Below are 461,373 nucleotides of genomic sequence, written 5' to 3'. Positions count from 1 at the left end.
TGGCAGCCCAGACAGTATCGTTATTGTCTTCTATTAAAGTTGGAAATACTCCAGATACGCCTTCTGCATCTGGGACGGTAAACCGTGTTGTAAAAGGAGTAACGATTCATTCATATAAGTAGTGCAGGGTAAATGAGAAAAGAGATGAGAGAATTGGAAAACTATTATATTTATGCAAGTCGTTTTTTCCTGCCGGGAGGAATGGAGCGAGAAGGCTATTTACCCATAGTAGATGGAAAATTTGGGACTTATTTAAAAACATTACCTGACAAGACGGGCAAAATAATTGATTATTCTGGGAAATGGATCGCTCCTGGTCTAGTAGATACCCATATCCATGGATTTAAAGGACATGATGTGATGGACAATGACTTTGAAGGACTCAATAGTATGTCTGAAGGTTTATTAAGTTGCGGTGTAACTTCCTTTCTTCCGACTACGTTATCTTCAGACGTTGAGAACCTAAACCAAGTCAGCCAGATGATCGGCGAACGTTACCAAGAAGTAAACGGTGCTAAAATTCAAGGTATTTTCTTCGAAGGTCCTTTTTTTACAGAAGAACACAAAGGCGCACAAAACCCTAACTATTTCGGTAATCCAGATAAGGATATTTTTGACCATTGGCAAGAACTTTCAGGAGGGTTGATCAGAAAAATAGCGATTGCTCCTGAAAGAGAAGGTGCAGCTTATTTTACTGAACAAATTTCTAAAGAGGGTGTTGCAGTCGCTCTGGGGCACAGTTCTGCTACTTATGAACAAGCTAAAAACGTGGTTTCTTCAGGTGCTTCAATTTTTGTTCATACTTACAATGGGATGAGCGGCCTGAATCATCGAGAACCTGGAATGGTTGGTGCAGCCATGGCAACGAAAGATACGATAGCTGAACTGATTTGCGACGGACATCATGTTCATCCGGCTGCAGCAGAACTGCTGATAAACATTAAAAAGCCAGATCACATTGCTTTGATCACAGATTGCATGAGAGCCGGCGGTATGCCGGAAGGGGATTATACATTAGGCGAATTCCCAGTTGAAGTAAAAGACGGTGCTGCTCGTTTGAAAGAAAGTGGGAGTTTAGCAGGAAGTGTTTTGCAACTGTTTGATGCCGTTAAAAATGTCTGCGATTGGGATATTGCTACAGTTGAAGATGCTATCCGAATGGCTTCTGTTGTCCCAGCAAAAAGTTGTCACATAGCTGATCGCTGCGGCAGTTTGCAAGCAGGCCACGATGCTGATTTCTTAGTCATTGATTCTCAGTTGAATCTACTTGAAACCTATTTAAACGGAGTATCTGTATATAAAAACGATAACTAAAGGATGAAAAAAATGTTGAAACTATCAAAAGCAAAAAAAGAAGCAATGGATCGTTTATCTACAAAAGAAGGCTATATCGAAGCTTTAGCTATTGATCAGCGCGGTGCTTTAAAAAAAATGTTCAAAGCTGAAAACCAAGAACCAACGGACGAAAGCATTATCGAATTTAAAAAAATAGTTTCAGAAGGACTGACGCCTTACGCATCTTCTATCTTATTAGATCCTGAATACGGTTTGGTTGCAGCTGATGCTCGTCATTCTGAAGCAGGCTTATTGTTGGCGTATGAAAAAACCGGTTATGACGCTGCCGTTCCGGGACGTTTACCTGATTTGCTGGAAGATTGGTCTGTGAAGCGGTTAAAAGGTAAAGGAGCCGACGCAATCAAATTCTTGCTTTATTACGATATTGACGATAACCCGGAAATCAACCACCAAAAACATGTCTTTGTAGAACGTTTGGGAAGTGAATGCCTTGGAGAGGACATCCCATTCTACTTAGAATTATTGTCTTATGACAACGCTATTCAAGATAATGCGTCAAGAGAATTTGCCAAAGTGAAACCGCATAAAGTCATTGAGATGATGAAAGAATTCTCTAAACCACAATATAAAGTGGATGTGTTAAAAGTTGAAGTGCCTGTAAACATGAATTTTGTTGAAGGTTTTGGACAAGAAACTGTTTATACAAAAGAAGAAGCGGCTGCTTTCTTTAAAGAACAAAGCGATGCGACTTACCTGCCGTTTATCTTTCTTAGTGCAGGTGTTTCAGCCAAACTATTCCAAGAGACACTCGTTTTTGCAAACGAATCCGGTTCTGCCTTTAACGGCGTGCTTTGTGGAAGAGCAACTTGGAAGAATGGAGTCCATCACTTTATAGCAGATGGAGAAAATACTGCAAACGAATGGCTTGAAACAGAAGGCAAAGATAATATTGAAAGCTTGAATGAGGTAGTCGAACGCACAGCTTCTTCATGGCACGATAAAGTAGAAGTTGTTGAATAAAGGAGAGACCAATTTGATACTGACGGTTACAATGAACCCTTCTATAGATATTTCCTATCCAATTGAAAGTTTGAAGCTAGACGACATCAATCGCGTCTCTGAAGTTTCGAAAACGGCAGGAGGCAAAGGACTGAACGTTACACGCGTCATCCATGAACTTGGTAGTTCTGTTATAGCTACGGGGATAGTCGGAGGACACCTTGGAAACCAAGTTAAAGAGCAGTTGGATTCAGTTAGCATAGCGCATGACTTTTATCCTATTGCACAAGAGACTAGAAATTCTATTGCTCTGTTGCATGATAACGGGAAGCAAACAGAAATTCTTGAGTCTGGTCCAAACGTTACACGATCAGAGATAGATGGTTTTATGACAACCTTTCATCGCTTGTTAGACACTGTTGAACTGTTAACTATTTCTGGCAGCTTAGCGAAAGGCTTGCCAGATGATTTCTATGCTCAGCTCATTATGGCGGCCAAAGAAAAAGGCGTCGATACATTGCTGGATACTTCTGGAAAGGCTCTAGAAGAAGCTTTGAGAGGCGAACAAAAACCCAAATTGATAAAACCGAATTTAACCGAAATCAATGATTTACTAAAGACAGATTTGGACCCTGAACAGCCTAAAGAGTTGAAACAAGCATTGAACCACCCGCTATTTCAAGGGATAGAATGGATCGTGGTGACATTAGGAGGAGATGGCGCAGTTGTGAAACACAATGGTCTCTTTTATCGTGCCACTCTGCCTAAAATCGATATTGTTAATCCAGTTGGATCAGGCGATGCTACCATTGCTGGCTTAGCCTATGCTTTAAGCCGTTTTGAATCGGACGAGAGTACAATAAAGACTGGTATGACCACTGGGATGTTAAATGCCTTAGAATCGGTTACAGGTCATATCAATCTGGATAATTTTCAGAAATTTTATAACCAAGTTCAAGTAAAACTTTTTTAAGGTGTTCTAAAATGCCATTGGAAAAGAGTGAATAGGGATAGACAGGAAAAAAAATAAAGCGAATCAATTACATTTCTAAAGTAAAATACCGGTGAGTTATCAATTTGATTTGATAACTCACCGGTATTTCATTTTCTTTCAGTTTGATTTTATCCTTAAGAACGCTCTTTAAAAAAGCGGTGAATAAAATACGACGAAAAAATAATGTTCACTAAAATAGCGATAGCACTGCCAATGACGGTGTCGAAGACGCGGTTAAGCGCATAAAGATGCGTTGCTCCAGCAGGAATCGTAAAATAAGTGATCATATAAGTTGCCGTCCCGCCAATGATACCTTCATGATAATTTAAACGATCGCAGATAATGATCACGAGCATTTGACCAATGGCTACGCCGAATAGTTCCACAATAAAAGAATAGCCTGTAAATTGTTGGATCAAAACAAGAAGAGTCGCAATCAAGGCACCAACAGCATTTCCGAAAATCCGTGTCTTTCCGAAATCAAAGCTGGTTCTCCAGTTTTCTCTTAAAGAAAAAACAGCTGCTAATGCGGCCAAAGCAGGAGTTCCACGATTCGTATAATGGAAAAGCAGCATACAAAGAGCTACGGCAATACCCGTTTTGATCGTACGCATACCAATTTTATAATTTTTAAACACTTGCTTCACTCTTTCTTCCGTTGAGTTGCTTCGCTAATGGCTTAGAATCAACTCTGATACTTTCTATCATACACGAAAAACTGTCTCGTGTGCATAAGTGGGCTATTTTTTAGCAGATTTTTTAGGAAAAGCCGGAACGAGCCGGTTGACACCGATGGCGATAAACGTTCCAATAAATGCATCAAAGAGCCGTTGTACGGCATAAAGGACAGCATTATCTAGAGGAATCGTATAGTAAATAATGAGAAAAGCAGCAGTAGCACCGATGATACCAGGGTTGTTCCCGATACGATCACATAAAACAATAATAAAGATGACCGCAAGCGGCACACCGATCAGCTCAAACCAAAATGTCTCTCCTAAAAAATGCTGTATCAGTACAAAGGCCGTAGCGGTCAAAGCTCCGATCGAATTGCCCAAAATGCGTGTTTTTCCAAAGGCATAGCTGGTTTTCCAGTTTTCTCTTAAAGCATAGATAGCAGATAAGCAGGCAATCATAGGCGCTCCGCGATCAAAAAAATGAAATACTAAAATACAAATAGCAACAGCCAGAGCTGTTTTGATCGTTCGCATCCCTAGACGGTAATTTCCAATAGTTGACATCGTTTCATCTCTTTCTGTCTTTTGTTGAACCAAATGAGTTCTTTCGTTTATAGTAATACAAAAACCGATTGAACAAAACTAATATCCAAGAACGCCTGTCTTTTCATAGAGTTTTTCCTGGAAATGAGCTATTCTTGAAGAAGCGGAAGGAGACTATGCAATCATGACGATTAGTTTAAGAACCATAAAAATTACGCTGGCCACTGTGCTTGCGATTCTTTTAGCAGAAATGTTGCAGTTAGATTATACGGTATCTGCAGGAATCATTGCTATTTTAAGTGTGTTAGATACCAAAATATCTTCTTTAAAGACAGCTGGGCAAAGAATTGTTTCCACTATTGTAGCACTAACCATCGCAGCGGTTTTATTTCAATTAGTTGGTTTTACTACGTTTGTTTTTGGGCTGTATCTTCTGATTTATGTACCCATTGCTTATAAATTAAATGTACAAGCGGGGATCGCGCCTTGTTCCGTTTTGGTAAGCCACCTTTTATTAGAGCAAAGTACTTCTTTTAGCTGGCTTATGAATGAATTTCTTTTAATGGTGATAGGCGCAAGTTTAGCCGTTTTATTCAACCTATATATGCCCTCAAAAGAGACTCAAATTCAAGAGATGCAGCATACCGTTGATGAGAAAATTAAAGGAATATTGCTTTATTTTGATCAAACATTGCGAGAAGGATTTTCAGGAAATGACGATTACCAGCTGATTCAAGAACTAGAAACGACTTTAGATGACGCTATTCGGATTGCGTATACAGAATTTGATAATCAATTAATGAAACCTCAATTCTATGAGATCCATTATTTTGAAATGCGAAAAGTACAGGCATCGATCCTAAAACAGATGGCTACTAATTTACGATTTTGTCATTTGCCAACGAAGCAAAATAAAATATTGGCTGGCTTGTTTTATTTAACCGCCCAGCAATTACATGAAAGCAATCCTGGTACTTTTTTAATGCAGGATATTCAAGAATTATTAAATTACTTTCGAACGAGTCCGCTGCCGCAATCTCGTGAAGAATTTGAAAATCGAGCAGTCTTATTTCAATTATTAAATGAGTTCACCCGTTTTATTGAAACAAAACAACTTTTTTATGAAAAGTATGCTCCAGAAACCAAATAGACAATTTTGCGGACGGTCAATAAAATCCAAAGGAGCGGCTCTTTATATCAAGTAGTGTTGGCGACTCTCTGGAATTTACGTGTTTGCTTGTAGAAAGCCATGAGCCCTTGGGTCTCCAGGTTTTCAAGGCTACAAACAGCCCCTATTCCTCCAAAAATTTCAAGATTGTAGCATACAGTCATTTCACTTACCAACACCAAAATGATAGAACCAAAAAAAGCTTTTAATGATGGAAAAGATTACCACACTGAATGTTGTGCATAGTGAGATTGGTTAATAAAAAAAAGGTGGAATTTATAAAATGATTAAATTAATTATTACAGATATGGATGGGACTTTTTTAAACAGCAAAGGCGATTTTGATCGGCTGCTATTTAAGCAAACAAATGATGTAATGAAAGAACAAGGCGTTTTCTTCGCACCTTGTACAGGGAAGCAATGTGAACGTGTAGAAGAATTGTTTGAAGAAGATGCAGCAGATTTGTGGATTCTGGGAGATAGTGCGACTCGAATCAAACACAATGGTCAGTTTGTTTATGAATCGTTGATTCCAAATGCATTAGGGCTGAAAGCTATTGAAGCCTTAGAAGAAATTAGTCTAGAAAATACTATTATTGCTTGTACTCAAAACGGAGCAGTGGTCAAAAAAGATATACCTGAAACTGAACTTCATTATGTTAAAGGTTCTTACGCAGAAGTGATCGAAGTAGAAGATTTCCAAGATATCTCAGATGATTTTTTAAAGATCACACTCCATGATCCTTTAGGACAATGTGTGCCTACAAAAGAGAAAATGAGCAGCTTTGAAGACCGTTTGTACATAGTGGCTTCTGAAGATACTTGGATCGATATTGCAGATTTCGCCGTCCATGGTGGCTTACACAGGAAGTTTTACGAGCGCTAAACTAAGCGTCGACAACACCAAACAAGCGACTTACTATCTGAAAAGAAAGGTCTCGCTGATCACGACATCAATAAATTTACGGGCAAAGCTGTTAACGAATAGTATTTCGATTAGTTATTGATTAGCCGAGGTACTCGACAGTAGTCGTTCCCCATCCAAAAATATCGCTTAGAACGCCGTAACCAATAAATAAATTGAAAAGAATACAGCAAACACACGAGAGATAAAGCAATTTATAGAGTGTGTTTGTTTTTTTGTTCCTTTTTATAACGATTGGCGCCACAATAAGTCCAAAAGGAGCAATCAAAAAACTAACAAAAGAGAGAATCAGCAAGATAAGTCCTTCATCTTTATCTGAAGAGCCTCTGATGAAATCCAACTTTCGATAAGAGTCCTCGATTTTAATTTCGTTCTCTTCAATTCTTTTTTTTAGGTCTTGATTTTCTTTTAATAGTTCATCGATTGATATTTCATAATAGTTGCTTAACTTTACAAGATTATCTAAATCAGGGTAACTGTTTCCGTTTTCCCATTTAGAAATAGACTGACGAGAAATTTGTAAATGATCCGCGACGTCTCCTTGTGTAAATCCTTTATTGATTCTGCTCTCTTTTAATCGTTCTGCTAAAGCCAACCCGTTTCCTCCTTTGTATTTTGTCATTTTCTATCATACCGAAAGCAGATGGGTTTGACCATCCGTTAATCGAAATTTTTTCTTGTTTAGTGGTTCGCACATCTAAAAACTGCTTTAAACCAACGATGTAAACCATTGGTTGCTAAGATGTAAACTGTTGCGTGCTTTCTATTTGGGACGAGCTGCTGGATAATTAAGGCATTGAAAGAAGAAAAAAGATATCAAGCCAGACAGGAGCAACTGCTTTTCTATAACCATTTTTAGTCAGCAGGACAAATCAAAGGCGCGTCATTTTTTGGAGGGAAGCAGATGAAAAAGAAAAAAGGGTATTTGGTTTTTCAACTATTATCAGGTATTGTTTTTGGTTTAGCGATTATCGGATTATTCAATCAACAGATTGGAATCGGATACGGTTTATTAGCTTTAGGGTATATCTTGCTTAGAAGAGCAGACAAAATTGAATGATTTTATTCGTTCACAAGGAGATTAGAACATGTATGAAAAAATAAAAAAAATGATCCTCTTTAGCGTTTTTTTCTTATTATGTCTTTTTTTTGGATTTGCTTCGATTGGAATAGTAACATGGATTTTAAATTAAAAAGGATTGTAGAGTACGAGGATTAGGGCAAGCCGTTTTTTGAGATGATAATTTCACAATATTAGAAAACGCTTTCTGTTGATGGTATAATAAACTATATAGAATAGAAAGCGGGGGGATACAATATGAAAAAGTTCGGTTTCCTTTTTAGTTTATTCTTTTTAGCTCTTATCCTATCTTCTTGCCGTTTTTTTAATCAGGGTGAGCCAGACAGCGATTCTTCCATCAGTCAGTCAAGTTCTGAAGAAAGCAGGGTGAGTTCCAGTTCTGCAGAAAGTTCAGCAACGAGTTCGAGCCAAGAAGCTGCATCTAGTTCTAGTTCAACAGCTGAAGAGCCGGAAAGTCTGACATTAGCTGCTTATTTTCCAGATACAGCCAATAAGCATTACATCTATGAAGGCGAAGGCAATGAATTTGCCAGTTACGATGTTTACACCGATTATGTTAAAGACAACCGGCAACAAATCAGAAAAAATAATGGTGGAACAGAAGAAGTAATGGTTATTGAATTAGAAAAAGACCAAATAAAGACTCGCTTGTCCCGCGGCGAAGCTTATTCGCGAGAAAATTGGCTTGACCAAGAACCGGGAGAAGAAGAGGGAACTGAAGTCCTGCTTAAAGCACCTTTAAAAGAAGGAACGACTTGGCCAGCAATAGGGGAACGGACACGGACGATCACGGGAATCAATGTTTCCGTTGAGACACCGATGGGGACTTATGAAACGGTAGAAGTGACCACTGAAGGAAGCGAAGACAAAGTAGTCGATTACTATGCACCGGATATAGGGCTGGTAAAAACCGTGTTTACGTCAGACGATTACAATGTGACATCCACATTGAGTCAGATTGAAACCGATGTGCCATTGCTTCAAACGGTACGTTTTTATTATCCTAATGCTGATGGAGAGACGCTATCTTATGTGGATAAAGAATTAGCTTTCAAAACCAACGATGTTACTAAAAAAGCTATTGAATTGGCTTATAAAGAATTGCCGAATGAATCTGTTGGAAAAGTTCTATCAGACAATACCACCATTTTGAGTTTGTATTTGAATACCGACGGAAGAGTGTATGTCGACTTCTCTAAAGAATTGATTTCAGAAATGAATGCAGGATCTGCTTATGAAACGTTGATTTTGCAAAGCATCGTCAATACTATTGGCGGGTATTATTATATGAATGAAGTGTATCTAACGGTTGAAGGACAACCTTACAGCACAGGACATATTCAAAAATAAGAAGGCAAATCCTTTACAGTAAATACCGAAAACAGCAGTGAATTGCAGTAAACGCAAACGAGAAGATGCAGCAGGGGAATTTACCTCATTTGCTGCATCTTTTTTTGTTGAAAAACAAATGAAATAAAGAAAACAGCTGCTATAAAAAAAGATTCGGATTTCTATTGCTTAAATTGTCAGAATATTCTATACTATGAAGCACTAAGCTAATTCTTATCTTATTCTAATAAATGTATCATCCGTTATTAAGGATTGGAAAAGCGAAAAATAGGGGGAAATAAAAATGAAAAAATTAGTTGTTGGGCTAGCAGCGCTAGCAGTATTTGCCACAGCATGTGGTGCTCAAGGAAGTGCGGATGATTCAGATACCATTAAAATCGGCGGTAATTTTGAATTGACCGGTCCGGTTTCTGCTTATGGAACTGCAGAATCGAATGGAGCTAAGTTGGCGATCAAAGAAATCAATGAAGCCGGCGGTGTTTTGGATAAGCAATTAGACTATATTGAACTAGATAATAAATCAGATACAACAGAGTCGGCTAGTATCGCAACAAAATTAGCTACACAAGAAAAAGTCTCAGTTATCGTTGGACCGGCCACAAGTGGTACGACCAAAGCAGCAACACCAGCAGTAACTAGAGCGAAAGTGGCGATGATCACGCCTTCTGGTACAGATGACGGATTGACATTAGACGATAATGGAAACGTTCAGCCATATGTTTTCCGGACAGGTTTCCAAGATTCATTCCAAGGAGTAGCGTTAGCAGAATTTGCTACGACTCACTTAGATTCTAAAAAAGCTGTGATTATCGGAGACAGTTCAAGCGACTATGCAATCGGATTAACCAAATCGTTTAAAAATTCTTATACAGGCGAGATTGTGGCTGATGAAAATTTCACAGCTGATGATACAGACTTTAACGCGATTTTAACTCGAATCAAGGACAAAGATTTTGATGTTATCTATATGCCAGCCTATTATGAACAAGCCGGTTTGATTATTAAACAAGCCCGCGAAATGGGAATTGAACAGCCGATTTTAGGAGCAGATGGTTTTAGTAACCAAGCGCTGCTTGACTTAGCAGGCGAAGAGAATGTGTCAAATGTCTACTATTCAGCTCATTTCTCTTTGAATAACGAAGAAAAAAATATTCAAGACTTTATTAAAGCTTACACAGACGAATACAAAACAGCTCCAGATGCTTTTTCGGCGTTAGCTTATGATTCGGTCTACCTAGCGAAACAAGGAATTGAAGAAGCAAACAGCAGCGACCCAGAAGAAGTGGTCAAAGCTCTTGAAGCTATTACCGATTTTCAAGGAGTTACAGGTAATTTTGCCATTGATGAAAACCACAATCCGGTAAAATCAGTTTTCGTTATTGAATTACAAGATGGAAAAGAAGTTGGCGGAACGGAAGTAGCGCCTAAATAATAAATGAGTGTAAGAGAGGTGTGAAGCTGATCGTAGCGTTGCACCTCTTGAATTTGTCAGAAAAGGGGAGCCTTATGGAAAATTTTATTCAACAACTCATTAACGGCCTGTCATTAGGCAGCATTTATGCGTTGATCGCACTGGGGTATACGATGGTTTATGGCATCATCAAGCTGATCAATTTCGCCCATGGAGAAATTTATATGGTAGGGGCCTTTGTCGGTTATGCAACGATCAATATTCTCCACTTAGGATTGATTCCTTCGTTGATTATTTCGATGGTTGTTTGTGCCATATTAGGAGCCATCATTGAAAGGGTCGCTTACAAACCTTTACGGAAGGCAACGCGAGTAGCGGCCTTGATCACTGCTATCGGTGTTTCGTTTTTAGTGCAAAACAGCATGATTTACCTAGTAGGTCCGCAAGTCAGAGCCTTTCCGCAAGTAATCACTAAAAAAGTTTACAATTTAGGTTCGATTCAAGTCAATCAAACACAAATCACTATTTTTGCGACGACGATCGTTTTGATGCTGGCCCTTCAGTTTATTGTTAAACAAACGAAGATGGGGAAAGCGATGCGAGCAGTTAGTACAGACGCTGACGCTGCTCGCTTGATGGGGATAAATGTAGACAATGTCATTTCATTTACGTTTATTCTTGGATCAGCACTGGCTGGCGCAGCGGGCGTATTAGTCGGAATGTATTACAATTCGATCGATCCTATGATGGGCGTTGTTCCTGGGCTGAAAGCTTTTATCGCAGCTGTTTTAGGCGGTATCGGCATTATTCCAGGTGCACTGCTTGGTGGATTTACGATCGGGATCATCGAAACGTTGATCAGCGGCTATGGCAGCTCGCTAGTTAAAGATGCTGTTGTGTATTTGATTTTGATTATTATTTTGATTGTAAAACCAACTGGATTATTAGGTAAGAATACGAAAGAGAAAGTGTAGGTGATAAAAATGAAGCAATTTAATAAAACAAATCTTGGCTGGCTCATTTTTATTGCAGTCGCCTTCCTTTTGATTCAATTTGGCGTTTCATTTGGCTTGATCGATGCTTTTTATGAGATCACCTTAATGACGATTTTGATCAATATCATTTTGGCAGCCGGATTAAACTTGATTATTGGATTCTCAGGTCAATTTTCGTTAGGGCATGCTGGGTTTATGGCGATCGGCGCTTATTGTACCGGCATTATGACGATCAAATTGCCAACACTTGTTGGGTTGTTTGCTGGTCTGTTATTGGGAATCATAGTGGCAAGTCTTGTAGCCTTAGTTGTTGGGATCCCAACACTTCGCTTAAAAGGAGATTATTTAGCTATTGCAACATTAGGGGTAGCGGAGATCATCCGTATCGCGATTTTGAATATGGGCAGTTTGACAAATGGAGCTGCTGGGTTAAGCGGGATTCCGTATTTGACCACTTGGCAACTGGCTTTCATTTTTGTGGTCGTGACGTTGGTCATCATCGTAAACTACATTAAAAGCAGTGCCGGACGTGCAACAGTTGCCATTCGCGAAGATGAGATTGCCGCGGAATCGATGGGGATCAACACAACAAAATTCAAAACCATTGCTTTTGTGATCGGTGCAGCAACAGCAGCTGTCGGTGGTGGACTGCACGCTTCTTATTTTAGTGTGATCCGTCCTGCCGACTTTACCTTTATGAAATCCATCGATATTTTGATCATCGTTGTATTTGGCGGATTGGGCAGTGTGACAGGGAGTGTCGTTGCCGCAATCGTTCTGGGAATCATTAATGTCTTTTTACAACCTTTTGGACAATTGCGTATGATTCTTTACTCGGTTGCCTTGATTGCGATCATGATTTTTAAGCCATCTGGTTTATTTGGAACAAAAGAATTTACCATTTCTGGCTTATTGAACCGCAAAAAGAAAGCATCTCCTAAGCAAAAGGAGGAACCAAAATGAGTTTATTGGAAGTAAAAAAATTAACTAAAAATTTTGGCGGATTAGCAGCAGTTTCAATGGTCTCTATGGAACTAGGGGACAATGAGTTAGTTGGCTTGATTGGACCAAATGGAGCAGGCAAGACGACCTTATTTAATTTATTGACGGGGGTCTATGAGCCGACTGAAGGCAGTATTGATTTAGCCATTAACGACAAACAAGAATCGTTGGTGGGCAAAAAAACGTATACCATTACCGATATGGGATTGGGAAGAACGTTTCAAAATATTCGGTTGTTTAAGGATTTGACCGTGTTGGACAATGTCTTGATCGCGATGCACGCTAAAAACAAAGTTGGAACAGTCGCTGCTTTATTTCGAACACCTGCTTTTTATGCTTCAGAACAAACCCTTAAAGCAGAAGCGATCAAGTTGTTGAAGATTTTCAACTTAGATACAAAAGTAAGCGAGTTGGCAAAAAACTTGCCTTACGGGGAACAAAGACGATTGGAGATCGTCAGAGCGTTGGCCACGAAACCGAAAATCTTGTTTTTAGATGAACCGGCTGCCGGAATGAACCCGCAAGAAACAGCTGACTTAACAGCTTTGATTCGTCAAATACAAAAAGATTTTAAGATCACCATTTTGTTGATTGAACACGATATGTCTTTAGTGATGAATGTGTGTGAACGAATTTACGTTTTGGAATATGGGCGGATGATCGCTCATGGAACTCCCAAAGAAATCAAAAATAATAAAGCGGTTATCAAAGCTTATTTAGGTGGTGATTAGGCATGTTGCAAGTAAAAAAACTGACAGTTCATTATGGAGTTATCCAAGCCACTAAAGAAGTGAGTTTTGAAGTCAACGAAGGGGAGATCGTTTCGTTGATCGGAGCTAATGGAGCTGGCAAATCAACGATTCTTAAAGCCCTTTCTGGATTGCATCGCCCAACTTCAGGAGAAATTCTTTATAAAGGACAACCGATCCAAAAAGAAACCACTAAAAAAATCGTTGAATTGGGTATTTCCCAAGTTCCCGAAGGCCGGCATGTTTTTGGCGGAATGAGTGTCTTAGAAAATTTGGAGATGGGCGCGTATTTGCGTAAAGATAAAAGCGAGATCCAGAAAGATTTGAAAATGGTGTTTGACCGTTTCCCGGTTTTAGGAGAACGCAAAAAGCAGGATACAGCTACTTTGTCAGGCGGCGAACAGCAAATGGTAGCGATGGGGCGTGCATTGATGTCGCGTCCGAAATTATTGCTGCTGGATGAGCCTTCAATGGGTTTGGCGCCGATTTTCATCAAAGAAATTTTTAACATCATTAAAATGATCAATGAACAAGGAACAACGATTTTGCTAATTGAACAAAATGCTAAAGTAGCCTTGGAAATAGCCCATAAAGGCTATGTTTTAGAAACTGGAAAAGTCGTTCAATCGGGTACTGGACAAGAGTTGTTAGCCAGTGATGAGGTTCAAAAAGCGTACTTAGGAGGGTAAAAAGGATGGATGTACAAAATTATATGACTTCGGAAGTGGTAACAGTTCCTGAAGATATGAAAGTTCTTGAAGCACTCGATATTATGAAAGAGCACAATTTTCATCGCTTGCCGGTTGTCAGAGATGGCCGGATGGTTGGATTGGTGACGGAAGAGATCGTTCAAGAAAACTCTCCATCAACAGCGACCAGCTTAAGCATTCATGAGATGAACTATCTGCTGACAAAAACGACTGTTGGCGACATCATGCAGACCAAAGTAACCACGATCGGAGCGGCTGATTTGCTTGAAGAAGCCGCAGAGAAGATGTTGGAAGAAGAAGTCGGAGTTTTGCCAGTTGTGGAAGACAAAGATAAGATCATCGGAATCATCACCGACAAGGACCTTTTTAGAGCCTTTATCGACGTCATGGGGTACAACAATAAAGGCAGCCGGATCGTCATTGATATTCCGGAAGACCACCCTGGTATCCTGGAAGACATTACCAATATTTTGGCCGAAGCAAAAGTCAGCATCAATCAAATCGCTGTTTACCGCAACGAGGATGTTACGCAAATCGTCTTGCAGATGGACAGCTCTAATACATCAGAGATCAAAGAAGTTTTAACGCGAGAAGGCTATACGGTCAGTTCAGCAACTTCTAAAGAACGAAAAGAATAGCAGGCAGATAGCCGGATACTTTCATTTTAATTAAGCATGAAATGAATGTATTCGGTTATTTTGTTAATACCTCTTATCATATCAGCCAAAGTCTGCTATGATGAATCTACATAGCACTTATTTAAAACGTATTTATCTGGGCAGCTTAAGAAGTAGAGGGCTTTTCAGTCTTTGTCGTTTTGCACATACCCAATTGGGCTAGTATTTATCAGAAATCAATGAACCACTCATTGGCTTTTGATACATGCTATAGCATAATAATTTACTACATAATGGAGGTATTCAAATGTTAGAAACGATTTATACAGAAAATGCACCAAAACCTATTGGTCCATACGCACAAGCCATTAAAGTCGGAGAGTTTGTTTATCCTGCAGGCCAAATCGGTGCAGATCCAGCAACAGGTCAACTAGTGGAAGGCAGTATTAAAGAGCAAGCAAAACAAGCTTTGTTAAACTTGTCTGCGGTATTAGAAGAAGCGGGTTCATCGTTAGATCAAGTGGTCAAGACAACTTGTTATTTGTCTACAATGGAAAATTTCCAAGAATTTAACGAAGCTTTCGGCGAACAATTTGCTGGCCACGAACCAGCTCGAACTTGTTTTGCGGTCCAAGAACTTCCTTTAAAAGCTCTTTGCGAAATCGAAGTTGTTGCTGTTGTAAAAAAATAACGGAGTGTGTAAAAAAGCGTTTAGACCCGAATCTTCTACCTCGCATACCGTATCCCTAAGCAGCTAAAGCTGCAAGGGCTAAGGCAACTGGAACGAATAAGCGCAGTATGGTCGTAGACCATCGAGCATTATATAGGAGCACTGTAGGCTAGCGCCTAAGTGTATCATGTCTGTACGTAGCTAAAGCTACAACAGCCATGACAAAGTGGACGTCGTGTCTGCTTTTTGAAGCACGTTCAAAAGTAAAAAAAGATTTTCTCTTAAAGAGAAAATCTTTTTTTGTTTAGTTGGCGATTAGTTGTTCCATTTTTCTCTCAGCGTATCCATGATTTCCATCACGTCATGTGTTAATTCAATAGAACTGTTATCTGTTTTTGTGCGAATCATTTCATTCATATGAGCAATCTCATAATTCAATGCTTGCAGCGTATCGCCCGCTTGAATTTTTTCGACAGTGCCGTCTGGATGAGTCAAAGTAGCTTCATCTGCTCTTGGGAAGTCAAGAACTGTTAGATAGCCATTTTCAAAAGCGACGATGCCTTGTTTTGGCATTTTAGCCCGGAAAGTAAAGGCTACAGTCGCTAATTCATCGTCAGCATTTTTCATGATAACATTCGCTTGTTCATCTACGCCTGTTTCAAAAAAATTCATTGTGGTTAAAATTTCTTTCGGCTGGCTTGATAAGAAGAAACGTGCGAAAGATAAAGCGTACGTTCCGATATCCAATAAAGCACCACCCGCTATTTCTTTATTGAAGAAACGATTTGTTGGATCAGCTTCTTTTAAACTGCCGAATGACACTTGGATCATTTTTAATTTGCCAAGTGAACCGGAAGCCATGATGTTTTTAAGTTTTTTGTACAACGGCATATGATAAATGGTCATCGCCTCTGCTAAAATCAATCCTTTTTCTTTGGCCAAAGCCATACCCGCTTCTAATTCGTGGTTATCTACCGTAATGGCTTTCTCACAAAGAACGTGCTTGCCGTGTTCCAAACTTTTTAGAATAAGATCTGCGTGATGGCTGTGAGGGGTTGCGATGTACACTACATCTACCTCTGGATCAGCAATCAATTCATCATAGCTGCCATAAGCTTTTTCAATACCGTGTTTTTCAGCAAATTCAGCGGCTTTCTCGATAGATCTTGAACCAGCTGCATAAAGTTTGGCATCTTCTGATGCGAACGTTGTCGCAAAACTAGAAGCGATATTTCCTAGACCTAAAATACCCCAGTTTAATGGTTTCATAATTTTCCTCCTCAATAAATTGCGTTTGTTTGGTAACTAAACCTTTCCTACTCCACTATTGTAGCAATGCCTTACTGTGAACACAATGGAAACCCTCGCAAGGTACCAAAACCGTTAAGGCTTTCTGGGAATTTGTAGTGCTAGGTTATAATTGGATGGGAAAAACGAAAGGGATTGCGTATATTATTTAGTACATAAGAAAGCAATAAAATTGCCTCTTATATAAAGTTACCGAGAGTAGTTAGTCATAAAATGTTAAGGCTTACAGTTGGCGTTTACACGTAAAGAGTGTAAAATAGAAGTAGCACTTATTCTTTTTATTATTCAATAGCAGAAAGGAGTTTTTATGATGCATGATGCACTTGTCCAAATCGTTTTGTATGCCATCAAAGAACAATATGTCAGTGAAAAAGCCTTTTATTCAACCCAATTGGAAATCACGCCGCAGAGTTGGGACCGTTGGAAAAAAGACGAGCAAGGTTTGAAACCTAAGAATATGCAAATCATTGCTAATCTATTTACCGATTATGAGTGGATGTTGGTTCAAAAAGTGATGAGAAACGCAACGTTTTTCCCAGAAGTTGAAGCCAATCCCGTTGCGGAGTATTTGAATATCAAATTTCATGTGGCTAAAAAATGGGTGAATAGTGGGTCAGCTGAATTAGCTTTCCAGAATGAAAATGCTGAAGAACGGGAAGATTACCACCGGAAATCGACGAGCACAGTGTTGCGTATTGAGATGAATTATGATTTCTGGAGTTACAAAGACCGGATCGAACTTCGTTTGCCAGGTATTATCCAGCAGCAAATAAAAACCGAAAAACAAGATCTGCTCGAATGGTTCAAAGAAAATATCGAAGAAACGTATAAAGTAGAATAAATCAAAAACGCTATCTAGAAGGAATTCTTAGATAGCGTTTTTTAAGTTAAAGGATTATTTTTAAATCACCGGGTTTTAAAACGCCCAGCTGAATCAATAAAGGTTTGCACAACAGGCTCAATAAAGCGGGAACAAGCAACACGACCAACAGATACAATAGGGTAGCGGTGAATCCTTGTGAAGCCGCAATAGCAAACGGTGCAACCAAAGCACATAAACCCATGCCGGCTATCTCTGCGGAAGCGGTCAAGCCAAAAACCAACACGCCGATTGGTGCTAAAATAGTGCCCATTAGTAAAGGAAAGAGGGCGACTTTAGGGTTTCGGATCACATTAGCGGTTTGTAATTTCGGTGTGATGATGAGTTGGCCTAAGAAATTGCCAGCATCATTTTCTTTCAAACTTAAAAAAGCAAAAACCGTAAATTGGACGCTGCACCCGATCAACGCGGCTGCACCTGCTGCGCCGTCTAATTGTAAGGCTAAAGCAATGGCTGCTGAAGAAGCTGGCGATAAAATCAAAATTCCGAAAATTAAGCCCAATACCATAGAAGACAATAGAGGGAAACCATCTACCGAAGAAGTAATCAGCAGGGAAACTTGGGTCAACAAGTAACTGATCGGCTGCGCCAATAGGTACCCAAGCAATCCTCCAATCAAGACACTGCAAAATGGGATAAGAACCATATTAAATCGTGTCTTATTAAATAAAAATTTGCCCACTAGCAAAGCAGCGCCGATCGCGACCAAAGCCCCTACAGGTTCGCCGCTTTTTAATGAAACAGCTCCGTCGACGATCGTATAAGCTCGTCCGCCAACGACACCTGCTGCAACAGCACTTAGCATAGACAAGATATCCACTTTCAAATAATACGCAATTCCGATACCCAATCCAGGTATCATCAATGTTTTTGTGACGGATCCAATCGTTACAAGAGCGATTGATCCTGTTAGTTCTCCAATGGTTTGAAGCAGCAGCCCAATACCTAAAGTCACGACGATGGCGGCGGCAATTCCTTGAGAAACTTTGTACAAGTTCTCCGTAATATTCTTTCTTTTCACTTTTTGTCCCTCCAAATGAAACAATTTTTTGTGACCATGATAGCTATTAATGGTATTATAGGTTATGGAAAATAAAAGTGCACACTTTTCTAAAAAGCCAAGGCTCTTTTTTCGCAAATTTTGAACAGATTGGGGCTTTACAACATGTATAAAAAACTTTCAGTGTTTCTTGTATCTTTAGGTTTATTAGGAGGATGCAGTGTAGCCAATGGCATTGTAACAGACACTACTCAAAAAATCACCACTACCCTATCGGCTTCCAGATCATCTTCTGAAAAGACACTAACACCTGAAGAAGAGCAGCAACTAAAAGAAGAAAAAGAACATCAAGCGATAATGAATGAGCTTCCAGAAGTTTCAACAACTGACTGGAATTTAGATTTAGTTAATAACTGGACGCCAATCGACCAAGATATCACTATTCCACTAACCACATTGCCAAACGGATATATGATCGATGAACGAATGAAAGACGCTTATGACGATTGGATGTCGGCCGCTTCTGAAGCCGGTTATGAAATCGTGTTGGTTTCCAGCTTTCGCTCAGTAGACTTGCAGCAAACAAATTACGACAGCAGCATTCAACGGTATATTGACCAAGGTCATTCTGCAGAAGAAGCTAAAAAAATGACTGAAGATTATATTGCCATTCCTGGAGGCAGCGAACACCATACAGGTCTAGCAATCGATATTGTAGACGCTGATTGGTTGAGTACGGGTAAAGGTTTGATTCCTGAATACGATACTCAAGAGTCGCAACACTGGTTAGTCGATACAATGGCTGATTATGGTTTTGTTTTGCGGTTTCCACAAGGAAAAGAAGATGAAACCGGCATTGAATACGAATCTTGGCATTTTCGCTATGTAGGCGTTGATAATGCCCGCTATATGGAAAAATATCAATTGACACTCGAAGAATACATTGATTTATTAGAAGAAGCAGGCAAATAACTTTAGTTAAATAAGGAATGAAAGCAAGAGGACTAGAAAGGCGGAGTAACGTGGCATCAAAAAAACAAAAAAAGCAGTACCCGAAGAAATATCCGATGAAGAAAAATGTTAAAAAACCGTTTCAATTGTCGCCTAGTTATATTCTGTTCAGCCTATTCTTGATTGTGTTCATTTTTTTCGGCACGCTGGTTTTTTTAAGCGCCCGTAACTCATCTTCTTCCACTAATGGTTCTTCTGATTCCGGTAGCGAGGAACAACAGTTCATTGTACAAACAGCAGAATACGCTCAAACATTAAAAGAAGAATATGGGGTTTTGCCAAGCATCAGTGTAGCACAAGCGATTCTGGAATCGGATTGGGGCAGAAGCGAGTTGTCTGTAAAAAACAATAATTTTTATGGCATCAAGGGCAGCAACCCAGACCAGACAGTGATGATGAATACCAAAGAATTTGTAGACGGTAAGTGGATCGAGATCGAAGCTCCATTTAGAAAATACGCTAGCTGGCAAGAATCCATGGACGATCACGCTAAATTATTTGCTAATGGAACAACTTGGAATCCAGATCAATACGCTAGTGTTTTAGCTGCTGATGATTATAAAGAAGCTGCTTACGCTTTAGAAACAAGCGGATATGCAACCGATCCGGATTATCCTGTAAAGCTGATTCGGCTAATTGAAGAGTTTGATTTACATCAGTATGATTGACCAATCATACTGATTTATTTTTGTTCAAAGCCTAGCTAAGCTTACGAAAATTCGGTAAACTATCACTAGAGGAATTCAAATCACAAGGGGGCAAGAAAATGAGCGAATCAACCAAAAAAAATATACCTAAAATCACAACGGATTTAAGAAGAGATTATGTGGCTGTACCAGAAGTGATCCGAAAAGCGAGTGGAATCGTCATTAATGGAAAGCGGTTTAGATCTCTGATATTTACAACAGATATCGCGATCATTATGAACAATGATGCAGATGCAGTTATTGCGGTATACCCGTTTACACCACATCCAGCAATCATCAACGGCATTACGACTGTTGCCAGCATGCCCGTTTTAGCAGGTGTGGGCGGAGGGTTGACGCATGGTCACCGTTCTTCCAATATCGCGTTATTCGCAGAAGCTCATGGGTGTATTGGGGTTGTATTGAATGCTCCTACGCCGGTTGATACCATTAGAGAAGTCAATGAAACGGTCGATGTTCCTATCATTTGGACAGTGGTTTCAGAGTTCACAGATATTCAAGAAAAATTAGACGCAGGGGTCGATATCATAAATATCAGCGGAGCAGCCAATACCGCTCATATTGTCCGAGAAATTCGAAAACATTACCCCGAGCTGCCCATTATTGCGACTGGCGGACCAACGGAAGAGAGCATTCTTGAAACGATTGAAGCAGGTGCAAATGCGATTACATATACACCACCAAGCAACGGTCAATTATTTAGTAAAAAAATGAAAAAATACCGCCATCAAGAAGAAGATGCTTACGACGAAGAACACAAAGGCAAGTAGCAGACCAACCGTTTAAGCATCTCGTCTCATATCACCGTAACCAACATAAGTCAGCAGCTGAAAAAAACGGTTTACCGTCTATTCAGCTGCTAAGGAGATTTGTTTCATTAAAAGGAGGACTAACATGAACACCGCAAAACGCAATCAGAAGAATACTCGATTTTGGGTAATCATCATCGCTGTCGTACTTGTTGCAGCCGTAATTGGCGGAGGGACTGGTTATTATTTCTGGGCTAAAAACCGTGATGAAAAAGCTGCACAAGCGACAGTCGCTGCTTACGTTGCTGCTGTAGAAAAGCAAGACTATTCGGCAGTGAGTCAAATGGTTTCAGAATCTTCTCTAAAAGACATCAATTACACTAAAGAAGCTATGGTAGAACGTTACGAAACGGTCTATGGAGGAGTCGGAGCAGCGAATTTGACGGTAAAAGACTTGAAAGTAGCTTTAAATGATGCCAAAGACCAGTATGCTATTTCTTATACGGTTCAAATGGAAACGTCATTGGGACGATTAGACGATCAGGATTTTGCCACGACTATGAGCAAAGTAGAGGGAGACTATCAATTAGATTGGACCACGCAATTGATTTTTCCAGATTTGGAACCCAATGACAAAATACGCTTAACAACTTCAGCTGGCGAACGAGGCGATATTTTAGCCGCAGATGGTACACCGCTTGCCACAGAAGGACAAGTATGGGAAGCCGGCATGCATCCTGTAGCTTTAGGAGAAGGCGAAGAAAAAACAGCTCAGTTGAAAAAAATCAGCGAAACATTCGATGTGCCAGTCGAACAGCTGGAAACCAGTTTGGCTGCAGAATGGGTGACCACAGATAGTTTTGTGCCGTTCAAAGTAATCAGCGACAATGACACGCCTGAACTTGCAGGAGTTCTTTACCAAGAAAAATCGATGCGGAATTACCCGCTAAATGAAGCAACAGCACACTTGATCGGCTATGTTGGCGCGGTTTCGGCAGAAGATATTGAAAAAGATCAGACCCTTCAAGAAGGCGATACGGTCGGAAAATCAGGATTGGAAGCTACTTTCGATAAACGATTGCGTGGCCAAAAAGGCGGACGAATCGTGATTAATGATGAAAGCGATACGCTGAAAAAAGTTATGCAGGAATCCGAAGTAGAGAATGGGGAAGACATCACGTTAACGCTGAATGCAGACCTCCAACAAGCGGCGTTTGATCAATTAGAGGGAGAAAGCGGCTCAGCTGTTTTTCTCGACCCAATAGATGGCAGTCTATTAGCGCTCGTGAGCACTCCTTCTTATGATGCTAACTTGATGACGGCTGGTATCAGTTCTGAAGAATACCAAGCCTATGCTGACGATCCGGCTAGTCCTTTCTTAGCCCGTTATGCAGCTGGATATGCACCTGGCTCTACCTTTAAAGTCATCACCGGCGCCATTGGTTTAGATGCTGGCATCACTATGCCAGAAAAAACACATGAAATCGATGGGCTGCAATGGCAAAAAGATTCGTCTTGGGGCGATCATTTCGTAACGCGCGTTAGTGCTACACCAGTAGTGAACTTAGAAGATGCGCTGGTTTATTCCGACAATATTTATTTTGCCCAAGAAGCATTGGAAATGGGACAGAAAACGTATGAAGCCGGCTTAGCGAAATTTATTTTTGGCGAAGAGCTGAACTTGCCGATCGCTATGAATGAAGCGCAAATATCTAATGACGGAAAATTGGCATCAGATGTTTTATTAGCGGACACTGCTTATGGACAAGGACAACTGTTAATGAATCCGATCCAACAAGCCGTTTCGTATACGCCTTTTGCAAATGAAGGAAAACTGGTTTACCCTAAATTAATGGCTGATCAATCAACGGCCGAACCTAAAGAAGCGATAACCGCTGAAGCTGCTCAAATCATTAAAGACGATTTGATCCAAGTAGTGGAAAATGTGAATGGAACAGCCCACAGTTTAGCTTCTATCAATCAAAGCATTGCAGCTAAAACAGGTACTGCCGAAACAATAGAAGGCCAAACATCAGAAGATGAAGCAGAGACCAATGGCTTCTTATTGACTTTTGATGCAGAAAACAGCAGCTATTTAATGGTCGCGATGATCGAAGGAAAATCCAGCGGAGACGTTACTAAAGCAATGAAACCAGTTTTAGAACAAATGGACACATTGCTTCCTTAAATATCCCTATTACAAGACGACAAGATGAGCAGATTGCTATCGGATTCAAATTATGGTATCTTTTATTAATTGAAAAACACACTATTTAGAAGGAGACAACGCTTTATGAATTCAGACCCCGACAGTCAGTCGATGTTAGGACAGATTTTACTCATAGTTGCTTTAACAGCAATCAACGCATTTTTCGCATCTGCAGAAATGGCTTTTGTATCTTTAAATCAAGGGAAAGTAAGAGAAAAAGCCGCACAAGGCGACAAAAAATCCATTAATATTTTGAATCTGCTATCTGATTCGGATAATTTTTTAGCAACGATTCAAGTAGCCATCACGTTAGCTGGATTTATTTCAAGTGCCTCGGCCGCTACTAGTTTTGCTACTCGTTTAGAACCTTATTTAACAGCCGTACCAGGGGGAAAACAGTTAGCTGTGGTAGTCGTAACTATCATTTTGTCTTACATTACTTTGGTATTTGGCGAGTTGTATCCTAAACAAATCGCTTTGCAAAAAGCGGAAGAAGTAGCAGGCTTTACTGCTGGTACGATTCGAGTCGTTCAAGTAATCGCGACCCCTTTTGTAAAGCTGCTTTCATTATCGACTAATTTATTGAAAAAAATAACACCGATCGATTTCTCGAAAAAAGAAGAAAAAATGACTCGTGACGAATTCCGTTCGTATTTGGAAAACAGTCAAAAAGAAGGAGCCATTGATATTGAACAATTTTCGATGTTAAAAGGTGTTTTGTCGATGGATACAAAAATGGCTAGAGAGATCATGGTGCCTCGAACAGATACGTATATGATCGACTATGAGGATGGGAATGAACGAAACATCCCTTTACTATTGGATTGCACATATTCGCGTGTGCCCGTTTATAAATCAGATAAAGACAATATCATTGGAATCATCCATGTAAAGAACCTATTGAAAGCTTCCAGACATACAGCATTAGCTGAGATCGACCTCAAAGAGTTGTTGAATCCTCCGCTCTATGTGCCGGAAACGATTTTTATGGATGATCTGCTGTATGAATTAAAACGGACGCGCAATCAAATGGCGATTTTGAATGATGAGTATGGCGGTGTAGTCGGAGTGGCTACGCTTGAAGACTTATTGGAAGAAATCGTTGGCGATATTGATGATGAATACGATGAAACCTATAATATGATTGAACAGCTCACCGAAGATCGTTACTTGGTGGACGGTTCTACACCTCTTTCAAAATTCAACGAGTTTTTTGAAACAGAAATCGAATCCAATGATGTAGATTCGATTGCCGGCTTTTTCATTATGGAATACGGCAGTATCCCTAATGTAGCAGAAAAAGCAGTGGTTAATTATGCAGATTATATTTTTACTTCAAATCAAATTGAAGGTTCCAGATTGGTGAACCTTTTTGTTGAACGGATCAATAAAGACGAAACCATCGAAGCTTAAATTTAAAATGATCTGGCAAAAAAGACTGATACAGTTCTTTTTTGCCAGATTATTTAGATTCTATCATTTTTTAGTACTTTTCAGAAGAAATAAAGAATTAGAACGTTCCGATTCTATTAAAGGGTTTTGCGTACCTTAAGTCGAGTCTTACCGTGCAGTTAAGGCCCGCATTCTGGTTTTGCGTACCTTAAGCTCAGTCTCATTGTACAGTTAAGGTCCGTATCCTAGTTTTGCGTACCTTAAGACTGCTTTTCCATCCTTCATATGGCACACAACCGTGTTTAGTACTAACCTGATCGGACCTTTTCGGCCGCAGCCGAAAAGACCCTTTTTAAAAGATGCTCATCTATAGATAGGATCAGTCTATTCGTTTTTAACGCAATCCTAGTAAATAAAATGAATATATTCTATGATCTTGAATTTTTTTGCTAAAAGCGAACATTGCATCATTTAATAATATTAAAGTTCATGTTAATTAAGAATTAGATTAGAATTCGATGAAGATGATTGACGATTTCAAAGGAAAAGCGTATATTCTTAATTACAACAACTTATATAATGCCAAAATATGGTTGGCAAGTTTCTACCCAGTACCGTAAATGCTGGACTATAAGTAGGGAAAACAAACAATTTGAATGTCTTTTATTCAATGGTCTTTTTTTCTTTGCTTAGGAACGGATAAGCGAAGAAAAAAGGCCATTTTTCTTTTGCTGTGAAGTTCCGAGAAAATATAAAGAATGCTGAAAAAGGAAGGTTGGATAAAATGAAATTATTGGAAGAACGTATTTTAAAAGATGGAACTGTCTTAGGAAAAGATGTATTAAAAGTAGACAACTTTTTAAACCACCAAATCGATCCGGTATTGATGCAAGAACTGGGCAATGCTTTTGCTGATTATTTTGCAGATCGAAACATCACCAAAATTTTAACGGTGGAAACATCTGGAATTGCTCCAGCCGTTTTTGCTGGTCTGGCTTTAGGAGTGCCGGTCGTTTTTGCGCGTAAGCACAAAAGTTTGACACTGACAGACAATTTATATTGTGCCAGCGTTTATTCTTTTACTAAAAACACAACAAATGAAATTGCGATTTCAAAAAACTTTTTATCTTCTGAAGACCACGTTCTTTTGATCGATGATTTCTTAGCTAATGGGCAAGCAGCTACAGGCTTGATCGATATTTGCCAACAAGCCGAAGCTTCGATCGCCGGTATCGGCATCGTGATTGAAAAATCTTTCCAAAGAGGGCGTCAAGAACTGGAAGCTCAAGGATTTGATATTCTTTCTTTAGCACGAATACGTGCTTTTGAAAATGGAATTGTTCAATTTGTCGAAGAAGAGGGGAGCCGTTAAGATGTTAACAAATGGGAAAGCCGCAGCTTTAGGTTTACAGCATGTATTGGCAATGTATGCAGGTGCCGTTTTAGTGCCGCTGTTGATTGGTGGAGCTCTAGGATTCAACTCTGAACAAATGACGTATTTGGTTTCAATTGATATCTTTATGTGTGGTGTGGCTACGTTGCTGCAATTATTTGTTAACCGTTACTTTGGCATTGGCTTACCCGTTGTTTTAGGGTGTGCTATGCAAGCTGTATCGCCATTGATTTTGATAGGTTCCACTGATGGCATTGGCGCGATGTACGGCTCCATCATTGCTTCAGGAATCTTCATTCTTTTATTCGCAGGTGTCTTTTCTAAAATCAAACGCTTCTTTCCGCCAGTTGTGACAGGTACTGTCATCACGGTGATCGGGTTGACTTTGATCCCAGTTGGAATTGAAAAAATGGGCGGAGGCTCCAGATTAGCCGCTGACTTTGGGTCGATGCGTTATTTATTTTTAGCTTTTCTGACGATCGCTATCATTCTGGGAGTGCAATTGTTTGCTAAAGGCTTTATTCGCTCTTTAGCGATCATTGTCGGCTTGATCAGCGGAACAGCTGTTGCTGCTATCATGGGAATGGTCAGCCTTTCTCCTGTTGCTGCCGCTTCTTGGTTTCACGTACCGCAACCCTTTTATTTTGGAGCACCTGTTTTTGAATGGTCTTCTATTTTAACAATGATTTTGATTGCCCTAGTCAGCATGGTTGAGTCGACCGGTGTTTATTTTGCGCTAGGAGAGGTAACCGATAAAAAAATCGAAGAAGACGATTTAAAGCGCGGGTATCGTGCAGAAGGATTGGCGATCATTTTAGGCGGTATATTCAATACTTTCCCTTACACTGCTTTTTCACAGAACGTCGGCTTAGTGCAAATGTCAGGAATCCGGACACGTAAACCGATTTACTATGCGGCTGGTTTTTTGATGGTACTCGGGTTGGTACCTAAAATCGGCGCTTTCGCTACCATTATTCCTGAGCCTGTGTTAGGAGGCGCCATGATGGTTCTTTTCGGAATGGTAGCCACTCAAGGAATGAAAATGTTAGGCCGTGTTGATTTAAACCAAGATGGAAACTTGATGATCGTAGCTGTCTCGCTTGGTCTAGGATTAGGCGTTACGGTTATACCAGAATTGTTTTCCGCTCTGCCGGCAGCAGTTCAAACCTTTACTGGAAACGGAGTGGTGGTTGCCAGTCTCACAGCCATTATCTTAAATATTGTTGTTCACCGCGGACATGAAGAAACTGTCGCTGAACTTCAAAAAGCTCCAACGAAAACGAATGTGCAAGAAGCTCTCTAAACGAGTTTAAGCGGAAGAAGCCAGGACCGGTTCATGAAATGGTCCTGGCTTTTTTTGTTTAATCAACAGTCAGAATATTGAGCAAGGTTTTTCTTGCTATTTGCATAAAGTTTGTTAGGCTTATAGGGAAATAAATTATTCACTACACTCAACACTGAAGGGGTCTTTTTATAAATGGAAACGAATATAGGGTTTTTAGCGTTAATTTTTGTCATCAATTTAGCTTATGTTGCACTGAACACGATTCGTTTTATGTTGACTATGAAGGGGTATCGACTGGTGGCTCCGCTTGTTTCGATGGTTGAGATCACGATTTATGTGGTGGGTCTAGGCTTAGTGCTTGATCGTTTGGACAACTTTTGGAATATTGCTGCTTACGCTATAGGATATGGCGTAGGAATCGCGGTCGGAATTCGAATCGAAGAATACTTAGCACTCGGCTACATTATGGTGACGGCAATTGTACCGGATATCAAAAGCGATATTCCTGAAAAATTGCGTCATCTTGGATATGGAGTCACCACAAGTTTTGCTTTTGGCCGAGAAGGCGACCGGTTAGTCTTAGAGATTTTGACCACTCGGAAATCAGAACGCAAATTATACAAACAAATCAATGAAATCGAACCAAAGACATTTGTTATTTCGTATGAACCGAAGTACATCAATGGCGGATTTTGGACCAAAAAAGTAAAAAAACGAAAAATTGCTTTAAAAAAATGGAGCGAAGCACAAAACACAGCAGAAAGCGAAAAAGAATAGGAAGGCTGGACCATGACAGATACCGCATTTACTGCTAAACTAGAATGAAGAAGAGAAAAAATAAATCGTATTAGAAAGTAGTGATGATCTTGCCTCATTTAATCGTTCCTGGAAAAACTATCGGTATTATTGGCGGCGGACAATTAGGCCGCATGATGACTCTGGCAGCCAAGCAGCTGGGGTATCGCGTCGGTGTGCTAGATCCTGAAGCGGATTGTCCGACAGCACAAGTAGCGGATTGGCAAATTGTCGCCAAGTACGATGATCAAGAAGCACTGATGGATTTAGCCATGAAGTGTGATGTCTTAACTTATGAGTTTGAAAACGTAGATGCAGATATGATCGATAATATAGAAAAAACAGTCTCAGTCCCTCAAGGCAGCGAACTGTTATCGATCACTCAAGATCGTTTATTAGAAAAAGCTTACTTAGAAATGAACAACATTAATTTAGCTCCTTATGCTACGATCATCAGTTTGCAAGATATCGAAGAAGCCGTTGCTTCGATCGGTTTTCCATGCGTCTTGAAATCGATCCGCGGCAGTTCTGAAGGAAAAGGCCAGTACGTTCTTTATAGCGAAGACAATATAGCAGAATGCGAAGAGCTATTGAGATTTGGAACCTGTGTCTTAGAGGCTTGGATTCCTTTTGAACGAGAATTGTCGGTCATGATCATCCGAAACGAAGCGGGAGAAGTAGCTACATTTCCAGTAACTGAAAACATTTACCGCCGAAATATCTTGCATCAAAGTATCGTACCGGCCCGCATTCAAGATGAAGTAGCGGAAGAAGCCGTTCGGATCGCTGCAACGATTGCTGAGAGCCTGAATTTAGTGGGTTCATTAGGAGTGGAATTGTTTTTGACTTCGTCAGGAGCACTATACGTCAATGAGCTAGTGCCTAGACCGAACAATGCAGGACTCTACAGCATTGAAGCTTGTTCTATATCGCAATTCGAAGCTCATATCCGAACCATTTGCGGATGGCCTTTGCCAGAAATTGAATTGCATTCTAAAGCAGTGATAACCAATATTTTAGGTGAACACTTAGAAGGTGCAAAATTGCAGATTCAACTAAAACCTGATTGGCATTTTCATTATTATGGTAAAAAAGGAACCGTTAAAGGCCAAAAAATGGGACATATCACAGTTTTGACGGATGATATTGAAAAAACTTTAGCCACTATCAATGATACCGGCGTATGGGGATAGAAAGAGGGAAAAGAGCATGATCGAACGGTATACGAGACCTGAAATGGGAAAACTATGGACAGATGAAAATCGTTACAACACCTGGTTAGAAGTCGAGATTTTAGCTGCCGAAGCGTGGGCTGAGTTAGGCGAGATCCCAAAAGAAGAAGCAAAGAAAATTCGTGACCATGCAAGCTTTGATACCAAACGTATTTTAGAAATCGAAGCAGAAACGAGACACGATGTCGTAGCGTTTACGCGGGCTGTCTCTGAATCTCTGGGCGAAGAACGCAAATGGGTCCACTATGGATTGACCAGTACCGATGTTGTTGATACGGCATATGGGTATCAATTAAAACAAGTCAATGAAGTGCTGCGGCGGGATTTAACGAACTTTTTGGATATTCTGGGGGAAAAAGCTAAAGCTTACAAGTACACGGTAATGATGGGAAGAACGCATGGTGTACATGCTGAGCCGACCACATTTGGGCTCAAACTAGCTCTTTGGTATTCAGAAATGAAACGCAACATCGAACGTTTTGAACATGCGGCTGAAGGAATTGAAGCCGGGAAAATCAGTGGAGCGGTTGGAACGTTCGCCAACATACCGCCTTTTGTCGAAAAATACGTTTGTGAACAATTAGGAATTCGACCGCAGGAGATCTCAACCCAAATCTTGCCGCGCGATTTACATGCTGAATACGTCGCGACTCTGGCTTTGATTGCCACAAGCATTGAAAAATTTGCGACTGAGATCCGCAGCCTGCAAAAATCAGAAACTCGGGAAGTCGAAGAGTATTTTGCAAAAGGTCAAAAAGGCTCTTCAGCTATGCCGCACAAACGCAATCCCATTGGCTCGGAAAATGTGACCGGACTAGCACGGGTGATTCGCGGGCACATGCTGACAGCGTATGACAATGTCGTCTTATGGCACGAACGCGATATTTCGCATTCTTCAGCTGAACGAATCATTTTGCCGGACACAACGATTTTATTGGATTACATCTTGAATCGTTTTGGTCAGTTGATTCAGAATCTAACGGTGTTTCCTGAAAATATGAGACGCAATATGGATGCGACTTACGGCTTGATCTACAGCCAACGTGTGCTGTTGAAACTGATCGATAAAGGATTGAGCCGTGAACAAGCGTATGACTTGGTGCAGCCTAAAACCGCTGTTTCATGGGAAAGCCATATCCCGTTTCGTGATTTGTTAGAAGGCGACAGCGAAATCATGTCTAAATTAACGTTGGAAGATTTAGACGATGCATTCGATTACCGCTACCATTTAAAAAACGTGGATGAATTATTTGAACGAGTAGGACTTTAAAAAAATGCAACCGATGGCGTAGGGACCCACCCATAAGGGAACCTATGCCATTTTCTTCTATCAAAAATCAAGGGGGCTTTAAGGATGGGGAAAGCAAAATTAAAAGTGATAGCAGCCATGCTGATATTTGGAACAATCAGTTTATTCGTTAAAAATATCGCATTGGCATCGAGTGAAATAGCCTTGTATCGGGGGATACTGGGAAGTTTATTTTTATTGATGGTTTTGCTGATCAAGCGAGACAAAGTACCTTGGCCGCGTTTAAAGGAAAACAGAGTTCCGTTGCTGCTTTCTGGAGCAGCTATTGGTTTTAATTGGATATTGTTGTTTGAAGCGTATAAATACACTACCGTTTCCAACGCTACTTTAAGCTATTATTTCGCGCCGGTATTCGTTATGCTGGCTTCGCCTTTTATCTTCAAAGAAAAACTGACCGCAGTAAGAGTCGGCTGTATCCTGCTGGCTATGGTTGGGATGTATTTGATCGTCGGCAGAGGCACGGTAGGCGGAGAAGGGTTCAAGCATCCGCTTGGTATTTTGTATGGCATCGGAGCAGCGGCTTTTTATGCCTGTGTAGTGATTCTGAACAAGTTTTTGAAAGGTCTATCCGGCTTGGAAAGTACGATGTTCCAATTAATGATCGCTTCTTTAGTTTTAGCACCGTACATATTTATAACCGAAGGCTTTGATGTACTGGCTATTCCAAAAGTTTCTTTGCCCTATCTTTTGGTTTTAGGAGTCGTCCATACTGGTGTAGCTTATGTATTGTATTTTTCAGCCATGCAAGAACTGAAAAGCCAGACGATTGCAACGTTAAGCTATATTGATCCAATTTCAGCTGTCTTGGTTTCAGCATTATTCTTAAATGAAAACCTAACTCCTATTCAGCTGATTGGCGGGATCTTTATTTTAGGGTCTACTTTTATCAGTGAAAGCGGTCTGTTAGAACGAGACGGCATTAAAGTAAACCGTAAAGTAAAAAGCGAATGAGTCTAATAAGCATCCATTGAAAAATGGATTTCTTTTTTTTATTTTCAATCGATTGTTAGAAAACATAGTTTGGTAATAAAGACAAAAAAATTGAATTAGGCGTTTAAAACAAAAGTAAATATTGGTTAAAGCGAACTATTGTTAGTTAGTAAAGTAAATATGTTCGTTTTTAGGATTGACAGAAAGACAACTACTTGATAGAATAAGAGCGTATTGATAGGGGAGTAAACGGAACAAAGTCCGTAATTTCAACTTCAGCGACGTTTTGGATTTTGGAAAGTTCGAGACGGGGCAAAGCGGGCTCAAACTTGAAGAAGGCTTGCAAAGAATCTATAATCAAATAGAGCCAAAAAAGTTCAAAAATGTGAACAAAAGGTCTTAATGAAAAAAAGTGGGTGAAAAAATGCCGAAACCAAAAAATTTAGAGGAAACAGCGTATCGTTACATAAAAAACCAAATCCATGCAAGACAATGGCTGCCGCAAACACATATTACCGAACAAAGATTATCCAAAGAATTAGCCATCAGCCGTACGCCTGTCCGGTATGCTTTTCAACGCTTGCAAGCAGAGGGGTATTTAGAGATCGAGCCGCATAAAGGCGCACGGATCAAAGAACAACCAATCGATTCACGGGGCATCCAAGAACGGTTAGAATTTATTGAATTGTTTTTAGTGAATTATTTTCATTATTTACAAATCAAAGAACTAAGTATCCAAAATCACGGAATCGAAGAAATCTTAGCTGAGTTGTTGGCTGTTGCAGATGGGACGGAAAAAGAGTACATAAAGCAGGAGACCCGCTTCATTCATCAGCTGCTGACGTTGAGCAAAAATCGATTCTCTGCATCGCTTGTGATGGACACCATCCGAGAATTGCAGCTGCAAGAAGACCTTGATTACCGGGATTTAATGTACAAAAACCGAGAAGTTAAAAATAGACTATACCAAAAGATCGTGCTTTATTTAACAGCAGGAGAGTACGCATTAGCTAGAAAAGAAACACGGATCCTAATCAATCAATTAACGTTAAGTGTTATTCACGGCATGCAATAAACCAAGCGACTATCAGATGAAAAGAGGCTATTAAACAATGAAGAAAAAAGTTTATTTAAATCATGACGGCGGAGTAGACGATTTGGTATCGCTCTTCTTGCTTTTGCAAATGAAAGAGGTTGAGTTGATCGGTGTAGGCGTTATACCGGCAGATTGCTATTTAGAACCGGCTGTCTCAGCTAGCCGAAAAATCATCGACCGCTTTGGACACGGCGTCGCTATCGAAGTGGCGTCATCCAATTCACGCGGGAAAAATCCTTTTCCAAAAGAGTGGCGGATGCACGCATTTACCGTAGACGCTTTGCCGCTTTTAAACGAATTTGGTCCAGCAAAAACCAAAGAAGCGTCGCTTCCAGCCCATGAACATCTGATTGAAACACTGCGTTCAAGTGAGGAACCTGTGACCTTAGTGTTTATTGGCCCATTAACCGATTTAGCGCGAGCATTGGAATTGGCGCCAGATATTGAAGGGAAAATCGAAAAACTAGCTTGGATGGGCGGCACATTCTTAGACAAAGGCAACGTTGAGGAACCTGAGCACGATGGAACAGCGGAATGGAACGCTTTTTGGGATCCAGAAGCTGCTAAGTCGGTTTGGGACAGCAACATTGAAATCGATTTGGTAGCTTTAGAAAGCACAAATATGGTGCCGTTGACAATTGACACGCGGGAAGCGTGGGCGCGTCAAAGAACCGATATTGGAGTCGACTTTTTAGGACAAAGCTATGCCATTGTGCCGCCGCTCGTCCATGTCCATACCAATTCAACTTATTTCTTGTGGGACGTATTGACCACTGCGACTGTTGGAAAAGCGGATTTGGTCAAGCACAAAGTTGTCAAATCAATCGTTCATTCATCTGGTGTCAGTCAAGGAAAAATAGAAGAATCTGAACACGGACGTCCGGTCAATCTGGTTTATGAAGTCGATCGTAATGCCTTTTTCGATTACATCACCGATTTAGCTAAACAAGACGAAACTAATGAACTTTAGAAACAAATCTCGAACGGATAAAAAACGGATTTTTAACGAGATGGGAGCTTCTTGTCTTTTGGAATTCCATGAAAAAATAAGCTGAGACAGGATCAGCTAAAAATAAGAAAAAAGATGCTATTCATCAAACTGCTGATTCTAAAATCATTCGCAGTTTGATGAATTTTTTTAATCCGCAGTTCTTGACTATAGACTCTAAGGTTTTTCTTTACCCGTTTGATGGGTAAAAAAACACCTTTAACGGGTCAGTTCTTAATTTTCTTTTTAAAATGTAGTGCAAATGACTTGTAATAGTAATTAGTCCACAGAGAATGAGAAAGCGGAACAAACTATCGCCAAAAGGCTCCAATTTGTCCAGGAAATTAAGAACTAAATAAACAAGGCAATAAAAATCCACTAAAATACAACTCGCGAGATAGACCGCTCTGCAAGTGCCATAAAAATTTATTTTAAGAAGCCAATACGGCTCATTCCAGAACTGAAAGCAACAATCCTGCACCTCGTAAACAAGTGATGATGCAGGATTATTCAGATTGTTGTGCTTGCGATGGTTGAGCTTTTTTCTGTTTAGATTGGAATCTTTTCATAAGGCTCTCGAAATGCATAATTTTATGGTAAAATTACTATTGGAAACTTACGCAAAATTTTACTTATTTTTGTTAGAATAAGAAAGACAAAAATGCGCATGTTGAGAGAAACGAACTGTTTAACAAAAAGAGAGGATGTACACATTTTGGTATTACGAAAAAATTTATTAGATGGCATGAATCCGGGACAAAAAGAAGCCGTGGCTCACACAGAAGGTCCTCTTTTGATTATGGCAGGAGCCGGCAGTGGGAAGACGCGTGTGTTAACGCATCGCATTGCTTATTTGATTGAAGAAAAAGGCGTGAATCCTTGGAATATTTTAGCAATTACGTTTACTAATAAAGCAGCAAAAGAAATGAAAGAACGGGTGGGGCGTCTGTTAGAAGGCGGAAACGATGTCTGGGTTTCAACTTTCCACTCGATGTGTGTTCGGATGCTGCGTCGGGATGTCGACCGAATCGGGTACAATCGAGCTTTTACGATCAGTGACCCTGGCGACCAGCAAACACTGATGAAGCGTATTTTAAAAGAACGCAACATCGATCCGAAAAAATACAACCCGCGAGCAATCTTATCTGAAATCAGCAACGCTAAAAACGAACTGATGACGGCTGAAGATTACCGTAAAATAGCGAACAGTTTTTTTGAAAAAATGGTGGCTGATTGCTACGACGATTACCAAAAAGAATTGCGCCGCAATCAATCGGTCGATTTTGATGACTTGATCATGCTGACGATTCGTTTATTTGAAGAAAGTCCTGAGACATTGGATTATTATCAAAACAAATTCCACTACATTCATGTGGATGAGTACCAAGATACCAATACAGCTCAATACACGCTGGTCAATATGATGGCGAAACGTTTCAAAAACCTTTGTGTTGTTGGGGATGCAGACCAAAGTATTTACGGTTGGCGCGGTGCCAATATGAACAATATTTTAGATTTTGAAAAAGACTATCCAGATACTAAATTGGTGATGTTGGAACAAAATTATCGTTCCACGAAGTTTATTTTGAAAGCCGCCAATGACGTGATTGCCAATAACACTAAACGCAAAGTAAAAAAATTATGGACCGATAACGATGATGGCGAAAAGCTGACGTATTACCGGGGGCAATCAGAAGGCGATGAATCCCGCTACGTTGTTGCTAAAATGCTGGAAGAAATGAAAGAAAATAATTACAATTACGGGGATTTTGCCGTATTGTACCGAACCAATGCCCAATCACGGGTAATTGAAGAAAGTCTATTGAAATCCAATATTCCGTATAAAATGGTCGGCGGACATAAGTTCTACGACCGTAAAGAGATTCGTGATGTCTTAGCTTACTTGCGGTTGATCGCCAATCCTGAAGACAACATGAGTTTTGAACGGACCGTCAATACACCTAAACGAGGCATTGGTCCAGGAACGATTGAGAAGTTGAGGACTTTTGCGAACCAATACGAATGGTCTTTACTGGAAACGGCGTTGAATGTTTCGATCACTTCGATCACAGGTAAAGCGGCTAAAGAACTAGAAGGTTTTGCTTTCATGCTGCGCGATTTGCAGAAAATGCAAGAATACCTGCCTGTTACGAAATTAGTCGAAGAAGTCCTAGAACGCAGCGGCTATTTAAAATCGCTGGAAATGGAACGTACTTTAGAATCTGAAACTCGAGTAGAGAACATCAAGGAATTCTTGACGGTTACTCAACAATTTGAAAAAGACAGTAGTGAAGATAAAAGTTTGTTGACTTTCTTGACCGATTTAGCGTTAATTTCCGATTTGGATAACATTGAAGAAGAGCCGCAAAGCGAAGTAACTTTGATGACCTTGCACGCTGCTAAAGGATTGGAGTTTCCAGTGGTTTTCCTGATCGGCTTGGAAGAAGGCATTTTCCCGTTGTCGCGTTCGATGATGGAAGAAGACGATTTGGAAGAAGAACGACGCTTAGCTTATGTGGGGATCACACGTGCAGAGCAAAAATTGTACATCACCAATGCTTATTCACGAGTATTGTATGGTCGTGTCCAAAGCAACCAAGCTTCACGCTTTATTAGAGAAATCACGGATGAAGTGATGGAATCCGGCAATATACAATCAGCAGCTGCTGGTTCATTTAAGCGTGCAACAACGGTTAATACTCCGTTTCGCAGCAATCAAGCGGCACGTGCAAACAGCACGCCTTATCAAGCGCCTGTCAATAACAAGACCGAAAGCGGCGCGGATAAATTAGGCTGGTCTGTCGGCGATAAAGCCGTGCATAAAAAATGGGGAGTTGGAACGGTAGTGAAAGTTACCGGAGATGCCAATAACCTTCAATTGGATATTGCTTTTAAAGAACAAGGCATCAAGCGGTTGTTAGCCGCCTTTGCACCGATCGAGAAAGCAACACCTTAAGTAGAAAGGGGCTTGTCAGATGACAACACAACATACTTTTGAAGAAGCTAAAATTCGCGTCAGCGAACTAAGAGACCTATTAGATAAATACAGTTACCAATATTATGTCCAGGACAACCCAACCATCAGTGATGCAGATTACGACAAACTGTATCATGAACTGGTTGAATGGGAAGAGGAATTTCCCGACATCATTACAAACGATTCGCCTACTCAACGAGTAGGCGGTACGATTTTACCGGGATTTGAAAAAGTGATCCATGATATTCCAATGCTGAGTTTAGGCAATGCGTTCAATGAAACCGATCTGCTTGAATTTGATAAACGCATCAGGAAATTGACGGACAAAAAAATCCATTATATCTGTGAATTGAAAATTGACGGGTTGGCTATCTCTTTAAAATACGAACAAGGAAAACTTGTTTTGGCAGCCACCCGCGGCAATGGAACGGTGGGGGAAAACGTTACGCAAAACATTCGTACCATCAAATCTGTGCCGCTGCGTTTAAAAAAACCGTATTCGATTGAAGTCCGCGGCGAATGTTACATGCCAAAAGCTTCTTTTGTGGCCTTAAATGAAGCCCGTGAAGAAAATGGCGAAGCTGTCTTTGCCAATCCGCGCAATGCAGCTGCAGGCGGTTTACGCAATTTAGATGCTAAAGAAACTGCTAAACGCAATTTAAACACGTTTCTGTATACTGTTGCCGATTTTGGCGAAATGTCGGCTACGAGCCAAGAAGAAGCCCTCAACCAATTGGATGAGTTAGGTATTCGGACCAATCATGAACGGCAAGTTTTCGATACGATTGAAGAAGTTTGGAAATATGTGCAGCTTTTCCATGATAAACGTGCAGCTTTACCGTATGAGATCGACGGAATCGTGATCAAAGTCAACGAATTTGACACACAAGCAGATATCGGCTTTACCGTCAAAGCACCGCGTTGGGCGATCGCTTATAAATTTCCGGCAGAAGAAGGGTATACGGTCGTGCGCAATATTGAATGGACTGTAGGACGGACAGGCGTGGTCACGCCAACGGCTATCATGGATCCTGTTCAGTTAGCCGGAACGACAGTGCAGCGCGCGAGTCTGCACAACGTTGATTTGATTCAGGAACGGGATATTCGCTTGCAGGATACCGTCGTGGTACATAAAGCTGGCGATATCATCCCAGAAGTGACCCGTGTTTTATTGGACGAAAGACCGGCTGACAGCCAGCCTTATCAGATTCCCGAACATTGCCCAGCTTGCGAGAGCGAACTGGTCCATTTAGAAGAAGAAGTGGCTTTGCGCTGCATCAATCCTAAATGCCCTGCACAAATCACAGAAGGTTTGGCTCATTTTGCTTCGCGGAATGCGATGAATATTGACGGAATGGGTCCAAAAGTGATCATTCAGCTGTTTGAAAAAGATCTGGTTCATGATGTAGCGGATTTGTACAAGTTAACGTATGACCAATTCGTGTCCTTAGATAAAATCAAAGACAAAGCCGCGACCAATTTATTAGGAGCTATTGACGCCAGTCGAGCCAATTCGCTTGAACGCTTGATTTTTGGTCTAGGCATCCGACATGTCGGGGCAAAAGCAGCTAAATTGATCGCCGAACAGTTTGAAACTATTGAAGGCATCCAGCAAGCCAAAGCAGAAGACATTATCGCAATCGAAGGCATTGGAGAAATCATTGCGGAAAGCGTTGAAACGTATTTTGCTTTGCCGGAAGTAGCTGAACTGATTGCTGAATTGCGCGAGTGCCAAGTCAATTTAACCTATCTTGGCAAGAAAAAAACAGAGGTTGCAACGATCGATTCTTATTTCAATGGGAAAACCATTGTGTTAACGGGGAAATTAACTCACTTTACGCGTGAAGAAGCCAAGGAACGCATTGAAAATCTAGGCGGAAAAGTGACCGGCAGTGTTTCCAAGAAAACGGATTTAGTCGTGGCTGGCGAAGAAGCTGGCAGTAAATTGGATAAAGCCCAAAAACTTGATGTGACCGTCTGGGATGAAGATCAGTTGTTAGCAACATTAGAAGGAGAAGAAGCATGAACAAAAAAATCATTGCATTAACAGCATCTCTTGTCTTTTTGCTCAGCGCATGCGGCAATCCGACAGGGGAAGATGGCGCTAGTACACCTGCCGAAACTCCAGGCAAGTCTGGCAAAACGACCGCTACGAGCCATCAGCTATCGACCGAATATTACAAAGCTGTTGTGACAGACGGCGGTTACCAAACGAGCCAATCACGGGGGATCACTTTAGGGTTGAATTCAAATTTCAACCTAAAAGCTTTTGAAGTGGGGTTGATGAGTTTATCGCAAGATCATTATGCGACGGATACCCATTACTTCCAAGAAGGACAGTACCTTGATTCTGCATCAGTTGCCAAATGGCTGGGCCGTGTCAGCGAAGAAAATCCGGATGGCTTAAATCCAGAAGACAATGGCAGCAAAGAACCAAACGAGCGGAATCCCTACTTTTTGGCTTCCATTTTAGAACAAGACTACATGGTCGAGACCAAAGACGGATTTGCAGTAGACGGCATCAGCATCGGGTTAGCGATGAATACCGTTGACTACTACCAAAAAGTTCAATTTGGTTCAGAATTTGAAACGAAAATCAGCCGCGAAGAGCTCCTGAAACAAGGAAAAGCAATGGCCGATAAAATTGTTCAACGTCTACGTGAAATCGAAGGCGTGGGAGATATCCCTATCGTAGTAGGTATTTTTGAACAAACAACGAAAGATGATTTATCTGGCGGATCGTATATTGCTCAAGCAACGAGTGAAAACGGCAATACCAAAGTTGGATCTTGGAGCGCTATCAATGAAACGAAAGTTATTTTCCCATTAGCTGGCGAGACCAGCAATGAGCTGACGAGTTTTGAAAACTTTAAAGCGGAAGTTGAAAACTTTTTCCCTAACTTAAGCGGTGTAACTGCTGAAGCGTATTATACCGAAAATCAACTAGTCAAAATGAAAGTGACCGTCACCACTCAATTTTATGGGGAAAGCGAAATGATTAGTTTTACTCAGCATGTAGCCGATAAAGCTGCCAGCTTCTTGCCACCTAATATTCCAATCGAAGTCACCATTGATTCCATTAACGGAACAGAAGCCTTCTTGGCTCGTAAAGCGGGAGAAACCTCTTTTTACAGTCATGTGTTCGATTAATAATAAGAGCCCTATCTTTTTTGATAGTGGTAAGTAAGATGTCTGTAAGCTATAATCTTGGAATTTTTGGAGGAACAGTGGCTGCTTGTAGCCAGGAAGAGGATCGAAAATCTGGAGACCACAAGGGCTCTAGGAAGTCCCATGGATTTTTACAAGCGAACACGTAAGTTCCGGAGGGAATTTCAACCTCTAAAAATCTCTAACGCGATTTAATAAAGAGCTGCAATAAGCAAACTCCCTTTCGTTTAACCATAGAGCCGAAGGGGAGTTTGTGGTAGAATAGGAAAAGAAGTTTGAAACAAGAATGATGGATAGAAAGAGAGTGAAGCAGAGATGATGATCAACGAAGAAAATGTTAAACACGTTGCGTTATTAGCAAAGTTAGAATTTCAAGACGAAGAAATTACCCACTTTACCCAACAAATAGACGACATTATTAACATGGTGGAACAATTGGAAGAGTTGGACACGACAGATGTGCCTGTAACCACTCACGGCTTACAAACGTACAGCGTGATGCGGAAAGACGTTGCAGTTCCAGGAACAGATCGCGAAAAATTATTCGAGAACGTTAAATCAGCAAAAGATGGTTTAATCAAAGTTCCTGCAATGATAGACAATGGGGAGGCAGGGGCATAAGATGACACTATTAGATCATACGTTAGAAGAATTGCACCAATTATTGGTTGCTAAAGAAACAACAGCCGAAGCAATCATGAAAGCCGTTTACGCGAGAATTGCTGAAACGGAAGACAAAGTCGGCGCATTCATTACCTTGACAGAAGAAGAAGCGTTAGAACAAGCTCGTCAAATGGATGCTGAAGGCATCGACCCGGCTAATATCTTGTCTGGTTTGCCGATCGGCATCAAAGACAACATCGTTACTGAAGGAACGCTGACGACTGCTGCAAGTAAAATGCTGGAAGACTTCGTACCGATTTACGATGCAACAGTAATGGAAAAAGTGAAAAAAGCCGGCATGATCTCAGTCGGAAAATTGAACATGGACGAATTTGCTATGGGAGGAAGTACGGAAAGATCGTATTTCAAAGTAACCCATAACCCTTGGAATCTTGCTAAAGTTCCAGGCGGATCTTCAGGCGGATCAGCTGCTGCTGTAGCTGCCGGACAAGTTCCGATGACACTAGGCACCGATACAGGCGGATCGATTCGTCAACCGGCAGCTTTCAATGGAGTCGTTGGAATGAAACCGACTTACGGACGTGTGTCTCGTTTTGGTTTGATTGCCTTTGCTTCAAGTTTAGACCAAATCGGACCGCTTACTCGAAACGTTAAAGACAATGCGTTGGTCTTAAATGCGATCAGCGGCTATGATGAAAAAGACTCGATGAGCTACACGAAAGAAGTGCCTGACTTTACTGCTGGAATTGAAGATGGCGTAAAAGGCATGAAAATCGGTGTGCCAAAAGAATACTTACAAGAAGGCTTGGAAGCCGGCGTAAAAGAAGCTGTCCTTAAAGCGATTGAAACCTTTAAAGAATTAGGCGCTATTGTAGAAGAAGTAAGCTTGCCGCATTCAAAATACGGTGTACCAGCTTACTATATCATTGCTTCTTCAGAAGCTTCTTCCAATTTACAACGGTTTGACGGCATCCGTTACGGGTACCGTTCGCCAGAAGCGAAAACTCTGGAAGAAGTGTATGTGAAATCTCGTTCTGAAGGATTTGGCATGGAAGTGAAACGCCGTATGATGTTAGGGACTTTCTCTTTAAGTTCTGGCTTCTATGACGCTCACTTTAAAAAAGCCGGACAAACACGGACATTGATCCGTCAAGACTTTGAAAATATTTTTGCAGAATACGATTTGATCTTAGGACCTACGACCACAACAACGGCTTTTGATATCGGCGGCCAAGTACATGACCCTGTAGCGATGTACCTAAGCGACATCTTAACGGTTCCAGTGAACCTGGCAGGCGTACCAGCGATTTCAATTCCTTGTGGTTTCTCTGAAGGATTGCCAGTCGGCTTGCAATTGATTGCCAACCACTTCGATGAACAAACTATTTATCAAGCGGCTTATGCTTTTGAGCAAGCAACTGAATTCCATAAAGAAAAACCAAACTTGTAGGAGGCGGGAATAAAAATGAATTTTGAAACAGTGATCGGACTTGAAGTCCACGTAGAATTAAAAACAGAATCAAAAATGTTCTCACCAGCTCCAGCACATTTTGGTGCAGAACCGAATACCAATACCAATGTGATCGACTGGGGTTACCCAGGCGTTTTACCGGTCATCAATGAACAAGCGGTGGAATTTGCGATGAAAGCAGCAATGGCTTTGAATTGTGAGATTTCAACCGATACCAAATTTGACCGTAAAAATTACTTTTACCCAGACAACCCAAAAGCGTACCAAATTTCTCAATTTGACCAACCGATTGGGCACGATGGCTGGATCGACATTGAAGTTGAAGGCAAAACAAAAAGAATCCGCATCGAACGGGTCCATTTAGAAGAAGACGCTGGGAAAAACAATCACGGCACAGACGGCTATTCTTATGTCGACTTAAACCGTCAAGGAACACCGTTGATCGAAATCGTTTCGGAAGCTGATATGCGTTCTCCAGAAGAGGCTTATGCGTATCTTGAAGCGGTCAAACAAGTGATTCAATATACCGGCGTCAGCGATGTGAAAATGGAAGAAGGTTCAATGCGTTGCGACGCGAACGTTTCATTGCGTCCAATTGGTCAAACTGCTTTTGGAACGAAAGCAGAATTGAAAAACTTGAACTCATTCAACTTTGTCCGCCGTGGTTTGGCGTTTGAAGAAACCCGTCAAGAAAAAGTATTGCTCTCAGGAGGCGTTATCGGACAAGAAACTCGTCGTTACGATGAAGCAACCGGTGAGACGATTTTGATGCGTGTTAAAGAAGGGGCTGATGACTACCGTTACTTCCCAGAGCCTGATTTGCCGAATTTGGTCATTGACGATGCTTGGATCGAACGCGTTAAAGCCAGCATTCCTGAAATGCCGCATATGCGTCGCGAGCGTTACATTACTGAACTTGGGTTATCGGATTACGATGCTATGGTAATGACAGCTACCAAAGAAATGTCTGATTTCTTTGAAGCAGCTTTAGCGAATGGAGCAGATGCAAAACAAGCTTCCAACTGGTTGATGGGCGAAGTTTCGGCTTATCTAAACAGTGAAAAGATAGAACTTCACGATACTCAGCTAACGCCGAAAAACTTAACGGGCATGATCAACTTGATTGCTGATGGAACCATCAGTTCAAAAATGGCCAAAAAAGTCTTCCAAGAATTGATCACTAAAGGCGGCGATGCACAAGAAGTCGTTGAGAAAAATGGATGGGTTCAATTAAGCGATCCAGCTAAATTGATTCCAATGGTCAATGAAGTACTTGATAATAATGCTCAGTCGATCGAAGATTTCAAAAATGGGAAAGATCGGGCTATCGGGTTCTTGGTTGGACAAATCATGAAAGCTACCAAAGGACAGGCGAATCCTGGGATCGTAAACAAACTATTGAACGAAGAGTTAGCTAAACGCTAATTCTTTGAACAGTAGTAAAGGAGTGTTTCTATGCGTGCGAGAATTATTTATAATCCTACTTCCGGGCGCGAGCTGATCAAACGGAATTTAGTTGAGATTCTTCAAATTTACGAAGAAGCTGGTTACGAAACTAGCGCTTTCGCAACAACAGCGAATCCCCATTCTGCTCATAATGAAGCAAAACGAGTTGCTGAAGCTGGCTTTGATCTGATCATAGCTGCTGGCGGGGATGGAACGATCAATGAAGTCGTGAACGGCATTGCGGGATTAAGCAATCGGCCTAAAATGGCCATCATTCCAGCTGGAACGACGAATGACTACGCACGTGCGTTGCATATTCCACGAAATAATTTGCTGGAAGCTGCTAAATTGGTCCAAAACCAGCAAACGATCAAGATGGATATTGGGAAAGCGACAATGAATGATGAAGAAACGTACTTCATCAATATCGGCGGCGGCGGTCTGATGACTGAATTGACTTATGATGTTCCCTCAAGTTTGAAATCGATTTTTGGCTACTTAGCTTATTTCGCCAAAGGAGCAGAAATGCTGCCGCGGATCAAGCCGATCCCGATGCACATTGAATACGATGACGGCGTTTATGAAGGAACAGCTTCAATGTTTTTTGTGGCGGTGACGAATTCAGTCGGTGGTTTTGAACAAATCGCTCCTGATGCTCTGTTAGATGATGGAAAATTCACATTGATCATCGTGAAAACAGCTAATCAAATTGAAATCTTGCATTTGATTGCTTTGTTGTTAAACGGCGGCAAACACATTGATCATCCAAACATTCTTTATGCGAAAACCAGCAAGATCCATGCGCGACCTGCAAATGATTCGCGGATGATGATCAATTTGGACGGAGAATATGGGGGAGATGCCCCGGTAACCTTTACTAATTTGCACCAGCATATTGAAATGTTTGCAAATGTCGATGAAATTACCGGAGCCGTTACTAACTCAATCGACCATACAGAAGATGTAGAAGAAGCGTTCATCAAAGAAGTTGAAGGATTGACCAACGAGGACATCAATGAAGATGGCATTATTTCTTCAGGCAAAGAATCGAAAGAAAAATAAAAATGAAGAATAAAAAAATAATGAAGTAAACTTTGAGTTTGCTGCTCTTTTGTGTCATAATGAAGAGTAGCAAACTTTTTTAGGATATAAAGCGGATAAAGGATACGCCGCAGCCACTCCTAAAACTCATGGCATTAGATAGATAGGATTATTTTATCCCTCATCCAGTAAACCGGTCGAGTCAGGAACACTCCCTGTTCAATATGGATGAAAGAAGTAAAGGATATCTGAAAGTATCACGCTGGCATAAGATAAGACATACAACTCAAATCCATAGACATCAACCAAAATACGCGTTAACGAATGAAGGGAGCTTTTTATTCAATGAAAGCAGATAAAACAGTACCAGTACAAAAAAATGAAAAACACACCGTAAAAATCGAGGACCTAACTCATGAAGGTATGGGCGTCGCAAAAATCAAAGGGTATCCATTGTTTATTGAAGATGCTTTACCAGGTGAAGAAATGGAAGTCAAAATTCATAAAACCGGAAAATCTTTCGGTTATGCAAAATCGATGAACCGTTTAACTTCTAGTCAAAACCGAGTGGAAATCAAAGACGCTAACTTTACTCGCGCCGGTATCACTCCATTACAACACATGCATTACCCAGCTCAATTAGCATTTAAAAAAGAACAAGTAAAAAAAGTAATCAAACGTATCGCTAAACTGCCCGATGTTAAAATATTTGATACGATCGGAATGGCTGAGCCTTGGGGCTACCGCAACAAAGCTCAAGTTCCAGTACGTAAAGTCGGCGAAAAATTAATGACTGGTTTCTTCCGCAGAAACAGCCATGACTTGATCCCAATGGAAGACTTTTACATTCAAGATCCTAAAATCGACGAAGCGATCCTTAAAGTGCGCGATATCATGCGGACTTATAACGTCAAACCGTATAACGAAAAAGAAAACACTGGAAACTTGCGCCATATCATTGTTCGCCGTGGCTATTACACTGGCGAAATGATGATCGTTCTAGTCACTAGAACCGCTAAATTGTTCCCGGTCAGCAAAATTATTCCGGATATTTTAGAAGCTTTGCCAGAAGTTGTCAGCATTGTTCAAAATGTCAATCCGACACGGACCAACACGATTTTAGGCGAAGATGCAATCGTATTGCACGGCGAAGACAAATACACGGACACATTGCTTGGGAAAACATATGAAATTTCTCACCGTTCATTCTACCAAGTGAACCCGACACAAACTGAGAAATTGTACAATGTTGTGTTAGACTATGCAGCATTGACAGGGGAAGAAACCGTGATTGATGCGTATAGCGGAATCGGAACAATCACATTATCGTTAGCTGATAAAGCGAAACACGTTTATGGAATTGAATCCGTTGAACCAGCTGTTGAAAATGCTAAAGCAAATGCTGCATTGAACCATGTAGACAATGTTACTTTTGAAGCTGGTTTAGCTGAAGAAGTTATGGTGGAATGGAGCAAAGAAGGCCGTAAAGCAGATTTACTGGTCGTTGACCCGCCACGTAAAGGATTAGAAGGACAATTCATTGATGCTGTTTTAGAAATGAAACCGACTAAAATGATTTATGTGAGCTGCAACCCAGCAACATTAGCACGCGACTTAGCGTTGCTTGCTGAAGGTGGCTACACTGTAGAAAAAATCCAACCAGTGGATCTTTTCCCACAAACCAATCACGTAGAATCAGTAACATTATTAACCTTAAAAGACTAATTAAATTGCTGTATTAAAGCAAAGAGGCTGTCCCAAAAGGTTCAGTCAGATAGAAAAAACGTAGCAAGCTGCCAAATAATTTTGGTGCTTGCTACGTTTTTTTTCCTGTTTACGGGCTACTTTTGATCGGCCTTGTCTTGTTTTGGACAAAGCTCTCAGATGAATCAGTGGGTTATCTATTTTTGTGAGGAAGTACGGATGGAGTTTCTCCGAGACGGCTCGAGTTTGTCCAACATTGATTAAAAAGAGCACTGAGAACCCACATGATCCGTGCATTCTAAGCTGCCTTTTATTTTTTAAAAGAAAGCATCAAAGCATTGAATCGCTGCTTAAGGTGATATAATAAAGGTGAAAGAAGAGGCAAAAATAAATGATTAAAGAATCAAGAACATAGCGGAAAAACGCATTTTAAGCCCTACTTAAAAAATAAAAGGGGTGAGTACCATGCGTTTCAAATTCGGTAAACTTAGTCTCGTGCTTTCAGTATTGCTCTTATTCAGTTTATCTTTCGCCTTAGCGATACCGGCCTCCGCTGCTAATTCTCAGTATATTACTAAGGGAAACACGTCTGCTAAAATGGTTGCTTTAACATTTGATGACGGTTCAGATGGCAAAAATGTTGCTAAAATCTTGCAGATCTTAAATACCAACAAGATTAAAGCCACTTTTTTCATTACCGGTAAAGCCGCTGAAAATCATCCGCAAGGCATCAAAAATATCGTTGCCCAAGGCCACGATATCGGCAACCACTCTTATTCTCATCCTGATTTCACCGGCATGTCTGCAGCTCAGATCAAAACAGAATTGGACAAAACAGAAGCAGCTATCAAAAAAGCTGCCGGTAAATCGACGAAGCCTTATTTCCGGGCACCTTTTGGTTCGGTAAATGCGGCCACACTGCAAGCAGTGGGAAACCAAGGCTATACAAAAACGATTGGCTGGACTATTGATACAGTCGATTGGAAAGGCGTATCTTCTAGTGAGATCACCAATAAAGTTTTAAACAATGCCACTCCGGGAATGATCGTTTTGATGCATGCGGGAGAAGGAGCAACAGGAACTCCAGGAGCACTCCAAAACATGATCACTCAATTGAAAGCAAAAGGGTATACGTTTGTTACGATCAGTCAATTGCTGTCGACGACTAGTACACCGATCCCAACGGCTAGCAGTGGCCAGCACATCGTCAAGGCTGGGGACACCTTAACTAAAATCGCGGCTCTGTATGGCGTGAGTGTTCAACAGTTGGTCACAGCCAACAAATTAACAAATGCCAATGTGATCCGTGTTGGTCAACTGCTCACGATTCCAACTACCAATTATACCGTTAAAGCGGGAGATACCTTAATTAAAATTGCTAAAGCCCACAATGTAACAGTCCAACAACTGACGGCTGTCAATCACTTGGCCAATCCAAATATCTTGAAAATCGGGCAAGTGATAAAAATCCCTGCTAAAACAACAACGCCAACGACCCCAAAACCCACACCAGTCGCACTAACGTATACGATTAAAGCGGGAGATACCCTTTACAGCATTGCTAAAAAATACGGGGTCACCGTTCAAGACATCGTCACAGCCAACAAACTGGCAAATGCTAATATGATAAAGGTCGGACAAGTCATAAAAATACCCGGCAAAACGTCTGCTGCTCCTACGCAGCCCACGACAGTGAAGTATACCGTTAAAGCAGGCGACACCGTGTACAGCATTGCTAAGAAGTATGGTACGACCGTTCAAAAAATAGCCTCTGCTAATAAATTGAACGCAGCTTATCTCACTAAAGTAGGGCAAGTGCTCACGATTCCAAAATAAGTTGCTAAAACCAAGAACACCCCGAATTGAAACGAAATCAAAAGCCGTGCAGCTATTTAACCTGTGCGGCTTTTGGCGTGTGAAAACTAGTAGGTGACACCGATATGTAATAATAGCAAAATTAACTTGTTTGCTTGCCCTAACAAGAATGCAGCAGCAGACTTAAGTCACGATAAACTTCTTTACGTGCCCTAACGAGTGAAACTCTTTGTTCTTCAGTCACGATAACTCCTTTTGCGTGCCCTAATGATCGGAATTACCTGTCTTTAAGTCACGATAACTCCATTATGGAGAGAGTTTTTAAAATAATGTGCTTTTCGGTGATAACCGAAAAGGTCTGATCGGAAGCATTAAAAGAAGCTACGACAATTTATTTACAAAAAGAAGGTTGAGCTGGCTAGTTTAATGCAACACAAACACCAATGCCAAAAGATGCAAAATACGTTGCTGTCCCGATCCACTATACATGAGCACTAAAACTTGTTTGAAAAGAAGTCGGTAGAGTACACTGAATATATAAGAAATTGCATCATCCTTAGCCAATAGACTAAAATTTGTTTAAAAGGTGGGTCTCCGATGTTTGATAAATTAACGAATCCAATTTTATTTCAAGGTAATTTGAAAAAGAAGCCGTATTTTGAAGGCTGGTATTTCAAGCAAGTTTCGGCAGATGAACGGCAAATTGTTAGTTTGATTCCTGGTATTAGTTTGAATAAAGCTGAATCGCATAGTTTTGTCCAATACATTGTGGTACTCGTAGACAAGAATCAGCAAAAAATTACGAGAACGGGCTATGTCGAGTACCCAATAGAAGCCTTTACTTATCAAAACGACCCCTTTCAAATCACCATAGGGTCAAACATCTTTACAGAGTCAGGAGTATCGGTGCATTTAAAAGATGAGCAGATCACGATAGTAGGTTCGTTGGATTTTGGTCCGTTATATCCGATTGAAAAATCTTTTTTCACTCCGAACATCATGGGGGCTTTTGCCTATATTCCGAAAATGGAATGTTCGCATGGCGTTATCAGTATGAACCATGCTGTGAGGGGTTCTTTGTTGGTCAATGGAAAACAAATGGAGCTCACGCATGGCAAAGGTTACATTGAAAAAGATTGGGGAAGCGCATTTCCGAGAGAATACGTCTGGATTCAGTCCAATCATTTTCAGAATCCGAGCACAAGCGTGTTTTTTTCAGAAGCCTATATTCCTTTTCTTGGTTCTTCATTTGAAGGGTTTATTTGCAATTTAGTGATGGACAATAAAGAGTACCGCTTTGCTACGTATCGTCGAGACAAATGCAAACTTGAAAAGATCAATGCAGATACGGTCAAAGTGAAGTTAGAAAATAAAGAAGCCTGTTTAACTCTAGAAGCTTCCATTATGCAGCAAGGCGAATTAAAAGCACCGACAAACGATGGGATGCACAAAACCATCAAAGAAGGACTGTCCGGAAAACTTCGGCTTCAATTGGAACTAAAAAAAGAAAAGCGAACGTATACAGATGTGAGTGTATCATCAGGGATCGAAATCGTTGAGCACAATGATTCTTTTATGTCTGCAAAAAAAGAAACCAACTAAGCGAAAACTTAGTTGATTTCTTTTTAATCAAGTGAAATGTCTATTTTAGGGGGCAAAACTTTATTAACGGTATCGGCAGGCGGTTTTTTCAAAGGCGGCATTTTTCGGTCATTGCGAATGGTGGCAAACATATCGAAAATAGGAGCCAATAGAGCCGCAATAAAGCCGCCAGAAAATCCATTGTTGTATAAATTCATGCCAGCATGCAAGTAACTGATGTTTAAAACCATGGCCATATGGAAAGCTCCGGCAATAAAACCAGCAAGCGATCCATAGTAGCCGCTGATAGGCGCCAAGGTCGTTCCGAACAAAGCAGCTAAAAGAGCAGAAGTTGAATGGATTTCAGAGGCGTTGAAGAGTCCCACAACAAAGACACCGAGGAAAATCGGAGCGACATTTTTGATGTGTTTCCCAGCAGCTCCGAAGCCGACGACTGTAAAAATACCGCCAATGATCGGACCATTTAATTCTCCTCCAACTAATAAAACATAAGAAGTGGATAAAATACCCAACAAAGCCATATTGATCAAAATTAGCCCAAAAGGGAAAAGCGCTGAAAAGTCTGGCATAGAGCGGCCGGATTGCTGCAACAAGCGCCGGTAACCGTTTAAGTTCCAGCGATTATAAGCCAAACCGATTAAGAACATGACCAGAAACAACCCATATAGAATAAGGGAAAAGACTTGGTTGTGTCCGCTTGAGACGATTTCGACAGTATCGATTTTAATACCGAAGCTGCGCAGCATCGAAATGAAAAAGGTACCGATGATACCGGCTGTAAAACCAATGTTGTAAAGGCTGAAACCTTGGTGGAAATGAGCAAAATGCTTTGCTAAAGGGGGAAGCAAAAACCCAATTAAAACCCCCGCTAAAGTCCCTAAAATAAATCCAAGTGTAAGGGGCAAATCTAAGTTAAAAGTGATTTCACTGACGATTGGACCTAATGCCGTTCCAAAAAGTGCCGGCAGCACGTAGCGGGAAAACGGTGCTTTTGTGACTTTCGCATAGGCATAAACTCCTAAAATAATGGGAATGGAGTTGTAGAAATTCTTGCCAAACAGAGAGAATCCGGCAACTGTAAAAATAGCGGCCATAACGGGGCCTGTAAACTTAACCCGGTTTACGCGGATGATAGCCAAGGTTTTGAACATCATCAACGAAGCATTTAAAAGAGCGGCGCCAACATTTGCCAATTCAAAATAATCGGTAACGAGTTTAGCCGGCGAACTAAGAATGACCAGGCTGCCTTCCCATAATTCACGTGGGCTGTTGAAGACAAAAGCTAGTAAAAGCAAGCTGGCAGCAATAGCTGAGAAAATAAGGTATTTAGACCGTTCTGTAACAAAATCAATTGGTTCAATCGCAATGTGTTCCGTAGTTGCAGGTGTTTTAGTGCTCATTGATCATCTGCCTCCTCTGACACAATTTTTTAATAAATGAGATAAAAAAATAAAAAAAGGGCAGTAAAGAAGGGGTTTGGCGTCGACTATCTGAACTATTCTCTTGTATGAGAAATTCAAATGCAGCTCGGTGTCAAACTCTTTTCTACTGTCCCGTAAAGTTCAAGTTAAATTGAGTTCTGTGAATGCATTACGTCTGCTGAAACAACAGCTTTAACGTAATATTTTTTTAAGAATAACATGAAAAAAAGCAAAAAACAATCAAAAAATCCCGATTATGGTATTTTTTTAATGTCAGTGTTCTGGCTGTGGATGGGTTTGCTGATTCTATTCGTGTAAAAATCACCTTATTTGCCCTAAGTGGAATTGGTTTAAATTAAAAGTGAAAACCAGTATACTAATGAAACTTAACCAGCAACTTTTGAAGAAAAATAAAAGAGGAAGACAAAGAAGAGGGGATAACCATGGTTTTACTAGGGTATGAGATCACATTTTTGATTTATGATTCGTATTCATTGAAAGACAAGCGCAGTGTGGTAAAAAGCATTACGAAACGCATGCACAATAAATACAATATCAGTATTTCAGAAGTCGGGGCGCAAGATACGCTCAACCAAGCCATCATTGGTATTGGCATCGTTGGCAATGACCGCGTTTTTTGCCACAGTGTTTTTGATCAAGTGATGAAAGAAATGGAAGAAAACTACGAAATTGAAATTCACGATATTCAAAAAATAGAAGCCTGATGGTTAAGCAAAAAATAAAAAAGCTTGAAGAGCTGTCGGGGGACAACGGCTCTTCAAGCTTTTGGTTTAACACACTAATCTCTTTGACCCGATTCCAGTTCTCCTTCAATCGGGAATGGGGTCTGGTTGCGAATCTTTAAATACGCATCCCGATAAGGGTGGTCGGATTCTTTATGCCATGGTTTAATATGGCCGCTGAAATGAACTAAAGCTGGTGCATTTCGAGCTTCAGCGTATTCAACTTCTCCAATTTTAGTTGGATGTTCTTGTTCATTGGTCAGAATATAAGCTTGCGCATTCCATTTGGGATGTAGAACCAGCCAGCGATCATGTAAAATAGCATTTAATGCATCTTGATCGTGAAATCTTAACTCATCTTGGTTCTCTAAAGCAAATTTAAAGACTTGTTCTGAAATTTTTTCTTTCCGCCATTTGTCGATGTCGATGATCATCATACCTGAGTTAAAATACGTATTCGATTCAGCATCGATTTCCATCGCATCTAACCGTTGATGGAAGCCAGCGTCTTCTACAGCAGCCAACAAATTGTCGCCTAAATCAACCGACCAAATTTGTTCGATGTCTTCCAAAGCAATGATATCGCAATCTAAATAAATAGCGCGTTTAACATCTGTGCTCTTTAAAAAGTTCGGAATTGCGATCCGGAAATAAGCGGTTGTAGGAATACGGTCGCTTTCAACCATATCATCAAATTCCAATGTATCAATTTGTAAGTAGCTGATGCTCGCATCGTATTCATTTACCATGCGGTTCAATTGCTCTTTTGATTGCAATGAAATATGGTCATCAATGACATAAAAATTGATAATGGTATTTTCCTGCTTGGTCTGCAGCAAAGATAAAAATAATGTTGCCAAATGTGGCATAAAATCTTCATTCGTAGAAGATACAATCGTAATTTCAGATGATTCAAACATGATTTAAAATCTCCTTCTTAATCGTTTATAAAACTTGATTTGTTTACTAACATTGAGCTAATCATATCTATAAATGACGAATTTAGCAAAGAGAACGATTGTTTTTAAAACTAGATTGTATGAATAACAAGCAGAATGTATGGAAAATAACTGTAAGAAGATTGGAGTTTGATACTTAGAAAAAAAGAGCTACAATATACCTCATGGCTAGAGTTTTAATGTATTTGCGGTCTTCAAACGAGGTTTATGTACCTCAAGTACAAATAGTTGAACTTCTACTTAAAAGGGTTGCATAGCATAGGACAGTGGTTTAACCTTTACACCATATGTCTGACAAGCAGGGTGCATGAAAAACAACCGTAATGATTCAATAAATTTGGCATAAGCGGTATACTAAAAGAAAAAGAGATAAGAGGTTGTTAAAAACCAATAAATGTAAGCGTATACCTAAAATGGCGATCAAAGGAGAGAAGCGGAATGAAATTTTACGATAGAATGGATGCCGGCCAGCAACTAGCCAAAGAATTAACCTTTGAAACCGATGAAGACGTGCTCGTATTAGCTTTGCCACGCGGAGGCGTACCAGTCGGAGTTGAGATTGCTAAGTTTTTAGATGTTCCTTTAGACATGGTGATCACTCAAAAAATTGGTGCACCAACAAATCCTGAATATGCGATCGGAGCGATTGCTGAAAATGCAAAACCCCTTTTGAACAAAGTAGAAACCGCTAAAGTAGACGCAGGCTGGTTAGCAAAAGAAATTGCTGCAAAAGAGCAAGAAATTCAACGGCGTCGAGAGTTGTATTTCGAAAACCATGCCCGTCAATCGATCAAGGGGAAAACTATTGTTCTAGTGGATGATGGCATTGCAACAGGATATACCATACTCGCAGCGATTGAAGAAGTCCAACGGCAGTCGCCTAAAAAATTAATTCTTGCCGTTCCGGTCATCCCAAAAGAAATGGATTTGCAACTGCGCATGAAAGTAGATGAAATCGTTGCATTGGATGTACCTGAGTATTTTCTAGGAGCGATCGGAGCTTACTACGAAGAATTCCATCAATTATCCGATATGGAAGTTCGACATTTGTTGAATGAAACCAGAAAATAAAGCAGTTTTATTTTGTTGAAAAAGTTACGTGCTCATGACTAAAAAAATTAAAGGAGTGAAAAAGATGACTCAACCAATAAAAGGAATCTTCGTGAACTTGCCCGTTAAAGATTTAGAGAGAAGCAGGGATTTTTTTACTCAGTTGGATTTTAACTTTGATCCGCTGTTTACGGATGAAACTGGCAGCTGCATGATTATTGGAGAGAATATTTACGTCATGCTGCTAATAGAAGACTATTTTAAAGGATTTACTCATCAAGCGATTGCCGATACGTCCTCTCAAAATGAAGTCATTGTAACTCTTCTGGCCACTACTAAAGCTCAAGTGATAGAGTTGTGTGAAAAAGCAGCGGCAGCAGGGGCTGAAGACCAACCTGTTGAAAATACAGAAAAATTCATGTACTACCGCCGCTTTAAAGATTTGGACGGCCACCTCTGGGAGATTATGTGTTTCAATATGAAGGAAATGAAATGAAAATAAGCCGCACAAGAAGGAGGCATCTTAGGATAGTCTCTTTTTTGACGCGTAAAGAAAAGTGGGTGCCCCCAATAATGAACAAAAAATGAGGTTTTTCTTGAGTGATTTTACTCGAATTGCGAAATACGGTATGATAGAGGTGACGCATGGGAAAAGAGCAGGAGGAAGGAAAAATGGATCAAACAATAGAAATGCCTATCATTAAAGGAATGCCCAAAGAAAACTTGGTTGATTGCTTACTATCTTATAAAAAAGAGACAATGCTGACCATTGCTGAACAACACGCTATACCGGTAAAAAAAGGCCATACTAAAATCAAATTGGCAGAAACATTAGCTGCCCAACTTCCGGAACAGTTTGTAAAGCATTACCAATCATTGGAAACAGCGGAACGTGATGTGTTGTCGGCTTATGCAAACGGGAAGCCTGTCAATGAAACCGCCATTGATTCGGCAGATCAAAAGAAACTAGTGGAATCCGGGTATCTTTTTTTGTTTTTAGATCAAGGACAGTTTCACCCGACAGTGCCTCAAGAATTAGCTGTGAAACTCACAGAAAACGTTTCTGAAATTCCGTTCAGTGACGAAAATCAGGCTAATTGGTTCGCAGCGACGAAAAGAGCTGTTGAAACGATTTATGGACACTGCAGTCCAGACCATTTGCTGACAGCTTGGAACACGCATGCCACTCAGACCATGACTATTGAAACTATCAAAGAATAAATCAATACCATTCAATAAGAACTACATGAAAACAGATTTAGCGAGGAGAAATGAAATGAGCGAATCAACTGCACAAGCAATTCAATCAACTGAAACCAGTTTAGTGGAATTGCTGCTATCAAATAAAAAAGATACAATGTTAGAAATTGCTGAAAAAAATGGAGCAGAGGTCAAAAAAAGTCATACAAAAGCGAAGATTGCTGTAGACTTAGCTGAGCAAATGCAACAGCATTTTGCTGATTTTTTGGTTTATACAAGCCGAAAAGGAGTAGCTGTACTTAAAAAAGTCGTGGAACAATCAGAAGGCACGCCATTAATCATCACGACTGATGAAGCTAAAGAATTGGCTGTAGTGGCTGATTACGGGTACTTATATGTCAATAAAACGGAAAAAGAAGGTTTTTATCCTGTTTTGCCAAATGAGATAGCAGCATTATTTAATCAACTAGCTGCTGATAAAAGCTACCAAGAAAAACTGGAACACAACCAAGAATTATTCGATACTGTTTTAGCATTAGTCCATTTATATGGGGTTTACGATGTCGATCAGCTGATTGCGGTCTGGAATAGGCACCAATCGGATGTGTTGACCAAAGAAGCGGCGATGGACTATCTTGAAAAAGTTGGAATCCGCCAACCTTATTTTTACTTTAACGGATCTCTAGTGATCGATGGTTATTTTGCAGATGAAAAAGAAGCGTTGACTTTTTACGATAAATTAAATGCTCACAACATCCCTTATTTTGCACCGACTGAAATGGATCTGCAATTGTATGCTGAAAACAAAATTAATCCAGCATCTCCAAACTATTTAAATATGCGGAACTACATTCAAACAAAAGGTTACGATAGTGCGACTGAAGAACGTATTTTAGATGAAATCTCAAAAGGAGCGGTTTTAGGCACACAACCGGACAAATTATACCAAACGTTAGCAGCAGTCGGCCTTAAATTTATGGTGGAAGATGATGTGATTACATTTGTACAACTATTTAAAGAATTATCAGAACAAACTCGTAAATGGGGTTACCGCGGCTTGTCGCCAGCTGAAGTAGCAGAAATGAAAGAAAAAAACAGTACGCGGGAACCTGTTACAGTTAAAAAAATTGGACGTAATGAACCTTGTCCATGCGGCAGCGGGAAAAAATACAAAAAATGCCACGGCAGATAATGGATTGAACAGAAGGGAAGGCCGATCATTATGGTTGAAAACAAGACGAAAGAGAACACCGATAGTGTAACGGAGTTTCTGGAAACGATTGAGGACCCGAAAAAACGCCAAGACGCGTATGCACTAGTAAAACTCTTCTATGAAACAACCGGCTATGAACCAAAAATGTGGGGTACAGCGATTATTGGTTTTGGAAGCTATCACTATAAATATGCTAGCGGACATGAAGGCGATTCTTGCAGAGTAGGTTTGTCTCCGAGGAAATCAGCCATCAGTATTTACCTTTCCCAACCCGATGATGAACACCGAGCTGAATTGTTGGCTCGGCTAGGAAAACATACAATGGGCAAAGGCTGCCTGTACATTAAAAAGCTGAAAGACATTGATTTGCAGGTATTAAAAGAATTGGTGCAAGAAAGCGTTCAGTACACTAAAAAACGTTATGCTAACTAAAAATAGTCTGTGTTCCTCTATATAAGAGAAGCACAGACTATTTTTTATGAATTAAAAATGTGTTTTTCGATAGCGGCAGCTACACCGTTCTGATTGTTTGAAGCGGTTGAGTCACCTGCAATTTTCTTGACTGCTGGAACAGCATTATCCATGGCAACACTAGTTCCTGCATAGGCCAGCATAGAAAGATCGTTCTCTTCATCGCCAATAGCTAAAACATGGCTGGAATCAATTCCTATCCGTTCGCACAAACCATGCAAGGCATTGCCTTTGCTTGCTGTGCTGTTCAATATTTCAAAGAAATTGGGACCGCTTTTGAGAGCATGAAACCGGTGGAAAAACTCTTTAGGCAGCTTTTTGATGCCATTTTCCAATTTAGTTTTTTCAGCACTAAAAATAGCTTTTGCTGGAATAAATTTTTCTGGCATATCGTAGATGTTTCGATACTGCAATGGTGCGTCATTGTAATAAGCTTCCTGAACCGTATATTTTCCTATGTGCTGGTTAGGTGTATAAATCGAATGCTCATCATCGAAATGAACAGAACAAGCAATGTGTTCACCCATTTGATAAAGATAAACTAAATCGTCTTTTGTTAAATTGACACGTGATAACGTGGCGTGTGTCTTGGTATCTTTTACCAGTGCGCCATTGAAACAAATCGCGTAATCGACGTTTCCAACTCCTAAATCATGGATGACCTTTATCAGAGCATCGTAAGAGCGTTCCGTGCACAAAGCAATTTTCAGACCTGCTTTTTTGGCTCGTTTTACCGCATCCTTTACTTCTGGTGAAATTTCTTTTCGATCATTTAATAATGTCCCGTTAACGTCAAGGGCAATCAACTTATACATATTTTTCCCCACCCTCATATATTTTAAAAATAATAACTTTTTACTAACGTACTACCATTCACTAACGTACTAATAATAGTACAGAAAACTAAATTATTCAAATGAACCTTACACATAAAATAGAAGCAGACGAACAGTTTTTAAATCAAAATTTTTGATTTCGGAAATCTTTTTCGAATAAAGAAGAAAGAAACCAAAAAGGCGAGTAAATCTGCAAGCGGAACAGCAGCGTAAATGCCATATAAACCAAAAATAGAAGAAAGAATCAAAATGAGCGGAACTAAGAAAACCAATTGACGAGCTAAGTTTAAAAAGCTGGCCAGTCGAACTTCTCCAATCGCTTGGAAATAGTTGGACCAGACGATCTGCAACCCTACTAATGGGAAAGCTATTGTCCAAATCCGGATAGCTTTTATACCTAGAGCCACAACTTCAGGTTCTTGGTTGAATAGCCTGACAACAAATTCAGGAAAGAGCTGAATCACCAAAAATCCAGTGGTAGTAATGATAAATCCTGCAATACTTGCTAGTTTAAGAGCTTGCTTCACGCGATCGATGCGGTCAGCACCTGTATTGTAACTGACGATCGGCTGCAAACCTTGCGTTAATCCTGAAATCGACATGATGATCAAGGTGACGGCACTTGTTACGATACCAGCAACGGAAATCGCTACATCACCGCCATAAACGACTAGACTAGCATTAATGATGAAGTTTAAAGCACTATTCGCAATTTGCAGCAGAAATGCTGGAATTCCAGTAGTTAAAATTTCACGGACATAGGTAAGCTTCAATTTCATGTTGCCCAGTACGAGACGGACGTTGCTGCGGTTTCCGGTAAAGTAAGCCAACTGCCAGATGACCGATAAAAATTGTCCGCCGATAGTTGCGTAAGCGGCACCTTTCATACCCCAGCCTAGACGGACGATCAGAATGTAGTCAAAAACAATATTAAAGCCAGCTCCAATCAACATACTGATCATCGAAATACGCGGATTTCCATCTGCTCTAGAAAAATTGTTCATGCACATGGCTAAACATTGGAAAACAGCACCATAGAGAATAATGCTCAGGTAATCTGTTGCATAAGGCAACACAGCTTCGCTGGCACCAATATTTCTTAAAATCGGTTCGATAAAAATATTACCTAAAATAGTAAACGACAAGCCCATAATAATAGCTAAAGCGACCCCGTTGCCTAAATAATGCTGCGCTTTTTCAGTTTCTTTTCTTCCTAAACTGATGGAAAAACGTGTAGAGCCTCCGACACCGACCATTAAACCAAAAGCGATCATGACCAAAGTTATCGGATAAGTGATCGAAGCTGCAGCGAGCCCTAGCGAACCTAGGCCAGGCGTGTTCCCAATAAAGATACGGTCCACGATATTGTAAACCGCGTTCACAAACATCCCAATCATCGCTGGTACTGAAAATTCAATTAACAACGTAGAAATTTTTTCTGTTTCAAGCTTATTCTTTCCAACCATACGTATCCTACTTTCTATCCTATATTTGCGCCCAGTTGAAATGAGCCTATTATCTATTACATTAGCCATCTTTCTGCAGCAAGTCAACGATAGGAACCTACTGAAGACGTATTTAGAAGCTCTTTTTTTAAAATAAAAGAATCGATGAGGTTAGTCGTTGAATTTCTGTTGATAACGCAAACTCCTTTTAAGTACCGGAAGAAGTTCAAACTTTTGTCCATGAGGTCCACAAACCTCTTTTAATTACCGGAAAGAGGTTAAAACTCTATACTTAAGGTCCGCAAACCCTTTGAGTACTGTAAGGATTCTTTGAACCACTGAGCTTTTGAGGTGTTTTGTATTCTAAGTGACAAACTACCATTTTATTTCCAAATAAAAACTATTTGCTAAATAAAAGGCTTATCATTTTAAGAAAATATTAAGATAGGCTATACTAGCAAGTGTAAAGAGTTCAAAAAATAAATTTATAAGGAGATGTTATTCATGAACGATTTTTCAAATTCAGTCAGTACAGGATTCAATTCATTCATGGGATTCTTACCGACATTGCTAGGCGCCATTGCACTGTTAGTCGTAGCCTGGATCGTAGCTATTTTAGTCCGTAAAGCAGCGCAAAAAGGACTGAAAGCAGTAGGATTTGGCCGTCTGTTAACGAAATGGGGATTAACCAATTCCGATGAACAAGCAGACAGTACGATCGATTCGATCGGGAAAGTACTCTACTATCTAGTATGGTTGATTTTCTTACCGGGGATCTTAGGAATGTTAGGCTTAAATGCAATCGCAACGCCAATCACTAACATGCTTAATTCAGTCTTAGCATTCATTCCAAAACTCTTTGCAGCAGCAGTTATCTTAGCTATTGGGGTTTTTGTTGGACGCTTTGTTAAAAACTTAGTGTACAATTTACTGGTTACAGTCAATATTGACAAATGGATTTCTAAAATGACTAGTTCTAGTTCAGAAGCTGAAGAAGCAGCACCAACACAAAGTGAAAAAATGACGATTGCTAAAGTTTTAGCAAATGTTGTCTATGTTATTATTTTAGTTCCTATCATTACTGTAGCACTTGAAACGCTACAAGTCCGCAGCATTTCTGAACCGATCATTATGGTTTTGAACCAAGTTTTAGCGGCTATCCCTAATATTATTGTTGCAGTTATCTTAGTAGCTGTAGGAGTTGTTTTAGCTAAATTCGTTGGCGACCTGATCACTGGCTTATTGCAAGGAACAGGCATCAACAAATTAAACAAATACCTTAAGAGCGATGGAAAAATGACTATTGATTTAGCTAAGGTTCTTGGCCAAATCGTTGAAGTCGTCTTAATTGTTTTCTTCGTAGTTGAAGCATTGAATGTGTTGAACTTAGAAGTTCTCAATACGATCGGTAAAGCGGTTATTGCTTACTTGCCATTAGTGCTTAGCGCATTGATTATTTTAGGTATTGGTTTAATTGGAGGATCTTTATTAGGAAACTTCATTACAAAATCAACTGGCAGCCGGATGTCCGGTGAAATCGTGAAATACATCTTGATCGTGATGGCTGTCTTCATGGGCTTGAACCAATTGCAATTTGCAACAAGCATTGTAAACGTTGCTTTCTTGCTTATCCTTGGTGGTCTATCTGTTGCTTTTGCCATTTCCTTTGGTATTGGCGGCCGCGAATTTGCGAAACACCAATTAGCACGTTTGGAAGCTAAAATGGAAAAAGAAGACAAGACGAAATAAAAAACACATCTGCTCAGTTAGATAGATGTGAACGAATTTGAAAATAGCTGACCTTCATTACTGAGGGTCGGCTATTTTTCTCATGATTTAGCTCCTTTCAGTTAAGAAAAAAAGTACTATAGATTTGTATCTCTGTAATATTACACGTTTTTTATTTGTTGGTTCTGTGTTAAACTTATTTATATATTGTAATGAAAAAGTAGTAACGCAGCTATGAAATTTTGAAGAATGAAAAAAACTGTATCAGTCAAAAACGTTAGACTCATAAAAGGCTTGGTTTTAATTGTTGTTTATTTTTTCATCAGATGTGATCAAAAAATAGAAAGGGCGTGCCATTTATTTGAACGTATTGACAGAAAAGTTTAAAGAAGTTTTACTCTCTGTTTTGCCCATTGTTGCAATTGTGTTCGTTTTGCATTTCACCATTGCCCCTATGGAAACCAGTTTATTGCTGAGATTTGTACTGGGAGCTTTATTTATTGTCGTGGGATTGTCTGTTTTTTTATTGGGAACGGACATCGGTATCACGCCGATCGGGTCTCAATTGGGAAAAGGAGTCGCTAAAAGCAATAAAGTTTGGATCGTCATTCTTGCTGGATTAACGCTTGGTTTTTTTATTTCCATAGCAGAACCAGATCTGCATATTCTAGCTAACCAGATTGCTGGTGTGACCGGCGGCATCATCTCAAATACCAGTATTTTGATTTACGTTTCTATTGGGATAGCTGTAATGATGACCATTGGATTATTGAGAATCGTCTACAATATTCCTTTGTACAAGCTTTTGACAGGAATCTATTTCGTTATTTTTATTTTATCGCTTTTTACATCAAATGAATTTTTATCGATGGCTTTTGATGCTTCCGGTGCTACAACCGGCGCATTAACCGTACCCTTTATGCTGGCTTTGGCTTTAGGAGTTGCCTCTTTAAGAAAAGGCGGGAAAGCTTCTGAGAAAGATAGTTTCGGCTTAGTGGCCATTGCTTCATCTGGAGCTATCATCGCAGTGATGTTGATGAATATCTTAGGCAGTCAAGGGGAAATGACCGGAAGTCTGGAAGTTGATTTGGAAGGGTCTACATCGGTTATCCAACCTTTTCTCGCTCATCTTCCAGTCATTTCGCAAGAAATATTTATTGCTTTACTTCCGATCTTGCTTGTTTTTCTAGCGTATAACTTCTTCTTTTTAAAGCTCAGTAAAAAAAGATTAAATAAAGTTTTAAAAGGCGTTTTATATGTCTTTATCGGTTTGGTTCTATTTTTAGTCGGAGTCAATGCCGGTTTTATGGAAGTGGGAAGTGTCGTAGGGTATACGGTCGCTTCATTGGATAATAATTTCTATGTACTCCTCGTTGCATTCGTGTTAGGATTAGTGACGATCTTAGCAGAACCAGCTGTCTATGTTCTGACCCATCAAATTGAAAACGTTACAAATGGATATGTGAAACGAAAAGTCGTTTTAACAGCTTTGTCTATCGGAGTTGGTTTGGCAGTTTTATTATCCATGATACGGATTCTTGTACCGGGTTTACTGTTGTGGCACATGATTTTACCGGGGTATATCCTTGCTATCGGTTTGATGTATGTGGTACCCAAAATGTTTGTCGGGATGGCTTTTGATGCTGGCGGAGTCGCTTCAGGTCCAATGACCGCAACCTTTATCTTAGCTTTTGTCCAAGGGGCAGCTGAAGCCATTGAAGGAGCTGACGTATTGCTGGATGGATTTGGAATGATTGCAATGGTGGCCATGATGCCGATTATTACTTTGCAGCTGTTAGGCTTGATTTTCAAATTAAAATCTGGAAAGGGTGGATTCCAACCAAATGAAGAATAATATTATTGAAGGAATGAATTACGATATCCTTTGTCTTATCGTAAACGATGGCGTAGGGAGCAAGGTATTAAAGATTGCTAAGCAAGACGGCATTTCAGGCGGTACAGTCTTTTATGGTTTTGGGACCATCAACAATAATGCTTTGAAATTGCTAGGATTGGATGATATTCGAAAAGAAATCATCATTTTAGCGGCAAAAAAAGAAGACGCTGAAAAAACATTAGAAGATTTATCCCAAAAATTAAAATTAGAAAAACGGAATCATGGTATTGCCTTTTCGATTCCTATTGCCAATTTATTAGGAAATCGAAACTGTGTTTACAAACAAAATGCGAGCAGCAGAAAGGTTGAAGACATTATGCATCAAGCTATCTTTACGATTGTCGACCATGGTCAAGCAGAGGAAGTTATTGACGCGGCTGTTGCAGCGGGGTCTCAAGGAGGAACCGTTATTACTGGACGCGGTTCTGGCAGTCATGAAACAAGTAAATTGTTTTCAATGGACATTGAGCCGGAAAAAGAAATCGTTTTAATCTTATCAGAAACGCAAACAACCGATGCGATTGTAGCATCGATCAGTAACGCTATGGAAATTGAAAAACCCGGAAACGGTGTATTGTTTACTTTAGATGTCAACAATACAAAAGGATTGTTTTAATCAGAAAGTAAAAGAAACTGGCTCGCCGCATTTTTTGTAGGAGAGTCAGTTTTTTTGTTTATTTTCGCTTTCTGGAAGTGTTAAAATAGTATTAAACTTAGATTGACAGTTTTCTAAGGGAGTTCTATACTGTGCTTAATGATTAAAGACAAATGTTTTTAAAGCAGTTGTTTAGTTAGAAAAACCCGCTGCTTTAGTGAAAGGTCTGAAAAAAATGAATTTAAATGAGAAAGAATCTCTGATTTTAAAACGAATCCTTAAAAATCCTTTTGTAACCCAGCAAGAGTTAGCAGATGAAATAAAGTTATCCCGTTCAGCGACTGCTAATCTTATTTCAGGATTAGTTAGAAAAGAGTATCTGTTAGGAAAAGCGTATATTTTAAATGAAAGCAAGCCCGTTATTTGCATCGGGGCGGCCAATATCGACCGCCGTTATTTGATGGAAGCACCACTGATCGAAGGAACGACAAATGATGTTAAAACACAGTCTACAAATGGAGGCGTTGCCCGCAGCATTGCAGAGAACTTAGGCCGCCTTGAAGTTGAAGCAGCGTTGCTCTCAGTTGTCGGCAATGACCCAGAATGGCAGAAAATCAAAGCAGCTTCAGAACATTTTATGGATGTGTCAGCCGTTGATACATTAGAAGGTGAAGCTACGGGGACATTTTTGGAAGTCGTTAATCCAAATGGAGATATTCTTTTCGGGTTATCTGATATGGAAATTTACCATTGTATGACCCCGGAATGGTTAACAAAGCATCTTACTCTTTTAAAACGAGCTAAGTATTTAGTTGCTGATTTGAATCTGCCAAAAGAAACGCTTGAACTACTGATTGCTCTAAAAATGAAACACCAGATCCCGCTTGTCCTTATTACTGTTTCAGTGCCCAAAATGGTCAATATGCCCGCGTCTTTAGATGGAGTTGATTTATTAATCGTCAAACACGATGAAACGGAAGCTTTCCTTAACTTAGCTGTTAAAAGCGAAGAAGATGCAGAACAAGCTGCTATTAAGTGGCTTAGCTACGGAGCACATTCGGTTATAGTGACGAAGAATGATGATACGCTGGTGTATGTAGCTGATAATGGGGAAACCATTCGGTATAAAAATCCGCATGATATTACTAATCGCTATAAATGGGGAGCCAATGAAGCTATTTGTGCTGGTCTTATTTACGCTCGCCAACAAGGAAAATCAATTTCTCAAAGCTTAATGGCAGGATTCGCGAACGGTTATCACACAACACAGTCACTTTCTTTGGTACGCTCTAATTTATCCACGTTACAACTGGAAAAAGATATTGAAGAGCTGGCAAAAGTAGAAAAAGAATACCGTGTTTAAATGAATAGAAAAAAAGTCTGCTATATATAACTAGCAGACTTTTTTGTTTTATCTATTAAATATAGATAAATTTAGAACTTTCATATTTTTGTATGTAAACTGGACAAACCAGCATTAAATAGAGGTAAGTTTGCCCCAAAACTGTAAAATCGGAATAAAGCAGCACTAAAACAGGATTAGTTTGTCCAAAAGAATAAAAATATTAGAATGGTTCTGTATAATAACGGAAAATCAACATTGATAATGTGGTGAAATACTTTTAAGAAAGAAGAATAATAATCATCAATGGGTTCTCAATTGCTTTATCTGGACAGCCTATACTATAATGAGGGTTATCTCATATTAAACTACTGAAAGAAGGGGTTCGAAAAAATGAAAAAGTTAAGACTGGCGTTTATGGTATGTAATGTCTTTTTTGTGTTGGCTGCTTGTGGAGGAAAAGCGGCAACATCAGAAAAGGATGAAAAAGCAGGGAAAACTGATGTGGCTTCAATCGTCATCAGTAAAGGAGAATATATTATTCCTGATGATAAAGAAGTAAGCGAAGATGAAGGATACTTAGCGTTAGAAGTTACCATTAAGAACGAGAGTAAAAAATCATTGAACGTCAGCAGTGGAGACATTAGTTTATACGATGAAAACGACAGCAAAGTAGAACCGGCTTCTGTTTATTCTGAGGATGAATCTTTCAAATTGTTGGGGCATGATAATTTGTCAGCTGATAAAAGCAAAACCGGTTACCTCGTATTTAAAGTAGACCAAGACAGCCAATATGAACTGCATTTTGAACCGCAGTATTATGATGTTGAAAACATGGATAAAGAAATTAAAGATGTTGTATTGAAAATCGATACAGCAGAATACAAAGATACAACTGAAGAACCATCTGCTGCATTAACGGCGTTTATAGATGAAGTATTCCTTGCTAAAGAAAATGAAAAATACGATACAGTAGTCGCAAACAATAAAGAAGCAACAGCTGAATCTTTTGATGAAGAATTTACAAAAGCGTTAAGCAACTTTTTTTCAGACTATGAACCGACAAACGAAGAGTTGCATCAGCTTGTAGAATCTTTTAAAACGAGCAATGGAAAAGTAGCAGAAGTAGATCAAAAATTGCTTTCTGTCTATCCGAATTCAGCAACCATTCAAGTCAAACCGAAAGCTTTGTCATTTGACAATATGGATGATGAAGTAGAAAGTTTGATGGACAAATACATAGAGGAGAATAAAGACAAAGAATATTCTGATTACCAAGCTGTGTATGTGGATGCAGAAAAATATTTGCTTGAAAACTTGCCAGAAGTTTTTAGCGTAGCCAGTCCTACCGAGTTAGATACCTACGGAGATGGATATCGCATCCAATTAAAGAAAATAGATGACAAATGGGAAATCGATACCGTTAAGTCATCAAGCAATAATTACTATGAATACCTTGAAGAAGCTTTTAGAGGCGGTTTATACAAATAATCATTATTCAGCAAAAAAACTTGTTTTCTTAATTGAAGATAGGTTTTTTTACTGAAGTGAAGAGGTGCATGATGAAAAAAAGAATAGTCGTATTAAGCACAGCTAGTCTCTTGCTGTTGGTCTTTTTTATGACAATACATAATTATTATAGCAAGGAAAGTACCATTGATCGTTTTTTTGAAGCGATTGAAAATGAAGATAGTAAAACGCTGCATGGATTGATTCAATCTGATACAGATAAACTAAAAGTAACTGAAGATAGTGTTGAACCTTTTTTACGGTATTTTCACAAACACAATGATCAACGAAATAAATTAAAAGAGCAATTATTAGCGGATAGCAAAGAAAACAGGAAAACAAAAGATGATTTGATCGTGATGGAACCTAGCAATAAAAAATGGGTCTTCTTTACAACTTATCAATTTGAAGTGAAATCACATTATATTACATTAGAAACAGACGGAAAACTTCAAGATGCCGTGATTACAGCAGGCAAAAAAAAACTGGCAGCTAACGAAAACGGTGAGTATGGTCCTTTAGTAATCGGAGAGCATCCATTAACAATTGCGTTCGAAGATCCATTTGGCAATACCATTGAAGTAGAAAAAATGCTTGATCTGATTAAGGGTACTGAAACTGTTGCTATTGATCAGCTGGAAGAAACTTTAAAAAATAAAACGTTTCAAGATAAAGTAGCAGCAGGAGCGGCGCACTATTATCAAACGTATGGCGAAGCTTTGACCAATAATTTAGATGTAGAAAAGATTCAAAACAGTACGAGCGAACACAAAAAAGAATTAGCCTATTTATTTGAATATGTAAAAACAATTACGAAGAATTACGATTATACTTTTTATGGGCTAGTGCTGAACGCAGCTTCATTGAATCTGACCAATACCAATGAAGGCTGGAAAATCATCGTTGACGGTGTCGTTGATCAAGAGAGTTCGATTCAATTATCGGATGCAGATTATTTTGCGTTGCAGCCGGCTGAGAAAAGTTCTGATTCAGTTATATTGACATTAATGTATGATGATCAGAAGAAAAGCTGGTTAGTAGAAAAAGAAAATTATGAAACATATGAAAAAGATGCCGCTAAATGGACAAATAAAATTGAAAAAGTGATTGAAACTCCAACGACTTACAAGTGGAGAAAAGGCGATATTGATTCTGTGGGTATACCCATTTAGTGGAATGTATCCATAATCAGTCTTTATCTCTAACAAGAGAGCAAGACGAGTTCAGTACTGAATAAAAAAATATACAAGACGCCTCCCGATAAACGACAAAAAATAAATCAGCTCTCATTTATCAATTGAATGGAGGTGGTTTATTTTTTTGTTTAGGAATAAGTATACGGCGACAAAAAAGTTAAATCTTTGACCGCATTTTAGAAAAGAATTATAGTGACAGTGAATTAAGAAAACTTGAAAGGGGAAGATAAAATGATATCTGCAAGAGTTTCGCTTGTCACGATCGTCACACAGGACTTGCCTAAATTAAGACTGTTTTACCAAGGTTTGGGATGGGAAGAATCAAAAATAAGTTCAGATACGTATGCTGTCTTTAAAACAGCTGGTGTTATCCTGACACTTTTTCCAGTAGCAGAAATGGCTGCAGAAATGCAAGTTGAATTGGTTTCAGATGACCATTACTCTGCTGGAGTTACATTGGCGGTGAATGTTGACCAGAAAGAAGAGGTAGATAAAGCGGTTGAAATTGTCCGTAATGCTGGCGGAACTATTTTAAGAGAACCAAGTGATGCTTTTTGGGGCGGCAGAACAGCTTATTTTGCTGATCCGGAAAAGAACTTATGGGAAGTGGCTTGGAATCCTGCAGCCGTTTTTGACGAACGAGGTGCGATGTTGGAATTTTAATTAAACTTAAGAGTTGAGAGGAGTTTTAAGATGGAAACCAGTATGCATTATGGAAAAGATTACAAAACGATTCCGGCAACATCCGTGAAAAGCGGAGAGGGCGTAGAGGTGGTTCCAGATGTCTACTGTTATACCGTTCAAATCGTGAATCTTTGTTTTATTGGCGATTCAGCAACGAATGAATTTGTTATAGTGGATACTGGGACACCCAACCGATCTAAAGAAATTATTGCAGCCGCAGAAGAACGCTTTGGTCCGGATTGTCGTCCAAAAGCGATTATTTTGACTCATGGTCACTTTGATCATGTTGGGTCAGTCATTGAGCTGATCAATCACTGGCACATTCCCGCATATGCTCATCCTCTGGAAATGCCTTATTTGACCGGTCAAAAAAATTACCCGGAGCCGGATTACACAGTTGAAGGCGGCTTGGTCGCTAAGATGTCTCCTATCTTTCCAACAGATGCCATCGACTTAGACGGGCATGTTAAGCTGTTACCGGAAGATGGAAGCGTTCCATACCCTTCTGCATTCAAATGGATCCATGTACCCGGACACGCTCCTGGACAAGTAGCGCTCTTTAGAGAAAAAGACCGGCTCTTGTTAGCAGCAGATGCTTTTGTGACCGTCAAACAGGAAGATTTGTACAAAGTAATCACCCAGAAGCAAGAAATCAGCGGTCCGCCAAGGTACTTGACGACCGACTGGAAAGCTGCCAAAAACTCTATTATCAAGCTGGCAGAGCTGAAACCTAACATCGCTATTACTGGTCATGGGAAACCAATGACGGGGGACCAATTATCTGAAAGTTTAGACCGGCTTGTCCGAGATTTTGATGAGATCGCTGTACCAAAACATGGAAGATACGTATCTGAAAGAAATGAAATGTAAAAGAAAAGAGTGTTTTGTTAAAAAGCAGCAGGCTGTATAAAAAGAACCTTCACACAAAAAAAGTGCGAAGGTTCTTTGGATTGGTATAGAAAAGCCTTCCTTTTTCTTGAAGCTTATTCTTCTTCAGTGGTCTCTTCTTTTTTTAGTTTTTTTAATTTTTCAGGGTCTTTAAATGGCTTGAAATCTTCCGGATGAGCATCTTCTTTTGGTTCTTTATCCAACTGTTCTTCTGGTAATTCATCTAGCTTTTCGTCTTCTTTAAAGGCTTTTAATGCTGCTGCTTCGATTAAACTCTTTTCTTTGCCGCTTCCTGCTCCTTGGTTATCCATAGTATAAGCACCTCACTTTTTCTTTTAGTATAACATGATTTGAATTAAAACGCTTTCTTGAAGAAACTATGGTAAAATAAAAGAAAGCTATTCATCAAAATTCAAGGAACAACGAATGAATGAGTATTTGGAGGAATTTTTATGTCAGGATGGAGTATTTTTGGAACAATCATTGGATTGCTCCTTGCACTAGTTATTTATCTTATAGTTCAAAACAAATGGATGCAAGTGAAACATTTTCGGATCAAATTGCCGTATTCAGGGAAAAGTTTGACCGGCAAAAAAATTGTGCACTTATCTGATTTGCATATACCGAGACACGGAGTATCATTGGCTCGGTTAGTGAAAAAAGTAGCGGCAGAAAAACCGGACTTAATTGTGCTGACCGGTGATTTGGTAGATGTACGGTATGATTTGCCCAAAGTTGAGTTGCGCTCTCTTGCACAATCATTAGTAGCGATCGCTCCTGTTTATGCGGTTACTGGAAACCACGATTTTGGAAGCGGCCGGTTACAAGAATGGGAAGATATTCTAACGTCATCTGGCGTTCGAGTGTTGATCGATGAAGCCGAATGGATCGAATTCGATCATGATGGCTTCGTTTTGATGGGATTATCTGAAAAAGAAAATTTTGAGACAGCTCCTAAACCGATTCTTAGAGGAGTCACGCTGACGGAAGGAATGCAAATGAAACCAAAAGTTTTATTAGCGCATCATCCTGAATTTTTTGAAGAGTATCTAATGGATTTAACGCGTGCTCCAGACTTGATTTTGAGCGGCCATGCCCATGGAGGGCAATTTCGCTTGCCGTTTATTGGCGGACTTTTTTCGCCCGGACAAGGAAAATTTCCTGTGTATACGGATGGCGTTTACTTTGATCCCGAATTGCCAAGCAAACGAATGATCGTCAGTCGCGGCATCGGCAATTCCACGTTTCCTTTCCGTTTCAATAATCGACCGGAAATCGTAGTGGTTACATTGATCTAACAGTTTCATTTAGTTAAAAAAATCTTAGCAGAAGCACATCAGACCTCATAAGGGTTTGATGTTTTTTTGTTATAAAACGATTATGTGTAAGTGTTTTCTTTTGAGTTTTGCAAAGGTCTTCGTTAAACTAAAGTTAACACAACTAGGAGCGTGATAACTATGGTAGAAAGTTTATTAGACAGAATGCCGTTAAACAATGGATACACCATACCAGGTCTTGGTTTAGGAACGAGTGGAATGACCGGGCGAGAAGCCGAAGATGCGGTTTTTTCAGCTATTATGAAAGGGTATCGCTTAATTGACACCGCTTCTCATTACGACAACGAAGAAGATGTCGGAAGAGGAATCAACCGTGCAGTCAGTTCTGGTATCCCGCGAGACGAAATATTTGTTATCACCAAGGTTTGGAAAACGGATATGGGTCTGGAGCAAGCGACAGCCTCTTTCGAAGCGAGCTTAGAACGTTTAAATCTTGCTTATGTAGATTTGTTCTTGATTCACTGGCCTGATAAAGACGATGAAGTAAACCTAGCTACATGGCGTGCTTTGGAAGAAATTTATGAATCCGGTCGTGCACAAGCGATTGGGGTTTCCAACTTTAAACGCGGCGATTTGATTCCGCTGCTCAAAGAAGCTAAAGTCAGACCAGCAGTGAACCAATACGAAATTTACCCTGGCCATAGCGAACAAGATACCAATGATTATTGTGACAGCGAAAATATCGTCTCAATGGGATATAGTCCCATTAAAAGAGGGAAAATCAGTAAAGAAAACAAACTGATGACTTTAGCTAAAAAGCACAATAAAACGCCTGAACAAATTGCTTTGCGGTGGAGTATCCAACGGGCGGTCATACCGATCCCTAAATCAAGCGATAAAGAACACATCGCGCAAAATGCTGATGTCTTTGATTTCTTCTTGTCGGATGAAGACATGAATTTATTGAACAATTTAGATGCAAATCCGAAAGAAAAAAATCGTTTAAGAGACAACATGCCGGGAACAATCGAGCATCGAAATAAAGGCCACCGAAAATCTTAATGAAACAATTGACCAACTGTCTATTTTTAGTTGGTCTTTTTTTGGGGTAAAAGCGAGAAGGCAGAGATAAAAGTACGTATATTATTTAAATTTCAACATTTGGCTATCCATATGCAATTGTTGAAATGAAAAATTGATGAGAAAGTGGTATTCTCTTATTAATAACAAGCGAGGAGTGATGCCATGCAAAACATGCAACAAAGTTTATACTTGAACCACTGCTTATTTTTGGGTGCTCGGTACTATTTGTCGTCATTAAGCAATTTCTTGGCTTCTGATAAGCAGCTTGTAGCAAGGTATCGCTAATAGGAACAGGGGATAAAAAAGGTTTTCGAATAAACTTTAGAACTTAAATCAAAATGTAAGGCGTACATGTAAGGACAGCGAACTCTCCGTAACAATCAGATTCGCAGAACACCGCTTAGTTTGGCAAGTTTCTATTTCTGCTGCTGATTGCTAGTTGTCTTTCGGTACTTAAATAAACTATAAGGAAACAAAAACCACGTTGTACCTTCCTTCTCATCTAGGTTATTGATCGCCAAACTAACAATAGATGAATAAGCTATTCCTCGCATCAAAAAAAACTCAATACTATAGGCCCTCTACAAGCCGACTGGACACTCCCATGCCAGCGGCTTTTTTGTGAGGTATAAAAAAAGATGTGTAAGCGTTTTATATAACGTAGCGTTTTTTATCAGTAATGGTATACTAAGAGAAAGGTAGTTGATTGAACGAAGAGCAGGAGAGGGAGAGAACTCATGATAAATAACTTATTGGATACTTCCAGTGCTAGAAGGCTGCAGTTATTAGAAGTATTAGTGGCTGAGGATGAATGGTGGACGATCGAAGAGCTTTCTTATAAACTGAGGTGTTCTGTCGGAACGATCAGAGCTGATATTCAATACTACAACAGTCTATTAAGTGGCGATGCATTTATCGAAACGTCTAAACAACATGGAATCAAACTTACCACGGTAGATTCGTTTCAAATGGAAAGTGTTTACCGCAAAGTAATGGAAGGATGTCTAAATTTTCAAATCATCGATAAGCTATTTGAACTGGACATTCCCAGTATAGAAGATCTTGCGGAATTGCTGTATACAAGTGCTTCTTCGATCATTAGAAGTTTAAAACAAATCAACGTTTTTTTAGGAGCATATGATCTCGCAATTCAGTCTAAACCTGTGAAAATCATAGGGACTGAAAAACAAATTCGATATTTTTTTAGTATTTTTCTTTGGGATTATTATTCTGCTTCTTTTGATGAATTTCATCACCACTTGTTAGATACCGCCCAAACTTACATCGAGTTACTGCCCAAAAATGTTAACACTCCTAATTTCTCCGAAATTGCTCAAGGTAAAGTCGCTTTATGGCTCGTTATCTGTTTAGAAAGAATTGAGCAAGGTTACTTTATAGACCATGAATACGAGATATTTCCTTTTAAAGTATCAAAAAAAGAACCGTTATTTGATTTGTTGCAAAAAGACCTTTCTTTTACTATTCCTTTGGAAGACCAAAACTTTATGACCTATCTTTATCAGAATAAAGATGGTCCGCTAGACAAAACTTATCTAGCTGGAAATTTAAGAGTAGTTGGTCTATCCCAGGAAATCTTAGCTTTTATTGAAGCACTCAAAAAACAAACAGGTTATACTTTAGAAAATCAGTCTTGTTTTATTACCAATTTGATCCGCCATTATTTTTATAGAAGTTTATTTAAAGGGCCAGGACATATTTTAATTGATCGAGTTGAAAGAAACGGTAAAGCCTTAGAAAGAAATTTTGATAAATTTACAAAAGCAGTTCGAGAAACTTTAGCAGCTAGCCCATCTAACAACTGGGTGGAAAAAATGCGTGAAAATGAAAACGACTTAATCTTTACACTGATCACTTTTTGGACAGGATTGACGCAGCAAGTTGCACAAGAAAAAGAAAAAGTACAAGTCGTTGTGGTTTCTCAATACGGCTTGCAGCACGAATTGTTTTTGGCCGATATGCTGAGAATCCGCTTTTCTTTAGAATTAAAGTGCTATACCCTTTCAGAACAAAAACATTTAGGCGAAAATATTCAACTTATGCTGACAGATTGTCAAATTGAATTGATGAAACAATGGGTGGATCCTGCGGTAAAAGTTTTAAGCATCGAATCTATTCCTAGTAACCGAAATTGGAAAAAAATTCGACAAGTGATCAACGAAATTCAACAAAATGGGTTTAAATCCGCTCAATCACCAAATTTATCCTTAAAGAATAACTAATTTTTCAAAATAAAGACTCTTTCTTTTCAGGCTTGCAAAAGTTTGTTATGATAGAGATGAAAAAAGCGGTTTCTATCTTTTGTAAACAGAGGATAAGAGCGGCAGTTTTTAAAAACCTATAGATGATGAATCTAGGCGGAGGGATTAGTATGGTATTACGTTTAGGAATTATTGGAACAAACTGGATTACCAATCAATTTGTGGATGCAGCAGTTGAAACAGGTGAGTATGAAATGGTAGGAGTCTATTCACGAACAGTGGATAAAGCTAAGTCATTTGGAGAACCATATGGCGCGACTGTTTTTGAAACAGATTTGGAAACCTACGCTCAACATCCTGAATTAGATGTGATCTACGTAGCTTCACCGAATAGCCTACACTTTGAACAAGCATTGACCTTAATGAAAGCCGGCAAACACGTCATCGTTGAAAAGCCGATGTTTTCGAATCCGAAAGAATGGGAAACAGCAGTGAAAACCGCTAAAGACAACAATGTGTTTTTATTTGAAGCTGCCCGTCATATTCATGAAGAAAACTTTAATATTGTAAAAGAAGAAATAAAAAATATTGAAAACTTACAAGGCGCTAACTTTACGTATATGAAATATTCTTCGCGTTACAGCCAAGTATTAGCAGGCCACGAGCCGAATATCTTCTCTTTGAAGTTTTCTGGCGGAGCATTATCTGATTTAGGCGTTTACCCTATTTACGCCGCGCTTTCATGGTTTGGCGTACCCAAATCAAGTCACTACTTCTGCACAAAAATTGCTACTGGAGTGGATGGTAAAGGAACGGTCATCTTACGTTACGATACCTTCGATGTGACGATCAATACAGGGAAAATCGCTAATTCGTATTTGCCTTCTGAAATCTACGGGTTAAACAAGACCCTTTCCATGGATAGCGTCAGCGGGATAACGACCGTTGAAATCATTGACCGCAAAACAGATCTAAAAGAAAACATTGCACAAACTAGTGTTGCTAATCCAATGATCGAAGAAGTCCAAGCTTTTGCTCATGTGTTGAATCATCCAACAGATGAAGAAGCACTAAAAAATTATCAAGAATGGCAAGAACTAAGCGGACAAGTAAACCAAGTTTTAATGGATTTACGTAAAGATGCCGACATTGTATTTGAAGCCGATAATCGTTAAAGATTCGCTAAAAAAAGTAAGGCAAAAATGATTTCGTCATTTTTGCCTTACTTTTTTGATTGGAACAGCTTTTTTGGGTCGATAGTGGACGGGTTACAGTGTTAGTGTTAAATAGAGCCTACCTATCTAACAACTAAGCCGAGAAACACTTACTGATTAGCCATTAAAATGAGCTTTCATAATAAAGTAGGTTATTGTTTGATCGGCAAATTTTCGACTCCGAAAATTTCACTGCCTATAGATGAATAGAAAAGCGACAGGGACTGCACATAGTACCTAGTATGATAGGAAAAATAACTATTACTATAAGGATTAGGAAAAAAAGGAATCCTCTCTTTTTATTCCCTTTACTGAAAATAGTTTAACGCTAACAACTTTTTCAAGAACCTTTAGATTTAAGTCTTTTTTTGGTATGATAGTCAATGTCGAGATGATTATTAGAGGCACGAAGAAACGAGGAACGCATAAATGAATGACAAAATAGCACCTGCATTACAACAGTATTGGAAAGAATTGGACTACACGACACCATCTGCCATTCAAAATAAAGTATATGAACCTATGAAAGCTGGAAAAGACGTCGTTGGGATTTCACCAACTGGAACAGGGAAAACAGTAGCCTATACGTTGCCAGCTTTAGAACAAGTGGAGCCAAAAGGCGGCGTACAAGTTCTCATTTTAGCTCCTTCACAAGAATTAGCTGTGCAAGTTGCAGCTGTTGTTCAAGAATGGAGCAAGCAACTGGGGCTATCTGTCCAAACATTGATTGGCGGAGCGAATAAAGTTCGCCAAATTGAAAAATTAAAAGAAAAACCGGAAGTCATCGTTGGTACACCGGGTCGAATTCTTGAAATTGCAGAAACCAAAAAATTAAAACTGCATCAAGTCAAGACGGTCATTCTAGATGAAGCGGATCAATTGCTGCAACAAGATCAATTGAGTACTGTCCGCAACGTAATTGGAAAATTACCGGGAGAACGACAAATGGCTTTCTTTTCAGCAACCAGCAACGAATTGATGGAAGATTTGCCTAAATGGTTTAATGTTGACCCAGAGTGGATCGATGCTACCGAAGAAGATGAATCTAAAGGCGAAGTGCTGCATGCATATATTGAAACACCGACCCGTAAGCGAGTGGAGATTTTGCGCCGCTTAACACATATGGAAGGATTCAGCGGGCTGGTATTCGTAAACAACGTAGCTAATTTAACCTTGGCTTTTGAAAAACTACAATACGAAGGAATCTCGGTCACTGTTTTGCATTCTGAAAAATACAAAACAGAACGTCAGCATGCGCTGCAGCAGTTTCGTGATGGCAAAGTTAAATTATTGTTGACGACAGATGTCGCTTCACGCGGATTAGACATTCGCGGGTTGCCTTACGTCATTCAATACGATTTGCCGTTAAATAAAGAAAGTTACATTCACCGTTCTGGACGTACTGCGCGTATGGGACAGCCTGGAACTGTTTTGACCTTAGTGAATGGCCGTGAATTGCGAGAATTCAAAAAAATCATTTCGCCGTTGGAACTGCCGTTAACGCCATTGTATCTTTATGGTGGAGAACTGGTTTTGGAACGTCCGGAAAGTGAAGAAACAGAAGGTACTAGCCCTGATAGTAAAGCAAAAACAAAAGCAAAACCTAAAACAAAAGAGAAATCAAAAACAGAGCCGCTGAAAAAACCAGCAGCCCAATCAGCTGAACCCCTTAAGAAAAAGAAAAAGGGACGTAAAAAAATAGATAAAAATAAAGGCGCTCGTAAAAAGAACAAGCTATAAACAACAAAACTTAGAGATGCTTCATAACTAAACAGCAATAAAAACGGCGGATTTTTTCCGCTATTTTTGAATAAATGAAAGTATCCGTTTTCAACAAGGAGGAGTAGGATGCTGTCTCGTAAAAAAGATATTTTAACGTATATAGAAAACCATTCAGAAAAACTATCGGCTCAGGATATAGCAGATGCACTGGAATTGGATCGTGCAAACGTCAGCCGCTATTTAAACGAATTGTATAAAGAAGACCAAATTGAAAAAATAAAAGGACGTCCGGTGCTGTATCGAAGCAAAGCACACAAACATCCTTTGCCGCTTGAAGGGAAAAACGGCAAAGCTTTTGGACAGTTGATTGGACACGATGCTTCTTTGAAAGTCATGATCCAACAAGCCAAAGCCGCCGTGTTGTATCCGCCGCGAGGGCTGCACACCATCATTTTTGGGAAAACTGGGACTGGGAAATCCTTATTTGCTGAGTGCATGTATCAATTTGCCTTGGAATCGCAAGCTTTATCAGCTGATGCGCCTTTTGTATCGTTTAACTGTGCAGATTACGCTCAAAACCCTCAATTGTTATTTGGTCATATTTTTGGAGTCAAAAAAGGATCGTACACAGGAGCAACGGAAGATCGGGCCGGCTTGATTCATCAAGCAGATGGAGGAATATTGTTTCTCGATGAAATCCATCGTCTGCCGCCGGAAGGGCAAGAAATGTTGTTTACGTTTATCGATAAAGGCGTTTACCGGCCTTTAGGCGAAAGCAATGAAACTCATACCGCTAGTGTCCAAATCATTGGAGCGACGACTGAAAGTTCTGAAGTTTTATTGGCAACCTTTAACCGCCGGATACCGATGACCATCACTTTGCCACCTTTATCCGAGCGAACGATCGAAGAACGCTACGAGTTGGTGGAAACGTTCTTGCAGCAAGAGGCGCAACGCTTGAATCAAAAAATCGTAGCCGAACGCGAAGTGCTGCTAGCTTTCATGCTATATCCGGCAGAAGCCAATATTGGGCAAGTCCAACGCGATTTGAAACTGGTTTGCGCGAAAGCTTTTTTACATTACCGCACACATGAAACCGATCATTTAAGCATTACTCAACAAGATTTGCCGCTAGTCGTTCAAAAAGGGCTGTTGTTAGTCAAGGAAGCACCCGAACGTTTGGAACGATTAGTTGATCGGCATAAAAGCCATTTTACTTATGTCCCAACCAGCCAAAAAACGTCAATTAATCAAGATCCGGTCTCAGATATGAGTGTTTACAATGCGATTGAAGAACGAGTGGACGAAGCCTTAGAAAAAGGAATGTTGGAAGACGTTGACTTAGAAGGCTTTATCCAAAACAATATGACACAATACTTCAGTGAATACGTGGAGCAATTATCATTATCGGAGATTCACCAAGAGTTGATTCCAGCTGACATCCGCACTTTGACCGATATTTTATACGATTTTGCAGCAGAGCGGTTGGAGCGAACCTACCATACCAAATCACGATTCGCCTTTGCATTGCATTTGCAAAGTACGTTTGAACGCATCAAAGAAGGACGTCCGATCGTTCATCCAGATTTAAATGCGGTTCGTAAAAACTATTCTAAAGAATTTCAAGTTGCTATTGATTTATCCGCTATTATTGAAGAACGCCTGGCAATTGAGATTCCTTTTGACGAAATCGGCTTTATTACCATGTTTTTGACATTGGATGTCGAAGAGCCGACACAGCCGCTCACTCAGCAAGTTGGCGTGATGGTCTTGATGCACGGCAAATCAACGGCCAGCAGCATGTTGGAAACGGTGCAAGAGTTGCTGGATACAACAGTGGGTGTGGCTTTAAACATGCCGTTAACCATGAAAGTCAATGAGATGTATGAAAGAGTACGACAAACCATTGCGGCTGATCAAGAAAATTATGAACAAGGACTACTGGTTTTGACTGATATGGGGTCTTTGAACGCCTTTGGAGATATGCTCGCTGAAGAACTAGGTCTAGCCGTTCGGACGCTCTCAATGGTCAGTACGCCGGTTGTGTTGGAAGCCGTTCGAATGGCCAGCGTCGGAAGATCGCTAGAAGACATTTATCAAAGCTGCCAAATGACGATTGGAAACAGCGCTCCTAAAAGCTTGCCTATAGTTCCCGATAAACCTCAAGCGATCATAGTTGCTTGTTTTACCGGAGAAGGGGTCGCCAAAAAATTAGAAAAACGATTAACTTCTATTATCGATTCAGAGACCGCCGAAATTATTCCGCTGCAATTTTTACAGGCTGAAGATTTTAAAAAACGCATCGATCAATTGAGTAAACAATACAGCATTAAAGCCATTATCGGAACGGTGCCCATAGAGCATCAAAACATTCCGTATTTTCCAGCTTATGATGCATTCGATGATGAAAAAATGGATTTAATCAAAAAACACTTAGAAGAAGAACTTCCCGTTGAACAAATAAGCCGATCGTTAACAGGTACGTTAAAACAAGTAGGTTCGGTGAAAGACTTGATTTTGCGTCTGCAAAAGATACTCCAACAATTGGAAATTGAATTGAGCGTGGGAATACCTGCTGGTGTGAAAACCGGAATGGTGTTGCATCTGGCTTTTTTATGCGAAAGCTTAAAAACAAATGCGCATTCGCGTTCGTTTTCTGATTTAGAAGCTTATGCAAACCAACACCGGTTGGAATTGAATACTGTTGAAACTGTGCTGATGCCGTTAGAAAAGCACTATAACATAAACATTCCTAAAGACGAACTGGCTTATATTGTCCAAATGATCGTAGAAAATCAGCTAAAACTAAAATCTTAAACTCAAAAGCAGCTGCCTTGAAAGCAGTTGCTTTTTTGGTTTGTTTACACAGTTAAATGTATTGTGTAAGTTTTTAAGCTAGTGTGTAAATTATTCGGACGAATAGAAAGCGTTAACAGACAACGTTTTCATTTAATTTAAAGTTGGCACGGAACTTGCATTATATAAAGTGTAGCAACAAATAAATTAGATGGAGTGATTATAATGGCAGACAAAACAATTATGTTAGTATGTTCAGCAGGTATGAGTACGAGTTTATTGGTAACAAAAATGATGAAAGCAGCCGAAGCAAGAGGCTTAGATGCAGATATCTTCGCCGTTTCAGCAGCGGAAGCCGATCATAACCTAGGTTCAAAAGACATTGATGTCTTATTATTAGGACCGCAAGTTCGTTTCATGAAATCTCAATTCGAGAAAAAATTAGCAGGTAAAGATATTCCATTAGAAGTCATCAATATGCAAGACTACGGTATGATGAACGGCGAAAACGTGTTAAACCAAGCTTTAACACTCATTAAATAATCAAACAATTGTTAGAAAGGAAGTTTTAAAGTGGGAGAGCAAGACAACTTACAAGCCATCATGGGTTTGATCATCAATGGTGGAAACGCTAAAAGCGATGCTATGGAAGCGATCCAAGCTGCCAAAACAGGCGACTTTTCTTTAGCAGAACAAAAACTAGAAGAATCAGATAAAGCTTTGGTTGAAGCGCACCATTCGCAAACCTCAATGTTGACACAAGAAGCTTCAGGAGAAGATATGAAAGTGACGCTGTTATTGGTTCATAGCCAAGACCACTTGATGAATGCTATCACATTCCGTGATATGGCTTCTGAAGTGGTTGATGTCTACAAAAAAATGGCTGGTGTAACAGTCGATTAATGGACAGTAAAAAATCTTGAAAAGAGGTCAGTCTCTTTTTAAGATTTTTTTGCGTTTTAAGCACATAAAAAGTTGAATTCATTGACACGGAAAGCGATTTCCTTAACAATTAATAAGAGAAGATATTAAAAGAAGCGAAGGTGAGAGCAGTGCTGAAAAACGGTTTATTCATCATGACGGGAGGGTTTATCGCCCTTATTCTAGGATTGACCAGTTCAGATGACCATCAATTTTTCACGCTCTTAATAGGCATACTTCTTATTGCAATAGGATTTGTCCTTTACAATCGGGCAGAACAAAAAGAAGAATAAAAAATGGCATTTGCCCCCTCAAAGATTTCCAACTTGAAAAAGAAGGAAGTCTTTCTTTGTGCAAACTTATTATTTCCTTTACTTTTTGATAACAAAAAAAACGTATTTCTTTAGTAAACTGTTCCTAAGATCAAATACTGATTACTGAAGGAGCGAACACCGATGCCACTACTATTTTATTATTTGTATTTCTTTAAATTGCAGCCGATCATCGAAATCGATGAAGACGATGAAATAACTGTGGTCTGGGAAAAAGTTGAAAAGTAATCGTCTTTTGATAGAGATTTTGATAAGATGAAGAAGCTTAAGAATAAGGAAAAATGGGGTTTGAATATGCTAGCTGAAATTAAACAACAAAATAACAAAACGGTTGTGGAATTGAACCGAGATTTTCCTTATCCGATTGAAACGGTTTGGCAGATGATAACGGATAATGCTTATTTGGCTAAATGGTTTAACGAGTTGAGGATCGAATCATTGAGCGAAGGCGGAAAAATCGTCTTCGATCTGGGAAACGGTCATTTTGAAGAAATGACGATTACTCAAGTTAAAGTGCCAACTGTTTTGACATTCACTTGGGATAAAGAGTTAGTCAGTTTTCAGTTAAATGAGACTGCAGAGAGTTCAACACACTTAATTTTTAAAGAATTTATCGATACGGTTACTGAACACACACCGCGAGACATTGCCGGTTGGCATGTTTGCTTAGATGTTATTCGAGCTCTTTTAGATGGACAAACAGATGTAACCAATGAAAAGAAACAGTGGGAATCTCTTTATCCCAAATATAAAGAACTATTTCAAATACAGTAATTAAAAAGAGAGTAAGTTTGCCTACAAGACTCATTCCGAGACAAACTATCGTCATAATAGACCGTGTTCGTCCCAAAAGAATAAGTCTTGAATAAATTAGCACCAAAAACGAAAAGAAAAATCAGTTAAAGGTTTAAATCTTTAGAAAACGATTTAAGCCTTTTTTTGTTTGGAAAAGTAAAATAAACAACTGATTCAAGCAGGTTTTTCAAGCCGTTTATAAGCTGTAAAAAATAAAAAAATCGGTCTATAAAATTTCACAAAACTGTCACACACTATTGCTCCATTAAAGTGTAAACTGTTAGAGCAGACAGTGAGTTATTGCTCTTAGAAAAACAAAAGATTCTCTCTGTTAAATTGGGAAAAGCCCGTAACAGGAAGAGAAACGAATTCATTCATAAAGGAGTAATTTTAATGGAAAAGACCTTTCAAACAAACGAACTTACGACACCTGTCATCGAAGCTGGAAATATAGAATTGCGTGTAGGTGAAAGTTATGACCTGCTGGTAGGTGTGACTGCTGTTGATTCTTCTGGAAAAGACATCTCAAGAGAGCTAGAAGTAGAGAATGGGATCGATGTCCATAAAGAAGGAATCTATTCTGTTCATTACAGTATACGAGATTCGTCTGGAAGTAAGGTGACTAAAACGGTTCGTGCAAAAGTAAGTTGAATCGTTAATAACAAACAATAAATGAAAAAGCAAAAAAGCCGACAGAATTCTCTATCGGTTTTTTGTTTATTCCCTAAGCAGTAGAAGTAATGGTCCTAGGGAGATTCGAACTCCCGGCCTAACGTTTAGGAAACGTTTGCTCTATCCGGCTGAGCTATAGAACCTGAATGACCTGCTTCTTATTTTCTCACGACTGGATAAGATTGTCTAGTAGAGTTTTTTATAACTAAATAATAAATAGTCTCAAAATTAAAACCAAAATAGCTAGAGCGGTAAATAATTGCCCGTTTGTTGTTTTTGTTTGAGTGAAAAACATGGAAAGCAGAATCATAACTAAATTAATTTAATTAACCATGTTATACTGAAGACTATCATATATAGTTAGAAAGGGGCTAAGTTATGGAACGCGGAACATTTCAATTAATGAAATCAGTCAATAAATCAACTATTTTAAATAAAATACGTTTATCAGAACCTATTTCACGTGCCGAAATTGCCAAAGAAACAGGGATAACGCCTCCTACCGTCAGCAGTATCGTTAAAGAATTGATGGCAGAAAATTTAGTGGAAAAAAGTATTCTCGGCGAATCGAAAGGCGGCAGAAAACCAACGATGCTGTTGCTTAAGCGGAGTGGCCATTACGTTATTGGTATTGATGCAGGATCGAACAAAATCAGAGGGATCGCCAGCGATCTTGTCGGCACCATTTTAGCTGAAACCGAAATTGAAATTCAACCTCATATCAGTAAGGAGATTTTTTTAGAGTCGTTAAAAAAAGTGGTTCGGACTATTTTTATGGGAATAGAAGAAAAAGACACTATACTCGGAATCGGTGTTGCGATGCATGGAGTTGTTGACATTGCTTCAGGAGTTTCATTGTATTCTTCGAACTCAGGGTTACGGGACGTTCCGATTAAAGAAGAACTGGAAAAAGAATTTAACGTGTTAGTGATGGTAGAAAATAATTCCCGGGCGATGGCTTTAGGCGAATACTGGTTTAAGGACCATGACGAAGCAGAAAGCTTTGTGACGATTAATATTGGAAGAGGAGTAGGTTCTGGCATAGTAGATAAAGGCAGGTTATGTTATGGCGCACAAGATATCGCCGGCGAGATCGGCCATATGGTCATTGATTTTCACGGTAAGGTCTGCAGCTGCGGCAACAAAGGCTGCCTTGAAACCTTGATTACGGGGGATGCGATTGTTCAGCGTGCCAAAGAACAAATTGAAGAAGCTCCGGATGATTTAGCGGCTGAAGCTATTTATGCCTATGCGACAGAAGGTAAAAAAGATTACCTTAAGGTTTTGGAAGAGACCGGCTACCTTATTGGCATTGGTGTTGTCAATCTGATCCATCTGTTGAATCCGGATAAAATAGTTCTAGGTGGTGGTGTAATGAATAGCGAAGAATTTCTTATGCCGGTTATCCGCAACACGATTCAAAAGCGGGCATTGACTGAAAAAGCTAGGATGTATACCAAGATTGAAGTTTCAACCTTGAAGGAAGATGCTACGATATTAGGCGCAGCTGCATTATTATTGGCAGAACTCTTTTGAAGATAACCGAGTGCAAGCTTTTGATTAGAAAGCGAGCCTCTGTTAGTCTATCTATTATTAAAAAAACTTCTGTTAGTCTATTGACAATCAGTGGAATACTCTCTAAAATACTAGGTAACAGCTTAATTAATTAATTTAATTAAGCTGTTTTGTAAAGGCTTACTTAATTTGGAGAAAGGAGTAGAGACGATAGGAGCGGGCTATAGTGCTATGAAATAAAAAGAGGGCATCGTTTGTTCGAACGGAATGATAACGCTTTCTTGTAGATTGGCTTTTTAAAGAATAATCCTGTTTTCTGATGAATTTTAATGAGAAAACAAGAAGGAGCAGCAAAAGAATGAGAAGATTAGGTATTTCAGTTTATCCAAATCACAGTAAAGTAGAAGAGGTGAAGCAATACATCGAGTTGGCTTCAAACTACAACTTTAAACGAATCTTTACTTGTCTATTATCTGTCGAAGGGAATAAAGAGCAAGTGATCGAAGAGTTCAAAGACATCATTGCCTTTGCTAAAGAACGCGGCATGGAAGTCATTACAGATGTTAGCCCACAGATTTTTGAAGAGTTGGACATCAGCTATGCAGACCTATCTTTTTTTAAAGAGATGGGAGCAGATGGCATCCGTTTGGATAACGGGTATACAGGAAATGAAGAATCGGTGATGACGTTTAATCCCCAAGGGTTGAAGATCGAGCTGAACATTAGTAATGGCACCAAATACTTAGAAAATATTTTAAGTTATCAAGCAAACCCGTCCAATTTATACGGGTGTCATAATTTTTATCCTCACCGTTATACGGGCTTAGGCTATAATCACTTTATCGAAACGAGCAAACAATACAAAGCACAAGGAATCAAAACAGCGGCTTTTGTCAGTTCACCGACAGCAACTATTGGACCATGGCCGGTCAGTGAAGGATTATGTACACTGGAGATGCACCGCGAGCTTCCAATTGTGACCCAAGCCAAACATTTATGGGCGACTGAATTGATCGATGATGTGATCATTGGAAATGCATTTGCATCTGAAGCAGAGCTGAAAGCTTTAAGTGAAATCGATCCTTATCAATTGACCTTGAATTGTGAACTGGTCGAAGAGATTCCTGAAACAGAGCAGAAAATTGTTTTAGAAGAACCGCACTTTAATCGAGGCGATGTTTCGGATTATGTAATTCGTTCAACTCAAAGTCGTGTAAAATACAGCGGTCACGAATTTCCTGCATTCCACACACCGTATATTAAAAAAGGCGATATTTTGATTGAAAGTTCCCTTTATGTTCGTTACGCAGGAGAACTTCAATTAGCTCTTTTACCGATGGAAAATTCCGGTAAAACAAATGTAGTTGGACACGTTGTAGCAGAAGAAGTATTTTTATTGGATTTGATCAAACCTTGGCAAAAGTTTAAATTTCATTGGAGAAAACGATGAAACCGCTTGCTATATTTTAAACAACCGCACTAATTAATTTGTTTTTAAACAATAAACTGTTTTTAGGAGGGTTTTAATATGAATGCTTTAACTGCTTGGCTGGAGAAATATATTCTTCCCATTGCTGCCAGAATTGGCGCACAAAAACATTTAGTAGCATTACGTGATGCATTTATCGGAACCATGCCAGCTACAATGGCTGGATCAGTAGCGGTAATGTTGAACGCGATTTTACGCGATTTACCCCCACAATTTGTGGACGGTTATGACGGTTCGACTATTCCTGTGATTAAAGAGATCATTACCATTAACGGTTATGTATGGAACGGAACACTTGCCGTCGCCGGAATTATTTTTGCTTTCTCTTGGGGCTATAACCTCGCCCGCGCTTATGGTGTCAATGATTTGGCCGGCGGAATCGTTTCGCTTTCTGCTTCCATCAGCGGTATCACATTTGCTTTCTCGAGTGCTTTAGAAACCGCTATCCCTGCAGATTTGATGACAACGATCAATGCAACATCTGCTGACACCGGTTGGTCTGCCACTGAAACGGGCTTATCTGTCGGAGGCTGGGGTTGGCTGCCGTTAAACAATTTGGACAGCAACTTCTTCTTTACTGCCATGATCATGGGCTTTGTAGCAACGATGATTTTCTGTAAATTAATGTTGAAAGATATGACGATCAAATTGCCAGATTCAGTTCCGCCAGCAGTTTCAAAAGCTTTTGCGGCTATCATTCCTGCTACTGTAGCGTTGTATGCTGTTTCTGTTTTCTACTGGATATTTGCAAAACTTGTTCCAGATATGACATTCTTGGCATGGTTGCAAGAAACTATTGCTAAACCATTGTTGGGACTGTCACAAGGATTCGGTGCAGTCATCTTAGTAACGTTATTTGTTCAAATATTCTGGTTCTTCGGTATTCATGGACCTAACGTATTGGCGCCAATACTGGAAGGTGTATTCGGAGTTGCACAACTTGAAAACGTTAACCTTTTCCAACAAGGCGGAGTTGAATTGGTCAAAGCTGAAGGGTATAATTGGGTACGTGGATCCTTTGATGCTTACTCTTGGTTTGGCGGTTCAGGTGGAACGATCATCTTGATCATTGCCATTCTACTGTTCTCAAAACGTGCGGATTACCGTGCCGTTGCTAACTTATCATTAGGACCTGGAATTTTCAATATCAATGAGCCAATCATGTTTGGTTTGCCAATCGTTCTAAATGCGATCATGTTTATTCCATTCATCGTTGCACCATTAGTGTCTGTATCGATCGGTTACTTTGCTACAATTCTCGATTGGGTTAACCCGGTTTCCCAACAAATCGTTTGGGTGACCCCACCGTTCTTGCTATCCTTCTTAGCGACAGGAGCCGACTGGCGTGCACCTGTGGTAACGTTAATTGGGATGGTGGCAACATTTATTATTTGGGCACCATTTGTTATCGCTGCGAATAAGATGGATCCAGCTTTAGGTGAACCAGAAAAAGACTAGTATTCAGGAAAATTAAAAACGGTTGCTTCTGCTTCGGTAAAACTGAAGCGGGAGTAACTTTTTGTCATTTAAATTTTAGAGAAAGAAAAGGTGAAAAAGGATGATTGAAATTACATTACCTATGCAACAAGACCAAGCGATTGCACTATTAAACGCTCATCAAGAAGAAGGCGTGTCTTTTACGTTTAAAGAAAAAAAAGGCATCAAGCTTTATTTTGAAACAACAGCAGAGGATTTGGATCAAGCAGCCAAGATCGCAAAAGCAGCCATTAAATCACAACCTTGGGGAGCCGTTTTATATTTCCAAGTTGTTCCTGTTAAATAAGAAAGGTCTGATAAAATGATAAAGAATGGATTGTTTCTAGCCAGCATCGGCATGCTGATTTTGATGTTTAGTGTAAACCGTCAAACGTTGCACTATGACCTATTGAGTTTAACGACAGCCGCCTTCTTGATCGTTATTGGTGTATTAATGGCGTATCGAGGCAGTAAAAAAGAAAAAACAGAAGATACAGCTAAAGGAGAGGTGAAAAAATAGTGGAAATCGTAAAAAAAATGAAGATACCCGCTGATTTTTTCTATGATAGTGTGATGAAATCGGTTTTATTCGATATACGTGAACAAACCGGAAAACAACTAACTCCTAACCAATTGTCGAATTTTAGCTATGTTAAAACATTTTCTAAAAGCAGCAGTGCTAAAATCGAAATTGAAAAGGTTGTTGAAAATGAAGCTTATCATTACCGCACATCAACGACTGCAAATGATTACCGTGTTCAATACGATATAAAGGCAATCGACAGCAAAAACTGTGAAGTTCATTATAAGGAAACGATGGAGTCATATGGTTTTCTGCAAAAAATGAATGATGCTGCATTAGGAATAATTCTAGGTTTTGTTAAAAAGCGCAATTTCAAAAAAATGCTGACGATGATTGAAGAGTCGTATTAAAATGAAAAAACAAGTAAAGTTACAAAGAGCACAACATAAGACTAGTTAAACTGGTCATATGCTGAGCTCTTTTTTTTATTGCTTTTTTCGTTCAAATAATGATTTCTATTGTACTAGATCCATTGTCTTCAGTTGAAAAATCTAAATCTGTATGGCCAAAGATAAGAATAGAAGTGATCTGCTGTGCCATATAAAGAGTCGGTTCTTGATAATCGTTGTTGTCCCAGTTTACCAATACTCCGTAAAGGCCATGTGCGATATATGTGCAAAATAACGACTTAGAGATGTGAGGAGGTGCAGCATGCAAGAAGAATTGATTTGTCAGAACATCTTCAATGCATTTTGTGAAATCCATTTGGAAATTTGAAAAACCAATGGATTGAAAAGCTAAATGGAAAAAGTCTTTGTTTTCTAAAATAAATTTAAAAATAGAATCATTTAGAGGAGTATCTTTTAAACTAGAGAAACGTACACCCTGGTAATTCTCCGTTAACATTAAAGAAAACTCACTTAGAATATCAGCTTGTGTTTCTTTTAAGATGTCTTCTTTAAAGTAAAAGTGCTTATAAAAAGTCCCGCGATTGACATTCGCTTTACGGACGATATCAGTAATCGTGATTTTTTTAAAACCTTCATCTTCTTCTGTTTCTTTTAATAAAGCAATAAAAGCATCTGAGATAGCTTTCTTGCTTTTTAAAATTCGTTTGTCGGTACTTCTTTCTAGTTCCATTAGTTGTTTTCTGTCATAAGTTGAAAATGCCTAATTCTATACCGTTTAGTAAGAACAGAAAGAGATCATTCAATACTTTTTTATAACCAACTACCCTATGTTAAGAGACGGTTGTGACAGTTTCCTCCTTTATATTTATTCGCCTTATTATACTAATCGGCTGAATTTCTCTTATTGTAAGTCCTAACTGATTAAAAAAATAACAAATGATAGTTTAAAAAAACAAACTAAAGTTTATTGAAAGTTAAATGGGTGGTTAGAGAAGTTTCTCGGACTAAAAGTGGTACCTTAATAGGAGGTACCTATATCTGTACTTACTTTTAGTAATGTGATAAAATTGAATCTTGAAAACTGAAATAGAAAAGGATGAGAAAAATGACAAAGAAAAAATGGATGGTAGCCTGGATTGCAGTTTTGGCATTAGTGGTCAGTGCTTGTGGTTCTGCAACAAAAGACAGTTCAACTTCAACCGAAGGCGGCGATTTGCTGCAGCACGTTAAAGACGCTGGCGTATTGAAAGTCGGCGTGATGGGAACGTACCAACCGTATAACTTTATCAATGAAGATAAAGAGATGGATGGTTTTGATGTTGACATAGCGAAAGAAATCGCTAAAGGTTTAGATGTAAAAGTTGAATTTGTCTCACAAGAATTTTCTGGTATGGTTGCAGGTTTGCAAACGGAGAAATTTGATATGGTTGCTAGTCAAATGACGATCACAGATGACCGAAAAAAAGAAATGTTGTTTTCTGAACCTTATATCACCAATGAAGTAAAAGTTATTGTAACAGAAGACAACACAGAAATCACTTCTGTTAAAGATTTCGCGGGCAAAGATATTGGAGTAGGTTTAGGTACCAATGATGAAACGTATTTGCGTAACGAACTGATGCCTGAAGTGGGCGAATTTAACATTCGGACTTACGACGACGTCATCACTTCATTGAAAGATTTAGATGCTGGACGAATCGATGCTACGATCAATAATATGTATGCTTTACGTCCGATCATCGAAGCTAACGGCTTTAAAATCAAAGCGGTCGGAGAACCGGTTAAATCAGACCAAGCAGGAGTGGCCGTTAAATTAGGCAATGAAGCATTTATTGAAGAAGTTGATAAGATTTTAGCAGATATCAAAGCAGACGGTACGTATGATGAAATCTTTATGAAATGGTTCGGTGAAGCACCATCCGATAACTAAAACCGAAGCAAAATGAAATAAAAATCAAGTCAGTAGAAGAGAGGTACTTCTTTTATGGAAGTTTTAGTACAAAATATCCCTTTCTTGTTGCAGGGAGCTTATTACACGTTAGTGATCACTTTGGTGTCGATGTTTTTTGGCTCTCTGATCGGAATCATCGTAGCAATCGCCCGTTTGAAAGGCAATAAAGTGATCCAAGGAGTGGCGCGAGGCTATGTTTCGATTATCCGCGGAACGCCGACATTGGTGCAAATCATCATTATTTATTATGGTTTAGTCGATTTTGGCATCAGTCTAGATCCATTACCAGCTGCGTTTATTGCCTTAAGTGTCAACAACGGAGCGTATTTATCTGAATCGATTCGCGGAGCCTTACAATCGATTCCTAAAGGACAAATGGAAGCTGCTTATGCAACGGGAATGACGCCTTGGCAAGCAATGCGTCGCATCATTTTGCCGCAAGCTATTCGGATCGCTATCCCGCCAGTTGGGAATACCTTTATTGGAATGTTGAAAGAGACCTCATTGGTATCGGTAATCAGTGTGACGGAGCTGTTGCGTTCGGCTCAATTGCTGATTGCGCAATACTATAGTTATATGCCGTTTTACTTAGGCATCGCGGTAATTTATTGGATCATGAGCACCGTTTTTTCTTTCCTATTGAACAAGTTAGAAGCACGTATGTCAATATATGAATAGTTGAGGTTTTAACATGATTAAAATAACTGGATTAGAGAAATCATTTGGAACGCTAGAAGTCCTAAAGAATATCAATTTGCAAATCAATACAGGCGAAGTCGTAGTCATCCTAGGCCCAAGCGGATCAGGAAAAAGTACGTTGCTGCGTTGTATGAATGGGCTTGAAGAACTGACGGCCGGAAGTATTGAAGTAAACGGAGTTATAATGAACGCTCAGCAATCTAAAAAAGAATACACCAAAAAGATTCGTGAAGCTCGTCTGCATACAGGCATGGTTTTTCAGCAGTTTAACTTATACCCGCACAAAACAGCCTTAGGAAATGTGATTGAGGCGTTGATCACAGTCAAGAAAATGGACAAAGCCGAAGCGAATCAAATCGGCGAAAAAATGTTACAACAAGTCGGATTATCCGACAAAAAAGACGAATATCCCGCTAGATTATCAGGTGGACAACAGCAGCGAGTAGCAATCTCGCGTGCGTTGGCTATGGATCCAACGGTTATGCTCTTTGATGAACCGACTTCTTCGTTGGATCCTGAATTGGTCGATGAAGTTTTGTCCGTCATCAAAGAATTGGCTAAAGAAGGCCGAACGATGGTGATCGTGACCCATGAAATTCAATTCGCTCGTGAAGTCGCTGATCGGGTAATTTTTATGGCCGATGGCGTCATTGTTGAACAAAGCGAACCAGAAGCCTTTTTCACACATCCGCAAACAGAACGTGCTCGAAAATTTTTGAAAATGGAAGAACCACATTATGGAAAAGAGGCAGAACAATGATTGTAAAAACAGTATGGAACAAAGGTCGGAAATTTACTTCTAAAGGCGATTCAGGTTTTGAACTCAATATGGATGCTACACCAGCTTACGGCGGCGAAGGAGAAGGCGCGACACCAACAGAAATGTTGTTGGCTTCTTTAGCCGGCTGTATCGGCATTGATGCGACTATGATCTTGAATCCGCATTTGGATAAAATCGAACGATTGGAAATCATTACGGATGGTACTCGGAAAGAAGAAGCGCCAAAAGGCTTCACTGCCATGAACGTTACGTTTGAAGTAGACGGAGCAGTCGATAGCAGTAAAATCTGGCGTGCGATTCGTTTAAGCGAAGAAAAATATTGCACAGTATCGGATTCATTAAATGCTGAAATCACTTATGATGTAGTGCTAAATGGCGAAAAGACAGCCAGAGAACTGTAAGCTCAATTTCTTATAGAGACAAAGAACCGGCTAGGAATTATATATTCCTAGCCGGTTTTTCTATTCATTAAAGCTGAATTTATTACGCCCAATCTCCATTACGGAAAACCGGTACTTTGCTGCCGTCTTTACGGATACCGTCGATATCCATGTCTTTTGAACCAATCATAAAGTCAACGTGTACCGTACTGCGGTTCAAACCGGCTGCTTTCAATTCTTCTTCAGACATTTCTGTTCCGCCAATTAAGCTGAAAGCATAAGCAGAACCTAAAGCTAAGTGATTTGAAGCATTTTCGTCAAATAACGTATTGTAAAAAGTGATGCCCGATTGAGAGATAGGAGATGGGTCAGGTACTAAAGCAACTTCACCTAAATGAGCTGCGCCTTCATCGGTTTCAATCAACCGTTTTAAAACATCTTCGCCTTCTGCAGCAGTAACATTAACGACTTTGCCATCTTTAAAGGTGAATTCCATATCTAAAATCGTCGTTCCAGCATAGCTTAATGGTTTCGTGCTTTTAACGACCCCATCAACGCGGTTTGCATCAGGAGCGGTAAAGACTTCTTCGGTTGGCATATTGGCCATAAAGCGTTCGCCGCGAACGTTATCGCTGCCTGCGCCTTCCCAACGGTGGTTAACGGGCAAGCCAACAGTCAAGTCTGTGCCAGGTGCTGTATAATGCAAGGCCACAAATTGCTCTTTGTTCAATTCGTCTGCTTTTTCGTTTAACGTCACATCTTTTTGCTCCCATGTAGCAATCGGGTCAGCATCGTACATGTGGACAGCTTTGAAGATTGCATCCCATAAAGCATCTACTTGTTCTTCTTCAGTTGCTAAATCAGGGAAGACTTTAGCTGCCCATTTTGAACCAGCAGCAGCGGCAACGACCCAGCTGACTTTGTTGGCTTGTGTCGCTTTGCGCTGTTCGCTTAAAGCTTTTCCAACAGCTGATTGGTAAGCAGCAACTTTTTCGCCGTCTACACCAGCTAAAGCATCTGGATCAGAAGAACGTAAGCTGATACGGCTTGCGCCTTTAGCAACCATGTCTAATGATTCATCTATTTTGTATTGCGGAATATCGGTCAAAATGTCTTGCGGAGTACCGATGAATTGTTCACGGTTCACGATATCATCAGACCATTTCACAATAACTTCTTTAGCCCCTAGTTCATAGGCTTTTTTTGTAATCAAACGAGCAAGCGGCGCTTGATCAACGTCTGTTTGAAGAATCACTGTATGTCCTTTTTGCACATTGATTCCTGTTTTAACAATCGCATATGCATACTTGTTTAAAAGCTCATTAAAATTTGGTAATACCATATTATCATTTCCTCCCGACAATCTATTTGATTCATAAAACCATAAGTTCACCAAATAATCATAGCACAACGAGAGAACGGAAACAATTTGTTGAAACGAGTTACCCTAAAATGTTTTGGTAAAGATAGGAAAATCGAGAGCTCTTTTTATTCTTAACAGTTATCCGGTAACTACCAATTTTATCCGATTCGATCGGACCTTTTCGGCTGTAGCTGAAAAGTTTTTCAAAAAAAGATACTTATCTATAGAAGCAGTCTGTTTATAATTAAAGCACCATTAGTGTTAAAACTAAAAAAAGTTTAGTGTTGAATAAAATAGCAACTGAAAATCGGCTAAAATAAAAATTAGGTTGAAGTTTTTACACAAATATGTCAATCGAAAATTTCAATCAAAAAATGTATTTAAGAAACAAAAAAAGAATAAAATATTCAACGAAAAGCTATTAAACATTGAGGAAAATAGCCGAAGAGTAAATTCCTTTTTTTTTTATGACATTAGTGATAGAATAGCCATAGGATTTCAAGGAGAGGAAATCCGGTGTTTTAACATACAATGTTGTTTTTGTTCCTTACTGAAAGAACTACCAGCGTTTGCCAAGACATTAAAGCAATCAAACTCTCGTTTTTGATAATCCCATTTGCTCAGACGCTTGCAAGGATTCTTTTAAGAATGCCAGCACCTTCTTTAACGAGGATGTATAAGCAAAAGGTAATGAGGTTAGGGTCAATGATAAGAAGATAGAAATGATAAAAGAGGTGAATCAAAATGGCAAGAAAAAAAACGATTATGAAATCACAAATTCTTGATACAGCCTACGCTGTTGTAAAAGCGGAAGGATTCGAAGGATTTACGGCACGAAATATAGCTAAGACAATGGACTGTTCCACTCAACCGATTTATTTAGAATTCAAAAACATGGATGATCTTAAAAATGAACTATTTATAAAAGTCAAAGACTATCTTGCTGAAACGATTTATCCGAAAAAACGGACAGAGGATGCTATTTTAGATACGTGTCTCAATTTTGTTTATTTTGCAAAAGAAGAAACGGTGTTTTTCAAAGCGTTGTTTTTAGAAGACCATTTGGGCTCTGAACGCTTGCATAAGATTTCTTTTGAAGCTATGCTCAAAGCATTTGAACAAATCAATGAAACGAAAAATCTTACAAAGGCAGAAAAAAGAGAACGTTTCGAAGAAATTTGGATCGTCGTTTACGGAACTGCCGCTTTGATTGCACAGGGACTTTTGAAGTTTGATGAAAAAACTGTTACTGAAAACTTGAAAAACACCATAGCTAATACAATTTAAAGCAACAAAAAAGTCGGTTCCTTTTATTGGAATCGACTTTTTTTTATAAATCAGCTGCTTTTTCAACGAGTTTTTTTGCGAAGCTATTCAAATTTTCGATATCTTCTTCACCTGGATCTAAATCTACTTTCACGCTTTTAGCACCTTCGATAGCTCCGATTTCTTTGAACCGTTCCGTAAAATCATCAACCGATTGGCAAAATTTGTCATAAAAAGTATCGCCAGAACCATATGTCCCAAATACTTTACCGGTTAAATCAATTTCAGCTAATTCTTCATAGAAATCCACGATCTCATCTGGCAAGTTCGCATCATTCCCGTACGTATAGGTACCGACGAGGCAAATATCCACATCTAGAAAGTCTTCCGGTTCAGCTTGCATGCAGTCCACCGTTTCAACATCTACGCCTAAATTTTCTAAAGCTTCTTCTATAATCGTTGTGCATTCTTCTGTGTTGCCTGTTAAACTTGCATATACAATCATTGCAGTTGTCACTGACATTCATCCTCTCACTCATCATCGAGTTTCTTCGTACAAAGTATACCAAAAAATCAGCCCTTTCCGCAATGCAAATTAACCGCCAAAGCCTGGCAAAAAAAGCCGACAAACACAAAAAAATAAAAGTAAAACCAAGAGAGGTTCACATTTTCGAGAAATAAGTTATAATAGAATAGCAAAGCTCGCTAGTTAGCAAAGTGAACGAATTAAAAGAAAAGAGGAATACAGTTGATTACATTAAAATCTGAACGTGAAATTGACGCAATGGCTGAATCAGGTGCGTTATTAGCTGATGTTCACGTAGCTTTACGTGACTTCATTAAACCCGGCATCACCAGCTGGGATATTAACCAATTTGTACACAAATATATTGAAGACCACGGGGCTATCGCCGAACAAATCGGGTTTGAAGGATATGAATACGCAACTTGTGTCAGCATCAACGATGAAATTTGTCACGGATTTCCAAGAAAAGAAGTACTAAAAGACAACGACTTGATCAAAGTCGATATGGTTGTAAACTTAAAAGGTGCCATGTCTGATTCTTGCTGGAGCTATATTGTCGGTGAAAGCACCGAAGAAACAGAAAAATTGCTGGAAGTTACTAAAAAAGCTCTTTATTTAGGAATTGAGCAAGCACAAGTTGGAAATCGTATTGGCGATATTGGCCATGCTATCCAAACCTACGTTGAAGGAGAAGGTTATTCCGTGGTTCGTGAATTCATCGGACACGGTATTGGACCAACCATGCATGAAGCACCATCTGTTCCTCATTATGGAGAAGCAGGCAAAGGTCTTCGTTTAAAAGAAGGCATGGTAATTACGATCGAACCAATGGTAAACACTGGAACATGGAAATCAAAAATGGACAACAATGGCTGGACAGCTCGTACAAAAGACGGCGGATTGAGCTGCCAATTTGAACATACCTTAGCGATTACTAAAGAAGGTCCAAGAATTCTAACAATGCAAAAAGATTAGAATGCTTATCTAACTCACTTCAATTCATTTATTCGAAAATAACTGAGAAAGGTCAGTTATTTTCGGATTTTTTTGTATTTTGGTATACTAAATGGAATGAGACAAAGAAGGGGCTGTATAGATGAAAGAAAGAATTCTTTATGCCGATATACTTCGTGTAATCGCTGTCTTTTTAGTGATCGTTATTCATATTTCTTCACGCGATTTTGACTTGTCAGCTGTTGACACCGCTCAATGGCAAACGTTAAATGGGTATAACGGTTTAGCTCGAGTGAGCGTACCATTGTTTTTCATGCTCAGCGGCATGTTCTTTTTGAATCCGGATAAAGAAGTGCCCATTAAAAAGCTGTACCGAAAAAATATTTTTCGTGTGGTTTTGGCCTTTCTTTTTTGGTCGGCTTTGTATGCAGTAATTTTCACCTTAAACGAATACCGAACGCTTAATATGGATGTAATGAAGAAAATGTATACGGCTTTTATTGAAGGACACTTTCATTTGTGGTTTTTATTTCGGATCGTTGAAATTTACGTGATGGTGCCTTTTTTGCGAAAAATAGCTGAAGATAAGAAAACGATCGAGTACTTATTGCTTTTTTGTTTTGTGATCGGTTTTATTATCCCAACCTATAATAGCTTCCCAGTCAGCTCAACGACTACCATCATGGATAATCCAGAACGCGGGCTAGATTTAGACATCACATTTGGTTATGTCGGTTATTTTTTTTCCGGCTATTATTTAAACCGTTTTACATTCTCTGAAAAAGTCAAGAAAATCATTTATGCATTTGGGGTGTTAGGAGTGCTGACTACCATTATTGAAACCAGTATCCGTTCGTTGCAAGCGGGAGAACCGTATAAGTTGCTATACGAGTACTTAACACCAAATGTGTTGTTTGCTAGTTTAGCAGTCTTTTTGCTGGTTAAAGAAATGTGTCAGCACCGTTCTTTTTCCGAAAGGACTCAAAAATGGATCTTAGAATTCTCCACTTATTCGTTCGGCATTTATTTGATCCATGTGTTGATTTTATTTCTCTTGTGGAAATGGGGTTTGAATACGTTAGTTGTTATTCCGATCGTCTCCGTTCCGCTGATTGCACTCGTTGTTTTTTTCATCAGTTATGGTTGTATCAAATTAATGGGGAAAATACCGTTCTTAAAACGATTTATTCTATAAGACCCATTGAACCATTATTAGCAAAAAAGCAGCATTAACTAAACTCAATAAGTTTTCTGGTCATTTGAACTGAAAATCAGTACAATAGGTAAGAACTTATGTTACTTTTTAAAGGAGCCGCCGAAATGTCCGTCATGTCTAGAGTTAAAAGGAAAGTTCCTAAGAAATCTTTGAGAAGATTTCTGGAGATTTTTCGACTAAAGTACAAAGAAGCAGAAGTAAGCAATTCAGGAGCCATTATTGCTTACTATTTTCTGCTGTCGCTGTTTCCTTTACTGATCGTTATTGGCAATTTATTGCCTTTATTTAATTTAGAAGCAGAAGCGCTTTATCCTTATTTTGAAAATGCCATTCCACTGTACTTAATAGATACGTTTAAACCAACTGTCGAACAAATATTTACTTCGAGCAGCAGCGGATTACTGTCTATCGCGGCGATTGCGACATTGTGGTCGGCCAGCCGTGGCATGAATGCCATGCAAGTCAGCATGAATAAAGCCTATGGAATCAAGCCAAGGAAAAACATTATTTTTATTCGCTTGGCGTCGATCACATTTACGTTAATATTATTGTTGGGCTTGATTACGTTAGTGGTAGCCTTTAGTTTCGGGCAATCGATTTTGGAATACATCACGCCTTTGCTTCAATTGCCAGAAAGCCTCATGTCTACTTTCCAAAGTGTTCGTTGGCCAGTAACGATGTTTACCTTGTTTTTTGCGTTTTCGCTGCTGTATTTTTTTGTGCCAAATGCCACGCTCAAATTAAAACAAGTTTTACCAGGAGCAGCTTTTTCGACTGTCGGCTGGCTCTTGATCACTCAAGCGTTCACTATCTACGTTAGCTATTTTGCCAAAACCACGCTGAGTTACGGCATGATCGGTACGCTGATCGTCTTTATGTTGTGGTTAAATGTATTAGGTTCCTTGTTAACTTCAGGAGCAGTAGTAAATGCCACGGTCACAGTATATTTAGAAGGTGAAATCAAACAAGCAGAAAGCCGTATCAGTAGATATGTTGATCGGAAGATGAAGAGAAAGTAAAAGTAGGAAAATAATGAATCGTTCACTTTGATCAGTGAGCGGTTCATTATTTTTTTGCCGTTAAAAAGTAATGAACGAACAAAGTTTGTAATTATTAAGGTTAGAGAAGGGCTACTGTTAACCCGATTCATCTATGTTATAATATTTTTTGGACAGCTTGTGACATGAGAATTAAAGGAGTTAATGCAAATGGTTGATGTGTCTATCATTATGCCGATATACAATGTAGAAAAATACTTAGAAAAAGCGATAAAAAGTGTCTTAAATCAAACGTATAAAAACATAGAACTGATTTTGATCAATGATGGTTCACCAGATAATTCCGATAAAATATGCCGGTTTTACGAAAAGATAGATAAACGAGTCAGCGTAATCAATCAAAAAAATGCTGGAGCAGGATATGCACGCAATGCCGGATTAGATAAGGCATGTGGGGAGTACATTTATTTTGCAGATCCGGATGATTATTTGGAGTTAAACTTAATTGAAGAAAATCTTAATCTGGCGCAATCAAGCGGAGCAGATTTAGTTGTCTTTGGTTTTTATGAGGAATTTTTGAACAACAACGGTGACTTTACCAACACAGTAAAAAGTCCTGTACTAAAAGAGACAACTTCCGCAACACAGTTTAGAAACGGATTTAGAGAGTTTTATCGCTTTACGCCATATGCGTTATGGAATAAGTTATACAGACGAGATTATGTAAAAAATAGTGCGAACCGGTTTTCAAATCAGAAAATTGGTGAAGATGCCTTGTTTAATCAAGCTGTTTATCGTAATCTGGGTAAAGTTGTCTTTAATGAAAAGGCTTATTACCATTATGTCTACCGAGAAGGATCGGCTGTAAACCATTATACGAAGAATCGTTTTGAGCAAGAATACAAAGTAGCGCAACAGTTCGATGCTTTAATGGATATGTGGGGTAAAGAGAGCGAATATATTGATTTAATCAGCAGAGAATATTGGAACTCCATTTATTTAGAACTAAAAAATTTAACGTCTATAGAATGCCCGTTAAATCAAAATGAAAAAGTAGAACATTTAAAAGAAGTAATGAAAAAGCCAGGTTTGAAACAAGCAGTGGAAAATCTAAGGATGGAAAACGAGCAAAATAAATTTGTCGAAGCTCTCATTAGGCTTGTAAAAAAAGAAAAGTATTCACGTGCTCTTCGTTTGATGAAATTTAGAGTAACCGTTGGAGAGAAAAATCGTTCCATGGTATTGTTCTTAAAAAAGTTGTTTCATAAAAAAGAATCAAAGGAGTTGAATTAGGATGAATCTAATCGATGAATTTAAAAAAGGAGTATTTTATAGTGCAATTGGAAAATATTCCAATGTCATCGTTCAGCTTCTTGTACAAGCCATCCTTTCCAGACTATTGACACCCAAAGAGTATGGGGTTGTCGCTGTAGTCAATGTATTCTTAGTCTTTTTCCAAATGCTGGCCGATTTTGGAATTGGCCCAGCAATCATTCAAAATAAAAAGTTAACTAAAAAAGACATCAATAGCATTTTCATTTTTTCTTTTTACCTAGCTATCTTATTGGGCATTCTTTTTATGTTTTTAGGTTACCCGATCAGTTTGTTTTACAATGATGCTATATATGTTCCAATCAGTATCGTATTAGGAGTATGTGTCTTTTTTTATGGCATATTAGTGGTTCCTCAAAATATGTTGTTGAGAGAAAAAAACTTTATGACAGTGAACATGGTCACAGTTATTGCAAATGTTCTTTCAGGAATCATTTCTATTACATTAGCCCTATTAGGCTTTAGTTACTATTCGCTGATCATCAGCAATACGATCAAAGCTGCCTTTTTGTTTTTTGTTTTCTATTTTAAAACAAACTTAAAAGTGCAATTTAAATTGGATGTGGCGCCGATAAAAAAAATATTTTCTTTTTCTAAAAATCAATTCATATTTAACTTTATCAATTATTTTTCAGGCAACTTAGACAAAATTTTGATTGGTCGATTTTTTTCAGCCAGTGCATTAGCGTACTATGATAAATCGTATCAATTATCGTTATATCCAAATCAAATTTTAACCAATGTCATCTATCCGGTTATTCAGCCGATCATGTCGGATTATGAAACCAAAATCGATAAGATAAAAAATGTTTATTTAATGTTGACGCGGTTTTTGGGGACCATCGGATTATCTCTTTCAGTCTTTTTAATGTTTACTTCTCAAGAGATCATTCTTTTTTTATTTGGCGACCAATGGGGAGGCAGTGTCCAAACGTTCCAAGTTTTAGCATTCTCGGTTTGGATTCAACTGATATTGACGATTACAGGAGCAATTTTCCAATCTGCTAATCGAACGGATTTATTATTAGTATCTGGAGTTTTAACAGCCATTACAAATATAACCGCGATGATTATAGGAATTTATACAGGGAAAATAGAACTGGTAGCTTTATTGCTCGTCGTAGCGTTCACTCTTAATTTCTTGCAAACCAATTACCTCTTGATGTACCGTATGTTCAATTCCAATTACCAAGAATTCTTTAAAATATTAGTAAAACCAGCCATGATGGCTGCCTCCCAAGTTATTGTGTTTATATTGCTGCCTGAGTTGCCTTTTGCAAATTTTATTAATTTGGCGTTAAAAGGGCTTATCTTCGTACTAGTATTCGGTATTGGGCTGATAGCAACGGGAGAGATGAAGTTGATCAAAAATATTATCCTAAAGAAAAAATAAAGAATCAGCTAAATAAAGGAGAACTAAATGAAAAATAATCCAATTGTTTCAGTCATTGTGCCAGTTTATAATGTTGAAACGTATATTGAAGAATGCTTAGATTCAATTGTGAAGCAAAATTACCCTCACCTTGAAATTATTGTAGTGGATGATGGAAGCACAGACGACAGTAACCAGCTTGTAAAGAATTATTTAGAAGATGAGCGGATTTTATTTATTGAACAAGAAAACAAAGGATTATCAGGAGCCAGAAATAGCGGGTTAAAGAAAGCTACAGGAAAATATATTTTGTTCGTTGATTCAGATGACTATATTGGTTTGACCATGTTGGAAAACTTGGTTTCATTGATGGAAGAGAGCCAAGCTGATTTGGTTCGTTTTAATGGTGCAGCTTTTGTAGACGGAATGGAAAAAACAGCTGATCAAGATTATTATGATTTTAGCCATCGTTTACAAGAAAAAAAAATCTATCAAGAAGATAGCTTTCGAGCCAATAGCAGAACGTTTGTTTCACCCGTCTACCTTTACCTAATGAAGCGGAGCATCTTAACGGAACATGATTTATGGTTTAGAGAAGACATCATTCACGAGGATGAACTATTTACCCCTCAGGTATTCCTTTCTATCCAATCAATGGTTTACGTTAATGCTTTTTATTATTACCGCAGATACCGTGAAAACTCGATTATGACCATTCAAAGTCCGGCACAGCAGCTACGTTCGTTTACTTCTTATTTAAAGATATTCAAAGAATTAGAACTGTTGTATCAAAGCGACACTTATAATAAGGAACAAAAAAAGTTGATCAAGCGCCAAATGCTATCAATTTATAATGGTCTAAAAGAAAATCAATCTGAAGCAGTTAGTAAAAATAACGAAATGACGCAAATAAAAACTATTACATTAAAAGATAAAAGCTATTTGATGCTGCAAAAATTACGGAATAGGGTTTAAAAAAATTATAAGCGAATAATCTTATAAAAACCTTATAAGTAAACATAAGCGAACATGATACAATGATTTTAAATGTAGTTTTCAATAAGGAGAGTATAAATTAAATGACGAAAATTAAAGTGATGACGATTTTCGGTACACGACCTGAAGCCATCAAAATGGCTCCTTTAGTCAAAGAGTTAGAAAATCAGTCAGATCAATTCGAATCAATCGTTACAGTAACCGCTCAACACCGCAAAATGTTAGATCAAGTGCTAACTACTTTTGAGATAAAGCCAGATTATGATTTAAATGTGATGAAAAGCAATCAAACCCTTTCCGAAATTACCGCTAATGTATTGATTGGGTTGGACCAAGTGATGAAAGAGGCTAAGCCGGACATTGTTTTGGTACATGGCGATACGACAACAACATTTTCAGCAAGTTTATCGGCTTATTACAATCAAATTAAAGTCGGCCATGTTGAAGCTGGTCTGCGCACATGGGATAAGTATTCTCCATTTCCGGAAGAACTTAATAGACAATTAACAGATGTTATAGCGGATGTTTATTTTGCCCCAACGAAAGAAAGCAAAAATAATTTATTAAAAGAGAATCGGGATGAAAGCACCATTTTTATTACTGGAAATACGGCTATTGATGCTTTACAAGCAACGATTCATGAGGGATACCATCATAAAGTGCTTGAGAACATTGATTCGGAACAACGCATTGTTTTATTGACGATGCACCGTCGTGAGAATCAAGGTGAGCCGATGAAACGCGTGTTCCAGGCTGTTCGTCAAGTAGTTGATCAATACGAAGACGTAGATGTTATTTTTCCAGTACATTTAAACCCTGTGATTCAAAAAGCTGCCAAACAGTTTTTAGGAGAGCACAAACGAATTCATTTGATTGATCCATTAGATGTTGTAGATTTTCATAATCTTGCCAATCACAGCTATATGATCATGACGGATTCTGGAGGGGTGCAAGAGGAAGCTCCATCATTGGGGGTACCAGTGTTAGTACTAAGAGATCGGACAGAAAGACCTGAAGGCATCGAAGCAGGCACGTTAAAATTGATTGGGACAGATACCCAAACGGTAGTTGAAGAAATGACGAATCTGTTGGAAAATGCTGAAAACCATGCGTTAATGGCGACTGCAAAAAATCCTTATGGAGATGGACTAGCCAGCCAACGAATCGTAGCAGCAATAGGTTTTCTATTTAACCAGCAATCTAAAAGACCCGGCTCGTTTGAGAGGGCATAGAATAAAAACAACCACATGTGAAAGTAGGGTGCCAGGTGGAAAAAACTACCTTAATAAATAAATGGATGCTCTTCAATGAAAAGCACAGCTCCATTTGGACTCAAATCGTGTTGATTACTTTAGGTATTTCAGCTACAGTAACGGACTGGATGGTCGGAATATTTTCGTTGAGTGATTTTCTATTCGGATTTATCGCAGCCTGTTTGATCATAAGCGGAAATTATTGGATAAAAAAGAAACAATTTGGTTGGATTTTGCTTTTATTAGGAGTCATAGCAGTTAACATCCTGATGAATTATTTTAATAATGACCTCTTTGTCTTAAAAACAGGGATTGCAGCTTTTATAAAAGTCGCTTATTATGCCTTTTTTGTTGCAGGAGTTTACAATTTCATTAAAAAAAATGCTTTAGAAGCACTTCTTTTAAAAACACTCAATATTGTTGCGATTGTCATTTGTATGATCGGCATTTACATAACAATTGCACTTTACTTGGACGGAAAGCTTCCTTATGAGTTCTTTTGGAAATTGACACGAACAGATGAAACAAGTTATTTATATGATGGCATAGAAAATATTTTCAGGACAAGAAGCATTTTTTCAGAACCTTCTTATTTAGGTTATTATTTAAACATTATGCTGGGTCTAAATTATTTTAATAAAAAGAACGTAATAATCAATAAATACATTAACTTATTGATTACATTAACGATTATTCTGACTTTTTCTTATAGCGCCATAGCAGTTATGTTGGGAATACAAGCTATGCATTTTATTCGTTTAAAAACAATAAAAAAAATAAAAGTAAACGGGTTTCTTATTATCTGCTTATTGGCAGTGGTTATTCTGACTGTCCTAGCGTGGGATATTATCCAAGTAACCATTATTGACCGGACAGCAGCCATTTTATCAGGTGCGGATAATTCAACAAGAGGCAGATTATGGGAAAGCTGGCAATATGTAAATCGCAAACACCTATTTATGGGAAATGGGATTGGGCATACTCCATCCATTTGGAATATTTATGCTTATATTTTGTCGGATGTAGGATTAGGCGCTTTTCTATTATTTTGTTTATTTTCGGTTTATGTTTTAATGACGAACTTTAAAATGGGTATTTTGTTTATCCTATTAAATTTTCAAAAAGGCGGTTATTTATCACCGGAATTTTGGATATTTATTTTATTATTGCTCATTTATATGGGGAATAATGTAGGCTTATTTAATAAAAATAAGAATAAATTTTCAAAGTCGTAAGATTTGCCTAAAACAGTTCGAAGAATAATTGTATGTTCTCCTTTGTTTAACAGGAAAGATTGTGATAATATGAATGAGTTGTAAGACATCAGTATATTAAGAGTATTTTTATTGGAGGAAACATTTATGGTACAAGAAGAAAGGTTCAGCAAAACAAAAAAAGTCGTCATAGGTGTAATGGATATTTTACTATTGCATTTTTCCATGCTTCTTTCTTTTTATTTGAAATTCGGCAATGCCGTTCCAGATAGAAATTACGAGACTTATACGAATTCATTTGTTTTTATCGTTTTAACGTTTATTTTTCTGAATATTTTATTTGGAGTCTATATTTTATACAACAAATCAATGACCGATTTTTTGTACATTACGATTATCATCCAAGTCATCTTAACGTTAGCAATCATGGCGGTTACTTTTGCAGGTAGATGGTTTGCTTTTCCCAGATCAGTGCTGATTATTAACTTAGTAGTGAGCACATTAGTTTTATTTATTTGGCGAGTGGTCGTTTATAAAATATATGAGAAGTTTAGCGGCAGTAAAAAAGTTATGGTGGTTGGTTTTGAAGAAGATGTTAAGTCAGCTGTCTTTAACTTTGAAAATTCAAAAAGCAAACGCCATAAAGTAACGTTGGCAGTCCTATCCAATTATTCTGAAAATGTTGCAGCTCATTTAGAAGAAGTCGATATTGTTTATTTAGCTAGCAAAATCAAGGATCAAGAAAAAACAAAAGTCTATGAATTATTGATGCAAAGCGATAAAAAGTTGTTTTTGAATACGAGCTTTGAAAACTTGATTATGGTGAATCCAAATATTATGAATATTGAAGACGAGAGCATTATTGAAGTTTCACAATTCAAAATACCGGCTGAAGACGATGCCATCAAACGAATCGTGGATATTTTATTCTCACTTGTTCTCATCATTATTACCTCACCTATTATGCTGATCACGGCTCTTTTAGTGAAAGCAACTTCTAAAGGACCTGCTCTTTATAAGCAAGTCCGAATTACACAAGAAGGTTCTGAGTTTAACATCTTAAAGTTCAGAACGATGAGCGCTACGGCAGAAAAAGAATCCGGTCCAGTCCTAGCTACATCTAATGATGCCAGAGTTACTTCAATAGGGAAATATTTAAGAGCATTGAGAATTGATGAGTTGCCCCAACTAATTAATGTTCTATTAGGGGAAATGTCGATGGTAGGACCGCGTCCGGAACGTCCATTCTTTGTTGATCAATTTAAAGAGCAAAACCCTTATTACTATTTAAGACATAATGTTAGAGCGGGCATCACAGGTTATGCTCAAGTATATGGTAAGTATGCAACAGATTTTAATAGTAAATTAAATTTTGATTTATTATATATCAAAAAATATTCACTTTTATTAGACATTAAAATTATGTTGCAAACCATTAAAATTTTGTTTGATAAAGTATCCTCTAAGGGATTAGATGAAGAAGCTGAATTAGACGGAAATCATAGTATTTCAAGCAACATAAAAATATTAAATTAATAAAAGAGCGATTGTAAAACTAATAAAAGGCCTCAGCCTCCAGTTTAACTGGAGATTGAGGCCTTTTATTGAAAGTATAAACAATTACAATTCGGATTATATTTGGTTATCTAACCACATATAATGTGAAATATGCTATAATTGACTGGATTCATTTTTCTTGTGAGTAAAAGCAAATCATACCATTAGATAAATTAAAGGAGAGAGATAAATGACAGTATTAGTAACTGGAGCTGACGGTTTTATCGGAAGCCACTTAGTAGAAGAATTAGTAAAAAGAGGAGAAAAGGTAAGAGCCTTTGCTTATTACAATTCGTTTAATACATGGGGCTGGTTAGATAGTTTGCCGAAAGACGTATTAAGTCAAATCGATGTCTTTACAGGGGATATTCGTGACCCGAACGGAGTAAGAGAAGCAATGAAAGGAATCGATACGGTTTATCACTTAGCTGCATTGATTGCTATTCCATTCAGCTATCATTCACCCGATTCATACGTTGATACAAACATTAAAGGAACGTTGAACATCTTACAAGCTGCTAAAGACTTTGGAACAAAACGTGTGTTAGTTACTTCAACTTCTGAAGTTTACGGAACAGCGCAATACGTTCCAATTGATGAGGATCATCCTTTCCAAGGACAATCGCCTTACTCGGCTACGAAAATTGGCTCAGACCGTATTGCTGAATCGTTCTATAGAAGTTTTGAGATGCCGATCACAATTGTGCGTCCATTTAATACTTATGGTCCAAGACAATCTGCTCGTGCAGTAATACCGACGATTATTACACAATTATTAGCAGGAAAAGAAGAAATCAAATTAGGTTCGATCACGCCGACAAGAGATTTTAACTATGTTAAAGATACGGCAAATGGCTTTATTACATTAGCGCACGCTGAAAATACTATCGGTGAAGAAATCAATATAGCCACACAACAAGAAATTTCAATCGGCGACTTAGCAAATGAAATGATTCGCCAAATCAATCCAAAGGCAAAAATAATTACGGATGATATTCGGTTACGACCAGAAAAAAGTGAAGTAAATCGTTTGTTAGGATCAAATGAAAAAATCATGCGCTTAACGGACTGGAAACCTCAGTACACCTTAGAACAAGGTTTAGCTGAAACGATTGAATTTTTGAAAGACAATATGGATAGCTACAAAACTGATATTTATAACATCTAATAGAGGAGGCTGCCAAGATGGAAAGAAAATTTATCCCTTTATCCGTACCAAATATCAAAGGCAATGAATTAGAATACGTTACGCAAGCTGTCAAAGATGAGTGGGTTTCAACTGGTGGAAGTTATATCGAAACATTCGAAAAAAACATTTCTGATTATTTAGGAGTTGAACAAGCTGCAGCCGTACAAAGTGGTACAGCAGGACTTCACTTATCATTGATTCAAAGTGGAGTTGGTGTAGGCGATGAAGTTTTTGCGGCAACATTGACATTCATTGCTGCAGTCAATCCTATCCGTTATGTCGGAGCAGAACCGATCTTTATGGATTGTGATGATTCATTGTGTATTGATCCAGATAAAATTCTGCAATTTATTAAAGAAGAATGTACGTTTACAGATGGCATTCTAACGAATAATCAAACAAAACGCCAAATCAAAGCCATTCTCGGTGTGCATGTGTTTGGTAATTTAATGGATATGGAAAAATTGGTGGAAATTGCTGACCAATACAATCTTAAACTGATCGAAGATGCGACAGAAGCATTAGGTTCTTACTATACTGAAGGCAAGTATAAAGGCCAATATGCCGGCACTATCGGCGACTTTGGTGTTTATTCATTTAATGGAAATAAAATCATCACTACTGGTGGCGGTGGAATGGTCGTAGCTAAGAAAAAAGAAGATTTAGATTATCTTAAATATCTTTCTACTCAAGCTAAAGATGACACGACTAGTTTTATCCATCACGCTGTAGGCTACAATTACCGCATGACCAATTTGCAAGCTGCGTTAGGTGTGGGACAATTAGAACAATTAGAAAGTTTTATTGAAACCAAAAAAGCTAACTATGACTTGTATAAAGAATTGTTTGACCAAAACGAAAAAGTTGAGGTAATCGATTTTGATGCGACTATTCGTCCAAATTATTGGTTTTATGCACTGCTGATCAAAAATGACCCGGATATTCAAGGAATCATTCAGGCGTTGCATGAAAAAGGGATTCAAACAAGACCAATTTGGGGATTGATCCATGAACAAAAACCTTATTTAAACGCACAATCTTATAAGATTGAGAAAGCAACCTATTATGTGAAACACATTCTGAATATTCCTTGCAGTTCAAACTTGGAACAAGATGATGTTCGTTACGTTGCCGAATGTTTGAACGAAATTCTATAGCTAAGGGAGAAGATATTGTGGAGCTCAACGATTTTGTTGTAAAGGATACACTTACCATTAAAGATGCGATGACAAAAATGGATAAAAACGCACGTAAAATCATCTATGTCACATCAGAAAATAAACTAGCAGGAGCGCTTTCCGATGGAGACATCAGAAGGTGGATTTTAAAAGACCAATCCATTCATGAAATGGTAAAAGAAGCGATGAATGCTGATCCTATTTTTATTTTTAAAAAGGACACCGATAAAGCTATCGACCAAATGAAACAACAAAAAGTAGATTCCATACCCGTTTTAAATGAAGATCACACGATCCGCAATATCATGTTCAAGTCTCATGAGCTGGTTCGCGGCAAAAAAATCCAAACACCGGTCGTTATTATGGCTGGAGGAAAAGGCACAAGGCTCTATCCTTATACAAAAATTTTGCCGAAACCATTGATTCCAATTGGAGATACACCGATTATGGAACGTATTATTGATAAATTCCATGAATTCGGTTGTTCAGATTTTATCATCAGTGTGAATTATAAAAAAAATATGATCAAAGGGTACTTTAATGAAATTGAACGTGACTATAATATGTCCTATGTAGATGAAGATAAACCCCTGGGAACCGGCGGAAGCTTGTCTTTGATGCGGGAACAATTAAAAGAAACGTTTTTTGTTTCAAATTGTGATATTTTAGTTGATGCTGATTACACAGATATTGTGGATTTTCATAAAAAGAATAAACACGATATCACGTTTGTCGCATCTCTTAAAATCACACAAATTCCCTATGGCGTATTGCAATTAGATAAAGACGGATTATTAGAAAATACCGTCGAAAAACCTGAATACAGCCATCTTATTAATACGGGTATGTACGTTATGGAGCCTTCAGTTCTTGGCTTTGTACCGGACGATGAATTCGCAGACTTACCCGATGTTATTATGGCAGCTAAAAATGCCGGACTCAAAGTCGGTGTTTTCCCCGTGAGTGAAAACTCTTGGTTGGATATGGGACAGATCAAAGAGATGGAGAACATGATTGAAAGTTTAGGTGTAAACGGATGAAGCAGCTTCTTTTAATCGGCGGCGGGGGCCACTGTAAAAGTATCATTGATTCTCTTAGTCAAAATACTGCTTTTGAAGTCGTCGGTATACTAGACACTTCAGAAAAGGTTGGAACATTTATTAATGGCATTGAGATCATCGGTGTTGATGATGATATGGAAAAGTGGTTTGTTAAAGGGGTGCACTTGGCTTTTATTACTTTAGGCAGCGTAGGAAATACTGCATTGCGCCAAAACTTATATGAGAAAGCTAAAACAATTGGTTTTCAATTTCCTATCATTCAAGATCCAACAGCGATTGTTTCAAGAGAAACAACGATAGGAGAAGGAACATTTATAGGAAAAGGCACAATTATTAACGCATCTGTTCAAATAGGAAAAAATGCTATCATTAATTCTGGTGCTATCGTTGAACACGATAGCACCATTGGTGATTATTGCCATTTGGCACCAGGGTCAACTTTTAGCGGAAATGTAACGATTGGAGCTCATACTCATGTGGGTACCAACGCTACAGTGATCCAAGAAATTGAGATTGGTGAGCATACGGTCATTGGCGGGGGCAGCGTGGTTATTCGAAACATACGCAGCTTTGCAGTGGCGTATGGCAATCCATGTAAGGAGGCAGAACATGAATAAAACATTTATTATTGCTGAAGCTGGCGTTAATCATAACGGCAGTATTGAATTAGCAAAAGAATTGATTGCTAAAGGTGCTGAAGCAGGCGTTGACGCGGTAAAGTTCCAGAGTTTTAAAGCGGACAAGCTGGTTACTGTAAATGCTGAAAAAGCTGAATACCAAGTAGCAAACACAGGCAACAATGAAGAAAATCAGTACCAAATGATAAAAAAATTAGAACTGGATTACGATAAACATCAAGAGCTGATGGATTATGCTACGAGCCTTGGAGTTATGTTTTTGTCTTCAGCTTTTGATTTAGAAAGCATCGATTTGTTAAAAGATTTAGGGTTAGATATATTTAAAATTCCGTCAGGTGAAATTACGAATCTGCCTTATTTACGAAAAACAGCTAAAACAGGTAAAAAAATTATTTTGTCTACAGGAATGTCTACTTTAGGCGAGATAGAAGAAGCTCTAGAGGTCTTAAAAAACAATGGAGCGAAAGACATTACGGTGCTGCATTGCAATACAGAATATCCAACGCCTATGAGCGATGTTAATTTAACAGCGATGAATACCATGAAAGAAGCTTTTAAAGTCCCGGTCGGCTATTCAGATCATACATTAGGAATTGAAGTGCCTATCGCAGCAGTAGCTTTAGGAGCTGCCATTATTGAAAAGCACTTTACATTGGATAAAACGATGGAAGGGCCTGATCATAAAGCGAGTTTAGAACCAGACGAATTGAAGCAAATGGTCACCAGCATTCGTAATATTGAACAAGCACTTGGTAATGGTGTGAAGACACCGACCCAATCTGAACGTAAAAATAAAGCAATTGCTCGCAAAAGCCTAGTTTCGAAAACCGCTATTGCAAGCGGAGAGGTTTTTACTGAAGAAAACTTGGAAATCAAACGTCCAGGAACAGGGATCTCACCGATGTTATGGGATGAGATCATTGGGACAAAAGCAACTAAAAACTATCAAGCAGATGAGCTGATCAAACGATGAAGAAATTATGTGTCGTCACAGGTACACGAGCTGAGTATGGTCTATTGATGCCTTTGCTTGAGCAAATAAAACAAGCTGAAGATTTAGAATTACAATTGTTGGTGACAGGTATGCATTTATCACCAGAATTTGGTTTAACTTATAAACTGATTGAAGCAGACGGTTACGTCATTAACGAAAAAGTGGATATCTTGTTAAGTTCGGATACACCTGTCGGTATTTCAAAATCGATGGGTCTTGGAATGATTGGCTTTTCTGAAAGTTTTGAACGCTTGCAGCCAGATATGGTGATATTATTGGGAGACCGTTACGAAACGTTCGCAGCAGCAGCAGCAGCTTCTGCCGCACGTATTCCCATTTCTCATCTGCATGGTGGAGAAACCACGGAAGGCGCTTTTGACGAAGCATTTAGGCATGCAATCACTAAAATGAGCTGGTTGCATTTTACGAGTGCTGAAGAGTATCGTAAACGAGTGATCCAACTTGGGGAACAACCTGAGCGTGTCTTTAATGTCGGAGCTATAGGTATTGAAAACATTGTTAAAATGCCTTTAATGACGAAAGCAGAATTGGAAGCGAGTCTTGGCATAACATTCAATAAGCGGTTATTATTAGTCACCTTTCATCCGGTCACGCTTGAAAATAAAACATCAGCTGCTCAGTTTACAGAGTTGTTAGAAGCGTTAGATATAGTAGAAGATGCAACAATCATTTTTACTAAAGCTAATTCAGATACAGATGGAAGAATCATCAATCAGCTGATTGATGACTATACTAAACTTCATTCTGCTAAATCTCTAGCGTTTACTTCAATGGGACAATTGCGTTATTTGAGTGCAATGAAGTTGGCATCTGCTGTGATCGGCAATTCATCAAGCGGTATTATTGAAGCTCCTTCATTCAAAATACCGACTGTTAATATTGGCGATCGCCAAAAAGGCAGGATGCAGGCAGAGTCCGTTATTGATTGTGAACCTAAAAAAGAAGCTATCGATAAAGCTATTCACTTAGCGTTATCAGTCGGTTTTCATGCACAATTAAAAAAAATGGAGAATCCTTATGGTGATGGAAAGGTTAGCGAAAAAATAATAAAATCCATCCGTGACTCTCTTTCCAAAGATATATCACTGAAAAAATCCTTTCATACTATTTAATAGCTGCTTAAATAAATATGCTTGCATAAGAGGAAGTTATGTATCGCAACTTCCTCTTCTTGCTGTTAGAATTTATATATCTTTATAGAGAACATTATAGAAAGGTGAAATGAAATCAAATTATGATGCAACAAAGTATAAAAAGAAATATTAATAAAATCGGAATGCTCTTTTTTGGACTTTCTGTAATCTCAATTTTAATTATAGGCCAACTTTTTTTTGAGTTATCTATTATTAATTTTATATTATTTTTAGCGTACAACGTTTTTTACATTTACCTTCCTGGAAAAATAAGCGTTAAGCTACTGAAAATAAATAACTTTACTAATATGATAGAAGAAATACTAGCCTTTTTCTTAGGAATGTTCATGTTAATCATTCAGTACTATATCTTTTCTTTCTTTAATAGTTTATATTTAATTAAGTTTTTTACCCCACTATTACTAATAGTAGGAGTAATTTACTTGGTATCAAAAAAGAAATTGATTTTTTCTGTTAAAAAAAATAAAATTTTAGATGCAGGTACTTATTTATTCATGGGAACAAATACACTCGTTTCTGCTATATATACGATGTTTGCTTTTCCAAAACCAACAGTTGTTTCAAATGCTGTTACATACCAAGATATGGCATGGCATATGGGGAATGTTAATATTCTTTCTAGCGGTAGCAACACGGATACAAGAGTATACGGTATCAAATTTCTTTATCATTACTTTTCTGATTTATTTTATGCTATTGCAAAATACATTTTCGGATTCAGTGCGTATGAATTAATTATTCAATTCCAGTTTATAATAGTAGGAACAATATTAACTATTTCAGTAATTGCTTTCTTTAAAGTAATGTTTAAAAACTCAAGATATCTGCCTTATTTCGCTGCTTTTGCTCTTTTTTATGTACCGTCTGCAGCTAATGGCTATTACAACAATATTTTTTACCACTTATTTACAAATGTTAATGCAATGGCGCTTACGTTGCCAGTAGTATTATTAGTATTACTAGTAATAAAAAATAGTTTAGAGTTTAAAGAAAATAAAAAAAATATCCTATTGATTTTTATTTTTATGTTTCTGCTAGCAGGTTTAAAAGGCCCCATTGCGCTAATGATTTTAGTTGCATTATTTGTTTTAACTTTTGCAATGCTGATTCAGAAAAAAAGAAACTTGTTTTGGCTGAAATTCCTAATGATCGCCACTCTTTCTTATGCCATTATTCACTTCACCCTTTTAAGTCAAGGGAGTGATCTAGTAGAGATAGGTATGGATACTGCTTTTGATGTTATCACTTCCACGTCCTTGTTTCCAGGTGGATTGAATAATCCGGATAGCAGCTTTTTTATAAGATTTACTTATGTCATACCGCACTTTTTGCTCGCAGTATTTTTCTTTTCGATTCCTTATCTATGGAGTGTGATTGAGAATATCTATAAGTTCTTCAATAGACAATATATTTCGTTATTTGATCAATTTAGTTTGATTTTCTCGGTCTTATCGATTGGGGCTTATTATATTATTCGTCACTCAGGCTATTCACAAATGTATTTTCTTTTCGGAGCTCTTCCAGTGATCTATTATTTAGGAGGAAAAGAAGTAGAGAGGCTTTTAAAGGAAAACGCTGGAATAAAATTTAAAATAGTATTTTTTGTTATTGTGGCTTTAGTCTTTATGAGACCAGTTCTTGAAACAACCAGTATGATTAAAGGAAGTTTAAAACAAAGCTATTCAAATTTTGTAAATGAACAGACTGACTTCTTTAATAGCAGCATCAGTTCTTTAGAGTATGAAGGAATGATGTGGATAAAAAATAACACTGCCCCTAACGATTTATTAGCGACGAATAGACATAACGATGATCATCGATTTTTCTTATATAGCGCTTATTCTGACCGAGGATTTTATATAGAGGGACCTGAATATGCTAAAAACAGCGGATTACAGCCTGAAAAAGCACAAGAAATGTTAGAGCGAAATGATTCATTGTTTTCTCCAGATTATCAAAATAAATATAATCTAGCGATGGAATTGAATGTAAAATATCTTGTGCAATATAAGAAACAACAACCAAATGATTTGTTTACTACAGAAAGTGGCTTCCAGCGGTGTTTTGAAAATGACGATATAAGTATTTATAAAGTACTGAAATAAACAAAAATATAACAATGGATACATGAATAAGCTGTAAGGAGCGGGAGAAATGAAAAACACCTTATATATGGTGATACCTTGTTACAATGAAAAAGAGGTACTAAATGAAACAGCAACCAGATTAAAAAAAATATATTCAAAGTTAATAAAAAGTAATAAAATTCATAAAAAAAGTAAGATTGTTTTTGTAAACGATGGCTCAAAAGATACGACTTGGGAAATCATCAAAGAGCTGCATGAAAATGACGATGTCTTTAGCGGCATAAATTTAAGTAGAAATAAAGGGCATCAAAATGCTCTTTTAGCAGGATTATTAACTGTGAAAGATTATTCTGATATGGTTATTTCTATGGATGCTGATCTGCAAGATGATATCAATGCTATTGAAAAGATGGTAGATAAGTACTTAGAGGGGTATGATATTGTTTATGGGGTTCGCAGCAAACGGGAAACAGATACCTTTTTTAAACGTTTTACAGCTGAGAGCTATTATAAAATATTGAATTTCATTGGTGGAGAAGTAATTTATAACCATGCTGACTACAGATTAATGAGCAAGCAAACAATTGAAGAATTAGCTAAATACAAAGAAGTTAATCTTTTTCTAAGAGGAGTTGTCCCGATGCTGGGCTTTTCTTCTACGACTGTTTCTTATGAACGTAATGAACGATTAGCAGGAGAAAGTAAATATCCTTTAAAGAAGATGTTATCTTTTGCTTTAGAGGGAATAACTTCTTTAAGCATAAAACCAATTAGAATAATTTCAGGTTTAGGCGTTTTAATATTTGCAGTGAGTATTTTGATGCTGATTTACATTATTGTGCGTCATCAGATGGGGGACACTGTTACAGGTTGGGCAAGCGTGGCCGTATCCGTTTGGGCTATTGGAGGGCTTATGCTCTTGTCAATAGGTATTGTAGGTGAATACATCGGAAAAATCTATTTAGAGACAAAACAACGGCCAAAATTCAGTATTAAAGAGTTTATAAATAAAACTAATTGAAAAAAATCCTGAAGTTAGTGATTTGCTGTCGTTAAATTAACTAGTCCATTTATTTATTTTCAAAAAAAAAGACATTGATTATTTCAATGTCTTTTTTTGAGTTGTAATTAAATAAGGGAACAAGATCGGGATAAAGGACATTATCGTCATAGAATATCGAGGTGAAGCTTCCCATAACAATAGAAACAAGAACATGCCTACTAAAAACAAACAAGTTAGCAGAGAATATAAATCACCAGTGCGTTTGATTAACATTTTAATAAAGACAAGTAGTAATATAAAATAATAAATCATTTGAATGGTTTGCATATAGAGATTGAAGCCTTTGGAAGTAGCTAGTGTGCTGCTGACTTCATTATGTTCTGCAGCCAGTTTGATACTAAAAGTAGATTTTAAATCACCGGAAGACCAAGTCGTAGCATTTTTGGCATTAAGAAACGCCAGTGCTTCAGTAAGAGATAAAGAAGACCAACGTTCTTTGATCAATTCCAAATGCATTTTTGAAATTGTGGATTTGGACATGCGCTGATCCCAAAACAAATCCTTAGAAAAAGCTAAATCGTTATCGTTATATCCTCCTGCAGAACGATAGTGTTCTCGCCCATCATCTTTAAAATAATATTCTGCATTTGCTCCCATAAAAAGGTAATGGGTATTAGGCATTCCTCTTTCATCTATTTCATATAAATGTAGCGCATCAATTCCTTTATTCCACCCCACATTTAGCAATAGGAAAGTTACAATAGGAATTAAGACTAGCCATTTTTCTTTACCACTCAAACCTACTATCAATGCAATGACAACAGCGATAAATAAAATTAAAAACAAACCTTTTGCGAAGAAGGAAATGCTTAAAAAGATACTGGATAGTGTCAAATAAACAATTTTTTTGTTGAAATTTTTTGTTTGTATAAAGTAAACGAAAAAGATTACCATAATTAAAGAAGTGAAAATAGACAAAGTATCTGTATAAATGTTTGCTACATGTAAAGAGATTTGGATAGTAAACATAAACAAATTCATAGCGATTAAAGAAGCCATGGGTTTATTTGTTAACTTTTTAGCGCTAAAATAAATTAACAGAGCAGATACAGCATGCATAATAGAAAAAATTATATATATTGTATGATGATCAAAGCTACCAAAAACTTTATCAATAAAGATATATACAAATAAAATAAATAAGTTTTGTGGATTGGCAGCTAAGTACCAACCGGATATTTTACCTGTTTCTACAACTTCTTTGGCGATATTTAAAACAAAAGAACCGTCATCAATAGGAGTTTGGATGCCTAGATAGCGAAATAACCATAAAAGAAAAATAAAAAATAAAATTGATTCAATAACAGCTATTATGTTACTTGCTTTAAAACTAATTTTTACTTTTGATATATAAAACCCACAACCGATTAGAAAGATGGCAATTATTGAAGCAGTTAAATTTTGAATGACTATTTCGTTTAAAGTAGACTCAGAACGAAATTCTGAAAGAATATTACCCAGGTTTGGGGAGAAAATAGCTATTCCAATTATCCATATCATCGCTCCAATTCCAGATAGAATAATGATTGTTTTAGATAACTGTTCTAGTTTCTTAACCATTCAGATCACCTCTTGAATTCTCATCCTCTTTAATGATATAGATAGGGCGTTTCTTTGTTTCTAAAAACATTTTACCTAAATATTTTCCGAGAATACCTAAACAAAATAACTGCATTCCACCAATTGCTAAAATAATACAAACGAGTGACGGCCATCCGGAAGTCGGATCATCGAATATGATCGTGCGGAGAATAATAAGAATGGCCAAAAGAATAGCTACAAAAAATGATAATATACCGACAAAGCTTGCTATAGCTAATGGTGCATCAGAAAATGCAACGATACCATCAATTGAATATTTAAATAAATCCCAGAAAGACCAGGATGTTTCGCCAGCAGCGCGTTCTTTATTTTTATATTCAAGATAATGAGTGTTAAAACCTACCCAGCTAAATATACCTTTTGAAAAACGGTTATATTCCGTAATTGAAAGAATTGCATCCACCATTTGGCGTGTCATCATACGGAAATCTCTTGCACCATCTACAATTTCTGTATCAGAAATACGGTTGATCAACTTATAAAACTGTTGAGCAAAGAAAGAACGTATGGGTGGCTCTCCTTCACGTGTTACCCTTCGCGTTCCAACACAATCAATTTCACCGTTGCTTTTTCGTAGAATTTGGAGCATTTCATCTAAAAATTCAGGAGGATCCTGTAAATCAGCATCCATAACTACGGTATAGTCTCCTTTAGCGTACTGCAAACCAGCATATAATCCTGCTTCTTTTCCAAAATTACGAGAAAAAGAAACATATCGAACGGTGTTTGGATATGTTTTTGCTAAGTCTCTAAGTATGTTGAGTGTCTTATCTTTTGATCCATCGTTGACGAAAATAAATTCTACATCGATATTTTTTAATTTATTGCATTCTTTTTGAACGGTATTAAAAAAAATAGGTAAAACTTCTTCTTCATTATAACAAGGAACGACAATGGATAATAATTCGGTTGTATTCAATAAATTCACTCTTTCTTTTTAATGCGTTTAATATTCTTATTAATTACACGGTGAATATGCGATAACTGAGAGAGCAGTCAAATTTAATACATAAAATTGCATAAGTAGCTTTTTCTATATATTGTTTTGGTGAGTGACTAGCCCAACTGCTACTTTAACTTAGAAACCAAACATTTTCAATAGAAAAATCGGTATGGTATAGGTAGAGATACCTCTATTGACACTTTTTAGATACAAACTTTGAAAAAAGGATAAAGAAAGGCTAGATAGGGTTGACAGTTATAAAGAAGTATATAATAGTAGTTTAAGATAAAGACTAATTATTGGATTAGTATAGAAAGCAGGGAACTTTTTTGAAGAAAAATTACAACAACTATTTTGAAATAAATACTAAAACGCTTACCTTTAATTTGTTAAGCTATTTATTACGCATCTTGTTAATGTCAGTAGGGATAGCTTTGCTAGGAAATTATATTGTACAGATTTTTTTTGAAAATTATAACATAGAAACTGTAAACGCCTTCGTTGAAATTAGGACAAGGTTGTTTTTATTTAATGCTGTTATTATTTTTATTATTCAAATCTGGTTTACAAGCTTGCTAGGAAATATTTTGGTTAGTTCATTAATGACATTACTTCTTTCGGTACTTTTTGGTTTTACTAATGGGCAAAAAGCACTATTTAGATCGGAGCCTTTATTTCCTTCCGATCTATTAATGGTTAAAGATCTTCCTTTTATGATTAATTCTCTTGAAGAGTCTTCTGCAAAATTATTGTTTTCTTTATTAATTAGTATTTTAGTGCTGCTGATTGTAGTGATCGTTGGTATTAAGAAATGGAGAAAAAGTCATCCTATTAAATTTAAACAATCTAAAAGAGCAGTAAGGTTGCTTTTATTTGTATTTTCAAGCATTGGTTTAATACAACTACTAAGTTTTCATAATCCTGGTAATCCCTTTAAAGAAGGTTTTGTAGAAGTAGGGTATGCAGAGTGGCAACCCCATAGTCAAATATATAATGCCCATAGAAATGGCCCAATTGCGGCCTTCCTATACACAATGAGTGGCGATGTCGTTGCAAAACCAGAAGATTATTCGCAAGAATATATAAAACGAATTGTAGATAAATATAATGGAAGAGCAGATGAAACTAATTTAACTCGTCCAGAAAGTATGGAAGATATAAATATTATTTACGTGATGAGTGAAAGTTTTTCAGATCCGATGAAAATAAAAGAACTTGAAGTAGAAAAGGATCCTATACCGTTCACGCGGAGCATGATGGAAGATTATTCTGGAGGATCTATTTTATCTCAAGGATACGGAGGTGGAACAGCTAATATTGAATTTGAAGCATTGACTGGTTTATCTCTGGAAACAATGTTGCCGGGTATGACAACGCCCTATACCCAGTTAGCTTCCAAAATGAACAAAATACCCACGATGTTGTCCTTTTTACCAGAGGATTACTATTATAAAACAGCTATTCATCCTCATCATACACAAATGTATCGAAGAACTGAAGTTTATGAAAATATGGGATTTGATGAATTCTTATATAATGAAACGATGGCTCATACTGACAAAATAGAAAATAATCCCTTTATATCTGACGGTGCTGCTTACCAAGAGGTTATTGAACAGATGGAAAAAACAGACAAAACAGATTTTATTCATTTGGTAACTATGCAAAATCATGGTCCTTATAGTGGCTTTTATTCAGAAATAAAAAATAGTGTTTCTGGTGATACAGACTTAGCAGAGGTTTCTGGGTATATCCAAGGGCTTACTTATAGTGATCAAACCATGGAAGAATGGATAGCAAAATTAGAACAATTTCCAGAGAAAATTGTTGTTCTTTTCTGGGGAGATCATCTACCAAGTTCTTATGGAGACACTATCATAAACAAAAATTCTCTCGTTACAAAATATGAAACTCCATTATTTATTTATTCAAATTATACTGAGGTACAAAAAGATTTGGGGATCATTAGTCCTGTCTTTTTTATGAATGAAATATTTGAGGCTACAAATTCAAAAATTAGTGGTTATCATTCCTTATTAGGTGCATTACAAGAACAGCTCCCTGCTTTTGAAAAAGGGATTTATGTTGATGGACAGAAAAATGAAGTCGTTCAAACAAGAGCAGAGCTTCCAACAGAAACGCAAGAAATTTTATACGAATATGAAGCGATTATGTATGACATAACATCAGGTATGAACTACAGTAAACAGCTGGGCTTTTACTAATTTCAGCCTCAATCTCAATTTGAACTATTGTGTACAACTAATGACTTTTTTATTTTATTGTACATTTGCTTCAGTTTTTGTACTATAATTGAAAAAGTAACGGTATAAGCGGTAACAACGTTGGGTTGTTACCGCTTATATACGGGTTTTGATAAGTTAGATTAGGAGGAAAAGGAAAAAATGAAAAAAAGGTACAAAGCTACTCTGGTTTTAGGTATAGCAAGTTTTGGTGTCATCGGATTAATGCAACCATCTGCTTCAGTAGAAGCAGCAGTAAGTGTACAAAGCAATCAATACCCAAAAGTTAATACATATATCAAACAGCAAAATTTGCGAACAGCAAAAATAACACAAAGTTATAAACAGTTTTTACAGTTTGATTATCGAAATGGTAATGGCGCAGCGGAAGGAATCGTTATCCATGAAACCGCTAACCCAAATTCAACCATTACTAGTGAAATAAACTATATGACTATAAATTGGCAAAATGCTTTCGTGCATGCTTTTGTTGATAAAGATAACATTATTCAGATTCATCCCGCAGATTTTGCTGTATGGGGAGCAGGTAAACAAGCGAACCCTCGTTTCTATCAAATTGAATTGGTAGAACATGATACCTTTCACCAATTTGCTCAATCTGTAAATAATGATGCTTATTTAGCTGCTTACATGTTATATTATTTTGATCTTGAACCATCTCGTGCAACAAAAGGCGGTAGCGGTACTATTTGGACACATGATGAAGTTTCCCGTTACCTTGGTGGAACAGATCACACTGATCCAGTAGGCTATTTTGCAAAATGGGGATATACAGTAAGTGATTTTTATAACTTAGTAGTAGAAAAATACAACGCCATGCCTAATCAAATTTTTAAAGAAGACAATTTAAACAGACAATATGCAGTTCCAGTAGATCCGAAGAATTATGGAATTTGGAACGGGCCATATCCTGGTAATGGATCGGCTAAAGTCGGAGAATTACACTCTTATGCCAATCAACCGATAGTAGTTTATAAAGAAGTTAGAACTAAAAATGGAGATTGGGTTCAATTTGGCCAAAATGGAAAAGTTATTGGCTGGGTAGGGAAAACAGGTATTCAAATCACGCCTGCAGTTAGTACTCCTGTTACAAATGCTTATGACTATGGTGTTTGGGACAGTTATCAAAGAGGAATGAAACGAGTTACCGGTCTGTCAGATTTTGCTGGTAAAGAAATAAAAGTTACCAAAGAAGCAACAGCCAATAATGGCGTAGAATGGGTAGAATTCAGTTCTAATAATAAAGTGATTGGTTGGGTTGCTAAAAAAGGAATTGCAATAGGTTTGACACCAAGTCAAGTTCCTCAAAATATTTCTAAAAAAGGTACACCGGTACCAAATGCTTATGACTTTGGCGTTTGGAATGATTATGAAAAGGGAAATACACGGGTCGCAGGCCTGTCAGAGTATGCTGGAAAATCAGTCCAAGTTGTTAAAGAAGTTATATCATCAACAGGCGTTAAGTGGGTTCAATTCTCAGTAGATGGTAAGATTATTGGTTGGGTAGCTGAATCAGGTATCCGTTATGTTTCTGTTCCAAAAGAAGTTTCTAAAGCAGGTACACCAGTACCAAATGCTTATGACTTTGGCGTTTGGAATGATTATGAACCAGGAAATAAACGAGTCGCAGGTTTATCAGAATATGCTGGAAAATCAATAAAAGTAATCAAAGAAGTTTTGTCATCAACAGGCGTAAAGTGGGTTCAATTCTCAGCGGATGGCAAAGTCATCGGTTGGGTAGCTGAAACAGGTATACGTTACGGAGAAGCCCCAAAAGAAGTTTCTAAACTAGGTACACCAGTACCAAACGCTTATGATTTTGGCATTTGGAATGATTACGAAGCTGGCAATACTAGAGTGGCGGGTTTATCCGAATATGCTGGAAAACCAGTAAAAGTAATCAAAGAAATCGTGTCATCAGCAGGCGTTAAATGGGTTCAATTCACAGTAGATGGCACAGTGATTGGCTGGGTAGCCGAAACCGGTATCCGCTATGGTGCTGTACCACAAGAGGTTTCGAAAATAGGCACACCGGTACCAAACGCCTATAATTATGGCGTTTGGAATGATTATGAACCTGGTAATACTAGAGTTGCAGGATTATCTGCTTTTGCCGGTAAACAAGTAGGTGTTGTCGCAGAAGTTACTTCTTCAATCGGTGTTAAATGGGTCCAATTCTCAGTAGATGGCGAAGTGGTTGGCTGGGTAGCTGAAACGGGTATCCGCTATGGAGAAGTTCCGCAATCTGTATCCAAAACAGGTACTCCGGTATCCAATGCTTATGACTTTGGCGTTTGGAATGACTATGAAGCAGGCAATACGCGAGTAACAGGTTTATCAGCCTTCTCTGGCAAACAACTAGAAGTAATCAAAGAGGTCATTTCATCAAGCGGCGTTAAATGGGTACAGTTCTCTGCAGATGGCGAAGTCATTGGTTGGGTAGCCGAAACGGGCATTCAATACGGAGAAATCCCGCAAACTGTTTCTAAATTAGGTACACCAGTCGCTAATGCTTATGATTTTGGTGTCTGGAATGATTACGAAGCAGGCAATACACGAGTAACTGGACTATCAGCCTTCTCTGGCAAACAACTAGAAGTAATCAAAGAGGTTGTTTCGTTGAATGGCGTTAAATGGGTACAGTTCTCAGCAGATAGAGAAGTAATTGGTTGGGTAGCTGAAACGGGCATCCAGTACGGAGAAATCCCACAAACAATTTCTAAACTAGGTACACCTGTTCAAAATGCTTATGATTTCGGAGTTTGGAATGACTATGAACAAAATCGCGAAAAAGTAGCAGGTTTATCAGAATTCTCTGGTCAACAGTTAGAAATAACGAAAGAAGTAGAGTCTTCATCTGGTGAAGCACTAGTTCAATTCTCGCTAGATGGAGAAGAAGTTGGCTGGGTAGCTGAAACAGGTATCCAATATGGAGAAATCCCGCAAACTATTTCTAAACTAGGTACACCCGTACCAAATGCTTATGATTTCGGAGTTTGGAATGACTATGAACAAAATCGTGAAAGAGTAGCAGGTTTATCAGAATTCTTTGGTCAACAGTTAGAAATAACGAAAGAAGTAGAATCGACGACGGGTGAAAAATTAGTTCAATTCTCGTTAGATGGAGAAGAAATCGGTTGGGTAGCTGAAACAGGTATCCAATATGGAGAAATTCCGAAAATTGTTTCTAAACAAGGTACACCAGTACCAAATGCTGCTGATTTTGGAGTCTGGAATAACTATGAAGCAGGCAATACCAAGATAACGGGCTTATCAGACTTTTCAGGTAAAGAAGTTGAAATTACTAAAGAGGCCTTTTCATCTGACGGTGTTAAATGGGTACAAATTTCAATCGAGGGAACAGAAATCGGTTGGGTAGTTGAATCAGCTATTCAATAATAATATAAGAGCACTTTTAATGTTGGAGAACTTCTCCTTCGTTAAAAGTGCTTTTTTATTTGGATTTGAAATGGTAAGATAGTTAAATTTTTCTTTAACAAGTGTCAAAGACTAAAGATATGATATAATACTTTGTTGAAAGTACATTTTAAAAAATTCGACTACTTACGATAGAAATTATGTTAAAATGGTTTTTGTGAGAGAAATAGTGCAAAACATTATTTATTATAAGAACGTTAATATTTTCAAAAAAAAGAAAAGTGTGAGGGATATATAATAAATGAAAGATATAGAAGAATCTGACTTGAAATTTAGTGTTTTAATGTCTGTTTATAAAAAAGAACAACCAGTCTATTTAAAAGAATGTTTAGACAGTTTGGTCAACCAAACTATTCAACCCAATGAATTGGTTTTGATAGAAGATGGTCCTCTAACGAATGATTTATATACTGTTCTTGATGAATTTGAAAATCAGCATCCGGGATTATTAAATAGAAACCCTCTTGAAGAGAATGTTGGCTTAGGGAAAGCATTAGCTATAGGCGTTGAATATTGCCGATACTCTTTAATTGCTCGAATGGATACGGATGATATTGCAGTGAATACTCGCTTCGAAAAACAGTTAAGAGAATTTGTGAAGAATCCGAAACTAGGGATAGTAGGATCTGATATCAATGAATTTGAAACGGACATCTCTAATATTGTTGCAAAAAGAATTGTTCCACATAGTTATGAGGATATTTTGAAAACTGCAAAAAGAAGAAATCCTTTTAATCATATGACTGTTCTATATAAAAAGGAAGAAGTTTTGAGAGCGGGTAATTATATGGTCTTAAATGGGTTTGAAGATTATTATTTATGGGTTAGAATGTTAAAAAATGATACGCTAGCGAAAAATGTGCCTGAAGTCTTAGTCCATGCTCGGGCTGGAAGAGACATGTTTATGCGTCGTGGCGGATATAAGTATTTGAAAGACAGTAAATTAGCAAGAAAAAAAATACATGAAGTTGGTTTAAATTCCTATATGGATTATTTTTTAAGCACTGCTGGGCAAATTATAGTTAGCATTATGCCTAATCAATTAAGGGCATATATTTATACCAAACTGCTTCGGAAAGAGAGTAAATAATTATGACTGTACTTAGTTTCATTATGCCCGCTTATAATGTAGAACATACGGTTGAAAAATCTGTCCAAAGCGTTCTTAGCCAAAATATAAGTGATTTTGAATTGATTATTATTAATGATGGGTCAACTGACAATACAGCCAATATATGTGACCGGTTAGCAGAAAAAGATACTAGGGTTCGAGTTATTCATCAAGAAAATGCTGGTCCTTCTGCTGCACGTAATGCTGGTTTAAATCAAGTGCATGGAGAATATATAGCTTTTATGGATAGTGATGACTATACTGAGAAAGATATGTATCAACGACTTATTGGATATCTTGAGGAAAACCAAGCAGATATTGCAGTCTGTAATGTGACACGTGTTAACCCAGATGGAACGTTAAATACTTTAAATAGTTTAAATAGAATCACTACTTCTAAGGAAGAAATGCTGGAATTATATTTTAAATATAATGGTATTGAATTTTACGTCTGGAATAAAGTTTATCGTGCGTCTGTTTTCCAAACAGTCAGATTTCCAGAAGGAGTCTTGTATGAAGATGTGATGTTAAGTTATGATGCTCTAAAACAAGCTCATAAATTAGTAGTAACGGATGAAGTTGGTTATTTTTATCTAGCAAATTCCGAAAGTATTGTAAACAGCAGCTTTAATCCACAACAATACGATAACGTGTTACAAAGAAAGATATTATTAGAAAAAATTAAAATAGAGTACCCCACAGTAAGTGACTTTGCTGTAGACAACCTGTTAGATGGTTATCTTTCAACAGGTTATAAAATTGCTAGTTCTACACATGACGAACGTACAAAAGAATATGCGAAGTTATTAAGAAACGATATCGCTGAAAATCAAAAAATGATTTTTCAAAATAAAGTTTCTAGCAAAGCTAAGTTAGCTGCTTTATGTTTATTGAAGGTTAATTTACCGCTGTATCGTTATCTTTATAAAAAAGTATTAAAAAAATAATGGTAATTCATGAATCATCTGATTTGTGTTTTCTTGAAGGAGTAGAAAAATGCAGAATGATTTTAAAATTAAGGATTGGATATTAAATTGGGATAATTTCAGAAAAATTTACCTCTTTCTTTGTTTGATTTATTTTATGCCTAGTAGTTTTGATATAGAACAATACCCTCTATGGATTTGTTTCTTTTGGGGAAGTTTGATTATAGCAGTTGATTTTTTCACTAAAAGGGAAATGTTTAAATCTAAGTACTGGTATATATTAATACTAATGTCACTAGTATACTTGCTCTCGACAGTAGTAAATTACGAACATCAGCTTATCAGGGGTGCGTATAACTGGGTTTACTTAGTAACTACTTTTTTTGTGATCTATCCCATTAATTCTAAGCAAAGCAATGAAGATGTTAAAAAAAATATGACACAATTTAACAACATCTTGATTTATACCGTTTTTGTTGCTGGTTTAATCTCGGTCTTAATGTTTATATTTAATATCGGCTTTATCATCCCCAGCGGTGCTACCACTGCCAGACAAGGTTTTGTCGCTTCTCGTTTATTCGGAATTTATACGAGTCCCAATATTGGAGCAATTTTCGGCTTTTTATCAATTGTACTTTCAATGTTGAATAACTTAATAAAAAGAGGCGTATGGTATAAGTTCACCAAACTTTATATAGCCAATATAATCATTCAAGTTCTCTTCTTCATACTAGCTTCGTCAAGAGGTACAGAACTAACCATTATGGTGTTTTCACTATTATCCATAGTGTTTATTGTGATTCCCTATTTTATCCAAACATATAAAAGCAAGACAAAAGTTATCTTCCGAACGATACTAGTATTTTTAGCTTTCTTTGCAGTAAGCTTAGGTTTTACAGGTATACTAAAAGAAGGATTAAGTTATGTTCCAGGATTGGTTCAACAAGGTTTTGACAAAGCTGGAGTAAATGAACCGCAAATATCAGATGATGAAAAGCCGTCTAAAAAAGAACCGATAGATAGAGTGACTATTCAGCACTCACCAGACGATGCTGAAGTTTCATCTGGACGATTCACTATTTGGACAGCTGCTCTTAATGTGGTTAAACAGTTTCCGGTTTTAGGTGCCACAGATCCTTATTTTTATAGGAATGATATAGAACACAATACACAAATTGATGAAAGTAAGTTATCTACATTAGATAAAAATGAATTAAAACGGGCACATGGCAACATGCATAATGTCTATATTCAAACACTGATCATGTCTGGAATTTTAGGTTTTGTCGTAATTGCCGTATTTATTATTTTACATTTAAGAGATAACATTACTCATTTGTTGAAATACAAAAAAGTTACTGTGGACTATCAAATTGTAGCCATTATGATCTTCCTAATTGTAGCGTTGTTTGCAGAAGATCTTGTTGAAAGCCATATTATTTTTAAAGTAAAAGATGTTGTAGCTATTGTCTTCTGGTATTATCTAGGCTTGTTGCAGCATTTTAGAAAAGAAAAAATGTTTACTGATGGAGTGATTGAAAAGTGATCGCTTTTATAGCATGGACGCCTCTGCATGTCATTAATATTCTTAATACCAAATTAACCTATTATGCTGATACCGAAGCTGATTTATACGTTTATGATGAATTTAATGGTGCACAGCAAGTCTATCAAAACATATTAAAAGAAGGAAATTTTCAAAACGTTTATTTAGTGGATCATAAAAAAATAGGAAATAAAGTTATCAGCAAATTGAATGTGCTGTTAAACATTAATCACATGCTAACATTAGACAAAGAAATTGATTATGATATTATTTTCACTCAAGGCGGCAATTATTTTTTAAAGATTTTGTATGGTCAAGCTAAAAAAAATAATCCCAATGTTGAATTGAAATACATTGAAGATGGTTTAGCAACATATTTAAATGTTACGTTGCTAAATACATCAGCAATTAGAAGGAAAATCATGAATCTCATTAATCCGCATAGCATGTTTTTAGCAGAAATAACGGATTATTATTTATACGAACCTAAACTTACTAATATTGATCAGTCTTTTCAGTTGAATCGATTACCAGTCATAAAAAAAGATGGAGTTTTATACGAACAATTAAAAAGAATCTTTGGTTTGCCTGAAAAAGAAGAAAAAATGGTCAATACATTATTATTTTTAGATCAACCTCTTGAAAAAGATAATTATCAAATAAATGAAAATAATATTTTGAAACTTATCAAAGAGTATGGAGTAAATAAAAACTTCTCAGTCAAATTACATCCACGTACTGATACTGAAAGGTATGGAAAGGATGCTCAAATATTCAAAACGGATTTACCATTGGAGTTATGTTTTTTAGCGTATGATTTACGGAATACAGTTATTGTCAGTTGTATTTCGACAGCATCCTTTACACCTCGTATGATATTTGGCTTAGAAAATGAAGTTATACTTCTTGCAGAAATGGTCAGAAATGACAGAGAATTTTCTACTGAAGATGAACGAACTCAAAAGGTATTGACAGGTGTATCTGAATTTTATGAAAGATATCAGTCGATAGGCTATCGAAATGTGCTTATGCCAAAAAATAAAAAAGAACTTAAATCAATATTAAAAGGAGAGTAACCATGGCATTAATAGAAAAATTGAAATCATCTAGCTTGGTGAAATCAAGTTTTTGGTACACTATAGGCAATTTCTTTATAAAAGGAATTACGTTTATTACTATACCGCTGTTTACCAACATCATGACGGTTGAAGAATATGGATTAGTAAACAACTATACTGCAATTGCGTCTATATTTTCTCTTTTTGTAGGATTAAGTTTAAACGGTGCAATAAATAATGCGAATTTTGAATTCAAAGAAGACATAAAAGGATTTATGTCTTCTACATTATTTTTGTCTACATTAAGTTTTGCAGCATTTCTTATCATAGGAAATGGATACTTTTTTTTCAAAAATAGTTTCTTTGAACTATCGCAGATAATTTTCAATTTAATGATTTTTCAAAGTTATGGAAATTTTTTAATTAACTTTTTATCCGCTTATTTTACAATAAATGTACAATACTTTAAATTCTTACTATTATCAATTTTGAGTACTGTTTTAAACATAGGTTTGTCTCTAGTGATGATCTTTACATTGTTTGAAAAGGATCGTTACATAGGCAGAGTTGTCGGGAGTTCTGGAGCATTCGTTTTAATAGGTTTGCTCATTTACTTCGCAATAATGTTCAAAGGAAAAAAACTGATTAATATGGAGTACTGGAAATTTTCGTTGAAAATTGCTTTACCGCTTATACCGCATTCTCTATCCAATGTCCTTCTAAGTCAGTTCGACCGTATTATGGTTAACACTTACTCTGGGTCGTTTGATGCAGGGATTTATTCCTATATTTATAACTTAGGTGTAGTCTTGAGTGTTGTTTGGGCGTCAACCAACAATGCTTGGGTCCCATGGTTTTATGGCGAGATGGAGAAAAAAGATTACGCAAAAATCAAAAAAACATCGAATTATTATATGATATTATTTGGAGCAGTTACGTTAGTTAGTATGTTGTTATTGATCGATATAGCTAAAATAATGGCTCCTGCTGAATATCTAGTCGGTATTCCACTGATTATTCCGGTTCTTTTAGGGTATTATTTTCAGTTCTTGTATAGCCTACCTGTAAACGTTGAGTTTTTTGAGAAAAAGACAACTTACATTGCTATGGGGACAATCGCCAGTGCTGTAATAAATATTGTGCTAAACATTATTTTTATTCCAATCTATGGTTATATTGCTGCTGGTTATACAACAGTCGTTGCGTATTTTTTCCTGTTTATTTTTCATTATTTCTTAGCGAAAAAATTAATAGGAAAACAACTATTTGATACTAAAATGATTGTTACTGTAACAACCGTTGTAGTAGCATTATCGTTCGTAATGTTTTTCTTAACAGACTATATAATATTGCGTTATCTGATGGTAGCCTTTTTGCTGGCTGTATTGTACTTTATCGTACAAAAAATTAGAAAAAGAAAATAAATTATTTTAAGAAGAGGAGGCTGCAGTATGAAAATAGGTGTCATTGGTTTAGGTTCAATGGGTAAACGACGACTTCGTTTGCTGACGGAATTTTTTCCTGAAATAACCTTAGTCGGAGTAGATTCTCGCAAAGACCGGCAAGAAGAAGTGAGCGGCCTTTTTAAGATTCAAACTTATGAAAGTTTACAAGAAGCAGTTAGAGAAGTACAAATAGAAGCTGTTTGTATCTGTACTTCTCCAATCAGTCATGAAAGCATTATTTTAGAGGCCTTAAACAAGAACTTGCATGTTTTTACGGAAATTAATCTGTTAAATCATTATTATGAAGAAGCGATGCAATTAGCGGAAGAAAAGAATTTGCATTTGTACCTTTCGTCTACTTTTCTACATCGCCGTGAAATAAAATTATTTGAAAAAGCAGTCAAGCAAGATCCAAAAGTAACGTATCGTTATCATGTAGGACAATACTTGCCTGATTGGCATCCTTGGGAGTCTTATAAAGACTTTTTTGTAGCCAATAAACAAACAAATGGCTGCCGTGAAATTTTTGCCATTGAGCTTCCGTGGATCTCAAAAGTTTTTGGAGAGATTGAATCTTTTGAGCTTCAAAAACAAAAAATCAGTTCCTTGGAAATAGATTATCCAGATAACTATGCCTTAGTAGTCAAACACACTTCAGGCATAGTTGGCACATTAAATGTGAATATTTTGTCTCGTGTTGCAAAACGGGATTTAGATATCATTGGAGAACAAACACAAATTTCGTGGGACGGTTCGCCAGATGGTTTGTATCAATGGGATGAAGCAGCTAAAGAGATGGTTAAAAAAGATTTGTATACTGGTTATATGGACAATCAAAGTTATTCCAAAACCATTATTGAAGATGCTTATCTGGAAGAAATAAAAGAATATGTCGCACTTTTAAAAGGTGAAATCACGACAACCATGTATTCGTTTAAGAAAGATCAAGCTATCATTGAACTGATCAATCAGTTTGAGGGGGATTTATCATGAAAGTGATTTTCTTTGGGCTGGGTTCTATTGGTCAAAAGCATTATCGGAATTTGCAATTAATCTGTAAAGAAAAAGGTATTCCACTAGAGGTATCTGCTTATCGATCAAGAAAAGCAGAACACGAAACACCCTCAGATATTCAGATGATTTATGAAACAAGTGCGATTGCAGATGATTACGATGTTGCCTTTATCACGAATCCAACGGCTCTTCATTTAGAGACTCTCCATATGATTAAAAATAAAGCAAAGTATTTCTTTGTGGAGAAACCTATTTTCGAAAAAGCTTATGATATTAATGCTTTTATTGAAAACAAAGAAGCTTATTATATTGCTGCGCCTTTGCGGTATAAAGGAATTATGTTAGAGTTGAAAAAGCTGCTGGTTAACGAAACGGTATACAATGGTCGTGTTATTTGTTCGACTTATCTCCCGGATTGGCGTCAAGATGATTATACAAAAAGCTATTCTGCTGACCCGAATTTGGGTGGAGGGATCGAATTGGATTGTATTCATGAACTAGATTACGTTGTTGATTTATTTGATTTCCCAATTGAATCGAAAGCTATGTATGGAAAAAAATCGCAATTAGACATCCAGTCAAACGATACGGCACTTTATTTATTGGAGTATGCCGATAAATTCATTGAAGTACATTTGGATTACTATGGACAAGTTCCGCAGCGAAAAATTGAAATCATTACAGAAAATGATCTAATTACGTGTGACTTTTTGAAAAACACATTAACGTCTAACAAATTAGGCATGATCAAAGAAATTTCAGAAGAGCCGAATCAAATGTATCTAGCAGAATTAACTTATTTCATTGAACAAGTACTAACGAATAAAGAAAATAACAACAATATTGATCATGCAAATAGAGTATTAAAAATTGCCAAGGAGACAAAATAAATGACTATCTTATTTACCATCTGTGGAAGGGCCGGATCAAAAGGCTTAGCAGCTAAAAACTTGAAGACTTTTCATGGCTATCCTTTAATTGCTTACACCTTAGCAGCTATGGATTTGTTCAAAGAACAATCTAGCCACCAAATAGATGTTGCTTTGAATACCGACAGCAAAGAACTGCAAAAAACAATTGAAGATTACCCAGATGTTTTATTAATTGATCGAAAAAAAGAACACGCAACAGATACCGCCAGTAAAATGGCGGTAATTCGAGACACCTATTTACAAGCAAAGAAAATTCGTCAAAAAGAATACGATTATGTGATCGACTTAGATTTAACATCACCTCTTAGAACGGTTCAAGATATCTTTAAATTGATTGAAAAGAAAAAAGAGCACCCAGAATTAGACGTTGTTTTTTCAGTGGTAGAATCGAGACGCAATCCTTTCTTCAATATGGTGAAAGAAGAGGGGAACTCTGTTTCACTGGTCAATGCTTCAACGTTTACATCACGGCAACAAGCACCGGCCATTTATGATATGAACGCTTCTATGTATCTATATGATCCAAAATTCCTGCAAGAAAATGAATATATTTTTAATGGAAATTGCGGCGTTATCCAAATGCAAGATTATATGGTCTTGGATATAGATTCGGAAGAAGATTTTAAATGGATGGAATACATTTATGTGAAACTTTTAGAAGAAGAGGGTATACAAGATATTTATAGCCACATACCTAAAATGACGATTTTTTCTGCAGAATAGTTTTTAAAACCGCAACTACTTGAGATAAAAAAAATAAGCCTTTTAAAAAGGGTGTATCATAATGACAAATAACCCCTACTTATTATAGCAGGGGTTATTTGTCATTATGATGTACTAAGTTATTTTGTTCTGGAATTTTATTTACCAAAAGGAAAAACAACTTAAAAGTTCATACTATGTTCATATAACGCAAATGTTATTCATGAAAAAAACGTAAACGGCTAGATTTGGCGAGAAATAAAAGGTATATTCATATAGCATGTTAATATTAAAGGAGGGATTTTTTGGAAGTGTTGAAAAAGTCAATGCATAAGGTTATTACTTTAGCAATGATTGTTACTGTGTTGAGTCCTATAGTGTTATCTACTGGAGTATCAGCAGTAGAAAGCAATAGTGTGATAACTGAGGATGTAGAAAGTAATGAGTTAAGTGAAGTTGAGTTACAGGAAGATTCTGAACTGTCAAATAAAGAACAAGTAGAAAGTACAGAAGATCTAGATACAGAAACTGTAGTTGAAGAAGATTACATAGAAGAAAACAGCAATAATGTTGAAGAAACAAAAAATGATGATAATATAGTTGAAGAAAATGAATCTAATGATGACTCTTCTTTAGAGAGTGAAGAGGATTTAAATGATGAAGCGGATGAAGAATATTTTTCAATAGAAGAAACTAGAGAAAAAGCTATTGAAATGATGGAACAAGAAAAAAATTCAACCAGCACTTTTAGTATGAAATCTAGAGCTATTCCTAAAACGGATGCTTTTATTAATGCTATTTCTTCACAAGCAGTATCAGTAGCAAATGAATATGATCTGTATGCTTCCGTGATGATTGCTCAAGCCGCCTTAGAAAGTGCTTGGGGAACAAGTATCCTTGCTTATGCACCGAATTATAATTTATTTGGAATAAAAGCGGGCTCAGGAGATTCTTATTTTGCAAAATATTCTAAAGAATATAGTACAGAAAAAGGTTGGACAATTGAAAAATCGAATTTTAAAACATATCCTTCTTATAAGGATACTTTTATAGACTATGCTAAGAAATTGCGTAAAGGCCCAGATTGGAATAGTAGTAAAGGTTCTTGGGATCCCAAATACTATTCAGGTGCATGGAAAGAAAATGCTAGTTCTTTTAAAAATGCTACTAGTGCACTTACAGGTAAATATGCTACAGATCCAACTTATGGAACAAAGTTAAATAATATTATAGAAACATACAATTTAACCCAATTCGATAACAAAAGTACTGATAATAAAGATGAGTCAAACTTACCAGACGATATAAAAGATATTTCATATGATGAAATTACATCAACGACTGATGTAAAAGACTACACCGCCTATATAACTGGCGATACTGATGGGATTTATTCTAAGCCTAAAGGTACGTCAGATTCTAAGGTAAATGCAGATGCTTCAGGATACTTCAATAGAAAAGTAACCGTAACTGAAGAAGCAATGACCAAAAGTGGTACAATTTGGGTAAAAATTACTTTAGATGGTAAGGTAATGGGGTGGATAGACAAAAATGGAATAACTACTTTTGAAATGATTTTGTCTGAAAAAACAATTAATTATTCAGCTAAAATAAGCCGCAAAACGGACACCATCAATACAAAACCTTATGGTACAAAAGGCTATCAAACAAAAGCTCAATCTTCAAAATATTATGGCAAAGAAGTCAAAGTAACGAAAGAAGCAGTCACTACTCGATCAACGTATGTATTGATCAGCTTAAATGGAACCGAATTAGGCTGGATCGATAAAGGTGGATTAGATATTGAAAAGGTGACTTCTACTAAAAATGTATCGTATACTAAAACCATTAGCAGTAAAACAGATACGATCAATACCAAACCATATGGAACCGAAGGGTACGTAACGAATGCGTATTCTTCAAAATATTATGGACAAAAAGTAAAGGTCATTAAAGAGGCTGCTTCACGTCGTTCAAATTGGGCACTAATAACTACGTTAGATGGAAAAGAATTAGGTTGGATAGACGCAAATGGATTGTCAGATGATGAAATGATTATGTCTGAAAAAGCAATTAATTATTCCGCTAAAATAAGCCGTAAAACGGACACCATCAATACAAAACCTTATGGTACAAAAGGTTATCAAACAAAAGCTCAATCTTCAAAATATTATGGCAAAGAAGTCAAAGTAACGAAAGAAGCAGTGACTACTCGATCAACGTATGTTTTGATCAGCTTAAATGGAACCGAACTAGGCTGGATCGATAAAGGTGGATTGGATATTGAAAAGGTAACTTCTACTAAAAATGTATCGTATACTAAAACCATTAGCAGTAAAACAGATACGATCAATACCAAACCATATGGAACCGAAGGGTACGTAACGAATGCGTATTCTTCAAAATATTATGGACAAAAAGTAAAGGTCATTAAAGAGGCTGCTTCACGTCGTTCAAATTGGGCACTAATAACTACGTTAGATGGAAAAGAATTAGGTTGGATAGACGCAAATGGATTGTCAGATGATGAAATGATTATGTCTGAAAAAGCAATTAATTATTCCGCTAAAATAAGCCGTAAAACGGACACCATCAATACAAAACCTTATGGTACAAAAGGTTATCAAACAAAAGCTCAATCTTCAAAATATTATGGCAAAGAAGTCAAAGTAACGAAAGAAGCAGTGACTACTCGATCAACGTATGTTTTGATCAGCTTAAATGGAACCGAACTAGGCTGGATCGATAAAGGTGGATTGGATATTGAAAAGGTAACTTCTACTAAAAATGTATCGTATACTAAAACCATTAGCAGTAAAACAGATACGATCAATACAAAACCATATGGAACCGAAGGGTATGTAACGAATGCGTATTCTTCAAAATATTATGGACAAAAAGTAAAAATCATTAAAGAAGCTGCTTCACGACGTTCGAATTGGGCACTAATAACTACGTTAGATGGAAAAGAATTAGGTTGGATAGACACAAATGGATTGTCAGATGATGAAGCGGTTTTGTCTGAAAAAACAATTAATTATTCCGCTAAAATAAGCCGCAAAACAGATACTATCAACACAAAACCTTATGGTACACTAGGCTATCAAACGAAAGCTCAATCTTCACAATATTATGGCAAAGAAGTCAAAGTAACGAAAGAAACAGTCACTACTCGATCAACGTATGTATTGATCAGCTTAAATGGAACAGAATTAGGCTGGATCGATAAAAATGGATTGGATATTGAAAAAGTTCTTTCTACTACTAATGTAGCAGATTATAAAGCTACGATTGTTCGTTCTACTGATACAATTAATTCAAAACCCTATGGAACAGAGGGATATGTAACTGAGGGTTCTTCATCAAAATATCTTGGGATGGAAGTATTAGTAAAAGAAGAAGCGAAAACTCGACGTTCAACATATGTCTTGATCAGCTTAAATGGAATAGAACTAGGCTGGATCGATAAAGCTGGACTAAAAGAAATTAATCCCTTCAAAAAAACTGTTTATGTTGATGCTGGTCATGGAGGAAAAGATCCAGGAGCTCAGTCGGGCGGAGCAAAGGAAAAAGATTTAAATTTAAAAGTTGCTTTAAAAGTAAGAGATAAACTTGAGCAAAAAGGGTATAACGTTGTAATGTCGAGAACAACAGATGTCTTTTTAGAGTTGTCAGAAATTGCTAGGAAAGCAAATAATTCTAAAGCTGATATTTTTGTAAGTATTCATCATAATTCGTTTAATCAAAATGCATATGGAATTGAATCTTATTCATATAACTCTCTAGGAAATTCAACAAATCCCATGTCAAAAAATATTAGTCGTTTAACGAGTAGTGAGAAGCTGGCAAAAAGTTCTCAGCAACAAATGATTAGTTATTCAGGGGCGTATAACAGAGGAGCTAAGAAAGCAGACTTCCATGTAATTAGAGAAACTAACATGCCTGCTGTTTTGTTAGAGCTGGGTTTTATAGATAATGCTTCTGAAAGATCTAAATTAGTTACAAATAATTACCAAGAAAAATTAGCAAATGGAATAGTACAGGGAATAGCGGACTATTTTAAATAAATAAAAAATCGTTAGAAGAATGAGCCGATCCCCAAAGATCAGACCTGAAAAATCTGGTTTTTGGGGGTTTTTTCTATGGTTAAATATAGTTTTGAATTTAAATAGTATTGCTTAAATCTATTTTTTTAATGTAAATGAACGGTATTTCCATTACAATAGAAGTGTTACTAATAATTAAAAAATAGGTGTTTATAAAATGACAAATAAGAAAATAAATGTTTTGAATGTAAGGTTTGATAATTTAACCAAAAAAGAAATGTTGTCTGCATTAATAGATCGAGTAAACAAAAAAGAAAAAACGTTCGTAGTGACGGCCAACCCGGAAATCGTCATGCATGCGAATGCTGATAAACACTATATGGCTATTTTGAAACAAGCGGATTATATTACAGCAGACGGCATTGGAATCGTTAAAGGAGCCAGGATGCTTGGCACGCCCATTGTTGAACGAGTAGCTGGATATGATTTGATGCTGGAACTCTTAAAAGAAGCTGATTTAGATCAGAAAAGTGTTTACTTATTAGGTGCTAAGCAGACAACCATTGAAAAGGCAGTCAAAAAATTAAAGAAAGACTATCCGCAAATCAATATAGTAGGTTACCACAACGGCTATTTTGATTTAGCTGATGAAAGTATCTTAAGTGAAGTGTTAGCAGCGGAACCGGATCTCTTGTTTGTAGGCTTAGGTTTTTCAAGACAAGAAAAATGGATCCTACGGTATTTGGAGCGAGCAGATAAAGGGTTAGCCATGGGTGTAGGAGGTGCTTTTGATGCCTATACAGGAACCGTTAAGAGAGCACCGGCTATCTTTATCAAAATGAACCTTGAATGGTTCTACCGATTGATAAAGCAACCTTCTCGATTTAAACGGATGCTGGTTTTGCCGAAATTTTTGGTTGCTGTTAAAAAAGAAAAGAAAAATGTTAGTTAAAATGAGGGACCAACGGATGAAAGTTTTACATGTAAATGCAGGATTAGAAGAAGGCGGAGCAAAGACGCATATTTTATCTCTTTTATCGCAGTTTAATGCTCATACAGCAGAGCTGCTGGTATTGGAAGAGGGAATAGTAGCACGGGAAGCGAGAGCTTTAGGAATCACTGTGCAATCTATCAGCCAAACTTCCCGCTATGATTTGTCTATTCTAAAAAAAATGGTCACGCTCATCAATGAAGGGCAATACGATATTGTACATACTCATGGAGCAAGAGCGAATTTAATCTTAAGTCTTATTAAAAAACGCCTAAACGCAACATGGTTAACCACCATTCACAGTAACCCTCAGCTCGACTTTGTGGGAAAAGGACCAAAAGGGAAAGCTTTCTCTTTTTTGAATGTAAGAAGCTTAAAAAAAGCCGATGGTTTGATCACTGTAACGGAGGAGTTTAAAAAAGTTCTCATCGATATGGGCATTCCAGAAACAAAGATTTCTGTTGTTTACAACGGTTTGCTTTTTGACGGCCAAAAACCCTCTGTAAAAGTCCATTCAGTATTTACAATCAGTTACATTGCCCGATTGACCCCTATCAAGGGTCATGAATTGTTATTTGAAAGCCTGCAAGCTAGTGCCTTAAACGATTTTCATTTAAATGTCATAGGAGATGGAGAGTTAAGAGAAACACTGGAACAAAAAGCACAAGAGTTGAAGTTGGCAAACAACATTCAGTTTCATGGCTTTTTAGATAAACTTGCCATTGAACAAATTTTGCAGCAAACCGATCTTTCTGTTTTAGCTTCTTACAGTGAAGGATTTCCTTTAGCGTTGTTAGAATCCGCTAATCAGCACGTTCCTTTTATCAGTACCGATGTGGGGGAAGTAGCTTTATTAGTTCCGGATAAGTCTTATGGTTGGTTAGTACCTGTGGGCGATAAAGCAGCCTTTTCGCAAGCATTAAAAGAAGCTTATGCTGATTGGCAAACGAATACCTTGAAAGAAAAAGGGGAAAACTTGTTTGAGTTAGCTTCAAATCAATTTTCTCAAGAAAAATTTTATCAAGAAACTGTAGCGGTTTACGAAAAATATGATTCAAAAACAAGACATGTGGAAAAAATGTAACAAGAAATTGAAAAGGGTTTAGTTTCTTTTAAAATTTAAGTAAAAATTAAATTGCAAAAACAAAAACTACTGATACAATAAAAGGGCAATGTAAAAAAACGTTAGATATACATAGAAGAGTTGAAAGAGGGTAAAGAAATGGCGAAATCACGTTCAGAAATGCGAAGCAGTTCCCACAAACAACCTAAAAAAAGAAAAAGAGGGCCAAAAATCGTCTTATTGATTTTATTGGTTTTAATTGCCATATTCGGATTGTTTATTTGGAAAGTTTACAGTGATGTAACAGGTACGACTGAAAAAATTTATAAAGGTGTTGAAACAGAAGAAGTCAGAAAGAAGCCAGTCAATATCGATAAGAGCGAAGCTTTTTCAATCTTGATGCTCGGTGTTGATACAGGTGATCTAGGCCGAACTGAACAAGGCCGATCAGATACCATCATGGTTATGACGGTCAACCCTAAAACGAACGAATCAAAAATCGTCAGCATCCCGCGTGACACGTATACCGAAATCGTCGGCAAAGGAACGATGGACAAAATTAACCATGCATATGCATTTGGTGGAACCAGCATGTCGATGAACACCGTTCAAAAATTATTGGATATTCCAATCGATTATTATGTAGAAGTGAACATGCAAGGGATTCAAGATATCGTAGATGCAGTCGGCGGCATTCAAGTGACCAGCCCGTTATCATTTACCACTGAGGGTTACACCTTCACAGAAGGACAGACTGAAACACTTGATGGGGCAGCAGCATTAGCTTACTCAAGAATGCGTTACGAAGACCCGAATGGAGACTATGGTCGTCAAGGAAGACAGCGCCAAGTTCTTGAAGCCATCGTCAAAAAAGTAGCAACATTCTCAACCATTACCAATTACCAAAGTGTGCTCGGAACAATGGAGAATAACATGAAAACCAACTTAGCATTTGCGGATATGATGGATATCTTCAGTAAATACCGTTCAGCAGCTGGTAATATTGAACAAATTCAATTAGAAGGAACGGGAGTTATGATGAATGGCGTCTCTTACCAACAAATTGACCCTGCAGAATTAGCTAGAGTTTCCACTCTTTTAAAACAACAACTTGAATTAGAATAACAAATACGAAACACTGTAAAGATTTTTTTACGGTGTTTCGCTTTTTTTATTAAAAAGATACTATTTAAATTGCAAAATGGAAAAGTACTGGTACAATAGATTTACAATATAGAAAAACAACTGATATACTTTTACCCACTTCATTACAATAATTTTATCTATAATTTGACCTCTTTTTAAACACCACCTTCTTCAAGTTCGATTCAATCCATTTATAATCAATCAGCAACACCTCCTCAGCACTATTTTCTAAACCACTTTATTTCGTGTTTTCCTTTTTTGAATAACAACCCATTTTTAGTATGTTCAGTATTTTAAGAAGAAACGAGGGATTAGAATGACAACAAAAGATACAGAAGCGTTAGACAATCATGGTCTAAAGGAAGAACAAAAAAAACGGCAAATGCAACAAGCAGGAATGACAATTCTGTTAGGCATGATAACAGGAGCAATAAGTATCGGGCTGTTGCAATTTTATCAGGCTCAGTTTAACACAGTAATTATGAAAACTTATTTTAGTGAAGTTTCGTTCGTCCTAGTTTTATTGCAAATCAGTATCGTTTTTATTTTGTATATTTGGGTAACCGCTTTAATAGGGAATAAGTGGATTGGTTCAACACTAGTACTGATTGTTTCTTGGGTTGCGGGTATTGCTAATCAACAGAAAGATCTTTTTCGTGGTGAGCCATTGTACCCCAATGATTTACTGATGATCAAAGAATTACCGTTTTTAGTGAAAATAATCGATAAAAAAATCTTGATCAGTGTGTTGTTGCTAATCGTGCTATTGTTAGGGACTGGCTTGTTGTTTGGTTATTCACGGTTTAAAAAACTAAAAACACAAAACACATCTTCTGAACTGAAAAAGAGTAAGAAATCCCTTTACTTAACACGAGCTTTGGTATTCATAGCAAGTTCTTTATTGATTGGCTACATTGCTAACTTTAACCAACCAAAAAATATTGTTCAAGCAGCTTTTAACCGCAGTGCTATCTGGGTTGGTTGGAGCCAGCAGCAAAACTACCTTGATAACGGCTTCGTTGCCGGTTTCCTCTTTAACCTAGATTCCCCTGGGATGGAAGAGCCTTCCAACTATTCAAAAGAATCCATTAATGAAATCGTTTCAAAATACAAAAAGAGTGCGGCAGCAACAAATCTAAAGCGAGACCAAACATTGGAAGATATCAATATCATTTATGTGATGAATGAAACCTTTACCGATCCATCGAAAATCAACGGGATGTCTCAATCACGAGATCCGATACCAAAAACGCATGAGCTATTAAAACAAAACAGAAGCGGCGAAGTCTTGTCTCAAGGCTATGGCGGAGGAACTGCGAATATTGAATTCGAAGCGCTGACCGGCTTTTCAATGGAACCCATGTTGCCTAGTATTACCACCCCATATACTCAACTCACCAAACAAATTCACCAAATGCCTTCTTTGGTTTCTTACTTAAAAGATTCAGGACACCAAACGACAGCAATTCATCCCTATGATACCTATATGTACAAAAGAACGGATGTGTACCGAGAAATGGGCTTCAAAACGTTTCTGTACGATGCCACAATGAGCCACACCTCAACAAAAGACCAAAATACTTTTATTTCAGACGAATCAGCTTATCAAGAAGTACTAGATCGCTTAAACCACACGAAAGAGAAAGACTTTATTCATTTGGTGACGATGCAAAATCATGCGCCTTATCCTGGCAAGTATCCAGAAACCGATTTTGTGGCTGGAGGGACTGATTATAGTGTTGAAGCGATTGAAAATTACTATCAGGATTTAGCGTATAGCGATGACGCTTTAGAGATGCTGATCGATCAATTAGTGGAATATCCTGAAAAGACCATTGTTTTCTTTTGGGGCGACCATTTGCCTGGATTTTACAGCGATGAAATTTATCAACAAAATAATGACTTGACCATGCACCAAACGCCGTTGTTGATTTATACAAATTTTTCAGAAGATGATACGGATTTAGGCGTCATCAGTCCGATTTACTTTGCGAATCACCTTTTAGAAATAGTGAATGTGTCGCTTTCTCCTTATTATGCTTTGTTAAGTGAACTCGAAGATGTTCTGCCGGCATTTGAAAAAGGCATGTACGTTGAGACCACTGATAGTGAAATGAAAATGAACCGTGAAGAGTTGTCGCCAGAGACACTGGAACTGTTGAAAGACTACGATACGATCATGTATGATGTTCTGACAGGCGAAAATTACAGCTCCGATTTGAATTTCTTCAAACCTTAATAATGACAATTAAGATTGTTATTTTAACTATTGTATATTATGATTAGGGAGCAAATTGGACCGATAGTTAAATGAAGAATATAGGAATGTTCAAATGGCTGTTTTAATTATGGGGAGAGGAGTATAGGTAATACTTTATTAGAGTTTTTTATAAGATCCACCAAGATAACATTAACTTATATTCGTTTGGATTTAAATGATTCAGTTTGTAAGATAACTAAGTTTTTATAACGCTAATTTTCAACAAAGTTTAATTAATATAATTGCTGGGGATGTTAACATATTGAGGTTTTGTATTACTTAAGGATTTTTTTGGGATAGTAAAAACACTTGAAAAGTTATTAACTAATAATCACTAAATTCATTTATATAGTCTATACGAATTGATTAAATACTCAATTTAAATGTTTTTGATTTGTTTAATGGTATTTTTTGTATAAAAGACTTTTTTGTTTCTATTTTAAACATTAGTAGCGATAGTCATTGGACAGACAAGTTTTGGAATATTATCATCAGCGGGTCTATACGAATATTATTTTTATGCTATGACTTCTGTCTAAACGTCAATATTAGCTTTTTTAACTCAAAATCGCAGACTATTTATAGTATTTAAAGTGGACTTAAATTAGTGTCCTAATTAATCTGTTTTTCAAATGTCGAAAGTATTAAGGTATATTATACAAAAGTTCCTTTTTTTAGTTTTCTATTAATATTAGAGGATTTATAATGTTTATTTAGTTAGGTGAAACCTATTCAACTATTATAAAGTATAGCAAAGGTGTGTAAAAATGAAGCAAAAGTCTTTAATTAAGAATGCGTTGTATAATTTTTTATATACAGGGTTAAATTTATTATTTCCTCTGATAGTGTCACCTTATATATCAAGAACATTAGGTGCATCAAATTTAGGTAAGGTTAATTTTGCAACTTCAATAGTGAGTTGGTTTTTATTATTTGCTACATTCGGAACAGCTACTTATGGTGTTAGGGAAGTTGCGAAGCAACGTGATAATAAAGAAAAATTGAGTAAATTATTTTCCGAAATTGTTGTAATAAATGGAGTGCTTTCATTAATTGTTACAATAATATATTTTGTTTTAGTAATAAATATTAATCAATTTTCTAAAGAGCTGCCCTTATATTTGATTATGTCTCTTAGTATTATTTTAAATATGTTTGCAATTGACTGGTTTTATCAAGGGATTGAAGAATATAAGTACATAACAATAAGAAGTGCCATATTTAAGTTAATTTCATTAGTATCTATTTTTTTATTTGTCCATGAAGAAAACCATTATGTTATCTATGGCCTGGTAAGCGTTCTAGCAATTAGCTTAAGTAGTATTTTAAACTTTGTATACAGTAAAAAATTTGCTCGGTTTAGTTTTAAAGGGATTAATCCATTTAAACATATTAAGTCATTAAATATTTTTTTTATAAATACTTTAATTATAAGTATTTATACAAACTTGGATCAAACGCTTTTAGGCTTTTTTGTAAATACTAAATCTGTCGCGTATATGAATAGAAGTAAGGCTATTACAGGGTTAGCTATTTCTATATCCACTGCAATATCGAACGTAACTTTGCCACGAGCTTCGTATTATATTGATACTAATAAAGAAAAATTTAATGATTTGTTGAAAATAATACCTAAGTTTATCTTGTGGATTACTATACCAATAACGGTAGGAATAGTGGTATTAGCGCCTAATCTAATGTTTTTGTTAGGGGGCGAGGAATTTATCGAAGCTTCAGTCTTACTACAAATTATTTCTTTGATTATTATTTTTTCTCCATTAGCTGGCTATTTACAAAATCAAATTTTAATCCCAACAGGTAACGAAAAATTTGGTTTATATGCTGCTTTATTTTCCAGTATAGTCAGTTTAATTCTTAATTTCACATTAATTCCTACACTTGGTTATCTTGGAGCAGGATTTACTGTAGTAATTGCTGAATTAATTTCAGTTACATCTAGATATTATATAGTTAAATATAAATTAGAATATAATACTGTTAACTTTTGGGATAGGTCTACGAGATTATATCTAATTTCTGCGTTATTAATGGGCGGATTGGTTTTAGTTATAAGAAATAGTATTGAAAATTCATTTGTATCGTTGGTAGTGGGTGCTATATTAGGATCAGGTTTTTATTTCCTTGTTCTTTTATTAAGCAAAGAAACTGTAATGATGCTTATTTTAAGTAAAATAAAAAACAAAAAAAATAGTTAAGTGTAAAATATAATAGGTTTTAAAATTGCCGATTGTAAAATTAAGCTAGACAACTAAAAAAGCCATTCGTGGTACACTCAAAATGTATTTCCGACCAAAGAAAACATAGGAGTGATCACGAATGACCTACACCCATCTTACCACTGAAGAACTTGTAATGATAGAAGCTTATTTCCACCAAAACGTTTCCGTTTTAAAAATTGCCACCTACGTTGGCCGCTCACGTCAGACGATTCATAACGTCGTTACTTTCCTAAGAAAAGGCTACACGGCTCTTTATTACTTTAAACAGTACAAAGAAAATAAGAAGCGTTGTGGTAGGCATTCTATTTCTTTACCGCATGACCAACAAGAATACATTCAAATGAAAGTCTCTCAAGGATAGACACCAGATGTGATCATTGATCGTGCTGAAAGACCCATTGCTTGTTCCGTACGAACGTTATATCGACAGTTCAGGAAAGGGGTTTTTGATTAAGCAACCCTTCCAATGAAAGGAAAACGTAAGCCCAATGGTCATAAAGAAAAACGTGGGAAACAGGCTTTCAAAAGGAACATATCCGAAAGACTAAACGATTATCCTCATTTTAAAGAAGAGTTTGGTCACCTAGAGGGTGACACAATTGTTGGAGTTCATCATAAAAGTGCAGTAATTACACTGGTTGAACGACTGTCAAAAGTCATTATTACCTTGAAGACCAACGGTCGAAAAGCACAAGATATTGAAGTGGCTGTAAACAAATGGCTCCGCTTTATTCCAAAAACTCTCTTCAAATCAATCACTTTTGATTGTGGAAAAGAATTTTCCAATTGGAAAACCATCAGTAATCAAAATAATATGGCTATTTACTTCGCTGATCCAGGAACGCTATCCCAACGAGCTTTAAACGATCATTCCAATGAACTACTTCGAAAAGACGGTTTGCCAAAAGAAATGGATTTTAACTAAGTGGATAAATCCTTTGTTTCTAGAGTAGCTTCGATAAGAAACAACATTCTAAGAAAATCTTTACAGTATCAGATGCCGCTAGAAATGTTTTTGAATTACATTAATGAGTGGGAACTGTCTAATTTAATTTGACAAACGAAAAATATAAAAAATACCATTATAAAGAAATAAATCTGTGAATGATGGTTGTTTTTTTAGAAAAAGCTAATTTTAAAAAACAGTTAGTACACGCAAAAGTAATAAAAATATATAAAGAATAGACCTGTGGAGGAATCACTAATTACAATTCATTTACAAACATAAGAAAGTGGACACATTAAAGTCCTAAAAAGAAAAAAAAGAAACATTTTGTTTGTTTTAATTACTTTGCTGGCTATATTCGGTTTGTTGGGCAAGTTTACTGATATAAACTAGGTAAGTCTAAAAAGCTTTAAAAAGCGTCGGTAATAAAGAAAAAGTTGACAATAAGTCGATTAATATTGAAAAGAGTAGTGTTTCTCGTTTTAATATTGGTTGATATAGGGAAAAGGTGAACCTCGATTAAATTATAGTTGAAGTTTTTTATCGACAAATATTTTTGAAGAACTAGCAAGAAATACCAAACTTTTAAGAAAGCCATTTTAACTAAAGTAAACTGAATAAAACATCGCAAAGTACATTTATAGTGTTTCAACTTTTTGTTGAAAACGTATTTTGATAGGCGAAAATTGCAACTCCGATTTAGATCTTTTTAAACCCTGATAGTGAGGGTTAAGATTGTCATTTTAGGCATTGTATATTATGATTAGAAAGTACGTTAAATCAATGATAGTTAAATGGAAATCAAAGGAGCGTTCAAATGGCTATTTTAGTTACAGGTGGTGCTGGATATATCGGCAGCCACACAACTGTTGAATTACTAAATGCAGGATATGAAGTGGTAATTGTTGATGATTATTCAAACAGCAAACCAGAAGTATTGAAACGAATCAAAAAAATTACTGGAAAAGAGTTCAGCTTTCATGAAGTAAATATTTTAGATAAAGCAGCATTGGAAGAAGTATTTCAAGCTCATGAATTAGATGCGGTGATCCATTTTGCAGGCTATAAAGCGGTTGGAGAATCTGTCGCTGAACCGTTGAAGTATTACCACAATAATTTAACCGGCACATTTGTTTTGGCTGAATTAATGGGAAAATACAATGTGAAAAAAATGGTGTTCAGTTCTTCGGCAACCGTTTATGGCATGAACAATGTTTCTCCCTTAACAGAAGATTTGCCATTGAGCACCACAAATCCATATGGCACAACGAAGATGATGATCGAACAAATCTTGCAAGACATTTACAAAGCAGATCCTTCTTGGAGCATCGCGCTATTGCGTTACTTCAATCCAATTGGAGCACACGAAAGTGGCCGAATCGGTGAAGATCCAAATGGCATCCCAAATAACTTGATGCCATACATCACACAAGTAGCCGTGGGGAAACGTGATCAGCTAAGCGTTTTTGGCAGCGATTATGATACGCCTGATGGAACCGGAGTACGTGATTACATTCATGTCGTTGATTTAGCAAAAGGTCATTTGAAAGCGGTCGAAAAAGTACTAGCTACTGAGCAAATCGAAGCCTATAATTTAGGAACAGGACAAGGTTACAGTGTTTTGGACGTTGTGACCAATTTCGAAAAAGCGACGGGACAAAAAGTTCCTTATGCTTTAGTAGACAGAAGACCAGGAGACATTGGGACTTGTTATTCAGATGCTACAAAAGCAGCTGTTGAATTAGGTTGGAAATCTTCTTATGATCTAGAAGAAATGTGCCGAGATTCTTGGAGGTGGCAAGAAAACAATCCAAATGGATATGTATAAAGTATAAAAAAAGACTAGTAGATAAAGAGAGGCATTGATCCTAAGTTAGGTGAGCCTTTCTTACATAATGTAATGGAGGAAAAGAAAATGCAAAAAGTTAGAAAAGCGGTTATTCCCGCAGCAGGATTTGGGACACGGTTTTTACCAGCAACTAAAGCGATGGCAAAAGAAATGCTGCCAATCGTAGATAAGCCAACGATTCAATTTATTATTGAAGAAGCTGTTGAATCAGGTATTGAAGATATTTTGATCGTAACTGGTAAAGGGAAACGTGCAATCGAAGATCATTTCGATTCGAATTTTGAATTGGAAGAAAATCTTAAAATGAAAGAAAAATGGGATTTATTGAAATTAGTGCAAGACACAACTAAAGTACGGCTGCATTTTGTTCGTCAGCCGTATCCAAAAGGTTTAGGCGATGCAGTTCTACATGCAAAAAGCTTTGTCGGAAATGAACCGTTTGTTGTGCTGTTGGGCGATGACATGATGAAAGCTGACGTCCCACTGACGAAACAACTAATGAACCAACATGAAAAAACTGGTTTATCCGTTTTAGCAACGATGCGTGTACCTCATGAAGAGACATCGAAATACGGCATTATTGATCCAGTAACTAAAATAGAGGAAGGACTTTATGAAGTCGATCATTTTGTTGAGAAACCAAAACCAGAAGATGCGCCGAGCGACTTAGCAATTATTGGCCGTTACTTACTGAACCCAGAAGTTTTTGAAATCTTGGAAAAACAAGAGCCAGGTGCGGGAAATGAAGTTCAGCTAACAGATGCGATTGAAACGTTGAACAAAACACAAAAGGTCCTAGCTCATGAATTCAAAGGGACTCGTTATGATGTTGGAGACAAATTTGGTTTTATGACGACTAGCATTGAATATGGTTTAGAACATCCAGAAGTGAAAGATAATTTGAAAGAATATATTATCCAATTGAGTAGAGAATTAAGAGAAGAATAAAAGTTATAACTTAAATTGTATTATTATATGAAATTTTCGTATAGGCCTTAAAAATGTACAACCATCGTGTTGTGCATTTTTAATTTTTACATTATGATAATAGAGTGAATACATTTAAATATACTTATGGATAAGGAGCAAAATATTTTGAAAATAACAGTAGTAGGAACAGGTTATGTAGGATTGTCTAATGCAGTTCTACTAGCTCAACATAATGAAGTAACAGCGTTGGAAATTATTGAAGAAAAAGTAAACTTGATCAATCAAAAAAAATCTCCAATTGCGGATAAAGAGATTGAAGGGTATTTAGCCACAAAAGAACTAAACCTAACAGCAACAATGGACAAAGCAGTTGCCTACAAGAAAGCTGACTATGTTATCATTTCCACTCCGACAAATTATGATGACAAAAAAAATTATTTTGATACATCTACAGTAGAAGGTGTAATCGAAGATGTTCTGGAATACAATTCCTCTGCAACGATGATTATAAAATCCACTGTGCCTGTAGGGTACACAAAAGAAACCAAAGAAAAATACGGTACAGAAAATATTATTTTTGCTCCAGAATTTTTAAGAGAAGGAAAGGCTTTATATGATAACCTTTATCCTTCAAGAATTATTGTTGGAGAAGAATCAGAAAAAGCAACGATTTTTGCGGAATTATTAGCTGAAGCAGCTATTAAAGAAGAAATTCCAGTTTTATTTATGGATTCTACTGAAGCTGAAGCGGTTAAACTATTTTCTAATACGTACCTAGCTTTACGGGTAGCTTACTTTAATGAACTAGATACTTATGCAGAAGTAAGAGGATTAGATACCAAATCCATTATTGATGGTGTAAGCTTAGATCCTAGGATAGGTTCCCATTATAATAATCCTTCATTCGGTTATGGTGGTTATTGTTTACCGAAGGACACAAAACAACTATTGGCAAACTATGAAGAGGTGCCTAATAATATTATAGGGGCAATCGTAGACGCTAACCGTACACGAAAAGATTTCGTAGCTAACCAAATAATCGAGATGAATCCTAAAGTTGTGGGTATTTATCGGTTGACGATGAAAAAGGATTCGGATAATTTTAGGGCTTCTTCTATTCAAGGAATCATGAAACGCATCAAAGCCAAAGGAATAGAAGTTGTTGTATATGAGCCTGTTTTAAAAGAGGATTTATTTTACAAATCAAAAGTAATCCAAAGTTTTGAAGAATTTAAAAAAGTATCAGATATTATTGTGTCGAATCGTTTAGAAAAAGAATTAGTAGATGTTAAAGACAAAGTTTATACAAGAGACTTATTTCATAAAGATTAAACAAAAGATAGAGTGGCTCATTGTTTGATTTTAAAAAATAAAAATTAAGAAGAAAATAAATACTAAAAAAGCATAGTTAGAAATTTCAAATTATGCTTTTTTAATATAATCATTAGATAGAAAAATGATTATATTAAAAAGCATTCGAATATTACTGGTATTATGTTATACTATAAAAGTGTTAAAATTTATATTGAAATTAATAAAGTAAGCGTAGGAGGAAATCATGGAAGAAGAGATTAGTTTATCGGAGTTATTTGGTATTCTGAAAAAAAGAATGGCAATGATCGTTAGTTTAGGATTAGTGGTCTTAATTTTGGCAGCGGTATTTACTTTTTTTATTGCCACACCTAAATACAATTCAACTACTCAAATATTAGTCAATCGTACAACAGAATCAGCTGAAGGTATGCAACTGAATGATATCAATACAAACGTTCAAATGATCAATACATATAAAGATATCATTAAAGGACCGGTTATTTTAAATGAGGTAAGTGATAAGTTAAAAGGGGACCTAACTACGGGACAATTGTCAGAAAAAATAGAAATTGGAACACAAGATAATTCCCAAGTATTCTCTTTAACTGTGACGGATGAAAATCCATTTTTAGCTGCTGAAATAGCTAATGAAGTAGCAACGACTTTTCAAAATGAAATTGGCAATATTATGAATGTTGATAATGTCACGATTATTTCTGAAGCTATTCCAAATAACAATCAGATTTCACCAAATAATCCTCTGAATTTAGTGATTGGATTATTAATTGGTTTAATGTTAGGTGTTGGTACAGCTTTCTTGCTTGAATTTATGGACACGACTGTTCGTGATGAACAATTCATTATCAACGATTTAGGTTGGACCAGTTTAGGTAGTGTTTCTGAAATGTCTTCTGCTGAATTAACGTCAAAAGTTGAAACTACCAAGCAAGTAAATTCTAGAAGAGCTCAAAGTAGAGTATAAAGAGGTGAAAGAGATGTTTAAAAAGAAAATAAAAGAAGTTAATGGTGAACGTCCTAGTTTGATTACATTAACCAGACCAAGTTCTGTTATCGCAGAGCAATTCAGAACGATTCGTACGAATATCCAATTTTCTATGGTGGATCAAGATTTAAAAACAGTGGGAGTTACATCTGCTGGTCCTGGTGCTGGTAAATCTACTATATCTGCTAATTTAGCAGTAGCCTTTGCTTCTCAAGGGAAAAAAGTGTTATTGGTCGATGCAGATATGCGCAAACCAACTGTTCATAAAACGTTCCGTTTGCCTAATCATGATGGATTGACTACTTTATTGACAGAAAAAGATGTGCAGATAAGCGACATTGCACATAGAGTTTCTACTGAAGGACTATTTATTATCACGAGCGGAGTTATCCCGCCAAATCCATCCGAACTATTGGCTTCGAAACGGATGGATAAATTAATGAATGAACTAGAGCAGCTTTTTGATTTGATTATCTTTGATATGACTCCAGTAGTAGCGGTAACAGATGCGCAAGTTATGGCTAGTAAAGTAGATGGTACTATTTTTGTTATTCCTAAAGGCTTGACCAATAAAGATATGGTATTAAAATCAAAAGATTTATTAGATAAAGTGCATGCCAATGTGATTGGTGCGATTTTTAATCGTGTAGAAATGTCTGCCGATAACTATTATTATTACTATGGAGAGAAGGAGTAAATCAGATGATTGATTTGCATTGTCATATTCACGGCATCGACGATGGTGTAAAAACAATGAATTATTCTTTAGCAATGGCTTATGCGGCTGTTGCTGAAGGTATTACTCATATCTTAGCAATGCCACACTATAAAAATGTACGTTGGGATAATGAAAAAACAGATATACTAAGAGATGTAGAAAATCATCAAAATGAATTAAATGATCGTGATATCCCGTTAATTATCTTTCCAAGGCAAGAGATTCGTAAGATAGAAGAAATGATGGAAGATATCCAAGAAAATAAAATTCAATTTATTGATGAACTCAACCAAGATTTCTTGATTGAGTTCCCGACAGCGACAATCCCCGCTTTTATGGACTCTTTATTTTTTAATATACAAACAAAAGGAATCACTCCAGTCATCGTTTATCCTGAACGCAATCGTGCTATTTTAAATGATCCTAATAAGATGCTGGCTCTTATTGAAAAAGGAGCATTGGCTCAATTGACTGCTGGAAGTTATGTGGGAACTTTTGGGAAAAAAAATCAAAAAATTAGCAGACAGTTGATTGTTGCCGGTTTAGTACATATTATTGCTTCTGACGCTCATAATCTCCAATCAAGAACTTTCCATTTGAAAGAAGCGTATGAAAAGCTTGAGAAAGAATTTGATAAGAAAAAAGTTCAACAATTTAAACAAACCACAAAAGACTTAAACAATGGAGAAATTATTGTCACAAATCCGCCTAAAGAGGTTAAGGTCTCTAAATTCTTAGGATTATTTTAAAAGGAGGAGTGAAACGGAAAATGAGTAGAAAAACGAAAAAAATTATACTAGTTGGGTACGACAGTGTCGCCATTATTGTTTCAAGTCTTTTCGCTTATATTTTTTTAGATCCCTATATAGGGTTACCAGTACGCTCATTTCTCTTAACTGTTGGAATGAGTTTAGTTCTTTATTTGACTTTAGCAGCGTATTTCAAGTTGTTTTCAAAAATTAACCGTTATACCAGCATTCGTGAAGCTATGGCAATTGCGATTTGTGTCACGGTAGCGTTTTTGCTTGCTGCGTTAATCTCGGTAGCGTTGATGCAAGTTGTGAGTTTCCGTTTTGTTTTATTAACGTACATATTCTCGCTCTCTGGGATTGCGGGAAGCCGAGTCTTGTGGCGGATTTATAACGAACACCATTATCGCAAAATACATGGGCGTTCAATAGAAAAACAAGTACGCACGTTGATTGTTGGAGCTGGCAATGGTGGAAGTGTATTTATCCGTAGCTTAAAACGCGATATTAGTGATGTGAAAGTAATAGGCATTGTTGATGATGAAAGTTCAAAACAAAAGATGTTACTATATGATATCCCTGTTCTGGGACAAATCGAAGATATCCCTGACTTAGTAAAAAAACACCAAGTTGAACAAATTACGATTGCTATTCCATCACTAGCTCCTAATGAATATGAACGTATTTTAGATTTATGCAATGAAGTAGACGTTGAAGTCAATCAGATGCCATCGATTGAAGATGTGTTAGAAGGTAAATTATCAGTTAGTCAATTTAGAGAAATTGATGTAGTAGATTTACTAGGGCGAGATGAAGTTCGATTAGATATGCAACAAATATCTATCAAATTAACTGGTAAAACAATATTAGTCAGTGGTGCAGGCGGATCAATTGGTTCTGAGATTTGTCGTCAAATTGCTAAATTTTCACCCGCTAAGTTAATCTTATTAGGCCATGGAGAAAATTCCATTTATTTAATTGATAAAGAATTAAATAATTTCTATAAAAATAAGATTGAAATTGTTCCAGTGATTGCAGATATTCAAGATCGAGATCGTATTTTCCAAGTAATGGAAGAGCATAAACCAGATCGAGTCTATCATGCGGCAGCACATAAACATGTACCGATGATGGAATATAATCCACGTGAAGCGGTTAAAAATAATATTTATGGTACTAAAAATATGGCTGAAGCAGCTAAAGCTGTTGGTGTTGGAAGTTTTGTAATGATATCAACTGATAAAGCGGTCAATCCACCAAATGTCATGGGAGCTACTAAACGCATAGCTGAAATGATAGTTACAGGTTTAAACGAACCAGGAGGAACAAAATTTGCAGCGGTTCGTTTTGGAAATGTCTTAGGTAGCAGAGGTAGTGTTGTACCGTTATTTAAAGAACAAATTAAAAGTGGGGGACCAGTTACTGTCACTGATTTTCGGATGACGCGCTATTTTATGACTATTCCTGAAGCCAGTCGATTAGTTCTTCAGGCTGGAGCATTAGCACAAGGTGGAGAAATTTTTATTCTTGATATGGGAGAACCGGTTAAAATTTACGATTTAGCTAAAAAAGTTGTTAAGCTTAGCGGATTTACTGAAGCAGAGATTCAAATTAAGGAAACGGGCATTCGACCTGGAGAAAAACTTTATGAAGAATTGCTTGTTGATAGTGAACAAACAGAAGAGCAAGTATATGAAAAAATATTTGTTGGGAAAGTAACTGATATGCCATTATCTAGTGTTATGGAATTTGTTCATACATTAGATGAATGCAATAGTAAGAAACTAAAAGAGCGTTTGATTGGATTTGCAAATGAAAAACTAGAAAATGCTGTTCAGAGTATCCAAGAAGAGAAAGGAGTTTATACTGATGTACCGGAAAATGTTCAAACGAGTTATTGATGTCGTATTGGCACTACTCGGTCTAATCATTTTATCTCCTATGCTTTTATTTATTATTGTAGCGATTAAAGTAGATTCAAAAGGTCCTATTTTTTTTAAACAAAAAAGAGTTGGAAAAGATAAAGAACTATTCAATATTTATAAATTCAGAACAATGAAAGTAGACACGCCAAATGATGAACCGACTCATTTATTGAAGAATCCTAGCTTTTTTATTACGAAAGTTGGAAAGCTTTTAAGAAAGACTAGCTTGGATGAATTACCTCAACTGATTAATATCCTAAAAGGTGAAATGAGTATCATTGGTCCAAGACCTGCCTTATGGAATCAATATGATTTGATAGAAGAAAGAGATATTTATTACGCTAATGACATCTATCCAGGATTAACGGGTTGGGCCCAAATTAATGGACGAGATGAGCTCCCTATACAAAAGAAAGCGGCGTTAGATGGAGAATATATAAAAAATATGAGTTTTCTATTTGATGTAAAGTGTTTTATTGGCACAATTATAAGTGTTGTGAATTATGATGGAGTTGTTGAAGGTGGAACAGGATCATTAGGGAATCGCGAGGCAACGAAGAATGACTAAAAAAGTACTAATAACAGGGGTAAATAGTTATGTCGGAAATCAATTAGCAGAGTGGTTAAATAAAGAACCTGAAAAATATGAAGTTGTAAAAAAATCTGTACGAAATAATAAATGGAAAGAAATAGTTTTTTCGTCTTTTGATGTGGTTGTTCATGTAGCTGGAATAGCTCATCAAGATACGAAAGCAGATCAAGAAGATCAGTATTACAAAATTAATACAAATTTAACGATTGAGCTTGCAACTAAGGCTAAAGCAGAAGGCGTTAGTCAATTTATTTTCATGAGTAGTATGATTGTTTATGGAGCAAGCAGTAAAATCGGGGAAACAAAAGTCATCACAAAAGAAACGATACCTGAACCCGTTAATTTTTATGGGAACAGCAAGCTATTAGCAGAAGAAGGGATTTTACCTTTACAAACTGAAGAATTTAATGTTGTTGTCATACGTCCACCGATGATTTATGGAAAAGGATCAAAAGGAAACTATCCTTTATTAGCTAAATTTGCAAAGGTCTCACCTGTTTTTCCAGATATTGAGAACCAAAGAAGTATGTTATATGTTGATAATCTAACAGAGATTATTCGATTGATAATCGTCAATGAAGACCAAGGCATCTTTTTCCCTCAAAATAAAAGTTATGTACAAACTTCTGAGATGGTAGAAACGATTGCAAAAGTTAACGAAAAAAAAATTAAACTTATTAAGTTACTTAATCCATTATTACTGACGTTGGGTAAAAAAATAAAGATAATAAATAAAGTTTTTGGAAGTTTAACTTATGAACCTTCATTAAGCTTCTATGAATCCAATTATCAATTGAATGATTTGAAAGAATCTATAAAAGCGACTGAAATAACTGAAATGGAGCGTATGGTTTAATGAAAAAAGTTCTTATCTTAGTGAATCATGATGTGGTTATATATAATTTCAGAAAAGAACTAGTAGAAAGACTTCTAAAGGACGGTTTTGAGGTAGTCATCTCCTCACCCTATGGAGAACGTATCGATGAATTAGTTAATATGGGTTGTAAATATATTGAAGCAACTATTTCAAGGCATGGTACTAATATATTAGAAGAAGTTAAGCTAATAAATTATTACAAAAAAACAATAAAAAATATAAAACCAGATGTGGTGCTTTCGTACACTATCAAGCCCAATATATATGGAGGCATGGTTTGTAAATCTTTAAATGTACCTTATATTGCTAATATAACAGGACTAGGGACAGCTGTTGAAAAAGTAGGAATATTACAAAAAATTTCAATCATTCTATATAAATTTGCATTTAAAAAAATTAATCGTGTATTTTTTCAAAATACAGAAAACATGCAATTTTTTATTGATAATAATATTATGAATGATAAACACCGCTTAGTTCCAGGATCTGGCGTGAACTTGAATCACTTCATTCCGCTACCATATCCTAATGATAATACAGTTGAATTTGTATTTATTTCTAGAATTATGAAAGAAAAAGGTATAGATCAATATTTAGAAGCGGCAGAATATATTCGAGAAAAATATCCAAATACTAGATTTCACGTTTGTGGTTTTTGCGAGGAAACTTATGAAGAACGATTAAAAAAGTTAGAAAACGAAAAAGTTATTATTTATCATGGCATGGTGCGTGATGTTAGGGATATTATAGTAAAAACTCATTGTACAATTCATCCAACTTATTACCCAGAAGGATTATCTAATGTTTTACTAGAAAGTTCAGCATCTGGAAGACCAATTATTACAACTAATCGATCAGGGTGTCGAGAAGTTGTAAATAACGGTGTTAACGGTTATATTGTGGAACAACAAAACACGCAAGAATTGATATCGAAAATAGAAAAATTTATAAAATTAACAAATAAATCTAAGGAACAGATGGGGCTTGCTGGAAGAAAAAAAGTTGAGCAAGAATTTGATAGACAAATTGTTGTAGATGCTTATATGGATGAAATAAATAAGATTCGTTCATATGTAACTGTTGAAATAAATAAAGAAAAGTCACTGATGTGAAAGGAATATAAGAAAATGACACAAAAGATATTAGTTACAGGAGCAGCAGGTTTTATTGGCTTTCATTTATCAAATTTATTAGCTGAAAAAGATTTTGAAATTATAGGCATTGATAACTTAAATGATTATTATGATGTGACATTGAAAGAAAGGCGTCTTGAAATATTAAACGAATTAACAAACTTTAAATTTTTAAAAATAGATTTAAAAGATAAACAAAATATTAATAAACTTTTTGAAGAGGAAGAATTTGATATAGTAATTAACTTAGCTGCTCAGGCTGGTGTTAGATATAGTATTACTAATCCAGATGCGTATGTAGATTCAAATTTAATTGGTTTTATGAACATATTAGAAGCTTGTCGGCATAATCCTGTTAAGCATTTATTATATGCTTCTTCAAGTTCAGTATATGGTGGTAATAAAGTCGCGCCTTTCTCTGAGAATCATAACGTTGATCACCCAGTCAGTCTCTACGCAGCAACAAAAAAATCAAATGAATTAATGGCTCATACATATAGCCATCTTTATGGAATACCAACAACTGGATTACGCTTTTTTACAGTTTATGGTCCATGGGGAAGACCAGATATGGCTTATTTTTCATTTGCAAATAAAATTATAGCTGGAGAAACTATTGACGTATATAATCATGGTAAAATGGAGAGAGATTTTACGTATATAGATGATATTGTTAAAGGGATAGAAAAATTACTTTTAAACATTCCCAAAGAAAATCTAAAGTGGAATGAAATAGAAGATTCAAAGGGTACTAGTTTTGCTCCATATCGTATTTTTAATATTGGTAATAGTAGTCCAGTCCCTTTAATGGAGTTTATCTCTATTTTGGAAGATAAACTTGGCAAAAAAGCTATAAAAAATTATATAGATATGCAACCTGGTGATGTATTGAAAACATATGCAGATGTTTCAGAATTAGAAAAAACAATAGAATTTAATAATACGACTTTTCTTGAAGAAGGAATCGAAAAATTTGTTCTATGGTATAAGGAATATTATGTTTGAAAAACTAATGTTTTTAAATTTTAAAGATTATAGATAATCCATACTTCTTAAAAACAGAACTGCGTTCTGGCAATGAGTACACATCCAATGTTGTGGCAAAATTTGTCCGACCACCTTTTAACCGCTACCAAGAAATAATACCCGCATACACTATCCTTATAAGCTATGTGAAGAATTAATTTTTATGTTATTTGACCGAAACCGAATCGTAAAATTGGAAAAGTCGTTGAACAATTTGTATTCATAAATAATTATCAGAACTGAGATGAAAAAGAAATTGATTATCCTTCCACAATCTAAAATCTAACAACAAAAGAGCTGAACACGTCCATAAGAAAACTTTTCATTGAAATTGTGTGTGGAAAAATGTCTTGTTAGCTCAGCATAAACTCATCCTAGCCAAAATTTGTTAGAGAATATATTTACAGAAATGTTCTACCAAACCTACTTTCAAAGAGTAACTATGGAAAACCACATTGAGGAAGTCAAAAACAAATTATATTTTGATAAAACCGATAGTTCCGGTTTAAAAAAAAACGATTTTCATATGATGTTAAGTTTATTTATTTAGAATATCGTCAATTTCACACGGATCTTTTGTTTTACAAAAGAAATCAAAGGTTTCCAAATTTCAATTATTCGTTTGTTTAAAATAGCAGGAAACTTATTCATTCTGGAAGAAATACATTCTTGAAACACAGTTGATATCGTATTTATCAAAAACTTTTTTCATGAAATGTTGTAGAGTATTCAGCGTTTGAAGTGGCTATAGGACTTATACTTATATTAATTTTTTAAAAATAGATAACTTTTATGAATTTGTGCGCCTAAAAACTCAATTTTCTGGTGAAAAATTATTAGTTTAGGAAATTGAAATTGAACTAGTGAAAATAAGAAGCTTTAGTTTTAGCAAAGTAGAAAATATAAGTTTATCTTTTGATAAAGTATGAATGCTTCAGGATAGATTTAAAAAATCATAAAATAACATATTTATTTTTATAGCGTAGATAAAAGTAAATAGTTTTATCTACGCTTAGAACCTAAAAATATAAACAGCTCAAAAAAATTGTATTTTTAGGTTGAAGAAAAAGTTAACAAAACAAAAAAAAAAAATAGAATTTTTCAGAAGAACTTCACCAAGTTAATAAACAATAAATTGAAACGTTTAGAGAGATCACAAAGGAAAAAGTTCTTTTTGATAACCATTATAAATAATATTTTCGCTTGTCAATTCTGTGTTTATAAATAGGCATATTAAGATTGTTCGGAAGAAAACAGCTAAATACCATGGACTAAGAAAAAAAGGAGATTTCAAGAATTTGTACTGTGATTTGAAAATAGCAACATGAATTAAATATAACTAGGAGTTGACATATGAAAGAACCAATCAGGGTACTTCAAGTTTTTGGAGGGTTAGATAGAGGTGGTTCTGAAACTGCTATAATGAATATCTATCGGAACATAAATAAAAAACTCATCCAATTTGATTTTATAGTTCATACAAATAAAAAAAGCGATTATGAAGATGAAATTAATTGTTTAGGAGGAAAAATTTATAGGTTCCCAAAATTAACAAAGACAAATTATTTTGAATATAAAAAAAAATGGAAAAATTTCTTTTTGCATCATCCAGAATATAAAATTATTCATGGACACTATTATACAATTTCTTCTATTTACTTTTCAGAAGCAAAAAAATTTGATTTAATATGTATTGCACATTCTCATAATGCGAATATTAGCGGTAAAAAAGGCCGATTAATAAAATTTATAAATTATCCTTTACGTTTTAAAGCAGACATTCTTTTAGCGTGTTCGTATAATGCGGGGAAATGGTTATATGGGGAAAAAGCTATAAAGAAAAATAACTTTCATGTTCTAAAGAATGCTATAAATATAGAGGATTTTACGTATAATCAAAATATTCGAAATAAGATAAGAGATGAACTCGATATAAAGGATAAATTTGTGATAGGTCATGTCGGTAGGTTTGAACTTCAAAAAAACCATTTTTTTCTAATTGATGTTTTTAAAGAAGTTTATAAAAAAAATAAAAATGCTGTTTTGCTATTAATAGGAACAGGTAATTTGAAGACATCAATTGAAGAAAAAGTTAATGAATTAGGTCTAAAAGATTGTGTAATATTTGCTGGTATCCGTACAGATGTTACTGAAATAATGCAAGGTATAGATTTATTTCTTTTTCCTTCATTATATGAAGGTTTAGGTATAGTAGTAGTAGAAGCACAAGCAGCAAGCTTACCATGTATTATTTCTGATACGGTACCAAAAGAAGCAATTTTAACAGATTTAGTTAAATATCTTTCCTTAAAAAGTACAAAAGAATATTGGGCAGATGAAATAATAAAATACTCTACCTTTAATAGAAGAGATACCTCTTTAGAAATAAAATTAGGAGGCTATGATATATTTGAAACTACTAAATGGATAGAAAAATTTTATTTAGAACAAAACGTTAATCAAGAAAAGAAATACCAATATAGATAAGTCATAGTTTTAAAGGGGAATGCACTAAATGTTTTTCTCACAATTATTATAAAAAAGATTCCCCATAGAAAGTGAGGAAAAGAGAATCAACCTGTTAAGGCAGAATTAAAGGAAGTACAAAATTAAGATGTTCTCTATGACAAAAATATGCAATGTTTATTTAAATTTCAATAAATATACTTGAATTTTTCTGGAAGGTCAATTATTATCATCGATTTTTTAATTATCTAAAGAAGGCAATTACCCTTCAGTTGTTACATAAAAACATTGACAGTTATGAAGACGATAATTATACCCAACGCTTGTGGGAAGAATTCAAATTTCAAACTAATTTCAAATGAAATTGAAGGCAACTTATAAGCAACCAATTCTTATTTTATTTCAGAATTATTAAAATAAATTTGGAAAAATTATCTGGTTAGATAAAAGTCTTAGTGAAGCTTTTTATTGAACTTCAGGACATATAAAAAAAGTAATATGAAACTTAGTTATCAAACCCTCTTAAACATTTGAACACCGATAACATATATATTAACATCCATTATGGAGCACAAACGGCTATTATCCATGTATATGCTTTTGAATGGTTTACGAGTTTTTTTGGGAATGAAGCTTTGTTATGAGAATCAACATACCTCGAAAAGTTTAGGTATACTGATTTTTATAATTATTGGATTCTTCAAATGCCGTAAAAGAGATTTATAAGGAGATAGTAGTTTTGTGACATCTGAAGTCTAAAAACTTACAATAGATGTCCTATAACTAGTACTGAGCGAGTATTAAAAATGTATCAAAAATCATAGAATAAGGGAATTAAGTTGGGCTTCTATTTTATCAAAATGGATAGTTTCGTGTTATTAAGAAAAGATTGTTGATGAAATTCTATGAGTAATCCAGGACAATTTTATTTTTAAACGTTAATTTATATTTCTAAGTATTTATAATAAAGGAGAACATCCTATATGAGTGAAAAAATAATAAAAGAAGGAATTTTAGGGAAAATATTTACTAGTATTTTAATTTTATTCCCAATATTAGGGATTTATTCAACATTTATGCCAGGTATTACTATGGGCGATCTTCTTTTAATGATAATCATTTTATTTTTATTAATTGATTTTATTAAGAAAGATGTACTCGTCTCTGAATTACTATATAAACCGATGTTTTTTTATAGCATATTAATATTTTGGAACTTGTTATATGCTATTTTAGTAAATAACTTAGTTCAAACTCAAGGTGTAATAATAGGGAATACATTGCACTATCTCTTATATTGCATAACAATTGCTTTTTTTATTAAGCAATATTTTAATATTAATTATGCACATAAGTTTTTTGAAATAGTGGCTGTGATTTCTTCAGTCTATTTAATCATTCAATATTTACTATTAGAAATTTTTGGGTATTATTTGCCTGGTGTATTGCCATTTATGGAGACTATTAATACTAGTATTGATAGGATGTTTGTTTTAGCATCTATAAATAAACTAAGTAGGGTATCATCTTTTTTTGCTGAACCATCTCATTTTGCGGTTTTTGGAGTTTTATTTTTATGCATTAATTTGTTTTCATTCAATAATCAAATAAAAAAAAGATCTCATCTTTCAGGAGTAATCGTTACAATTGCTATACTTTTATCTCAATCATCTACTGGAATTATTGTAGTAATATTGTTATGGTTACTATGGGTTTTAAAAAAAGTAATTTCTTTTGAAGCTAAGAGAAAAAAGTTACAATATATATTAATTTTGATAACTCTATTCCCAATTCTTGTATATTTCTTGCTTAATAGTGCAGTATTTGACGTTTTTATTAATCGAACTTTTTCATCACAAGGTGGTTCAGCAGCTACTAATAGATTTGGTAATATTAATATATTCGATTACGTTAAGGGAAATAGTATCGTTGAACTGTTTTTCGGAAAAGGAATGATAGATTTAATAGAATATATACCTGGGTTTGTAAGAAGCTTTTATTTTTTTGGTTTGATAGGGGTATTAGTAACAGCTTTTTTACTATTATATATGTTTAAAAAAGGGAATAATTTGCAAAAAATAATAATTTTAATATTTTTAATATTAAATATAGGTACCGAAATACTTTTTGGAAATTTCATATTATTGTATTTCTCATTTTCAATCATATCATATGATGATTCTAATGAAAAAAATCTACAAATATAAAATGGTGATAAAACTATATTAATTATGTTATATCTAATGAAGAACCAATTGCTTTAATATATAAATCTATTCAAAATATATAGGAAATGAAAGGGAGCTAATATGACGAAAAAAATTTTATTAATGACTGATTTATATTATCCAAATCCTTCAGCTAATGGAATATGTTTACATCAAGTAGCTTGTTCTTTATTACAAAAAGGATACGAAGTACATGTGTTATGTTTTCAAGTTGGTAAAAATAAGAAAAAAGATGTTTTTGAAGGAATAAACATTCATCGAGTAAAACCAAGGTTGTTTTTTAGAATTAGAGATAAATACGAAAAAAATACAGAATCAAAAAAAAATAAAATTTTATATAAAGCAATACTATTAATACACAGAATAAAAAAAATAATGTTTTTCCCATTATATCCCTTGACATCTCCAACAGCAAATTACAGATATTATAATGAGGCAAAAAAAATATGTAATTACAATCAAATAAATAATGTGTTAGGACAATATAATCCTATAGAAGCAGCTGTCGCAACTTTAATGCTCAAAAAAAAATATCCTAGTTTAAGAACTATTTTGTATGTAGTAGATTCATTTACAGCAAATGTACAAGCTAAAAATAATGTTAAAATTAAAAAAGCAGGTTGGAATTGGGAAAAAAGATTTTATATTAATTTAGATATGATAATTAATATGAAATTTCTAGAAAAACACCATCAAGCAAAAAGGTATGATGAATTTAGAAAAAAAATAATATATTTAGGTATTCCTTTAGTAAGAAAAATAATAATTAAAAATAAAGATGAAATGAAATTTAATAAAGAAAAAATAAACTGTGTTTATACTGGTACTTTAGATAAAAATATGCGCAATCCTAAATTTGTATGCGATATATTATCAAAAAGAAATGATAATATAAATTTACATTTTTATAGTAGAGGAAACTGTGAATCCATGTTAACGGAATTCCAAAATAAAACGAATAATCAGATTCAATCTCATGGAAAAGTAAGTGCCGAAAGCTCTTTAAATGCTATGAATGAATCAGATATCTTAATTAGTATTGGAAATCGAGGTACTGAGATGGTTCCATCAAAGATTTTTGAGTATATTTCTTTTGGGAAGCCAATAATACATTTTTATAAAGATGATAATGATTCTAGTTTAGAATACCTATTAAAGTATCCGCTGGCTTTATGTATAAAAGAAGATTATAAAAACGTTAAAAATGTAAATAAGTTAGTCAGTAATTTTATAGAGAAAAATGTAAGCAAAACAATTTCTTTTAATGAAATTAAGGAATTATTTAGTTTAAATACTCCTGATTTCACATCGGAAAGAATTGATGATTTTTTGAAAATTTAATTATTTGCCATATAATTATTTAGTTTTATAATTTTTTCTTTTATTGTAAGCGTAAATTCTTTAATTAAGTATTTAAAAATAAATAGAACTCTCTTTTTTTAAAAATTATTGGATATTTTATAAGTAATAGAAGTGGAAATAAGAAAATAGATATTTTATTAATTTTAAGTATAATCAATTAATATTAAATATTTTTAATAAAAAACAGGAGATGAACTAGATGTTCAATGGTAAAGTATTGTTAATAACGGGCGGTACAGGTTCTTTTGGTAACGCTGTTCTTAAAGGATTCCTTGACAGTGGTATTAAGGAAATACGTATTTTTTCAAGAGATGAAAAAAAACAAGATGATATGCGGAAAAAATATGACAATCCAAAAATCAAATATTTTATTGGAGATGTTAGAGATGCAAATAGTGTGCGAAATGCTATGTACAATGTAGACTATGTATTTCACTCTGCTGCACTGAAGCAAGTTCCTTCCTGTGAATTTTTCCCAATGGAAGCTGTGAAAACAAATGTCATTGGCACAGATAATGTACTTAATGCAGCTATAGAAGCAGGCGTAAAAAAAGTGATTTGTTTATCTACAGACAAAGCAGCATACCCTATTAATGCAATGGGAACGTCTAAAGCAATGATGGAAAAAGTTTTTGTTGCTAAATCTCGTAATGTAGATTCAGAACAAACTTTAATATGTGGTACAAGATATGGAAACGTTATGGCTTCACGCGGTAGTGTGATCCCCTTATTTATTGAACAACTAAAAACGGGTAAACCACTTACAGTTACTGAAGGTAGCATGACACGTTTTATGATGAGCTTGGAAGAAGCTGTTGATTTAGTTGTATTTGCTTTTCAGAACGCAGTACAGGGAGATATTATGGTACAAAAAGCACCAGCAAGTACAATCAATACTTTAGTCGAAGCCTTACAAAAGATATTCAAAACAAATGTACCTGTTGAAGTCATCGGAATTAGACATGGTGAGAAAATGTATGAGTCTTTGTTAACAAAAGAAGAAGCTGCACATGCCGTTGATATGGGAGGTTTTTATCGCGTTCCTTCAGATAAACGAGATTTAAATTATAGCAAGTTTTTTGAAGAAGGAAATACAGAAGCTGTACATATTGATGAATACAACTCGGATAACACTCATCAACTTTCAGTAGATGAACTGATTGAAAAACTATTAAAATTAGACTATATCCAAGATGAATTAGTTAAGTGGGGGATTTATAGTGAAAATACTAGTAACAGGATCTAAAGGATTCATAGGTAAAAATTTAGTAGCTGAATTAAATAATTTAGAATATAAAGATATACTTCATTTTAATAGAGATGATGACTGGAGTTTGTTAGAAAAATATACTAAGGAATGTGATTTTGTATTTCATCTGGCTGGAATAAATAGACCGGAAAAAGAAGAAGAGTTTATGGAAGGTAATGCCAATTTGACTTCTCAACTACTTAATTTTTTGAAGAAAAGTAATAATAAAGCTCCTGTTTTGATTACTTCCTCTATACAAGCTGAACAGGATAATCCTTATGGTGAAAGTAAACGAGCTGCTGAAGAATTAATGTTTGATTACGAACAACAAACAGGAACTAAAATTTACGTGTATCGGTTACCAAATGTTTTTGGGAAATGGAGTAAACCAAATTATAATACTGTAGTAGCAACCTATTGTTACAATGTAGCAAGAGATATTGATATACAAGTTCATAATCCAGATACGCAATTAATCCTTTGTTATATTGATGATGTAATAAAAGAACTTACTTCTATTTTAAATAATCCAATAATTGTTGAAGAAAAAATTTTCAAAATAGCTAGAGAATATCAAATTACTTTAGGAATTCTTGCTAAAATAATTAAAAGTTTCAAAGAAAGCCGCAATGATTTAATGGTTCCTAATATGGAAAATGAATTAACTAAAAAATTATATAGTACTTATTTAAGTTTTTTGCCGGAAAATGAATTTTCTTATGAGTTAAAAATGAATGTTGATCAACGCGGTTCTTTTACAGAATTTTTAAAAACTCCTGATAGAGGTCAGGTTTCAGTTAATGTTTCAAAGCCAGGAATTACAAAAGGCAATCATTGGCATCATACTAAAAATGAAAAGTTTTTAGTAGTTAGTGGAAAGGGTCAAATAAGGTTTAGAAACAAGGATACAACAAAAGTTATTGAATATAATGTTAGTGGAGAGAAATTTAAAGTAGTAGATATACCAACTGGTTATACACATTCAATTGTCAATACTGGAAATACAGATTTAGTTACAATAATGTGGGCAAATGAACTATTTGACCAAGATAATCCTGATACTTATTATGTGGAGGTTTAATATGAACAAATTAAAAGTAATGACTGTAGTAGGAACAAGACCTGAAATTATACGTTTGTCCGCAGTTATAAATAAACTAGAAGAATCAGAAGCTATTGAACATATTTTAGTTCACACGGGACAAAACTATGACTATGAATTAAATGAAGTTTTCTTTGAAGATTTTCATTTAAGAAAGCCAGACTACTTTTTAAATGCTGCTACTGGAACAGCGGTAGAAACAATTGGAAATATCTTAGTTAAAGTAGATCCAATTATGGAAGAAGTACAACCAGATGCTTTTTTAGTTTTAGGCGATACAAATAGTTGTTTATGTGCTATAGCTGCAAAAAGAAGACATATACCTATCTTCCATATGGAAGCTGGGAATCGTTGCTTTGATCAACGTGTGCCTGAAGAAACAAATAGAAAAATAGTAGATCATGTTGCAGATGTCAATTTGACTTATAGTAGCATTGCACGAGAGTATCTGTTAGCAGAAGGTTTACCAGCAGATAGAATAATTAAAACTGGTAGCCCGATGTATGAAGTCCTAGAATCGCGTAAAGAAGATATTAATAATTCCAATATTTTACCACGCCTAAATCTTGAAAAAAATAAATATTTTGTAGTATCAGCACATCGTGAAGAAAATATTAATTCTGAACAAAATTTTAATGGGTTAGTAAATAGTCTTAATGCTATCGCTGAAAAGTACGAATGGCCAATTATTGTAAGTACACATCCTCGTACAAGAAAAATGATTGAAGATAAAAAAGTTGTTTTTAATAAGAATATCCAATTAATGAGACCTTTAGGATTTAATGATTATAATCATTTACAAGTGCATGCTAAAGCTGTTTTAAGTGATAGTGGTACTATAAGTGAAGAATCTTCTATACTAGGATTTAAGGCATTAAATATTCGTGAAGCACATGAACGTCCAGAAGCTATGGAAGAAGCTTCGGTAATGATGGTAGGGCTTAAAGAAGAAAGAATACTTCAAGGACTAGAAATATTAGAAAAACAAGATAAAAATACAATGAAACTGGTATTTGATTATAGTATGTCAAATGTATCTGAAAAAGTATTGAGAATTATTTTATCATATACTGATTATATTAACAGAGTTGTATGGAAAAAATAAATTAACAATATAAAGGAGAAATATTCTTGAAACTACCTTTAATATCTATCGTAGTTCCTATTTATAATGTTGAGAAGTATCTTGATGAGTGCATCCAAAGTATTATAAACCAAACTTATAAAAACTTAGAGGTATTATTAATCAATGATGGTTCTACAGATAGTTCATTAGATATATGTAAGAAATATAAAGAAGATAAAAGAATAATAATTATCAATAAAAAAAATGAAGGTTTGAGTCAAACCAGGCAAACAGGAATTGATTTACTGTCTGGTAAATATTTTTGTACTATTGATCCTGATGATTATATCAATTCCGAGTATATAGCGGTAATGTATAATAAAATTATTCAAACAGAGGCAGATATTTGCGTATGCTCAAGAGTGGACTTTTCTAATAATCATAATAGAAAAATTTTGTTGGATGTTAGTACGGATTTTGTTAAGCAATTAAAGAAAGCTGATATAGAAAATTCTTATATTTACTATAGTAAAAAAATTGTATTAAGCGATTCTTGGAACAAAATGTACCAAACTGAGTTTATAAAAAAAACAAATATAAGGTTTACATTGGATAATAAATATAACGGGACTGATCTTTTATTTAATCACTTGCTTTTATTACATTGCCCTAAAATTACAACGGTTAATGATATATTGTATAATCACCGAATTGTTGAGGGCTCAAGGGTACACCGAAAAAATAAAGAGATGCAACAAGGTTTTTTTATTATCATTGAAGCAATAGCAGAGGAGGCTCGTAAACTAGATTTTGATGAACAAATAAAAATACAAGTAAGTCTCTTGTATATAGAATTACAGAAATTAGCAGCTAGTGATTTATATTATGAGAGTGAAACAAGGAAAATAAAAAGAAGCAAATATTACATGTTTATTGAAAAATTCAAAGAGTTTTACGAAGAAAATCTATACATCAATTTAAAAGAAGTTCATTTTAAAAAATTCACTAATAAACTTTTTCTTTTATTCATTAAATATAATTTTGCAGATGGTTTTATTCTTTACTATGATTTATTTTATTTACTCAAAGTAATTAATAAACCTATAAAAAATATAAAGTATAAAGTAAATACCTGAATTATTCATAGAATTTTATAGTAGAAAAAGATTATCAGAAAGTCTAGTGAAATTGATTTTTTTCTTCTTTTATAGAAGGGGCAAATGCCTTTCTATGGGAAGAAAGGAGAGGTTCGCTTATACTAAAAAGGGCATAATCTTTTGTTCTTTAGTACAACTTTAAAAGCGCTGATTTAATACTCATATCAGAGAGAATTCGAGTTCTGAAGAATCGTTTCAAAATAGTTGTCGTACACATATACTCATCTGAACTGAAACCGACGAGCATGGTGTGTTTAGTCGAGAAGCGACTTTAACCGCCTGAAAATGCATAATAGTATCGGTACTATGTCAGCTGTTGTTAGTGAAGAATTTGTCTCTTTGTCAAACATACTAAGATTAATAGTACATATACGGTTCTACGTCAAACTGACGTTGGTAAAGAATTTTAGTCCCTTATTTAATTAAAAAAACTTGAACACTTTTCATGGTAGGCGTTATGCTGCTATGAAAAGTGTTTTTTCGTTCGTAAGCGATGAATAGCTAGGTACCTGTGAGTCCTGAGGGCCTCCTGTTAAACTTGAGATATCTTAAGTACAACTGGAGGTTTTTAAATTGGAAAAGAATAAGCAGACCATCGTTCCTGTCAAATTGCAGGAGAAACTGATATCCGCCACTGGAAATTACCGGTAGCGCCATAAATATTACCATCTATTGACATAAATATTGCCACTGAATGCCACGTAAATTACCAATAAGAAACAAAAGGAAAATAATGACCACAAATACCTGTATCGAAGGCATTTGTGGTCGTTATTTTATAGTTATAGTTGAACTCGAGGTGGTAATGGTTCATTTAATCTATAGAATCTGGATTAGTGACTTTCTGAATAATTTCAATCGCTAATTGGACAAGCTCATCTTCGGAGATTTGTTCCTCTGTATCCCACATGGCTTGTAAGAGGGTTATATCAATCAAATTTGTGAGCTCTTCTGAAGCTGTATAACGATAATAAAAATCGGTAATTCGCCTAGTAACTGACTCTGAAAGCATCATAGTGTACCCACCAATCCATGACGTTCTCGCATGGATATTTCCCCATCTATCATTAATTGAATAGAATTATGAACAATTCGATCCATAATCGCCTCAGCTACAGTACCATTACCGAGTCTTTGCGTCCATCCTTGCGGATCTATTTGAGAACAAAAAATAGTTGATTTGAGTTTGTATCTCATTTCTACAATTTCAAGGACCAAAGCAGCTTGTTCTGGTGAAATATCAATTAATAACCATTCGTCAATGATAAGCAAATCTACTTTTGAGAGTTTTTTAATACTTTTTCGATAGGAGTCGTCATTTCTATGTTGTTCTAATAGAAGTTCGTCTAACAGTTCAGGAAGACGTAGATATTTTACGGTGTGGTGTTGGCGGCATGCGGAGACCCCAAAAGCCTGAGCCAGAAAACTTTTCCCCGCACCTGTTGGCCCTTTTATAATCAGATTATTTGTTTGACGAATGTAATTACAGCTGGACAATTCCATAATGCCTGTCTTATCCAATTTTCGATCTTCATGGTATTCAATATCCTCAATACAAGCTAGAGAATCCTGGAAGTTTGCGCTTCTAATGAGTCTTTTTAAGGTGTTCGATTTACGCCGGTCATATTCATGATCAATTAAAATCTGGAAACGTTCTTCAAAACTCATTTTTTGAAACTCAGAGATATTTTCCTGATGTTGATAGCCTTCAACCATACCTGATAACTTCATTGAGATCATCTTACTTATTGTTTGTTCATTCATTTGCTTTTTCCTCCCCAATAATCTTTGCCACGAGTGAATCCAAACTCTTCATGCAATGAAACATCTTTTTCGAGTGCTTTTTCAGCATCTTTTTTCTTAATTGCTTTCAACTGATTTTGTATTAATTTGACCGTAGGTCGATTTGTAATACTTAAGATTTCTTTGCATGCTCTTTCAAACTCATACTTCGTGTACCGGCGTGAACTATTTTTTAAGGCGAAAATAGAAGAAAGTGCTTGTCGCTCTACTTGATAAGTGTCCAGAAGATATTGAATAATGCGTAATGTATTTTCTCCAATAGATTCCGCCCATTTTAAAGCATTTTCTGGTGTTTGTTCGATATAAAGTTTATGATTGTCTGGCATATGGTCTTTGCTGGTGGATAACTGTCCAAATTTCCCATATAATCGAGAGTGTGTAGCTACTCGCATATGTTTGAAGTACACTTCAATAAGATGTTCGGAAACCCTTACATCTACTGGTTTTGCAATGTATTCATATGGAACAGAGTAGAATCTATTCTCAATACTGATATGATAATCTGGGCGAACTTTGGCGGTTCTCCATTCAGCCATTTTATATGGTTTTAATGGAAGAGGAGAAAGGGCAAATTTTTCCTCTTCTTCAAATGCTGAAAAGCGAGTGCCTTTCTTTTTAGAAAAGTCTCTATGATTAAATTCTTCCAACTTTTTTGCAACTTTTTGATTCAATTCATCTAACGTAAAACATTGTTCATTTCTCAAGGCTGCTATAATCCATGTAGAGAGGGTACCAACGGATCCCTCAACAGAAGCTTTGTCTTTTGGAGCCCGAACTCTAGCCGGCATACATATAGTGCCGTAGTAATCACACATTTCTCGATAAGTCGGATTCAAAACAAGTTCTTTCAGCGTATGACGGGTAACAGACGTTTTTAAATTATCAGGTATAACAATCTGAGTTCTACCCCCGAAGTATTGAAAAGCACGGTTGTGCGCTCCAATCCAAGCGTTTAAATCCATAGATAAGGTTGCCTCAGCGTAAGATAGCTGACTACAAGGAAGGGTCGAGACAAAAACGTAAGCTTTTATTTTTTCACCAGTATCTCGGTCAGTGATAAAAGCGGTTGAGCCAGCCCAGTCCACCTCCATTATTTCTCCAGGTTTTCTCCTAACCCTTAGGGTTGCTTTGTATTTATCTGCATAAGATTTATAGTGACGCAGAAAAGAACGGTAAGCATAAGGAATTTTACCATTTGCACGACAACTAACTTCATACTCATAATGAAGTAGAGATAATGTCACATTAGGTTTAGCCAACTCTTTATGAACCTGATCGAAATCAATCATGCCATAACCAGAGTTTTCAATTGACTTGTGTGGATACAAAAACTCTTCTATCCACTGATCATCCATTTCATCTAACAAGGGGGACTCTAGTCCCTTGTCTTTAGCCAACTGAAGAATTTCAGTGACTTTTGGTCGACCGTGGCCTGTACTTGCAGAAATAGCGCGCAAGCTCAAGCCTTCATCAGCCAGTTCTAATATTTTTTGATATTGAATCATACAAAAAAAACCTCCTATATAATGTTTTTGCACTATAAAGTGCTTCTTCATTATATGGAAGATACTGTTGTTTTAGTTAACTATTATCCAAGATGGTAACTTCATTGGCAATAGGCGGTAATTTCTGTGGCAGTGGCTGGTAACAATTATGTCGTTACTGGTAATTTAGCCTGGCGGATATCAGAAACAAAGAGATCGTCGAATGATTGAGAAGCCTTTACCACAGAAATTAGTGGCTCATTTAAAAAGCAGTCAGACAGAGCTGCTTATATATGAGGGGATCAAACCATCGACGTTGAAAACTCTTCTCACAGAGATGTCTATTGATGAAGCTCGTTGACTTTACTCAAGTAGAAAATTTTTTCATTGTGTGCGGGAAGACGGATATGCGTCGCCAAATTGATGGATTAGCCGCAACGATTACTGAAGAATATGATATGGATGTTTATAACGACGCTCTCTTTCTCTTCTGTGGTGGAAATAAAGATCGGTTCAAAGCTCTTTATTGGGAAGGCGACGGCTTCCTTCTCTTACATAAACGCTTAGAGAATGGTAAATTGAATTGGCCTCATAACCAGAACGAAGTTCAAAAATTAACGACACAACAGTTACGTTGGCTTCTGGAAGGATTATCTGTCAACCAAAAAGTCTCCATCAAACCTGCGGTTAAAGGGAGTATAGCCTAAGAAATGAGAGAGAAATTGATAAGAAAATCAATGACTCTCTCGTTTTCTTTTTCTAATTATAGTAAAATTTAATTACTATTTATGTGAGGAGAAGGAACCGTGTCTAAAAAGAGCGAAAAACAGTTTGAAGTGATTATTGAAAAGCTAGATCAGCTTTTAGAAGAAAACAAACAACTAAAGACAACAATCGCTCAAAAGGATGATGAGCTTTCTTTACAGAAAGAACAGATTGAATTCCTTACTCAAAAACTTTATGGACCAAAGAAAGAAACAGTGAAAGAAGATCCTAATCAGGGAAACCTGTTTAATGATCACCTTTTTAGCGAACCAGAGCAGACTGGTAACCAAAGCGATGAAGATGAAATCATTGTCACAAAGGTTGTCCGTCGCAAAAAACGCAAAAGGTTAAAAGACTAACAGTTAGCTTCACTTCCGACGGTCGATCATATACATGAAATTGAGTCGTGCACTTGCCCGATATGTAAAGAAGCAATGAAAGAAGTGTCTACGCAACTGATTCGCCAAGAAGTGAAATTTATTCCGGCTAAAGTTGAAAATCACAGACATTTTCAGAAGACGTATGCGTGTGCGAACTGTGAGAAAAGTGGGACTCGCACACCTTTTGCAAAATCTGAGGTTGCTAGATTACCACTAAATAATACAGCTGCATCTGCGTCACTTATAGCGGAAACTATGTATCAGAAGTTCGAGCAAAAAGTCCCAGCCTACCGACAAGAGGCTTACTGGGATCTACTCCATTATCCGATACCCCGCTACACCATTACGAACTGGCACATTAAAACGTCTCAGTATTATTTCGAAGAACTCGTAGCTAAAATGAGACAAGAACCGACAAAAGTCCTATATGTGGTTATTTAGTACAGGTAAATATAGCGATCGTGCCATACACATTTTTAAGCTGGGGCCTTCACGCAGTGGATCTGTTCCTAAAGATTTTTTGGAGAATTATACCGGTTACTTACATAGTGATGGATTCTCTGGGTACAATAATCTTCCAGGTATAACGATGATCGCTTGTCTAGCGCATATTCGACGAAAATTCTATGACGCTCGTCCAAAGAACTATTCCAGTAAGAGCGTGGCCCATAAGGGCGTCACTCTGTGCAACGAGTTGTTTGCGTTGGATAAGTCACTAAAAGACTTATCCGTTACTGTTCGTTATGAAAAGCGTCTGGATATAGTGAAGCCGAAGCTTTAGGAATTCTTTGAATGGTGTGCATCATTGACTGCACATGGAAAGCTTGGGACAGCAATTACTTATGCGCTGAATCAAAAAGACCGCATGATGAACGTCCTGAGTGACGGTCGTCTAGTGCTTTCCAATAATTTAGCTGAACGCGGAATCAAGTCACTTGTCATGGGAAGAAAGAACTGGCTCTTTTCCAAATCGTTTGACGGTGCACATGCCGTTGCGACTATTTTAAGCCTCGTCGAAACAGCTAAATCCAACGGATTACACCCGCGAAAATATCTTGATTACCTACTAACTCACCTGCCAAATCGACAAAATACACCTTTGGAGGCTTATTTACCATGGTCTCCAAAGGTGCAGCTAGAATGTCGCTAAAACATACTTACTATTCTTCGGACATCTTTCAGTATAAAGATGTCCGTTTTTTAGTTGTAGGTACTCAACTATTCATCGCTTACGTTTGAAGTATGTTGGTCCTTTGATGATTCTAGTTACAGAATGAAACATCGAAAAAGTATGTTTGGCACTAGCAAAATTGTTCAGAACAAATTAGCACTAACTGTTTAATTTTACTGGACACTCACATTTTTAATAAGTGCTTAGTTTTTCTGTTGGATTTTTTGTGTTTTTACGATGAATAAGGTATAATTATTCGGAGAATTATATATTTAAAGATTACTTTTAGAAGATAAATATTTATATTGGTTTTTATGATAATGCTTGTTAATTATCAATATATACATAAGGGTGAATTAATTGGAAAACTATCAACATTTCATTTCGTTAGGTTTTTTTTGCAGTACAGCAAGTGAATTAGAAAAAATAGGATTAAGAGATACTAGTAGCCCTTTTGATTGGCTTATTACTGATTTAAAGGGGATAATTCAATGTATTGAGAATAGATTTGAAGGATTACTTGATTATGAAAACTTGTCTCAATATAGAGATAATCCAAATTATTATGTAAACGAAAAGTACGGAGTTCATTTTTATCATGATTTTTCAGGTTATAGTTCTTTAAAAGAGCAACTCCCAAACGTCTTTAAAAAATATAAAAGAAGAATAGAAAAATTTTATATTAATATAAAAGAACCTACATTGTTTTTTCGCTATATTAAAGATAATAATGAATTGAAATATATAGAAAACAATTATAAGGAAATTATTTCTGTAATAAAAAAGCATAATCAATACAACGATTTAATTTTAATTTCTAATGATGATATTGCTTCTAGCTCTTTATACATCTATAAAGTAAAAAAAGATGAAAATGATACAGTTGCTAGAAATTTTTTGAGTAAAAATAGAAATTTAAAAAACTATTTATGTTCAGATATTTATAATAAAGAAAAAAGAAATATCAATTTAAAGAAGTATAAGGAAAAATATAAGTATATAAAGCTAAAAAAGCTTTATAATAGATTGTATTTTAAAATCAAAAGTAAAGTTACAAAACATTATATTCATAAAGCACTATATATAAAAGAATAAATTTAGCTTTTCGTAAAATGTAAGAAATAATGTTGTCTGACAAAAATCCAATAAAATAAGAATCTATTTTCGTCCTCTAAAGGGGTAACCTTTGAAGGATCATTATTGTGCAATCCATAAAATAAAACATCTGTAATTAAAATCAATTCGCTTTATCGTTTTTATCTCATTGTTAATCTTTTAGGCGTGAATTAGCAATACTCTTTTAGAGACCTTATAAAAACTGTCTAGCAAAGTGTAACCTATCCATAATGCGCGAGATCTGTGTCCCGTTACAATAGACGGTATACTGCTCGTTTGGTGTATGGTACTTCATACATTCCTGAGGAATGTAGGCAATCGTCCTTTAATAAATTTACATTTTTCCCTTTGAATTGACCGTATTTTACGCAATCTTCTTCAAAAATAATGTTTTTGTCTTGTATATCTAGTACCTTTCGCATATCATTTGTTGTAGGCAAGTGAGTTCTCTCCTTTGAATGGGTTGTGGTGACTTTAATTCTACAGGAGAACTTACTTGTTTTCTATTTTTACGAAAAAAGACGTTAGTAAGTTTTCACTCACCAACACTAAATATTATAGAACCTATAGATACAGCTTCTTTTTGGCACGGCAAGCGTGAGACGCAACTTGATAATGAAAACTCATTTAAACATACCGTCATAGATTTAGATAATTATATGGCAAGAAGTGCTAGAAGAATTTATGAAGGCAATAAAACAATCATACTGTTTTCTCAATAGATTAAATAATCAACTAGATACTACAAAGATTCTATTCTATAATGAGAGTATAAACTATATGAACTTATAGATTACTCAAAATAGAGTGAGGAGATATGAAATGATTGATTTACACTGTCATATTTTGCCCAGTATTGATGATGGGGCAAAGAGCATGGAAAGTTCAATAGATATGGCGCGAGAAGCTGTTGCAGAAGGAATTACTCATATTTTAGCTACTCCGCATTATAAAAATGGCCATTGGGATAACGAGAAAAAAGATATTTTAATTCTAGTAGATGAATTGCAAGAAGAGTTAGATGCAAGAGGCATTCCATTAACCATTTTTCCTGGACAGGAAGTTCGAATCAATGGCGAACTGTTTGAAGATTTAGAAGAAGATAAAATTCAGTTCATTGACGAAGGCAGACAATATGTTTTAATTGAATTTCCAACACCGTCTATCCCGGCATACACAGAATCTTTATTCTTTGAATTACAAAAAGAAGGAATCACACCAATAATTGTACATCCCGAGCGTAACCGTGCAGTTTTAAAAGATCCCAATGTATTACTGCCTTTTATTGAAAAAGGAGCTTTAGCACAGCTGACAGCTGCTAGTTATACAGGTGGTTTTGGAAAGAGTATTCAAAAGGTAAGCAATCAACTCATTGAGGCCAATTTAGTTCATTTTATAGCATCTGATGCACACAATATTACTTCAAGATCTTTTTACATGAAAGAAGCTTATCAAAAACTTGAAAAAGAGTTTGGTAAAAAAAAAGTTGAAGAGTATCAACAAGTTACTAAAGATTTAATTAATGGAGAACTGATTGTTTCTCCAGCAGCGAGAAAAGTAAAACAGCCGAAGTTTTTGGGATTGTTTTAATAAAAAAATATGGATTAGTTTATTAACTAGAAAGTTATAGAGAAATGCTTGTTTAGTTGTTATAGTTTTTTTAAAATAAGTAATTATGGTATCATCCCTTTATGGTCACAATAAAGGAAAGATACACCATGGAAATAATACTCCATCAAAAAATTACTATGACAGCACCAAGACTAGATTATAAAAATGTTTATAAAAAAATTGAGTCTACTACAGTACCTTTTGAAGGAGACTATATTGGAGATACAGTATTTACAGATGCTACCCAAATCCTCGTAAAATCTGTTTCATTTGATACTGATAAAAATGTTTATGATGTTTTTTTAGAAGATTTTGAAATATTTCATGATTGGATTACCGTGAATGACTAATTAATAAGATTGTTAATTGTTAAAGTATTATAGAATAATGCACCCACTAAAGATTTTTTACATGATTTAATTTTAAGAATAAGATATTATGGGGTTACAAATGTAGCTTTAAGTAATAATTTTGTTAAACAAGATTTAAAAACATGAATTTAACTTTAGCCTTCAGAAAGATAATATTTTCTGGAGGTATTTTTGTGAATATAAAAATTACACATACACTATGTGTATATTTCTGGAAAAATTCTGTACTATTATGAAAAATTATTTTGGAAAAACACAAACTGGCAGCTAGAGAAGGTTCTGTAGCTTCATTAAGTCAATGGATTGTAGAATCAAATGATGATAGCATGATGAGACATTCACCAAATACAAGGAATAATTCCTATAGATTATTATTTTTAATAGTCTATAGGAATTGTTTTAGTGCGCCCGGCATGGGTGATAACTTGGTGGTGAAAGTCCACTACAGGCTTGGCAGTAGGAACTGTTAGCGAATAGCAAGGGTGTCTTTCGTGAGAAAGAATCTGAAGGAAGCTGGACGCAAATACTCGCACTGACGAACAGAAATCTCATACAAGGCTGACTGGAGATGGACGAGCTTGCTAAACAAAGCAAAGTCCGATACTGCACGAGTCTCCTACAGTAAATGGGGCAGTGACATGAGTGGAAAGTTATCACTCTTACCCGGGGAGGTCTCACTAGCGGTAAATACCGTAGTAACAACGAATAGTGAGAAGTCAGCAGACGCCATAGTAGGAGAACGCAGTTCTCTGAAGGGCAGAACAATAATAATCTTGGAATAAACAAGGAGGTGGATGTAGCTCACGACTACAGAAAACATCGTGGTATAGACCGAAAGATGGCTACTCTTGGAGGGATAAGTTGGAAACGAAAGAGTACAAGAAAGTGTAGAGAGCTACAGTAACGATATGATGAAACAAGATGGTATCTCATTAATCAAACAAATCGCTAATTCGGATAATTTGAAGTTAGCCAGCAAGAAAGTGTATCAAAATAAAGGAGCTGCCGGTATTGATGGTGTGACCGTTCATGAATTGGACGCTCACTTAGTAAAATATGGTCAGCAAATGATAGAGAAGATGAGAGCAGGAACTTACCAACCACAACCTGTTAAGCGGGTTTCTATCCCTAAGGATAATGGTGGCATAAGAAACTTGGGAATTCCTGTGGTGCGAGATCGAGTGGTGCAACAAGCTATTCTACAAGTGATTGAACCCATCATTGACCCTTCCTTTTCGACATACAGTTATGGTTTTAGAAAAGGAAGGAACGCTCATCAAGCGATTAAACAGGCAGAACAATATGTATCCGAAGGATACAAAACGATTGTCGACTGTGATTTGCGTAACTATTTTGATACTGTTCATCATCAGAAGTTGATGAATTACCTCAACTACTATATCCAAGATAAAATAGTGTTGCGGTTAATATGGAATTTTCTTAAAGCTGGAATTATGGATGGCAATGTCTTTATTGAGAATTATAAAGGAACCCCTCAAGGTGGAGTTATCTCTCCACTACTCGCTAATGTCTATTTAAATCAACTAGATAGAGAATTAGAGAAGCGAGGTCACCGGTTTGTACGTTATGCGGACGATTTTTGTATCTATGTGAAAACACCTAGAGCAGGAGAACGAGTTTTAAAAAGCGTGACGACCTTTATAGGGGGAAACCTCCGGTTGGAGATTAATACGGAAAAAAGTAAAGTGACTACTCCAGCTAAAGCTAAGTTTCTAGGTTTCACTATCTGGAAAACACAGGGAAAGTCAGAAGCCGCCCATCTAAGGCGGCTAAACTCAAGTTCCGTAACCGACTCAGAAAACTAACGAGCCGAAAACGTCCTGGTACATTCAAACAAATTATAAAAGAAATTAACCTCTATACACAAGGCTGGATTAATTATTATGGAATTGGAGATATGAAAAGCTTTATCAAGAGCGTAGCTCATTGGCTAAATCATCGATTGAGACAACTATGTTGGAAACGATGGAACAAAGTATCGACTAAATTTCGTATGTTAAGAAAGTATGGAATAGAGAAAGAAGAAGCATGGAAGGTGGCTAATACGAGAAAAGGGTATTGGCGTATGACCCGTACCCACACACTTCACGGAGCGATTACGAAGAAAAAGCTGGTAAATTGGGGTCTAAAAGACCTAAACCAACTTTTCCAGCAGAGATACTTAAGTTATTGAACCGCCGTATACCGAACGGTACGTACGGTGGTGTGAGAGGTCGGAGCCGTAAGGCTCCTCCTACTCGATTATATTTAATTAGTCAACTTTTAATAACACCTTTAGAAATTTCAGTATTTTCTTGAAGATAAAAACGAGTTTCTCCCTTTCTGTTAGCTAAAATAATGTTGATTTTAAGATAATAGTAATATACGCCGCTTTTTACTCTCTTATCCAAACAATCCTTGATTTTCTAAACGAACCAACATATTGTATATCCCTTCATGGTTATTGCCCTCGGTGGTGTAGTTAGCTTGTTGTCTTGCATAAGTAAGAGCATTACCCATAGCTACGGAATACTTTTTCTTTTTGAACATAGAGACGTCGTTTTCGCTATCGCCGAATACCACCACTTCATCATTTTGGAAGTGGTGGTATTCCATAATGAGATCTAAAGCTTTTCCTTTGGTAATATTTTTGTTCGTGATCTCCATTTTTCGTTCGTCTGAAAATACATATTCATATTGATCATAGATAGGATGATTTTGTAACGTATCGCGAACGAATGCCATATAAGCTGGTTCTTGGACTACGGATATTTTGTTGCAATAATCAGGTGTATCTGCTAAGTTGCGTACCATATATTGATTTGGGTAACCATCACGAGTATCGCATAACCAGCCGTGCATTCCGCCCATCCACGGGTAGTCATCTGGAAGACGCATTTCCCCACGAATATTTCGTTTAATGGTATAAATTTCATCGGGTAAATAAGTATAGATGGTGTCATCTTGACTGTATTGTAATTCAACAGTAAAGAGAGAAAAGAACTGGTTGAGCTCATTAATAAAAGGTTTTTCTAATAGACCGATTCTATCACGTTTAGCTGTTTGGACATGATAAATAGAAGTGCCATTGACATCAATCATCAAACCGGCATGTTTATCCATCCGTAACTTTAGCGCGTCAGGAAGCAAGCGAATATAACTGCGGCCGCTAGCCAAAATCAATTGAATACCTTTATTTTGCAGCTCAATCAATTTGCTGAACGTTTTGGGTGCTATGGTATTATCAGAAGTAAGCAGAGTTCCATCCATATCACAGACGATTGCTTTGATAGTCATCGTGTTGTTCCTCCTTTTTTTGTAACAGATAAGGCTTGTCGGATTTTTTCTAATGATTCCTTGTTTTTTGCTTCATCATGGTACATCAATGCGACATATAGAATATCAATGATCGTTAAATAAAGAATACGCGAAGTGAGCGTTTCTGATTGAAAAGCAGATTCTTCAGAATCGACAACAAACGATATGTTCGAAAGTTTAACTAAATCAGTATGGTGATTGCCGGTTAAGACAATAATTTTAACCTTATTGTTTCGTAAAATCTTTGCTACTTCAATCGTTTCAATCGTTTCTCCAGAGTGTGAAAATAAAAAGACACAATCATCAGGTCCCAGCTTGGTAGCGTAGCTCAGTTGCATATGGTAATCAGAAATGTAATTGCAGTGAAACCGGGTCCGTAAAAACTTGTGGTAGCTGTCTAACGCGATGACGGAGGAAGCTCCTTGTCCAAAAAAGTGAATGGTTTTTGAATCGTAGATCAAATCTAATGCACGATTGATTCTTTCTTCATCTAGAGATTCAATCAAGTTGTCTAGTGCGACTTGATTCGAATGGACCAATTTCTGTGCGATAGTGTACGAAGAATCTTCTTTACTGACGTCAGAAAAAATAATTAATTCATTTTTACGTTCTTCTATTGAGCGAAAATTAGACGCTACAGAAATTTTAAAGTTGGGGAAGCCGTCGTAACCAATCTTTTTAACAAATTTAAAAATGGTCGCTTCAGATAATCCGGTGTCATCGGCTAAATTAGAAAGGGTCTTATTTACTACTTCATTTCCAAGGCTGATAAAATGGTCGGCAATAATTTTCTCTGTATCGTTAAAACTTTTCATATATGGCCGTAGTAGTTTCTCTAAATAATTATAGGACATATGGGTTCAACTCCTCTTAAAAGTAGTATACTACATTTCTTGATAATAAAAAATATTTTTTATAGAAAGCCTTTACAAATAAAAAATATTTGTTACAATTAAGATAATAAAATATCTTAGAGGAGGAGAAAACTTGAAGGTAGGTATGATTGGCTTAGGGAAAATGGGGTTAAACTTAGCATTGAATTTGCAAGAAAATAATATCGATGTTGTAGGATATGATGTTTCGACCCAAGCACGAGAAAAAGCTTCTGAAAGTCATTTATCTATTAAAAACTCTCAAGAAGAATTATTGCAAAGCTTAGAAGGGAAAAAAATAATTTTTTTAAGCACGCCTGCAGGAGAAATCACCAATACATTGGTAAAGACGCTTTGTGATCAGTTGCAATCAGGAGATATCTTAATAGACGGAGGGAACTCCTATTTCAAAGATAGTGTCAAAAATTATGAACAAGCTAAAGAAAAAGGCATTGGTTTTCTAGATTGCGGAACATCTGGAGGAATGGAAGGTGCACAAAATGGAGCTTGTCTGATGATTGGAGGCGACGCTGACGTTTTTAACCAAACAGAGGAAATTTTTGCTGCATTGGCTTGTGATCAAGGGTACCTGTATGCAGGGGAATCCGGCAGCGGACATTACTTAAAAATGATCCACAATGGAATCGAATACGGCATGATGCAAGCCATCGGTGAAGGATTTGATATTTTAAATGCTGGTGGGTATGACTACGACTTCGAAAAAGTGGCTTCTGTGTGGAATCATGGATCCGTTATCCGTTCGTGGTTGATGGAATTGGCGGAAGAAAGTTTTAAGAGTGATCCTAGGTTGGACGATATCAAAGGGATCGTAGATGTGAGCGGAGAAGGAAAATGGACAGTAGCTGAGGCGCTTGATTTAAATGTCCCTGTGCCAGTCATTTCAAGTTCCTTGTTTGCTCGCAACGCATCAAAAATTGATGACAGTTTTTCAGCAAAAGTTGTGGCAACGATGCGGAATCAATTTGGCGGCCATGAAGTTATGAGAAAGGAGGGACCATAAAAATGAGTGGAAGCAATAAAATCGCAATCGTAAATTCAAGCAGTTTTGGGAAAGTTTTCCCAAACCATTTAAAGCGCTTGCATCAATTAGGAGATGTTCAAAGTTTTACTTTTGATAGTGAGATCGATGGAAAAACATTAGCGGAAGAATTGAACGGTTTTAACATGATCATCGCCAGTGTAACCCCTTTTTTCACACAAGAATTTTTTGACCATAAAGATGAATTAAAGTTGATTACGAGACATGGCATTGGGTATAACAATATCGATTTGGAAGCAGCTAAAAAACACAATACCATTGTATCGATCGTGCCAGCTTTAATTGAACGCGATGCAGTTGCAGAAAATAATGTGACCAATCTATTAAATGTCATGAGACAAACAACCTTAGCTTATCAAAGTGTCGTACAAGATAAATGGGAAGAACGAGCTCAATTTGTTGGTCACGCTCTTGGTGGAAAAACGGCAGGAGTTATCGGAATAGGAAATATCGGAAGCCGAGTTGCTGAAATCCTTCGTTATGGTTTCCGTTGTGACGTACTTGCATACGATCCCAATAAAGACGTTGTAGAAATTGAAGCATTTGGTGCAAAAAAAGTGGAGCTAGATGAACTGTTAGAAAAAGCGGATGTCATCTGTGTATGTGCAAGTTTAACAGACGATAACTACCATATGCTGTCCACAGAAGAGTTTTCTAAAATGAAAGACACTGTCTACTTATCGAATACTGCTAGAGGAGCCTTAATTGATGAGAAGGCATTGGTACATGAGTTGGAAACTGGTAAAGTTGCTGGATTTGCGACAGATGTACTAGAAGTTGAACCAGGGCGCGCAGATCATCCTTATCTTAATTTTGAAAGCGTTATTATGACGCCGCATACCTCAGCCTATACGATGGAGTGTCTTGAAGGTATGGGAGATAAGTGTGCAACCGATTGCGAGAGAATTGCAGAAGGTCTTCTTCCAAAGCGATCCGTACAAAGTGTCCGCTCTTACTTAAAGTAGAGAGGAGGTGTATAAATGATCAAAGATTTAAATGTGAAAGTTGGACCGCAATTTTATCGGTATAGCGAAGGAGCAATCGACATCGTTCCTGAATTGCTTCAAGAACATGCTGCTAGTCGTATATTGATTGTGCATGGAGACATCTCTTGGGAAAAAGCAAGACCGTTCTTAACGAAGGTGATGAATCTAGACAAAGAAATTATTTATGAGCAGTATCATGGAGAATGCAGTTATAACGAGAGTTACCGTATTGAAGATATTATTAATAAAAATAAGATCGATTTTGTCATAGGGGTCGGGGGAGGTAAATTATCCGATTTAGTTACCTATGCTAGTCACTTAACCAACACTCAATTTGGCCTTATTCCCACACTGGCAAGCAATTGTGCGCCATGGGCTCCGCTTTCGGTTATGTATAAAGACAATGGTTTGGCTGAAGGGAAAACGGAGCACGTCAAACGGCAAGCCGCTTTCCTGATCACTGATCCAGCACTGGTGATTGATTCACCGGTCAATTACTTTATTGCCGGAATTGCTGACACGCTAGCAAAATGGTATGAGTCAGACTTGATTTTGGAACAAGAAGAGTTTAGCAATGAATCTTTTCCGCAAATGGCGCGTTTTGCAGCTCGGATGTGTAAAGAAAAAATACTGACAGAATCTGAAAAAGCGATTGCAGATATGCAAGCAGGAACGATTTCAGAAGAGTTTATTCGTATTTCAGAAATTATTTTTGCTATCGCTGGTTTGGTTGGCGGTTTGGGCGATAAATATGCTCGCAATACTGCTGCACATGCTGTCCATGATGCTATCTCTGCTTATTTACCAGCAGTGCATAAATACTTGCACGGTGAAAAAGTGGCTTATGGTATCTTTTACCAGCTAGCACTAGAAAAAAAGTGGTCGACTATTGATGAATTGATCCCGTTTTATGAAACGCTGCATTTGCCAAAATCTTTAACAGAGATGGGTGTCTATCCTATGTCTGAAAGCACATTAAAAAACATTGTACAATTAATTGACGGCAAACAAAAAGTTCATTTGCTGCCCTTGCCAATAAATGAAGAAACATTAACTACAGCACTAATTGATTTAGAAAAGTACATCAATCAATAGGGAGGTAACAAAAAATGGAAACATTAACAGTATGGCAAAGTCTGATTATTGCACTTTGGGTCGCTGCGATCATGTCAAGGTCGTTTTTAGGTGGAGCTACATTAACTTTACGATTTTCTCCATTAATGACCGGTTTAGTTGTTGGGGTCGTAATGGGAGATATTGCAGGAGCGATGGTTGTAACCGCAGCGATTCAATTGATTTATATGGGGGTATTCTCTCCAGGTGGTACAATGCCTTCTGAGCCGTCCATAGCTGCAGCTATCGCTGTATCAGTGGCTTTATTGGGTGATCTTGCACCTGAAGCTGCTATCGCTGTCGCCGTTCCGGTAGGGCTATTAGGATCTTATTTATACCAATTCCGCTTCTTTATTAATACTTTTCTTGGAAAAGCTACGGATAGAGCGGTTGAAAGCTTAGATCACAATGCCATTTCTCGCTCCGTTGTTCTTTATCCAACGATTGCTTCTTTCATCTTATTCGTTCCACTTGTTTTTATCGCTTTGTTCTGGGGAGCTCCAGTAATTGCGGATGTGATCATAACTTTAGAAGGTACAGTAGTGTTACACATTCTTGAAGTTGTCGGTGGCGGTCTAGCAGCTATTGGTATCGCTACAACCATTTACGTCATTGGTCGTCGTGATTATATGGTGTTTTTCTTATTGGCTTACTTTATGAGTGTGATTTTCAAGGATTTAAACATCACAATGGTAACCTATGCTATTTTAGGTACATTGGTTGCGGCAATATTTGTACTTAGCCGTGGCAACACCGCAAATGCATCTCCAGCAGCCGGTTCACCTTCTGCTGATGGTTTCGACGATGACGATGATGACGATGATTTCTAAAAAAACATTGAATGAAAGGAGAACTAAAAATGACTACTGACACACAAAAACCAATTTCTACTGAAAATAGAAAAGAACTGGCACCAGAAGAAATCACAAAAAAGGATGTTTCTAAAGCTTACCTAAGATGGCACTTTGCAAATGAGATCCCCCATTCGTTTGAACGTTACCTTGCACCATCGTTACTGTATGCCATGATGCCGATTTTGCGCAAGGTATACAAAGAGGATGATGCTTTACGTGCAGCCTATAAAAGACAATTATTGTTCTTTAATACCCAGTTAACATGGGGTGGCGGAATCATAACCGGTTTAATGTCTTCGATGGAACAAGAACGTGCAAAACAAGAGATCAACAACGAAGAAATAACAATGACCGATGATTTAATGTACAATACCAAGGCTGGTCTAATGGGAGCATTATCTGGTATTGGAGACTCCATCGACTCCGGAACGGTACAATATATCTTTATTGCTATTGCTATTCCTTGGGCTCAAAACGGTCAGGCACTTGGGGCTTTATTCCCATTTGCAGCCTTTGCCCTATATCAATTATTCATCGGTTTATTCTTTGCCCGTCAAGGATTCGTTATGGGTAGAAGTGCCACTGGATTAATGCAAAGTGCAGGCGTTCAAAATGCGATTGAACTATTATCGATTTTAGGGTTGTTTATGATGGGAATTCTAGCCGGGAACTATGTAACAGTCGCCTCCTCATTGGAATTCTCCATATCTGGAAGGCCATTTATATTCCAGGAAACACTCGATACGATCTTACCAGGGTTACTACCACTTGCAACCGTTCTAGGTGTGTATTGGTACTATGTCAAGAAGGGGTTAAAAGTTACTCGAGCACTGCTATGGTTGACCCTAATCTTAGTTGTATTAGCTGCAATTGGAATTTTGTAATAAGATAAGAACAGAAGTAAGGATAAGAAAGGAAGTTGAAATTAATGGGAGTAGTAAACTTAGCGCGTGTAGATGAGCGCTTAATTCATGGACAAGTAATGCTGACACTTTCTAGACGTGATGGAGTAAATTCAATATTTGTGGTAGATGACGTTGTAGCAAAGGATAAATTTATGAAAGGTTTGTATAAGAGTGCTGGAGGACGTACAGGACAGAAGACAGTCGTGATGACTCTAGACAAATGCAAATACTATTGGGATGAATTTGAGTTCAAGGAATACAGTTGTATCTTAATTGCCAAAACAGTGAATGTTATGTATGATTTAGTGAAACATGGCGTTCCGATGAAAGAAATAAATATTGGCGGCATTGCTCAAAAAGATGCAACAGATATTTTGGTTACGAAATCAGTTTATTTAAATAAAGAAGATGCGTTAAAATTAAAAGAGTTGAATGAAGAGCACAATGTGGAAAATATCTATTTCCAAGCAACTCCTTCTGCTCCAAAAACCAGTTTGAAAGAAGTTTTGGCAAAATTTAATTTATAATGAGTAAGGATGATAATTGATGGAACAAGATGAACAATTAAAAGATTGGTATGTTCGCTATCATTCAATTTTTGGTAAGCGCTATACACGAAAACGAAAAGATCGTTTTTTAGAAAGTTTATCAGCTGACATCCACCAATTTCGGCCAGATGTGGAGTTGGATACCTTTAAATTGAATGAAAAGGATACAGTAGAATATAAAAATCTTTACGTTGGAGATATAAAAAAAGCAAATACGATTATTTGCACCTATTATGATACCCCAGCTGTTCATCTTGGCCCGTATCAATTTTTCAATGTAAAAAGTCGAATGAAAAATACGATGACGCTCATTTTACTTTCTGCTGCTGTATACATTATTCTCGGTTTACTGTTTACATGGAAAGTGGCTATTCCTGTATTTCAAACAAATTCTTTAGGAAGTGTCCTTTCGCTACTTTGTGTTTTATTCTATATTCTCTATTTTTATTTTTTGAAAAAAGTAACTAGAGGATGGCCAAATAAACACAATTTAGTTCGAAATACATCTTCCGTTTTAGTGCAACTCTATTGCACAAAACAGTTTAGAAATAAGCAGCTGGCATTTGCTTTTTTAGACGCAGGTTGTACGAATAATGCTGGGTTAGAGAAAGTTATGGACCAGAGTGATGCAGTTGTTTGCATGTTAGATAGTATTGGTTCAGAAGAAAACTTGTACCAAGTGATGAGCAATCGTAAATTGGCCATCTCTGGAAATTCAGTAGAGACAGTTGTCTTGCCAGATATCGCAAATGATCGCTTATTGTATGTCATCAGTGGCAGCAAAGAAAAAGACCACTTTACCTTGAGTAAAAAAGAGTTGCAGCAGAATCAACTAAGCGACACGAATATGAACGAAGTCATGCATTTTTTGAAACAATTAGTTGGGAGGAATAATAAATGATTGGAATCATCGTTGCTACTCATGGAAAGATGAGTGATGGCATAGTCAGTGCAGCCGATTTGATTATAGGCAGTACTGAAAATATTAAAACATTAAACTTATTTCAAGAAGATGATGTTCAAGAATTAAATGGAAAATTTTTAAAAGAAATCAAAGCGGTGGATCAAGGCGAAGGGATCATTATTTTCGTGGATTTGGCGGGCGCCAGCCTGTATAACCAAGCTGTTTTAGCTGTAAATTCACTTCCAGATGAACAACAAAAGAACATCCATGTTATCGCAGGTGTCAATTTACCAATGGTCATCGATGCTATCAATCAACGAATGATTGGTTCTTCCATACAAGATGCTGTCGCTTCTGTCATCAGCGAAGCTCAGCAAGGTATCGTATCATGGTCGGCTGAAGACTCTGATACAGATGATGAAGAGGAAGATTTCTAGAGTGAAATGTACTTATTTTAAAAAAACAAAAATCTCCTATTTAAGAGGTTTTTGTTTTTTTGTAGTTTTTTAGAACACGAAGAGAGAAACTTAATTTGATTAAAGCTGCTCTCGGTTATGCTTTATTAAACAACTTTGATAATCGTAAGTTCTACTCTATTATTTAAGAGATACGGACTCATGCCCACCCATCTTCCTTTCAATTATCCATTTTTTTCAATTAGAAACTATGTTAGAATAGGGGCAATTGAAAAAGCAAGGCTGGTGAGGTAGATGGGGCAAAAAAATAGAAAGGGATGGTTTAGAAAGACGCTCATTTTTTTGAGCTGTATTTTTGGAGCGATTGCTTTATTTTCCGTACTGTTTTTTTATCTTGGCACCATTCCGCTAGCTGTCCAAGTTTGGGAACCGCTTGTTAAAGAAGAATTGAAAAAATATGATTTGGAAGAGTATACTCCGGTTGTGCTCGCTATTCTTGCACAAGAATCAGGCGGAAGAAACTTGGATGTGATGCAATCGAGTGAATCAATCGAGTTGCCGCCCAATACAATTAAAAGTCCGAGTCGTAGTATCAAAACGGGCGTCCATTATTTCCAGCAAAGCATTGAGCGGATGGAGCAAACAGATGTTGATTTGGATACGGCTATTCAAAGCTATAACTATGGCTTAGGATACATTGATTACATCAAAGAAAATGGAGGCAAACACACTTCAGAATTAGCAGAAAAATTCTCAAAAGAGTGGGCCGAAAAAATGAACTGGCCTAGTTATGGGGATACCCAGTATGTTTATAGGGTTAATCAGTATAGGAAAAATATAACTGAATAGATGATGAAAGGGCCTTTATCACATTGTGATAAAGGCCCTTTTTTGATGTGCTCGGTATGAGTAATACTATGGTGGTGAAAGTCCACTACTAACTTGACAGTAGGAGCTAAGGTGTCCTTTGCGAGGAGGAATCCAAAGAAGGTGGACACAAACACTCGTATTGACGAATTGAATCAAAAATGTTGTTATTATCCTATTTTATGAATCTAAGCTTTTTTCCTATCATTAGGAAAAAAATTAGTTAGAAAGCGGTGTCAACTTTGGTTATGATAAGTGTGTAAAGAAAAAGAGGAGGGAATACAAATGAAAAGAATTTTTTTAGTATGTGGTTCAGGAGCGTCTAGCGGTTTTATGGCAGCAGCAATAAGGAAAGCTGCTAAGAAAAAGGGGGAAGAAGTTTCAGTTAAAGCAGCTAGTGATTCACAATTAGGTTCAGTTGTGAATCAAATTGATTATTTATTAATCGGCCCTCATCTAGCATATAAAGAAGATGAATTAAGAGAGCAGTGTGCAGCAGAGAATATAAGGGTAACTGTTATACCTCAAATGATTTATGGATCATTGAATGGAGAAAAAGCCCTAGAGTTAGTTCATAAAATGGACGAGGAGTGAGGTAAATGATGGATAAAATTATAGATTTTATGAGCAATAAATTTGCTCCGAAAGTCAATAAGTTAGTAGCAAATCCTTGGGTTTCTTCGATTCAAAGTGCAATGTTAACAGGTTTACCGTTAGTATTTGTTGGCTCAATAATCACCATGGTTTCAATTTTAAGAAATTATTTTGATTGGGTTCCAGATTTTTCAGCTATGAGTACATTCTCGTTTGGGATGTTTGGGTTAATCGTTGCATTTTTAATTCCTTACTATGTTATGGAAAATAAGGGGCATTCAAACAAGTTAATTGCTGGAATAACTTCTCTAGTGTTATATCTAATGTTATTATATCCATCAATTGGAGAAGAAGATATTACTTTTACACTGTCAAGATTTGGTATTGAAGGTATGTTTGTAGCAATTATCTCAGGATTATTTGTAGCAATTGTGATGGACTTTATGGCTACAAAATCATTTTTTGGTGAGGATACAATGATTCCGGACTTTGTAGTTGAGTGGTTTGATAGTTTGATTCCAATCACGGTCATCTTATTTGTAGGTTGGTTAATTACAATTCAGCTTCAAATTGATTTATTCGTTGTGATTCAAGGAATTTTCCTTCCAATTGCACAAGTAGCCTCTACATTTCCTGGTTTTGTATTGTCAGTATTTATTCCAGTATTCTTCTATTCTTTTGGTATTTCAGCTTGGGCAGTATTTCCTGTTTTCTATCCGATTTATATGTCAAACTTAGCAGAGAACATACAAGTGGCAGCATCTGGCGGAGGAGACATGCAAGTTGCAACCCAAGAGACTCTATACGCTTTAATCAGTATTGGTGGTGTAGGTACAACTTTAGCATTGGCAGTTATGATGGCACTTCTAAGTAAATCTCAACAATTAAAAGCCATTGGTAAGGCAGTTGTGGTGCCATCCATTTTCAATATTAATGAACCTTTAGTTTTTGGAGCGCCAATCGCTTTTAATCCTTATTTAATGGTTCCAATGTGGATTAATGGTTTAGTGGTTCCAAGCCTAGTGTATATGATTATGTCTTTAGGTTGGGTTAACATCCCATCGGCAACATATTTATTGTGGTATATGCCTTATCCAATTGCATCATACTTTGCAACACAAGATTGGAGAGCAATATTATGGGCTATTGCAATCTTTGCATTAACATGGATGATTTTCTATCCATTCTTTAAAGCCTACGATAAATCATTATTAATCAAAGAACAAGAAGATGCAGTTGAAGCTGAATAGAAAGGTGATTTAAATGACAAAATTAAATAACAATCAAGAGGCTGAAACAAATGAAGAATTAGATGAATTAACACAAGTTTCTATGAATATATTAATTCATTCAGGCAATGCACGCGATAATTTAGTAAAAGCTTTGACGAGCATTGAAACAAGTAATTTTCAAGAAGCTGATAAATATATTAAACAAGCTCGCCAAGACATTGTTACTGCGCATGGAATGCAAACAAGTACCCTGCAAAAAGAAGCTTCAGGTGAACAAATTAGATATTCTACATTATTTTCTCATGCTCAAGATACAATGATGACAGCACAAAGTGAGATACTAATTGGAGAACATTTAATTAAAATTTTTAAAACAATAATATCAAAAAAATAGGAGGAGTATCTGTGACTAAAAATTATCAAATGCCTAAAAATTTCTTGTGGGGTGGAGCAATCGCCGCAAACCAAGCGGAAGGAGCACATGATATTGGAGGAAAAGGAAAGAGTATTGCTGATGTTCATAAATACGAACCAAATAAAACAAATGATGAGATTCAAGCAGATCAAAAAATTGGAATGACGATTAAACAAATCGAAGATAATTTAAGTGACAAAGAAGGCTACTATCCAAAACGCCATGGGATTGATTTCTATCATACTTACCCAGATGATTTAGAATTATTGGCTGAGATGGGATTCAAAACTTTTAGAACATCCATTGATTGGTCTAGGATTTTCCCTAATGGTGATGAAGAAGAACCTAATAAAGAAGGATTGAAATTCTATGATAATTTAATAGATAAAATTATTGAATTAGGTATGGAACCCATTATTTCAATGCTGCATTACGAAACTCCACTTAATATTTCATTGAAATATGGGGGGTGGCATAACCAAAAAGTCGTAGGTATGTTTTATCGCTATGGAAAAGTATTATTAGACCGTTATCAAGAAAAAGTTAAATACTGGATTATTATTAACCAAATTAACTTAATCGGTTATGAGCCTTTTAATTCAGTAGCAATACCTGTAGATGCGGTTGAAAATTACGAAGCAGCTACTTATCAAGCAATTCATAATCAATTTGTGGCAAGTGCTAAAATTAAAAAATATGCTAATCACTTAAACCCAGATTTAATGATTGGAACGATGGCATCAGATGTAACTGTTTATCCAGCATCCTCAAAACCTGAAGACAATTTGTTGGCGTTCAAAAAGAACCGTATGGAATATTTCTTTACAGATGTACAGTTTTTCGGAGAATACCCAGAGTATATGTTGAATTATTTTAATGAGAATGATATAGAAGTGAACATTACAGAAGAAGATAAAAGACTATTGAAAGAGCATACTTTAGATTATTTAGCAATTTCATATTACTATACTAACACAGCAGATGCATCTAAAAATGAGTTGAAACAAGTCTCCGTATCGCCGAATCCAAATGTTGAAGAAAGTCCTTGGGGATGGAATATTGATCCAATTGGTTTTTATATAGCAATTTCCTCTTATTGGGATCGCTACCGCAAACCAATTGTTATTGCTGAAAATGGATTTGGAATGTACGATAAATTAGAAGAAGGGACGGTCCATGATCAGTATCGTATTGATTATCTGTCAAAGCATATTTCAGCAATGAAGCGAGCTATGGCTGACGGCGCAGAGGTGATTGCCTATTGTGCATGGGGTCCAATTGATATTGTTAGTTGCTCTTCTGCTCAAATGAATAAACGCTATGGATTTGTATATGTTGATTTAGATAATGAAGGACAAGGTTCTGGAGAACGTATTAAAAAAGATAGTTTCTATTGGTACAAAAATGTAATCGAAACAAACGGAGAAATTTTATAATTTTATAATTAAGGAAAAGGTTGATTATTATGATAAATAATCAACCTTTTCCTTGAATTTGAGGTGGAAGAGATGTTGAATAAAAAGCATAAGGAGCTTTTAAACTTTCTTTTAAAACAAAACGGTGAATGGACAACATCAAATAAACTAGCTTTGTCCTTCAATGTCACAAGCAGAACAATTAGAAATAGAGTAGCAAAAATCAATGAAGAAATCCCTGATTTAATTGAATCTAGTAACTTAGGATATGCTATTAATAGAGAAAATTACGAAATGCTTATTAAAAATACAGAGACTGATTATTCAAATAATAGTTCAAGAGATCCATTAATTCTTTTAGAGCTATTGAAAAATTCGAAAAATGGAATTAATTTATTTGATTTAAGTGAAAAACTATATATTGCTGAATCCACATTAAATAACGATCTTCAAAGATTGAGAAATAATCTGTCGTCCAATAATTTGCAGATCTCAGTGAAAAATAATATTATCAAACTTGAAGGGGCTGAAAGATTTAAACGACAGTATATGGTTACTTTGTTATACAATGAAGGCGATATGCAGGACGAGTTGTCTGAAACCATTCAAAAAATGATTGGTTATATATCTTTAAGGTATTTAAGAAAGGCAATTAAAACTGTTCTAGACAATCACAATATCATAGCGAATCATTATGCGCTGGACAATACTGTGTTGCATTTTGCGGTTAGCATTGAAAGAATTAGCCAAGGTTATATTCTTTCGGAAGATGAAGAGAATACTAAATTAACAATTAATTTAAAAAAAGAACTAGATATCACTAAAGAAATTGTTGCACAGTTATCCAAAAAATATAATTTGAAATTTCCCGACACAGAAGTATTTCAATTATCTTTACAATTTGTTGGGTTACAAGATAAATCTGTTTCTTATAATGATAGAACAAATATTGAAGATTATATTAATGAAAATATTATCGATGTATTAAGAGTAGTTCTCTCTCGAACAGAAAAAATTTATTTGATTGATTTTAGTGATCAAGAATTTTTTAATAAGTTAGCTGTTCACTTACAAAGCTTACATTATCGCTCTAAATTTAAAACATACACTAGAAATAGCAGTATAATGGATATTAAAATAAATTATCCCATTACTTACGATGTTTCTGTTTATATTTCTTCACTAATTCAGGAGAAGTTGGATATACAATTTAACGAGGATGAAATTGCTTTTATTGCATTGCATGTTGGAACACTATTAGAGAAACAAAAGACGAACGAAAAAAATATTAAGCTATTATTATTTGTAAATGACTATCATAATATATCCAATCAATTGAAAGAAAGCATTGAAAAAGCACTAAATAGTAATGTCACTATTTTTTCTATTAATTCAATAGAGGAATTAGAATATCGTCAGTATGATTTACTAGTGACGACAAATAGAGATATTGCGACACAATTTGATGATTCAGTTTTCATAAAGCCATTTCTAACAGAACGAGATGTTAATGTATTAAGAAAACGTGTAGAAAATAAGAAAAGAGTTCATAAAAAAGCAGCATATAATCTATTAATTGAAAAATATTTTAACCCAAAGTTATTTTTTAATAAGCTAGATACGCTGGAGATGGATGTTCCAGATGTATTAGACAGAATGGTTGAAGAATTAATTGACCAAGACTATGTTGATGATAGTTTTTATATTAGTATACAAAAAAGAGAAGGAATGTCATCCACCAGTTTTCCGTCATGTATAGCGATTCCTCATTCGGTAGAATTAGATGCCATTAAAAGTGGTATTTCAATTTTAACATTGCAGGAACCAATCAAGTGGGCAGATTATAAGGTAACCATGGTTGCGATGGTGGCTATTAATAAGAAAGAAGCAAAAACATTCAATAAGTTATTCGAAATTTTTACTGAAATAGTGTCAGATAAACATAACGTGGAACGATTAGCTTCAGCAGAAAATTTCGAAGAGTTTTTAATGCATTTAAAATTGATGATTGCTCTCTTAATATAGAAAAACAGCCAATAACCTTCATCATTTCTTTGTTTGCTAATCTTATTCTTTGAGTTCCTTGTAAACACCCTATTTTGCGATTTACTGCTATTCAAAGTTATAACTATGGCTTAGAATATATTGATTACATTAAAGAAAATGGAGGCAAACACACTCCAGAATTGGCAGAAAAATTTTCAAAAGACTGGGCAGAAAAAATGGACTGGCCTAGTTATGGAGATACTGAATATGTTTACAGGGTTAATCAGTATAGAAAAAATTTAATTAAATAGAAGTCGGAGGAACCTTTATTACAATGAGATAAAGGTTCTTTTTGCTTTAAGTGAAAGTTGGTAATAATTCAAATTTAATGGCAATATTAACTAGTTATCATTTATCGTATTTTTTTTGTTAGTGTACGGGTGTTGTTAAACAAAATAATAATCTATTAAATATTTGGGTAATTGAGTTTGTAGGGGTTACAAATATGGGGTTGTTTGTCGTTATTATTATAGTGTTTGTTTATTAAAAAATCAAAAGGAGGAATTTTATAATGAGTGTACAAACAGAAAATTTTATCAACAAAGTAAAAGGAGGGGCTACAGCATTGTGGTCCGTCTATAAAGTTCTACCATCAGTGGCCATTGCCCAGGCTGCTCTAGAATCAGCGTGGGGTACATCTGGTCTTGCTGCTAATCACAATAATTTATTTGGCATCAAAGGCAACTATGGCGGGAATGCGGCGAACATGGCTACTTGGGAGGTGTATGGCGGTATAACCTATACTATTACCGCTAATTTTAGATCCTATCCGGATTGGGCAACTTCGATTAAAGACTACGGCGTATTTTTAAACGTAAACAGCCGCTATAAAAAAGCTTTAGGTCTAACGGATTACAAAAAGCAGATCAAAGCCATTCACGAAGCCGGCTACGCTACGGATCCACATTACCAAACTAAAATCATTTCTATTATTGAAGCAAACGATTTGGCAAAATTTGATAAACAGGTATTAAGTAGTGCAGCAATTGCTCCTAGCAAACCGTCATCAGCACCGACCAAACTAACAAGCAATAAAATCACAGGTGACAGCTACATTGTTAAGTCGGGAGACACATTGTCAGTGATTTCTAACAGAAGTGGCGTGAGCGTGGATAATTTAGTTAAGTGGAACGGCATTAAAAATAAGAATATCATTCAAACGGGGCAAATATTGAAATTAAAAGCATCTGCTGCAAAGCCAGCTACTTCAAAGAATAAAACGTATACCGTTAAATCAGGCGATACTCTAAGTGGAATTGCATTGAAATTGGGATCAACCGTTAAGAAGCTGCAAGACAAAAATGGCATTAAAGATGCTAATAAAATTTACATTGGACAAAAAATTAACTACTAGCATAACCAACCCTATCTCATTAAGAGGTAGAGTTAATTTTTTGCGGATTTTTTTTATTGCGTTCTAATCGAACTATTTTGATTGTTCAAATCTTATTAAGAACCTTAACCAGCATGGAACAGCCGAGTTAAGGTAAATAAAAGTAGATTGCGTACCTTATCTCATAAGCAAAGCAATGGTGAAGGTCCGCAAACACCTTTTAAATACCGGAACAATGAAACTTTATTCTACTTAAGGTGCTTAAATCAAATATTGAGAGATTTTAATCGTTTTGTGCATTTCGGCTGCGCCGAAATGGTCTGACTTAAGGTTATTAAAACTGTTGCGTGCCTTAACAAGGATGTAGCAACAGAGTTAGGTCACGGTAAGCTTCTTTCCGTGACCTAATAGGTTACGATTCCTCTTCTTGGGTCACGCAAAACCTATTTAAGTGCCTTAAAGATTAGAATTCTCTATCTTTAGGTCGCACAAATCAAATTTTCGAGAGATTTTCAATGAGGTTCATTTTGGCTGTGTCCGAAATGGCCCGATTCCTTCCAAGCCAGTAACTTTCGCCTATGCGAAAGTTTTCCTCTCTGTGTTATACTAATTGAAAACGCATTGATAAGGAGTAATAACATGAAAGTAGTCATTATAGGAGCTTCTTTTGCTGGGGTAGCAGCAGCTTTAGAAGTTCGGAAAAAACAGTCCGATGCAGAAATTATGTTGCTGGAAAAGCAGTCTACGTTAGGGTATATTCCGAATGGATTGCATTTGTACTGGGAGAATAAGATTGACGACTTAGAATCAGCTTACTTCATTACTAAAGAGCAATTGGGAAAGCAAGGCATTCGCTATTGCTTAGAAGCCTCTGTTGAAAAAATTCACACGGTTCACAAAACAGTCGATTATCTCCGTCATGGACAAGAAGTAACGATCGCTTATGATAAGTTGATTATTGCAACGGGTTCGAGCCAGTTGTCGCAAAAAATCAGCGGCAGCAGTGGCGAAAGTGTCTTGAAGTACAAACGGCACCATGAAGCCCAAGCTGCTCTCGCCAAAATGGAAGCCAGCCAAAGTGTAACCATTATTGGAGCTGGTCAAGTCGGAGTAGAAGCAGCCGATTTGCTGAGCCAACAGCAAAAGAAAGTTACGTTGATCGAAAGTATGGACTATGTGTTATTCAAATACTTTGATAGAGACATGATCCAGCCCTTGCAGCAGAAAATGGTTGAACAAGGGATCGATTTGCGCTTGAACCAAACGGTTTCTTCTATTACAACTGATGCGGATAAACAAGTAACGGTTCGATTTGGAAATGAAATGGTTACGAGTGATACCGCTATCTTAGGGGTGAATGTGAGACCGGATTTGCACTTTTTAGATGAACACATTCAACTCCATATGGACCAAACGATTGCCGTCGATCGCTATATGCGCACGTCGGTGGAAGATGTTTTTGCCGTGGGGGATTGCATTCAATTGACGTTTGGCGAAGACGACGATACGGTGTACATTCCACTCGTGAACAATGCCGTCCGGACAGGAATCGTAGCGGCAGCTAACCTTGTCCGACCAGAAAGGACTTTCAAAGGCTCCTTACGTACGATTGGGACATCCATATTAGGTTACTACATTGCCAGCACCGGCGTAACAGAAGCCGAAAGTTTGTTTACGGGTCAAACGGTTAAAGCCTACCGTCAAAAAGTGCGCTTAACCAGCCTGCCGGACGCCGATACCGTAACGATCAAATGGATCTACGATGCAGCCAGTCACGTCTTGCTTGGAGCACAAATGATTTCGACTTCAAATATTTTAGAAAAAATCAATACAGTGGCGTTGGCCATTCAAACGAAACAAACCTTGGAAGATTTGCAGCAGAAAGATTATTTCTTCCATCCATCATTTACTCAAATGATTTCGGCCACCAATGTTGTTTCTTGGCTAGAAGTGAGGGATGACGGAAATGAAGATTGAACACTTTCTTGAGAAAAATGAAATCAGAGAAGTTACGATTTTTAAACAACTCGTGCTGAACGGCGGCGAACTCTCTTATGCGGACATGCTGGACTATTTGAGTGTTGCTAAAGCTTCGCTCGATAAAGATTTGGAATCCATTTCTTTTCGGATTCAATCGCTTGCCGACCAGGTGCACATCAGCTATGATGGTCAATTCATTTCCTTAACCATGAGCGACGAATTTTCTTTACAGCAGATTTATCAACTCTATTTGAATCAGTCGGTCAAAGTGAAACTGATCAGTTTTTTATTCAAGCATCAAGAATTTTCGATTACTCAGCTGACACAAAAGCTGGCGATCAGCGATTCTTCATTATTCCGTAAAATCAAAGAATTGAACAGCTATTTGAAAGAGTTTGGCATCAAAATCCGTAATGGGCAGCTGCATGGCGAAGAATTGCACATTCGGTATTTCTACTTTCAATTTTATAGTTATGTTGAAGACAAAGATGCGCTCAGCACTTCGTATACAGATAAGCACGTGACTCAAATGGCACAAGCCGTAGAAAGTTTTCTGGAAGTCACGATTGAACCAGAAAACAAACAACGCCTAAACGTTTGGATGCTCATTAGTAAAAACCGCGTCAATTGCAAAGAGAAGAAATACGTACATTTGCACAAGCAAATGCAGCCTTACTTAGAAGATCCGTTGTACCAAAAAATCCGCATTATGGTTTTGCGCTACTTCAGCCGTTATTCGATTGAAGTCGATGAAGAAGAAGCCATGCTGCACTTTGCCTTTCTACTAGCTTTTCCGATCCTGACTGAATATGACTTTCACGAATATAGGCTGGAACGTGACCGCCGTGCACCTATTGCAGATCTGGATACGTACATTGTGGAAACCATTATTATTCATTACAAGTTCCGCCGATTGCCGTACATGTTGGAACGCGATATGTATTATCACCTTTCTCATATCCACACAAAACTGTATTTCTTCCAAGGCGATATTGAAATCTATGACTATGAAGAAATGCTGGCCAAAGAGAAGCAGTTTACCGGCAGGGACTTGGTTTCATTTGCGCATACATTACTGTCCATCAGTACAAACAAATTCGGGATCAAAGAAGCAGAAGAAAACAGTCTATTGAAAATGGAGTTGCTGAAATACAGCAGTTTACTGGCCATTATTTCGTTTAAGATGACAGCCATCGTGCAAATCGGGATCGATTTAAAAATGGAAAACATTTATACGGAAACACTGAATCAGCTGCTTATCCTGAAGATGCGCCATATCAACGGCATCCGCGTAGAAGCCTGCCAGCCGGGTAAAACGTACGACCTCATTCTAACCAATGAGCAACCCACCCAAAAGGACCACTACGGTGAAGCCAAAGTGTATGTCCTCTCTGAGATCTTGTCACCGTTCGACATGAAGAACATCCAAAGAATCGTGCAACAGTTGAATGCTTAGAGATAGGTGTTAAATCATATATGGCCGATGAATTATGTTTGGAAAAATTGTTTGCCTGCCTTAACGAGGTTTGTTCTACATGCTTAGGGCAGGGAAAACTGGTTCTTGTGCCTTAACTAGCATGAGTTCATCAAGTTAGGGAAGGGAAATCCATTTTGCGTGACCTAATGTTGCTCTATATAAAGGGTTGGGTTACGCAACGTCCTAAATAAAAAATAACCATCTAAAAGCGATAACCGCTTGGGATGGTTATTTTTTGGTTATACATAATACGAAGCTCTTCCTGTATCAATTAGCACGTATTCCTTTTGCAAGGCAGAACGAATTCTCTTCTCAGAACACAATCCGCCACACCAATCGTAGATAGTTGGTACAGTCAGTTTTCTATCTGGAAACAAGCATTTGAATTCCAATACGTGCCTTAAAATGATCGTTGAAACACGTTCATTATGACCACATATTTTACATCTATAAAATTTATTTTTGTGTTTAATCCCTGGGATGAATCGCTCGCATTCTGAGCAGATGATGCCTTTTTTACATTCCTCATAAGTATATTCCGGAACGCCATTTAAATAGGGCTTTGTTTGAGCAGATAGTTCGCATAATGTTTTAGCGAGGAGAAAGTGTTTTGCAGAAAGAGGTTCTAACTGTGCAGTTAATTTTCTGAAATGCTTTGGAAAAGTTGCGCGCACCAAAACTTTTTGCATGTTTTCTACGTCGTATAACATAAACTCAGGATGCACAAATGCAACAAAGGGTCTAATGGGCATTGTTATTTGAAGGGTTTCCAGTAAGCTTTGCAGTAAAGAAGTATTCCGGTTAATTCTTTCTGTAGGGCTATGGAAGGAATTTCCAGATGAGATAGATACAAGAAATCCATCTTTATAGATATATTCCCCTCCATAATTTTTTACCTCATACAGTATGATTTCTTGCGCAGTGATGATCAATGCATCAATTTGAAATTGAGTGCTGCCGATTGCTAGTGGTAAATCATTCAAAATGAGGCAATCGTCGGTTAATTCAACTGTCAGTGTATCTAAGTGACACTCACCTGGATAACCTTTTACTTGGTTCTGGTACTCATTCCAGTTTTCTTGAGAAAACTTAATTCGATTTTTCAAATACTCCAGCATAAGTAATTTGTCAGACTTTTTACGTTTTTTATATATCATTTTGCACTCTCCTTTCTATCTAAATGTTCGCAAAAACCACTTTTTTATTTCTAAAAATGTAACTTTATTTATCAAATGGACTTTATCGGTATCAAGTCAGATCATTTCGGTCACACCCGAAATACACCGCATTGAAAATCTCTCGAAAATTTGATTTGCGTAACCTAAAGAGAGGATCTATTACTTGTTAAGCACTTAAATAGGTTTTGCGTGACCTAAGAAGAGGAATCATAACCTATTAGATCACGAAAAGAAGTTTACCCTGCCCTAAGTCCGTTGCTGCATCTTAGTTAGGGCACGTAACGAACTTTAACGGCTCAAGTCAGAGCATTTCGGTCACACCCGAAATGTACCGCATTGAAATGCTTTAAAAATTTGATTTGCGTAACCTAAAGAGAGGATTTATTACTTGTTAAGGCACTTAAATAGGTTTTGCGTGACCTAAGAAGAGGAATCATAACCAGTTAAGTCACGGGAAGAAGTTTACCGTGCCCGAAGTCCATTGCTGCATCTTAGTTAGGGCACGTAATGGTCTGACTTGAAAATCTCTCGAAAATTTGATTTGCGTGACCTAAAGAGAGGACCTATTACTCGTTAAGGCACTTAAATAGGTTTTGCGTGACATAGGAAGAGGAATCATAACCAGTTAAGTCACGGAAAGAATTTTACCGTGCCCTAAGTCCGTTGCTGCATCTTAGTTAGGGCACGCAACAGACTTTCCCCATCAAGTCAGACCTTTTCGGCTACCGCCGAAAAGTACAAAATGTAAAAACCTTTCAAAAAATTTCGAAAGTCTAAAAAAGATGACATTTTATCATCGGGAAAAACGGTTACAATAAACGTATTAAGAAATCGTTTTCAAACATAAGGAGGAAAATAACATGACAGAGAAAAAATACATTATGGCAATTGACCAAGGAACGACCAGCTCGAGAGCAATTATTTACGATAAAAAAACAAACACCATTGGGAGCTCACAAAAAGAGTTTACTCAAATTTTCCCACAAAGCGGATGGGTAGAACACAATCCGAATGAAATTTGGAATTCGGTACAATCTGTAATTGCTGGGGCCTTTATTGAATCCGGTGTCAAACCAGAAGAAATCGCTGCAATTGGTATCACGAACCAACGTGAAACAACCATCATTTGGGATAAAAAAACAGGACGCCCGATTTACAACGCGGTCGTATGGCAATCACGCCAATCTGCACCAATTGCAATGGAATTACAAGAAGCTGGACACTCGGAAATGATCCACGAAAAAACCGGTTTGGTCATTGACTCGTATTTCTCAGCTACTAAAATCCGCTGGATCCTTGACCACGTAGAAGGCGCTCAAGAACGCGCTGAAAAAGGTGAATTGCTATTTGGAACAGTCGACACATGGTTAGTCTGGAAATTAACGGGCGGCGAATCATTCGTTACCGACTATTCAAATGCCAGCCGGACAATGTTGTACAACATTCATGATTTAGAATGGGATCAAGATATATTAGATTTATTGAATATTCCGCGCGCGATGATGCCGGAAGTAAAATCCAACTCAGAAGTTTACGGCAACACAACGAACTACCATTTCTACGGTGCTAACACGCCTATCTCAGGGATGGCTGGAGACCAACAAGCCGCTTTATTTGGCCAAATGGCTTTCGAACCAGGAATGGTGAAAAACACTTACGGAACGGGTTCATTTATCGTGATGAACACAGGCGAAACACCGCAATTATCAGAAAACAACTTGTTAACAACAATTGGCTACGGCATTAACGGCAAAATTTACTATGCTTTAGAAGGAAGTATTTTTGTAGCTGGATCCGCTATTCAATGGTTGCGTGACGGATTAAAAATGATTGAAAACTCACCTGAATCAGAAGCTCTAGCTAAAGCTTCTACAAGTGAAAATGAAGTTTTCGTTGTGCCGGCTTTTACTGGACTTGGTGCACCTTACTGGGATTCAGATGCACGAGGATCTGTTTTTGGATTAACTCGCGGTACAACGAAAGAAGACTTTGTTAAAGCTACTTTACAATCCATTGCTTACCAATCACGTGACGTTGTAGATACCATGAACAAAGATGCTGGCATCGACATTCCATTATTGAAAGTAGATGGCGGAGCCGCAAATAACGATTGGTTATTGCAATTCCAAGCAGACATTTTAGGTACTAAAGTCCAACGTGCACACAACTTAGAAACCACTGCTTTAGGAGCAGCTTACTTAGCTGGTTTAGCTGTTGGATTCTGGGAAAGTATGGATGAAATTCAAGACATGTACGAACAAGGGGCTATCTTTGAACCGCAAATGCCAGAAGCAGAACGCGAAAAATTATACAAAAACTGGAAATTAGCAGTCAAAGCTACACAAGTCTTTAAGCCGGAAGCGTAAAAGGAGGCACGAAAAATATGGTTTTTTCCATTAAACGAAGAAAGCAGGATATCAAAGCATTAAAAGAAGAAACATTGGATGTCTTAATTATCGGTGGAGGGATCACAGGCGCTGGAACGGCTTTACAAGCCAGCGCTTCTGGTCTTAAAACAGGACTTGTCGAGATGCAGGACTTTGCAGAAGGAACTTCTTCTCGCTCGACCAAATTGGTTCATGGCGGATTACGCTACTTGAAAAACTTCGATGTTGAAGTTGTAGCGGATACGGTTCAAGAGCGTGCTGTCGTACAAGGGATCGCACCTCATATTCCAAAAGCAGACCCAATGATTTTGCCGATTTATGATGAACCCGGTTCAACGTTTTCGATGTTTTCCTTGAAAATCGCAATGGATCTCTATGATCGATTAGCAGACGTTACCGGAACAAAATACGCAAACTACACGTTGACAAAAGAGGAAGTCCTAGAACGCGAACCGCAGCTGAAAAGCGAAGGCTTACTAGGTGCTGGAGTCTACCTGGACTACCGCAATAACGACAGCCGCTTGGTGATTGAAAACATTAAACGTGCTGCTGCAGACGGTGGACACATGGTTAGTCGGGTCAAAGTTGTTGGCATTTTACACGATGAAAATGACAAAGTTTCTGGAGCAGAAGTGGAAGACTTATTGACCGGTGAAACATTTGCGATCAAAGCACGCGTTGTCTTAAATACAACGGGTCCATGGTCTGACACCATTCGTCAAATGGATGCTAAATTAGATGCTGTTCCCCAAATGCGCCCCACAAAAGGGGTTCATTTGGTAGTCGACAACAAAAAATTATATGTGCCGCAACCAACTTACTTTGATACAGGTAAAAATGATGGCCGGATGGTTTTTGTGATTCCGCGTGAAGAAAAAACGTATTTTGGAACAACCGACACAGATTACAAAGGCGATTTTGCACATCCAACGGTTGACCAAGAGGATGTCGATTACCTTTTAGATATCGTTAACACTCGCTACCCTTCAGCAAATATAACCATTGACGATATCGAATCGAGCTGGGCAGGATTACGCCCATTGATCTCTTCAAATGGCGGTTCTGACTACAACGGTGGAAACAGCCAACCAATCTCAGACGAAAGCTTTGAAAAGGTGATTTCTACGATCGAACAATACCAAAAAGGCAACGTTGATCGTTATACAGTAGAAGACGCATTAAAAAATATCGAAACCAGCAACTCTGAATTAGAATCCAACCCTTCAGCGATTTCACGTGGAAGTGCGTTAGACATCGATGAAGACGGCTTGATCACCGTAGCTGGCGGCAAATTAACTGACTACCGCAAAATGGCGATTGGCGCAATGAAAGCCGTCATCGAAATACTGCAAAGCGACTTCAACTTATCTTATGAGTTGATTGATTCTGCTAAATACCCCGTATCCGGTGGAGAACTCAACCCGCAAGAAGTCGAAGAAGAAACAGAAACATTAGCGCAAATGGGTGTTGAAAAAGGCCTCAGCGATTCAGCAGGGCTTTACCTTGCTCATCTATACGGTTCAAATGCTCCTAAAGTATTTGCGTTGATAGATGAAGTCGAACAAGTAGAAGGACTGACTTTAGCAGATACGCTAAGCTTATATTACGCTATGGATGAAGAGATGGCGTTAACACCAAGCGACTTCTTGATTCGACGTACAAATCATATGTTGTTTATGCGCGACACTTTGAATGCTATAATTGAACCAGTGATTGCCGAAATGGCCCGTTACTATGACTGGACAGAAGAAGCAAAAGCTCGCTACAGGAAAGAATTAGAGACTGCTATTGCAGAGTCTGATTTAAAAAACTTAAAAGGAGATGGAAATAGATGACTGGAGATACATTACAGATTTTTAGTGAGTTTTTAGGAACAATGATTTTAGTTTTATTGGGTGACGGTGTATGTGCTGCCGTTAACATGAAAAAAAGTAAAGCAGAAGGAGCAGGGTGGGTTGCCATTGCTCTTGGATGGGGAGCAGCTGTAACGATTGCAGTATATGTTTCAGGTTCTATGGGACCAGCTCACTTAAACCCCGCTGTAACTCTTGGAATGGCTATTATTGGTAATTTTGAGTGGGCTTTGGTTGTGCCGTTTATTATTGCTCAAGTACTTGGAGGTATTTTAGGAGCCGTTCTAGTTTGGTTGACGTACTTACCACATTTCAAAGAAACAAAAGACCAAGGTGCTATCTTAGGAACATTTGCAACAGGTCCTGCTATCCGTGATACTGTTAGCAACGTGATGTCTGAAGTAATTGGTACTTTCGTATTAGTATTCGCACTTATGATGTTCGGAAAAAACACATTCACTGATGGGCTAAACCCTCTAGTAGTAGGTGTATTGATTCTTTCAATTGGTCTTTCTCTAGGAGGATCAACAGGCTACGCGATCAACCCTGCACGTGACTTAGGTCCGCGTATCGCACATCAATTTCTGCCGATCGCAAACAAAGGAACGTCAGATTGGGGTTACTCATGGATTCCAGTAGTAGCACCGATGATAGGCGGAGCTATCGCCGCATTGCTTTATATGGTCATTGTTTAATCTCTAATAATAAGTGAATAACCTCCTGTTTATACAGATTAGTATTTGTATAAACAGGAGGTTATTTTTTTAGGTTATTTGACAAATGGTGTTGGTGACTCTTAGGAATTGAAAACTTCCTTCGGGTTTTCAAGCTTCATGGCTACAAGCAGCCACTACTCCTCCAAAAATTTCAAGGTTGTAGAATACTTTAATACCCAAAGTGATAGAACTACTAAGAATAGACAGTGCTTAAAAATACACTTGTCCAAATAGTCGGAATTTCGTCTTATTTTACTACTTGAAAACGTGGTATACTGCTTGGAATAACAGTTGGAGGTTCTTTAAAATGAAACTAAAAAGGAGTTCAAAGCGAAAAGGTTTAAAGGTTGGAATGTTTATTGTGTTAGTCTCCGGTTTTATTCTTTTTTTCAGTATTTCTCAAGAGAATAAAACGTTGGCACAAATGACTAAAAATTATCAATTGTCAGATACATATAAACAAGAAAGTTTGCTAGACCGTGCAAGATTTGTAACGGAAAGAGATGGGGAAGCAACCATCGTTGTTTTAGGGAGTAGTGTAACATTTGGAAAAGGTGCTACTGAAGAACAGCCGGTGTGGGGCAGCTTATTAGAAACCGGTCTGAATGAGTTGGATGGAATCAATGCCAGAGTCATCAATCATGGGTACAGCGGCTACAGTACAACAGATTTAATTTCAAAGAATAAGGTAGAGGCAGTGATCAAGGACAAACCGGATATTATTCTTTTTGAATTGTGTTTGATTAACAATAACCGTCATCCGCAAAATAATATAGAACAAACAAAAGCTGATATCCAATGGATCATGGATACTTTCAGTGAACAGCTGCCGGATACATTGGTCATTTTACAAACCGCAAACCCTACCATTTATAATAATGTGTTTTTAGAACAAGGAAAAGTGACGTATGAGCAATACAATGTCGAGATTGCTGAGTACGTCAAAGAGCAGCAGTGGCCGTTTATTGATACATATCATTTATTGCTGGCTAAAATGGACGATCAAAATATACTGCCTGCAGCTGTTTTGTCTGATCATGTTCACCCAAATGGCGAAGGCTACAACATGTGGTTTAAACTTTTGAAAGACCGGTTGGATATGCCGGTGAGGATGCTGCACTGAAGAACGAAATAAACGGAAGTTATTAAGTTAGATAGTAAATATGAATAAGCTTAAGCAAACTTATTATTTTACAGTTCGGTTATTGACTAAATGAATTAATGTCTGTATCAATATGACGAAGAATCTTATTGATTTCTATAGTCATTACAAGGGTATTTGCGTCATTGTAGGTGAGTTAAATTAACGGAACGATGAGATAAAAGGTATAAAAATATTCTGTGGATAAGAATTATAGCTAGCTTTAAATAAAACAACAAATTTTAATAAATCTGGAATAGAAGTTTTTTTTGATTGAAATCACTTTCCAATACTAATATTAATCATTGGTAAAATAAAATACACTCCTAAAACTAATGAACTATTAATTTCTTAGTTTTAGGAGTGTATTTTATTAAGGTTTACTATTAGCCTTAGATTTTAATTACATGTAGTTTTGTAAAAACCTATTCCTTGGTTTATTCTAAAAATTTCCTTGCAAGGTTTATATTAGTATCAAAAAGTTAATATTTTCAGAATAAACAATTGGAGATTATGAGAAAGTTGAAAACTATTGATTGTAGTACTTATCACTAATTATTGTTTGATATTTTTTTATGAACTTTTCTAACTTCTTTAGCTAAAAGTTCTATAGTATATAATGCTGGTATCTGAGAAGTAATATCTGCATGCTTATTATATTCCTTTGAAATATAATACGGAATATTTACATCAGAAAGTTGAGAAATTGTTGATTTAGAGCTGTTTGTAATTGAAATAATAGAACTATTAGTAAAGTTTAGGTGATTTAAACAATTAATAATTTCGTTAGTTTCTCCTGAAACAGATAAAGCAATGATACAAATTTTTTCAGATAATCCTTTTGATACATAATCAATGGGCAAGTTTACAGGATCTTCAATTCTTAAGGCGATATTAAAAATGGAAGAAAAATAGAGCGAACCATAGGCAGCTATAATATTTGAAGAACCTGAACCTAAGAATAAAATCAATTCTTTATCTTTTAGTAAGTCTACAGCTTCTTTTATTCTTTCTTGATACAAAGGCTGAGTCGTTCTGTTAATAAAGTCGATCATGGCCATTTCATCTATTCCTTCAAGAGGCACTGTACGGCTTTCTTTTAAATACAGATTAAGTTTGATACGGAATTCTGAAAAACCCTCACATTCAAACTTTCTGCAAAAACGCAGGATACTGGTAGGGCTCGTATGTGTGTTAGCGGCTAAGTCTCGTATTCTCATGTAAACAACTTTTTCCAAGTGGGCAGAAATATATTTGTAGATGTCTCTGTCAAGAGAAGTTAATTCAGGAGTATAGTCTAAAAACAACATATTAATCAGTCCTTTCAGTTTTATAAATTAAAGGTAGAACGCCCTGTTACTGTAATGTAACAGGTTCCAAAAGTCAAGATGAAGTTCTAAACAACGATTAATTAAGTTTAGCGTTGTTTTTTATCATATAATAAAACTGTAAATGAAAGCGTTACATTAATGGGAGGTTATATTATGGAAGGATTAAAAATTGTTACGATAGGCGGGGGGTCTAGTTATACTCCAGAATTAATTGAAGGATTCATTAATCGTTATGATGAATTACCAATTAATGAAATATGGCTAGTAGATATAGAAAAAGGACGAGAAAAATTAAATATCATTGGAGATCTTGCCAAAAGAATGGTTGAACAAGCCAAATTGCCTATCAAAATTCATTTGACTTTCGATAGGGAAGAAGCTTTAAAAAATGCGGATTTTGTTACGACTCAATTTCGTGTAGGACAATTAGATGCTAGAGAAAAAGATGAAAAGATACCTTTAAAATACAATACGATTGGGCAAGAAACAAATGGTCCGGGCGGATTATTCAAAGGCTTAAGAACCGTTCCAGTTATTTTAGACATTTGTTCAGATATGGAACGGCTTTGTCCTGATGCTTGGTTGATCAACTTTACTAATCCTGCAGGAATGATTACGGAAGCAGTATTAAGATACAGCAATATAAAAAAAGTGGTTGGATTGTGTAATGGCCCCATTGGAATCGAAAAAGGCATAGCTGAATTACTAAAAGTTGACAAAGATGAGATTTTTGTTGAATTTACTGGATTAAATCATATGGTCTTCGCTAAAAAAATTTATTTGAGAGGCGAAGATGTAACTAAAGATGTTATGGAAAAAATGGTACATCAAGAAGAATCTATTGGATTGAAAAATATTAAAGAAATTGGTTGGGAGCCAGAATTTTTAAAAAAACTTGGAATGATACCAATTGGATATTTAAGGTATTATTATCAAACATCAAGGATGCTAGAAGAACAAAAGAAATCTTTTGAACATGAAGGAACAAGAGCGGAAGTAGTAAAAAAAGTAGAAAAGGATTTATTCAAGTTATATAAAGATCCTAACTTATCAACAAAACCAAAAGAACTAGAACAAAGAGGAGGAGCGTATTACAGTGAAGCAGCCTGTAATTTAATTAATTCTATTTATAACGATAAAAGAGACATTCAAACAGTCAATACTCGAAATAATGGAGCTGTTTTAGACATTGATCCTAATTCGGCTGTAGAGGTGAATTGTGTAATAACAAGTCATGGACCAATCCCACTAACCACTGGAGAACTACCTATTTCAATTAAAGGCTTAGTACAACAAATTAAGTCATTTGAAAGGACAGCTATAGAAGCTGCAGTAACTGGAGATTACAATACAGCTTTACTGGCAATGACTATTAATCCATTAGTCAACAGCGATACAGATGCAAAAAATATGTTAGATGAATTACTTGAAGCGCATGAAGATTTTTTACCTCAATTTAAATCAAAAAAGTAAAGAAAGGAGGACGGATGATGCAACCTTTTAACTTAATAAAAGCCAAAAATTATGAAGAACTAAGTCAGACAGCAAGCGAAATAATTATTAAAGTGTTAAAAGAGAATCCTCATTCTCTTTATTGTTTTGCTGGAGGCGATACTCCTGTAAGAACATTGGAGTTGCTAGTACAAGCTCATCATGAAAAAAAAATCAACTTATGTGAAGCTTACTATATTGGATTGGATGAGTGGGTAGGATTGGATAATTCTAGTGATGGAAGTTGTATATCTTATATGAAAAGGAATTTGTTTGATCCTGCGAATATACCTAAAGAACAGATACATTTTTTTAACGCCAAGTCTAAAGATTTAGAAGAAGAATGTAACTTAGCAAATGAGTATATTAAAAAACATGGAGGGATAACATTATCTTTGTTAGGAGTAGGAGTAAATGGTCATTTAGGGTTTAATGAACCTGGTACTAGTTTTGAAAGTCTTGCTCATGTCGTAGATTTAAATGAAATAACCCAAAAAGTAGGAGAAAAATATTTTGAACAAGATGTAACTATTAGTCAAGGAATCACATTGGGAATCAAACAGATATTAGAATCTCAATATCTTATACTTGAAGCAAGCGGTGAAACAAAAAAAGAAGCTATAAAGAAACTATTAGAAAGTGAAATAACAAAAGATTGGCCAGTAACAGCATTGAAGCTTCATAAAAACTGTACAGTGGTGCTAGACGGAATGCTACAAATTGATATTTAAAAAGCTTTTATAACATTAAATTGTTCAAAGGAGAGATAATATATGTTAGAAGTATTTGAAAATAAAATTGTTCCCGTTCTATTTAAAATTGGTCAAAATAAGCGCTTGATTGCCATTCGTAATGGGCTTTCAATAACGATTCCTTTTACCATTATTGGAAGCTTTTTCTTAATTATCGGCAATCTTCCAATACAAGCATGGATGGAGTTTATTTCTCCATATGCAGAGATATTAAATGCACCTGTAAATGTAACATTTGGAATGCTAGGATTGATATCAGCTATTGGAATTGGTTACTATATGGGAGAACAACTAGGTGTGGAGCCGATTTCTAATGCAGTGATTACCTTGGTAGCATTTTTGTTAGCAACTCTTTCAAAAGAAAATACTTTAGATATTGATTCTTTGGGAGCTGTAGGAATGTTCACGGCTATTATTGTTTCTTTGTTTACTGTTGAAGTTTATCGTTTCTTTGTTCGTAATAATATAACCATAAAAATGCCTGAAGGCGTCCCACCTGCTGTTGCTCAATCTTTTATTAGTTTGATTCCTGCTTTTGTAATCATCACTGTTATCTGGATTGCTCGAGTGATCATAGGGATAGATCTAAATGCGATTATTCAAACTGTTTTTCAACCATTAGTATTTGGCTTAGATAGTGTACCGGGCTTGATTATTTATTCACTTCTAGTCTGTCTCTTGTGGTCAGCTGGTATTCACGGTGATCATGCTTTGGCTGGAATCGCTACACCAATTTTTTTAAGCAATCTAGCTGCAAATACAGCTGCTTTTCAAGCAGGTACTCCTTTGCCTCATGTTGTGGTTGATGGTTTTTGGATTGTATTTATGTGTCTTGGAGGTACTGGTTCAACTATTGGTCTTGTTTTAAATATGATGAGATCAAAAACAAAAACGTATAAATCACTAGGTCGTTTATCATTACCCTCAGCTATTTTTGCTATAAATGAACCGGTAATCTTTGGATTCCCAATAGTAATGAATCCTATTATAATGATTCCTTTTATCTTAACACCTATGATTTTAGGAACTATTGCCTATATATTAACAAAATTAGGAATTATTGGAGCAATCGTCTTTTTAGTTCCCTGGACGACGCCACCAGTTATTGGAGCTTATTTAGCTACAAATGGAAATATACCTGCAGCTATTTTTTCAGTTCTGTCTATTGTAGCCTCTTATTTCATCTATATGCCATTTTTCAAGGTGGCAGAGAAAAAACAATTATTATTGGAAGAAGGAGAATCTGAAGAAGAAGCAATAGCTGAAGTAAGTAATATTTAGATGTATTTGATAATGTGTTCTAGGAATTTTAATTGATAAAAAATAACTCCTTCTCTTTAAAGAGGATGTCTGACAACATTCTTGAACGAGAAAGAGTTGTTTTTATTAAAAACGTTATCATAATAGGCAAAAGCATAAAATTAATTTAAATAATGGATACTTTAATTGTCTAAATAATGTGAGGAATAAAAAAGGAGAGAGTGAATGAATCAGTTATTAAAAGGAACAGAATGGGAGATTTGGGAAGAAAAGGTTGAGCCAGATTTAATTGCTCATAATGAAACTCTTTTTTCTTTAGGGAATGGGCACATTGGTACGCGCGGCAGTATAGAAGAAGGTTATTTAAATAAAAAATTTACTATGAATGAAGGAAGCTACGTGAATGGCTTTTTTGAATCTGCACCGATTGTTTATGGAGAAACGGCCTTTGGGTATGCTAAAAATACACAAACGATTTGTCAAGTTCCTAATGGAAAAGAAATGAGCTTTTCGATTGAAGGAGAATGGTTCCATTTAGAGGCAGGCACTATACTAAATCATAAACGCGTTTTAAATATGAAAGAAGGAATCCTTAAGCGTTTCTTTACTTGGAAAACCTCGAATGGAAAAATAGTCGATGTGGTGATTGAGCGATTCATTTCTTATGATATACCTGAAATACTAGCTGTTTCTTATACACTAACACCAGTAAATTTCAATGGAGAAATTATTTTTAAAAGTTGTTTGGATGGTGATGTAACCGTCTCTCCCATTGTTGGAGACTTAATAGATGATCCTCGAGTAGTTAAACGTGAAAAGCGCGACTTCCATACTCACTTAACGTATGAAGAAAACCAGGCATTTTTAGTAGCTGCTACTGAAGTCAGCAACCTGCGATTGGCAACAGGGCAGATCGTTAGCATCACTTCATCTAATGAAACCCTGCACTGCACAGCGACCGATAACCGCATTATAAATGAATTTACCCTTAATGTTACAGAGGGAAAGACTGAATCCATTGAAGTGTTTACCGGCTATAGTACTTTTTATTCAGCAGTTGAACAAGACAGTACAGTGATTAAAAGATTAGGAAAAACAATGCAAGAAGTTGAAAAACTAGGTTATGAGAAATTTAAAGAACAACAGGCAAAAACGATGCAAGCCTTTTGGGAACAAAGCGACATTCAAATCAAAGGCGATAAAGTACTGCAAAAAGGATTGCGGTTCAATTTATTCCATTTGAACCAATCTGCTGGCCGAGATGGACTCACCAACATTCCGGCTAAAGGATTGACTGGCGATGGATATGAAGGACATTATTTTTGGGATACAGAGATGTACATGCTGCCCTTTTTTGTTTATACCCAACCAGATATTGCAAAGTCTTTGCTGATGTACCGCTATTCTATTTTAGAAAACGCGCGAAAGCGTGCGCGTGAAATAGGCGTGAAACAAGGAGTGTTGTTTCCCTGGCGGACCATCAATGGAGAAGAATGCAGTGCCTATTATCCAGCAGGCACAGCACAGTTTCATATTAATGCAGATATTGCTTATGGAGTAAAATTGTATTTAGAAGCTGTAAATGACCTAGACTTTAGATACCATGAAGGATTAGAAATACTAGTGGAAACAGCTCGTTTTTGGATAGAATTTGGAGATTATATTCCCGAAAACGGGAATGCTTTTTGCATTAATGGAGTAACAGGTCCAGATGAATATACAGCTATTGTTAACAATAATTATTACACTAATCTGATGGTTAAAACGAATTTAGAGTTTGCTGCCAAATTGGCTAAAGAAGTGTTAAGCGAATCAAAAGAAGAGACAATAGAGATAGTCAAAAAATTAACTATTAGTAATAGTGAAATTCAACTTTGGAAAGCAGCTGCTGAAAAAATGAAATTACCATTTGATCAAGAAAAAAATTTAACGAAACAAGACGATACCTTTTTTGAGAAAACAGTGTGGGATTTTGAACAGACACCTAAAGAAAATTACCCTTTATTATTACATTATCATCCACTCATTATTTATCGTTACCAAGTCAATAAGCAAGCAGATGTGGTTTTAGCTCAATTGTTGCACTCTAGACAAGTATCTAAAGATCAAAAAACCCGGGATTACCATTATTATGAAGCCATTACAACTCACGATTCTTCTTTGTCAAAGTCTGTTTTTGGAATGATGGCCAGTGAAATCGGAGAGAAAGAAAAAGCTTATAGTTATTTTATGGATACAGCATTGATGGATCTTTCTGACCAACAAGGAAATACAAAAGATGGGATCCATGCTGCTAATATGGGCGGAACGTGGATGAGTATGGTGTATGGCTTTGCAGGCATGGCGGTACACGAAGATAAATTAACGTTTTCGCCTAGGCTGCCAAAAGAATGGCAGGAGTTGAGTTTCAAAATTCATTTCAAAGATCGATGGTTAAACATTACGTTGACTGAAAATACAACAGTTTATAAACTGATTTCAGGAGACAGCTTGTTCTTTAAACACGAAAATAAGGAATATTTTCTTAAAGATGTTTTGCTCTTTTCCGATTCAGAAAAGGGCAATCAGTAGCTTACTGGAGTTGAGGTAATTAGAAAAACAGAATAATGTAGTTTAAATAGTTTGAAATAAGAGGGTGGGACAAAGTTCCAACCTCTTTTGCATATCCGAATATTTATTCTAGAACGTGTTCCAAAAAGCAGACCCAACGTCCACTTTGTCATGGCTGTTGTAGCTTTAACTATGTACAGACATGATACACTTATTCGTTCTAGTTGCTCAAGCCTTGCAACTTTAGCTGCTTAGGGATACGGTATGCGAGGTAGAATATTCGAGTCTAAACGCTTTTATACGAAAACTCAAGTAAAAAAAATGAGGATGTTGTATTAATGAAAGTAGAGTAGCGTGTTGAATGTTTTTTACTGCTGAAAGAGAGTAAACTATTTTCAATGGAACAAGCATAAGCAATTAAACGTTGCTGATGCTTGTTTGCATTTGTTCTGATAAAAAGGATCGTTAAGAGTTGTGAAATAAGATCTATACATTAGTTGTTGGAGTTGAGAATTAATATTTCATTTTTCGTAACAAACGGTTGAAATTTTATTCCGGTTAAGTTATACTCGTTTTGAAAGGGGATACATAATAAAAATAAAATAGTTTTTGGGGTAAGTTATTCGTAGTTCTATTATTTTCTATAAGAAAAAGTTGAGTTAAAGTGAACGCAACAAGTAATAAGCGAACTCAAGGACGACCATAAAAATAAAAGGGAGGTATTGTACGTTTTGTAAACGGTTTCGTTTTGGCTTGATAGATTGATATTAAAAGCAAGTTTATAAATAAGTTGCCCTAAAATTAATAAAAAAAGCATGTATCCTTTTTAGTTAGACTGTTAATAACAGAATAGTAAAATGCATCAGATAAGAAACCAATAAGAGGAGGAAATAAAATGAACGTATTAATGGTTTGTTCAGGTGGTATGTCGAGTACAATTGTCGTTAAAGCAATAAAAAAAGAAGCAGATAAACAAGGGGAAGATTTGGAAATTAGAGCTGTAGGCACAGGTGAGATAGAAGAAGAATTAAGCAACGGACAATATGATTTATTGCTTGTTGCTCCACAAGTAAAGCACCGCTATGATGCTTTTAAAACTTATGCAGATGCAGCTGGTGTGCCAATCGAAAAAATAGAACCAATGGGCTACACTCCTATCGGTGCTCCTAAAACATTAGAGACCATTAAAAAATATATGTAAGGCTTTTTATAGTAAATAAATTAGTTGGTATACATTTAAACAATGGTTAACGAATGGTGCACTTATAAGGAGGAAAATAAAATGACGAATTTTTTGAACTGGCTGGAAACAAAGTTTATGCCGCCCTTGGCTAAACTTTCTGAGCAAAAGCATTTAAAAGCAATTCGCGATGGAGTTATTTCTACGTTATCTCTTATTATTATTGGGTGTTTCTTCCTAGTTATTGGGAACCCGCCGATAGAATCTTGGGCAGAAGCGATCGCACCTTATGCAGCTCAGATTGCTATACCTTTTCGAATTACGACAGGATTAATGTCTTTATATGCTGCATATGGAATGGGCTATAGTTTATCAAAGTCTTATAAACTAGATGGCGTTACAGGGGGAGTTTTATCTTTAGCCACCTTTTTAATGTTAACGGTTCCAGTTAACGTTGATGCTTCTTTACCTGAAGGGGATGCTATTGGCTGGGTTCTTCCAATGGGAAATCTTGGTGGATCAGGAATGTTTTCTGCTATCTTGGCAATGATTTTTGCGGTTGAAGTATTACGTTTCTTCAAAAGTAGAAATTTAATGATCAAGATGCCAGAACAAGTACCAGAGTCTGTTGCAAGAAGTTTCGAAGCTCTAATTCCAGGGACTTTTGTAATTGTTTTTGTTTGGATCATTCGAGTATTGCTTGGTTTTGACATTAACCAAATTTTAATCAATATCTTTTCACCATTAAATAACATTTTAGGTAATAATTTATTAGGTGTCTTATTGCCGGTTGTTTTGATCACGTTATTATGGGCCGCAGGTGTTCATGGAGTAAGTGTAATTGGTTCAATTGTCAGACCCATGTGGCTGGTGATGCTGGAAGCAAATGGACAAGCTCTAGTTAGTGGTACTCCGGGAAATGAATTGCCTTACATTGCTCCAGAACAATTTTACCAATGGCTAGTGTGGGTTGGCGGATCTGGTGCAACATTATCCTTATGTATTTTACTCTTATTTACAAAATCTGCTTATCTAAAACAAGTAGGACGTTTTTCAATTATCCCGTCTATTTTTAATATCAACGAACCGTTGATTTTTGGGGCACCAATCGTGATGAACCCAATTCTAGCTATTCCTTTTGTTGTAGCTCCATCAGTAACAACTACTATTAGTTATTTTGCAGTAAAATCAGGCATCATCAATGGATTTTCAGTTAATGCGCCATGGACATTACCAGCACCGATTGGAGCATTTTTATCTGCTGGAAATGACTGGAAAGCAGCAGCATTGGTTTTAATAAATATAACGATTGCAGCTTTAATTTATTATCCATTCGTTAAAGTATATGACAAGAAAATGATAGAAGAAGAAAATACTGAGATGTCGGAGAAAGCTGATCTGCAAACAGAGACAGTTGCAGGATAGGTACAGAAGTGAAAGGGCTGATTAGTGTTGACTAAACAGTCCTTTCTTATCAGATGAAGGTGAAGGAGGACATAAAGTTGAAAATTGGAATCATTCTGTTTTTGATCGCATTTATAATAGCAGGTGTTAAATTAGTTGGTTTTTTACAAAAAAAAGGAGTGTTTATCAATCGATGGGTTTTCGGGTTTTCAGCGTTTTTAATCGTTTTAATACCGGTCATACTGTTTGAAAATCTGCCAACAGGAGTTATGAACGGGTTGTATATTTTATCAGGCTTATTCGCAATCATGTTTTTTGAAACTGGACGAATTATGATGGAAAAGAACCAAGTAAAAGGTGTTATTCGTGCCAGCCACTTTCCCAAAAAGAATAAAAAATAAATGGACGTAGGAGCTTTTTAGGTTATTAACGAATATAAGGAGGCAACTCTATTGGATTACCGGCTCATACAAGACGATGAAAAAGATAAAGTTGTGCACATTCGAAATTATTGCTTTCGGCATGCTTACAGTGGTAAGAAGCTAGAAGACTTTCTACATTGGTTCCAAGTGAGTAAAGCTATCGGAGCATTTGACGGCACTAAATTAGCTGGACAGTTAATGGTGCTTCCATTAGAAATGACCATTCATGGAAAACAATTTCATATGGGAGGCATAAGTTTTGTAGCTACTTATCCAGAGTACCGAAACTCAGGTATTATGAAACAATTGGTTATGCGCTCCTTAGAAGAAATGAAGCAGCAGGAACAAATTGTCTCTATTTTGGGGCCTTTTTCAGTTTCGTTCTACCGTCATTTTGGCTGGGATCTTTTTTTTGACAAACTGAAATATAATATATCTGCTGAACAATTAAATACCCATAAAAAAGCTGTAGGCAGCATAAGCCGGTTTAGCTATACAGAAGGACGCGAACAATTAAAATTAGTAAAAGAAATTTATCACATTTATGCACTCAAAACAAATGGCATGATGATTCGCACAGACGACTGGTGGAGCCGATTAGAACTACGAGAACCAGAAGCCTTCTTTGTTATCAGTAAAGATGAATTGGGAAAACCACAAGGGTTTATGCGGTACGCCATAAAAGATCGAACATTTGAAGTGTTGGATAGCATCACGCTAAACTTAGCAGCAGAGCGAGTATTGTGGAACTTTATTGAAGTTCATCGATCCAGCTTAGACGAAGTCATTGGCGAAGCGGCTGCTTTTCAATCTTTTGGAAGCCAATGGAGTGAACCTCAATTCAAAAAAGAAGTCATCCAAGATATTATGATTCGTATCGTAGATGTAGAAAAATTTCTAACCGTTTATCCTTTTAAGAATCGAACGAAGACCTTGTACTTGAACGTTACTGATACCTACGCTCCTTGGAATCAAGGAATATATGTAATTGATTCAAATGGTGTAAAAAAATTGAAAGAGAATAGTTTATCAGTAGAGTGCTTAGAAATGGATATCTCCAGTCTATCATCATACTTAGCCGGTTACCATGAACTGGACTGGTACCGCGGACAAGAAAAGGCAAAGGGCAGTGAACGAGTTTTAAAAGACTGGAATCAAGCGATACCAAAAGAACAGCCGCAATTCTATGGGCATTTTTAAAACTAATGAAATGAGGAATTCATATAATGAGAAGATTAGGTATTTCTGTTTATCCAAATCATAGTTCAGTATCAGAAATCAAAGATTACATTGATTTAGCAGCGCACTACAATTTTAAACGAGTATTTACTTGTCTATTGTCTGTAGAAGGAGACAAAGAAGCGGTTGTACAAGATTTTACAGATGTGATTACTCATGCAAAAGAAAAAGGAATGGAAGTTATAGCTGATGTGAGTCCGAAAGTTTTTGGTGAACTGGGTGTTAGTTACAAAGATTTAACGTTCTTTAAAGAAATTGGAGCAGACGGTATTCGTTTGGATATGGGATTCACAGGGAATGAAGAATCCATTATGACGTTTAACCCACAAGGATTAAATATTGAATTAAATATCAGCAGCGGAACAAAATATTTAGACAATATTTTAAGCTATCAAGCGAACTCAGATAAGTTGATCGGTTGCCATAATTTTTATCCGCATCGCTATACGGGATTAAATTATGATCATTTTATTGAAACGAGTAAACAGTATAAGGAAAGAGGATTAGTCACTGCTGCTTTTGTAAACTCTCCTTCTGCGCATATTGGACCATGGCCGGTAGATGAAGGGTTGTGTACGCTTGAAATGCACCGAGAATGGCCCATTGACGTACAAGCTAAACACTTGTGGGCGACAGAAGTTATCGATGATGTGATCATTGCGAACGCTTTTGCCAGTGAAGCTGAATTAAAAGCTTTAAGTGAAATCAATCCGTATCAATTAACGTTGACATGTGAATTAGAAGATTCTATACCTCAGCTTGAAGAAAAAATTGTGTTGGAAGAGTTTCATTTTAATCGCGGGGATGTATCGGACTATGTCATTCGCTCTACTCAAAGTCGTGTTAAATACAAAGGACACGAATTTACTCCATTCCACACACCAGATATGAAAAGAGGAGACATTATTATTGAGACTTCTTTATATGCTCATTATGCTGGAGAACTGCAAGTTGCATTACTGCCGATGAAAAATTCAGGCAAATCAAACGTAGTTGGACGTATAGTGGAAGAGGAACGATTTTTATTGGATTATATTAAACCTTGGCAGAAATTTCAATTTCAATTGAAAAGTAAGAGAGGAGAATAAAAAATGGAAGAACTAGAAACCATTATTTTTGAAATTATCGGACATGGTGGAAATGCTCGAGCATTAGCTTATGAAGCTTTAGAAAAGGCTCGTGCAGGAGATTATGAGGAAAGCGATCACTTGATGGCAGAATGTAAAAAAGAAATGAACCTGGCTCATAATACGCAAACAAAATTGGTACAGGATGAAATTAGAGGAGAAGATATAAAAATCAGTTTACTCTTGATTCATGCACAAGATCAATTGATGACTTCCATGGCAGAACAAACATTGATCATGCAAATGATTGAGATGCAAAAAGAACTAAATACTTTTAAAAAAGTGAGACAGTAAAATGGCTTATGCAGTAGGAATCATGTCGGGAACGTCTTTAGATGGGATAGATGCGGCTTTAGTTGATATCCAAGGGACCAGCAGCAATACAAAGGTGAAATTAATTGAATTCATCACTTGTCCCTTAGGAGAAACGATTGTCAAAAAAATCAAAGAAGTTTTATCGATTGAAAACTCTTCAGTGGATAAAATTTGCAGTTTAAATGTTGAATTGGGTTATGTATTTAGTGAAGCTGTTAAAGCAGTATGTACTAAGGCTGGTCTTTCTTTGGAACAATTGGATTTCGTTGCTTCACATGGACAGACGATTTATCATTTGCCGGTTCCTGGAGATCATCAAATTGCCTCAACACTGCAAATTGGAGAATCAGCGGTGATTGCTGAAGAAACCCAATCAACTGTCGTATCTGATTTTAGAACACGCGATATGGCTGTACAGGGACAAGGGGCACCGATTGTTCCTTATTCTGAGTTCGTTTTATACCGCGATGAAGTTAGAACACGTTTGTTGCAGAATATCGGAGGAATTGGAAATATAACGATCATTCCGGCCGGAGCTGGGATGGAAGAAGTTGTGGCATTTGATACTGGACCAGGCAATATGGTGATTGATGAATTGTGCCAAATTTTTTATCAAAAAGCATATGATAAAGATGGATGTTATGCCTCCTCGGGAACGGTGAACGAACCTTTATTAAGCGAAATGATGTCTCATCCATATATTAGAAAGAGCTCCCCTAAAACAACGGGGAGAGAGGAATTTGGTGTAGACTATACGTCTTCTTTAGTAGGGAAATGGAAAGAAAAGGTTGAACCAAACGATTTCATTGCTACTGCTACTCGATTTACAGCACTCACTATTGCTGAAAGCAGCAAACCTTTTATCAATAAAGAAGCAGATTTAATTATCGCTGGTGGGGGAAGTTATAACAATACGTTAGTGCAGATGATCAAAGAAGCTCTACCAGAAGCTAATGTGCTGATTCAAGAAGAAATGGGTTTTTCTTCTGAAGCAAAAGAAGCTATCGCGATGACAATACTGGCCAACCAAACGCTGCATCATTTGCCAAGCAATGTTCCGAGCGCTACAGGAGCAACAAAAGCTGTGATGCTCGGGAAAATAACGTATTATCAATAGATTGATTTCTTTTAGAAATTCCTGTATCTTTTGACTATACGAGGTGAAACAGCATGACCGGAAACAATATACTAGGTAGGATCAGGAGTGTTCTTGGTGAACTGCCAAATTCAGAAAAAAAAATTGGAGAATATATTTTAATTCATCCAGAAGAAGTTATTAAGATGACAACTTCACAGTTAGGTATAGCGGCAGAATCGAATTCAACAGCTGTTATCCGATTATGTAATCGAATTGGAGTCAATGGATTTACGAAATTAAAAGTAAACTTATCAGCTGAAATCGTTTCTGTAGACGAATCAGGATATGCAGAAATACAAGCTGAAGAGAAAATAAGTGATATCAAAACTAAATTACTGGGAAATGCCTTTAAGTCAATGGAAGAAACAATTTCATTGATGAATGAATTTGATATTGAACGCGTGGTTGAATTGATTGATATGGCTTCTATTGTTTATGTATATGGTATAGGAACTTCTCGGTTGGTTGCTGAAAATATGGTTCAAAAATGGAGTAAAATAGGGAAAGTATTTATCTGTCCAGCTGATGATCATCAGTTAGTTTCTATGTTGGAAGCTGCTCCTAAAAATGCACTTTTTTTTAGTATCTCCAATTCTGGTGAAACACGAGAAATTATTGAGCTTATTAAGATGGCAAAAAAGCATTATATAAAAACTGTTGGACTAACTCAGTTTGGTCAGAATATGTTGTCTAATAGAGCAGATTACACCTTACAAACGGTAAAAATTCTTGATGCAGATAGTAACTTTGTTTCTAGTTCTTTGCATGCTCAATTTATTGCTGTAGATGTACTTTTTTATGCTTATGCAACTAAAGATTATACGAATGTCATTGAAAAAATGAAACAGTCTCGTGAGGAAATGAATCAATATAAAAGAAAATCATAAGATTAATAATTTTATAGAATTAGTTAATGAATACCTGAAGAGCAATCCTTAGGTATTCTTTTTTAGCTTAAATTGTTTATTTTTTTATTCTATACAATTTAGGTTATGATGTATAAGCTAGAAATAACTATATAGAACTATGGAGGATGCAAGTTTAATGGTAGGATTTATGGTAATGTTATTGATTATATATGGTATGGTATTTGGAATGGTGATTTTAAAAAATTATATAGATTTCAACAATTCTAATTACCAACGTGCAAGTAATCATACTTTTTGGGAAACATTTTTTAATAAAGGCAATATGGGAGAGTACAACATATACCGCAAGCTTGAAAAAATAAAAGGAACAAAATTATTATTGACGAATCTTTATATTCCTAAAGAAGATGGGAGTACAACAGAAATCGATTTGTTAATGATTACGAAACTTGGTTTTTTCGTTATAGAATCAAAAAATTATAGTGGATGGATATTTGGAAATGAAAAAAATCGTAATTGGACACAAACCTTTTCAAATAAAAAAAAGTTCAAGTTTTTTAACCCTATCTGGCAAAATAAAGGACATATCAAAGCTTTACAAGAAATATTAGGTATTGCTGATGATTTATTGATACACTCATTAATTGTATTTAGCAATAATTGTGAATTAAAAAAAATTACGGTTACGAGTTCTAATGTTCATGTGATTAAGCAAAATCAAATAAAACGCACTTTAAGAAGAGAATTGACTAATGTTATGCCTAAGTTAACCTCAGAGGATATAAAAATATATTTTCAAGTACTTAAACCCTTCATGCATGCTGATGAGAAAATAAAGCAATTACATATAAAAACAATACAAGAAAAACTGAGCCAGTCTAACAACTGAGCTTTCTACTCGTCTAGTTTTCAAAGTCATAATATGCTTTATTAAAAGAGAGAACTTTTAGAAATAAGTTAAAATAAGGCTGCCTATTTCAATTTTAGGACAGCCTTTTTGTTTACATAAAAATTTATTGTTATCTAGCGTTTGTAACCGTTTCTCATTTTGAGAAACGGTTTTTTTGATAGTAAAAACTTTACAAATGAGACAGTCTTTTACAAACGTTTAACAAGAAGTTGATTTAAAATCCACATGAACTTGGTAAGCTTTGGGTGTTGAAAGGAACACAGCCTCTAAAGCAAAGCGACGAACTCTTTTTAACACCATGCGAAAGCATCAAACAGTAAACACTACTAAGGAGGAATAAAACGTGAATCATTTAAAAAAAGGATTAGTGTCAACTTTATTAGCAGGAGCATTGCTGGCCGGTTGTGGAGCAGAAAGTGAAGCAACTGAAACGGCAGCCGTTGATTTAAATACGTTAACGACTGAAGAAATCGAGACAAAAGCCAAAGAAGAAGGAAAACTCCAATCTGTTGGAATGCCGGATACATGGGCGAATTGGGGCGAAACATGGACTGCAATCGAAGAAAGCTATGGCATCACTCAAGCCGATACGGATATGAGCTCTGCAGAAGAAATTGCCTTATTTGAAGCTGAAAAAGATAATCCAACCAAAGATATCGGAGATGTCGGACAATCGTTTGGCCCGATTGCGGAAGATAAGGGAGTGACAACTCCTTACAAAACATCTTATTGGGATGAAATTCCAGAATGGGCGAAAGACGATGACGGCGACTGGGTAGTTGGGTATACCGGAACGATTTCTTTTATCACTAACACAAATGCTGTAGCAGAAGCACCAACCTCATTTGCGGATATTTTAGAAGGTGACTACAAAGTGAGTATAGGCGATGTAAATGCAGCTACTCAGGCTCAAAATGCTGTCTTAGCAGCAGCAATTGCGAATGGCGGAGATGAAACCAACCTTGAACCAGGAATCGCCTTTTTCGCAGAACTAGCGAGTCAAGGCCGATTAGACATGGGCGATACTGATTTAGCTCGTTTAGAGGCTGGCGAAATTGAAGTGGGCATTTATTGGGACTTTAATGCTTTGAATTACGCCGACTCTATTGAAGCTGGCAACCCGGATGCAGCCTTTGCTGTCACGATTCCTCAAGATGGTACCGTTCAAAGCGGCTATGCAACTATTATCAATGCCTATGCGCCAAATCCTCATGCAGCAGCATTAGCGAGAGAATATATTTTATCGGACGAAGGGCAAATCAACTTAGCAAAAGGTTATGCACGTCCGATTCGTGAATCGGTCGAACTGCCGGCAGATGTGCAAGAAAAATTGATCGCTGCTGATCAATACGAAGCGGCCCAACCAATTGAAGACACAGCGGCTTGGGATAAAGCAGCAGCTGGATTAGGCCAAACATGGCAAGAAGAAGTTTTAACAAAAATCAACTAATCAATCGGTTTGGGGGTGTAAAGAAATGAACAAAGTGATTTTAATCGTATTAGATGGATTAAATGCCAGAACAGCTCATACGTACATGGGTTTTCTGGAACATTTAATTGAAAACAAGCAGTGTGCCGCGTATACGGTAAAAGCAGAATTGCCGGCACAATCTAGACCGCTGTATGAAGTTATTCAAACGGGAGTGCCGACATATCTGAATGGCATTGTGTCGAATGGAACGGTAAAACGTTCGAAAGAAGCCAGTGTGTTTCAATTGGCAAAAGCAGCAGGGTTGCAGACTGGAGCTGCCAGCTACCATTGGGTAAGCGAACTGTACAATAAAGCTCCGTTTGATCCACTGACCGACCGCATTCAACTGGATACGGAACACGCCATTCAAAACGGGTTGTTTTATTTTGAAGACCATTACCCGGACAATCATTTGATGGCGGATGGTGCGTATTTGATCCGCGAGAAGCAAACCGATTATACACTGATCCATTCGATGAATATTGATGATATCGGGCACAAGTTCGGTTCGCAAAGCAAAGAGTATGTCCAGGCAGCTGTCACGATAGATGCCATCTTGTCCAATTATCTGATGGATTGGCTCGATAAAGGGTATCAAGTCGTTGTGACGGCCGATCATGGCATGAATGAATACTGTACTCACAATGGCATAACAGATGACGAGAGAAAGGTTCCGTTGTATCTCTTTTCTGAACAAGTCGCTGCTGGCGATTACCGAGAAACAGTTGTGCCTCAATTGCAAATGGCTCCGCTGCTGTGTCACTTATTGGGCATTGGGAAAAGCGCCGCGATGCAGGAGTTGACATTTATTTAAGGGGGAAGAATGTTGTGACCGTCAAAAAAACAAATTTAACCTATTTATTGTTTTTACTGCCGTTTATGGTACTGATCGTGTTGTTTGAACTTTTGCCATTGCTGAGCATTGTGATCAACAGCGTTTCGCCCATTGGAACCAGCGGCTTTACGCTGGATCACTTTACGAGTATTTTCGCCAGCGACTATTACATGATGTCCATTCGCAACAGTTTAATGATCGCTGTCTTTTCTTCGCTGATCGGCTTAGTGGTTGCTGTTCTGGGGGCTTACGCTATCCACCATGCGACACCAAAAGTGAAACGGTTTTTTATCAACCTCATCAATATGACGTCAAATTTTCAAGGCATCCAATTGGCTTTTGCGTTTATTATATTGCTGGGAAATGCTGGAGTATTGGTATTGATCGGACAGCAAATGGGCGTTGATTTTTTAGCAAACTTCGATGTGTATTCCAGCACGGGCATTCTGCTGTCGTTTGTTTATTTTCAAATTCCACTGGCCACATTGCTGATGTATCCGTCATTTGATGCGATTCACCAAGAATACAAAGAAGCCGCTATGCTGCTGAATGCTTCTCAATTCAGCTTTTGGATGCGTGTGGGCATTCCGATTGTTTTGCCGAGCATATTTGGAACCTTTTCCGTACTCTTTTCAAATGCATTAGCCGCTTACGCTACACCGTATGCTTTGATGGGCAATAACTACGCTCTTTTGCCGATTCGAATTTCGGCTATGTTTACGGGAGACGTTGTTCAGCAAGTTGAACTGGGCAGTGCGCTGTCGGTGATCTTATTGCTTTTAATGAGCGTGATGACGGTCATCAGCACCAATTTATTGAAAAAAATGCGAAAGGAAGGCTAGTATGCAAAAAAAACATCCATGGGTCAGCAATGCGATCCTGTTTATCCTCTCATTTGTTCTAGTCTTGCCGCTGATTGGAACTCTTTTAAACTCCCTCTTCAGAGACTTTACGAGCATCGTTCCAAAAGGATTCACGTTATCATTTTACGCTGAATTGTTTGCGGGCGACAATCAGCTGCTGCCGGTATTGCTGCGGACAGTAGTGATTGCGGTGGTGCCGACGGTGATTTTACTAGTGCTATTGCTTTTAGCGATGTACGCCGTGCAAGTTTACTTTCCTAAGTTAGATAAGTACTTAGATATTTTATCGAAAATACCTTATGGGATCCAAGGTGTGATATTAGCGGTCAGTATTCTTTCGCTGTATACCGGTGGAGGAGGGATTTTATCCAACCGGATTTTGCTGCTCATTTGCGCGTATTGCATCATTATCTTGCCGTACATGTATCAAGGCATCAAGAACGCCTTGTTAACGATTGAAGTGCTGCCAATTTTGGAAGCTGCGGAAATTCTAGGAGCCAACAAAGTCTATGCTTATTTTAGAATTGTGGTTCCCAGCATGATGAAAGGATTATTCGCAACTATGTTGTTGTCCATAGGAATTTTATTCGGAGACTTTGTATTGGTCAATATTTTAGCAGGAAGCTACTACAAAACAATGGGGATCTACTTGAATGAAATCCGAGGATCATCCGGACATGCAGCCAGTGCGGTTTCAGTGATCATGTTCCTCGTGATGCTTGGGTTGTCTTTTGGCGTGAATCAATTGAATAAAGACACAAAAACCAAACGAAAATCAGCTAAACAAAAACAAGCCGTTAAAGCGGTGAAAATTGGCAGTTCTGCAGAAAAGGAGAGAGCAAAGCATGAGTTATATCGAGTTTAAAAATATTCAAAAATCGTATGATGGAGAAAATTTAGTTTTAAAAGACTTATCTTTATCGGTAGAAGAAGGCCATTTGGTTACCTTGCTAGGGCCTTCTGGTTGCGGAAAGTCTACGCTGCTTCGTTCATTAGCCGGTTTTGAAAGCTTGGACAGCGGCACGATCACCATCAATGGCAAAGACATCACCAATTTGCCGCCCGGTAAGCGTGAGATTGGCATGGTTTTTCAACAATATTCGCTTTTTCCCAATATGACGATCGAAGAAAATATTGCTTTTGGCTTAAAAATGCAAAAACAAGCGAAAGCGAGCATCAAAGAAAAAGTAGCGCGGATGATTGACATCGTAGATTTGAAAGGGAAAGAGAAAAAATACCCGAAAGAATTGTCTGGTGGACAAAAACAACGGGTGGCTTTGGCGCGTGCGATCGTTAATGAGCCGAAAGTTTTGCTGCTGGATGAACCGTTATCGGCTATTGATGCCCAATTGCGCAAAAGTTTGCAAAAACAGATCCGCCGCATTCAAAAAGAACTGAACATTACAACGATTTTTGTCACACATGATCAAGACGAAGCCATGATCCTATCTGATGTGGTTCATGTTATGAACCAAGGTAAAGTGGAACAGTCTGGCAAGCCGACCGATATTTATACGCACCCCAAAACCCATTTTGTCGCTTCTTTTATGGGCAATTATAATCTTTTGGAACCTGAACAATTCAAACAGTTTTCCGGAAGAACAAATGGGGCCAGCATAGCCATTCGGCCAGAAGTGATCGATTCCTCTAAAATGCCTTTTGAGCCGGATGAGGAACGCTATGCCCTACACGGGAAAATAGTGGATCAATCGACCAGCGGCAATATATTAAGTTACTATGTCGATTGTTCGGGAATAAATTTGCGGGTAGATGAATTGTACCGCTCGTTTAACTTATTTAAAGTTGGAGAAGACGTTCATTTGAGTATTGAAAAGCGCAATTGCCTTGAAGTTTAATCAAAATACCGGTAAGGTCATTAATAAGGGCAGATACGTGTCTGCTTTTTAATTTGAAGTGGAGGAGAATAATTCATGGCTATATACGATCAGCATATGCACACTTATTTCTCACCGGACGCGTCTGAAGTGTTTGAGGAATATTTAAAACAGACATCTGGTCCTATTGTGACGACGGAGCATTTGGACTTCAATGATCCTTTCAGCGGAAAAGACACCATACTGGATTATGAAAAATACAGCAAAACCATCGATGAACTAAATGCACAGTACAATAATCGGATTCGCAAAGGCATTGAAATAGGGTACACCAAAGATTCTCACCAGAAAATTCAAGACTATTTAAACGAAAAAGACTTTGATGTGCAGCTGTTGAGTGTGCACCAAAATGGAGAATACGATTTCCTGCAGCCTATCGTCAAAGAAAAAGAAGTTCAAGATGTGATGAACGAATACTTCCCTTTGTTGTTAAAAGCAGTGGAGAATTTTCCAACAGCTAATGTACTGAGCCACTTTGACTACGGCATCCGTTTATTTGAAGTTTCAGTAGAAGAGTTGCAAGAGCATCAATCAATATTGAAAAAGGTTTTACAAACAGTCATCGATAAAAATATGGCTTTTGAATTGAATACGCGCAGCATGTACCAATACGGCAATGTGGATCTCTATGAACAAATGATTAGCTGGTATCTGGAATTGGGTGGAAACTCTTTTTCTTTAGGATCAGATGCTCACTCTATTGCGTATTACGGCTTTCATTTTGATGATGCCATTGCGTTATTAGAGAAACACGGCGTTTCAACAGTTACGGTTTTTGAGAAGCAAAAACCTGCTGAACTGTCCTTAAGTCAGTTTAAAGACGCTCATTAAATCTTTAATGGTAGATAAATTAATCGAAAGGCCTTCAATCTTATGAAGGTCTTTTTTGATGTGTTCTACAAGTTTAAGGTGGATTATTGTCTAGGTCATTTAGTTGAATGGAAAAATGGCATTTGGTATAGTAGCATTAATAGAAAACGTTACCCGTTTAGTTGTGACAAAGCCCTTTACGAAGATTCTCCGTCCCTATTTCCCTAAAAGAGAAAGGAGTGCATAGGGTTATTCATTGAAATAACTCTATGAAAAAGATGAAAAAATGGCTATTACTAGTTCCTTTAGTGTTGATGGCTTGTTCTCGTATGGACGAAACGCAAGAGAGTCCTCAAACCGAATCCTCTGCATCTCAAACGGAAGTGTCTAGTTCAGAAAATGCGGAATCAGAAGAGGCAACAGAAAAAGAATTTGAACCAGCAAATGTCGAAGTGGTAGAGGCTTATCCGAATTTGATGTTTGAAGAGCCGTTGTATTACACAACTATCAATGATCAAGACATCAAGACAATACAGCTTTTGTAGTGGAACGAACGGGAAAGATCCGTTATTTTGAAAACAAAATGGATACTAAAGAAACAACTACCTTTATTGATTTAAGCAGTAAAATCAGTATGGAAGGAAATGAAATGGGCCTTTTAGGTCTGGCGTTTCATCCCGAATTTGAGCAAAACGGTTATTTTTTTGTGAATTATACTTCCAAGGACGGCACAGTGATTGCTAGATTTGAGGCAGATCCAGAAACGCTTGAAGTAAAGATGGAAACGGAATCGACTGTGTTGACCTTTCCACAACCTTATGCCAATCATAATGGCGGGCATTTAGCATTTGGTCCAGAAGGTTATTTGTATATTGGCGTTGGCGACGGTGGAGGAAGCGGCGATCCAGAAGGAAACGCGCAAGACTTAAACGAACTCTATGGCAAATTGCTGCGCATCGATGTTGATCAATCCAATAATGGGCAAGCTTACGGGATACCGGCAGATAATCCCTTTACAGCCAATACAGACGACTACCGCGAAGAAATCTATGCTTATGGCTTACGGAATCCATGGCGTTTTAGTTTCGATACGGAAAAGGATCGGCTTTGGTTAGCAGATGTCGGTGAAAATACCATTGAAGAAATCGATTGGATTGAAAATGGGCTGAACTATGGATGGAATTTGAAAGAAGGAACCAATGAATTTAACCCAGCTGGAACTGTAAATCCAACTGAATTAAGAGATCCTATTTTTGAGTACGACCATGCAGAAGGACAGTCCATCACTGGTGGGTATGTTTATCCTGGCAAAGAAAATCCAAGTTTAACCGGCAGCTATATCTATGGCGATTTTGTTTCTGGTAAGGTTTGGGCGTTATGGAAGCCCGATGAAGCAACTGAAGGTAAAAACGTAGAATTGGCGGATACGGATTTGATGATTTCGTCATTTGGCGTAACTCAAGATGGAGAATTAGTAATCGTTGATTTTAACGGGAAGCTATATACAGTGGAAGAGAAAGATTGAACCTTTTAAAAAGAGAAAAAAACTTGGCTCTGGAGAAAATGCATAGTTAATAAAATGATTTTTTCTGTTTTTATGCTTTCGGGACTAACACATTGCTTTTTAGCGGTAGTTTGTCCCGTTTTCGTTGGCGTCACTATATTAATAGACGGTTATTTTTTTGTCGTTATTTTGCGTTATCAGAACAACTACTAGACTAATTAAGGAAATCAAAAGACTTCCAAAACCAATCATGAATTGTAAAGATTCTGCCACTGACAAAAGGCTTCTCCTTTCTAAGATTTCAGCACTTATTTCCATAAGCACCACCACCTTTCAAAGATAGCCACCGTCTTAACTTTCTACTCCTTTATTATATCAAGATAATACATTTAAAACGGTCGTCGACTTATCTCAGATTAACCTTTTTTAATAAACGAAAATAATCCCTAGTGTATTTAGGAAATAAGCGGTATCATAAAAGCGGATAGATTTTTAGAGCTTTTTGTTGATAATGTAACCGCTTAAAAATAAAAGCCTTATGAAATTTATTCACATACATCTAAAAAATAGAAAACAGGGAGGAATAGAATGGAAAATCAAGACGTTTTTTCAGGTTATTTCAGCGGGTATGTAGAAGGAAAAGAAGTGGTGCTGCATTATGCAGAAAGCCAAGAATTGGCACATACTTATGTGTTTGATACAGAAGAGGAAGCAGAAAATTTCTATCAAACGTGTTTGAAAATGGGTGAATTAACTTCAGAGGTATCGGAAAGCAAACAAGCTCTTGCACATCAAGTACTGATCAAAGAAAGTTTAAAGGGAAAACACTATCAAACAATGGTTTATTAGACAAGCAGCAGATCTTTAAAACAGTAAAAGCAACGAAAGGCGGAGACATTCCCTCTTTTGTTGCTTTATTTTTTGCATCTCAAAGAGATGAGAGGTTCAGTTTAGTGCCTTCTCCAAATCAAAATTTGAAGGGGAAAGGCGGCAGTTTAAAGGAATCCATGATTTCTTCGATATAGGGATCTCCGTCGCCAAATATTAAAACTAACTGTTCATGTGTTTTAAAATAATTTAAGTAATCAAAATAATCTTGAAAGGTAAAGCAATCTGGGAAATTCGTCGCATAAAGCTGCAGTCTTTGTTGAACCACGTTTCGTTCTTTTTCAGGAGTAGAATAGACAGTCAAATCAAAAGAATGCATCATACGATTGATAAAAAGCTGCTGAATGTAAGAAAGATTGGCTGCTCGATTCACCTGTTTTTCATAACTGCGCTTTCCTATAGGCAGCACTAAGCGATGGTGGTTGCGGCAGACCAAATAAGTCAAACCGTCTTTGGTGTTTTTCTCACTGCGTAAAACGTGGTGCAACCCATACCAACTCGTATTCAAGTCAGAAGAGAGGGCACCTTTTTCAGGTACAAAGATTTCTTCGCCTAATACATAAGGACAACACTTTTTGATACCGATGCTGTTCCCAAGGAGACGGATATAATCATAGGGAATTCCTTTGTGTTCAAAGTAACGATCCATAACAGTGTGGGAATACTCGATTGTCTTTAGTGGTGCTTGGTTTAGCTGAAATACTACTGTATTGAATGGCGATGCGGAAAAGCGACTAATATCCATTACATAAAAGGTTTCATGGTCTGGCAAGATACAATGGTGTTCAAAACTAATATCGAGCAGGATTTGAATATTCTGCTCTGCGATCATTAAAGGTTCGATTAGTCTTTGCTGGGCAGAGAAATCATAGGAAGACGATTCTTCATAGAAGCGACACTTTTTTTCAGGATGTGTACCCAGGCTATTTGATTGGTTGTGTTTTATCTTTTCATAGACGTTTTTTCCCTTTCCAAAGTATTTCAATGCCTGTTGTTTCTGAAAATCTACTATCATACTCGTTCCTCATTTCTAATCATTTTTTTGTTAAAAAGTTAACATGCTTAGATTGTAACCGATTTCAATTTAAAAATCAGCTGTTTTTTAATTATCATTAAATTATTACCGTTTTTTAATCGTTTGCTCTTTTTAGAGAGAAGTATTCGTTGCTATGAGCTGTTTTTTTATGAAAATGAAAGAGTTTGATGCAAACTGGAACGATTTGCCAGCATACTGGTTCTGTTTTTCCTTTTTGCTGTCTTTTCAGCTGTGTTTAGGCTTTTGTCGAAACAAGCATCTTTCGGTTATTCTATACGTGTACAAGGCCTTGTAACACTCTTTTAAGGAATGATCCATATGCTGAGGAAATTGGCAGTAGAAAAGGAAGCCGCATTTTTTGAACGGCATTCCGGTATCGTATTTGGTGCGTTGAAAAAAGAAGGCGTGCTTCGTTCGTATCCTGATTATGATGATTATGTGCAGCAAGGTCTGTTAAAACTAGTTGAAGCCTATGAAACGTTTCCGCAAGACCCAGAAGACCCGGATCATATGTATCCATTTGGAGGTTTTGCGTTTAGAAAAATCCAATGGCACATTCGGGATATCCGGAAAAAACAAAAACGGGTTACTCAGAACGAATCGGCTTGGCCAGAGTTTATGGAAGAGAATTACCCTGATACTCCGACACAATTTGAAGCGGATTGGCTGGAAATGGAACTGTTTAAAGACATGCTGCCATTGTTGACGACTAAAGAGCAAGGGTATTTGATTGATGCGGTCGTCCATCTATTATCCGTCACGGAGATTGCCCAGAAAAACCAAGTCAGTCGTAAGACCATTTACCAATGGAAGAAAAACATTCACAAAAAACTTGAGCACTTTTTAGTCTTTTTAAAAGAATGAGGTAACACACCAAAGGGCATATTCGTTATTACTGGTGTAAGCAGTCATGACAAACCTTACAAACTATTAAAACAGGAGGGATTCATCATGGAAAAAGAATGGAATAAAGGCGCGGTTGCTATTTACTTCGAGGATGCTGCTAATGAAAAGTTCATTAAACGCAATTACTCAGATACAATTCAAGGGGTAACACCAGAACAAGTAGAAGGCTTTACCAGCGCTGTAGAAGCATTAACCATCATGCCGGCTTCTTATACAGTAGTGGTTGAAGAATACCGTTACAACCGTTAACAAAGTGTACAAGCTGTTTAACATCAAAGACTAGGCACAGGATTCAATGGATAATTTTTTTATCAAATTAAACTAACTCAAAGGAGGAGAATTACAATGGCAAAAACACTAGAATTAAGATTCAATACCAGTTTAGGCAAAGCAAAAACAATGAGCGTGCAGGATCCGATTTTGGATTTAACATCTATCGATGCACAAAAAGCGATGGACGACATCATTGCTTTGGATTTATTTGAAAACGAAGGAGTCAACTTATACGCATCCGTAGTCGGAGCGCGTTACGTTGAACGAGTCGTTGAAGACATTTTTGAAGTAGAGTAAAGAAGTTAACGAATAAAATAAAAAAGCAGCAAAGGTATCGAATCAGTGTAAAAACTGATTCGATACCTTTTCATTTTCAATACTAGACGATCACTAGACTAGAAAAGATAAAGACCTTGATCCAGCTGTTTTTCCTAAAAGTTCGTTTCATAAAAAACGAACATATGTGTTTTTATAATGTTGATTATTCGTATCATAGTTGTAAATTTAATGTAAAAGCGTTGACAGGGTATTGATAATTCATAAAATAACATTTATACTGATAAAGGACTTAAGAGTGGGTTTGCTGCTTTTGGGTTACATATTAGCTCTTTTAGGGAGGAAAATCAGTAAAATGAAAAACATGAAAAAGTTTGTTTTATTCGGTTTAAGTTTGGCAGTGACGGCTACGTTAGCAGCATGTGGCGGAGGTTCGGACAGCAGTGAGGGTACCCAGACAGATGAAGGGTATGTGCCTAAAACATTGAAAGTTCAGTTTGTTCCTTCTCAAGCAGCAGAAACGCTTGAAGCTAAAGCAAAACCGTTAGAAGATTTACTGGAAGCGGAATTAGACATTCCGGTTGAAGTAAGTGTTTCTACTGATTACAATACCATTATTGAAGCGATGTCTTCAGAACAAATCGATATTGGATTCTTACCTCCAAATGCTTATGTATTAGCCAATGAACAAAGCGATGCAAAAGTATTGTTACAAGCGCAACGCTATGGTGTTGAACAACCAGGCGGAAAACCAACGGAGGAGTTAGTTGATTCTTACAGCTCAATGATCGTGGTAAAAACAGGCAGCGATATTAAAAATTTAGAAGACTTAAAAGGCAAAACCATTGCAACACAAGACGTAACGTCTTCAGCAGGTTATGTTTGGCCAGCAGCTGAAATGAAAAAAGCCGGCGTGGATATTGAAAACAGCGACATTACAACTGTACAAGTAAAAGGACATGACCAAGCCATTCTATCCGTATTGAACGGCGATGTCGATGCAGCGTTTGTCTTTGAAGATGCCCGCAACAACGTAGTGAAAGACGTTCCGGATATTTTTGAAAAAGTTGAACCGATGTACATTACTGAACCGATTCCAAATGACACGATCACAGCTCGTGCAGATATGAGTCCGGAATGGAATAAAAAAATCCAAGATGCTTTTATTGCTATCGGAGCATCTGAAGAAGGCAGACAAATTATTTCTGATATCTATTCTCATGAAGGATATGTCGTATCAGATGACAGCAATTTTGATATTGTAAGAGAATACGCTAAAGAAGTTGGACAATAGAAGCACCATATTTTTACAATGAGATGTTCTCTGCCTTTAGTAAATGGATTGAAAAAGGTTATCTTTGGTTAAATCCGAGGATAACCTTTTTTCATTCTGTTACTGCCCAATAGTTCTAGTAAAAAAAGCGGGGATACTTTACACTATAGAAGACAAATTATTTGTATGATATTAAAGAAATTGGAGGAGAAGAAAAATGGGACCCATTGTCGATAAAAAAGCATCGATTATTTCTTTTCAAAATGTAAGCAAAATCTATCCGAACGGAGTCCAAGGACTAAAGGACTTAAACATTGATATCAAACAAGGAGAATTCGTGATAGTCGTCGGCTTGTCTGGTGCGGGAAAAAGTACGATGCTGCGGGCCATCAACCGTCTGCACGAAATTACTTCCGGAGATATTCAAATCGATGGAAAATCGATCACAAAGGCAAAAGGCAAAGAATTGCGCTTGATTCGCCGAGATATCGGCATGATTTTTCAAAGCTTCAACTTGGTCAAACGGTCAACGGTGTTGCGAAACGTTTTATCCGGTCGTGTAGCTTATCATTCGACGCTTAAAACGATGTTTGGGTTATTTCCAAAAGAAGACAAACAACTCGCTTATGAAGCATTGCAGCGCGTCAATTTGGCAGAAAAAGTCTATACACGTGCTGATGAATTGTCTGGCGGACAGCAACAACGGGTCTCGATTGCTCGCGCGTTGACGCAAGAACCTAAAATTATTTTAGCTGATGAACCGGTAGCCTCATTAGACCCGATCACAACAGAAAAAGTGATGGACGATTTATTGCGAATCAATCACGAATTGGGCATAACGATTGTCGTGAACTTGCACTCGGTTGATTTAGCCCGCCAATACGGCACAAGAATTATTGGGTTACGTGATGGAGAAGTTGTCTTTGATGGTCCAGTAGCAAAAGCCACAGATGAAACGTTACGCGGCATCTATGGTGAAAAAATTCTGGAAGAGCCTAAACCTGAGGGGGTTACTGTATGAAGTCCCATTCTTCAGCCTTGCCCAAAGGAAAAAGCAAAGTAAAAAATCTGATTTGGGCTATTTTATTTGTACTTATTTTTCTTTACAGTGCGGATCTTTCTGGAGTGCAAATGGGGCGTTTATTTGGCAATATGAAGCAAATGACCGTTATTTTGAAACAAATGGCTTCACCAGATTGGAGTTACATAAGCATTGTCATTCAGCCTTTATTAGAAACTATTCAAATGGCGATTATTGGAACAACTTTTGGAGCGTTGGTTGCTTTACCGTTTTCTTTAGTAGCTGCTCGAAATATCGTTAAAAATCCAGTGATCAATGGTGTTCTACGGTTCGTTTTGAATATCGTACGGACAGTTCCCGACTTAATGTTGGCTGCCGTATTCGTAGCGATCGTAGGAATCGGACCGGTTGCCGGTGTTATTACCTTATCCGTCTTTTCTTTCGGAATGATCTCAAAATTATTTTATGAAGCGATCGAAACGATCGATGAAGGACCGGTCGAAGCGTTAACGGCTTCCGGTGCAAATAAAATGCAGATCATTCGGTACGCTATTTTTCCGCAAGTCAGCAGTCACTTTTTCAGTTATTTCTTGTACTGTTTTGAGATCAACGTCCGAGCTTCGACAGTTTTAGGGTATATCGGAGCCGGCGGGATCGGTATTTTCTTGCAACGGTCACTGAGCCAATTCAGATACGATAGAACAGCTGTCATTGTTATTGTGATTTTCTTGGTGGTGCTGGTCATCGATGCCATCAGTAACAAACTAAGGGAGAGATTACTATAATGCTACCAACTCAACCAAAGAAAAATAGGTACAAAACGATTCTGATCGTCCTTATTTTGGTCGCAATCTATGTTTGGGCTTTTGCAGGGATTCCATTTGGCGGCATTAAAGATACTGCCGGCAGTGTATCCAAAGCTATTTTTAGCGGCTTGATCCATCCTGACTGGAGTTACGTGTATATGGGCGACGGCGAAGATTTGGTCAGTTTATTGATTGAAACGATTGCGATCGCGTTTTTAGGAACCTTTATATCAGCTGTTTTAAGTTTGCCGTTTGCTTTCTGGGCAGCGCGCAATAAGAAAAACAAACGGTTTGTTTCAACGACAGGTAAATTCGTTCTAACCGCTATTCGGACTTTTCCGGAAATCGTTCTGGCCATTATGTTTATCAAAACCGTTGGACCGGGGTCGTTTGCGGGTGTCTTGGCCGTTAGTATCCATTCCATCGGGATGTTAGCTAAATTATATAGTGAAGCCATTGAAAATATGGATCAAGGACCATCGGAATCGATCATCAGTGCGGGCGGAAACAAAATCGATGTGTTGTTTTTTGCAACATTGCCGCAATTGGTTCCTGAATTTATTTCTTATACGCTTTACCGTTTCGAATTAGCGGTTCGTTCAGCATCTATTTTAGGGATCGTAGGAGCCGGCGGAATCGGAACTCCAATGATCTTTGCGATCGATGCCCGTTCATGGGATCGTGTCGGTATCATTCTGATTGGAATCATTGTCATGGTTACACTGATCGATTTCCTTTCTGGAGCTTTAAGAAAAAAATTAGTCTAATTGCGAGGATGTTTTAGCTGGACTGCTAGACATCTGAAGTTAATTTAAGCAACTATTTAAAAACCGGGACGAGCTACTGACAAAAAGCAGTGTGTTTGTCTCAAGCAAAAGGCCAGACAAGAAGCACGCTTTCTTGTTTGGCCTTCTTTAAAATAAAGAGGATGTTATGAAAGGAACTACTAAAATGAAACTAACGATTTTAGCGACTAGTGATATGCACGGTTATATCAAACCAAGTAACTTCGGTGCTAAAGAACAAGATATGCCTTTTGGTACATCAAAAGTTGCAACCATTATCAAAGAAAAAAAATCCGCTGCGAATGGGCCAGTGCTGACGATTGAAAACGGTGATTTTATCCAAGGCTCACCGTTAAGTTATTATATTGCCAGACGCAAAACGCCGAATGATCCTTCTGATTTAGTAAATGTTTTGAATTTGATCGATTACGATGCTGCTGTATTAGGCAATCATGAATTCAACTATGGGAAAGACTATCTGCAGCAAGCTATTGCCGCAGCTAAACACCCGATTCTAGCAGCCAACATCGTCAATGAACAAGGGGAGCCGGCATTTGGAAAAGCATATGAAATTTTTGAAAAAGACGGAGTTAAAGTTGCCGTTTTAGGCATGACGACTCAGTATATTCCGAATTGGGAACACCCAACTCATATCCAAGGGTTAACCTTTAAGAGTATTGTAGACACCGCAAAAGAGTACGTTCCTAAATTAAGAGAGTTGGCAGATGTGGTCGTGGTGAGTTACCATGGCGGATTTGAAAAAGAGCTGAAGACTGGAGAGCCGACTGAAGCTTTGACTGGTGAAAACGAAGGTTATGAGCTAGTGACGCAAGTGGCAGGAATCGATGCGTTAATCACGGGACACCAACACCGTGTGATTGCGACTAAATTAAACGGTGTTCCAATCATTCAACCTGGCTTCCGCGGAGAATACGTCGGAGAGATCACCTTAACTCTTGATCAAAATACTCAAGGGACTTATGTGGTAACCGACAGCGAAGCGCAATTACTAGAAACCGGCAACGCAATCCCGGATGCAGCCGTATTATCTTCTTTAGCAGAATTGTCTGAAGAAGTAGAAGAGTGGCTGGACCAGCCTTTAGGCAAAGTAGAAGGCGATATGACCATTCAAGATGCCGACAAAGCTCGTTTGAAGGAACACCCTTATGTGGAATTTATCCAGAAAGTTCAAATGGATGCGACTGGAACCGATATTTCCGGAACGGCGTTATTCAATAATGAAGGAAAAGGATTTGGCTCGATCATTACGATGCGCGATGTCGTGACCAATTATATTTATCCGAACACACTAGCAGTCTTGCGCATCTCAGGAGAGGATTTAAAAGCAGCCTTGGAGCAATCAGCTGCCTTTTTCCAAGCAGAAACAGATGGAACGATTGGGATCAATCCGCAGTTTATCGAACCTAAACCACAGTATTACAATTATGATATGTATGAAGGCATTGAATACACGATCAATGTGAAACGACCGATTGGAGAACGGATCACAACCTTATTGTACAAAGGAGAACCGGTTCATGCAGCAGACTGGTTTGATGTAACGGCCAATCAATACCGGGCTGTCGGCGGTGGAAACTATGGCATGTATAGCGCAGATAAAATTATAAAAGAAGTTCAAAAAGACATGACCGAATTGATTGCAGATTATTTAGTTGAGCATCCAGTTATTCTTGCTGAAACCAATGATAATTTTAAAGTGGTAATGGAATAAAAAATAAAACGATAAGGAGGCCTAAGACTTATATCTTAGCTTCTTATCGTTTTTTTCATATAGAGAAATCACTTAGACCATGTTGCATTACGTTTGTTTGAACAAACTGCTTTTATACGTTTTAAACAAATAGTAAAGTGCACTAACAGCCAAAATAAGTGTCATTAACCAGCTGCCGAGCGGAATAAAGGAGCGGGTAAAGAAGTTGATCAATCCTAATAGACCAGCAAAAAGAAACAAAAGGATAATCATCACGAACTCATTGGTACTGTCTGCAGCAGTAAATTTTTGTGAAAAAGGATAAGTTTTCATCGTCGCTTTTAGGTATGCGAAAAAGATAACTGTTGTGGCTAAGAAGCCATTGAGGATAACAGAAAGGTCATCCCAGCCGAATAAGAACAACAATAAACCTCCCAATACTGCGTAAAAAGGTACGATCAGCCTCATCCAGACAGCTTTTCCAGCAGCTCTTACAAACAAGCCGTCATCGCTTTGCGGACTCATTCGGAAAATCCAAGCACCTTTATAAGAAGATGAATAATGCAACGAAGAAGCCAATTGCGGAATCATGAAGAGCGTGATGTAAACAGAGTACGGAAAACTATTTTCCCTAATATCACTGAGTGTCATACCGCTGCTGAAACTGTTAAAGATAAAAATAAACGGGATGATAAAAGAAGCGGCTAATGACGGATAGACTCTGGTTTTAAATTCGCGTTCGTTTTGAATGATTTTCCATGTGAATTGGTAATAAGGCCGTTCTGTTTTAGTGAGACAAAGTACATTCTTGGTTCGATTCATCCACCAGTTGTGTTCTTTAATGGATTCATTTTGATCGGTCAGTTTTTGAATGTTTTGTTCCAATTGGGCGCTGTTCTTTTTGTAATAGAAAAAGAACAGGACAGTTGCAACTACAAATAACAAAGTGTAGAGGACATAATACGTATTGGCGCCTTCTTGGAGCAAACCCAGCGGAGCGGCGAACCACAATGGAAATAATGGAATATGCCAAAATTCTGGCTGGTACACAATGGAGACATCTACAATATCAAATATCCGCCCAATCAATTGATAGCCCAAAATAGTAAAGATAGATAAGCCGATTTGACTGTAAGCGATGATGTTTCTTAATTTTTCTCCATTGAACCGTTTCAGGATGGCAGCATAGATAACTAGTGTAAACAGCAGCGTCCAAAAACTAAAAATAATGGTCAACAAGGTGACGAGCAATCCAGCGATCAGTCCATGAACAAAATAAGATGCGATGGTCACTGGACCGCCCAACGCTACAGTCAAAGAGAACAAGTAGACAAAAATATGAGTAGCTTTAGCTGCGCTGAGCGTTTGGCCAGTCACCGGCTTTGTGCCAATCAGAATCTGATCTTTCGTATCCAATAGTATAGAAGAAAAACTAGCAATCATCGTAGACAGCAGCATAACAAACAGGTAACTAAAATAGAATGTATACTGTAAAATCAAACTGTCGCCGAAAAATAAGATAACGATCATAAAAGTACTAATAATAAAGTATAAAATCAAAGAAGAGAAAAAAGAATTTTTATCTTCTTTATTTTTTCCGTTCTGCACGATGGGGTTAGGCTCACGGCCGTCCATCATGATTTTTGTTTTCACAATCAACCGCAGCTGATCATAATCCACTCCATTCTTTTCATAAAGAGAAGAGAAGGCATCCAATATTTTTAAATAAAGCGGCTCTTTTGAAGGAAGCGGCTTAAGCATCACTATCTTCCCCCTTCATGGCTTGTACAAAGTCTTGAGCAAGTTGCTGTTGTTCATCAAAGCCGGTCAATTCATTAAATAAATCTTCTAAAGTACCTTCCGCTTCATGTCGGATTTCATTAAAAGGACCGTCCGCAACGATTTGTCCATTATTAAGAATTAAAATACGATCACTAAGTTTTTCAACTGTATCCATAATATGGGAAGAATAAAAAATCGTTTTTCCTTCCATTTTTAATTGAGCTAATAGTTCTTTGATGACCAGCACACTATTGGCATCTAGCCCATTTAGCGGTTCATCCCAAAAAAGAATGTCAGGGTTATGTAATAAACTGGATATGATCAGTACTTTTTGGCGCATTCCTTTGGAAAACGTTGAGAGTCTGTTGCGAAAAGCAGATTCGATCTTCATAGCTGCCATCATGGCAAAACTTTTTTGCTGAATATCCGGTTCACTTAAACCATACAACTGTCCGACAAATAAAAAATATTCTTCTGCTGTCAAAGTTTCATATAAATCAGCATTTTCCGGTACATATCCAATGCGGTTTTTATAAACCGTTTCATTTTGAATTAATGGTTTTCCGAAAATAGTAATTTCTCCGCTATCAGGTTTCAGCAACCCCAAAATCATTTTGACAGTAGTGCTTTTTCCCGCACCGTTAGTACCGATATATCCGATGATTTCACCGGGGTAAACCGCAAAATCCACACCTTTTAATACTTCGTTTGAACCAAACGATTTCTTAAGGTTCTTTATTTCTAAAATAGGTAACATCATTAGCCTCCTTTGTTTTAAATTTATTTTAACATAGATAGAAAGAAAAAATACCATTATCAAAAATAGGTTGCTATTGTTAAAATAAAACTAGCTGTGATTCTTCGGCCCAATGAAATTTAAAATCACAAAATTTTTTAGCGTTCGAAGATGAGTACCATTTTTTTAGTCTAGTTTAAACATTTTTTCATTTTTTTGAGTACCTCAAACAGTTCAAATCTTTACTCACAAGGTACGCAAATCCTGTTTAAGTACCTTAAAGAGTTTGAATTTCTAGCAATAAGGTATGCAAACCTCTTTTGAGTACCGCAACGAGTTTATTTCTCTATCCTTAAGGCACATAACCTCCTTTTGAATGCCACAAAGAGTTTAAATCGGCATTTTTCATTAACATTGGATGAGATAATTTTTTTTGAAATAGATATGTAATTAGATAAAGATAACCCCATAGCATTTCAGAACGGCAGGCGTGCATCTTAGCCTGCTTTTTTGTCATTTCGTATGGAAACGCCTCCATGATGTTTATTTACGAGTACACTATACTTATCAAAAGAAATCATTCTTTAAGTTGGTTTAGTGTATTTATCATAAACAAGGAGGTAAAAAAATGATTACTTTATTAGGTGGGATTGCGTTACTGATCGTAGGGTATATTTTTTATGGTCGTTATATCGAAAAGAATTTTACCATTGATCCTGAGCGAACAACTCCTGCAGAAGCTTTAAAAGACGGGTATGATTTTGTACCGATGTCTAAATCAAAAAATGCTATTATTCAGTTATTAAACATTGCAGGAACAGGTCCAATTTTTGGACCGATAATGGGAGCGCTTTATGGTCCCGTAGCTTATCTTTGGATCGTGATCGGTTGTATTTTTGGAGGAGCCGTTCACGATTATATGCTGGGAATGATTTCATTAAGAAATGATGGAGCACATTTGCCAGAATTGGCCAGCAAATATTTAGGAAAACCGGTCAAACATGTCGTCAACCTATTTTCTATCTTGCTTTTGATGTTAGTGGGAACCGTTTTTGTTACGTCACCAGCCAACCTGATCAAAAGCATCACACCTGACTGGTTAACGTTAGGGGTCATCACCATATTGATTTTTGTCTATTACATTATTTCAACAATTTTGCCGATCGATAAAGCTTTAGGAAAAGTGTATCCATGGTTTGGAGCAATCTTGATCATCAGTACAATCGCGATTGGAGGGAGTTTGATTTTTGGCGGCCACAATATACCGAATCTGAACTTGGCGACGATGAAGAACTTTAATCCAAAAGGTACACCGATTTTTCCAGCTTTGTTCTTTACCATTTCTTGTGGTGCGTTATCAGGTTTCCATGCGACACAAGCACCGATGGTTTCAAGAACGTCTACAAATGAAAAAGAAGGGCGATTTACTTTTTACGGCATGATGATTGCTGAAGGTGTGATTGCGATGATTTGGACAGCAGCTTCAATGTCGTTATTTGACGGAAAAACGCTTAGCCAAATGATCGATGCAGGGACACCATCAGCTGTAGTGAACCAAGTTTCGGTTCTATTGCTGGGCAATGTACTAGGAACGATTGCTATCATTGGCGTTATCGTCTTGCCAATCTCTTCTGGGCTCTCTGCTTTTAGAAGTTTACGGACGATACTAGCAGATTACTTAAACATTAAACAAGATACATTGAAGAAAATCTTGATGGTCACCATACCGCTTTACGCTATTTCGTTTCTTTTGACTAAAGCGGACTTTAATATTTTGTGGAGATATTTCAACTGGGCTAATCAAGTTACGGCTGTCATTGCACTATTGGTTTCGACGCGTTACCTTTACTTAAAAGGAAAGAATTATATTGTAACGCTTGTTCCCGGTATCTTTATGTTATTTGCCTGTGTGGTTTATATTTTTAGCGAACCCATAGGATTCCGAATGGGACTAACGCCCTTAACCTATATCGTCAGCGTCCTTGCAACACTCGCTATTCTGGCAGTCTATTGGAAAACAGGGAAGACGCAAAAAGAAAACTTGGATCCAACAGATGAATTGCTGAACGATCACTTGCCGATCGGTACGTTTGCTTCTAATGGTGAACGGACGAATCAACCCCTACCAGTTGCTGAACCAAAGAGCTGATAGTAAAAAAAGACAAAAAAGAAGCTTATACCGAATTTTTATCGGTATAAGCTTCTTTTGATTTTAGTTGTCGGCTGTCCCTAAAAACTCTAAGGCAAATTCAACATGCCATGCGGCACCTAGTTTTAAAATATCTTCGTCCAGTTCATAGTGGTCATCATGAGGGGCATGAGTGGTGCCTTTTTTCTCATTGTAGATTCCGATAATGCCATAAACACCAGGAGCTTCTTGCAGATAGTAAGAAAAGTCTTCGGAATTCATTGCTCTTGGAAATTCGGAAATTTTATCTGAACCGAATATTTTCATGCCGGCGCTAGTCGCTATTTTTGCTAGAGCTGCATCATTTTTAGTTGGAGGAGTACTTGGCTCAATGGTTACATCGACAGTGATTTCATACATGTCCGCAAAAGCTTGAGCGTGACGTTTGATGGCTTCATGCCCAATATCGCGGCTATCTTCATCAAAGTAGCGCATAGAAATATCCATCGTCGATTCTTTCGGAACGATATTGGCTTTTGTTCCACTTGCAAAACGTCCAATATTTAAAACAACCGGATCGCGGGAATCAATATTTTTAGCAATGATTTGCTGCAAATCAAGTGCAAATTGAGCAGCCGGAGTGAAAGAGTCTTTCCCTAGTTGAGGAGTTCCGCCGTGGCCGGATTTTCCAGTAAACGTTACGTAAAGCGTATCGCAACCAGAAAACAAATCGCCGGCTCCAGAATAAAAAGATCCTGTCGGAATAGTATTGTAATTGTGCATGCCGAATACCGCATCCACGCCATCCATTCCTCCATCAGCGACAATTTTTTTCGCTCCTTCAAATGTTTCTTCCGCTTCTTGAAAGAAAATACGGACTTCTCCGTCGAAGCTTTCTTTTGATTCATTTAATATTTTTGCAGCGCCCATGGCCATCGTTGTATGAGCGTCATGTCCACAAGCGTGCATAACGCCAGGATTTTTAGATTGAAAATCTAAGCCTAGGTCCTCGTTGATCGGCAAAGCATCGATATCTGCACGTAAAGCGACGGTTTTTCCAGGACTTTTGCCTTTGATTGTTGCAATCGTCGATGTTTTTCCGACTTTTTTATACGGAATACCAAATTCTTCCAACTTAGCGATAATTTTTTCTTGCGTTTTAAATTCGTTCTCGCTTAATTCTGGTTCTGAATGCAATAATCTGCGAAACTCAATCAGTTGCTGTTCTATTTTTGTGGTTTGTTCTAGTGGTGTCTCGGTCATATTATGTGCCCTCTTTCTGTGTATTACTCCTATTTATTTAATTGTAGTCTTTTTCAGGTATTTCTTCAAAAAAAAGGCATTGGTAGAGAAAGAGGATAGGATTTCCGGCTTAGTAAAATTTGAAAAGATATTTTGTCTGTTTGATAGTATACTAGAGCAACGAGGTGTGTTGTTTCTCGAGCGAATACCTTGTTGCAATCAGAAAACAGCCATCTTTTAAAAGATGGAACAGAGTTCTTTATAAAAGTTGTGCAGGCAATAGCACTATTCAATCAACTAAGTGCAAACCCATTGATGCATTTTTAAGAACACTATTAATGGAGGGATAAAAATGGATACAAAATTAAAAGGAATTTTATTAGCTGCTTTTGGCGGGAGTATGTGGGGATTGTCAGGCGTCGTTGCGCAAGTGCTCTTTAATCGTTACTCTGCATCAACTGAGTGGCTGGTAAGCACACGATTATTGTCAGCGGGGATTTTGATTTTGCTTTATAGTAGTATGGTTAAAAAGGACAACATCTTTGCCATTATTCGCAACAGTAAAGACTTAATACAGTTAGCGTTATTTTCCATTTTTGGTATGGTAGGCGTTCAATATTTGTTCTTTAAAACTATTGAAGTAAGCAGTGCCTCAGTAGCTACTATCTTACAATTTACAGCTCCTCTTTTTGTTTATTTTTATATGCTGCTGAGAGGCGAGAAACACTTGAAAGTACAGGAATTATTCTTAGTTTTTACGACTTTTTTTGGTGTACTGCTCATTGTAACAAATGGGAATTTTACACAAATGTCTGTGTCACCGCTTGGATTTCTTTTAGGTATCGGATCAGCAATAGCAGTAGTATTCTATACCTTGCAGCCTCGCAATCTGCTAACAAAATACGGTCCGCCGATGATTGTTGGGTGGGGAATGTTGATTGGCGGGATCCTCTTCCAATTTATTCATCCATTCTGGCAGCCAGGATTTAAAATGACAGGACAAAGTTACTTGTTATTAGCTGTGATTGTTCTATTTGGTACGGCTTTTTCTTTTATTTCATATTTAGCAAGTCTGAATTACATTGAAGCCTCGTTAGCCAGCATCATGACTGCTTTAGAGCCGCTGCTAGCAGCTGTCTTTTCGGTCTTTGTGTTCAAACAAATATTTGGTCTATACGAAATCATGGGGATCATCATCGTTCTCGTTTCAGTATTGATTCTATCCAATTTAGGGAATCACAAGAATTTGAAACAAGTAGCCCTTAAGGAAATAGAAAGAGATAGCATAAGGTAAGCATAAGCAGCATAGAATTGAAAAAACAGTTAGGAGGGATACGATGTTTAAAATCATGATCGTCGAGGATGACTTGACGATTGCTCATGTGCTGCGCGATGAACTGCAACGGTGGCAATATGAAGCAGTAGTAGTGACCGATTTTAATACGATCATTGAAGAGTTCATAGCAGAAGCACCTCAATTGGTGTTGATGGACATTCAGCTGCCGTATTTCAATGGGTATTATTGGTGTCAGGAAATACGCAAGTTTTCACAAGTTCCGATTATTTTCATTTCTTCGCGCAACGAGAATATTGATATTGTGATGGCCATCCAAATGGGAGCAGATGACTTTATCAGCAAGCCTTTTGATTTGACGGTCGCTGTTGCAAAAGTGCAGGCGCTTTTGCGAAGAACTTACGATTTTAATGATGCGGAAAATTTTTTAACGCATCATCAGGCGATTCTAAAATTAGGGGAATCAAAGCTCCAATACCAAGAACAAGAAATAGAACTGACCCGTAATGAACTGAAGATCATGGAATTGTTATTTTTATCTAAAGGCGAGTATGTATCAAGAGAAGACATCATGGTCAAGTTATGGGAAGATGAATCTTTCATCGACGACAATACATTGGCCGTCAATATCGCTCGGTTGCGCAAAAAGCTGACCGCCATCGGATTAAAGGAGTTCATTTTGACAAAAAAAGGGTGGGGCTACGGCTTGAACAAAGGAGATGATTCTTATTAAATCGATAAATAAGCAGCTGCTCACCTCTTTTTTTAAAGCCATGCGTCCCCAATTTATTCTGTATAGCGGCATGCTGTTATTTTTTAGTGCCGTTTACTGGTTAGGCCAGTTGCCATTAGATTTATTATTTTATACGATTGAACTGACGGCCTTTTTATTTCTTCTTTATTTGTTGGCGCAATTATACCGCTATGCTAAAAGATACGAAATGTTGCACGGTATCCAGAAAGATAATATAGACTTGGAAAATCATTTGCCTAAGAACATAGATCCGGCAGATGAATTGTATCAAGAAAAAATCCTTTCCTTAGTAGCACAATTGCGTGAAACGGAGCAGCGGTTCAGCGAAAAAAACAGTGAGCAGTTGGAGTATTTCACCCTTTGGCTGCATCAAATCAAAACACCAATCGCGGCAATCAGCCTATTGATGCAAAGCCAGCCTAAACAACCGCTGACGAAACAAGTGAAGCAAGAATTGCTGCGGTTGGAAGATTACACGCATATGGCCTTGAATTATTTGAAAATTGAAGAGAGCGGCACAGATTTAGATTTCGCTGAAATTGATTTGGATGATATTATTAAGAAAACAATCAAAAAATACTCGATTATCTTTATTTATAACCATATCTCATTGGAATATAAAGATACTCAGATATCTGTTTTGACTGATGGCAAATGGCTTCAAATTTTACTGGAACAGATTTTGTCGAACAGCCTGAAGTACACGACCGGAGGCACTATCAAAATTTACTTAGATTCTGAAAACTCAGAAACATTGGTCATTGAAGATAATGGCATGGGCATTCGCGCCGAAGACTTGCCGAGGATTTTTGAAAAAGGCTATTCTGGTCTGAATGGACGACTCCATGAAAAATCAACAGGCCTAGGTCTTTTTCTAAGCCAGAAAATTGTTCAGCGTTTGGGTCACCAATTGACGATCGAATCAGTGCTGGGAGAAGGAACAAAAGTATTTATCAATTTAGCTAGAAAAGAATTAGAGCTATTTGATTAAATGTGATGAAAAATAAGCAGCCTTACAAAACTGTAAGGTTGTTTTTCTGTTTTGTAAGACTAGGTAAATGCAAGGTATCCTTATTTATCATAAGATGTAAGAGTAGAAGAGGAGGAGGTAGCATATGCCTTTATTAGAAGTTAAGAATGTAAAAAAAGTTTATACCGCTCGTTTTTCGAGTCAACAAACAGAAGCACTGACAAACGTTAATTTTTCAGTTGAAAATGGGGAGTTCGTTTCTATCATGGGGGAATCAGGATCGGGGAAAACAACGTTACTGAATATCCTCTCAACATTGGATACCGCCAGCAGCGGAGAAGTTTATTTAGACGGCAAGCCGTTGTCTAAAATCAAAGACCGCGAAATCTCTGCTTTTCGCCGGAATACATTGGGATTTGTGTTTCAAGATTTTAATTTATTGGATAACTTTACAATTCGCGACAATATCTTATTGCCGCTGGTTTTATCCAATACACCGGTCGCTGAAATGGAAAGCCGCATCCAACCAATCGTTAAGAATTTAGGAATAGAAGCTTATTTGGATAATTATCCGTATGAAGTTTCAGGCGGACAAAAACAACGGGTAGCTGTTTCCAGAGCCTTGATCACCAACCCTAAAATCATTTTGGCAGATGAACCGACTGGAGCATTGGATTCACGAGCTTCACAAAATTTGTTGGAAACATTTGAACGGATCAACGAATCAGGACAAACGATCATGATGGTCACGCATAGTGCGCGGGCAGCCAGCTACTCGAACCGAGTCTTGTTTATCCGAGATGGAGCTGTTTACCATGAAATTTACCGAGGCGATCAAACTGCGGAAGAATTTATGGATCATATTGCCCAATCCATGAGAGTCTTATCTAGCCGAGGTGAGCAGTATGAACACTAAATTTTTCGCCAAATTAGCCGTGCGGAATATTCGATCTAACATGCAAACGTATTTGCCATACGTGCTTTCTTCTACGATGACAGTAGCCATGTTCTTTTTGATGGTCTCGTTATTGACCAATGAATTTGTCCAAGGCCGTTCAAGTACATTGCCTATGTTGTTTGGCTTTGGGGCTGTTGTGGTCGGAATGTTTTCGTTTATCTTTATTCTATATACCAACAGCTTTCTGATCAAACGCCGAAAAAAAGAAATCGGCCTTTACGGTATATTGGGCTTAGGGAAGAAACACGTGGCGAAAGTTCTGATGCTGGAAATGGTATTGACAAGTTTCTTTAGTATCACAGCTGGGTTGATCACCGGGCAAGTATTCGGGAAATTGTTTTTCATGTTCTTGAATTACATGTTGAATTTACCTGAACCGATGGAATATACGGGTTCTTTAGACAAAGTCTTGCTGACGGCCGCTTTATTTATCGGCATTTTCTTGATCGGGCTGCTTTACAATATCAGCCAAGTAACATTTTCTAATCCGATCAAATTATTAAAAGGCCGTAAAGAAGGGGAAAAAGAACCAAAAGGATCGATTGTTTTGTTCATCCTTTCAGTCGGTTTGCTGGCAGGCGGTTATTGGATCTCCTTGTCGATCGATAATCCGATCGATGCACTTCAGTATTTCTTTATAGCGGTTTTACTAGTGATCGTCGGTACCTATCTGTTCTTTATTTCCGGATCGATTTTTATTCTTAAAGCTTTAAAGAAAAACAAGAAATTCTATTACCGTCCTGGTCCGTTTATTTCCATCTCAGGAATGCTGTACCGCATGAAACAAAATGCGGTGGGTTTAGCCAATATTTGTATTCTGGCTACCATGGTTATTGTGGCTTTATCGACAACTGTTGCGATGTTTGTCGGTACAGAAGAGACTTTGGATAACCGTTTCCCATTTGAGAATGCGGTAACGATCTATGGCGGAGAACAAGAAGAATCGGCAGGAAATAGTCAGCTGCCTGAGATGGAACAGATCAAAACAACCATTGATGAGCAGACTGCAGCCGCTGATTTAAAAATTGATCAGCTGGAAAGCTACAGATACCAAACACTCCTTGGAATGCTTGAAAAGAATAAATTTGTGATACCAGAGAGTACCTCACTCACTGACTTTACTTCTATAGTATCTGTCATTATCCTTCCATTGGAAGATTACAATCAATGGACGGATGAAACGATGGAACTAGGAGAGAATGAAGCGTTGTATTATCATTCAAAAGATACTTTGAAGGGACAAACACTTTCGTTAGGAGAACAAACGTATCAGCTGCAGAAAATGGCAGTTGTTCCAGGAGATATCGAAAGTCAAGGTGAGTTGTTAGAGATTTTGGTACTGGTCTTGCCAAGTATTTCAGAAATTGAAAAGGTGACTCAAAATTATATGCAGCAAAACCCCGATACTTTTATAGCGGGTCTTTCTGGAACGATCAATTGGGACACGACAGGCAGTCCGGCAGAGAAAGCGGCTTATGCTGCTGATTTAAAAGCAGTATTTAACGACACACCTTCAATGAGTTATGAATCCAAAGAAATGAATCGGGATGAATGGTATGGTATGAACGGCGGATTCCTATTCCTTGGGGTCTTCTTGGGGCTGTTGTTTACCATTGGGACTGTTTTGATCACGTATTTCAAACAGGTTTCCGAAGGGTATGACGACCGTGAAAAATTCCAAATCATGCAAAAAGTTGGGTTAGATCAAAAGATGATCAAAGATTCCACTCGTCTGCAAATTGTTTGGATGTTTTTCTTGCCAATCATCATTGCGGTTATCCATATCGCTTTTGCTTACCCAATCATTCAAAAAATGCTGGTTGTCTTTGGAATCACCAATCAAAAGCTTTTGATCTTGTCGATCATTGGTGTGATAGCAGCATTTAGTTTGATCTATTGGTTGATTTACCGTATCACTTCAAAAATTTACTACAATATTGTTAAATAAAAAGCTCAATGTTGCTTACTAGGCAGTCATTTAGCGATATAACCTACTCTGAACCCCGTAAGCCGAATGTATCTTTTAAATTTGGCTTACGGGGTTTTTAGGTTTAAGAATTTGCAGGTGAGTTCTTTTCATTCGTTTGTATTAAACGTTCTTTTAGCTTTTTTGCGTGCCTTAAGGAGCTTAAATCTCTGTCATTAAGGCACGTAAACACTCTATGCAGTTCTGTTAATGAGATAAAATTCGTTGAGATACTTTTTTTAATCCGCATGTTTATCTTTTAACCCTATGAGTTTCTTTTTGTATTATAGGGGCTAAATTCCTAGATTTAAGGATTAGCTGTTGACTTCTTTTCGTTCGTTTGCTAAAGTCATAATAAGTTTATCAGTGAATGAAATAGAAACTAAACACAATGATGAGAAGAGTACAGTATGTTCCGCTATTTTAGAGAGCCTGGTTAGGTGAAAGCAGGTATAGAGGACAAATTGGAAGATGGTCTTTGAGTGTCTGGCTTGAATACAGCAATTGCTGCTTTAAAGTTAGACGGGTCCACCCGTTACAGTGGTAGAGTATAACTTTTATCTTTTGTTAAAAGCGTACTTATGGAGGCGAAAATAGTGATGTTTTCGCGAATAAAGGTGGAAACACGTAGAATAGTATTCTCACGTCCTTTTTTGATATGTTTAAGACATATTGAAAAAGGGCATTTTTTTGTGTTTTTATTTCATTTCGTTTTACTGGTAAGGATTTGATGGTAAACAGTAGGGGGGATACATCAAATCCTATAAAGAAAAGGGGTGTTTAGATGGAAGATGGCGACATGTGCAAAACAATGAAGAAAGACAGAAGTTCCATTAAAAATAGGCTACATAGCAGAAAGTTGGAGACTAGATGATAAAAAGTTGGAAAAAAGGTGCGGTTGTATTGGCTTCGATAGCTGTACTAGCAGCAGGGTGCGGACAAGCGACAGGTCAAGGGACAGATTCAGAAACAAACAGCAATGGAAAAGCGGATGATCAGACATTGACAGTCAGTGTTCCGGCAAGTTTAACTACGATAGATACGATCCAAACAACCGATAAAAATACGTTTACTGTGGTTCAGCATTTATTTGAAGGGCTTTACCGTTTGGACGATAACAGTAAACCTGTGCCTGGGTTAGCTGCTGAAGAAGCTGAAATCAGTGAAGACGGAAAAACGTATACGTTTACGCTGAAAGAGGACGCTAAGTGGAGTAACGGAGAACCAATAACGGCGCATGATTTTGTTTATTCTTGGACAAAAATGGTGACTCCGGAATCTGCTGCACCGAATGCTTATTTATTGGATAGCGTAGTCAATGGATTAGAAGCTCGGACCGGAAAAGTATCTCCAGATGAATTAGGCGTTGAAGCTGTATCCGATACAGAGTTTAAAGTGGAATTAACTGAGCCATTGCCATCGTTTTTAACGTTGATTTCGATTGGCTGGTTGGCACCGCAGCATGAAGCTTATGTAGAAGAACAAGGCGAGAGTTATGCTTCTGATAGTGAACAGGTGCTTTATAGCGGGCCATTTATTTTAAGCAACTGGACGCAAGGGGAAGAAGACTGGTCACTTGAAAAAAATGAACATTATTACGCTGCTGATGAAGTCAATTTGACAAACATCGATTTTAATACGATCAAAGAAGAACAAACAGGAATCGATTTGTACACAGCACAGCAGCTGGATCTGACTAAAATCAGCGGACAGTACGTTGATCATTATCAAAATGATGAAGGTTTTGTTTCGCATAACGATATTGCGAATACCTTTATCGATTTCAACAAAGAAGAAGGCACTCCGGCTGGCAATGTTCATTTGCGTAAAGCTATTGCTTATGCGATCGACAAAGAGAGTTTAGTCGATACCGTACTAAATGACGGCGCTGTTGCTCTGAACGGTTTGATACCAAACGGCTTGTTCCAAAATCCTGAAACAGGGGAAGATTTCAGAGCCTACAGCGGCGATTATCTAACGCATGATGTAGAAAAAGCTCAAGAAGAATGGGAGTTGGCTCAAGAAGAACTGGGAAATATCGTTGAAATAAGCTTGCTGTCGGCGGACGATTATACCAGTGCTCGAACAGCTGAATATGTGCAAAGTCAAATCCAAGAAACCTTAGACGGCGTGACCGTTAAGTTGAACAAACAACCTAAAAACAATGTCAATCAATCACGAGGTGATTCTAATTACGAGATGTCTCTTTCTGGCTGGATCGCAGGCGACAATAACTTAGCTTATTATTTCATCTTATACGAAGGGGATTCAAGTTATAATTATGGGAATTACCATAACGATAACTTTGATGTTTTAGTAACAGATGCCAAGACGGTCGATGCGAATGATGTCAATCAACAATTTGTTGATTACAAAGAAGCTGAAACCCTTTTGATTGAAGAAGATGCTGCTCAAGTACCTTTATACCAAGGAGCATCGAATTATTTGATCAATCCTGAATTAAAAGGCATCGAATATCACCTGTATGGCGATTACTTCAACTTTAGAACGGCATATTTGGCAGAAGAATAAAATGAAATGAAATAAGTTCTTTTACGTTAAACGGTAAAAGAGCTTATTTTTGTGTTTAAAACCATTAGTTTTTGGCATGTTTTGATGTAAACTAGAGGTATCAGTAATGGAGGTTACAGACATGTTGAATTTGTTTATCTTAATGCTTGAACGAGTGGGTTTGATCATTCTGGTGGCGTACATTTTAATGAACGTCCAACATTTTAAAACGATTTTAACCAAGCGACAATTGTTCTCAACGAAAGTTCAATTGATCATTGTATTCAGTATTTTTGCTATTATTTCGAATTTTACCGGTGTTGCGATCAGTCGTGATCAAGTTGTGTCAGATCAATTGCTCATTACGCTATCTGCAGATGCATCTTTGGCAAATACGCGTGCTTTGACAATTGGAGTATCTGGCTTTATCGGAGGGCCGGTCGTTGGACTCAGTGTCGGAGTCATCTCTGGAATCGTTCGTTATTTTCAAGGAGGCGAAGCGGCGTTTATTTATGTGATCTCATCCATTTTGATCGGCTTGTTTTCTGGAATCTATGGGGCCAGATCCATGCGCAAAAACAGCTACCCGAAAGTAAAAGAAGGCATGATCGTTGGTGCAGTGATGGAAAGCATTCAAATGCTGTGTATCTTGATTTTTGGCGGGCATTTCTTGGCGTCGCTAACATTAGTCGGATTTATTGCCTTTCCGATGATTTTGATCAATAGTTTGGGAACCGCTATCTTTTTGTCGATCATTGATTCGACTTTGCGGCATGAAGAACAAACAAAAGCAGTGCAGACTCATGATGTTTTGCAGCTGGCCAATGAAACACTGCCTTATTTTCGAGCAGGAATGCATGAACGATCGTGTACAGAAGCAGCAAAAATTATCATGCGGTTCATTAAAGTATCTGCTGTCAGCATAACCAATCAAGAAAGAATTTTGGCGCATGTCGGTGCAGCCAGCGATCACCATATACCTTCTAATGGAATTTTGACCAATTTATCAAAAGAAGTATTGAAGAGCGGAAAAATCAAAGAAGCTCATTCGCACGATGAAATCGGCTGCGACTTCCCAGGCTGCCCACTTGAAGCAGCAATCGTTATTCCATTGAGATCGAAAGGCGCGACGGTCGGCATCTTGAAGATGTATTTTACAGATGCGACGAAATTAACTTTTGTCGAACGCCAATTAGCAGAAGGCTTGGGCAATATCTTCTCCAGCCAAATTGAATTAGGCGAAATGGAGTTGCAAGGAAAACTATTGCAAGACGCTGAAATCAAGTCCCTGCAAGCTCAAGTGAATCCGCATTTCTTTTTCAATGCGATCAATACTGTTTCAGCTTTGATTCGAGTCGATAGTGAAAAAGCCCGCAGTCTATTGATTCAGTTAAGCCACTTTTTTCGGTCTAATTTACAAGGAGCGAGAACCAACTTGATTCCATTGTCAAAAGAACTAGAGCAAGTAAAAGCTTATTTATCTTTAGAACAAGCCCGATTTCCAGACCGCTATCAGGTAAACATAGAAGTGGAAGACGGGTTGTCAGAAGTTTTAGTGCCGCCTTTTTTGGTTCAAATATTGGTAGAAAATGCGTTTAAACATGCTTTTGGAAGCCGCAAAATCGACAACCAAATTTGGGTCGATGTTACTAAGCACGAACAAGGCATACAAGTCAGCGTGAAAGATAATGGATTAGGAATAGAAACTGAACGGTTAATAAAACTAGGCAAGGAAGTTGTTTTGTCTGAAAAAGGAACAGGATCAGCGCTTGAAAATTTAAATAAGCGATTGATCAGTTTATTTGGAGAGAGCGGAAAGCTGCAGTTTGAAACATCAACTCAAGGAACCGCGGTTTCGTGCACTGTACCGTATCGTGAAAGGGAGGAATGAAAAGATGCATACATTGATCGTTGATGATGAGCCTTTGGCTAGAAATGAATTGAATTACTTATTAGAACAGTGTGAAGAGGTAACTTCGGTAACTGAAGCAGACTCGATCGAAGAAGCGTTAGAACAAATGCTGAAAAAAACAGTGGATTTGATTTTTCTTGATATTCATTTAACCAATGAGAGCGGGCTAACGCTAGCTGAAAAAATCAAACAAGTGAAAAACCCGCCATTGATCGTCTTTGCCACAGCCTACGATGACTATGCGATCAAAGCTTTTGAATTGAATGCGAAAGACTATGTGCTAAAGCCTTTCGAACAAAAACGGATTCAGCAAGCCGTTACCAAAGCTTATAAAACACATCAAAATGAGAAACAACAAGTCCATGAGCTTCCAGAAGAACCACTAAAAGCTATTCCTGTTCAATTAGATGACCGGATCTTCTTGGTAAAGATTGAAGAGATAATAGCAGTGGGTGTTGAAAATGGGGAAACAACGATTTATACAAAAAAACGCGAATACCCGATCAATGAACCATTAAGTGCGATTGAGAAAAAAATCTGTCATCATGCTTTTTTACGCGTACACCGCTCATATTTAATCAACGTGAATGCAATTGATGAGATCCAACCTTGGTTTAACCATACCTATCAAGTTACACTGGAAAACCAGTTGAAGATTCCTGTCAGCCGTTCTTATATGAAAGACTTTAGAGAGCAAGTGGGGTTATGAGATAATGAAGCCTTTCTCATAGTAACTAAGCATATTTTTATTGGAGGAAAAAAAGGTGAAAGAAGATTTTTTTGAACTAGATTCAGTGTACAATGATATTTTTTACTTAACTAAAGGACACGAACAGTGTGTCAGCAATCACAGTTTTGGCCCGGCGATTCGAGAATACTTTATTCTTCATATTATTTTAGCGGGAAAAGGACAGTTGGAAGTAGGAGACAATCAATTCCATTTGCATGAGGGGCAATTTTTTATCCTTTACCCGAATACAACATCCTACTATAAAGCCGATGCCGCCGAACCTTGGGAATATGGCTGGATTGGATTTGATGGTCGAACAGTTGAAAAGTTGTTTGAGCAAATGGGATTGAATGAACTTTTTCCAGTAGGTGACGTTCAAGATTTTGCAAATAGCAAAGAGTTGCTGTTAACAATTTTAGCAGCTGATCCATTTGATTTTAATAGCCGCATTAAATTGCAAGGCTACTTTTATTTATTGTTAGCTAATTTGTCGAAAAAAGACGAATACGGCATTCAAAAAATTGGGAATGTCAATAAGCAAGTGGACTATACACAACAAGTGATTCGCTATATAAAAGAAAATTATTGGGATGTAGATTTCCGAGTAGCACACATTGCAGATCAGTTGTCGTTAAACGATTCTTATTTAACAAGTATTTTTAAAAAAATTACACATCGGACACCAAAAGAATATTTATTAGATTACCGGATACAAAAAAGCAGAGAATACTTAGAAGCTACTGATTTAAGCATTGCTGAAGTCGCTTATGCAGTGGGCTATAAAAATAGCGTTAGCTTTACCAGAATTTTTAAGAAAAAAATGCTGATGACGCCACGTGAATATTCAAATGATAAAAAACAATAAAAAGGTATGTTTTACCTATATTCCGTCTATATGAAAGCGCTTATTGTTCTGTTAAGATAAGAGTATGAAAGGCCGAGAAACACTTATACATGAGTGTTTTCTGCTGCTTTTTATACTCTGTTTTTTTGTGGACTAAAAAAGCTGGTTATAAAAACGAGACGTTATTATTGTTTTTATTTCTAATTGTAGTACTTGGTTGAAAGGGAACGTTGGTAGAGACTAAAAAAGAGATATGGAGGAAAAATAATGAATAAAACCATAAAAAGAGTCATTGGCGGAACGACGGTACTTCTTTCAACTCTTATCCTTAGCGCTTGTGGTCCTGCGAGCAGTTCAAACGAGCAAGAGGTTGTTTTGAATTATAGTATTTGGGATGCGATTCAAGAACCTGGTATGAAGGCTATTGCCACAGCATTCGAAGAAGAAAATCCTGGGATCAAGGTAAAAGTCGAGGTAACACCTTGGGAACAATATTGGACGAAAATGGAAGCTGCGGCAAGCGGAAAAAGCTTGCCAGATGTCTTTTGGATGCATTCGAATGAAATCTCAAAATATGCTGATAATGATATTTTAATGGACTTGACGGATACTGTTGATAACAGTGGACTTTTAGAAATGGATGCGTTTCCGGAAGAATTGGTAGAATTATATCAATCGGATGATCGGTATTACGGCATTCCTAAAGACGTAGATACTATCGGGCTGTGGTATAACAAAACAATGTTTGACGATGCTGGAATTGCTTACCCGGATGAAACTTGGGACTGGGATAAACTGTTAGAGACAGCGGAAGCATTGACAGATAAAGAAGCAGGCGTCTACGGCTTTGCTGCACCGTTAAATCGACAAGAAGGGTACCATAATTTTATTTATCAAAATGATGGGTACGTGCTTTCTGATGATAAAACCACTTCTGGTTTTGAATCCGATAAAACGGTTGAAGCGGTTCAATGGTATGTTGATTTAAGTCTAAAACATCACGTTTCTCCTACTCAGAAAAAGTTTTCTGAAAATAGTTCCCTTTCTTATTTTCAATCTGGCAGAGTAGCGATGGCTTATTTTGGAACTTGGATGACTGCTGAATTAGCTAATAACGAATACACTGCGGAACACGCAGATGTGACCGTCTTGCCTAAAGGGGAAAAACAAGCGACGATTTTTAATGGTTTGGCCAATTCCGTTTCGGGGACAACTAAGCATCCTGAAGAAGCGAAGAAATTTGTTGAGTTTTTGGGATCTAAAGAAGCTCAGGAAATCCAAGCAGAAAACGGGAGTGCATTGCCAGCTTATACAGATGCAGCTGATAAATTTGTTGAGCATTTCAATCAATTCAATATGCAAGCTTATGTGGACATGTTAGATTACGCAGTCATTAAGCCATATTCTAAAGAAACGGTTCGTTGGGAAAATGAAGAGAATCAAGCAATGATGCCTGTCTTTAATGGTGAACAAACTGTTAAAGAAGTTGCACCAAGAATTGTGGGAAATGTGAAACAAGTTTTAGAAATGGAGAAGAGGTGACACCTCTTCTTGAGTCAACAATTTTTGTATCGAAATGAAAGGGGTGTCTGCAGAGATGATGAATAAAAATACCGCTGTAAAAAGTAAAAAAAATTATGCAAATTCTAAAAAAAGAAATGATTACATGTGGGGTTGGCTGCTAATTGCTCCTACAACGATTGGATTATTGATTTTAAACATTTACCCAGCTATTCAGTCTTTGTTGATGAGTTTTCAAAATGTAAACAGTTTTGGCTTTTCAACGTGGATCGGTTTAGAAAACTATGTCCGTTTGATCCAAGACAGTGAATTTTGGCAAGCTTGTTGGAATACATTTAAATACGCTTTATTACAAGTACCAATCACAGTCGTCTTATCGACCGTAATAGCGGTTTTCTTAAATAAAAAAATCAAAGGAGTCGGTATCTATCGGACGATCTTCTTTCTTCCGATGGTTGCTGCTCCAGCAGCAATTGCGATGGTATGGCGCTGGCTTTATAACTCAGAATACGGTCTGATTAATCACTTGTTATCTTTGGTAGGATACCAAGGAAATATTGAATGGATCACAGACCCAAATGTAGCAATTTATTCAATCATTATTGTCGGAATTTGGAGTAACGTTGGGTACAATATGATTTTATTATTGGCAGGGTTGCAAGAAGTACCAAATGAGTATTATGAAGCAGCTACTGTCGATGGTGCAGGTCCATTTAGACAATTTTTCCAAATTACGCTTCCATTAATTTCACCTTCATTATTTTTTGTAATGGTCACTAGTGTAATCAGCTCACTTCAAGTATTTGATGTTATCTTTATGATGATCGACAAAACCAACTCAGCGCTAGAAACTTCGCAGTCTCTGGTGTACCTGTTCTATGATCATTCGTTTGTTTTAAATGACAAAGGTTACGGATCGGCTATCATCATGGTATTGGTACTGATTATTATGGTTATCACAATTGTGCAGTTGTACTTACAGAAAAAATGGGTTCATTACGATTAAGGAGGAGCTAACAATGAAGAGTAAGAGTAAAAGAAAAAGCAAACAAATATGGATACACGTTATTTTAATTGTCGGTTCTATTCTTATGATTTTACCATTTATCTGGATGTTTCTTACATCTGGAAAGACCATTAGTGAATCTGTTCAAGTGCCGCCGACTATTTTTTTCGAAAACTTTCAATGGGAAAATTATACTAATGTATGGGGAGCTTTGCCATTTATCAAATTCTTTCTAAATACGTTTTTGATGATTGCCGGAAGAGTAGTCGGTTCTGTTTTATTCAGCGCAATGGCTGCTTTTGCAGTAGCGAAATTAGACTTTCCAGGGAAAAATCTATTCTTTTGGCTGGTGTTGACACAGATGATGATCCCAGCACAAATCTTTATTACACCGCAGTATTTAATGGTCCAAAGACTGGGACTCTTGAATACGGTTACGGCATTGGTTCTACCGGGAATCGTTAGTGCTTTTGGGACATTTTTACTGAGACAATTTTTTATGGGCTTACCAGATGAACTAGGGGAAGCTGCGGTTATTGACGGAGCTTCAGTATGGCAAACTTTTTCAAGGATTTACCTTCCGCTAGCTCGTTCTGGAATGATTGCTCTATCGATCTTTACAGCATTGTTTGCTTTTAAAGATTTGATGTGGCCGCTGATCGTTAATATGTCTCTTGAGAAGATGCCATTATCTTCAGGATTAGCCAGTTTACAAGGCCAATTTACGACTAATTACCCAGAATTGATGGCCGGTTCGGTTATTGCGATGTTGCCGATGTTGATTTTATATGCGTTCTTTCAAAAACAATTTATCGAAGGAATTGCTACAACAGGAGGAAAATAAAGCAGGTAAAAGAACAGCAAAAACGGTAAACCAATTGGGTTACTGTTTAGGAGTTTAAAAAATATGATTTTAAAGGGAGATTATCATGACTATTTTTTATGATGAACAACAAAAAAGTTTCCACTTGCAAAACGAACACATCAGCTATGTTTTTTGCATCGAAGAAGACCATTATGTCGCTCATTCCTATTGGGGAAAGAAAATAAACCGCTACGTTCAAACAGGAGACTATCCAAGAATCGATCGGTCGTTTTCGCCGAATCCACATCCAATGACGGATAGATTGTTCTCTTTAGATACTCTTTTGCAAGAATTTCCTGGAGGAGGAACAGGAGATTTTCGCGAATCCGCTTTTGAATTAGAATACGAAGATGGAACAACAGTAACGCAATTTAAATACAAAAATTACCACATACGTTCAGGTAAACCTGTACTAAATGGCTTGCCGGCTACATACGTTAAAGAGGATAACGAAGCCGATACTTTAGAAATCACGTTAGAAGATGCACATTCAAAAATGGAAGTTAAATTGTCTTATACGATTTTTAGCGACCGTCCAATCATTACGCGTTCTGTGAAATTTTTGAACAACGGTCAACAATTAGTAAAAATCAATAAAGCTTTGAGTTCAAATGTCGATTTTGATGATTCGAATTATGAATTGATTCAATTGCCAGGCAGTTGGGGAAGAGAAAGACATTTGAAACGTGATCCGCTTACAAGAGGCGTGCATGTGTTGGACAGTAAAAGAGGAACCGGCAGTCATGTTTATCAGCCATTTTCTGCATTGGTCCGTCCTGAGACAACAGAACACACTGGGGAAGTATTTGGCTTCCACTTTATTTATAGCGGCGAATTTACTGCGAGAATTGAAGTAGATCCATTTGACCAAACAAGAGTGCTGATGGGCATCAACCCCGAACACTTTTCTTGGAATTTAAATCCAGGTGAAGAGTTCCAGACACCTGAAGTCGTATTGGTTTATAGTGAAACCGGTCTAAACGGCATGTCGCAAAGTTTGCATAAATTGTATCGTGAAAGATTGACACGTGGCGTTCATCAATTAGAAGAACGTCCGGTTTTAGTTAACAATTGGGAAGCAACTTATTTCGATTTTAATGAAGAAAAGATTTTAAACTTAGCGGATGAAGCTAAAGAACTGGGAATCGAGCTAGTGGTATTAGACGATGGATGGTTTGGCAAACGGAACGATGATTTCACTTCATTAGGGGATTGGTTTTTAAATGAAGAAAAGTTGCCAAAAGGATTGGGGCAGTTAGCAGATGAAGTAAAAGCTAAAGGACTGAAGTTTGGGATTTGGTTCGAGCCCGAAATGATTTCTGAAGACAGTGAGCTATACCGAGCTCACCCCGACTGGTGTGTTCATGTTCAAGGAAGAACGAAGTCGTTAGGAAGAAGCCAATATGTGTTGGATTATAGTCGAAAAGAAGTAAGAGAAAACATTGTCGAACAACTAACGAAAGTGATGGATGAACTGCCGCTAGACTATGTGAAATGGGATTACAACCGAAATATGACAGAAATTGGTTCAGCAGCATTAAATGTTAACCAAAAAGAAACGGCACATCGTTTTATGTTAGGCTTATACGAAGTCTTAGAAACACTTACGACGCGGTATCCAAAGATTCTTTTTGAAAGCTGTTCGGGAGGCGGAGGACGTTACGATCCAGGCATGTTATACTATATGCCGCAAACATGGACGAGCGATAATACTGATGCCATTTCGCGCTTGAAAATTCAATACGGCACCAGCTTGTTGTTTCCAATCAGTTCGATGGGCGCACACGTTTCGGATATTCCTAATCATCAAGTAAATAGAAATACGAGTATGAAACTTCGAGGCGATGTTGCTATGTCTGGAAACTTAGGGTACGAGTTAGATTTGACGACATTATCCGATTCAGAAAAAGCTGAAGTTAAAAAGCAGATTCAATTTTACAAAGAACACCGGAGACTGATTCAATATGGAGATTTTTATAGACTATTGAGCCCATTTGATTCAAATGAGGAAACGTCTTGGATGTTTGTGTCTGAAGATAAACAAGAAGCTTTATTCTTCTACTATCAAATCTTGAGCGAAGCACATGCACCAAGTAAACGCGTTAAGTTAGTCGGATTAGATCCGAATAAAGTCTATCAAGTTGAAGGGTTTGACCAACCAATTGGCGGGGATGAGTTGATGAACAGCGGCCTTTATCTTAACCCTGAACTCGTAGGGGATTTTGAAAGCAGACGTTTACTTTTAAAAGCTGTTCGTTAAACACTAACTAACTTACTATTTTAAAAAAGAGCTAAACGCCATAGAACTTAATCATTGAGAATAGTGTTGATAATCTAAAAAAAACAAGCACAGTGCATTCTTAAATGAACGTACTGTGCTTGTTTTTTATGTTCGTTAGAATCAGCAACATGGAAGCGCTCTAATGGCTCTTGAAATTTCCGTAATATTTTAGTAGTTGAAATGGCAGTTTGATTCATCAAGTGGTTTGCTGCTCGTTTTTAAATGGAGTTTGTAACTCTTTTGAAAAAGGAGTAACATAGTAAGTATCATTTTCTGGGAGGGATTTATATGACGATCAATAATGAATTATTAGCTAATTTTAAAAACCGCTTTGAAGGCAATCAAGAAAATCAGGCTATCAAAGGGGCAATTGCCAAAGTCGGTATCAATGACGCATCTTTGGATAATAATGTCTTGCGCAGGCATTCGTTTGTCTTTTCAGACGAAACCAAACGCGGTAAAATCACTAACCAAGAAGCCAGTGGTCGATGCTGGATGTTTGCGGCCTTAAATACGGCACGCGTGGGCACAATGGAGAAATTAAATGTCGAAAGTTTTGAGTTTTCACAAAACTATACATTATTTTGGGATAAATTAGAAAAAGCTAATTATTTCTTAGACAGCATTTTAGACACCGTCAATGAAGCTCAAGATTCTAGATTGATTGCTCATTTGTTGACCGATCCGGTTCAAGACGGCGGACAATGGGATATGTTTTCCGGCATCTTAGAAAAATACGGAGCTGTACCGAAAGCAGTGATGCCAGAAACATTTCATTCTGCTCATACATCAGTATTAAACACTATTTTGACTTCTAAGTTGCGTGAATTTGCTAGTGTCTTACGTGAAGGCCATCAAGCGGGGCAAACGACTGAGGAATTGGCAGCAAAAAAAGAAGACATGCTGTATTTTGTTTACAATGTTTTGGTAAAAGCTTTAGGAGAGGTGCCTGAGACCTTTACGTATGATTACCGCGACAAGGATGATCAGTACCACAGAATTTCAGATGTTACACCTCAAGAGTTTTTCTCATCTTATGTAGGCTGGGACTTGCCTAATCTTGTTAGCTTGTTGAATGCTCCAACGGCTGATAAGCCCTATGGCAGAGCTTATACGGTTAAGTACTTAGGAACGGTTAAAGAAGCGCAACCGGTTCGCTACATTAATGTACCGATCGATGTTTTGAAAGAAGCAGCCGTTGCTTCCATTAAAAATGGCGAACCTGTTTGGTTTGGCTGTGATGTAGGCAAGTTGTTGGTTAAAGATGCGGGCATCATGGACGACAAAAGTTACGACTATGATTTGACATTAGGAGAAGGACTAAATCTGACGAAAGCCCAACGATTGGATTATGGCGACAGTCTGCTGACTCATGCGATGGTATTTGTCGGAGTGAATTTGGATGACGAAGGTAAACCGTTGACTTGGAAAGTGGAAAACAGCTGGGGTGAGAAAGCCGGTAAAAAAGGCATTTACTCGATGAGCGATCAATGGTTTGAAGAATACAATTACCAAATCGCTGTTGATAAAAAATACATTCCTGAAAAATGGCTGAAGGCTTTAGACGAGCCGCTGATCGAATTAGAACCATGGGACCCAATGGGCGCTTTGGCTATGATGAAATAAAACATTTCTATATCAACGTTTTAAAGAGAGAGGATTACATATTCTCTCTCTTTTTGTTCAAAAGGGGCACAAAAGGGACCGTTGGAATTCAAATAAATTTTAGTGTTTCAGACAAAACGTCATTTGATTTACGGGTTATGTAAGTATTTATCTTTTTTTTAATTGCTCTGTTTTTAACTGACAGAATCCATAATAACTCTAAAGGGAACACACCATTTCGGAAATGATCAGAAGTTAGAGTAATGATTTTCTCTTTGTTTTACTGGTATAAGAAACTGTATACCATTCGACGTATTTAAATTTTATGCTATAATACTTCTCTCCAAATAGATAAAAACTCTTTTTTTATCGCACTCAAACTTTGGTCGAGGAGAGTGCGTTTTTTTTATTGTGCAGAATTCATGTATGCATCTGTTATTTGTCCAGATTCTTCCATATAGATATCCATCAAATTACTTGCCCATTCTTCATAATCTTCATATTTCCCTGAACCTTTAGTAAAGTGAACTTCCGCCATCGCGCTGATGCCATCGTTTGAAATTTCAGCTAAATCTGAAATCTTATCATTAGATAATTCTGCTAAACCTTCTAATCCACCTTGATTGTTTGGGTATTCCGCGTTATATTCTTCAACTAATTTCGGAGCAGCTTCTTTTATTTTTTGAGTATATTCATCTAAAATAGTTTGATATTGTTCTTCTGCATTTGTTTCAATCGGTTCTTCTTTCACTACTGGTTCTGTCTTTATTTCCTCTGTAGGTTCTGAATCTGAAGTCACTACTGGTTCAGCTGATTCTTCACTTTTTGATGGCTCCACGGCAATGCTATCAGTTGGTTCTGCAGTTTCTTCTTCACTATTCAATGAGTAACCTACAACAACTATTACTAACAACCAAAACCAAATCTTCTTATAGAAAGGCTTTTTCAATTTACCTTTAACCACATTACCATTTTCATCGTATAACTTTTTCTTTGCCATTTTCCATTCCTCCAATTACCTTTTTCACATTAAATTCGATGCGTGATTTAATTATACCTCGCTATTTGTAATTAGATAGAATTATTTCAAAAGAATAGAACCTTAAACCCAAAGAGTGTCAAAAATATGACGAATAAAGAAATTGAAACAGAAAACTTTCATCATTCTCTTTTGTATGTACTTTGTGCAAGGCAACGGTGGAAGTTTTTTTGTCTTGAATGTGGTACATTAAAAGAAAGCTGAACAATAAAGGAGTAGACATTATTGATTAAATTGATTGCTATTGATATGGATGGAACATTGCTAAATGAATCTCATCTGATAACCAATAAAGTGAAAAAAGCTTTACATGAGGCTATTGAAGCTGGAATAAAGATTGTTTTGTGTACCGGACGGCCATTGAAAGCTATTTATCCTTATCTTGAAGAATTGGAGATGGCTCAAGAAGAAGATTACGTCATTTCATTAAATGGGGCATTGATCCAAAAGACGAATACACAAGAAATCGTGTACAAACAAACGTTGTCCCATGAAGATTTAGCAAAAATAGAAAAATTGCGGCAGGACGTTGCTGAAATAAATTTTTCTTTTTTTGATGAGACGCATTACTTTTATACTGGAGAACCAACCGAAGTATTGAAATATGATGCTCATTTGCTGGGAATGGAGTTGAACTCTATGTCAGTTCAAGAACTTCCAGAAGATCGGACCATTTATAAGTCAATGTTCGTTGGGGAAGAAGCTGTGTTGGATCATTTTGTGGAACACATTCCAGACTTTATTTCTGAAGACTATTATCCGATCAGAAGCCTTTCCTATGTCTTTGAAGTTTTGCCTAAACACGCTAACAAAGGAACAGCTTTGCTTGGCTTAGCTAAAGAGTTGGGCTTTGAGCGTGAAGAAATCATGGCTATCGGAGATGGAGAAAACGATATCGATATGATCGAAGCTGCGGGTCACAGTGTCGCGATGGGAAATGCTACAGCAACCATCAAAAAAGCAGCTAAGTACGAAACAAAATCAAATGAAGAAGATGGAGTTGCCCATGCTATTTACGAATGGGCATTAAATCAAAACGCATAAAGTCGAATAAACTTGAAGGAACCTCCTCTTATCGGTATAATAAGCAACTAAACGAACGCTTTGTTCAAAAAACGTTAGCGAACAAAAAGGTTGTGAAAAAAATGGAATCAAACGAACGCTATTGGGTTAATAGTCGATTTTTTTCGTGGACTTTTGTAGTTATATGGATGGGATTGATTTTTTATTTGTCTCACCAAGTTGCGGATCAATCGCGGACATTGAGCGATGAAACCTTGTATATTATGATACCATCGATAAAAATCTTTCAAGGTTTATTTTTCTTAGTTTTAGCAGTTTGGGGAGGAAGCAAACTGAAAAAACAAGGCATAACGATTGGCATGAAAGAAATAATCGCCATCGGGGCAGTAATTTGCCTGCTTTACATTTTGTCCGTTGAAATGCGTCATGCAGTTGTGCCGCCCGATTTGCCAAATGCGATCAGAAAACACGCTCATTTTTTTATTTACTTGGTTTTAGGCATTTTAGTGAAAAATGCATTGAACAAAAGCGGGATAGCAGGCATCAAGGGAATCGGAATCAGTTTACTGATTTGTGCACTTTATGCGGTTTCCGATGAGTTCCATCAGGTGTTTGTTCCAGGCAGAGGCGGTCGATTAAGCGATGTCTTCATCGATAGCAGTGGCGCTGGAACAGGGCTGATCGCTTCTGTACTGTTTAACAAAATAAGAAGGAAGCGAACCGCGAGCCTTGTCAGTAACGATTCTAGAAATAGGAAAGATTAAATGAGAGCTAAGGAAAAGTTGGGGGAAACCCGTTCCTTAGCTTATTTTTGCTTTAACTTTATTAAGATACAGATGAAATTTTAATTAACTTTCGGTTAGGGATGTTCTTGAAAACGTTGATAAAATAAGAGGTCGGCGCTTCCTGATCTTCACAATAGAATTAAAAGAACAAAAAATTGCTTGACATTTAATCGCTTTTAATAGATAATAAAAGTAAGTTAGTGAATGTGTGCACAATGATTCGCGACGAATAATTATTAGAAAAGGATTCGGTTGCCGACTTAATATAGTCTGTAAATGAGTTTTTATATAGTTACACATTTTTAATGTTATTATATCTTATTTTTTTGTATTTCTTTGTGAAGTATATAATTAGGGGGAGACACCATGTCAGAACAAGAAACAAAACTATCAGCTAAAATATTTTTTAACCGCGTTTTAGCAGGAACAGCAACAGGTATCGTAGTTGGGCTGATTCCAAATGCAATTTTAGGAGAACTATTTAAATATTTAGGTACAAAAATGGACGTTTTTATTTCTTTATTGCATGTCGTTCAAGGTTTTCAATATTCTGTTCCCATTATTGTAGGGGTATTGATCGCTATGCAATTCAAGTTAAACCCGATGCAAACGATCATTGTTGGAGCTGCAGCACTTGTCGGATCAGGTGCGTATGTGATTACTGATGGAGCATTCATGCTGGTCGGAATCGGCGACTTGATCAACACAATGTTAACTGCTTCGTTAGCAGTTATCCTTGTTAGAGCTATTGGAAACAAACTAGGTTCGATGACCATCTTGCTGCTTCCGATCATTGCCGGAGCTGGGGCAGGGGCAGTAGGTTCATTTACATTGCCTTATGTAAAAATGATCACGTCTACTATAGGAACTTTGATCAATAGTTTCACTGAGTTGCAACCGATTTTAATGAGCGTCTTAATTGCAGTCTCATTCTCTATTCTTATTATCTCTCCGATATCAACCGTTGCGATTGCTACAGCTATTGGCTTGTCTGGATTAGCTTCTGGTGCAGCGAATATCGGGATTTGTGCAGCAGCTGCGACTTTAGTCATTGGTTCGATGAAAGTCAATAGCCTAGGGGTTACTTCTTCAGTTGGTTTAGGTGCAATGAAGATGATGATGCCAAACTTGATCAAACACCCAATCATTTGTTTGCCGATTGCGTTTAGTGCTGTCATTAGCGCGGTGTTTGCTGCTTTATTCAATATACAAGGTACTCCTTTCTCAGCAGGTTTCGGTTTCTCAGGATTAGTCGGACCTATCAACGCAGTTAAGTTTATGGAAGGCAGTGCGGGTACCAATATCGGTATAGCTGTCTTGGTGTTTTTCGTTATCCCATTTGCCAGTGCTTTTATCGGTGATTTAGTTTTTGGCAAAGTATTGAAAATATACGATAAAGATATCTTTAAGTTTTTCACTGCAAAATAAACAGTTCAGTATATGCACTAAAAAAAGTGATAGTTATTAAAAATTAGTTGATGGAGGTAACATAAATGAATTTAATTATGTTTGGAACACGCGAAGATGAGAAAGATGCAGCGATGGTATGGAGTAAAAAAACAGGTATCAACGTTGAAACAACAACGGAGATTCTTACGATGGATACACTGGGTAAAGTAAAAGGCAACGACGGCGTTTTGATCCAGCAAACAGGAAAATTAGATGAAGCTTTATATCCTGCCTTAGCTGAGATGGGTATCAAACAGTTGGCTACTCGTTCTGCTGGTTACGATATGTTTGATTTGAAAGCGGCAAAGGAAAACGGATTAGCAATCACAAACGTACCTGCTTATTCGCCTAATGCTATTGCAGAGTTTGCCGTTACAGCTTCATTAAACATGATTCGTCATATGGACTTAATCAAAAAAAATGTAGAAAACCACAACTTCAGTTGGAACAAAGGCATCTTAAGCAGAGAAGTGCGTTCAATGAAAATAGGGATCGTAGGAACAGGTCGTATTGGGCGCATTACAGGCGAGTTATTTGCTGGTTTCGGTGCTGAAATCATCGGCTTTGATTTGTACCCAAATGATGAAGCGCGTAAGTTTCTTACCTATAAAGATACACTTGAAGAATTAGTAAAAGAAGCGGACTTGGTTTCAATTCATATGCCTGCAACTGAAGACAACTACCACTTATTTAACAAAGAGTTATTGGCTCAAATGAAAGACGGTGCTTATTTGGTCAATACAGCAAGAGGAACGATCGTGGATACAGAAGACTTGCTTGAAGCACTAGAAAACGGAAAGCTAGCAGGCGCCGTTTTAGATACCTATGAATATGAGCACCCATTTGTCAACAAAGACCTGAAAGGTGCCGCAATTGACGATGATATTTTCAATGCATTGATGGCGAGAGATGATATTTTCTACACTCCTCATATTGCGTTCTATACAGAAACCGCAGTTGAAAATCTAGTAGAAGGATCGTTGGATGCGACTCGTGATATCATAATTAGCGGCAAGAGCGATTTTGAAGTAAAATAATTTGCTGAAATCAACTAAAAGCAGCAGGCTGAACAGTTCATCAATAACTGTTCAGCCTGCTGCTTTTCGCTGTGCCCTCAAAACCCAACTCAGCTGTTTTTATGCAAAAATCTATGGAAAAGCTAAAATGATGTGAGAATGACCTCTTTTCCAAAAAATAATGATGGATAATTAAAAAAAAATACGGTAAGATACTGTCAGAATCAGAAAAAGCAAGCGAGTTGTCTCTCAATATGTTTAGATGGATCTGATAAAAAATGGGAAGGCGGATGAGGTACGGCACAATAGTATAAAGAGCTAATAAATACGGAGACTCTTGTTAATAATTGAACTAACAATAAGCGGGGAGCAAAAAGATGAAAAAGAAAATTGGGATTGGGTTAGGTATTGTAGTCGTTTTACTACTAGGAGGCTTTGGAGCGAGAGCACTATTTTTTTCACCTGAAGAAGTCGTAGAGGAAGAACTTGAAGATCCTTACGGGATTGAGTATTTTACAGTTCCCAGTATGGAGCAGATATTTGTTAATGGGACAGTAAACCCAGAGCAGTCGCAAGAGTTTCGTAAAGAAGAAGGCCTTGGAACGATAGGAGAACTGAAAGTTGAAAATGGTGCTGCTATCGAAGAAGGAACGCTTTTATATACATATGAAAATACAGAAGTAGCCACACAAATCAATGATTTAGAGAATCAAGTGGCACGAATGGAAACACAACGTTCTAATGCTGTGTACAAACGTGATTTAGCGATTCAAAATTGGAATAAAATGCCGGAAGAAGAACGCACACAAACATTAGAAGAAGTGAAAATCGATACGAGTACATCAGATTTAGATGCAGAGATCACAGAATTGTACAACAATATTGAATCCTTAAAAGAACAACGGTACAAAGATATCGTGGCGCCTTTTAGCGGGAAAGTGTACATTCCTGAAGACAAAAATGCAGAAACACCTATTTTAAAACTGATTTCAGATCGTTTCTATGTAGTTGGGACCGTTAATGAAAAAGATGTTGGGAAATTAGCTCCTGATCAAATCGCAGATATCAAAGTGATTTCAAATAACCATGCAGTGACTGGAAAAGTTACATTTATTGACCACAACCCCACGGAAGATACAGGAGATGGTATGGGAAGCTACGGAGGACAAGAAACAACAATGTCCAATTATCCTGTAAAACTGTCTTTGGATTCATTAGAAGGCATCCGTAATGGATACCATGTCCAAGCTATCGTAAGCAGCGGCGAAAGTACCGTCAATGTTCCGACCATTGCTATCCATCAAGAAGACGATCAAGCGTATGTCTTAGTTAATGACTTCGGCACAGTGGTCAGACGAGTGGTTCAACTAGGCGAAGCAGAAGGCGAGAATACCATTGTTACCAGCGGTTTAGAAGCCGAAGATCAAATTATTGTTTCTTCTAAAGTGGATATTGAAGAAGGTCAATTGCTATCTGAATCATCAGAACAAGAATTTGTTGATCCAATCGATAGCGAAGAATAGGAGGTGGAATAAATGAACCCAATAGAGAAACCTCAACCATTGATTGTATTAAAAGGAATCCATAAAACCTTTAAACGTGGCAAGCAAGAATCCCATATTTTAAAAGGATTGGATTTAACCATCAATGAAGGCGACTTCGTGATGATCATGGGGAAATCCGGCAGCGGGAAAACAACTTTGATGAACATTATCGGTTTTTTAGACCGTATCACCGATGGAACGTATTTGTTCCGCGGAGAAGATGTAGCCTTATTGAATGAAAATAAAAAATCTGAATACCGCAATGCTTTTTTTGGATTCGTTTTTCAACAGTTTTTTTTAATCGAGTCATTGAATGTCCAACAAAATGTGGAACTGCCAATGGTTTATAAAGGTGTAAACAGCGCAAAAGAGAAAAAAGGAAAAGCGAAACAATTTCTAGAATTAGTAGGAATTGGCGAAAAACTGAAAGTGAAAACAACTGAATTGTCTGGCGGACAGCAGCAACGAGTGGCAATTGCGCGGGCGCTGATCAATGATCCTTTGTTGATCATGGCCGATGAGCCGACGGGTGCACTAGACAGTGAAACGGGACAAAGCATCATGGAAACGTTAAGCCAGTTGAACCAAGAAGGCAAGACAATTGTGATGGTTACGCATGATGAAGATTTGACGACTTATGCTTCGCGTGTTATTCGCATGAAAGACGGTTCTTTTGAAGAAGAGGTGATCAACGTATGATACACAATCTATTGATCAGTACTTTTTTAAGTTTGAAAGCTCATAAATTCCGTGTCTTTCTAACGATGCTGGGAATCATCATTGGAATCTCTTCGGTCGTTACGATTGCAGCTTTAGGCGAAGGCATCCGGCAACAGACAGTGGAACTAGCTGATTCAGCTAATGCCAATGAAATTCGGATGCAGTATACACTGCCGATGACTGAAGAAACGATGTACCATGAAGAGTCTAATTTTGTGTTTTCTCGAATCGACATGAAACGCATTCAAAAAATCGATGGAGTCGCTTCTGTTTTACCTGATTATGGAGAAGGAATGGGTATGGGCAGTACAGAAATGATCAGCGGCGAGTTCGATTACTTTGGTCAAACGGCTTCAGTCCAATTGACGCCATACAGTAAGCAGCAGCCTCTTTTATACGGCCGAGATATCACACCAGCGGATGCCAATCATGATGTGATTGTTTTGTCTCATGATATCTTCGACTATGGAATCATGATCGATGATCCAGAAGAGATGATCGATCAAGCCATCGCTATTAATGGCTATATGTATAAAGTCATTGGTATCAAACAGCCATATGACTATGGTAGTATGTCACTGAGCGGCGGTGAAGAAGATTATATGTCTGCCATGACTTCCGTTGTGTCTCGGGCCTCTTATAATGAATTGACCAGGTTTAAACCGATCAGTGCATTAAAAATAAAAGTAGAGGAAACGGCGGATCGTTATGCTGTGACCGAAGCGGTTACCCAATCATTAATCGAAAGTTACCCCGATGAAGAAGGAATTTTTGAAGAAGATCGTTCAAATGAAGAAATGCAGCAAGAAATGGAAAGTTACATGTCGGGTATCGTTAATTTTCTGATGGCCATTACCGCCATTTCCTTATTGGTAGGAGGCATTGGCGTGATGAACATCATGTACGTTTCGGTGACTGAGCGCAAAAGAGAAATCGGGATTCGCCGTGCGATCGGAGCAAAACCGCGCAATATTCTTTTCCAATTTATTTTAGAAGCGGCTTTTATTACGTTTATCGGCGGAATAGTCGGTTTGGCATTTGGTTATGGAATCGCCTTATTAGTCGGCAATTTTATGGAACTCCAACCTGTGTTGACGATGCAGACGATTCTGTTGTCGACCTCTGTTTCTGTTTTGACCGGATTATTTTTCGGAATCATGCCAGCGATCAACGCAGCTAAAATGGATCCAATCAAAGCGATTTATCAATAAAATCAATAAAAAATTGGAAAAGTCATACGCAGATAACGAAAAGAATTCAAAACGTTTAGAAACGCAACTCAAAAATAATGTCATAAAAAGATGAGATGAAGGACATGAAATTTTAATAGAGAGGTGGATATAGATGAATTTTTGGTTTTTTTGGTTTATTCTAATCGGGCTCTTATTAGTATGGAGTGCCATTAATGAAATGAAGAAAGAAAACAAGGAATTAAAAAAGAGGTTAGATGACTTGGCAAAGGCTACAGGTTATGAAGAGTTATCCAGCAATTATGTTGAGGAGCCTTTGAAATCAGAGTTAGCAATGTTGAAAAACAAAGGAGAAGATATTCAAGCAGTTAAGTTGTTGAGAGAAAAGACAGGCATGGGCTTAGTACATGCGAAACAATTTATTGATGAGTTAGAGTAATAAGCAAAGCAAACGATAAAATAGAGATTCAACCAAAAGAGGCATTGTCCATTTTGTTTGAATCTCTTGTTTTATTCTCTAAGAGGTTTTGGTTTTAGCTTGTGATAAGGTTAAAAATTTTCCAACAGTTAACTTAATAGGGTAAACTAAAGTTATTCATAACAAGGAATCTGAAGGAGGAGAGCCAAATGTTAGCAGGATTAGAAAAATATGTATTGCCGGTCTTTTTAAAAATTGGAGAAAACAAAGTACTGGTTGCCATCCGTAATGGATTGACTTTGACGATTCCTTTTACGATTGTCGGAAGCTTTTTTTTGATTTTAGGAAACTTGCCGATCAAAGCCTGGACGGATTTCATAGAACCTGTTTCCGGAATGTTGAATGCTCCTGTTTCAGTGACTTTTGGCGTTTTGGGTTTAATTGTGGCGATTGGAATAGGGTATAACCTCGCTATAGGGTTTGGTGTAGATCCCATTTCCAATACAGTGATCACAACTGTCGCTTTTCTATTAGCGACATTAACGGAAGACTTCACAATCGATCCTGCTTTATTGGATGCCACCGGCATGTTTACCGCTATTTTGGTAGCAATTTTTACTACATTTGTTTACCGTTTTTTCGTCGTTAAGAACATCACCATAAAAATGCCTGAAGGCGTTCCGCCTTCAGTATCTCGGTCATTTGCCAGTATGATGCCAGCTGCTACAGTGATCGGCAGTATTTGGATCATTCATGTTTTATTGAAAATCAATTTAAATGAGATCTTGCAATGGATTTTTCAGCCGCTGGTTTTTGGGTTGAGCACATTGCCAGGTTTGATGGTCTATACATTATTGGCCTGTTTTTTGTGGAGCTGCGGTATTCATGGACCAAATGTTTTAGCTGGGATCGCAACTCCGATTTTCTTGAGCTACTTAGCTGCTAATACAGCGGCATTTCAAAATGGCCAGCCGATTCCTTATGAAGTAGCCGACGGGTTCTGGATTTTATTTATGAGCATTGGCGGATCCGGTGGCACGATGGGGTTGGTATTGGCGATGCTGCGTTCAAAAAGCAAACTATACCGTTCTCTTGGGAAACTGTCTTTTCCATCAGCTATCTTTTGTATCAATGAGCCGGTGATTTTTGGTTTTCCTATTGTGATGAATCCGCTAATGATGATTCCATTTATTGCGACACCGATGGTTCTAGGAGCAAGCAGTTATGTATTGATGAAAGTCGGTATTATCGGGAAAATTGTTTTTCTCGTTCCTTGGACAATTCCGCCAATCATTGGACCTTACTTAGCAACGAATGGCAATATCCCAGCCGCTATTTGGTCAGTTTGTACTATTGTGATTTCTTATTTGATTTATTTGCCATTCTTTAAGATTGCGGAAAAAAAACAGTTGCTGATCGAATTAGGGGACAATAAAAAAATAACTGAAGAAACGGTGGTTGCTGATCATTAATTTGGAACAGGATGACATCTAAAAAAGGATTAAGAAGAACATTGCGCAAAAATAAAGCGTCGTTCTTCTTTTTTTATTTATTCATTCATTAAGAAAAGTTTAATTTTTTAACAAATGGTATAGATCCAAGGGGAAGAAATGTAAAAACTAAAAATGATGTGGCATAATGTAAAGGGATACATCATAAGGAGGTGCGGTTGTGCATAAAAAGAATCGAATGATTAAAGGCATAGCGCTTTTTTTGCTGCTTAGCGGTTGTTTTGCCTTATTGGTCAATCCAGTGAAACACAAACTGGTATCTTGGATGAATCAACACTACTTAAAACAAGAATTAACACTCGCAACTGTAGAGCGTAACCAACAAGTTGCAAGTACATTTGATTATGACAGCATTGAGAACCTTGATTTGAAAACCATAGTGAAAGCTAGTCAAAAAATTCAAGATATGCCAATCGTTGGAAAACTTGTGATTCCCACAGCTAAAATTGACATGCCAATCATCAAAGGCGTTTCCAATGAAGGATTGGCAGTAGGGGCAGTTACATTAGCACCTGATCAAACAATGGGCGAAGGCAACTACACATTAGCTGGAAATTATTTAGATAACTCTAACTTATTGTTCGGTCCATTGCATCAGCTGAAAAAGGGCCAAAAAATATATATGACTGATTTGGAAATGGTCTATATCTATGTCATGACTAGCAGTCTAACCGTAGATTCAAAAGAAATACCGCTATGGGATGAACAGATAGATGAAAAGATGCTGACATTGATTACTTGCAACCTGACAGAACAACAACGGTATGTTCTGCGTGCTAAATTTATTGAAAAAGTACCAAGAGAAGGTTTTTTGCTTTGATGGAATTTACATAAAATAAGAAAAATGATCTAATATTCAGGGATGAATAAAGGTCATTTTTTTAATTTAAATTTCTTCATATTTTAATATAACTGCTTCATTAAAGTAAATTTATATTCTTTGTGCTATATTATACTTACAAGTAAGTAACCGCTTTCATTTATTTTCGAAATATGTGAGGAGAGAGTAAAATGCCAACTAAACAGATGAAGCTTAACCAATTGTATGAATTACGCTACAAACCTGTTTTTTCAAATTTTACCGATAGAGAGTTTAACTGCCTTAAAAACGAGTTTTTTTTTAGAACCTATAAAAAAGGCCAAGTCTTATTTGATGAAGGAGATAAGCGCGAAAAAATATATTATCTAGCCAAAGGATTAGTTCGAATCGAAAGCTATGATGAAAGCGATACTTTCTCATATATCGACTATACTAAACCAGACACCTTATTCCCGTATGGGGGGATGTTTTCTGATGAAGAGTATTATTTTTCTGCTTATGCTGTTACTGATATTGAAGTATACTATATTCCCACTAAAATATTTGAAGAACAGGTAACATCTAATGCAGAACAACTTCTGTACCTTTACAAAAATATCGCTGTGCTTTTAAAACAGCAAGAGAAGCGCATTCAATATTTAGCCGTTTCCAGTGCAACCAGTCGTATTGTTAAAACATTGTCTTACTTGATGGAAGAATTGGGTATCTATACAACACCTGCTCTAATTGAAATTCCTTTTCCAATTACAATCAACGAGATTGCTGACATCAGCGGCTGCTCCAGAGAAACAGTTGGGAGTGTAGTAAAACAGTTAAAAGAAGCAGGGAAAATCGAATATGAACGTAAACATTTTGCGTTTAAAGACATCACTTATTTTAAATCTTTTTCTGACTAAAGAAGGTTAGGATATAATTTAAAAGAGAATTTTTTATGAATTGTCATGCGCTTTAATTCACATGTTTTTAGAGGTTTTTGTGTATAATAGATAAACTAAAAAAACCGCGAACGTTAAAACAGGTTGTTTTTGCTTTAGATAATGATTAATGCACATTTAAACTGCTCATGTTTTTGTGAGATTGTCTAAATGAAATATCTCAAATCGTAATTAAAGAAGAGTATCGAGAATCTATTTAACCCAGCTGTTCCATTTTTAGTACACAAACTTTAAAGTAGCTCAGAATTCAATTTGCAATTTGGAACAAGAGTTTATTCAAATTTTTTTAGAATTATTAAATTTATAAAAGATGTATAAACACATTAAATATACAGCATAATAAAGCGATTGATAACAGTTATACTTTATAAAGAATATATATGAAAAACCATTGTGAAAATGTGAGTAAATCGACATTTTGTTTGATGATTAATGCGTTTCTTTTTATTTTGTTACCGCTATTATAAGGATGTAAGAATAAACCAGAGGAGGAAACTAAAATGAATAAACCGATTCATGTTATGTCAGAGATTGGACCGTTAAAAACTGTTTTATTGAAAAGGCCAGGAAAAGAAGTTGAAAATTTAACACCCGCTATTATGGAACGTTTATTGTTTGATGATATCCCTCATTTGCCAGTTATTCAAAAAGAACACGATGCTTTTGCTAAAACATTAGAAGATAATGGTGTGGAAGTATTGTATTTAGAAAAATTATCGGCGGAAGCTATTGATGCGGGAAATATCAAGGAAGAGTTTATTGACCGTATGTTAGCTGAATCAAATATTGAATCAGAAGCGGTTATGAGTGCATTAAAAGATCATCTAATGAAATTTGAAACACAGGAAATGGTAGATACTATAATGGCAGGCGTTCGTAAAAAAGATATCGCTATTCCGTCAAATGATTTAACGACAGCTTCCAATGGAGAAGACTATCCTTTTTATATGGATCCAATGCCAAACCTTTATTTCACTAGAGATCCGGCTGCTTCATTAGGTAATGGAGTGACGGTTAACCATATGACTTATGAAGCCCGTAATCGCGAGTCGATGTTTATTGAAACGATAATGAAGCACCATCCACGTTTTGCTGACCAAGGAGTCGAAATTTGGCGAGATCGGAATCACACTTCTCATATTGAAGGCGGAGATGAACTGGTACTGAATGATAAAGTATTGGCTTTAGGTATCTCGCAACGAACTTCAGCTAAAGCAATTGAAAAGCTAGCTCATGAATTGTTTGATCGCCATTCAAATTTCGAAAGAATATTGGCTATTAAGATTCCTAACGTGCGGGCTATGATGCATTTGGATACCGTCTTCACGATGGTAGATTATGATAAATTTACAATACATCCTGGTATTCAAAAAAATGGCGGAGAAGTAGATACGTATATCCTTGAACAAGGTGAGGAATCCGGCAAGCTTAAAATTACTCACCGCAAAGATTTGCAAGAGGTTTTACGCGAAGCGCTTGGTGTAGAAAAATTAGATTTGATTCCTTGTGGCGGAGGCGATGCCATTGCAGCCCCTCGTGAGCAATGGAATGATGGCTCGAATACATTGGCTATCGCTCCAGGAGTAGTAGTTACCTATGACCGAAATTATGTATCGAATGAACTATTACGGCAACATGGAATTAAAGTAATTGAAATTGCCTCGAGTGAACTTTCTAGAGGTCGTGGCGGTCCTCGCTGTATGAGCATGCCGTTAGTTCGTGAAGACATAAAACGCTAAAAAGAGAGATAGGATAAAAAAACTAGGAGGAATAAAGATGAGTAAACAAGTATTTCAAGGGCGCAGCTTCTTAGCTGAAAAGGACTTTACTAAAGAAGAGTTAGTGTATTTAATCGAGTTCTCAGAACATTTAAAATTATTGAAGAAAAAAGGTATTCCTCATCATTATTTAGAGGGGAAAAATATAGCTTTATTATTTGAAAAGGCTTCTACTCGAACACGAGCTGCTTTCACAACAGCTGCCATTGATTTAGGTGCCCACCCTGAATATTTAGGCAAAGACGATATCCAACTGGGCAAAAAAGAATCGGTTGAAGATACGGCTCGTGTATTAGGCAGTATGTTTGATGGAATAGAGTTTAGAGGATTCAGTCAACGCTCTGTAGAACAATTAGCTGAATTTTCAGGTGTGCCGGTTTGGAACGGTTTAACCGATGAATGGCATCCAACTCAAATGATTGCTGATTTTTTAACTGTTAAAGAAAACTTTGGCCGTTTAGAAGGGATCACTTTAGCGTATGTCGGAGATGGACGTAATAATGTCGCCAATAGTTTATTGGTCACAGCAGCGATTCTAGGTGTAAACATACGGATTGTTTCTCCTAAATCTCTATTCCCTGAACAACATTTAATTGACATGGCACAAGAGTATGCCGAAGAAGCCGGTAGCGAAGTGATGATTACCGATGAAGTCGCTAAAGGAGTTAAGAACGCGGATGTATTGTATACCGACGTATGGGTTTCAATGGGCGAAGAAGACAAATTTGCAGAACGTATCGAATTATTGACGCCTTATCAAATCAATATGGAAATGGTACGCGCCACGGGTAAAGAAGATGTAATTATTTTACACTGTTTACCGGCTTTCCATGATGTCGAAACCGTTTATGGAAAACAAGTGGAAAAAGATCATCACATCACAGCGATGGAAATCACGGATGAAGCTTTCAGAAGCCCGCATGCGCGTCAATTCGTCCAAGCAGAGAATAGAATGCACTCGATCAAAGCGATCATGGCTGCTACTCTAGGCAACTTATTCATTCCTAAAGTCTAGCTTTGACCCAATAGGTTACGAGCATGAGGAGTTTTGGTTCCCTGATGCTCTGATGCTGTCTTAACAAATACAGTATGGGAATGGGGCAAATAAAATGAATGAAAAAAAATTAGGATTGATCCCATTGATGAGTTTAGTCGTGGGATCAATTATTGGTGGCGGAATTTTTAATTTAATGTCCGATATGGCACTAACAGCATCCCCCGGGCCGGTAATCATTGGCTGGTTAGTTACAGGTGTAGGAATGGGGTTATTGGCGTTCAGCTTTCAAAACTTATCTGCCAAACGGCCAGATCTAGAAGCCGGCATTTACAGTTATGCACGAGCAGGTTTTGGCGATTATATGGGCTTTAACTCTGCCTGGGGGTATTGGCTGTCTGCATTTTTAGGAAATGTAGCTTACGGAACGTTGATGTTCAGTTCGATAGGATATTTCTTCCCTTTGTTTGGGAATGGTCAGAACCTGGCTTCGGTTATCGGAGCGTCTATTATGCTTTGGCTTGTGCATGGATTGATTTTAAAAGGAATTCAGACAGCTTCGTTTATCAATACGATCGTTACATTTGCTAAATTGATTCCATTAGCTATATTCCTTGTAACGATGTTTATTGCATTTAGGCTAGATGTTTTTACCGCTGATTTTTGGGGAACACAAAATGGCGGTTTTAGTTTCGGAGAAGTGATGGACCAAGTCAGAGGGACTATGCTGGTAACAGTATGGGTATTTATCGGGATCGAAGGAGCCGTAGTTTTTTCTGGGCGTGCTGCGAAAAAATCAGACGTTGGAAAAGCTACTATTTTAGGGTTAGCTACTGTGATCAGTATTTATTTATTGACAACTATTTTATCAATGGGTGTCCTTTCTCGTCCTGAACTAGCTGAGCTAAACCAACCCGCAATGGCTTCTCTTTTAGAAAGTGTTGTTGGACACTGGGGTGCTATTTTGATTAATATAGGAGTGATCATTTCCGTCGCTGGTGCTTGGCTGGCTTGGACCATGTTAACGGCTGAACTGCCTTATCAAGCTGCCAGAGAAGGATCGTTTCCGAAGTTTTTTACTAAGAAAAATAAAAATGATGCGCCGGTCAATTCGCTTATTTTTACCAATATTATTGTTCAATTGTTTTTATTTACATTTCTAATCAGTGAACGAGCTTATAATTTTGCTTTTTCTTTAGCTTCATCGGCTATTTTAATTCCTTATGCCTTTACAGCATTTTATCAGCTAAAATTATCATTATCGGAATCTAAAACTACTCCTAATCGTACTAGAAATATAATGATCGGATTCTTTGCAAGTATTTTTTCTTTATGGTTGATTTATGCCGGAGGAATTAATTATCTATTGATCACTATGCTGCTTTACGCCCCAGGAATTTTTATCTTTGCTTGGGCACAAAAAGAGAACAATCGGAAAATTTTTACGAAAAACGAACTAATTGCTGCAGCAGTGATAATTGTTTTATTTGGAGTAGCTTTAATTCAAATTTTTAATGGTACAATTGATATTGGCAATATGTAAAAGAGGGGACAGGACAACCATGACAAAACAAAAAATTGTAATAGCTTTAGGCGGTAATGCGATATTATCTGACGACGCTAGTGCCGCAGCTCAACAAGCAGCATTAGCCCGTACAGCAGAATATTTAGTCAAATTTATTGAAAATGGCGATGATTTGATTATCTCACATGGGAATGGTCCGCAAGTCGGCAATTTAGTGCTGCAACAAGCTGCGGCCGATAGTGAAAAAAACCCAGCAATGCCATTGGATACCTGTGTAGCAATGACTCAAGGGAGCATTGGCTTTTGGATGCAGAACGCATTGGGAAACGCTTTGGAAAAAAGAAATCTGTCTAAATCGGTTGTTTCTATTGTAACGCAAGTAGTGGTTGATGAAGCCGATTCAGCTTTTGAAAACCCGACAAAACCCATTGGCCCTTTTTTGAATGAGAGAGATGCTCAACAAGCAATGACAGCTACTGGCTCTTTATTTAAAGAAGATGCAGGCCGCGGCTGGCGAAAAGTCGTTCCTTCGCCGAAACCTGTTAGCATCAAAGAATATCGTGCTGTCAATCAATTAGTCGAAAATGGTGTAGTGACTATTTCTGTTGGCGGCGGAGGAATACCGGTGATTGAAAAAGATGGACAGTTAATCGGTGTTGAAGCCGTAATAGATAAAGATTTTGCTTCACAAAAACTAGCTGAATTGGTTAAAGCGGATCTGCTGATTATTTTAACTGGGGTCGACAATGTTTACGTGAACTACAACGAGCCTGATCAAAAGAAACTAGAACAAGTTACAGTGTCAGAAATGAAACAGTACATTAAGGATAACCAATTTGCGCCTGGCAGTATGTTGCCAAAAGTTGAAGCCGCGATTGCTTTTGTTGAAAACCACCCTGAAGGCAAAGCGATGATCACGTCACTAGAAAATATTGAACAAGTTTTAACTGGACAAGGCGGTACAATTATAACCAAATAATTGAGATAAAATAGGCGGAAGGAAATATCCAATCTACTTACTAAGCGAACACGATTATCTTTTGCTTTAAAGGTTTAAAAAAGATAATAAAAAAACGAATTCCCTTTTATAAGAGAATTCGTTTTTTATTTTTATTGAATTAAGCCTTCGTGTATCTTGGTTAAATTCCATTCCATCATGCCGTAATAGCTGTCGCCATCTTCGCCTTCTTTTGCGATGGAGTCAGTAAAAATCGTGGAATAGATAGGGACACCGGTTTCTTTCGAAACGCTGTTCATACTTCTTTTGTCTACACTGGTTTCGACAAACAAAGCGGGAACATTGCTGTCTCTAACTTGATCGATAATCGAGCTCATTTGATCAGGGGTTCCTTGGCTTTCGGTATTGATTTCCCAAATATAAGCTCCCGTTACTCCATAAGCTGCAGAGAAATATTTAAAAGCTCCTTCACTGGTTACGAGTAATTTTTGATCGTCGGGAATGTCTTTGAATTTTTCTTTTGCTTCAGCATCTAATTGAGCCAGTTTTTCTGTGTATTCTTTTGCATTGGCTTCATAGGTTTCTTTGTTAGCTGGATCTTTATCTGACAAGACTTTAGTAATATTTTCAATGTATTGAATACCATTGCTGATATCCAGCCAAGCATGAGGATCTTGCTCTGTTTCTTGTCCTTTTGATGACAAGTACATTGGTTCGACGCCTTCGCTGGCAGCAAAGTAATCTTTTCCGTCTTCTTTTCCAGCGGTTTCCATTAATTTGGTAAACCAGCCATTTCCGCCAGTTTCAAGATTCAGTCCGTTATAAAAAACGACATCCGCTTCAGTGCCTTTTTCAATATCAGCTGGAAGAGGTTCGTATTCATGCGGATCTGTTCCGACGGGGACGATACTGTGCAAGTCGACATTGTCGGCCGCAACATTTTTGATCATATCCGCTAAAATAGAGTTCGTTGCAACAACTTGTAATTTATCGTTCTCATTAGCAGGAGCTGACGAGTCAGATGAGCTATTGCCGCAAGCTGCTACCAGAACAGTGACCGCTATTAAAGCCAGGAGTAAATTGATTTTTTTCATTTTTTATCCTTCCTTCTCTTTATTAGTAGGTTTTGTTTTGGTGAAAATAAGAATGCAACTAAGAAAAATACCGTAGTTGTCAATACGATCGCAGCACCAGACGCTAAGTTATATGAATAACTTAAGAACAATCCGACCACGGAACTGATAATGCCAATTGTAGAAGCTATTAGAATCATTGTAGATAATTTATTTGATAGTAGGTAAGCAGTCGCTGCAGGAGTGATCAGCATTGCCACAACTAGTATTGTTCCGACAGTTTGTAAAGCTGCAACAGCTACTAATGTAAGCAGCAACATCAAGACATAATGGATGAATTGTACTTTTAAACCGTAAGCTTGCGACATAACGGGGTCAAAAGAACTGACGAGCAATTCTTTATAAAAAAGAACAACAAATAAAATAACTAAAATAGCAACCACAACAGTGATGATCATGTCGGTTTGTGTGACGGCCAATACATTCCCAAATAAAATATGGTATAAATCAGTCGAGCTTTTTGCAAAAGAAATAGCAATAATTCCAGCAGCAAAAAACGAACTGAAAACAATGCCGATGGCTGTGTCGCTTTTCAGCTTACTGTGTTGCGTTACTAAGCCAATAAGTAATGCCGCAAATACGCCAAAAACAGTTGCCCCAATAAAGTAGTTTACTCCTACAATGTAAGACACGGCTACACCTGGAAGAACAGCATGGGAAATAGCATCTCCCATTAAAGACATTCCTCTTAGAATGATGAAACAACCGATAACTCCTGATACGATTCCGATAACGATTGAAGTAAATAGTGCATTTTGTAAAAACTGGTATTTAGTTAAACCATCTATAAAGTGTGCAATCATTAGTCTTTGACCCCCTTAATCATCAAATCACCCATTGAATCGCCATAAGCTGCTTTTATATTACTGGTTGTAAACGATTCAGCAATCGGTCCATAGCTGATGAGAGATTGGTTTAAGATAACTAAGTCATCAAAATAAGTCGTTACTTTGCTTAAATCATGATGCACGACTAAAATGGTTTTTCCTTCATCTCGAAGCTGTTTGAGTAAATCGATGATCACTTTTTCACTGTTCATGTCAATACCTACAAAAGGTTCGTCTAAAAAGATGATATCGGCTTCTTGAGCTAGCGCACGAGCAATAAAGACACGTTGCAGTTGTCCTCCGGAAAGTTCTCCGATTTGCCGATTTCTAAATTCTTCCATTTTAACTTTTTTTAAACTTTCCGTAACTTTTTGTCTTTCTCGTTCTTTTGGACGATGGAAAAGACCTAATTTAGGAAAAGTTCCTAACAAAACTGTTTCTTCTACTTTGATTGGAAAGGTTAAATCAACCGTATTTCGTTGTTCAACATAAGCAATTTCTTTCCTTACGTTGTTTAAAGGCTGATTATCAACTGTAGTAACTCCTGATTCTGTTTTTACCAAACCCATCATTCCTTTTAACAAAGTCGATTTTCCAGCTCCGTTCGGTCCGATAACTCCAGTAATAGCTTGTTCTCTAATAGTAAGAGATACATCTGAAAGAGCTGGTTCGTCTTGGTAAGTAACAGTAAGGTTTTTCACGTCAATCATGTACAACTTCCTTTCTTTCATTTGATCATTTAATTATAAGTACGAAAATATTAAGGGTTACCTAAACCTTAGTTAAAGTATAGCTAAACTGGTGCTATTTAGCAACCTTTTTTGTTCATTTTAAGTTAATTTTGCCTTAGATGAAACTTTTTAGTTTTTTGACAGATAGAAGCAAAGAAAAGTGAACAATTTCTTAGGTAAGATTTGCTAGGAGAGGAAGGAGAAATGGCAATAGACTAAAAAGAACCAGTCCTATTACTCATATGCTCTGCACATAAGTAATAGGACTGGTTCTTTTTATAGCAGCGATGGAAAAAGGTTTAATTTATCTTTTGGTGTGAGACTAACTTCAAAATGCGGAGACCAATATTGAGCTGCAGCAATTGTTCTGCATTTGAAAAATTGATGGTTGTCAGTTTTTTTATTTTATCGATTCGGTAGCGTACTGTTTTAGGGTGAACAAAAAGGATAGCAGCGGTTGTTTTGTAATTTTGATTGGTATCAAGAAAAACTTTTAGCGTTTCAATCAAGTCGCTATGGTTTTCTTCTAGTTCTAATAAGGGGACAGGAATGTATTTTATAAATTGTTTTATATTGGTGCTTTCTGAAAAAAGTTGGTAAATGCCAATATCTTGATAGCTGTAAACCGCTTCAGTTTCACCGAATAACTCAATGATCTTTTGTGTATCATTGGCTTCTTTATATAAATCAGATAAATGAAAAAGGTCGTCTACAGAGCTGAAACTGATCGCTAATTTTAATTTATTTAAACCGAGATTACTTTTGATCAGACTGCTGACTTGCTTTAACTTTTCTTTGATTTGATTGTCGTTTTCGTCTTTGGTATCCACAATAAACACAACTTTATTATCCCGTATTAAATAGACGCAATGTTGCCATTTTCGTTTGATTTCTTCGCTAAAAAAAGCAGCAAATGTATTTGCTGGTTTAGATAATTGCTTTTGCGTAGAGATCAAATTAGAATACTTACAAATAATCACTCGATAACTAGGGGATTCAGTCAATTGTAAGGAACGAATTTTTTCTTTTATTTCTTCTTTATTTTCCATTCGATTATTTAACAAATCATAAATAATGTTATTTTTATAATTTAAATTGTTTTGCGAAACAGCATACTGCTTTAATAATTCCATTTGTAAAAAACTAACGGTGTTTTCAATTGCCATATAGTCTTCATGAGGAATAGGAGAATTCATCTCGTGGATGATCAATTCAAAAGAATTGAATTCTAAATTGGGGATATGGACAACCAATTGTGTGAAAAATTGTTGGTCTTCTATATGTTTATAGCTGACGTGTCGTTTGATATAATCGTAATTCATATACTTCTTTTTGTTTAACGGGACGGTATCTTTAATTACGGCATCATCAAAAATAGGGTCGGTACTGATCCATTGTTCTTTTAATGTGTTTTTTAAACTAACGGGTTTTTGTATCAACTCTTTTAAAACAAATAAGATATCGATCAGTTGCGGTTCTGTTAGAGCCATTTTTGTAAATTGATTTTGCAGAGCATAGTACTTTTCCAATAAAATAACGTTATTATTCATCAAGGTTCCCATAACTTCGAGTAAGATAGGTTCATATTTTGTTTCTTTAGGAATTTTAATAAGTGGGATAGAGTATTGGGTACAAGCTTGCAAAATTAAATCGGGTATTTGTTCGACCAACCGATCGACCTTAATGATCAAGCCGCTAAGTTTTAATTGATGCATTTTTTTGAAAAACGTTTTGACTTCGATAGGGGAGAGGTCTTGTAGGGCAAAAAAACTGCTCAATAACAATTCTCCTTCGCGTGCCCAATTTTCAATGTCAGAAGCTTCGACAATCATAACGCCGCTCACTTCATTCTGTAATCCTTGTCTTTTAGTCAGTACTGAAGCTTCTTTGAGGGAAGCAAACTGTAAGACATCTTGTACCGTTAACTTCATTTTGTCACGTCCTTGTTTTGATTAAATAAAATTTTTATCCACTAGAGATAGAAAACAGCACTATTTTTAGTTTTATTTGCAAGTGAATGCGCTAACAGAAAAAGGTATACTAAGTGTAGCAGAAATAAAATGAAAACTCTATTTATGGTATTATTCAGAAAGACAAACTTATTTTCACTAAACTATCATACTATACTTTCATTTAAAATAGAAAATCAAATAGTAAAATAGCTTTCTAGTCATTTGATTGGATGATTAGATTTTTTTGTGGAAAAAAATTGGTTTTGAGGATACACTAAGTTCATTGTGACAGAGAACTTAGTTTCGCAACACTGTTTAGAATACCATTATAGAAAAGTAAAGGAGTAAAGTGTGAATGAATATACCTATTAATTTGTTTTTTTGGTCATTGTGTACCGTCCCAATTATTTTATTGCTTGTTTTGATGATCGGCTTTCAGTGGGGCGCATCAAAAGCGGCTCCCTTTACATTGGCAGTCACCGTAATCTTAGGAGTAGTGTTCTTTAAAGCGAATGGTACTGTGATTTCTAGTGAATTATTAAAAGCCGTTTGGAATTCTACCGGAATTGTTTTAGTTATTATAACAGCAATTTTATTGTATGAAGTGAGCAGCGAGTCAAAAGCTTTCGACACGCTCAATCAATTGTTTAGGAAATTAGCGCCAAATGAACTGATCCGAATCATGTTGATTGGAATCGTTTTTGCCAGTTTTCTGCAAGGGATAACCGGATTTGGTGTCCCTGTGCTTGTAGCCGCGCCATTGTTATTGAACATCGGGGTTGCGCCAATGTGGGCTGTTATCATTCCTTTATTAGGGCACAGTTGGGCAGGCACCTTTGGAACGTTAGCGTTAGGCTGGAATGCCTTATTGATTCAAACGGGGATTGAAGACAAAGCATTGATTTTCCAATCTGCTTTATATGCTTCCTTCTTCTTATTGATTTTAACGATTTTATTTAGTTATATTATTACTTATTTTTATGGCGGATGGAAAGGTGTAAGAAAAGGGTTTATCGCCGTTGCGGTCATTACCTTGATCCAAGGAGGCGGACAGATGATTTTTTCAGTCATTAATCCAGAATTGGCTGCTTTTGTTCCTAGTGCTATTTCTTTATTAGCCATTATCGGCTTATCTAAAACGCCTTTGTACCGTACAGAATGGCAGTTAACGAATAGCCGCATCATGATCCGAAAAGAAGAAGAGACGGCTGTACCTGAAACAGCAATGTCTACGAATCAAGCTTTGCTGCCTTATTACTTGGTGACAGTTATTTCGCTGGTTGTTTTATTGGTTCCTGTTGTAACTAATTGGTTAGGTGCTTTCAGTTTCGGTCCGCGTTTTGGAGAAACGCAAACAGGCTATGGTGTAATCAATAGTGCGATTGAACAATATGCACCTTTGACTCCCTTGACACATGCTAGTATGTTTTTACTCGTTTCTTCGTTGCTTTCTTATTTTTATTATCGGAAAAAAGGCCTTATTAAAGGCAGAGTATTAAAGGATCTTTTTGTAAGAGCATTTAAAAAAGCATTATCGCCTAGCATTGCTGTCCTTTCCTTATTGTCTATTTCACGAGTAATGGCTGGAACAGGACAAACCTTTGTTTTAGCGCAAGGAATTTCTACTGTCTTAAAGGAACAATACGTGTTCATTGCTCCCTTTATCGGTTTGTTAGGATCATTTATAACCGGAAGCAATATGTCTTCCAACATTTTGTTTGGCGATTTTCAACTGCAAGTTTCAGAAATTATCGGGTTGAAAACGCCAGCTATTTTGGGTGCACAGACTGCAGGAGGCGGAATAGGAACATCTATTGCTCCAGGAAATATTATCTTAGGAACGACCACCGCCGGGATATTAGGCTCAGAAGGTAAGGTTCTTATTAAGATCATTCCATGGACATTAGCAGTAGCGACTATCTTTGGAATACTGTTATTTTTAGATTATACCTTTTTCTTTTAAGAACGGTTAGCTCTATAGAGAAAAACGGGGAATCTTTTTATCCTTGAGAGATAATGCAAATAGATCATGAGATTGATAAAATGAATAATAAGAAAAGGCTTACAAAACTTTATAAAAAGGATTGTAAGCTTTTTTTGTAGAACAGAATTTATAAATGTTCTGCAAAAAGTTAATAGGGAAGGAGGAAGAGAGGAGCTAAACTATAAGCAATATTATTTAAAGCACTTATTAATGTATTGTTTTGCTTATAGCTAAGAATTTTTTATTAAAGAAACAAATGCAGCTATTTATAAATAGAGCCATTAAACCATTTAAAGCGGTGGATGGGCTAAAAAAAGAGGAAAGAAGGGTTAACAGTATGGCTAAAAAACAGGACAAACAGAAGAAGAATAAGACAACGAATTCCGCGCAACAAGAACCTCAGAACCAAAACAAGTTTAAAGCGTTCCTGAAACGAAAAGATATTGAAATCAGTTTTCAACGTTATTTTATTGACGCGTTATCATTTATGGCATTAGGTTTATTTGCTACATTAATTCTTGGGGTTATTTTTGAAACAGCGGGTAATTTTTTGGATATGCCGTATTTAACTGATGTACTGGCTCCCAGAGCAAAAGAAATGGCTGGACCTGGAATTGCTGTAGCGGTAGCATTGGGATTAAAATCTCCGCCACTCGTATTATTCTCTTCGGTTATCACTGGATTTATAGGTTATGAGTTAGGCGGCCCAGTAGGTGCTTTCGTGGCAGCCGTTGTTGGGGCAGAGCTTGGAAAAGTCGTTTCAAAAGAAACGCCTATCGATGTTGTTGTGACTCCTGCGGTTACAGCGATCACAGGTTCTATTGTTGGAACTTTGATTGGACCGGGAATCAATGGTTTTATGATTGGGCTAGGAGAAATCATTAATCGGGCAACAGAATTGCAACCGATCCCAATGGGTATCTTAGTAGCTGGAGTGATGGGCATTACATTAACGTTGCCAATCAGCAGCACGGCCATTGCGATCATGATCGGTATTGCCGGACCAGCATCTGGTGCAGCGGTAGTCGGAGGCTGTGCGCAATGTATTGGTTTCGGAATTCAAAGTCTTCGTGAAAATGGTTGGGGCGGATTTGTGACACAAGCGTTTGGCTCGCCGATGATTCAAGTAGCTAATATTGTCCGAAAACCGGTTATTTTTCTTCCGCCAACACTGGCTGGAATGATTTTAGGACCTTTTGTGACGACGATTTTCAAAATGGAAAGTGTCTCAGCAGCAGCGGCAACAGGAACTTCTGGTTTAGTGGCTCCTTTAGGCGTATTAGCTAAAATGACAGAAGCAGGATACCCAATGGGTGAAATATGGCTTAAAATTGCTGTTTTTTGTTTTATTGCACCAGCTATCTTAACGTGGCTAATCTCAGAATTGTTTAGAAAGTTAGAATGGATCAAATATGGTGATATGACTTTGCGACTTGAAAATATGTAACCGTTAATGCTGGTTGCTAATCATTTGTTTTTACAGAGAATAAAAACGCAGCGCTAAGGCATATATGTACAGAGGCTGCGACAAATTTAGTTTTGTCGCAGCCTCTTTAATCAGTAGTAGATTATATTTGTAACTTATAGAGCAAATGGTTAAACTTAAGACAACTATTAGGACTGAAGCCATTCGATAACAGCTTCATAGGCTTGCACTGCAACTGGATTTTGAGGATCTTTATCAAAGTCATGGTCCAAGTCTTCAACAGAAAAAAATTGAGTGTGAGCAATCGTATTAGCCAAATGAACCCCGATTTCGTAGGGAACATCTTGATCGGTTTTACTTTGTGCTATAAAAGTAGGAGGAAGTTGTTTTAACTCATCATCGGATAAAGAAAAAGATTGGCGGTTGCTTTTTCTTGGCATAACCATATCTAGCCACTTCCCAGTTTGTCGACAATAGATGTAAATAGCGTACCGCGTTTCCAAAGGCCCAGACACTAATGGTTTCTTTTGAATCATTTGATTGATCAAGCTTTCTGGAATAGCTGGATATTTTTGGTACTGTTTGCTAGGGGAGAGGTAAAACGGTTCTTGAACAGAATGATAACCATAAAAACTGATGATTCGTTTAGGCGGACATGGCAGTGAGTGATCATTACCTAAAAGTAAAGCTAGATAAGCTCCTGCTGAACGTCCAAACAAGCTGTAGTCATTTGAAGCAAGATGAAGAACATCGTCGAATCGTTCGCAAAACCACTCAATAGCTTTTACAGCATAAGTATAAATTTCTGGCAAAGAAGTTTCAGGAGCTAAAGGGTAATCAATCGCTAAAAAGTGATAACCGTTGTCTAAAAATTGATGAATGTAGTCAATAGGCAAATCATTCCGGTTTCCCCAAATCAACCCGCCCCCATGTAAGTAAATAATGGTTTGGTTTTTTGAAGCCGTTGTTGAACGGTAAAATGTGCTTTCTAAAGTGAGCGCTTCACTTTCAAAGAAAGTGTGTATTTCTGGTGACATATTTGTCATCCTCCTTTGTTTTTCTAGCTCGGTTAACGAGAGAATGACTAAAGTATAGCAAAAAGGCAACAAGAATGAAGGGTAGACTACTTAAAATGAGCCGAATTGTACAAATGCGACAAGAAATCAAAACTGAAATTAGCCTATTTGTACAATGTATTCGAATTGAATAGCGCTTACAATAAGGGTACGAGCTTTTGGAGTTACACTGTACAATAAAATCATTAGTAGAAAGGATCGCTATCATGAATTTAAATGAAGAAACTGCTCAAACTGTTAAATGGATTTCTAATATTGGAGCAGATCCAAAAGGTGGAACAACACGATTGCTTTATTCTGAAGCTTGGGTAGAAGCTCAAAACGGAATAAAAAGAAAATTGGAAGAACTTGGCATGCAAACGCGTTTTGATGCAATTGGAAATTTATTTGGTCGTTTGCCGGGAACAAAATACCCTGATGAAACGATCTTAACGGGTTCGCATATCGATACCGTAGTCAATGGCGGTAAGCTTGATGGACAATATGGAGTCATTGCTTCTTACCTGGCTGTAAAATTATTGAAAGAAAAATACGGGCAACCATTGCGTAATTTAGAAGTGATCTCAATGGCTGAAGAAGAAGGCAGCCGCTTCCCTTATGCTTTTTGGGGCAGTAAAAACTTAGTCTTAGATGCTAAGCGTGAAGATGTAGAAACAATCGCTGATTTCGAAGGGATCAAATTCGTTGATGCTATGCATGCAGCTGGATTTGATTTCAGAAAAGAAGATGAAAAGTTGCGCGAAGATATAAAAGCTTTTATTGAAATTCATATCGAACAGGGAAATGTTTTGGAAACTGAAAAAAAATCCGTTGGAGTGGTAACCAGCATTGTAGGCCAAAAACGGTATACGGTGATCTTAAAAGGTCAGGCTAACCATGCGGGAACGACACCAATGGGATTGAGGAAAGATGCCATTTATGCTTTTAGCAAAATTGTGACTCAATCTATCGGAAAAGCTGAAAAAGTTGGCGATCCTTTGGTGTTGACTTTTGGAAAAGTTGAACCGACTCCAAATACCGTCAATGTTGTACCCGGTGAAGTGTTATTCACGATCGATTGTCGCCATACTGATCAAGAAGAGCTGAATCAATTCACACAAGAAATTGAAACAGACATGAAAAAAATTGCAGCAGATATGGGAATGGAACTGTCTATTGATTTATGGATGGATGAAGCACCAGTACCGATGGACGAAAAAATAGTCGGTGTTCTAAAAGAAGTTGTTGAAAAAGAGGCCATCAACTATCGGATCATGCATAGCGGCGCTGGACATGACTCGCAAATCATTGCACCGCATATCCCAACAGCTATGCTATTTGTGCCGAGTATTGGCGGAATTAGCCACAACCCAGCTGAAGATACTAAAGTGGAAGATTTAGCGGAAGGTGTCAAAACACTTGCTGCTGCTTTATATGAATTAGCTTATACCGAATAAAAAAGAATCGTCAAAAATATTGGAAAAAGAAAGAGGTTTTTAATAATGGGTTACAAAAACAAAAGAACAGGTTACAGTGATGAACTATTAGCATCACGTTCAATTATCAGACGAGACAATTTTGCACTGATTCCACAAGATGGATTAGTGAACAACAGAATTCCAGGATTTGAAAATTGTGAATTATCTGTTCTTGGTTCGCCAAAATTAGGCGCTAGTTTCGTAGATTACGTTGTGACGATGCTTCCTGAAGGAAAAAACACTAGAGGATTTGGTGAAGAAGGCGTTCAAACATTTGTCTATATTATTGAAGGAAAAATCAAAGTGAACGATGGCGAAACCGATTATACATTAGAAACAGGCGGCTATGTGTATTTGCCAGCTGGTAAAAAGATGTATTTAGAAAACATCAACGACGGTCAGAATAGCGAATTGTTCTTATACAAAAAACGCTATGAAGCCATTGAAGGGTATGAAGCACACAACGTTGTCGGAAATGTAAATGACCTTGAAAAAATAGACTATGAAGGCATGACCGATGTTGCGTTATCTGATTTATTGCCGGCTGATTTAGGATTCGATATGAATATTCATATCTTATCATTCAAACCAGGCGCAAGTCACGGGTACATTGAAACGCACGTTCAAGAACACGGCGCGTTGCTGCTTTCTGGAAAAGGCGTTTATGTTTTAGATAACGAATGGATCCCAGTCGAAAAAGGCGATTACATCTTTATGGGAGCTTATGTTCCGCAAGCAACTTATGCTGTTGGACGCGATGAGCCGTTAAGCTATATCTACTCAAAAGATTGCAATCGTGATCCGAAAATTTAAGACAGAAAGCAGGTTTAAGAATGACTGAGTTAGAAATGGTCAAAGTAACAGAAGAAGAATTGCATCAATTGATTCAAGCTAAACTTGAAAAAGCAGGTCTTTCTAAAGAGCATGCTTCAGGAGTTGCAGATACGTTAGTCTTTGCAGACGCTCATGGGATTCATTCCCATGGAGCAGTCCGCGTAGATTATTATGCTGAACGAATTTCAAAAGGCGGCAGCAATACCAACCCGAATTTCAAATTCAATCAAACGGGTCCAAGTACTGGTGTGTTTGAAGCAGATAATGGTGTAGGTCATGTGGCTGCAAATGAAGCTTTAAAAGAAGGCATAAAATTAGCTAAAGAAACTGGAATTGGAGTGGTTGGTGTTCACCAAATGGGCCACAGCGGCGCATTGGCGTATTTTGTAGAACAAGCAGCGGCGCAAGATTTGATAGCGTTATCTGTTTGTCAATCAGATCCAATGGTTGTGCCGTTTGGCGGATCAGAACCTTATTATGGAACAAATCCGATTGCATTTGCTGCTCCAAGAGCAGGGCATAGCCCAGTGGTTTTTGATATGGCAACAACGGTTCAAGCTTGGGGCAAAATCTTAGACGCTCGGTCACGTAACGTCGATATCCCAGCTAATTGGGCAGTAGATGAAAATGGAGAGCCAACAACAGATCCGCATAACGTCAAAGCATTATTGCCGATTGCCGGACCAAAAGGTTATGGCTTGATGATGATGGTCGATATCTTATCCGGCATGTTGTTAGGATTGCCATTTGGGAAACATGTTTCCTCTATGTATACGGATATCACTGCTGGTCGTAATTTAGGACAATTGCATATTTTGATCAATCCTAGTTACTTCACTGATTTAACGGAATTCAAAGAAAACATCAATAAGATGGTGGATGAGCTGCATGCAGTTAAACCGGCTAAAGGTTTTGATCAAGTTCTTTATCCAGGCGAATTGTCGAATATCGTTGCTAAAAAATATGAAGAAGACGGCATTCCGATTGTAAAAGAAATTTACGATTACCTTCAAAGCGATACGATCCATTTTGATAATTACGATAAAGCCGATGCATTTGGCGAAAAATAGTATTGTCAAAAAATGTAGTTTTAGCAAATAGTATAGAATACATCAGCTGTTTTATCTCTCTAAGAGCTGATCAATAAAAAGAACTGCCTTTAATTAAGAGCACTAAATGAGTTTTATAAACTCAGGAATAAAAAAATCAAAGAGATTGCGGGGAATTTTAATGTTACACACAATAATTAAAGAAAATGCGTATCAAGACTCAGTTGTCTTAATGCTTTTGACCAACAAACTCAACACGATCGAAGGCGTTAACCGGGTTTCCATCATGATGGGAACGCCAGCTAACAAAGACCTTTTCGAAGGCAGCGGACTACGAACACCTGAACTTGAAAAAGCTTCAGCAAACGATATGGCTCTTGTAGTAGATACAGATAACGATGAAGTTATCGACACTATTTTAGCTGAAATCGATGAATTTCTAGCTTCACAAGGAGCAGCAGATGAAGGCGATACAGAAGAAACAGCTCGTACTTGGGACACTGCTTTAAAACTAGGCAAAGATGCTAACGTAGCATTGATTTCTGTACCAGGAACGTATGCTGCTCTAGAAGCAGAGAAAGCACTAGACGAAGGGCTTCATCCGTTTATCTTTAGTGATAACGTAGCCATCGAAGACGAAGTTCGCTTAAAGAAAAAAGCACATGAAAAAGGCTTGTTAGTTATGGGACCAGACTGTGGGACAGGCATTATCAATGGTGTACCGATGGCCTTTACGAATATCGTTCGTCCAGGAAGAATCAGCATCATTGGAGCTTCAGGTACAGGTATCCAAGAAGTTTCAACAATTATTGATAAATTAGGCGCAGGTGTAACTAATGCAATTGGTACCGGAGGCCGTGATTTATCTGAAGAAGTCGGCGGTATCACTATGTTGGATAGTATCGTTGCCTTAGAGAAAGACCCAGATACGGATGTGATCGTGGTTATTTCTAAACCACCTGCAAAATCTGTTAGAGACAAAGTCCTTGGTTTATTGAGAACGATTTCTAAACCGGCAGTAACAATTTTCTTGGGTGAAAAACCAACATTCAATGAGAAAGATCTGTACCATGCATATACTTTGGAAGAAGCAGCTAAAATCGCTGTAGCTCTTTTAAATGGCGAAGAAGTCAAGGCATTAGATGAGACGGTTGAAAAACCAGCAGTATCATTGAAACCAGAACAAACATTGATCAAAGGGTATTACTCAGGCGGAACATTAGCCAATGAAGCAGGTATGCTGATTGCTGATGGCTTAAACTTAGCTGAAGGTTTAACACACGAAGAAGGGTTTATTTTAAACTCTGCGGGACATGAAATCATCGACTTAGGTGATGATATGTACACCCAAGGTAAACCACACCCAATGATCGATCCTGAAAAACGGATTGAAATGATCAAGAAAGCTGGCGATAACCCAGAAACAGCGATTATTTTATTAGATGTTGTTTTAGGTTATGGTGCGCATGAAGATATGGCAACTGAATTAGCTCCAGCAATCAAAGAAGCGAAAGCAGCAGCTCAAAAAGACGGTCGCGAATTGGTCGTTTTAGGAACGGTTGTTGGAACATCAGCAGACCCGCAAAACTTTGCACGTCAAAAACAAATTCTTGAAGAGGCCGGCGTAATCGTTTGCGAAAGCAATAACAAAGCCGTTCGGACAGCTTTAGCTATTTTGGGTCATACCATCAAAGATGAACCAAAAGAAGTCAAAGAAATTGCTAACGAGGCAGCTGTCGAAGTTTCTGAGCCATCAGAAGCAACACTAGCTTTATTAAGCCAAAAACCATTTGTGATCAACGTTGGTTTGAAGAGTTTTGCTGAAGCAATTGAAGAAAACAACGGCAAAGCTGTTCAATTCGATTGGAGACCAAGCGCAGGCGGAGACGTAACGTTACAAAAAGTTTTATACTTCTTAAATAGCTACGTTGCAAAATAAAAACGAACAAACAAATGAGTTTCAGAAAATACAGGAGGGTTTATTGACTATGACTTATAAAACAATTGACGAAGCAAACCGTGCAGTAATCGATAAAATCGTTGCCGGAGCACCATTTTTATTGGATGTTGTACCCGCAAAATCAGTAATCGAAGAATTGAATGAAAAGGTCTTGCTGCATGCAGGACCTCCTATCAAATGGGAAAACATGACGGATCCAATGCAAGGCTCATGTGTAGGAGCTGTTCTTTTTGAAGAGTGGGCTGCAACAGAAGAAGATGCAAGAACGTTGTTAGCAAGCGGTGAAGTAAAATTCATCCCTTGTCACTCTGTTAATGCAGTTGGACCAATGGGCGGAATCACATCTGGAAATATGCCGGTTTTAGTAGTAGAAAACCGTACGGATGGAAACATTGCTTATTGTCAAATGAATGAAGGTATTGGAGCCGTTTTACGTTTTGGAGCTTATGGCGAAGACGTTGTGAACCGTTTACGCTGGATGCGCGATGTTTTAGGCCCAGTCTTAAGCAAAGTGTTGAAAACGATGGAAGAAGGCATGAACTTAAACGTTATTATTGCTAAATCAATTGCGATGGGAGACGAGTTCCACCAACGAAATATCGCTGCCTCATTAAACTTCTTAAAAGAAGTAGCGCCAATTGTTACTCAATTGGATATCGACGAAAAAGAACGTCAAGAAGTTATCACGTTCTTAGCAGATACGGACCAATTTTTCTTAAATCCAATGATGGCTGCAGCAAAAGCAGTTATGGATGGAGCACGTATGATTGAATCTGGAACAGTTGTTACAGCTATGGCTCGTAACGGAGAAAATTTCGGTATTAAGATCAGCGGAATGGGCGACGAATGGTTTACTGGTCCTGTTAATACACCACAAGGGTTGTACTTCTCTGGTTATACAGCTGATGATGCTAACCCGGACCTTGGAGACAGTGCGATTACTGAAACTTTTGGTGTAGGTGGTATGGCGATGATCGCAGCACCTGCTGTTACTCGTTTCGTAGGTACTGGCGGCTTCAACGACGCTTTAAAAACGAGTAATGAAATGACTGAGATCACGATTGATCACAACCCGAACTTCCCAGTTCCAACATGGGATTTCCAAGGAATCGTTTTAGGAATCGATGCGCGTAAAGTTGTTGAAACAGGCATTTTACCGGTTATCAATACAGGGATTGCTCATAAAGTTGCTGGACTTGGACAAATTGGAGCAGGAACGGTTACACCTCCAATCGAGTGTTTCGAAAAAGCCATTACAGCTTATGCTAAAAAATTAGGTATGGATATTTAAAGCTATTCTTCCAAAACCAGCGGGTCAATTGGTTAGACATTGACCCGCTTATTTTTAAAAACGACTTCATGGAGCTGGTATAAAGTGATTTATGTGCAAAAAATTTCAGAACAGTTAGAAATGAAATTAATGGAACATCATCGCTGGAAAGTCCATAGTATTTTTAAAAATGGTTTGAATCTGATTAGTGGAAAAGAATTATTGTTTATTGGAACAGACAAAAATGGTGAATTGCCGTTTGCAGTGCATCTTTCGTTTAAAGACACGAAAGAGGTACTAAAAAAAGTTAACATTGGGGATCCATTCACGTATGATCCGCATTCCAAACGATTGCAAAACAACCAGTTTATTTTAGCTTTTGATTATGCAAGTCACTATAACTCACATTTACTGCAACAAAAGCCAGTGAATTGGAAACAGACAACAAAAGTACTGAATGAGGCCAAGATGGTTCAAGATCGCAATGGCTTCGGCGAAAAACTGCCTTTCTCCCTTGCTTATTTAGAACAAATGGACGCTTCATTTTCTCAAGCTGTTAAGGGTCTTATTTCAGAAAAAGAAGAGAACATCCGTGAAGCGCTGCTGTTTTTTATTGGACGCGGCAAAGGGTTAACGCCTTCAGGTGATGATCTTCTGGTAGGGTTGCTAAGTGTTGATTCGGCTTACGGATTATTAGATCAGAATGTTCGTCTGCTATTAGCAGAATTACTTGAAACAACTACGCGTACAACGGCTGTTGCAGAAACCTATCTTCGGTATGCAGTTAACCATTTGTACAGCACAACGATTCTTTCTTTTTTGAAAGAAACTAGCGAAGAATACCAAGGAAACCGCATAAAAACCGATTTCCATCAACTGTTAACAAATGGCAGTACATCTGGATTAGATACAATGACCGGTATCCTATTAGGGTTACTGGTGTTAGAAAAGGAGAGAAACACACTTATGGGAAAAAGAGTCGTTATCGCTCTTGGAGGAAATGCAATTTTACGTCCTAACCAGGAAGCAACTTTTGAAAATCAATTAAAAAACGTAGAAATCAGTACAGATTCAATTTCTAATGTGAAAAAAGCTGGACACCAAGTTATCATTACACACGGGAACGGTCCGCAAGTTGGGAATATTCTCCGTCAAAACGAAGAAGCGAAAGACGTTGTTCCTCAATTGCCATTAGATGCATTAAGCGCACAATCTCAAGGGTTTATTGGTTATATGATGGAACAATCGCTTAAAAATGCTTTAACTGAAAAAGAAATTTCAGGGAATGTCGTCACTCTTTTAACTGAAACAGAAGTAGATGCAAACGATACAGCATTTAACAATCCAACAAAACCGATCGGAGTTTTCTACACAGAAGAAGAAGCTAAACAACTGGAACAAGAAAAAGGCTGGAATATGGCTGAAGATGCAGGACGCGGTTACCGTCGTGTTGTAGCTTCGCCACAACCACAAAAAATCCATGGCGTTAGTTCGATCAAAGCATTGTTAGAAAACGACACCGTTGTCATTTCGACTGGTGGAGGCGGAATTCCGGTTGTAGCAGATGAAAAAGGTCTGTTAAAAGGAATTGAAGCAGTGATTGATAAAGATTTGTCTGGATTACGCTTAGCTGAGCAAGTAGATGCAGATGTCTTTATGATTTTAACTGACGTCAGCAACGTTTACTTGAATTATGGTAAACCAGATCAAAAGAAACTAGAAACAGTTACTTTAGATGAAGCGAACCAATACGTTACGGAAGGTCATTTTGCAGCCGGAAGTATGGGACCGAAAATGGAAGCAGCGATTGCCTTTGCCGCTCAAGGAAAAGAAGCAATCATCTGTTCATTAGAGAACGCTGTTGATGCTCTTGCAGGAACTTCAGGAACTAGAATCGTAGCAAAATAAATCAAATATAAAAAGGTTGGAACAAAAATGACAAAGTCACTTTTATTCCAACCTTTTATTTTTATCCTCGATTTGTTTTATTTTCTTCGGAAAGTTCGAGGGCTAATCTAAGTTTTAAAGATAAGTCAGGATCATTAACGGGCATATCAAATAGTTCTTCGCATTTAGCGATTCGATACTTGACCGTATTGCGGTGAATAAATAACAATTTGGAAGTGAGTGTGATATCACACTGAGATTCCAAATAAATTTTCAGTGTTTTTCTTAATTCTTTATCCATTTCGTTGACTGGAAAAGCTAGTTTTTTTAAAGTAGTGGTACAGAAATGTTCTACTTGTCCTAATGGAGTATTCTCAATCAATTTACTGAACCCTTGGGTCTGGTAATAATGAATGTTGCTTTTTCCGTTTATTTGGGACAGAGACCGATACGTTTCCATGGCTTCTTGGTAAGAAAAGTGAATGGAGGCCATCTCAGCCACTTCATTTCCGATAGAAAAGTGAAGTGAGATAGGCAAACGTTCTTTTAGTTGCTGACAAATCAAATTGAGTTTTGACTCTAAATTGGTTTCTTTCTTTTGTAAAAGGATACCATAGCAAACAGTATCTTTGATTGGAAACAACAAAGCGTTTTCAAATTTTTGAGAGAGCTGTTTTTCCAGCCATTCAAAAGTTAAATGATATCGATCCGCAATCAATTCTTCATCAATCAAAGTAGAATCATCAGATTCGAAACTGACCACAATGATATTGTAATGATCAGATGCAATCAAGCCATAGTCTTTTCCATAATCTAACCAATTAATATCGGATTTTTTTACTTGATTCGTTTCTTGAGTTAATTGGTAGAAAAAAGTTTCTCTTAATTGTAATTTGCTTTCGGTTATTTTTAGGTTCTTATAAAGGGTATGCGAAAGAACGGTGTTTGCTTGTTCAATAGCGAACTGAGAAAAAGGGTAAGGAATCTGATCGGCTTTAAAAATCACTAATAAATAAGGGAAATAAGCGTTGATTTTAATTGGAAATACAGAAACCAGCACTTTATTATCGGCATCGATTTCAAAAAGAAAGGAGGCTTCGTTTCCGATAGTATGAGCTTTTGTTAAATAAGGAATCAGTTGTTGGTGACGATAATTTGAGAAGACGAGGTCTTGCTGGAAATGTCTTGATTCTGCGACAATTTCTGTAAACGGGTTGACCAACATAACAGGACGCTTTAAAATAGTTCCCAAATGACTGATCAGCGCTTGTAAATCAGCACCTTTGATCATCATGTTAGAAAATTTCTTTTGGATGTCTAATGCATAATATAATTTATCCGTTTGCTGGTTCCAAATATAAGAAAGCAATTGGTGAGAAACGCTTCCTAAGGTTACTGTGCTTGGAATTTGTAATAAAGGAAAGTTTAAACTATCCGCAAAGGCGATGACTTCTTCGTCGATCTCACTGAGAAAACGGCCTAACTTAATGCCTAATCCTGCAGCCGGTAATTCATAAAGCGATTGAATGAAGGCGCATAACTTTTTAGGATCATTTTTGAAAGCCATAGCAGTTGTTAATAAGAAAGTATTTTTAGGTAAATATAAAGCAACATCGGGAGTTTCAGTGATTTCGATCGTATCTACTTCTTTAGATAAATCAGCGTGCGTATTTAAAACTCGAATGTTGGAAAAACGTGGTATTTCTAATAGTTCTTTAAGAGTAGTCATTTAATCGCTCCCATATTCGTAAACAGTTAATTTAATCAGATAAAATAGTAAGCCGTAGTTGTTTATTTTTTAGGCGGTTTGTACTAAAATCATTATAGGCTTTAGTTGATTTAAATAATGATAGTCACACTTAATTTACTATACACTAATAATTAAAGAATTCAAATAATAAAAAAATGGAAGAAGGAGTTTTTTATCATGAAAGAAGTTTCAATTCCAAATAGAATTATTATGACCCCTGGCCCTGTTGAAGTAGATCCTCGAGTTCTGAGAGCTATGAGCATGCCTATTTTAGGACAATACGATCCTGTATTCAGAGGCCTAATGGGAGAAGTATCGGAATTATTGAAAATTCCGTTTGAAACCAAAAACACCCATACTTTTGCAATTGACGGTACATCACGTTCAGGGTTAGAAGCTGCTATGCTGGGTTTGATTGAAGAAGGAGACCGCGTATTGATTCCCGCATTTGGACGATTTGCTTATTTATGGGCAGAGCTCGCTGAGCGTGCTGGGGCCGATATCAAAATGATTGAAAAAGAATGGGGTGGAACGTTTGAACCCTCAGAAGTTATTGCTGCTATTAAAGAATATCAACCTAAAGTTTTAGCAATGGTGCATGGCGAAACATCAACTGGTCAGATGCAGGAATTAAAAGAAATTGGACGCTATTGCCAAGAAAACGATGTTTTGTTTATTGTCGATGCGGTCGCAACATTTGCCAGTACTCCTGTTAAAGTCGATGAATGGGGCATTGATATTGCTGTCGGCGGTACACAAAAAGGATTAAGTGTTCCATCAGGCATGTCAACGATCACTTACAACGAGCGTGTTGAAAAGATTTTGACTTCTCGTTACCAAAAAGAACTAGGTTTAGATCCAAAAGTACGCAACAAACGTTTTATCAAAAGCAATTACTTGGATTTAAGCCAAATCCAACGCTATTGGAGCGTAGAAGGAATCAATCACCATACAGAAGCTACTTCTATGATTTATGCTATTCATGAAGGTTTACGCCTTGTACAAGCAGAAGGGCTAACGGACCGTTATGCGCGTCATAAATTAAACGAACAAGCGATGGTTACTGGATTGAAAGCGATGGGGTTGTCTATTTTTGGAGATCCCGCAACGAAATTGCCAACGGTCACTTGTATAGAAGTACCTGAAGGAGTCGACGAAGCTGCGCTGCGTTCTACTTTATTATCTAACTTTGGGGTTGAGATAGCAGGTTCCTTTGGTTCCTTAGCAGGTAAAGCATGGCGCATTGGGAATATGGGCTACAGCAGCCGCAAAGAGAATGTTTTATTGACCTTAGCTGCTTTAGAAGCTTCGCTGCTTGTCAATGGTGCACAAATCAATAAAGGCGAAGGTGTCCTAGCTGCCATGAAAGTGTACCAAGAAAATTAAATGAGTTTTTAAGCAATGAAAAAGGAGCGGCATTTTTAAGCCGCTCCTTTTTTTGTCGTTATTAGTTTAAAATAAATTGACCTTTTGGTGTTTCGGTTACGCCAGTTTTTTGATCGTAAATGGTTTGTCCGCGTAAAATAGTTTTAACAACTTGAGCTCCAATTTCACGACCGATATAAGGACTAAGTTTGTTTTTGTATTCTAAGTCTTCAGCTTTTAAGACATAAGGTGCATCTGGTTTGATAAAGACGAAGTCAGCGTCTTTTCCAATGCTGATTCTGCCTTTAGCATTTAAGTTGTAACGATCAGCAGCATTAGATGAAATAATGCGTCCAAATTGTTCTAAAGACATTCCGCGTTTTTGAACGGCTTCGTCAAACATAACGTCAACGTTGTTTTGTAATCCAGCAACTCCGCCCCAAGCTGAGAAAGCATCGCCTTCTTTTAAATCAGGAGTACAAGGAGAGTGGTCAGAAACAGCAAATGAGATTTCTTCTTTGAATAATTTTTCCCATAAGCCGTCTTGATTTTTTTTGTCGCGGATTGGAGGAGAACATTTAGCAACATTTCCAATTGCGTCTAATTCATCTGTTACAAAGTAGAAGTTGTGAGTACATGTTTCACACGTTACATCAACACCTTCAGCACGTGCTTTAGTAACTTCTTCAACACCTTCAGGACACGCAACGTGACAAATATGAATACGGCAACCTGTTTCTTTAGCGAAAAGGATCGCGCGACGAATCGGTTCAACTTCAGTAAAGACTGGACGAGATTCTACGTAAGCTTTCAACGTTCTAGGACCAGTTTCAGCAGCAATTTGACCTAAGCGATCGGTGATAGCTGCATTTTCAGCATGAATAGCTAATATTTTACCTGTTTTTGCGATCCGTCTCATTCCTTCGTACAATGAATAGTCATCAACATTTTCAAAGTCTTCAGGTTTGCTGCGGTCGCCGCAAGTTGCCATGAAACACTTATAAGCGGTTACGCCGTCTTCATCTAAGTCGCTGATGTCATCTAAGTTTCTTGGAGTCAATCCGCCAAAGACAGCAACATCTGTCGTCATTTTTCCTTTAGCAACGTCAAATTTGATTTGCAGCGATTCTCTGTCAACAGTAGCGGGTAATTGGTTCAAAGGCATTTCAATAAATGAAGTTACGCCGCCTTTAGCTGCTGCTTTTGTTCCGGTTACATAACCTTCCCATTCTGTTCTGCCAGGTTCAGAAATATGAACGTGGGGGTCGATCATTCCAGGAGAAACAATTAAACCGCGGGCATCAACCACTTCACTGGCATCTGACAAATCAGAACCGATGGCTGCGATTTTTCCATCTTTTACCGCAACATCCGTTACGATTGCTTCGCTTTCTAAAATTACAGTTCCATTTTTTATTAGTAAATCATAGTTCATTTCTTTTCCTCCTAAAAATATAATGGTTTTTAAAGTTTGTACATAAGGTTAAATAGCATCTGTGTCCGCATTCATTTCATCAAACTTAGGATTTGCTTTACGGTAGAACGACATTCCAATGATATAAAGAATGAAAGCCGCAATGACACCGACAATCCAAGTCAGGTTTGCAAGAGCAGAAAGAGCGGGGATAAACTTGCCTGAGAAAGCTAGGAAACTGGCAATGATGGTTACAACAAAAGCAACAATATTGAAGCCGCCTTTATAATAACTGTAATCGCCTTTTTCAGGATACAGCTGGGCTAAGTTGATATCTTGTTTCATAATAACAAAGTAATGAGCTAACATAATACCAATAACAGGTCCCAAAATGCCTCCAATAATATCAAGGAAAGCATAAATACTGGTTTGGTTTTCCATTAGCTTCCAAGGCATTAGTAAGAAACTGACAATACTCGCAATAACGACCCCTTGTTTGTAATTAATTTTAGAAGGGAATAGTGCCGCTATTTGGAAACCAGCAGGAACAATATTTCCAGCTGCGTTTGTAGAAATGGTCGTCATCAATATAACGATTGTCGCAAGGGCGATAGCCGGCAAACTGTCCCAGCTGTTAACGATGTCTAAAACATTCCATGTATCGTTGCCGTAATAAACACTAGCACCAGCTAAAATGATAACACTAGTAAAAGCGAATACAATATAAGAAACCAGCAATCCGCTAAATTGACCAACAGCTTGGCTCTTGAATGATTTAGCGTTTTGGGTGAAATCCGAAGCGCTTACAGCTGGGGCAGCCCAAACTGCAACAACAGCGTTAATAATAACCAGGAAAGCCAATAAAGAGGTTCCAGAGTTGTTAAAGCCTTCCGGACGGTATTTCAAAACATTTGCAAGACCGCCGCCGACGTTTAATGCCCAAATGGTCATTCCGCCAAAAACGATATAGATCAAAGGGTTTAAAACAGCAGTAAATTTTTTCAAAACATCTCCGCCGCCTAACCCGATGTATAGATTGACAACCCAGAAAAGAGTGAAGGCAATCAAACCCGGTAGAGAAAGACCAAAGAACTTAATATTTGCGCCAAGATCCAAAAAACCAGGCCAAATTTTAGCAATCAAAATCAGCAAAGCTTGAGAACCGGTATATGTTTGAAGTCCAAACCACATAATAGCTGCAACACAGCCTCGTAAGAAACCTGGAAGCAATGCTCCGCGGATACCATAAGACGCTTTTAAAATCATTGAGAAGGGGATACCGTATTTGCTGCCGGCTGCTCCATTCAAAATCATAATTCCTGCTACCACTAATGCACTAACAACAATAGCTAGCATAACATTAATGGGAGACAAACCTAAAGCTAAAAATCCTCCAACAGCTACATAGTTGGGAACGTTATGGACTGAACCCATCCAAATCGTAAAGTAGTTAAAGGTAGACCATGTTCGTTTTTCTTTATTTTTAGGGATCAAATCTTCTTTATAACCTCGTTCTTGATAAACGTTGAGGTTTTTTTGGCTAATTTCTTTCATTGTTCCACTCCTCATGACTAATCTGTTAAACCAACTTTCTTTGACTCTATTCCTCCTCTTTTAGAAAGCGTTATCAAATTTGGTGTATGTTAAATATACTATAGATAAACTGAAATTTTCATTGGTTAATTCAACTAATTTGTTAATAATCGTTTGTTTAAAGTGACTTAAACTCTTTTCATTATTTTATCGAATAGCCATAAAGATAGCAATAGTAAGGAATCGATAGGAAAGAGCTTTCATAAAAATAATTAATCATGCAGAAGGAGAAGGTAAAAATTCGCTTTCTTAAACCGGGTTTATTATAATTAGATTAACTTTAGATGAACTATTAAAGAATAACCAGAAAGGGAGAGAGGGAATTTTTTTAAAAGCAGCTCTTGCACTAGTGTGTCTGTAACACATACGTGAAAAAATCGCATTGGAGGGGTATTTATGAAATTTTTGAAAAACATCAGTATGACAAACCAGATTATGATCGGAATGGTTCTAGGAATTTTAGCGGGTTTATTGATAGGGCCAGCAATTGCACCAATCAAGATTTTTGGAGATATCTTTTTAAGATTGATACAAATGTCAGTAGTCGTTTTAGTGATGGGAGCTGTGATTGAAGCGGTAGGCAGTTTAGATTCGCGGGAAATCGGTAAATTGGGTATTAAAATAACTGCTTGGTTTATGGGGTCTACGCTAGTGGCAGCGGCACTGGGTATTGTACTTGGCTATTTGATTAAACCAGGGACTGGAATCAATGTGCAATTAGAGTCTTCTGCTATTGAAAGCAATACGGATAGTTTATATGATATTATTTTAAATTTCTTCCCAGCCAATGTAATGGAATCGATGTCTAGCGCGAATATGATTCAAGTCATTATTTTTTCTCTATTATTTGGTTTTTCAATTAGTGTGTTGTCAACGAAAACCGATTTATCGGCTTTAATGGGCGGTATTAAACAATTTAACGTGGTGATTTTGAATATAGTTAAAGTTGTCATGAAGATGGCTCCTTTAGGTATCTTTTCTTTAATTGCTTGGGTTACCGGAACCATAGGACTTGCCGTTATCCTGCCGTTAGCTAAATTTTTACTGGCGATGGCAATCGGAACGGTTATCTTTATGTTCTTGTGGATCATGCTGACTGCAACATATGTCAAAGTAAATCCTTTAATGTTGGCAAAGAAACTTTGGCGAATGACGGTAGTGGCATTCACTACGACATCTTCTGCGATTACACTTCCGGTAAAGATGGAAGATTCTGAAAAGAAACTGGGCATCAGTCCAAGAATCTCACGTTTAGTTGGTCCATTGGGAATGGCATTGAACAGTAATGGTTTAGCATTGTATCTTTCTTTGGCAGCAATAACACTGGCTCAGTTCTATAGTATTGAATTTACGGTATTGGACACCATACAAATGGTCGTTTTATCGACATTGGCTTGTTTAGGGACAGTGGTTGTTCCAGGCGGCGGTTTAGTAGCCTTAGCCATCGTTATTCCATCGTTAGGCTTACCGTTGGAGAGTATTGCTCTATTGGCGGGCATCGATTGGTTTTCAGGAATGTTTAGAACCGTTTTGAATGTAGACGCAGATGCACTGATTGCCATGATTCTGGCACATGATGAAAAAGAAATAGATTACGCTATTTTTAATTCAACAACCGAAGTTTCATCCGAAAGCAACTAAACAAAGCGATTCATTATTTTTTGGAGATAGAATCAAAAAAAACTGTAGCTAAAAGGGGAAGAGTATGATGAAACGATTAAAAAATATTGGTTTATTATTGGTTGTTTTTTTGATAACATTCGCCACACCTCTAATGGTTTTTGCACAGGGAATTGAAGTCACAAAAACGCCTACTGGCTTCATGGCTATCATTACTATCGTCCCGCTGATCGTTGTCTTAACATTATTATTTTTAAAAGTAGACATGATCATTGCCGGTCTGGCAGGCGGTGTACTGGCCATGATCATCGGAGGTATCGGATTAGGGGAAGTCAACAAACAGTTCCTTGAAGCCATTCCGACAATGTTGACGATCACTGTCCCGATCGTCAATTCAGCTATTGCGATGGCGGTATTCAAATCTGGCGGGTATACAGCTGCCTTAATGTTAGCGAAAAGAGGAACGAAAGGGAAAGTAGAATATGTTTCAGCATTTATTGTAATTTTGCTAGCTGCCGCAACGTATATGTCAGGTATCGGCGGGGGAAGTGCCATGGTTATTGCTCCTTTAGCTTTTGCAGCAGTAGGGGTCGTTCCGGAATTGATTGCAGCTATGTCATTAGCGGCTGCCGCTTCTTTTACCACTTCGCCGGCTTCTCTTGAGTCAAGTATCGTTTCAAAATTAGGCGGCTTTCCTATCAGCGAATATGTTTCAACGATGCGTCCTTATTGGTTGCTCTTTGTAGTCGTTGCTATTTTACTAGCTTTTTTTGGTACCAAACGTCGGCACATGGGATTTAAAGAAGAGGCAACCGATGAATATGCACAACTGAGCAACGCTCAATTAGTCAAGATTACTTTACCGGCTATCTTTTTATTGTTTGCAGTCATTCTTGGACCAGTCGTAAACAATTTGGTTGGGGTCGAAATTTTTACGCCATTAGTTTATATGGTGGTAACATTGGCGTTGATTTTCTTTTGTACCAAATTTAATTTAAATGAATCGGTCGAAGCCATGATTGATGGGTCAACGTATATCCTGACGCGTCTCTTTCAAGTAGGGATCTTCTTAGGATTCATTAATGTGATTGCTCGAACGGGTACATTTGCTGTAATCGCCAGTGTTGCGGAATTGGCCCCCACCGCTGTGGTTGTTCCGGTTGCGGTCTTAACAGGTATTTTGATCGGGATTCCTGCTGGTGCATATGTCGGTTCTATTTTAACACTGGTACTGCCGGTAGCCATTTCGTTAGGGTTCTCGCCGCTTGCCTTAGGGTTTGTGACGATTGGGGTCGGAATGGGCAGTCAAATGAGTTTTGTTAATATCACCATGCAAGCCTTATCCTCTGGTTTTGACCTTCCTATTTTGGATATTGTTAAAGGGAATGTGAAATGGATCAGTTTAGCTTCTGTCTTGCTGTTAGTTTTATCCTTAGTCTTTGCATAAAACAAAAAAGGAGAGAATATAAATGGATATTTTATTGAAACAAGTTCGACTAAACGATGGGGAAAGTTTAAAAGATGTGGGGATTCAAGAAGGCAAAATCAGTGCTATTGAAGAGCACATTTCTGAAACAGCTAATCAAGTGATCGATGCAGCAGGTCGAGTCCTCGTGCCTGGTTTTGTAGAAAGCCACATTCACCTGGATAAAGCTTTGATTGCTGATCGCAAGCCTAACAAATCAGGAACTTTGCAAGAAGCTATCAAAGTAACCGCTGAACTGAAACCAACGTTCACGAAAGAAGACATTTACGAGCGGGCCAAAAAGACGTTAGAAATGATTATTCCTTACGGTGTGACCGCAATCAGAACTCATTCTGAATTTGATCCTGCACAAGGGTTTACTGGATTTGAAACCATCTTAAAATTAAAAGAAGAATACAAAAATTTGGTCGATATCCAAGTCGTAGCTTTTCCGCAAGAAGGGATTTTTAAATCTCCGGGCACAGATAAAATGATGCATGAAGCGATGGAAATGGGCGCAGATGTTGTCGGAGGCATTCCTTACAATGATGCACCGGCTAACGAACACATTGATTTGGTATTTGAAATTGCTAAGAAATATGACAAACCCATTGATCTGCACCAAGACTTCAGTGACGAAGCGGATGATATGTCGATTGAGTATTTGTGCCGAAAAACTATTTCTGAAGGGTATCAAGGAAGAGTAGCAGTTGGACATCTGACAGCACTCCATGCATTGCCTAAAGCGCAGTTGGATCCTCTTATCGAATTGATTGCTGAAGCAGGAATCAGCGTGATGTCTTTACCAGCCACTGATTTACACTTAGGGGCACGAAACGATGAATACAATGTAAGAAGAGCCGTTACCCCGATACGCAAATTAAGAGATGGCGGGGTCAACGTATCGATTGCAACAAATAATATTCGAAACGCCTTTACTCCATATGGAAATGGCGACATCCTTCAAACAGCCATGCTGGCGATTCCAGTAGCGCATTTAGGAGGAGCCGATGATTTGCCGACGGTATTGCCGATGATTACTGATCATCCCGCACAAGCAATCGGATTAAAAAATTATGGTATTGCGGTGGGAAATAAAGCCGATGTAGTTTTATTGGATACATTTGTCAAAACGAATGCGATCATCGATATACCTGAGAGACTGTATGTGATTAAGGACGGGAAAGTAACCGTCGAAAACAAAAAGGAAACCATTATTCATCGTTAAAATGGAAACAACAAAACAAAGCCTCGTAAACCAAACGGATTAAATCTATTTGGTTTACGAGTGTTTTTAGTTTTTTTGTCAAATCGTATTGGTGACTTCTTAGGGATTGAAATTTCCACCGGAACTTATGTGTTTGCTTGTAGAAAGCCATGGGATCGTTTGGATCCTTAGTGGTCTCCAGGCTTTCAAGCAGCTACTATTCCTCCAAAAATTTAAAAATTGTAGAATACATTCGTTTCACTTACCAACATAAAAAATGTTAGAATCTGTCTTTGTAGTGTATCAATAAAAGTAAATTTGAAAGGAAGGGAACCATGAACCGAGTATATAAAGAAGAAAAAAGCAATTATCTGAGGACGTTTTTTAAAGAAAATCATGTAGGAGTAGTGCATAGCAAATTTGACCACAGCTTAAATATCAAATTAGGGAAACAATTGGTTCATGTGAGCGATACGCTTGAACCTTTGTCAGCTTTCGGAATAAAAGCAAACGATGAAAAAATCCACTCTCTATTAAAGGCAGTTGAAATCGGTGATTTTGTTAGTTGTCAAAATCAAGTATTGACTTTTTATAACAGTCTAAATAAAATCGCATTGGTCATTGAGCTGGAAACTCTTGCCGAAACCGATTTAAAATTAGTACCGTTTGATGCCCACCCGCAACTTATTGAAGAAACGGTTTTTTTTAAAGAACTTATGGACATCCCGGTACAAATGCAAACCGGTTTGCCAATGAGCGCAAAAACCACTAAATATCTTGAAAATTTAAGGCACTACCCAACGTATGCTTTGACGGCGAATGAGCAAAGTGTGATCATCAATCATTTTTTAGGCAGAGGCATTGGACTTACGCCAAGCGGCGATGATTTTCTTATTGGGTACACAAGCCTATTGATTTTATTTAATCAACAGCATGAGTGGCTTAGACGGTTGCAGCAACTTGTCAGAAGCGGCAAGACGACGGACATCAGTTTAGCTTATTTGAATTGTCTTTTAGAAGGGGGAGTGAATGAAAACATTAAGGAACTCCTAGATTTATTTTATTCAGAAGATCAACAGATTCTCAAAAAAAAAATAGAACGTATGCGTTTATTTGGACATACTTCTGGAACAGACACTTTATTAGGCATCGTCACTGGAACCGAAGCAATGAACCATACAGAAAAGAACAGCAGGGGGATTTAATCAACGATAGATAAGTGTAATTCAGCCTATTGACTATGCCGATTCTATCTATTAATCTATGGGAGCAAGCGCAACTATCACAGCAACTAATGTCAGGAGTAAAGGTACATGAATCAAGGATCTATCGAAGATTTAACCAATGAAGAAATAAAAGAGCTCCAAGAATGTTCTGATTTGATCTTTGTAGAAACCGTAGTGGATGGTTTCTTTGAAGTTAAAGTCAAATCGCCAACTGAAATGTTTCCAACAGATATTTTCTATACGAGAGAATACATTGGCGAATTTTTAATGTCAAAATACAAATTGCACATTTTGATCGAATCTAATAATGGGATGTTTTTGTATCAACCAAATCGTTTAGGGGAAAAATGAAAGAAGAAGCTAGTAATTTAATGCTAGCTTCTTTAGTTTATAGAGAGAAAAGCTTCCTAATTTCAACTATAAAATTAGGGTTGAGAAGAAGAATTCTTAACTCATAAAAAAACAATCTTATTCCATTCTCAAAGTGGAAAAAGATTGTTTTTTGTTGTAACTTACTTTAGCGATTTTTTCGAAAAAAAGTCTATAGTTTGGAGTTTTATACCTATGATTTGTTTCTTACGTCCTTATTTTATTTTAGCTAAGCTAAACATAACAATTGAAAACGATTACTTTTGGAAGGAGATACTTGAATAGGGAAGATATGGATTCACACTATTGGCTTTATTTTTAATAGGTTTAATTATTATTTTTGAATAAGGATTTCAATTAATAAGTCATAAACATTCATTTAAGGAGGAAAACATTGTGAAACTTTATTTTTCTGGAGATACACAAGAGGTAATAGAAGGATTGGAACTGTTAAGTGGTAAATTAGCCATTCAATTAACTAGAGAAGGTTATCCTATAAAAGTCACACAAAGAATGGGCAATCTTAAAGTAACAAATTCCAATGGCCAAGGCGAAATTTTTTATCAAGAAAAAAGCCACTTTTTTAGAGGTGTAGGGTTATTCTTAGAAGCTATTGAAAGCCAGGAGGAATTCGCCATTGAGGAGGTTTTGCAATTTGATACAGGTGGTGCAATGCTGGATTCTTCTAGAAATGCTGTTTTAGCTGTTAAAGGGATCAAAGAGTTGCTTCGTGATATGTCAGTTATGGGTTTAAACTTATTGATGATGTACACTGAAGACACTTACGAAGTCGATGAATATCCTTATTTTGGGTATATGCGCGGACGATACACTAAAAATGAAATTCGAGAGCTTGATCAATATGCTTTGAAGTTAGGAATTGAAATGGTTCCCTGCATCCAAACGTTAGGTCATTTGCGAGAAGCTTTAAAATGGGAATATGCTAACGAATTAAGAGATACAGAAGATATTTTATTAATTGATGAACCTAAAACTTATGAATTTCTAAGAAATTTAATCAAATCTGCAACGGAGCCTTATGTATCTAATCGCATTCATATTGGAATGGATGAGGCACATGACTTAGGGTTAGGCAGATATTTAGAATTGAATGAATATAAAAACCGTTTTGAGTTAATGAATTCTCATTTGCAACAAGTAGTTAAAATTACTGAGTCATTTGGATTACAAGCGATGCTGTGGAGTGATATGTATTTTAAATTAGGTTCTAAAACGAATGAATATACGGATATAAACGCAGAATTTCCTGAAGAAATCATTGCAGGCATCCCAAATGTTCAAATGGTTTATTGGGATTATTACCATACTGAAGAAGCTACCTATGCTGGAATGATGAAAAAGCATTCTGAGTTAGGAGAAAATCAAATTTTTGCTGGAGGCATTTGGACTTGGAACGGACTTGCCCCCAACTATGGGAAAACGTGGGCGACAACTAAAGCAGGGTTAACAGCAGCTAAAAAGAGTGGAGTTAAAGAAGTCTTTGCAACTATGTGGGGCGACAATGGAGCTGAAACACCGGTATTAACAGCCCTGCCTGGATTACAGTTGTATGCGGAACACATGTACCATAAAGATGTTGAAGAAGCTGACGTGGCTAGACGGTTCAATTTTTGTACTGGATCCAATATAGACGATTTTTTGATTTTGCAGAATTTAGATGAGACTACGGGTGTGAGTCCATATAATATCATGACTTCTCAAACATCAAAAATTTTATTGTGGCAAGATAGCTTGATAGGATTGTTTGATGAGAACATCAATGGATTAGACTTAAATCAACATTATGCTGATTTAGTTCCACGATTGGAACAAGCAAAGAAAAACAATCCATCGTTGAATTTATTGTTTGATTTTTATGAAAATCTTGCACGGGTGTTAAGCATAAAAGCAGAGTTAGGTATTCAGTTAAAAGCGGCTTATGATGCAGCTGATCGATTTAAAATGCAAGAGTTAGTGGATGTTGCGCTCGTACTTTCCCGAAAAATAGACGTTTTAAGAAAAAGTCATCGTGAGTTGTGGTTTTCCATAAATAAACCCTTTGGTTGGGAAATATTGGATATTCGTTATGGAGGTGTGCTTTTACGTAATGAAACGACAATTTACCGGCTAACTCAATGGATAAATCATGAAATTGTGTTAATTGAAGAATTAGAAGAAAAACGCCTACCGTTTAAAGGTCCTTATGGGAATCCGGAAGGCAGTCTCGGCAATAGTATGTATCATCGTATCGTTACATCAAGTGCTTTCTCAAGCTAATAAAAAAAAGCCACGCTAATAGAAGCAGCAGATTACTAGAGATTATAGAGACTTCTAGGCTGCTTCTATTCGTCTGTTTATATGGAGGGCAAAAAAATGAGATTAACCGATATTCAAAACCCAGGTAAGCTGCATCGAAACCGTGAACAAAGCCGAGCTTATTTTATTCCTTTTGCTGATGGATATACGGCAATAACAGGTGAAATTAAAAAATCTACTCGTTTTCAATTATTAAATGGACTATGGAAATTTCATTATGCTGAAAACCCAGTAGAAGCTCCACAAGAATTTTTTCAAGAAAATTATGACGTTGGTAAATGGGATGACATTGAAGTACCGTCACATTGGCAGTTAAAAGGGTATGGCCGGCCACAGTATACAAATGTCACTTATCCCTTTCAAGTAGATCCACCGCATATACCAAGTGAGAACCCTACCGGTAGTTATCGACGTCATTTTTATCTCCCGTCGGAATGGGGAAACCACCAAATTTTCTTGCGCTTTGAAGGAGTGGATAACAGCTTTCATATCTGGATCAATGGTCAACAAGTAGGATTCAGCAAAGGCAGCCGATTGCCAGCAGAATTTAACATAACAGCTTATTTAAAAAATGGGGAAAATACGATAGCCGTTCGCGTATATCAATGGTCTGATTCCTCTTATCTGGAAGACCAAGACATGTGGTGGTTAAGCGGGATTTTTAGAGACGTTTATTTACTAGCACGTCCAGCAACATATATTCGAGATTTTTTTGTTCGTCCTTCTTTAGATAAAAATTATGCAGATGCTGATCTTACTGTTGATTTAGACTTTCATCAGTCTGATTTAATGACTTTACAAAATTTGAAATTAACGTATACCTTATTGGACAAACACCAAAAAGAGGTACAAAATGGTTCGGGGAAAATGATTGATTTAGAATCAAAACAGAGCCTTAACCTGTTCGTTAAGCAGCCCCAAAAATGGTCTGCAGAAACGCCATACTTGTATCAATTGGTGTTGACTTTGATAGATGAAGAAGAGACGGTTATCGAAGTTCTGTCCCAAAAGATAGGTTTTCGTTCAGTTGAATTAAAGAATGGGTTGATTCTAATCAATGGCGTACCCATTACATTTAAAGGGGTTAATCGTCATGACACTCATCCTGATTTTGGCCGAACTGTAACGAAAAAAGATATGGAAAAAGATATTCAACTGATGAAGCAAGGGAACTTTAATGCAGTCCGTTCTGCCCATTATCCTAATGATCCTCAATTCTATAACTTGTGTGATGAGTATGGATTATATGTTATGAATGAAGCGGATTTGGAAACCCATGGCTTCGAAACCATAGGTGATGTGAATCGTTTAAGCAATGATCCAACATGGGAAAAAGCCTACGTCGATCGGATGGAAAGAATGGTGGAACGCGATAAAAATCATCCTTCGATCGTATTTTGGTCTTTAGGAAATGAGTCTGGTAATGGTTGCAACCATCAAGCCATGGCAGATTGGACGATAAAAAAAGAACCAGCATTTCTTATCCATCATGAAGGTGCCACAAAAGAGCTCTTTGATACTCAGCAATACCATAAAGATTCGATTATTTCAGCAGTGAATTCAACGATGTACACTTCGATTGATCTTTTAGAAAAACTCGGACGAGATACAACTCATCTTAAACCCCATATTTTATGTGAATACGGACATGCAATGGGAAATGGTCCAGGATCGATGAAAGAATATTGGGAAGTGTTTGAAAAATATCCGAGAATGCAAGGAGGTTTTGTTTGGGAATGGGCTGACCATGGTTTACGACAACAAAATTCAGCTGGTGAAGAATTTTATGCTTATGGCGGTGATTTTGGAGACCAACCCAATGACTATAATTTTGTCATTGACGGTTTGGTGCAACCTGATCGAACACCTTCACCAGCTTATTACGAATTAAAAAAAGTTATGGAACCGGTAAAAATAGAGGCCGCTAACCTTGAAAAAGGGTTCTTCTTAGTAACCAATCAGTATGATTTTCAAACGTTAGACAATTTAAATCTCTCATGGTCACTTAAAGCAAACCATAAAATAATTCAAAAAGGACAGATTTCCATTATGGGAATAGAGCCAAAACAAACGCGAGAAGCGTTCGTGCCGCTTGAACCATTAAAAGCATCTTATTTTGCAGCGGAAAGCTTATGGTTGGAAGTACAATTTACCCTAAAGAGTTCAACGAACTGGGGAGCTATTGGACATGAGGTAGCTTGGAAACAATTCAATTTGCTCCCACAGCCAGCTGAAATAAGTTGGAAACGAACTGTTGGACAAAACGATACGCCGTTAACGATTGAAGAAACACAGAGTTCTCTTTTTATTTCCGGATCAAACTTTGAATTCATTTTTCATAAAGTCAAAGGTCATCTCGTCTCATGGATACACGAAGGACAATTATTAGTTGAAAAAGGACCTGAAATGAATTTTTGGAGAGCTATGACCAATAATGATCATCGATCGGAAAAATTGTGGGAAAACGCAGGTCTTCATTGGCTGCAGCAAAGAACAGATAGCTTTACATGGACTCTTGTAGAGGATAAAAAGACTGTCAAAATTATTATTCAACAACGAATCGGTCCTCCGATGTTGGCTTGGGGGATCAATGCAACACTAAGTTATGAAATTAATAGTGTTGGGGAAGTGCTTATTCAAGCACAAGGCCAACCTGAAAATGACTTTCCACGTACCATTCCGCGAATGGGATTTGAACTGATCTTACCCGAGGAGTTTAATCAGGTTGAGTGGCATGGACGTGGCCCCGGGGAATCCTATAGCGATACAAAAGAAGCAAGCCGTTTTGGAATCTATGAAAGCAGCATAGAAGGACTGAGCTTCGATTATATTTTTCCTCAAGAAAATGGCAATCGAACTGATGTAACCTGGTTGACGCTGACTAATGAACAAGGGCGTGGTTTGCTAGTTACTGGCACAAGGACTTTTGATTTTAGCGCTCGTCATTATACTCAACAAAACTTAGATAAAGCACAGCACATTTATGAATTGAAGAAAACAAAAGAGATTTACCTCTATCTTGATAAACAACAACATGGAATTGGATCCGCTAGTTGTGGTCCAGATGTTTTAGCTGAGTACGAATTGTTAGTTGAACCATTTGCCTTTAATTTTTTATTAAAGCCAATTTATCCTTAAAGCATACCTCGTTGTTAGTCAAATTATTGGTATAGGTTGTTATTTATTTGTGATGAGGATAAACAACAGCTCTAAGCTTACTATTAGTAGCAAACAAAGGTTGTTTTTGCTCATTTTCTATAGTTTGTGTAGGATAAACCATAATTTATTCCTTTCTTCATTCGGTATAGTTAGTTAGAATAAATATATAAAGAAAGCGGTTACCAATTGAGGGAGGAGAACGAAATGAAAAAGAAAAAAAGAGGATTTTTGTATCATTTAAATAGAAACAAAGCGATGTTATTTATGGCACTGCCTGGAGCAATCTGGTTGATTTTCTTTTTCTATATACCTGTAGCAGGAAATGTGGTAGCTTTTAAAGATTTCAGGTTTATCGAAAACGGCGGTTTTTGGGGAAGTATCAGTCAAAGTAAATGGGTAGGATTTGATAACTTCAAGTTTTTATTTTCTTCTTCCAATGCCTATATCATTACTAGAAATACACTTCTTTACAACATAACATTCATTTTAGCGGGATTGATTTTGGCAGTCAGCATTGCTGTAATTGTTAGTCAATTGCGGTCCAAAAAAATGATTAAAGTCTATCAAACTTCTATGTTGCTTCCTTATTTTCTATCATGGGTTATTATTAGCTATTTTGTATACGCTTTCCTTAGTCCTGATAAAGGCTTGATCAACTCAATCATTGTTGGACAAGGAGGAACGCCCATCAGTTGGTATTCTGATCCGACTTACTGGCCTTATATCTTAGTGTTTTTAGGTATCTGGAAAGGTGTCGGTTACAGCAGCGTTATTTATTTCGCAGCCATTATGGGAATTGAACCGGCTTTTTATGAAGCGGCCGAAATTGATGGTGCTAGTAAATGGCAACAAATTCGACATGTTACATTGCCACATTTAGTTCCTCTGATTACCATTTTAACAATTATGGGAGTAGGCGGTATTTTCAAAGCTGACTTCGGTTTATTCTACCAAATCCCAAGAAATGCAGGTGCGCTTTATAACGTGACCTCAGTATTAGATACTTATATTTATAATGGTTTAGCTTCAAGTGGAGACATCGGAATGACAACAGCAGCAGGCTTGTACCAATCGGTTGTCGGTTTTGTCTTAGTTGTGGTCACCAACTTGATTGTCCGTCGTTTTGATGAAGAGTCAGCATTATTCTAACAAGAAAGGAGATGTAAAAATGCAAACTGAAGAAAGCTATACAGCAGTAGAAGTAAAAAGTAAGAATAAGGATACAGATAAGAAAAAGAAAAAGCACATCCATTCAGTCAATTACAAAGGATTTGGAAAGAAAACAAATATCTTTTTTAATATATTAATTGGATTATTTGCTTTTTCCTGTGTGTTTCCTTTTATTTTCATCATTATTTTATCTTTTAGTGATGAAACAGCCATGGTTGTTAACGGATATCAGTTGATTCCAGAAACTTGGAGTCTTGATGGTTATCGCTATTTGGCTCAAATGGGCGATCAAATTATTCAAGCTCTTTTCGTTACTGTTTTTGTCACGGTTGTCGGAACGCTAATCAATACTACGTTAACATCTTCATATGCTTATGCTATTTCGCGTAAAGATTTTAAATTCCGCAAGTTTTTTACAATGTTTGCATTAGTAACGATGTTGTTTAGTGCTGGATTAGTGCCAGGTTACATCGTGATGACGAGTTTGCTGGGACTGAAAGATACCATTTGGGCTTTGATTTTACCGATGGCTATGAGTCCTTTCAATATTATTGTTATGCGGACCTTCTTTATTCGCTCCGTACCAAATTCTATTATCGAATCAGCTAGAATCGATGGCGCAGGAGAATTTAGAACGTTTTGGAAAATTGTCTTGCCATTGGCTGTACCGGGAATTGCTACGATCAGTTTATTTGCTGCTATCGGATTTTGGAATGATTGGTTCAATGCGCTACTATATATTCAAAGTGATAATCTGATGCCGCTTCAATATGTATTGATGCAGATTCAAAGCAATATTGAGTTCATGATAGAAAATGCTGGTATGAGCTCGATGATTGGGGCTGCTGGTATTCCGAAAGAAGCTACTCGAATGGCAATGGTCGTTATTTCAACGCTGCCGATAGCATTAAGCTATCCGTTCTTCCAAAAATATTTTATCAGTGGTTTAACGATCGGCGGAGTGAAAGAGTAACCATTCGGTAAAGATAGTTTATGGTTGTTTTATATTTTTTAACTAAAGGGTATGAGCTTTTAAAAAAATAGTAACGGAGGAAAAAAAATGAAGATCAATTTTAAGAAAACGTTGGTTAAAGGAGCGGTAGCACTCTTATGCGGTGCAGCTCTAGTGGGTTGCGGCAGATTAGCAGCTGGCGACAGCAAAGAAAGCGAAAATAAAAATAGTGGTGGGGATAAAGATACAGTTTTAATGTATCAAGTCGGAGTGGCGCCAGAAAATTTAGATGAATTGATGGAGATCGCCAATAAACGGATCGAAGATGAAGTTGGTGTTCGTTTAAAAATTCAATATATCGGCTGGGGTGATTATGAGAAAAAAATGAATGTTATTACTTCTTCTGGAGAAAATTATGATATTGCTTTTGCACAAGACTACTTAAACAACGCTCAGAAAGGAGCATATGCTGACTTAACAGAATTAGCTCAAAAGTATGCACCTGAAACAATGGAACAAATAGATGAAGCTTACATTACTGGAAATACCATTGATGGAAAATTATATGCCATTCCTGTAAACGCCAATGTTTATGCACAACAAATGTTCACATTCAATCCCACATTCCTAGATAAATACGATATGGATATTTCAAAAGTCGAGACGTTGGAAGATTTGGAACCATTTTTACAAACGGTTAAAGATAATGAATCTGGTGTTGTTCCCTTAACGGCTGGTTCAGGTTGGAGAATCGAAAAAGACTTGGATTACTTAATCGGAAATAATGTTCCTTTAGGCATTGATTTAAATGGCGATCCTAAAAAACTAATCAATCCTTATGAAGAAGGCGATAGCTTATTGCCATTACTTGATACAATGCATGATTACTATACAAAAGGCTTTGTTCCCGCTGATGCAGCTACTAGCCAAACGGCTTACAATACAGATGAAGACACTTGGTTCGTCAGACAAGAAACTCAAGGACCTTATGATTACGGCGATTACTTGCTGCAACGAATTACTGGAAAAGAAATAACTTCAAGACCGTTCAGTAAGGCAGCTAAAACGGTAGCACAAGCACGCATGGCGAACTTTGTTATCTCAAACAATTCTAAGAAAAAAGAAGAATCTATGAAAGTCTTAAACTTGCTAAACTCAGACCCTGAATTATTAAACGGTTTAGTCTATGGAGTTGAAGGCAGAAACTGGGAAAAAACCGATGAAGAAGGACGTATTCGTTTATTAGATGGTTATTCTGATCCTAAGAGCGGCTATATGTCAGCTTGGAATTTAGCAAACAATGCGATTCTTTACATTGACGAAAAAGTAACCGATGAACAAATTGAACACAGAGACGAATCCATTGAAGAAGCGGAAGAATCTCCATTACTTGGATTTAATTTTGTGACTGATAATGTTAAAACTGAAATCACCAACGTGAACAATGTGGCAGCTCAATATACCGCTGGATTACAAACAGGTAGTGTTGATCCTAAAAAAGTTGTTCCAGAATATTTAGAAAAATTAAAAGAAGCCGGGTTAGATAAAATTCAAGAAGAAGCTCAAAAACAATTTGATGAATTCAATGCAAATAAATAATTAGTTCACCCCTGATTTTATGAAAAGAACGCCTGCTTTTTAGGTGTTCTTTTTCTTTAAAAATCAGATTATATGAGTTTGAAAATAACCGAATTAGGAGAATGTCTATTATGTTAGAATTGATCGATACAAGACAAGGAACGAACAATGACCGTAATTTTTCTAATGGCAACACACTGCCTTATACAGGTGTGCCATTCGGAATGAATCATTATGCTGTTCAAACAAATAATGAAGATAGCTGGTTTTTTAATCCGTATCACCGAGTATTTCAAGGTATTCGTTTGTCCCATCAACCTAGTCCTTGGATGGGAGATTTTTGCCCGTTGTTGATGACACCTATTGCAGGAAGCGAAATTTCAAATGATATTCCTTCTTATCAAAGTTCTTATCGCCCTGAAGAAGCAGTATTTAGTCCGCATTATTTAAAGATCAAACAACTGCGCTATAATATTGTGACGGAGCTGACTCCGAGCGAACGAGGATGCCGCCTGGATCTTACTTATCGGACTGAAAAACAAGCAGGAATTGTTTTCCATATGCCTGGGGAAAAAAGCTGGTTTAAGTTAAAACCGGAAACAAAAACCGTCGTTGGTTTTGTCAATTATGCTGCTGGCAGTCATGATCCTGATTTTGGCATGTATTTCACGTTTCGATTTGATTATGCATTCGATGTGAAAACTTCTGGTCTTGTTGAGTCAGATAAGGGCAAACAACTGATTCTATATTTTGAAGACGCTGCTCACCAAACAGTCCATGCGAGTTTAACTACATCTTTTATCAGCCTGAAACAAGCTAATTTGAATTATGAACGAGAGATAGCCGATTCATTTGAAGAACAAAAGCGATCTGCTGAAAAAAGTTGGGAACATTATTTGGAGCGGATCAGCGTTTCTCATGAAAATCAAGAATATGTTAAAACATTTTATACGTGTCTGTACCGAATGTTTTTATTTCCACAAAAGTTTTATGAACTAAACGAAGCAGGATTGCCGGTGCATTACGATACAACGGCAAAAGAAGTGAAATCAGGATATTTGTATACGAATAATGGTTTTTGGGATACGTATAAAACAGTTTATCCGTTGTACTCTATCATAGCACCGGAAGAGTACAAAGAAATATTAGCCGGAATTTTAACGGCTTATAACGAAAGCGGCTTCTTGCCTAAATGGCTTTCTCCTGACGAACGCGGGATGATGCCAGGTACTTTAGTAGATGCAGTCATTGCAGATGCAGCTGTTAAAGGGTTATTATCAGAAGCTGAAACAGCAGAGTTTTTAGATGCCATGATCAAAACAGCTACCGTTAAGAGTGGGAATTCTGTATACGGTAGATTAGGAATTGAAGAATACGATCGGCTAGGGTATGTTTCAACAGATGTATCAGAAAGTGTTAATCAAACATTGGATTATGCGTACAGCGATTTTTGTATTAGTCAGACTGCTGCAGTGCTCAACGACCAGCAACCGGTAGTAGAACAGTTTAAAAAAACATCCTTAAATTATCGGAACTTATTTGACCAGGAAACTGGATTTATGCGAGGGAAGGATACTGAAGGGAAATTCAGAAAAGATTTTTCTGCTGACCGCTGGGGTTTTGATTATACAGAAGGGAGCGCTTGGCAAAATAGTTTTGGTGTGTATCATAATATTCAAGATCTGATTGATGGTTATGAAAGTGAAACAGCTTTTTTAAATCGGTTGACCGAGCTGTGCAACACGCAGCCTTCATTCGAAGTAGGCAGTTATGGTTTTGAAATCCATGAAATGAGTGAAGTTTCAGCCATCGACTACGGACAATTAGCACTTTCTAATCAGCCGAGTTTTCATATCCCATATTTGTTTAATTATGTTGGGAAACCAGCATCAACTCAAGTAGTTGTTAAACAATTAATGACTCGTTTATTCAATAGCGGTTTTGAAGGATTCCCTGGGGATGAAGATAACGGCAGTATGTCAGGCTGGTTTGTATTTAGCTCCATGGGCTTCTATCCGGTAACCCCAGGCAGTGGAGAGTATGTTTTAGGAATCCCACTTTTTGATGAAGTGACCATTCATCTGCCTGATGGTAAAACATGGGAAATTGAAACTAGAAACAATACAGCACAGGCTAATTTTGTGACCGAAGTTTATAAAAACCAGGTGCCATATAATAAGTTGTACTTAACTCATGCAGATTTGCTTAGCGGCGGACGTTTTACCGTGCATTTGGGGTTAGCCCCTGTGTATAAAAAGATAACCAAAGAAGAACGACCTTTTTCATTAAAGAATCGACTTATCTAGCGACTAAGTAGCAGAACAGATAGGATAGAGTAAGCTGACAAAATTGCTCAGCTTTTCTATTTGGTTCAAGTAGTGTAAAATGAAAGCGATTGTTTTAACAGAGATTGGCAAAATGATTTGGAGGAATGATTTGTGATTTCAAAAGGAATTGAAACAACGTTTAACAAAGTGTACTACCTAATTAAATTAAGTTTATATTTTTGGGGATTAAGTTTTATCGGACTAGTGATTTTTGGTGTTACACCAGCAATGATGACTATTGTGGAAGAACATGATGAAGCAAACTGGGATTTTAATCAAATCAAATGGAAAAATCTTTTTGAAAAGTTCAAACAAAACTTCAAACAAGGCAATCAATTGCTTTTATTTTATCTGATGGTCGTTCTGATTATTGGATATAATTTATTTATTGCTCTTCAAACAAAAGGTTTGCTCTTTTTAGTGCTCGATTTTGTCTTGATTTTTGTACTATTTATATTAGTATTGTCATTCATTATCAATTTGGCTGTTTTGACATTTTTTGAGGTTACTTTGATCGATTCATTGAAATTATCGGTCATCCAATTCTTTACAAAGACAAAAGAATGTTTTTTGCTAATATTCGGTTTGATAATAGTTAGTGTAATAACTTATAAATTCCCTGGTTTGATTTTGTTTATTTCAACTGGGTTATTAGCTGGAGTTATCAGTACCAGCACTAAAAGAATGTTTCAAAATATCTTAGTTGATTAACTTGCAGAAGACCTGATTTTAGGAGCAGTGACAATGAAAACAAAAATGAAAAGCAATCAAATTTACTCTTTGTTAAAAACGTATTCGATTATATTGATTTTGTTTTTTACCATTTTCAGCATAGCAGTAGGACAATTGCTACATGAAAATAATAAAAAAATAGCATTGCAAAGTATTCAAAATGCTTCAGGACGGATTGAATTTCTAGTTAATAAAAATCAAGAGAAACTTGAAGAAGTTGCGGTCAGCCTCACCTCAACACCTGAGCAGATTACTAACATTCACCAATACTTTGAATTGTCTTATGCTGATTATTTATCAGAAGTGCTGGATACGAATTACCGGACAGATAGTTATTATTATCTGCCTAAAGCAATTGAAAGTCTTTATTATAATGAGAGCTCGCTTTTAGCCGCTAGCATCAGCTTAACAAATTATCCGGATATCTATTATTCACAAACTGGCAACTTAATGGGTGAGAAAGTAAAGCAACTACCAATAACAGATGCTATTCGTTTCTCAACAATTCTTATGAACCGCAATACATTGCAGCCAATCGGTTCTTTACATATGGATTTTGAAAAAGAAAATTTCAATCAAATTTTGACGAACCAAAATACAAACTACACGGTTCAAACGTTTATTTTTTCCAATACGAATCAATTGATTTATGAAGGAAGCAATAATAAAAATAATACAACATTATCAACTAAATTAGTTGATCAAATGGCGGTGGATTCGAAAATTGATTTGAAAAATTTGGAGAAAGAGTATTATATCACTGAATCACTGACTAAAAATGCTCATCAAATTTATACATTGATTCCGCGCAGGGAGATAGTCATTAGCACGTTGAAAAGTACTTTTGGTTTATTTTTATTCAGTTTACTATTCGATATTATCTTATTGCTGATTCTTTTTAATTTATTTAAGAAATATGTGGTTCAAGTAGAGGATATTTTGATTTCAATCAATCAAGTTGCTGATGGGGATAGCGGCAATCGAATCAATACCCAAGATAAAAAAGCAGAAACAAAACAAATAGCAGAAGGCATAAATGATATGCTGGACAGTATGCAGCGTTATATCAAAGACATATATGAACTAGAACTCAAACAAAAAGATGCTGATATGCGAGCTCTGCAGTCTCAAATCAATCCTCACTTTTTATATAATACTTTAGAGTATATCCGAATGAGTGCTATTAGTGAAGGTGCTGATGAGCTGGCAGATGTGGTTTTCCATTTTGGTACTTTATTGAGAAATAATATTTCTCACGAGAAAATAGTGACAGTAGAAAATGAATTAAAGTTTTGTGAAAAATACATTTACCTTTACCAAATGCGATATCCTGACCAATTTGCTTATTTATTTAAGGTTTGTGATGATGTCAAAGAAGTGATGATTCCTAAATTTGCTATTCAACCGCTGGTAGAAAATTATTTTGCACATGGAATTGACTTTACGAAAATAGAAAATGCTATCAGCGTCAAAGCGTATCAGGAAAATGGGAAAACAAAAATAGTTATTATTGATAACGGCGTAGGTATTCCCAAAAGTCAAATGGAACAAATTAACCATTCTTTCAAAGAAACGGAATTGTTTAAACCTGGTTCAGTTGGAATCATGAATGTGTATACCCGAATGAAACTTTACTTTGGTGAGAGTTTCAAAATGGAAATAAAAGAAACTGCCGGCGGAGGTACAACAATTATAATGGAATTCTGATAAATCAATAAAAAAGGATGAGGCAATGTGTATAAGGTACTATTAGTAGATGATGAATACATGATTTTAGCTGGTTTAAAAAAACTAATTGATTGGGAAAGCCTTGGTATGGAGATAGTAGAAACGGCTAGAAATGGGAAAAAAGCACTAGATTATATTATGGAACACCCAGTCGATATTATCTTGACCGATGTTACAATGCCCGTTTTATCTGGAATTGATTTTATTCAAGAAGCTCAAAAAACAGCTCAACCATTTAAGTTTATTATTCTTTCAGGCTATCAGGAATTTGAATACGTTAAAAACGGGATGCGTCTAGGAGCTTCTAACTATTTGTTGAAGCCAATCGATAAAGAAGAACTGTATCATTCACTTGAAAATATATTGAAAGAATTTGAACAGGAAAAACTTTACAATCAAGCAGATCAAGCTATTTTTGAAGGTTTGCTAGGCAGATGGATAAGAAACGAACTGAGGAAAGACCAGTTTGATCAATTAGTTGAAAATTATTTATTTAAGGTGCCTGAAGACCCATCATTTACTGTTGTGATTGTACGAAGTAGACAAAGAGGGAATTGGGAAACTAGTTTTAAAGAAACTTGCCGTGAGCTAAATATCTCTCTCTATTTTTCTTTAAACGAAACAGAAAAAGTCATCATTTTAGCAGGGCAAGATAGCAAAATGATGGAGCTAGAATTAAATCAGTTAAGTGAAAAGTTGAAAAACAATTGTTTATTCTTTATTGGGACATGTATTAAAGAACCAGGAAAAGTTTATAAAAGTTACAAATATGCATTGAAAGCAAAAGACCATGCTGATTTTTATGGAAAGCAACTTGTTTTTAATAAGTATAAAGAAAATACTATGACCGATTTGACTTTATCTGGGTTGGTGACCAATCTAAATGAGGGGATTTTTTCTAAAAACATCCAACGTATCTCTAAAGAAGTTAGTTTGTTTGTCAATCAACTAATAGATGGCCAAATGAATGCAGAAAATATTAAACGTTTGATGTATTTAGTTTTAGTTAATATTTATTTGCAGTTTGATGCTATTGAGAGTGATAAGTTTTTAAAGAAAACAAAAGCTATCTTTGATTCAGAAACATTTAATGAATTAGCAATGGTAATGGAAACTGATTTACTGCCTTTGGATGAATTAAAAAAACAATTACTTTACAGTGACTTGACCAAACAAACGATTGAAATTGTGCAAACGGAGTATATGGAGGATTTAAATTTAAAAGGTATTGCAAAAATCCTTCATGTAAATGTTATGTATTTAGGACAGGTCTTTAAAAAAGAAACGGGCAAGAGCTTTTCCAAGTATTTAAATCACTATCGAATCAATTTAGCAAAAGAGTTATTGCTGCGTTCAAAAGAACCGGTTAATGATATAGCAAGCCGAATTGGTTATCAAAACCAAGGCTATTTTTACAAAAACTTCAAAAACTTAGTAGGACAATCACCAAGAGAATTCAGGGATCAAATTCAATAGGATAGAAATAAAAAAGGGGCTGACGCTTAAGTTCAGTCCCTTTTCGCTTCGTATTTAGTCTGGACAGATTCTCGAACCCTTAATTTGGCAGAAACTTCAATTGAGCGGAGAGTATCTTTTTTAGCAGAATCGGCGATCATTGACAATAAAATCTCCGTTGCAGTATATCCGATTTGATAAAAGTCTTGTTTTACAGTAGTTAGCTTAGGAGTGATCATGCGAGCCAGAGAAATATCATCGAATCCGATAAAAGACATATCGGTTGGAATATCCCAGCCCATATTAGCAGCAGTCGAAATCAGTTCCATCGCTAAGACATCATGTTCAACAAAGATGCAGGTATAGCCTTGTTTTTTTGTTGTTTCCAGAAAAGATTGAATCAATTGATTTTGATCCATTGTAAGCGGACGATCGTTCAGGTATGGACCTATATCTAATTTGATATTGTACTCATGAAGTGCTTTAAGATAGCCTAAGTAACGATTTTTAACAGCCGTATTTTCGAGAAGCGAAGCTAATGAAAAAAATAATATCTTTTTGTGGCCTTGTCGAATAGCATACACAGTTGCTTCATAACCACCTTGAAAATTTGCTGAAGAAATAACGGGAACCGGCAAGCCAACCAATTCTTTATCTAACAAAACAATGGGGAGATCATCTAAGTACAGGTTATAAACAAGATCAACTAAAGTTGAAGGGAAATCAGGATAAAGAATCAAACCATCGCAAGTTTCTTTAGATAAAGAGTGAATTAGTTGGCGCTGTTTAAGAGGATCTTCTTGTGTGTAATGAATAGTTAATTGAAATGGAGTAGACTTCAAACAATCTGAAATGCCTTGTACATATTGCTCTAATCCAGCATTTTTAAAAAAGGGCAGCAATAAAGTGATATTAAATGTTTTTGCAAGAGGCTGTTTCTCAAGAATGACAAAACTTCCTTTGCCTGAAATACGTTTGATATAACCTTCTTCAGCTAGATCATTTAAAGCTCGTTTGCTGGTAATGCGACTTACCTTGTACTGGTCAGATAATTCTTTTTCTGTCGGCAGCTGGCTGTTAAAAGGAAACGTACCATTTAAAATTTTCGTTTTTAAAGAGTCGTAAATGACTTTATAAAGGGGTTCTTTTTTCAAACTATTTAGCCTCCAAATGGTATAACTATTTATACAAAATATACCATTTCATTTTGGGAATACAACAAATTTTAGTATTTTCTATATAAAATAGAGAGAAACCTATGTTTTGTAGTTATTTAAAAAATCATATTCTATAATACAAGTAATAAAAGATAATACAAATTCAAGAATGGAGAGACGAAATGGCTTATAAAGAGATACCTCAATCAATTCAAATATTAATGAATAAAGTTACTGAAAAATCAAAAGAAAATCCAAGATGGGCTGAAAATTTTAATGCTTCATTCTCTAATACCTTATTGACAACCGTTAAAAAACAAGCAGATGGAACAACGTTTTTACTGACAGGCGACATTCCGGCAATGTGGTTAAGAGACTCAACAGCACAAGTTCGCCCTTACTTGCTGGTAGCAAAAGAAGATAAAGACATTTCTGATATGATTGCAGGAGTAGTTGAAAAGCAATTGCAGTATGTTAACTTGGACCCTTATGCAAACGCTTTTAATGAAGAAGCCAATAGTGCTGGACACCAAGATGATCATACTGAAATGAATCCATGGATTTGGGAACGCAAATACGAGATCGACTCATTGTGTTATCCGGTTCAATTAAGCTACTTGCTGTACAAAGAAACCGGCAGAACTGACCAATTTAACGAAACATTTAAAGAAGCAGTAAAGAAAATTTTAGCACTTTGGAAAGTAGAACAAAATCACGAAAACTCTCCATACAACTTTGAACGCGATACTTGGAGAGAAGAAGATACATTAGTAAACGACGGTAAAGGCTCGCCGATCGGAGTAACAGGAATGACATGGTCAGGTTTTAGACCAAGTGATGACCGCTGTATCTACAATTATTTAGTGCCTTCAAATATGTTTGCAGTCGTTGTGTTAGATTATTTAAAAGAAATTTATACCGAGATAGTCAAAGAACCATCTATAGTTGATGAAGTTACAGAATTGCGTGAAGAGATCCAATCCGGTATTGAGAAATTTGCTAAAGTAAAAAACGCAGCAGGCGAAACAGTTTACGCATATGAAGTCGATGGGTTAGGGAATTACTCTATTATGGATGATTCAAACGTTCCCAGCTTGTTGGCAGCTCCTTACCTAGGCTACTGTGCAGAAGACGACGACGTTTACTTGGCAACACGCGAAACAATTTTAAGCAAAGAAAATCCTTATTTTTATGAAGGGAAATATGCTAAAGGTATCGGAAGTTCGCATACGCCTGAAAATTATGTTTGGCCGATTGCTCTAGCAATGGAAGGTTTGACCACTTCTGATAAAAGTGAGAAGAAACGCATCTTAGACTTGTTGGTTGAAAATGACGCAGGAACAAATTTGATGCACGAAGGCTTCGATGTTGATAACCCGAATAATTATACGAGAGAATGGTTCTCTTGGGCAAATATGATGTTTTGCGAATTAGTATTAGATTATTATGACTTACGGATTAAAAAGTAAGAAAGGCGGCAAACAACGTGAAAAAATTTCCAGACGGTTTTTTATGGGGAGCAGCAGCATCTGCTCCGCAAACAGAAGGGGCAGCATTGATTGACGGAAAAGCTCCGACAACATGGGATAAATGGTTTGAAATGAATCCTGAAAAATTCGATAAGGGTGTTGGGCCGAAAGACACGTCAAACGTTTACCAGCAGTACGCTGAAGACGTCCAATTGATGGAAGATATGAGTTTAAATTCTTATCGGACTTCGATTTCATGGGCTCGCTTATTGCCAGATGGAAAAACTCTCAATCAACAAGCGGTAGATTTTTATCGTAATTACTTTGTCAGCTTGATTGAAAAAGGTGTTGAACCAATCATCAACTTGTTTCACTTCGATATGCCATGGTGGCTGATGGAAAAAGGCGGCTGGGAAAGCCGGGAATCGGTAGAAAACTTCGGATATTATGCTAAGGTTGCCTTTGAACAATTCGGCGATTTAGTGCATCGATGGACAACGTTTAACGAACCCATTGTTCATGTTGAATGCGGCTACTTGTTTGAATTTCATTATCCAGCAGTCGTTGATTTTAAACGTGCTGTTCAAGTAGGTTACCATACCTTGATGGCACATACTCAAGCTGTTGAAGAATTTAGAAGAGGTAAACATACCGGAGAAATCGGCATTATTTTAAACTTAACACCGGTCTACAGTAAAAGTGATGCACCTGAAGATATTAAAGCCAAAGATATGGCTGATGCGTTAAACGTGAAGAGTTTTCTCGATCCTGTTGTTTTAGGACATTTTCCAACTGAATTGGTTCAATTATTAAAAGAAAATAACTTGCTGCCAGCTACTGAAACAGGCGACAAAGAAAAGCTGGCTCAAACAACCATTGATTTCTTAGGTGTCAATTATTATCAGCCTAAACGCGTACAAGCAGTGAATCAGCCTGCTGTTCCTGCAAAGATGCCAAGCGATTTATATGCAGAGTATGACTGGCCGGAGAAAAAAATAAATCCTTACCGCGGCTGGGAAATCTATCCTGAAGCGCTTTACGACATTGCTATGCGGATAAAAAATGATTACAAGAATATCCCGTGGTACGTATCTGAAAACGGTATGGGCGTAGCAGAAGAAGAGCGCTTCGTGGATGAAGATGGCGTTATTCAAGATGACTACAGAATTGAGTTTGTTCAAGATCACTTAGCTGAACTGCACAAAGCAGTCGAACAAGGCAGCCATTGTTTCGGTTACCATATGTGGACCTTTGTGGACTGCTGGTCTTGGCTGAACGGCTACCGCAATCGTTATGGTTTTTACCGTGTCGATATTGAGAACGACTTTAAACGAACACCTAAAAAAAGCAGTTTTTGGATGAGAACGGTTATTGAAAACAATGCAATAGATTAATGAAACAAAAGGAGCTAATCATGAAAAAGAAAGTTTATATTTTATCTCACAGTCATTGGGACCGTGAATGGTATTTGCCATACGAACAGCACCATATGCGTTTAGTAGAATTGATGGATGATGTTCTGGAGCTGTTTGAAACGGATCCAGAGTTTAAAAGTTTCCATTTAGACGGGCAAACGATCATGATCGATGATTACTTGCAAGTTCGGCCACATAAAAAAGAACTGATTCAAAAACATATTAAAAATGGGAAACTAAAAATTGGACCGTTTTATATTTTACAAGATGCTTTCTTAACAAGCAGCGAATCAAACGTCCGCAATATTATTGTCGGAATGGACGAAAGCAAACAATGGGGAGCACCCGTTAAATTAGGCTACTTTCCTGATACATTCGGCAACGCAGGCCAAACACCGCAAATGATGGAACAAGCTGGTTTCGATGTGGCTGCTTTCGGACGCGGTGTCAAGCCGACGGGATTCAATAATGTGGTGGTCAATGATGACAAATACGCTTCGCAATTTTCAGAAATGTGGTGGAAAGGGCCAGATGAATCGAAAATTTTAGGCCTGTTGTTTGCCAATTGGTACAGTAACGGAAATGAAATTCCAACAGAAAAAGCGGAAGCTCAAGTATTTTGGGAAACCAAATTAGCTGATGCAGGACTGTATACTTCGACTGATCATGTATTGATGATGAACGGCTGCGATCATCAGCCAGTTCAAAAAGATTTATCGACTGCCATTCAAGTCGCTAATGAACTTTACCCGGATATCGAATTCGTGCATGCAAGTTTTGAAGAATATTTAACCGCTTTAAAACAAGACTTGCCAGAAAACTTGAATACAGTTTCAGGAGAATTGACCTCTCAAGAAACAGACGGCTGGTACACATTAGCCAACACAGCATCAACTCGCGTATATTTGAAACAATGGAATACTCGTGTTTCTCGTTTGCTTGAAAGCATTGCAGAACCTTTGGCGACGATGGCGTATGAGACAGCGGAAGAATACCCGCATGATATGCTGCGGTATGCTTGGAAAACATTGATGCAAAACCACCCGCATGACAGTATCTGCGGCTGCAGTGTCGATGAAGTCCACCGCGAAATGGTCACACGTTTCGAGAAAGCCAATGAAGTGGGCCGTTATGTAGCGGATGAAGCTGCATTACACTTAGTGCGCTCCATTGATACCACAAGTTTTAAAAACATGGATGGTTTCCCGTTTGTTGTTTTCAATACGAGCGGTTCAGAAAAAATCGGCGTAGCTGAAGTACGGATCGAAATTGAACGTTTGCCGTTTTCAGCCGGTGTACCTGACCAATTGTACAAAGTACTCAAAGAAAAAGAATACCCATCCTTTGTAGTGAAAACTGTAGATGGCGAAACAATTTCTGCAATCGTGACAGAAGGTGGAACAGAATTCGGGTATGACTTGCCAAAAGACAAGTTCCGTCAGCCATTTATGGCTCGTTATGTGGAGGTTAGATTGCCGATTGAGTCGATGAAAGGATTGTCTTGGAACAGCTTTATATTAGTGGAAGCTGATGAACAAGACGTGGTGGTCACGGCAACGGAGGCGAGCCTGGTTTCAAACAACGGCGCAACGTTGGAAAACAGCTATTTGAAAATCGATGTCCAAAAAGACGGAACATTGGCTGTTTTGAATAAATCAACTAATCGAACATATGCAGAGTTGTTGAACTTTGAAGATGTAGGCGATATAGGAAATGAATATATTTTCAGACAGCCTTTGAATGACCAAGCTATCTACTCAAAAGGAACAGCTGCAGAAATCAATATTATTGAAGATACTGTCGGTTTTGGCGAAATTGAGATCACGCATCATCTAGAAGTGCCGATCTCAGCGGATGAACAATTGGAAGAAGAACAAAAAGCCGTTATTGAGATGCGAAATCGTCAAGCAGGGCGCTCTAAAACTTGTAAAACATTAACATTAAAAACAAAAGTACGTTTAGAACGCCATAGCCAGCAAGTCAAGTTCGAAACAACTTTTGATAACCAGCATAAAGACCACCGTTTGCGTGTGTTATTCCCGACAGGCATTCAATCTGATGTTCATTATGCAGACAGCATCTTTGAAGTTGTTGAACGGCCAAATACCGTTGATCCGGCATGGATCAATCCTTCCAACCCACAGCATACCCATGCTTTTGTGAATGTCCAAGACGCTGAACACGGTGTAACAGCAGCTGGGATCGGGTTGAACGAATATGAAATCATTGAAGAACAAAATCAACAAACCATTGCTGTCACATTGTTGAGAGCTGTTGGAGAGTTAGGAGATTGGGGATATTTTGCTACACCAGAAGCGCAATGCTTGGGAGAAAAATCTATGCTGTACGCATTATCTTTTCATGGAAAAGAAGAGGCGACCAGAACGTTCCATGAAGCATTCAACTATCAAATTCCTTTTAGTACTTACCAAACGACGGTTCATGATGGAAAGTGGTCGCCTAATCATCAATATGCTGAATTGAAAGGACAAAATATGGCACTGACTGCTTTCAAACGCAAAGAGCATAGCGATGAAATCATTACACGGATGTACAACTTAACCCATAAAGAAACAGACGCTGTCTTGACAATAGAAAATTATGCTTCGAAAAAATGCAACTTATTAGAAGAAGTCATTGAAGGAACGGTAGAAGAGACAGCTAAACCTTATGAAATTGTTAACACTTTATGGATACAAGAATGACAGACAAGAAGACTTCTGAACAAAAAATCAAGCTTATTACCTAAAAAGATCCTCCTAAAGCTGGCAGATGCCAGACTTAGGAGGATCTTTTTTTAACTTATATTATTAAGAATCGTAATCTAAGCATTCACCGTAAGCTGAACATTTCCTACACCTTCAAATTCGCCAGTATATTGTCCAACTTCTAGCGGTTTCGGCAGGACGAATGTACCAGAAGAAACAAACATACCTGGTTCAAGGGTCAAGTCATGTTGTCCTAATTTTTCTAATAACCACTTTATCGCTTTAACGGGAGGGTCCATAACAATAGAAGAGGAGCCTTGATCAAGGACTTCACCATTCAAAATCAATTTTCCATTGATAGCGTCTAAATCTGCATAAGTATAATCTTTTGCTGCTCCAAAAACAACTTTCCCGCCAACAGCTCCGTCAGCGCAAACTTGTTCTTTGGGCATTTTAGGAAACCAGTCTTCAAAACGAGAATCAGGTACTTCCAAACCAGGAGCCACCTGAGTTTTTGCAATAATTTCTTCTTCAGTGGATTTAGCTGTCAATGGTTCTTTAACAACAAAGACCAATTCCAATTCAACTAAAGGGTTCATCATTTGCTCACTAAGCGAAACGGTACCAGAAATTTGTTTATCCGTCATTTGTCCATACAATGGTTCTTTAGCACCGAATAAAGCTTGTGTTTCAAGACTGGTCATACTGATTTTATAACCTTTCAATGTTTCGTTATTTTCTTTTTTTGCTTTAGTGAAGGCGTGTTGAATTCGATATGCCTCCTCCAAATCAATATCTGCTGGAAAAACGGATTTTTCCAGTACTGCAACGTTCTTGTAAGCTCCATATAGTGTTTCTAAAAAAATTGCTTGCGACATATCAAAACCACCTTTATCATTTTATTTTAATCACTGAACTACTATTCTAATATATTTTTAATATAATGCAAGGGCAAAAGCGTTTTTTGTGCAGAAAAAATTAATAACTATAAAAATAGTTGGTTAAAAGCAATTACTTATTTTGTGTTTAAGTTATGTTATAAGGAAGATCCAGTCTGAAAACGAGAGAATTAGCTATAGATCATTAGAATATAGCAATTATTTTTATTTTATTGATGATAACGGTTGCAAATTCTTGGGTGAGGTGATATTATAAATGTGTAATCGGTTACACATACTAAACAGCAGTGAGGTGAACAGGATGAAAACCATTAAAGATGTTGCAAGCTTAGCGGGTGTGTCCGTCGCGACGGTTTCAAGAGCTTTGAATAAAAGCGGTTATGTCAGTGAAAAAAGCCGATTGAAAGTTGAAACGGCAATTAAAGAATTAGATTTTTATCCTAATGAAGTAGCCCGCTCGCTTTATCAAAAAAAATCTAAATTAATCGGTTTTCTTTTGCCAGATATCTCCAACCCGTTCTTTCCATTAGTGGCTAAAGGAATAGAGGATAAAATGAATCAAATGGGGTATAACTTAATTTTAGGCAATGTTCAAGAAAGCTCAGATAAAGAAAATGAATACATACGGACTTTTTCTCAAAACAATGTAGCCGGTGTCTTATCCGCGGTAGAAGGCGGCTTTCGTAATATGAAAGGTATGCCTTTTGTTATGCTGGATAGAGTTGCTTCAAACAAAGAATATTCTGTTTATTCAGATGATTATCAGGGAGGAAGTTTGGCTGCACAAGCTGTTGTTGAAAGAAATCCGGGTGAAGTGATCGTGATGGTTGGTCCACGAGACATTTCAAAGTCCTTAGTCCGCTCAGCAGGCAGCATCAAAGTTCTAGAAGAAAACAATATAAACTACCACTTATTTGAAACAGAATCGTTTCAATTTGATTCGGCAGAAAAAGCTGCCGTTCATTTATTAGAAAAATTTCCAAAAGCGAACAGCATTATCGCTTCGAATGATATCCATGCGTTAGCCGTTATGCGGGAAGCGATCAGAAAGGGGATCAAAATCCCTGAGGAACTGCAAATAGTAGGATACGATGACAATCCTTACAGTAAACTGATGTATCCTAGTTTATCGACCATCGCTCAACCAGCTTATCAAATTGGTTACAAAGGCGCTGAGATACTCTGTGCTCGCATAGAAGGAAAACCGATTAAAGAAAAAAACGTTCAGTTACCTGTAACGCTTGAAATTAGAGAATCGTTGAGAAAGAAGGATAAAGATGAGTAAAATTACAGTAGTAGGAAGTTTATCAACTGATTTTGTCGTAAGTGCTGATAAAAGACCTGAAATCGGTGAAACGATCACCGGCAAGGATTTCAAAACAACCTTTGGCGGAAAAGGGGCGAATCAAGCCGTAGCGGCGGCTCGTTTGGGAAGCCGAGTCAGTATGATAGGAACAGTTGGGACAGATTTATTTGGACAAGAGATCATTGCAAATTTAAAAAATAATCAAATAAACACGGATAATGTGGAATCGGTTACAGGTTTGCCTTCTGGTTCAGCGCATATCACTGTAGTCGACGGTGACAATAGCATCGTTTATATTCCTGGGGCAAATGATGCGATTACACATGAACAAGTAATAAGCGCATCAAGAACGATTGAAGAAAGTGATGTTGTGATTCTTCAAAATGAAACGCCGTTAGAAATAATTGAAAGTCTAATTGATATTTGTTTTCAAAAAGGCATCCAAACCATTTATAATCCTGCACCAGCTAAGCAAATCAAGCAAGAAACGATTGAAAAGGTAACTTTTTTAACTCCTAATGAATCAGAATACAACGTTTTGTTTCCGCAGTTAAGCATTTCTGAAGGATTGAAAAAACACCCTAATAAATTGATCGTCACGATGGGATCAAAAGGGGTGTACTTTAATGATGGATCAAAAGAAGTACAGATTCCTTCTTATCTTGTTCAACCTGTTGATACAACAGGAGCAGGCGATACCTTTAATGGAGCTTTCGGAGTAGCGTTGACATCTGGACTTGATATGGAATCTAGTATCCGTTTTGGAAATTTGGCAGCAGCTTTGTCGATCCAAACGTTTGGTGCACAAGGCGGCATGCCAACTTTAGAAGAAATGAAAGGAAGTGCTTTTTATGAAAAAGAATGGAATCTTAAATAGTGAGATAGATAAGGTTTTAGCTGATTTAGGTCATACGGATCAAATTATTATTGCTGATGCTGGTTTACCGATTCCGGATGGAGTAAAAAAGATTGATTTGGCTTTAGCTTTAAATGATCCTGCTTTTCAGAAAGTACTGGATTTGCTAGTGGAAGAAATGGTCATCGAAGAAGTAATGCTAGCCGACGAAATAAAAGCAGGCAATCCAAAACAATTAGAACAAATCCAACAAAAACTTCCGACACAAACATTCAACTATGTCAGCCATGAAGAATTTAAAAATTTATCAAAAAATGCTAAAGCTATTATTAGAACTGGAGAAGCTACTCCATATTCCAATATTATTCTACAATCAGGAGTGCTATTTTAGGAGGTCAGATCAATGGAAGTTAAAATGAAAGCCGTTACAAAAAGCTTTGGAACAAATTCTGTTCTTAGAGGGGTAGACATTGACCTTAATGGCGGAGAAATACACGCATTGATGGGAGAAAACGGGGCTGGTAAATCAACATTAATGAATATTTTAACCGGATTACATGCATACGATTCTGGTGAAATCATCATTGATGGAACCGAGACAGTCTATCAAAACCCCAAAGAAGCCGAAGAACACGGAGTCAGTTTTATCCATCAAGAAATGAACATTTGGCCTCAGATGACGGTAGTTGAAAATTTGTTTATCGGCAAAGAAATCAAAAACAAACTGGGCTGGTTAAACACCAAAGAAATGGAAAAAAAGGCAAAAGCTGTTTTCGAGGACTTAGGTATCCAATTGGATTTGCACTTAGAAGTTCAAACCTTGTCAGTCGGCCAACAGCAAATGATTGAAATCGCTAAAGCCTTAATGACAAACGCTCAAGTATTGATCATGGATGAGCCGACAGCGGCATTGACTGAAAGAGAAATTGAAACGTTGTTCAAGATCATTATGAATCTAAAACAAAAAGGTGTTGCGATCATTTACATCTCTCATAGAATGGAAGAAATATTTAAAATCAGTGACCGCATCACGGTCATGCGAGATGGGGTATCCATCGATACGACTATGACAAAAGATACAACGGTTGATGAAGTTGTTAGGAAAATGGTTGGAAGAGACCTTGAAGATTATTATCCTGAAAAAACGTCAAAAATTGGCGAAGTTATTTTTGAAACTCAACACTTATCGAAAAAAGGTATCTTCGAAAACATTTCTTTCACTGTTCGTGCGGGCGAGATTGTTGGCTTTTCAGGGTTGATGGGCTCAGGCCGGACAGAAATTATGCGCGCTATTTTCGGTATCGATACTTTGGACAGCGGCGATATCGTTTTTGAGAATGAAACCATTAAAATCAAAAATCCTAATAATGCCATTGAAAAAGGTATTGGGTTTTTAACTGAAAATCGAAAAGATGAAGGGTTGATTTTAGATTATTCTATTAAAGAGAATATTTCATTGCCTTCCATTGATGGATTTAAAAAAAGAGGATTGATCGATACAACGGCAGAAAAAGACTTTGTTCAGTTGTTAATGAAACGCTTAAATGTTAAAGCACAAAGCGCCGAGTTAGCTGTCTCCAATTTATCAGGAGGAAACCAGCAAAAAGTCGTTTTAGCAAAATGGATCGGAATCGGTTCAAAAGTGCTTATCTTAGATGAACCAACCCGAGGAGTGGACGTTGGAGCTAAACGCGAAATCTATCAATTGATGAATGAGTTAGCTGATCGAGGTGTAGCGATTATCATGGTTTCCAGTGACTTACCCGAAGTTTTAGGCGTCAGTGACCGAATCATTGTCGTTCATGAAGGAACCATTGCGGGCGAGCTTGGAAAATCAGAAGCAACAGAAGAAAAAATTATGAGTCTTGCAACAGGAGGGTATTAATATGAGTTCAGATTTAAAGAAGGTTCAATTAGAAGAACAAAAAATGCAGAAAAAAGACATCATTGGAAAACTAGGACCACTATTAGCCTTAATCGTTTTGATCGTTTTTGTAACAATTCTCAACCCTGGTTTTGTGTCTCCGAACAACTTGCTTAACCTATTAAGACAAGTTTCAACAAATGCCTTGATCGCTTTCGGGATGACGTTTGTCATCTTAACAGGCGGAATCGATTTGTCCGTTGGATCAACACTAGCTTTAAGCAGTGCTTTGATGGCAGGCAGTATCGTTGCTGGCTTAGATCCATTTTTGGCCATGGTATTAGCGGTTGTCGTTGGCGGCTTGTTAGGCGGGTTTAATGGATTGCTGATCACGAAAGGGAAAATGGCTCCATTTATTGCAACATTAGCAACAATGACGATTTTCCGAGGGGCGACCTTAGTTTTCACAGATGGAAACCCAATCACAGGGATTGGCGATAGTTTCATCTTTAAATTTGTCGGACGCGGTTATTTATTCGGTATTCCATTTCCGGTCATTTTAATGGCCATCTGTTTCATCATTTTGTATATTCTATTACACAAAATGACCTTTGGTAGAAAAACATTTGCGATAGGAGGGAATGAAAAAGCAGCATTTATCGCTGGAATAAAAAGCGATCGAATCAAAATAGCTATTTATGCTATCTCAGGTATGATGGCGTCGATTGCTGGAATCATCATCACATCTAGATTAAATTCAGCACAGCCAACTGCAGGACAATCGTATGAAATGGATGCGATCGCTTCGGTTGTCTTAGGCGGAACCAGTCTTTCTGGCGGTCGTGGAAGAATAGTTGGGACGTTGATCGGGGCCTTGATCATGGGAACCTTGAACAATGGATTGAATTTATTAGGTGTATCTAGTTTTTATCAACAAATCGTCAAAGGTATCGTCATCATCATCGCAGTTTTATTAGACAGAAAAAAATAAACCAATAGGAGGAAACACAAATGAAGAAATTAATTGGATTGACAGCAGCAGCTTTATTATTTTTAGGAGGATGTGGCAGCGCAACGTTAGAAGGAGAAAACACGGATTCTGGTGCAGTGGAAGAAAAAGAATCATCAGATTTAGTCGTAGGTGTATCGCTATCGACACTGAATAACCCATTCTTTATTTCAGTTAAAGAAGGAATTACTGATTTGGCTGGTGATGAAGGTTCTGAAGTAAAAGTATTGGACGCACAAGATGACACGTCAAAACAAAGCAATGACGTAGATGATTTGATTCAACAAGGGGTCGATATTTTATTGATCAATCCTGTTGACTCATCTGCAATCACTCCAGCTGTTGAAGCTGCAAACAGTGCCGGTATTCCGGTAATTGCCATTGACCGTTCAAGTGATGGCGGTCAAGTAGTAACGTTAGTGGCTTCGGATAACGTAGAAGGCGGAAAAATGGCTGCCCAATATATTGAAGAAATTTCAGGTTCAAAAGCAAAAGTTGCTGAATTAGAAGGAATACCTGGCGCTTCTGCAACAAGAGAACGTGGAAAAGGTTTCAATGATTATGCAAAAGATAATTTAGACTTAGTGGATCAACAAACAGCCAACTTTGACCGCGCAGAAGGCTTGACGGTTATGGAAAATATGCTTCAATCAAATCCAGAAATCGAAGCTATTTTTGCTCAAAATGATGAAATGGCACTAGGTGCGATTGAAGCCATTGAAGCTGCAGGAAAAACTGGAGACATTCAAGTAGTGGGCTTTGATGGAACAGAAGACGGATTAGCTGCAATTGAAGCAGGTACGCTAAGCGCAACAGTTGCTCAACAACCAACAGAAATGGGCAAACTTGCAATGCAAGCAGCATTTGATCATTTCTCTGGTAAAAAAGTTGAAGCGAAAATTGCTTCTCCATTGGAACTCATTAAAAGCGATAACTAATAGTAGATTAGATTAAATAAAAACCTGCTAAAGAGTGTGCAAGAACGTCATGCACCGTTTAGCAGGTTTTGTTTTGGTATGAAACTATTAGGATTTTAATTTATTGTTTTTCTTTCCAAGTATCCTATAATTTTAAAATTAGGCTATAGACACGAAGGAACCTTAAGTAAAAAATAAAACAAGCAAGAACCCTAGGATAGAGTTATATTTCAAGGTTCTTACTTGTTTTTTATTACCAATTTTTTGCTAATGCAAAAAACTTAGCGTGTTTGTAATTATGAATAACTCTGGAATGATTAAAAAGTGTTCCATTCGTAAGATAAACGGTTTCTTCAATAACTAAAGAAGGATCAGCTTCTTTTAATTGAAGATGGCTGCTGTCCATTTTAGATAATTTTTCAACAGAAATGTATTTGTCAGCAAAGCCGATAGATAAGTTTAAATCATTCTCAATATAGCTATAGATGGAGTTATTAGCAATTTCTCTTCCTAGATAAGGGATAATGGTTTTATTGAAATAACTGTATTCAATTGAAAAAGGTTCGTTTTCAATATAGCGCATCCGGTGAACAAAATAAACTGGGGTGCCTATTTCGCACTGAAGTTTTTGACTTATCTCTTTATCTGCTGGTAATTGTTCCAGCTCGATGACCTCAGAATGTGTTTCTTTGTTTTTAAATTCTTCTTTAAAACCTCTGATGGAATTAATGGTAATCGTATCAGGATAGACTGGTTTGCGAATATAAATCCCGCTCCCTTGCACACGATAAAGAATACTTTTATCAACCAATACGTCAATAGCACTTCGCAGTGTATTTCGGCTGACATTGTGTTCAGCCATTAATTTATCTTCAGTTGGCAAACGATCTTCATCTTTATACTTTCCTTGAGCTATTTCGTCTAAAAGCTGATCAGCTACTACTCTGTATTTCCTCATTAATTGTCCTCATTTCGATAATTAGTGTATTTATTGCTTTATTATCTGTATTTTATTCAGTATAACGAAAGGAAAAGGATTAAACCAGATCGGCTTAATCCTTCCAAATTATTTATACGTTGCTTTCATTTGCAAAGTCTAATGGAGAATCAGCGGTTTCTTCAGTTGCTTCTATTTCAGCTTCTTCCAATAGAAATTGTTTATCTTGTTTTATTAAGAAAGGATAATAGATTCCAGCAGAGGCAAAAATAATAACCAATTGAACGACCAATCCTTGCCAGCCGCTTAATAGAAAACCAGATATTAGCGGAGGTGTGGTCCAAGGAACCTGTACTGCCGTAAAGGGTTGAATAAAACCAATGATAATAGCTCCGTAAGTAATTAAAACAGCGGTTATCGGAACAAGAATAAAGGGAATCAACATAATTGGATTAAAGACTATTGGCAATCCATAAATAACCGGCTCGTTAATGTTAAAAAGACTAGGAACGATAGAAATTTTAGAAATTTCTTTTAAACGTTTTGACTTGGCAAACATTAAGGCGGCAAACAGTAAACCAATCGTAATGCCTTGTCCGCCAAATTTAGCAAACACATCAATCAACTGAACCGTCATGATCTTAGTGTTTTCGCCGACTATCAGTTGTTGACCAGAATCAATGACTGCTTGGTTATCTAGTGCATTAGCAGTTAAAATAGGTCCCATGATTCCCATTACAATATTAGGTCCATGAATACCAGCCCAGAAAAGAATAGACATCAAGAAAGTGATAAACAGTCCGCCAGGTAAGGTATCGGAAACATTTTGAATAGGTGTTTGTAAAAGTTTGAAAATAAGTTCGGTTAAAGAGACGCCGGCAAACTTGCTGGTTAAGGTATAAACAACCATCGAGCCAAACATCACTACAGCGCCTGGTATCATAGCAGAAAACGCATTGGCTACGCCTGGAGGGACTGTATCCGGCATCTTGATTCGGATATCGCGTTTAATAAAGAACGCAAATACTTTAGCGACTATAACAGCGACTATAATAGCAGTAATGATTCCATTTCCACCTGTCCAGCTCTTAGGAATGACACCAGCGATCGTTTCACCACTTTCAGTGACTGCAAAAGAATCGGTTAAAATCAGGAAAGAGACTAACGATAAGAGAGCAGTACTGATGGGGTCGACTTTTTCGTTTTTAGCATATGTGTAAGAAATGCCCAAAACAGCAACTACGGCTAGAATATCAAACGTTGAACCAGCTACTTGGTTCAGCGGAGCAGACCAGTCAGTGCCGAATATATTTGACATCCAACTATCCCATTTAGGAATAGGAAAGTTGGCAATCAAAAGAAAGAGAGAACCGACAAGGGTGATGGGCATCGTTAATAAGAATCCATCTTTAATGGCCATCATGGTTTTCGTGTTAACAAACTTTAAGAACGGATCCAGCATTTTATTGAAAAATTCATTAAATTTGTTCATGATTTTTCCTCCAAATTCAATTTATGCAGCCTTAAATATTTTCTCCACGTGTCGCAATAACATTTTGATACCAATAAAAAGAATCTTTTTTCTTACGATTTAAGTGGTCAGCATGATCCACATAAATAAAACCATATTGCTTTTTATACCCATTTAACCAACTCAATAAGTCAATAACAGACCAAGCAAAGTATCCTTGGATATCGAGACCTTCTGAAACACCTTTTTTCACAAACTTCAGGTGTTCTTCAATGTATTCGATACGAGCTGTATCTTTGATCTCACCATCAATGATCGGATCTTCATCTCCTAAACCATTCTCAGTAATATAAATAGGTATATTTCCATACTGTTCTTTTAATAAATGGAGTCCATCTAATAAAGCCTCAGGTGAAATTTCCCAACCCCATTTAGTATATGACAGAGTAGGTACTTTAACAGTTTGGTAAACACCGTCGTAAGAAACAGCTCCTGCACCGCCAGTGCTGGCTTCTCTGGATAATTCTCTAGCGGCACTTGAGTCATTCGCAATAACGCGCATAGGCTGATAATAATTGATTCCGATAAAATCGTTTAATGGAGCCGCTTTTAATAGAATTTCTTGATCCTCATGAGACAACTCAAAATCATAGCCTTTTTGTTTCAGGTGAGTTAATACATATTCTGGATAAGTGCCTTTTAAAATAGGATCATAATATAAGAACGTATCAAACATGTTAGCATGGTCAGCTGCTTTTTTACTAGACTGTTTATCATCGGCAGGAAAGGCTGGGCTAAAAACATGTGTAATCCCGATATCTCCTTTGTATCCTGAGTTCTTAAAATTCAGTACAACTTTAGCATGAGTTAAGAAAACATTGTGCAAAACTTGATAGTAGTTTTTGAAATCATTTATTAGACCTGGGGGATGCGCTCCAAAAATATAGCCATGACGGACGAACACAACCGTTTCATTGAATGTGATCCAGTGTTTGACACGGTCACCAAAAGCTGCGAAACACGTATCCGCGTATTGTTCAAAAGCTTTTAAAGTACGTTGAGAAGTCCATCCGCCGTTTTTTTCCAATTCTTGCGGTAAATCCCAATGGTAAAGTGTCACAAAAGGGATGATGTCGTGTTTGATGCATTCGTCAATTAAATTATTATAGAATTCTATTCCTTTTGGGTTGACTTCTCCGTCACCATTGGGATAGATTCTAGGCCATGATATGGAAAAGCGATAAGAATCTAGCCCCATTTCAGCCATTAAAGCAATATCTTCTTTATAACGATGGTAGTGATCGACAGCAACATCTCCGTTGGTGCCTTGATACGTTTTTCCTTCTATTTTTGAAAAGACATCCCAGTTTGAAACACCTTTTCCATCTTCATCCCAAGCACCTTCAACCTGATAAGAAGCTGATGCTGCTCCAAATAAAAAACTCTCTGGAAACTTCATGTGATTCCTCCTATTATTTGTAGTTCCTATCATAAAAATTCATACCAATGAATTAACAATTTGATTGTAACCGATATTAAATAAAATGTAAACCTTTTCTTTTAACTGTTTCAACCATTTATTTTAGAATCATTTTATTCGTAAGTTGTGTTTAACTGTTTTATACTAAAAAAAGTAAAGAGTTTAAATTAAGGAGGTGAAACCTAATGGAAGAAAAGTTTATAAGACTGGCTGAAAAAACATTTGAATGCCAAAAGGTTTGTAATGAATGTTTCGATGCTTGCCTTGAAGAAGACGATGTGAAAATGATGGTAGACTGCATTCGTTTGGACCGCGAATGTGCCGATATTTGCTCTTTTGTTACCACTATTATAAGTCGTCAAAGCGCCATGGCTGCAGATTTGATCGCTTTATGTGCAACGATCTGTCAAGCCTGTGGCAAAGAATGCGAAAAACACGATATGGATCATTGTCAAAAATGCGCCAAAGTTTGTTTAGAATGTGCTGAATTGTGTCGACAAGCAGCTTAAAACTAACTTCGAGTAAACTTTGATTAAGGTGTGAATAGATTCAAAACAATTGTAATGTAAGTAATATATGGAGAATGTACAATTCTTGAATCCATTAGAATGAAGGATTCTAACAGAGTTGTACATTTTTCTGTCACACTTAAGTTACAAAACGGTAACAGAGGTTGTAAAGAGCTACCGCTTTCATGATAACAAGTGGTATACTTTGGCTACAAAAAAGAAATACAACTATTCAGATAATTCCACCCTTCTTAGTTGGACTTCTTTTTTCCTCAGCAAGTCATCTTTGGTTCATTCACCATGTAACCTCAATTTTTTACCATTCTCGTTTAAACCAGTAGTCTGTTTTTCATATGGGCCGTTAGAACTAATAGTTAAAAGACCCATCTTAAGTTTTTTTGCTTTATCCACTTATTAACCCCTTTGAGAATATTCTCTAGAGTATTTTCCCGCATTATTTTCACCACCACTAGATTTACTCATCGTTACATTTTTTCACATAGCACTACCGCATGTGAACCTCTGAAAAGCAAAGCAGTCCTCTAGAGAATATCTCTTAAAAAAAAATACCCTCTTTAATTTAATACCAACCCTCTTTAATAAAAGCAACAATAGCATTAATAAAAACACGTTTTTCTCCATATAAATCTGTCTAAGACTAAAAGCTCCACAGAAATTCCTCAGTAAGACTCTTCAGCAGTACCTCCAGATAGCACCTTTTACGCAACTAAACCCACCGTTAATTTTAGCAGTATTCCATTGATTTATTTCAGTACCTCACGGCCTATTTAGCGCAAGCATTTTTAAGTATATTGTTTATTTTAGTAAGAAGAATTTAAATTGTTTAGAAGGTCTACCACAATAGTGATGTTTAGCTTCACAGGTCAACCTTTTAGAAAAATAAAGGACTATTGCGTGCTAGGTTGCGCTACTTGATTCCTTGCATGACCTCATGTAAAAACTTCGTTGTTTTTCTTCCATAATTGTATGATCTGTTCAGCTTTTCTCATTTAATTGAATGAAAAGGATGGGATTAGAATGATGGAAAAAATCTTATTATCATCGCCGCATATGTCAGGAAATGAATTAAAGTACATTAATGAAGCTTTTAGCACAAATTGGATAGCACCGCTAGGACCTAACGTCGATCAATTTGAGAAAAGTCTTGCTGCGTATGCAGGTGTTAAAGGTGCTTCAGTGACGAGTTCAGGAACAGCGGCCATACATTTAGCTCTCGATATTTTAAATGTAACCAAAGGAGATCTGGTTTTTTGTTCAACTTTTACATTTGTTGCTAGTGCAGAACCCATAGATTATTTAGGAGCTGATGTAACGTTTATTGATTCAGAACCTGATACATGGAATATGTCGCCCCAAGCGCTTGAAAGGGCGTTAGTAGATGCTAAAAAAGAAAATAGACTGCCAAAAGCCATTATTGTAGTCAATTTATATGGGCAAAGTGCAAAGATGGATGAATTATTGGCTGTTTCAAATGAATACGGTGTACCGATCGTAGAAGACGCTGCAGAATCTCTCGGTTCAGAATTCAAAGGGAGAAAGAGCGGTACGTTAGGAAAAATCGGCATTTATTCTTTCAACGGCAATAAAATTATTACTACCTCAGGCGGAGGCGCATTGGTATGTGATGATGAAGCTATTTTAGAAAGATCCCGCTTTTTAGCTACTCAAGCAAGAGATCATGCAAAACACTACCAACATTCAGTTATTGGCTACAATTATCGAATGAGCAATATTTTAGCAGGAATCGGAAGAGCTCAACTAGAAGTCTTAGATGATCGTGTCAGTAAAAGAAGAGAAATTTTTGAGCGGTACGTTAATGAACTGTCTGCTTTAGAAGGGTTGACGTTCATGCCGGAATTAGAAGGAACATTATCCAATAGATGGCTGACTACTTTAACGATGGATTTTAAAAAATTCAATATGACACCTCTTGAATTGATCAATAAAATGGAAGAAGCAAATATCGAGACACGGCATTTATGGAAACCTCTTCATCTCCAACCAGTATACAAAAACGTTCGGTTTTACAAGCACAACGAGGCAACTGAGGCTGTTTGTGACCAATTGTTTGCTACAGGTATTTGTTTACCGTCTGGTTCTAATATGACTTGGCAAGAACAAGAAAGAGTGATCGACACATTGAAGAAAGCTTTTTCAGAAAAAAAAGCGAATGTATCTGTTCCAGTTTTATGATTCATTTGTTCACATCATTTTAGAATGATATTGAAGGGGAAATGAAAAATGAAGATACTGTATGTCACCACAATAGCGAGTACCATCAATGGGTTTATGGTTCCTCATATCCTTTATTTATTAGATAAAGGTCACCAAGTGGATATTGCTTGTAATGTAGATAATGAAATAGACCCTCGGTTAACGATTCGAAAGTGTAAGGTGCACCACATCGATTTTCAGCGGTCTCCTTTAAGCAGACAAAATTATGCAGCGTATCAAAAAATAAAAAAATGTATTTCATCTGAACGTTATGATGTCGTGCATACTCATACACCAGTAGCTTCAGCAGTTGTCAGAATTGCCTGTAGAAAAATGACGGCCGTTAAGGTTCTGTATACAACTCATGGGTTTCATTTTTACAAGGGAGCCCCTTTAAAAAATTGGCTGTTGTACTACACTATTGAAAAATACTTGGCTAAGTATACCGATGTTCTGATCACGATCAACGAAGAAGATTACCAACGGGCTAAGGAAAATTTGAAAGCCAAAAAAACGGAATATATTCCTGGTATTGGTTTCGATTATCATAAGTTTTGCGGCTTAACGATTGATAAACTAAGCGAAAGAAAAAAACTGGCTATTCCTTCGGATGCTTTCTTAATTGTTTCGGCTGGTGAAATAAATCGAAATAAAAATCATGAAGTCATTATTAGGGCGATCGCTCAATTAAACAATCCAGCTATTTATTTTATTATTTGCGGAGAAGGGCCTTTGACAAACTATCTGATGGAGCTGTCCAAAAAGTTACAGCTAGAAAAAAATGTTAAATTGCTTGGTTTTCGCGAAGACATTGGTGAAATTTGTAAGGCCGCGGACGTTTTTGCTTTCCCTTCAAAACGGGAAGGACTAGGTTTGGCGGCACTTGAAGCAATGTCAACAGGATTGCCGATCATCACTTCTAATGTACATGGCATTGTCGATTATTCAGTAAATGGTGTTACAGGCTTTAACAACAAGCCAACAGATGTGGCGGGCTTTGCAGGGGCGATTCAAACGTTGCTGAACGATATACCACTAAAAAAACAGATGGGGATCAATAATGTGTCAGCTGCCAAACGATTCGATATTCGTCGTTCACTGACGAAAATGGAAAAAATCTATGATCAGCTGCAATAGAAATAGTCTTTAAATGATTTAAATCTATCCGTATAACTTAGTATAACGAAGCAGTAAACGTCAAAAAGAGAAGAGGGAGATAAATGGATTTTTATTCAGCGGTTGATAGTGATACTAAATATGAATCTTCTAAACAAGAAAAAGATATCTATTTCCAAGAAAGATATGGAGAATTGTACGAAGAACATGAAGAAGGCGAAGTACAAACGTTTAAATACCATAGTGATTATGGAACAGTAAAAAACTTGTTTATTAAACGAAAAATCCCGGTCAATCTATCAGAAAAAGATTATTACGATATTACGACACCTTATGGTTTTGGAGGTCCGGTTACATTTGATGTGAAAAATTTAGAGAAACTTCTTTCAGGATATTTTAACAGTTTCAGTGAATATTGCAGAGAAAACAATATCGTTAGTGAATTTATCCGATTTCATTTGTTAGAAAACAACGATGTTATGCAGTATTACTACGGAGAGACAATGTTAGTAGGTATGAACATTGCGCGAAACCTAAAAAAACCTCTGTGGCAAGATTGCCATAAGAGCATAAAGCGGGACTTTAAAAAAAGTGAAAAAAATAACTTGGAAGTCCTTTTTGATACAGAAGGCGCTTATTTAGAAGAATTTCTGACGGTGTATTATGCAACCATGAACCGTAATGACGCAACAGATTATTATTATTTTGATAAAGCATTTTTTGAAAAGATGAACGAAAATTTAAAAGGAAACTACGTCTATGCATATGTTTTATTAGATGGAAAAGTTATTTCTGCAAGTTTAAATTTATATGGAAAAAAATACGCTTATGGTTTTCTTGGAGGGACCTTAAGCGAGTATTACTCTTTAACTCCTGCAGCTTACTTGGAAATTCAATCGATAAAATGGCTTCAAGAACAAGGATTAGAGTATTATATTTTAGGCGGTGGATATGAAGAAGACGACGGCATTTATAAGTTCAAAAAGAAATTTGCTAAGACCGGAATATACCCTTTTCATATTGGTAAAAAAATCCACAATAAAGAAATTTATGACCAATTAGTGGAAGCCCATCATTTAAAAGAACAATGCAAAGAAACCTCTTTTTTCCCGGCTTATCGATTATCAGACTCATAAGTTAGTAAGAATTGCCTCTTTTATTTCATTAAGCGGAACCCTCGGAAACAGCCTCGTAAATCCCCACAAAAAAACCTCTCAAAAGCAGTTCTAGCATCTAGTTAACAGTCACTTTCAGCAGTATGGTGAGGAGGAGAAGATAGATGAACCATTATCTCACAGTCAAAATGGGGGTTGATAAGTTAGCTGCTTTGTTGCTGCTGCTCTTAATTTGGCCCCTGATCCTGGTATGCGGAATACTCATAAAAATAGAAGATTCTACTGGCCCGATTTTTTTCCTGCAAGAAAGGGTCGGCAGAAAAAATAAAAAATTTAAGATTTATAAACTTCGAAGCATGCGCGCAGAAAAGGATAGCAATGGAAACCCCTTAACAGAAAGAGAACGTCTATTAACGATTGGACTGATTATTCGGAAATTAAGTTTAGACGAAATGCCTCAACTCATCAATATTTTAAGAGGCGAAATGAGTTTTATCGGGCCGCGGCCATTATTAGTAAACTATTTGCCTTGTTATACAAAAAAAGAGATCCAGCGGCATAACGTTAATCCTGGCATAAGCGGATGGGCACAAGTAAATGGAAGAAACAGTTTAAATTGGGAAGAACGTTTCGCATTAGATATAGAGTATATTGAAAAAGTTTCTTTTTCATTTGATTTTAAAATATTATTTCTGACGATCGTTAAGGTGATCAAACGTTCTGATATTTCAGAGAATGAAGAAGAAAATCTAGAAGACTTCGATAATTATCGGGTCAATCAGTGGCAAGTAGAAGAACTGCCTAAAGCGATGGTTAATATTTATGGAAACAGTGTGATCATCCATGCTTTAAACCAGCTAAAACAAGAAAGAGCAAATGAGTGAACTGAAAAAGGCAGTTTTAAGACGATCTTTTATTTTAAAGGAGTGGGATTTACATGATGATACTAAAAGAAATTACTGATAAAAAAAATTGGAATACGATTGTAAATACGTTTGATTTAACCGACATTTACTTTACTTACGATTATTTCACTCCTTTTAAAAATAACGGAGATGGCGAACCGATTCTTTATTATTATCAATCTGATGATGGAAAAGTGGCTTACCCTTTTATGTATCGGGATGTCGCTAAAGATAAAAAGCTAGCAGGAAAAGTCAAAGAGAATCTCTATTTTGATATTAGCAGTGTCTATGGTTATGGAGGTCCACTGTTTCAGGTTAATGAACCTGATGGCAATTTAGAACAATTAAAAACCGATTTTTTTGAAGATTTTACAGAATACTGCCATCAAAAAAACATCATCAGCCAATTTGACCGTTTTCATCCTTTAATGGACAATCACTTATTCTTTGATCAGCATTGTGACCTATCAGCTGTTAGAAAAACCATTTATATGGATCTATCAGATCCTGAAGAAATGAAGCGCAATTTAGAGCACAACTGCCGTAATAAAATCAAGCAAGCCGAAAAAAATGGCGTTTCCGTGATCGTAGGAGATGATTTCAATACACTGAAAGACTTTAAAGAGTTATATAAAACAACGATGCAACACAATAGTGCCGTTGACTATTATTATTTCAATGAAGCTTTCTTTGACGATACGCTAAATTCGATGAAAGACCACATTCTTTTAGTTAATGCTTATTTTGAAGAAGTCATTATCGCTTCAGCATTGATTTTATTTTACGGGAATCATGTTCATAATCTTTTCTCTGGTTCAAATAGAGAATGCAATCGATTGAAACCCAATAATCTCTTGTTTTATGAAATTGCAAAATGGGGGAGTGCGAATGGTTATAAAAAATACCATTTAGGCGGGGGATACGAATCAGATGTAGACTCGCTTTACAAATTCAAGAAATCATTTTCAAAATTAGATCCAACGAATTTTTATATTGGAAAAAAAATTTACGATCCTGAAATTTATCATCATTTACTTGAATTAGAAAATAACGATGAAAGCATCGATAATCATTATTTTCCTCAGTATCGGTAAAGTGAAGCATGGTTTAAAAAGATAAAAAAAGAGCAGTGAAAGAAAGGAGCAGCCAATATGCCTAAAGTATCCGCGATCATGGGCGTTTATAATGGATCAAAAGGATTAAGAAGAGCCGTTGAATCTATTCTCAACCAGACATTCTCAGATTTTGAGCTGATTATTTGTGATGATAAATCAACAGACAACAGTAAGACCATTCTGCAAGAGCTGGCATTGCAAGATGAACGCATCATTTTACTGGAAAACGAACAAAATTTAAGGTTATCTAAAACATTAAATAACTGTTTAGCTGTTGCTAGCGGAGAATATATTGCCCGCATGGATGATGATGATATTGCTTACCCAGAACGTTTTGAAAAACAGGTCGCTTTTTTAGACGGTCAACCAGATTACGCCATTGTTGGAACTGGTCGTACCTTTTATGATGAAAGTGGAGTCTGGGGAAAAGATGTCGAGGAAAAAGGCGAAAGAACTAAGACCGACATTTTCTTAGGACATACATTTGTTCATCCTTCCGTTATGATGCGTAAATCGGCTTTGTTAGCTGTCGAGGGGTATTCTACAGAAGCGATTATCGGACGAGCAGAAGATTATGATTTGTGGTGTAAATTATATTTCAAAGGCTATAAAGGTTACAATCTTGGGGAGATACTAATGGATTATTATGAAGCACAACATTCGTTTAGCAAACGCCAATACAAATATAGAATCAATGAGTATAAATTAGCTCGTATGTGGCATAAAAAAATGGAGTTGCCCTTTAAATATTCATTGCATTCGTTTAGACCGCTGATTGTAGGATTATTTCCAAAAGTGCTTTTAAAAAAATACCATGAACGTGTCTTTAAACTTTAGTTTAGAAAGCATAAAAATCTTGAGGTGTTCCTTTTGGAAAAAGCAGCACATGATGGAGGGTTTTAAAATGAATGCATTATTATTGAAGCTTCTTAAAAAACGGCTTATTTTATTTAACTGTTTGGTTGGTGAAGCCTTATGAAGTCACTGACGGTTCCAACTGCAACAGACCACTTCAGCCTAAGCATAAACAAAGATATCTTTGTTTTTATCGGACTCGCAGCTGCCTTTTTAACTATTGACCCACAAGCTGTCCCAGGTTATCAGTGGCAATTTCTATTGCCTTTGTTCTTTTCAATTTTTTATAAACTATTTGCTCCGCCTATTAAAGCTTTCAGCATGGGGTATCTCGTTTTAAACGGTATCTGGCTGATAAGGTACTGTATCACACCGGTTTTGATCAAAATTTCTCATTATCAGATCAGATATGAGACAACTGTATCGGTACGGCATTTAAATATGGCATTGATCTTGATGGTAGTAGAACTGGTCGTCAGCATCTTAGCCAGCAGCTACTTTTACAGCAAAATCAAAAAGACAAGTACAACGATGGAGCTGCCGGTTGAACAAGGTAAATTGCTTAAAATAAATGGATTGAATACCAAGAGTATGAACCCATCATTGGTGCTTGGGATGGCAGGATTGTCTCTTTTGGTGATTGTCTTAGACCCCAATGCCTTAAACGGATTTAATTTTATTTTTGACACGGTCTTTCTTTCAAAGGATGATTCAACATTCGGCATGTCTGTATTGATTATCGCTTGGACTAAAATCATTGTGACAGTCTACTTGATCGAGCTGTTTGGCGACAGAGAGAAGCAGAGCGAAGATAAAAAAAATCTTTGGTTTTCGATGTTGGTCGTATTAGTATCCCTATCCTTTTTTAATGGCACATCACGAAATATGATATTCATTGAAGCTTTTGCTTATATTTATTTACTCATTAGAGTTTTTCCAAAACACAAAAAAAGTATTTTGACTATTTGTTTAAGCTCTTTAGTATTTATTTTAGTATTGGTTTCTATTGTCCGGTTTAACAATACACGTAATATCTCAGAAGGATTAAGCAGTTACGATACGGCTCATATTGCACAAGAATTCAGTGTTTATTTTGAAGGACAGCAGAATATCGCTCTTGGGATCAAATCATTAGACTTTTATGGTGACAAATACACAGTGTTAACGCTTTTTAAAGACCTATTAGAGAATACGATCTACTTTAACCGGTTTGTGGCTTCTATTCCCAGCACAGTGCAAATGTTTAATACGACTCTTTACGGTCATTCCTTATGGGCGGATCAAATCCCGCCGACGATTACACAAGCCATTGGGCTGCTAGGAGCGTTAGGAGTTTTGGTTCCGGCATTGTTTGTTTCTTTGGTGCTGAAACTAGATCGATTAGCTACACAAAAAACAAACGTTTTCGGTATCTTTTTAGCCATTTTCGTTGCAGTTAACATTGCTTTTTTCTCCCCTGGAAGCATCACCATCATTTCCACTGCGGTCACGAATCGATTTATACCCCTCTATGTATTATACAAAGCATCCTTAACGAAATTTTGAAAATAAGAAACAGGCGGTGTCTTTTATGAAAAGTGTTGTATTTGTCATAAGGACATTAACAAATGGAGGAGTCGAACATTCCTTTATTCGGTTAATAAATGAACTGAAAGATTATGAAATCACAGTAGTTTTTGCTGAAGATGATAAAACGTTATTGCCATTGATCAAAAACAAAGCTGCTTACGTTTACCTCACAGATAAAGGCATGGGAATCAGAGACAAAGTTTACCTAACCCAGAGTTTTAAAAACAAAAAACCGTATCTTTTTTTAAAAGCTTCCTTTTTAACGGCCCATGCTCGGATCACAAAAAACACTGATCTGTTGACAAAGTTCTTACTGCGACCGTATAAAATAGAAGAAAAAGAGTTTGATTTAGCAATTGCTTATGATGGCGGTACAAAAAGTACCACTCCTTTTGTAGTCGAAAAAATCAAAGCGGCTAAAAAAGTGATGTGGGTCCATGAAGACTACACAAAGTTATCGCCTAGCGAAAAAAAAGAGGGACACAAATTATTTCTTCATTTTGACCAAATATTTTGTGTGTCGCAAGGTGCCAAAGAAAGATTCGATGAAGTCTATCCTGAATTAAAAGCAAAAACAGACGTGTTTTATTCTATCTTTAATAGCCAAGAATTTATTCAAAAAGCTCAACAAAGTGTCAGTGACTTTCAATATGAAGGTACAAAAATTTTAACGGTAGGCCGGTTATCAGAAGAAAAAGGCCAAGAGTTTTTGCCAGAAGCAGCTGCTAAGCTCAAAAAATCCGGTTATAGCTTCAAATGGTTTTTAATCGGGGAAGGCCGAATAAAAGGAAAACTGGAAAAACAAATCAAAAAACATGGCGTTGAAGATTCACTCATTTTGCTGGGAGCAAAAGAAAATCCTTATCCTTATTATAAAGAATGCGACATCTATGTTCAGCCTTCAAAACATGAAGGGTATTGTCTCACAATGGCAGAAGCTATCAGCTTTGGGAAACCCGTGGTAGCGACTAATTTTTTAACAGCTAAAGAGTTTATCACTCATGGCAAAGATGGTTTAATTACTGAAATGAATGCAACGGCAATTTACGAAACAATAAAGCAAGTGTTGGACAATCCTGATTTGAAACTGCAGCTCACCAGAAATTGTGAAAAAAAATCTTTTAATACCGTTACTGAAATGCAGAAATTTTATGCACTTTAAAGGTTTTAGCAGTTAAATGAATGATGAGCTGCTGATTCCGTTAGCCTCAGTTAGCCACATTCATGGAAAGGAGCAAGGCATGCGAACAGAGAACTCTATTAAAAATGCTGTCTTTGTGATCTTAGGACAACTATTAGGGATATTATTGTCGTTTATTTCTAGAACATTTTTTATCCGATTGTTAAACGCCGAATATTTAGGGGTCCATGGGTTGTTTACAGATGTGCTATCGATTCTTTCCTTAGCAGAGCTTGGATTCGGGTCAGCAGTTATCTACGGACTCTATAAACCTTTAGCGATCAAAGACGAAAAAAAGATCAAAGCGTTAATGAACTTTTATGCTTTGATTTACAAACTAGTGGGCTTGGCAGTTTTGGTTTTAGGGCTGATCCTCCTTCCTTTTTTAACATTTGTCATCAAAGATACTCCGAATATTCCTCATTTGAACCTCATTTACCTCCTCTTTTTATTCGATTCTGTTTTTACTTACCTTTTTGCCTATAAACGATCCTTAATTATTGCCGATCAAAAAAATTACATTGTTACTTACTATAGCCGTTCTTTTTTCGCACTTGTCAATATACTCCAAATACTGGTTCTTTATCTAACGAAAAATTTTATCTTATATCTTTTAGTTCAAATCGTTTTTACAGTCATCGAAAATATCCTGCTTTCAAAAAAAGCGGATAGTATGTATCCTTTTTTAAAAACAAAAAATAAAGAAAAACTGAATGAAGCAGACAAAAAAGAGCTCTACAAAAATGTCAAAGCAATGGCTCTTCACCGAATTGGAGGCGTTGCAGTAGAAGGAACGGATAATATTTTAGTTTCAGCCTTCGTTGGAATCATCTGGGTCGGATTGTATTCCAACTATCTGCTCGTTCTCAATGCTATCAATTCTATTTTGAATCCATTGTTTGATTCGGTTACAGCCAGTGTCGGAAACTTGAATGCAGTAGAGAGCAAGGAACATTCCTTTACGATCTATAAAAATATGTTATTCATCAATTTTTGGTTAGTCGGTTTTTGTGCCATTTCCCTCTGGATCCTATTGACGCCTTTTATTGTTTTATGGATCGGTCCCAATTATGTAATGAATGAGATGTTAGTAACGTTAACCGTACTTAATTTTTATATCAAAGGAATGAGAAAGACCACACTATTGTTTAAAGATGCTTTCGGATTATTTTGGAACGATCGTTACAAACCTGTAGTTGAATTATGTGTGAACCTGATTGTTTCGATCACACTGGCGACTTACTTTGGGTTTGTCGGCATTCTTTTAGGCACCTTGATCAGTACGTTGACAACAGTCTTTTGGATCGAACCTTACGTATTGTATAAAAATGGTTTTAAAACGACCGTCAAAGATTACTTCTTACGTTTTTCCGGATATTCCGGAGTATTATTGGCCGCTGCATTACCTGCTCGATTAGCTAGTTTAGCTTTCTCAGATGCAAGTTTAGTGCATTTTATAGTGAGACTCTTCATCTGCTTTATCATCCCTAACTTGGTTTTTATCCTCTTCTTTTATAAAACCGCTGAGTTTAATTACTTGTTTGGAGTATTGATGAATATTATCAAAAAAATAAAAGTAAAAAAAGTTAACGTCTGATGGCGTAAAGTTCATTAACGACTCGACCAACTAAATCATACAAAATAGAAGGTGATAAAAATGAAGAAACATGCTTATCTGATCATCGCTCACAATCAATTCGCGACATTAGAAAAACTCATTGAGCTGTTAGATGATGAAAGAAATGATATTTATATCCACATTGATAAAAAAGTTTCTCATTTTGATTTTAAAACAGTTGAAAGAATAGCAAAAAAATCAACTGTTTATTTTGTTCCAAGAATTAAAGTGAGCTGGGGAGGCTATAGTCAAATTGAATGTGAGTTGATTTTACTGGAAATGGCTGCCAAATCCCAATACGCATACTATCATTTACTATCAGGGGTAGATTTGCCATTGAAAACACAAGATGAGATCCACCGCTTTTTCGCACATTACGATGGACTGGAATTTATTCATTATGCTGATGATGAAATCACTGATCTGTTGCCGAGAATTTCCAGTTATCATTTTCTGCAAGAACATTTAAATAAGGCGAAAGCTAAACCCATCAAGTATGGGTTAAACGGCGTCAACAAATTGTTGCTGATGAGTCAAAAGATGATTGGGATCAATCGATTAAAACAAAATCAATATAAAATAAAATACGGCGCCCAATGGTTTAGCATCACACATGGGCTAGCTGAAGAAGTCTTGAATAGAAGGGAATGGATCAAAAAAACATTTTCTCATTCTTCTTGTTCCGATGAAATGTTTTTACAAACCTTAGTTTACAATTCGCCTTACAGTCATAAATTGTCTATTCATAAATACGGATTAGACACATTGAACTGCATGCGAAAAATCGATTGGGAAAGAGGCAATCCGTATGTATGGAAAAAGGACGATTTTAACGAATTGATCACTTCTCATTACCTGTTTGCCCGGAAGTTCGACAACGAACAAGATGAAGCCATCATTGAGCGGCTTTATCAATTTATTAAAAAACAACGAATCAAACCCTCCTCTTAAAACCTCTGCGGTTCATTTCTTCTATTTCTTTCATATATTTCATTCTTATTCCGTTCAGCAACTTACAAGCAGCTTTAACAAGGTCAAGTACTGTTAGCAAAATTGATCATCTCTAATTGCAGTCTATTCGAACAAATAAGTTTTCTATGAATCGAATGACATCATTGAAATTAAATTTAATGAAGGGACGAGGTGGGGTTATGTTTATCAAACGACAAATCAAAAAAGCACGGTTCATTACATTAGATTTACTCTTAATAATGTGTTCAGGCGGCATTACTTTTATCTTCCTAAAACCTTATTTATTTTTACCAACGGAGTCTTATGCTGCGATCTTGCTCACATATACTCTTGGTTACGTTTTGTTGGCTAGTTACTTCAAGGTTTGTGAGACTCTTTATCGGTATACCAGTATTAAAGAGATGCTCATTTTATTTACAACCATCACGATTTCTTTTGGAATAACGTTCTTATTGACAACAGTATTTTTAGAAAAAACAAGTTTCCGTTATATCTTACTTGTTTATCTGCTGTCCTTATTGCTAGTCAGTGGCGGACGTGTCTTAGCTCGGGTTGTGAATGAATACCGGCATTACCTAGAACGAGATAAAGGAACTCTCAAAAAAGTGAGAACACTGGTTGTCGGAGCGGGTGATGGGGGAAATATCTTTATAAAGAACATTCAAAAAAAAGCACGAGACATAAACGTGATCGGCATCGTGGATGATGATCAGCGGAAACACGGGTTAAGATTATATGGTATTCCCATTTTGGGCAATGTAGCAGACATTCCTCTTCTGGTGAAAAAACACAACATCAGCCAAATTACGGTAGCCATTCCTTCTTTAGAACCGGAAAAACTGGAACAAATCATTAACATCTGCAATCAAAGCAAAGTGACGGTCAATTTAATGCCGTCAATAGAAGACATCATCAATGGGAAATTAACCGTTAGCCGCTTACGGGAAATAGACGTGGTAGACCTTTTGGGACGAGAAGAAATCACATTAGATACGAAACAAATCTCAGAAGACATCAGCGGAAAAGTTATTTTAGTCAGCGGGGCAGGCGGTTCAATCGGTTCAGAAATTTGCCGCGTCGTTTCTAAATTCAAACCCAGAAAAATTATTTTGCTAGGACATGGTGAAAATTCTATTTATCAAATCCATCGTGAGCTAAACAAACTCTATGCCGGACAAATTGAAATCACCCCAGTCATTGCGGACATTCAAAATAGAACAAGAATGTTTGAAGTGATGGAAATGTTTAAACCGGATATCGTTTACCATGCTGCAGCTCATAAACACGTGCCTATGATGGAATATAATGTGTTTGAAGCTGTTAAAAATAATATTTATGGTTCAAAGAACATGTCTGAAGCAGCCAAAGCAGCAAATGTTGGTACGTTTGTCATGATTTCTACCGACAAAGCGGTCAATCCTCCAAATGTTATGGGCGCGACTAAGCGGATTGCCGAAATGATCGTTACCAATTTAAATGAACCGGGAAAGACGAAATTTACAGCTGTACGGTTTGGGAATGTGCTGGGAAGCAGAGGAAGTGTGGTCCCATTATTCGAAGAACAAATTATGGCTGGCGGCCCCGTTACTGTTACCGACTTTCGCATGACCCGTTACTTTATGACGATACCAGAAGCTAGTCGTTTAGTTATCCAAGCGGGAACGTTAGCTCAAGGTGGAGAAATATTTGTACTAGACATGGGGAAACCCGTTAAAATCGTTGATCTAGCTAAGAAAGTCATCAAATTGAGCGGATTTACAGAGGATGAGATCCCAATAGTTGAAACTGGGATTCGTCCAGGAGAGAAACTTTACGAAATTTTATTGGTCGATAGTGAAAACACCGGTGAAAAAGTTTACGATAAGATATTTGTTGGAAAAGCGGTCAACCGGCCATTAGATGACGTGATGACGTTTGTAAAATCGTTAAATCAAGACAATAGCGCTAAGATAAAAAGCAAACTCATTGAGTTCGCCAAAATCGATTAGCACTCAAGCAGCCAACCATTCATTTACTTATTGAAACTATTGGAAAAAAAATAAAGCTGGGAGATGGCAAAAATGATTGATGAATCAATAAATTTAAAAGCAACTGTAGCGGTTCTTAAAAAAAGATTTAGTATGATCCTTGTTTTAGGATTCTTAGGTTTGGTTGCTTCTGGCGGCATAACATATTACTTGCTTACTCCTCAATACCATTCTTCAACGCAATTGCTGGTGAAACATACTGTTGGAGCAAGCGAATTCGGACAAGCATACGATGTTCAAACGAATATTCAATTGATCAATACCTATAAAGATGTGATTAAAGGACCGGTCATCTTGGAAGAAGTTCGCAACAATTTAAAAACACCTCTGTCTATCGAAGAATTAGCTGGAAAAATAACAGTCGAAAGCAGCGACCAATCACAAGTTTTCTCCATTATTGTTGAAGATGCGAACCCCTATCTTGCGGCAGAAATTGCCAATGAAACAGCGAACATTTTTAAAAGTGAAATAGGAACGTTAATGGACGTTCGAAATGTAGCGATTTTTTCAACTGCGAAACCGAACTTGGCTCCGATTTCACCAAATTTGGGAATCAATTTAATTTTAGGTTTGGTCATGGGATTAGGTGGAGGCGTCTTGCTATCCTTGATACTCGAAAAATATGATCGCACCATTCAAGATGAACAGTTCATCCGAGAAGTATTAGAGTGGGTACCCTTAGGAAATATCTCAGAATCTAAAAATGCAGAAACTAAAATGATGAAAGAAAATACCATTGACGTACCATTGGACACAATTCCTGTAAAAAATAAAAATCGTATTTAGGAAGGTGAGATATTATGTTAGCATTCTTAAAAGGAAAACATACACGAACTGTAAAACAAGGTAACCCTTCAGAGTTAGAAATGGTTACTCATCCTGCTTCTCGTATTTCTGAACAATATCGCACACTTAGAGCTAACATTCAATTTTCTTCTGTTGACAACGTATTAAAAACTTTCGTTGTTACCTCTGCTGAATCAGGAGCCGGGAAATCAACAATAGCGTCAAACCTAGCGCTCTCATTTGTTTCGCAGGGCATGAAAGTCCTACTAATAGATGCGGACATGCGCAAACCGGTTATTCATAACTTATTTAAATTGACCAACCGGGATGGGTTAACAACACTGCTGTCTACCAAAGGTTTAGATGAGGACCGCGTTATTCACAAAATCGGTTCTAGCAACTTATCTGTGTTAACGTGCGGACCCGTTCCACCTAATCCTTCTGAGTTAATGGCTTCTAAACGGATGCAGCAACTGATGAATGATTTGAAAAAACGATTTGATTTGATCATTGTGGATGTTCCCCCTATCATTGCTGTAGCAGATGCTCAGATTATGGCGAATATGGCAGACGGTACTATTTTTGTTATTCGTAAAGGAATATCGACCAAAGACTCGGTTATGAAAGCTAAAGAATTATTGGAGATGTCCAAAGCTACGATTATTGGTTCTGTTTTCAATGGAACAGTGGAAAATGAAGATATGAATAGCAGTTATTATGGAGTAGAAAAGAAAGGCCACCACGATTCATTTTATTGAACTCAATTTAAAGTGTTTTTTCTAGTCATTTGCCATCTGATGAGCACGACCGGTTGAATGACTAGAATACTTTTAGGACTATGACTATTTCTTTAGGTGTTCCTTCATTTTGAGGAGGGGGAGTTTTGAAGAAGACTATCTGTGTTTCTATTATTGTTCCAGTTTCCAGTACACAAGCGGAAGTTCAGCGGTGTATGAGCAGTCTTTTTGGACAAACGTTGGAAGAAATTGAAATTATTTTAATCGATCACAAAACAATGAACCAAAACACCACACTTTATGAAGAATATTGTCGATATGATCCACGAGTTCAAGTGCTTTATTCTGAAAAAGATGGACTGCATGAACTTCTGAACAAAGGGTTGAAGGCTGCTACAGGAGAAACGGTTCTTTTTATTCACTCAAAAGATTGGATCGAAAAAGAGATGGCTGAAGAAATGTATTACAATACTGAATTGAACCGGGTCGATTTGGCAGTATGCGAGGTTACAACGGATGACAGTAATCTTCAGACAAAAACCAGCAGGTCTTCTAATTGGAATTCGACTTTTTTGGGGAGAAAAAACATTGTCAATGCTATTTTAAAGTTTGATAAGGAAAAACAGTTACACCACATTTGGAATAAAATGTACCGCAGAACCCTGATAGAAGACAATCAACTCCTTTTGTTGAATGAAGAAATAACAGGATACTATCTTTTTTTCAATATAGCGTATTTAAGAAAAGTTACCGGAATAACATTTACCCCGAATAAATATTACCATTACCATGAGCAAAATGAACTGGATAGTGAACCGCGTTATTGTGAACGGTTGTACCAACAAATGCAGTACTATAATATTGCCAGAAAACAACTTTATTATTATTACCACATGAATACTGAAGAGCAGCTGCGTGTTTATGCCAGCACGTATATGCGGTATATTTTCAATTGTTTAGCTCTTTTATATAAAAAGGACCAGGCTATCCCCAAAAAAGACAAATTAAATTTTTTTCGAAGGGTTTTAGATAATCAAGAAATCAAAAGGCAAGCAGAAGCCATAGCTATCTCGTCTTTTGAAGCACGGTTTCTAGTAGGGTTGTATCGTTGGGATAACACGGAACTGATGTACTGGCTTTATCTGTTGTTTTTTAAATTAAAACGTTATTTATATTCGCAAAAAGTAAAAGAAAAAAACAACGACTTATGGTAAAACGTTTATTGGCAGCTAGTCATTTGTTAAGCTGCAGTCTTATCAAATGGCTAGTGTTTTATCAGAGCAAGATTACATAAAATAAACTGAAGGAGGCAGACGAATGATATCCATTATTGTTCCAGTTTATAATGCGGAAAACTATCTTGTAAAATGTTTGAATGATTTAAGATACCAAACCTATCATAAACTGGAAATCATTTTAGTGGATGATGGATCGACGGACGCCAGTGGGCAAATCTGCGAACGTTTTGCCAGGGCAGATTCTCGTTTCAAAGTCATTCACAAAAAAAGAAATGGACTTTCGTCTGCTTATAATGCAGGACTATTGATCGCTAAAGGAAAGTATGTAAGCTTTGTGAGTTCAATGGATCGTGTAGATGAGGTGATGTTTGAAAATTTGATTTCACTGATGCTGAAAACTCAAGCAGAGATTATTATTTGCGGCTACATTGAAGAAGACTTTGGCAGCAATAGCAAGTATATTGGACCGCACCAAGTTATTGAATGGCAGAGGGAAGAAGCGCTTCAAAAAGAACTAAACCGAAAGAAGCAATATGGGTTTATGAACAACAAACTCTTTTTGATGGATTTGTTCAAACAGCCTCCTAGTCTGCGGTTCGATCCAACCATTTATCTTTTCGAAGATTTGTTGATGTGTATCCAATGTTTTTTAAAAAGCGAGAAAATCATCTATACTCCTACGCCTTATTACCATTATGTGAAGAGCCCATATCTGTTTACCTTTTCTTCTTTCATCACAGATAAAGAAAATCTATCAGGACTAACTGCATTGTCGCGAGTGATAGAGTTGTGTGAAGATTTGGCAGAAATCAATGTGATCAAATTAAAAGAACAATACATGACTTTTAATTTAGAGTTATTAATGTATGCTTATGAGCAAAAGATAAGCCACGGTTGGATGGTAAATGATCTCAAAAAAAACTTATATCATTATAAATTAAGTGAGTTAAACGATAAAAAATTACAAATGAATTATCTCGTAGCGCGCAGTAGTTTAAAATTAAGTTATCTTATTTGGAAACTGAAGCGAAAAGACCAACCCAGCTATGATAACGATAATTGAAAACAAACGATTGCTAGTTGCCTAATGTAGTGACTGTGTTGGAGATAGGAGCTGAACTATGAACTGCTTGATAACCGGGGCAAGCAAAAGAATTGTTTTTTTGTTGTAAAAAACGATATAATAAATAATAAGTGTTGAATTCGCTTTCGGTTAAACGATAGTAAGAACGGAAAGGATGAAAACAATAATGGAAAAGAAAGAAACGGTGATCATCGGATCTGGCCCTGGAGGTTATGTCGCAGCTATTCGAGCAGCCCAATTAGGACAAAAAATCACTATTATTGAAAAAGAATATATCGGCGGGGTTTGCTTAAATGTCGGATGTATCCCATCAAAAGCATTAGTTTCAGCAGGCAATCGCTATTATGAAGCCATTCACTCAGAAGTTTTTGGAGTACGATCGACCAATGTTAAAATCGATTTTCAAAAAATGCAGGAATGGAAAGACAATAAAGTTATTAAACCGTTGACGAAAGGCGTAGAAGGCTTATTAAAAAAAAATAACGTCGAGATTATTCGAGGAACGGCTTCTTTTAAAAACCAAAAAAATTTAATCGTCACAACGACAGAAGGCGAACAAGAAATCGAATTTGAAAATGCTGTGATCGCTACGGGCAGCAAACCGGTCGAACTTTTAAACGAACCATATGTCATTCCGTTTGGAAAACGGGTCGTTGATACGACAGGCGGATTAAATATTCAAGAAATCCCAAAACACCTGATTATTTTGGGAGGCGGGTATGTCGGAACTCAATTAGCTGGAGCGTTTAGTAATTTTGGGTCAAAAGTTACGATTTTAGAAAAAGACCCAAAAATCATTTCTTTTTTTGATGATGATTTAGTTGAGCTGGTTAAAAAAAACTTTGTTGAAGAAGGTGTAACCGTTATTACAAATGTAACTGCAGCGCATTCGGAAGAGACTGACACAGGAGTCATAATTCGTTACGAAGCTAGTGGTGTTCCAAGCACCGTGGAAGGAGATTATGTCTTGGTGACCGTTGGCCGAAAACCGAATACCGATCAGTTGAATTTAGAAAAAGCGGGTGTTGAACTAACCGCAAGCGGTAAATTAACGGTAACCGATCAGTTAAAGACTACAGTACCTGGAATTTACGGTATTGGAGATGTGGTTCCCGGAAGAGCTTTCGCGCATAAAGCTAGTTACGAAGGGAAGTTAGTTGCAGAGATCATTTCTGGCGGAGATGCTAAAGTTCAAGCGAAAGCGATGCCGGTAGCCGTTTATACAGAACCTGAATTAGCTACTGTAGGCATGACGTTGAAAGAAGCAGAAGTAAGTGAAATCAAGCACACGATTAGTAAATTTCCTATGAAAGCAAATGGACGTGCGTTATCGCTGAACCAGCCGGCGGGTTTTATTCGGCTGATTCTACACCCAGATGATGAAAAGATAGTCGGTGCACAAGTAGCGGGCGCTGGGGCAGCGGATTTAATCGCAGAATTGGCATTGGCTATTGATATGGAAATGGTCGCGGAAGACTTAGCCCGTACGGTACATGCGCATCCAACTCTTTCTGAAACAGTGACAGATGCTGCAGAATTGGCTATGGGATTTTCAATTCATTTTTAAAGTGAGTTAACATTAGCGCTGGCAAAGAATGGCTTTCTTTCGTCAGTGTTTTTTTGAGTTGAGTTGAACTGAAAATATAAAATGCGTTTATTTATTTCATGTTAAACTTGAATAAAGTGTAAGCGGAAAGGAACCATCAGAATGAAAGAAAAACACACACAGCACCCTCAAAAGTGGACAGGTTTAAAACCCACTCGCTTTAACAAATACCGTTCGTGGATCAATAATCAAAAACCGGGCATATGCGGAACGTATGTCAGTGCAGTACTGCTGCATGATGTTTACTTACATACTTATGGGCTTAATGTATCTAAAACGTCTTTATTGACCGGATTAAAAACAGTCATTGATGAAACTTTTGCTTATCGCGGTACATTTCCTTGGGACCTTTGGCATGGATTGAATGTCGTATTGAAATACAATCCAGATTATCATGCGAGAATGAGTTTTATCCCTGATAAAAAAGTAGTCGAATTGTTGGATCGTCCTGATCCTTTGCCCGTTGCAGTTGGAACAGCGCGTTTATTAGGCAGTTCATATAAAAACCATTGGGTAGTGGTATATGCTTATGGTTATGATCCAAATGGAAAACTTTATTTTAAAGCTTACGATAATCATGGTCGAAGTGCCGCTATCATGCCTGCTTCGCAAACGTTTGGTTGCGTTTGGCTGCAAAACAAGAAGACAAAAAAAGACAAACGATGAACATTCATCGTTTGTCTTTTTTAATTATTCAGCCACCATAGCTTCTGAGCGTACTTCATTTAACCGGACTTTCACACGTTCAATGATCTCCACAGCATCGTCAGGATTTTCTAAGTCTAAGGTATCGATATCAACTACCATAGTTGCGCTTTTATCGTATGCTTTAAACCAGTCATCGTATTGTTCATGAAGATGGGTGTAGTAGGTTAACAACCCTTCGTTTCCTTCAATCTGTTCGAAAACACGTCCGCGTTTCTCAATGCGGCTTAAAACAGTATCCAAGGACCCGCGTAAATAAATCAATAAATCGGGCGATTTCTTTGGCATGCCATCTAATTCTTCCATCATATTATCTAACAAATCCAAATAAGTATCCATTTCCGCATCACTCATATTGCCTTCTGCATGGTTTATTTTCGTAAACAAAGCATCTTCGTAAATGGAACGATCCAAGACATTATTTTCATGTAGAAAAGCAGATTTGATACTCCGGAAACGACTATTTAAAAAATGGATCTGCAGGGAAAAAGCCCAGCGTTTTGGATCCTCGTAAAATTTTTCTAAAATCCGGTTATCGTCGACACTTTCATAGAAAGCCTCGCTTCCTAAAGCTTCAGATATTAATTTTGTATAAGTACTTTTTCCAGCACCAATCATTCCAGCTAACACAATCACAGCTTTATGTTCCCCTTTCACTTGACGGTCACACTCCTATCAAAGACCGGTCTCGTCTTCGTTAATTTGCACCTATTAGTATAGCATATTTAGGGGAAAAAGTTCGGTTTAAAACGGTGATAAAATAGATTTATTTTTTCTGAAATCCTGAAATTTGGTGAATGAAAAAAGAGAAAAGCGGCATAAATGTCTTAACCGCTTTTCTCTTATAAGTAAAGAAGAAGTGGAACACAGACTAGGCGAATAAAGCTGATAGTGTATTCTTTCCTGTCAGCGGTAGGAGAAATGAAAAACAGTGAAAACTGTTGATTGAAGTGTTCTTCTTTGATTGCCTTTTTGATTTTTGCTATTATGAATAGTAAGGATAGTAAATAGTTACAAAAGTATCAGACAACATTTCCACAGTTATTCTGTTTGGTTAAATGAAATACGATAAAATTGGAAAATGGAGTGTGAAGATAATGGAAAGACGAGTAGAAGGAACCTATACATCCACAGACGAAGCAGTAAAAGCGGTAGAACGTTTATTGAATGAAGGATATGTAGCGGATGAAATTCTGATCATTACGGATGATAAACACGAAGATGAATTAGAAGATTTAACTTTAGTAGAAGTAGAAGCAGTAGAAACAGATGAAGATGTTTCGTTATGGGATAAAATCAAAGAAACGTTTAGTTTTGGCAACTACAATGCCGAAAATGGAGCGAATCCTTTAATTGAATACGGAGTAGACGAAGATGCTGCCGAACATTTTAGCGAAGCGTTAGAGAACCGCGAAACGATTATTTTATTAGATAGTACTGCTCCAGCCAATAATGATCAACTGTCAACCGTTAATGAAGAAGTCTTAAATGGAAATGAGAACGGCAGCGCTGCCGAAAAGCAGGCTTCTACTGAAGAAAAAGATTATCGATCAACTGAAGCTTTATCTGATCCTGGACTTGGCGGGAAAAACCACCATGAAACAGCTATGACAGGAACAGAAGAAACAGATAAAGAAAAACCCAGCAAGATGCCAACAAAAGAACCAATGAAACCCGTATCTGGGGAAGAAGAACAATACGATCCGACAAAAGCACAATCGGCTAGAGAAGATGTACAAGGAACGTCTGTTGCTTCTTCGCCGGATAAAAATCCTACACCGCCAGCAGAAAAGGAAACAACTCAAGACGGTGAGTCACTAGACACTCTTCCGCAATTAACAGGAGATGAGGATTCGGTTCAAGTAGAAGAAGGAAATCATGTTTACCCAGATAACATCAGTACTGGAGTGGTTGGAGAAGATACTGAACCAACGACTTCGCCCTTGAATGCGGAACCGAAGCAAGAACAGCATCCGGATGCTCATAAAAACATTCCGGAAAGCGATGCTTATTACAGTAATAAATATGAAGACGCCGGTGGAAAAACAATTAAAGATGATGAAAGCAAATAATAAAAAGCTGAGGCCGATTAAAAAATCGTGCCTCATTTTTTTAAATTAGGCTTACCAAAGAGCAGTCTGCAGTTGAAAAGAAGCGAATACAGAAAAAACAAAACTTTAACAAGCGTTCTTTTTTGTATCCGTTTTATTTATCTGTTACGATGATTCTATAGAGAGAAAATAAAGGTAAAGAAAGTTGGGATTAAAAATGAGTGAAGAAGAAAAAGTAAAGACACAACAGCCTAAAGCAGATTATTTGATGGATGATGAAAGTGAAAATGTTAATCCAACACCACAAACAGAAAGCTCAGATTACTTAGCCGCAGGAAAATTAAAAGGAAAAAAAACCTTGATTACCGGAGGCGATAGTGGAATCGGACAAGCTGCAGCATTGGCTTTTGCTAAAGAAGGAGCAGATGTAGCGATCGTTTATTTTGAGTCAGATGAAGATGCACAATTCACTAAAAATAGAATTCAAGAAATCGGTCAAAAAGCGTTAGTTTATAAAGGCGATGTCGGCGACGAAGCTTTTGCTCAAGAAGTCATCGACAAACTTATCGCTGAGTGGGGCACGTTAGATGTATTGGTAAACAATGCCGGTGAGCAGCATTATCAGGAAAAAATCGGAGATATCACCGCAGAGCAATTGGACCGAACTTTCCGAACCAATATTTTTGGCATGTTTTACCTGACAAAAGCAGCGATGCCTCATTTGCCTAAAGGAGCCTCGATCATTAACACGTCTTCGATCACGGCTTACCGCGGCAGCTCGACCTTGCTGGATTATTCGGCAACGAAAGGAGCGATTGTTTCCTTTACGCGCTCTTTCTCACAAAATAAAGAAGTTACCGACAAAAAAATCAGAGTCAACAGTGTTGCTCCAGGTCCAATTTGGACGCCTTTGATTCCAGCTACTTTTCCAGAAAAAAAACTGGAAAGCTGGGGGAAAGACGGCGCATTAGAACGTCCGGGACAGCCTTATGAACTAGCACCGGCATATGTCTACTTGGCTAGCTCTGACTCTAGTTATGTTACTGGTCAAACGATTCATGTAAATGGCGGTGTGGTAGTCAACGGTTAAGGCAATAAATAAATAGAAAAAATGATGGGAGCGATCAAAGGATGACTAAAGTAGTAGAATCTTCATATCAGACAGTTGATGAAACTATCGGTGCAGTAGAACGGTTACTAAGTGAAGGACGTTTAGTGAGCGACATAGTGATTGTCACAAGTCGTGAAAATCAATCAAATATTCGTAATCGTACGCTTGTTGAAGTCGATCGTGTTCCCGCTGATGGAAATAAAACAGCTTGGGAAAAATTTAAAGAAATGTTTACCGATGTTGACGAAACAGCAGCCTTGGAACATTACGGTATCGATAAACAAACGGCATTGCGTTACAACGATGCCATCAAAATGGGGAATTACGTTATTTTAGTAGAAGAAAAAAAAGACATTCCTACCCGGCACAATCTAGACGATCAGCCAGTTGATTTGTCTGAAGCTTTTGCCAAGGTAGAACAAGAAAAACCAATTGGACAAGCAGGAAGTGGAAAAAAAACAGTGGTAAATACGACTTCACCGAGGGGTGAGAGCGCTTATTACAATGATCAAGATAGTCGTTTAGGCGAACAAATGTCCACCGCAGATGAAGCGAAAACGTTTTCCGGAAAAAATAATCAACCCTCAGACTCCAGCGGCGGGTTTAGCCGAGCGAGACAAGGAACACCGATTGGTCAAGGAGGAAGCGGAACAAGAATAGTCAAGAATTCTTCTTACCCTGCTGGTGAGAGTGCTCATTACAATGATAGTGACACACAACTCAGCAAACGCACTAAAGAGGATGATGACAAGTTGTTTTCACTAGAAGAAGATGAGATTTCGGCTGAAAAACCAACTACGGTTGTAGAAGAACCAGTATCTAGTACAACGGAGACGACGATGCCGGTCACCAATTTAGCAGCTGATCCTTCTTATAGAGAAGGGGTCGTCGATACAGTAGTTCCTGAAATAACCAAAGAAAACAAACAAATCGATGAAACGGCTCAAGAAAATAAAAAAACAGGTTCAAAGACTAAGCCTCACGAACAGGATGAAACAATTAAAGCTAATAACAAAACTCTTAAGCAAGAGTACGACCCAGCAGACAACCCTTTACAAGGCAGACCGAAAGACTCAACGGATTTTGAAACAGAAAATGCTCGCGAAACAGCCGTTGAAGATTCTGAATCTTTGCCTCGTTTTGATAGTGGTACAATCACTGGGCAACCTTTCGTTGATCCATTACGGGATGATTTTAAAAAATAAATAATTTTCAGTAAAAATGATGACGAAGAGAATCTCGTCATCATTTTTACGTTTTCTCAAACCAAACTTCTGTTCTGTTTAGAGGATGTTTTTATGCTATAATGGCATAGATAAGAATAGAGGAGGAAGATCAATATGAAAGACGATTTATTAAAAGAAATCCTTTCCTCAAATAAATCAGAAGCGGGTTCTTCTGTTCCTAAAATAACTAAAATAGGAACACAAAAAAGAAAAGGGCGCTACAATATTTATTTAGATGAAGAATATGCTTTTCCAGTGGATGAAGCTATTTTAATTAAGTTTTCATTACACAAAGGGATGGAAGTCTCTGAGGCGTTTCGTGAAGAATTAGAGTCAGAAGACGGAACAAGAAAAGCATATGTACGTTCTTTGAACTATTTGAATTATGGACTGCGCTCAGAAAAAGAAGTGCGGGATGATTTAGCAAAACATGACTTTTCAGATGCTGCCGATGAAGTTGTTGAGCAATTAAAAGAACAAGGCTATCTAGATGATTTGATGTACGCAGAAAGTTATACGCGTACTGGTGCAAATGTCGGAGGAAAAGGTCCTCGTGTTATTAAACAAGAATTAAAAAAACGCGGGATCAGCGAAGAATATATTGAAAAAGCTGCCGAACAATACCCATTTGATCAAATGGTTGAGAACGGAGTCCAGTTAGCAGAAAAAGTTATTCGACGTTCTGGGCAATATTCTAGTCGCGAAACCAATAATAAATTGCGTCAAAATTTAATGCAAAAAGGATTTGATGCAGATATCATTACACAAGTGCTAGAAGAAGTAACCGTTGAAAAAGAAGAAGATGAAGAATATGCAGCAATCAAAAGACAGGGAGATAAAATTTGGCGTAAACAAGCTAAATTGAAAGGGTATAAAAAAGCACAAAAAGTCAAAAGCAGCCTGTTTCAAAAAGGATTTGCTGGTGACTTGATCAATCAATTTATTGAAGAAAAAGAAATGGAAGATCAAGCAGAATGAAAAATGAAAATGTATTAAGTAAAGCGCAAGCAGAAACGATTAAAGAAGTTTACGGCATTGAAATGTGGCCGCAAGAAAAAATAGAACGATTTCGTGCAACTCTTTTAAGTTGGTATGATTTAGAGAAACGAACGCTGCCTTGGCGCATCAACAACGATCCTTACCGAATCTGGGTATCGGAAATCATGCTGCAGCAAACGCGTGTCGATACTGTCGTTCCATATTATTTGAATTTCATGAAAAAGTTTCCCAGTATTCAAGCTTTAGCTGAAGCTGAAGAAGATACGTTATTGAAGGCCTGGGAAGGTTTAGGTTACTACTCGCGGGTTCGAAATCTGCAAAAAGCAGCTATCCAAATCTCAGAAGAATATAACGGTGAGATGCCTCGCGATCCAAAAGAAATCATTAAATTAAAAGGCATTGGACCTTATACGGCAGGGGCTATTTCGAGCATGGCATTCGGGTTACCAGAACCAGCTGTTGATGGCAATGTTATGCGCGTATTAAGTCGTTTATTTGAAATTGATGCAGATATTGCAAAACCTGGCAACCGAAAAATTTTTGAAGCGGTTATGCGGGAGTTAATCGACCCATACAAACCCGGCGATTTTAATCAGGCTTTTATGGATCTGGGTTCAAGCATTTGTACGCCTAAAAATTATCATCCAGAACTAAGCCCAATTGCTGAATTCAATGCTTCTTATTTAAACGGGACGTGGGAAAGATATCCGGTGAAGAGCAAAAAGAAAAAAGCTGAGCCGGTTTATTATGTTGGAGCGCTGATCAAAAATGAAAAGAATGAATTCCTGTTGGAAAAGCGCCCTGCAAATGGGTTGTTGGCAAATATGTGGATTTTTCCTTTAATAAAAGAGAGTTCGGTTTTACAAGAAATAAATATTAAACCAGGAAAACTGCATTTAGTGAAATCTGAAGTGAAGCAAGACCAAGTACTGTCAAATTTATTGACTGAATTGAATTCTCATTATCGCGTTGAACCGACACTGATGAAGCAGCCATTTGATGAAATAGTGCATATTTTTAGTCACTTAAAGTGGTTCATCGCTGTTTATTACGGGCAAATGTCAAAAGAAAACATAAAAATACCTGAAAATTGCCGGTGGGTGCACCCCGATGATTTTAATGATTATACATTTCCAGGCCCACAAATGAAGATGTGGCAAAGTTATCTGGAAAAGATGGAAAACAAATAATCAACAAACAAATTAAACCCCTTAAGTAGAAAAAGCGTCTTTTTACTTAATGGGGCTTATTTTGCTGTCGTATTAACACTTGTTTGGAAATAAGCCTTTTTATTACCCTTTAAATAACGATTTCTCATCTTTCTTTCATTTAATAATAGCTTTTTTGATTTAAATGAATGAATTTGTGATATAATATCAATGAGTTCGAGTGAACTGATTCACTCTCTGGAGTTATTTATTAATTTCTCGCTACGCGTTTATGAGAAAAGGAAAGTTGGGTTAGGGATGCATGTTCCAAAAGAAGGAGAATACATCACAATCCAAAGCTATAAACACGATGGAAGTTTACATCGCACATGGCGAGATACTATGGTTCTTAAAACAAGCGATCAATCTCTAATTGGGTGCAATGACCATACATTGGTGACCGAGTCAGATGGGCGACGCTGGTTAACAAGAGAACCGGCAATTGTTTATTTTCATAAACATTATTGGTTCAATATTATCGCAATGATCCGCGACAACGGCATTTCGTATTATTGCAACCTTGCTTCGCCTTACGCCTTAGACGACGAAGGAGTGAAGTATATTGATTATGATTTGGATATTAAGGTATTTCCCGATGGCGAAAAACGTTTATTGGATGTAGATGAGTACGAAGACCATAGCAAATTGTGGGGCTATCCTGATGATATCGACCATATTTTAAAAGAAAACGTTAAAACTTTAGTTGAATGGATCAATGAAGAAAAAGGTCCGTTTTCTAAGGAATATGTTGACTTATGGTACAAACGTTATCGCCAATTGGCAAACAAATAAACGGTCTTCTGCTGGATGAGATGGTTATTCTCAAACGATGATTTTTTTTGAAAAAGGCACCTCTATTACTGCAGGTGCCTTTTTTCTGTTTTAAGGAGTTCTATCATTTTTGAAGTTAGTAAGCGAAATAACTGTATGTTACAAACTTGAAATTTTCGGAGGGATAATGGCTGCTTGTAGCCATGAAGAGGCTTGATAAACTGGAGACAGGGCTCCAGAAGGTCCTTTGGCTTTCTATAAGCAAACACGTAAATTCCTGAGAAAATTATAACCTCTAAGAACTACTAACACGGTTTGGCAAAGAACCGTTTTAAGGAGTAAGTGAATATAGAAAAGTGTCTTTCTTTACACAATTAAGCTGTGGTATAATAACGGGTGAAATAGTAAAAATGAAGGAGTGAATCATGCGTGACGAAGAAAAAAGGCTTTGCCCTTATATTATTATTTAGTTTAACTGTTGCTGTCATATGGTTTGGGATGGACTACCAAAAAAACCAAAAAGCTCAGTTATTAGATCCAACCGGTAATGAAGCGAGTGCTAACAGTTCGACAAAAAAAGAATCTTCAGCAGATACAGGTGGGCAATTAGAAGATTTTGAGAAAAAAAGAGAGAAGTTATCCGTTTTAGATTACTTGACTTATCTTACATTAAAAAAACAAGCAGCAACCGTCAGTTTTTACGGAGATATTTCAGAAAATGAAACATGGCCTACTGCTGTTGAGAACTACATAATGGAACAAACCAATCAAAATGTCTCGGTTCATCGTGTTCCTTTTCCAGATTTTGATTCTTACCGTTTATTGGAAGAAAATGCTGCAGCAACTTTAGCAGAAGAACCTTCAGATATCGTTTTTTTTCAGCTTCCTGTTTATGGAGATCAAGTAAGAGACATTAGTTTGGCTGATTCTGGCAGCTATTTAAGCGAGGCTTATGAAGCTATTAAAAAAGCTTTGCCGGAGGCGCTGGTCATTTTTGTAACGCCAAATCCAAGCAGTATTCGCCAAGGAGACTTCAATTCAAGAACCTTAGATTATACGAGCTATTTAGATCAAGCAATTACAATTGCAGCAGAAAATGCTATTCCTCTTTTTGATCTGCATGCGGAATATGAAGCTGAGTTGGAAACGAATAACTTAGATTTGTCTGATACATTAGCTGATGATGCAAAGCAATTGAATGCTAAAGGAGCGGAGATTTATTCGAAACTATTTATTGAACAATTAAATGCGCCTATTGACACCACAAGCGGTCTGTAATCATTTTTACATCAAAAAAGGCTCAACTTCTGTTTTTTAGCAGAAGTTGAGCCTTTTTGGTTCTATCATTTTTTCTACTGTTCAATGTGTTCAATGTTGTCAATTTGAGTTTCGGGGTTCCAATCATTTCCCTTAAAGCTAGTGACCAAAGTATTTAAATGCAGTAAATATTCTTCGTACTTTAAAATACTTGACATAATATGAATAACAGCATTGCTTTGTGTATAGTCTTTATTTATTTCTACTTCCATACTGGCTTCATCAAAAAAAGATTGCATTAATTTAGTCCTTAATGATTCTTTATAAGCAATGAAGTTTACTTCATCTGGGGAAACACGCCCGTTGAACTTTAATAGGATTTGTTCATGAGCACTCATCAAGGTCTCTAAACGTTCCCGAATCTGGATTCGCAATTCTTCAGGGAAATGATTAAAAGAATTTTCGTGGAGATGCAGTATCTTAGCTAAGTTGTAAGCTACTTTAGTTGTCGAAATGATTTGACGGTAAACAACAACTTTTCTTAAATTTTGGATTCGTTTCTTTTGATTAACATACGTACTTTCATCTTTCAATAAAGAAAAGTAAACATCTAGGCGATCCAGTTCTGACTTTACCCATTTTAAATCTTTTTTTAAGATAGAATACTCAATGTTTTTCCGAACGCTAGCCCGTATCCATTTCATGATTTCAGAAGTTGTGTAATCAATTAAATGATACAATTTTTCTTCATATTTTGGAGGAAACAATAAAGTGTTAACCAAAAAGGCGATAACAACACCAATAAATGTCGCTAAGATTCGAATGGAAGCGGACAAGATAAAATTGTCACCCGGCGACATCATAATAACGATCAAAGTCACAGTTGCAAGGCCGATCACCGGACCAAGGTTAAATTGATTTAAGATAGCAATCAATAAAACCGCAGCTAATCCTACAAACATAAAGTGATTGCCTAATGTTAGGTTCATAATAATGGCAACAACTCCGCCAATAAGGTTGGCAAATACTCTGTCTTTCAAGGTTTTTACAGATCGCTTTAATGATGGCTGTAAAGCAAAAATCGCCGAAATAGCTGCTAAAACGCTAGCCCCCTGCATGTTTAGAAAATACGGTATCGCTAAAGCAAGAGTAATGGCAATGCCTGTTTTCAGAGTCCTTGCTCCAATTCTCATAAAAAATATCCTCTCCTAATTAAAATCATTCCTGATCTTTCTTTCTCTTATTTTATGCTAGTTCTCCTATTATAGCAATGATTTGCTTTATTGAAAAGCGAACTGGCAGATCTCGCAGTTATTATGAAAGAAAGCCAATAAAAGTTCTTTTTGCTTCAAACCATAGAGTTGTATTCTTAAGTGATAAACGTTATCATTAAGAAAGACAGAAAAACTTTAAGAAATTAAAGGGAATGTTACAGAAAATAAAAAAAGGAGGGAAAACTCTCTTGGCTATTAATCAAATGGTCGTTCGATCGATTGAAAAGTTAAAAGCTTCAAACATACGCATCACTCCACAGCGTTATGCTGTACTAGAGTATTTAATTGAAGCGCATAGTCACCCAACGGCTGATGAAATTTACCGTTCACTCGTAGAGCGTTTTCCAAATATTAGTGTAGCGACAGTTTACAATAACCTGCGCCTTTTTACTAAAATTGGATTTGTGGAAGAAATGACCTATGGTGACGGATCAAGCCGTTTTGATTTTGCTTCAACGCAACATTATCATGCTATCTGTGAAAATTGTGGAAAAATTGAAGATATTTATTATCCAGGTTTGGATGATGTTGCAGAAGTTACACATAACTTGACCGGTTTTACAGTGACTCGTCACCGCATGGAAGTTTATGGGATTTGTCCAGAATGTCAGGAAAAATTGGATGTTGTAAAAAATTAAAGCGTGTTCTGACAGCAGTTGATTCTTTTGACTGCTGTCGGATCACATTTTTTATTAAAGCCGTTTACACTATAGCTTGTTTTTTCTTTTCACACAGGCGATAATAAAGCAGAAGAGACCGCTTGAAAAAACAAAAAAAGATTAATCAGTAATAGGAGCTTCGTAAAAAAGGAGAATCTGCATGACAACGTTAAACGATGTTGCGAAAAAAGCGAATGTATCTAAAATGACCGTTTCACGAGTCATCAATCATCCAGAACAAGTGACCGATGAACTGAAAGTACTTGTTTTTAATGCGATGGAAGAATTGAACTACCGGCCTAATGTGGCAGCTAAAGCATTGGCTAATAATCGTACCCAGATCATTAAACTATTTATTTTAGAAGAGATGGATACTACTGAACCTTATTATATGAATTTACTGACAGGTATCGCTCAGGAACTAGATACTCGCCATTATTCATTGCAATTAGTAACTAAAAATAATTTTGATATTGGTTCATGTGACGGTTACATCATGTGCGGTGTTCGAGAAAAAGATTATGAATGGATTGGACGTGCAACTAAGCCAGTCGTCTTATTTGGTGAAAATCGCCACGGCTATGATTTTGTCGATTCTGATAATCAAAGTGGAACAGCTATGTCCACACAATATGCCATTAATTTGGGTTACGAAAACATTATTTTTATTGGGATCGATATTAAGGAACTTTTTGAACAGTCCAGAGAAAAAGGGTACACTGAAACGATGAAAAAAAATCAGCTGTCATCTAAAATTTATCGTTTTGAAAATCGTTCTCGTTATGCTGCTCAATTTATCCAAGAAAATTGGGAGATGTTCTCACCAAACACTATTTTTGTTTGCAGTTCAGATCGGTTAGCTATCGGCATCGAACGAGGAATTGTAGAGATGGGCGGAAACATACCTGAAGACTTTGGCATCATTGGATACGATGGTGTTTTCTTGGATCAAATTGCTTTTCCCCAATTAACGACAATCAAACAAGCTGTTATCGAAATGGGAGTGGCATGCGCCAAGATGCTCCTAAATAAAATTGAACAAGCAGGGGCTCCACAAGGAGAAGTTTTATTTCAACCCGATTTGATTAGCAGAGGAACCACAAGAAAATGAAAAGCTAAGGATAAAAAAAGACCAATTGAAAAGGCGGATGTTCAAAATGGCAAAAGCGATGATTGTGGTCAATCCTTCATCAGGTAGTGAAGAAGCAAAAAAATACGTTGATCAATTAAAAAATGAATTAGAAAATCAATTTGATGAAATGACGGTAAAGGTAACTACAAAAGCAGGAGATGCTATGCAGTTTGCCGATGAAGCTGCTGCTCAACAGTATGATGCGCTGTTTTTAATGGGTGGAGATGGGACAATCAATGAAGGAATCAACGGAATAGCCAAGCACGGCTATCGTCCATGTGTGGGAGTGATCCCTTTAGGGACTGTAAATAATTTCGCACGGGCATTAGACATTGCTATGCAGCCGGAAGAAGCGATTGCTGAAATGAAAACCGCTATCCGAAAGGAAATCGATATTGGGAAAGTGAATGAAACTTATTTTGTCAGCACTGTTTCAGTTGGCCCTATTCCTGAGTCGGTTCAAGAAGTAGATGTCGATTCTAAAACCAAGTTCGGACCGTTGGCCTATGTATTTCAAGGTTTAAAAGCGCTGAATGATGAGCGCACAACTCTTTTTGAACTAACGGTAGACGGAGAAACTTGGGAAGAGCGTTTTAGTATGGTTTTAGTCGCTTTAAGCAATTCAGTTACCGGAATTGGAACAGTTTTTTCTTCTGCTGAAATTGACGACGGTTATTTACAACTGTTGGGGCTGCGGGAAACAACCGCTGTTGAGAAACTTGCCCTTATTCCAGAGCTGTTTCGTGATAGCGAAGACTATTCGAATAAGCTGTTTTTGAAAAAATTTAAAAAAGCTACTCTTAGTACAAAAGGTACAGAATCGTTTGTCTGTACCGTTGATGGAGATTCGGGACCGACTTTTCCAATTGAGGTAGAAGTTTTCCATAATTATATTTCTGTCTTTGCTCCTCATCGCTAATCCAAGTGCTGATCGATGGTTAGCATTTGAACTTTCAGTTGGAACACTTTTTTGTTGTAAGGTAGGAGTATGAAAAAGAACCAAGCTATTCCGAGAAAGAAAATGGAATAGTTTGGTTCTTTTATTGGGTTAAAAACGCACTGATCAATTTGATGCAAGCATTGATTGTTGTAATCCTATTTTCTGAACAAGCCTGATCAAAAATTAATGCAAGTTTACCGTTTGACGTCCTTTTTCATAAAAACGATCCATATCCTCTTTAGGAACCATACTGCCACCAGTTGCCCAGGCGATATGAGTGGCATTAGCCATTTTAGCAGTTAAGTGATTAGCAGCTAAATACTCTTTTCCAGCATCTGTTTGGAACAAACGAATGGCACCCGGCAAACCAGCTAAAGCAGCGGGCTCAAGAAAAATTTGTTCTTGGTCGATCAAAGCACTTAACAACTGATCGGTCATATGGTCGTCGATCGTATAAGCTCCACTGAAAAAATCTTCTAATACTTTGGCTACAAAACCTGATGTCCTTGGGACTGCTAAACCATCTGCAACTGTCAAACCGTCCAAGCCGAAATCTTTAACTGAAACTTTATCGTATTCTCCAGTGATCAACCCGATCAACATGGAAGGAACATGGGTAGGTTCAGCGAAGAAACAATGAACGTGATCTCCGTAAACTTGTTTCAATCCAAAAGTAATCCCGCCGGGAGACCCTCCAATACCACAGGGCAAGTAAACAAACAAAGGATGATCGGCATCGACAAGAATGTTTTTCTCGCTTAGTTGGTCTTTGAGCCGATTGGCTGCTACGGTGTATCCTAAAAATAAATCAAGCGAATGCTCATCGTCCACAAAATAACTGGTTGGATCGATTTTTGATTGTTGACGTCCCTTAGTGACTGCTTGGGTAAAATCAGATTCATGCTCAATAACCGTTACACCTCGGCTGCGTAAGAAGACCTTTTTCCATTGTTTGGCTTCTACTGACATATGAACAGTAACATCAAAGCCTAACTTTGCTCCAACCGTTCCGACGCTGATGCCAAGGTTACCAGTCGTTCCGACCGCAATTTTATAATTGGCAAAGAAGTTTTTGAATCGGCCACTTGCAAAAACGGCATAATCTTCATCGATAGAAGACAACAGGCCGTGTTTCAAAGCCAGTTCTTCAGCGTGTTTCAATACTTCATAAATGGCGCCTCGTGCTTTGATGGTCCCCGCAATTGGCAGTAAGTCATCGCGTTTTAACCATAGGTTACCCTCGATAGAAGTCTTAAGTGTTTGTTCAAGATAGTTTTTCATAGATGAGATTTCAGTGATCGGCGATTCGATTATGCCATTAGTTGGTGCAGTGTCTGGAAAGTCAATTTTCAGATAGGCTGCAAAACGTGCGAGGCGAGCATCTGCGTCATCTACATCGGCTTTTGATAAAGTTGATTTTGCTGCAGCTTTTTTAAAATCTTCTTTATTAGGGTTCACCCAGAAGACTTCATCGGCTGAAGTGATCGTTTTTAGCAATGGAAATTGGTTTTCCCAATCCGCTATTGATTTTTTGGAAACAGAACTTGTTTTCATGAATAAATCTCCTTACTGGTTATCATTATGTGGGAAAATCGTTCTTTTAACTTCATAAGGATAACACAAGGAAAAAACAAAATCTATACATTGTAAACACTGCGGCCCATTAGATATCGAACCTTTAATGGCTTGTTTGAAGGCTTTAACGTCCTTGCTTTTTGGTTCATCTAGTTCGATGAATGTCGAAAGAGATAATTTTGGCTATCTCATTCTAAATTGATTAAACTAAGATAAATAGAGGAATACAATCAAAATCTTGGCGGAGGTGTAAAAAATGGTTGATCAGCAATTAAAGTGGTGGAAAGAAGCAATTGTTTATCAAGTATATCCTAGAAGCTTTCAAGATACAGATGGGAATGGAATAGGGGATCTAGCAGGCGTTATTCAGCATTTAGATTATATCCAGCGGTTAGGCGCAAATGCGATTTGGTTGAACCCCATATTTCAGTCTCCTCAAGTCGATAACGGGTACGATGTTTCAGATTATTATGCTATTGATCCTATTTTTGGGAAAATGGAAGACGCTGAAAAATTAATCGAAGAGGCTCACAAACGCGGGTTAAAAATTATTTTTGATTTAGTTTTAAATCACACATCGATAGAACACCCTTGGTTTCAAGAAGCGCTAAAAGGACCGGATAATCCTCATCGTGACTTTTACATTTGGCATGATGCTCAACCCAATGGCGACTTGCCCAACAATTGGGCTTCGATTTTCGGCGGTTCCGTTTGGGAAAAAGAACCGGTCGGAAACCAATACTATTTTCATTTGTTTAAAAAAGAAATGCCGGATTTAAATTGGGACAATCCTAATGTTGCTAAAGCAATGGTCGATATCGGAAAATTTTGGTTAGATAAAGGTGTAGACGGGTTCCGGCTAGATGCTTTTATTCATCTAGATAAATTAGATGATTTTCCTAGTGAACCGACACTGCGGGATGGAGAATTAGTCTCTGCACAACTCATCAACGAAAATCTGCCAAATATCAAAAACTATATTCAGGATTTAACCAGTGCTTTGCGCACAGTTAAACCAGATGTCTTTATATTAGGCGAAGCTGCTTCGGTTGATGCGGACCTAGCCGTCGCTTACTCAGACCCCCAAAACGATATGTGTGATGTCGTTATTTCCTTCATGTTGTTTCCAGAAGATCATTCGGTAAAAGATCCGCGTTTGCCGTTTAATATGCAGCATGCTATTTTGGACAAAAAAGCCTTTAAAAAAACCATGGTAGAATGGCAAAAGAAATTAGATCCTTTTGGAGGACCAGCGCTCTATTGGAACAACCATGATATGGCGCGAGCAGTCTCACGTTTTGGGGAGGTTGAAAATTACCGAGAAAACAGCAGTAAAATGCTGGCGACTTTGATGTATCTTCAAAAAGGCATCCCTTTCATTTTATATGGAGAAGAACTGGGTATGCAAAACTTGTACCATACAAACCCGCACGATTTTGAAACACCTGGTGCAGCAGCTTTTTATGCTAAATCTAAAGCCCTTGGCTACACTGAAGAGCACATCTTAATGGAGTTAAACAGTACGGCGCGGGATGTAAGCCGAGGAGCAATGCAGTGGGATGCTTCGGAGTATGCTGGATTTTCTAGTATGGCCCCATGGAGCGGAGTGAACCGTGAAGAAAAATTCAATGTAGCAGCAGAAGAAAAAAATCCTGACAGCATCTTAGCTTATTACCGTAAAGTATTAGAGTATAAAAAAATGCCTGTCTTTACAGAAGGAACATTCCATCTTTTTGAAACCAAAGAAAGCCTTTATTCTTATGAACGAGTTTTAGGCGATCAACGTGCGATTGTTATTTGTAACTTTTCCGATACAGAAGAAAGGCTGCAAGAAGACGGTATTGTTGAAAAAGAATGGCGCGTTTTGATCCAAAATAAGGGCAATGATGTTGAAAACAATTGTGTCATATTAGCTCCTTATGGCGCCGTTGTTCTTTTAAAAGAAACCGATTCGCCTAAAAAAGAACAAGTTTTTTAAGCGGCAGAAGATTATTTTTGTTACCGCTAACAACCGTTTTGCTATTGTAAGTGCTTACGTCTTTCGTTACTCTTAAACCAGAGAAAGCATAAAACAGTTAGGAGGTTAGAAATGTCTACGAAATGGTGGAAAGAAGCAATTGTTTACCAAGTGTATCCACGAAGTTTTAAGGATAGCAATGCTGATGGAATAGGCGATATTCCTGGGTTGATCAGTCAATTAGATTACATTCAGGCATTAGGCGTAACCATGATTTGGTTAAACCCAATTTTTATTTCGCCGCAAGTTGATAACGGTTATGATGTGGCCGATTATTGTGCGATCGATCCGATTTTTGGCACAATGCAAGATGTAGAAGAACTAATTGAAAAAGCTCATCAAAAAGGTCTTAAAGTTATTTTTGATTTTGTATTGAATCATACCTCAGATCAGCATCCTTGGTTCCAAGAAGCACTAAAGGGACCGGACAATCTATACCGTGATTACTATCTTTGGGCTGATGGCAAAACAAATGGTCAGCTGCCGAATAATTGGGCTTCTTTTTTTGGAGGCTCAGTTTGGGAAAAAGAACCTGCCGGTGATCAATATTATTTTCATTTATTTGCCAAGGAAATGCCTGATTTGAATTGGGATAACCCTGAAGTTCAATTAGCTATGTTAGATAATGTCAATTTTTGGTTGGATAAAGGCATAGACGGCTTTCGTTTAGATGCATTTATTCATATGGATAAAGCTGATGGTTACCCCGATGTGCCGAATGTCATTGATGGGGAATTGGTTTTAGCTGAAGAGTATTATGCGAATCAGCCGAAAGTGAATCATTATATGAAAACCTTCGCCCAAGCTTTACGCGAACGTCACCCAGATGTTTTTCTAGTAGGCGAAGCTGCTTCAGCCAATATTGATTTGGCGGTCAATTACTCTGATCCCGCTAATGAAGCTTGTGATGCCGTGATTACGTTTCGTTATTTCCCAGAAGAAGATGCTAGAAAAGATAGTCGTCTGCCGCTAACGATGCAGTCGGGTAAACTAGATATCAAGGCTTTTAAGGAAACGATGGTGGAGTGGCAATCAAAACTAGCGGATTTTGGCGGGCCTACATTGTATTGGAACAATCATGATATGGCTCGTGCCGTTTCGCGTTTTGGCGATAGCGTCAACTACCGTGACAACAGCAGTAAAATGTTAGCCACGTTGATGTATCTGCAAAAAGGGATGCCCTTTATTTTAAACGGCGAAGAAATTGGAATGAAAAATTTAGAAATCCCAACGATCCATGATTTTGCAGCTCCGGAAGCTAAAGGATTTTACGAAAAAGCTTTGTCTCTAGGCTATTCTCATGAGCACATTTTACGTGAATTAAACGCCACGAGTAAAGACGCGAGCAGAGGAGTCATGCAATGGGACGATACTTCATTTGCCGGCTTTTCAGAAGTGTCTCCATGGAGCGGTGTTAACCAAGAAGCGGGTTATCATGTAGCTGCACAAGAAGCAGATGAAAATAGTATTTTGCATTATTATCGTAAGCTATTGAAATACAAACAAACCCCTTTATTCACTAAAGGAACCTTTAACTTAATAAAAACAAGTGATCATCTGTATTGTTACGAACGTACTCTAGGAAATCAAACAGCCTTAGTGTGCTGCAACCTTACAGATCAGCCGCTATTTTTCGATGATGACCGGTTTACCAAAGAAGATTTTACAGTTTTGCTGGCAAATGAACACAATTCGTTAGAAGGTCATCGTGGTCAACTAGCTCCTTATGGGGCGGTAGTCTTAGTTTTTGAGCCTTCAGAAGCGGATGAATTAACTGAAGAGCAACGAATCAATATTTTTTAGCAAAGCTGCACTGAAAATAAAAGAAACAGCTCAATAGGTTGTTAAGGATGGAGATTAGAATCAATGGAAACTTCAGCAATTTTACACCGGCCCGATAGTGAGTATGCTTATCTTTATAAAGAAGATGAAATGCACATTCGTTTACGAACTAAAAAAGGCGATGTTGCAAAAGTCGGAATTATTAGCGGGGACCCTTATTTACATGGGGTTAAGAAATGGTATTTAGATGATGCACCCATGGAGCTGCTTGCCAGTACGGATATACACGATTATTGGATGATTGCAACAGGTGCAGAGTTCAAACGGTTGTCTTATGGTTTTCATATCGTAGGTACTGACGGAATTGAAGTTTTTTATGGCGACCGTGGAGTCTTTCCTTATGAAGAAAAATATTTAGAACCGGCTAATTCATTTTTCAGAATGCCGTATTTTCAAGAAATCGACCGGTTCAAATCTCCAGATTGGGTCAAAGAAACTGTATGGTATCAAATTTTTCCTGAACGTTTTGCCAACGGGGATACAAGCAATGATCCGGAAGGCACATTGCCATGGGGCAGTAAAGAACATCCGACCCGTGATGATTTTTACGGCGGAGATTTACAAGGTGTGATCGATAACCTAGATTACTTAGTTGATTTAGGTATCAACGGTATTTATTTCTGTCCAGTTTTTAAGGCGACTTCCAACCATAAATATGACACAACGGATTATTTCGAAATCGATCCTGATTTTGGAGATAAAAAAACGTTTAAAAAATTAGTTGATGAAGCTCACAAACGGGGCATTAGGATCATGTTAGATGCAGTTTTTAATCATATGGGCATGCTTTCTTATCAGTGGGAAGATGTCGTCAAGAATGAAGCAGATTCCAAATACGCTGATTGGTTCCATATCCACCAATTCCCAGTGAAATTAGACGAAAGTTTAACGACGGAAGAATTGGAGAATGTTGGCAATGTACCTTACGATACCTTTGCTTTTACGGGTCATATGCCAAAGTTAAATACAGCTAATCCAGAAGTACAAGATTATTTATTAGAGATTGCGGCCTATTGGATTCGTGAATTCGATATTGATGCTTGGCGCTTAGATGTTGCCAATGAAGTTGATCACCATTTCTGGAAACGATTCTACCAAGTTACGACTGATTTGAAAGAAGACTTTTATATCTTAGGCGAGATTTGGCATTCTTCACAAAGCTGGCTGCAAGGTGATGAGTTTCATGCGGTAATGAACTATGCTTTTACGGAAACCATTGAAGATTTCTTTATGAAAAAACGGATCACAGCCCACAAAATGGTTGCAGGTTTAAATGAGCAGTTGATGTTGTACCGCCAGCAAACCAATGAAGTGATGTTCAATATGCTGGATTCTCATGATACGGCACGTATTTTAACCATTAGTGCCGGCAATAAAGACACCGTTAAATCAGCATTAGCGTTCACATTTGCTCAAAATGGATCGCCTTGTATTTATTACGGAACGGAAATTGGAATGGACGGATTCGATGATCCGGATTGCCGTAAATGTATGGTTTGGGATGAAGCCAAGCAAGATTTGAAGATGCTGGCATTTACTAAAGAGTTGATTGCCTTTAGAAAAGAACACCAAAAACTATTCAGTTACGGACAACTAGATTGGTTTGATATCCGTGACGAAGAACAAGTTGTTGGATTCAAGCGCATTTTAGGAGAAGAAACGTTGATCGCTTACTTTAATCAAGGAGAAGAAGACTTAGAATTAACGTTAGCTGAAAAACCAGAAGGACTGTTCGGACATTTAGCATTTGTCGACAATCAATTGTTATCCATCAAGCAAAACGGGTTTGCTATTTTTAAAGATCGTTAATCGATTATTTGTTTAAGGACGGTTGTTTTCCAAACAATCGTCCTTTTTTTACGGAAAAGGTCCAGCTGAATTTCGGAAGCTTAACAAGTCATAAGTGTAAACGGTTGCTGAAAAAAGTTCTTTATTGGATAATAGAGGTATAGTTCGATATTTCATTTTATTATACTTTAAAAGGAGGGTTTTCATTATGGCTTATAAAGGATGGAAAAGGTTGGCTTTGGGGGTTGTCTCTGCAAGTGCTTTGCTGTTGTTGGCTGCTTGTAACGGAGGCGGAGGAGATGGAGAAACATCTACTAGCGGTGGAGATGCTGGAGGTTCTACCACTTTGAAAGTAGATGTAGATCCAAGATACTCAGATTATGTTAATGAAATTATTCCGGCATTTGAAAAAGAACACGATGTTACCATTGAGATCAACGAACGTGACATGTTTGATGGCATGGAAGCTTTGCCGTTAGATGGTCCTGCAGGGATTGGTTCAGATGTGCTGATTGCTCCTTATGATAAAGTAGGCGTTTTAGGATTGCAGGGACACTTAGCAGAAGTGACACTGCCAGACGATGATCGATACGATGAATTGGATCAGCGGCAAGTAACCGTTGAAGATACCGTTTATGGAGCTCCATTTGTTATTGAATCTTTAGTGATGTATTACAATAAAGACTTGCTTGACCAAGCACCTGAAACATTTGCAGATTTAGAAGCTTTATCTAAAGATGATCAATATGCCTTTGAAAATGAAGCTGGAACAAATACCGCATTCTTAGCGAACTGGACAACGGCTTATCAATATATCGGATTGCTTTCAGGCTATGGTGGGTACGTCTTTGGCGAGAACGGCACAGATCCCACCGATATTGGTTTGAATACCCCTGAAGCAATTGAAGGAATTACGTACATTAGCGAATGGTATCAAAATGTATGGCCAAAAGGCATGTTGGACGCAACTAGTTCTGAGAACTTTATGAACGAATTGTTCACAAATGGAGATACTGCAGCAGTCATTAACGGTCCTTGGGGGGCTGCTGGTTACGAAGAAGCAGGCGTTAATTATGGCGTTTCAACTATTCCAACGTTACCTAACGGCGAAGAATATGAACCGTTTGCTGGCGGAGTAGCTTGGGTCGCAAGCAAATATTCAAAAAACCAAGACTTAGCTCAAGAATGGTTAGTTTATGTAACAAATGCTGAAAATAGCGAAACGTTGTATGAAGTGACTTCTGAAATTCCGGCTAATCAAGAAGCAAGAAAAACAGCTAGCGAAAAAGACGACGAATTAACTCAGGCAGTGATAGAACAATTTAATTCAGCTGTACCAATGCCAAATATTCCAGAAATGAATGAAGTTTGGACAGGAGCAGAAACGCTGATTTTTGATGCAGCAACAGGCAATAAAACGCCGAAAGAAGCAGCAGACGACGCTGTTCAATTTATTCAGGAAAATATTGAACAAAAATATAGTTCTCAGTAAAGAAAATTATTTTGGCAGAGATGTACCTTGTCTCTGCCAAAAATATAGAAAATTAAAAACCAGGTGTTTCTAAATTCAACGCAACGAGATAGTGAAGGCATCTTGTTACCGCTAACAACAAGAAAACGATTGCAAGAAAGCGGTTAATCAATGATAATAAGATTGTAAGCTAAAGCAGCACATACATCAAAGGGGGATTTAGCAATGAAGAAGAATAATTGGAAGAAATATGCCTTAGGTTTAGTTTCGGCAAGTGCCTTGGTTTTGGCAGCTTGTGGTGGAAGCGGAACGGAATCATCAGATTCAGGATCAACAAACGGCGGCGGTTCTGCTGATGGAGAATTACATATATCCGTTGATGCAGGATATGTAGATTACGTTAACGATATCAAAGCAGATTTTGAAAAAGAACACGATGTAACCATTAAAGTGACTGAACGGGATATGTTTGAACAATTAGAAGCACTTTCATTGGATGGACCAGCTGGCAGCGCACCCGATGTTATGATGTCAGCTTATGACCGAATTGGACCTTTAGGACAACAAGGCCACATTGCTGAAGTGACGTTAGGCAATGAAGAACAATACGATGATACCGATAAAGCACAAGTAACCATTGACGGTAAAATCTTTGGCGAGCCGGCCGTTATTGAAACGTTAGTTCTTTACTACAACAAAGATTTAATCGATCAAGCTCCTGAAACGTTTAAAGATGTTGAAGCGTTGGCAAAAGACGAAAAATATGACTTTGCCGGAGAAGCTGGTAAAAATACTGGATTCTTAGCAAAATGGACTGACTTTTATTTCTCTTATGGTTTAGTCGCCGGGTATGGCGGATATGTCTTCGGAGATAATGGAACAGACCCTACAGATATTGGTTTAAACAATGATGGTGCAGTTGAAGCTATCACATATGCAACGGACTGGTTCCAAAATGTCTGGCCTCAAGGGATGAAAGATATCACTAGTTCAGATGCCTTTATTACAGATCAATTCTTAGCTGGTAAAGTTGCTGCATTTATTGGCGGACCTTGGCAAGCTGCTGATTTGAAAGAAGCAGGTGTCAACTACGGCGTAGCTACTATTCCAACTTTAGACAATGGAGAAGAATATCAAGCATTTGGCGGAGGAAAAGGTTGGGTTGTCAGCAACTACTCTAAAAACAAAGAGGTTGCGCAAGAATGGTTAGACTATGTTACTACTGCAGAAAATCAAAATAAATTTTATGATGAAACAAATGAAATTCCAGCAAACCAAGAATCTCGTATGTATGCTACCGATCAAAAAGATGAATTGACTACGGCAGTGATCGAGCAATACCAAGAAGCCCAACCAATGCCGAATATTCCAGAAATGGCTGAAGTTTGGACAGGTGCTGAAAACTTAATGTTTGATGCTGCTTCAGGAAATAAAACACCTAAAGAATCAGCCGATGATTCAGTGAAATTGATTTCCGAATCAATCGAACAAAAATATACGAATTAATCTAGGATTCCAATAGAACGTACCTTATCGGCAGAGGATGATTTATTCTCTGCCGATAAGCGTTAATTTGAAAAAGAGGAGGAGAAGCTGATGTCTAAACAGACACAACCTCAACAGGTAAAAAACGAAAAAAAAGCCATGTTGTATTCCATTATTCCTGGCATGGGTCAACTTTATAATGGACAAAGGTTTAAAGGAATCGTATTCTTAAGTATTTTTCTTCTGTCTATTTATGAAATGATTATTTTTGGTGCCAACGCTATCAAAGGGTTGATTACATTGGGAAGCACTCCTATTGAAGATCACTCTTTGTTTATTATGATTGGCGGGACCCTGCAACTGATTCTGATAGTTATCTTTTTAGCTTTTTATGCTTTAAATATTTACGATGCAAAAAGAGTAGCACACCGTTGGAATAAGGACTTAAAAGTCAACACTTCTGCCAAAACGGTTTTATACAATGTTTACGATAATGGTTTTCCATATCTATTGATCGTACCCGCTTATCTAATGATGGCTTTTACGATCATCTTCCCCGTTTTAGTGACCTTATTTATGGCTTTTACCAACTACGATTTCTATCATATCCCGCCAGCAAATTTAATTGACTGGGTCGGCATCAAAAACTTTACCAACATCTTATTTTTGAGTTCTTATCGTGATGCCTTCACTTCAGTTTTCAGTTGGACGGTCATTTGGACACTTTGTGCGACAACACTGCAAATCACATTAGGGATTTTTACCGCAGTTATCAGCAACCAAGCATTTATTAAAGGCAAACGCTTCTTTGGGGTCATTTTCTTATTGCCATGGGCAGTACCGGCATTTATCACTATTTTGTCATTTTCGAATATGTTTAATGACAGTATCGGTGCTATTAATACTCAAGTGTTGCCACTGATTAACCAGCTGCCTTTTGTTGAAATCGGACAAATTGCTTGGAAAACCAGTGCTTTATGGTCAAAAGTAGCCATTATTATGATTCAAGGTTGGTTAGGATTCCCGTATGTCTATGTTATGACCACTAGTATTTTGCAATCTATTCCAGAAGATTTGTATGAAGCTGCTAAAATTGACGGAGCTAGTGCCATTCAACGGTTTAAAGAAATTACCTTGCCGATGATCTTCATGGTGGCAGCTCCAACGTTTATCACACAATACACCGGAAACTTCAATAACTTTTCAATGATTTACCTCTTTAATGATGGAGGACCAGGAAGTGTTGGAGGAGGAGCAGGGGCAACTGATATTTTGATTTCGTGGATTTATAAATTGACGACCGGCACATCGCCGCAATATTCAATGGCTGCCGCAATCACGTTGATCATCTCTACACTTGTTATCGCAGTTTCGTTGCTTGTGTTCCGTAAAACAAAAGCTTTCAATATGGAGGATGCTTAAGATGAAAACAAAAATGAAATCTCAAAAAACTTCCAGAATCTTAAATCAATTTTTTACTTACTTCTTTATGATCGCATTGTCGATCATCATTATTTATCCTTTACTAATTACAGCCAGTTCAGCTTTCAAATCAGGCAATATCACGGCTTTTGCACTTGACTTTAACGCTGAATGGACATTGAATAACTTCAGACGTTTATTTACAGAAACGCTTTATGGCACGTGGTATAAAAATACGTTGATCGTCGCTGTTTCAACAATGATCGTTCAAGTTGCTTTAATTACTTTAGCGGGTTATGCCTATAGCCGCTACAATTTTATGGGCCGTAAAAAAAGCTTGATGTTTTTCTTGGTGATTCAAATGGTTCCAACAATGGCTGCTTTGACTGCTTTTTATGTTATGGCCTTGCTGTTGGGCGCACTAGACCAGTTCTGGTTCTTATCTATGCTGTACATCGGCGGCGGTATTCCAATGAATACATGGCTGATGAAAGGGTACTTTGATACGGTTCCGAAAGAATTGGATGAATCTGCTAAGTTGGATGGAGCGGGACATTTCCGAATTTTCTGGCAAATCGTTTTACCATTGGTTCGTCCCATGATAGCCGTTCAAGCACTATGGGCTTTCATGACACCATTTGGCGATTATATGCTAGCTCGTTTTTTACTCAGAAGTCCAGAAAAAATCACTGTAGCAGTAGGATTGCAGACATTTATCAGCAACCCGCAAAACCAAAAAGTTTCTTTATTTGCGGCAGGTGCGATTTTGATTGCGGTTCCGATATCCGTTTTATTCTTCATGTTGCAAAAAAACTTTGTAACGGGCTTAACCTCTGGAGGAACAAAAGGATAACCGTTGCGTGAGCTCCATTGATCAAAGTAACAAAATCAAACAGTCGATTCGATATCGATTAACAATTGAAATTCATAAAGAAAAGAAGTGACGAAATGAAAACAGATCAGTTCCCATTAAACTATTTTAAAAGCATTTGGACACCTAAAGGTTCATTCAAAGGGCGCCATCAATTGAATTGGTTTCAACTCATTGTTGTTTTGTTCTTTGTGAACGGCTTATTGATGATTCCAGTCGCGTTAAATTATGTGAAAATGGATCATTACCCAATTGAAGGGAGCTATCCTCATGCTTTTGGTTTGATAGATGAATCAGTTGTTTCTGAATTAAACCAAGCCGCTGTTACAGCTGGAACGCTGCAAATTGACAATGAAGTTGAGTGGATAACGGATAATGGAATAGTTAGTGTGAACGTGTCTGATTCAGCAGTTCAACAATCCTTGAAAGCGGAAAATGCTCTTGTTTTTTCCGAAAATGGATTCTATCTAAAAGACGGTGATCTGCCAGTTTCGAAAATCCAATACACCAAGGATTTTGATTTGAGCAATGCAACTTCCGTTCAAAAATTAAAAGCAGCCCTTTCACGGCAGTGGTTTGTTCAGAATCGCCTGTATGTCGTGGGTTCTTTGATGCTGTTGGTGTTCAGTATTTTACTTATCAGTACCATTTTTATTGTCTTTGGTTCGGCTGTGTTCTTGTATCTAACGAAAAAAAGTTCTTTCTCATCCATTAAGACGTATAAAGAATCGGTGAATATAATTGAAAATGCGATAGGCTTGCCGACTTTAGTGGCTTTAATATCTGCAGTTGTCCAGTTTGATGTGGTGGTTATGCTCACGATTCAATCGCTTGGACTCGTTTTAATGATTTTAATGATTTTTTACCAGACCCGTTTTAATGATAAGACAATACCAAATAAAGGATTTGGCAACTTGGGAGGAAAAATGAATGATTAAGCGTTTATTTGAGGTTGATCCTTGGAAAATTAAAACTACTTCATTAACAAAAGAAGACAAACGGCTTCAAGAAAGTTTAACCTCTATCGGAAATGGCTATATGGGTATGCGCGGCAATTTCGAGGAAGGGTATTCCGGCGACAGCCATCTAGGAACATATATCGCTGGTGTCTGGTTTCCTGACAAAACTCGTGTGGGCTGGTGGAAAAATGGGTATCCGGACTATTTCGGAAAAGTGATCAATGCGACCAATTTTATTCCCGTTGAAGTGTACATCAATGATCACAAAGTTGATTTAGCTAAAGATAGCATAAAAGACTATGAAATCGAATTAGATATGAAAAAAGGTATTTTGTCTCGCGGTTATACATGGATCAAAGACGAACTTGAAATCCGACTTCACTTTAAACGGTACGTCAGTCTAACGATCAAAGAACTAGCAGTGATCGAAGTTGAAGCTGAAGTTTTGCAAGGATCAGCCAACGTTACATTTAAAGCATTAATGGATGGCAATGTGACCAATGAAGACAGCAATTATGAAGAAAATTTTTGGTTGGAAATAGAACGCGTAGCAGGAGAAAAAAGCTATTTGACGACCAAAACCATTCCCAATCTCTTCAACATCGAACAATTTACAGTGACAACGATGATGCAGACACTAGCTGAGAATCCAGAAAGCCGACAAACAGCTGATGGATTTATGCTGGTCAGTGAGGAACTGGTTTATGGATTAGAAAAAGGCGAACAAGCGAAAGTTACCAAATTAGTTAGTGTAGTGACCAGCCGCGATGTAGAACCGGAAAATCAAAAAAATGCAGCCGCGGAACTGCTTGATAAGGCGATTGCTAAAGGTTCTGCTGTTTTAGAGGCAGAACATAGCGCAGCGTGGGAAGAACGCTGGCACAAAGCTGACGTGAGGATCGAAGGCGATGATGAAAGCCAACAAGGCATTCGATTCAATATTTTTCAGCTGTTTTCAACTTATTACGGAGAAGATTCTCGTTTGAACGTTGGACCTAAGGGCTTTACCGGAGAAAAATACGGAGGAGCTACTTATTGGGATACAGAAGCTTATATTGTGCCAATGTACTTATCTGTAGCAGACGAATCGGTCACCGAACAATTATTGAAATACCGGCATGAGCAATTGCCGGGTGCTTTTCACAATGCTGAACAGCAAGGACTAAAAGGGGCTTTGTACCCCATGGTTACCTTTAATGGGGTTGAATGCCATAATGAATGGGAAATTACATTTGAAGAAATCCATCGGAATGGTTCGATTGCATATGCTATTTACAACTATACGAATTATACCGGTAAAGAAGACTATCTGTTGACCGCTGGTATCGATATCTTAGTAAATATTTCCCGTTTTTGGGCCGATCGAGTGCATTATTCTAAACGAGCCGGTCAATACATGCTCCATGGGGTAACCGGGCCCAATGAATACGAGAACAACGTTAACAACAACTGGTATACCAACCGAATGGCCACTTGGACCTTGCGCTATACATTAGACAATTTAAAAAAAGTTTCGGCAGTAAAATTAAAGGAACTGGATGTAACGCAAGAAGAAAAGCTTCATTGGCAAGAAATTATTGAAAATATGTACGAACCTTATGATGAAGAATTAGGCATCTTCGTACAACACGATACTTTTTTAGATAAAGATTTGCGTTCCGTTTTATCTCTAGATGCCGCTGAACAGCCTATTAACCAGCACTGGTCTTGGGATAAAATATTGCGTTCTTGTTTTATTAAACAAGCCGACGTGTTGCAAGGAATCTATTACTTAAATGATGAATTTACAATGGAAGAAAAACAGAGAAATTTTGATTTCTATGAACCAATGACCGTGCATGAAAGCTCCCTATCTCCTGCAATCCACGCTGTTTTAGCAGCTGAACTGGGAAAAAAAGAAAAGGCTGTTGAATTATACGCCAGAACAGCACGGTTAGACTTGGACAACTACAATAACGATACGGAAGATGGTTTGCATATCACTTCGATGAGTGGTGGCTGGTTAGCTATCATTCAAGGTTTCGCGGGCATGCGTACGGTCGATCAGCAATTGTCGTTTAAACCATTTTGCCCAGAAAATTGGCAAGGGTATAACTTTATGATCAAATACCGCGAACGTTTACTGCAGATCACAGTTGCTAAAGAAACCGTCACCGTTGCTTTAATTGAAGGAGAACCACTGAAAATCAAGTTATATGAAGAAATTGTCGAATTAGTTAATGAAGTTTCAGTAGCTATTCAGTAAAGTGCTAAAACCCACAAATAGAACAGTATATTTGTGGGTTTTATTAGTTTACAAAGTGAGGGGCAAAGTAAATGATTAAAGGATTTGTTTTTGATTTAGACGGAGTGTTGACCGATACAGCTGAATACCATTATTTAGCTTGGCAAGAACTAGGTGGAAAAATGGGTATTGCTTTTGACCGAGTTTTTAATGAACAGCTGAAAGGCATCAGCCGGATGGATTCATTGGAGCGCATTTTGAAGTATGGCAACAAAAGTAGGGCTTATACCGAAGATGAAAAAACAGCTTTAGCGAATGAGAAAAACGAAGATTATAAAAAATTGATCACAAATATTTCGCCAGCTGATTTACTGCCAGGTATCTCAGAGTTGCTAAAAGAATTAAAAGCAGCTGATATCCAACTAGCACTGGCATCAGCCAGCAAAAACGGCCCGATTATACTGAAGCGTCTGGGCATCGAAAATCTATTTGATACGATTGTAGACCCGGCAAGTTTGACACATGGCAAGCCCGATCCGGAGATCTTTATTAAAGGGGCTGAACAATTGGGCTTACGACCAGATGAATGTGTTGGAGTTGAAGATGCAGAAGCCGGTATTGAAGCGATCAATGCAGCTGGAATGTTTTCAGTCGGAGTAGGCAGTAAAGAATCTATGAAAGCAGCAGATTTGTTCGTAACGGATACAAGCGAATTAAATGTGCGAGATATTTTGACTGCTGCCGCTAACTGGTCTCATAAAGAACAGAAAGGAAGTTTTTAAATCAATGGAAAAAAAATGGTGGCATCGTTCAGTTGTTTATCAAGTCTATCCCAGAAGTTTTCAAGATAGTGATGGCGACGGATTAGGCGATTTACAAGGCATTATTCAACGGTTGGATTATTTAGCTGAATTGGGCATTGATGTGATTTGGTTAAGTCCGGTCTATCAATCACCCAATGATGATAATGGATACGACATCAGCGATTATCAAGCTATTTCACCCGAATTCGGTACAATGGCCGATATGGAAGAATTGATTGCACAAGCAAAACAACGAGGGATCCAGCTTGTGATGGATTTAGTGGTCAATCATACTTCTGATGAACACCCATGGTTTGTTGAAGCTTTAAAAGGACGGGATAATCCGTTCCGTGATTTCTATATTTGGCGGGATCCAGCTGAAGACGGCGGATTGCCGAATGAATTATTATCGGTTTTCAGCGGTCCGGCTTGGGAATTTGATGAAAATTCCGGTCAATATTATTTGCATCTCTACAGTAAAAAGCAACCCGATTTAAATTGGGAAAATCCTGAAGTCCGGGAATACATTTGGAGTATGATGAATTTTTGGCTGAAGAAAGGCATCGGTGGTTTCCGGATGGATGTAATTGACACCATTGGAAAAGTACCCGACGAGCTCATTACCACTAATGGACCTAAACTGCACGAGTACTTGCAAGAAATGTATCAACAGACATTCGGCAATTACGATGTATTAACAGTAGGTGAGACTTGGGGAGCAACGCCAGAAATCGCGAAGTTGTATTCGGATCCGTTGCGTAAAGAATTGTCCATGGTCTTTCAGTTTGAGCACATCGGTTTAGATCAATATCCAGACAAACCAAAATGGGATACTAAACCGTTGGATTTTATTGAGCTAAAAGCAGTGTTTACCAAATGGCAAACGGAATTGGGAGACAGCGGCTGGAATAGCCTCTTTTGGAACAACCATGATATTCCCCGCATCGTTTCCAATTGGGGCAACGATTCAGATGAATACCGAGTCGTTTCGGCAAAAATGTTTGCAACATTTTTACACTTGCTGAAAGGAACGCCTTATATTTACCAAGGAGAAGAAATCGGGATGACGAACACAGCGGTTTCTTCTATAGAAGAGATTGATGATATTGAAAGCAAAAACATGTACCATGAACGTATAGCAGAAGGATATGATCCCGAGAATATTTTAGCTTCCATCAACAAAAAAGGTCGCGATAACTCTAGGCGTCCAATGCAATGGGATGATTCCGTGAATGCAGGTTTTACAACGGGGACACCATGGTTAGCGTTAAACCCCAATTACCAAACCTTAAATGTAGCAGCTGATCGGCACCAAACAAGTTCGATTTTTGAACATTACCAAAAATTGATTCAGCTGCGTAAAGAGCATGAACTCGTTATTTGGGGAGATTATCAAGAATTGTTGCCTGAAGATCCACAACTTTACGTTTATGAACGTAGTTATGAGAGCGAGACATGGCTGATTGTAATTAATTTCTATGAGTCAATAGTTACTTATCAAGATAAAACACGTAAAGCTGCTTCCGTTATTAGCAGTAATTATTCAGATAGCTCAGTGGACTTGACTGATTTAGTACTACGGCCATATGAAGCTATTGTTTATAAACTGAAGTAAAGAAAAGAGTTTTAAAGAAAAGATTTTTCTTTAAAACTCTTTTCTTATTAGGATTGAATTTGGTAATACGAACGATAAGGAGATAGGTTCTGAGGAAAGTTCCTTTATTCATTTTTGTTTGTATATATATACGCTAATTAAAGCTGTGTTTTATTTTAACGTTCGTTTTTAAAAACAATTGCTAAAATAACGATATTATTGTTGACCAAATCTTAAAATGTTGGTATAGTAATTGTTGTCGTTAGGTTAACGATGCAAGTGGTTACAGAAAAATAAATTTAAAAGATAATAAAAAGCTTTGACAGAAGGTAAACAGTTATGCTAAACTATTGGAAGTCACAAGTTTAACTGGCTGAAACAACTCTTTTGGATATTTATCCATTAAAAAAACTTTTTATACAAAAGCTGTTGACAAGCAAGTCAGCTTCTGGTAATATTTAGAAGTTGTCAAAACGACAACGCAACCAAATTAGACCTTTGAAAACTGAACAAAGCAAAACGAACCAAATGTGTAAGGTGGTTTAACCAAGGGTTAAACCAACAGAAACAAAGTGAAAGAAATTTCGCTAGCAAGTCAATTAATGAGCTTCAAGCATCATTAAAAGGGTGAAGTTCTAACGGACAAAACCAACTTTTATGAGAGTTTGATCCTGGCTCAGGACGAACGCTGGCGGCATGCCTAATACATGCAAGTCGAACGCTTCTTTTCTACCGGGTGCTTGCACCCACCAGAGAAGAAGAGTGGCGGACGGGTGAGTAACACGTGGGTAACCTGCCCATAAGTGGGGGATAACAGCCGGAAACGGCTGCTAATACCGCATAATTCCAGTGATCTCCTGATCGTTGGATGAAAGGTGGCTTCGGCTACCGCTTATGGATGGACCCGCGGCGTATTAGCTAGTTGGTGAGGTAATGGCTCACCAAGGCAATGATACGTAGCCGACCTGAGAGGGTGATCGGCCACACTGGGACTGAGACACGGCCCAGACTCCTACGGGAGGCAGCAGTAGGGAATCTTCCGCAATGGACGAAAGTCTGACGGAGCAATGCCGCGTGAGTGAAGAAGGTTTTCGGATCGTAAAACTCTGTTGTTAGAGAAGAACAAGGATGAGAGTAACTGCTCATCCCCTGACGGTATCTAACCAGAAAGCCACGGCTAACTACGTGCCAGCAGCCGCGGTAATACGTAGGTGGCAAGCGTTGTCCGGATTTATTGGGCGTAAAGCGAGCGCAGGCGGTTCTTTAAGTCTGATGTGAAAGCCCCCAGCTCAACTGGGGAAGGTCATTGGAAACTGGGGAACTTGAGTGCAGAAGAGGAGAGTGGAATTCCACGTGTAGCGGTGAAATGCGTAGATATGTGGAGGAACACCAGTGGCGAAGGCGACTCTCTGGTCTGTAACTGACGCTGAGGCTCGAAAGCGTGGGGAGCAAACAGGATTAGATACCCTGGTAGTCCACGCCGTAAACGATGAGTGCTAAGTGTTGGGGGGTTTCCGCCCCTCAGTGCTGCAGCTAACGCATTAAGCACTCCGCCTGGGGAGTACGGCCGCAAGGCTGAAACTCAAAGGAATTGACGGGGACCCGCACAAGCGGTGGAGCATGTGGTTTAATTCGAAGCAACGCGAAGAACCTTACCAGGTCTTGACATCCTTTGACCACTCTAGAGATAGAGCTTTCCCTTCGGGGACAAAGTGACAGGTGGTGCATGGTTGTCGTCAGCTCGTGTCGTGAGATGTTGGGTTAAGTCCCGCAACGAGCGCAACCCTTATTACTAGTTGCCAGCATTCAGTTGGGCACTCTAGTGAGACTGCCGGTGATAAACCGGAGGAAGGTGGGGATGACGTCAAATCATCATGCCCCTTATGACCTGGGCTACACACGTGCTACAATGGATGGTACAACGAGTCGCAAGACCGCGAGGTCAAGCTAATCTCTTAAAGCCATTCTCAGTTCGGATTGCAGGCTGCAACTCGCCTGCATGAAGCCGGAATCGCTAGTAATCGCGGATCAGAACGCCGCGGTGAATACGTTCCCGGGTCTTGTACACACCGCCCGTCACACCACGAGAGTTTGTAACACCCGAAGTCGGTGAGGTAACCTGCAAAGGAGCCAGCCGCCTAAGGTGGGATAGATAATTGGGGTGAAGTCGTAACAAGGTAGCCGTATCGGAAGGTGCGGCTGGATCACCTCCTTTCTAAGGAATATTACGGAACCTCACACATTCGTTTTGGCTTTGTTCAGTTTTGAGAGGTCTAATCTTCTCAATGCATCAAAAATGTTGTTCTTTGAAAACTGGATAGTGTTTAACAATTGTAACAAAGTAAGAAACCAAGTAAAAACCGCGTTTTATTTTTTACGATTCGCATCAATTGATGTTGGATCGCTATTAACAACGACCATAGGTTAAGTTAATAAGGGCGCACGGTGGATGCCTTGGCACTAGGAGCCGATGAAGGACGGGACTAACGCCGATATGCTTTGGGGAGCTGTAAGTAAGCTGTGATCCAGAGATTTCCGAATGGGGAAACCCAGCACCTTTGATAGGGTGTTACTGCTGACTGAATACATAGGTCCGTAGAGGTAGACGCAGAGAACTGAAACATCTAAGTACCTGCAGGAAGAGAAAGAAAATTCGATTCCCTGAGTAGCGGCGAGCGAAACGGGAAAAGCCCAAACCAGAAAGCTTGCTTTCTGGGGTTGTAGGACTGAACACATAGAGTCATAAATGAACGGTGTAAGAGAAGCGACCTGGAAAGGTCCGCCAAAGAGGGTAAAAGCCCCGTAACTGAAACCCCGTTCACTCTGATCAGTATCCTGAGTACGGCGGAACACGAGAAATTCCGTCGGAATCCGGGAGGACCATCTCCCAAGGCTAAATACTCCCTAGTGACCGATAGTGAACCAGTACCGTGAGGGAAAGGTGAAAAGAACCCCGGAAGGGGAGTGAAACAGCACCTGAAACCGTGTGCTTACAAGTAGTTAGAGCCCGTTAATGGGTGATAGCGTGCCTTTTGTAGAATGAACCGGCGAGTTACGATCCCATGCGAGGTTAAGTCGATGAGACGGAGCCGTAGCGAAAGCGAGTCTGAATAGGGCGAATGAGTATGTGGTCGTAGACCCGAAACCAAGTGATCTACCCATGTCCAGGTTGAAGGTGCGGTAATACGCACTGGAGGACCGAACCCACGTATGTTGAAAAATGCGGGGATGAGGTGTGGGTAGCGGAGAAATTCCAATCGAACTTGGAGATAGCTGGTTCTCTCCGAAATAGCTTTAGGGCTAGCCTCGGAATAAGAATCATGGAGGTAGAGCAACTGTTTGGACTAGGGGCCCTTCTCGGGTTACCGAATTCAGATAAACTCCGAATGCCATTGATTTATATCCGGGAGTCAGACTACGAGTGATAAGATCCGTAGTCGAGAGGGAAACAGCCCAGACCACCAGCTAAGGTCCCAAAGTTTATGTTAAGTGGAAAAGGATGTGGGGTTGCTTAGACAACTAGGATGTTGGCTCAGAAGCAGCCATCATTTAAAGAGTGCGTAATAGCTCACTAGTCGAGTGACCCTGCGCCGAAAATTTACCGGGGCTAAACATAACACCGAAGCTGTGGATAGAACTTAGGTTCTATGGTAGGAGAGCGTTCTAAGGGCGTCGAAGCTAGACCGTGAGGACTGGTGGAGCGCTTAGAAGTGAGAATGCCGGTATGAGTAGCGAAAGACGGGTGAGAATCCCGTCCACCGAATGACTAAGGTTTCCTGGGGAAGGCTCGTCCTCCCAGGGTTAGTCGGGACCTAAGTCGAGGCCGATAGGCGTAGACGATGGATAACAGGTTGAGATTCCTGTACCCGTTTGTTTTGTTTGAGCAATGGAGGGACACAGTAGGCTAAGGAATACGCACTGTTGGATATGTGCGTCCAAGCAACAAGTCTTGAAGCGAGTCAAATGCTTGCTTCTCTAAGGACAAGTTGTGATGGGGAGGGAAATTAAGTACCGAAGTTCCTGATGTCACACTGTCAAGAAAAGCTTCTAGTGAGAAACAAACGGCCCGTACCGCAAACCGACACAGGTAGTCGAGGAGAGAATCCTAAGGTGTGCGAGTGAACTCTCGTTAAGGAACTCGGCAAAATGACCCCGTAACTTCGGGAGAAGGGGTGCTGACCATTTGGTCAGCCGCAGTGAATAGGCCCAAGCAACTGTTTATCAAAAACACAGGTCTCTGCTAAATCGAAAGATGACGTATAGGGGCTGACGCCTGCCCGGTGCTGGAAGGTTAAGAGGATGGGTTAGCTCTCGAGCGAAGCTCAGAATTGAAGCCCCAGTAAACGGCGGCCGTAACTATAACGGTCCTAAGGTAGCGAAATTCCTTGTCGGGTAAGTTCCGACCCGCACGAAAGGCGTAACGACTTGGGCGCTGTCTCGGCAAGAGACCCGGTGAAATCATAATACCTGTGAAGATGCAGGTTACCCGCGACAAGACGGAAAGACCCCATGGAGCTTTACTGTAGCCTGGTATTGGAACTTTGTGCATCATGTACAGGATAGGTGGGAAGCTGAGAAGCAGGGGCGCCAGCCTCTGTGGAGCTGTCGGTGGGATACCACCCTTGATGTACGGAGTTTCTAACTCGTCGCCCTCATCGGGCGAGAGGACCATGCCAGGTGGGCAGTTTGACTGGGGCGGTCGCCTCCTAAAAGGTAACGGAGGCGCCCAAAGGTTCCCTCAGAATGGTCGGAAATCATTCGTAGAGTGTAAAGGCAGAAGGGAGCTTGACTGCGAGACCTACAAGTCGAGCAGGGACGAAAGTCGGGCTTAGTGATCCGGTGGTTCCGCATGGAAGGGCCATCGCTCAACGGATAAAAGCTACCCTGGGGATAACAGGCTTATCTCCCCCAAGAGTCCACATCGACGGGGAGGTTTGGCACCTCGATGTCGGCTCATCGCATCCTGGGGCTGTAGTCGGTCCCAAGGGTTGGGCTGTTCGCCCATTAAAGCGGTACGCGAGCTGGGTTCAGAACGTCGTGAGACAGTTCGGTCCCTATCCGTCGCGGGCGCAGGAAATTTGAGAGGAGCTGTCCTTAGTACGAGAGGACCGGGATGGACACACCGCTGGTGTACCAGTTGTTCTGCCAAGAGCATCGCTGGGTAGCTATGTGTGGACGGGATAAACGCTGAAAGCATCTAAGCGTGAAGCCCCCCTCAAGATGAGATTTCCCATCACGTAAGTGAGTAAGACCCCTGAGAGATGATCAGGTAGATAGGTTGGAAGTGGAAGTACAGCGATGTATGGAGCGGACCAATACTAATCGGTCGAGGACTTAACCAATTTTTTAAACGGTGTCTTGGTTTCGACACGATGTTGCAAGAGAAAAACACTATCCAGTTTTGAGAGAACACCGTTCTCTTGATGAACCAATGTGCGGTGGTGACGGCAAGAAGGTCACACCTGTTCCCATGCCGAACACAGCAGTTAAGCTTCTTAGCGCCGATGGTAGTGAAGGGTTTCCCTTTGTGAGAGTAGGACGCTGCCGCGCATTGATCATTATTCCGCAATAGCTCAGCTGGTAGAGCGCATGACTGTTAATCATGATGTCGCAGGTTCGAATCCTGCTTGCGGAGTCCATAGATTTCTATGAAAAAGAAACACAAAAGAGAGTGTCGAAGAGCCAACTTGGAGAGTTGTCCGAGCGGCCGAAGGAGCATGATTGGAAATCATGTAGGCGGTGCACACTGTCTCAAGGGTTCGAATCCCTTACTCTCCGTTTCAAAATTGCGTTTCGGCCCGTTGGTCAAGTGGTTAAGACACCGCCCTTTCACGGCGGTATCACGGGTTCGAATCCCGTACGGGTCATGAGTCATTTAGGAGGTTTAGCTCAGCTGGGAGAGCATCTGCCTTACAAGCAGAGGGTCAGCGGTTCGATCCCGTTAACCTCCATTGAACAATTTTATAACGGTCTCGTGGTGTAGGGGTTAACATGTCTGCCTGTCACGCAGAAGATCGCGGGTTCGATTCCCGTCGAGACCGCCATTTTTTTAATACAAGCATTACGGAACCGAAAGGTTCGATTATGGCCTGGTAGCTCAGTTGGTAGAGCACTTGATTGAAGCTCAAGGTGTCGGCAGTTCGATTCTGTCCCAGGCCACCATTTTTTTCAACTGGAGGGGTAGCGAAGTGGCTAAACGCGGCGGACTGTAAATCCGCTCCTTCGGGTTCGGCAGTTCGAATCTGCCCCCCTCCACCATTTTTTTTTAAAACCCATCTAAACTGATAGGGATATAGTTTAAAGGTAGAACAATGGTCTCCAAAACCATTAGTGTGGGTTCAATTCCTACTATCCCTGCCATTTTTATATTTAACCTTTTACATTACGGCGATTGTGGCGAAGTGGTTAACGCACCGGATTGTGGTTCCGGCATACGTGGGTTCGATCCCCATCAGTCGCCTTTTTCATTTATGGGCTATAGCCAAGCGGTAAGGCAAGGGACTTTGACTCCCTTATGCGTTGGTTCGAATCCAGCTAGCCCAGTTTTTTAGAATAACCCAACACTCAATTTTAAAGATGGCGGTATAGCCAAGTGGTAAGGCAGAGGTCTGCAAAACCTTCATCACCGGTTCAAATCCGGTTACCGCCTTATCTAATGAATTGCCTGTTGTCAGCATCCTGCCGGCGTGGCGGAATTGGTAGACGCGCTGGACTCAAAATCCTGTGCCCGCGAGGGCGTGCCGGTTCGATTCCGGCCGCCGGTATCCTAAAAGCTCCAACAGTCTTCGGACTGTCGGGGCTTTTTTATTTGTTCTATAAAGTACTGTTACACGTACGTATGAATGATAATGACAATTAGGTGCAGAACCAAATATTTTTATTCAGCTGAACAAAAATATATCCGCTAAAGCACCTATAGTATTAAACAAATAGTTTTCCTTCTTAAGTCCTTACTTAATGGCTAACTATATCATAGAATGATATAGTTGAGATGTTAAATACCTATTTGAAGGACTCTATATAGCAATCAAACATAGGAGGAAAATGTATGGAAATTCGTGTCTTGCGCTATTTTTTAGCTGTTGCACAAGAGGAGAGTATTTCAGCAGCAGCTCAGTTGTTGCATCTTTCCCAACCGACACTTTCCAGACAGCTTAAGGAACTGGAAGAAGAGTTAGGCATTATTTTATTTATTCGCGGCAACAGAAAAATAAGTTTGACAGAAGAAGGAGTATATTTAGTTAATCGAGCAAAAGAGATTTTGTCCTTGGTAGATAAAACAACTTTAAACCTTAAAGAAGCAGAAGTTGTTAGCGGCGATATTTATATCGGTGGCGGTGAAAGTAAGGCAATGAGGCTGATCGCCAAAATAAGCAAAGAGTTAATGGATGAGTATCCTGAAGTTCGTATTCATCTATATAGCGGCAATGCGGACGAATTGGCGGAAAAATTAGATAATGGGTTATTAGATTTCGGGATTGTGATCGATCCTGCAGATAAACAAAAATATGATGCTATCCGCTTGCCTGATAGAGATATATGGGGACTTTTGATGCAAGACAGCAGTTCTTTAGCAAAGAAAGATGTTATCGTTTCAAGTGATTTGAAGGGATTACCGTTGATCGTGTCTCGTCAAACACATGTAGCCAATGAATTATCAAACTGGCTAGGCAATAATTTGGAGCAGTATAACATAGTCGCAACATACAACTTACTTTATAATGCGTCTTTGTTGGTAAGCGAAGGAGTTGGTTATGCGTTGTGTTTGGATGGTCTGATAAATACCACTGGAGAGAGTGATCTTTGTTTTCGTCCTTTAGAACCAAGTCTAGAAGCAAAATTGACGATCGTTTGGAAGAAGAATCAGATTCATTCAAATGCTGCAAAGAAATTTTTGGAGAGCGTTAGAAGTAATTTAAAGATAGAGTGAAGGACCAGCCGACTTTTTGTTTTCTTTTTAATTAACTCGATCAATCCTCAATTCCTAATGTCCACTGCCTTCAATGCACATTTTTGGTTTTTAATAATGCTTATAATTCTAGTCGCTTGAAGTTTCTAAATCAGTTAGTTTTAAATAAGGTTTGCTTCTTGATTTGAGGAAAACGCTGAGACGCCTCATCAAAAATTGGGAAACGTTATGTTTTGTGTTCGTATTATTTTACTTTACAATGGAACATGAAGAGAATTGAGCGATTGGAACCCATTAGAAAGCAATATGATTTAGGAGGAGAAAATGAAATGAAAACGTTTGATGAAGAATATTTAGCAGCTGTAGTGAATGGTGAAGTGTACACCGAGACGAATAAAAAGTATGAAAATTTAAGAATGGTAAAAAATACTGTTTTCGATCCGCATCCGCTGGCAATTGTGAAGTGCCTTAACGAAGCAGATGTAGTTCAAACGATTCGTTATTGCCGAGAGCAGGAATTGGCATTTACTGTGAAATGTACTGGACATAGCGCAGCGGGATTCAGTGCGGGAGATGAAGAAATAGTAATCGACATTTCTAGTTTGGATCAAGTAGAAGTTGATGGATCGACTAATTTGGTAACCGTGGGCGGTGGTGCAAACTGGTTTAAAGTGGGCGAAGCTCTGGTGCCTTATGATTTAGCCATCACTTCTGGAGACATGGGCGGCGTAGGGGTTGGCGGCAATGCCCAAGGAAGCGGAATGGGATTTTTTATTAGAAAATATGGGGTGACAACAGGGCGTATACGGAAAGTTCGGGTCGTGGATGCAACAGGGAAAATTCTGGTAGCTTCTGAAACGGAACACTCGGATTTATTCTGGGCCATTCGAGGCGGAGCAGGAAATTTTGGCGTGGTAACTGAATTTGTATTTGAAGCACATCCAGGAGGGACTGTCTTAGCCGGCAATTTATTTTACCAGTATGATCCGCAACTGATCCAGCAATTGACTGACTATATTTTGCATGCTCCTGATGAGTTAAATGGAACGTTATCCTTTACGACTGCCCCATTCACTAGCCAAATGCCGGAACAATACAAAGGTCAATTGGTGATTGCATTAATGGTATGTATTAAAGGAAGCCCTGCTGCTGGCAACCAAATGATTAAAGAATTAAAAAAATATTCCGGTTTCCTTTTTGACGAAGTTGATTTTGTTCCTTATATTAAATTATTTCCACCTATTGATCCAAGCGGCAATACGTTAATGCTTAACTTTTATACAAATGAATTACCTGATGAACTAATAAGTGAATTAAATCAAGAATTGGTAACCACAGGCGACCCTCAGCTGGTTACTCAAGTAAAAGTATTAGGCGGTTACTTTGGAAGAGTATCAAATGAAGCCATGGCGTACTCGCAACGAGAAAACAACTATTTGGTGATCATGCGAAAAGCGTTTGGTTCGGCAGAAGAAGCTCTTCTAGCTAATGAGGACTGGAAAGATAAGTGGGAACAGTTAAGAAAATACGCTAATGGAATAGATATCAACTTTTTAGGTATAGGCCAGTTAAATGAGCTAGAAATGATGTACAAACCAGCTAATCTGAAAAAATTAAAAGAACTGAAAAAGCAGTATGATCCTGCTAATTGTTTTATTGGAGTTTTGTCTATTCAGTAAAAATGCTATATTCAATAAAAGCGACTGCTAAAAGTAAAATTTTAGCAGTCGTTTTTTATTCTCTTTTTTATATTTGTATATACAAATATAAGTTTTGGCTTTACAACTAAAATGTAAAGGTTTACAATGTAGATGTAAACGAATAAATAGGAAGGAGCACAGCTAAACAATTAAGAGAACCAGCTTTAGAACGGGCTACATTATTAAAATACCATCAGTACAAAGGAGAGTAACTTAAGTGGACAAAAATAAATGGATTGAGAAACTAGGAAATTTTGCCAATAAAATTAACAGCTATAAATACATTATCGCCATCAAAAATGCCTTTACGGCTTTGATACCAGTCATTATTACTGGAGCCTTTGCAACCCTGTTTTCTAATATGGTATTTGATTCAACGATGGGATTAGCCAAATTTGATGCTTTATCCTTTTTAGCAGAATTAAAACCAATTGCTCAATCCATCAATTATGCAACGATGAATATGCTGACCATTAGTGCTGTTTTTTTAATTGGACTTGAAGTCGGAAAATTGAATAAGGTCAAGGGTTTCTTTCCTGGGCTATTAGCCGTGATCAGTTACATTTCCGTTAATCCAACTACAGTAGAATTAATGGTCAATGAAAAATTACAAGTCGTTCCAGATGTTTTAGCTAGACAATATACAGATACAAAAGGGTTGTTTCTGGGAATGTTTATTGCCATTTTATCCGTCGAACTGTTTACATGGCTAGGAAAACAAGAAAAGCTGACGATTAAAATGCCGGATACGGTCCCGCCAAATGTCTCCCGCAGCTTTTCAGCATTGATCCCGACTATCCTTACATTTACATTGATCGCGACAGTAGGGTTTGCAGTTTATCGACTTACTGGGATGTACTTATACGATATCATCTATACGATCATTCAACGACCGTTAGAAAATGTTATGCAAGGTCTACCAGGTATTTTGTTGCTGATGTTTGTTTCGCAAGTATTTTGGGTTATCGGAATCCATGGCAATCAAATGATCAAACCAATCCGAGAACCGCTTTTACTTGCTTCTATTGCTGTAAATACAGATGCGTTTAATGCCGGAAAAGAAATTCCTAATATTATCACTATGCCATTTTGGGATATGTATATGAGCATTGGCGGATCTGGTGTAACGATTGGTTTATTAGTCGCTATCTTCTTAGTTGGAAAACGCGATGATATGAAAGAAATCGCCAAATTATCTTTTGGTCCCGGGCTTTTTAATATCAACGAACCAGTCATTTTTGGGATGCCGATCATGTTGAATCCAATTTTAGCCATTCCCTTTATTATTACTCCGTTGATTACAGGCATGATTGGTTATTTTGCAACAGCCATTGGCTTTGCCGGCAAAGCAGTCGTTATGATTCCTTGGACTACTCCGCCAATCATTAGTGCATATCTCGCTACAGCTGGCAGTATCGGAGCGGTTGTAACGCAACTGATTTGTATTGTTGTATCGATAGTGATTTATTTGCCCTTTGTAAAAATTGCAAATAACCGTCAAGCAGCTTAGTTTTAAAAATTTCGTTTTGTTCGGTTTTAAAAAATAGAGTAACTAAATGAATAAAAAAGAAAGAGAGTGATTTTTGTGATTAAAACTATCCCGCAAGATTTTATTATAGGAGCAGCTTCATCCGCTTGGCAAACGGAAGGCTGGAAAGGCAAAAAAGAGGGACAAGATTCCTACTTAGATACGTGGTACAAAAATGAACGCCATGTTTGGCATGAAGGATATGGGCCCGGCGTAGCTACTAACTTTTATGAACGCTATCAAGAAGACATCGATTTAATGAAAGAAGTCGGGTTAACCCATTTTCGGACATCCATTAATTGGGCACGCTTTTTTACAGACTATGAAACACTTGAAGTCGATGAAGACTATGCCGGTTATGTCGATCGTGTGATAGATGCATTGATTGCGGCAGGCGTAGAACCTATGTTGTGCTTAGAACATTATGAATTGCCAGCTTTTTTACAAGATAAATACGATGGTTGGAGTTCTAAGAAAGTAGTCGATCTATTCACACAATATGCTGAGATCGTATTTGATCGTTATGCCGATCGTGTGAATTACTGGTTTACCTTTAACGAACCGATCGTCATCCAAACCCGTGTTTATTTAGATGCGATTCGCTACCCGCATGAACAAGACACAAAAAAATGGATGCAATGGAACTACCACAAAGTTTTGGCAACAGCGAAAGTGGTGGAACTTTACCACCGAAAACAATACAAAGGACAAATTGGGATCGTTTTAAACCCAGAAGTTACGTACCCGCGTTCTTCATCAGAAGCGGATCAAAAAGCAGGCGAAATGTATGATTTGTTTTATAATCGTATATTTTTAGATCCTTTGGTCAAAGGTACTTATCCAGCGGAACTTTTCCCGCTGTTAGAACAACACAATATTGCGTTTGATTCTACTGAAGCGGAAATGCGCATCATTAAAGAAAATACGGTTGATTATTTGGGGATCAATTTATATTATCCGCATCGTGTAAAGGCACCGAGTTACCAATGGAACGAAGCGACTCCTTTTCATCCGGCTTATTATTTTGAACCGTTTGAATTGCCAGGCCGTAAAATGAATAAGTCCAGAGGGTGGGAGATTTTTCCGGAATTGGTCTATGATATGGGAATGCGGATTAAAAATGAGTACGGCAATATTCCTTGGCTGATTACTGAAAACGGAATGGGCATTGAAAATGAAGAACGATTCAAAGATGAAAAAGGTGTGATACAAGATACCTATCGGATTGAATTTATTAGAGATCACTTAGCTGCTTTATTGGAAGTAACTGCTGCGGGATCGAATTGTAAGGGCTATATGCTATGGGCTTTTACGGATTGTGTATCACCGATGAATGCGTTTAAAAACCGTTATGGATTGGTCAGCATTGATTTGGAAAATAACCGCGATCGTTCTTTAAAACAATCAGGATTTTGGTATAAAGAAATAATCAAAAACCGTTCCATAGACATGGAAGAGGAACCAGATTACAAATAGAAAACAAGTTTTATAAAAAAAACGAGCAGAAACTATGATATACTAGCATCTATAAATGAGCGTATTAAAAAAGCTCGATAGACTCGTTAAGCAGGCGGTGAAAGAGATGCTGGCAAAATATAAAAAGGTAGCAAATGAATTACGTAAAAGGATCCAACAAGGTTATTACTCAGCAAAAGAAGTTCTGCCAGACCAAAAAACATTGGCATTGGAGTTTGAAACTAGTCGTGTAACAATAAAAAAAGCTTTAGATGTCTTGTACGTTGAAGGGTTTATTTATACGATTCAAGGGTCGGGAACGTATATAAAGAAAAATGCATTCCAATTATCAGAATCTGGAGTTAAAATTGGACAAAATATGGGGCTTACTCACCAAATTGATGAAAGCGTAGAATTAACCAATGAAATTTTAGCTTTTGGCGTACGTTTTCCAAATGAAGAGGAAAGCGGGCAGCTTTTTTTAAAACCTGAAAATCCAGTTTATGAAATTAAGCGGTTAAGAATATTAAATGCTAAGCCTTATTCAATTGAGTATACGATTATTCCTGTTGAAATTGTCTCTGGTTTGACAACCGATATTCTCAACCATTCTGTTTATGATTATATCCAAAAAGAGCTTGGGTTAGTCTTTGGAGGAAACCGACAAACGATCAAGGCAGCACAACCTAATGAATACGATAAAAAATATTTGAATTGTGCTGTTGACGAACCGGTTTTGGAAGTGACCAAAGTAATGTTTTTGGAAAGCGGCACGCCTTTTGAATTTTCGAAAGTACGGCATCGTTTTGACATGGTCGAATTTTCTTTTGTTAATCCAAGCAGTCAGATTTAATGAAATCAAAACCAAATGGTTCGATGCTAAATTCTAACTATATAGAAGAGAACCAAATAGAAACCCTTCACTTTTTTTAAGTGAAGGGTTTCTATTTGTATATAAAGATTACTAGAGTTACAGTTAAATTAGGGTTTGTTCGTCAAATTTTTATGGGTAAAGGATTTGACCAAGGAGATAATACTATTTCAATTAATTTAAAAGCAGTCGTTTCTGACAAAGTAAAGAAAGACGCATCTTTACGCTTATCAGAAATCATTACGAGAGGAGTATTAAAAAATGAACAAATATACTACAGATGTAGCTATTATTGGTTTCGGAAAAGCAGGGAAAACATTAGCAGGTGCTTTAGCTAAAAAAGGGCAATCCGTCATTATAATTGAAGAATCAACTGAAATGTATGGCGGAACCTGCATTAACGTTGGTTGCTTACCGACTAAATCGTTGACCCACAGCGCAAAAATCATTGAACAATTATCAGCGTTTGGGATTGAACGAACCGCTGAAACCAACAAGCGATTCTTCAAACAAGCGATGGATTACAAAACTGAATTAGTGACTAAATTGAACAAAAAAAATTACCATAAAGTTGCTGATTTAGACAATGCAACCGTATTGGACGGATTTGCTCACTTTAAAGATGATCATACACTATTAGTAGATACAGAAACTGAAACCTTACAAGTGACTGCTGCTAAGATCGTCATTGGTACTGGTTCGACTGCTTTTATTCCAGAAATCGAAAATAGTCAAAGCAGTCAGCATATTTACACAAGCGAAGAAATTTTAGAATTAACTGATTTGCCACAAAAATTAGGTATTATTGGAGCTGGTCCAATTGGGTTAGAGTTTGCTTCTTATTTTGCTGAATTCGGTTCTGAAGTAACGGTCTATCAATTTGATGATTCATTTTTGTCGCGTGAAGACACTGATGATGCAAAAGCTGTTTTGGATAGGTTAGAGGAATTAGGTGTAACCTTTGAATTTAATGCCCAAGCTAAAAGTGTTGAAGATACGGATACTGGCGTACGTCTAACAGTTGAACAAAATGGTGAAGTGAAAATGGCTGAATTAAACGAAATCCTAGTTGCTACTGGTCGTATTCCTAATACAAGTAAATTAGATGTTGAAAAGGCTAGTGTAGTACTTGGCGAACGTGGCGAAATTAAAGTCAACAAGAACCTACAATCTTCTGTTGAACACATTTGGGCAGTTGGCGACGTTAAAGGCGGTCCTCAATTCACTTATATTTCATTGGATGACTACCGCATTGTTTTACCTCAATTACTAGGCCAAGAATCTAACTACAATTTAGAAACGCGTCGTGTTTATCCGACAGCAACCTTTGTGGATCCGACATTTGCACGCGTAGGTTTAAATGAAAAAGAAGCAACTGAAGCTGGAAAAAATTATAAAGCGGCTAAAATGTCTGTTTCCTCTGTGCCAAAAGCTCAAGTATTGCGTGAAACAAGTGGCTTTTTAAAGGTCTTAGTTGAGGTAGAGACTGATTTTATCTTAGGTGCACGTTTCTTCAGTCATGAAGCCCATGAAATGATCAACTTGATTGCTTTAGCAATCAATGAAAATATATCCTATAAGAACTTACGTGATGGAATTTATACCCATCCTACTATGAGCGAGGCATTGAATGATTTACTTGAAATGATTTAAGTAGTATAAAACGTTGGACTGCAAATTGATCAACGTTTTATTAGTTGTGCATCTAGCAAATCCTGAAAGGGGATAGATGAAAGAGGTCTTTCTGAATGAACGTAAGAAGGCACTTATAGCTTGCTAAGGTCAGGTATAGCTAAGACAGTTAAAGTTAATTTTTGCTAGGATCAACTTGTTCTTATAAGTATGAAACAAATGATTCTAAAAATAAGTAAAAAAGCAATTGACAAGTTAATCGTTCCAGTGTAAAGTATTATAAGTCGTCAGCAAACAATGCGGATGCGAAAACAGTGAATAAATATTCATTATATATATTTATTTAAAAAAAGTGTTGACATAAATACCTAACCAATGGTATTGTATATAGGTAGCGAGTTCCAATAATGTTTTTAGTTGATTGAATAAATATTCAAAAAATTAAAAAATAGTCAAATTAGTAGTTGACAAATAAAAAAGAACTTGTTATGATATAGAAGTTGCCAAAACAACGGCAGCGAACACAAATTAGACCTTTGAAAACTGAACAAAGCAAAACGAACCAAATGTGTAAGGTGGTTTAACCAAGGGTTAAATCAACAGAAACAAAGTGAAAGAAATTTCGCTAGCAAGTCAATTAATGAGCTTCAAGCATCATTAAAAGGGTGAAGTCCTAACGGACAAAGCCAACTTTTATGAGAGTTTGATCCTGGCTCAGGACGAACGCTGGCGGCATGCCTAATACATGCAAGTCGAACGCTTCTTTTCTACCGGGTGCTTGCACCCACCAGAGAAGAAGAGTGGCGGACGGGTGAGTAACACGTGGGTAACCTGCCCATAAGTGGGGGATAACAGCCGGAAACGGCTGCTAATACCGCATAATTCCAGTGATCTCCTGATCGTTGGATGAAAGGTGGCTTCGGCTACCGCTTATGGATGGACCCGCGGCGTATTAGCTAGTTGGTGAGGTAATGGCTCACCAAGGCAATGATACGTAGCCGACCTGAGAGGGTGATCGGCCACACTGGGACTGAGACACGGCCCAGACTCCTACGGGAGGCAGCAGTAGGGAATCTTCCGCAATGGACGAAAGTCTGACGGAGCAATGCCGCGTGAGTGAAGAAGGTTTTCGGATCGTAAAACTCTGTTGTTAGAGAAGAACAAGGATGAGAGTAACTGCTCATCCCCTGACGGTATCTAACCAGAAAGCCACGGCTAACTACGTGCCAGCAGCCGCGGTAATACGTAGGTGGCAAGCGTTGTCCGGATTTATTGGGCGTAAAGCGAGCGCAGGCGGTTCTTTAAGTCTGATGTGAAAGCCCCCAGCTCAACTGGGGAAGGTCATTGGAAACTGGGGAACTTGAGTGCAGAAGAGGAGAGTGGAATTCCACGTGTAGCGGTGAAATGCGTAGATATGTGGAGGAACACCAGTGGCGAAGGCGACTCTCTGGTCTGTAACTGACGCTGAGGCTCGAAAGCGTGGGGAGCAAACAGGATTAGATACCCTGGTAGTCCACGCCGTAAACGATGAGTGCTAAGTGTTGGGGGGTTTCCGCCCCTCAGTGCTGCAGCTAACGCATTAAGCACTCCGCCTGGGGAGTACGGCCGCAAGGCTGAAACTCAAAGGAATTGACGGGGACCCGCACAAGCGGTGGAGCATGTGGTTTAATTCGAAGCAACGCGAAGAACCTTACCAGGTCTTGACATCCTTTGACCACTCTAGAGATAGAGCTTTCCCTTCGGGGACAAAGTGACAGGTGGTGCATGGTTGTCGTCAGCTCGTGTCGTGAGATGTTGGGTTAAGTCCCGCAACGAGCGCAACCCTTATCTTTAGTTGCCAGCATTCAGTTGGGCACTCTAGAGAGACTGCCGTCGACAAGACGGAGGAAGGCGGGGATGACGTCAAATCATCATGCCCCTTATGACCTGGGCTACACACGTGCTACAATGGATGGTACAACGAGTCGCAAGACCGCGAGGTCAAGCTAATCTCTTAAAGCCATTCTCAGTTCGGATTGCAGGCTGCAACTCGCCTGCATGAAGCCGGAATCGCTAGTAATCGCGGATCAGAACGCCGCGGTGAATACGTTCCCGGGTCTTGTACACACCGCCCGTCACACCACGAGAGTTTGTAACACCCGAAGTCGGTGAGGTAACCTGCAAAGGAGCCAGCCGCCTAAGGTGGGATAGATAATTGGGGTGAAGTCGTAACAAGGTAGCCGTATCGGAAGGTGCGGCTGGATCACCTCCTTTCTAAGGAATATTACGGAACCTCACACATTCGTTTTGGCTTTGTTCAGTTTTGAGAGGTCTAATCTTCTCAATGCATCAAAAATGTTGTTCTTTGAAAACTGGATAGTGTTTAACAATTGTAACAAAGTAAGAAACCAAGTAAAAACCGCGTTTTATTTTTTACGATTCGCATCAATTGATGTTGGATCGCTATTAACAACGACCATAGGTTAAGTTAATAAGGGCGCACGGTGGATGCCTTGGCACTAGGAGCCGATGAAGGACGGGACTAACGCCGATATGCTTTGGGGAGCTGTAAGTAAGCTGTGATCCAGAGATTTCCGAATGGGGAAACCCAGCACCTTTGATAGGGTGTTACTGCTGACTGAATACATAGGTCCGTAGAGGTAGACGCAGAGAACTGAAACATCTAAGTACCTGCAGGAAGAGAAAGAAAATTCGATTCCCTGAGTAGCGGCGAGCGAAACGGGAAAAGCCCAAACCAGAAAGCTTGCTTTCTGGGGTTGTAGGACTGAACACATAGAGTCATAAATGAACGGTGTAAGAGAAGCGACCTGGAAAGGTCCGCCAAAGAGGGTAAAAGCCCCGTAACTGAAACCCCGTTCACTCTGATCAGTATCCTGAGTACGGCGGAACACGAGAAATTCCGTCGGAATCCGGGAGGACCATCTCCCAAGGCTAAATACTCCCTAGTGACCGATAGTGAACCAGTACCGTGAGGGAAAGGTGAAAAGAACCCCGGAAGGGGAGTGAAACAGCACCTGAAACCGTGTGCTTACAAGTAGTTAGAGCCCGTTAATGGGTGATAGCGTGCCTTTTGTAGAATGAACCGGCGAGTTACGATCCCATGCGAGGTTAAGTCGATGAGACGGAGCCGTAGCGAAAGCGAGTCTGAATAGGGCGAATGAGTATGTGGTCGTAGACCCGAAACCAAGTGATCTACCCATGTCCAGGTTGAAGGTGCGGTAATACGCACTGGAGGACCGAACCCACGTATGTTGAAAAATGCGGGGATGAGGTGTGGGTAGCGGAGAAATTCCAATCGAACTTGGAGATAGCTGGTTCTCTCCGAAATAGCTTTAGGGCTAGCCTCGGAATAAGAATCATGGAGGTAGAGCAACTGTTTGGACTAGGGGCCCTTCTCGGGTTACCGAATTCAGATAAACTCCGAATGCCATTGATTTATATCCGGGAGTCAGACTACGAGTGATAAGATCCGTAGTCGAGAGGGAAACAGCCCAGACCACCAGCTAAGGTCCCAAAGTTTATGTTAAGTGGAAAAGGATGTGGGGTTGCTTAGACAACTAGGATGTTGGCTCAGAAGCAGCCATCATTTAAAGAGTGCGTAATAGCTCACTAGTCGAGTGACCCTGCGCCGAAAATTTACCGGGGCTAAACATAACACCGAAGCTGTGGATAGAACTTAGGTTCTATGGTAGGAGAGCGTTCTAAGGGCGTCGAAGCTAGACCGTGAGGACTGGTGGAGCGCTTAGAAGTGAGAATGCCGGTATGAGTAGCGAAAGACGGGTGAGAATCCCGTCCACCGAATGACTAAGGTTTCCTGGGGAAGGCTCGTCCTCCCAGGGTTAGTCGGGACCTAAGTCGAGGCCGATAGGCGTAGACGATGGATAACAGGTTGAGATTCCTGTACCCGTTTGTTTTGTTTGAGCAATGGAGGGACACAGTAGGCTAAGGAATACGCACTGTTGGATATGTGCGTCCAAGCAACAAGTCTTGAAGCGAGTCAAATGCTTGCTTCTCTAAGGACAAGTTGTGATGGGGAGGGAAATTAAGTACCGAAGTTCCTGATGTCACACTGTCAAGAAAAGCTTCTAGTGAGAAACAAACGGCCCGTACCGCAAACCGACACAGGTAGTCGAGGAGAGAATCCTAAGGTGTGCGAGTGAACTCTCGTTAAGGAACTCGGCAAAATGACCCCGTAACTTCGGGAGAAGGGGTGCTGACCATTTGGTCAGCCGCAGTGAATAGGCCCAAGCAACTGTTTATCAAAAACACAGGTCTCTGCTAAATCGAAAGATGACGTATAGGGGCTGACGCCTGCCCGGTGCTGGAAGGTTAAGAGGATGGGTTAGCTCTCGAGCGAAGCTCAGAATTGAAGCCCCAGTAAACGGCGGCCGTAACTATAACGGTCCTAAGGTAGCGAAATTCCTTGTCGGGTAAGTTCCGACCCGCACGAAAGGCGTAACGACTTGGGCGCTGTCTCGGCAAGAGACCCGGTGAAATCATAATACCTGTGAAGATGCAGGTTACCCGCGACAAGACGGAAAGACCCCATGGAGCTTTACTGTAGCCTGGTATTGGAACTTTGTGCATCATGTACAGGATAGGTGGGAAGCTGAGAAGCAGGGGCGCCAGCCTCTGTGGAGCTGTCGGTGGGATACCACCCTTGATGTACGGAGTTTCTAACTCGTCGCCCTCATCGGGCGAGAGGACCATGCCAGGTGGGCAGTTTGACTGGGGCGGTCGCCTCCTAAAAGGTAACGGAGGCGCCCAAAGGTTCCCTCAGAATGGTCGGAAATCATTCGTAGAGTGTAAAGGCAGAAGGGAGCTTGACTGCGAGACCTACAAGTCGAGCAGGGACGAAAGTCGGGCTTAGTGATCCGGTGGTTCCGCATGGAAGGGCCATCGCTCAACGGATAAAAGCTACCCTGGGGATAACAGGCTTATCTCCCCCAAGAGTCCACATCGACGGGGAGGTTTGGCACCTCGATGTCGGCTCATCGCATCCTGGGGCTGTAGTCGGTCCCAAGGGTTGGGCTGTTCGCCCATTAAAGCGGTACGCGAGCTGGGTTCAGAACGTCGTGAGACAGTTCGGTCCCTATCCGTCGCGGGCGCAGGAAATTTGAGAGGAGCTGTCCTTAGTACGAGAGGACCGGGATGGACACACCGCTGGTGTACCAGTTGTTCTGCCAAGAGCATCGCTGGGTAGCTATGTGTGGACGGGATAAACGCTGAAAGCATCTAAGCGTGAAGCCCCCCTCAAGATGAGATTTCCCATCACGTAAGTGAGTAAGACCCCTGAGAGATGATCAGGTAGATAGGTTGGAAGTGGAAGTACAGCGATGTATGGAGCGGACCAATACTAATCGGTCGAGGACTTAACCAATTTTTTAAACGGTGTCTTGGTTTCGACACGATGTTGCAAGAGAAAAACACTATCCAGTTTTGAGAGAACACCGTTCTCTTGATGAACCAATGTGCGGTGGTGACGGCAAGAAGGTCACACCTGTTCCCATGCCGAACACAGCAGTTAAGCTTCTTAGCGCCGATGGTAGTGAAGGGTTTCCCTTTGTGAGAGTAGGACGCTGCCGCGCATTGATCATTATTCCGCAATAGCTCAGCTGGTAGAGCGCATGACTGTTAATCATGATGTCGCAGGTTCGAATCCTGCTTGCGGAGTCCATAGATTTCTATGAAAAAGAAACACAAAAGAGAGTGTCGAAGAGCCAACTTGGAGAGTTGTCCGAGCGGCCGAAGGAGCATGATTGGAAATCATGTAGGCGGTGCACACTGTCTCAAGGGTTCGAATCCCTTACTCTCCGTTTCAAAATTGCGTTTCGGCCCGTTGGTCAAGTGGTTAAGACACCGCCCTTTCACGGCGGTATCACGGGTTCGAATCCCGTACGGGTCATGAGTCATTTAGGAGGTTTAGCTCAGCTGGGAGAGCATCTGCCTTACAAGCAGAGGGTCAGCGGTTCGATCCCGTTAACCTCCATTGAACAATTTTATAACGGTCTCGTGGTGTAGGGGTTAACATGTCTGCCTGTCACGCAGAAGATCGCGGGTTCGATTCCCGTCGAGACCGCCATTTTTTTAATACAAGCATTACGGAACCGAAAGGTTCGATTATGGCCTGGTAGCTCAGTTGGTAGAGCACTTGATTGAAGCTCAAGGTGTCGGCAGTTCGATTCTGTCCCAGGCCACCATTTTTTTCAACTGGAGGGGTAGCGAAGTGGCTAAACGCGGCGGACTGTAAATCCGCTCCTTCGGGTTCGGCAGTTCGAATCTGCCCCCCTCCACCATTTTTTTTTAAAACCCATCTAAACTGATAGGGATATAGTTTAAAGGTAGAACAATGGTCTCCAAAACCATTAGTGTGGGTTCAATTCCTACTATCCCTGCCATTTTTATATTTAACCTTTTACATTACGGCGATTGTGGCGAAGTGGTTAACGCACCGGATTGTGGTTCCGGCATACGTGGGTTCGATCCCCATCAGTCGCCTTTTTCATTTATGGGCTATAGCCAAGCGGTAAGGCAAGGGACTTTGACTCCCTTATGCGTTGGTTCGAATCCAGCTAGCCCAGTTTTTTAGAATAACCCAACACTCAATTTTAAAGATGGCGGTATAGCCAAGTGGTAAGGCAGAGGTCTGCAAAACCTTCATCACCGGTTCAAATCCGGTTACCGCCTTATCTAATGAATTGCCTGTTGTCAGCATCCTGCCGGCGTGGCGGAATTGGTAGACGCGCTGGACTCAAAATCCTGTGCCCGCGAGGGCGTGCCGGTTCGATTCCGGCCGCCGGTATCCTAAAGTCTCTAACAATCTTCGGTTTGTTGGGGATTTTTTTGTCGTTTTGATCCGGTTATTGTAGAGCAAACAAAAGCGCTATCGAAAGACCGTATGGCGTAGAGAAGAAAGACTTTAAAAGATATGAAAAAGGATTCGTTGTTTTAATGTACTTTTTTATTGCAATTTTTTGATGTTGTTTGCTATGATAAGAGCGAGTAATGGAAGCGCTTCAACCGATGCCGCTCTAATTGTTGAATCTAAAGAAAGGAGGAAATCAGCTTTTTCTTATTACCAGTTAGCTTTATTGCTGTTGCGGCTTTTTTTGAACAGACAACTACTAATGAAATAAGGAGAGGATCGCATGTCAACCAGAGAAACGTTTCAAAAGTCAGAAATTAGAAAAGATAATCCTTTTTTTTCCCCTTTACGAGCAGTAATCGAGACCTCTATGTACGGCAATAATGTGAAAAATGTAACGAGTCTAGATGAAGCATACGAATTAGCGCTTGATGCGCCAGGTACCATCGTAACGGACTTACCAGTAAAATATACGGAAAAATTGGATTTGCCTAAAGATGCAAAAGTTTTAGTCGAAAACGGAGGAGCAGTGGTTGGGAGAACGGCAGCTGCCCGAAGAATCGTAGGGAATAATAAAGATGAAGACGCTAAGTTAGCTGTAATCGTAAGAGAGGCTGTTTATCAGGGGTCTTTGAAAAAACGTTATAAAACAGCTGCTTATGTAGGGTTAGATTCAGAATTCATGGTGAAGGCCCATCTTTCAGTGCCAGAAGGTCAAGAAAACAATTTATATTCTTGGCTGTTAAACTTTCAAGTAACAAACGATTTATACAATAAAATGTATGCCGCTTCTCGTGAAATTGAAGCTGGGGACATTTTTATTTATTCTGATCCTAACTGGCAGCATCCTGATTATCCTCTCGGTTTAGCCTATTTTGATACGGACCACAATGCAGCTATTATTCTGGGCATGAATTATTTCGGCGAACTGAAAAAAGCTACATTGACTTTAGCATGGGGCACAGCTCATCGGATGGGATATGCTTCTTGTCATGGAGGCCAAAAGAAATTCACATTAGCGGATGGAACAAATTATGTCTCGGCTTTCTTTGGATTATCTGGCTCTGGAAAATCTACATTGACGCATGCTAAACACAACCATAAATACCAAATTGAAGTCTTGCATGATGATGCTTTCATTATTTCTTTAACCGATGGGTCTTCCATTGCTCTGGAACCGGCTTACTTTGACAAAACACAAGATTACCCTTCAGATCATGAAGAAGTCGACTATTTTGTTACAGTCCAAAATGTGGCCGTCACGTTAGATGAAAATGGAGAAAAAGTTTTGCTGACGGAAGATTTACGTAATGGAAATGGGCGTACAGTTAAATCGCGTTATTCTACTCCTAACCGTGTTGACCGGTTTGATGAGCCCATTGACGCTATTTATTGGATTATGAAAGATGAAAGTTTGCCGCCCGTTATTAAAGTAGAAGATCCTATTTTAGCAGCGAGCTTTGGAGCGACATTGGCTACTAAACGTTCATCAGCTGAGCGGTTAAAAGAAGGAGTAGACATGGATAAATTAGTAATTGTCCCTTATGCAAATCCTTTCCGTGTTTATCCGTTGGCAGAAGACTATCAACAATTTAAACAGCTTTTTGAAGAGCGAGAAATAGAGTGTTATATTTTGAATACCGGCTTTTTCTTAGATAAAAAAATTACTCCTGCTGTGACACTGAAAAGCATTGAGTCGATTGTTGATGGAACTGCAGAATTTGAGTCTTTTGGCGGAATTGAGCAGATGAGTTATTTAAAAGTAGCAGGTTACGAACCGGATTTCACGGATGAAGCCTATAAACAATTGGCTTTTGATCGCATGCAAATGCGCGTAGAACACATACAAGAAAAAAACGCAGCAGATGGAATGGATGTTTTACCTGATGAAGCATTGAAAGCGTTGGAAAAAATTATTGATCGCTGACCAGACTGTTTCAATTGCTCAGAAGTTATCAAGTATGACATGAAAACGAAATAAATTGTGCGCTTTCTAACTTCTTTTTTACTCTGAACAGGAGTGATTTTAAAATGACAGAAAAATACTTGGAAATTACAGAAACGGTTTTACGAGATGCTCATCAAAGCTTGATGGCCACTCGTATGACGACGGATGAAATGCTGCCCATTATTGAAAAGATGGATCGCGTCGGCTATTATTCACTCGAATGTTGGGGTGGTGCTACTTTTGATGCAGCTATTCGTTTCTTAGATGAAGATCCCTGGGAAAGGCTGCGTGAGATCAAAAAAAGAGCTCCGCAAACAAAACTGCAAATGTTATTGAGAGGCCAAAACCTATTGGGGTATCGTCATTATGCAGATGATATTGTAGACAAATTTGTTGAAAAAGCTAGTGAAAACGGAATCGATGTATTTCGTATTTTCGATGCTTTAAATGATACGCGTAACCTGGAGGCTTCTTTGAAAGCGGTCAAGAGACATGGCGGCCACGCGGAGTTGACGATTTGCTATACGATCAGTGAGGTCCATACGATTGATTACTATGCCGCACTAGCGGATCAATTGCAGCAAATGGGGGCAGATTCCATTTGCCTTAAAGATATGGCTGGCATCCTAACTCCTTATACAGCTGAAAAGCTGGTTAAAAGATTAAAAGAAGTGCTGACTATTCCGCTGAGTCTTCACACTCATGCGACCAGCGGAATTTCACAAATGACTTATTTTAAAGCGGTGGAAGCTGGAGTGGATAGAATCGATACAGCCATTTCGCCTTTTTCAGAAGGAACAAGCCAGCCTCCAACTGAATCAATGGTGCTTTCTTTAAATGAAGGAAACGTAAAAACAAGAGTAGACGTTGCATTGCTGGAAGAGATTGCTGACTATTTCAAACCGATACGAGACCATTATTTGGCTTCCGGCATATTGAACCCTAAGATGATGGGTGTTGACCCTAAAGCTTTATTATACCAAGTGCCAGGTGGAATGTTGTCTAATTTGTACGGCCAGTTAGAACAAGCAAAAGCCACTGATAAATACGATCAGGTATTAAAAGAAGTACCAAAAGTCAGAGAAGATTTAGGGTACCCGCCTTTAGTCACCCCGATGAGCCAAATGGTGGGAACACAAGCAGTTTTTAATGTATTGGCAGGGGAAAGATACCAAATGGTGCCAAATGAAATCAAAGAATACTTGCGAGGTTCTTATGGGCAAAGCCCGGTACCTGTTAAAGAAGCTTTTCGGAAAAAGATCATCAAAAATGAAGAAGTCATAACCGATCGGGCAGCTAATCATCTTTCACCGGAATTTGACCGCTTAAAAGCTGAATTAGGAGATTTGGCAAAAAAAGATGAAGATGTCCTAACGTATGCTATGTTTCCTCAAGTCGGGAAAGCTTTCCTTGAAAAGAAATACTCCCAAGTAAAGGGCAGCTCAATGGCAAGTAAAAAGGAACAACCAGAAAACAAGGCAATCAAAATAATTGCGGTGATGTAAGATGTAAAGGAGGAAACATCATGCGTTTTACTTTAATAGATGGAGTCGTGGTCACTATAACCAGCCTCGTCATGGTTTTTTTAGCCTTGATCATTCTGCTGTTCACTATTGAACTAATCCATTACATGGTTAAACGTACGGGGAAAAAAGAACCGGCAGTAACAACACTTGCGGGAATTCAGGTTTTAGCAAAAGATGAAGAAACAGAGTTAGTAGCTGCTTTAATGGCGCTGGTTTTGGCTAATGAAGATCAACAAAATAAAAGCTATCAAATAACTGAGATCAAAAGAATTCGTTAGGGGTGTTGGGAATGAAACAATATGAAATTCAAGTAAATGGCAAAGTTTACCACGTTTCAGTTAAAGAACTTTCTGAATCATCAGATGTAACGCCAACCACATCTCAAGAAACAATCAAAGAAGCAGAGTCTGCTGTTGCAAGTCCCGAGACGGTAGCTAAACCAGCTTCAAATAGGGAAGTAGCTGCTCCTATACCGGGAACGATTTTATCTCTAGCGGTAAAAAAAGGACAGTCTGTAAAAGCTGGCGAAGTTTTGTGTGTTTTGGAAGCGATGAAAATGGAAAACGAAATAGTGGCGCCTCAAAGCGGAATCATTTCAAGTATTCCTATCCAAGTAAATCAAGCTGTGGAAGCCGGGGATGTTTTGGTGGTGCTCTAAAGTATTGGAGGAATTCATATGTTGGATGCTCTGAACGAAATGCTCAGAACTTCAGGTTTTGCGAATTTGTCTTACAAAGAACTGATCATGCTGGTGTTAGCTTGTTTTTTCCTATATTTGGCAATACAAAAAGGGTACGAACCCTACCTGCTGATCCCAATTGCTTTTGGCATGCTTTTAGTCAATTTGCCTTTAGCAGGTTTAATGTCGGCTCCCTTGAATGGAGAAAACGGCGGTTTATTGTACTACATTTACCAAGGAATCGATTTAGGAATCTTCCCGCCTTTGATTTTCCTTTGTTTAGGTGCTGCTACAGACTTTGGACCGCTGATCGCTAATCCCAAAACGCTACTATTAGGCGGAGCTGCTCAAATTGGGATCTTTGTTGCATTTTTTGGCGCATTGATTTTCGGAATGACGCCTCAAGAAGCTGCGTCGATTGGAATTATCGGGGGTGCAGATGGGCCGACCGCCATTTATTTAACGACCCGATTGGCCCCTCATTTATTATCTACGATTGCTATTGTTGCTTACTCTTATATGGCTTTGATTCCGATTATTCAGCCTCCGATCATCCGGCTGTTAACGACCAAGAAAGAACGCAAAATAAAAATGGAACAGTTGCGCGAAGTATCTAAAAAAGAAAAAATCATTTTTCCAATAGTGACGACATTAGTTGTCAGTTTGGTGGTGCCTTCAGCTACACCTTTGATCGGAATGTTGATGTTGGGAAACCTGGTGAAAGAAAGCGGTCAAGTACCGAAAATAACCGAAACCCTGCAAAATGCTTTTATGTACATCGTAACAATTTTATTAGGATTGTCCGTTGGTGCAAAAGCGAGCGGGGATGTCTTTTTAACGATTGAAACATTGCAAATCATTATTTTAGGTCTAGTGGCATTTTCAATCGGAACAGCAGGTGGAGTTTTAATGGGGAAAGTCATGAACAAATGGTCAGGAGGAAAAATCAATCCAATGATCGGTGCTGCCGGAGTATCAGCTGTCCCTATGGCCGCACGTGTTGTACAAAAAGAAGGAGTTAAAGCAAACCCTGCTAATTTTCTATTGATGCACGCCATGGGACCCAATGTAGCCGGGGTGATTGGTTCTGCCATAGCGGCTGGAGTGTTATTATCGTTTTTGAATTAGCGCCTTATAACATGACGAGCAGAAATTATTTTTGATATCTCTTGGAAACTCCGCTATACTTTTCTAAAGTAGTTAAATAAAAGCAAAGGTGTTGAAAAGATGGATTTATCAAGAGAAGCAGCAACCAACCGTATTGCTGAATTAGAAAAAGAATACCAGCACTATCTTAAGAGCCCTATGAACTTAACGATTACGCGAGGTGTTCCCGGTAAAGAACAATTAGCTTTGTCCGAACCGATGTTAGGTTTATTAAACAAACCGGAAGACTTTATCAGTCAGGAAACCATCGATATTCGTAATTATGGAGAATTAACCGGGATTTATGAGGCGAAAAAATTGTTTTCTGAACTTTTAGGTGCAGGAATAGAAGAAACCGTCATCGGCGGGAACTCTAGTTTAAGTCTGATGTATTTGGTATTAACAACGAAATTTTTTATGGGGGAACACCCTTGGCAAGCAGAAGAAAAAGTGAAATTTCTTTGCCCCAGTCCTGGATACGATCGTCACTTTTCAATGACTGAACATTTAGGAATTGAAATGATACCGGTAGAGATGGACGAAAACGGGCCTAAGATGGATGAAGTGGAACGTTTAGTGAGCAATGATGCTGCAATAAAAGGAATTTGGTGCGTTCCGACTTATAGCAATCCAACGGGTGTAACGTATTCGGATGAGGTGGTTGATCGGTTAGCAACAATGACAACCAAAGCTCCAGATTTTACTATTCTGTGGGACAACGCTTATCTCGTCCATCATTTAACCGATGTGCATGAAACAGCAAAAAACATATTGACTACTTGTAAGACAGTTGGAAATGCAGATCGAGTCTGGATGTTTTGCTCAACTTCTAAAATAACGTTCCCGGGAGCTGGAGTTGCAGCATTAGCTGCTTCAAAAGCAAACGTTGCATTGATTGCTGATGAACTATCGTATCAAACGATTGGTTATGATAAATTAAACCAAATGCGGCATGTAAAGTTCTTACAAAATCCTGAACAAGTAGCGGCTCATATGGCCAAACACGCTGCAATTTTAAAACCAAAATTTGATTTGATCAAAGAAAAATTGCATGAACGGTTTGACGGAAAACCATTAGTCGAATGGACGGAACCTGCTGGAGGCTATTTTGTTCACCTTACGACATTAGACGGCTGTGCGACCAAAATAGTGGCTGCTTTAGACAAAATCGGAGTGAAAGTAACAAATGCAGGGGCTACGTATCCATATGGAAAAAATCCGCGGGACAACAGCATTCGCCTTGCGCCGACACCAGTAGCATTAGCTGACTTGGATCAAGCAATGAATGCGATTGGTTTGTGTATCGAATTAGTCAGTTTAGAAAAAATGTACTCATAAAACCAAAATGAATAAGAAGATAAAAAGAGACGCAGCTTTTTCATAATTAAGGTTGCATCTCTTTTTAATTGTGCGTATAATCGGAAACAGATTAAAAAAAGATAAGAAAAGAAGGAGAAGTTTATGGAAATCATTAAATTAATTGGGATTTTGATCATTGTAGTAGGTTTCATTTTAAAATTTGATACCATTGCGGTCGTATTGATTGCAGCATTGGCTACTGCTTTAGTTTCAGGGATCTCATTGACAGATTTTTTAGTTTTGTTAGGAGATGCATTTGTTTCTAACCGACTAGTAACGTTATTTTTACTTACTTTACCGATGATTGGATTAACCGAACGGTTTGGGTTGCGTCAACAGGCAGTTAAGTTGATAGAAAAGATGAAGGGACTGACACCAGGCCGCTTTTTATCTTTATACATGGTTATTCGTGAATTAGCCGGATTTTTTTCTGTCCGTGTTCAAGGCCACACACAATTTATCCGTCCATTAGTTGAGCCGATGACTCAAGCAGCTGCTGAAACAAAATACGGCGAAATCAGTGATGAAGATATCGAGCGAATCAAAGCACGTTCGGCTGCAACTGAAAATTACGGAAACTTTTTTGCACAAAATACTTTTATTGCAGCAGCCGGTGTTTTATTGATTGCAGGTACTTTGGAATCTCTAGGATATAAAGTATCAGCTGTAGCGATTGCTCAAGCTTCTATTCCAATTGCGTTGATTATGTTGGTGATGGTAGCTGGATCAAATATTTTATTTGACCGAAAACTGCAACGAAAATACGGCAAAAAAACCAGCTTGCCAACGCAAAAGGAGGAAAAATAACCCATGGATACCATTGTAACGAATATATTAGAATTTTTCTCTAATATGAATGATTTATTGATGATCAATATGGATGCCATTGTAACGAATATATTAGAATTTTTCTTTATCGTGATTGGTTTATTGCTGATTTATACAGCTAGTAAAGTTTTTAGAGATGTAAACCATCCAACACGTTTTGGTACAGCATTGTTCTGGCTTTTATTAGGAATCGTATTTGCTTTTGGAAACTTCATACCAGCCATGATAGATGGCGTATTGATTATGGTGATGGGTGTACTGACATTGTTTAAACAAGTTCGTCTAGGAGAAGTTAAGACTGTGGATGAAGACAAAGCCTTAGAAGCTAGTGACCGTTTAGGCAATAAAATTTTCATTCCGGTTATTGCTTTAGCAGTGGTGGCCGTTCCAATTGCACAATTTACACCACTTGGCGGACAAGTCGGAATCGGAATAGGGGCAGTTGTTTCCTTACTGATTGCTATTTTCTTAACCAAATCAAAACCCAAAATGGTTTTGGATGAAGGCGATCGGATGATCCAGCAAGTCGGTACGACGGGTATTTTGCCTCAATTATTGGCAGCATTAGGCGTTATTTTTACAGCAGCAGGTGTTGGGGATGTTATCGCAAGTGGAATTTCTACCTTTATACCGGAAGGCAATCGGCTATTAGGTGTTATCGCTTATGTGTTAGGAATGGTTATTTTTACAATGATCATGGGAAATGGATTTGCCGCTTTTACCGTTATTACAGCTGGAATCGGGCTGCCTTTTGTTATTGCACAAGGGGGCGATCCAGTTATCGCAGGGGCTTTGGCTTTGACTGCTGGTTTTTGTGGAACGTTGCTAACACCGATGGCTGCTAACTTTAATGCTTTACCAGCTGCTTTATTAGAAATGAAAAACCCGAATGGGGTTATTAAAGAACAAGCACCCTTTGCCATTATTATGATCGTGGTTCATATTGTATTGATGTACTTCTGGGCATTTTAAAAAAAGTATAATAATAAAACCATTCATTAAATAAAACCTGTTAATTTTGCTAATTAAAAGTAAATATGGTAAATTTCATAAAGTAGGGAACAATTGAAAGGAGTACGACATTACATGAAACTATTAGTAACCGGTTTTGATCCATTTGGCGGCGAAGAAATCAATCCAGCTCTTGAAGCGGTCAAAGGTTTAGAGGATACCATTAAAGGTGCAGAAATCAAAAAATTAGAAATTCCGACAGTATTTGGCAAAGCAGCTGAAGTTGTTAAAGCAGCTATTGATGAATTTAACCCAGACGTTGTTTTAAACGTCGGACAAGCAGGAGGACGATTTGCACTTACTCCTGAACGGGTAGCTATCAATATTGATGATGCCCGTATCCCAGACAATGAAGGCAATCAGCCGATTGATGAAGCGATCCAAGAAGAAGGAAATGCAGCATATTTCACTCAATTGCCTGTTAAAGCAATGGTAACAGCCATTAAAGCAGCCGGTTTACCTGGAGCCGTTTCTAACACAGCTGGAACATTTGTCTGCAATCATATCATGTATCAAGTTCAGTATTTAATTGATACAAAATATCCGGAAATCAAAGGCGGATTCATTCATGTGCCTTTTATCCCTGAACAAGTAGTAGATAAAGCGGATCAACCGTTTATGAATTTGACTGATATGACAAAAGGATTGACAGCTGCAATAGAAGCAATCGTCGCATTTGACGGCAAAGAAGATTTAAAAGAAGTAGGAGGAGCGATTCACTAAGATGCAAGCAGAAGTTATCCGTCCAGTTTTTGTCTATGGCAGTTTAAAAGCTGGCGAATTTAATTATAAACGTTATTTAGATGGCAAAGTGCTCACCGCTGAACCAAAGTGTGCCCGCATAAAAGGCTCACTTTATGATATGCCGTATAAAGGGTATCCAGCTCTTCTGGTTGAAGAGTTCAGTACGGATTGGGTATATGGCGAAATCTTTGAACTGCTGGATTATGAAGCAACCTTGTCTCAATTAGACGGTTTAGAAGGTTACCATGGAGCAAATCATCCAGCTAATGAATACGAACGCAGTGTTGTGACAGTCGAAGTCTGGCAGGAACAGGCTAAGGAGTTTGTAGCTCAGGAAGTTTTTGTTTATCTTTACCGAATAGAAAATGACGCTCTATTTACTCAACAAGCCGAAGTAATGAAAGACGGCATTTGGCGGCCAAGCGTGACGAACGAAGCTGTTCAGTAGCCGAAAATTTCCCTGTAGAATAGAAAATAGCACCAGAAGAGCAACTTTCTTCTAGTGCTATTTTTTATGCAGCAAATTTAGGGAGCCTGTTTCTTCAGCTACTACTTCATGAAGCAGACAGCCGCTAGTTCATGCAGTTAAAACAAAAAAAGCACTTCCTAGGTGCGTGTCAGCAACGCTGATCAAGGAAGTACTTTTCTGCTTTGAAAACTTATTTTTCTTTGGTTCCATCTTTTTTATAAATGATTACTTTTGTGTCTTTATTTGCAGCAATTTCTTTGGCACGCGAAACAGCTTTTATTTTCTGATCATAAGTGTCGCTGGGGCGTTTAGCGTCTTTGGTTTTGACAGCCCAATGGTCTTCATCATAAAAAACCTCAACAGGATTATCCAATAAATCCGGATTGGCGCTAGAAGTGTCATGAGAATCATTCTTTTTAGGGTTTGACTCTTTCTTTAGCTCCTTCTTTTCTTTATCACTGGCATTTTCTATCCATTCTTTAGCTTGAGAAATAGCGATAGGGATAGCTCGATCGTCTTTGTAGCCATTTGCCAGTAGTGCATTAGCAATATCAATGGTTTTTTTGCGGAGCAAAGGGTCGAAATTTTTTAATGAAGCAGGGTAATCATTCATGTCCCATGGCATAGTTATCATCCTTTCAAATGCTTTCATATTTTGTGCTTAATTTAGTTATAACACTCTAAACAGAGTGGGGCAAACAATAAAGCTTTTAAAGCTGTTAGAGATTCGTCAGTGAAGCAGATGCTATTTTTCACCGGATTAAGCCGTGATTCCGTTTCTTAATAATGGTATAGTAAGACAGAAGATAAAGAGAAAGGAGCGAAACCATGAAAAAGATACTCGTTTTTGGCGGAACACGATTTTTTGGCAAAAAGGCTGTTGAATTGCTGCTTGAAAAAAATTATGAAGTAACCATTGCTACGCGCGGAATCCACTCAGATGACTTTGGAGATCAGGTCAATCGGATCATTATTGATCGGGCAGACGGAAATCATAAAGGATGGTCGGCGCTTCAACAAGAAACGTGGGATGTGGTCTTAGATAATATCTGCTTTACAAAAGAAGATGCCGATTTGATTCTTGAAAAATTGAATGGGAAAATCCGACATTATTTTTTAACTTCTACTTTAGCTGTTTATGAAGGAGAAAAATCAGGTTATAGCGAAACTGATTTTGATCCCTGGAATTATCAGATAGATCCAAAGAAAGAAGTTACCTATGGAGAAGGCAAACGACAAGCTGAAGCAGTTTTGTTTCAACAAGCCCGCTTCCCAGTAGTTGCATTAAGAATTCCGATCGTGTTAGATACAGACGATTATACAGAACGTTTGCATTTTTATATCCGCAAAGTACTGCAAGAAAAGCCGATTTACTTTTATCAAAAAGATGCTAAAACAAGCTTTATTAAAGGAAGCGAAGCAGCTAAAGCAATCGTATGGTTGATCGAAAATAAAAAAAGCGGAATCTACAATGCGAGCGCTGACCAGGCTATCTCTATTGCTGCTTTTGTTGATTGGTTAGAAGAAAGCCTAGCCCAAAAAGCATATGTGTCCTATACAAATGATCAAGAGAATCAATCGCCGTTTAGTGTATCTCATGATTATTACCTAAAGGTCGCTAAAATTGAAGCAGAAGGTTTCCCAACAAGCAACTTAATAGATTGGTTAAAACCCTTGATGATCCAATTGAAAAAAACAATCGAGTCAGAAGAATAGAAAGAGGCTATAATGTGAAAAAAATTGATTCAGCAGCACAATTCTTGACCGAACAAATGGATTTATTTCAGTGTCCAGTTTGCCGCCAAGCTTTCCAACAAGTAGAAAACAGAAGCTTACGGTGTGAATCCGGTCATTTATTTGATTTGTCAAAAAAAGGAACTCTTTATTTTTTATTGAAAGGTTCAAAAAACGAATACGATAAAGAAATGTTAACTGCGCGGTTCCAGATAGCTCAAGCAGGCTTGTTTGATCCTTTACTGGACTCTGTGTATCAGCACATACAAAATAAAGAAACCGGCCATCTTTTGGATGTTGGCTGCGGAGAAGGTTCGCAACTCGACTATTTAACAAAATTAGGTTTAAAAGGTCAAAAAATCGGTTTCGATATTTCTAAAGATGCAATTCAGTTAGCTGCCAGTCATTTTACCAGCGCTTTTTGGTGTGTGGCTGATTTAGCCCAGTCGCCTTTTGCAACGAGTCAATACGATACCATTTTGAATATTTTCTCCCCTTCCAATTACCAAGAATTTGAGCGCTTATTGAAGCCGGGAGGTCAAGTCCTAAAAGTCGTGCCGGAAAAAGATTACTTAATGGAGTTGCGCGCTCTTTTTTATCGTGATCAAAAAGAGCGACAAGATTACTCTAATGAATTAGTGATCAAAAAATTTAAAGAACACTTTTCGTCAATCGAAACCAAACGGGTTCGGTATCAATTTCCTTTAACGGATGATGCTTTTAAAGACTTGATGAAAATGACTCCATTAAGTTGGGGAGCTAGCGAGGCTGCTAAGCAATATGCGATGGAACACCCATTGTCGTACATCACCGTAGACGTTTGTTTATTGATTGGGTCTGACTAGGTAATAGACAAATGTGTCTGAAATGTGAAGGTTGTTTTTTGGGGCTAGCGCTTACAATCCTTTAAGTGTAAGCCAGAGGGTTGCAACCTATCTCTAGGGATGTTATATTACGTATAAGCTATTTTGTTCATTCGTTTTTATCAGGAATCCATCAGATTTTGATAAAAGTTAGTGAGACTAAAAAAGGCTTCATTAACGTATCGTTTCGCAGTGCTGGACACCGAAGCGATGCGTTTTTTTATGCTTTTTTACTAATGACTGTTTTTTTATTAAAACAAACCATTTAATTTACCTATAGAAGATAATTTTTGTTCGTTTTTAAAACAATTATGCTAAAATAAATAGAACACCTTTGTTAAGGAAGGAGTGAGTTTTTTGGCGGCGATGCAAACAGCACTTAAAGAAAAGATTATTGAAGAAAGCAAGCGAATCGGTATCAATAAAATTGGCTTTACAACTGCTGAACCATTTTCTGATTTAGAAAGCAAATTAGAAGCTCAACAAGCCAAAGGGCATCACTCCGGTTTTGAACACAAAGTCATCAAAGAACGGATTTATCCAGAATTGATTTTTGAAAGTCCGCGTTCTATCATTTCGATTGCGTTAGCTTATCCGACTAAAATTGAAAACCCGCCGCCTCGTGTAAAAGGGGAAAGACGGGGAGAATTTGCTCGTGCTTCATGGGGTATGGACTACCATGACATTTTGCGCGAAAAAATGAATCAGTTAATCGATTATATCCGTCAAGAAGCTGGAGATACAGTTACTTATAAACCAATGGTCGACACTGGAGAATTGGTTGATGTAGCTGTTGCTCAGCGAGCAGGATTGGGGTTTATTGGGCGAAACGGCTTGTTGATCACAGAGGAATTTGGTTCTTATGTTTATTTAGGAGAAATTATTACCAATCTAGACTTTCCCAGTGATGAAACGGTTCCTTTTGGTTGTGGTGACTGCACGCGTTGTATAGACGCTTGCCCAACAGGAGCATTGCTGGGGGATGGGCGGATGAATGCCAAGCAATGTCTGTCTTATCAAACTCAAACTAAAGGCATGATGCCGGAAGAATTTAGGCGCAGTATGGGACATGTCATTTACGGCTGTGATATTTGCCAGATTGTTTGCCCTTATAATAAGGGTAAGCATGCGAATGTCCATCCCGAGATGGAACCAGAGCCGGAAAGCGTGATGCCAAAGCTGAAACCAATGCTCAGTATCAGCAATCGTGAATTTAAAGAACAATTTGGGCATATGGCAGGTTCGTGGCGCGGGAAAAAACCGCTGCAGCGCAATTCAATCATAGCCTTAGGGAATTACCGCGATAAATCGGCTTTACCGGATTTGCTGCGGTGCGTTGAAAGAGATCCGCGTCCAGTTATTCGCGGGACAGCTGCGTGGTCGATTGCTAAAATAGTTTCGTATCAAGACGACATGGTTATCGAATTTTTAGAAGAAGCACTTGAAAAAGAAACCGATAAAGAAGCATTTTTTGAAATAAAACAAGCAGTCGTCGCGATCAAAGACAAAAGAACTAAAAGAAATTAATATTCAGGAGGAAAACCGAACATGGCTAATCATATCGTTTTATTTGAACCACAAATTCCTGCAAATACAGGAAACATTGCTAGAACTTGCGCAGGTACCAATACACATCTTCACTTAATTGAACCTTTAGGTTTTTTAACAGATGACAAGCATTTAAAAAGAGCTGGCTTAGATTACTGGAATGACGTCAATATCACCTATCATGCTGATTTAGATGCATTTTTAGATCACGCGAAAAACGGTCAACTGCATCTAATCACAAAATTCGGACATCGTATTTATAGCGAGGTCGACTATACTGATACAGAAGAAGATCATTATTTTATTTTTGGCAAAGAGACTACAGGTTTACCTGAAGAGTTTATGCGTGCCCATGAAGAAGACTGTTTGAGAATCCCAATGGACGATACCCATATCCGTTCTTTGAATCTATCAAATACAGCTGCCATTTTGATTTATGAAGCTTTGCGTCAACAAAACTTTGTAAATATGGAATTGACGCATCACTATCAAAACGACAAACTTGATTAATTTAAAGTGAGACCATTAAAAGAAGAAGCATTCTTTTAATGGTCTTTTTTTGTAGCAAAAAAGGAGTATTCTTCTTGTGAACGTTTTCTATAAAGGCTACAATAAAGAAAAATTCGTGAACAACAGGAAGAGGTTTTTTTATGTTTGATTTATTTAAAAAATTAATGCCTTTTTTCTTGGAGCATAAACAGCGTTATGGGTGGGCTATTTTTATGATGATGATTGGTAACGGACTTGTTTTGATTCCGCCATTTATTATTGGAAAGGTAATCGATGGAATTTATTTAAATCGTTTGACTAGCGGAGCGTTAGGCAAGTTAACTGTAGGATTTATTTTTTCTGTGGTCGTTTCTTACGGAATCGAGATTTTTTGGGGCTACCAGTTGTTTGGAGGAAGAAATGTTTTAACGAGACAATTGCGAAAGCAGTTAATGAAGCATTTTCTGAATATGCGGGCAGTATTTTATGAAAAATTTCGAACAGGTGATTTGATGGCACGAGCGACCAATGATTTGGATGCTATTTCTGAAATGGCCGGTTACGGCATTATGATCACAATGGATTCTACTGCTTTTCTTAGTTTTATTTTAGCGACGATGTTTTTTTCTGTTTCTTGGAAGTTAACGCTTGCTTGCATATTGCCTTTGCCGTTATTAGGTTATTTGCTGAAAAGACTGGGCGATAAGGTACATGTGCGCTATAAAGCTTCCCAAGATGCTTTTGCTGAAATCAATGATGAGGTGTTAGAAGCAGTAGAAGGTGTGCGTGTGGTGCGAGCCTACGTACAAGAAGAGTCGATGATGAATGAATTTAATCGAAAAACAGAAGAAGTTTTACAAAAAAATATAGCCGTAGCTAAAATAAACTCCATGTTTCAGCCTCTCATCAAAATCCTTTTAGGAATCAGTTATGTGCTGGCTTTTGGCTTCGGAGCCCGTTTAGTTTCTCAAGGCGAGATTACTTTAGGACGTTTGGTTTCTTTTCAAGTTTATCTTAGTATGTTGGTGTGGCCGATTCAGTCCATTGGCGAATTGATCAACTTGCTGCAGCAAGGAAATGCATCAATGGACCGAGTTTCAGAAGTTTTGAGAGCTGGGGATAATATGGGGAAAGCAGGGACTCGTGAAATGACCGCTAATGAGTCGGTGCATTTTGATGATCTTGTTTTTCGTTACCCAGCGTCTAAATCCATTAATTTGAATCACGTGGATATCACTATACCGGAAGGAACGACATTGGGAATCGTTGGAAAAACTGGAAGCGGAAAGACGACCTTTATTCGACAGTTGTTGCTGGAGTATCCATCGGGTTCTGGCAACGTGACTATTGGCAGTTTTCCGATAGAAGAATTGGAGCAGAACCAACTGTATTCTAAAATTGGATACGTTCCCCAAGACCATATCTTATTTTCCCGTTCGATTCGTGAAAACATTGCCTTTGGAAAGCTAGCAGCTTCAGAAAACGAAGTCATGGAAGCCGTTCGTCTGGCGAGTTTTGAAGAGGATTTAAGCCGCATGCCAGAAGGATTAGACACACTAATCGGAGAACGGGGAGTAGCTCTTTCAGGAGGACAAAAACAACGGATTTCCATCGCACGAGCATTGTTAAAAAAACCTGCTATTTTAATTTTAGATGATCCGCTTTCAGCAGTAGATGCCCGAACAGAGCAACAAATCATTCGCAATATCCAAACCGCTAGAAAGGATAAGACGACTATTATCACAACTCATCGCTTATCTTCTGTTTATCATGCTCAACAAATCATTGTGTTAGAAAATGGCCGAATCATTGAAAAAGGCACACATCACGAGCTGATTGAAAAAGACGGTTGGTATAAAGAGCAATTTCTTCGCCAACGCTTAAAAGAAGAGGGTGAAAAAAATGAAGACGATTAAAATGTTGTGGTCTTATTCAATGATCAAAAAATGGCATTTTTTAATAGGAATGGTTTTATTGGTCTTAGCGGTAGCCACTGACTTAGCAGGACCTCTGATTATCCGTCGTGTGATTGATGATATCATCGCGCCTTCTTTGAAAGGGACGCTTGACGTAAATTTGCTGATTCAATTTTTAGGATTGTTTCTAGGGCTGGCGGTGCTTACGGCAATTTTCCGCTACCTTAGTTTTTTAGCGTTGACCATCGGAGCAAATACCGTGATTCGATCAATGCGAGACGAATTATATGACCATGTTCAACATTTGCCGATTCATTTTTTTGATAATCTAGCTGCTGGGAAAGTTGTTTCGCGTATCACGAATGATACGGAACAGCTCCGAATTTTTTATGTCATTGCGGTTGGTCAGATGTTGACCAATTTCTGTTATTTAATCGGTATCTATGTGGCTTTAGGCCGTTTAAATCCTGTTTATGGTTTAGCTGCATTAGCGTTGGTACCTGTCTTTATTTTTTGGGCAGTTATTTACCAAAAATATGCGGCGCCTTACAATAAAAAAATCCGTCACTTGATTGGCGAAGTTAATGGCAAGTTAAACGAATCGATTCAGGGAATGTCTATTATCCAAGCGTTTCAACAAGAAACGACAATTGAAAAAGAGTTTGACGAAACCAACGAAGAATGGTTTGATTACAGTCAAAAGTTTACTATGCTGGATTCGATCGCTTCTTACAGTTTTGTGGAAGTAATCAAGAATTTTTCTTTATTGCTGCTAGTTTTATACTTTGGCAGAGGCTATCTTGCTGGTTCATTGGTTGTTAGTGTAGGGCTATTATATGTTTTTGTCGATTATACCACTCGCTTATTTCAACCGATACAAGGAATTGTTTCTCAGTGGGCTTACCTGCAAACGGCTTTAGTTTCTGCTGAAAGAATCTTTGAGCTGCGTGAAACGCCAATGGAAGTTGAAGAAAAGAAAGAATTGATTCTTACAAAAGGGGAAGTGACTTTTGATCACGTTTCTTTCGCATATGAGGAAGAAAAGTACGTTTTAAACGACATTAGTTTTACAACAAAACAAGGAGAAACCGTTGCTTTGGTTGGACATACTGGCTCAGGAAAAAGTTCGATCATGAACTTGCTTTTCCGTTTTTACGACCCTGCAAAAGGCGCTATTTATTTAGATAGTGTAGCAACAACTTCTGTTTCAAGAAAAAGCGTTCGAAAACAAATGGGAATCGTTCTGCAAGATCCTTATTTATTTAAAGGAACGATTGCATCGAATGTTTCTTTAGGAAATAAAGAAATTACACGAGAAAGAGTCAGACAAGCTATTGAAGCCGTAGGAGGGGATATTTTATTACAGAATATGCCGCAAGGAATAGATGAACCGGTAGTGGATAAAGGTGCTACTTTATCTTCTGGACAACGACAATTGATTTCATTCGCACGTGCTTTGGCATTTGACCCGGCTATTTTGATTTTGGATGAAGCAACTTCAAATATTGATACTGAAACAGAAGAGATGATTCAGCATGCGATGTCGGTGGTTAAAGAAGGCAGAACGACATTCATTATTGCCCACCGTTTATCGACCATTCAATATGCGGACCAAATATTGGTGATGGATAAAGGAATGATTGCTGAAAGAGGCACACATGAATCACTTTTAAAATTAAATGGCCAGTATGCTCAGATGTACCGGACACAAGCCAAACAGAAAAAAGCCTAGCAAGAGCTTCCTCTTCATCGAACTGTAAGGAATGGAGAGGGTTCTTTTTTTTGAGCTTTACATTATATACCTATGGGGGTATAATGATTTTAAGAAGGCGAGGAAGAGATATGAAAAAAGTACTGATTACAGGCATCAAAGGGTATCAAAAAGGGATTTCTCCATTATTTCCGCCGACCTGCCGGTATTATCCTACTTGTTCTAGTTACGCCATAGAAGCAATTGAACGCCATGGGGCATTAAAAGGAACAGTGATGGGGACAGCGAGAATTTTGAGGTGCCATCCATTTGTTAAAGGTGGATTTGATCCAGTTCCTGATAAGTTTACCTTAAAACGGAATCAGACAAAATAAAAATCGAGTGCTGTATAAATAGGCACTTTTCAGGAGGAAAAAAATGTTTTTTAAACGTACACCATCAATCACGATAAATGAATTAAGCAGCAAGTTAGCTGAAAAACCGCAAATCCTAGATGTCCGCGAACCAAATGAGTTTAGTGCCGGGCATATTCCTGGAGCGAAAAATATTCCCCTTGGAAAAGTAAGCAGTTATACGCCAAAAGGAAAGACGTACATTATTTGCCAGTCAGGCATGCGGAGTAAGAGAGCGGCTAAACCGCTATTGTCAAAAGGATATGATGTCGTGAATGTCCGTGGCGGCATGTCGTCTTGGACAGGCCAAACAAGAGGAGGAAAATTATAATGCGTATTGTTATTATTGGCGGAGTAGCTGGGGGAATGTCTGCAGCTACTCGCTTAAGACGGTTAAACGAAAAAGCAGAAATTATTGTACTAGAAAAAGGTCCTTATGTTTCTTTTGCTAATTGTGGCTTACCTTATTATGTAGCAGGCGAAATTGAAAATCGGTCTGACTTGTTGGTGCAGACACCTCAACAATTACAAGCTCGTTTTGAATTGGATGTTCGTCCCTTTAGTGAAGCAACAGCTGTTGATCCTGAACGAAAAAGCGTGTCCGTACAGTCAGATAAAGGAAACTACGAATTAACTTATGATAAATTGATTTTATCTACCGGAGCGAAGCCTTTTATTCCGCCTGCGCCTGGTTTAACTGAAGCTAAAAATCTTTTCACTTTACGCTCTGTTCCAGATGTCGATGACATCACTAACTACATTGACACACACCAGCCGACAGAAGCAGTTGTTGTCGGTGCTGGTTTTATCGGTTTAGAAATGACCGAAAGCTTAGCAGCTCGCGGAATCAAAGTAACTCTTATTGAGAAAGCACCGCATGTTTTGCCGCCCTTAGATGAAGAAATGGCAGCTTATATTGCTAAGGAATTAGCCGAGAATGGCGTACGCGTGTTAACCGGAAACTCTGTAACGGCATTTGAAAATGAAGGACAAGTTGTCGTTTTAGAAAACGGCGAAAAAATTAAAAGTGAATTGACTCTCATGTCTGTTGGGGTTCAGCCCGAGTCAAGCTTAGCTGAAACAGCTGGTATCAAGACAGGCTTGCGCAATGGTATTGTGGTAGATGAGGAATACCAAACAAGTCAAAAAGACATTTATGCTGTTGGAGATGCCATTATTGTCAAACAACAAATAACAGGTGATGACGCATTGATTGCATTAGCCTCTCCCGCTAATCGCCAAGGGCGGCAAGTTGCAGATATCATTAGCGGATTGCCAAGGAAAAATAAGGGCAGTATCGGTACAGCAATCGTTCGTGTCTTTAATCAAGTTGCTGCTTCAACAGGACTTTCTGAACGCCAATTACAGCAAGCTGGAGAAAATTATGACAGCGTTCATGTGCAAGGAAAGAGCCATGCTGGTTATTTTCCAAACGCACAGAATTTATTGTTAAAATTGCTGTTCCACCCAGTAACGGGTAAAATCTACGGTGCTCAAGCAATCGGACCAGATGGTGCTGATAAACGAATAGATATTTTGGCGACCGCTATCAAAGCTGGGCTAACGGTAGAGGATTTACCGGAGTTGGAATTTACTTATGCCCCGCCTTTTGGCTCAGCTAAAGATCCAGTAAATATGGCTGGTTATGCTGCATTAAACATTCTTGAAGGATTGTCGGAATCTATTCAATGGTATGAGCTAGAACAAAAGCAAGCTGAAGGCTATTTGCTGTTAGATGTTCGTAACCCAAATGAAGTCGCTCAAGGGCGTTTAGAAGGCTCAATCAATATTCCGCTAGATTCTTTGCGGAGTCGTTTAGATGAATTATCAAAAGAACAGCCGTTGATCGTCAGTTGTCAAAGTGGCTTACGCAGCTATATTGCAGAACGAATTTTAAAGCAAAATGGTTTCCAAGCAATAAATTTAGATGGAGCCTTCAGTCTGTATTCAGTTGTTAGGCCCGGAAAGGTGGAAAAATAATGTATAAATCAATTTCAATACCAGAATTCGAACAAAAATGGAATAAAGCATCCCTGCCATTGATCGATGTGAGGGAAGATCATGAATTTTCTGCAGGACATTTAAAAGAAGCCATTCATATCCCGCTGAATGATTTGCCAGAGAACTTGGACAGCTTAGATAAAAACAAAGAATATTATATCATGTGCCATTCAGGTGGCCGCTCTGCAACAGCCTCTCATTATTTAGCTGATGCAGGCTATCAAGTTGTGAATGTTATGGGAGGAATTTCTGCCTGGAAAGGAGAAAAAATCTAATGAAACACAATCAAAAAGTCATCAATCGTATTAAACGTTCTGAAGGGCAAATGCGCGGAGTTTTGAAAATGATGGAAGAAGGCCAAGAATGTAAAGATATCGTTACCCAATTATCAGCTATCCGTACCAGTATAGACCGGGCAATGGGCATTATTGTTGCTGAAAATTTAGTAGAGTGCGTATCGGATAGTATGAACGAAGGCATTAGCCGTGAAGAAAGCATTCAAGAAGCAATTGATTTGTTGGTTAAAAGCAGGTAACAAAAAAATACCGTTAACGACAGCTTGTTTAGTCGTTAACGGTATTTTTTGTCTGTAGCAATCTATTTACGCTAAGAAAAACAATTGAATAAAGAACAAGACGGCAAAGATGTAAACAAACGGGTGGACCGTTTTTGCTTGTCCTTTGACAGCTTTTGTAATGGGATAAGTGATGAACCCTAAAGCCAGACCCGTTGCAATGCTTCCGGTCAGCGGCATAGATAAAATAACAATAAACGCTGGAAAAGCTTCAGAAAAATCAGACCACTTGATTTCAGCTGTACTGGCCATCATAAATGTACCCACAATGACTAAAGCAGGAGAAGTGATGGCTGAAACACTCGAAATAACACTAAACAGCGGGTAAAAAAAGCTGGATAAAGCAAAGAGAACAGCAATGGTCAAAGCGGTTAAACCTGTACGGCCGCCGGCAGCAACACCTGTTCCAGATTCTGCAAAAGCAGTTGTTGGACTCGTTCCGAAAATAGAACCAACAGTCGTGCCGATTGCATCAGAAAGCAAGGCTTGCTTAGCATTTTCCAGTTTTCCGTCTTTCATTAAGCCGGCTCTTTTGGTCACGCCGATCATAGTGCCAGTCGTATCAAAAATAGTGATCAATAAGAAAGAAATGACCGCGCCATACAAACCATTAGAAGCAATATCGATAAAAGGTGTGATAGGATTTGTAATCATCAAATCAGAACCAAAATCAGGCATAGCTACTAAACCATCGAATTGAATCAGTCCCATAAAATAGCTGATGAGAGTAATAACAACCATTCCAATGAAAAGAGCCCCTTTGACATTTAAAATCGTTAAAACAACGCTTAGCATAATACCGAACAATGTCAAAAGAACAGCTGGATTATGTAAATCTCCTAAGGCAACGATATCCTCTGGATCACCGACGACCACACCTGATAAACGCAAGCCAACAAAGGCGATAAACAGACCGATACCAGCTGTAATAGCAGATTTCAAGGTTTCTGGAATGGCACCAATCAGTTTTTCTCTAAATGTTGTGAACGACAGCAATAAGAAGATGACACCGGCTACGAAGACGGAAGAAAAAGCTGTTTTGTAATCAACTCCACCAGCAACCACTGTTACAAAATAAGCATTTAAACCTAAACCAGGCGCTACACCAATGGGATAGTTAGCAGCTAAAGCCATCCATGTGGTTCCAACAACCGCTGATACAATGGTTGCCATAAAAATTTGATTAAAGGGGATACCGGCTGCAGATAAAATCACGGGATTGACTACAATGATATAAGCCATTGTCAAAAACGTTGTCAAACCTGCTAGGATTTCTGTTTGGACCGTTGTGTTATGTTTTTCTAACTGAAAGAATTTATTCAAAATACTTTCCTCCTAATAAAATATGAAAATGCACCATTTATCATCATAATTCTTTTTCCAGTTGAATGCAATAAAGAGTTGGTTTTTTATATAAGAGAACTGAAAAACTGTTCGCTTTAACCTATAAAAGGATAAGAACAAAATTTTTTCGATTAGTCTTGGGTGGAACACAATTGGCTCTGAAAGTAAAACGTTCCTCAAAATAAGCCGAAATTATTTTAAAAGAAGAGTTAGTTGGCTTTTTCACCTTTAAACACGAACATTAAATCAACTATTTTATTTATATATCGTTTTTAGCTTTACAACGGCTTAGGTGAAATGGTAGGATAAAGAAGTAAACAAGAGGAAAATAAAATTGCTGGAGGGTACATAAAGTGAAAAAGCAACGTTCATTAAGTTTAATCGTAGTTGGTCTAAGTGTAAGTTTGGTATTAGGGGCATGCGGAGCAAACGATTCTGCCAATGCGAGTGGTTCATCTGATGCTTCAGAAGTAAAAACTGTTGGCTTAGTTTCTGATTTTAGCGGAATTGATGACAAATCGTTTAACCAAGCTGCTTGGGAAGGTCTTCAAGCTTGGGGTAAGGAACATGGGATGGAAAAAGGCATCAAAGGTTATGATTACATTCAAGCAGAATCAGCATCCGATTATACGATGAACTTGCAGACGTTGTCTAATAATGGTTTTGATACAGTTGTGGCGATGGGATTCAAGTTAACGGAAGCTCTAACAGACGTAGCACCAGAATACCCAGAAACGAACTTTGCGATCATCGATGTTGAGATGCCGTCAATGGATAACGTTGCTTCACTAGTTTTTAAAGATAATGAATCAGCATTCTTAGCGGGTGTTGCAGCTGGCGAAACGACGATTTCTAACCAAGTCGGGTTTATTGGCGGACAAGAATCTGAGGCAGTCGATCGTTTCGAAGCCGGGTTCATCCAAGGTGTGAAGATGTCTAACCCAGAAGCTGAAGTACGGGTTGAGTATGTAGGTTCTTTCGCTGATTCTGCAAAAGGCAAAGCCATTGCAGCAGCTATGTATACCAATGGAGCAGATGTAATCTACCAAGCAGCTGGAGATTCTGGCAATGGAGTTTTTTCTGAAGCGAAAGACCGGATGAATGCGAAACCGAATGAAAAACTTTGGGTCATCGGAGCAGATCGTGATCAAACTGAAGAAGGACAATACAATGATGGAAGTGTGACACTAACTTCGACATTGAAACAAACAGGTAACGCTATTCAAGATATTGCCAATCGTTCAGCTGATGGAGAATTTCCTGGCGGAGAAGTACTGAACTATGGCTTGGCTGAAGATGGAGTTGGCCTGACAGAGGGACAATTATCTGAAGAAGCATTGAAAAAAATTACTGAATTCAAACAACAAATTATAGATGAAACTATCAGCATTGCTGAAAAACCAGAAAACTAATCTGATGGAACAAAAGAACCCTTAAACCTAAAAATAGGTTTAAGGGTTCTTCTTTGTTGCGATGAAAAGAACGAACAGATTACATTTGGTCTGGAGCTTTAACTCCTAGCAATCTTAAGTCTTCTTTCAAGATAATGGCAACCGTTTGGACTAAAGCCAAGCGGGCCGGTCTGCCAGCATCTTCAACTAAAACTTTGCTATTTGCATAGTAACGGTTGAAAGCTTGCGCTAAGTGCAGTGCATGTTTAGCGATCACAGAAGGTTCGCGTTTTTCATAGGCTCTTTGAATAGTTTCAGGGTATTCTTGCAGCAATTTAACGATTTCCCAACTATAAGCGTCGTTCAGCATATAATCAGCAGCAGGCTCTACTTTAAAATCGCCAGCTTTACGCAAAATGCTCATTGCACGAGCACGTGTGTATTGAACGTAAGGGCCCGTTTCGCCTTCAAAACGTACAACCTCTTCAATAACAAAGTCAAAGTTATTCAACCGATCATTTTTCAAATCATGGAAAACAACTGCGCCAATACCTACTTGGTCAGCAACTTCATTTTTATTTGGCAAGTCAGGATTTTTTGCTTCAATTTGTTGATGAGCTAGGTCTATGGCCTCGTTTAAAACTTCTTCTAGTAAGACGATTTTACCTTGACGAGTAGACAGTTTTTTGCCGCCTTGGGTAATTAAACCGAATGGGATGTGGTGCATGTCTTCAGACCAAGCGTATCCCATTTCATTTAAAACAGCTTTTAATTGTTTGAAATGATTGCTTTGTTCATTGCCGACAACGTATAAACTTTGAGCAAAATCATATGTCCGTTTCCGATAAAGTGCAGCAGCTAAATCACGTGTAATGTACAATGTAGCTCCATCTGATTTTTTGATAAGAGCAGGGTTCAAGTTGTACTTTTCTAAATCAACAATACTAGCTCCATTATCAACCGTTAATAGGTGTTTTTCTTCTAACAGATCAACAATTTCTTGCATCTTATCATTGTAGAAAGCTTCGCCGTTAAAGGAATCAAAAGTAATGTCTAACATATCATAAATATGGTTAAACTCTTTTAACGATTCTTCACGGAACCATTTCCAGAGTGAAACAGCTTCTTCATCAGCGTCTTCTAATTTTTTGAACCATTCACGTGCGTCATCATTTAATTCTGGTTGTTCTTCAGCGACAGCATGGAACTTCACGTAAAGACGCAGCAACTCAGCAATAGGTTCAGCATCGATTGCTTCAGCGTTGCCCCAAAGTTTGTAGGCAACGATCAACTTACCGAATTGAGTGCCCCAATCGCCTAAGTGATTGATTTTAATCGGTTTATAGCCCACTTTAGCATAAATATTAGCTAAAGCATTTCCGATAACAGTTGAACGCAAGTGGCCCATTGAAATAGGTTTAGCAATATTGGGCGAAGACATATCGATAGGAACTTGGCTGCCTGCTCCAATCGCTAAATCTCCGTATTGTTCACCTTGTGTTAAAACATCCTTCAAAACAGCTGCACTTACAATTGATTTATCCAAGAAAAAGTTTAAATATGGACCGACCACATCAATTTTTGCAACCATTGGAGAAGTTACTTTCACTCCTAGATCGGCAGCAATTTGTTGTGGAGCTTTGCGAAAAACTTTAGCTAGTGAAAATGTAGGGAACGCAACATCTCCATGTTCGGCTGACTTTGGTTTTTCAAGTAAATTGAAAATAGCTTCAACGGATAATGTGTCTCCAATTTGTTCTTGCAGTGCTTCAGCAACGATTAATTTATAATTCATTACATTTTTCCTCCTATTAAATATGACTAGATGAGGTTCATCTATCATTCGTTTTAGACATAAAAAAAACGCCCTGATTTGATTCTATGACTAGATCAAAAAAGAGACGAGGTTGAGCCCGCGGTACCACTCTTGTTGCTTCATCAAAAATGAAGCCACTTGTTTTTAGATAACGGCAAACAAAACCGAATAATTCTACTGCAGTTCGAATTATTTTCTCTGAAGTGCGTTTCCTGATTTTTTGCTGCTGGCTCTCACCGTCCCAACTCGCTTAAAACAATCGAAAATCAGTACTCTCTTCATCAACGAAAGTGTGTTTTTTACTTATAGCCAATTATAGCAAACCCATTGAACAATTCCAATAGTTAAAAAAAAGAATTTTTATTCATCTTTTTTTAAATAAATCGTTAAATCTAAGCGTATTCATGTTTTATTTGGTATAATAATAAAGAATCGTTTAATTATAAGGAGGTCTGAACAGTATGAAAAAATCAAATCGACAATTAGCTATCAAACAAATCATTAACAATTATGATATCGCCACTCAAGAAGAGTTATTGCATTACTTGAAAAAAGAAGGTGTAGAAGCGACGCAAGCAACGATTTCGCGTGATATCAAAGAGATGCATCTAGTTAAAACGACCACTTCAAATGGAAATGTCAAATACACGCTTTTCCAAAACAATAAAATGTCTAATGAAGAAAAATTGCAATCGACATTAGGGGAAGTGGTCATCAAGTTAACAAGAGTTCAATTTATGACGATTTTGATGACGATTCCTGGAAATGCACATGTCATCGGAGCACTGATGGATGCCATTGATTTCCCGGAAAAAGTTGGCACGATTGCTGGAAACGATACCTGTTTAATTATTTCGAAAAATGAAGAAGAGGCCATTAAGATGTATGATTATTTACATAAATGGGTCAATGAGTAACCATCAAAAAAATAATACTTGGAGGTCATTAGATGTCACAAACGCCCCTTTCTGGTTTGGCTAGTTTACAAAATGGATCGGATATCCGCGGAATTGCCATACAAACGGATCAGTATGAAGTTACATTGACGGACGAGCGAATTGAAGCTATTGCTTACGGTTTAGCTGTTTGGCTGAAAGAAGCCAAACAATTAAAAGTGACCGATGAAAAGAAACCTTTAAAAGTAGCGATCGGCTACGACAGTCGGTTATCAGCTAAACGCATCCAGACGGTTTTAATCAAAGGATTGACGAATACAGGAATCGATATTGTTGAAGTGGGGTTGGCTACAACTCCCGCGATGTTTATGTCGACCCAGTATGAAGAATACAATTGTGATGCTGCTATTATGATTACAGCTAGTCATCTGCCATATGAATACAACGGGTTAAAATTTTTTACAAAAGATGGCGGAGCAGAACATGAGGACATTCAGTTTATTTTAGAAAAAGCAGACTGGGAAAATATCACATGGGAAACGGATCAAGGTTTGGTTATCTCTCAGCCTTTATTGACGGCTTATGCAGCTGATTTAGTCGCTAAAATACAAAAAGGCATCAATGATCCCATTAACTATGAAAGACCTTTAACAGGGCGTCATATCATCGTAGATGCAGGAAATGGTGCAGGTGGTTTTTTTGCAACGGAAGTTTTGAAAAAATTGGGCGCCGATATCACAGGCAGTCAGTTTTTAGATCCAGACGGGCATTTTCCAAATCATATTCCTAATCCAGATAACAAAGAAGCGATGAAAAGTATTCAAACAGCAGTTTTAGCTCATCAAGCAGATTTAGGTGTTATTTTTGATACGGATGTAGACCGATCAGCTTTAGTCGATAACCATGGAGTTACTTTAAACCGCAACAATTTAATCGCTGTTATTTCAGCTATCTTAATAAAAGAACAACCTGGCACAACGATTGTTACCAATTCTACAACTTCAGAACATTTGAAGGTCTTTATTGAGTCGTTAGGCGGCAAACAAAGTCGTTATTTGACTGGTTACCGAAACGTTATCAACCAAGCACTGAAATTAAACCAAGAAGGAATCCCGACCAGCTTAGCTATTGAAACAAGTGGTCATGCAGCGCTGAAAGAAAATTACTTTTTAGATGACGGAGCTTATTTGGTCGCTAAAATTTTAATGACAGACGCTATTTTACAAAAAGAAGGCAAAACCATTGTGAGTTTGATTGAAGAATTGAAGCAGCCTGTAGAAACCGATGAAGTTCGTTTCGCTATTTTAGGAGAAGACGTGCAGCAAATAGGTAAAGAAACCATTGCAGCATTTGAAACATTTATTGGTCAGACCTCCGATTTAGCAGTTGATCCGGATAATTTAGAAGGCGTCCGTGTCAATACGAGCGGGAAATATGGAGCCGGATGGTTATTGCTGCGCATGAGTTTACATGAACCATTATTAGTTTTGAATCTAGAAAGCGATCAAAAGGGTGCAATCAAACAATTGCGGCAAGATTTAAAAGCCTTTTTTACTGCACAAGATAACTTAGATTCTTCTCGCTTGTAATTTTGAGCAGAATTGTCCTATGATAAGAGAGTAAATACGAAAGAGGAGCTGTTTGTTATGGGGAAAGCATTACTTGAGAGTTATGAACTGTATAATGGGGTGAAGATCCCAAAATTAGGACTTGGTGTTTTCCTAATGAAAGATGAGGAAGAATTAGTTGAAGCAGTCAAATCGGCTGTGGAGATTGGTTATCGTCATTTCGATACAGCTAAAATTTATGGAAACGAAGAATACTTAGCACGCGGCTTGAAAGAGTCGGGGATACCACGTGAAGAACTTTTCTTGACTTCAAAAGTATGGAATTATGACCAAGGTTTCGAGCAAACGAAAAAAGCATTTCAAGAGAGTTTAGATAAATTGGGAACCGATTATTTGGATTTGTACTTAATTCACTGGCTGCACCAAAATTTGTTGAAACTTGGAAAGCAATGATCGAATTGTATGAGGCTGGAAAAATTCGTGCCATTGGGGTTTCAAACTTCCAAATTCATCATTTAGAAGAATTGAAAAACCAAGGATTGATGCAACCGATGATCAATCAAATCGAGACACATCCAGAATTTCCGCAGCATGAACTTCATGAGTATATGAAAGCCAACGGCATTATTCATGAAGCTTGGGGACCATTAGGTCAAGGAAAATCAGGTTTGTTGTCAAATCCTGTCTTAGTAGATATCGGCCAAAAATACTTTAAAACGCCTGCTCAAGTTATTTTGCGTTGGCATTTAGAACGAGGAGAAGTCGTTATTCCTAAATCTGTTCACGCAGACCGTATTAAAGAAAATAGCGAATTGTTTGATTTTTCTCTGACGGATGAAGACATGGCTCAAATCGCTACATTAAATACAGAAACTCGTTATGGGGGAGACCCAGACGACCAAGAACGTATGAAAGCAACGTCTATTAGACCAGAAGCTTAATAAAAACCCCTTTGTCTATAAAATCTAGGCAAAGGGGTTTATTTTTTTTATTCTTTAGTCGGACACCAGTGCCACTGGAAACCGTCTTTTGTTAACAAAAGATCGCTTTCGATTGGCCCCATTGAACCGCTTGGATAGTTCGGGAAGTCGATGGTCTCGTTGTCCCATGCTTGGCGGATAATATCGACAAACTTCCATGAGCTCGCAACTTCATCCCAGTGAGTAAAGTTTGTTGAATCACCATTTAAACAATCTAAAATAAGTTTTTCGTACGCTTCGGGACTATTAGCAGTCGTTTCAGCAGAATGCTTCTGTTCCAGTTTCAAGGTCTCCGTTTCCAGCCCAAGTCCTACTTTTTTAGTGTTCAGTTCTAAAGAGAAACCTTCTGTTGGCTGGATATAAATCGTTAATACATTTGGAGGCAACGGTTCATCGCTATTATCGTTAAATAAATTCAAAGGGACATTTTTAAATTCAATATCGATTTGTGTTCCTTTTTCGGCTAGACGTTTACCAGTTCGGAAATAGAAAGGTACACCTGACCATCTGAAATTATCGATCATGATTTTTCCGGCAACAAAAGTTTCCGTTTGCGAATCGGGAGCAACATTCAACTCCTCGCGATACCCTTCGAAGTGTTCGCCATTGACCGTACTGCGGCCATATTGACCCCGTACCAAGTAATGCGGAACATCTTCAGGTTTGAATAAGCGGACAGCTTGAAGTGCTTTAATTTTTTCAGCACGAATTTCTTTATCATGCAAGCGTGTAGGAGGTTCCATAGCAAGTAAAGAAACCATTTGGAGAATATGGTTTTGCAGCATATCTCTTAACGCGCCGCTAGTATCGTAATACCCGCCGCGTTCTTCAACTCCCAGAGATTCGCTTAATGTGATTTGAATATTGTCGATGTAGCGATTATTCCACATAGATTCAAACATATTATTAGCAAAACGAACCGCTGAAATATTCTGCACCATTTCTTTGCCAAGGTAGTGATCGATTCGGTAAATTTGATCTTCTGCAAAGGATGCGCGAATTTGTTCGTTTAATTCTAAGGCACTACTGTAATTGTGACCAAAAGGTTTTTCAATGATCAAACGGTTAAAGCCAGAATCTGTCAACAATAAACCGTCTTTTAAGTTCTGTGAAATAATGCCAAAAAAGTTAGGAGACATAGCTAAGTAGAATAAGCGGTTGCCTTCTAATTGATACTTTTCATCTAACGTTTCAGTCAGCTTTTTCAAGGTGCTGTAATGCTCAATATCCGTCACGTTATGCGATTGGTAATAGAAGTGGCTAGCAAATTCAGCTGCATGTTCATAAGACTCTGCCAATCCATTGATTGAATCCATTACGATGTCACGGTAGTACTCGTCTGTCCATTCTCTTCTTGCTGTTCCAATGACTGCGAACTTTTCGGCCAGAAAGCCTTTTTTGTATAAGCGATAAAGAGAAGGGTATAACTTTCTCTTTGCTAGGTCTCCAGTTCCACCAAAAATGGTGAATAGAGCGATTTTTTCTTTACTCATTTGTCTTTACCTCTCCTTCAATCTAACCCCTATGTTTACTTATAAATGTTTAGCGTGCGGTTATCTTATACATTGTACTGTTTTTTTGAGTTTGAATCAATTACTCTTTCTCTCATTTTTCTGTTCTTTTCTTAGCACTGAAGAAAAACCTAGCGAGAATTGATCTTGAAAAACAATGGCAAAATCTTAATAAAGCTAGCATTTTAGTAACGAAATAGGACAATTTGTGTTACAATACGAAGGATGCAAAAGAGTATCGAGAGAAAAGAGGCGTAACAATGAACCATACATTTGAAAAATTTGATTTACAACCATTCTTAATACAAGCTATTAACGAAATAGGCTTTACTGAACCGACAGAAGTTCAAGATAAACTTATTCCAGCAATAAAAAAAGGAAAAAGCGTCATTGGACAATCGCAAACCGGATCAGGAAAAACGCACACCTTCTTGCTGCCGTTGATCAATGCGATCAACCCAGGGAAAGAAGAAGTTCAAGTTGTCATTACGACTCCAAGTCGTGAGTTGGCGGAACAGATTTACCAAGCAGCTCTTCAATTGGTAGAAAAAGCGCCTGAGAAAATTATCGTGCAAACTTACGTAGGTGGCACAGACAAAAAACGGCAAATGGCTAAATTGGCGGGCACACAACCGCATGTTGTTATTGGAACACCAGGACGTATTTTAGATTTAGTAACGGAAAATGCGTTATTGATCCATACAGCACCTGTATTGGTGATTGATGAGGCAGATATGACACTGGATATGGGCTTTTTAACAGATGTCGATCAAATCGCCAGCAAATTGCCAGCTAATTTACAAATGTTGATTTTCTCAGCAACGATTCCCAATAAATTAAAACCGTTTTTGAAAAAGTACATGGAAAATCCTTTGTATGAACACATCCAACCAAAAGAAGTTATTTCTTCGACCATTGAAAACTGGTTGATCTCTACTAAAGGCAGAGATCGGGTTGATGTTATTTATGAATTGCTGATGATCGGCCAACCTTACCTAGTGATGATTTTTGCTAATACCAAAGCAAAAGTTGATGAAATTGCGGGAGGTCTTAAGGCGAGAGGAGTAAAAGTAGCCACTATTCATGGAGATATTCCACCACGTGAGCGTAAACGTGTCATGAAACAAGTGCAGAATTTGGACTATCAATTTGTTGTAGCTACTGACCTAGCTGCTCGCGGAATTGACATCGAGGGCGTTTCTCATGTTATCAATGCAGAAATACCACGTGATTTAGATTTCTTTATTCACCGAGTAGGCCGGACAGGACGTAACAACCTAAAAGGAACGGCAATTACTTTATATGGACCAAGCGATGAAAACTTGATTGCTGATATTGAAAAATTAGGGATCACATTTGAACCTAAAACCGTTAAAAATGGTGAAATCACGGATACATTTGACCGTAAACGTCGTGCGCAACGTGAGAAGAAAACAACCGATCCGATTGACCCAGAAATAAGAGGGATGATGAAGAAAGCGAAGAAAAACATCAAACCTGGTTACAAGAAAAAAATGGGACGTGCTATTAAAGCAAGCAGTTTGAAAAAACGTCGTGTTGAACGCCGTACACAAGCGAATGCAATCAAAAAAGCCAATAAAAAGGCCAACAAATAAAAAAACTCTGAAAAATCGAGACTTCGATTTTTCAGAGTTTTTTTATTTACCCGGTAAAGTTTCTTTGGGTATTTTTTTTATAGCTAAATAATAAATATAAAGCGTTACTACTAGTTTTGTCTCTAATTGAAAATAGGGAGTTAAATCAAAACTATTTAAAAGAGCAAAGAAAAGAGTCGGCAAAGTTGAAGCAAACAATACAAGTCTCCAATTCGCTGCAAACCGTAGTGGGCGTCGACTAAAAGTAGCGACTAAGTTAGCAAAAACGGTATACAATAAATTGTAAACCAGCATAATGATTAAACTCATCAACCAAATAATGCCAAAAGAGAGGATCAAAACAAAACTATTCATTGTCTGCATGCCAAGGACAAGATCAGTAAAGAATTGATCTGTAACACCGTTCATTTTGGTATAAGACAATTCAACTGGATAACCAGGTGCGCTGATATAAAAACGATCTTTGAGCAGCGCAATGCCGATAGTCGTACCGATTCTATTTTTGTCAACATCCTCAACACTTTGCTCACCAGCAGGATCGAAAGTGAAAATGATGGAATCTGTTTGATAAATAAAACTTTCTCCAGGTTTATCAGTAACTAATTGATCATTTTCAATCTTGAAAGCAGGAAGGTGTTCAGAAATGGTTTGCCCATCTTTATTGAAGTCATTTAAGATACGATTTCCTTGAATCCAAGTAGGGATCGCTGTAATGAATGCAAGAAATAAAAGATAAAGAAAAATTTTTCCTTTTTTTAATTTACGTGCTTCAAGTAATTCTTCCGGACGACTAACGGAAGCCATGAATAATTTGACTAATTGAATATAAATCCCTCCTAACATTATTTTAGACAAAAGCTGTTCTTTATTATTGTAATCTTTTGAGGCTTGAAACTCAATATCTCCGAAGAAGATCTCATGATTCTGACAGAATGGCCGTTTCCGATAAAAAAAGAGCAAAGGCTTTGAAATTTGGGATGAAAGGTGTTACATTTAAAGAGTAGCAAAGCAATGACAAAATATATATTATACGGAGGAATTTAATTATGGCTTATGAATTACCAGAATTACCTTATGCATATGATGCATTAGCACCATCTATTGATGAAGAAACGATGCATTTGCATCATGACAAACATCACAACACTTATGTAACAAACTTGAATAAAGCAATTGAAAAACATCCTGAATTAGGAGAAAAATCAATTGAAGAGTTGGTTGCTGATTTGTCTGCAGTTCCTGAAGACATTCGTACAGCAGTTCGAAACAACGGTGGCGGACATGCTAATCATAGCTTTTTCTGGAAAATTCTTTCTCCAACAGGCGGCGGCGAGCCAACTGGCGAATTAAAAGAAGCAATCGAATCTACTTTTGGCAGCTTAGACAAATTTAAAGAAGAATTTGCAGCGGCAGCAACTAGTCGTTTTGGCTCTGGCTGGGCTTGGCTAGTAGTAGATGGCGGGAAATTAGCGATCACTTCAACACCAAACCAAGATTCTCCATTATCTGAAGGCAAAACTCCAGTAGTAGGGTTAGACGTATGGGAACATGCTTATTACCTAAACTACAAAAATGTACGTCCAGACTACATTAAAGCATTCTGGAATGTAGTTAACTGGGAAGAAGCAGCAAAAAATTACGCAGCAGCAAAATAAAGTAATGCTAATAAAAAAAACAGACAGGCGTTCATTCGTCTGTCTGTTTTTGTGTCTGTTAAAAAAGAACCTGCTTGAGAATAGTACTTTTCTCAAACAAGTTCTTTTTGTTTTGCCTATTAGTTGATCTGAATGCCTAATGCTCCAGCAATAACCAGTGCTTGTCCCGCATTTAAGATGCTTCCTCTAAGCAAGTCAGTGGAAACGGCAATTTGTTCAAAAGTAGATGAACTTAAATCCAGTCCTTTTAGATCTGTTTGCATTAAATTAGCTCCATTTAAATCACAAGCTTTAAAAAGCAGCTGCTGCCATTTGATTTCGAAAAAATCACTTTCAATTAAAGCTGTTTCTTCAAAACATACCCGTTTTAAAGAAGTATAGCTGAAAGAACTATAGTTGCCGAAACAATGCTTAAAATAGGTATCCATGATAGAAGCTTCAGCAAAATTTGTTCCTAGAAATTTAGTGTTTGAAAAGTGAACACGGTGAACGATTGCTTCAATCAATTCGGTATTGCTGATGTTGCATTTTTCAAAGCTTACATCTAGCAATTCTAATTGGCGAAAGCGGCAGTTTTCAAAACTGACGTTAATAAAAGAAACGCTCTTAAAACAGACTTTTTCAAAATCAGCATCGCTTAACGTGCAGTCTTGAAAAACGACATTGGTATAATAAGCCTCATCTTCTAACTCATCAAAAGTAGCTGGGGTCAGAGTGGCAGGTATTTTAGGTGGTGCGATTTTAATTAATTTACTCATAGAGATCTCCTTTTAAAGTTGTAGTAGATTTTCGTGAAATTAAGTGAGTCAGTAATAAGAAAAGGGCAGAAATAACAGATACGATGACACCTTCTTTAAACAGTGGTGTTCGATAATCAAGGGTGACAGTATGTTTCCCAGGCGTAATTGGAACAGCCAGTAAACTATCGAGTGCTTTTTCGGTTTTCACAGGAATGCCGTCAATCTGAGCACTCCAGCCTTTGCTATAAGGAATAGAAGTGAACAATACTTGTTGATCATCCTGAATGGTAACTTCGCCTTTAAAATGAGTACTGCTATGTTCCGAAACAGTCATGCCGCCTTGTTGCAAGTGATCTATGGCATCGGAAAAGACTGTTTGATCCAGTCGATACAATTGAAAGTCATCGAGTTTAAGAGACGATTTTTTTAAATTGAATTTAATAGTGATCGTATCTTCTTTGTTCAAGTTTGCCAAATTTAAAACCAATAAATCTCGATAAGTTGGGTATTGAGTAAATGGAACGCCATTCAAATAAATTGAAACATCTTCGTCTTTCACATTTGGACTCAGAGTTAGGTAATAAGCATCATTCGTCTTAGGAGTAAACTGAAACGACACTGCTGCGTCTTGATTAGCAATTTGTTTCGTATATGTGTGATTGTGTGTAGAACTAACACCAGTTACATTTTGATAAACCGTGCTCGTAAAATCTGTTGGGATAAACAAGTGATTTGTTTCAGGCAAACCAACTAAAGCGTTCAATATGTTCTCTTGTAATTGAATTGGCTGACCCGCGATCAGCGGAACATCTAAAATCGCTTGATTGCTGCCGAACATAATGGGCAGGGCATTAGGGTTTTGATACAAAACAGTACGGTTCGTCTCAGCAACAGGCTGATAAGAACGTAAGTCAGGCTTGGTTTGCATCAAGGATAATTGAAATTCCGTATTGGCAGGATGAGCAGGTTCTTTAGCGTCTATCGTTTTAAGCAAAGAAACATCTTTTAACAACTCATCTTCTTGTTCAGGCAATCGGTAAAGGGCATTTTGTTCACTGATGTAATATTTGATTCCAAAGAGCGCATCGGTGAAAACTGTTCCGTTTGCATAAACGATAAACCCATCTCCAACCGGGAATCCCAAATCGCCGAATAATTGCGGAATTTCTTTTTCAAAAGTTGAACTGAAATGCGATACGCTCGGGTAATCTGCTTGAAAGCTATCATTTTTTGAACGTAAAAACGTCTTCTCAATTCGATAAAAATCGTTGTCTTCTTTTTGTATGGCGGAAATATCGGTATCTAGTATGTTTTGGTACGTCGAAAAAGAGTCTTGTTTGACATAGCTCAAGCGCGATAAATCAATTTGGGCGTTTATCCCCATTTCTACTGTTGTGATCAGAAACAGAACGAGCGGCAACCAACGATAACGTTGCGGTTTAATGATCAGCATAAAAATAATCAGTAAAGTAAACAAAATGGTCAACACAAGTTGTTCCGGATAAACAAAATCGAAGTTGCCTTGATAAACAGAAAGACAAACAACAGCGGTTAAGCTGACACTAAAGAATGTCTCTAGTGGTTTTAAGCCTTTCATATTCATGAAACTTCTAAATCCATTTAAAATCATGAAGAAACAAACGACAAAAGAAAAACGATAAGGATACCAAATAGGGTACTGCATGGCATGCCAAACCATATTAAAAGCTTTTAAATTCATGGAAACCACATATAAACTCATTAAAGCGACAGCAGTAAGCCGTTCTCGCAAAGGAAAAGTGCGATTGGAAAAGTAACAACCAAAAGAAACGATTGCTAGACTTCCAATAAAAAGGTTCGGGTAGCCGCTAGGCATTTGGTCAAAGTTAAAAGCACCAATGACCAGTTTTGAAAGCATTTCATGGAATGGATATGCTAATTCCCAGTCAAAAGCCAATTTAGTGTAGCTGGCTTTGCTGCCCAGCAAAGAATAAAAAGTTGGCAGCAATAAACCAGCAGCTAAGCCGGCCCCTAATAAGGAATGCCAAGCAAATAAAAATAAAGAATGAAGATTTGCTTTGATTTTGTCTTTTAAAGTTAAGGTGGAGGGATACGTCATTCCGATCAACCGGAATAAAAAGTACCCGACTAGAAATAAACAAATCATATACCCAATATAATAATTCGCAAACAATGTCAAAGCTAAGAAAATCGAATAGGTCAATCCTTTGTTTTGGTTTAACAACCGTTCAATTCCTAAAGCTATAAGAGGTAAAAAGATCAACCCGTCAAGCCACATAATGTTTAATTGATTAACGATGGTATACCCCATCAAAGCATAACTGATCGAAAAAGCAGCTAAGCTAAATCCTTCTCCATTAAACCCTTTTTTTAATAACCACCCAAAACTTAATCCCGTTAAACTAATTTTCAGTACCGTTAAAAAGGTAATAGCAAACGGCAGTTGGTGATGTGGAAAAAATAAAAAAACTACATTGAAAGGACTGGTTAAATAATAAGCCCACAAGCCAACCATATCTCCGCCGATAGCTTTAGAAAAAGAGTAAAAGAAACTCGATGGGTCTTCAAAAAAAGTTTGCCGGTAATAGGCATAAAAGTCGACGTATTGTTGGCCTAAATCAACTGTCATCAGCGAACTGTTCCCAAAAGGATAAACTCCTTGAATGATGTAAATGAGCGACATCGTTAGGAATGGGACAAAAAAGGCTAGTAAAAGCGGCCAGTAGTTATAAAAAAAAGCTTTAATTGTTTTTTGCATACGATTCACCTCAATAAATAATAGAATAAAAAGCAGAAGAGTGGCTTCAGACCGCTGCACGAATGGAAATGTCAAAACCAATTTAAAATAGATGGTTTATCTTGTTGGTTAATAAGCTTTATTGATTGTTTTTCGGAAACCAAACGGCACTCACAAACTAGAATAGCATAGATTACTAAGGAATAATTAAAATTTTCTTCATTCAATGGTTAAATTCAATCAAATTTGTTACAATGAGGAAAGTTTAATGGAATAGGAAGGTGTAGTGTTGAAATCGAACAAAAAGAAAAATGATAAGAAAAGATCCCATATTCCTTTTCGTTTAAACCTCTTGTTCTTCGTGGTTTTTTTGCTTTTTGCAACGCTTATTTTGCGTTTAGGTTATCTGCAGATTGTAAAAGGTGAAGAATTTGAAACGCAAGTGCAACGAACAGAGACTACATTAGCAACTGGGACAGTACCTCGTGGCGAAATTTACGATAGCCAGCACCGTAAGCTTGTCGGAAATAATCCTCTTCAAGCCATTACATATACGAGAGGAAAAGGCGTATCCGGTGAAGATATGGCTAAAATTGCTTTGAATTTGGCAAGTTATATAAAAATGCCGCATGTCACTCAAGTGGAAACAGAGAAAGACTTTGATTTATCGATTAGAGACTTGAAAGATTTTTGGGCAGTTTTAAATGAAAAAGAACTAAACAAACGGTTAACTGAAACAGAAAAAAAGCTGACTGGATCAGAGCTTTATCAATTGCAAATTGATCGTGTGACCGATGAAGACATCCAATTTTCAGAAGAAGAATTAGAAGCAGCAGCTATTTTTAAACGAATGAATGGCGCCTATGCGCTGTCAACGATCAACATCAAAAGCGAAGATGTGACCGATGAAGAAATCGCAAGAGTCAGCGAAAATCTTTTGGCTTTGCCTGGGGTTGATACTGGCACAGACTGGGTTCGGACATATCCAGAAGGAGAAATGCTGAGAAGTATCTTAGGAGATGTTACGACCGAAGCAGAAGGGCTGCCAGACAATAAAGCAGCTACTTATTTAGCTAAAGGCTATGCTCGCAATGACCGGGTTGGGAAAAGTTACTTAGAACAGCAGTACGAACAAGTTCTAAGCGGTTCTAAATCAAAATCTGCGACAGAGACCAATCAAAATGGCGATATTGTGAATACCATTCAAAATTATGTTGGAGAAAAAGGCGATAATTTAGTATTGACTATTGATATGAATTTCCAAAAAATCGTTGAAGAAATTGCTTACAATTCCCTCGCACAACATCGTCAAGGGTTGAATGACCGCGTATACGTTATTGCCTCTGATCCAAATACAGGTGAAATAATGGCGATGACTGGCCAAAAAGTAAACCCGAAAACGGGTAAAATTGAAGACGATGCATTAGGCGCGATTAGTAGTGCTTATTCGATGGGATCTTCTGTTAAGCCAGCAACGGTATTGGCTGGATATATGGATGGAGTAATCACGTTAAATGACAATACAATAGTGGATGAACCATTAAAGTTCGGAAGAAATGCGGGGAATTCTATCAGTTCGGTGTTTAACCGAAGCGGAAGTGTAGCAGTGAACGATATTACTGCGTTGGAACGTTCATCCAACGTTTACATGTCTAAAATTGCAATGCGTATGGGAGGACAATACACGTATAGTTCAGGAATAAATTTGAGTATTGATGGAAACGAAGTTATCAACAAATTAAGAGGGTATTACGCGCAATTCGGATTAGGCTTGAAAACCGGAATCGATTTGCCGAATGAAGGTTCTGGTTTTGTGGGTTCGGATATCACCGGCGTCCAACCGCTCTTCTTTTCTTTTGGGCAATACGATACGTATACGCCGATTCAAATGCTCCAATATGCATCTACTATTGCTAATGGAGGAAAACGAATCGCACCAAGAATCGTCGACGAAATCCGTGGAACAGATGAAGATGGGAATCTAGGAGTTTTAGAAACTCAATTAGGTTCCGAAGTATTGAATACCGTTAACGTTGGCGAAACAGAGTTTTCTCGTGTACAGCAAGGAATGTATCAAGTAATTCATGGGGCAAATGGTTCGGCTAGAAGTGCTTTTATCGGAGCACCATATGATGCCGCTGGGAAAACAGGGACAGCTGAAGCTATCTACGATGGACCAGTGGAAAATGCAAAAGGCTCCTCAGTGATCAATCGGACGTTTATCGGCTATGCACCGTTCGATAATCCTGAAATTGCTGTCACGGTGGTAGTTCCTTATTTACCGATAACAAATACCAACAGTGAAAATACAACTATTGGCCGACAAGTGTTAGATGCATACTTTCGAGTAGGGAAATATGCTCAGCTAGACGATGAACTGGAGAAAGAAACGACAACCGAAGAATAATAACACAGAAAAACCCTTCTAATCATAATGATTAGAAGGGTTTTTCTGATGTTTAACGACCCATCAAGGCATCTGCAATTTGTTGAGAATCCATTTCACTGGTAACTTCATAAGAACCAGGACGCAGAAGAGAAACATAATTATTCTCATCAAGAAACTTTTCGAAATCAGAAGGATTTTCGATGATTCCTTGGTCAGCTAGTTGTTGAACAGCTACACTGCTAGGATCTCCATTATTAATGATAATGGTTGTTTTAGTGACAGCTGGTTCGCTTGAATCTTTTTCAGAAGAATCTGTTTCTTTTGGTTCTTCTGAACTGGCTGATTCAGCAGTGTCTGAACTTTCTTTAGATAAATTGGCAACTTCTGTTTCTGCCAACAATTGTTCATACTTTTCTTTATAGGATAACTCTTCTTCGCTTAATTCAACGGTTTCGTTTGAAGCCGGTTGTTTGGCAACAGCAGCTGGCTCATAAAGGAAAAGACGGTATCCGGCAAGAACGATGGCAGAGACTAAAAATCCTACTGCCAAGTAACGTAATGTGGGTCTACTCATTCAAAAAGCTCCTTTAATTTGTTTTTAGTTGTTTTCGAGATATTCATCGACAACCACTTTGATGGTCGCTTCAGATAATCTTGTTTGATTAGCGATATCTTCAATTGCTACTCCTTGGGTATACAAGGTGATGACATGTTTTTTCAAGACATCGTGTATTTTGGCTGAAGTTGCAATTTCTTCTGTATGAATGTTTAATTCTTTTTCTAAAACAGAAACACGCTTCTTTAATTGAAAAATATCTTGTAACAGTTGAAGAGACAATTCTTCAAATTCTTCTTTGATTTTTTCACCGTTATCTTTTTTATAGAAAGACCATCCAATCAATCCGATGGCGATGGCTAATAAAACAATTACTATTACCCATAAGTCCATTATTTTCACCTCTTTTATTTAAACTCAAAATCAATTTTACCACATTCTAGTTTAGAAATGTAAAAAGTGAAAAAAAACTTAATGAAAATATAAAAATACATCAGCTCATTACAATCGTATTGTTTTTAGAAGAATAACGAACATTTATTGCGAAAGCCTGCATACCACTATTTGTTTACGATATTAATAAGACAACAGCTGTGTGGTTAAAAGTTTAGAAAAGAGTCTGATTCATTTCAATACGCTTAAGTCTTTCTTTAGTCAGGTATTTTCTTGCAGTATTTGTTGTTCATCCTCAACTACTGCAAAAAGCAAGCATGAAGATACACACGTAAAGTAAAAAAACTTTACAACCTTTAAAAAAATACTAGCATGTTTTTGAAAAAAGTGATATGATATTCAAGTCAGAAGATTACGGAATGTAACTTCAAATATTGTTTAGTGCTTGGAGGGAAAATCATGCGTGTAAACATCACATTGGAATGTACTGAATGTAAAGAACGTAATTACATCTCAAAGAAAAACAAACGTAACAATCCGGACCGTGTAGAATTCAAAAAATACTGTCCGCGCGAACGCGTTGTTACTCTACATCGTGAAACAAAATAACAACAGATCTCTGTTGTTTTTTTGTGGCATAAATCATATACGAAGTAAAAAATGCTGAGAGATTCTTTCTCAGCATTTTTTACTTAGGAGGAATTACCCGATGACCAAACAAGGAATCCGCAAACAAATCATTGAACGATTAAAAGAATTAACCGGCAAGAAAAAAATAGAACAAGAAGCAGCTATTTTGGCACGCCTTTTCCAAACGGTGGAATGGAAAGAAGCTAAAATCATTGCTACTACAATGGCACAAGAAATGGAATTAAACACCCGACCCATTATTGAGAAAGCATGGGAAGAAGGGAAACAGGTAGTGCTTCCTAGAGCGAAAAAAAACCGGATCATGGATTTCGTTAGGTATACTTCAGAAACACCGATGGAAACTTCAACATTTGGTTTATCAGAACCAGCGGCTGCCTTGCCCGCTATCCCGAAAGCAGACATTGATATGGTAATTGTTCCTGGATTAGCTTTTTCTGAAAAAGGATACCGTGTTGGTTTTGGTGGCGGCTATTATGATCGTTTCTTAGCTGACTATACTGGGAACACCGTTTCACTAGTTTTTAACGAGCAAAAGATACCTTCTTTTGAAATAGAATCTTTTGATATTCCGATCGGCCTTTTAATTACAGTCAATGAAACGAAGCAGACTATTTGATTTTTAGAATTCATTCTGTTTGGTGTCTAAACGTTCCTTTGGTATACTCTTAGTAATAAGAGAAAGGACGGTTTTGTAAATGGATGATGTATGTGAAGTGTTTTTTAGCAATGGACAGTCTCTAAGAATCAACATGTCTCAAAGAGCCTTTATTGAGCAAGTGAGCACAGAAGAGGGTGTACTGGATAACCGTTTAATTTTGATAAAAAATAAACAAGGTGAAGCTGTTTACGTGAATCCTTTACAAGTTGTTTCTATCTCGACACCGTTCGCGCTATCAAAAGATGAACTGTTTACTTTATCGGAACAACAGGAAGATAAAGAACGAGCAGAGCATAATTTGGAAGCGATTCAAGATTTAAGTGAAAATATTGATAATATGGAATAAGGTAAAGAGTCAGCTTTGCAGCTGGCTTTTTTTGTTTGCTGAAAACGGAAGATACATTGAGCATCGACTACAGCTCTTTTCTTTTTGTTACCGTGAACAGGCTTGTTTTATGCTATAATTAAAAAATAGCGCTACGCTTTTATTTTTTAGTTAAAAGATACAATAAGACGAGAATGGAGTTGATCAATTGGATTACCAAACGGAAATGAAAATAAAACGTTTTTTTAAGCAGCCGCTTTTGACATATGCCTTTTTAGGCCTTCAAATATTACTGTTTATCTTAATGACCTTTAACGGGGGCAGTACGAATACCCATACGTTGATTGAATACGGTGCAAAATTTAATCCTTTTATTGTTTTAGGAGATTGGTGGCGTTTATTTACGCCGATGTTTCTGCATATTGGTTGGATGCACCTTTTACTCAATTCAATTATTTTATACTATCTAGGAATTCAACTGGAAAGTATTTTTGGTCATTGGCGTTTTGGATTGATTTATCTATTAAGCGGATTTGCTGGAAATGCAGCTAGTTTTGCTTTTAATAATGCTATTTCTGCAGGAGCCAGCACCGCTATATTTGGACTGTTCGGAGCTGCTCTAATGTTAGGGAAAACCTATCCTAATAATCCAGCTATTCAGCAGATGTCCAAAAACTTTATGTTGTTGGTTTTAATTAATTTAGTCTTTGGTGTTTTTGATTCTTCTATTGATTTGGCAGGGCATATTGGCGGACTTGCAGGAGGCTATTTGTTAGCAACGGCTATCAGTACGATAGATCCATTACCGCGTTGGAAAAAACGTCGTTTGCAATTTGGCGGACTTTTTCTTGTCATGGTGATTTTACTCCTAGTCATAGGTTACGTGAGAACTCGATTTCTTTTTTGATCAATAGGTGGTGAGTGCGTGAAAACAATGTATGATGTGCAACAGCTGTTAAAACGTTACGGTATTTTTATTTATGTAGGAAAACGGTTATGGGATATTGAGTTGATGTTGATTGAATTGAAAAAAATTCATGAGCAAGGCTTAATTGAAAATGATGAATATATGACAGCCCTTTTGATTCTTAAACAAGAACATCGAATTGAAGAATCAAAAGAAAATCAGACGAAAAAATAAGCAGTGTTGGAGGAAGAAGTACATGTCAAAGAAATTAATTGGGATTGATTTAGGCGGAACAACAGTAAAATTTGCGGTATTGACAGAAACCGGTGAAATTCAACAAAAATGGAGCATCATAACCGATATTTCCGATGAAGGTGCAAAAATAGTGCCAGCGATCGTCGCATCTATCAATGAACACATTGAACGATTTGGAATGTCGGCAGCCGATTTTATCGGTATTGGCATGGGTTCGCCAGGAACGGTCGATCGCGAAAAAGGTACGGTTATTGGGGCTTACAATTTAAACTGGAAAACGTTGCAACCAGTAAAACAACTGATTGAAAGCGGCACAGGAATTCCTTTTGCCATAGATAATGATGCCAATGTTGCCGCTCTTGGAGAACGCTGGAAAGGCGCTGGAGAAAATGAAGATGATATGGCGTTTCTAACCTTAGGCACTGGTGTGGGGGGCGGAATCGTAGCAGAGGGACACTTGCTGCATGGAGCTGCAGGCGCCGCTGGAGAAGTTGGACACATAACGGTCGAACCAAATGGATATGACTGTACCTGTGGTAAAAAAGGATGCCTTGAAACAGTGGCTAGCGCAACAGGAGTTGTCCGCTTAGCGAGAGATTATGCTGAGGAGTACGCTGGCGAATCAAACTTGAAAGTTATGGTCGATGATGGACAGCTGGTAACCGCAAAAGATGTGTTTGAATTTGCTAAACAAAAGGATGCTTTAGCAGTTCATGTGATCGATAAAGTAGCTTTTTATCTAGGTTTGGCTTGTGGCAATATAGCGAATATTCTTAATCCTTCTACGATTGTTATTGGCGGAGGCGTATCCAATGCCGGAGAATTTTTAACAGATCAAGTACAAGATTACTTCAACACCTTTACTTTCCCGACGGTTCGCGACAGTTGTAAAATACGTTTGGCACAATTGGGTAATGATGCAGGCGTAATAGGCGCTAGCTCGTTAATTAAAGGAATCGTGGCTAAACAAGTTGAAGCAGCCGACTAAATTAAGATAAGAAATGGAGAGAAACCCTAAAACCATTAGGGTTTCTTTTTTTTACTTTGTATTTGCAGGCGCTAATTAAAAACAGGAAAAGTTATCTTTAAGCGGCTCATTTATTTACTATAGAGAAAAAGCACTCTTTTACTGGATAAAAAATAAGATAATACTGATTAGAGCTGTTTTGAGAATAGCTAAAAAATGCTAAAGAAAAATTCCTATGGTATAATTAGCTACAGGAATAAGATTAGAAAAGGGGTAGACAGTATCAACTCAACTGATAACAACCGAAAATATAAGGTGATGAAATGAGAAAAAAAGTACCAAAAACCATTGGAATTGGAATATTCGTGCTGCTTTTTGCTGCCGTTTTATTTTTGGGGGGCTGTAGCAAAGAGCACCCTAAAGAGACTGGAAAAGCAGAAGAAGAACATGTTTATCATGAACTTCCAATATCTTATGAAAGTTTCAGAAAAGTCATCGGTTGGCT

General features: G+C 37.7%; 382 protein-coding genes, 25 tRNA genes, 6 rRNA genes, 5 pseudogenes, 1 riboswitch and 2 other annotated features (2 of these 421 running past the window's edge). Of the genes and pseudogenes, 364 read left to right on the top strand and 54 right to left on the bottom strand.

The window, feature by feature from the left end; translation table 11 throughout:
* The 4 genes in view from JHE06_RS08670 to lacC are tightly spaced (at most 13 nt apart) and all read left to right on the top strand, a layout consistent with a single transcriptional unit that may run on beyond the window.
* Nucleotides 1-122, top strand: partial view of an SIS domain-containing protein gene (locus JHE06_RS08670; RefSeq protein ID WP_201088535.1) — the 3' end only. 1,057 nt of this gene lie to the left of the window's left edge; the window shows 122 of its 1,179 coding nt (coding positions 1,058-1,179); its start codon lies off the left edge, out of view; it ends in the stop codon at nt 120-122.
* Between the two features lie 10 nt (nt 123-132).
* Nucleotides 133-1,314 carry an N-acetylglucosamine-6-phosphate deacetylase gene (nagA, locus tag JHE06_RS08665; protein ID WP_236253488.1) on the top strand — a complete coding sequence of 394 codons (1,182 nt, stop codon included), beginning with the start codon at nt 133-135 and terminating at the stop codon, nt 1,312-1,314.
* A gap of 12 nt (nt 1,315-1,326) precedes the next feature.
* Nucleotides 1,327-2,316, top strand: a complete 990-nt coding sequence (lacD, locus tag JHE06_RS08660) for a tagatose-bisphosphate aldolase (protein WP_201088534.1) — start codon at nt 1,327-1,329, stop codon at nt 2,314-2,316.
* A 13-nt stretch (nt 2,317-2,329) separates the two neighbouring features.
* A complete protein-coding gene (lacC, locus tag JHE06_RS08655) occupies nt 2,330-3,268 on the top strand; it encodes a tagatose-6-phosphate kinase (protein ID WP_201088533.1) in 939 nt (312 codons plus the stop codon).
* Between the two features lie 155 nt (nt 3,269-3,423).
* On the opposite strand, the gene JHE06_RS08650 is transcribed toward lacC, so the two are convergent.
* The gene (locus JHE06_RS08650) at nt 3,424-3,927 is read right to left on the bottom strand and encodes an FUSC family protein (RefSeq protein ID WP_231726772.1); all 504 of its coding nucleotides are present in this window, start codon (nt 3,925-3,927) and stop codon (nt 3,424-3,426) included.
* 102 nt (nt 3,928-4,029) lie between these two features.
* Nucleotides 4,030-4,530 (bottom strand): FUSC family protein, encoded by a 501-nt coding sequence (locus tag JHE06_RS08645; protein WP_201088532.1) that lies wholly within the window; start codon nt 4,528-4,530, stop codon nt 4,030-4,032.
* 163 nt (nt 4,531-4,693) lie between these two features.
* Here JHE06_RS08645 and JHE06_RS08640 point away from each other — a divergent pair, with 163 nt between their 5' ends.
* From JHE06_RS08640 to JHE06_RS08630, 3 genes are all read left to right on the top strand, one after another.
* Complete coding sequence (locus JHE06_RS08640) at nt 4,694-5,659, top strand: aromatic acid exporter family protein (protein WP_058918962.1); 966 nt, start codon at nt 4,694-4,696, stop codon at nt 5,657-5,659.
* Between the two features lie 301 nt (nt 5,660-5,960).
* Nucleotides 5,961-6,563: an HAD family hydrolase gene (locus JHE06_RS08635; protein ID WP_201088531.1), complete on the top strand. Its 603-nt coding sequence runs from the start codon at nt 5,961-5,963 to the stop codon at nt 6,561-6,563.
* Nucleotides 6,529-6,684 carry a DUF5626 family protein gene (locus tag JHE06_RS08630; RefSeq protein ID WP_201088530.1) on the top strand — a complete coding sequence of 52 codons (156 nt, stop codon included), beginning with the start codon at nt 6,529-6,531 and terminating at the stop codon, nt 6,682-6,684. Before JHE06_RS08635 ends, JHE06_RS08630 begins: the two co-directional genes overlap by 35 nt.
* Here the strand turns inward: JHE06_RS08630 and JHE06_RS08625 are convergent, their stop codons facing one another.
* A complete protein-coding gene (locus JHE06_RS08625) occupies nt 6,685-7,197 on the bottom strand; it encodes a helix-turn-helix domain-containing protein (RefSeq protein WP_058918959.1) in 513 nt (170 codons plus the stop codon).
* A gap of 309 nt (nt 7,198-7,506) precedes the next feature.
* Between JHE06_RS08625 and JHE06_RS08620 the strand changes: the two genes are divergently transcribed.
* From JHE06_RS08620 to JHE06_RS08580, 9 genes are all read left to right on the top strand, one after another.
* Nucleotides 7,507-7,662, top strand: coding sequence for a hypothetical protein (locus JHE06_RS08620; protein ID WP_156413271.1), 156 nt, complete (start codon nt 7,507-7,509; stop codon nt 7,660-7,662).
* A 258-nt stretch (nt 7,663-7,920) separates the two neighbouring features.
* A complete protein-coding gene (locus JHE06_RS08615) occupies nt 7,921-9,033 on the top strand; it encodes a GerMN domain-containing protein (RefSeq protein ID WP_201088529.1) in 1,113 nt (370 codons plus the stop codon).
* Between the two features lie 283 nt (nt 9,034-9,316).
* Entirely contained in the window at nt 9,317-10,465 is a 1,149-nt protein-coding gene (locus JHE06_RS08610; RefSeq protein ID WP_201088528.1) for an ABC transporter substrate-binding protein, read from the top strand.
* 74 nt (nt 10,466-10,539) lie between these two features.
* Entirely contained in the window at nt 10,540-11,418 is an 879-nt protein-coding gene (locus JHE06_RS08605; protein WP_058918956.1) for a branched-chain amino acid ABC transporter permease, read from the top strand.
* 9 nt (nt 11,419-11,427) lie between these two features.
* Nucleotides 11,428-12,402 (top strand): branched-chain amino acid ABC transporter permease, encoded by a 975-nt coding sequence (locus tag JHE06_RS08600; RefSeq protein ID WP_058920246.1) that lies wholly within the window; start codon nt 11,428-11,430, stop codon nt 12,400-12,402.
* Nucleotides 12,399-13,172, top strand: coding sequence for an ABC transporter ATP-binding protein (locus JHE06_RS08595; protein ID WP_058918955.1), 774 nt, complete (start codon nt 12,399-12,401; stop codon nt 13,170-13,172). Before JHE06_RS08600 ends, JHE06_RS08595 begins: the two co-directional genes overlap by 4 nt.
* A 2-nt stretch (nt 13,173-13,174) precedes the next feature.
* A complete protein-coding gene (locus tag JHE06_RS08590) occupies nt 13,175-13,879 on the top strand; it encodes an ABC transporter ATP-binding protein (RefSeq protein WP_058918954.1) in 705 nt (234 codons plus the stop codon).
* 5 nt (nt 13,880-13,884) lie between these two features.
* Nucleotides 13,885-14,538, top strand: a complete 654-nt coding sequence (locus tag JHE06_RS08585; RefSeq protein WP_058918953.1) for a CBS and ACT domain-containing protein — start codon at nt 13,885-13,887, stop codon at nt 14,536-14,538.
* Nucleotides 14,539-14,824: 286 nt separating this feature from the next.
* The gene (locus JHE06_RS08580) at nt 14,825-15,208 is read left to right on the top strand and encodes a Rid family detoxifying hydrolase (RefSeq protein ID WP_058918952.1); all 384 of its coding nucleotides are present in this window, start codon (nt 14,825-14,827) and stop codon (nt 15,206-15,208) included.
* 294 nt (nt 15,209-15,502) lie between these two features.
* Here JHE06_RS08580 and JHE06_RS08575 read toward each other — a convergent pair whose 3' ends face one another.
* Nucleotides 15,503-16,456, bottom strand: coding sequence for a Gfo/Idh/MocA family protein (locus JHE06_RS08575; protein ID WP_058918951.1), 954 nt, complete (start codon nt 16,454-16,456; stop codon nt 15,503-15,505).
* A gap of 349 nt (nt 16,457-16,805) precedes the next feature.
* Between JHE06_RS08575 and JHE06_RS08570 the strand changes: the two genes are divergently transcribed.
* A complete protein-coding gene (locus JHE06_RS08570) occupies nt 16,806-17,336 on the top strand; it encodes a hypothetical protein (RefSeq protein ID WP_058918950.1) in 531 nt (176 codons plus the stop codon).
* 46 nt (nt 17,337-17,382) lie between these two features.
* On the opposite strand, the gene JHE06_RS08565 is transcribed toward JHE06_RS08570, so the two are convergent.
* Nucleotides 17,383-18,396, bottom strand: a complete 1,014-nt coding sequence (locus tag JHE06_RS08565) for a PTS sugar transporter subunit IIC (RefSeq protein WP_201088527.1) — start codon at nt 18,394-18,396, stop codon at nt 17,383-17,385.
* A 144-nt stretch (nt 18,397-18,540) separates the two neighbouring features.
* Between JHE06_RS08565 and JHE06_RS08560 the strand changes: the two genes are divergently transcribed.
* The 23 genes from JHE06_RS08560 to JHE06_RS08450 all read left to right on the top strand — a co-directional run bounded on the left by JHE06_RS08560 (nt 18,541) and on the right by JHE06_RS08450 (nt 49,319).
* Nucleotides 18,541-19,347, top strand: a complete 807-nt coding sequence (locus tag JHE06_RS08560) for a M15 family metallopeptidase (protein WP_201088526.1) — start codon at nt 18,541-18,543, stop codon at nt 19,345-19,347.
* 50 nt (nt 19,348-19,397) lie between these two features.
* Nucleotides 19,398-20,054, top strand: a complete 657-nt coding sequence (locus tag JHE06_RS08555; protein WP_236253487.1) for a glycoside hydrolase family 73 protein — start codon at nt 19,398-19,400, stop codon at nt 20,052-20,054.
* Between the two features lie 98 nt (nt 20,055-20,152).
* Nucleotides 20,153-20,863 (top strand): hypothetical protein, encoded by a 711-nt coding sequence (locus tag JHE06_RS08550; RefSeq protein WP_058918948.1) that lies wholly within the window; start codon nt 20,153-20,155, stop codon nt 20,861-20,863.
* Nucleotides 20,864-20,987: 124 nt separating this feature from the next.
* Nucleotides 20,988-23,030, top strand: a complete 2,043-nt coding sequence (pbp4, locus tag JHE06_RS08545; protein WP_201088525.1) for a penicillin-binding protein PBP4(5) — start codon at nt 20,988-20,990, stop codon at nt 23,028-23,030.
* Between the two features lie 105 nt (nt 23,031-23,135).
* Nucleotides 23,136-24,464: a hemolysin family protein gene (locus tag JHE06_RS08540; RefSeq protein ID WP_058918946.1), complete on the top strand. Its 1,329-nt coding sequence runs from the start codon at nt 23,136-23,138 to the stop codon at nt 24,462-24,464.
* A 531-nt stretch (nt 24,465-24,995) separates the two neighbouring features.
* A riboswitch (purine riboswitch) is annotated at nt 24,996-25,094 on the top strand.
* Nucleotides 25,095-25,227: 133 nt separating this feature from the next.
* Nucleotides 25,228-25,815, top strand: a complete 588-nt coding sequence (locus JHE06_RS08535; protein WP_058918945.1) for a xanthine phosphoribosyltransferase — start codon at nt 25,228-25,230, stop codon at nt 25,813-25,815.
* A gap of 1 nt (nt 25,816) precedes the next feature.
* Nucleotides 25,817-27,139 carry a nucleobase:cation symporter-2 family protein gene (locus tag JHE06_RS08530; protein WP_058918944.1) on the top strand — a complete coding sequence of 441 codons (1,323 nt, stop codon included), beginning with the start codon at nt 25,817-25,819 and terminating at the stop codon, nt 27,137-27,139.
* 174 nt (nt 27,140-27,313) lie between these two features.
* Nucleotides 27,314-27,898 carry a DUF2179 domain-containing protein gene (locus JHE06_RS08525; protein ID WP_058918943.1) on the top strand — a complete coding sequence of 195 codons (585 nt, stop codon included), beginning with the start codon at nt 27,314-27,316 and terminating at the stop codon, nt 27,896-27,898.
* A gap of 83 nt (nt 27,899-27,981) precedes the next feature.
* Entirely contained in the window at nt 27,982-29,109 is a 1,128-nt protein-coding gene (gene purK / locus JHE06_RS08520) for a 5-(carboxyamino)imidazole ribonucleotide synthase (protein ID WP_058918942.1), read from the top strand.
* A gap of 16 nt (nt 29,110-29,125) precedes the next feature.
* Nucleotides 29,126-30,418, top strand: coding sequence for an adenylosuccinate lyase (gene purB, locus JHE06_RS08515; protein ID WP_058918941.1), 1,293 nt, complete (start codon nt 29,126-29,128; stop codon nt 30,416-30,418).
* Between the two features lie 84 nt (nt 30,419-30,502).
* Nucleotides 30,503-31,408, top strand: a complete 906-nt coding sequence (locus tag JHE06_RS08510; protein WP_058918940.1) for a DMT family transporter — start codon at nt 30,503-30,505, stop codon at nt 31,406-31,408.
* Between the two features lie 403 nt (nt 31,409-31,811).
* Nucleotides 31,812-32,462 carry a GntR family transcriptional regulator gene (locus JHE06_RS08505; RefSeq protein WP_201088524.1) on the top strand — a complete coding sequence of 217 codons (651 nt, stop codon included), beginning with the start codon at nt 31,812-31,814 and terminating at the stop codon, nt 32,460-32,462.
* 37 nt (nt 32,463-32,499) lie between these two features.
* Complete coding sequence (locus JHE06_RS08500; protein ID WP_201088523.1) at nt 32,500-33,453, top strand: nucleoside hydrolase; 954 nt, start codon at nt 32,500-32,502, stop codon at nt 33,451-33,453.
* A 763-nt stretch (nt 33,454-34,216) separates the two neighbouring features.
* Nucleotides 34,217-36,427, top strand: coding sequence for a DNA helicase PcrA (pcrA, locus tag JHE06_RS08495; RefSeq protein WP_236253573.1), 2,211 nt, complete (start codon nt 34,217-34,219; stop codon nt 36,425-36,427).
* A gap of 19 nt (nt 36,428-36,446) precedes the next feature.
* Nucleotides 36,447-38,474, top strand: coding sequence for an NAD-dependent DNA ligase LigA (gene ligA / locus JHE06_RS08490; RefSeq protein ID WP_201088522.1), 2,028 nt, complete (start codon nt 36,447-36,449; stop codon nt 38,472-38,474).
* Nucleotides 38,471-39,598 (top strand): CamS family sex pheromone protein, encoded by a 1,128-nt coding sequence (locus JHE06_RS08485; protein WP_058918932.1) that lies wholly within the window; start codon nt 38,471-38,473, stop codon nt 39,596-39,598. Before ligA ends, JHE06_RS08485 begins: the two co-directional genes overlap by 4 nt.
* A 333-nt stretch (nt 39,599-39,931) precedes the next feature.
* The gene (gatC, locus tag JHE06_RS08480; RefSeq protein WP_201088521.1) at nt 39,932-40,237 is read left to right on the top strand and encodes an Asp-tRNA(Asn)/Glu-tRNA(Gln) amidotransferase subunit GatC; all 306 of its coding nucleotides are present in this window, start codon (nt 39,932-39,934) and stop codon (nt 40,235-40,237) included.
* Between the two features lies 1 nt (nt 40,238).
* Nucleotides 40,239-41,690, top strand: coding sequence for an Asp-tRNA(Asn)/Glu-tRNA(Gln) amidotransferase subunit GatA (gene gatA, locus JHE06_RS08475; RefSeq protein WP_201088520.1), 1,452 nt, complete (start codon nt 40,239-40,241; stop codon nt 41,688-41,690).
* A gap of 15 nt (nt 41,691-41,705) precedes the next feature.
* A complete protein-coding gene (gene gatB / locus JHE06_RS08470; protein ID WP_058918929.1) occupies nt 41,706-43,136 on the top strand; it encodes an Asp-tRNA(Asn)/Glu-tRNA(Gln) amidotransferase subunit GatB in 1,431 nt (476 codons plus the stop codon).
* 30 nt (nt 43,137-43,166) lie between these two features.
* Nucleotides 43,167-44,219, top strand: coding sequence for a diacylglycerol kinase (locus tag JHE06_RS08465; RefSeq protein ID WP_201088519.1), 1,053 nt, complete (start codon nt 43,167-43,169; stop codon nt 44,217-44,219).
* Between the two features lie 324 nt (nt 44,220-44,543).
* On the top strand, nt 44,544-45,923 hold the full coding sequence (gene rlmD, locus JHE06_RS08460; RefSeq protein ID WP_058918927.1) for a 23S rRNA (uracil(1939)-C(5))-methyltransferase RlmD: 1,380 nt from the start codon (nt 44,544-44,546) through the stop codon (nt 45,921-45,923).
* Nucleotides 45,924-46,367: 444 nt separating this feature from the next.
* Nucleotides 46,368-47,738: a LysM peptidoglycan-binding domain-containing protein gene (locus JHE06_RS08455; RefSeq protein WP_201088518.1), complete on the top strand. Its 1,371-nt coding sequence runs from the start codon at nt 46,368-46,370 to the stop codon at nt 47,736-47,738.
* Nucleotides 47,739-48,314: 576 nt separating this feature from the next.
* Nucleotides 48,315-49,319, top strand: a complete 1,005-nt coding sequence (locus JHE06_RS08450; RefSeq protein ID WP_201088517.1) for a tocopherol cyclase family protein — start codon at nt 48,315-48,317, stop codon at nt 49,317-49,319.
* A 23-nt stretch (nt 49,320-49,342) separates the two neighbouring features.
* Here the strand turns inward: JHE06_RS08450 and JHE06_RS08445 are convergent, their stop codons facing one another.
* Nucleotides 49,343-50,719 carry a DUF1576 domain-containing protein gene (locus tag JHE06_RS08445; RefSeq protein WP_201088516.1) on the bottom strand — a complete coding sequence of 459 codons (1,377 nt, stop codon included), beginning with the start codon at nt 50,717-50,719 and terminating at the stop codon, nt 49,343-49,345.
* Between the two features lie 464 nt (nt 50,720-51,183).
* Between JHE06_RS08445 and JHE06_RS08440 the strand changes: the two genes are divergently transcribed.
* Nucleotides 51,184-51,465, top strand: coding sequence for a DUF503 domain-containing protein (locus JHE06_RS08440; protein WP_058918924.1), 282 nt, complete (start codon nt 51,184-51,186; stop codon nt 51,463-51,465).
* A 74-nt stretch (nt 51,466-51,539) separates the two neighbouring features.
* Here the strand turns inward: JHE06_RS08440 and JHE06_RS08435 are convergent, their stop codons facing one another.
* Nucleotides 51,540-52,403 (bottom strand): glycosyltransferase family 8 protein, encoded by an 864-nt coding sequence (locus JHE06_RS08435; RefSeq protein ID WP_201088515.1) that lies wholly within the window; start codon nt 52,401-52,403, stop codon nt 51,540-51,542.
* A gap of 477 nt (nt 52,404-52,880) precedes the next feature.
* Between JHE06_RS08435 and JHE06_RS08430 the strand changes: the two genes are divergently transcribed.
* From JHE06_RS08430 to JHE06_RS08410, 5 genes and pseudogenes are all read left to right on the top strand, one after another.
* Entirely contained in the window at nt 52,881-53,513 is a 633-nt protein-coding gene (locus JHE06_RS08430; protein ID WP_058918922.1) for a phosphoribosyltransferase, read from the top strand.
* Between the two features lie 64 nt (nt 53,514-53,577).
* Nucleotides 53,578-53,988 (top strand): VOC family protein, encoded by a 411-nt coding sequence (locus JHE06_RS08425; protein ID WP_201088514.1) that lies wholly within the window; start codon nt 53,578-53,580, stop codon nt 53,986-53,988.
* 176 nt (nt 53,989-54,164) lie between these two features.
* On the top strand, nt 54,165-54,713 hold the full coding sequence (locus tag JHE06_RS08420; protein ID WP_201088513.1) for a hypothetical protein: 549 nt from the start codon (nt 54,165-54,167) through the stop codon (nt 54,711-54,713).
* 1,087 nt (nt 54,714-55,800) lie between these two features.
* A pseudogene (locus JHE06_RS12410) lies at nt 55,801-55,884 on the top strand (SEC-C metal-binding domain-containing protein); the annotation flags it as partial.
* Nucleotides 55,885-55,914: 30 nt separating this feature from the next.
* Nucleotides 55,915-56,337 (top strand): DUF1801 domain-containing protein, encoded by a 423-nt coding sequence (locus JHE06_RS08410; protein WP_201088511.1) that lies wholly within the window; start codon nt 55,915-55,917, stop codon nt 56,335-56,337.
* A 44-nt stretch (nt 56,338-56,381) separates the two neighbouring features.
* On the opposite strand, the gene JHE06_RS08405 is transcribed toward JHE06_RS08410, so the two are convergent.
* On the bottom strand, nt 56,382-57,191 hold the full coding sequence (locus JHE06_RS08405) for a Cof-type HAD-IIB family hydrolase (RefSeq protein ID WP_058918917.1): 810 nt from the start codon (nt 57,189-57,191) through the stop codon (nt 56,382-56,384).
* Between the two features lie 140 nt (nt 57,192-57,331).
* Nucleotides 57,332-58,678: an MATE family efflux transporter gene (locus JHE06_RS08400; protein WP_058918916.1), complete on the bottom strand. Its 1,347-nt coding sequence runs from the start codon at nt 58,676-58,678 to the stop codon at nt 57,332-57,334.
* Between the two features lie 483 nt (nt 58,679-59,161).
* Between JHE06_RS08400 and JHE06_RS08395 the strand changes: the two genes are divergently transcribed.
* From JHE06_RS08395 to JHE06_RS08360, 8 genes are all read left to right on the top strand, one after another.
* Nucleotides 59,162-60,406: a mechanosensitive ion channel gene (locus JHE06_RS08395; RefSeq protein ID WP_201088510.1), complete on the top strand. Its 1,245-nt coding sequence runs from the start codon at nt 59,162-59,164 to the stop codon at nt 60,404-60,406.
* A 340-nt stretch (nt 60,407-60,746) separates the two neighbouring features.
* Nucleotides 60,747-62,240, top strand: coding sequence for a DUF1538 domain-containing protein (locus tag JHE06_RS08390; protein WP_058918914.1), 1,494 nt, complete (start codon nt 60,747-60,749; stop codon nt 62,238-62,240).
* On the top strand, nt 62,230-62,898 hold the full coding sequence (locus tag JHE06_RS08385; protein ID WP_058918913.1) for a P-II family nitrogen regulator: 669 nt from the start codon (nt 62,230-62,232) through the stop codon (nt 62,896-62,898). Before JHE06_RS08390 ends, JHE06_RS08385 begins: the two co-directional genes overlap by 11 nt.
* Nucleotides 62,899-63,112: 214 nt before the next feature.
* A complete protein-coding gene (locus JHE06_RS08380) occupies nt 63,113-64,240 on the top strand; it encodes a PfkB family carbohydrate kinase (protein ID WP_201088509.1) in 1,128 nt (375 codons plus the stop codon).
* Between the two features lie 372 nt (nt 64,241-64,612).
* Nucleotides 64,613-65,710, top strand: a complete 1,098-nt coding sequence (locus JHE06_RS08375) for a DUF5105 domain-containing protein (protein ID WP_058918911.1) — start codon at nt 64,613-64,615, stop codon at nt 65,708-65,710.
* Nucleotides 65,711-65,781: 71 nt separating this feature from the next.
* Nucleotides 65,782-66,900 (top strand): TcaA second domain-containing protein, encoded by a 1,119-nt coding sequence (locus tag JHE06_RS08370; RefSeq protein WP_058918910.1) that lies wholly within the window; start codon nt 65,782-65,784, stop codon nt 66,898-66,900.
* A gap of 255 nt (nt 66,901-67,155) precedes the next feature.
* Nucleotides 67,156-67,587 carry a VOC family protein gene (locus JHE06_RS08365; protein WP_201088508.1) on the top strand — a complete coding sequence of 144 codons (432 nt, stop codon included), beginning with the start codon at nt 67,156-67,158 and terminating at the stop codon, nt 67,585-67,587.
* Between the two features lie 30 nt (nt 67,588-67,617).
* The gene (locus JHE06_RS08360; protein ID WP_201088507.1) at nt 67,618-68,478 is read left to right on the top strand and encodes an MBL fold metallo-hydrolase; all 861 of its coding nucleotides are present in this window, start codon (nt 67,618-67,620) and stop codon (nt 68,476-68,478) included.
* A gap of 113 nt (nt 68,479-68,591) precedes the next feature.
* On the opposite strand, the gene JHE06_RS08355 is transcribed toward JHE06_RS08360, so the two are convergent.
* On the bottom strand, nt 68,592-68,807 hold the full coding sequence (locus JHE06_RS08355; protein WP_058918907.1) for a hypothetical protein: 216 nt from the start codon (nt 68,805-68,807) through the stop codon (nt 68,592-68,594).
* A gap of 141 nt (nt 68,808-68,948) precedes the next feature.
* Between JHE06_RS08355 and JHE06_RS08350 the strand changes: the two genes are divergently transcribed.
* The 11 genes from JHE06_RS08350 to JHE06_RS08300 all read left to right on the top strand — a co-directional run bounded on the left by JHE06_RS08350 (nt 68,949) and on the right by JHE06_RS08300 (nt 81,506).
* Nucleotides 68,949-69,794 carry a metallophosphoesterase gene (locus JHE06_RS08350; RefSeq protein WP_201088506.1) on the top strand — a complete coding sequence of 282 codons (846 nt, stop codon included), beginning with the start codon at nt 68,949-68,951 and terminating at the stop codon, nt 69,792-69,794.
* Nucleotides 69,795-69,953: 159 nt separating this feature from the next.
* Nucleotides 69,954-70,835: an aldo/keto reductase gene (locus tag JHE06_RS08345; RefSeq protein WP_201088505.1), complete on the top strand. Its 882-nt coding sequence runs from the start codon at nt 69,954-69,956 to the stop codon at nt 70,833-70,835.
* Nucleotides 70,836-71,593: 758 nt separating this feature from the next.
* A complete protein-coding gene (locus JHE06_RS08340) occupies nt 71,594-73,096 on the top strand; it encodes a helix-turn-helix domain-containing protein (RefSeq protein WP_201088504.1) in 1,503 nt (500 codons plus the stop codon).
* A 149-nt stretch (nt 73,097-73,245) separates the two neighbouring features.
* Nucleotides 73,246-74,250 (top strand): Gfo/Idh/MocA family protein, encoded by a 1,005-nt coding sequence (locus JHE06_RS08335; RefSeq protein WP_201088503.1) that lies wholly within the window; start codon nt 73,246-73,248, stop codon nt 74,248-74,250.
* A 468-nt stretch (nt 74,251-74,718) separates the two neighbouring features.
* Complete coding sequence (locus tag JHE06_RS08330; RefSeq protein ID WP_201088502.1) at nt 74,719-76,029, top strand: DEAD/DEAH box helicase; 1,311 nt, start codon at nt 74,719-74,721, stop codon at nt 76,027-76,029.
* Nucleotides 76,030-76,137: 108 nt separating this feature from the next.
* Nucleotides 76,138-78,828: a sigma 54-interacting transcriptional regulator gene (locus tag JHE06_RS08325; protein WP_201088501.1), complete on the top strand. Its 2,691-nt coding sequence runs from the start codon at nt 76,138-76,140 to the stop codon at nt 78,826-78,828.
* 204 nt (nt 78,829-79,032) lie between these two features.
* Nucleotides 79,033-79,350 (top strand): PTS sugar transporter subunit IIB, encoded by a 318-nt coding sequence (locus JHE06_RS08320; protein ID WP_201088500.1) that lies wholly within the window; start codon nt 79,033-79,035, stop codon nt 79,348-79,350.
* Between the two features lie 60 nt (nt 79,351-79,410).
* Nucleotides 79,411-79,710 (top strand): PTS lactose/cellobiose transporter subunit IIA, encoded by a 300-nt coding sequence (locus tag JHE06_RS08315; RefSeq protein ID WP_201089990.1) that lies wholly within the window; start codon nt 79,411-79,413, stop codon nt 79,708-79,710.
* Between the two features lie 149 nt (nt 79,711-79,859).
* Nucleotides 79,860-80,021 carry a hypothetical protein gene (locus tag JHE06_RS08310; protein ID WP_201088499.1) on the top strand — a complete coding sequence of 54 codons (162 nt, stop codon included), beginning with the start codon at nt 79,860-79,862 and terminating at the stop codon, nt 80,019-80,021.
* A 333-nt stretch (nt 80,022-80,354) separates the two neighbouring features.
* Nucleotides 80,355-80,834, top strand: coding sequence for an SRPBCC family protein (locus JHE06_RS08305; RefSeq protein ID WP_201088498.1), 480 nt, complete (start codon nt 80,355-80,357; stop codon nt 80,832-80,834).
* A gap of 414 nt (nt 80,835-81,248) precedes the next feature.
* Nucleotides 81,249-81,506, top strand: coding sequence for an immunoglobulin-like domain-containing protein (locus JHE06_RS08300; protein ID WP_201088497.1), 258 nt, complete (start codon nt 81,249-81,251; stop codon nt 81,504-81,506).
* A gap of 90 nt (nt 81,507-81,596) precedes the next feature.
* On the opposite strand, the gene JHE06_RS08295 is transcribed toward JHE06_RS08300, so the two are convergent.
* A tRNA-Arg gene (locus JHE06_RS08295) sits at nt 81,597-81,670 on the bottom strand.
* 235 nt (nt 81,671-81,905) lie between these two features.
* Here JHE06_RS08295 and JHE06_RS08290 point away from each other — a divergent pair.
* The 6 genes from JHE06_RS08290 (at nt 81,906) to JHE06_RS08265 (ending at nt 86,940) form a co-directional block, all read left to right on the top strand.
* Complete coding sequence (locus JHE06_RS08290; RefSeq protein WP_201088496.1) at nt 81,906-83,063, top strand: ROK family transcriptional regulator; 1,158 nt, start codon at nt 81,906-81,908, stop codon at nt 83,061-83,063.
* Nucleotides 83,064-83,400: 337 nt separating this feature from the next.
* Complete coding sequence (locus tag JHE06_RS08285) at nt 83,401-84,492, top strand: DUF871 domain-containing protein (protein ID WP_201088495.1); 1,092 nt, start codon at nt 83,401-83,403, stop codon at nt 84,490-84,492.
* Nucleotides 84,493-84,570: 78 nt separating this feature from the next.
* Entirely contained in the window at nt 84,571-85,989 is a 1,419-nt protein-coding gene (locus tag JHE06_RS08280; protein WP_201088494.1) for a PTS sugar transporter subunit IIC, read from the top strand.
* Between the two features lie 100 nt (nt 85,990-86,089).
* Nucleotides 86,090-86,314, top strand: a complete 225-nt coding sequence (locus JHE06_RS08275) for a hypothetical protein (RefSeq protein WP_201088493.1) — start codon at nt 86,090-86,092, stop codon at nt 86,312-86,314.
* A gap of 15 nt (nt 86,315-86,329) precedes the next feature.
* Nucleotides 86,330-86,527, top strand: coding sequence for a DUF3188 domain-containing protein (locus tag JHE06_RS08270; protein ID WP_201088492.1), 198 nt, complete (start codon nt 86,330-86,332; stop codon nt 86,525-86,527).
* Entirely contained in the window at nt 86,527-86,940 is a 414-nt protein-coding gene (locus tag JHE06_RS08265; RefSeq protein WP_201088491.1) for a DUF3284 domain-containing protein, read from the top strand. The genes JHE06_RS08270 and JHE06_RS08265 overlap by 1 nt, the downstream gene beginning before the upstream one ends.
* A gap of 91 nt (nt 86,941-87,031) precedes the next feature.
* Here JHE06_RS08265 and JHE06_RS08260 read toward each other — a convergent pair whose 3' ends face one another.
* On the bottom strand, nt 87,032-87,670 hold the full coding sequence (locus JHE06_RS08260; protein ID WP_201088490.1) for a TetR/AcrR family transcriptional regulator: 639 nt from the start codon (nt 87,668-87,670) through the stop codon (nt 87,032-87,034).
* Between the two features lie 375 nt (nt 87,671-88,045).
* On the opposite strand from JHE06_RS08260, the gene JHE06_RS08255 reads away from it, so the two are divergent.
* Genes JHE06_RS08255 through JHE06_RS08240 form a run of 4 tightly spaced genes read left to right on the top strand, consistent with a single transcriptional unit; the run spans nt 88,046 to nt 90,772 of the window.
* On the top strand, nt 88,046-88,870 hold the full coding sequence (locus tag JHE06_RS08255) for a substrate-binding periplasmic protein (protein WP_201088489.1): 825 nt from the start codon (nt 88,046-88,048) through the stop codon (nt 88,868-88,870).
* A 54-nt stretch (nt 88,871-88,924) separates the two neighbouring features.
* Complete coding sequence (locus JHE06_RS08250; protein ID WP_201088488.1) at nt 88,925-89,569, top strand: amino acid ABC transporter permease; 645 nt, start codon at nt 88,925-88,927, stop codon at nt 89,567-89,569.
* A 13-nt stretch (nt 89,570-89,582) separates the two neighbouring features.
* The gene (locus JHE06_RS08245) at nt 89,583-90,350 is read left to right on the top strand and encodes an amino acid ABC transporter ATP-binding protein (protein WP_201088487.1); all 768 of its coding nucleotides are present in this window, start codon (nt 89,583-89,585) and stop codon (nt 90,348-90,350) included.
* On the top strand, nt 90,347-90,772 hold the full coding sequence (locus tag JHE06_RS08240; RefSeq protein WP_201088486.1) for an OsmC family protein: 426 nt from the start codon (nt 90,347-90,349) through the stop codon (nt 90,770-90,772). The genes JHE06_RS08245 and JHE06_RS08240 overlap by 4 nt, the downstream gene beginning before the upstream one ends.
* 82 nt (nt 90,773-90,854) lie before the next feature.
* Here JHE06_RS08240 and JHE06_RS08235 read toward each other — a convergent pair whose 3' ends face one another.
* Nucleotides 90,855-92,093 carry an aminopeptidase gene (locus JHE06_RS08235; protein ID WP_058918896.1) on the bottom strand — a complete coding sequence of 413 codons (1,239 nt, stop codon included), beginning with the start codon at nt 92,091-92,093 and terminating at the stop codon, nt 90,855-90,857.
* A 765-nt stretch (nt 92,094-92,858) separates the two neighbouring features.
* Between JHE06_RS08235 and JHE06_RS08230 the strand changes: the two genes are divergently transcribed.
* The gene (locus tag JHE06_RS08230; protein WP_201088485.1) at nt 92,859-93,401 is read left to right on the top strand and encodes a TetR/AcrR family transcriptional regulator; all 543 of its coding nucleotides are present in this window, start codon (nt 92,859-92,861) and stop codon (nt 93,399-93,401) included.
* A 43-nt stretch (nt 93,402-93,444) separates the two neighbouring features.
* On the opposite strand, the gene JHE06_RS08225 is transcribed toward JHE06_RS08230, so the two are convergent.
* On the bottom strand, nt 93,445-93,897 hold the full coding sequence (locus JHE06_RS08225; RefSeq protein ID WP_201088484.1) for a flavodoxin: 453 nt from the start codon (nt 93,895-93,897) through the stop codon (nt 93,445-93,447).
* 231 nt (nt 93,898-94,128) lie between these two features.
* Here JHE06_RS08225 and map point away from each other — a divergent pair, with 231 nt between their 5' ends.
* From map to JHE06_RS08140, 17 genes are all read left to right on the top strand, one after another.
* Complete coding sequence (gene map, locus JHE06_RS08220) at nt 94,129-94,881, top strand: type I methionyl aminopeptidase (RefSeq protein WP_201088483.1); 753 nt, start codon at nt 94,129-94,131, stop codon at nt 94,879-94,881.
* Between the two features lie 121 nt (nt 94,882-95,002).
* On the top strand, nt 95,003-96,055 hold the full coding sequence (locus tag JHE06_RS08215; RefSeq protein WP_201088482.1) for an acyltransferase: 1,053 nt from the start codon (nt 95,003-95,005) through the stop codon (nt 96,053-96,055).
* 125 nt (nt 96,056-96,180) lie between these two features.
* On the top strand, nt 96,181-97,095 hold the full coding sequence (locus JHE06_RS08210; RefSeq protein WP_201088481.1) for a YihY/virulence factor BrkB family protein: 915 nt from the start codon (nt 96,181-96,183) through the stop codon (nt 97,093-97,095).
* A 189-nt stretch (nt 97,096-97,284) separates the two neighbouring features.
* Nucleotides 97,285-98,367, top strand: a complete 1,083-nt coding sequence (locus JHE06_RS08205; protein WP_201088480.1) for a glycosyltransferase family 2 protein — start codon at nt 97,285-97,287, stop codon at nt 98,365-98,367.
* 1 nt (nt 98,368) lies between these two features.
* A complete protein-coding gene (locus tag JHE06_RS08200; protein ID WP_201088479.1) occupies nt 98,369-99,799 on the top strand; it encodes a lipopolysaccharide biosynthesis protein in 1,431 nt (476 codons plus the stop codon).
* Nucleotides 99,800-99,826: 27 nt separating this feature from the next.
* Nucleotides 99,827-100,753 carry a glycosyltransferase family 2 protein gene (locus tag JHE06_RS08195; protein WP_201088478.1) on the top strand — a complete coding sequence of 309 codons (927 nt, stop codon included), beginning with the start codon at nt 99,827-99,829 and terminating at the stop codon, nt 100,751-100,753.
* A 104-nt stretch (nt 100,754-100,857) separates the two neighbouring features.
* Nucleotides 100,858-102,006 (top strand): non-hydrolyzing UDP-N-acetylglucosamine 2-epimerase, encoded by a 1,149-nt coding sequence (gene wecB / locus JHE06_RS08190; protein ID WP_201088477.1) that lies wholly within the window; start codon nt 100,858-100,860, stop codon nt 102,004-102,006.
* Between the two features lie 35 nt (nt 102,007-102,041).
* Nucleotides 102,042-103,262, top strand: coding sequence for a hypothetical protein (locus tag JHE06_RS08185; protein ID WP_236253485.1), 1,221 nt, complete (start codon nt 102,042-102,044; stop codon nt 103,260-103,262).
* 126 nt (nt 103,263-103,388) lie between these two features.
* Nucleotides 103,389-104,777 (top strand): sugar transferase, encoded by a 1,389-nt coding sequence (locus tag JHE06_RS08180; RefSeq protein WP_201088476.1) that lies wholly within the window; start codon nt 103,389-103,391, stop codon nt 104,775-104,777.
* 211 nt (nt 104,778-104,988) lie between these two features.
* The gene (locus JHE06_RS08175; RefSeq protein WP_058918885.1) at nt 104,989-105,966 is read left to right on the top strand and encodes an NAD-dependent 4,6-dehydratase LegB; all 978 of its coding nucleotides are present in this window, start codon (nt 104,989-104,991) and stop codon (nt 105,964-105,966) included.
* A 17-nt stretch (nt 105,967-105,983) separates the two neighbouring features.
* A complete protein-coding gene (locus tag JHE06_RS08170) occupies nt 105,984-107,144 on the top strand; it encodes a LegC family aminotransferase (RefSeq protein ID WP_201088475.1) in 1,161 nt (386 codons plus the stop codon).
* Nucleotides 107,145-107,161: 17 nt separating this feature from the next.
* Nucleotides 107,162-108,205 carry a nucleotidyltransferase family protein gene (locus tag JHE06_RS08165; protein ID WP_201088474.1) on the top strand — a complete coding sequence of 348 codons (1,044 nt, stop codon included), beginning with the start codon at nt 107,162-107,164 and terminating at the stop codon, nt 108,203-108,205.
* Complete coding sequence (locus JHE06_RS08160) at nt 108,202-108,843, top strand: acetyltransferase (RefSeq protein WP_058918883.1); 642 nt, start codon at nt 108,202-108,204, stop codon at nt 108,841-108,843. Before JHE06_RS08165 ends, JHE06_RS08160 begins: the two co-directional genes overlap by 4 nt.
* Nucleotides 108,836-109,837 (top strand): N-acetylneuraminate synthase, encoded by a 1,002-nt coding sequence (gene neuB, locus JHE06_RS08155; protein WP_058918882.1) that lies wholly within the window; start codon nt 108,836-108,838, stop codon nt 109,835-109,837. Before JHE06_RS08160 ends, neuB begins: the two co-directional genes overlap by 8 nt.
* Nucleotides 109,834-110,991: a UDP-N-acetylglucosamine 2-epimerase gene (neuC, locus tag JHE06_RS08150; RefSeq protein WP_201088473.1), complete on the top strand. Its 1,158-nt coding sequence runs from the start codon at nt 109,834-109,836 to the stop codon at nt 110,989-110,991. Before neuB ends, neuC begins: the two co-directional genes overlap by 4 nt.
* A 122-nt stretch (nt 110,992-111,113) precedes the next feature.
* Nucleotides 111,114-113,138: a hypothetical protein gene (locus JHE06_RS08145; protein WP_201088472.1), complete on the top strand. Its 2,025-nt coding sequence runs from the start codon at nt 111,114-111,116 to the stop codon at nt 113,136-113,138.
* Nucleotides 113,139-113,187: 49 nt separating this feature from the next.
* The gene (locus tag JHE06_RS08140) at nt 113,188-114,141 is read left to right on the top strand and encodes a glycosyltransferase family 2 protein (protein WP_058918879.1); all 954 of its coding nucleotides are present in this window, start codon (nt 113,188-113,190) and stop codon (nt 114,139-114,141) included.
* Between the two features lie 78 nt (nt 114,142-114,219).
* Here the strand turns inward: JHE06_RS08140 and JHE06_RS08135 are convergent, their stop codons facing one another.
* Nucleotides 114,220-115,743: an ArnT family glycosyltransferase gene (locus JHE06_RS08135; RefSeq protein ID WP_201088471.1), complete on the bottom strand. Its 1,524-nt coding sequence runs from the start codon at nt 115,741-115,743 to the stop codon at nt 114,220-114,222.
* On the bottom strand, nt 115,736-116,704 hold the full coding sequence (locus JHE06_RS08130; protein WP_058918877.1) for a glycosyltransferase family 2 protein: 969 nt from the start codon (nt 116,702-116,704) through the stop codon (nt 115,736-115,738). Before JHE06_RS08130 ends, JHE06_RS08135 begins: the two co-directional genes overlap by 8 nt.
* Nucleotides 116,705-117,057: 353 nt before the next feature.
* On the opposite strand from JHE06_RS08130, the gene JHE06_RS08125 reads away from it, so the two are divergent.
* The 36 genes and pseudogenes from JHE06_RS08125 to JHE06_RS07950 all read left to right on the top strand — a co-directional run bounded on the left by JHE06_RS08125 (nt 117,058) and on the right by JHE06_RS07950 (nt 166,581).
* Nucleotides 117,058-118,953 carry an LTA synthase family protein gene (locus JHE06_RS08125; RefSeq protein ID WP_201088470.1) on the top strand — a complete coding sequence of 632 codons (1,896 nt, stop codon included), beginning with the start codon at nt 117,058-117,060 and terminating at the stop codon, nt 118,951-118,953.
* Between the two features lie 180 nt (nt 118,954-119,133).
* Nucleotides 119,134-122,391, top strand: coding sequence for a GW domain-containing glycosaminoglycan-binding protein (locus JHE06_RS08120; RefSeq protein WP_201088469.1), 3,258 nt, complete (start codon nt 119,134-119,136; stop codon nt 122,389-122,391).
* Nucleotides 122,392-122,671: 280 nt separating this feature from the next.
* Nucleotides 122,672-123,520, top strand: coding sequence for a glycosyltransferase (locus JHE06_RS08115; protein ID WP_201088468.1), 849 nt, complete (start codon nt 122,672-122,674; stop codon nt 123,518-123,520).
* A gap of 2 nt (nt 123,521-123,522) precedes the next feature.
* Nucleotides 123,523-124,488, top strand: coding sequence for a glycosyltransferase family 2 protein (locus JHE06_RS08110; RefSeq protein WP_058918873.1), 966 nt, complete (start codon nt 123,523-123,525; stop codon nt 124,486-124,488).
* 415 nt (nt 124,489-124,903) lie between these two features.
* On the top strand, nt 124,904-126,013 hold the full coding sequence (locus JHE06_RS08105; RefSeq protein WP_197408976.1) for an O-antigen ligase family protein: 1,110 nt from the start codon (nt 124,904-124,906) through the stop codon (nt 126,011-126,013).
* On the top strand, nt 126,010-127,089 hold the full coding sequence (locus tag JHE06_RS08100; protein WP_058918871.1) for a polysialyltransferase family glycosyltransferase: 1,080 nt from the start codon (nt 126,010-126,012) through the stop codon (nt 127,087-127,089). Before JHE06_RS08105 ends, JHE06_RS08100 begins: the two co-directional genes overlap by 4 nt.
* Nucleotides 127,090-127,091: 2 nt before the next feature.
* A complete protein-coding gene (locus JHE06_RS08095) occupies nt 127,092-128,495 on the top strand; it encodes an oligosaccharide flippase family protein (protein ID WP_058918870.1) in 1,404 nt (467 codons plus the stop codon).
* 27 nt (nt 128,496-128,522) lie between these two features.
* Nucleotides 128,523-129,509 carry a Gfo/Idh/MocA family protein gene (locus JHE06_RS08090; RefSeq protein ID WP_058918869.1) on the top strand — a complete coding sequence of 329 codons (987 nt, stop codon included), beginning with the start codon at nt 128,523-128,525 and terminating at the stop codon, nt 129,507-129,509.
* A complete protein-coding gene (locus JHE06_RS08085) occupies nt 129,506-130,420 on the top strand; it encodes a Gfo/Idh/MocA family oxidoreductase (RefSeq protein WP_236253484.1) in 915 nt (304 codons plus the stop codon). The genes JHE06_RS08090 and JHE06_RS08085 overlap by 4 nt, the downstream gene beginning before the upstream one ends.
* Nucleotides 130,421-131,185, top strand: coding sequence for an acylneuraminate cytidylyltransferase family protein (locus JHE06_RS08080; protein WP_201088467.1), 765 nt, complete (start codon nt 130,421-130,423; stop codon nt 131,183-131,185).
* A 290-nt stretch (nt 131,186-131,475) separates the two neighbouring features.
* A complete protein-coding gene (locus JHE06_RS08075; protein WP_236253572.1) occupies nt 131,476-135,231 on the top strand; it encodes a GW dipeptide domain-containing protein in 3,756 nt (1,251 codons plus the stop codon).
* Between the two features lie 196 nt (nt 135,232-135,427).
* Nucleotides 135,428-136,162 carry a WecB/TagA/CpsF family glycosyltransferase gene (locus tag JHE06_RS08070; protein ID WP_201088465.1) on the top strand — a complete coding sequence of 245 codons (735 nt, stop codon included), beginning with the start codon at nt 135,428-135,430 and terminating at the stop codon, nt 136,160-136,162.
* Between the two features lie 16 nt (nt 136,163-136,178).
* Nucleotides 136,179-137,285 (top strand): glycosyltransferase family 4 protein, encoded by a 1,107-nt coding sequence (locus JHE06_RS08065; protein WP_201088464.1) that lies wholly within the window; start codon nt 136,179-136,181, stop codon nt 137,283-137,285.
* Nucleotides 137,286-137,423: 138 nt separating this feature from the next.
* Nucleotides 137,424-138,389 carry an LCP family glycopolymer transferase gene (locus JHE06_RS08060; RefSeq protein ID WP_201088463.1) on the top strand — a complete coding sequence of 322 codons (966 nt, stop codon included), beginning with the start codon at nt 137,424-137,426 and terminating at the stop codon, nt 138,387-138,389.
* 337 nt (nt 138,390-138,726) lie between these two features.
* Nucleotides 138,727-140,649, top strand: coding sequence for an LTA synthase family protein (locus JHE06_RS08055; RefSeq protein WP_201088462.1), 1,923 nt, complete (start codon nt 138,727-138,729; stop codon nt 140,647-140,649).
* A 788-nt stretch (nt 140,650-141,437) separates the two neighbouring features.
* Complete coding sequence (locus JHE06_RS08050; RefSeq protein ID WP_201088461.1) at nt 141,438-142,886, top strand: oligosaccharide flippase family protein; 1,449 nt, start codon at nt 141,438-141,440, stop codon at nt 142,884-142,886.
* A 121-nt stretch (nt 142,887-143,007) separates the two neighbouring features.
* Nucleotides 143,008-143,967, top strand: a pseudogene (locus JHE06_RS08045) (IS30 family transposase).
* Nucleotides 143,968-144,673: 706 nt separating this feature from the next.
* Nucleotides 144,674-145,684 (top strand): UDP-glucose 4-epimerase GalE, encoded by a 1,011-nt coding sequence (gene galE / locus JHE06_RS08040; protein WP_201088460.1) that lies wholly within the window; start codon nt 144,674-144,676, stop codon nt 145,682-145,684.
* An 87-nt stretch (nt 145,685-145,771) separates the two neighbouring features.
* Nucleotides 145,772-146,653 (top strand): UTP--glucose-1-phosphate uridylyltransferase GalU, encoded by an 882-nt coding sequence (galU, locus tag JHE06_RS08035; protein ID WP_201088459.1) that lies wholly within the window; start codon nt 145,772-145,774, stop codon nt 146,651-146,653.
* A 147-nt stretch (nt 146,654-146,800) separates the two neighbouring features.
* Nucleotides 146,801-147,967: a nucleotide sugar dehydrogenase gene (locus JHE06_RS08030; protein WP_201088458.1), complete on the top strand. Its 1,167-nt coding sequence runs from the start codon at nt 146,801-146,803 to the stop codon at nt 147,965-147,967.
* Nucleotides 147,968-148,193: 226 nt separating this feature from the next.
* The gene (locus JHE06_RS08025) at nt 148,194-148,931 is read left to right on the top strand and encodes a YveK family protein (protein WP_201088457.1); all 738 of its coding nucleotides are present in this window, start codon (nt 148,194-148,196) and stop codon (nt 148,929-148,931) included.
* 13 nt (nt 148,932-148,944) lie between these two features.
* Nucleotides 148,945-149,649 (top strand): CpsD/CapB family tyrosine-protein kinase, encoded by a 705-nt coding sequence (locus JHE06_RS08020; RefSeq protein ID WP_201088456.1) that lies wholly within the window; start codon nt 148,945-148,947, stop codon nt 149,647-149,649.
* A gap of 5 nt (nt 149,650-149,654) precedes the next feature.
* Nucleotides 149,655-150,419 (top strand): tyrosine-protein phosphatase, encoded by a 765-nt coding sequence (locus JHE06_RS08015; RefSeq protein ID WP_201088455.1) that lies wholly within the window; start codon nt 149,655-149,657, stop codon nt 150,417-150,419.
* 20 nt (nt 150,420-150,439) lie between these two features.
* A complete protein-coding gene (locus JHE06_RS08010; protein WP_201088454.1) occupies nt 150,440-152,320 on the top strand; it encodes a polysaccharide biosynthesis protein in 1,881 nt (626 codons plus the stop codon).
* On the top strand, nt 152,289-152,912 hold the full coding sequence (locus JHE06_RS08005) for a sugar transferase (RefSeq protein WP_201088453.1): 624 nt from the start codon (nt 152,289-152,291) through the stop codon (nt 152,910-152,912). The genes JHE06_RS08010 and JHE06_RS08005 overlap by 32 nt, the downstream gene beginning before the upstream one ends.
* A complete protein-coding gene (locus JHE06_RS08000) occupies nt 152,905-153,792 on the top strand; it encodes an NAD-dependent epimerase/dehydratase family protein (RefSeq protein ID WP_201088452.1) in 888 nt (295 codons plus the stop codon). The genes JHE06_RS08005 and JHE06_RS08000 overlap by 8 nt, the downstream gene beginning before the upstream one ends.
* Nucleotides 153,792-154,925: a glycosyltransferase family 4 protein gene (locus tag JHE06_RS07995; RefSeq protein WP_201088451.1), complete on the top strand. Its 1,134-nt coding sequence runs from the start codon at nt 153,792-153,794 to the stop codon at nt 154,923-154,925. The genes JHE06_RS08000 and JHE06_RS07995 overlap by 1 nt, the downstream gene beginning before the upstream one ends.
* 15 nt (nt 154,926-154,940) lie before the next feature.
* The gene (locus JHE06_RS07990) at nt 154,941-155,951 is read left to right on the top strand and encodes an NAD-dependent epimerase (RefSeq protein WP_201088450.1); all 1,011 of its coding nucleotides are present in this window, start codon (nt 154,941-154,943) and stop codon (nt 155,949-155,951) included.
* A 430-nt stretch (nt 155,952-156,381) separates the two neighbouring features.
* A complete protein-coding gene (locus JHE06_RS12405; protein WP_442861662.1) occupies nt 156,382-156,522 on the top strand; it encodes a hypothetical protein in 141 nt (46 codons plus the stop codon).
* Nucleotides 156,523-157,325: 803 nt separating this feature from the next.
* Nucleotides 157,326-158,459, top strand: coding sequence for a glycosyltransferase family 1 protein (locus JHE06_RS07980; RefSeq protein ID WP_201088448.1), 1,134 nt, complete (start codon nt 157,326-157,328; stop codon nt 158,457-158,459).
* A gap of 962 nt (nt 158,460-159,421) precedes the next feature.
* Nucleotides 159,422-160,645, top strand: a complete 1,224-nt coding sequence (locus JHE06_RS07975; protein WP_201088447.1) for a hypothetical protein — start codon at nt 159,422-159,424, stop codon at nt 160,643-160,645.
* Between the two features lie 102 nt (nt 160,646-160,747).
* A complete protein-coding gene (locus JHE06_RS07970; RefSeq protein WP_201088446.1) occupies nt 160,748-162,007 on the top strand; it encodes a hypothetical protein in 1,260 nt (419 codons plus the stop codon).
* 220 nt (nt 162,008-162,227) lie between these two features.
* Nucleotides 162,228-163,274 carry a polysaccharide biosynthesis protein gene (locus JHE06_RS07965; protein ID WP_201088445.1) on the top strand — a complete coding sequence of 349 codons (1,047 nt, stop codon included), beginning with the start codon at nt 162,228-162,230 and terminating at the stop codon, nt 163,272-163,274.
* Nucleotides 163,249-164,358, top strand: coding sequence for a polysaccharide biosynthesis C-terminal domain-containing protein (locus tag JHE06_RS07960; RefSeq protein ID WP_201088444.1), 1,110 nt, complete (start codon nt 163,249-163,251; stop codon nt 164,356-164,358). The genes JHE06_RS07965 and JHE06_RS07960 overlap by 26 nt, the downstream gene beginning before the upstream one ends.
* A 1-nt stretch (nt 164,359) precedes the next feature.
* Nucleotides 164,360-165,484 carry a non-hydrolyzing UDP-N-acetylglucosamine 2-epimerase gene (wecB, locus tag JHE06_RS07955; RefSeq protein WP_201088443.1) on the top strand — a complete coding sequence of 375 codons (1,125 nt, stop codon included), beginning with the start codon at nt 164,360-164,362 and terminating at the stop codon, nt 165,482-165,484.
* Nucleotides 165,485-165,510: 26 nt separating this feature from the next.
* On the top strand, nt 165,511-166,581 hold the full coding sequence (locus tag JHE06_RS07950) for a glycosyltransferase family 2 protein (RefSeq protein ID WP_201088442.1): 1,071 nt from the start codon (nt 165,511-165,513) through the stop codon (nt 166,579-166,581).
* Nucleotides 166,582-167,416: 835 nt separating this feature from the next.
* On the opposite strand, the gene JHE06_RS07945 is transcribed toward JHE06_RS07950, so the two are convergent.
* Genes JHE06_RS07945 through istA form a run of 3 tightly spaced genes read right to left on the bottom strand, consistent with a single transcriptional unit; the run spans nt 167,417 to nt 169,910 of the window.
* The gene (locus tag JHE06_RS07945; RefSeq protein WP_201088441.1) at nt 167,417-167,617 is read right to left on the bottom strand and encodes a hypothetical protein; all 201 of its coding nucleotides are present in this window, start codon (nt 167,615-167,617) and stop codon (nt 167,417-167,419) included.
* Complete coding sequence (istB, locus tag JHE06_RS07940; protein WP_201088440.1) at nt 167,614-168,366, bottom strand: IS21-like element helper ATPase IstB; 753 nt, start codon at nt 168,364-168,366, stop codon at nt 167,614-167,616. The genes JHE06_RS07945 and istB overlap by 4 nt, the downstream gene beginning before the upstream one ends.
* Nucleotides 168,363-169,910, bottom strand: coding sequence for an IS21 family transposase (gene istA, locus JHE06_RS07935; protein WP_201088439.1), 1,548 nt, complete (start codon nt 169,908-169,910; stop codon nt 168,363-168,365). Before istA ends, istB begins: the two co-directional genes overlap by 4 nt.
* Before the next feature lie 202 nt (nt 169,911-170,112).
* Between istA and JHE06_RS07930 the strand changes: the two genes are divergently transcribed.
* The 10 genes and pseudogenes from JHE06_RS07930 to JHE06_RS12200 all read left to right on the top strand — a co-directional run bounded on the left by JHE06_RS07930 (nt 170,113) and on the right by JHE06_RS12200 (nt 177,497).
* Nucleotides 170,113-170,250 carry a hypothetical protein gene (locus JHE06_RS07930; protein ID WP_201088438.1) on the top strand — a complete coding sequence of 46 codons (138 nt, stop codon included), beginning with the start codon at nt 170,113-170,115 and terminating at the stop codon, nt 170,248-170,250.
* A complete protein-coding gene (gene tnpB / locus JHE06_RS07925) occupies nt 170,237-170,596 on the top strand; it encodes an IS66 family insertion sequence element accessory protein TnpB (protein WP_201088437.1) in 360 nt (119 codons plus the stop codon). The genes JHE06_RS07930 and tnpB overlap by 14 nt, the downstream gene beginning before the upstream one ends.
* A gap of 99 nt (nt 170,597-170,695) precedes the next feature.
* On the top strand, nt 170,696-171,013 hold the full coding sequence (locus JHE06_RS07920; protein WP_201088436.1) for a hypothetical protein: 318 nt from the start codon (nt 170,696-170,698) through the stop codon (nt 171,011-171,013).
* Nucleotides 171,014-171,043: 30 nt separating this feature from the next.
* Nucleotides 171,044-171,962, top strand: a pseudogene (locus JHE06_RS12210) (IS66 family transposase); the annotation flags it as partial.
* A 12-nt stretch (nt 171,963-171,974) separates the two neighbouring features.
* Nucleotides 171,975-172,184, top strand: a complete 210-nt coding sequence (locus tag JHE06_RS12205) for a transposase domain-containing protein (protein ID WP_236253570.1) — start codon at nt 171,975-171,977, stop codon at nt 172,182-172,184.
* 381 nt (nt 172,185-172,565) lie between these two features.
* The gene (locus JHE06_RS07900) at nt 172,566-173,300 is read left to right on the top strand and encodes a DUF1796 family putative cysteine peptidase (RefSeq protein WP_201088433.1); all 735 of its coding nucleotides are present in this window, start codon (nt 172,566-172,568) and stop codon (nt 173,298-173,300) included.
* 843 nt (nt 173,301-174,143) lie between these two features.
* Nucleotides 174,144-174,911, top strand: coding sequence for a tyrosine-protein phosphatase (locus JHE06_RS07895; protein WP_201088432.1), 768 nt, complete (start codon nt 174,144-174,146; stop codon nt 174,909-174,911).
* A 128-nt stretch (nt 174,912-175,039) separates the two neighbouring features.
* Complete coding sequence (locus JHE06_RS07890; RefSeq protein ID WP_201088431.1) at nt 175,040-175,282, top strand: hypothetical protein; 243 nt, start codon at nt 175,040-175,042, stop codon at nt 175,280-175,282.
* A 929-nt stretch (nt 175,283-176,211) separates the two neighbouring features.
* Nucleotides 176,212-177,129, top strand: coding sequence for a group II intron reverse transcriptase/maturase (gene ltrA / locus JHE06_RS07885; protein WP_236253482.1), 918 nt, complete (start codon nt 176,212-176,214; stop codon nt 177,127-177,129).
* Entirely contained in the window at nt 177,051-177,497 is a 447-nt protein-coding gene (locus JHE06_RS12200) for a group II intron maturase-specific domain-containing protein (RefSeq protein WP_328706719.1), read from the top strand. The genes ltrA and JHE06_RS12200 overlap by 79 nt, the downstream gene beginning before the upstream one ends.
* Nucleotides 177,498-177,706: 209 nt before the next feature.
* On the opposite strand, the gene JHE06_RS07880 is transcribed toward JHE06_RS12200, so the two are convergent.
* Both JHE06_RS07880 and JHE06_RS07875 read right to left on the bottom strand, forming a co-directional pair.
* Nucleotides 177,707-178,600 carry an HAD family hydrolase gene (locus JHE06_RS07880; protein ID WP_201088430.1) on the bottom strand — a complete coding sequence of 298 codons (894 nt, stop codon included), beginning with the start codon at nt 178,598-178,600 and terminating at the stop codon, nt 177,707-177,709.
* On the bottom strand, nt 178,597-179,475 hold the full coding sequence (locus tag JHE06_RS07875) for a MurR/RpiR family transcriptional regulator (protein ID WP_201088429.1): 879 nt from the start codon (nt 179,473-179,475) through the stop codon (nt 178,597-178,599). Before JHE06_RS07875 ends, JHE06_RS07880 begins: the two co-directional genes overlap by 4 nt.
* A gap of 133 nt (nt 179,476-179,608) precedes the next feature.
* Here JHE06_RS07875 and gnd point away from each other — a divergent pair, with 133 nt between their 5' ends.
* The 18 genes from gnd (at nt 179,609) to JHE06_RS07785 (ending at nt 197,617) form a co-directional block, all read left to right on the top strand.
* On the top strand, nt 179,609-180,514 hold the full coding sequence (gnd, locus tag JHE06_RS07870; protein ID WP_201088428.1) for a phosphogluconate dehydrogenase (NAD(+)-dependent, decarboxylating): 906 nt from the start codon (nt 179,609-179,611) through the stop codon (nt 180,512-180,514).
* A 2-nt stretch (nt 180,515-180,516) separates the two neighbouring features.
* Nucleotides 180,517-181,518 carry a D-isomer specific 2-hydroxyacid dehydrogenase family protein gene (locus JHE06_RS07865; RefSeq protein ID WP_201088427.1) on the top strand — a complete coding sequence of 334 codons (1,002 nt, stop codon included), beginning with the start codon at nt 180,517-180,519 and terminating at the stop codon, nt 181,516-181,518.
* A 15-nt stretch (nt 181,519-181,533) separates the two neighbouring features.
* The gene (locus tag JHE06_RS07860; RefSeq protein ID WP_201088426.1) at nt 181,534-182,634 is read left to right on the top strand and encodes an iron-containing alcohol dehydrogenase family protein; all 1,101 of its coding nucleotides are present in this window, start codon (nt 181,534-181,536) and stop codon (nt 182,632-182,634) included.
* Nucleotides 182,635-182,648: 14 nt separating this feature from the next.
* A complete protein-coding gene (locus tag JHE06_RS07855) occupies nt 182,649-183,482 on the top strand; it encodes a PTS mannose/fructose/sorbose/N-acetylgalactosamine transporter subunit IIC (protein ID WP_201088425.1) in 834 nt (277 codons plus the stop codon).
* Between the two features lie 29 nt (nt 183,483-183,511).
* Entirely contained in the window at nt 183,512-184,390 is an 879-nt protein-coding gene (locus JHE06_RS07850; RefSeq protein WP_201088424.1) for a PTS system mannose/fructose/sorbose family transporter subunit IID, read from the top strand.
* Between the two features lie 44 nt (nt 184,391-184,434).
* Nucleotides 184,435-184,938, top strand: a complete 504-nt coding sequence (locus JHE06_RS07845; protein WP_201088423.1) for a PTS system mannose/fructose/N-acetylgalactosamine-transporter subunit IIB — start codon at nt 184,435-184,437, stop codon at nt 184,936-184,938.
* 19 nt (nt 184,939-184,957) lie between these two features.
* Complete coding sequence (locus tag JHE06_RS07840) at nt 184,958-185,860, top strand: hypothetical protein (RefSeq protein WP_201088422.1); 903 nt, start codon at nt 184,958-184,960, stop codon at nt 185,858-185,860.
* Complete coding sequence (locus JHE06_RS07835) at nt 185,857-186,300, top strand: PTS sugar transporter subunit IIA (protein ID WP_201088421.1); 444 nt, start codon at nt 185,857-185,859, stop codon at nt 186,298-186,300. Before JHE06_RS07840 ends, JHE06_RS07835 begins: the two co-directional genes overlap by 4 nt.
* Before the next feature lie 321 nt (nt 186,301-186,621).
* Nucleotides 186,622-187,128: a lysozyme family protein gene (locus JHE06_RS07830; RefSeq protein WP_201088420.1), complete on the top strand. Its 507-nt coding sequence runs from the start codon at nt 186,622-186,624 to the stop codon at nt 187,126-187,128.
* 303 nt (nt 187,129-187,431) lie between these two features.
* Nucleotides 187,432-187,740 (top strand): PTS sugar transporter subunit IIB, encoded by a 309-nt coding sequence (locus tag JHE06_RS07825; protein ID WP_201088419.1) that lies wholly within the window; start codon nt 187,432-187,434, stop codon nt 187,738-187,740.
* A gap of 5 nt (nt 187,741-187,745) precedes the next feature.
* Complete coding sequence (locus JHE06_RS07820; protein WP_201088418.1) at nt 187,746-188,990, top strand: PTS sugar transporter subunit IIC; 1,245 nt, start codon at nt 187,746-187,748, stop codon at nt 188,988-188,990.
* Nucleotides 188,991-189,003: 13 nt separating this feature from the next.
* Entirely contained in the window at nt 189,004-189,366 is a 363-nt protein-coding gene (locus JHE06_RS07815) for a PTS lactose/cellobiose transporter subunit IIA (RefSeq protein WP_201088417.1), read from the top strand.
* A gap of 29 nt (nt 189,367-189,395) precedes the next feature.
* Nucleotides 189,396-190,823: a glycoside hydrolase family 1 protein gene (locus JHE06_RS07810; protein ID WP_201089982.1), complete on the top strand. Its 1,428-nt coding sequence runs from the start codon at nt 189,396-189,398 to the stop codon at nt 190,821-190,823.
* Nucleotides 190,824-190,895: 72 nt separating this feature from the next.
* Nucleotides 190,896-192,827, top strand: a complete 1,932-nt coding sequence (locus JHE06_RS07805; protein WP_201088416.1) for a BglG family transcription antiterminator — start codon at nt 190,896-190,898, stop codon at nt 192,825-192,827.
* A gap of 74 nt (nt 192,828-192,901) precedes the next feature.
* Complete coding sequence (locus JHE06_RS12400; protein ID WP_442861661.1) at nt 192,902-193,099, top strand: lysozyme family protein; 198 nt, start codon at nt 192,902-192,904, stop codon at nt 193,097-193,099.
* A gap of 260 nt (nt 193,100-193,359) precedes the next feature.
* On the top strand, nt 193,360-194,202 hold the full coding sequence (locus tag JHE06_RS07795; protein ID WP_201088415.1) for a glucosaminidase domain-containing protein: 843 nt from the start codon (nt 193,360-193,362) through the stop codon (nt 194,200-194,202).
* A 618-nt stretch (nt 194,203-194,820) separates the two neighbouring features.
* Entirely contained in the window at nt 194,821-196,158 is a 1,338-nt protein-coding gene (locus tag JHE06_RS07790) for an FAD-dependent oxidoreductase (protein ID WP_201088414.1), read from the top strand.
* Complete coding sequence (locus JHE06_RS07785; protein ID WP_201088413.1) at nt 196,148-197,617, top strand: helix-turn-helix domain-containing protein; 1,470 nt, start codon at nt 196,148-196,150, stop codon at nt 197,615-197,617. The genes JHE06_RS07790 and JHE06_RS07785 overlap by 11 nt, the downstream gene beginning before the upstream one ends.
* A 260-nt stretch (nt 197,618-197,877) precedes the next feature.
* Here JHE06_RS07785 and JHE06_RS07780 read toward each other — a convergent pair whose 3' ends face one another.
* Nucleotides 197,878-198,795, bottom strand: a complete 918-nt coding sequence (locus JHE06_RS07780) for a nuclease-related domain-containing protein (protein WP_201088412.1) — start codon at nt 198,793-198,795, stop codon at nt 197,878-197,880.
* An 881-nt stretch (nt 198,796-199,676) separates the two neighbouring features.
* Between JHE06_RS07780 and glpK the strand changes: the two genes are divergently transcribed.
* From glpK to JHE06_RS07760, 4 genes are all read left to right on the top strand, one after another.
* Nucleotides 199,677-201,182 carry a glycerol kinase GlpK gene (glpK, locus tag JHE06_RS07775; protein WP_058918839.1) on the top strand — a complete coding sequence of 502 codons (1,506 nt, stop codon included), beginning with the start codon at nt 199,677-199,679 and terminating at the stop codon, nt 201,180-201,182.
* A gap of 17 nt (nt 201,183-201,199) precedes the next feature.
* On the top strand, nt 201,200-203,038 hold the full coding sequence (glpO, locus tag JHE06_RS07770; RefSeq protein WP_201088411.1) for a type 1 glycerol-3-phosphate oxidase: 1,839 nt from the start codon (nt 201,200-201,202) through the stop codon (nt 203,036-203,038).
* On the top strand, nt 203,035-203,751 hold the full coding sequence (locus JHE06_RS07765; RefSeq protein ID WP_201088410.1) for an MIP/aquaporin family protein: 717 nt from the start codon (nt 203,035-203,037) through the stop codon (nt 203,749-203,751). Before glpO ends, JHE06_RS07765 begins: the two co-directional genes overlap by 4 nt.
* Nucleotides 203,752-204,079: 328 nt before the next feature.
* Entirely contained in the window at nt 204,080-204,895 is an 816-nt protein-coding gene (locus JHE06_RS07760; protein WP_201088409.1) for an SGNH/GDSL hydrolase family protein, read from the top strand.
* A gap of 569 nt (nt 204,896-205,464) precedes the next feature.
* On the opposite strand, the gene JHE06_RS07755 is transcribed toward JHE06_RS07760, so the two are convergent.
* A complete protein-coding gene (locus tag JHE06_RS07755) occupies nt 205,465-206,223 on the bottom strand; it encodes a MurR/RpiR family transcriptional regulator (protein ID WP_201088408.1) in 759 nt (252 codons plus the stop codon).
* A gap of 174 nt (nt 206,224-206,397) precedes the next feature.
* On the opposite strand from JHE06_RS07755, the gene JHE06_RS07750 reads away from it, so the two are divergent.
* The 21 genes from JHE06_RS07750 (at nt 206,398) to JHE06_RS07650 (ending at nt 228,300) form a co-directional block, all read left to right on the top strand.
* On the top strand, nt 206,398-207,717 hold the full coding sequence (locus JHE06_RS07750; RefSeq protein ID WP_201088407.1) for a 6-phospho-beta-glucosidase: 1,320 nt from the start codon (nt 206,398-206,400) through the stop codon (nt 207,715-207,717).
* A gap of 14 nt (nt 207,718-207,731) precedes the next feature.
* Nucleotides 207,732-208,466 carry a glucosamine-6-phosphate deaminase gene (locus tag JHE06_RS07745; protein ID WP_236253481.1) on the top strand — a complete coding sequence of 245 codons (735 nt, stop codon included), beginning with the start codon at nt 207,732-207,734 and terminating at the stop codon, nt 208,464-208,466.
* Nucleotides 208,467-208,508: 42 nt separating this feature from the next.
* Complete coding sequence (locus tag JHE06_RS07740) at nt 208,509-209,768, top strand: PTS sugar transporter subunit IIC (RefSeq protein ID WP_201088406.1); 1,260 nt, start codon at nt 208,509-208,511, stop codon at nt 209,766-209,768.
* A 204-nt stretch (nt 209,769-209,972) separates the two neighbouring features.
* Complete coding sequence (locus JHE06_RS07735) at nt 209,973-212,318, top strand: glycoside hydrolase family 65 protein (RefSeq protein ID WP_201088405.1); 2,346 nt, start codon at nt 209,973-209,975, stop codon at nt 212,316-212,318.
* Nucleotides 212,319-213,192: 874 nt separating this feature from the next.
* Complete coding sequence (locus JHE06_RS07730) at nt 213,193-213,498, top strand: PTS sugar transporter subunit IIB (RefSeq protein WP_201088404.1); 306 nt, start codon at nt 213,193-213,195, stop codon at nt 213,496-213,498.
* An 81-nt stretch (nt 213,499-213,579) separates the two neighbouring features.
* Nucleotides 213,580-214,902, top strand: a complete 1,323-nt coding sequence (locus tag JHE06_RS07725) for a PTS sugar transporter subunit IIC (protein ID WP_201088403.1) — start codon at nt 213,580-213,582, stop codon at nt 214,900-214,902.
* A gap of 77 nt (nt 214,903-214,979) precedes the next feature.
* On the top strand, nt 214,980-215,282 hold the full coding sequence (locus JHE06_RS07720; protein WP_201088402.1) for a hypothetical protein: 303 nt from the start codon (nt 214,980-214,982) through the stop codon (nt 215,280-215,282).
* 51 nt (nt 215,283-215,333) lie between these two features.
* Nucleotides 215,334-216,503 carry a GNAT family N-acetyltransferase gene (locus JHE06_RS07715; protein ID WP_201088401.1) on the top strand — a complete coding sequence of 390 codons (1,170 nt, stop codon included), beginning with the start codon at nt 215,334-215,336 and terminating at the stop codon, nt 216,501-216,503.
* Between the two features lie 26 nt (nt 216,504-216,529).
* On the top strand, nt 216,530-217,630 hold the full coding sequence (locus JHE06_RS07710) for a DUF871 domain-containing protein (RefSeq protein WP_201088400.1): 1,101 nt from the start codon (nt 216,530-216,532) through the stop codon (nt 217,628-217,630).
* Nucleotides 217,631-217,633: 3 nt separating this feature from the next.
* Complete coding sequence (locus tag JHE06_RS07705; protein ID WP_201088399.1) at nt 217,634-217,963, top strand: PTS lactose/cellobiose transporter subunit IIA; 330 nt, start codon at nt 217,634-217,636, stop codon at nt 217,961-217,963.
* Between the two features lies 1 nt (nt 217,964).
* Nucleotides 217,965-219,101: an anhydro-N-acetylmuramic acid kinase AnmK gene (anmK, locus tag JHE06_RS07700; protein WP_201088398.1), complete on the top strand. Its 1,137-nt coding sequence runs from the start codon at nt 217,965-217,967 to the stop codon at nt 219,099-219,101.
* 53 nt (nt 219,102-219,154) lie between these two features.
* Complete coding sequence (locus tag JHE06_RS07695; protein WP_201088397.1) at nt 219,155-220,009, top strand: MurR/RpiR family transcriptional regulator; 855 nt, start codon at nt 219,155-219,157, stop codon at nt 220,007-220,009.
* Nucleotides 220,010-220,166: 157 nt separating this feature from the next.
* A complete protein-coding gene (locus JHE06_RS07690; protein WP_231726767.1) occupies nt 220,167-220,880 on the top strand; it encodes a nuclease-related domain-containing protein in 714 nt (237 codons plus the stop codon).
* 364 nt (nt 220,881-221,244) lie between these two features.
* Nucleotides 221,245-222,351 carry an ABC transporter substrate-binding protein gene (locus JHE06_RS07685; RefSeq protein ID WP_201088396.1) on the top strand — a complete coding sequence of 369 codons (1,107 nt, stop codon included), beginning with the start codon at nt 221,245-221,247 and terminating at the stop codon, nt 222,349-222,351.
* A gap of 25 nt (nt 222,352-222,376) precedes the next feature.
* Complete coding sequence (locus tag JHE06_RS07680; RefSeq protein WP_201088395.1) at nt 222,377-223,186, top strand: alkaline phosphatase family protein; 810 nt, start codon at nt 222,377-222,379, stop codon at nt 223,184-223,186.
* A 14-nt stretch (nt 223,187-223,200) separates the two neighbouring features.
* Nucleotides 223,201-224,049, top strand: coding sequence for an ABC transporter permease (locus JHE06_RS07675; protein ID WP_201088394.1), 849 nt, complete (start codon nt 223,201-223,203; stop codon nt 224,047-224,049).
* Nucleotide 224,050: 1 nt separating this feature from the next.
* Nucleotides 224,051-224,935 (top strand): ABC transporter permease, encoded by an 885-nt coding sequence (locus tag JHE06_RS07670; protein ID WP_201088393.1) that lies wholly within the window; start codon nt 224,051-224,053, stop codon nt 224,933-224,935.
* Nucleotides 224,916-225,926: an ABC transporter ATP-binding protein gene (locus tag JHE06_RS07665; protein ID WP_201088392.1), complete on the top strand. Its 1,011-nt coding sequence runs from the start codon at nt 224,916-224,918 to the stop codon at nt 225,924-225,926. The genes JHE06_RS07670 and JHE06_RS07665 overlap by 20 nt, the downstream gene beginning before the upstream one ends.
* 75 nt (nt 225,927-226,001) lie before the next feature.
* Nucleotides 226,002-226,796: a histidinol-phosphatase HisJ family protein gene (locus JHE06_RS07660; RefSeq protein ID WP_201088391.1), complete on the top strand. Its 795-nt coding sequence runs from the start codon at nt 226,002-226,004 to the stop codon at nt 226,794-226,796.
* A 248-nt stretch (nt 226,797-227,044) separates the two neighbouring features.
* Nucleotides 227,045-227,320, top strand: coding sequence for a hypothetical protein (locus JHE06_RS07655; protein ID WP_201088390.1), 276 nt, complete (start codon nt 227,045-227,047; stop codon nt 227,318-227,320).
* On the top strand, nt 227,320-228,300 hold the full coding sequence (locus tag JHE06_RS07650; RefSeq protein WP_201088389.1) for a PQQ-dependent sugar dehydrogenase: 981 nt from the start codon (nt 227,320-227,322) through the stop codon (nt 228,298-228,300). Before JHE06_RS07655 ends, JHE06_RS07650 begins: the two co-directional genes overlap by 1 nt.
* Nucleotides 228,301-228,438: 138 nt before the next feature.
* Here JHE06_RS07650 and JHE06_RS12190 read toward each other — a convergent pair whose 3' ends face one another.
* The gene (locus JHE06_RS12190; RefSeq protein WP_236253568.1) at nt 228,439-228,531 is read right to left on the bottom strand and encodes a putative holin-like toxin; all 93 of its coding nucleotides are present in this window, start codon (nt 228,529-228,531) and stop codon (nt 228,439-228,441) included.
* Nucleotides 228,532-228,867: 336 nt separating this feature from the next.
* Between JHE06_RS12190 and JHE06_RS07640 the strand changes: the two genes are divergently transcribed.
* On the top strand, nt 228,868-229,128 hold the full coding sequence (locus JHE06_RS07640) for a hypothetical protein (protein ID WP_201088387.1): 261 nt from the start codon (nt 228,868-228,870) through the stop codon (nt 229,126-229,128).
* A gap of 118 nt (nt 229,129-229,246) precedes the next feature.
* Here JHE06_RS07640 and JHE06_RS07635 read toward each other — a convergent pair whose 3' ends face one another.
* On the bottom strand, nt 229,247-230,182 hold the full coding sequence (locus tag JHE06_RS07635; RefSeq protein WP_201088386.1) for a competence protein ComK: 936 nt from the start codon (nt 230,180-230,182) through the stop codon (nt 229,247-229,249).
* A 339-nt stretch (nt 230,183-230,521) separates the two neighbouring features.
* Here JHE06_RS07635 and JHE06_RS07630 point away from each other — a divergent pair, with 339 nt between their 5' ends.
* From JHE06_RS07630 to JHE06_RS07595, 8 genes are all read left to right on the top strand, one after another.
* Nucleotides 230,522-231,067 carry a sigma-70 family RNA polymerase sigma factor gene (locus JHE06_RS07630; protein ID WP_201088385.1) on the top strand — a complete coding sequence of 182 codons (546 nt, stop codon included), beginning with the start codon at nt 230,522-230,524 and terminating at the stop codon, nt 231,065-231,067.
* 87 nt (nt 231,068-231,154) lie between these two features.
* A complete protein-coding gene (locus JHE06_RS07625; protein WP_058918807.1) occupies nt 231,155-231,358 on the top strand; it encodes a hypothetical protein in 204 nt (67 codons plus the stop codon).
* A 96-nt stretch (nt 231,359-231,454) separates the two neighbouring features.
* Nucleotides 231,455-231,679: a DUF2922 domain-containing protein gene (locus JHE06_RS07620; RefSeq protein ID WP_058918806.1), complete on the top strand. Its 225-nt coding sequence runs from the start codon at nt 231,455-231,457 to the stop codon at nt 231,677-231,679.
* Nucleotides 231,680-232,013: 334 nt separating this feature from the next.
* Nucleotides 232,014-232,952, top strand: a complete 939-nt coding sequence (gene phnD, locus JHE06_RS07615; RefSeq protein ID WP_201088384.1) for a phosphate/phosphite/phosphonate ABC transporter substrate-binding protein — start codon at nt 232,014-232,016, stop codon at nt 232,950-232,952.
* Nucleotides 232,953-233,148: 196 nt separating this feature from the next.
* Nucleotides 233,149-233,952: a phosphonate ABC transporter ATP-binding protein gene (phnC, locus tag JHE06_RS07610; protein WP_201088383.1), complete on the top strand. Its 804-nt coding sequence runs from the start codon at nt 233,149-233,151 to the stop codon at nt 233,950-233,952.
* The gene (phnE, locus tag JHE06_RS07605; RefSeq protein WP_058918799.1) at nt 233,949-234,737 is read left to right on the top strand and encodes a phosphonate ABC transporter, permease protein PhnE; all 789 of its coding nucleotides are present in this window, start codon (nt 233,949-233,951) and stop codon (nt 234,735-234,737) included. Before phnC ends, phnE (JHE06_RS07605) begins: the two co-directional genes overlap by 4 nt.
* The gene (gene phnE, locus JHE06_RS07600; protein WP_197408992.1) at nt 234,734-235,525 is read left to right on the top strand and encodes a phosphonate ABC transporter, permease protein PhnE; all 792 of its coding nucleotides are present in this window, start codon (nt 234,734-234,736) and stop codon (nt 235,523-235,525) included. Before phnE (JHE06_RS07605) ends, phnE (JHE06_RS07600) begins: the two co-directional genes overlap by 4 nt.
* 184 nt (nt 235,526-235,709) lie before the next feature.
* Nucleotides 235,710-237,275 (top strand): bifunctional metallophosphatase/5'-nucleotidase, encoded by a 1,566-nt coding sequence (locus tag JHE06_RS07595; RefSeq protein ID WP_201089976.1) that lies wholly within the window; start codon nt 235,710-235,712, stop codon nt 237,273-237,275.
* An 87-nt stretch (nt 237,276-237,362) separates the two neighbouring features.
* On the opposite strand, the gene JHE06_RS07590 is transcribed toward JHE06_RS07595, so the two are convergent.
* Both JHE06_RS07590 and JHE06_RS07585 read right to left on the bottom strand, forming a co-directional pair.
* Nucleotides 237,363-239,018, bottom strand: a complete 1,656-nt coding sequence (locus tag JHE06_RS07590) for a hypothetical protein (protein ID WP_201088382.1) — start codon at nt 239,016-239,018, stop codon at nt 237,363-237,365.
* Nucleotides 239,008-239,796 (bottom strand): ABC transporter ATP-binding protein, encoded by a 789-nt coding sequence (locus JHE06_RS07585; RefSeq protein ID WP_201088381.1) that lies wholly within the window; start codon nt 239,794-239,796, stop codon nt 239,008-239,010. Before JHE06_RS07585 ends, JHE06_RS07590 begins: the two co-directional genes overlap by 11 nt.
* A 604-nt stretch (nt 239,797-240,400) precedes the next feature.
* Between JHE06_RS07585 and JHE06_RS07580 the strand changes: the two genes are divergently transcribed.
* The gene (locus JHE06_RS07580; RefSeq protein WP_201088380.1) at nt 240,401-241,921 is read left to right on the top strand and encodes a carbon starvation CstA family protein; all 1,521 of its coding nucleotides are present in this window, start codon (nt 240,401-240,403) and stop codon (nt 241,919-241,921) included.
* 63 nt (nt 241,922-241,984) lie between these two features.
* On the opposite strand, the gene JHE06_RS07575 is transcribed toward JHE06_RS07580, so the two are convergent.
* Nucleotides 241,985-243,163, bottom strand: coding sequence for a M20 family metallopeptidase (locus tag JHE06_RS07575; protein ID WP_058918794.1), 1,179 nt, complete (start codon nt 243,161-243,163; stop codon nt 241,985-241,987).
* 331 nt (nt 243,164-243,494) lie between these two features.
* Here JHE06_RS07575 and JHE06_RS07570 point away from each other — a divergent pair, with 331 nt between their 5' ends.
* The 14 genes from JHE06_RS07570 (at nt 243,495) to JHE06_RS07505 (ending at nt 262,380) form a co-directional block, all read left to right on the top strand.
* Nucleotides 243,495-244,436: a DMT family transporter gene (locus tag JHE06_RS07570; protein ID WP_201088379.1), complete on the top strand. Its 942-nt coding sequence runs from the start codon at nt 243,495-243,497 to the stop codon at nt 244,434-244,436.
* A gap of 43 nt (nt 244,437-244,479) precedes the next feature.
* Nucleotides 244,480-245,169, top strand: a complete 690-nt coding sequence (locus JHE06_RS07565) for a response regulator transcription factor (protein ID WP_201088378.1) — start codon at nt 244,480-244,482, stop codon at nt 245,167-245,169.
* The gene (locus tag JHE06_RS07560) at nt 245,156-246,181 is read left to right on the top strand and encodes a sensor histidine kinase (RefSeq protein WP_236253480.1); all 1,026 of its coding nucleotides are present in this window, start codon (nt 245,156-245,158) and stop codon (nt 246,179-246,181) included. The genes JHE06_RS07565 and JHE06_RS07560 overlap by 14 nt, the downstream gene beginning before the upstream one ends.
* Nucleotides 246,182-246,305: 124 nt before the next feature.
* On the top strand, nt 246,306-247,076 hold the full coding sequence (locus JHE06_RS07555) for an ABC transporter ATP-binding protein (protein ID WP_058918790.1): 771 nt from the start codon (nt 246,306-246,308) through the stop codon (nt 247,074-247,076).
* A complete protein-coding gene (locus JHE06_RS07550; RefSeq protein WP_082664179.1) occupies nt 247,066-249,066 on the top strand; it encodes an FtsX-like permease family protein in 2,001 nt (666 codons plus the stop codon). The genes JHE06_RS07555 and JHE06_RS07550 overlap by 11 nt, the downstream gene beginning before the upstream one ends.
* 400 nt (nt 249,067-249,466) lie before the next feature.
* Nucleotides 249,467-249,738: a binding site (T-box leader), on the top strand.
* 216 nt (nt 249,739-249,954) lie between these two features.
* A complete protein-coding gene (locus JHE06_RS07545; RefSeq protein ID WP_201088377.1) occupies nt 249,955-251,616 on the top strand; it encodes a peptide ABC transporter substrate-binding protein in 1,662 nt (553 codons plus the stop codon).
* A gap of 121 nt (nt 251,617-251,737) precedes the next feature.
* Nucleotides 251,738-253,486, top strand: coding sequence for a sensor histidine kinase (locus JHE06_RS07540; RefSeq protein WP_058918789.1), 1,749 nt, complete (start codon nt 251,738-251,740; stop codon nt 253,484-253,486).
* A 4-nt stretch (nt 253,487-253,490) separates the two neighbouring features.
* Complete coding sequence (locus tag JHE06_RS07535; protein ID WP_058918788.1) at nt 253,491-254,216, top strand: LytTR family transcriptional regulator DNA-binding domain-containing protein; 726 nt, start codon at nt 253,491-253,493, stop codon at nt 254,214-254,216.
* A gap of 55 nt (nt 254,217-254,271) precedes the next feature.
* A complete protein-coding gene (locus tag JHE06_RS07530; RefSeq protein ID WP_201088376.1) occupies nt 254,272-255,102 on the top strand; it encodes an AraC family transcriptional regulator in 831 nt (276 codons plus the stop codon).
* A 246-nt stretch (nt 255,103-255,348) separates the two neighbouring features.
* Nucleotides 255,349-256,623, top strand: a complete 1,275-nt coding sequence (locus JHE06_RS07525) for an ABC transporter substrate-binding protein (RefSeq protein WP_201088375.1) — start codon at nt 255,349-255,351, stop codon at nt 256,621-256,623.
* A 55-nt stretch (nt 256,624-256,678) separates the two neighbouring features.
* Entirely contained in the window at nt 256,679-257,608 is a 930-nt protein-coding gene (locus tag JHE06_RS07520) for a carbohydrate ABC transporter permease (RefSeq protein WP_236253479.1), read from the top strand.
* Between the two features lie 13 nt (nt 257,609-257,621).
* Nucleotides 257,622-258,452, top strand: coding sequence for a carbohydrate ABC transporter permease (locus tag JHE06_RS07515; RefSeq protein ID WP_201088374.1), 831 nt, complete (start codon nt 257,622-257,624; stop codon nt 258,450-258,452).
* An 85-nt stretch (nt 258,453-258,537) separates the two neighbouring features.
* On the top strand, nt 258,538-260,733 hold the full coding sequence (locus JHE06_RS07510) for an alpha-galactosidase (RefSeq protein WP_201088373.1): 2,196 nt from the start codon (nt 258,538-258,540) through the stop codon (nt 260,731-260,733).
* Nucleotides 260,734-261,042: 309 nt separating this feature from the next.
* Nucleotides 261,043-262,380 (top strand): aminopeptidase C, encoded by a 1,338-nt coding sequence (locus tag JHE06_RS07505; RefSeq protein ID WP_201088372.1) that lies wholly within the window; start codon nt 261,043-261,045, stop codon nt 262,378-262,380.
* A gap of 385 nt (nt 262,381-262,765) precedes the next feature.
* Here the strand turns inward: JHE06_RS07505 and JHE06_RS07500 are convergent, their stop codons facing one another.
* A complete protein-coding gene (locus JHE06_RS07500; RefSeq protein WP_201088371.1) occupies nt 262,766-263,359 on the bottom strand; it encodes a hypothetical protein in 594 nt (197 codons plus the stop codon).
* Nucleotides 263,360-263,623: 264 nt separating this feature from the next.
* On the opposite strand from JHE06_RS07500, the gene JHE06_RS07495 reads away from it, so the two are divergent.
* The 15 genes from JHE06_RS07495 to arcC (JHE06_RS07425) all read left to right on the top strand — a co-directional run bounded on the left by JHE06_RS07495 (nt 263,624) and on the right by arcC (JHE06_RS07425) (nt 280,085).
* On the top strand, nt 263,624-264,442 hold the full coding sequence (locus JHE06_RS07495) for a Cof-type HAD-IIB family hydrolase (RefSeq protein WP_201088370.1): 819 nt from the start codon (nt 263,624-263,626) through the stop codon (nt 264,440-264,442).
* Between the two features lie 101 nt (nt 264,443-264,543).
* Nucleotides 264,544-265,185, top strand: coding sequence for a VanZ family protein (locus JHE06_RS07490; protein WP_201088369.1), 642 nt, complete (start codon nt 264,544-264,546; stop codon nt 265,183-265,185).
* A gap of 387 nt (nt 265,186-265,572) precedes the next feature.
* On the top strand, nt 265,573-266,634 hold the full coding sequence (locus JHE06_RS07485; RefSeq protein WP_201088368.1) for a PTS transporter subunit IIC: 1,062 nt from the start codon (nt 265,573-265,575) through the stop codon (nt 266,632-266,634).
* A 65-nt stretch (nt 266,635-266,699) separates the two neighbouring features.
* Nucleotides 266,700-267,692, top strand: a complete 993-nt coding sequence (locus JHE06_RS07480) for a D-2-hydroxyacid dehydrogenase (protein ID WP_201088367.1) — start codon at nt 266,700-266,702, stop codon at nt 267,690-267,692.
* A gap of 356 nt (nt 267,693-268,048) precedes the next feature.
* The gene (locus JHE06_RS07475) at nt 268,049-269,194 is read left to right on the top strand and encodes an efflux RND transporter periplasmic adaptor subunit (RefSeq protein ID WP_201088366.1); all 1,146 of its coding nucleotides are present in this window, start codon (nt 268,049-268,051) and stop codon (nt 269,192-269,194) included.
* 21 nt (nt 269,195-269,215) lie between these two features.
* Nucleotides 269,216-269,914 (top strand): ABC transporter ATP-binding protein, encoded by a 699-nt coding sequence (locus JHE06_RS07470; RefSeq protein WP_197408991.1) that lies wholly within the window; start codon nt 269,216-269,218, stop codon nt 269,912-269,914.
* Complete coding sequence (locus tag JHE06_RS07465; RefSeq protein ID WP_201088365.1) at nt 269,911-271,146, top strand: ABC transporter permease; 1,236 nt, start codon at nt 269,911-269,913, stop codon at nt 271,144-271,146. Before JHE06_RS07470 ends, JHE06_RS07465 begins: the two co-directional genes overlap by 4 nt.
* 133 nt (nt 271,147-271,279) lie before the next feature.
* Nucleotides 271,280-271,564, top strand: coding sequence for a hypothetical protein (locus JHE06_RS07460; protein WP_058918775.1), 285 nt, complete (start codon nt 271,280-271,282; stop codon nt 271,562-271,564).
* 188 nt (nt 271,565-271,752) lie between these two features.
* Nucleotides 271,753-273,015 (top strand): PTS sugar transporter subunit IIC, encoded by a 1,263-nt coding sequence (locus JHE06_RS07455; RefSeq protein WP_058918774.1) that lies wholly within the window; start codon nt 271,753-271,755, stop codon nt 273,013-273,015.
* 199 nt (nt 273,016-273,214) lie between these two features.
* Nucleotides 273,215-273,874, top strand: coding sequence for a class A sortase (locus JHE06_RS07450; RefSeq protein ID WP_201088364.1), 660 nt, complete (start codon nt 273,215-273,217; stop codon nt 273,872-273,874).
* A 191-nt stretch (nt 273,875-274,065) separates the two neighbouring features.
* Entirely contained in the window at nt 274,066-274,770 is a 705-nt protein-coding gene (locus tag JHE06_RS07445; RefSeq protein ID WP_201088363.1) for a Crp/Fnr family transcriptional regulator, read from the top strand.
* Nucleotides 274,771-275,309: 539 nt separating this feature from the next.
* The gene (arcA, locus tag JHE06_RS07440) at nt 275,310-276,548 is read left to right on the top strand and encodes an arginine deiminase (RefSeq protein ID WP_058918771.1); all 1,239 of its coding nucleotides are present in this window, start codon (nt 275,310-275,312) and stop codon (nt 276,546-276,548) included.
* 37 nt (nt 276,549-276,585) lie between these two features.
* Nucleotides 276,586-277,602, top strand: a complete 1,017-nt coding sequence (gene argF, locus JHE06_RS07435) for an ornithine carbamoyltransferase (RefSeq protein ID WP_201088362.1) — start codon at nt 276,586-276,588, stop codon at nt 277,600-277,602.
* Between the two features lie 94 nt (nt 277,603-277,696).
* Nucleotides 277,697-279,124, top strand: coding sequence for an arginine-ornithine antiporter (gene arcD / locus JHE06_RS07430; RefSeq protein WP_201088361.1), 1,428 nt, complete (start codon nt 277,697-277,699; stop codon nt 279,122-279,124).
* Between the two features lie 19 nt (nt 279,125-279,143).
* Nucleotides 279,144-280,085 (top strand): carbamate kinase, encoded by a 942-nt coding sequence (gene arcC, locus JHE06_RS07425; protein ID WP_201088360.1) that lies wholly within the window; start codon nt 279,144-279,146, stop codon nt 280,083-280,085.
* Nucleotides 280,086-280,216: 131 nt separating this feature from the next.
* Here arcC (JHE06_RS07425) and JHE06_RS07420 read toward each other — a convergent pair whose 3' ends face one another.
* From JHE06_RS07420 to JHE06_RS07405, 4 genes are all read right to left on the bottom strand, one after another.
* A complete protein-coding gene (locus JHE06_RS07420; protein WP_201088359.1) occupies nt 280,217-281,158 on the bottom strand; it encodes a metal ABC transporter substrate-binding protein in 942 nt (313 codons plus the stop codon).
* A complete protein-coding gene (locus JHE06_RS07415; RefSeq protein WP_201088358.1) occupies nt 281,155-282,000 on the bottom strand; it encodes a metal ABC transporter permease in 846 nt (281 codons plus the stop codon). Before JHE06_RS07415 ends, JHE06_RS07420 begins: the two co-directional genes overlap by 4 nt.
* Nucleotides 282,000-282,734: a metal ABC transporter ATP-binding protein gene (locus JHE06_RS07410; RefSeq protein WP_201088357.1), complete on the bottom strand. Its 735-nt coding sequence runs from the start codon at nt 282,732-282,734 to the stop codon at nt 282,000-282,002. The genes JHE06_RS07415 and JHE06_RS07410 overlap by 1 nt, the downstream gene beginning before the upstream one ends.
* Before the next feature lie 320 nt (nt 282,735-283,054).
* On the bottom strand, nt 283,055-284,686 hold the full coding sequence (locus tag JHE06_RS07405) for a PucR family transcriptional regulator (RefSeq protein ID WP_201088356.1): 1,632 nt from the start codon (nt 284,684-284,686) through the stop codon (nt 283,055-283,057).
* A gap of 376 nt (nt 284,687-285,062) precedes the next feature.
* Between JHE06_RS07405 and JHE06_RS07400 the strand changes: the two genes are divergently transcribed.
* Together JHE06_RS07400 and JHE06_RS07395 are read left to right on the top strand one after the other, a co-directional pair.
* Nucleotides 285,063-286,670: an L-lactate permease gene (locus tag JHE06_RS07400; RefSeq protein ID WP_201088355.1), complete on the top strand. Its 1,608-nt coding sequence runs from the start codon at nt 285,063-285,065 to the stop codon at nt 286,668-286,670.
* Between the two features lie 358 nt (nt 286,671-287,028).
* On the top strand, nt 287,029-288,138 hold the full coding sequence (locus JHE06_RS07395) for a PTS transporter subunit IIC (protein ID WP_201088354.1): 1,110 nt from the start codon (nt 287,029-287,031) through the stop codon (nt 288,136-288,138).
* Nucleotides 288,139-288,305: 167 nt separating this feature from the next.
* Here the strand turns inward: JHE06_RS07395 and JHE06_RS07390 are convergent, their stop codons facing one another.
* Complete coding sequence (locus tag JHE06_RS07390; protein WP_201088353.1) at nt 288,306-289,154, bottom strand: alpha/beta hydrolase; 849 nt, start codon at nt 289,152-289,154, stop codon at nt 288,306-288,308.
* A gap of 245 nt (nt 289,155-289,399) precedes the next feature.
* On the opposite strand from JHE06_RS07390, the gene allC reads away from it, so the two are divergent.
* The 7 genes and pseudogenes from allC to arcC (JHE06_RS12180) all read left to right on the top strand — a co-directional run bounded on the left by allC (nt 289,400) and on the right by arcC (JHE06_RS12180) (nt 297,671).
* Complete coding sequence (gene allC, locus JHE06_RS07385) at nt 289,400-290,629, top strand: allantoate deiminase (RefSeq protein WP_201088352.1); 1,230 nt, start codon at nt 289,400-289,402, stop codon at nt 290,627-290,629.
* 45 nt (nt 290,630-290,674) lie between these two features.
* Nucleotides 290,675-291,463 carry a (S)-ureidoglycine aminohydrolase gene (gene allE / locus JHE06_RS07380; protein ID WP_201088351.1) on the top strand — a complete coding sequence of 263 codons (789 nt, stop codon included), beginning with the start codon at nt 290,675-290,677 and terminating at the stop codon, nt 291,461-291,463.
* Nucleotides 291,464-291,483: 20 nt separating this feature from the next.
* On the top strand, nt 291,484-292,554 hold the full coding sequence (allD, locus tag JHE06_RS07375; protein WP_201088350.1) for an ureidoglycolate dehydrogenase: 1,071 nt from the start codon (nt 291,484-291,486) through the stop codon (nt 292,552-292,554).
* A gap of 160 nt (nt 292,555-292,714) precedes the next feature.
* Complete coding sequence (gene fdrA, locus JHE06_RS07370; protein WP_201088349.1) at nt 292,715-294,472, top strand: acyl-CoA synthetase FdrA; 1,758 nt, start codon at nt 292,715-292,717, stop codon at nt 294,470-294,472.
* A gap of 49 nt (nt 294,473-294,521) precedes the next feature.
* Complete coding sequence (locus tag JHE06_RS07365) at nt 294,522-295,784, top strand: DUF1116 domain-containing protein (RefSeq protein ID WP_058918758.1); 1,263 nt, start codon at nt 294,522-294,524, stop codon at nt 295,782-295,784.
* A 120-nt stretch (nt 295,785-295,904) separates the two neighbouring features.
* A pseudogene (locus tag JHE06_RS12365) lies at nt 295,905-296,687 on the top strand (oxamate carbamoyltransferase subunit AllH family protein); the annotation flags it as partial.
* Nucleotides 296,688-296,729: 42 nt separating this feature from the next.
* Complete coding sequence (gene arcC, locus JHE06_RS12180; protein WP_236253567.1) at nt 296,730-297,671, top strand: carbamate kinase; 942 nt, start codon at nt 296,730-296,732, stop codon at nt 297,669-297,671.
* 61 nt (nt 297,672-297,732) lie between these two features.
* Here the strand turns inward: arcC (JHE06_RS12180) and JHE06_RS07355 are convergent, their stop codons facing one another.
* Nucleotides 297,733-299,379 (bottom strand): PucR family transcriptional regulator, encoded by a 1,647-nt coding sequence (locus JHE06_RS07355; protein WP_201088347.1) that lies wholly within the window; start codon nt 299,377-299,379, stop codon nt 297,733-297,735.
* A gap of 195 nt (nt 299,380-299,574) precedes the next feature.
* On the opposite strand from JHE06_RS07355, the gene JHE06_RS07350 reads away from it, so the two are divergent.
* On the top strand, nt 299,575-300,786 hold the full coding sequence (locus JHE06_RS07350) for a pyridoxal-phosphate-dependent aminotransferase family protein (RefSeq protein ID WP_328706717.1): 1,212 nt from the start codon (nt 299,575-299,577) through the stop codon (nt 300,784-300,786).
* A gap of 61 nt (nt 300,787-300,847) precedes the next feature.
* Here JHE06_RS07350 and allB read toward each other — a convergent pair whose 3' ends face one another.
* Together allB and allW are read right to left on the bottom strand one after the other, a co-directional pair.
* Complete coding sequence (gene allB, locus JHE06_RS07345) at nt 300,848-302,200, bottom strand: allantoinase AllB (protein ID WP_058918755.1); 1,353 nt, start codon at nt 302,198-302,200, stop codon at nt 300,848-300,850.
* Nucleotides 302,201-302,248: 48 nt separating this feature from the next.
* The gene (gene allW / locus JHE06_RS07340; protein WP_201088345.1) at nt 302,249-303,733 is read right to left on the bottom strand and encodes an allantoin permease; all 1,485 of its coding nucleotides are present in this window, start codon (nt 303,731-303,733) and stop codon (nt 302,249-302,251) included.
* Nucleotides 303,734-304,168: 435 nt separating this feature from the next.
* Here allW and JHE06_RS07335 point away from each other — a divergent pair, with 435 nt between their 5' ends.
* The 14 genes from JHE06_RS07335 to JHE06_RS07270 all read left to right on the top strand — a co-directional run bounded on the left by JHE06_RS07335 (nt 304,169) and on the right by JHE06_RS07270 (nt 325,097).
* The gene (locus JHE06_RS07335) at nt 304,169-305,413 is read left to right on the top strand and encodes a dicarboxylate/amino acid:cation symporter (protein ID WP_201088344.1); all 1,245 of its coding nucleotides are present in this window, start codon (nt 304,169-304,171) and stop codon (nt 305,411-305,413) included.
* A 67-nt stretch (nt 305,414-305,480) separates the two neighbouring features.
* Nucleotides 305,481-306,839, top strand: coding sequence for a citrate transporter (locus tag JHE06_RS07330; RefSeq protein ID WP_201089970.1), 1,359 nt, complete (start codon nt 305,481-305,483; stop codon nt 306,837-306,839).
* Nucleotides 306,840-306,861: 22 nt separating this feature from the next.
* On the top strand, nt 306,862-308,085 hold the full coding sequence (locus tag JHE06_RS07325; RefSeq protein ID WP_201088343.1) for an amidohydrolase family protein: 1,224 nt from the start codon (nt 306,862-306,864) through the stop codon (nt 308,083-308,085).
* 314 nt (nt 308,086-308,399) lie between these two features.
* Nucleotides 308,400-309,269 carry a DUF2877 domain-containing protein gene (locus JHE06_RS07320; RefSeq protein ID WP_201088342.1) on the top strand — a complete coding sequence of 290 codons (870 nt, stop codon included), beginning with the start codon at nt 308,400-308,402 and terminating at the stop codon, nt 309,267-309,269.
* A 108-nt stretch (nt 309,270-309,377) separates the two neighbouring features.
* Complete coding sequence (locus JHE06_RS07315; protein ID WP_058918751.1) at nt 309,378-309,641, top strand: hypothetical protein; 264 nt, start codon at nt 309,378-309,380, stop codon at nt 309,639-309,641.
* Nucleotides 309,642-310,055: 414 nt separating this feature from the next.
* The gene (locus JHE06_RS07310; protein WP_201088341.1) at nt 310,056-311,936 is read left to right on the top strand and encodes a beta-N-acetylhexosaminidase; all 1,881 of its coding nucleotides are present in this window, start codon (nt 310,056-310,058) and stop codon (nt 311,934-311,936) included.
* Between the two features lie 96 nt (nt 311,937-312,032).
* Complete coding sequence (locus JHE06_RS07305; protein WP_201088340.1) at nt 312,033-315,113, top strand: glycoside hydrolase family 2 TIM barrel-domain containing protein; 3,081 nt, start codon at nt 312,033-312,035, stop codon at nt 315,111-315,113.
* A 225-nt stretch (nt 315,114-315,338) separates the two neighbouring features.
* Entirely contained in the window at nt 315,339-316,283 is a 945-nt protein-coding gene (locus JHE06_RS07300; RefSeq protein ID WP_201088339.1) for an ABC transporter permease, read from the top strand.
* 19 nt (nt 316,284-316,302) lie between these two features.
* Nucleotides 316,303-317,277 carry a carbohydrate ABC transporter permease gene (locus JHE06_RS07295; protein ID WP_201088338.1) on the top strand — a complete coding sequence of 325 codons (975 nt, stop codon included), beginning with the start codon at nt 316,303-316,305 and terminating at the stop codon, nt 317,275-317,277.
* A gap of 87 nt (nt 317,278-317,364) precedes the next feature.
* On the top strand, nt 317,365-318,855 hold the full coding sequence (locus tag JHE06_RS07290) for an ABC transporter substrate-binding protein (RefSeq protein ID WP_201088337.1): 1,491 nt from the start codon (nt 317,365-317,367) through the stop codon (nt 318,853-318,855).
* Between the two features lie 107 nt (nt 318,856-318,962).
* Entirely contained in the window at nt 318,963-321,140 is a 2,178-nt protein-coding gene (locus tag JHE06_RS07285) for a GH92 family glycosyl hydrolase (RefSeq protein ID WP_201089968.1), read from the top strand.
* Nucleotides 321,141-321,272: 132 nt separating this feature from the next.
* A complete protein-coding gene (locus JHE06_RS07280; RefSeq protein ID WP_201088336.1) occupies nt 321,273-321,872 on the top strand; it encodes a DUF624 domain-containing protein in 600 nt (199 codons plus the stop codon).
* Between the two features lie 33 nt (nt 321,873-321,905).
* On the top strand, nt 321,906-323,600 hold the full coding sequence (locus tag JHE06_RS07275; RefSeq protein WP_201088335.1) for a sensor histidine kinase: 1,695 nt from the start codon (nt 321,906-321,908) through the stop codon (nt 323,598-323,600).
* Between the two features lie 27 nt (nt 323,601-323,627).
* Entirely contained in the window at nt 323,628-325,097 is a 1,470-nt protein-coding gene (locus JHE06_RS07270) for a response regulator transcription factor (RefSeq protein WP_201088334.1), read from the top strand.
* A gap of 32 nt (nt 325,098-325,129) precedes the next feature.
* Here the strand turns inward: JHE06_RS07270 and JHE06_RS07265 are convergent, their stop codons facing one another.
* Nucleotides 325,130-326,230, bottom strand: coding sequence for a GntR family transcriptional regulator (locus JHE06_RS07265; RefSeq protein ID WP_201088333.1), 1,101 nt, complete (start codon nt 326,228-326,230; stop codon nt 325,130-325,132).
* A 185-nt stretch (nt 326,231-326,415) separates the two neighbouring features.
* On the opposite strand from JHE06_RS07265, the gene JHE06_RS07260 reads away from it, so the two are divergent.
* From JHE06_RS07260 to JHE06_RS07250, 3 genes are read left to right on the top strand one after another with little or no spacing between them, the layout of a single operon-like run.
* Nucleotides 326,416-327,702: a glycoside hydrolase family 125 protein gene (locus JHE06_RS07260; protein ID WP_058918741.1), complete on the top strand. Its 1,287-nt coding sequence runs from the start codon at nt 326,416-326,418 to the stop codon at nt 327,700-327,702.
* 17 nt (nt 327,703-327,719) lie between these two features.
* Complete coding sequence (locus JHE06_RS07255; RefSeq protein WP_201088332.1) at nt 327,720-329,096, top strand: glycoside hydrolase family 1 protein; 1,377 nt, start codon at nt 327,720-327,722, stop codon at nt 329,094-329,096.
* Between the two features lie 20 nt (nt 329,097-329,116).
* A complete protein-coding gene (locus JHE06_RS07250; RefSeq protein WP_201088331.1) occupies nt 329,117-331,822 on the top strand; it encodes an alpha-mannosidase in 2,706 nt (901 codons plus the stop codon).
* A 119-nt stretch (nt 331,823-331,941) separates the two neighbouring features.
* On the opposite strand, the gene JHE06_RS07245 is transcribed toward JHE06_RS07250, so the two are convergent.
* A complete protein-coding gene (locus tag JHE06_RS07245; RefSeq protein WP_201088330.1) occupies nt 331,942-332,703 on the bottom strand; it encodes a 2-keto-4-pentenoate hydratase in 762 nt (253 codons plus the stop codon).
* Between the two features lie 322 nt (nt 332,704-333,025).
* Here JHE06_RS07245 and JHE06_RS07240 point away from each other — a divergent pair, with 322 nt between their 5' ends.
* The 6 genes from JHE06_RS07240 to JHE06_RS07215 are packed head-to-tail and all read left to right on the top strand — an operon-like array spanning nt 333,026 to nt 338,697.
* On the top strand, nt 333,026-334,009 hold the full coding sequence (locus JHE06_RS07240) for a LacI family DNA-binding transcriptional regulator (protein ID WP_201088329.1): 984 nt from the start codon (nt 333,026-333,028) through the stop codon (nt 334,007-334,009).
* On the top strand, nt 334,002-334,907 hold the full coding sequence (rbsK, locus tag JHE06_RS07235; protein ID WP_058918736.1) for a ribokinase: 906 nt from the start codon (nt 334,002-334,004) through the stop codon (nt 334,905-334,907). The genes JHE06_RS07240 and rbsK overlap by 8 nt, the downstream gene beginning before the upstream one ends.
* A complete protein-coding gene (gene rbsD / locus JHE06_RS07230; protein WP_058918735.1) occupies nt 334,882-335,277 on the top strand; it encodes a D-ribose pyranase in 396 nt (131 codons plus the stop codon). The genes rbsK and rbsD overlap by 26 nt, the downstream gene beginning before the upstream one ends.
* A gap of 12 nt (nt 335,278-335,289) precedes the next feature.
* Nucleotides 335,290-336,771: a sugar ABC transporter ATP-binding protein gene (locus JHE06_RS07225; RefSeq protein ID WP_058918734.1), complete on the top strand. Its 1,482-nt coding sequence runs from the start codon at nt 335,290-335,292 to the stop codon at nt 336,769-336,771.
* Nucleotide 336,772: 1 nt separating this feature from the next.
* Entirely contained in the window at nt 336,773-337,741 is a 969-nt protein-coding gene (locus JHE06_RS07220) for an ABC transporter permease (protein WP_201088328.1), read from the top strand.
* Between the two features lie 20 nt (nt 337,742-337,761).
* Nucleotides 337,762-338,697 (top strand): D-ribose ABC transporter substrate-binding protein, encoded by a 936-nt coding sequence (locus JHE06_RS07215; RefSeq protein WP_058918733.1) that lies wholly within the window; start codon nt 337,762-337,764, stop codon nt 338,695-338,697.
* Between the two features lie 232 nt (nt 338,698-338,929).
* Here JHE06_RS07215 and JHE06_RS07210 read toward each other — a convergent pair whose 3' ends face one another.
* The 3 genes from JHE06_RS07210 to JHE06_RS07200 form a co-directional block, all read right to left on the bottom strand.
* Nucleotides 338,930-339,634 carry a GntR family transcriptional regulator gene (locus JHE06_RS07210; RefSeq protein ID WP_058918732.1) on the bottom strand — a complete coding sequence of 235 codons (705 nt, stop codon included), beginning with the start codon at nt 339,632-339,634 and terminating at the stop codon, nt 338,930-338,932.
* Between the two features lie 112 nt (nt 339,635-339,746).
* The gene (locus tag JHE06_RS07205) at nt 339,747-341,105 is read right to left on the bottom strand and encodes a PTS sugar transporter subunit IIC (RefSeq protein WP_058918731.1); all 1,359 of its coding nucleotides are present in this window, start codon (nt 341,103-341,105) and stop codon (nt 339,747-339,749) included.
* A 31-nt stretch (nt 341,106-341,136) separates the two neighbouring features.
* Complete coding sequence (locus JHE06_RS07200) at nt 341,137-342,543, bottom strand: glycoside hydrolase family 1 protein (protein WP_058918730.1); 1,407 nt, start codon at nt 342,541-342,543, stop codon at nt 341,137-341,139.
* Nucleotides 342,544-342,749: 206 nt separating this feature from the next.
* On the opposite strand from JHE06_RS07200, the gene JHE06_RS07195 reads away from it, so the two are divergent.
* From JHE06_RS07195 to JHE06_RS07110, 18 genes are all read left to right on the top strand, one after another.
* On the top strand, nt 342,750-343,073 hold the full coding sequence (locus tag JHE06_RS07195) for a four-helix bundle copper-binding protein (RefSeq protein ID WP_058918729.1): 324 nt from the start codon (nt 342,750-342,752) through the stop codon (nt 343,071-343,073).
* A gap of 1,038 nt (nt 343,074-344,111) precedes the next feature.
* On the top strand, nt 344,112-345,287 hold the full coding sequence (locus JHE06_RS07190; protein WP_201088327.1) for a DegT/DnrJ/EryC1/StrS family aminotransferase: 1,176 nt from the start codon (nt 344,112-344,114) through the stop codon (nt 345,285-345,287).
* Nucleotides 345,288-345,335: 48 nt separating this feature from the next.
* The gene (locus JHE06_RS07185; RefSeq protein ID WP_058918727.1) at nt 345,336-346,445 is read left to right on the top strand and encodes a glycosyltransferase family 4 protein; all 1,110 of its coding nucleotides are present in this window, start codon (nt 345,336-345,338) and stop codon (nt 346,443-346,445) included.
* A gap of 83 nt (nt 346,446-346,528) precedes the next feature.
* Nucleotides 346,529-347,560 carry a GNAT family N-acetyltransferase gene (locus JHE06_RS07180; protein ID WP_201088326.1) on the top strand — a complete coding sequence of 344 codons (1,032 nt, stop codon included), beginning with the start codon at nt 346,529-346,531 and terminating at the stop codon, nt 347,558-347,560.
* A 143-nt stretch (nt 347,561-347,703) separates the two neighbouring features.
* Nucleotides 347,704-348,423, top strand: a complete 720-nt coding sequence (locus JHE06_RS07175) for a sugar transferase (protein WP_201088325.1) — start codon at nt 347,704-347,706, stop codon at nt 348,421-348,423.
* A gap of 53 nt (nt 348,424-348,476) precedes the next feature.
* A complete protein-coding gene (locus tag JHE06_RS07170) occupies nt 348,477-349,538 on the top strand; it encodes a lipid II:glycine glycyltransferase FemX (RefSeq protein ID WP_058918724.1) in 1,062 nt (353 codons plus the stop codon).
* Between the two features lie 57 nt (nt 349,539-349,595).
* The gene (locus tag JHE06_RS07165; RefSeq protein ID WP_058918723.1) at nt 349,596-350,396 is read left to right on the top strand and encodes a glycosyltransferase family 2 protein; all 801 of its coding nucleotides are present in this window, start codon (nt 349,596-349,598) and stop codon (nt 350,394-350,396) included.
* A 138-nt stretch (nt 350,397-350,534) separates the two neighbouring features.
* Complete coding sequence (locus tag JHE06_RS07160) at nt 350,535-351,959, top strand: hypothetical protein (RefSeq protein ID WP_058918722.1); 1,425 nt, start codon at nt 350,535-350,537, stop codon at nt 351,957-351,959.
* 25 nt (nt 351,960-351,984) lie between these two features.
* The gene (locus JHE06_RS07155) at nt 351,985-353,145 is read left to right on the top strand and encodes a glycosyltransferase (RefSeq protein WP_058918721.1); all 1,161 of its coding nucleotides are present in this window, start codon (nt 351,985-351,987) and stop codon (nt 353,143-353,145) included.
* A 79-nt stretch (nt 353,146-353,224) separates the two neighbouring features.
* A complete protein-coding gene (locus JHE06_RS07150) occupies nt 353,225-354,760 on the top strand; it encodes a lipopolysaccharide biosynthesis protein (protein WP_201088324.1) in 1,536 nt (511 codons plus the stop codon).
* Nucleotides 354,761-354,820: 60 nt separating this feature from the next.
* Nucleotides 354,821-355,732 (top strand): beta-1,6-N-acetylglucosaminyltransferase, encoded by a 912-nt coding sequence (locus JHE06_RS07145; protein WP_201088323.1) that lies wholly within the window; start codon nt 354,821-354,823, stop codon nt 355,730-355,732.
* A gap of 206 nt (nt 355,733-355,938) precedes the next feature.
* Complete coding sequence (locus JHE06_RS07140) at nt 355,939-357,741, top strand: polysaccharide biosynthesis protein (protein WP_058920227.1); 1,803 nt, start codon at nt 355,939-355,941, stop codon at nt 357,739-357,741.
* 72 nt (nt 357,742-357,813) lie between these two features.
* Complete coding sequence (locus JHE06_RS07135; protein WP_058918718.1) at nt 357,814-358,566, top strand: YveK family protein; 753 nt, start codon at nt 357,814-357,816, stop codon at nt 358,564-358,566.
* Between the two features lie 14 nt (nt 358,567-358,580).
* The gene (locus JHE06_RS07130) at nt 358,581-359,324 is read left to right on the top strand and encodes a CpsD/CapB family tyrosine-protein kinase (protein WP_082664169.1); all 744 of its coding nucleotides are present in this window, start codon (nt 358,581-358,583) and stop codon (nt 359,322-359,324) included.
* Between the two features lie 125 nt (nt 359,325-359,449).
* Nucleotides 359,450-360,517 carry a glycosyltransferase family 2 protein gene (locus JHE06_RS07125; protein ID WP_058918717.1) on the top strand — a complete coding sequence of 356 codons (1,068 nt, stop codon included), beginning with the start codon at nt 359,450-359,452 and terminating at the stop codon, nt 360,515-360,517.
* A gap of 103 nt (nt 360,518-360,620) precedes the next feature.
* Nucleotides 360,621-361,604 carry a glycosyltransferase family 2 protein gene (locus JHE06_RS07120; protein WP_058918716.1) on the top strand — a complete coding sequence of 328 codons (984 nt, stop codon included), beginning with the start codon at nt 360,621-360,623 and terminating at the stop codon, nt 361,602-361,604.
* Nucleotides 361,605-361,779: 175 nt separating this feature from the next.
* Nucleotides 361,780-363,192: a dihydrolipoyl dehydrogenase gene (lpdA, locus tag JHE06_RS07115; RefSeq protein WP_058918715.1), complete on the top strand. Its 1,413-nt coding sequence runs from the start codon at nt 361,780-361,782 to the stop codon at nt 363,190-363,192.
* Nucleotides 363,193-363,333: 141 nt separating this feature from the next.
* Complete coding sequence (locus tag JHE06_RS07110; protein ID WP_201088322.1) at nt 363,334-363,897, top strand: dihydrolipoamide dehydrogenase; 564 nt, start codon at nt 363,334-363,336, stop codon at nt 363,895-363,897.
* A 24-nt stretch (nt 363,898-363,921) separates the two neighbouring features.
* Here JHE06_RS07110 and JHE06_RS07105 read toward each other — a convergent pair whose 3' ends face one another.
* Nucleotides 363,922-364,593 carry a deoxynucleoside kinase gene (locus tag JHE06_RS07105; RefSeq protein WP_236253478.1) on the bottom strand — a complete coding sequence of 224 codons (672 nt, stop codon included), beginning with the start codon at nt 364,591-364,593 and terminating at the stop codon, nt 363,922-363,924.
* Between the two features lie 440 nt (nt 364,594-365,033).
* On the opposite strand from JHE06_RS07105, the gene JHE06_RS07100 reads away from it, so the two are divergent.
* From JHE06_RS07100 to JHE06_RS07070, 7 genes are all read left to right on the top strand, one after another.
* A complete protein-coding gene (locus JHE06_RS07100) occupies nt 365,034-366,008 on the top strand; it encodes a general stress protein (RefSeq protein ID WP_201088321.1) in 975 nt (324 codons plus the stop codon).
* A 196-nt stretch (nt 366,009-366,204) separates the two neighbouring features.
* Nucleotides 366,205-367,077, top strand: coding sequence for an SDR family oxidoreductase (locus JHE06_RS07095; RefSeq protein WP_058918711.1), 873 nt, complete (start codon nt 366,205-366,207; stop codon nt 367,075-367,077).
* Between the two features lie 41 nt (nt 367,078-367,118).
* Nucleotides 367,119-368,303 (top strand): general stress protein, encoded by a 1,185-nt coding sequence (locus JHE06_RS07090; RefSeq protein WP_201088320.1) that lies wholly within the window; start codon nt 367,119-367,121, stop codon nt 368,301-368,303.
* A 135-nt stretch (nt 368,304-368,438) separates the two neighbouring features.
* Nucleotides 368,439-369,302, top strand: coding sequence for a recombination regulator RecX (gene recX / locus JHE06_RS07085; RefSeq protein WP_058918709.1), 864 nt, complete (start codon nt 368,439-368,441; stop codon nt 369,300-369,302).
* Complete coding sequence (mutY, locus tag JHE06_RS07080; protein WP_058918708.1) at nt 369,299-370,513, top strand: A/G-specific adenine glycosylase; 1,215 nt, start codon at nt 369,299-369,301, stop codon at nt 370,511-370,513. The genes recX and mutY overlap by 4 nt, the downstream gene beginning before the upstream one ends.
* A gap of 276 nt (nt 370,514-370,789) precedes the next feature.
* Nucleotides 370,790-371,323 carry a nucleoside tri-diphosphate phosphatase gene (ntdP, locus tag JHE06_RS07075; RefSeq protein WP_058918707.1) on the top strand — a complete coding sequence of 178 codons (534 nt, stop codon included), beginning with the start codon at nt 370,790-370,792 and terminating at the stop codon, nt 371,321-371,323.
* Nucleotides 371,324-371,731: 408 nt separating this feature from the next.
* Nucleotides 371,732-372,580: an SGNH/GDSL hydrolase family protein gene (locus JHE06_RS07070; RefSeq protein WP_201088319.1), complete on the top strand. Its 849-nt coding sequence runs from the start codon at nt 371,732-371,734 to the stop codon at nt 372,578-372,580.
* A gap of 74 nt (nt 372,581-372,654) precedes the next feature.
* Here the strand turns inward: JHE06_RS07070 and JHE06_RS07065 are convergent, their stop codons facing one another.
* Nucleotides 372,655-373,752, bottom strand: a complete 1,098-nt coding sequence (locus JHE06_RS07065; protein WP_058918705.1) for an FUSC family protein — start codon at nt 373,750-373,752, stop codon at nt 372,655-372,657.
* Between the two features lie 284 nt (nt 373,753-374,036).
* Between JHE06_RS07065 and JHE06_RS07060 the strand changes: the two genes are divergently transcribed.
* The 3 genes from JHE06_RS07060 (at nt 374,037) to JHE06_RS07050 (ending at nt 376,543) form a co-directional block, all read left to right on the top strand.
* Nucleotides 374,037-374,471: a Fur family transcriptional regulator gene (locus tag JHE06_RS07060; protein WP_156413315.1), complete on the top strand. Its 435-nt coding sequence runs from the start codon at nt 374,037-374,039 to the stop codon at nt 374,469-374,471.
* Between the two features lie 181 nt (nt 374,472-374,652).
* Nucleotides 374,653-375,603 (top strand): LacI family DNA-binding transcriptional regulator, encoded by a 951-nt coding sequence (locus JHE06_RS07055; protein WP_201088318.1) that lies wholly within the window; start codon nt 374,653-374,655, stop codon nt 375,601-375,603.
* Nucleotides 375,604-375,649: 46 nt separating this feature from the next.
* Nucleotides 375,650-376,543, top strand: coding sequence for a diacylglycerol/lipid kinase family protein (locus JHE06_RS07050; protein ID WP_236253477.1), 894 nt, complete (start codon nt 375,650-375,652; stop codon nt 376,541-376,543).
* A 204-nt stretch (nt 376,544-376,747) separates the two neighbouring features.
* On the opposite strand, the gene JHE06_RS07045 is transcribed toward JHE06_RS07050, so the two are convergent.
* A complete protein-coding gene (locus JHE06_RS07045) occupies nt 376,748-378,118 on the bottom strand; it encodes a D-serine ammonia-lyase (RefSeq protein ID WP_201088316.1) in 1,371 nt (456 codons plus the stop codon).
* Between the two features lie 277 nt (nt 378,119-378,395).
* On the opposite strand from JHE06_RS07045, the gene JHE06_RS07040 reads away from it, so the two are divergent.
* The 57 genes from JHE06_RS07040 (at nt 378,396) to JHE06_RS06760 (ending at nt 426,264) form a co-directional block, all read left to right on the top strand.
* Nucleotides 378,396-380,117 carry a glycoside hydrolase family 13 protein gene (locus JHE06_RS07040; RefSeq protein ID WP_201088315.1) on the top strand — a complete coding sequence of 574 codons (1,722 nt, stop codon included), beginning with the start codon at nt 378,396-378,398 and terminating at the stop codon, nt 380,115-380,117.
* A gap of 111 nt (nt 380,118-380,228) precedes the next feature.
* On the top strand, nt 380,229-381,959 hold the full coding sequence (locus JHE06_RS07035) for a glycoside hydrolase family 13 protein (RefSeq protein WP_201088314.1): 1,731 nt from the start codon (nt 380,229-380,231) through the stop codon (nt 381,957-381,959).
* A gap of 63 nt (nt 381,960-382,022) precedes the next feature.
* A complete protein-coding gene (locus tag JHE06_RS07030) occupies nt 382,023-383,807 on the top strand; it encodes a glycoside hydrolase family 13 protein (protein ID WP_201088313.1) in 1,785 nt (594 codons plus the stop codon).
* 187 nt (nt 383,808-383,994) lie between these two features.
* A complete protein-coding gene (locus JHE06_RS07025) occupies nt 383,995-385,278 on the top strand; it encodes an extracellular solute-binding protein (protein WP_201088312.1) in 1,284 nt (427 codons plus the stop codon).
* A gap of 204 nt (nt 385,279-385,482) precedes the next feature.
* Entirely contained in the window at nt 385,483-386,763 is a 1,281-nt protein-coding gene (locus tag JHE06_RS07020) for an extracellular solute-binding protein (RefSeq protein WP_201088311.1), read from the top strand.
* Nucleotides 386,764-386,853: 90 nt separating this feature from the next.
* On the top strand, nt 386,854-388,164 hold the full coding sequence (locus JHE06_RS07015) for a sugar ABC transporter permease (RefSeq protein WP_201088310.1): 1,311 nt from the start codon (nt 386,854-386,856) through the stop codon (nt 388,162-388,164).
* Between the two features lie 13 nt (nt 388,165-388,177).
* On the top strand, nt 388,178-389,017 hold the full coding sequence (locus tag JHE06_RS07010) for a sugar ABC transporter permease (RefSeq protein ID WP_231726786.1): 840 nt from the start codon (nt 388,178-388,180) through the stop codon (nt 389,015-389,017).
* Between the two features lie 95 nt (nt 389,018-389,112).
* Nucleotides 389,113-389,973: a DUF1189 family protein gene (locus JHE06_RS07005; protein WP_058918693.1), complete on the top strand. Its 861-nt coding sequence runs from the start codon at nt 389,113-389,115 to the stop codon at nt 389,971-389,973.
* The gene (locus JHE06_RS07000; RefSeq protein ID WP_201088309.1) at nt 389,966-392,239 is read left to right on the top strand and encodes a glycoside hydrolase family 65 protein; all 2,274 of its coding nucleotides are present in this window, start codon (nt 389,966-389,968) and stop codon (nt 392,237-392,239) included. The genes JHE06_RS07005 and JHE06_RS07000 overlap by 8 nt, the downstream gene beginning before the upstream one ends.
* 71 nt (nt 392,240-392,310) lie before the next feature.
* The gene (pgmB, locus tag JHE06_RS06995) at nt 392,311-393,000 is read left to right on the top strand and encodes a beta-phosphoglucomutase (RefSeq protein ID WP_201088308.1); all 690 of its coding nucleotides are present in this window, start codon (nt 392,311-392,313) and stop codon (nt 392,998-393,000) included.
* A 4-nt stretch (nt 393,001-393,004) separates the two neighbouring features.
* The gene (locus JHE06_RS06990) at nt 393,005-394,636 is read left to right on the top strand and encodes a glycoside hydrolase family 13 protein (RefSeq protein ID WP_058918690.1); all 1,632 of its coding nucleotides are present in this window, start codon (nt 393,005-393,007) and stop codon (nt 394,634-394,636) included.
* Nucleotides 394,637-395,268: 632 nt separating this feature from the next.
* Nucleotides 395,269-396,830, top strand: a 16S ribosomal RNA gene (locus JHE06_RS06985).
* 207 nt (nt 396,831-397,037) lie between these two features.
* A 23S ribosomal RNA gene (locus JHE06_RS06980) occupies nt 397,038-399,957 on the top strand.
* A 92-nt stretch (nt 399,958-400,049) separates the two neighbouring features.
* Nucleotides 400,050-400,165, top strand: a 5S ribosomal RNA gene (gene rrf, locus JHE06_RS06975).
* The 16S, 23S and 5S rRNA genes sit together here with 12 tRNA genes alongside, the layout of an rRNA operon.
* A gap of 12 nt (nt 400,166-400,177) precedes the next feature.
* Nucleotides 400,178-400,250: transfer RNA gene (locus JHE06_RS06970), tRNA-Asn, on the top strand.
* A 54-nt stretch (nt 400,251-400,304) separates the two neighbouring features.
* Nucleotides 400,305-400,393: transfer RNA gene (locus JHE06_RS06965), tRNA-Ser, on the top strand.
* Nucleotides 400,394-400,410: 17 nt separating this feature from the next.
* Nucleotides 400,411-400,482, top strand: a tRNA-Glu gene (locus JHE06_RS06960).
* 11 nt (nt 400,483-400,493) lie between these two features.
* A tRNA-Val gene (locus JHE06_RS06955) sits at nt 400,494-400,566 on the top strand.
* A 17-nt stretch (nt 400,567-400,583) separates the two neighbouring features.
* Nucleotides 400,584-400,659, top strand: a tRNA-Asp gene (locus tag JHE06_RS06950).
* A gap of 42 nt (nt 400,660-400,701) precedes the next feature.
* Nucleotides 400,702-400,777, top strand: a tRNA-Phe gene (locus JHE06_RS06945).
* A 12-nt stretch (nt 400,778-400,789) separates the two neighbouring features.
* Nucleotides 400,790-400,873 (top strand) — tRNA-Tyr (locus JHE06_RS06940).
* 28 nt (nt 400,874-400,901) lie between these two features.
* Nucleotides 400,902-400,975, top strand: a tRNA-Trp gene (locus JHE06_RS06935).
* 27 nt (nt 400,976-401,002) lie between these two features.
* Nucleotides 401,003-401,075 (top strand) — tRNA-His (locus tag JHE06_RS06930).
* Between the two features lie 11 nt (nt 401,076-401,086).
* Nucleotides 401,087-401,158 (top strand) — tRNA-Gln (locus JHE06_RS06925).
* Between the two features lie 35 nt (nt 401,159-401,193).
* Nucleotides 401,194-401,264 (top strand) — tRNA-Cys (locus JHE06_RS06920).
* A 31-nt stretch (nt 401,265-401,295) separates the two neighbouring features.
* A tRNA-Leu gene (locus tag JHE06_RS06915) sits at nt 401,296-401,379 on the top strand.
* 284 nt (nt 401,380-401,663) lie between these two features.
* Nucleotides 401,664-402,545, top strand: coding sequence for a LysR family transcriptional regulator (locus JHE06_RS06910; RefSeq protein ID WP_201088307.1), 882 nt, complete (start codon nt 401,664-401,666; stop codon nt 402,543-402,545).
* A 308-nt stretch (nt 402,546-402,853) separates the two neighbouring features.
* Nucleotides 402,854-404,203: an FAD-binding oxidoreductase gene (locus JHE06_RS06905; protein WP_058918688.1), complete on the top strand. Its 1,350-nt coding sequence runs from the start codon at nt 402,854-402,856 to the stop codon at nt 404,201-404,203.
* Between the two features lie 238 nt (nt 404,204-404,441).
* Complete coding sequence (locus JHE06_RS06900; RefSeq protein ID WP_058918687.1) at nt 404,442-405,734, top strand: PTS sugar transporter subunit IIC; 1,293 nt, start codon at nt 404,442-404,444, stop codon at nt 405,732-405,734.
* Between the two features lie 78 nt (nt 405,735-405,812).
* Entirely contained in the window at nt 405,813-407,228 is a 1,416-nt protein-coding gene (locus JHE06_RS06895) for a glycoside hydrolase family 1 protein (RefSeq protein WP_376821384.1), read from the top strand.
* A 106-nt stretch (nt 407,229-407,334) separates the two neighbouring features.
* Entirely contained in the window at nt 407,335-408,060 is a 726-nt protein-coding gene (locus JHE06_RS06890) for a GntR family transcriptional regulator (protein ID WP_236253476.1), read from the top strand.
* A 279-nt stretch (nt 408,061-408,339) separates the two neighbouring features.
* Nucleotides 408,340-409,731 carry a dihydrolipoyl dehydrogenase family protein gene (locus JHE06_RS06885; protein WP_201088306.1) on the top strand — a complete coding sequence of 464 codons (1,392 nt, stop codon included), beginning with the start codon at nt 408,340-408,342 and terminating at the stop codon, nt 409,729-409,731.
* Nucleotides 409,732-410,401: 670 nt separating this feature from the next.
* A 16S ribosomal RNA gene (locus JHE06_RS06880) occupies nt 410,402-411,963 on the top strand.
* Nucleotides 411,964-412,170: 207 nt separating this feature from the next.
* A 23S ribosomal RNA gene (locus JHE06_RS06875) occupies nt 412,171-415,090 on the top strand.
* A gap of 92 nt (nt 415,091-415,182) precedes the next feature.
* Nucleotides 415,183-415,298: ribosomal RNA gene (gene rrf / locus JHE06_RS06870) — 5S ribosomal RNA — on the top strand.
* A gap of 12 nt (nt 415,299-415,310) precedes the next feature.
* Nucleotides 415,311-415,383, top strand: a tRNA-Asn gene (locus tag JHE06_RS06865).
* A 54-nt stretch (nt 415,384-415,437) separates the two neighbouring features.
* Nucleotides 415,438-415,526: transfer RNA gene (locus JHE06_RS06860), tRNA-Ser, on the top strand.
* A gap of 17 nt (nt 415,527-415,543) precedes the next feature.
* Nucleotides 415,544-415,615: transfer RNA gene (locus JHE06_RS06855), tRNA-Glu, on the top strand.
* 11 nt (nt 415,616-415,626) lie between these two features.
* Nucleotides 415,627-415,699: transfer RNA gene (locus JHE06_RS06850), tRNA-Val, on the top strand.
* A 17-nt stretch (nt 415,700-415,716) separates the two neighbouring features.
* Nucleotides 415,717-415,792, top strand: a tRNA-Asp gene (locus JHE06_RS06845).
* 42 nt (nt 415,793-415,834) lie between these two features.
* A tRNA-Phe gene (locus tag JHE06_RS06840) sits at nt 415,835-415,910 on the top strand.
* Between the two features lie 12 nt (nt 415,911-415,922).
* A tRNA-Tyr gene (locus tag JHE06_RS06835) sits at nt 415,923-416,006 on the top strand.
* A gap of 28 nt (nt 416,007-416,034) precedes the next feature.
* Nucleotides 416,035-416,108: transfer RNA gene (locus tag JHE06_RS06830), tRNA-Trp, on the top strand.
* A gap of 27 nt (nt 416,109-416,135) precedes the next feature.
* A tRNA-His gene (locus tag JHE06_RS06825) sits at nt 416,136-416,208 on the top strand.
* A gap of 11 nt (nt 416,209-416,219) precedes the next feature.
* Nucleotides 416,220-416,291 (top strand) — tRNA-Gln (locus tag JHE06_RS06820).
* Between the two features lie 35 nt (nt 416,292-416,326).
* Nucleotides 416,327-416,397, top strand: a tRNA-Cys gene (locus tag JHE06_RS06815).
* A gap of 31 nt (nt 416,398-416,428) precedes the next feature.
* Nucleotides 416,429-416,512 (top strand) — tRNA-Leu (locus tag JHE06_RS06810).
* Nucleotides 416,513-416,858: 346 nt separating this feature from the next.
* Nucleotides 416,859-418,502 carry a phosphoenolpyruvate carboxykinase (ATP) gene (locus tag JHE06_RS06805; protein WP_201088305.1) on the top strand — a complete coding sequence of 548 codons (1,644 nt, stop codon included), beginning with the start codon at nt 416,859-416,861 and terminating at the stop codon, nt 418,500-418,502.
* A gap of 104 nt (nt 418,503-418,606) precedes the next feature.
* Nucleotides 418,607-420,028, top strand: coding sequence for an oxaloacetate decarboxylase subunit alpha (locus JHE06_RS06800; RefSeq protein ID WP_201088304.1), 1,422 nt, complete (start codon nt 418,607-418,609; stop codon nt 420,026-420,028).
* Between the two features lie 20 nt (nt 420,029-420,048).
* Complete coding sequence (locus JHE06_RS06795) at nt 420,049-420,327, top strand: OadG family protein (RefSeq protein ID WP_201088303.1); 279 nt, start codon at nt 420,049-420,051, stop codon at nt 420,325-420,327.
* 11 nt (nt 420,328-420,338) lie between these two features.
* Entirely contained in the window at nt 420,339-420,707 is a 369-nt protein-coding gene (locus tag JHE06_RS06790; protein ID WP_058918680.1) for a biotin/lipoyl-containing protein, read from the top strand.
* Nucleotides 420,708-420,725: 18 nt separating this feature from the next.
* Nucleotides 420,726-421,856, top strand: a complete 1,131-nt coding sequence (locus tag JHE06_RS06785; protein ID WP_201088302.1) for a sodium ion-translocating decarboxylase subunit beta — start codon at nt 420,726-420,728, stop codon at nt 421,854-421,856.
* A 99-nt stretch (nt 421,857-421,955) separates the two neighbouring features.
* Complete coding sequence (locus JHE06_RS06780; RefSeq protein WP_058918678.1) at nt 421,956-423,212, top strand: aminotransferase class I/II-fold pyridoxal phosphate-dependent enzyme; 1,257 nt, start codon at nt 421,956-421,958, stop codon at nt 423,210-423,212.
* Between the two features lie 123 nt (nt 423,213-423,335).
* A complete protein-coding gene (locus tag JHE06_RS06775; RefSeq protein ID WP_058918677.1) occupies nt 423,336-424,040 on the top strand; it encodes a DUF969 domain-containing protein in 705 nt (234 codons plus the stop codon).
* Nucleotides 424,041-424,109: 69 nt separating this feature from the next.
* Complete coding sequence (locus JHE06_RS06770; RefSeq protein WP_058918676.1) at nt 424,110-425,033, top strand: DUF979 domain-containing protein; 924 nt, start codon at nt 424,110-424,112, stop codon at nt 425,031-425,033.
* Nucleotides 425,034-425,147: 114 nt separating this feature from the next.
* Nucleotides 425,148-425,795 carry a pyroglutamyl-peptidase I gene (gene pcp / locus JHE06_RS06765; RefSeq protein ID WP_201088301.1) on the top strand — a complete coding sequence of 216 codons (648 nt, stop codon included), beginning with the start codon at nt 425,148-425,150 and terminating at the stop codon, nt 425,793-425,795.
* Nucleotide 425,796: 1 nt separating this feature from the next.
* The gene (locus tag JHE06_RS06760) at nt 425,797-426,264 is read left to right on the top strand and encodes a gamma-glutamylcyclotransferase family protein (protein WP_058918674.1); all 468 of its coding nucleotides are present in this window, start codon (nt 425,797-425,799) and stop codon (nt 426,262-426,264) included.
* A 211-nt stretch (nt 426,265-426,475) separates the two neighbouring features.
* On the opposite strand, the gene JHE06_RS06755 is transcribed toward JHE06_RS06760, so the two are convergent.
* Nucleotides 426,476-426,910 (bottom strand): DUF2188 domain-containing protein, encoded by a 435-nt coding sequence (locus JHE06_RS06755; protein ID WP_201088300.1) that lies wholly within the window; start codon nt 426,908-426,910, stop codon nt 426,476-426,478.
* Nucleotides 426,911-427,113: 203 nt separating this feature from the next.
* Between JHE06_RS06755 and JHE06_RS06750 the strand changes: the two genes are divergently transcribed.
* The 11 genes from JHE06_RS06750 to JHE06_RS06700 all read left to right on the top strand — a co-directional run bounded on the left by JHE06_RS06750 (nt 427,114) and on the right by JHE06_RS06700 (nt 437,474).
* Entirely contained in the window at nt 427,114-428,001 is an 888-nt protein-coding gene (locus JHE06_RS06750) for an NAD-dependent epimerase/dehydratase family protein (protein WP_058918672.1), read from the top strand.
* A 14-nt stretch (nt 428,002-428,015) separates the two neighbouring features.
* On the top strand, nt 428,016-428,864 hold the full coding sequence (locus JHE06_RS06745; RefSeq protein ID WP_058918671.1) for a methyltransferase domain-containing protein: 849 nt from the start codon (nt 428,016-428,018) through the stop codon (nt 428,862-428,864).
* Between the two features lie 384 nt (nt 428,865-429,248).
* Nucleotides 429,249-430,409: a tRNA epoxyqueuosine(34) reductase QueG gene (gene queG, locus JHE06_RS06740; RefSeq protein ID WP_058920224.1), complete on the top strand. Its 1,161-nt coding sequence runs from the start codon at nt 429,249-429,251 to the stop codon at nt 430,407-430,409.
* A 21-nt stretch (nt 430,410-430,430) separates the two neighbouring features.
* Nucleotides 430,431-430,940: a tRNA (uridine(34)/cytosine(34)/5-carboxymethylaminomethyluridine(34)-2'-O)-methyltransferase TrmL gene (gene trmL / locus JHE06_RS06735; RefSeq protein ID WP_058918670.1), complete on the top strand. Its 510-nt coding sequence runs from the start codon at nt 430,431-430,433 to the stop codon at nt 430,938-430,940.
* Nucleotides 430,941-431,080: 140 nt separating this feature from the next.
* Nucleotides 431,081-432,835, top strand: coding sequence for an ABC transporter ATP-binding protein (locus JHE06_RS06730; protein ID WP_058918669.1), 1,755 nt, complete (start codon nt 431,081-431,083; stop codon nt 432,833-432,835).
* Nucleotides 432,822-434,567, top strand: a complete 1,746-nt coding sequence (locus JHE06_RS06725; protein ID WP_058918668.1) for an ABC transporter ATP-binding protein — start codon at nt 432,822-432,824, stop codon at nt 434,565-434,567. The genes JHE06_RS06730 and JHE06_RS06725 overlap by 14 nt, the downstream gene beginning before the upstream one ends.
* Before the next feature lie 110 nt (nt 434,568-434,677).
* Nucleotides 434,678-434,920 (top strand): membrane protein insertion efficiency factor YidD, encoded by a 243-nt coding sequence (yidD, locus tag JHE06_RS06720; protein WP_058918667.1) that lies wholly within the window; start codon nt 434,678-434,680, stop codon nt 434,918-434,920.
* A 43-nt stretch (nt 434,921-434,963) separates the two neighbouring features.
* Nucleotides 434,964-435,269 carry a rhodanese-like domain-containing protein gene (locus tag JHE06_RS06715; RefSeq protein ID WP_201088299.1) on the top strand — a complete coding sequence of 102 codons (306 nt, stop codon included), beginning with the start codon at nt 434,964-434,966 and terminating at the stop codon, nt 435,267-435,269.
* The gene (locus JHE06_RS06710; protein ID WP_201088298.1) at nt 435,269-436,918 is read left to right on the top strand and encodes an FAD-dependent oxidoreductase; all 1,650 of its coding nucleotides are present in this window, start codon (nt 435,269-435,271) and stop codon (nt 436,916-436,918) included. The genes JHE06_RS06715 and JHE06_RS06710 overlap by 1 nt, the downstream gene beginning before the upstream one ends.
* Nucleotides 436,918-437,214: a rhodanese-like domain-containing protein gene (locus JHE06_RS06705; RefSeq protein ID WP_201088297.1), complete on the top strand. Its 297-nt coding sequence runs from the start codon at nt 436,918-436,920 to the stop codon at nt 437,212-437,214. Before JHE06_RS06710 ends, JHE06_RS06705 begins: the two co-directional genes overlap by 1 nt.
* On the top strand, nt 437,214-437,474 hold the full coding sequence (locus JHE06_RS06700) for a metal-sensitive transcriptional regulator (protein WP_058918663.1): 261 nt from the start codon (nt 437,214-437,216) through the stop codon (nt 437,472-437,474). Before JHE06_RS06705 ends, JHE06_RS06700 begins: the two co-directional genes overlap by 1 nt.
* Before the next feature lie 66 nt (nt 437,475-437,540).
* On the opposite strand, the gene JHE06_RS06695 is transcribed toward JHE06_RS06700, so the two are convergent.
* Nucleotides 437,541-438,836 (bottom strand): NCS2 family permease, encoded by a 1,296-nt coding sequence (locus JHE06_RS06695; RefSeq protein ID WP_201088296.1) that lies wholly within the window; start codon nt 438,834-438,836, stop codon nt 437,541-437,543.
* 374 nt (nt 438,837-439,210) lie between these two features.
* Here JHE06_RS06695 and JHE06_RS06690 point away from each other — a divergent pair, with 374 nt between their 5' ends.
* Complete coding sequence (locus JHE06_RS06690) at nt 439,211-440,269, top strand: BMP family lipoprotein (RefSeq protein WP_058918661.1); 1,059 nt, start codon at nt 439,211-439,213, stop codon at nt 440,267-440,269.
* Nucleotides 440,270-440,348: 79 nt separating this feature from the next.
* Here JHE06_RS06690 and argS read toward each other — a convergent pair whose 3' ends face one another.
* Nucleotides 440,349-442,043 carry an arginine--tRNA ligase gene (argS, locus tag JHE06_RS06685; RefSeq protein WP_058918660.1) on the bottom strand — a complete coding sequence of 565 codons (1,695 nt, stop codon included), beginning with the start codon at nt 442,041-442,043 and terminating at the stop codon, nt 440,349-440,351.
* A gap of 99 nt (nt 442,044-442,142) precedes the next feature.
* Nucleotides 442,143-442,358, bottom strand: a binding site (T-box leader).
* A 167-nt stretch (nt 442,359-442,525) separates the two neighbouring features.
* Here argS and argR point away from each other — a divergent pair.
* The 3 genes and pseudogenes from argR (at nt 442,526) to JHE06_RS06670 (ending at nt 445,469) form a co-directional block, all read left to right on the top strand.
* A complete protein-coding gene (gene argR / locus JHE06_RS06680) occupies nt 442,526-442,981 on the top strand; it encodes an arginine repressor (RefSeq protein ID WP_058918659.1) in 456 nt (151 codons plus the stop codon).
* A gap of 32 nt (nt 442,982-443,013) precedes the next feature.
* Nucleotides 443,014-444,549: a phosphomannomutase/phosphoglucomutase gene (locus tag JHE06_RS06675; protein WP_201088295.1), complete on the top strand. Its 1,536-nt coding sequence runs from the start codon at nt 443,014-443,016 to the stop codon at nt 444,547-444,549.
* A gap of 57 nt (nt 444,550-444,606) precedes the next feature.
* Nucleotides 444,607-445,469: pseudogene (locus tag JHE06_RS06670) on the top strand (aldo/keto reductase).
* A gap of 47 nt (nt 445,470-445,516) precedes the next feature.
* On the opposite strand, the gene zwf reads toward JHE06_RS06670, so the two are convergent.
* Nucleotides 445,517-447,001 carry a glucose-6-phosphate dehydrogenase gene (gene zwf, locus JHE06_RS06665; protein WP_058918656.1) on the bottom strand — a complete coding sequence of 495 codons (1,485 nt, stop codon included), beginning with the start codon at nt 446,999-447,001 and terminating at the stop codon, nt 445,517-445,519.
* 278 nt (nt 447,002-447,279) lie between these two features.
* Between zwf and JHE06_RS06660 the strand changes: the two genes are divergently transcribed.
* Nucleotides 447,280-448,635 (top strand): DEAD/DEAH box helicase, encoded by a 1,356-nt coding sequence (locus tag JHE06_RS06660; protein ID WP_058918655.1) that lies wholly within the window; start codon nt 447,280-447,282, stop codon nt 448,633-448,635.
* A gap of 42 nt (nt 448,636-448,677) precedes the next feature.
* On the opposite strand, the gene JHE06_RS06655 is transcribed toward JHE06_RS06660, so the two are convergent.
* The gene (locus JHE06_RS06655; RefSeq protein ID WP_201088294.1) at nt 448,678-449,490 is read right to left on the bottom strand and encodes a DUF1189 domain-containing protein; all 813 of its coding nucleotides are present in this window, start codon (nt 449,488-449,490) and stop codon (nt 448,678-448,680) included.
* A 191-nt stretch (nt 449,491-449,681) separates the two neighbouring features.
* Between JHE06_RS06655 and JHE06_RS06650 the strand changes: the two genes are divergently transcribed.
* Nucleotides 449,682-450,290 (top strand): superoxide dismutase, encoded by a 609-nt coding sequence (locus JHE06_RS06650; RefSeq protein ID WP_058918653.1) that lies wholly within the window; start codon nt 449,682-449,684, stop codon nt 450,288-450,290.
* A gap of 119 nt (nt 450,291-450,409) precedes the next feature.
* Here the strand turns inward: JHE06_RS06650 and JHE06_RS06645 are convergent, their stop codons facing one another.
* Together JHE06_RS06645 and JHE06_RS06640 are read right to left on the bottom strand one after the other, a co-directional pair.
* A complete protein-coding gene (locus tag JHE06_RS06645; protein ID WP_201088293.1) occupies nt 450,410-451,048 on the bottom strand; it encodes a pentapeptide repeat-containing protein in 639 nt (212 codons plus the stop codon).
* Nucleotides 451,041-453,788, bottom strand: a complete 2,748-nt coding sequence (locus JHE06_RS06640) for a YfhO family protein (RefSeq protein ID WP_201088292.1) — start codon at nt 453,786-453,788, stop codon at nt 451,041-451,043. Before JHE06_RS06640 ends, JHE06_RS06645 begins: the two co-directional genes overlap by 8 nt.
* 265 nt (nt 453,789-454,053) lie before the next feature.
* On the opposite strand from JHE06_RS06640, the gene JHE06_RS06635 reads away from it, so the two are divergent.
* Complete coding sequence (locus tag JHE06_RS06635) at nt 454,054-456,174, top strand: peptidoglycan D,D-transpeptidase FtsI family protein (protein ID WP_201088291.1); 2,121 nt, start codon at nt 454,054-454,056, stop codon at nt 456,172-456,174.
* 52 nt (nt 456,175-456,226) lie between these two features.
* Here the strand turns inward: JHE06_RS06635 and JHE06_RS06630 are convergent, their stop codons facing one another.
* Together JHE06_RS06630 and JHE06_RS06625 are read right to left on the bottom strand one after the other, a co-directional pair.
* Complete coding sequence (locus tag JHE06_RS06630) at nt 456,227-456,730, bottom strand: hypothetical protein (RefSeq protein ID WP_201088290.1); 504 nt, start codon at nt 456,728-456,730, stop codon at nt 456,227-456,229.
* 24 nt (nt 456,731-456,754) lie between these two features.
* Nucleotides 456,755-457,105, bottom strand: a complete 351-nt coding sequence (locus JHE06_RS06625) for a hypothetical protein (RefSeq protein ID WP_058918648.1) — start codon at nt 457,103-457,105, stop codon at nt 456,755-456,757.
* A gap of 459 nt (nt 457,106-457,564) precedes the next feature.
* Here JHE06_RS06625 and rpmG point away from each other — a divergent pair, with 459 nt between their 5' ends.
* The 7 genes from rpmG to JHE06_RS06590 form a co-directional block, all read left to right on the top strand.
* Nucleotides 457,565-457,714: a 50S ribosomal protein L33 gene (gene rpmG, locus JHE06_RS06620; protein WP_034536796.1), complete on the top strand. Its 150-nt coding sequence runs from the start codon at nt 457,565-457,567 to the stop codon at nt 457,712-457,714.
* Nucleotides 457,715-457,814: 100 nt separating this feature from the next.
* Complete coding sequence (locus JHE06_RS06615) at nt 457,815-458,372, top strand: 5-formyltetrahydrofolate cyclo-ligase (RefSeq protein ID WP_201088289.1); 558 nt, start codon at nt 457,815-457,817, stop codon at nt 458,370-458,372.
* Between the two features lie 79 nt (nt 458,373-458,451).
* On the top strand, nt 458,452-458,760 hold the full coding sequence (locus JHE06_RS06610; protein ID WP_058918646.1) for a hypothetical protein: 309 nt from the start codon (nt 458,452-458,454) through the stop codon (nt 458,758-458,760).
* A 187-nt stretch (nt 458,761-458,947) separates the two neighbouring features.
* Nucleotides 458,948-459,646 carry a rhomboid family intramembrane serine protease gene (locus JHE06_RS06605; protein ID WP_058918645.1) on the top strand — a complete coding sequence of 233 codons (699 nt, stop codon included), beginning with the start codon at nt 458,948-458,950 and terminating at the stop codon, nt 459,644-459,646.
* An 18-nt stretch (nt 459,647-459,664) separates the two neighbouring features.
* Nucleotides 459,665-459,880 (top strand): YqgQ family protein, encoded by a 216-nt coding sequence (locus JHE06_RS06600; RefSeq protein ID WP_201088288.1) that lies wholly within the window; start codon nt 459,665-459,667, stop codon nt 459,878-459,880.
* Between the two features lie 22 nt (nt 459,881-459,902).
* Nucleotides 459,903-460,889, top strand: coding sequence for an ROK family glucokinase (locus JHE06_RS06595; protein WP_058918643.1), 987 nt, complete (start codon nt 459,903-459,905; stop codon nt 460,887-460,889).
* Nucleotides 460,890-461,191: 302 nt separating this feature from the next.
* Nucleotides 461,192-461,373, top strand: partial view of a hypothetical protein gene (locus JHE06_RS06590; protein WP_201088287.1) — the 5' portion only. 928 nt of this gene lie beyond the right edge of the window; the window shows 182 of its 1,110 coding nt (coding positions 1-182); its start codon is at nt 461,192-461,194; its stop codon lies beyond the right edge, outside the window.

Origin of the sequence: Carnobacterium sp. CS13 (genome assembly GCF_016653495.1) — a bacterium.
In the GTDB taxonomy this organism is placed as follows: domain Bacteria; phylum Bacillota; class Bacilli; order Lactobacillales; family Carnobacteriaceae; genus Carnobacterium_A; species Carnobacterium_A antarcticum.
The sequence above is the reverse complement of the archived record's forward strand: the minus strand, read 5'-3'. Positions and strand labels throughout refer to the sequence as shown.

Coding starts and splice junctions, on each gene's coding strand:
- JHE06_RS07635 (WP_201088386.1), bottom strand. CDS start 230,182: ATGATAGTAGATTTTCAGAAACAACAGGCATTGAAATACTTTGGAAAG.
- JHE06_RS07145 (WP_201088323.1), top strand. CDS start 354,821: ATGAAGAAACATGCTTATCTGATCATCGCTCACAATCAATTCGCGACA.
- JHE06_RS06650 (WP_058918653.1), top strand. CDS start 449,682: ATGGCTTATGAATTACCAGAATTACCTTATGCATATGATGCATTAGCA.
- JHE06_RS06780 (WP_058918678.1), top strand. CDS start 421,956: ATGGATTTATCAAGAGAAGCAGCAACCAACCGTATTGCTGAATTAGAA.
- trmL (WP_058918670.1), top strand. CDS start 430,431: ATGGCTAATCATATCGTTTTATTTGAACCACAAATTCCTGCAAATACA.
- JHE06_RS08270 (WP_201088492.1), top strand. CDS start 86,330: ATGATAAAGAATGGATTGTTTCTAGCCAGCATCGGCATGCTGATTTTG.
- JHE06_RS07220 (WP_201088328.1), top strand. CDS start 336,773: ATGAGTTCAGATTTAAAGAAGGTTCAATTAGAAGAACAAAAAATGCAG.
- JHE06_RS08210 (WP_201088481.1), top strand. CDS start 96,181: ATGTCCGTCATGTCTAGAGTTAAAAGGAAAGTTCCTAAGAAATCTTTG.
- rpmG (WP_034536796.1), top strand. CDS start 457,565: ATGCGTGTAAACATCACATTGGAATGTACTGAATGTAAAGAACGTAAT.
- JHE06_RS07555 (WP_058918790.1), top strand. CDS start 246,306: ATGCCTTTATTAGAAGTTAAGAATGTAAAAAAAGTTTATACCGCTCGT.
- JHE06_RS07865 (WP_201088427.1), top strand. CDS start 180,517: ATGAGTGGAAGCAATAAAATCGCAATCGTAAATTCAAGCAGTTTTGGG.
- JHE06_RS07190 (WP_201088327.1), top strand. CDS start 344,112: ATGATGGAAAAAATCTTATTATCATCGCCGCATATGTCAGGAAATGAA.
- JHE06_RS06800 (WP_201088304.1), top strand. CDS start 418,607: ATGACAGAAAAATACTTGGAAATTACAGAAACGGTTTTACGAGATGCT.
- pcrA (WP_236253573.1), top strand. CDS start 34,217: ATGAATCCGGGACAAAAAGAAGCCGTGGCTCACACAGAAGGTCCTCTT.
- JHE06_RS07570 (WP_201088379.1), top strand. CDS start 243,495: ATGGATACAAAATTAAAAGGAATTTTATTAGCTGCTTTTGGCGGGAGT.
- JHE06_RS07490 (WP_201088369.1), top strand. CDS start 264,544: ATGGAATCAAACGAACGCTATTGGGTTAATAGTCGATTTTTTTCGTGG.
- JHE06_RS06990 (WP_058918690.1), top strand. CDS start 393,005: ATGGAAAAAAAATGGTGGCATCGTTCAGTTGTTTATCAAGTCTATCCC.
- JHE06_RS06750 (WP_058918672.1), top strand. CDS start 427,114: ATGAAAAAGATACTCGTTTTTGGCGGAACACGATTTTTTGGCAAAAAG.
- JHE06_RS08630 (WP_201088530.1), top strand. CDS start 6,529: ATGGTGGCTTACACAGGAAGTTTTACGAGCGCTAAACTAAGCGTCGAC.
- JHE06_RS07395 (WP_201088354.1), top strand. CDS start 287,029: ATGGCTAAAAAACAGGACAAACAGAAGAAGAATAAGACAACGAATTCC.
- JHE06_RS08550 (WP_058918948.1), top strand. CDS start 20,153: ATGAGCGAATCAACCAAAAAAAATATACCTAAAATCACAACGGATTTA.
- JHE06_RS08610 (WP_201088528.1), top strand. CDS start 9,317: ATGAAAAAATTAGTTGTTGGGCTAGCAGCGCTAGCAGTATTTGCCACA.
- pgmB (WP_201088308.1), top strand. CDS start 392,311: ATGATTAAAGGATTTGTTTTTGATTTAGACGGAGTGTTGACCGATACA.
- neuC (WP_201088473.1), top strand. CDS start 109,834: ATGAAGAAATTATGTGTCGTCACAGGTACACGAGCTGAGTATGGTCTA.
- JHE06_RS08335 (WP_201088503.1), top strand. CDS start 73,246: ATGGTATTACGTTTAGGAATTATTGGAACAAACTGGATTACCAATCAA.
- JHE06_RS08580 (WP_058918952.1), top strand. CDS start 14,825: ATGTTAGAAACGATTTATACAGAAAATGCACCAAAACCTATTGGTCCA.
- JHE06_RS07640 (WP_201088387.1), top strand. CDS start 228,868: ATGGAAAATCAAGACGTTTTTTCAGGTTATTTCAGCGGGTATGTAGAA.
- allB (WP_058918755.1), bottom strand. CDS start 302,200: ATGAACTATGATTTACTAATAAAAAATGGAACTGTAATTTTAGAAAGC.
- JHE06_RS07250 (WP_201088331.1), top strand. CDS start 329,117: ATGAAAAAGAAAGTTTATATTTTATCTCACAGTCATTGGGACCGTGAA.
- JHE06_RS08065 (WP_201088464.1), top strand. CDS start 136,179: ATGAAAGTTTTACATGTAAATGCAGGATTAGAAGAAGGCGGAGCAAAG.
- JHE06_RS08500 (WP_201088523.1), top strand. CDS start 32,500: ATGAAGAAAAAAGTTTATTTAAATCATGACGGCGGAGTAGACGATTTG.
- JHE06_RS08530 (WP_058918944.1), top strand. CDS start 25,817: ATGTTAACAAATGGGAAAGCCGCAGCTTTAGGTTTACAGCATGTATTG.
- JHE06_RS06675 (WP_201088295.1), top strand. CDS start 443,014: ATGTCACAAACGCCCCTTTCTGGTTTGGCTAGTTTACAAAATGGATCG.
- JHE06_RS07690 (WP_231726767.1), top strand. CDS start 220,167: ATGGTAGGATTTATGGTAATGTTATTGATTATATATGGTATGGTATTT.
- JHE06_RS08000 (WP_201088452.1), top strand. CDS start 152,905: ATGACTAAAAAAGTACTAATAACAGGGGTAAATAGTTATGTCGGAAAT.
- JHE06_RS08430 (WP_058918922.1), top strand. CDS start 52,881: ATGAAATTTTACGATAGAATGGATGCCGGCCAGCAACTAGCCAAAGAA.
- JHE06_RS08450 (WP_201088517.1), top strand. CDS start 48,315: ATGTTTGATAAATTAACGAATCCAATTTTATTTCAAGGTAATTTGAAA.
- JHE06_RS08395 (WP_201088510.1), top strand. CDS start 59,162: ATGAACGATTTTTCAAATTCAGTCAGTACAGGATTCAATTCATTCATG.
- istB (WP_201088440.1), bottom strand. CDS start 168,366: ATGAATGAACAAACAATAAGTAAGATGATCTCAATGAAGTTATCAGGT.
- JHE06_RS08575 (WP_058918951.1), bottom strand. CDS start 16,456: ATGAAACCATTAAACTGGGGTATTTTAGGTCTAGGAAATATCGCTTCT.
- JHE06_RS08485 (WP_058918932.1), top strand. CDS start 38,471: ATGAACAAAAAAATCATTGCATTAACAGCATCTCTTGTCTTTTTGCTC.
- JHE06_RS07755 (WP_201088408.1), bottom strand. CDS start 206,223: ATGTTGTTTTTAGACTATACTCCTGAATTAACTTCTCTTGACAGAGAC.
- JHE06_RS07465 (WP_201088365.1), top strand. CDS start 269,911: ATGATACACAATCTATTGATCAGTACTTTTTTAAGTTTGAAAGCTCAT.
- JHE06_RS07135 (WP_058918718.1), top strand. CDS start 357,814: ATGATTGATGAATCAATAAATTTAAAAGCAACTGTAGCGGTTCTTAAA.
- JHE06_RS06640 (WP_201088292.1), bottom strand. CDS start 453,788: ATGCAAAAAACAATTAAAGCTTTTTTTTATAACTACTGGCCGCTTTTA.
- pbp4 (WP_201088525.1), top strand. CDS start 20,988: ATGAACACCGCAAAACGCAATCAGAAGAATACTCGATTTTGGGTAATC.
- JHE06_RS07625 (WP_058918807.1), top strand. CDS start 231,155: ATGGAAAAAGAATGGAATAAAGGCGCGGTTGCTATTTACTTCGAGGAT.
- JHE06_RS07120 (WP_058918716.1), top strand. CDS start 360,621: ATGATATCCATTATTGTTCCAGTTTATAATGCGGAAAACTATCTTGTA.
- JHE06_RS06795 (WP_201088303.1), top strand. CDS start 420,049: ATGCGTTTTACTTTAATAGATGGAGTCGTGGTCACTATAACCAGCCTC.
- JHE06_RS06910 (WP_201088307.1), top strand. CDS start 401,664: ATGGAAATTCGTGTCTTGCGCTATTTTTTAGCTGTTGCACAAGAGGAG.
- argS (WP_058918660.1), bottom strand. CDS start 442,043: ATGAATTATAAATTAATCGTTGCTGAAGCACTGCAAGAACAAATTGGA.
- JHE06_RS08360 (WP_201088507.1), top strand. CDS start 67,618: ATGGAAACCAGTATGCATTATGGAAAAGATTACAAAACGATTCCGGCA.
- JHE06_RS07295 (WP_201088338.1), top strand. CDS start 316,303: ATGCAAACTGAAGAAAGCTATACAGCAGTAGAAGTAAAAAGTAAGAAT.
- JHE06_RS07205 (WP_058918731.1), bottom strand. CDS start 341,105: ATGAACAAATTTAATGAATTTTTCAATAAAATGCTGGATCCGTTCTTA.
- JHE06_RS07705 (WP_201088399.1), top strand. CDS start 217,634: ATGGAAGAACTAGAAACCATTATTTTTGAAATTATCGGACATGGTGGA.
- JHE06_RS07525 (WP_201088375.1), top strand. CDS start 255,349: ATGAATAAAACCATAAAAAGAGTCATTGGCGGAACGACGGTACTTCTT.
- JHE06_RS06770 (WP_058918676.1), top strand. CDS start 424,110: ATGGATGCCATTGTAACGAATATATTAGAATTTTTCTTTATCGTGATT.
- JHE06_RS07825 (WP_201088419.1), top strand. CDS start 187,432: ATGAAAAGAATTTTTTTAGTATGTGGTTCAGGAGCGTCTAGCGGTTTT.
- JHE06_RS07400 (WP_201088355.1), top strand. CDS start 285,063: ATGAATATACCTATTAATTTGTTTTTTTGGTCATTGTGTACCGTCCCA.
- JHE06_RS06790 (WP_058918680.1), top strand. CDS start 420,339: ATGAAACAATATGAAATTCAAGTAAATGGCAAAGTTTACCACGTTTCA.
- JHE06_RS07560 (WP_236253480.1), top strand. CDS start 245,156: ATGATTCTTATTAAATCGATAAATAAGCAGCTGCTCACCTCTTTTTTT.
- rlmD (WP_058918927.1), top strand. CDS start 44,544: ATGAAAGCAGATAAAACAGTACCAGTACAAAAAAATGAAAAACACACC.
- JHE06_RS08215 (WP_201088482.1), top strand. CDS start 95,003: ATGAAAGAAAGAATTCTTTATGCCGATATACTTCGTGTAATCGCTGTC.
- JHE06_RS07745 (WP_236253481.1), top strand. CDS start 207,732: ATGATGCAACCTTTTAACTTAATAAAAGCCAAAAATTATGAAGAACTA.
- JHE06_RS08205 (WP_201088480.1), top strand. CDS start 97,285: ATGGTTGATGTGTCTATCATTATGCCGATATACAATGTAGAAAAATAC.
- JHE06_RS08445 (WP_201088516.1), bottom strand. CDS start 50,719: ATGAGCACTAAAACACCTGCAACTACGGAACACATTGCGATTGAACCA.
- JHE06_RS08640 (WP_058918962.1), top strand. CDS start 4,694: ATGACGATTAGTTTAAGAACCATAAAAATTACGCTGGCCACTGTGCTT.
- JHE06_RS07415 (WP_201088358.1), bottom strand. CDS start 282,000: ATGATTGCACACTTTATAGATGGTTTAACTAAATACCAGTTTTTACAA.
- JHE06_RS07290 (WP_201088337.1), top strand. CDS start 317,365: ATGAAGATCAATTTTAAGAAAACGTTGGTTAAAGGAGCGGTAGCACTC.
- JHE06_RS06645 (WP_201088293.1), bottom strand. CDS start 451,048: ATGAGTAAATTAATTAAAATCGCACCACCTAAAATACCTGCCACTCTG.
- JHE06_RS07330 (WP_201089970.1), top strand. CDS start 305,481: ATGAAACGATTAAAAAATATTGGTTTATTATTGGTTGTTTTTTTGATA.
- JHE06_RS07945 (WP_201088441.1), bottom strand. CDS start 167,617: ATGATGCTTTCAGAGTCAGTTACTAGGCGAATTACCGATTTTTATTAT.
- JHE06_RS06715 (WP_201088299.1), top strand. CDS start 434,964: ATGTTTTTTAAACGTACACCATCAATCACGATAAATGAATTAAGCAGC.
- JHE06_RS08315 (WP_201089990.1), top strand. CDS start 79,411: ATGGGTTTGATCATCAATGGTGGAAACGCTAAAAGCGATGCTATGGAA.
- JHE06_RS08400 (WP_058918916.1), bottom strand. CDS start 58,678: ATGGTTGGAAAGAATAAGCTTGAAACAGAAAAAATTTCTACGTTGTTA.
- JHE06_RS08345 (WP_201088505.1), top strand. CDS start 69,954: ATGGTAGAAAGTTTATTAGACAGAATGCCGTTAAACAATGGATACACC.
- JHE06_RS07795 (WP_201088415.1), top strand. CDS start 193,360: ATGAGTGTACAAACAGAAAATTTTATCAACAAAGTAAAAGGAGGGGCT.
- JHE06_RS07655 (WP_201088390.1), top strand. CDS start 227,045: ATGAAAAAGATGAAAAAATGGCTATTACTAGTTCCTTTAGTGTTGATG.
- JHE06_RS07055 (WP_201088318.1), top strand. CDS start 374,653: ATGACAACGTTAAACGATGTTGCGAAAAAAGCGAATGTATCTAAAATG.
- JHE06_RS08010 (WP_201088454.1), top strand. CDS start 150,440: ATGAGTAGAAAAACGAAAAAAATTATACTAGTTGGGTACGACAGTGTC.
- JHE06_RS08300 (WP_201088497.1), top strand. CDS start 81,249: ATGGAAAAGACCTTTCAAACAAACGAACTTACGACACCTGTCATCGAA.
- yidD (WP_058918667.1), top strand. CDS start 434,678: ATGAAAAAAGTACTGATTACAGGCATCAAAGGGTATCAAAAAGGGATT.
- JHE06_RS06660 (WP_058918655.1), top strand. CDS start 447,280: ATGAACCATACATTTGAAAAATTTGATTTACAACCATTCTTAATACAA.
- JHE06_RS07095 (WP_058918711.1), top strand. CDS start 366,205: ATGAGTGAAGAAGAAAAAGTAAAGACACAACAGCCTAAAGCAGATTAT.
- JHE06_RS08070 (WP_201088465.1), top strand. CDS start 135,428: ATGACAAATAAGAAAATAAATGTTTTGAATGTAAGGTTTGATAATTTA.
- JHE06_RS08015 (WP_201088455.1), top strand. CDS start 149,655: ATGATTGATTTGCATTGTCATATTCACGGCATCGACGATGGTGTAAAA.
- JHE06_RS08110 (WP_058918873.1), top strand. CDS start 123,523: ATGACTGTACTTAGTTTCATTATGCCCGCTTATAATGTAGAACATACG.
- arcD (WP_201088361.1), top strand. CDS start 277,697: ATGAATGAAAAAAAATTAGGATTGATCCCATTGATGAGTTTAGTCGTG.
- JHE06_RS06615 (WP_201088289.1), top strand. CDS start 457,815: ATGACCAAACAAGGAATCCGCAAACAAATCATTGAACGATTAAAAGAA.
- JHE06_RS07150 (WP_201088324.1), top strand. CDS start 353,225: ATGCGAACAGAGAACTCTATTAAAAATGCTGTCTTTGTGATCTTAGGA.
- JHE06_RS08405 (WP_058918917.1), bottom strand. CDS start 57,191: ATGTATAAGTTGATTGCCCTTGACGTTAACGGGACATTATTAAATGAT.
- JHE06_RS07365 (WP_058918758.1), top strand. CDS start 294,522: ATGACTTATAAAACAATTGACGAAGCAAACCGTGCAGTAATCGATAAA.
- JHE06_RS07410 (WP_201088357.1), bottom strand. CDS start 282,734: ATGATTGACGTGAAAAACCTTACTGTTACTTACCAAGACGAACCAGCT.
- phnC (WP_201088383.1), top strand. CDS start 233,149: ATGGGACCCATTGTCGATAAAAAAGCATCGATTATTTCTTTTCAAAAT.
- JHE06_RS08510 (WP_058918940.1), top strand. CDS start 30,503: ATGGGGAAAGCAAAATTAAAAGTGATAGCAGCCATGCTGATATTTGGA.
- JHE06_RS06700 (WP_058918663.1), top strand. CDS start 437,214: ATGAAACACAATCAAAAAGTCATCAATCGTATTAAACGTTCTGAAGGG.
- JHE06_RS06905 (WP_058918688.1), top strand. CDS start 402,854: ATGAAAACGTTTGATGAAGAATATTTAGCAGCTGTAGTGAATGGTGAA.
- JHE06_RS08105 (WP_197408976.1), top strand. CDS start 124,904: ATGACACAATTTAACAACATCTTGATTTATACCGTTTTTGTTGCTGGT.
- JHE06_RS07185 (WP_058918727.1), top strand. CDS start 345,336: ATGAAGATACTGTATGTCACCACAATAGCGAGTACCATCAATGGGTTT.
- JHE06_RS06595 (WP_058918643.1), top strand. CDS start 459,903: ATGTCAAAGAAATTAATTGGGATTGATTTAGGCGGAACAACAGTAAAA.
- recX (WP_058918709.1), top strand. CDS start 368,439: ATGAAAGACGATTTATTAAAAGAAATCCTTTCCTCAAATAAATCAGAA.
- JHE06_RS07315 (WP_058918751.1), top strand. CDS start 309,378: ATGAATCAAGGATCTATCGAAGATTTAACCAATGAAGAAATAAAAGAG.
- JHE06_RS07040 (WP_201088315.1), top strand. CDS start 378,396: ATGGTTGATCAGCAATTAAAGTGGTGGAAAGAAGCAATTGTTTATCAA.
- purK (WP_058918942.1), top strand. CDS start 27,982: ATGATCTTGCCTCATTTAATCGTTCCTGGAAAAACTATCGGTATTATT.
- JHE06_RS07445 (WP_201088363.1), top strand. CDS start 274,066: ATGCCAACTAAACAGATGAAGCTTAACCAATTGTATGAATTACGCTAC.
- JHE06_RS07210 (WP_058918732.1), bottom strand. CDS start 339,634: ATGAGGAAATACAGAGTAGTAGCTGATCAGCTTTTAGACGAAATAGCT.
- JHE06_RS08230 (WP_201088485.1), top strand. CDS start 92,859: ATGGCAAGAAAAAAAACGATTATGAAATCACAAATTCTTGATACAGCC.
- JHE06_RS08635 (WP_201088531.1), top strand. CDS start 5,961: ATGATTAAATTAATTATTACAGATATGGATGGGACTTTTTTAAACAGC.
- glpO (WP_201088411.1), top strand. CDS start 201,200: ATGGTTTTTTCCATTAAACGAAGAAAGCAGGATATCAAAGCATTAAAA.
- JHE06_RS08005 (WP_201088453.1), top strand. CDS start 152,289: ATGTACCGGAAAATGTTCAAACGAGTTATTGATGTCGTATTGGCACTA.
- JHE06_RS07005 (WP_058918693.1), top strand. CDS start 389,113: ATGAAAACAGATCAGTTCCCATTAAACTATTTTAAAAGCATTTGGACA.
- rbsD (WP_058918735.1), top strand. CDS start 334,882: ATGAAAAAGAATGGAATCTTAAATAGTGAGATAGATAAGGTTTTAGCT.
- JHE06_RS08560 (WP_201088526.1), top strand. CDS start 18,541: ATGTATAAAAAACTTTCAGTGTTTCTTGTATCTTTAGGTTTATTAGGA.
- JHE06_RS12205 (WP_236253570.1), top strand. CDS start 171,975: ATGGGAAGAAAGAACTGGCTCTTTTCCAAATCGTTTGACGGTGCACAT.
- phnE (WP_058918799.1), top strand. CDS start 233,949: ATGAAGTCCCATTCTTCAGCCTTGCCCAAAGGAAAAAGCAAAGTAAAA.
- JHE06_RS08245 (WP_201088487.1), top strand. CDS start 89,583: ATGATTAAAATAACTGGATTAGAGAAATCATTTGGAACGCTAGAAGTC.
- JHE06_RS08585 (WP_058918953.1), top strand. CDS start 13,885: ATGGATGTACAAAATTATATGACTTCGGAAGTGGTAACAGTTCCTGAA.
- JHE06_RS06760 (WP_058918674.1), top strand. CDS start 425,797: ATGCAAGCAGAAGTTATCCGTCCAGTTTTTGTCTATGGCAGTTTAAAA.
- JHE06_RS08260 (WP_201088490.1), bottom strand. CDS start 87,670: ATGGAACTAGAAAGAAGTACCGACAAACGAATTTTAAAAAGCAAGAAA.
- JHE06_RS08365 (WP_201088508.1), top strand. CDS start 67,156: ATGATATCTGCAAGAGTTTCGCTTGTCACGATCGTCACACAGGACTTG.
- rbsK (WP_058918736.1), top strand. CDS start 334,002: ATGAGTAAAATTACAGTAGTAGGAAGTTTATCAACTGATTTTGTCGTA.
- JHE06_RS06730 (WP_058918669.1), top strand. CDS start 431,081: ATGTTTGATTTATTTAAAAAATTAATGCCTTTTTTCTTGGAGCATAAA.
- JHE06_RS07815 (WP_201088417.1), top strand. CDS start 189,004: ATGACAAAATTAAATAACAATCAAGAGGCTGAAACAAATGAAGAATTA.
- JHE06_RS07620 (WP_058918806.1), top strand. CDS start 231,455: ATGGCAAAAACACTAGAATTAAGATTCAATACCAGTTTAGGCAAAGCA.
- JHE06_RS08535 (WP_058918945.1), top strand. CDS start 25,228: ATGAAATTATTGGAAGAACGTATTTTAAAAGATGGAACTGTCTTAGGA.
- JHE06_RS08420 (WP_201088513.1), top strand. CDS start 54,165: ATGGATCAAACAATAGAAATGCCTATCATTAAAGGAATGCCCAAAGAA.
- JHE06_RS08305 (WP_201088498.1), top strand. CDS start 80,355: ATGCTAGCTGAAATTAAACAACAAAATAACAAAACGGTTGTGGAATTG.
- galU (WP_201088459.1), top strand. CDS start 145,772: ATGCAAAAAGTTAGAAAAGCGGTTATTCCCGCAGCAGGATTTGGGACA.
- JHE06_RS08615 (WP_201088529.1), top strand. CDS start 7,921: ATGAAAAAGTTCGGTTTCCTTTTTAGTTTATTCTTTTTAGCTCTTATC.
- JHE06_RS08280 (WP_201088494.1), top strand. CDS start 84,571: ATGAATGCTTTAACTGCTTGGCTGGAGAAATATATTCTTCCCATTGCT.
- argR (WP_058918659.1), top strand. CDS start 442,526: ATGAAAAAATCAAATCGACAATTAGCTATCAAACAAATCATTAACAAT.
- JHE06_RS07740 (WP_201088406.1), top strand. CDS start 208,509: ATGTTAGAAGTATTTGAAAATAAAATTGTTCCCGTTCTATTTAAAATT.
- JHE06_RS08385 (WP_058918913.1), top strand. CDS start 62,230: ATGAAGAATAATATTATTGAAGGAATGAATTACGATATCCTTTGTCTT.
- JHE06_RS08320 (WP_201088500.1), top strand. CDS start 79,033: ATGGCAGACAAAACAATTATGTTAGTATGTTCAGCAGGTATGAGTACG.
- JHE06_RS07585 (WP_201088381.1), bottom strand. CDS start 239,796: ATGATGTTACCTATTTTAGAAATAAAGAACCTTAAGAAATCGTTTGGT.
- arcA (WP_058918771.1), top strand. CDS start 275,310: ATGAATAAACCGATTCATGTTATGTCAGAGATTGGACCGTTAAAAACT.
- wecB (WP_201088443.1), top strand. CDS start 164,360: ATGAACAAATTAAAAGTAATGACTGTAGTAGGAACAAGACCTGAAATT.
- allE (WP_201088351.1), top strand. CDS start 290,675: ATGGGTTACAAAAACAAAAGAACAGGTTACAGTGATGAACTATTAGCA.
- JHE06_RS07835 (WP_201088421.1), top strand. CDS start 185,857: ATGATTGGAATCATCGTTGCTACTCATGGAAAGATGAGTGATGGCATA.
- JHE06_RS07875 (WP_201088429.1), bottom strand. CDS start 179,475: ATGTCCTATAATTATTTAGAGAAACTACTACGGCCATATATGAAAAGT.
- JHE06_RS06625 (WP_058918648.1), bottom strand. CDS start 457,105: ATGGACTTATGGGTAATAGTAATTGTTTTATTAGCCATCGCCATCGGA.
- JHE06_RS08605 (WP_058918956.1), top strand. CDS start 10,540: ATGGAAAATTTTATTCAACAACTCATTAACGGCCTGTCATTAGGCAGC.
- JHE06_RS12190 (WP_236253568.1), bottom strand. CDS start 228,531: ATGATTGGTTTTGGAAGTCTTTTGATTTCCTTAATTAGTCTAGTAGTT.
- gatB (WP_058918929.1), top strand. CDS start 41,706: ATGAATTTTGAAACAGTGATCGGACTTGAAGTCCACGTAGAATTAAAA.
- JHE06_RS07060 (WP_156413315.1), top strand. CDS start 374,037: ATGGTCGTTCGATCGATTGAAAAGTTAAAAGCTTCAAACATACGCATC.
- JHE06_RS08160 (WP_058918883.1), top strand. CDS start 108,202: ATGAAGCAGCTTCTTTTAATCGGCGGCGGGGGCCACTGTAAAAGTATC.
- JHE06_RS08115 (WP_201088468.1), top strand. CDS start 122,672: ATGAAAGATATAGAAGAATCTGACTTGAAATTTAGTGTTTTAATGTCT.
- JHE06_RS08435 (WP_201088515.1), bottom strand. CDS start 52,403: ATGTTTGAATCATCTGAAATTACGATTGTATCTTCTACGAATGAAGAT.
- JHE06_RS07750 (WP_201088407.1), top strand. CDS start 206,398: ATGGAAGGATTAAAAATTGTTACGATAGGCGGGGGGTCTAGTTATACT.
- anmK (WP_201088398.1), top strand. CDS start 217,965: ATGGCTTATGCAGTAGGAATCATGTCGGGAACGTCTTTAGATGGGATA.
- JHE06_RS07325 (WP_201088343.1), top strand. CDS start 306,862: ATGGATATTTTATTGAAACAAGTTCGACTAAACGATGGGGAAAGTTTA.
- istA (WP_201088439.1), bottom strand. CDS start 169,910: ATGATTCAATATCAAAAAATATTAGAACTGGCTGATGAAGGCTTGAGC.
- JHE06_RS06705 (WP_201088297.1), top strand. CDS start 436,918: ATGTATAAATCAATTTCAATACCAGAATTCGAACAAAAATGGAATAAA.
- JHE06_RS07545 (WP_201088377.1), top strand. CDS start 249,955: ATGATAAAAAGTTGGAAAAAAGGTGCGGTTGTATTGGCTTCGATAGCT.
- JHE06_RS08455 (WP_201088518.1), top strand. CDS start 46,368: ATGCGTTTCAAATTCGGTAAACTTAGTCTCGTGCTTTCAGTATTGCTC.
- JHE06_RS06725 (WP_058918668.1), top strand. CDS start 432,822: ATGAAGACGATTAAAATGTTGTGGTCTTATTCAATGATCAAAAAATGG.
- JHE06_RS07520 (WP_236253479.1), top strand. CDS start 256,679: ATGATGAATAAAAATACCGCTGTAAAAAGTAAAAAAAATTATGCAAAT.
- JHE06_RS08095 (WP_058918870.1), top strand. CDS start 127,092: ATGGCATTAATAGAAAAATTGAAATCATCTAGCTTGGTGAAATCAAGT.
- JHE06_RS07930 (WP_201088438.1), top strand. CDS start 170,113: ATGATTGAGAAGCCTTTACCACAGAAATTAGTGGCTCATTTAAAAAGC.
- JHE06_RS07155 (WP_058918721.1), top strand. CDS start 351,985: ATGAAAAGTGTTGTATTTGTCATAAGGACATTAACAAATGGAGGAGTC.
- JHE06_RS07860 (WP_201088426.1), top strand. CDS start 181,534: ATGATCAAAGATTTAAATGTGAAAGTTGGACCGCAATTTTATCGGTAT.
- JHE06_RS07995 (WP_201088451.1), top strand. CDS start 153,792: ATGAAAAAAGTTCTTATCTTAGTGAATCATGATGTGGTTATATATAAT.
- JHE06_RS08595 (WP_058918955.1), top strand. CDS start 12,399: ATGAGTTTATTGGAAGTAAAAAAATTAACTAAAAATTTTGGCGGATTA.
- JHE06_RS07275 (WP_201088335.1), top strand. CDS start 321,906: ATGAAAACAAAAATGAAAAGCAATCAAATTTACTCTTTGTTAAAAACG.
- JHE06_RS07300 (WP_201088339.1), top strand. CDS start 315,339: ATGAAAAAGAAAAAAAGAGGATTTTTGTATCATTTAAATAGAAACAAA.
- JHE06_RS07975 (WP_201088447.1), top strand. CDS start 159,422: ATGAGTGAAAAAATAATAAAAGAAGGAATTTTAGGGAAAATATTTACT.
- JHE06_RS08200 (WP_201088479.1), top strand. CDS start 98,369: ATGAATCTAATCGATGAATTTAAAAAAGGAGTATTTTATAGTGCAATT.
- JHE06_RS08145 (WP_201088472.1), top strand. CDS start 111,114: ATGATGCAACAAAGTATAAAAAGAAATATTAATAAAATCGGAATGCTC.
- wecB (WP_201088477.1), top strand. CDS start 100,858: ATGACGAAAATTAAAGTGATGACGATTTTCGGTACACGACCTGAAGCC.
- JHE06_RS07880 (WP_201088430.1), bottom strand. CDS start 178,600: ATGACTATCAAAGCAATCGTCTGTGATATGGATGGAACTCTGCTTACT.
- JHE06_RS07895 (WP_201088432.1), top strand. CDS start 174,144: ATGATTGATTTACACTGTCATATTTTGCCCAGTATTGATGATGGGGCA.
- JHE06_RS08620 (WP_156413271.1), top strand. CDS start 7,507: ATGAAAAAGAAAAAAGGGTATTTGGTTTTTCAACTATTATCAGGTATT.
- mutY (WP_058918708.1), top strand. CDS start 369,299: ATGAAAAATGAAAATGTATTAAGTAAAGCGCAAGCAGAAACGATTAAA.
- JHE06_RS07165 (WP_058918723.1), top strand. CDS start 349,596: ATGCCTAAAGTATCCGCGATCATGGGCGTTTATAATGGATCAAAAGGA.
- JHE06_RS07850 (WP_201088424.1), top strand. CDS start 183,512: ATGACTACTGACACACAAAAACCAATTTCTACTGAAAATAGAAAAGAA.
- purB (WP_058918941.1), top strand. CDS start 29,126: ATGATCGAACGGTATACGAGACCTGAAATGGGAAAACTATGGACAGAT.
- allC (WP_201088352.1), top strand. CDS start 289,400: ATGAATTTAAATGAAGAAACTGCTCAAACTGTTAAATGGATTTCTAAT.
- JHE06_RS07020 (WP_201088311.1), top strand. CDS start 385,483: ATGAAGAAGAATAATTGGAAGAAATATGCCTTAGGTTTAGTTTCGGCA.
- JHE06_RS08140 (WP_058918879.1), top strand. CDS start 113,188: ATGAAAAACACCTTATATATGGTGATACCTTGTTACAATGAAAAAGAG.
- JHE06_RS08325 (WP_201088501.1), top strand. CDS start 76,138: ATGCTGTCTCGTAAAAAAGATATTTTAACGTATATAGAAAACCATTCA.
- JHE06_RS07240 (WP_201088329.1), top strand. CDS start 333,026: ATGAAAACCATTAAAGATGTTGCAAGCTTAGCGGGTGTGTCCGTCGCG.
- JHE06_RS07130 (WP_082664169.1), top strand. CDS start 358,581: ATGTTAGCATTCTTAAAAGGAAAACATACACGAACTGTAAAACAAGGT.
- allD (WP_201088350.1), top strand. CDS start 291,484: ATGACTGAGTTAGAAATGGTCAAAGTAACAGAAGAAGAATTGCATCAA.
- JHE06_RS08440 (WP_058918924.1), top strand. CDS start 51,184: ATGGTTTTACTAGGGTATGAGATCACATTTTTGATTTATGATTCGTAT.
- JHE06_RS07305 (WP_201088340.1), top strand. CDS start 312,033: ATGAGATTAACCGATATTCAAAACCCAGGTAAGCTGCATCGAAACCGT.
- JHE06_RS07680 (WP_201088395.1), top strand. CDS start 222,377: ATGAACAAAGTGATTTTAATCGTATTAGATGGATTAAATGCCAGAACA.
- gatC (WP_201088521.1), top strand. CDS start 39,932: ATGATGATCAACGAAGAAAATGTTAAACACGTTGCGTTATTAGCAAAG.
- JHE06_RS07725 (WP_201088403.1), top strand. CDS start 213,580: ATGACGAATTTTTTGAACTGGCTGGAAACAAAGTTTATGCCGCCCTTG.
- allW (WP_201088345.1), bottom strand. CDS start 303,733: ATGAAAGAAATTAGCCAAAAAAACCTCAACGTTTATCAAGAACGAGGT.
- neuB (WP_058918882.1), top strand. CDS start 108,836: ATGAATAAAACATTTATTATTGCTGAAGCTGGCGTTAATCATAACGGC.
- JHE06_RS08380 (WP_201088509.1), top strand. CDS start 63,113: ATGAATTTAAATGAGAAAGAATCTCTGATTTTAAAACGAATCCTTAAA.
- JHE06_RS08285 (WP_201088495.1), top strand. CDS start 83,401: ATGAGAAGATTAGGTATTTCAGTTTATCCAAATCACAGTAAAGTAGAA.
- queG (WP_058920224.1), top strand. CDS start 429,249: ATGCAAACAGCACTTAAAGAAAAGATTATTGAAGAAAGCAAGCGAATC.
- JHE06_RS08590 (WP_058918954.1), top strand. CDS start 13,175: ATGTTGCAAGTAAAAAAACTGACAGTTCATTATGGAGTTATCCAAGCC.
- lpdA (WP_058918715.1), top strand. CDS start 361,780: ATGAAAACAATAATGGAAAAGAAAGAAACGGTGATCATCGGATCTGGC.
- JHE06_RS08570 (WP_058918950.1), top strand. CDS start 16,806: ATGCATGATGCACTTGTCCAAATCGTTTTGTATGCCATCAAAGAACAA.
- JHE06_RS06710 (WP_201088298.1), top strand. CDS start 435,269: ATGCGTATTGTTATTATTGGCGGAGTAGCTGGGGGAATGTCTGCAGCT.
- JHE06_RS07785 (WP_201088413.1), top strand. CDS start 196,148: ATGAAGATTGAACACTTTCTTGAGAAAAATGAAATCAGAGAAGTTACG.
- JHE06_RS07390 (WP_201088353.1), bottom strand. CDS start 289,154: ATGTCACCAGAAATACACACTTTCTTTGAAAGTGAAGCGCTCACTTTA.
- JHE06_RS08350 (WP_201088506.1), top strand. CDS start 68,949: ATGTCAGGATGGAGTATTTTTGGAACAATCATTGGATTGCTCCTTGCA.
- JHE06_RS07195 (WP_058918729.1), top strand. CDS start 342,750: ATGGAAGAAAAGTTTATAAGACTGGCTGAAAAAACATTTGAATGCCAA.
- JHE06_RS07840 (WP_201088422.1), top strand. CDS start 184,958: ATGGAACAAGATGAACAATTAAAAGATTGGTATGTTCGCTATCATTCA.
- JHE06_RS07710 (WP_201088400.1), top strand. CDS start 216,530: ATGAGAAGATTAGGTATTTCTGTTTATCCAAATCATAGTTCAGTATCA.
- JHE06_RS08120 (WP_201088469.1), top strand. CDS start 119,134: ATGAAAAAAAGGTACAAAGCTACTCTGGTTTTAGGTATAGCAAGTTTT.
- nagA (WP_236253488.1), top strand. CDS start 133: ATGAGAAAAGAGATGAGAGAATTGGAAAACTATTATATTTATGCAAGT.
- JHE06_RS08330 (WP_201088502.1), top strand. CDS start 74,719: ATGAATGACAAAATAGCACCTGCATTACAACAGTATTGGAAAGAATTG.
- JHE06_RS07160 (WP_058918722.1), top strand. CDS start 350,535: ATGAAGTCACTGACGGTTCCAACTGCAACAGACCACTTCAGCCTAAGC.
- JHE06_RS07760 (WP_201088409.1), top strand. CDS start 204,080: ATGAAACTAAAAAGGAGTTCAAAGCGAAAAGGTTTAAAGGTTGGAATG.
- JHE06_RS07665 (WP_201088392.1), top strand. CDS start 224,916: ATGAGTTATATCGAGTTTAAAAATATTCAAAAATCGTATGATGGAGAA.
- JHE06_RS06755 (WP_201088300.1), bottom strand. CDS start 426,910: ATGCCATGGGACATGAATGATTACCCTGCTTCATTAAAAAATTTCGAC.
- JHE06_RS07050 (WP_236253477.1), top strand. CDS start 375,650: ATGGCAAAAGCGATGATTGTGGTCAATCCTTCATCAGGTAGTGAAGAA.
- JHE06_RS07460 (WP_058918775.1), top strand. CDS start 271,280: ATGAATTTTTGGTTTTTTTGGTTTATTCTAATCGGGCTCTTATTAGTA.
- JHE06_RS08250 (WP_201088488.1), top strand. CDS start 88,925: ATGGAAGTTTTAGTACAAAATATCCCTTTCTTGTTGCAGGGAGCTTAT.
- JHE06_RS08375 (WP_058918911.1), top strand. CDS start 64,613: ATGAAAAAGTTAAGACTGGCGTTTATGGTATGTAATGTCTTTTTTGTG.
- JHE06_RS08020 (WP_201088456.1), top strand. CDS start 148,945: ATGTTTAAAAAGAAAATAAAAGAAGTTAATGGTGAACGTCCTAGTTTG.
- JHE06_RS07260 (WP_058918741.1), top strand. CDS start 326,416: ATGGCTTATAAAGAGATACCTCAATCAATTCAAATATTAATGAATAAA.
- JHE06_RS07100 (WP_201088321.1), top strand. CDS start 365,034: ATGGAAAGACGAGTAGAAGGAACCTATACATCCACAGACGAAGCAGTA.
- JHE06_RS08060 (WP_201088463.1), top strand. CDS start 137,424: ATGGCGAAATCACGTTCAGAAATGCGAAGCAGTTCCCACAAACAACCT.
- JHE06_RS08540 (WP_058918946.1), top strand. CDS start 23,136: ATGAATTCAGACCCCGACAGTCAGTCGATGTTAGGACAGATTTTACTC.
- JHE06_RS07980 (WP_201088448.1), top strand. CDS start 157,326: ATGAAAGAACCAATCAGGGTACTTCAAGTTTTTGGAGGGTTAGATAGA.
- JHE06_RS07810 (WP_201089982.1), top strand. CDS start 189,396: ATGCCTAAAAATTTCTTGTGGGGTGGAGCAATCGCCGCAAACCAAGCG.
- JHE06_RS07970 (WP_201088446.1), top strand. CDS start 160,748: ATGACGAAAAAAATTTTATTAATGACTGATTTATATTATCCAAATCCT.
- JHE06_RS08180 (WP_201088476.1), top strand. CDS start 103,389: ATGGTACAAGAAGAAAGGTTCAGCAAAACAAAAAAAGTCGTCATAGGT.
- JHE06_RS07320 (WP_201088342.1), top strand. CDS start 308,400: ATGAACCGAGTATATAAAGAAGAAAAAAGCAATTATCTGAGGACGTTT.
- JHE06_RS08090 (WP_058918869.1), top strand. CDS start 128,523: ATGAAAATAGGTGTCATTGGTTTAGGTTCAATGGGTAAACGACGACTT.
- JHE06_RS07595 (WP_201089976.1), top strand. CDS start 235,710: ATGAAACTAACGATTTTAGCGACTAGTGATATGCACGGTTATATCAAA.
- JHE06_RS07090 (WP_201088320.1), top strand. CDS start 367,119: ATGACTAAAGTAGTAGAATCTTCATATCAGACAGTTGATGAAACTATC.
- JHE06_RS07575 (WP_058918794.1), bottom strand. CDS start 243,163: ATGACCGAGACACCACTAGAACAAACCACAAAAATAGAACAGCAACTG.
- JHE06_RS07420 (WP_201088359.1), bottom strand. CDS start 281,158: ATGAAAAAAATCAATTTACTCCTGGCTTTAATAGCGGTCACTGTTCTG.
- JHE06_RS07180 (WP_201088326.1), top strand. CDS start 346,529: ATGGATTTTTATTCAGCGGTTGATAGTGATACTAAATATGAATCTTCT.
- JHE06_RS07480 (WP_201088367.1), top strand. CDS start 266,700: ATGAATTTAATTATGTTTGGAACACGCGAAGATGAGAAAGATGCAGCG.
- JHE06_RS07015 (WP_201088310.1), top strand. CDS start 386,854: ATGTCTAAACAGACACAACCTCAACAGGTAAAAAACGAAAAAAAAGCC.
- JHE06_RS07175 (WP_201088325.1), top strand. CDS start 347,704: ATGAACCATTATCTCACAGTCAAAATGGGGGTTGATAAGTTAGCTGCT.
- JHE06_RS07200 (WP_058918730.1), bottom strand. CDS start 342,543: ATGAAGTTTCCAGAGAGTTTTTTATTTGGAGCAGCATCAGCTTCTTAT.
- argF (WP_201088362.1), top strand. CDS start 276,586: ATGAGTAAACAAGTATTTCAAGGGCGCAGCTTCTTAGCTGAAAAGGAC.
- JHE06_RS07965 (WP_201088445.1), top strand. CDS start 162,228: ATGTTCAATGGTAAAGTATTGTTAATAACGGGCGGTACAGGTTCTTTT.
- JHE06_RS07890 (WP_201088431.1), top strand. CDS start 175,040: ATGGAAATAATACTCCATCAAAAAATTACTATGACAGCACCAAGACTA.
- JHE06_RS07010 (WP_231726786.1), top strand. CDS start 388,178: ATGAAATCTCAAAAAACTTCCAGAATCTTAAATCAATTTTTTACTTAC.
- JHE06_RS08355 (WP_058918907.1), bottom strand. CDS start 68,807: ATGGATAACCAAGGAGCAGGAAGCGGCAAAGAAAAGAGTTTAATCGAA.
- JHE06_RS06890 (WP_236253476.1), top strand. CDS start 407,335: ATGCTGGCAAAATATAAAAAGGTAGCAAATGAATTACGTAAAAGGATC.
- JHE06_RS06805 (WP_201088305.1), top strand. CDS start 416,859: ATGTCAACCAGAGAAACGTTTCAAAAGTCAGAAATTAGAAAAGATAAT.
- JHE06_RS07765 (WP_201088410.1), top strand. CDS start 203,035: ATGACTGGAGATACATTACAGATTTTTAGTGAGTTTTTAGGAACAATG.
- JHE06_RS08235 (WP_058918896.1), bottom strand. CDS start 92,093: ATGGTATTACCAAATTTTAATGAGCTTTTAAACAAGTATGCATATGCG.
- JHE06_RS06785 (WP_201088302.1), top strand. CDS start 420,726: ATGTTGGATGCTCTGAACGAAATGCTCAGAACTTCAGGTTTTGCGAAT.
- JHE06_RS08465 (WP_201088519.1), top strand. CDS start 43,167: ATGCGTGCGAGAATTATTTATAATCCTACTTCCGGGCGCGAGCTGATC.
- JHE06_RS07730 (WP_201088404.1), top strand. CDS start 213,193: ATGAACGTATTAATGGTTTGTTCAGGTGGTATGTCGAGTACAATTGTC.
- JHE06_RS06610 (WP_058918646.1), top strand. CDS start 458,452: ATGGATGATGTATGTGAAGTGTTTTTTAGCAATGGACAGTCTCTAAGA.
- JHE06_RS07845 (WP_201088423.1), top strand. CDS start 184,435: ATGGGAGTAGTAAACTTAGCGCGTGTAGATGAGCGCTTAATTCATGGA.
- JHE06_RS07355 (WP_201088347.1), bottom strand. CDS start 299,379: ATGACTACTCTTAAAGAACTATTAGAAATACCACGTTTTTCCAACATT.
- JHE06_RS07215 (WP_058918733.1), top strand. CDS start 337,762: ATGAAGAAATTAATTGGATTGACAGCAGCAGCTTTATTATTTTTAGGA.
- JHE06_RS07110 (WP_201088322.1), top strand. CDS start 363,334: ATGAAAGAAAAACACACACAGCACCCTCAAAAGTGGACAGGTTTAAAA.
- JHE06_RS07405 (WP_201088356.1), bottom strand. CDS start 284,686: ATGAAGTTAACGGTACAAGATGTCTTACAGTTTGCTTCCCTCAAAGAA.
- JHE06_RS07455 (WP_058918774.1), top strand. CDS start 271,753: ATGTTAGCAGGATTAGAAAAATATGTATTGCCGGTCTTTTTAAAAATT.
- JHE06_RS08410 (WP_201088511.1), top strand. CDS start 55,915: ATGGTTGAAAACAAGACGAAAGAGAACACCGATAGTGTAACGGAGTTT.
- JHE06_RS07245 (WP_201088330.1), bottom strand. CDS start 332,703: ATGTCGCAAGCAATTTTTTTAGAAACACTATATGGAGCTTACAAGAAC.
- JHE06_RS07485 (WP_201088368.1), top strand. CDS start 265,573: ATGTCAGAACAAGAAACAAAACTATCAGCTAAAATATTTTTTAACCGC.
- JHE06_RS07035 (WP_201088314.1), top strand. CDS start 380,229: ATGTCTACGAAATGGTGGAAAGAAGCAATTGTTTACCAAGTGTATCCA.
- JHE06_RS06630 (WP_201088290.1), bottom strand. CDS start 456,730: ATGAGTAGACCCACATTACGTTACTTGGCAGTAGGATTTTTAGTCTCT.
- ntdP (WP_058918707.1), top strand. CDS start 370,790: ATGCATGTTCCAAAAGAAGGAGAATACATCACAATCCAAAGCTATAAA.
- JHE06_RS08170 (WP_201088475.1), top strand. CDS start 105,984: ATGGAAAGAAAATTTATCCCTTTATCCGTACCAAATATCAAAGGCAAT.
- gatA (WP_201088520.1), top strand. CDS start 40,239: ATGACACTATTAGATCATACGTTAGAAGAATTGCACCAATTATTGGTT.
- JHE06_RS07630 (WP_201088385.1), top strand. CDS start 230,522: ATGCTGAGGAAATTGGCAGTAGAAAAGGAAGCCGCATTTTTTGAACGG.
- JHE06_RS07535 (WP_058918788.1), top strand. CDS start 253,491: ATGCATACATTGATCGTTGATGATGAGCCTTTGGCTAGAAATGAATTG.
- JHE06_RS12405 (WP_442861662.1), top strand. CDS start 156,382: ATGTTCTACCAAACCTACTTTCAAAGAGTAACTATGGAAAACCACATT.
- JHE06_RS07855 (WP_201088425.1), top strand. CDS start 182,649: ATGGAAACATTAACAGTATGGCAAAGTCTGATTATTGCACTTTGGGTC.
- JHE06_RS07990 (WP_201088450.1), top strand. CDS start 154,941: ATGACACAAAAGATATTAGTTACAGGAGCAGCAGGTTTTATTGGCTTT.
- phnD (WP_201088384.1), top strand. CDS start 232,014: ATGAAAAACATGAAAAAGTTTGTTTTATTCGGTTTAAGTTTGGCAGTG.
- JHE06_RS07025 (WP_201088312.1), top strand. CDS start 383,995: ATGGCTTATAAAGGATGGAAAAGGTTGGCTTTGGGGGTTGTCTCTGCA.
- JHE06_RS06775 (WP_058918677.1), top strand. CDS start 423,336: ATGGAAATCATTAAATTAATTGGGATTTTGATCATTGTAGTAGGTTTC.
- arcC (WP_236253567.1), top strand. CDS start 296,730: ATGGGAAAAAGAGTCGTTATCGCTCTTGGAGGAAATGCAATTTTACGT.
- JHE06_RS08600 (WP_058920246.1), top strand. CDS start 11,428: ATGAAGCAATTTAATAAAACAAATCTTGGCTGGCTCATTTTTATTGCA.
- JHE06_RS07805 (WP_201088416.1), top strand. CDS start 190,896: ATGTTGAATAAAAAGCATAAGGAGCTTTTAAACTTTCTTTTAAAACAA.
- JHE06_RS07510 (WP_201088373.1), top strand. CDS start 258,538: ATGACTATTTTTTATGATGAACAACAAAAAAGTTTCCACTTGCAAAAC.
- tnpB (WP_201088437.1), top strand. CDS start 170,237: ATGAAGCTCGTTGACTTTACTCAAGTAGAAAATTTTTTCATTGTGTGC.
- JHE06_RS08195 (WP_201088478.1), top strand. CDS start 99,827: ATGAAAAATAATCCAATTGTTTCAGTCATTGTGCCAGTTTATAATGTT.
- lacD (WP_201088534.1), top strand. CDS start 1,327: ATGTTGAAACTATCAAAAGCAAAAAAAGAAGCAATGGATCGTTTATCT.
- JHE06_RS08425 (WP_201088514.1), top strand. CDS start 53,578: ATGACTCAACCAATAAAAGGAATCTTCGTGAACTTGCCCGTTAAAGAT.
- JHE06_RS08370 (WP_058918910.1), top strand. CDS start 65,782: ATGAAAAAAAGAATAGTCGTATTAAGCACAGCTAGTCTCTTGCTGTTG.
- JHE06_RS08645 (WP_201088532.1), bottom strand. CDS start 4,530: ATGTCAACTATTGGAAATTACCGTCTAGGGATGCGAACGATCAAAACA.
- JHE06_RS07790 (WP_201088414.1), top strand. CDS start 194,821: ATGAAAGTAGTCATTATAGGAGCTTCTTTTGCTGGGGTAGCAGCAGCT.
- JHE06_RS07565 (WP_201088378.1), top strand. CDS start 244,480: ATGTTTAAAATCATGATCGTCGAGGATGACTTGACGATTGCTCATGTG.
- JHE06_RS07065 (WP_058918705.1), bottom strand. CDS start 373,752: ATGAGAATTGGAGCAAGGACTCTGAAAACAGGCATTGCCATTACTCTT.
- JHE06_RS07475 (WP_201088366.1), top strand. CDS start 268,049: ATGAAAAAGAAAATTGGGATTGGGTTAGGTATTGTAGTCGTTTTACTA.
- JHE06_RS08080 (WP_201088467.1), top strand. CDS start 130,421: ATGACTATCTTATTTACCATCTGTGGAAGGGCCGGATCAAAAGGCTTA.
- JHE06_RS07820 (WP_201088418.1), top strand. CDS start 187,746: ATGATGGATAAAATTATAGATTTTATGAGCAATAAATTTGCTCCGAAA.
- JHE06_RS08175 (WP_058918885.1), top strand. CDS start 104,989: ATGACAGTATTAGTAACTGGAGCTGACGGTTTTATCGGAAGCCACTTA.
- zwf (WP_058918656.1), bottom strand. CDS start 447,001: ATGAGTAAAGAAAAAATCGCTCTATTCACCATTTTTGGTGGAACTGGA.
- JHE06_RS06885 (WP_201088306.1), top strand. CDS start 408,340: ATGAACAAATATACTACAGATGTAGCTATTATTGGTTTCGGAAAAGCA.
- JHE06_RS08240 (WP_201088486.1), top strand. CDS start 90,347: ATGATTGTAAAAACAGTATGGAACAAAGGTCGGAAATTTACTTCTAAA.
- JHE06_RS08525 (WP_058918943.1), top strand. CDS start 27,314: ATGGAAACGAATATAGGGTTTTTAGCGTTAATTTTTGTCATCAATTTA.
- JHE06_RS08275 (WP_201088493.1), top strand. CDS start 86,090: ATGATTGAAATTACATTACCTATGCAACAAGACCAAGCGATTGCACTA.
- fdrA (WP_201088349.1), top strand. CDS start 292,715: ATGTTACACACAATAATTAAAGAAAATGCGTATCAAGACTCAGTTGTC.
- JHE06_RS07550 (WP_082664179.1), top strand. CDS start 247,066: ATGAACACTAAATTTTTCGCCAAATTAGCCGTGCGGAATATTCGATCT.
- JHE06_RS08025 (WP_201088457.1), top strand. CDS start 148,194: ATGGAAGAAGAGATTAGTTTATCGGAGTTATTTGGTATTCTGAAAAAA.
- JHE06_RS07695 (WP_201088397.1), top strand. CDS start 219,155: ATGACCGGAAACAATATACTAGGTAGGATCAGGAGTGTTCTTGGTGAA.
- JHE06_RS07000 (WP_201088309.1), top strand. CDS start 389,966: ATGATTAAGCGTTTATTTGAGGTTGATCCTTGGAAAATTAAAACTACT.
- galE (WP_201088460.1), top strand. CDS start 144,674: ATGGCTATTTTAGTTACAGGTGGTGCTGGATATATCGGCAGCCACACA.
- JHE06_RS07660 (WP_201088391.1), top strand. CDS start 226,002: ATGGCTATATACGATCAGCATATGCACACTTATTTCTCACCGGACGCG.
- JHE06_RS07500 (WP_201088371.1), bottom strand. CDS start 263,359: ATGGCAAAGAAAAAGTTATACGATGAAAATGGTAATGTGGTTAAAGGT.
- JHE06_RS07030 (WP_201088313.1), top strand. CDS start 382,023: ATGGAAACTTCAGCAATTTTACACCGGCCCGATAGTGAGTATGCTTAT.
- JHE06_RS07735 (WP_201088405.1), top strand. CDS start 209,973: ATGAATCAGTTATTAAAAGGAACAGAATGGGAGATTTGGGAAGAAAAG.
- JHE06_RS07335 (WP_201088344.1), top strand. CDS start 304,169: ATGAAATTTTTGAAAAACATCAGTATGACAAACCAGATTATGATCGGA.
- JHE06_RS07670 (WP_201088393.1), top strand. CDS start 224,051: ATGCAAAAAAAACATCCATGGGTCAGCAATGCGATCCTGTTTATCCTC.
- ligA (WP_201088522.1), top strand. CDS start 36,447: ATGACAACACAACATACTTTTGAAGAAGCTAAAATTCGCGTCAGCGAA.
- JHE06_RS08085 (WP_236253484.1), top strand. CDS start 129,506: ATGAAAGTGATTTTCTTTGGGCTGGGTTCTATTGGTCAAAAGCATTAT.
- JHE06_RS07045 (WP_201088316.1), bottom strand. CDS start 378,118: ATGAAAACAAGTTCTGTTTCCAAAAAATCAATAGCGGATTGGGAAAAC.
- JHE06_RS08505 (WP_201088524.1), top strand. CDS start 31,812: ATGCCGAAACCAAAAAATTTAGAGGAAACAGCGTATCGTTACATAAAA.
- arcC (WP_201088360.1), top strand. CDS start 279,144: ATGACAAAACAAAAAATTGTAATAGCTTTAGGCGGTAATGCGATATTA.
- JHE06_RS07540 (WP_058918789.1), top strand. CDS start 251,738: ATGTTGAATTTGTTTATCTTAATGCTTGAACGAGTGGGTTTGATCATT.
- JHE06_RS07580 (WP_201088380.1), top strand. CDS start 240,401: ATGATTACTTTATTAGGTGGGATTGCGTTACTGATCGTAGGGTATATT.
- JHE06_RS08135 (WP_201088471.1), bottom strand. CDS start 115,743: ATGGTTAAGAAACTAGAACAGTTATCTAAAACAATCATTATTCTATCT.
- JHE06_RS08050 (WP_201088461.1), top strand. CDS start 141,438: ATGAAGCAAAAGTCTTTAATTAAGAATGCGTTGTATAATTTTTTATAT.
- JHE06_RS07225 (WP_058918734.1), top strand. CDS start 335,290: ATGGAAGTTAAAATGAAAGCCGTTACAAAAAGCTTTGGAACAAATTCT.
- glpK (WP_058918839.1), top strand. CDS start 199,677: ATGACAGAGAAAAAATACATTATGGCAATTGACCAAGGAACGACCAGC.
- ltrA (WP_236253482.1), top strand. CDS start 176,212: ATGATGAAACAAGATGGTATCTCATTAATCAAACAAATCGCTAATTCG.
- JHE06_RS07780 (WP_201088412.1), bottom strand. CDS start 198,795: ATGATATATAAAAAACGTAAAAAGTCTGACAAATTACTTATGCTGGAG.
- JHE06_RS07170 (WP_058918724.1), top strand. CDS start 348,477: ATGATGATACTAAAAGAAATTACTGATAAAAAAAATTGGAATACGATT.
- pcp (WP_201088301.1), top strand. CDS start 425,148: ATGAAACTATTAGTAACCGGTTTTGATCCATTTGGCGGCGAAGAAATC.
- JHE06_RS08290 (WP_201088496.1), top strand. CDS start 81,906: ATGGAACGCGGAACATTTCAATTAATGAAATCAGTCAATAAATCAACT.
- JHE06_RS08255 (WP_201088489.1), top strand. CDS start 88,046: ATGACAAAGAAAAAATGGATGGTAGCCTGGATTGCAGTTTTGGCATTA.
- JHE06_RS07505 (WP_201088372.1), top strand. CDS start 261,043: ATGACGATCAATAATGAATTATTAGCTAATTTTAAAAACCGCTTTGAA.
- JHE06_RS07515 (WP_201088374.1), top strand. CDS start 257,622: ATGAAGAGTAAGAGTAAAAGAAAAAGCAAACAAATATGGATACACGTT.
- JHE06_RS08340 (WP_201088504.1), top strand. CDS start 71,594: ATGATAAATAACTTATTGGATACTTCCAGTGCTAGAAGGCTGCAGTTA.
- JHE06_RS08055 (WP_201088462.1), top strand. CDS start 138,727: ATGACAACAAAAGATACAGAAGCGTTAGACAATCATGGTCTAAAGGAA.